Here is a 461,373-nt window from a genome sequence, read left to right on the forward strand (position 1 = left end):
TATTGTTTACATCTAGTTGTGCGGCGTCGGCTTCTACCTGAGAAAAGTCTGGGTTTATAGTGGCATTTAAGTATAAATCTTGATTAATACCCCAGCGTAAATCAACTCCAGCATCGGTTTTTTGTTTGCCATTTTGCCAAGGCCCAGGAACCTCGTCTTTTGAATCTGAACGAGAAGAAGTTAGGGTTGGGGTTAATTGGAAGTTGTTACCTTGTTTGATATTTTTAAGACCGCTAATTTTGGTTATTTGGCATAAGTGGCAATCAATAGCTCGGTCTGATTTATTGCTTGCTAATACCATTCTGCTATCACGAGGGTAAATCCTTAATGCATCAATGCCCCATGTCATTTCTCCAGAATCACTTGGAAAACGTAATGCGTTAAACGGGATCTCCATTTCTACGATATAACCTGTGTCGGTAATGACCCCAGCGCTGTTCCATATCGCATCCCAATTGCTATCTTCATTGCCACCTTGGGTATCGTCTTTTATCAAGTCACCCTGTACACCGTAAGCGTTGACAAAAAATTCATAAGCGCGTCGCTCGTCATTGAAGGTATCGATTACAATGCCAACAAAGTCATCTTGGAACATAGTGTCACGGTCTCTAAAATAAGCTCTAATTTTTGAAGGGTCTGGATCGTGAGAGATAAAGGCGACAAATAAACTTTTGCCGTTTTCGTATAACATGATCTCCGTTTGCACTGGAGCGGGGCTATTGTCACCAGGATTGATATTGTAATCTAAGCTAAATTTGGTGGCGTTGCGCCAAACCGCTTCTGAAAGCTTTCCGTCAATTTTGGCTTTGGCTTGATCATGATGGAAGGTGTATTTGGCTTTTTCTAAAGCGAATGCGCCAAATGATAAAAGTGAAAGTGTTATTATTATTAAAGTATTTTTTATCATAATTCATTATCTTTGATTTTGTTTCGGACTATAGTCGCAACAAAGTTTCAAAAAGTTTGAACTTGAATGTAAATAAATATGTTATTAACTTAATTTTTAACAGAACCCGTTAATTTTAAAGGGGCAGGTGAAAACGCTAAAAATGTAAATTTTTGTGTTAACCGCGTATACGTGTTTTAGCAATACGTAAAGTTAAGCCTATTTGTTGCCATTTATTCATGGCGATTAGATTACCGAACACTATAAGTGCCAAACCTAAAAAGCTTTGCCACGTCCATAAATAATCTTCATACATAGATGACAATATTAGCGCGATAGCAGGGTAAACAAGCACCGCATATCCCGCTTTGTCGGCACCAATATTTCCAACTAAACTGAGATAGGCCCAGAAGGCGATTACCGAACCAAATACGGCTAAATAAATTAAGGATGTTATGTATTCAAAAGTAAATTCAAAACTAAATTGTAAATCGGTTGATAGTATCATTAACGCTAAAAAGACAGTGGCGTAGCTCATACTAAGGGCGTTTGCGTGTGTTACGGATATACCTGACTTTTGGGTGTAAGCAGAAGTAATATTACCGAGTGAAGCTAACACGCTGCCGCCTAACACTAAGCCTAATCCCCAATAAACCAACTCGTTCATTTCGCTTTTGGATAACTCAGGTAAGAATAAAAGTATGATGCCTAGCACTCCGATGACCGCGCCGCCTAATACTTCTTTAGCTACCGGTTTACCTAATAACAACCAGCCAAATAAAATATTTAGGTAGATGATGGATGTACTGACAACGGCAGCCAATGCGCTGGTAATGTAGTGTTCACCTTGATAAACCGCCCAATAATTTAAACCAAATAAACAGATGCCTTGAACGGCTAATAATAAATGATATTTACGCGGCAGCGGGGTAAACAGATTTTTCCATTTCGCATAAATCAATAAAATCGATGATGCGATGGCAAAACGATAAAACACTGAAACCAATGGGTGCACTTGACCTAACTGGAATGTGATCACTAACCAAGTTGAGCCCCAAATTAGGACGGCGATCATGAATAAGATAATGTTTTGCAATGTATTAATCGTCATTAATTATGTGAGTAGATAGTTTAATCGATTAATTGAGTTTTCCCTATCAATAATGAAACCGTATTAATCATCTTGATTTGGGACATAAGTTTGAGGTGTTATGCAATTAACAAAAGATCGAAAAAAGTAGAAACAAATAAAATAAATCCGATGATAAAACTAAACGAGTTATTTACTTTGGCATGCCATACATAGCGCTTTAAATACTGGTAAGGTAATACAACGTCGTTTTGTCGGGCTAATTGATAAATTAAATCACCGTCATACCAAATGGTAACTTTCTCACCTTTGTTAATTCTATTTGCTGTATTTTTGCAAGTCGATGCTTTCATATCGATAACATAGAAAGTGAACCCATAAGAAACCACTTTTAAATCATATTCTGTGTAGTTTTTGCCGTCTTGTTTGAAGGTATATTGTTTACATTCTATATTATCTACTGTGGTTTCATACGCGGGTAAATTAGCCAGTTTAGTATGGAAAAACGCAGGTAAGATTTGAGTTAAAAGTGCAACGGAAACAAGGGCGTAAAATAGGCCAAAAGCAATACGGAAGTAGCGATTTTTAAAGTTATAAACAACTAAAGAATCCCATAACACTGAAGAATCATCGTCATCCATTTCGCTGTTTTCGATTGTGGAAGTTTCACCATTTTTGATGCGTATCTCGATTTCATTTAATAGACGTTGATAGCGCTCTGGGTATTTCTGTTTATCAATAACGCCTTTCACTTCCAATAATTCTTGGTAGCTGTATTTGGTGTAATTTACTTCCATGTTATTAATGTTTATCCGATCTAAAAATACTTATAAAATGATGTGAGGAATAAATCGACTCATATCTTGGGTGATAGGGCCTGAGTCTTCGCGCATTGAAATACCAGCAGCTTGATCATCAACTAACCAACTGCCAATAAGCGTATGGTTTTGTCCAAACTGCGGCAACATATGGGCAGCTTGATAAATATAACCTTCTTCGCCATACGGACCGTCAGAGCTGCTACTTTGTTGTGAATTATCTTCGGCTACGAAAGTACCATTTTTATTGGTTAAAAATGAAATGTTAGCACCTTCACGAGAGAATATTGGTTTCTTGACCAGACGATCAATTCCCTGAGCTTGGTCTAATTCATCTTCAAAAAAGGCCGGCAATAAATTGGGATGATCTGGGAATAGTTTCCATAACATGGGTAACAAAGCTTTGTTAGATAAAATACTTTTCCATGGTGGTTCAATCCATCTGATGTTATTAGTGCCCAGAAACTCACCAAACTCTTCTTGCATCATAAATTCCCAAGGATATAACTTAAACATCCATGAGATCACCTGATTGTCTAAGTCGGTGAAATTACCGTCAGCATCGCGTCCAATATCTTCTATATAAACAAACTTGGTGGTTATACCCGCAGCGTTTGCACAATCTTCAAGGTACTGAACTGTGCCTCTGTCTTCATCTGTGCCTTTACAACAAGCAAAGTGTAACTGTCTATCCGGGGTTAGAAACTGTATGTCGGCGAAGCGGTTGACTAGCTTTTCTTGTAGGCTATTGAACTGATCAGAACGTTTATTTAATGTGTTGTTATCCACATTGTCTTGTAACCATAACCATTGCCAAAAGCCGGTTTCATATACGCTCGTGGGGGTATCGGCGTTGTTTTCATATAGTTTGGCAGGGCCATCGCCAGAATAGGCAAAGTCTAAGCGAGAATACAAACTAGGGTCGCCATTTAACCAAGATTGACGAATGAAATCCCAGTGTGACTCTGGTATGCAAAATTTCGTCATTAAGGCATCGTCGTTAATGACTTTATCAACCACGGCTAAACACATTTGATGTATTTCTTCGGTAGGAGCCTCTAAGTCTTGTTCAATTTGTTTTAAGCTAAATTGATAATATGCGCTTTCATCCCAGTATTGGTCACCATACATGGTATGAAACTTAAAGCCGAATTCTTCGGCTTTAGTTTGCCAACCATCACGTTCATTAATGGGTAAGCGCAACATATATTATCCGCCCCAGCCTTTAGATTTACTTCCGCCACCCCAATTCGATTTGGCAGATGCTACTGAACCAAATCCACCACGAGATACAGTTCTGCTCACCATAGGTTTTTGCTTAGTGGCAGACTTACTGACGTTATATGACTTTTTACCGTACTTACCTAATGATGTGCCATCGGCCATCATCATCGTATTGTGATAAGGAGAATAAGGTCGATAGTAACGATATACTGGATTGTAATAACCACCGTAAGAGCGGCGGTCTCGATTAAACAGTAATTCGTTGATCATAAAGCCGGCCATCAACGGCATAAAAATACTTTGATTTTGACTTTGTACACACTGGCCTGCGCCAAACTCAGATTCACAAGCATTGATAGTTTGGTATTTAGGACCTGTTTTTTCTGCTTCTGCAAGTGCGTTTTTATACGCTATCTCGCATTGCTCTAAATCTAATGAAGTTGAACTTACACAGTCATCAACTGAGCTGACGATTTTCACTTCTTGATCATTGCCACAGGCTGACAATAATGCGGCTGTAACACCTAATGCAATAGGGCGTAAAAGAAACTTGGGTTTAATCTTACGCATTAAATCCAAATTAATAAATTGAGTACGTTTCACGGTGTTCTCCTTAGTAGCTCATGCAAGCTGCGTTTAAGATACCTATAGAAACGTTAATAACACCTAACATAACACCCGCGCTTATTTCGTTATCTTCAATACGCTGTACTATTTTAGGCATAAAACCAAAACGAACTATCGCAAAGGCAACACACTGAGCAACCAAAGCAATCAATCCCCAAGTAGCAAAATCTACCATAGACACTGAGTTAGTAGCCGCGCTGGCTAGGGCTAGAGAGAAACCAATAATCGCACCGCCAAACCCGATGGCAGCAGATGTGCTTTTTTCTTCTTTGATTAACTTCCATTCGTCATGTGGCGTGACAAAAGCATAAGCAAATTTAAAGATGACTAAAAAGACGATTGAGAGACCAAAATAAAGGCCAAAATTCATAACTGCAGTTAATAAATCGTGTTGTTCCATGGATATATCCTTGTTGTAAAAAAATTATAAAAAACGAATATGGTTTATGTGAAATCTGGTTAGCCGTGAATGGTTATTTGTGCAGAGGAAATGGATATACCTGTGCTGATAACTAAACAACGGCTTAAATATCCTGCTTCTTCTAGCTTTTCTTCAGCGGATATAAATAGCGACTCGGTATTATTACCTGAGATTGGTCTTTCAAACAACATAGTAAACTGGTCCGTTTCAGAACTTTCACCGGTTTCATCAAACGTTTTTTCTGCCATATGCACTGGGTTGTGGTAATCGCTGGCCGATGTCCATACTCGTTCAAATGTCTGAGACTCAAGTTGGTAAGTAGGTGTACCTATTTTTGTATTAAGGATTTCGTCCCATAAAGGTTTGCTTTCGATGTCTTGAGTATCGTAAAAGTGAAATAATTTAACATCAACAACATGTTCATCATTTTGACCACCTTCAGTAATTACTTGTAAATAAGCTTCATCATCGGTGTAAAAGCGATATACCCAAGTACCGTCTAAGTCGACAATGCCAGCAGCTTGTATAATTTGGGTTGGTGCACAACCTGAAATGGTCAGTTCACCTTCAGTTAAACGCAGTAATAAAGGGTCAATATCAAAACTACCGCCAATTCTTAAACCCATAATGCTGGGGGCATTATCTAATGGATTTACTTTCTCTTTTTTACCAAATATTTTACTGAACATAATGACAACTCAAATGTTAATAATCAGAAACGAAAAAAAACAGTGCGGTTGGGAGCACTGTTTTTCTATTTTTAAAATTAGCCTTTTTTCTTAGCTAATAATTGGGCAAGTTTGTCACTGCCTTTTACTTCACCACCAGGTTGAATGCCGGCTTGTTTTAATTTAGCGTCTAAGCTACTACCAGACTCTTCATTAGCAAGCTCTTCTGCCGCTTCAAGCTCAGCACTACGTTGTTGCTGTTTTTGTTTGATGCGCTCTAAGCTGTCTAATGCGGTTTTTACTTTTGTGTTCGCGCCCATGTGACGTGATGAAACCGCAACTTGTGCTTTCTGTACTGACTCCGTTGCTTTAACTTGGTCAATTTGTTGCTCCATTCTACGTACATTGGTTTTAGCTTTTGCAATATTCGATTTCAACGTTGTTTCCGATGTTGAGAATCCGGCTAAAATACTTTGTTCTGTTTCTAAGTTAGCTTCTAATTCAGAAACACGTTCAGCACATTCAATTGCTAATGCTTCATCACCTTTTTCGCTCGCTGCAATCGCGTGGTTTGTGTAAGTTTCAACTTCACTTGTTAATGACTTAACTTTTGCTTCTGTTAATTTACGTTTCGCCATTATTTTCGTTAAGTTTTCGTCACAAGATTGCAGTTCTTTTTTAGCATCTCGTAACTCTTGGTCTAAAATGCGAATCGATTGGCTGTCGGCAATGGCCTCAATACCTTCGTTAGTCGCGCCGCGTAGTGCGTTCCATAATTTTTTTAAGCTCATGTTATTTCTCCTGAGTTAGAAACTGGTTATATAAATCTAAAAATTCGCTGGTGTTAACAAATAAGGTTTCAATTTCTTCAACCACGACTGAATCTTTACTATCAACAGATAAAGCACCAAACGCGACGTAATAATCTTGGTCGCCAATTTTATTGATGCAAATTGCGGTTAATGGCAATAAGTGGTGTGAATGTAAAATTAAATCATTTAACGCTGCTTTATCAGTAACATCAGATGCTGGAAATAAGGCAGTTTCAACAATAATTTGTTGCGAGCCAACATAAACAAACGCATCGATACCTTCATCGTTTGAAATAGAAAGACAATCGCCTTCCGCTTCAACTACCCAATCTGGTTGTGATTCGGCTAGCGTTTTTAAAGAAGTGTTACTCCAAGTCATGGGTGGTTCCTTTTTTATATTTGTGTAACATAGGTCACGAATATAGCACTATGTTTTGTTATGTCAACACCAAGACACAAAAATTACTTATTAATTAATATGTATGTTATAAATACCTAACAGCCAGTTAACTAATTTTGTTTTTTTATGTCTGAGATCGTCACCAAAGTTGTAAGTTATTTATAACTTTAACTTGGTATCAGTTAATCAATCAGGCAAAGCCGGAGATAATGTAATGGATCAAAATCAAAGCGTCAAAAATCGTAAAGCGATGACTCCTTACAAACAGACAATAGCACGTTACATTCGTTCCGCTATGATGTTAAAAGGGTTAAAGTACAATGACCTTGCCGATAAGTTAGAACAACGTGGATTATTAATGACACCTGAAAACTTGCGCAGCAAAGTAAGTAAAGGAATGTTTTCTGCCGATCTTTTTGTCGCCATTATTGAAGTACTAAATGTTGAGCAAGATGCATTGGTCGACATTGTTAAATTGTTAAATGAAAAGTGAAGTAAATAAAATGAGTGAGTCGATAATTAACAAATTTTTACCCAAAGATATCTTAATCTTACTCGCCGTAATGTGGGGGATATTTTTAATTGATTTGATCATCCCCTTTGTCAGCTTAAATGTATTTGGTATCCGACCACGTTCGCTATCAGGATTAATTGGAATAATTTTTTCTCCATTTTTACATGGGGGATTTGGACATATCTTTTCAAATAGCGTTTCTTTATTTGGCACCGCAATCTTAGTTAGATTAGCGGTTGGTAGTAAACAGCTTAGGTATATTGTTTTACTGGGTATTATCGGATCTGGTATAGGTACTTGGTTGTTTGCCAGTGGCGGTTTAATTGTTGGCGCTTCAGGCCTTGTCTATGCGTTGATAGGCTTTTTATTTACTCAAGCTTATTTTAACCCAAGTTTACGCAGTTGGTTTAGCGCCATTTTATCTTTTGTCTTATTTGGTGGCGCCTTGTTATCGTTATTTAATATGTTGCCTTATATCTCTTGGGCAGCGCATTTTTGGGGTTTTGTTTCTGGTATTGCCATTGCTTATATCTTTAAGGCAAAACCATCAGAAGAAGATAAATAAACCGCTATTTGAGTATTTACAGTGTGGGGTTTAACAGCCTATATCTTGGTTGTTGCGCCACATTGATATCGTTTTAGTAATGAATTCAGTTAACTTTGCACTATCTAATTTAGTTGATTTTTTAAAACGTAAACAACCTTTGCCCACATCCAAATTGGCCGTTAGTTCACCAGCAGGATCTATTTTTGAAATATCCCCAACATATAATCCCACGTGTTGTTTTTGGGCGTTTAAATGAAATACGTTGTCACTGCCATCATTTAAACCATAACCTAACATCTTATATTTAATGTGTTCTTCCAGTTCTGGTGCATGGTCCAAAATTATTGTTCTTATTTGATTTAATACACTTTTACGCCAGTCGTCATCTAAACATTTGATGTATTGATCTGGTGTATTCACTTCGTATTGCATAAATTTCCCCAACAGCATGTTTTTAACATGATAGCAGAGTCACAAATGTAAAATATATAAATACAATGCGCACATTAATTGCATTAGTTTCAATAGATTAGGTCAGGATTAAACTCATATTTTAATATCTGAACTTACACGCCAAATTTAATTTATTGATAATTAAGAGTATTTTCATGTATTTAGTTAAATATACACTAATGAGTCTAGGGCTATTGGCAACGTTGTATTCTGGGGTGGCAAGTAGCAATGAGACAAACCTTGCCGTATTTCATGCTGACTTTGAAAAAATAGACAGTAAGTTACACATCACAATTCCTACCGAAATCGTTCAGCCTGCGCTGCATGAATATTTTCCTCATTTAGCAGGGAAAGAATTAACGGAAACGGACATTAAACAATATCTGGCCTTATACATTAGGAATACGGTTAAGCTGCAATATGGCGCTTATCCTATGGCATTAGGCGAAGAAGGTATGACCATGGATAGTGAGTACATCAATATCGTGATGAAGTTAGGTAAGATACCTAGAGGTGCTAATGAGTTGTTAGTAGAAATAAACAGTTTTGAGTTTTTGCCTCAGCAAAATAATGTTTTTAAACTAAGCAAATTTGGAAACGCAGAACAAGAGCTTACCTTGTACGCTAAAAATAGATTTAGTGCGTCAGTGTCGTTATAAATTCGTTTAAGTTAGGTTGTTCATCCAACGTTTGTTTTTAACCCTGACGCCAAACATGAATGCTTTTATAAACTCTTCGGAGTAAGAAATAATGACCACATAAACAAACGCTAATTCCCAATAAAAAGCGGCCAAAAAAGTTAAAGGTAAAGCAACGACCCACATTGCAATGGCATCCGTCATCAGGCAGAAACGGTTATCCCCACCGGCTCGTAACACCCCTAAAGCTAAAGTCATGTTAATTACTTTCATCCAAGACAGCAGTGCAATAACCACAAATACTTGGCTAGCTAACTCCAACGATTGTAATGAAGCACCTTGGTAAGGCAGTAGAATGATATCTTTGGCCAGCAGTAACAGCGCACCGATAATAATGGCAATAACAGGGGATATTAGTGAGAACGTTTTAGCAACATTCCAAGCCTCAGTTAGCTTTTTAGCACCTAAATGTTGCCCAACTAAAATAGAACAGGCTGAGGCAATGCCAAAAAACACTGAGATTATGATGCCTTCTACGGGCAGTAACATACTGATCACCGCTAATTCATTAATGCCCATGCGGCCATAAATTAACTGGTAACAAAAAGAACCTAAAGACCAAATGCCAAAACCAAACATCATAGGGGCGACAAGTTTTAATAATTTAAGCCAATCGGCTTTATTATTTAACAAACTAAAATCACTACGTTTAACGGATAACTGATGTTTTATGTGTTTTAAAATGAGTAACATCAGCACCATTTGAAATAGTCGAGATGCTGTTGTAGCGATAGCAGCGCCAGTAACGCCCATTGGTTCAATACCAAGTCCACCGTTGATTAGCCAATAATTTAATACCACATTTAATAAGATAGAAAATACACTGAATAGCAGCGGCAATTTAACTTGGTTGATGCTCCTAAGAGCATTTTCTAATACTTGGATAACCGCGACGAAGACCATGCTTGGCATGGTTATCCATAAATAGGTCTGCCCTAAGTGAATTACGTTTTGATCTTCAGTGCCTAAACTTAATATGCTGTCGGCATAAAAGAAGTTTAAAATAATGATTGGGAGTAATGCCATCAGCCCATATATGCTGCCGATAATTATATTTAATCTAATTTTATTAGTTTGGCCTGCACCATGATATTGCGCGGCTAGTATGCCTACCCCCCAACTAAGTCCTAACACAATAACCATGACAACAAACATGACTCTATTACCGAGTCCAACCGCGCCAATAGCCGCATCGCCCAAATGACTAACCATAACCACGTCAATCATGCTCAAGAGCGTGACCAATATGTTTTGTAGTGATATTGGCCAACCTAATTTTAAGGTCTGTTTAATTTGTTGTTTATTTAGCATTTAATTCCAATTGGGACGGTCAAAAAGCACTGAATTTTTTTAGGAAAGAGATATAGGGATAGTTTAATGTAAATATCGAAAACATACGAATGACAATTGTAAAACTCTATTGGTTTTCCATTGTTAAGGTAATGTGAAATGGAGGGAAGTTGTTAAGAATACATACATTGGAAATGTGAACATTCTTGATATAAAAACGCAGCCTGAGCTGCGTTTTATAACAAGCTATTTATCAGTGAATGAGTTTTGCGAGAGCCCCATTCTGTAATAGGACTTTAGCTTTTTCGATATCGGGAGCAAAGTAACGGTCTTCATCATAAAATGGCACTTCAGAACGCAGACGTGATTTACCTTGTTCTATTAAGTCAGTGGATTTTAACGGTGCTCTAAAATCTAACCCTTGGCAGGCAGCTAACCACTCTACTGCCAAAATATAAAATGTATTTTCCGACATATCCCATAATCTTCTTGCTGCAAACGTCGCCATAGAAACATGGTCTTCTTGATTGGCACTGGTTGGTAAGCTATCAACTGAAGCCGGGTGTGCAAAGGTTTTGTTCTCAGACGCTAAGGCTGCCGCGGTGACTTGGGCAATCATAAAGCCTGAATTTACACCGCCGTTATCAACTAAAAATGGCGGTAATTTACTTAAATTGGAATCAATTAACATGGCCATTCTACGTTCGGATAATGCACCTATTTCACTTATAGCGATGGCTAAGTTGTCTGCAATCATAGCAATGGGTTCTGCGTGAAAATTGCCGCCAGAGATAATGTCTGCACCTTCTTCATTCAAAAACACTAACGGGTTGTCAGTGACTCCATTGGCTTCAATTCTTAGAATATCACCAGCATGACGTACTTGATCTAAACATGCCCCCAGAACTTGAGGCTGACAACGTAATGAGTAAGGATCTTGCACTTTGTCACAGTTGATATGAGACTTTCCAACTTCAGAGTCATCTTCAAGTATCACTCTGAACATGGTTGCAACATCTATTTGTCCAAGCTGACCACGAGCTAAATGTATGCGCTCATCAAACGGTGAACGTGAACCAAGCGCGGCTTCCAACGAGGTAGCACCAATTAAAATAGAGGACGCTAATAAATCTTGAGCAAAGAAATAACCTTGTAAGGCCAGAGCTGTCGATGTTTGTGTGCCGTTTAATAATGCTAAACCTTCTTTTGGTGCTAAGTTTATTGGCGATAGTCCAGCGTGTTGCATGCCTTCGCGTCCTGATTTTATTTCGCCATTAATACGTACTTCACCTTCACCTAACAAAGGTAACACTAAATGCGCTAATGGCGCTAAATCACCAGACGCTCCAACTGAACCTTTTTCTGGTACACATGGATAAACTTCATGGTTTACCAAATCAATCAAGGCTTGAATCACCGATAAGCGGATGCCTGAAAAACCACGAGAGAGTGAATTGATTTTTAATACCAACATTAAACGCACAACGTTATCAGATAAGTATTTACCAATGCCTGCCGCATGAGACAGAACAATTTTACGCTGTAATATCTCTAATTCTTGTTTGGAAATACGAGTATTGGCTAATAAACCAAAACCGGTATTGATGCCGTAAACAACGCGGTCTTCATCAATGACTTGTTGCACCGCGGCTTGGCTGCGAGTAATGGCATCAAAGGCACTTTCGTCCAGAATTAATTTAACGGGATGTTCGTAAACTTCTCTTAGCGTTTCTAAGTCAAGTTGACCGGGTATTAATTTGATCGTTTTCATTTTTGTATTCCTAATTTACCAAGGGTTATCTTTATTATTTTGCTTGGCTTTCAAAGTGGAAATTATTATTAGTTTTCTAAAGAAGGGAGATTTAACCCTTGGTCTTTAGCGCATTGTTTAGCAATGTCATAACCGGCATCGGCATGGCGCATAACGCCAGTGGCTGGGTCATTCCACAATACATTGGCAATACGTTTATCAGCAGCATCAGTGCCATCCGCAACTATGACAACACCTGAATGTTGACTGAACCCCATGCCTACGCCGCCGCCGTGATGAATGGATACCCAAGTGGCACCACCGGCTGTATTTAATAAGGCGTTTAATAAAGGCCAATCTGAAACTGCGTCTGATCCATCCAACATGGCTTCTGTTTCACGGTTTGGACTTGCCACTGAACCTGAATCAAGGTGATCTCGACCAATAACAACAGGGGCGGATAATTCGCCATTTTTCACCATTTCATTAAAAGCTCGAGCAATACGCGCACGGTCTTTTAAACCAATCCAACATATACGAGCTGGTAGACCTTGGAATTGAATGCGTTCTCGAGCCATGTCTAACCAATTATGTAAGTGCGGATTATCAGGAATAAGTTCTTTCACTTTGGCATCTGTTTTATAAATATCTTCAGGATCACCTGATAAGGCAACCCAGCGGAAAGGTCCAATGCCTTCACAAAATAAAGGACGGACATAAGCAGGTACAAAACCTGGGAAATCAAATGCGTTTTCAATACCTTCTTCAAATGCCATTTGTCGAATATTGTTACCGTAATCTGTGGTTGCTGCGCCAGCGTCTTGTAAATCCAACATTGCTTGCACTTGCACTGCCATGGATTGTTTGGCGGCTTTCACTACAGCAGCTTCATCTTTTTTACGCATACCGGCAGCATGTTCCATGCTCCAACCTAATGGTAAATATCCATTTAACGGGTCGTGTGCTGATGTTTGGTCGGTCACCACATCCGGTGTAATGCCACGTTTAACTAACTCTGGAAATACATCTGCCGCGTTACCTAATAAGCCAACTGAAATAGCTTCGCCTTTTGCTGTGGCTTCGTTGATCATGGATAAAGCCTGATCTAATGATGTGGCTTTTTTATCTATATAACGGGTGTTAATTCGAAAATCGATACGAGATTCATCACATTCAACCACTAAGGCACAAAACCCAGCCATGGTGGCCGCAAGTGGTTGTGCACCACCCATGCCGCCTAAACCGCCAGTTAATACCCACTTTCCAGAAGCATTACCGTCAAAGTGCTGCTTGGCCATGGCAACAAAAGTTTCGTATGTGCCTTGGACTATGCCTTGTGAGCCAATGTATATCCAAGAGCCTGCGGTCATTTGACCGTACATCATCAGACCTTGTTTATCTAACTCGTTAAAGTGTTCCCAATTAGCCCAGTGAGGCACTAGGTTTGAGTTGGCAATTAATACGCGGGGCGCATTTTCATGAGTAGTGAAAACGCCAACGGGTTTACCTGATTGGATCAATAGCGTTTGGTCATCTTCCAATTGATCTAAGACTTCAACGATTTTGTCATAAGCCTGCCAGTCACGAGCCGCACGTCCAATACCTCCATACACAACAAGACTTTGAGGATGTTCTGCAACGTCATTATCTAAGTTATTCATCAACATGCGTTTTGCTGCTTCGGTTAACCAAGACTTCGCTGTAATTGTTGAGCCTGTAGCGGCTTTGATATTTCTGCTTAGGTCTAATCGTTTATCAGTCATAATTTAATTCTCTTAATAAAGATAGTGGATATAACGTAGTCCACTTTTGATTAATTATTGGTGTTATTAAAGGTTAAGTATTTTTGAACGTTAAATGGCCGCTCAATCGGTAACTGGACCCTGGGTAGATAATTTGAGCAAAACAAACCACGCCATTTTTACTTGAAGTCTTACGCGTTAACTGCAAACAAGGTTCTTGGTTGGTTAATTGTAACCACTCACATACTTGGGCGTTCGGGGCGATAGCTTCGATCGTATGCTGAGCTTCAGTTAACGGAGCAACTTGACTTAAGTACTCATGGGGTGAGGTTTGTTTAAAATCTTGTGACAAATATTCTGGGGCAAGTTTGGGATTAACAAAACGTTCCTCTAGCTGAACAGGTTTGCCATTTTCTTGATGCACAATAATGGAGTGTGCAATTGGGCTGTCAATACTTACATCTAGAGCGATAGCAATCGATGTGGAAGCAATCACTTGTTCTAATTTAATTTGGATTGCTTGGTGTGTATGACCTCGTTCTTTAATTTCATCCGCGATATCACGAATTTCAAACATTGAACCTTGGTTTTTTAAAGACGCAACAAAAGTACCTGAACCTTTGGTGCGAATTAATAAACCTTGTTGGTTTAATTCCTCTAACGCACGACGTGCTGTCATTCGGCTGACTGAAAAGTCTTCAGCCAGTTTGTTTTCAGAAGGGACAGGATCATTTTCTTGCCACTGCCCAGACTCAATTTTTGTCAAAATATGTTTTTTTATTTGTTGAAACTTTGCAGCCATGTTTGATAACCAGAGTTATTGTCTAGGTGTCTGATGTATAAAAGTTCAGACACAAATTGTATATACACCTTTGAGCGTTGTGTAAGAAAATGCCATATTAAAGATGTATATACAACTTAATTGTATTATAGTTTTGTCATTAAGGTTTAATTTGCCAAGTTTAGGTGTTGTGATGAGTTTAAAAGAAGCCATGCAAGTTGTTGATTTGGTGATCAATAATGTTCATGTGATGACGATGTCATCTACGGTAGATAATGCATATGGATTAATACAAGACGGTTTAGTTGCTATTCACAACCAAAACATCGTTTGGGTTGGTGAGCAGAACCAAGCTCCAAACTTTCAAGCGGTTGAAACGGTAAATGGACAAGGTAAGTATTTATCACCCGGGCTTATTGATTGCCATACCCATTTGGTTTTTGCCGGTAATCGTGCCAATGAATTTGAGCAACGACTGACGGGCGTTAGTTATGAAGAAATTGCAAAACAAGGTGGCGGGATCATATCAACGGTTAAAGCCACGAGAGCGGCAACAGAACAAGAGCTGTTAGATTTAGCTATAAAACGAGCAACACAACTTATGTCTGAGGGTGTGACTAGTTTAGAAATTAAATCAGGTTATGGGTTAGATACTGATACTGAAATTAAAATGCTAAAAGTTGCCCGTAAAGTAGGGGAGCAGCTACCAATTAATGTAAAAACAACTTTCTTGGGGGCTCATGCTATACCGCCTGAATTTAAAGATAATGCCGATGGTTATATTGATTTATTAGTAAACGAAACATTACCTTTAGTTGCTGATTTAGGGCTAGCGGATGCGGTTGATGGATTTTGCGAAAATATCGGCTTTTCACCTATACAAATGAGCAAGTTGTTCGATAAAGCGAATACGCTAAACTTACCGGTTAAGTTGCATGCTGAACAGTTAAGTGATTTGTCTGGTGCCGAGTTAGTTGCAAATTATCATGGTTTGTCTGCCGATCATTTAGAGTATTTATCTGACAACAGCATTAAGGCGATGCAACAAAACAATACCGTTGCTGTTTTATTACCGGGGGCATTTTATACCTTGTCGGAAACTAAGTTACCGCCAATTAATCAACTTAGACAAGCCAATGTACCTATAGCAATTGGTAGTGACTACAATCCAGGATCTTCGCCTTTGTGTTCATTAAAGTTGATGTTACACATGGCGTGTACGCAGTTTAAATTGACACCTGAAGAAACAGTACTGGGAGTGACCAAAAATGCGGCTTTGGCATTAGGCCTTAATAATAAAGGGACGATAGAACAGGGGCAAAGTGCAGATCTGTGTTTGTGGGATATTCAACACCCGGCAGAACTTGCTTATACGTTTGGAGTTAATCCGCTATTAACCTCTTGGGTGGAAGGTAAAAAAATAAGTTTGTAACTTTAAACTGAATTCTCATTTTTTGCACATTTAGCTCTTATTATTCATATTCAAAATAATAGGAGCAACTATGAATTCTTTAAGGTTATTAAATTTAACGGTTTTACTGGTAAGTGTTGCGTTAGTAGGTTGTGACTCTGCTGATTCGGAAGATAACACCACGACAACAAGTGACGGTGTTTTACATTCTGCATTCGCAGAATTTGATAGCAACAATGTAAGTGTTGTTTTAAGCGGCTCAGAGGTCATTATTGAAACCAATGGCCTCCCAAATCATACCTCCCCTTATTGGTCTTCTGAGCATGAATTATTTGTCGAACCGACAGTAACTACTTATCAAAAAATGGCACCCGGTGACATTGATGATTTTGTCGGGACATATACGTTAACTGTCTCATCCTCTCCAGAGAAAGCAACAAACTCATCTTCAACAGGCCTCGGCGCTATTGGTATAGCGGTGAGTGGTTCTGTTATTTACAACGATGAAGAAGGTCCAGGTATTCCTTTAGATGGAGCAATTGGTAGTTTGGATTTTAATGGTGCTCATACTGGCCCGCAAAGCTTCCATTATCATTTAGAGCCTATTTCATTTTCTGATGACGACAGTAATTTAATTGGGGTTATCAGCGACGGATTTTTTCTTTATGGTCGTAAATGTAATTCCACAGGTACTTATCCTACAGACTTAGATGAATCAGGTGGACATACCGCACAAACACAACATAGTGAGAGTGAAGAATACCACTATCATATAGAAAACGAAGTGTACTTAGGTTCGTACTATATTTTATTCCCTGGCAACTACCAAGGTACAGCTAGTGGGATACGCTAGTTTAATTCTATTACTATTGCCTGTGTTGTTTGTTTTAAACTTTGAAACAACACCAACACAAGTTAATAGTAACGAGATAACGTTATCTGCTAAAAATGGCTTGCGTATTTATCAAGGTAAACCTTTCACCGGTGATGTTATTTCGTTTTACCCCAATGGTACTACTGCCAAGTTAGCTAGTTTTCAAAATGGTTTGCGCCATGGTTATTTAAAGCAATGGTTCCCTAATGGAAAATTGAGCTTTCACTCATTATATGAAAATGGCCGTTTACACGGAAAAACGAAAAGCTGGTGGAGCAATGGGAATTTAAGATCGGTAAGTAGCTATGAGCTGGGTAAAGTTCATGGCGATTCTTTGCAATGGTATGCCACTGGCGAGAAGTTTAAGAATTTACATTACGACCAAGGTCAAGAGTCCGGTTTACAGCAAGCCTGGCGTCGAAACGGAAAGTTATTTAGTAATTATGAGTATATTAATGGGCGAATTTACGGACTTAAACGCTCAAACATGTGTGTGGAGTTAGAAGATGAAAAAGTTATTGTTAGTAATTAGTGCCCTGACCACAATCTTGTATACCAATGTTAGTTTGGCAGAGAGTTCACTTAAAGATAACTATTTACCTTATTATAATGGGCCAGAATTTACACCTAATTGGTTAAAGCCTGATAGTAAAGAGTTAACTGATTTTCATAAAATTTCAGATTTTAAGTTTATGAATCAACTGGGAGAATTTGTCACTCAAAAAGACATGAAAGGGAAAATATATGTGGCTAGCTTTTTCTTTACGTCTTGTCCCGGTATATGTCCCAAAATGCGATCTCAGTTAGCTAAAGTGCAAACAGAGTTTAGAGATAATAATGATGTTTATATTATCTCGCATTCTATCCAACCGGAAAATGACACTGTAGAAGTTCTACAAGACTACGCAGTTGAAAATGACATACAGGCAGGTAAATGGCATTTAGTCACAGGTAAAAGAGAAGATATCTATACGATTGCCCGAGAAGACTATTTTGCAAATGAGGATTTAGGAGAGTATGTCAGTAACAATGATTTCCTCCATACAGAGAATATCGTCCTTGTTGATCACAATCGCCATATTCGCGGAATCTACAATGGTTTGAATAAAACATCTATTAACCACTTAATTACAGATATTAACACTCTACAAAAAGAGAGCTCCCAATCTAAATAATGTTCTTCACTCAAAAGGTAATAACAGGGTTGTTACCTTTTGCTCACAATCTATATCTGAATAGATAACATATCCACTCTATTTCCTACAGTCACATTCCTTTAAACGACAAAGTAACGATCAAATAATTCCATATTTAGCCATAACTTATAACTAAAAGTTTATGTTTTGTAATTCAATGTTTTGACATTTAACATTCTAACTGTCTGTTTTTAAATGTTAAAATTTCATTTTCGTAATTAGTTTGTAAAACTTTCATATCGCACTACAAAAAACAGAGTAATTACGTTAGAATGCCATGCAAGGTCGTTTGTTAAGTTACAAATTAGCATGTTTAAGTAGAGCATTAGTCTTTATAGATAAGTGGGTGTTAGCAAAGAATCCATTTATCTATACAGATTTCTTTTTAAATTTAACTATGATTCGGTGAACTTAAATGGCTAAAAATATAGATTTATCGCAGTACGGCATAACAGATGTTAATGAAGTTATATATAACCCTTCATACGATGTGCTGTATGAAGAAGAGACTAATCCAGCCTTAACAGGTTACGAAAAAGGAACAGTCACTGAACTTGGTGCCATTAACGTTAGCACTGGTATATTTACCGGTCGTTCACCAAAAGATAAATTTATAGTAGAAGATGAGATCACAAAAGACACAATGTGGTGGAACTCTAAAACTGCTCCAAATGATAACAAACCTATCTCTAAAGAAATTTGGCAAGATCTTAAAGGTTTAGTCAGTAAACAACTTTCAGGTAAAAAATTATTTGTTGTTGATACATTTTGTGGTGCTAATGAAAAAGTACGACTTAAGGTACGGTTCATTACGGAAGTTGCGTGGCAAGCCCACTTTGTTAAAAACATGTTTATCCGTCCTACAGAAGCAGAGTTGGAAAACTACGGTGAGCCTGACTTTGTTGTGATGAATGGTTCTAAAACATCTAATCCTAATTGGCAAGAACAAGGCTTAAATTCAGACGTATTTACCGTATTCAATTTAACTGAAAAAATGCAGATCATTGGTGGTACTTGGTACGGCGGCGAAATGAAAAAAGGTATGTTCGCTATGATGAACTATTACCTTCCGTTACAAGGTATGGCATCAATGCATTGCTCAGCTAATGTGGGTAAAGAAGGTGATGTTGCTATATTTTTTGGTTTATCAGGTACAGGTAAAACAACTTTATCAACAGACCCTAAACGTGAATTGATCGGCGATGATGAACATGGCTGGGATGAGGATGGCGTATTTAACTTTGAAGGCGGTTGTTACGCTAAAACTATCGACTTAGATAAAGAAAGTGAGCCTGATATTTATAATGCAATTCGCCGTGATGCTTTATTAGAGAATGTTACGGTTGATGAAAATGGTAAAATTGATTTTACTGACGGTTCTGTGACTCAAAATACTCGAGTATCATACCCAATCAATCACATTGATAACATTGTGAAGCCAGTATCTAAAGCAGGGCATGCCAAAAAAGTTATTTTCTTAACGGCTGATGCCTTTGGTGTTTTACCTCCTGTATCTAAGCTAACCGATGAACAAACTAAGTATCATTTCTTATCTGGCTTTACTGCTAAATTAGCCGGTACTGAACGTGGTATTACTGAGCCATTACCAACGTTCTCATCTTGTTTCGGTAAGGCATTTTTAACCTTACACCCGACTAAATACGCAGAAGTGTTAGTTGAGCGTATGAACGCATCTGGATCAGAAGCTTACTTAGTTAATACAGGTTGGAATGGCAGCGGCAAGCGTATCTCGATTAAAGATACTCGTGCGATTATCGACTCTATCTTGGACGGTTCAATCGAAAATGTACCTACCAAAATCATCCCAATTTTTAACTTGGAAGTACCAACTGAATTAGCTAATTGTGATACTGGCATTTTAGATCCAAGAGATACCTATGTTGATGAGGCGCAATGGCAAGAGAAAGCGGAAAGTTTAGCTGGTTTGTTTATTGATAACTTCGTTCAGTTTACTGATAATGAAGAAGGTCAGTCGCTAGTTGCAGCTGGTCCTCAGCTATAAGTTTTAGCTAAAGAGTAGGTTATAAAAGCTAATAAAAAGCCTTTGTTATTTTGAATAAACAAAGGCTTTTTTATGCTTATGAGTTTAGCTTTTAATATTCAGAGGTTAATGCCAATAAGCTTGTTCTAAGCTGTCTTCTCTTTCAGGTAAACCTTTTGATAAACGTGGTGAGCTTTGTGATAACACCTCAAAACTGACTCGATTGGCGTATTTACATATTTGTGCCAAAGAAGAGTAGGTGATCGCAGGCACAGTATGTTTACTTGATTCCGGTACGTTCATTGAGTGATAAGCATTAGACGCAATATCATGTAACACCGCCGCCAAAGCGCCATCACCTGCACCATTAGTATTTTTGATTTTATCTGGGCCTCCCATATAAGGCGCAATATGAGAATATATCTTTATTGGTGCAGAGCATTGAGATTGTGGTAACGGTCTTGAATATTCATAGCGATTAAATTCGGGAATGCTGCCAGGTAATAATGGGTATTGCGTACTACGTTTAAAGTTTTCGTCTGTAAAGCCAGCCATATAGAGTCCTTGTGGCCCAGCGGTGCAAAGGACTAAATCAGCTAAATCTAATGCAGCTTCGGCTGCTAACAATGGATCGCTGGTACCGACTAAAGCTTCTGCTTCTTCTTCATTCATGGCTAATACTTGCACATGTTGTTTAATGAAATCACGCCACCATTGTGGTTTTTCATCAATCATAAAACGAGTGCCTAAGGTGAGTACAACCGGCACATTATGTTTGTTGGCATATTCAATAGCTTTAAGCGCGGCTTTATCTAACGTATCTTCGCCACTGCAACGGGTAAAATAAGCGCTCACGACAAATGCACAAGAATTCTTAATTAAATCTTCATCGATAAATTCAGGCGTAAGTCTATTCATCTTGCCTGAGTCAATGGCAAAAGTGCGTTCACCATCTTCAGTGATCAATGTGAAGGCTCTTCCAATGGCACCGTCTACAGGTTGTAAGTGTTGTAAATCAACCTTTGACGATGTATTACATAAGTACTGATATGCGTAATTACCTACTTTTATATTTTGACTCATCACACCATAAAGCACCGAACGATCATCCGCTAAAACAGAATAGTTGTGCATAGTGTTACCAATTGTGCCACCGGCATGTTGGTCAATAATAAGGTTGTTATTTTCAATATATTGATACAAAGCTTCTGCAATCTCACTCGGTACTAATTGAGATAAGCCTTTTGTCAGTTTAAATTGTTGTAACAGCGTTTCAGGTACATGTGCTTCAATATCAACGATAGTTTGATCCATACCGACAATATAGGGATGTTCAAGTTCAACTTTGGTAGTTAACTTATTGGTTAATGGATCTTTTTTATCAACAGGGAAGTAATGTTTGTGTTTTCGACGGCCTGGAAATCGCATGAATTTATTGCACTGTGCTAATAATAATGGCGGGTATTATAAATTGTCTACAGATGAATAAACATAAACTTATCAACAATTGTTGAAAAATTTAGAGGGTTTTGTGTTGATAATTGGTATAACTCAGTGGATAAAGAAATATCAGCCCACAAATTATATTATAGGCTGATGATAACTTAGCTTAATATAAATCTAAATTGGCTTTTGCATATGCTTCAAATTCGTCACAACCGCCAATGTGTTTTTGGTCGATAAAAATCTGAGGAACGGTCTGCACAGGTTTGCCAACTGTTTTTTCGAGATCGGCTTGGCTAATGCCTTCTGCATGAATATCAACATAACGGAAGTTAAAATCGTCGCGTTTTTCAGTAAGTTGTTCCGCAATTTCTTTTGCTCTAACGCAATATGGGCAAGCTGGACGACCAAAAATGACTGTAAACATAAAATTCTCCTCTAAACTGATTGATGTAATAATATGTAAAATTTTTATTAGATTAAATGGATTAAAACCGATGATGATAATAGTAAAAGTAGATGAATAATGATTGAGTCTCCATGCATAAGACAGTGTTGTTTGGATGATAACGATATTTGCTGTGGTTGTTACCGTCATATTACTGAGATTACAGGTTGGCAGAAGTTAACCATGGATGAAAAAGAAAATGTGTTAAGTCGTTGTGATATGAGAAAAAAGAACCATACTTTTACCGAGCCTCGAAAATAAGTTCTGATTACAACGGAGGGTAAGCTTGATGGTTCGAACTCCTAAACATTTATTGATAGTTGATAACACCACCACTTGTGCAATGCGCATTAAAACGTTAGCACAGATCCATGGAGCTAAAGCGAAGTTAGTCCACTGGAGTGAGTGGGACCGATTTTCCATAAATGAAATGGAGAATTTACCTTGTATGCTGATTATTGAGCAAACCGTTCCCTTACATGTCGTTCATTCTCTTTTAGATACATTGCCAAATATCCCATTATTTATCCTTTTTAATCCGAATAAACCATTAATTCCTTGGCCTATAAAGCGTCAAATAAATCCATTGTCGAGTGCATTATCAAATTTTGAAATTGTTTCAATCATCGAACCTTATTGGTTAGAAGATAAAACCATAAACTTACCCAATGTCGTTGTTATCGACAGTGCACCTGAAAGTGCATTTCAAATAAATTCTGTTTTATCTCAAGCTCATATACCTTGCACCTTAACGCATGAGGTTAATTTAACGTTATTACATGGCGTTGATCTTGTCCTAGTTAATATCACTGAAAATAAGGACAGGCTAGGGCAATTGGAAAAAATCAAACAAACTTATCCTTTAATAGGCGTGATTGTATACGGAGAACACAAATCATTATCTAGTTTTAAGTTTATTGAGTTTGCCTTAAAAGTAGGCGTGAACGATATTTTAGATATCCAAAAATTAGAATCAAATTGGCTAGCCAAGTTTAATCGCGTTTGGCAAAAAACAGCAGAAATGAAAGAAGAGTTGTTGGTGTCGAGCAATATCCAAAAGTCATTTGACGTATTGTTAGAAAAAAGTTTGATATCAGAAGTGTTGATGGCGAATTCAATGGATGGCATTTTGGCTTTTTCTGAGGATGGTTCAATATTAAAAAATAATGACGGTTTTTGTGAGTTATTGGGGTTGATTGATGAACAAGTAAAAAATGCCAATGTGTTTAATTTAATATCCAGCCAATCTAAAAAACAATTACAAAAGCTGTTGTACAGTGATTATTTATTCCAACAACAATTTTTAAATCTTCATTTATTACATGAGCATGGCGTTGCGATTCCAGTTTCTGTATCAATTAATAGAATTAATTTACATGGCCAGTATGTATATATAGCGGTTATGCGAAATAACGTTAACCAGCAATTGCAGAAGAAAATCCTTGTTCAACAAAACGCAAGACTTGAACATAAGGTGAAAGAAGTTGAACGGCAAAAAGAGCTGTTAGTTGAATTCACTAGAAAAAATAATCGTAAACAAAACATGTTTATGTCTCACTTCACCCGCTACCTCATTGCGCAAAATGAATCAGAAAACCAAATGACTAACGAAGTTATACATAAACTATATAACTTAGATTTAATATGTAAATTACGAGCAGAACAAGAGCCTATTCGTTTTCAAACTACCAATTTAAAAACCATGATAGATAAAACTTTAGTTGTGCTTGAAGATGCTATTAGTGCAAAGAAAATAAGTGTCATTAATGATGTAAACACAGAAGTCGTAGTGAGATTTACCGAAGACCACCTGCAAAAGATCATTTACGAACTATTACACAACTCGGTTTTATATAACTTACAAGAGGCTTCGATACAGATTACATCTCAGTATCAGGCAGAACAACGAGTTGAATTAATAATCGCAGATACCGGTTTAGGTATTTTAGAGCATAAACAATTAAGCATATTTGATTTACAAGAAATAAATGATGGAACCTCTATTGAAACTTGTTGTACAGGATTGCCGCTTTGTAAATTACTAGCTCAACACAATCAGGCTGATATTCAGGTGGATAATAATTATCAAAAAACAAAAGTGATAGGTTCAATATTTAGCCTATATATGGAAAAAGAATAAAAAAATACGATTTTTTTTGCATATCAATGGACATTTAATGAGCTTTATTAAAATTATGTGCTATTATCTGTTTCGTCTTTACAGAGACATATTTAATATTGTTATTTGCTTCATGTGTTTATAAACCTCTAGACTCAATTTTTTGGTCGATATTGAGACGTTATCCTTCCATAAGTTACATCGCAATTTAATATTTCCCTTTGAAGATAATGTCGGCACATGTTGTGTCCTAAAAAAGTAAATTTAAATCGAGGTTTATATGTCTAAATCGACTGGTACAGTTAAATGGTTCAACGAAGAGAAAGGTTACGGATTTCTTACTCAAGATAATGGCGGCAAGGACGTATTCGTTCATTTCCGTGCTATCGCTGGTGACGGATTCAAAACTTTAAAAGAAGGCCAAGCGGTTTCTTTCGAAGTTGAAGACGGTCAAAAAGGTTTGCAAGCAGCAAACGTTGAATTAGCTTAATTTTCTAATTCTAAAAAAAAGTGGCTTTTAAGCCGCTTTTTTTATGCCTGTAATTTACCCACTTGTTCTCACTTCCAACTTTCATTTCCCATATAACTTAATTCTATATTTGCTCAATCCCTTTATAATTTTCCTTAGTTAACAAATAAATTTATATTCTTTTAAACCTTTTTTGTTTCATATGATACTAATCAACCACACAACAGAAACTAATAAAGAGAAACTTACTTGTGTCATCAAATGTGATTGCCCCAGAACAATTTCAAGGGCGAACTAATAAAGCAGAAAATGACGACGTAATCGTTGCCCAATTAAAACGGGGTGAACAATCGGCATTAAGAAAACTCTACGATTTATATGGCAATCGAGTTTATGCGTTGTGTTTACGTTTATCTGGCGACCGTGAAATTGCAGAAGACATCACTCAAGAAGTTTTTGTACAAATATGGCAAAAAGTACATAACTTTAGAGGGGACAGTAAGTTCTCTACATGGTTGTATTCGGTGGCAAGTAATGTAGCTATCAGTCACATGCGAAAACAAAAAAAATGGTGGCGTTCATGGTTTGGTTCGGATCAACAAAACGAAACCGCATTATCAAATTTAGAAGTAAACGATGAGCAATCTAATCATGATTTAAGTCGCAGTGGTTTAGATAAACACATAGCTAAATTGCCAGAACAAGCCAGAATCGTTTTTGTTTTATTTGCAGTTGAAGGTTGGCGACATGAAGAGATTAGTCAAGAATTGCAAATCGCTGTTGGCTCAAGTAAGTCGCAATATCATAGGGCTAAACAGTTATTACAATTGGCCATTAATTCAGAGTTAAATGGGTGATGTTATGAGTACAGACAATATCAAACAAAAAGATGTGTTAGCTCAAGCGCATGAGTTGCCTAAAGAGTTAACACCAGATCGAGATTTGTGGGTAGGCATTGAACAAGCGATTGCAAAGACGCCTCAACAAAATATATATCAAAATGAAGTTAATTGGTTTCAGATTGGCAAGATAGCGGCAGTGTTTACTCCAATAGCCTTGGTTTTAGGGATTTGGTTAAGTTCTGGAAGTAGTCAATCGATGCATAACAACTGGCTCAATCCACTTGTAGCAAGTTATGAGATTCAGAAAAAACAGTTATTACAAAACGTAAATTTAGAACGCCCAATTATTAATAATTGGCAAAGCTCGATGGCGGAATTAGAACGGGCGGAGAAGTCTCTAATTAAAGCATTAGAAAGTCAGCCGGAAGATCCGGCATTAATGAAAATGTTAAATCAGGTTTATCAAAAACAAATAAGCTTAATTAAGCAAGCTTATAAACCTCAATTAAAACGTTACCACCAAATTTAAAGAAAGCAGGAAGGAAATGAAGATGAAAAACATGATTAACCAAAGTTGGAAAGTGAGCATGTTAGGTGCGCTATGCATGTTGTCAATGAATGTGTTCGCAGGCGAAAAAGTTAACGAGTTGGTAGAAACACAAGTTAAAGGTAAAGTCACTGTAGATGTTATGTCGGGTAATGTAGTGATCAAAGCATGGGATAAAAATCAGGTGAAAATTACCGGCGAATTATCCGATGATGCAGACGGATACACAATCCAAGTTGATGAAGATGGAGAGGTTTATTTTAAAGTAAATATGCCTCAAAATCGTTGGGGTAATTGGAATGATGATGGTGGTTCCCAATTAGATATTATGATGCCTGATAATAATAGTTTGCGCTTTGAAGGTGTAAACGTTGACGTTAACGCCCAAGGGATAAAAGGCGGAACTAAATTAAATACGGTAAATGGTGATATCAAAGCGGCAAATTTGAATAACAGAATTGCACTTGGAACCGTTAATGGAAGCATTAATGCGAAAGGTTTAACCGGAAAAATAAACCTAAATACGGTTAATGGCGAGATTGACGATCAAGGTAGCCAAGGTGAGTTGGAAATTGAAACGGTTAATGGTGAGATTGAAACAGATACGTCTGCTACCGAAATTGGTATTAGCAGTGTAAATGGTGAAATTAAAATTAAAGCTAAATTAGTAGATGAGCTAGAAGTGAGTACCGTAAACGGTTACATTAATGCAACGTTAAGCTTAAACAAAAATGCCCGCTTTAATGCTTCTAGCGTTGGTGGAGGTCTGGGTATTTACTTTGACGGTGATGTGTCGGCAAACTTTAATGTCGAAACCCATGCTGGTGGGGATATCACTAACCGTCTTACAAAAGATAAATCGAGAGAAGCCAAATACGGACCTGGAGAATCATTGAGATTTCGTATGGGAACCGGTAGTGCAGAAGTACAAATAGACACAGTCAGTGGTGATGTGACTCTTAACAAAAAATAGCGATAGATAAAATACAAATGTCCAGTTACCAGCCCCAATATTGATATTCATGTTGGGGCTTTTATTTATGAGTAAATAGAACAATAGACTGAGTTGAGTTATTGATAACTTCAGTTATTCCGATAGAATGTTCAGTCTTATATCACTCCTAGTTGTATGAAACGAACCCATGGCAAAGTCATCATTTAAATCTGCAAAAGAACAAGATGCTCAAATAGCATCGCTCAAAGTCCCACCTCATTCCGTTGAAGCTGAACAATCAGTACTTGGTGGACTTATGTTAGATAATAATGCGTGGGATCGTGTTGCTGAGAAAGTCGTAAAAGGTGATTTTTACTTACGCCAACATAAGCAAATTTTTGCTGCTATGGCGTCATTGATGATCAAAAACCATCCGATTGATTTGATCACTGTTTCAGAGGCATTAGAAAAAGATAAAATTTTAGAAGACGTGGGTGGATTCGCTTATCTCGGTGAAATTGCTAAAAACACTCCGAGTGCGGCTAATATTGTTGCCTATGCTGAAATTGTTCGAGAAAGAGCGGTCGTTAGAGAATTAATTGGTACCGCAAATGAAGTTGCCGATGCCTGTTATAACCCTGAAGGTAAAAGCAGTGAAGAGTTATTAGACTTTGCTGAGTCACGTGTTTTCAAGATAGCTGAACAACGTGAAAATAAAAATGAAGGGCCAAAAGACTTAAACTCAATCTTATCGTCGACAGTCGACAAGATTGAAGAGCTAATGCGTACCGACAATGATGGTGTAACCGGATTAACGAGTGGCTTTAATGATCTAGATAAAATGACCAGTGGATTTCAGCCATCAGATCTTATTATTGTGGCTGCACGACCATCTATGGGTAAAACCACATTTGCCATGAACTTAGTAGAAACGGCGGCGTTAACTTCAGATAAGCCGGCATTAGTATTTAGTTTAGAAATGCCGGCGGACTCTATCATGATGAGAATGTTGGCCTCGTTAGGTCGCATTGACCAAACCAAAGTTCGTACCGGTAATTTAGATGATGATGATTGGGCTCGTCTTGCCAGTACAATGGGCTTAATGCAGGAGAAAGGTAAGCTTTATATTGATGATTCGTCTGGATTAACCCCGACAGAGTTACGTTCAAGAGCCAGAAGAATCGCTCGTGAACACGGTGGTTTATCTATGATAATGATAGATTACTTACAGTTAATGCGCTCACCAGAATTTAAAGATAATCGTACTTTAGAAATCGCAGATATTTCCGCTTCACTTAAAGCGTTAGCAAAAGAATTAGAAATCCCGGTTATTGCCCTTGCTCAGTTAAACCGTGGTTTGGAACAACGAGCTGATAAACGTCCGGTAAACTCAGATTTAAGGGAGTCAGGGTCAATTGAGCAAGATGCTGATTTGATCATGTTTATTTATCGAGATGAGGTTTACCACGAAGACTCAGCGGATAAAGGTACGGCTGAAATCATCATAGGTAAACACCGTAATGGTCCAATTGGACGCATTAGGTTAACCACTCAACTTCATTATTCCCGATTTGATAATTATTCGGGTAATGCTTTTTTTGACGATTAATTTATGAAAATCGCGGTAGCTGAAATTAATATCGGCGCATTATTATACAATGTTGAGGTAGTTCGTAAGTTAGCGCCTACTTCTAAAATACTAGCTATGATAAAAGCAAATGCTTACGGGCATGGTTATTTAGAAGTGGCAGAGTCATTAACGAATGTTGATGCATTTGGTGTTGCCCGATTAGATGAAGCTATTAAGTTAAGAGATGCGGGGGTAAAAAAATCAATTGTCTTATTGGAAGGTTTTTTTGATAAAGATGAATTGATGATCATTGCTGAGAAACAATTGGAAACCGTACTTCATAACAAGCAACAAGTAATTGATTTTATAAATGCGGATTTACCGCAGCCAATAAAAGTATGGTTAAAGCTCGATACGGGTATGCACCGTATCGGTCTAGCTCCAGAAGAGATGGCGTCTTGTTATAACCAATTAACACAACATAAAAATATATTAGCAACCCCTACCATATTGACCCATTTAGCGTGCGCCGATGAACTGGAGCATCCTTTAAATAACCAACAAATTAATTTGTTTAATCAGCTTTGTTTAGATATTGAGGGTGAACGTTCTATCGCCAATTCAGCAGCAATCATGTCCTTACCTGAAACACATCTTGACTGGGTTAGACCTGGAATAATGATGTATGGCGCTTCTGCAATGGCCGACTCAGATGCCGCTGAACACGATTTAAAACCTGTGATGACACTTAAAAGTAGTGTCATTGCGGTCCGTGATGTTCCCAAAGGCGGCTCAGTTGGTTATGGCGCAACTTGGGTTGCTAAACAAAACACAAAAATAGCGGTGGTCGCTATAGGTTATGGTGATGGTTATCCACGTAATGCAGGAAATGGTACGCCAGTGTTAATAAACTCAATTGAATATCCGTTAGTCGGGCGTGTGTCTATGGATATGATCACCGTGGATTTAGGTCAAAGTACGGAAATCAAGGTGGGTGACGAAGTGATATTATGGGGAGAAGGATTGCCAATTGAACGTGTTGCTCGCCACGCGAATAGTATCGCGTATGAATTATTATGCGGTGTGACAGGTAGAGTTACTAAACAGTATAAAAACTAGTAATTATCACGCTTCTTACCAGAAAACAATTTCTCCATTATCTTATTTGCCATTGCTCACTTCGTTGACTTAAAAATAAAAAGTACACTAAACTATATTAAATGTGCCTAACTTGATATGTAATGTTCATAAAAGTAGCGGAGTGTTTTCGATATTTATGACCGTAATATATTCAACATTGGAGAAAAAAATGAAAACAAAGTTAATGTATTTATTTATATGTCTCATCAGCCTTTCACTGATTCAAGGTTGTGAAGATAGTGACGATGAGAATGGTTTATCTGGGGTGACCACACTTGAGGTTGGCGAGCCTGTGACAGGTTCGTTGTCTGGTGATGAAGCACAATTTTCTTTTTCAGTGGATGACGGAACAAAATACCAACTCTTATTAACACCAGAAAGCAGTGATGATGATCCTGATTTATTAGTGTTTAGTTCTGAGCAGCAATTAGGGGATTATTGGGATATTGCTGATTCATCTGGTGGCGAAGACTCCGCTCAAGCCATGGAAGCTCGTGTTGCCAAGTCTTCCTTGAGTCCAGGGGGTGGATAAAGCGAGTTTTGTGGCTACCAAAACAGGGATGTATTTTGCTGCGGTAACTGGCCCAGAAAATACTCGTTTTACTATTTTATTAAATTCTTCGGATTCTTATTGCGCGGATGAATGTGTAGACAATACAAACATTAACCAAGATGTTGAAAGTACGTTTCCCTCTCACGATGTTTTAGTCGCGACCATCCCAGAAAATCTCGAAATGACATTCGCATCGGGATTTACCCTCCCTTCGTCAATCAATATAGAAATATTCGAGTTACCTTCTGGCTCTGATGAATGCCACATTACTTGGCCTGGTTTACGTTGTGGTTTTTTAGACGCAATTGACAGTTATGATTTAGTGACAAACGTTATTAATGCGAGCAGCCAAGTAAATGGGCAACGTGTTACGTTCACTCCGGAATCTCAATTATTAGCCGGACACACATACGTTGTACATATTTTTGCGGATTCAAGCTCAGGTGATTTTAAAACTTGGTGGCGTTTTGACACTTAAACAATAACCATTCACTCAACTGTTTGATAATAGCGAATAACTCAAATTGATTCAGTTATTCGTTATTATCTTTAGTAGACTCCATAACCACATGGGTACTTATGGTTGCTACTTGTGGCAAATCCCCTAATACATCGGTGTGAAATCTTTTATAAGACACTAAGTCGGTTGTTTCTACTCTTAATAAATACTCGTATGAACCTGTTACATTATGGCATTCTAATACTTCGCCTGATTTCGCAATGGCTTGTTCAAATGCCTGTTGTGAATCTTTGGTATGAACGGATAAACCAACCGTAACAAAAGCACTAAAACCTTTACCTAATTTCCTATTATCGATAATGGCTTTGTAACCTTTGATTATACCTTGTCTTTCTAGTTCTTGGACTCTACGCAAGCAGGCAGAAGGGGATAATCCAACTCTATCAGCCAGATCAATATTGCTAACCCGACCGTCCTTTTTTAATTCTTGCAATATTTGTTGGTTAAAATTGTCAATTTTCATAAGTTATTGCTTATTTCGTTAAAATGACACAATAAAGGCAATTTAATTTCGTTGGAAGTGAATTATAGTAGTGTTCCTGTATTTATAAAAAAACGGAACGACGGTGAACATAGAAATCATATTAGCCTTAGTGCTTTTTGCTTTTGCATCTTCAATTTCCCCAGGACCTAATAACTTAATGTTAATGAGTTCTGGCGCTAATTTTGGCTTTCGCAAGACGTTACCTCATATGATGGGAGTAGGACTTGGATTTACTTTGATGGTGGCGCTAGTTGGTATGGGAGTAATGCAGGTATTTGATTTGTATCCAGCCAGTTATATGATTTTAAAATGGTGCAGTATTGTTTATTTGGTTTACTTATCTTATAAAGTTGCGACTTCCGCTCCACCGGAAAATAAAAGAGCGAATAAAGCAAAACCTTTCTCATTTATTCAAGCGGTTTTGTTTCAATGGGTAAACCCAAAAGCATGGACCATGGCCTTAACATCCATTGGTATTTATGCACCTGATAGAGATGTAAAGTCTGTAATTATAGTGGCGTTAGTTTTTGGCGCTGTAAACTTACCATCAATTAGCGTGTGGGTAGTGTTAGGACAGAAGTTGCAGAAAATATTATCGAGCGTAAAACGTTTACGGATCTTTAATGGAATTATGGCTTTTTTATTACTTGCTTCATTGTACCCAGTACTAATCGCTTAAATGAACAACAGACGTTAATACTCAGCATAAATTGCTGAGTATTATGATGTTTTTGCAGTTTTATCGCTTCAACCGTTAAAGTTGGTGGTTGACTCTCTGACTAATAATTCTGGATTAAACTCAATTACTGTATTGGTAGGAATGTTTTTAATCTGGTTTATCAATAATTGTGTGGCTGCAATCGCGACACTTTCAGTAGGCTGATCTGCTGTCGTTAGTTTTGGTAATGTTTGACGTGAGAATGGGCTGTTTTCAAACCCAACAATGGATATCTCAGTTGGAATATCTATACCATCTAATCTACAGGCAAATAAAGCACCCGCTGCAATTTCATCATTACTGCCAAATATAGCCGTTGGGCGTTTTTTCAAAGACAATAACTGTTTTGCACCATTAACACCGGATTCAAATGAATATTCACCATCAATTAAAAAGTTAGGTTCAATTTTAATATTGTTTTGTCTTAGGGCTTGTTGGTAACCTTCAAATCGTTCGGGACTGGACTTATGCTCAGGATCACCACAAATAAACGCAATGTCTTTATGGCCAAGATCAATTAAATATTGGGTTACTGAAAAAGCTGCGGCTCGGTCGTTTAGATATACGCAATGAGCTGCATCTTCAACCATACCTTTACCAGATATAACTCTTACAAATTTTACGTTACGTTTCTGCAATTCAAATATGAGTTGTTGGTTTTCAGATAACGGCGGAGTTAATACCAGCCCATCTAAATTTGAACGTTTAATTAAAAACAAAACTTCGTCAATAATATTGGCCGATTTAGCATCACAAGGATGGATTAATAGTTCGTAGTTTTGTTTACGGCACACATTCAAAATACCATTTTGCATATCTATTATGTAATAAGCATTAGGGTTGTCATAAATAAACCCAACTTGAAATGATTGCGTGCTGGCTAAGCTTCTCGCTGCTTGGCTCGGACGATAATTTAATTCATCCATTGCAGCTTGTACTTTATCTTTTGTCGCCGAACGTACACCGATCTCATTGTTAATAACACGAGATACTGTTTTTATAGAAACACCTGCTTTTACAGCTACTTCACTGATTGTGATCTTCATATTAATTATTCTAATTTTATTATGGATTAACCATACACTCATTTATTTGACAACGGTAGACAGTTTTTGCATTTTTACGAAAATATTTGTCTAAATAACACCCACTGTACAAAAAAGTTCAAAATTATTTTTTCTTTAAAAACAGTATGATGTAATTATTTCAGGTCAAAAGTTAAACTATTAATTGAAAAGTTGATTGCCTTTTAAGCAATCCTAGTTTAGTTTAATGACAACGCTGTCATTTACATAATAAACTAAAAACAACAACAACGTCGGGAGCAAGTGATGAAAAACACTCGTCTAAAATATTCAACAGTAGCGCTAGCAATTGCTGCGTCTATGTCAACTTCAACAGCTTTTGCAGCTGATGATAAAGAAAAAGCACAAGATATCGAAACTATCGAGATAACAGGTATTCGTGCAAGTAATAAAAAGAACTTAAATCAAAAACGTTTTGCTAATGCGATCGTTGACACGGTCACTCCGGAAGATATTGGTAAGTTCCCTGACAAAAATGTTGCAGATACTCTTTCTCGTATCCCGGGTGTAACAATCAGTCGTGACTTTGGTGAAGGCGAAGGTGTTACAATTCGTGGTTTCACGCCAAACCAAAACGTTACCTTGCTTAACGGCCAAGCCGTTGGTACTGCACAGTGGTTTGTATTAAACAATACAGGTCGTAACTTTAACTTCGAAATGCTTGCATCAGAAATGGTTGGCGGTCTAGAAGTTTATAAAACCCCTCAAGCGGATATTGAAGAAGGTGCACTAGGCGGCACGGTTATCGTTAATACACGTAAGCCTCTTGATATGGACTCTGGCACAATTGCTGGTTCTGTAGATATGCAATATTCTGCATTACCAGAGCAGTGGGATCCAAGTGGTTCTATTGTTTCTAGCTGGAAAAATGAAGAAGAAACATTTGGTGTTGTGGTTTCTGCTGCAATGCAAAATCGTACAGTTGAACGTCATTCACAAGAGTCTGACTTTGGTTGGTTCGGGCCTGGTATTGCTAGAATTAGCGTAACTCCACCTGCCGGTGCAACTGAACAAGGTTCTACACCTTGGGGGGTTGGTTCTGCTGTGTTCAAACAAGATCGTGAACGTGTAAACTTTGACGTTACTGCACAGTGGATGGCGACAGATAAATTAGAAGTAACAGGTCATTACCTTTTCTCTGAAATGGAAGCATCTAACGTCAACTCAAACATGATAGGTATTCCTTTCCGTGGTATTGCAGTGGGTGATGAATTTGCTCGTGAAGGTACAACAGAAAATGGTTACCTGACTTCTATGACTTATTATGGTGATCCAGACCAAACTGGTTGGGTACCTCAATTCCTAGCTTATGATAACATTTATCGTGATGGCTCTAAAATGGGCACGTCTGTATTTGATTTAAACATCAATTACGAAGCTGACTTTGGTTTAGTACATTTCCAAGTTGGTACAACAGAAGGTAAAGGCGACATTTATGACTTCTTTACTGAGTTCTGGGCCGATCCACTAGACGATCGTGCGGGTATTATTTTCTCAAATCCAAACCCTTCAGCTCACGGTCCAGCAATCGACTTTGATGGCGCAAACTCTTGGATGTCTAATCCGACTGACCAAATGTGGTTAGGTGGTATATTCAACCAATATAATGAAGTAACTGATGCAGAAACTTATGCGCAAGCTGATGTCACTATTGAAGTGGAATATGGTCCAATTACCTCGGTTAAGTTTGGTGGTAAAGTAAAAGATCGTAACTTTGAGCAAACACGTCACCAAGATAATTTATCTAACTTAGGTGCATGGGGCGCTGGTTCTTTAGGTCCTGCGGCAGATTTTTGGTCTGGCGAATTGCTTGATATTGCACATGACGGTAACTCATTAGATAGCCAAACTTATTTTGACCCTGATAAAGACAAAATGATGGCTGCTATGTACGCTCAACCTGAATGTACTGCTGCATTAGTTGATGCCGGAACTATGTGTCTAAATAAAGATAGCTTCCAAGCATTAGCGTCGTTTAACATTGAAGAAACTATTATTGCAGCATATGCAATGGCAAACTTTGAAGGTGAAAACTACCGCGGTAACTTTGGTTTACGTTATACATCTACAGATTCAACGTCTAACGGTTACGATGCAGCAGCAAATGCCGTTGTTGTTGAAAATGATTACAGCTACATATTACCTAGCTTTAACTTAACGTATGACCTAGCTGATGATGTATTAGCTAGAGCGTCATTCTCACAAGGTATTGCACGTCCTTCACCATTCTCTATGGCTCCTGCGTATAACTTAACGCCGGAAACCGGTCGTGGTGATATGGGTAACCCTAAACTAAAACCAACAGAAGTGACTTCGTTTGACTTAGGTTTAGAATGGTACTTCTCTGATTCATCTTTAGTAAGTGGTACTTTCTTCCGTAAAGACATCACCAACTTCTTCTTTAACAACACGGTACGTGACGTTATTGATGGTGTGCAATATAACCAACTTAACCGTCCTGAAAATGGTGATGAAGCGGATTACACGGGTATCGAATTGCAAGTTCAACATATCTTTGATAACGGTTTTGGTGCCTTTGCTAACTACACTATGGTAGACGCATCAGAAGGTAGTTTTGTATCTGTTCAAGAAGTTGATGGCGACTTCATCGATGTAGCTGGAACAGTACCATTCCCAGATGTTTCTGAAAATGCTTATAACTTAGGTGTTTTCTATGAAACTGATGAGTATAGTGCTCGTTTGAACTATAACTACCGTTCTGAGTACTTCACTTCTAACACTGAGTTTGGTCCAACTTTCCGTGATGAAACAGGTCAGTGGGATGCACAAGTAAGCTATGATGTTTCTGAAAACATCACAGTGAAATTTGAGATTGTTAACTTAACTGACGAAAGCTTCAACAACTATCTAATCAATGATGGTGATGTTGAAAACTATGCTTACACAGGCACAAAAGTTGTGTCGACTGAAAGCCAAAATGGCCGTCGTTTCTACATAGGCGCAAACTTCAAGTTCTAAAACTTAAGTTTACTTGTTAGATTAATAGGCCAGTCATTGACTGGCCTTTTTTTATAATTAAACCTTTTTGTAAATTAATAAACGGTATCTAAAATTGTTTCCGGTTAATTTACCAAAATGTTTAACTGGGGTTGTTAGGGAATGTTATGAATACAAGACCAAATGATATCTTAATTTGTGGTGGCGGTACTGCAGGTTGGATGGCTGCTAATTTATTTATGCATAATTGGCCTGGCGCTAACGTTACATTAATTGAGTCAGATAATATAGGAATTATTGGGGTTGGCGAAGGATCGACACCTTCATTAAAACAATTTTTTAAAATCCTAGGAATTTCAGATCAAGAATGGATGCCACAATGTAATGCCACCTATAAAGTTGGAATTCGATTTCCTAACTGGAGTGATAAACAAGGCTATGAAAGTTATTTTCACCCTTTTTTCTCAGAGTTAGACATAAAACCTGGAGAGCCTTTTTTCATAACAGCAAATTACAAAGAAAAGGCGTTCCCGCAAATGCACATCCGGATCATTATTTTGTTACAGCACAAATGGCAAGGCAAAAAACGTCTCCCATTTCTAATAAATACCCTAATTTAGATATCGATTATGGTTATCATTTTGATTCCGGCTTGCTGGGCGAGTTTTTAAAAAAGCGGGCGATTCAAAACGGACTTAACCATATCATTGATGATATTTCACATGTAGAAGTGAATCAGCAGGGCTTAGACACGTTTATTGAATATGTCGAAGCAAGTAATAGCGGCAAACATAAAGCAGACTTATTTGTGGATTGCACAGGCTTTAAGAGCCTTTTAATGCAAAATGCGTTAAAGGTTGAATTCAAACATTATAAAGAAAATTTGTTTAACGATTCTGCAGTCGCAATAGCCACAGATATTGATGTTACTGAAGGTATAACGCCAGAAACACGCTCCACTGCATTAAAATATGGATGGGCTTGGCAAATACCATTAGCGAATCGTTATGGTAACGGCTATGTATACAGTTCTGATTATGTGAGTTCAGAAGAGGCGGAAAAAGAGCTCAAAGAGCACCTTGGGATAACGGACGACAATGTCAAAGTACGACATTTGAAAATGAAAGTAGGGCGTTTACAACAACATAGTGTTAGCAATTGTCTGGCGGTTGGGTTATCTCAAGGGTTTATAGAGCCGCTTGAAGCCACAGCGTTAATGTTAGTGCAGTATACGATTGAACAATATATATCGACCGTTGATCAGCCAAATGAAAATGACAAATACACTGTATTTAATAACAAAGTAAATAACATGATGGAGGGCATACGAGATTATATTGTTGCTCATTATGTTTTAAATTCTCGAAATGACACAGACTACTGGCGTGATTGTCGTAATGCTAAAAAATCAGAAACTTTAACTGAGTTGTTAGCGGCTTGGAATGGTGACGGTAACTTTGAAGATATGTTGGATAGACTAGATAATTATTTAGTCTACTTACGACCATCTTGGTACGTAATATTAATGGGAATGGGGCATTTTCCAACGCCAAATAACATACAACCGACAGAGTTAAATAAGGTGTTTGATTACACTAAATCACGAAATTATTGTGGGCAATTAGTCGATGACGTGTTCCCAGATCATGTCTCTACGTTAAAGGGCATGTATAAAGATAAATGGCCTAGCTAAAAGAAAGGTAATCATAAATGCCTCAACCCAAAGAAGATTGAGGCAATTTTTATTATTGAGAGATCTTAACGATTTGGCCTGAGCTTACATTAGATTGCTCTGTAATCGTTTGATCTGGCCAAGTGATAATTATTTTTTCTACGGTATTATTATTGGCTAATCCAAAATGCAGTTCATTGGCATTTTGTGAAACAAAGTTATTATCGATACGAACTTCTTTGGTTAACGTTAACGATTCGTTGACAATAACTTCTACCAAAGCTCCAATAGCCTGAGTATTTGGTGAGTTTCCTGAGAGTTTAATTTTTAAGAATTGATTCTGCCCCGTGAGGTTGTTTTGGTATAATTTGGCTGGACCTTGATTGTTTGATACAGCTATATCAATATCCCCATCATTATCAAAATCATTACAGCTTAACCCTCGTCCTTGATGTTCGTCATTGATACCGAGTTTAACGGCTTGTTCTATAAAAGTACCATCTTGTTGAGCGATAAATAATCTTGATTTGTCATCTTGGAACATCACAAATAACTGACCATTTTGACCCCAACCATTAACATGAAAAATGTCGGGTAAACTGTCGTTATTGAAGTCTGCAATACAGGCTCCCCATCCCCAACCACCGTCACTCACTCCTGCAGAAATTGAAACATTACTGAAGTTACCTAAGCCATCATTTTTGTATAACGTATTACCCCTATATCCTTCTGTAGGGTTTTTATCTTCACCGCTATATTCTTTTTCGGCAATACTAGTGACAAACCAATCCATATCACCATCATTGTCGATATCTGCAACCGCCGACCCCATACCAAATTGATCTATGATGCTATCAGATTCGACTAACTCAAAATTATGTCCATTGTTACGAAGTAATTTAGTGAGACCATAATCAGACACAAGAAGCAGGTCCATATCACCATCTGAGTCGATGTCGCTCAAGCTTGGAACAAAAGATGAGTCTGCTTCAGCGTCAGGGTTGTCAGCGGTATCAAATTGATTTTGGTAAATAGTAGATAATCCCATTTCAGTGCTGATATCCGTAAAAAACACTAGGTCGCCTTGGCTGTCATTTCGCCAAATCATTTCTAAACTATCACCTTCAGCTAAATCATGTCCCCAGTGACTGGCAAACATGTCTAAATCACCGTCGTTTTCTAAATCTGAAAATGTGATTGAAACTGTATTTGGGGCGGTAAATTGTATCCCCGACGTAGCGGTAATATCGGTAAATGTTCCATCTTGGTTATTTAAAAATAGATGAAATTTTTCGTTATCTACTGCTCCAAGCGCTAAATCTAAATAACCGTCTCCATTAATGTCTGCAAAGGTTGGCCCACTTGTTCGTTTGCCATTAATAGCCACGCCAGCTTGTTGTGCAACATCGACAAAGGTTCCGTCTCCTTGATTTTGGTATAAGTGATTTTGACTAGACTCTCCACTAACAAAATATAAGTCTATATCACCATCGTTATCATAGTCTTCTGCTGCAACACCGCCTGAGAACATGGATGGCATAGTGGCATTTGTTCCAAGCCGATTAGAATGGAACAGGGTTATGCCTGCAGCTGAACTAATATCAGTGAAAGACAAAACGACCTCGACAGGCTCTTCCAACTGTTCATTATCTATTGGTGATTCAGTTTTTTTATCACTACATGCCGTGATAAAAAAACAGAAAATAAAAACAAAATTGCAGACTTATTTAACATTTTGTAAACCTTTAGATATTAATTGCCGTTAAACATGGCATTGGCTTTTTCGAATGATTCTGGGCCAATAATCAACCCCATTTTTCTACCTGGTATATCATCTGCGGGAGGATGAATACCGCCCCAAATTCGAGATAAACTACATTGATCTGACGCGTCTCTATATGTTGCCCATTGTAAAGTCATATCAACACTAGGGCCTCGTTCAAACACTAAAAACTCATTTGCTTTGATATCAAATCCACTCATCCCGCCCGGAAAGTATGCATCGCCTGTCATAAGTGTCATTAATTCAGCTGCCGCTCTTGAAAAAGTAGAATGTCCAGATACATAACCTGCAAAAGGAGGTGTGACAAATGATGGACGCTGATACGTCCACCAACGTTCCGCTAAAATCCAACCAACACCAGCAACATCTTCAGATGGCACTTCAATGTAACTAGGGCCTTTCCAGGCATAAAGTTTAATCTTATTCAGGTGTTCATTATTTTCACCAACCAATGGATCGCCTTCTGTTACCAACTCAATATAGTTGTCAACTAATGGAATACCGTTTACATGGTAAGAAGGTAAGTTCTCATCTGTGCTTTGGCCTAAATCAGCCATTGCTCTGATGGCGGCTACAGGACGTACATAGTCGTACCAACCTTTAACTCCCCAAGCTGCAATTGCCGCATCGTGCATAGTTCCGCCTAAGGCAAAGTATGTTTTAACATCCCACTCTAGGTTTCCAAGAGTTTCACCTTGACCAGACCATCGTTTAACTAATTGTGGGTGATCACTAACTGTATTTAAAATTGTGAACCAGTGGCCTGGAGGGGTTTCAGATGATGGTCCGTCAGCCCAAAATTCAGCAAGTACTCTTGCGTAATCTGCTCTGGGTACCATTTGAGGTTCATAAGGCTGATTTGTTGATGGATTTAACGCATAACCTTGGCTTGAATCACCTCCGTCAATAAAGTTATAAAATTGATCATAACTTTCAACACTAGCGGGAAACGATTGGATGTTGCCTAAGCTTGCTGGTGAAATATCAACCATAGTGTCATCAGATTCATCAAGATGGCTAGACCAAATTGACACCATTGAAAATCCCCATTTATATTGGTCTGATAATACCCCCCAATATATGGTGGTTGTCCAGGATCGTGATAAACCTGATAGTCAAAACCGTCTCGATTAAACGTTACTTTGTCATTTTCTGACAGTGCAAATGGTACTACTTGTCCCCATTCAGCTCCTAAAAATTCAGGAATGCCGGTGACTAAGTTGCCTGCTTGATCAATAAAGTTGTCTAATTCAATTCGTTGCCAACGATTCATGTCAATCACACTAGGGTTACCAGGTGCGGCATCACCTAGTTTTATGTTGGGATTAATTGGTTTATAACTTGTATTTGCGTAGTCATTTTGTTCGTTTGACCCATCGGTTAATCCAAACTCAATATAACAATTGGCGATATAGTTACCCAATGCAGCCGCTTTATTTTCACCATTTATATAATCTAGAGAGTCATAGTCCGTATCTAAACCTAAATCATTCATTAATACGTCAGCTTCATTTTGAATAAACCCAGCACCTGGTGAGTTAGCAAAGCGATGTGAGATCAAACGGTAAGTTGCGTAACTAATAGCCGTTTCTTGTGATGGCAATGCATCTTCCGGTATTTCAACATCAACGGATTTACATTCATAACTATTTAACACTTGGCCAAATAATAATGGCGTCGCTTTGTTGTTATAAATAGACCACGAGTCATACATAGCAGAAGATATGTGGAATAAATTTCGTGCATGAACGGTAGGGCGTGCATAGTCATTTCTAATGGCATCCAATACGACCTCATTCCACATACGAGCTACAGAATGACCTGTTCTTTCTGGTGTTATTTCTACAACAGTATCTTTTTTGTCACTATTACAGCCAGCTAACATTGCAGTTAGAACAAATAATGCGAGTTTTAATTTTGTTCCAAGGGTATTTGTTTTCATCATAATTATACTCTTATACGGATTGTAGATATTTTAATTTTCATCCTATTTATTCATAACGAATTACATGCAGCCTAAAAGTAAAGGCGAATTTAAAATAGAATGAATTTTAAACATAACAAAGAATGACAGCGTTGTCATTCTTTGTTATGTTTAAATTATTAATAGAAATAATAAATTTAAATTTAGTGACTTTGTCTATCTAGTCTTAAAATTGCCTGTTAGATATTGAGCTTGAATAACTTAGTGCGGGAGTCTCAAATGAAACGAAGATATACACTTATATTACCTTTGCTTAGCTTAGTATTAACTGGTTGTCAGCCAGATAGTATTCAGCAAAATGAAACTGAAAATAGCATTAATGCTGAAAGCTCAATTGCAAATTTTGCTAAAAATATTGAAGTGAAATATGAAATTATTACAAATCGTAGCGATGATAATTGTGATCCTAATGTAGTCGACGGATTGTGTTTTCAGGCTCAAATTAGATTAACTTCTCCCGTTTCATTTAATGACAAAGACTGGAAAATATATTTCAGTAACATGGGGCCAATTCAACAAGAAAGCAGCGAAGAGTTTGATATAACCCATGTAAATGGTGATATGCACACTATTACACCAAGTCAGTCTTACACAGGGGTTATTGCAGGGCAGACGTATACTATTCCATTTCGAGGTGCATTTTGGCATTTGGCTCAGACGGACATGATGCCTAATTATTATATAGTTGGTAGCGATCAAACTCCTCACGTTTTATTAAGTACCAAACCGCAGCAAGATGCAGAAACAGGACTTGAGATTTTACCTTATTCAATTCCGTTAACTGAACAAGATCATCACTTTAAACGTACCGAAGCAGATAACACTCAACCTGCTACTGCTATTTGGTTATATAAAGAGAACCAAGCTAATTATGTTACACGTGATGTAACAACCTCCATTTTACCAACGCCAAAATCTGTGATTGTTGATAGTACTGACAAAAGCTTAGATCTTAAATCGGGTTTAAAGATTAATTTAGTAGGTATCAGCCAAGAAGGAATAGCAGCGGCGTTAAGTCGATTAAAATTGTTGGGCATTTCTCAAAGCACTACAGGCATAAACGTAACGATAAAAAATCAGCCTGGTTTAGAAGGGGAAGCATATGAACTCATTATTAATGAAAGCGAAATATACATTGAAGCCGGTAGTGATACGGGGGCTTTTTATGCGTTGCAAAGTTTGTCGAGTTTAATAACCCCTAAATCAACCGTTGTACCTTTATTAACAGTAAAAGATGAACCTAGGTTTGATTTTAGAGGTATGCATGTGGATGTTTCTCGCAACTTCAAATCTAAAGAATTTATCTTAAAAGTATTAGAGCAGATGGCAGCATACAAGCTGAATAAGTTCCATTTCCATTTAGCTGATGATGAAGGTTGGCGTGTTGAGATATCCGGTCTACCAGAATTAACCGACATTGGTGGTTACCGTTGCCATGATTTAACAGAGCAAAACTGCTTATTACCCCAACTTGGCTCAGGCCCAAACAGAGATAGTCATGTTAATGGCTATTATACCGTAGAAGACTATAAAGAGATTTTGGCGTTTGCAACGGCTCGTCATATACAAGTTATTCCATCTATGGATATGCCGGGTCATTCAAGAGCCGCCATTAAAGCGATGACAGCTCGCCATAATAAACTGATGTCTCAAGGTAAAACTCAATTAGCAAATCAATATGTATTACATGATGTTGAAGACAGTACTGTTTATAGTTCAGTGCAGTTTTACAATGATAATACAATCAATGCTTGTATGGATTCATCGTATGATTTTATCGGTAAAGTGGTAGATGAACTGACGAATATGCACGAGCAAGCCAAAAATAAATTAACTCGTTACCATATAGGTGCAGACGAAACTGCTGGGGCTTGGTTAGAATCCACCGCTTGCAAAAAACTACTTAAAGATAACGTTACTGGTATTGAAAGTGCGGAAGATATTGCTGCTTATTTTGTTGAGCGAGTTTCTCGATTGTTGGCCAAACGAGGCATAGAAGCTGCGGGTTGGAATGATGGCATGGGCCATACTAAAAAAGAACGCATGCCTAAAGTTGTTCAATCTAATGCTTGGACCCCATTAATGTGGGGTGGTCATAAAGCTGCACACGAGCAAGTTAATAGAGGCTGGGAGGTCGTAATCTCAACACCAGAAACCCTGTACTTTGATTTTCCGTATGAAGCAGACTCTAAAGAACGTGGCTATTACTGGGCATCCCGCCATATAAATAGCCATAAAGTATTTAACTTTATGCCAGAGAATTTACCAGCTAACGCTGAGTTTATGAAAGATAGAGAAGAAAATGCATTTGTATCTGACGATACGGTCCAAACAAATGATAAGGGCGAGATAACTCATAAACCTATGGAAAAAGGCAAAGGTTTTGTTGGTATGCAAGGGCAGTTTTGGAGCGAAAGTGTTCGCTCTGATGATCAAGCCTCATACATGATATTTCCACGGTTATATGCATTAGCAGAACGAGCATGGCACAAAGCTGATTGGGAACTTGATTATGATTATGATGGTAAAAAGTACAGTCAAGATACAAGTTATATCACTGATGAAATGTATAAAAATAGAGATCTTGATTGGCAACGTTTTTCCAACCATATTGCGACAAAAACATTATACAAAGCGGAATTGTCGGACCTATATTACCGATTACCAACGGTCGGTGCCGTAATTGAGAATGGTGTATTAAGAGCCAATACTACCTTTGTGGGGGTATTAATTGAATACAAAGATGCCGATACTGGTTGGACAAAATATACAGGTGAAGTAGAAGTTAATACACCAGTTTTTGTCCGAACTATTAGCATTAATGGCCGACGTAAAGGAAGAGCATTAGCCGTTAATTAAAGAGATATTAAATGAAACTGGTCTTATGACAGCGTTTGTCAAAAGACCAATTTTATTATCTTGAAACATAAAAAGTCATTCAATTAGTAAAAATTAATGTCTTTAATAACAATAAATTATCTGAAAAGTATAAAATTATAGCGATTCTTTCTTGACCAAAATTATTCTTGTGTTAACTTAAATGACAGCGCTGTCATTTGGTGACGGTACTAATTCATGTTGTGGTGAAGTTAGCTCACGGATGAGCATTTTTTTATTTAATAGTTTGGATCAGTAATGAGTAAAGAAAAATACAATAATAAACAACTTTATTTAGGTATCGACGGTGGGGGCAGTAAATGTCGAGCGATTCTTTATTCTAACGAAGACGGAGTAATCGCCGACGCCGTATCAGGTCCAGCCAATGTATTACGTGGGATTGAAAAAGCACAACAACACATTATTGAAGCAACGGATACTGCATTGGCTCAGGTTGGACTTACTCCTGATTTTAAGGCTAATTTAATTGCAGGCATCGGTTTGGCCGGTTTAAACCTTGAAGCTTGTATGACAGAAATGCAACGTTGGAATTCGCCGTTTAAACAAAGTTTTTATACCACTGACTTACATATTGCTTGTATGGGGGCTCATGGTGGTAAAGATGGCGCAGTGATGATCATCGGTACAGGGTCAAGTGCATTGGTTTGTCAAAATAACAAATTAAAAGAAATGGGCGGTCATGGATTTCCTGTCGGTGATGCTGGTAGTGGTGCTTGGGTTGGCTACAAGTCAATAGAATTGGCATTATTAGTATTAGATGGTTTAAAACCAGAAACTGATTTTATTAAAGCGATTTGTAAACATTATCAAATCACTACAGCTATTGAATTGGCCCAAACAGTATCTGGTTTCACACCAACAGAATTTGGACGATTAGCTCCCTTAGTTGTGCAACATGCACAATTAAATGATCAACATGCCGTTAACATATTGAAATCTGGTGCTGAATACTTGTCTGCTTTAGCAACGAAATTACTTCAAGATAAAACACTAAAATTATCGCTTATCGGCGGGTTATCGCCCTTAATGCAACCATATTTATCCCCTGAAGTTGTGGGTCAGCTGAAAGAGGCTGAGCAGCCACCAGAAGTAGGAGCGGTTTTATACGCACAACAACAGTCTTCTGCTTGTGCAGTTGCTATTTAACGAATTGATTTAACATAGAATTTAATTAGGAATTAATTATGCTAACTAACACTATTATGGAACGCGAAGCGCGTGAAGCACCAACTCGTATTCAACAACAAATTGAAATGAACAACGAGACAGTTATTAAATTAGGTGAAACATTACGTCAATTAGCACCAAAGTTTGTATTTATGGTTGGACGTGGTTCTTCAGATCATGCGGGTGTTTTTGGTAAATATTTAATTGAAGTTGAAACAGGGACGCCTGTAGTAGCAGCCGCACCATCAGTAAAAAGTGTATTTGGAACAGAAGTAAACTTAGCCGGTAGTGCGGTTATCGTTATTTCTCAATCCGGTCGTAGCCCAGATATCTTATCTCAAGCAGAAATTGCCAAAAAACAAGGTGCATTGTGCATAGCATTGGTCAATGACCAAAGTTCACCTTTAGCTGAAATTGCAGATGTTGTTATACCACTTAATGTTGGTGAAGAAAAAGCCGTTGCTGCTACCAAAAGCTATTTAGCGACGTTATCTGCTTTATTACACGTAGTGGCGCATTGGAAAAATGATCAATCACTCATTTCTGCAGTAAATCAATTACCGGAAGTGTTAGCTAAAACCGTTGATGAGCCTGTTCAATTAAAAGCCGAAGCGGTTGCTGGAGTTGATCATCTTGTGGTTATGGGTCGTGGTTTTGGTTATGCCTTATCACGTGAAGTTGCATTAAAACTTAAAGAAGTGTGTGGTATTCAAGCTGAGTCATTTTCGAGTGCGGAGTTTTTACACGGTCCTGTTACTTTAGTAGAAGGCGGATTAGACATTATTAGCCTTGACTTAGCGGATGAGTCAAAAACGAGTCACGATGAACAAATTAACGAAGTTAAGTCTCGTGGTGCAACAGTTACGCATATTGCGCTGACGAATAACACAATTGCTAATAGAATTGCTCCATTAACATTATTACAACGTTTTTATATCGATGTAGCGCATGTTGCGGTAAGCCGTGGTGTAGACCCAGATGCACCAGCTGGACTAAATAAAGTAACTAAAACGTTATAATTTAGTCATTACCTCAACACTATTTATCTGACATCAGTCAGTCGCTTAGTTGCAATTAAGTAACTGATTGTTGTCATAAAATGGGTTAAGGTTTAACTAATTAATATCTTAGAGAACAATATGTTATTAACTGCCGATAAAGTATTTGATGGTTCTACATTGTTAACCAATGTAACTGTTGAAGTTGACCAAGATAAAATTATAGCCATCCATCAAGGTGTATTACCTAACGCGGAATATATCCCAGGTACATTAACAGCTGGCTTTATTGACGTACATGTTAATGGCGGTGGCGGTAAGTTATTTAACTTTGAACCGAGTGTTGAGACGGTAGAAACTATGATCTCGGCACATGCCAAATTTGGAACAACGGCGTTATTGCCCACCTTAATAACAGATGAAGCGTCTGTCATGGAACGTGCCGCTGATGCAATTAGTGATGCTGTTAAACAAAATAGCCCGGGTATTTTAGGGATTCATTTTGAAGGACCTCATTTATCTATTCCTAAAAAAGGCGTGCATGAAGAAACCTTAGTTCGTCCTATTGGCGATAGAGAAAAAGCTATATTTAATCGTACCGATTTGGGTATAAAAATAGTGACATTAGCCCCTGAAAATGTATCGGATGAAGATGTCGTTGAACTGATAAATAATCAAGTGAAAGTATCTCTAGGTCACAGTAATGCCACTTATGAACGTGCAAAAGAGGTAGTTGCATTAGGTGCTGATAGCTTTACACATTTGTTTAATGCCATGTCTCCATTTACCAGTCGTGCACCCGGCGTATTGGGTGCTGCACTGGAAACTGACTCTGCTTGGTGTGGCATTATTTTAGACGGTCATCATATGCATTATGGTTCTGCTAAAATTGCACATGCAATTAAACCAAAAGGTAAATTGTTATTGGTTACTGACTCAATGTCCACGATTGGAAGTGATCAGCAAGGTTTTGAGTTTTTTGGTGTAGAAGTGATTCGTGATGGCGATAAGTTATCTACCCCAGAAGGGACATTAGCTGGTTCAGCTTTAGATATGATCACTGCCGTAAAAAACGCAGTAGAACACTTAGGTTTATCCTTAGAAGAAGCATTAAATATGGTTTCTTTGTATCCGGCGCAATACTTAACGGTGGATAATAAAATGGGGTCTATACAGGTTGGAAAACAAGCTGACTTAACCGTATTCACTAACGACTTTAACGTTTCAAAAACATGGATAGCTGGCAAGTTAATTCATACCAATGATTAAAATCGTTTATTTTTAACAATAAACACAAAAATTAAAAATAATAATAAATCGGATCGCATTTAAGCACTGATAAATAAGCATAGGGGAGAGTCTAATGACTTCAATCGCAAACGAGCAACCCAATAAGGTTGTAAAAAGTAACATGATGCCAATGGTGATCATTGGTGTTTTGTTTTTCATATTCGGATTTGTTACTTGGTTGAATGGGTCATTAATTCCATTTCTTAAAATCATTTGTGAATTAAATGAGTTTCAAGCTCTGTTAGTAACATTTGCATTTTATATTGCTTACACCGTCATGGCGTTACCTATGTCTTTATTATTAGACAAAACCGGTTATAAAAACGGTATGGCGATAGGTTTAGCCGTCATGGTTGTTGGCAGTTTATTGTTTATCCCCGCGGCACAAACGGGTAATTATATTGTATTCTTAGCCGCTTTATTTGTTTTAGGTTCTGGCTTAACTATCCTACAAACCGCCTCTAATCCATATGTTGTAAAAATTGGACCAGAAAGCAGTGCGGCCATGCGTATTAGTATTATGGGCTTAATAAACAAAGCTGCAGGTGTGTTAGCGCCAGCGATGTTTACTGCATTAGTATTGTCAGGAATGGGGGATTATTCAGAATCTTACATGGCAGGCTTAGATGATGTAGCGCGCCAAGCTAAAATCGATGAATTATCAAATGCGTTGATCATGCCTTATATCGCAATGGCATTAGTTTTATCGGCATTGGTTGTTTTTATCAAGTTTTCAAATCTACCAGAATTAGAGCTGGAAGATGAAGAGTCTACTGATGACGGCCGCAGCATCATGTCATTTCCTCAAGTTGTGTTAGGTGCGATTGCTATATTCTTTTATGTTGGTATTGAAGTTATTGCTGGTGACACAATTGGTTTATATGGTCAAAGCCTTGAAGTTGCCAATTTTGCGGGGTTAACGTCTTACACTATGGTGTTTATGGTTATTGGTTACGTGATAGGTGTCACTTGTATTCCTAAATACATTAGCCAACAACAAGCTTTACTTGGCTCAGCCATTGCTGGGATCCTTTGTGTGATAGGTGTTTTAACAAGCTCAACTGAAAGTACCGCTATTGCTGATGTATTATGGGGTTGGACAGGGATTGCAGTTATTCCTAATACGGTTACCTTTGTTGCATTACTCGGCCTAGCCCACGCATTAGTGTGGCCTGCAGTTTGGCCACTTGCGTTGATGGGGTTAGGTAAACATACGGCTCAAGGTTCTGCATTATTAATCATGGGTATTGCTGGTGGTGCTATTTTACCTTTGGTATTTGGTCAAATAGCTCATGTTACGAATGACACCAGTTTGGGTTATATCGTCGGTTTCTTATGTTATGGCTATATTTTGTATTATGGTTTAGTTGGTCATAAAAAACGTACCTGGTAACCCTATTAAAATGAAAACACGCCTAGTTTTATCTAGGCGTTTTTGTAACTGAAATTAGTGGTAGCTTATTAGGCATCATCATTGAGTGATACTAATTAAGCGGTTGATAAGAATAATATTAATAAAAACACGAGTAACGCATGTCAGAAATTTTTCCAGTACCTGAATCCTATAAAGAGATATCTCTATTAAATAATGCTGAATATACAGCTATGTATAAACAATCTATCGAAAATCCAGACGAGTTTTGGCAAGAACAAGCACAACGTATCGATTGGATAAAGCCTTTCACCAAAGTAAAAAATACCAGTTTTGCTAAAGGCAATGTTGATATCCGTTGGTTTGAAGATGGGGTATTAAATGCCAGCTATAACTGTATCGATCGACATTTAGCAGCCCATGCCAATGACACCGCCATTATTTGGGAAAATGATGATGGCGGTAAATCTACTCACATCAGTTTTCAAACATTACATGATGAAGTGGCTAAATTGGCCAATGGACTTAAAAAGTTAGGTGTAGGAAAAGGCGACCGAGTCGCTATTTACATGCCTATGGTAGTTGAAGCCGCTTATGCCATGTTGGCTTGTGCTCGTATTGGTGCAGTTCACTCTGTTATTTTTGCTGGCTTTTCGCCAAATGCGATAGCGGATAGGATCAAAGATTGCCAGTCAAAAGTGATTATTACATCGGATGAAGGCTTACGTGGTGGTCAAACGATACCGTTAAAAGCCAATGTCGATGAAGCCTTAAATCGAGCCGATACAAGTTGCTTAGAAGCGGTTTTATGTTTGAAGTACACAGGGGCAAAAGTCGATTGGCATGATGCAGACTCTGCACGAAATGGCATCGATATCTGGTGGGACGAACACTTAGCGGATTGTGAAAGTGTTTGTGAACCAGAGCCAATGAATGCTGAAGATCCTTTATTTATTCTTTATACCTCTGGATCTACTGGCCAACCTAAAGGCGTATTACATACAACGGGTGGTTATCTCGTTTATGCATCTTTGACCCATGAATATGTATTTGATTGTAAACCAGGTGATGTTTATTGGTGTGGTGCTGATGTTGGTTGGATTACAGGTCATAGTTACTTAATTTATGGTCCATTGGCCAATGGTGTCACTACGGTAATGTTTGAAGGTATTCCCGTTTACCCAAATGTTTCGCGTTTGAGTGAAGTGGTAGATAAACATAATGTGAACGTACTTTATACCGCGCCTACTGCCATTAGAGCCTTAATGGCAAAAGGTGACTCAGTAATTGCAGGGACCAATAGAAGCTCATTACGTTTATTAGGCTCAGTGGGTGAACCTATTAATCCAGAAGCATGGAATTGGTATCATAAAACAATTGGTAACAGTAGCTGTCCGATCGTAGATACATGGTGGCAAACAGAAACCGGTGGCATATTGATTACGCCATTACCAGGCGCTACAGAGCTTAAACCTGGTTCTGCCACTCGTCCATTTTTTGGTGTAAAACCAGCCTTGGTCACTAACGAAGGTGACATCCTTGAAGGGGCTGCAGAAGGTAATTTAATTATCACTGACAGTTGGCCAGCTCAAGCCCGTACTTTGTATGGTGATCATGAACGTTTTGAGCAAACGTATTTCTCAACGTATGAAAATCAGTACTTTTCTGGAGATGGCGCACGTCGTGATGAAGATGGTTATTATTGGATCACCGGCCGTGTAGACGATGTATTAAATGTATCGGGACACCGTTTAGGAACCGCTGAAATTGAAAGTGCATTAGTAGCACACCCTGTAACTGCAGAAGCCGCTGTGGTTGGTTACCCTCACGATATTAAAGGTCAGGGGATTTATGTGTATTTGATTGCAAAAGATGGAGTGGAAATAACCGATGCCTTGACTAAGGAAGTGAGAGATTGGGTTGCTAAGGATTTAAGCCCTATAGCGAAGCCTGACATGATCCAATGGACCGACGGTTTACCAAAAACACGCTCAGGTAAAATCATGCGTCGTATATTGCGTAAGATAGCGGCAAATGAATACGAAACTTTAGGTGATACCAGCACATTAGCTGATCCTAGTGTGGTTGATAAACTAATAAAAAATAGGCTCAATAAAGGTTAACGTCTTTGATATAGCTAATAAAAACGGCAACAGTTGTTGGCGTTTTTATGTATCCAATTTATCTATTTTGTTTATAGAGTGGAATTAAGCATCTCTAGGTAAACCAACTTTTATCGCTTTAATCAAGCGTTTTAGTTTTCGTGAATCTACCCCTTCATTATTCGCTTTCTGTTTTTGCTGTTCTAATGCCCAATGAATATGTTCATCAACCATGTCAGAAATAAGTGTTAATTTATTAGTTAACTGTTCTACTACTTCTAAGCTAAATGGGGCATTGCCTAGTGCAACAGCAATATTACGCATCCAGCACTCAAACCCTATTCTTCTTATTGGACTGCCTTCTGTCACTTTTAAAAAATGAGGCTCTTGCCATTGCCACAATTCTAATAAACTCACAGGGTGTAATTGTGAGCGTGGTAAAAAATCGGGTTCCGTTGATAGTTCAGCATAACGATTCCAAGGGCAAATAAGTTGGCAGTCATCACAGCCATAAATGCGATTACCCATAGCTTTGCGATATTGTTCAGGAATGCTGTCTTTTAATTCAATTGTTAAATATGAAATGCATTTACGGCCATCAACAACATATGGTTCAACAATCGCTTGAGTAGGGCAAGTGGTTATACACGCAACACAAGTTCCGCATTCATTTTCTGCTGGAGTATCCGTTTCCAAAGCAATGGGTAAAAATAGTTCGCCTAAAAAGAACCAACTACCAGCTTCTTTGTTGATGGTAAGTGTATGCTTACCTATCCAACCTAGGCCAGCTTTCTCAGCAATCGGTCTTTCTAAAACGGGGGCTGAGTCAACAAAAGGGCGAAAGGCGAGGTGATCTAAATTCAACTCTTTTTCTATCATCTGACCCATTTTTTTTAGCTTGTTGCGGATGACTTTATGATAATCACGTCCAAGAGCATAACGACTGATAAATGCTTGGGTTGGTTGTTCTAGAGTCGCTGCAAAGGCCGCGTCAGGTGGCAGATAATCAAGTCGAACAGAAACTAAAGAAATCGTGCCAGGTAATAATTCAGCTGGTCTGCTACGTTTGGTGCCATGGCTAGCCATATATGACATTTCACCGTGAAACCCTTTTTTTAACCAATCTAACATTTTAGGTTCATATTCAGACAAGTCGATGTCAGATATCCCCACTTGCTGGAAGCCGAGTTCACTCCCCCACTGTTTTATTTTTTTAGAGAGTGCTGAAGTGTCAATTTGTGTGTTTAGTTTGGATTTGCTCATTAATAAAACTGTAGATTCAGGCTACAAATATTAGGGGTACTTTACCATGTATTAACTAGGAGGCGCATAGAAGATCCACATGTATTTAAATGACAAAAAGAAACATTAAACTTTTATCACTTTGACGAGTCGGAGTAAGCAATTAAGCCGTAAAATAAATAAATGGCAAAATTTAAAATATTAGATTACAAATAAGCATAAAAAATACGATTTGTACCTATTAATTGCAGTAGATTTTGCTGCAAAAAATGACGGAATAGGTATTATGATCACAACTGCAATTGATCAACAATGAAGAACTATAATAAGTTGAACGATTTGAAAAATATCAAAGTTAATAAATCGAGTATTTATTACTTTCAGAGAGACATATCTTGTTAAAAAAAATAACGCTGCGTATTGTAAAAACAATTTGGGCCTTGTTCGCCTCGATTGTTATTTTATTTGCAGTAGCAGTTAGCCTCCTCAAGTTTGCACTTCCATATGCTGACGAATACAAAGCAAATATTGAAGAATATTTGTTAACCAACTTCAGTGCTCAAATTTCCATTGGTGAAATTGGGGCTAGCTGGCAATCTTCCGGTCCCGTTTTTATCTTATATGATTTAGTCATCACTCCCACAGTCAGTACGCCATTAGATCTTGCCATCCATGAAACACAAATAGAAATAAACTTCTGGCAATCATTGGTAGAACAACGATTTGTAAGTGGTGCATTTTTATTGGATGGTGTGGATGCCAAAATTAATAGTGATGTATTTTATAAAGTAAGACCTAAGTCGAACGGTGGACAGTTATTTGAAAACTTAAGTCACTTGTTCCTGTCACAATTACAGTCCTTTAAAGTTATCAATAGTTTAATCAAAGTAAAGCACCAGCAAGGACGTACTCAAGATTATCAAATAGAATCTTTACGTTGGATAAATCAAGGTAATCGACACCAAGCCAGTGGTGAATTATTTGTTGATGGTTTTTCTAATAACTCTATTTCCTTAATTGTTGATCTATACGGACAGCGAAGACAAAATATTTTTGGCCAAGTGTATTTAGAAGCGTCAAAAATGGATGTATCCCCTTGGTTAACTCAATTAATCAGTGATCATATTAGTTTGGAATCAACCGAAGCCAGTTTTAAAGTCTGGGGTAATGTGAAAGATGGCCTTGTCGGAGACATCGTTGTTGATGTTACTGATTCGGGCATTCGATGGCAAAAATCAGAGCAAGAACAATACTTAGGGGTGAAGTCAGCCAAGTTACAATGGGCTAAGTCAACATCTGGTTGGTCAATGTTTGGCAATGACATAGCGCTCAATAATGGTGCTGATGAATACGATGGTTTTAACCTCGTAGTTAAATCTAGTGATAATAATACTCTGGTAAATGTGACCGAGGGAGATATACAACCTATATCTAGGCTGTTTTCTTTGTTTTCAGCAACTAAAGGGTTAGGGCTTTTAGCCGAATCAGAAATCAACGGTCAGTTAGATTACTTTAAATTAAACGTTGATCCCCAAAATAAACTTAACGCAATAACGCGTTTATCAAACTTAAGTTTAGCGCCAATACAAAGTGAAAATACCGCCTATTTAGGTGTCGATGGTTTAGACTTATCTGGGTATTGGTCAGGTAATCAAGGCTGGTTCGAATTAACGGGTAAAGATGGAAAATTTAATACACAAGATACGTTTAGTGAACACTTTACTTATTCCGAATTTATGGTGATGACTCATGTAAAGAGTAGTGACTATGGGATTACGATAAACGTACCTAAAATTTTCATTTCCAATCAAGACATAGAGGTAAACCTTGCGGCGCAATACACTAATTTCAGTCAATCAGACCTTTCACTTTATGGTGAAATAAAAGGGCCGACTTTAGGTAATATAAAACCCTATTTACCGAGATACCTTATACCACCTGAAACGTATCAGTATTTAAATTCAGCCATTGAGCAAGGCCGAGGTGAGTTAACTCAGGTTGCCATTAGTGGTGATCCTTCTCATATGCCTTATAGTGATTTAAGCAAAAGCGCTGAACATGGTACGTTTGTCCTTAAAGCTCTGTTAAAACAAGGTCAGTTTAAATTCGACCAAGACTGGCCAGCCATTAATAATATGGATGCTCAATTAATCGTAAAAGACAGTTTAATGACGATAAAAGTCGACTCAGGCGAGTTTGCTGGCTTAAATATAAAAAATGATGCAGAAGCCAATATCGCTCTGGACGCTGAACAACAAACATTACAGTTATTATTAACCCCTGAACGATTAGTCTTAGAAGATTTTCATACTTTAGTTGAGACAACGCCCTTAAAAAGCGTATTAGGTGATGTATTTGAGTTTGTAAAACTTGGTGGTGAGTCAACTGCAGCGGTAAATATATCAATACCATTTTCAGATGAGCCAGATGAACAGGGGAATATTCCTCAAGTATTGGCTCGGGGAAATGTTATCACTGACAATGCTAAAATGAGCTTACCAAGTTTAAACTTAGATTTCGAAAGTGTTAACTCGGTCGTCACTTTTGAAAACTCAACATTTAAAGTGTTTAGCTCAGATGCCGAATTATTCAAGCTGCCAATTTCGTTTGAAGTTAATGGGTTTAATAGCGATGATAATTATTTAATAAGTGCAGAGTTAATTGCTGATTGGGAACGTAATTCCATTGCCGAGTTATACCAATTAAAGTTAATGGAGTATTTTGACGGTGAACAATCGTCAGTGGTTAAAGTCAATGTAAATATAGAACCAGATGGTTTTCAATACTTTGTTGATGGTAATTCGGATTTAACCTACACATCTTACGACATCACTAAACCAATAGTAAAAAAGATTGGTGAACCTTCTGTATTGAACTTTTCAATGTTGGGTGATCAAACGGGTGGTTTGTTACAAGTTAACTTAGACGATAAGTTATTCTTTGATGGCAATATAGTTGCTGAATCAGGCCGTATGGAACAAGCCCATCTAAGTGTTGGTGAAAGCTTAGTGCAATTACCGCAATCTGGTTTTGATATTTCAATTGAAGAAGAATATTTAGAGTTTGAACCTACTTTAACTTTTGTTTTGGATTTAATTTCAGACTTGCCGGAAAGTGACTCAGACCAACCAGGGTTTGTTGATCAGCCGCATCATATATTTGGTAATATTCAGCATTTTTCCATATTGGGTCAAGATTGGCAAAATGTGAGTTTAGATGCTAAACCACAAGATGATTCTTGGTTATTTTCTCTTGGAGCAAAACAAACATTAACTGACGTCATAGTGTACAACGACGTCGAAAATGAAGGGATAAATATAGCGTCATCATTTTTACGTTTAGGTACCGAATTAGAAACCGTCCCAGTTAATCCAGAAATGGCCAAGCCAACTAAAGCGACCGAAATACCTAAACCAAGTATGAATAACTCTGCAGATTTAATTCGAGGTTTGCCACCTATTAAATTTGCTTGTGAAAGCTGTTTTTATAATGGTAAACCGCTTGGTAAAATAGAATTGTCGGCACAATCAGTTGGACCCGAATTAGTCATCGATAAAGCGACGTTAAATTATAAAAGTAACAGCGCAAATTTAACGGGTACTTGGCTTGGTGACTCAGGCTCAGGTCGAACTTTTGTTAAAGGTGATGTTAAATCGAAATTATTTGGTAAATGGTTGGATGAATATGGTCTATCAACTGGAATTGAGCAAAGTGATGCGTCCATTAAAGTGGAAGTTGACTGGAAAAGTGCTCCGCAGTGGTTGGATTTTGAAACCTTAAATGGCAAAGCTAACTTTCGTTTAGGAGAAGGGTATTTTAGTGAGATCAGTGACCAAGGGGTTCGTTTGTTTTCATTGTTTAGCTTTGATTCATTGTATCGAAAATTAAAATTAGATTTCAAAGATGTATTTTCAAAAGGTCTATTCTTTAATGATATTAAAGGAAGTATTGTTTTAAAAGATGGTATTGGTTATTCGGATAATATTCGTATGGATGGTGTGGCGGGTGATATGTCGATGGCTGGGTTCACTGATTTAAATACAGACACAGTAGATTACGACGTTAGCTTTAAACCCAAAATAACATCCAGCTTGCCTGTTCTTGCTTGGTTGTCTGCTGTTAACCCTGTTACTTTTTTAGGTGTGATGGCATTGGATAAAGTAATTGAAAATGCAGACATCGTTTCAGAGCTTAGACTTAAAGTAACGGGCGATTTAAAAGAACCCACAGTTAAAGAAGTTAAACGCTTTACCAAACGAGTCAAAATACCAGTGGATGAAATAGAAAAACAAAAAGAAACGCCGGTGGATGAAAAGCCAAAAGAAATACCAGAGCAAGTAGGTCATGAATAAATGAAAGTTTATGTATTGCAAATGTGTTCAAGTCCAAATGTAAAAGACAACCTGTTGTTTGTACAAAAACAACTACTTGATACACCTACTGATTTAACCAATGCAATTGTTGTATTACCTGAATGTTTTGCTGCATTTGGTGCCGGAGACAGTAAAAACCTAGATATTGCAGAGCCATTAGATGATGGTCGAATTCAAACGCAGCTGGCAAGTTTAGCTCGTCAATATTCTATTTACTTAGTCGCGGGGACTTTTCCAATATTAAAGAATATTGACCAAGGTTATCCAAATAATGATGAGGGTGGCAGAAGCAAAGTAAGACCTATGACTTTAGTTTACTCACCTAAAGGTGAGCTAATAGCCCATTATCAAAAGATACATTTGTTTGACGTTGATGTAGAAGATGGTATTGGTAGTTACCGTGAGTCAGACAATTGGCAAGCGGGTGATAGCGTGGTTTGCTTTGATACTCCATTTGGTAAAGTGGGTTTAGCGATTTGTTATGACTTACGTTTCCCAGGTTTGTTTCAAACGTTAAGAGATGAAGGTGTCGATGTGGTTCTATTACCAAGTGCGTTTACCGAAAAAACCGGCGCAGCACATTGGCAAGTTTTATTACAAGCAAGAGCAATAGAGAATCAATTTTTCATGGTGGGCTGCAATCAAGCTGGTGTGCATGAAAATGGTAGGGAAACCTTTGGGCATAGTATGATCATCGACCCTTGGGGAACAATACTGTTGGATGCGCAAAAAGAACTCGGGGTATTTGGTGTTAATTTAAAACTTGATAGTTTAATTAATATCCGCCAGTCAATGCCCGTGCAAAAGCACAATAAATTTGTTAGTCGTTACAACGATAAATAAAACAAACAATTCAATCCATATTACAAATAGGAATCACTTTGAACTCAGTAGAGCAGCGATTATTAACCGCAAATAACTTGACTCAGCAAGATGTGTTAGATGGATTAGCCATCATGTTAGAACACAAACTTGATTATGCCGATTTATACTTTCAGGCGAGTGCTCATGAGTCTTGGGTAATGGAAGATGGCATCATCAAAGACGGCTCGTACAATATAGAACAAGGGGTTGGGGTTAGAGCGGTTAGTGGAGAAAAAACAGGCTTGTCCTATTCTGACCAATTAAACGCACCAGCAATAATGGAAGCGGCGGGGACTGCAAGAAGTATTGCTGCTGCTGGGGCAAATGCAAAACAAAAACTGATCACTAAAACCATTGCCAAAGAAATATATACACCTTGTCAGCCTCTAGAAGCTATGACTAATGATGACAAAGTGGCGTTACTTAAAAGCGTAGACAGTTATATACGTAAACAATCGCCAGAAGCTCATAATATTGTAGTTAGTTTAACCGGTGTATTTGAACAAATTCTAGTTGCCGCAACCGACGGGACTTGGGGAACGGATACACGGCCGTTAATACGTTTAAATTGTTCTATCGTACTAGAAAAAGATGGTCGTAAAGAACGTGGAGGTGCCGGTATTGGTGGCAGAACCGACTATGGTTATTTCTTAGAAATAAATGACGGACGATTGCGTTATGAACAAGTAGCAGATGACGCTATTCATATGGCCAAAGTGAACTTAGAAGCGATTGAAGCGCCAGCGGGGACTATGCCCGTTGTATTAGGTTCAGGTTGGCCTGGTGTATTACTTCATGAAGCGGTAGGTCATGGTTTAGAAGGTGACTTTAATCGTAAAGGGTCTAGTAATTACAGCGGTAAGATTGGAGAGAAAGTTGCGTCAGATCTTTGTACTATCGTAGACGATGGCACAATGTTGAATCGACGCGGTTCTTTAAATATAGATGATGAAGGTGTGCCGGCTCAATACAATGTATTAATTGAAAATGGTATTTTGAAATCCTATATGCAAGACAAACTTAATGCCCGTATAATGGGCGTTGAACCTACCGGAAATGGACGCCGTGAATCTTACGCTCATCTTCCTATGCCACGTATGACCAACACATATATGTTAGCAGGACAGAGTACACCTGAAGATATTATAGAAAGTGTTGATAACGGCATTTACGCCACTAACTTTGCTGGCGGACAAGTTGATATTACCTCAGGTAAATTTGTATTCTCAGCGTCAGAAGCTTACCTAATTGAAAATGGAAAAATAACTAAACCAGTGAAAGGAGCCACCTTAATTGGTAATGGCCCAGATGCCATGTCTATGGTGTCTATGGTTGGTAACGACTTAGCTCTTGATAAAGGTGTTGGCGTGTGTGGAAAAGACGGACAGAGCTTGCCTGTTGGCGTTGGTCAGCCTACATTGAAGTTAGATGAAATGACCGTAGGTGGTACGCAGTAAAATTGTTGTATTAAACCGAAGTAAATAAAAAAAACGCACATCCTTGGATGTGCGTTTTTTAGGTATTTTTAGGTAACTTACATTTAATTAAAAAGAATTGATGTTGTTACTAGTTTGGGAGTGATCACTAATATGCCGTAATTTATTGGATCAGTTCCTGTATTAAAGCTTACAGTTATACCACCGAAAGCACTTGGATCTGACGTGCCAATAGTATTACCTATGATATAGTCAGGCTCTTCTTCCTCTTCTGCAAAGCCTGAAGTATTAACATAAATTCTTGTATTTGCCGGTAATGTTTGGCGTTGGCTGTCTGATATTTTTATTAATATATCTGTACTTGCTGGTATTGGAGATAAAGTCGCAGCGCCAAAACCATCATAATAAATTTCGCCAGTATTTTTATTTTCAATAATAAAGTATGGCTTTGAGCCTGAAGTAATAATTACACCAGCCTTACGTATGGTAATAAACGAGTTATTGGAACACTGAGTTGCATTACATTGAGGACCATTAAATAAACCATCTGTAACAGTAAAAGTTCCAAGATTATCATCATCTAAAAACTGCTCACCAAGATCGTATTGGTAATTTTCATTATCGTCGCGCCAAGCTTCAGGCATATCAATAAAACCGCTGAGTTGTTGTGATATTCCATCGAATCCGCTAGCGATTTTATCGCTAGCGCTAACACCAATTCCATCGGTATCACTATAGTAATTGTTGCCGTCAACATCGACAAAATATTCATGCCCAATTGCGGTAGCTAATACAGTCACTCTATGATTATCAGCATGAGGATGTTGACTATTCCATAATACCGAACAGCTACCTGATTCGGTATTACAAGTAGGCTCAATAGCGCCTCCTTCTGTTGTAAAGTTAATAGTTGTTCCGTCTGGCACTGGGTTATTAAAGCTATCTGCAAGGTATGCGGTTACGGTGACTTCTTCACCTGCATAGTCTTTCGCTTCTGGATTGAACAATGAAAATGCAAGGGTCATTGAGTTTTGATCTGGTAAACCTGTGTTGACTGATAGCAGATCAGATTGTGTTGAAATTGATTTGTCCTCGTTAGTGACTGTGGCTGTAACACGAACCGCTGTAGGGACATTACCTGCAATGACAGATGCTGTAACCAGGCCATCTGCATTGGTGGTACCTGAATCAGAAATCAAAGCAATTCCACCAATCAAGGTGCTTAGTTCAAAAGATACTTCTTTTTGTGATTGTGGATTACCTAATTGACCTTTGACTAAAAAGGTTAAGGTGGACGACTCTTGATTATTTTGGCCGCCAACCCCTTTTAATACAATTGACTCTGGGGAGGCGGATACAAACTCAATAGAACCTAGCCCCTCTGGTTGTAATAGTATATTTCGACTCGCAATATATTGTGTCGAGTCAATGGTTACCGTAGCGACAATATTGTCTTCGTTGCCATCAGGTCCAGCACAATTAATATCTTGATAGGTAGCCGAAGCTTTACCTTTAATAGAAAAAACCGTGGCGTCAATTGTCGCTTTGCCTGCAGTCACACAAGTAGAGGTAAAATTAACTTCAAATGGTGTAGTTGTTACTGGATTTAAGTCTTGGTCTACAATAGAAACATTAACGCCAAAACTAGATCCTGCCCCAATAGTAGTAACATCATCAATTAATAAGTTACTGTCCGCACTTAATACACCAGAGGTGAAGATATCATCAGTAAAACCACCAAAATCAAAACTTTCAATATCTTCATTTATAGTCTGAGAAAAAACATCTATTTTAATAGTATCGTTAAATGTCTTATCTTCGATTATTACCGAAGCGGTAATAGTTAATACCCCTACATCGTCATCAGACGTAGTTAAGATTGTTTTCGAATTTCCTTCAGTATCGGTAAGTCGAGATGTCGTTGATAAAGTACCACTCGTTGTTGCGTAAGTAATAGTTTCACCTACAAGAGCGACATCATCAGCATCTTTTAAATGGGCTGTAAGGGTAAGGCTATCACTAGCTGTAATGGAAGTAACAGCAACCCCGTCTTTATTGGTTGCAGATAAAGATAACGTGGCATTTTCTACTGTTTCTGCAGTGTTAGCTACATTGAATTTAACGGTATTAGATGAAAATTCAGTACCGTTAATGGTGCTAATTGCGGTCACTGATGTAACCCCAATGTCAGCATCAGTCGAATTATAGGTAACTTGAGCCAATCCATTTTCATCTGTAAGTTTTGAAGTGGGCGAAATCTCACCAGAAGTAGTAGTAAACGCTACTTCTGCTCCAGAGATTGGGTTTTCATTATCTGACACATTTATTGTAAAGGTAGCACTGTCACCTTTAGTTAATGTGATAAATTCATTATCGCTTTTATCAGTAGCTGATAAAGCTAATGTAGCGCTCTCAACGGTGGTCGCTCTATTAGCAACATTGAATTTAACGGTATTAGATGAAAATTCACTTCCATCAATGATACTAGAGGCTGTCACTGACGTTACCCCAATATCTGCTTCAGTTGGATTAAAAGTGACTTGAGCAAGACCGTTTTCATCAGTTAATTTTGAAGTGGGAGTGATGACACCAGACGTGGTAGTGAATGTTACCTCAACTCCGGCAATAGGGCTGTTATCAAGTCCATTTGTGACCATAGCTGTAAACGTAGCATTTTCATCTTTGGTTAACGTTGTGAATTCATCTTCGTTGTCGTTGGTTGCCGTTAAGGTGATAAATGCATTATCAATTGAAGTATTTACTTCATGAACATTGAACTTAATTACATTTGAATTGAATTCATTTCCATTAATGCTAGTTGCTGCGCTAATGGATATAACACCAATATCTGCGTCTGTGGAATTAAAAATGACTTCAGCAATACCATCATTATTGGTAAGGATTGAGGCTGGTGATATTGCTCCTGATGATGTCGTAAATACAATTTCAGTATCAGCGATAGGATTATTATTTGCATCATCAGACAAGTAGACTTTGAAAGTTGCTATATCCCCTTTAGTTAATGTAATGAATTCATTATCGCTTTTATCAGTAGCTGATAAATCTAGAGATGCACTTTCAATGGTAGTAGATAAACTATCTACGTTAAATTTAACAATGTTAGAGGCGAATGTTAAATCGTTAATAGTACTTGTAGCACTAATTGAAATAACACCTTCAATCGAGTCTGTTGAGTTAAAAATGACTTCAGCAACACCATCAGCATCCGTCAGTATAGTTGTTGGAGATATAGAACCTGATGATGTCGTAAACTCTATCTCAGCACCTTGAATTGCCGCGCTATTCTCATCATTAGATATGTAGATTCTGATCGTTGCACTGTCACCTTGAGTTAATGTAGTGACTGCATTGTCATCGTCATCTAAAACCGTTAACAACAAGCTGGCACTTACGATCGTTTCATCTGTATTGGTTAACGTTGAGTCGGTACCCCCACTACAAGCCGAAATGAATAATACGAATAAAAAACTAATCGCAATTTTAAATAAACGAACATCCATGATGTTTAATTTAACTCGTGCCATTAACTAATGCTCCTAACTACCGGTTTCAGTTTTAATGTATTGGAAAAGCTCTTTGTAATTTTTACCAGGCTGTTCTTTTTCCACTTCTTTTTTAGCCTGACGAACCAATTGTCTAAGTTTCTGACGTTCTAAGCTAGGGTGTAAATCAATCAACTCATTGATGGCGCTGTCACCATTTTTAAGTAATTTTTCTCTTGTTTTCTCTAGCTTTTTCATGACTTTATCAGAAGCTAAGTTCGGTGACATGATGCGTTCATATTCAGCACGTAACTTGTCTAAATCTTCGTCTTTAAGTTGTTTGGTTATAAACTGCATATGACGGCGTAATGCGTCTGGTTTATTGGATATTTTATCCGCTAAAATAAATGCAGCTTGTAACTCATCACTTGCGGATAAGCGTTTTTTTTGCGATTTGCCTAAATTAACAAGTTGTTCTGCAAAAGCTTGTAGCTCTTTAACTTCTTTTTTTAATTCGGCTTTACTGACGTAATTTTCATCGTCTGGTAATAAATAATAAGACTTTGTCATAGTAAAATAATCAATAGAATTTAATAACTTGGAATATATGATTTATGGTATGCTGCCAAGCGCAAATTAACCAGTATTTTTGAGTATTTATGACAACTAAAACCGATATTTTTAACGATATAGATCAAGTGAAGACCGCAATCGGCGATTTATTATCATTAAGTAAAAAATATGGCGCCGATTCTGCGGAAGCGGTCATTAGTAAATCTAAGGGCATTACAGTATCAAGTCGATGCCAAGAACTGGAAAATATAGAGTTTAATCAAGAAGGCGCTTTAGGTATTTCTATTTATGTTGGAAAACATAAAGGCTCAGCTTCAACAGCTGACTTGAGTCATGCTGCGTTAGAGCAAACGGTAAAAGCGGCAGTGGATATTGCTAAATATACTTCAGCCGATGAGTTTTCAGGATTAGTACAGAAAGATGAGTTGGCGACTGATATTCCAGATTTAGATTTATTTCATCCGCATCAAATATCACCAGAACAAGCGATTGAATTTTGTATTGAATCAGAGAAAGCAGCATTCGATTTTGACAATCGAATTACCAATTCTGACGGCGCATCGTTATCGAGTTATCAAGGTTTTAAAGTTTATGGCAATAGTTTAGGTTTTATTGAAGGCTACCCAAGTACTCGTCATAATTTAAGCTGCTCAGTGATTTCACAAGACGGTGAAGAAATGCAGCGCGACTATGCTTATACGGTAGATCGTGAATTCAACAAATTAGACAGTGCAATATTGGTTGGTAAAAAAGCAGCGGAAGCCGCCGTTTCAATGTTAAACGCAAGAAAGTTAGATACCTGTCAATTGCCGGTTATTTTTCATGCTGAAATTGCATCTTCACTTTTTGGCCATTTAGTTTCAGGCATTAGCGGTGGCAGCTTATACCGTAAATCATCTTTTTTGATGGATAGTTTGGGTAAATCTATATTTCCAGAACTTGTTAACATCGTTGAAAAACCGCATTTAATGAAAGGGTTGGCAAGTAGTCCTTTTGACTCAGAAGGTGTGGCGACGATAGACAGAAATATCATTGAAAGCGGGGTATTAACCACGTATTTACAAACCGGTTATTCAGCCAGAAAAATGGGCATGAAAACCACAGGTCATGCTGGAGGTATTCATAATTGGTTAGTTCAAGCGACTGATCCTGATTTAGCGGCATTGCTGAAAAAGATGGATAAAGGTCTGCTGGTAACTGAATTGATGGGGCAAGGTGTGAACACAGTTACCGGAGATTACAGTCGAGGAGCTGCAGGCTTTTGGGTAGAAAATGGAGAAATCCAATATCCAGTATCTGAAATTACCATTGCCGGTAACTTAACGGATATGTTTAAACAGATTGTTGGTATAGGTGGCGATGTTGAAAAACGGGGCGCGGTTCAAACTGGCTCGGTATTAATTGAAAATATGCAAATCGCTGGTAACTAATTTAACATCAAATAACAGTCTAAAATGCGGCATACACAAACTGCTCATTTGTTATAAATGAGCAGTTTGTAATTCTATTCCAAACAAACTTGTTAAAACAATTCGTCATCTTCTTTGATTTGATCTTTGTTATCATCTAACCGGATCGGGAGATTACTATCTGTGTATTTTGTTGGCTCAGTACCCTTTATAAAGTATTCCCAACGTGTTGTGTGGTCTGTTTTACGTGATAATAAGCCGGTATCAATATCAATTCTGACTGAAATAATACCTTCAGGTATCTCGCGATAGGTAACTGGGATACTTGGTAAAATTTCATGCATAAAACTTACCCATGCAGGTAAGGCAGATTTTGCCCCAGATTCACCACCAAATGTTTGTTTATTATCTAAGTTTGTATTGTAATTTACACTTCCAAGTGGACGACCAGGAGCATCAAATCCTAACCAGCTTGTTGCGATTATTTTGCTGTTAAATCCGGTGAACCAAGTATCAACGGCATCGTTGGTTGTGCCCGTCTTACCTGAAATATCACGACGTTTAAGACTTTGAGCTCGCCATGCCGTCCCACTCCAACCAGTGCCTTTACTCCAATTACCACCGCCCCAAATCGTTGCATTCATGGCATCGGTAATTAAAAATGAATTGGCGGCTGAAATAACTCTAGGTGCAGGCATTAATTCATTGGATTCTTGATTATCAGACTCAACAGTATCGTCATAAGCATTTACTTCAGGTGTTTGGTAACCAGCGACCAACTTAGGATTCTTGAAAATAACTTTACCACCAATATTCTCAACTCGATCAATCAATTGGTTGCGCACTAGATAACCACCATTAGCAAAAACGCTCATTCCCGTTACCACAGAAATTGGCGTCAGCGCCGCAGAGCCTAAGGATAATGATTCATTTTTAGGCAAGTCTGATTTAGCAAAACCAAATCTTGTCATGTGTTCTATCGTTTTATTAATACCAACGGAACGAAGTAACCTTACCGACATTACGTTTTTAGATTCTGCTAACCCGCGTCGAACTCTGGTTGGTCCGCCATAAGTTGGTGGTGAGTTCTTAGGGCGCCAGGCTGTACCTAGTTTATTGTCCCACTTATTAATTGGTGCGTCGTTAATTAGGCTTGCTAAGGTATACCCATTTTCTAACGCTGCAGAATAGACAAAAGGTTTTATATTGGAACCGATTTGACGTTTCGCCTGGGTGATCCGATCAAACTGATTGTTGGCAAAGTAGTAGCCACCAACTGATGCTTTTATATCGCCATTTGTTGGGTCTAATGCGACAAAAGCACCACTAACATCTGGTATCTGACTTAATCTGTAACTATTGTCATTGTTTGGGCGTAACCAAATTAAAGCACCAGGTTGGATAATATCAGCTACTTTAGTCGGAGCAGGCCCCTGTGCTGTATCGGAAATATATGGTCTTGCCCATTTCATATTTTCCCAATCAATTACATCTATAATGCCAGACCTAAGTTGTACATACGCCGTTTTCTCAGTTAAATTGGTGACAACAGCAGGCACTAGATCATCATAATCTTTAATATTTTCTAGATATTCATTAATTTGTTCAAACGTCCAAGACTCAAATTGAGCATGATCATTTGTTATATCCTCTTGTCCCTCTACGGACTCCAATGTATCTGATGCATCAGTTAACTCAGACTCATGCCATAAATAACTCGTTGGCCCTCTATAACCATGTCTTTCATCGTAAGCATGAATATTATCTTTGACGGCTTGTTGTGCCGCTTTTTGTGCCTTTGAATCAATTGTTGTATAAACATTAAATCCTTCTGTATAAGCTTGCTCTAATCCGTACTTTTCTACCATTTTTTTACGAACATCTTCCGCCACATATGGGGCATAAGCGGTTATTTTAGCGCCATGATGTTTAGCGGTAATTGGTTGTGCGATGGCGTCTTCGTAGGTTGCTTTGTCAATAGCACCCACTGTTAACATTCTACTTAATACTATGTTTCGTCGTTGTTTTGCTCGTTCTGGATATCGCAGAGGATTATAGTTTGATGGTGCTTTTGGTAATCCGGCAATGGTGGCTATTTGCGCTAATGTCAACTGGTCCAAATCTTTACCATAATAGACTTGTGCTGCAGCTCCAGCACCATAAGCTCTATTGCCAAAGAATGTCTTATTAAAATATAAAGATAAAATTTCTTCTTTACTTAAAAGTTGTTCAATATGAATGGCAATGTAGATTTCTTTTACTTTACGGATCACTGTTCGGTCTAAGGTTAAAAAGGCGTTTCGTGCAAATTGCATGGTGATGGTACTGGCACCACGTGTTCTTTTGCCTAAGATAATAGTGTCAAATGCGGCTCGTAACACGCCAATAGGATCAATCCCATAATGATGGTAAAAACGAGAGTCTTCGGTCGCTAATAAAGCATCAATTAAGGTTTGAGGAAGTTCTTTATAGTGTAAAGGGATCCTGCGCTTCTCGCCAAATTGAGAAATCAACTCACCATCGGCGGTGTACACTTTCATTGGGATTTGAAAACGTACGTCTCTTATTACCTCTTCGGTTGGTAATTCATCTTTTATATAAAAATAGAAACCAACAATTAAAATCAGGCCTGAAATCATGCCAAATAGAAAAAGTTTAAATAGTCGTTTAAGCCAAATCATTAAATACATCAAATGAATAAAAAAGAGACAGGAATTTTAGTCTAAGTAGGGGCAAATGATAAGGAAAAAATAAATTATCATTCTTGTATTGATTTTGGGTAATTGTATTCTAGTATTTAATAACTGCTAAAGGGAGGTTCGGCATGTTATTTAATTCTGTCTACAGTTTATTTATTAGAAATAATCAATGTTTAGGCATAGATATAGGCACATATTCAATCAAGGTCATTGCGTTATCTCGCAGCGACGATAAGGTTAGAATTGACGTGTTGGCATTGGTGAAATTACCGCTAGGTACACTGGTAAATAAAGAGGTTCACAAGGCAGAGCCATTTGAGCATGCACTTAAATTATTACGATCTTCAATCCCCCCAAATATTCAAAACGCTGCAATTGCAATTACAGGGTCACAAGTCATAAGCAAAACGATTCAAGTTGACAGGACATTAACCGACGCTGAAATTGAGCACTACCTTTATGGCAATTTAAAACTAGTTACAACAAAAGTGGTTGGCGAAGTAAATATTGATTTTGTTGTGATTGGTCAAAATAGGTTAGATGACACTTTAAAAGATGTGTTTGTTGTCGTAGCGAAACAAAGTTTAATTAATACACGTATATCCGCGTTAAAAAGAGCTGGTTTTAATTGCGCTATCGTTGACATAGAAAGCCATGCTATCACCAGGAGTTTACAGTTTGGTTTGAACCGTCAAAATAAAGCGACCGATGTGATTGCCAATGTTCATATTGGCGAGACGACTTCTTTATTTATTGTTATCTCTGGTGATGAATTGGTGTTCAGTCGTGAGTCGAATATTGGAATCGCCCATTTATTCCCTAAAAAAGATAAAACATTAGAGATAAAAGTGGTGGACAAGCTGGTCGCTCAATTGAGCCATTGCCAACAAAACTACTTATCCATTTTTGACGGTAAAGCCATCGATACTTGGCATGGTTCTGGGGGAGGCGCTCATTTTGTGGAGTTACTTGGTTATTTATCTAACCAACTAAAAGTTGATATTCACAAATCTAAGCCATTGCAATTTCTTTCAGTTTTGGATGAACAGTTAGAACATAAGAAAAACGAAGTTATGTCTATCCAAGGATGTTTTCAGGTTGCTTTAGGGCTAGCAGTACGAGGGCTATCTTAATGGTAAACGTAAACTTAATCCGGTGGCGTTCGATAAAAAGACATCACAATTATTCCAAATTAATCATGAATGTTCTAATTGGTGGTTTGGTCGCGATTTTATTGGTTGGCTGGTTCTATCACTGGATACAAGTCGAACTGGATAAACAAATAATCAGTTTAAATGAACAAAATTTAGATTTAGAAAGAATTGAATTACCGCCAAGTAACCTAAGAATAAAAATTTCGGATTTAACTATCTATAAACAACAATATAGCAAAATCAAAGCTGTGTTATTCAGCCACTACCAACTTCGTCAATTATTCGAAGTATTGGACAGATTAATACCTAAACAAGTGGTCTTAACGGAATTACAATTTCATGATGATAAACTACGCCTTACCGGGGTGAGTCTTTCTGATCATTCATTGTCTGACTTTTTAGATAAACTGAGTCGGTCACCTACTTTTGTTAAACCTCAACTTACATTTTCGTTACAAGACACTAAAGTAAATCCTCAACAATTAGTTGCTAAAACGCTTAATATTAAAAGATTTAACCTCCATGTTCTGTACAACAGTGAAGATGAGGTCTAAAGGTGTTTACCCTGCGGTTATTTGAACAATCATTGTTCATTCCGAGTTTTCTGTTCAGTAGCTTGAAATATCGATTGATCACAGGTTTTGTCGTATTTTTCACTGTACTTGTCTCTGGTGCTGTATTGATTATATTTCCCCATTGGCAAACATTATCGCAAGTAACCCAAGAGCTTGGGCTGATTAAAGAACAAGTTAGTCAAAAGAAAGTAAATTTAGTAAAGCACAATCAGTTATTGAAAGTGCAACAAGCACTAAAAAAATCATTAAATCCATACTTTACTAAACAACCTATTTACCTAATAACCACTAAGTTTGTGACTCAAATTGAACAGTGGTGCAAATTAGCTGGTATACCACTGAATAAAGTTAATTGGGGGAGTTTAAACCATAAGACTCATTTTCAAAGCCAGTCGATTAACTTCCAATTTATTGGCCAGTATCAGCAGATAATTTCATTACTTCACTACATTGGTCAAAACCATACTTTTGTTGAGATTAACGATGTAAAGATAAGCGCTAACTCCAACAAGGATGGTGTTTACAACAAGAAGTCGCAACTGTCCTTTGAGTTAAAGGTAAATATAGTGTTGTTAAAAAATACAAATGGAGTGAGTAATGATTAAGTTCCTAGAGAGGTTACTTGGTAAATATCGATACGTATTGTCGATATTCTGTTTAGTGGTTTTTGTATTTACTAATCCAACTTGGGCGGTAAAACCTAAACAAACTTCGGAAGAAAATAATTACCCTGAATTATCGTACACACCTTTACCTTTTAAACTATCAAGAGATTTATTTAGTGCTGCTCAGCAACAAACGGAGCATGTTAAAGAGAATAATTTAAAACGACTTTCTAATTCACGAGTGAATGCAGAATGTAAAGCGTTAAAGGAGGCATTTCAATACTTAGGGACTTTCACTCAAAACAATGAATTAACCGCGGTTATTCGGGGACAACAGTTAATGACGAGAAAGGTTAAAGTTGGTGAGTTACTGCCTAATACAGGATTAACGGTTAAACAAATTGTAGACGCACATTTTACTGTCGAAGGTGTGGATTCATCGATGTGTTTGGTTTCAAAAATAAGTTATTGAACTGATAGGGCTACATGTAAATGAGCCTAGAACAAGGATGTTAACATGAAGATATTTCTAATTAAGTGGGGTCATAATATCGCTAAGTTATTTATGTTATTACTCTTACTTAGCTCGGTACATCCAATAAAAGCGGCGGAGTCAGCTGGTACGCCCTTATTATCATTCAATGTTATTGACCTTCCTATTCGCAGTGCATTACAGACAATTGCGGATTCTCAACATCTTAATATTGTTATTTCAGAAAAAGTAACTGGCACAATTTCATTAAACTTAACTAATGTGCCGTGGTTGCAGGCGTTAGATTTGATTCTAGAACTTAATGGTTTAGAAAAACGGTTTGAAGGCAATGTGTTATTAATTAATACCCTGAAAGAATCGCAACATCAACAAACGACAAAATTAGAAACTCAAACGGCATTAGACAAATTTGAACCATTACTATCTGAGTTTATTCAAATCAAATACGCAAAAGCTAACGATATTGGAAGATTGATAAAAACGGGCACGGATTCAATATTATCTAATCGAGGTCAGGTTACGGTGGATCCACGTACCAATACGTTATTAGTGAAAGATACGAAACAAGGTTTAATTACACTTAAAAAAGCGATTGAGCAATTAGATATACCGGTTAAACAAGTTTCTATTGAAGCTCGTATGGTGACAGTGCGGGATAATGTGGATGAACAGCTAGGCATTCGTTGGGGAATATCTGATACATCTATGAAAACTAATAGGCAGAATGTTGTCTCCGGAACATTAAATGGAATTAATCAAATCAAAAGCGATGCCACGGACTCTGCAATAGAAGACAGGTTAAATGTCAACTTACCTATTGCAAGCCCCGCGGGGAGTTTAGCCTTACATATTGCAAATTTATCAGATGGCTCTTTGTTGGATTTAGAATTATCTGTATTAGAGCGAGAGAATAAAGGTGAAATTGTGGCATCTCCAAGAATTTTAGCGTCCAATCAAAATATGTCTCGCATTGAGCAAGGAACCGAAATTCCTTATGTTCAAACAGGCTCTCATGGTGCAACGAGTGTCGCATTTAAAAAAGCGGTACTGAGCCTTGAAGTAACACCTCACATTACACCGGATAATAATGTTATTTTGGAATTGAACATAACCCAAGATGCACGTGGCGATGTGGTCTCTACTTCAACAGGCCCTGCGGTTGCCATAGATACACAACAAATTAAAACCAAAGTTTCAGTTAAAAATGGTGAAACGATCGTGTTAGGTGGGATATACCAACAGCAAGTTATTGAGTCGGTGACTAAAGTGCCTTGGTTAGGTGATATTCCTTATTTAGGTAGGTTATTCAGAACGGATTCAAAATTCACTGAGAAAAGGGAGTTATTAATTTTTGTTACCCCCGAAATAATGAATGATATTTAAAAATCTAACCTTAGATGAAAGTGTTGCTTGCTTTTCATAGCGTTTTTTTGCGATAATTCGCGCCTTATTTTTCGTGGGCGTGTGAAAGACGTCGGGATTTTCGTAGTAATTAAATAATAGTATTTGAATTAGGTAATATGGCTGAAAAACGTAACATCTTCTTAGTGGGTCCAATGGGTGCTGGTAAAAGCACAATAGGTCGACACTTAGCCGAGCAATTGCATTTGCAATTTGTTGACTCTGATCAAGAAATAGAACGCCGTACTGGTGCAGATATCGCTTGGGTATTTGATCTCGAAGGTGAAGAAGGCTTCCGTATTCGAGAAGAATCTGTTATCTCTGAGTTAACTGAAAAACAAGGCATTGTATTAGCGACGGGCGGTGGTTCTGTTGTAAGTAAAGAGATCCGTAATCGTTTATCAGCACGCGGAATCGTTGTTTATTTAGAAACGCCTATTGAAAAACAAGTTGCACGTACGCAACGTGATAAACGTCGTCCTTTATTACAAACCGAAGAACCAGCACGTGATGTGTTGATCCGTTTGGCTGAAGAACGCAGTCCACTTTATGAAGAAGTGGCTGATATCGTTGTAAAAACTGACGAGCAAAGTGCACGTGTGGTAGCAAACGATATAATCAAAAAATTAGACTTTTAATATAAGTAGGAGCTGTGAAAATGGAAACAGTAAACGTTTCTTTAGGTGAGCGCAGTTATCCAATCTATATAAAATCAGGAGCTATCAACGATAGCTCCTTTTTTGTGCCTCACATAAAAGGCACTAAAGTAGTTGTGATCACAAATACCACGCTTGAACCATTATTTTCCGATAAAATTCTCAATACCCTAAAAGATTTTGATGTAAATATATTTAGTATTGAAGATGGTGAATCATTTAAGACTTTAGCCAGTTACGAAAAGATCATGAGTTATTTGTTAGATAATAACTATGGTAGAGATGTGACATTAGTCGCATTAGGTGGCGGTGTTATTGGTGATATAACTGGGTTTGTAGCTGCTACCTATCAACGTGGTGTTAACTTTATCCAAGTTCCTACAACTCTTTTATCACAAGTAGACTCATCTGTTGGTGGAAAAACGGCCGTGAACCACCCTTTGGGTAAAAACATGATAGGCGCTTTTTATCAACCCAAAGCGGTAATCATTGATATAGACACATTAACGACATTACCAAAAAAACAGTTTTCAGCTGGAATGGCTGAAGTTATTAAATACGGTATTTTAGGTGATCTTACGTTATTTGAGTATTTAGAAAGTAACGCCCAAGCAATTAATGAAATGAACACAGATATGTTAATTCATATCATTAAACGCTGTTGTCAAAATAAAGCCGACATTGTTGCACAAGATGAAAAAGAGTCTGGTGTGAGAGCATTATTAAATTTAGGTCATACTTTTGGACACGCTATTGAGGCTGAAATGGGCTATGGTGTTTGGTTGCATGGTGAAGCCGTTGCTGTTGGCATGGTTCAAGCAAGTCAATTAGCTAAGCTTCGTGGTTGGCTAACTCCTAATGATGTTTTAAGAGTGACTAACCTGAATCAACAATTCGATTTACCAATTATTGGTCCTGAAAACATGACATTAGATAACTATTTAGTGCACATGAAAAAAGACAAGAAAGTTCAGGCAGATACAATAAGATTTGTATTGCCGAAACAGATAGGTAAAGCGATACTAGTTAACGATGTAACTGAAAGTGAATTAAAACATATTTTATAATGACCTTAGTTAATGCTGGACCAGATCAATTTTACATACCCGCTTCACGCAATGCTTTTATTAAAAAAGTTCAAGCGGGTTTAACGCACGCTAAAATTGTTGCAATAGAAGGTCAGCAAGGTATTGGTAAAACAATATTAATTGAAGAAGTACTGACACAAACACTGCCAGACGGAAATAAGTGTTATTTAACAGCAGCTCGCTCTATAAATGACATTCAAATCCGAAGCCGGATCATTGAGCAATTATTTGGCAATGTATTATTCGATCCGGAAATGCCAATCCTCACCTCATTTATTGAATTTAATAACTCCAGTGATATGTTGATAGCTATTGATAATGCCCATTTTTTAAGTGGTAAAATCATTGGTGAGTTATTGCAGTTATGCAGCGAATCAAAAAATTTAGGTATCCAATTAAGCATAGTGATGGCGTTCGATAAAACGATTGCATCGACTTTAATTAATGTTAAATCTGGTTTAGTAGAAATACTGCCCGTACCTCTATTAACCAAACAAGAAAGTTATCAACTACTCGCTGAATACGTTATTGATATCCCAGCTCAAACCAGTCCCAGAATAAAACGTTGGATAGAAAATTCCGCAGGTCTTCCAATTCAGCTATTGGCATACAACGATGTTAATGCAGGTAAAGTTTCAGATAGTGAGCCGTTTAACATTAAATTATGGGCATCTATTTTAGTGACATGTAGTTTGTTATTAGCTCTTGGAATTTATCTTTACAGAATGGGGATAATTTCAGAACAAGAACAAGCGTTAATGACAAACACGTCTTTAAACAAGACTTCAGATGTCGTTAAACCTTGGCAAAATGTAACGGAATCAAATTCAGCATTAGAGAAACAGAACGCGATAAGTACAAAAGAACGTTCTGAGTTACTTGTTGCAGACAAAAAAATGGCACAAGTCGTAATTAGACCAACGGCGAGTTCAGAACTGATCTTCTCTGAGTTAATGAGCCAAAAATCTAAAGTGAGTTTTGGTAATGAAAAAGTAGCAGAAAACCCGACAACAGATATGATCTTGGCTGAATTAACCAAAAAACCTGAATCGGTTGATAATAACTTAATTAATGAAATTACAACGACAACGGCAGAAATCGATACAGATACCAGCGAAACATCACAGAAAGAACAACAAATCACAGACATAGGCAATGAATCTAACTTGACTGAAACACCTATTAGTATGGACTTTTTTTTAGACCTTGAAGATGCGCGATCAGAGCTTGAAAAACCTGAAAGTAAAAAACAAGTTCAAACCGAGTTAAATGAATCTGCATTGATAGAAAACACAGCACTGGATAGTGATAAAATTCAAGTACCTGATATCTCTAGAATCGATCAAGAGCCGACGTTAGAAGAGTTAATTCAAGACGATATAATTTCTGTCGCCAAGGAACAACCATCGGCTGAAGCTCCTGGGAAACCTTATACGATCGATAATCAAATATTTATGTCCTTACCGGCTGATCATTTTGTATTACAACTTACCGCGGTTAGTAGTGAAGCTGTATTAGCACAATATTTAGAGTCAGCTCCGTATGAAAAAGATAAATTGCGGATATATATGGTTAAACGTAATTATACTGATTGGTTAGTCGTAACTTACGGACTGTTTGAAACCATCGAGTTGGCAAGACAAACCGCAGCATCTATAGCCCCAAATGCGTGGGCTAAATCAATAAGTGTAATCCAACAACAAATATTGGCGTTTGATGACGCTCAATCAGCACAGTAGAGCGCCAAATGAAAAAGAAAACCAGAGCCTTCTTAAAGTGGGCTGGCGGAAAGTATGGGCTAATTGAACAGATCCACGCAAGGTTGCCAGAAGGGAACAAGTTAATCGAACCATTTGTAGGTGCTGGATCCGTTTTTCTAAATTCTGACTTTGATAAGTACTTATTAAATGATGTAAATCCAGATCTGATCAGTCTTTATAAAATAGTTAAAGCTCGTCCAAAAACATTTGTGAAAGATGCAAAAACGTTGTTTGTTCAGTCAAACAATAAAAAAGATGCCTTTTATGGGTTAAGACATGAGTTTAACCAAAGCACAGACCCTTATTACCGCTCCTTGTTATTCTTATACTTAAATCGCCATGGCTTTAATGGTTTATGCCGTTATAACTTATCTGGTGGCTTTAATGTTCCGTTTGGATCATATACAAAACCTTATTTCCCAGAAGATGAGATTTTTATATTTTCTGAAAAATCTAAAAAAGTTAAGTTTGTTTGTGAAGATTACACAAAAGTTTTTGCTCGAGCGCGAAAAGGAAATGTGATTTATTGTGATCCGCCATATGCACCTTTAACGGAAACTGCTAATTTCACATCATATGCGACGGGAGGGTTTGATGTGAATGCACAGGCTAACCTTGCCAAACTTGCCGAACGAGCCGCTTTTAAACGGAATATTCCTGTGTTAATTAGTAATCACGATACAGTGTTAACACGAAAGTTGTATGATGAAGCAGAGCAAAGTTTTGTAAAAGTAGCTCGAAGCATTAGTCAAAATGGAAGTAAAAGGCAGAAGGTTTCAGAGATTTTTGCGTTATATAGTAGTTAATGTAAATAGGTTGTTAAGGTAACACTGCACTAACGATAGCTACTAAAATTAATATAAAACCTATCACTAAAATGACACCAGCAAGAATAAATGGGAAGGGAGTTTCTGACTCGAAGTCTTGTTTGTGATTATTAGAGTTTTGTACACCTAACAATGCTGAAAAAGCACTCTTAAATGCATTAATGAAAACGTTTATTTTTGACATTAGCTGTACTGCCGGTTTTCTTTTTTATTATCTGAGGTTACAGACTTACCATCATCATTGTGAATTAACTCTAGTAACTGAAAAAAATGAAACCGAGAAGACTTATTACTTGTGATCCAATCCCACCAACTAGGGCTACTGACTTTTGCAGATGGACATTCTTTAACCGTTATTGTTTTGTTATTTTTGCATGGGCAATCATTAACGACAGGCGCTGAAAGTGCACTAGCTGAAATAAAAAACACTGAAAAACTAATGATTTTTTTATATTTGGAAATGATCATTGATCTTCTCCGTGAAACTAAGGTCCCAAGAGTCTAATTTATAAATAGAAATTTTGTTGGCTAATGCGTTAAGTTGAACATAAAGTGCGATAAGTTAACAATTTGTTAAAAAATAGACAGATAAGTACAAATAAAATACAACGTAAGTTGAAAATAATCATAATATTCTGATTTATATAACTAGGGATAATAATGAAGTTACCTAAATTACAGCAGTTGAAGTACTTAGTTGCTTTATTTGATACTGGCCATTTTGGTCAAGCGGCTAAAAAGTGCTTTGTTTCTCAATCAACTTTAAGCAGTGCAATCCAAGCTCTTGAAGAACAATTAGATTCCCAATTAATAGAAAGAGATCACAAAACATTTGTATTTACACCTTTGGGTGTGGATGTGGTCAATAAAGCGAGGATGATCTTAGAGCAGAGCGCGGATCTTGTCGCAACTTCAAGCGCTGAAGGGAATGAGTTCTCAGGACCTTTGCAGGTTGGTGTAATACCGACAATAGCCCCATTTGTTTTGTCTCCATTAATTAAAAAGTGTGCACTCGAATATCCTAACTTGGAATTGTTCTTACGAGAAGATACGACGGAGAACTGTTTAAGTTTACTGCGAGAAGGCCGGTTGGATTTAGTTTTAATGGCAACACCTTACGAAACCAATGAATTTGTCGAGTTTGAGTTGTGCCAAGACCCTTTTGTTAAAGTTTTTCATCCTGATCGAGTGAATGAAAATGTGTATTTATTAGAAAAAGAACATTGTTTATCTGATCACACGATTAAAGGTTGTAGGCTTACAGAAACGGACAATATACACCCGTTTCAAGCGAGTAGTTTAAATACATTGCTGGCGATGGTTGAAGGTCATTTTGGTGAAACCTATCTTCCACAATTAGCGATAAAATCAGGTTTATTAGTCAATAGTTCATTATCTAGTGAAGAAATGGAAGATAAAACTGCCAGTCGAACATTAAGTTTAGTTTGGCGAAAAACGAGCCATCGAAGAGTCTTTTTTGCGAAAATTGGAGAAACGGTTAAACAAGTCTTAGAAGCGATTTTAAATAAGTAATAATATAAATTTGCCAAACTTATAAAGTTGACTTATACCTTTATTGGGTAATTTACAATATAAGGAAAGAGAAATGAATAAGATGGCATTTATAGTTACTATTTTTACTTTGTTGAGCCTATTTCCAAATTCAGCTTTGGCGATAACTCCACTTCAAGTAAATCTTAAGTCCGACGCTGTGGTTGTTGAGACGAAGTTAAACATTAATAACGCCGATGTTGAACAATTAACTCAGATTAAAGGTTTAGGCAAAAAAAGCGGAAGCAATCGTTAATTATATTAATGAAAATGGAAAATTAACCTCGTTAGATCAGTTAGTTAATGTGAAGGGAATTGGTAATAAGTTGGTGCAAAAGTTGTCACCTTACCTAATAGTAGAATAAACGTTGAACATATGGATATCGAAACTAAAAAAGGACTCAGGTCCTTTTTTTATTGCACGGGGTTAACTATTAATTGACGAGATTTGTTCATTAGACCAGTCAATAGCGTTTGCATATATAGCAGGTACTTGTTCGTCAGATAACTTTAACGATGTCTCTAATGCTGATTCTTGTTCCCATAAACCTCTCTCGTAAGTCATCGCCAATTGTAAATATGTCGCTAATTTTCCTTTTTTGTTTACCAGAGCTTCTTTTATTTCGAGTGAAAGTGGGAGTTGCTCCATAACCGTAGCAATATCTTCATCTAAAATAGCGTCAATTAAAGATAACATGCCGGTTAAAAAGGCCATGCTAGCATCACCGTCTTCATTAATTTCAGCTAAGTTTTCACAAAAACGCGCTCTAACCATAGCAAGTCGTAACAACTCTTGTGGTTTTTCATCACTGACTGACGCCGTAAATAATAAAGATAAAAACTTTTTAAGTTCATATTTTCCTAATGCGACTATAGCTTGTTTTATGGTTGAGATGTCAGCTCGTCGTTTAAATGTTGCAGAATTACTGTAGCGCAATAACTTATAGGAAAGGTTGATATCTCGTTCAAATATTTGGGTGACTTTAGGTAAATCGATATCAGTTGAAGATGTTTCTGCTAATAATTCCGAAAGGGTTAATTGACTCGGGGATAACGTCTTAGTTTTAACCATTTCAGGTTTTGAGAAAAAGTAACCTTGGAAGTATTTAAATCCCATTTTTTTACATTGATTAAACTCGGCTAATGTTTCTACTTTTTCTGCTAAATAATTAATATGTTTGAACTCGGCCAATTCAGTCATTACCTGTTCAACTTCTTCAAAAGACATAGCTCTAAGATCAATTTTAATTATATCTACGTAAGGGAAAAAGTGTCGCCACACTGGTTTATGCTCGTAATCATCTAACGCAATAACATAACCTTGTTTTTTTAACTCGATTACAGAAGCTAATAACTTTTTACCTGGGGTAACCGTTTCAAGTATTTCAACTACGAGTGTCTCTGGCGGTAACATGGCTGGGTAATTTTTAAGGATGGTGTCTAAAGTGAAATTAATAAAAGCTGGTTTGTTTCCCGTTAAATGGGCTAACCCTAAATTGAACTGTGATCCTTCGATTATACGAGTAGTTGCTTCGTCTTCATCTATTCCCGGAAATACATTGTCAACGCCGTCTCTGAATAGCAATTCATAAGCAAATAAATTTTTCTCAGCATCCAAAATAGGTTGGCGAGCGGCATAAAAATACATTCAATATTTCCGTGATCAATGTGTGTAAAAAGTTAAAATTAAAACAAGCGTTTTAAATAAACACTCTTTGCTTAATATAGTACTAATGGATAGTAAACACTACTTTTAAATTTAGTTTCACTTGTTGTTGGAAGTGAAATTTAGCTAGATTATTTTAAGTATCTTATGTGGCACTAATGTATTCACTGTATTTATAAATATAGCGACTTTATTGCAATAAATATAAATTTCGAATTAGTATATTTAACAATCCCTGTTTATCCATCTTACTCATAAAGAAAGCAAAAAACCAAATAGTTAAGTACAAAATATGTACTAAACTTAATTGAAATCTATTTTGTTAAGGGAAGATATGGACTCAATAATTATGATGTCTGTCGGTTATATAATTTGGTGTTGCATTGCTTTTTGTGTCGCTAAAATTTTCCGAGTTGGACATACACACGAAAAAACAATCACTTTGTTTTATGTATTGTTAGCTGCGCCTATGGTCATTATTGAGATCTTAACTGGTAAAGGTACGATTAGATAAGGTGAATATAGATAAATATCGGTGAGAAAACTCACCGTTTTTTTTACTCTTCAATTATGGACGTCTAAACATCTAGATGTTGACATTATTTCAAAATTACGTAATCTGCATATAAATCAATTTTATTCCAACGAGTCATATTCATGCCTATTAGAGTACCGGATAAATTACCTGCTATTGATGCTCTTAAGCAGGAAAATATTTATGTAATGCCAGCGCACAGAGCGGACACACAAGATATTCGTCCAATGCAGGTGGCGGTACTCAATTTGATGCCTGATAAAATAACTACTGAAGTTCAACTGGTGAGATTGTTATCCAATAGTCCGTTGCAAATTGATATTGAGCTCGTTAGGTTAGAGCATCAAACTAAAACCACATCCGAAGCTCATTTAGACAATTTTTATCGATACTTTAGCGACATAAAAGATAAGAACTACGATGGGTTGATCATCACAGGCGCGCCTTTAGGACTAAAAGATTACGAAGATATAACTTACTGGCCACAATTAAAGGAAGTATTGGACTGGGCAGACCGACATGTCACTTCTACTTTATTTTTATGCTGGGCTGCTCATGCTGCCATTTATTATCATTACGGAATTAAACATGATATCCGTGATACTAAATTAAGTGGGGTATACAAACATACAAAATGGGAATCTAAAGCGCCAATAATGCGTGGTTTTGATGATATTTTTTATGTACCGCATTCTCGTTATGGTGAAGTACCTATCAATAAATTAAATAAAGAAGCTGACTTAATTACTATTTCAGGTTCGAATGAAGTTGGTGCGTATTTAATGCAGAATAAATCAGGCACTAGGGTGTTTATTACTGGTCATCCTGAATATGACAGGTTAACTTTGCATGATGAGTATACTAGGGATGTCGATGCAGATTTAAACCCTGATATCCCCGTCAATTATTACCCTGATAATGATCCTAAACTTGCACCACAAAAGTTGTGGCAAGCTCATGGATATTTATTATTTAGCAACTGGTTAAATTATTACGTTTATCAAACGACACCTTATAACCTTAGCCAAGTAAGTGAAAACATCAGAACAGATAATTTTGCCGAATAGTCAATACAGCGCAGGAAATTAAAATGAGTAACAAAGGCAGTATACGCCCAGATCAAACCCAGCTATTAACCGAATTGTTGAATAAAAAAACCTTGATTTTAGATGGTGCAATGGGAACCATGATCCAACAATGTGGTTTGGAAGAAGAAGACTATCGTGGAACTCGATTCGCGGATTGGCATACCGCAATTAAAGGTAATAATGATCTGTTAGTTTTGACACAACCAGACATCATTAAAAACATCCATCTTCAATACCTAAAGGCTGGCGCTGACATAATAGAAACCAATAGTTTTAATGCGACTAAAACTTCAATGGCCGATTATGAGATGCAATCACTTGCAGAGGAAATTAATTTTGCTGCAGCTAAATTAGCACGAGAAGCGTGTGATGAAGTTGCAACGCCAGATAAACCAAGGTTTGTAGCTGGCGTATTAGGGCCAACATCAAAGACGTTATCTATCTCTCCAGATGTTAATGATCCAGGTTTTAGAAATATCACATTTGACGAATTAGTCGAAGACTACATTACCGCTACACTTGCTTTAATGGCGGGAGGTTCAGATATTATTTTAGTCGAAACTATTTTTGATACGTTAAACTCGAAAGCTGCATTATATGCTATTGAAGAAGCGTTTGAGCAAGCAGGGCAACGTCTGCCAATTATGATTTCAGGTACTATTACCGATGCCTCTGGTCGTACATTATCAGGTCAAACAACAGAAGCTTTTTATAATTCTATCTGTCATGTTAATCCATTATCCGTCGGTTTAAATTGTGCATTAGGGCCAGACCAACTGCGCCAATATGTTGATACCTTATCTTCTATTTGTGAATGTTTTGTGTCGGTACACCCTAATGCAGGGTTACCTAATGAGTTTGGAGAATATGATTTAGAGTCTGGTGAAATGGCTGAACATATTGCTGAATGGTCAAGTAGCCAATTAATGAATATTGTCGGAGGGTGCTGCGGTACCACGCCGGAGCATATTACGGCTATGTTAAAAGCCGTTGAAGGTAATATTCCACGTGCACCTAAAGAAAAAAGCGCCTTGATGCGCCTTTCCGGACTTGAAGCGTTTAATTTATAAATATCATTAGTAAGTGAAGTTCCTTAACTTACTGAGTGTGGAAACAAAAAATTATGACAACAAAATCAGTTAGCAGATTTATAAACGTAGGGGAGCGAACCAATGTAACCGGTTCAGCTATGTTTAAACGATTGATCCTAAATGGGGATTATGAAGCGGCGTTAGACGTGGCTCGTCAACAAGTTGAAAATGGCGCGCAAGTTATCGATATCAATATGGATGAAGCCATGTTGGACTCTGTCGCTGCTATGGAGAAGTTTTGTAAGTTAATTGCATCAGAACCTGACATCGCTAGAGTGCCAATTATGTTGGATTCCTCTAAGTGGGAAGTGATAGAAGCTGGACTTAAATGCGTACAAGGTAAAGCAATCGTTAATTCTATTTCGATGAAGGAAGGGGAAGAACCTTTTCTAGCACATGCGAAAAAATTAAAACGTTATGGTGCCGCTGTCGTCGTTATGGCATTTGACCAAGATGGGCAGGCTGAAACCAGAGAAGAAAAGTTTAGAATCTGTAAACGTGCTTATGAATTATTAGTTGATGGCATAGGTTTCCCACCACAAGATATTATCTTTGATCCTAATATATTTGCCGTCGCAACGGGTATAGAAGAGCATAATAATTACGCGGTTGCTTTTATTGATGCTATTAAGGACATAAAGGAACATTTACCACACGCCAAAATTTCAGGCGGTTTATCCAACGTATCTTTCTCTTTTCGAGGTAATAACCCGGTTCGTGAAGCCATGCATTCCGTCTTTTTGTATTATGCGGTTCGTGCCGGGATGGATATGGCTATTGTTAATGCTGGCCAATTAGCGGTTTATGATGATATCCCACTTGAACTGCGTGACGCGGTGGAAGATGTAATATTAAACCGCCGTGATGATGCTACTGAGCGTTTACTCGATTTAGCACCTAAATATCGTGGTGACGGTGTTCAGGTAGAAGCAGAAACACAAGAGTGGCGAGGATGGGAAGTAACTAAACGTTTAGAACATGCTTTAGTGAAAGGTATTACCCAGTTTATTGAAGAGGACACAGAAGAGTGTCGATTGCATTTTGATAAACCTCTACAAGTGATTGAAGGGCCATTAATGGATGGCATGAATATCGTAGGTGACTTGTTTGGTGAAGGAAAAATGTTTTTACCTCAAGTGGTGAAATCAGCTCGGGTTATGAAACAAGCTGTTGCCTATTTAAACCCCTATATCGAAGAAGAAAAAGAAGAGGGTAGTACTAACGGAAAAGTACTAATGGCAACCGTAAAAGGTGATGTACACGACATTGGTAAAAACATAGTTGGTGTGGTTTTACAATGTAATAACTACGAAGTAATAGACTTAGGCGTTATGGTGCCTTGTCAAAAAATCATAGATACCGCTATTGCGGAAAAAGTCGATATCATAGGCTTATCTGGGTTAATTACGCCATCACTTGATGAGATGGTGCATGTTGCAAAAGAATTAACACGTCAAGGGTTAGATTTGCCCTTATTGATTGGCGGTGCGACAACGTCAAAAGCGCATACCGCGGTTAAAATTAACGAACATTATGAACACCCAGTGGTTTATGTACCTAATGCGAGTCGCTCTGTATCAGTGGTATCTAACTTGTTGAGTAAAGAACTAAGAGCGCCGTTTTTACAGCAACTTGAAAAAGACTATGAACGTGTGGTGATACAACATCATCGTAAACGAGATAACACCCAATACATTAGTTTTGAACAAGCTCGAGCGAACAAATTCAAAGTGGACTGGGATACTTATCAGCCTCCAAAACCGAAAAAGTTAGGTATTCACGAATGGCATAATGTATCAATCGCCACTTTGCGTGAATATATCGACTGGACGCCATACTTTTTAACTTGGCAATTACATGGTAAATACCCATCAATTCTAAAACATGAAGTTGTTGGTGAGCAGGCACAAAAAGTATTTGATGATGCGAACCAAATGTTAGACCGCTTTGAAAAGTCGGGAGAGCTCACAGCTAAAGCTGTATTTGGTTTATTCCCAGCTAACAGCACCGATGAGTCAATTGAGGTTTACTCGAATGAGAACAATCAACAAACTCAGTTGGTTTTGCATCAATTAAGACAACAGTTAAAAACCAGAAACTCGTCACCTAATTATTGTTTAAGTGATTTTGTTGCAACAAAAGAGTCAGGTGTTGAAGACTATATAGGTGCCTTTGCCGTTACTGCTGGATTTGGTGCTGATGAATTGGCTGAGAAATTTTTAGCTGAGCATGATGATTACAACAATATTATGGTTAAAACCATCGCTGATAGACTAGCAGAAGCGTTAGCTGAATATTTACATCAGCAAGTCCGTAAAGAATATTGGGGATATGCTGCGGATGAAACGTTAGAAAATGACGACTTAATTCGCGAAAAATATCAAGGTATACGTCCTGCACCGGGTTACCCTGCATGCCCTGAACATACTGAAAAGTCTAAATTGTGGCAATTGTTAGATGTCGATAAACGTATTGGTATGACACTAACAGAAAGTTACGCAATGTGGCCAGGCGCTTCTGTATCTGGTTGGTACTTCTCACATCCTGATTCTAAATATTTTGCGGTTAGCAAAATAGATAAAGAACAAGCTCAAACTTATGCCGACCTAAAAGGTTGGGATGAACGAACTGCCGAAATGTGGTTAGGTCCAAACTTGTAACTGTTCCAATTTAACTATTGAGTGATCGATAAAGGCTAGTTGATGCATCAACTGGCCTTTTTGTTGAATTAAAATTAAGATATAGAACCAAAATTATGGACCTTAGTATGATTGATCCTTTTGCCCACTTAGCCAGAAATCCTGCAGCTGATAATAATAAACAATATATCTTGAACGTTTTGAAGAATTTAAACCTTCTAAAAGGTAAAGTCATTGAGATAGGCTCTGGACCAGGACAACATGGTATTCATTTTTGCCAGCATATGCCTGAGCTAGTTTGGCAGCCAACTGAAATAAAAAGTAAGTTACCCCTAACGATGCAATGGTATGAAGTCAGTCAGAAACAAGGACTCACTAATTATTTGAAACCATTCTCATTCCATATTGGCCAAGATACGATTACCGCCTCTGAGTTTGAGCTGATATATTCCGCTAATGTTTTGCACATCATTAGTGAAGCGTTGGCCAAACATTTAATCAAACAATTAGTAGAATCGATGAATCAAGGTCAAAAGTTGGTTTTTTATGGCCCTTTTAAACAAAAAGGTGAATACACATCTGAGTCGAATCGAGACTTTGATCAATGGCTTTTTAGTGAAGGTTACGGCGGTATGCAAGACCTTGAAGATATACCAAATTGGAGCAATGGCCAGTTAAGTTTATTACAAGTTGAAACTATGCCAGCTAACAACTTTATTGTTGTTTATCAAAGGACTTAGTTATACATTGCTCAACACCTTAATAAGAACAAATTTATTTATAGATTCAATTAGGATGAAACATGACAGATGTAATTAATAAAAACCTATACTTGATTAAAGAGCATGTTGGGATATTCAAAGCTGCCAATAATTACGATATTTATGATCCTGAATCTGGCGAAATAATCATGGAGTGCCGCGAGCCTAATTTAGGCTTTTTTACTAAATTATTAAGGTTTACTGATTATAAACGCATGACGCCGTTTGATGTGCAAATTAGAACATCAGATGAACAACGTCTGATCCGCATTCAAAGAGGCATTTCTATCTTTTTATCTAAAGTAGAAGTGAGAGATCATAATAATGAATTGCTGGGTGGCTTTGCACAAAAACTATTTTCGATTGGCGGAAAGTTTGATGTCCTAGATCAAAACGAACAAGTATTATGTTCGTTGGAAGGTAACTGGGTTGGTTGGGATTTTTATTTCAAAGATGGCGAGACGACACTTGCTCATGTCACTAAAAAATGGGGCGGACTTGGCGCAGAAATGTTTACTAGCGCAGATAACTATGTATTAGAAATTAACCCTGAAGTACCGGCAGAACACCCAATACGTAAACTTATTCTGGCAGCAGTCATGTGTATTGATATGGTATTAAAAGAATAATAATCAATTAATAGCACACTCGGATTTGTACTACTATTAGGTAATGGATGACTTAGTTGCTAGTTACAGGATCAAAGTAGACCCTCACTCCCGTTACAGACAATACCAACATGTCGTTTTTGTATGTTGGTATTGTTTGGCGATATATCATTGGCCTTATTTTATTCCTAGTATTATAAAATCGACTTACACCGTGTTATTCCTGCTTTTTGTCTTTTATGTTTACAAACAAAATGTATTAAACCAAACGGATGATGAAGAAGTGTTTCATTTGTCAGAAGCTGGACAAATAGAATGGGTGAAAAGAGCAATATCAGGTCAGTTGTTGCCTATTAGTTATTTTTGGCCCTTTTGTTTTTATCTAAAGATTATTAACCCTGTTAGTCAGAATACATATTGGAAAGTGATATTTGCAGATCAATTAAACGACGAATCTAAAAGACGGTTACGGCGAATAATAAAAACAATTAAGAGCCAGTAACCGAAATATGTATACATTATTAAGCAATAATTAAGGTGTCAGTACAGTAGGTGTTGAATGAGGCAAGGTATCAGGATAATCCTGATTATAATGTAACCCTCGGCTTTCTTTACGTTCTAAAGCACTTCTGACAATCAATTCAGCAACTAACGCTAAATTTCTCAACTCTAATAAATTGTTACTAACCTTAAAGGTAGCATAAAATTCGTTCACCTCACTCTTAATTAAATCTATACGTTTTAATGCTTTATGCAAACGACGATTTGAACGAACAATGCCAACGTAATCCCACATTATTAATCTAAGCTCATGCCATGTATGGCTGATAATGACATCTTCTTCTAAGGTGGTTACTTTACTATCATCCCATAATGGAATTTCAGTTAATTCTGGGCTGTTGTTTAAATTAGACAATATAGATTGGGCTGCTCCATGAGCAAACACAATACATTCCAGTAAGCTGTTACTGGCCATTCTATTAGCACCATGAAGGCCGGTGTATGCAACTTCACCTATGGCAAATAAATTGTCTTTATTGGTTTTACCGGTCAAATCAGTGATGACACCTCCACAGGTATAATGCGCAGCAGGCACAACTGGAATTTGTTCTTTGGTTATGTCTAATCCAACTTGCAAACAACGGGCATATATCGTGGGAAAGTGTTCAATTACAAATTGTGGGTCTTTATGAGTAATGTCTAAGTACATACAGTCGGCACCTAAACGTTTCATTTCAAAATCAATTGCTCTAGCGACTATATCTCGAGGGGCTAATTCTTTTCGCTCATCAAAGTCTTGCATAAAGCGACTGCCATCAGGACGTCTTAAAAAGGCACCTTCACCTCGCATTGCTTCACTAATAAGAAAATTTTGTGCTTTTTGATGATATAAACTTGTTGGGTGGAACTGATTAAACTCCATATTGGCAACTTGGCAACCTGCACGCCAAGCCATTGCAATACCGTCACCACTTGCTATATCTGGGTTTGAAGTATATTGATAAACTTTACTTGCACCGCCAGTGGCTAAAGCAACAAATTTGGCGGAAATACTTTCTACTCGTTCAAGGTTTCTATTCCAAATATAAGCGCCATGTATTTTATTATCATCTAAGTTTAATTTTGCACCCGTTACTAAATCTAACGCGTTATACCTTTCAAATAGCTGTATATTTGGATGAGACTTAACTTTATCTAATAATGTCGTTTGTACTGCTTTGCCTGTGGCATCAGCAGCATGCAATATTCTTCGATGGCTGTGGCCGCCTTCACGAGTAAGGTGATAACGTTTTGAACCATCGCTCCCTTGAATTTGATCAAATGGAACGCCTTGTTCAATTAACCATTTCATTGATGCTTTAGCATTGCTAGCGGTAAAAATAACTGCAGCTTCATCACACAAATTAGCACCTGCTATTAAGGTATCTTGAACATGTGATTCGATACTGTCGTTTTCGTCAAAAACGGCCGCAATACCGCCTTGAGCATATAAGGTAGATCCTTCTTTTAATGCCGATTTACTTACAATAATAACTTTAACCTGATCAGCAATACTTAACGCTAATGTTAAACCAGCGGCACCGCTACCTATGATTAGACAATCTGTTTGATGTTGAGTGTTATCTTGCATTAAAAAAACCTATGAGATCTGAATTAATTATTTTTTTCTTAGTAATCAATTCATTGGTATTCGAACTTGTTAATATGTATGAAAAATAGGCTGCTTAACTTAATTTCATAAAAAAACAAAATAAATAAGAACTTTTTCACTATTGCTAAGTCATAGTGTCAACAGAAGGGAATAGTACAACAACTTTTTAATTAATTCCTTGTACAAAGCAGTAATTAATAATTATTTGATATGTATTTATTTCCAATTAGAATACCTGCAAAGACGGTATAATTAAGATGGTTAGTACTTTATACCAATATTAAATCTGGGAGTAGTAGCTCGAATGAGCGAGCAGAAAAAAGATTTAGGCTTAGTAAGAAAAGCTCAAGCAGGGGATAAAGCGGCATTTGATTTATTAGTCCGCAAATATCAGAATAAAATCATTAGTCTTGTATCTCGTTATTTAGGAAATAATGGAGATGTTCAGGATGTAGCACAGGATGCATTCATTAAAGCATACACTGCACTGCCTGGATTTAGAGGTGAAGCTGCGTTTTATACTTGGTTATATAGAATTGCAGTAAACAGCGCTAAAAACTATTTGATGGCGAGAGGTCGTAGACCATACACAGTAGATGTCGATGCAGAAGAAACCGAATATTATGAAACAAGTGAAGCGTTACGTGAAAATGCATCACCTGAAAGTTTAGCGTTAACTGAAGAAATTAAACATGTCATTTTTGATACGATTGAGAGTTTACCTGATGAACTTAAAGTCGCAATTCAACTCAGAGAGATAGATGGCATGAGTTATGAGGAAATCTCCATCGCTATGGGATGTCCGATAGGAACGGTTCGATCTAGAATTTTTAGAGCTAGGGACGCAATAGATCTGAAATTGCAGCCTTTGATAGAGAATAAGTAAAAAAATTGATGAATTAACAATCACTATTATTTGATGTTAACTTATTCATAATTATTTTTGTTTTAAACATGGTAATACACTGGGAGTCAGTCATTTTATGACGAACAAACATTTAGAATCTATTTCAGCATTGTTGGACGATGAAGTTAATCAATCAGAATTAGACAACACATTACAGCAAACCGTTGATACAACTGAGAACGTTGAAGCTTTTAGCCGTTATAGTTTAATTGGTGATGTGCTTAGAAATGAGCAGTTATTAGAAACTAATGGTAGTTTTGCTGCGGGTATTCAAGCCGCGATTGCTAATGTTGAACAAGAAGTCGTTACCGAAGATTCATCGGTTGTTGATATTAGTTCGCACGTTAATTGGCGTTCAAAAGTAGCTTCAAAACTTAAACAGTTTAGTCAGAGTTCAACTGGCCGTAATAGTGCACAGTTTGCTATTGCTGCATCGGTCGCATTAGTAACTATTGTTGGTGTTAGTAATATACCGCAAAAAAATAGCCAATATAATGCTCCAGTTGCACAAACAACGCCTCTTGTTAGTGGTGTAGCTCCTGTTAGTTTAGCTTCTGATGGTGTGAAAAATAGACCATCGGCTAATCAAATGACTCAAACTCGAATAAATGCGCTTATTGCAGATCACCAACAACAATTGAAAGCCGTTGATGATAAAAAAGAAGCGATAGACACAAACGAAGATAAAAAGGTTATCGAACCTTAGTTAATTTCGTTATCATGCCTTTCTCAGTGTATAAACGCCCGTATATAACGGGCGTTCGTTTTTTAAAAGGTAATTATTCCTGCTATGAACTGTTATTTCTCCGATTTTAAACGCCTTATATCTCTAAAAACATTCAATTGTCTAAAGCTAGTATTATTTGTTAGTTTATTAAGTAGCCATGTAAACGCGTCTACTTTGAATGATGTTCCCAATGAGAAAGATAACGTTGAATTAACGGATAAAACGCCTATAACCTCTACTGAAAAAGTGAATGCTGAGTTTTGGCTAGCTAAGTTAAAAACGGCATTAACAGAGTCCAATTTTCAAGCTGGCATTGTTACTATGAAGGCTGATAAAACAACGACATATAATTGGGTACACGGCGTAGTTGACGATGAAGAAAAAGTAGAAGTTGAAAGTATTTCACCATTAATTGGTGGTGGCATTAGTAACCTTAGGCACAATAAAGTAGTGACTTTTATTGAGCCAAATAAAGAACCATACAGTATTCAAAGTGACAGTATAAGAAGGTTCATACCTCCAATTTTCTACCAAGACTCAAGTCAGTTAACCGACAGTTATCAATTTGTTCTAGTGAGTAAAAACCAAATAGGTGGACGTTCAGCACAATTAATCCGCATAGAGTCTATTGATGACACTACTTATAATTATTGGGTTTGGATTGATGTACAAAGTGCATTACCGTTAAGATTGGCGTTTGTTAATGAAAAAAGTGAAGTCATTGAGCAAGTGTTAATGACCCATTTATCTTTATTCACCGGGCCTACTGAAGAAATCATTAAATTAAGTCAGCATAATTTACCCGAGCCACCAAGTGCACTAATCGCGACGCATCAAGAAACTAATAATTGGAATATGAGTTGGATACCTAATGGTTTTTCGTTAATCAAAAGTGATAGACATCATTTATCAATCACACGAGAGGTTTCGGATTATTATCTATTCAGTGATGGGCTTGTCGAGTTCTCAGTGTATGTTCAAAGGCAACTTGAAAGTTTTAATAGCCCTTTGGTTTTACAAGAAGGAGCAATGTCTTTTGTCATGGTGCGTTCTGATGGTTTTGACGTTACCGTCGTCGGCTCTATCCCACCAGAAACGGCACATAAAATTGCCATATCTGTGAAAAGCATCTAATTATGATCAAAGAGATCGGTCAAGTAATTGCTATTGAAGAGGACTGTTTGCTTGTTGAGACAGCAATTAAATCAACATGTAATACTTGTGCCGCTAAAAGTAACTGTGGTACCAGCACAATTGCACAGGCTTTTTCTAATAAGAGTGTCGTCAATAAAGTCAAAAATACATTGAATGCGAAAGTCGGCGAGTCGGTCGAAATTGGTATCCCGGAAGCGAGTTTGTTACAAGGGTCATTTTATTTGTATATGTTACCTTTGTTGTCTGCCATATTTTTAGCTTGCACTGCACAGTTTTGGTTATCTCGATTTATAGAGATACAAGAAATCCACGTTATTTTAGCTACTTTTTTAGGAGGGTATATAGGCTTTTTATTATCTAGATACCTATTAAACAAATCTGATGTAGATAAATATCAACCTGTGCTGATCCGAATTTATAATGGTGAAATCATAAATTCAGTGATTGAGTTAGACTAATCGCAATTCTTTATATTATTTTCTAGTAACTATTTGTGAATAAAGCGCCCTATATAAGATAAAGAGTTGGAGTGAGCGGTGAAATCAGTGTAAAATTTCGCCCTTTGGTTCTATCGCTAATTTTGAGTTATCTCAAAAGTTAATTTTATGTTGTTTGTTATCTGCAAACACACCTTGTATAGCAACGTCACAGGTATATCACACTATTTATGAAGCACATTCGTAACTTTTCAATCATTGCCCACATCGATCACGGTAAATCCACACTGTCAGATAGACTTATTCAATTTTGCGAAGGGTTAACAAACCGCGAAATGAAAGCACAAGTTTTAGACTCAATGGATATTGAACGTGAACGCGGTATTACAATTAAAGCGCAAAGTGTCACTCTGAATTACAAAGCGAAAGACGGTGAAATTTATCAGTTAAATTTCATCGATACGCCAGGCCATGTAGATTTTACCTATGAAGTATCTCGCTCACTTGCCGCGTGTGAAGGTGCGTTGTTAGTGGTTGATGCAGGACAAGGTGTTGAAGCGCAAACAGTAGCAAACTGTTATACCGCTATTGAAATGGACTTAGAAGTCCGTGCCATACTAAACAAAATAGATTTACCGCAAGCTGATCCAGATAGAGTTTCAGAAGAAATAGAAGATATTATTGGTATTGATGCTGTTGGTGCTGTGCAATGCTCTGCAAAAACAGGTATTGGTATTCAAGATGTTTTAGAAGACATAGTTTTAAACATTCCACCACCAGTTGGTGAACCTGATCAGCCTTTGCAAGCGCTGATCATTGATTCTTGGTTTGACCCTTACCAAGGTGTTGTATCTTTGGTTCGTGTTAAACATGGTTCAATTCGAAAAGGTGACAAATTAAAAATATTATCAACTGGTGAATCACATCAAGTTGATAAAGTCGGTATTTTCACACCTAAACAAACAGACACTGGTGTGTTGAATACAGGTGAAGTAGGTTTCATTATTGCTGGTATTAAGGAGATATTAGGTGCGCCAGTTGGTGATACCATCACTTTAGCTAATAATGCTGCTATCGAGCCGTTACCTGGTTTTCAAAAAATTAAACCTCAGGTTTATGCCGGTTTATTCCCTGTAAGTTCAGATGATTACGAGTCTTTTCGTGATGCTTTAGGAAAACTAAGTCTGAATGATGCGTCTTTATTTTATGAGCCAGAAAGTTCAAGCGCTTTAGGGCTTGGTTTCCGTTGTGGATTCTTAGGAATGTTACATATGGAAATCGTTCAAGAACGATTGGAACGTGAATATGATTTAGACTTAATCACGACGGCGCCAACTGTAAATTATGAAATTTTAACCAAAGATGGTGCTATCCACAGCATTGATAGTCCGTCAGAAATGCCTGCGGTTGCCGACATTACAGAAGTACGTGAACCAATTTGTAAAGCTGATATTTTAGTACCACAAGAATACTTAGGTAGCGTTATTACATTATGTATTGAAAAGCGCGGTACACAAACTGCGATGAGCTACCATGGCAAACAAGTTGCAGTAAGTTATGACTTACCAATGGCTGAAGTAGTCATGGACTTCTTTGATCGATTAAAATCAACAAGTCGTGGTTTTGCATCATTAGATTATAACTTTACGCGATTCCAAGCTGCAGACATGGTGAGAGTCGATATCTTATTAAACGGCGAACGTGTAGATGCATTAGCGATGATTTGCCATAGAGACTTTTCACAATCTAGAGGGCGTCAATTAGCTGAGAAATTAAAAGAATTAATTCCTCGTCAAATGTTTGATATTGCTATTCAAGCGGTCATAGGTGTTCATGTTATTGCTCGAACGACCGTAAAACAATTAAGAAAGAATGTAATAGCTAAATGTTACGGTGGTGACATTAGCCGTAAGAAAAAGCTTCTACAGAAACAGAAAGATGGTAAAAAACGTATGAAACAAGTGGGTAATGTTGAGTTACCACAAGATGCGTTTTTAGCTATTCTGAAGATCGGAAAATAAAAAAGGTTAGGATATAAATGGCCGGGTATTTCGCAATATTTTTAGTAGTTATTACAGTAGCCTGTGGTTTAATTTGGTTAATTGATGCCAAATTATATGCGCCAGCTCGAAGAGAACGAATTGCTATCGCACAAGCTAGCACTGCAGGTAACATAGCACTAGATGAATTAGAAAAAATAGCGCCACAGCCTGTGATCGCTGAAACGGCACAGTCTATCTTTCCCGTTTTATTTTTAATAACGATATTCCGCTCATTTTTATTTGAACCATTTCAAATACCATCAGGTTCGATGATGCCAACAATGTTAGTTGGCGACTTCATTTTGGTGCAAAAATACACCTATGGTGTTCATGATCCTATTTGGCGAAGTGAACTAATAGAGATGGATACGCCATCTCGTGGTGACATTGCGGTGTTTAAATACCCAGAAGATGAACGTTTAGACTATATTAAACGTGTTGTTGGTTTACCTGGTGATAAAATTGTATATCGTAATAAACAACTTTTTATTCAACCAAGTTGTGAAAGAGAGTCGGAACGTTGCAAAGAGCTTAACGTAATGCCAATGGAGTCAGACTCTGTTTACGAAATTAATGCATATGGTGAAACGGTTGCTTTAGGAACAGAGTTACTTGGTGAAGTTGAGCACAACATTTTATTTAATATCAACAAGGAATATGGCTACCCATTTGTTCAAGCTAATGGGAAAACAAATGAATGGTTAGTGCCAGAAGGTCATTATTTTATGATGGGTGATAATCGTGATAATAGCCAAGACAGCCGTTTTTGGGGATTTGTTCGTGAAGACCAATTAGTTGGTAAGGCTGTATTTATTTGGATGAGCTTTGTCTATAACGACGGAGCAATAGATTGGTTACCGAATTGGATACCAATAGATATTCGTTTTTCACGTTTAGGGACGGTTCAATAATGAACCGTTACATAAACAAAACTAAAAGTTAAGAGATCAGATTGATTAAAAAAGATTATAGCCAATTGGCTAAATTATTAGGTTATCAATTCAATGATGAGTCATTGCTTATTCAAGCACTGACTCATCGTAGTTTTAAAGGTTCACATAATGAACGTTTTGAGTTTATTGGTGACTCTTTGTTGGGCATGTTTGTCGCAGAAGCCTTGTATTTTGCTTTTCCAAAAGCGACTGAAGGCGAGCTAACTCGTATGCGCTCTCAATTAGTAAAAGGGCAAACGTTAACGGCAATCGCCAAAGAATACGACATCAGCAGTTGGCTATTATTAGGTCCTGGTGAAATGAAAAGCGGTGGTTTTAGACGGGATTCCATTTTAGAAGATGCAATTGAGTCTATTATTGGTGCAGTGTATTTAGATTCAGATATCGAACAATGTCGTACTTTTGTACTAAAGTTGATTGCCGATAGGTTAAAACAAGTCGACCCGAGTAACGCATTAAAAGATCCAAAAACACAATTACAAGAATGGCTTCAGTCGAGAAAAAGGGCATTGCCAATCTACGAGGTGACTGGCGTAGCTGGTCAGGCTCACAATCAAACATTTAAGATCAGTTGTACCTTAGACAATGGCAAACTATTGTCTGCAACCGGAACCAGTCGTAGAAAAGCAGAACAAGCTGCTGCGCAAAAAGCATTAGAGGTAGTTAAAGGTGAGTAAATCAGAACAGTCACAAGCCGAATTAGACGCATTGTTACAAAATTTAAATAATCGTGCGGATTTATCGGACCCAAAACGTTGTGGTTTAATTGCCATTGTTGGTCGTCCAAATGTTGGTAAATCAACATTAATGAACAATATACTGCAGCAAAAAATAAGTATAACTTCTAAGAAGCCACAAACAACACGTCACCGTATTTTAGGCATTCATACTGAAGAAAACGAACAAGTTATTTATGTTGATACGCCAGGGCTTCATAAAGAAGAAAAACGCGCTATTAACAAGTTGATGAATAAAGCGGCATCTAGTGCTTTAGGTGATGTTGAATTGGTTTTGTTTGTTGTTGAAGCGATGAAGTGGCATGACGACGATGAAATGGTGTTAAATAAAATTATCCGTTCAAAACAACCTGTTGTTTTGTTGATTAATAAAGTCGATGAGATCAAACATAAAGAAGATCTTATGCCATTTTTGCAAAAGGTTTCAGCAAAACATAATTTTGAACAGATCATACCGATATCTGCAGAAAAAGGCACAAATGTTGAGGCCATAAAAGAACTGGTTTCAGATTACTTGCCGGAAAATCCATTTTTCTTTCCAGAAGATGATGTCACTGATAGATCCTCTCGTTTCATGGCTGCAGAGATCGTTCGAGAAAAGCTAATGCGCTTTTTGGGTGAAGAGTTACCCTATTCTGTAACGGTTGAAATTGAGCAATTTAAATGGGATGAAAAGATTTGGCGTATTAATGCTCTTATCTTAGTTGAACGTGAAGGCCAAAAGAAAATGGTTATCGGTTCGAAAGGCGAAAAGCTTAAAATTATAGGTCGTGATGCTCGCCAAGATTTAGAAAGCTTACTTGACGAAAAAGTCTATTTAGAACTTTGGGTTAAAGTGAAAAGTGGTTGGGCTGATGATGAACGTGCACTTCGCTCATTAGGTTACGGAGAAGACTAACCAAGATTAAAGAGGTTTATTTGTTTTTGATAAGCAAATAAACCTTTTTTAGTTAGATACTAATACTTTGAATTGCCAAATTTGAAGAAGAAGAAATTAATCTGTTATGTTAGCCGAACTCGAATCAAAACAAGCGTTTATCCTCCACACTCGGGCTTTTAAAGAGAACCAATTAATCATTGAGTTTTTAGTTGAAGGGGAAGGTCGTGTATCAATTATTGCCAGCAAAGGTGGAAAAAAGAACACCGCACGTACCGCGCTATTACAACCTTTTCGACCTTTAATTATAAAATACAAACAAGGTCGCGGACTACATAGTTTAAAATCAATAGACATAAATTCAACTTCATCCGATATCCGATTAAAATCAAAGTCTCTTTTTTGTGGGTTTTATTTAAATGAAGTGTTGTGCAGATTATGCAAATCAGATGCTCAGTACGACGAATTGTTCCCGCTCTATAATTACGCCCTTTCTCATCTGCAACATAGTTCTGAGCGAGGTGTGGATAGTCAAAGTGGAATGTATTTAGAAGCTATTTTACGGCAGTTTGAATACCGTTTATTAGTGATGTTGGGATATGGCATTAGTTTTGATTATGACTTACATAGTGAGGCGGATATCAAAGCTGATAAGTATTATGAATTATTAGCAGGGTCTGGTTTTGTATATAGCAATAACCCACAAAGAGCCATTATTGGTTCAGAGTTGATAGGCATAGATAAATTTTTAAATACAGATTTAGAGATAGATAAACTCTCCGCACAACAATTAAAATTAGCAAAATTAATTTTAAGGGCATGTTTGCATCGCCATCTTGGCGATAAGCCGTTAAAATCCAGAGAATTATTTAGAAAATAGTGAATAAATAAAATGGCAGAATTACATTTAGGCGTCAATATCGATCATATTGCGACATTAAGACAAGCGCGCGGCACTACTTATCCTGATCCAATTCATGCCGCAGCAGTATCTGAACATGCTGGTGCTAGTGGTATCACTATTCATCTGCGTGAAGATCGTCGTCACATCCAAGATCGTGATGTTTACGTATTAGCTAAAACCATCAAAACCAGAATGAATTTGGAAATGGCGGTTACTGATGAAATGATTGATATCGCGGCTGAGGTTAAACCTGAATTTGTTTGTCTAGTCCCTGAAAAAAGAGAAGAACTCACAACCGAAGGTGGGTTAGACGTTAAAGGTCAGATTGATAAAGTTACAGATGCCGTTACTCGTTTGTCTGCAATTGGTGCAAAAGTGTCATTATTCATAGATGCGGATGAAGCACAAATTGATGCCTCAGTTGCTTCTGGAGCACCTTACATAGAAATCCATACTGGGCACTATGCTGATGCAGTCTCGGAAGAGGAACAACAGCAAGAATTAGCTAAAATCATTCATGGTGTTCAATATGCGGCAAGCAAAGGCTTGATCGTTAATGCTGGGCATGGTTTGCATTACCATAACGTAAAACCAATCGCTGCTATTAAAGAGATTTATGAGTTAAATATTGGTCATGCCATCATTGCTAGAGCATCAATCGACGGCTTAGAAAAAGCGGTAAGAGACATGAAGACACTCATGAATGAAGCTAGGCAAGGTATTTAATGTCTGTTCTTGGTTTAGGAACAGATATTGTTGAGATATCTAGAGTAGCAAGTGTCATAGAAAGTTCAGATCGTTTTGCTAAAAGGGTTCTAGCTGAATCGGAACTTGCTATTTACCATAAACACTCTCAACCAGAACGTTATTTAGCAAAACGTTGGGCAGCGAAGGAAGCAGCGGCAAAAGCGCTTGGTACTGGTATTGGTCGTGGCATATCATTCCATCACTTTATTACTAGTAATAATGATTTAGGTGCCCCACGCTTAGAATTAGTAGGTAAAGCGTTAGACGTTGCTAATTCAATGAACGTCACCTCAGTTTTGTTATCCATTAGTGATGAAAAACAATATGCAATGGCGACGGTGATATTAAGCTAACTTCGTTTTTGGTGTTGGATGCTTGATTGGTTTTGAACCGTTTTACACAAAATACATTGTCATAAAACGCTTTGAATAAATTGTTTCGTATCGGCATTCATGCAATGTAAATCAGCAATGTTGAGGTGTTGTCTTTGCATAAGGCGTGCTAATGTGCCCGATTTTATCGTCAAAGAATAATACTTTTCACTCTCGTCGTTTACATCCTCAGATGTTTGTTGTTTGAAGCCTATATCACAATGAGTGCAATCCATAATGCCTCCTAATGTAAGGTTTTTTTATATTTAACGCCAACTTTAAACTATTTAATTGATCTGAAAAAAATACAGATGAATTTGGTAATTTATTAAGACGGTTTAAAGTAAGCTGTAATACAGATAACCGTTGTTCTTGATAACCAAGAACTTCAAGACTAGCCGCTAGAATAAGTGCAGATTTAGTTAGTAAAGTTATCGCTTTTTCCTGTTCGACAAAATTTCCAGTAAGAATAATCTCCGCGACTTCAAACGCACACCCTAAATGTGGCAATGCGTCATAGTGTTGCCCTAAACTCGCTAGAGTAACTCCTGTTTCATTAGTATTTGCCCAACTGCATAATGCTCGAGTTGGTTTGTTAATGAGTTCCTGACGATGATTAGGGCACAAAAATTGATGTTTCATATAAATGCTTCTTATGTTTTTATACGGATAAAATAGGGTTTACCTAAATGATAATAGTTATCATTTAGGTTTATTGCAAGGTATAAAATTTTCCGATTAATAAAACTGTTCTAGAAAAGCATTTGAGAAATTTAAAATTACATATGACAATCAATAAATGCTTAAGAGCATGTAAATGTGGGACTTTGCGAGTTGAAGCTATGAAATGGGTAAGTTTGAAATAGGTAAGTGCGAAATTAAATAAGCGTCAATTGAGGGAGGATTAAGTGACTTTTAATATCCCTTCTGTTTTTAAATCACGGATATTGGCTGTTTCATTATTGTAAATATAGACATTATTTCTGCCATTTATCTTGGCTTGATAAAGGGCATGATCGGCGTTTGATATTAATTTCTCAAACACAACCGTATCGCTACGAAGTAGATTTGCATCATCAAAACGGGTAATACATACACCAATACTTGCTGTTACTTTTACACTTTCGTCAAAATACCGAGTATCTAATTTTTCGATGGCCGAGCGGATATCTTCAGCAAGTCTTAACGCTTCGATTTCATTTTTCAATGGCAATAATACTATAAATTCTTCCCCCCAGCGGGCAACAATATCTATTTTACGTACTGTATTTGCTATTAAATTAGCAACCTGAATAATGACCAAATCACCAGTAGCATGTCCGAAATCATCATTCACATTTTTAAACTTATCAATGTCCAGTAGCAATAAACCAAAACACTCGTTGTTTTGTCTAAATTTTGTAAATAATTCAGTGGTGGCATATTTAAAACCACGACGATTATATATATCAGTCAGTTCGTCTTTGCGGGCAAAGTCTTCGGCTTGTTCTTTATCTCTCTGTGCATCTCTAAATCGAGAGGCTAATGCCACGGCTAATAAAATCCCTTCGAAGGCCATGCCAACTTCAATTGCCTTAAAAGTTAAACTATTATAAGGAAAAATACCGGCTACCGCAGCGGTGGATAAACTGACACACATAGCCGCGGTTACTGATGAAATCAGATAAATTTTTGCTACTTTCACTTTAGCTTTTACAGCTACAACACCTAAAATGATAGTTAAAATAGCAAAACTGGTATTGAACAAGAAAGCAACAAGCGTGGCAAAATGTAACTGATCTATTAAAAATAAACTTAGAATTATAAATGGAATAATATTAGATACCGTAGCAATTGTTTTATTGAGTCTGGGCGCGTACTTAATTGTTTCTAATAACGCTCTACCAAAGTGCAAACCAATGACACTGTAAGTTATCATTAACGATACATCCATATAGTCTTGAAAGTGTACACCGTGGTGCGTGGTGTAAAAGGTATAAAAATACCCTGTATAAGATAAGCTATTAACTACAAACCCTAATATGTAGAGCGCATACAGCCCAAATATTTGCTTTCGTATAGAAAAGAACAATACGGCATTATACAAGGCCAGAGCGACCAAGATCCCATATAAAAAACCGTACTGGAATTTATCATTGCTGGCATTATTAATTGCATCTTCAACGGTAGATAACTTAATAGGAACTGGCATTACGGATTCTGTTGCAATACGGATATAGATATCCGTTAATCCTTTTTCAAATTGAATATCCATCGCAAAAAATCGATCAAAAATGGGTTGTTTAGAGATTGGTAAGTAGTCACCACCTTTAATATGCTGGATTGAACCTGAGTCATTTACGAGGAAAACATCAATATAATCTAACCAAGGGGTTTCTATTGTAAGTCTATATTGAGTTGATAAAGAGGCTCTATTATTGATTGTCGTTTTAAACCAAGTTGGTTCTACATAGATACCACGTGAAATGGTTTGTCGGTTTTGTGTAAAAACTTGGCCGGAATTAAATACGTTTTGGGCAGCAATTAATGTTAATGGTGTGTCACCAGATTCCGGAAAATAACTTAGATATTTTCCAATAGGGCTAGTTTCAAAAGTAACAAGATCAATCTCTTTTGCATTTATAGACTGCAAAAATAACAATGAAATAATAAATACTATAGAGATTAATCGATACATTAAAATATTACACACCCATATATTGAACCGTTAAGATATAACAAAAATCGATTACTCTTGCTACCTTTAAGTTATGAAACCAATAATATCGTAGCTAAATTTGTTATTAATTGTTTTGATCATAACAACTTGGGTCCCTTGGGCACACATTACCCCTTGAGCAAATGAGTTTGGCATCGCTTTCAATTCCACGCTCTACCCAATTAATGTTTAATATTTTAGCTACGCTCATTAAGTCATTTTTAATGGCCTTTGATGGTGTTGACGAGCCCCCCTTGAAACACATAACTGTTTTAAATCATGAGCAATAGATAACGCATCTTTTCCCTGTGCTTCAATAGCTGGATTTAAATCAATACCGGCACATAATACGTGATTATTGCCGGCTAAATCTTTTACGTTTACAGACTCACAGCAGTATATTCTAGGTTCATTGCCTACATTCATAATAGAGAGTTGTGCAGAAGAAGCGCCGTTTTTCGGTGCATTAATCATTCTAAATACCGCCCAATGTTGGCAAGGATCCACTACGCTACGCATATTACCCCATGGTAATGGAATGCCATTTCCACGGTATACTGCTTTTAATTTACCTGGCGCATAAGCATCAAAATAATGCCAGTGAGCGTAAGGTGAGACGGCAGTCATGCGTCGCATGGCAACAGAAGCTGAAACCTCGGCTATTTTGTGGCTGGATATTTCATATCCGTGACGGTCTAATAATTGTCTAAATGGCACTTTAGGACACAATAACGCACCGGCAAAAAAGCTAGACTCGAAGTCACGCCATGCATGCAAAATGTCTTGGGGATCGACGGTGGATGAAGACACATGATTAATTTGCTCTTGTGTATTTAATTGATGACCTCCAACGGACATGACACTTTTTAGCCCATCTGTATTATGAAGTACGGCATGACCAATGTGGACCGCTAATTCATATTTAAGTCGATTTGGAAACTTTTTTAAAATTCGGTTTAAAAACAGCTTATTTGCGGGCTCAAAATAGGAAGTGATCACATTTTTTGAATGCATGCCTAATTCATCAACCGCTTCTGCCGGTGGTTTATCAAACCATTTAATTATTAACCCTAACTGCTTAGTGATCGCTATCAGTTCATCTATGCTCAATGGCATACGTTTTAGACCAACTTCTTCGGCTGCACGTTCTAAGTCAGGAAAATGATTTTGATTATTTTCCTGATGAGCACGTATTAACAAATGCGCAAACTGACGCCCAGAGATACCCGTTTGTGACAACATCTCCGGTATTGCGATTTGTAGAATGTCATTAGAAAATAAAAAACTAGGTTCAAGGGGCATTCCCTTGATACCACCGCGGCTGCCTTTGTCGGGAGTTATGTCTTGATGATCAGGCTCATCATCTAAAAACCACTCCGCACTTTTTTGAAAAACACTTGCTACAACCTCTAACATATCAATACTAGGGACTCGTTTACCGCGTTCAATCATGGAAAGGTAAGATACAGATGGCGCGTACTCAGGATCGATTCTGACACAACGGGCTGACAAATCCTCAATCGTTAAGTTATTACGCTTACGCAAATTCCTGATCTTGGTTCCAAGGAAATGTGATTTTCTTAATAGGCTTTTATTTGGTCGCATTTTGTAAAATTTACACTGTGAAATTTTTATTGTGAAATTTTAGTTTAGTTTGATCTATTCTAACAATCAAGCAGCGAGACAACGTAATAATAAATAGAAAGACTTGAGGAATTAAATATGAATATGCCAACTAAAGCGTTAACCCAAGAGACAAACCAAACAATGAACTTAACATTAGGGTTTGATAGTTTTATCAATGAAGAAGTATCAATATTAAATGGCTTAAATGAAAAACGAGTAAAAGAACTAATGACTTACTCAAAAAGCTTTTTAGATAAAGTATTTCCTTTAGAGCAAGGCTCTCATCAAGACGTAAGCAGCTACGTTATTTATTACAAACATTTATTAGCATTTTTCCCTGACGGAAGTAAAAGTGGATTAGCCATTCCAAATCAATTTGTTGCGTTAAGTGGTCATAAAAGTGAACCAACGTCTATTGTATTAAAAAATGATGGCTTTCATGTTGAGTTAATTTTTAACAAAAACGGTACGCGTGGAATTAAAGATATTGCTGGAATCGATGATATTCAGGTTGAAACCACAAAGGCAATATTTGGTGCTTCAGTTGCGGCAAATGACGAAACGGTTAAAACAGCTAAACGTTGGTTTAGTATGATCCGTAGTGACGACGAGCTTGTTATGGATGCAGAAGGCAACCAATTATGTCGTTGTGTTGATGTCGCTAAAGCGTTTACAGACAAAGACGGAAAAGATTATAAAATAGCGTAATAAACATTCATTAATTTCTCTGCTGTTCCGGTCAAATGACTCATCATTTGGCCGGATTTATATATAAGCAATTAATACGAATACCTTCATCTATATCTAGTTTGTTGTTTCAACACTGCCTCTTCCCAAATATTCCAAAAAAATACTTAAAACGCCATAACATAGTGAAATTCTTTCTTTATAGAATCATGCCTGTCAGTTAAAGTTCTAACATTATTAACTTGTTTAAGGTTTGTTATGTTTGATTTGCCCCTAGTTAATGTCAAAGGCAAAGTATCAGAGCAAGAATGGCAGACGAGAGTTGAGCTTGCAGCTTGTTATCGACTGTTTGTCATTCACGGTTGGGACGACTTAATTCATACCCATGTTTCGGCTCGAATACCAGGAACCGATCATCTGTTAATTAATGCATTTGGTTTATCTTTCGATGAAATCACGGCATCTAATTTAGTTAAAATAGATATTGATGGAAACATTGTAGATCCCGATACACCATTTAAAATAAACCCCGCAGGCTTCACCATTCACAGTGCGGTACATATCGCTCGCCATGCAGATCAATGTGCATTACATGTACATACAAATGAAACTATTGCGGTTGCCAGTGTTGAAGAGGGCTTATTGCCTTTAAGCCAATATTCTATGTTTGCTCTAGCATCAATGAGTTATCACGACTACGAAGGCTTGGCGGTAAACGATGATGAAAAACGCCGTTTACAAGATGACCTAGGAAGTAGTAATTTCATGTTGTTACGTAACCATGGTGCGTTAACTATGGGGATGACCATAGGTGATGCTTTTATGCATATGTATGATTTAATTCGTGCTTGTCAGATCCAAATACAAGTAATGTCTACCGGCATGTCTCCAATCTTGGTGGATCAATCAATTGTTGATGGCATAAAAGCTCAAGCCAATATTGTCCACTCAGGTTTAACCGGCGGACAAAAAGCATGGCCCGCAATGATGCGTAAAGTTAAGCGCATTTATCCAGACTTTGATCAATGATCAGTAGTTAATGATCACAAGGAAATAATAAACAATTAATAAGAGTGCCTAATGAAAATTACTCATGTAGAAATATTCGATATACATTGCCCTGAACGTCCACCATGGAATCCTGTTTTCATTCGTATTCACACAGATGAAGGTATTACTGGTGTTGGTGAAGCTGGATTAGCATACGACTGGGGACACAGTGCAGCGGCGGCTATGATTAAAGAAATCGCGGAAGCCGTATTAATAGGTTTTAACCCGTTTAATACTGAATTGTTATGGTCCCGTATGTTACGCGAAAGTTTTTGGGGCTTAGGTGGCGGACCGGTATTGTATTCTGCGATGAGTGCAATCGACACCGCGTTGTGGGATATCAAAGGCAAAGCGTTTGGTGTTCCGGTTTATCAATTATTAGGTGGTAAAACCAACGACAAGCTACGTACATATGCGAGCCAATTACAGTTTGATTGGGACGTTAATATTAAGAAATTAATTGAGCCAGAAGAGTATGCTCAAGCTGCATTAAAAGCGGTAGCGGAAGGTTACGACGCAGTTAAGGTTGATCCAATTGTTTACGACCATAATGGCGATTCGTCTTTTGACCGCACTAAGTTATTTACTAAACCTCAAATGCGTTTATTTGGTAATCGTTTACGTGCAATAAGAGATGCGGTTGGTGAAGATGTAGATATTATCTTTGAATCACACTCTTTAATGGGAGCAGCATCTGCCATTCAGATGGGAGCTATTGTTGAAGAAGTAGGTTGTATGATGTACGAAGAGCCCGTGAATTATTTAAATGCTGCAGTGCATAAAAAAGTATCTGATAACGTTAATGTTCCTATTGCTGGTGGAGAACGTTTGTATCACCGCTGGGACGTGAGACCGTACTTTGAAGATCAAAGCATTGACGTACTGCAACCAGATGTAGGTTTGTGTGGTGGTTTTACCGAAGCGAAAAAAGTATGTGATTATGCCGATGTTTACGACATTCGCATCCAAGCACACGTATGCGGGGGACCGGTAGCAACTGCAGCATCATTACACTTAGAAACGGCGATACCTAACTTCTTAATTCATGAACATCATACTTATGCCACTAAGTCATGGAATCGTGAGTTGTGTATTCAAGATCCTCAACCAGTCGATGGCTTTTTCCAAGCCCCTGATACTCCAGGAATTGGCATTGAATTAAATGATGATGTGGTTAAACGCTCACCGAACGTCACTGTAAAATAAGAGTTTGTTAAATAAAAGCCGTTTAAATAATTGGCTACACTAAGTTTAGGCTATACCAAGAACAGGCATTGTTAAAAACCAATGCCTGTTTTTTTTGCTCTGTTAACAGCAATTCGTTTAACGTTTTGATCACATTGTCCCAATATTCTAAGTAACTAGAATGGAATAAACATAACGGGAAATTACTCGCTAACATCACGCGCTGTTCGCCAAACATTTGTAAACATAAATTGATTACACTGGATAACCAGCTTGTCTGCTCAGAAGAAAATGCGTCATAGTGTCGGTCTACCATTTCCCAGCCAGAACATTTAACCGCACATTGCGGAAATGCAGCTAGTTGCTTTAAAGCTTTGTACCATTCACTTTGTACTAAGTGACTTCTTGAGTCTGTGATTGGCGGCCAACCAGCGTGATTAATAATGACTTTTAGTTTAGGGCAAGCTTTCATAACCGATAACATTAATGGTAATGAGGCCGCATCAATAATCGACATTTGCAGATCAAAATTTAAGTTATGACGTTCTAAATATTTGAAGTTTTCTAGTACGTGCGGAGATGACAAAACGGCTTGAGCGTTATCGTCCAGTATATGACGTACACCAGATACACAGTGATATGTAATAAGCTCATCCACGGCTGTTTTAAATGCTTTGTTTTCAAGGGTTAAATCAATACAAGCAACCGCTTTAAATGGGCGCTTAACTGTGCTGTTTAACCATTGTATTTCAGCACTTGGCGTTTGATTGTTAAACCCAGCTTCTACATGAACAAACCCCACTATCTCATGTTCCGAATTCACAATAAGATCTTGTTCTGAAAAGTCTTGTTGAATTTTGAATTTGTCCGGCCAAAACGGAGGTTGTTCTGGCTTTAACCAATTGTACTGGCCTAGCTTTAAATTGAATAAATGTAAGTGTGGATCAATAATTTTCATGAAGGTTTACATTGTTGTTAAAGCTTCGTTGGGTTAAAGCTAAATTAGGTATTTTGATTTTATGGTAAAGCCGAGTCACTGTCTTCTATTAGTTTTTGTATTCTTTTTAAACGACTAACTAAGTATTTATTAGTGTCTACTTTTAATGACAAATTTACTATCTTGGACAATCTGTGATTTATCGCAATAGCCATTACTTTACAGCCGCTTATGGTAATAATGGCGACTACAAAACGAAAAACTATCCAAGCAAGGAAAAACATGATTACAAGATTGTTAACTACGGGGATTATCGCCTCGTCTTTATTATTTGGCTCTGCTATTGCTGATGAAGGCATGTGGCAACCACATCAATTAGCACAAATTAAATACAAACTTAAAGCGGCAGGATTAAAACTCGATCCAGAAAAAATGGCGGACTTAAATCAATTTCCAATGAATGCCATTGTTAGTCTTGGAGGTTGTTCAGCTTCGTTTTTATCTGAACAAGGTTTGGTTATTACTAACCACCATTGTGCTTATGGCTCTATTCAGCATAATTCGACCGAAGAAAATAATCTGTTAGTAAACGGTTTTGTTGCTAAGACTATGGAACAAGAACCTCAAGCGTCACCAAGTGCACGTGTATATGTAACGGAATCATTAACGGATGTGACTAAAGATATTAAAGGTTCAATCCCTAAAGGTGCACAAGGTGTTGATTACTTTAACGCTATCGATAAACGTGAGAAAGAATTAGTAGCAGAATGTGAAGCGTCACAAGATTATCGCTGTAATGTTTATAGCTTCCATGGTGGGGCTGAATACTTTCTAATTAAACAGTTGGCAATTCGTGATGTACGTTTAGTTTACGCACCGCCTTCTAATATAGGTAAGTTTGGTGGCGATACCGATAACTGGATGTGGCCACGTCACACAGGCGATTGGTCTTTTTATCGTGCTTATGTAAATAAAGATGGTCAGCCGGCTGACTTCTCAACCGACAATGTTCCTTTTAAACCTAAAGCATTTTTAAAAGTTAATGCCAATGGCGTTGAAAAAGACGATTACGTAATGGTGCTTGGCTACCCTGGTAGAACGAATCGTTACCGCACTGACGTAGAAGTTGAGTCAACCTTTACAAATGTGTATCCAACGTCAAAACGTCTTCGTGAAGAGTTTATTGATGTAATTAAAGCCAACTCAGAAGATGGCAGTGAAGCTCGTATTAAATACGAAAGTACGATTGCAGGACTGGCTAATTATGCAAAAAATTACGGCTCTATGATTGAAAGCTTTAATAAAGGTGACATGTTAGATCGTAAAAAACAGTTAACCGCTGATCTGACTAAATGGATTAATTCAGACAAAAAACGTAAAGCTAAATATGGTAACGCAATTGATAATTTAGCCGCGCTGATCATTGAGTCAAATAAAACTCAAGACGGTGATATCGTAATGGGATACTTAACCCGCAGTACTATGATGCGAGTGGCAAAAGGTCTGTATCGTTTAGCACATGAAAAACAAAAACCGAATGTTGAACGTCGTCAAGGTTTTCAAGAACGTGATATGAAACGTTTTGGTCAATATATGGCTGTGGTAAACAAACGTTTCGACGAAACGGTAGAAAAAGCCTTATTTATGCACTTTGTAAAAGAATACTCTCAATTACCAGTGGATCAGCGAAATGCCACATTTGATGCATTTTTCAATTTACAAAATGGGTTAGACTTAGACAAGGTTGCGGCTCAAATTGAGTCAATGTACGCAAATACTGAATTGACCAATACCGACGTTCGTTTAGCTTGGATGGAAAAGTCAGTTGATGAATTTAAAGCAAGCAATGACCCATTCATTCAATATGCGGTATCACAATTTGATAATGACATGATTGAGGAAGAAAAAGAAAAAGCTATCGGCGGAAAATTACAACAAGCTCGTCCTGCATACATGGAAGCGATGATCGCATTCAAGAAAAGCAGAAATGAAGCTGTATATGCGGATGCTAATAGCTCACTAAGAATCACTTACGGTAATGTAAAAGGTTACTCGCCACAAGATGGGATTACCGCCACACCGTTTACCACGCTTGAGGGCATGTTAGCTAAATATGTACCTGGAGATGATGAGTTTGATTTATTTGACAATATTCGTACCGCGATAAAAGAGAAAAAATACGGACCATACAAAAAAGAAGCATTAGGTTCAGTTCCTGTGAACTACTTAACTACGTTAGATATCACAGGTGGTAACTCGGGTTCTGCCACATTAAATGCTAATGGCGAGTTTGTTGGACTTATATTTGATGGCGTTTATGAATCTATCATTGGTGATTGGGATTATGATCCAACGTATAACCGTTCTATCCACGTAAGTGTTCCTTACATGTTATGGGTGATGGAATATATTGATGGTGCCAATAACATTATTGATGAAATGACCATAGTGAAATAAACATAGTCATATTTAAGACTCATGTATATACGAAAAAAGCAGTGTTTATAAACACTGCTTTTTTTATGGTGGTTGATTTCAAATCAACATGTATTAATGTTATTGAGCGGTATAACCACCATCAATGACTTGTAAACTACCCGTAATAAACTTAGCTTTGTCACTGGCTAAAAATAATACCAATTCAGCTACTTCTTCAGGTTGCCCTAAGCGTCCAAGAGGTTGTAATGCGGCTTCCTCGGCATGAATAGTTTGTTTATCAGCACCTGAACGTTCGCAATAACTATCAATCGCTTTATGGTACAAAGGGGTTTCTATTGTGCCCGGGCAAACGGCATTGGCCCTAATATTAAATTGAGCGTAATCTAATGCTGTAGTTTTAGCGATTGAGGCAATGCCAGCTTTACTCAGGTTATAAGCAAAAGAGTTGGTTTTAGCTATGAGTGCTTGATCGGAAGAGATGATAATAATAGAACCTACTTTGTGCTGCTTCATACTAGGTAACACCGCTTTAACCGCAGAATAAACGCCTTTCACATTGATGGCGATAACGTTATCTAATTCTTGTTCGGTTGTATTTTCTATATTGCCTGAAAAATGAATGCCCGCACTGGTGACTAATACATCGACTTTATGTTGAGCACAAATTCCATTTATAACATTGGTTACCGCTTGATGATCTCGAATATCACAGTGACAAAACTCACCATAGCTTGACTCAGTTAAGTCCAGATTAAAAACCAGATAGTCATTGGCTAAAAAGGTTCGAACGATACTTTGGCCAATTCCCGAACTACCGCCGGTGACTATACATACAGGTTTCATGATAATTACACTCTTTTATTAACTTTGCTTAAATATACAGGGCGAGGTTGAATTAGTGCCATTTTATTGCAAAGCAGGGCGACTGTCTTCCATTAGTTTATCTAACTCTTTTTGTGCTTTTTCCATGTTGGTAATATCATGAGATTCAATCATTTCACATTCATCTCTGATCATTTCAGGTATCGAGGTAGGGTAGTATTTACAGTCATTAGGACGGTCGAAATAGATATCACATATATATTTTTCTTGGCCTTTTAACTTAGTTAACCAAGGGCATATCTCTGCTGGTTTGCCAGTCTTGGGATGAAACCAGACTTCACCGTTAACAATATACTCGCTTATTTCTGGGTTAAACAACTCCCACATTTCAATTTCTTCATCCGTAATGGACAAACCATTATGCCCATATTTAATACAACATTTCCCACATTGATTGCACTCTTTCATCTTGTTAACTCCAAGTTTGTGGGTAAATGAACGTTAAAAAGGTAAAGGTTTTAGCACGGATAAATCTTGTTGTTCGACAACGCGTTTAAACTCATCTTCTAACTTTTGAGTTTCATCGAATACGGTATGCCAATACTTGATACGCTTTTTAGCATCCATGGTTTCAAAGTCAGTTCTATCGGGAATTTTTCCGTAAGGCAATTTATAGATGAATTGATCGGACGGTACTAACATCACTGTTCTATCATAATTGTTGGCATTGACCTTACGGGGTAAATTTTTATCAAACCAACCCGCTTTAGGATCTTTATTAAAGTGAGGATATAAAATAAGCCCACCCTTATTAAAGCTAATATCAAAATGGTAATCGATAACACCGCCATCCCGATACATACCTTCCGGGGCACCCGGTATATCTTTTATACCGCCCATAACCAAGGGGATTGAACCAGATGCTAATAAGGATTTTTTAACGTTCTGTTCGGTTAAACTCACATATTGAGTATCAATTTGATAGGGGTCTTTGATCTCTAATATTGAATCTTGATGACGAAAAACGAATCGTTGATATTGAATATTTAAGTGTTTACGGTCTATTTTGTTAAGAACAAAGGACTTTAACAAGCCAAAACCTTGCACTAACTTATTCTCAAATGCGACACACCCATTTGCTTTTGCCACAATAAAATTGGCTTTAAATATGGGGTTATTCACAATATTAGAAATTCCCTGCTCGGTGAATACATGTTGCAACATATCTTCAGCCATATTGGTTAAATCTTGTGGTGTCACATCCGCAGTAAAATCAGTTTCTGAATATTGATAAGCGAGTTTTGAAATGGCTTCAACAGGATCTTCTTGGGTAAAGCAGGCAATACGAAATGCACCGGCAGAAGAGCCAACCATTTCTAAAGGTTGATTTCTGTCTTTAAAAAAGTCACCAAATATATACTTGTCTAAGCCAAATAAAGTAAACCATTTAGGGCCACCACTGGCACCTAAAAACATAGAAAAGGCTTGTTGGTTTAAACCTTGCTGTTCAATAATAGTCTTGGCTTTTTTCCCAACATATATATCTAACACTGACCATTCCTTTTGATAAAGAGTCGAATTTCCACTGGGGTTATTTAACCATAAGATAATGCGTTTTGCTTTAAAACATTGTAAATTAGTCACTTGTTTTTATTGTCATTTTATCTAATTCTTTTATCTCTTATTGTTAGTTTCAATAGAAATTATCAAGGGGAAATAATCTTTCGAGGTTCCTTTGTCCGAACAAACGTTGTCAGATCCAATAATTCAGTTTTCTAATATCAAATTCAGCTATGATAATGGTAAAAACTTAGTCTTAGATATTCCCCAATGGCAAGTTTCTCGGCGTCAGCATATGTTTATTTCAGGCGCATCAGGCTCAGGAAAATCAACGTTATTAAATCTACTCTCAGGTATTAATAGTCCAGACTCTGGAGAGTTATTAATGCTTGGGCAGAGCTTAACTAACATGTCAGGGCGAGAATTAGATAAATTTAGGGCGCAAAAAGTAGGTGTCATTTTTCAACAATTAAACCTCATACCCTATTTAACGGTGAAGGATAATATTTTACTAGCGGTATATTTCGCTACTAAAAAAGAACAATTAAATATTCAAAATAAAATTGAATCATTAACAGAACAATTAAATTTACCGCTTTCTATTTTATCCAAACAAGCCAGTGAACTTAGCGTAGGTCAACAGCAACGAGTGGCAATTATAAGAGCCATGATTAATGAACCCGAAATACTAATTGCTGATGAACCGACCTCGGCATTGGATGCGCAAAGCAAGTCCGCATTTTTACAATTGTTATTTGAATTAGTGAATAACACCAACTGTACTTTGCTGTTTGTCAGCCATGATACTTCGTTAGTAAGTTACTTTGACTCAGAAGTCACCATGTCAGAGTTAAACCAAGCCGCAGTCCAAGTTCAAAAGGAACTAGGCGATGTTTATTAAAATTGCGATTAACAGTTTAATAAACCGACGAGTCACTGCTTGGTTAACTATCTTATCGGTGGCCACAAGTTTGTTTGTATTGTTAGCGGTGAAACAAATAACGAGCCAAGCCAAAACCAGTTTTGGCAGAACCGTTTCTGGAGTGGACTTAATTGTTGGCGCTAGAACCGGCCAGCTGAATTTGTTATTAGCCTCAGTATTCAGAATTGGCTACGTCAGTAATTCGGTCAGTTGGCCGTCTTACCAAGCTATTAAACATCACAAACATGTCAGCTGGGCGATACCTATATCTTTGGGAGATTCACACAAAGGTTACCCAGTTTTAGGCACCACCACTCAATATTTTGATGTATTTAAATACGGTAATAAGCAGTCTTTAAAAATGGCACAAGGCCAAGCTTTTGTTGCCGACGCGTTTGATAGCGCACAAGTTGTATTGGGTGCAGGCATTGCAGAAAAGCTAGGATATACGTTAGGACAAGAGTTGGTCTTGTCTCATGGTGTTGGTGTCACCAGTTTTAGTCATCATGAACATGTGAAATTTACAGTGTCTGGCATTTTAGAATTTACCGGAACGCCTATAGATCAAACCTTGCACATTAGTTTATCGGGTCTTGAAGTGATGCACGATAAAGAGCATGGCATTGAATCGGGTGATACACATTTAGAACATGAACATCATGCCCATGAAGATGTTGAAAAAGTCAGTGCGGTATTAGTTGGTGTCAAAGCTAAATTCGCAACCCTATTTATGCAGAAGTTTGTTAATGAATACAAGCAAGAGCCATTAATGTCGATAATACCTGGCGTTGCTTTAACAGAGTTATGGCAAATGATGGCAAGTATGGAAAAAGTACTATTGCTTATATCGGTCCTTGTTTTGTTGGCTACTTTATTGGGCATGAGCACTATGTTATTGGCCTCCATGCGTGAGCGTAGCCGCGAGATATCTATTTTAAGAGCGTTAGGGGCAAGTCCATGGTTTGTATTCTGTCTAATAGAATTAGAAGTTTTAGTATTAACCTTGATCAGTTTATTACTAGCTTTAGTGATGGTCTGGGGAGTTAGCATAGTTGCAGCCCCAATCTTATCCGCTCATTATGGAATTTTCATTGATGTGAAATTCTGGGGAGACGATGTTTATTCTATTGTCGCAAGTGTACTGGTGGTGAGTTTAATTATGGGGCTTTTACCAGCGATTAACGCTTATAAAAATGCATTGCAAACAGGTTTGCTAGTTAAATAATTGGCTAAGTAATTAATTTGGAAAATGACTGCAAAGGTCATAAAAGGAAAGACAGTGGTTTTATTTGAATTTGAGTATCAGGGTTATCAATTTAAGTTATCGGGGTCGAGCATTACAGGCAAAGAACAATTAACTATCAATGACGAGTTAATTGAAGAGAAACGTAACTTTAAAACATCCAGTGAATATCAAATACATCATGCAGCTTTAGGGGATCTGTTGTTAACGTATCAACTAGGTATTACTAGCGGCAAGGGGAAGTACCAGCTACTTCGTAATGCCGAAGTTCTCTACAGTGGAGAAACAACGACTAAAGAGGTGATGGATAAAGCCTTTAAAAACGTTGACAATAAAATAGATAAAAAGCCTTCTCATTTAATTGGCGCCTTTGCGATTGGGTTTAAATTAATGAAAAGCGCTAAGGCAGTGAAAGTACTGTTGGCCGGTTCAGCTTTGGCGGGCTGGAGCATTATTTTTAGTTGGCAATTTGCATTGGTGTTGATTGCGGTGATCATGTTCCATGAATATGGTCATGTTTGGGCTATGAAAAAAATGGGGATGAAAACCAAAGGTTTTTACCTTATTCCATTTGTTGGAGGTGTGGCCGTAGGTGACAAAGCCAAAACACATTGGCAGCAAGTATTTATTGCCATGATGGGACCCACCTTTGGTTTGGCCATGAGTGTTGTTTTTTATCTTATCTTTTTGGCCACTCAGTCGCATTGGATTGGCTTATTAGCATCAGTCAGTGCGCTTGTTAATATATTTAACTTATTGCCTGTCATGCCATTAGATGGCGGACAAGTAGTTAAGTCAATCGTATTCTCAGGCCGTTCTAAATGGCAGTATATTGGTTTATTGGTAATGTCTGCAGCAGTGTTTGCCTTATCAATGACGTTTGGATTAAGCCTGATCAGCTTCTTTATTGTGTTAGGCGTGATTGATTTGCTGTTTAGTTATAAAGAATTTAAGACTCAAACCATTGAAGGTATGGACAGGTATAGTTCGGTATTTTCTCTAGTATGGTATCTGATAACCGTCGTGGTGTTTGTTGGTATCATTCTCGCCATAGCCAGTTCTGGTTTGCCGGGCTCTGAACTGGCGACCACCATATTGAAGTCTTAAATAACCGCTAATAAATGAAAACATGTTTAGAGCCAGAGATTAAACTGGCTCTATTTCTCGGATCATTAACTGTAAATTGGATTCACCTCTAAACTCATTGATATCGAGCTGATACACCAAATGGGCGTATTTTATATTGGGGTTTGGCCAAACGTTTAAATCAGAATTGAAGTGAATAGCATCAAATACGAGTCCATCATCGTTAGTTAATACTAACTTCAAATGTTTTCCACCCACTAAACGTTGGTTAATAATTTCAAACTTGTCATCAAAAGTAGGTTCGGCAAAAGTCTGTCCCCAAGGGCCTGCTAAGTCTAATTGCTGGCAAAATTCCTTAGTTAAACATTCACTCGGTAATGAGCCATCCGTTAGGGTGACTTGAGTTAACACTTCTTCACTTAGGTGTGATAACACAACAAGGTCAAATGCGTGTTTAAATTTGTTTAAGTTGGACTGTTTTATTGATAAACCTGCCGCCATAGCATGACCACCAAACTTTAGGATTAAGCCTGGGTTTTGAGTCGATACTTGATCTAATACATCACGGATATGTACACCTTGAATAGAACGGGCTGAGCCTTTTAATTCATACTCACCATTTGCATCAAAGTCACCTTGTGCAAAAGCAATAGTAGGGCGATAGAACTTATCTTTGATGCGACCAGCGACGATGCCGATAACACCTTGATGCCAGTTTTCTTCATAAACACAGATACCATGAGGCAAGTTACCGCTAGTAATTGAAATGGTATTAACAGCCGCTTCTGCTTCAATACGCATACCTTGTTCAATTTCTTTTCTTTCGTTGTTTAATGAGTTCAAGTCTTCAGCCATATTTAAGGCTGCGCCCATGTTTTCCGTTAACAAACAACGAATACCAAACGCCATATCATCTAAACGGCCTGCAGCATTTAATCTAGGGCCAATCACAAAACCAAAATCAGATGCTTTGGCTTTACTTGCATCTTTATTACTGAGTTGCATGATGGCTTTGATGCCGGGACGACAAACCCCCTTTTTAATCCGAGCCAGACCTTGATGAACCAATATACGATTATTACTGTCTAGCGGAACTACGTCAGCAACGGTTCCCAGTGCTACTAAATCTAACAGCTCAGCTAAGTTAGGTTCTGGCACATTGTTTTGTTGAAACCAATTGATGGTTCTAAGATGAGAACGTAAACCTAACAATAAATAAAATGCCACACCAACCCCAGCCAAGTTTTTGCTGGCAAATTCACACTCAGGTTGGTTAGGGTTAATAATGGCATCGGCATTAGGTAACGCTTTACCTGGTAAATGATGGTCCGTTACTATCACTTTAATGCCCGCGTTTTTAGCTAACGCAACACCTTCCATACAAGATATGCCGTTATCTACTGTAATGATAAGGTCTGTACCTTGGTTAATGATCTCTTGGCTTAATTGAGGACTTAGGCCATAACCATATTCAAAACGGTTTGGTACTTTAAATGTTACATTTTTGAAACCTAATTTTGTTAACCCCAATACCATTAATGCGGTACTAGTGGCACCGTCCGCATCAAAGTCACCAACAATAATAATGCGCAACTGTTGGTTTAACGCATCGGTTAATAATGCAGCCGCTTGGTCAATACCTTTCATGGTAAATACCGGTAATAACTCAGCTGCGGAACGTTTAATTTGTTCTGAATGTGTAATACCTCGCCCTGCATAGACTTTTTGAATGATAGGGTGGAATCCGGCAAGGCCAGATAAGTCAGTGTCAGTATTGCGGCGTTTAATATTCAGCATAGAAGGACTTATTTCACGGATATTGTTGTAGAAAGTTAACTTTAAAAGTTAGTACAAAAGTTAAAATTAGACGCTTTAATTAAAAAGCAAAAAATAATGCCGCACTATTTTGCAATAATTACGGCGCTAATATTATGAAGGTTGTATTTATTGCGCTAACAATTGGATTAAATCACTTGGTGGTTTATAACCTGGGATCATAGTGCCATCATCAAGAACAATTGCAGGGGTGCCATTTACTCCGGCTGCTTGGCCTAATTCGTAATGTGCCGAAATTGGAGCACTGCAATTAGCTGGTTTAACGCTTTCACCATTTTTTGATGCAGTCATCGCTTTTTGTTGATCATCAGCACACCAAACAGATTGGATGTCATAAAAGGAACGACTATTTAAACCACCTCGAGGAAACGCTAAATACTGTACTGTAATACCTAAGTCATTGTATTCACTCATTTGACCATGCAACTTACGACAATAACCACATGTCGTATCAGTAAAAACAGTAATTTTATATTTTTCATTTTTTGCAGGGTAAACAATCATAGAATCTTTAAAACTTTCAACGCCATTAATGCGTAATTCATTCATTGCGTTTTCAGTTAAGTTTTTCATGCCGTTATTAATATCGAACAAACGGCCGGCGATAAAAAATTGGCCGTCCGCTGACGTATAAAAAATACCGCGGTTAGTCGTCACTTCTTTTAGGCCTGGCATAGGTGAGTCGATAATCTTACTTGCTTCTAGACCAAGGTTAAGTAGTTTACTTTTGATAGCAGCATTACTATCCGCAGCCGAAAATGCAGAGCTTGAAGCTAATAAAATACTCGCTGCAGACAAAAAGGTAATTAATTTTTTCATAAGATACATAGTTGTTCCTGTTGTTTACTTCACCGCATTAAAGGTAAATAAGTTAACGTTAATCCGTTTAAAAATATGATTCAGTAGAGGTAGACCGTAAATGATCAATTTAAGTTTCATATTGTCCACATTAACACAATTATGAAAGGACTTACCCTCTGGGGTGATGCTCTAAGTGTAAAGATTTTAACCTTTCTTTAGCGACATGAGTATAAATTTGTGTCGTTGAAAGGTCACTATGGCCTAATAACATTTGAACTACTCGCAAATCAGCGCCGTGATTGAGTAAGTGCGTCGCAAAAGCATGACGTAATGTATGTGGGGACAAATGTACTTTAATCCCAGACATTAATGCATAAAATTTTATACGATGCCAAAAAGCTTGTCTGGTCATCATGTTGCCACGCCTTGATGGAAATAATACATCAGAGTCGTGTGTTAATAATTGTGGTCTTTCATAACTAATGTATTTTTGTAACCAATCTGCGGCTATTTCTCCCATGGGTACTAAACGTTCTTTTTGGCCTTTGCCCACAACGCGAACAATATTTTGAGTCAGACTTATATTGTCAAGGCGTAAACTGATTAATTCGGTAACTCGCAAACCTGTAGCGTAGAGTAGTTCCAGCATAGCTTTGTCTCTAAATTCGATTGGTATTTCTAAATTCTGACAGGTTAGCAATGCTGTCACGTCTTGCTCAGACAATACTTTGGGAATGCTTTTACCAAGCTTGGGTGCTTTGGTTAACGCTGTGGGGTTATCCTCTCTGACCTTGAGTACGATTAAATATTTGAATAAACGTTTGATAGCACTTAACGCGCGGGCGTTAGACCTGTGTTTAACCCCTTTGTCGATTCGCTGGGCAACAAAACCTTCAATGGCACTTTCTTCACAATTAGCTAATGATAAGTTTTGTTCAACGAGGTAAAGATTAAATTGGTTTAGATCGTTTTTATAAGCAGCTAACGTATTATCACTCAATCCCTTTTCTAACCAAAGGTGCTCTAAAAAGAGGGTAATGTTAACATCGTTTTGTTGCTGTAAATTTAACACTAAATTTAATGATCCCTAGGCGTGTTTTGTAATTAGCATTTTGCTAAACTTGCCGCCGTTTTCCTAGTAATAACTTTTGTTATTACTTTACCCTAATTTCTTTTCCAATGAGTATGATATGAAAATTGGCTTGTTTTACGGTTCGACCACCTGTTATACCGAAATTGCGTCTGAAAAAATCCAAACTAAATTAAATGAATTATTTGATGTCCCTGTGGTGGAAATTTTTAACATTAAAGATACGCCATTAGAGAACGCAGTGGATGCAAGTCAAGGGTTTGATTATTTAATCTTTGGGATTTCTACTTGGGACTTTGGTGAACTGCAGGAAGATTGGGAAAGCCAGTGGGACGATGTTGAAAACTTAAACTTAAATGGTAAAACCATAGCTTTGTTTGGGCTTGGTGACCAAGAAGGTTATGCTGAGTGGTTTCAGGATGCCTTAGGTATGTTACATGATGTGTGTATAAACCAAGGTGCTAGCCCAATTGGATATTGGCCAAATGGGGATGATTATGAGTTTATTGCATCCAAAGCATTAACTGCAGATAAATCTCATTTTGTTGGACTGGCTTTAGATGATGAAGGCCAATATGACTTAACTGAAAAACGCATCGCGGATTGGTGTGAGCAACTGCTTACCGAAATGTCTTAATCAGATAAGGTTTCTATCAGCTGATTTTGCTGTTTAATTAAAAGGAATTACTATGATTGTTATTTATGGAATTAAAGAAAAATTAAACCCAATAAAAGCACAACTTTCAGACGTTATCCATCAATGTATGTCAAAGGTGTTAGGTATGTCGGAAGATAAAAGAGCACAACGTTTTATACCTATGGAATGTGACGACTTTTATTATCCTAGTGGCCGTAGTAATGCCTATACTGTCATCGAAATTAACATGATGACGGGGCGCAAAGTTGAAACTCAGAAACAATTAATTAACGCTCTTTTTATCGATATTGAGCGAGAGTTATCCATTTCACCTGTTGATATAGAGATCACGATAAAAGAACAAGCGCCGCACCAATGGGGATTTCGAGGCATGACCGGTGATGAAGTGAATGATCTTAAATATAAAGTAAATGTTTGATCTTTTTATTCAAAGTCCGTTTACAATAAACATAATAATTTGAGTGGTTGATCTACATATATCTTTGATATTTAATCAGTTGCAGTAAGTCTTTTCATCACGATTGGAATCAATCAATAATGCTCTACACGCTATTTAACTAATAAAGGTAAGGATGTTTTCATGTTCAATTTACTGGCCAAGTTTCTCAAGCTGCTTAATGGTGATGCATCTCCTGGGCAAATTTCGCTTGGCTTTGCATTTGCACTTTTTGTTGGTTTAACCCCATTTTTTAGTTTACATAATCTCATTATTTTATTTTTAGTATGTGTTATCCGAGTAAACCTTGGCGCATTCTTTTTAGGTAGTGCGGTCTTCACGTTAATTGCATTTATTGTCGACCCTTTAATGATATCAGTTGGTGAGTCACTGCTTAACAATCCAGAACTAACATCTTTATGGACCGGTTTATATCAAAGCGATGTTTGGCGAGCTTTCAAATTTAACCACACATTATTATTAGGCAGCGTGGTTACCGCATCCGTGTTATTTATCCCTATGGTAATCGTAAGCAGAATAATCATAAGTGTTTACCGTGAGCGTTTAATGAAGTGGTTCGAGAAGTTGCAGATCAGTAAAATGATTAAAGCGAGTAAATTTTATAAAGCTTACGAAAAACTGGGAGAGCTATCATGATGAAATGGATTCGATGGTCAGGGTTAGCTGGTTTTGTCGTTGTTGTTGGACTTATTGCTGCGTTATGGTTGTTAGCAATAGGACCGTTAATGAAAATGGCGGTTGAAAAGTATGGCAGTGAAGCGGTTGGTGCTCAGGTTAATGTTGAAGAGATAAGTTTAGGTTTTAGTCCATTGTCGTTGACCATCACAGGAGTGCAAGTTGCTGATAAAGATGCACCAATGGAAAACTTGGTCAGCTTCGACACTGCGGTGGCTACCTTAGAGCCTTTCCCGTTATTATTGGGTCATATCATCATTCCTGATGTTAAGTTGTCTGGTGTTGGGATAGGAACAACAAGGCAATACTCTGGTGCATTAAGCTTTGATTCAAATGAACAGCAAGTGGAAGTTGAAAAAGATAAATTAGACGAGGACAGCGCGACTGAAAATGTGACCGAATCTGACTCAACCGCTGATAGTCAAGTTCTCCCTTCTGCCGACGAGATCCTTAATCGTGAGACGTTATTAACCAGTGTACACGGTGAAGCATTTGAAGGTGCCTACAAGCTACATAAAAAAGCCATTGATGATGCGATATCTAGCTTACCCAACGAACAAGGCCTTAAAAATTATGAAGCAGATTTAAATCGTATATTAAAAGGTAAATTCAAAAGTGTGGACGACTTTAAACAACGGAAAAAAGAATTCGATGCGTTAAAAGCTCAATTTAAAAAGGACAAGCAGGCCATTGCAGACGCCAAAATGGCTGTTAAGAATGGTAAAGCTGATTTAGAACAAAAGTGGTCTCAACTTAAAGATGCGCCAAAACAAGACTTAACTAACTTAAAGGGTAAGTATACCTTAGATGGCGTTGGGGCAAGTAACTTAGCCGCGTTACTGTTTGGAGAAGACGCTGGTGGATATGCAGAAACGGCTTTAAGTTATTATGAAAAGTTAAGACCTTTATTAGTCGATGATGAAGCTAAAGCTGAAAAGCAAGCGTTATTGGACCAACGTTTAAACGGTCGTTTGGTGTACTTTAAGTCGGATAATCCATTGCCTGATTTCTGGATAAAAACGTTAAGTTTTAGTTTGACTCTACCTGAATTCCCACAAGATTCAGGGTCATTGGGTCAGGTTATTGTAAAGGTGCAAGATATCACTCAGCAACAAGATGTCATTAATGCTCCGATTAAGTTATGGGTTACAGGACAAAACCTTAAAGATATATCTAGCTTAGCTATTACGGGGGTATTAGATCACCGAACCTCAACAGGCTCAGATTCGTTTAGTTTGGATTTAAAACAGTGGCAATTGAATAATTTAAAACTAGGAGTAGCTGGGTTAACACTGCTTTCGAGTAATACGAATGTTCAAGGAAAGGTTGTTTTTGTTGATGAACAAATGAATTTAGTGGGTAAAGGCCTTTTCAACCAAACCAAGTTTGGTAGTAAAAAAACAAATACGTTTGCTAAAGAAATGGTTGCGGCACTTAAAAGTGTAGAGCAATTCACGGTTTCAATGTCAGCAGAAGGTGCGGTAACTAGTCCAAGTGTTTCATTAAAAAGTGACTTAGATAATCAGTTGAAAGTTGCGTTTGATCAGCGTTTAGATGAAAAACAAGCTGAACTTGAGAACAAACTTAAAGAAAAGTTAAACGATAAACTTTTATCTTATGGCGGAAAATATACTGAGCAACTAAAAGCGCTTAATTTAACGGAAGGCAGCTTAAAAGATAAAGGCAAAGCATTAGAAAAATTAGGTAAAGCTAAGCTTTCAAGTTATGAAGATCAATTAAAAGCTGAAGCGGCGGCGAAAGAAGCAGAATTAAGGGCTAAAGCTGAAGCAGAAGAACAAAGAGCTAAAGAAAAACTTGAAGCTGAAAAAGCGAAATTAAAAGCAGAAGAAGAAAGAGCTAAAGCCAAGCTTGAAGCTGAAAAAGCCAAAGCAGAGGCTAAGGCAAAAGCTGAGGCGGAAGAAAAACGAAAAGAGTTAGAACGTAAAGCCAAAGAAAAACTTAAAAAGATATTTGGCTAGTTTAAGCAAAGAATTAAATATTAATACCAAGCCCTTTTTTTCAACAATAAAAGGGCTTTTTTTTGCTTATAGATAAGTGAGTTACTTTAATTTAATGAAGATTAAATTGAAAACTACTATGTTTGAACTTTATGCTTTGTTCATAGCCTTACTTATACTTAGCGGATAATCTTTGCTTAATAGTCAGCTTTTTGGATTTTACCCGAATAACTTATTAATTAACTAAGGAGCAGCTAATCAAAATACTAACTCAATAACTAAGCCAATATGAGTATTAGGTTTTATATAACTTAATAGGATGAGAATGGAATCCAGAGCAAGCCGTCGGTATATTAAACCTATATTAATCTCTATTTTGTTCCACTTGGCGCTGTTTTTTTTGGCCTCTCATCACATCATTAAAGTACGTGTGGAATATCCTAATAATCATACTAATACTCCTATCATCAACGCTCGTTTAGTATATAAAACGATGTCTAGTAAACCTGATTTTATGAAGCTGCAAATTCCTGAAGTTCAAAAAGTAAAAAATGAAGAAATAAAAATACAAAGTCTAAAAACGATATCCACAGCAACAGAAAAAGAGTTAATTTCTAAACTGAATTCCACGACTGACCTTGAGAAAAGCAATCATAATCAACAAGTAGAATCTGATGTTAATGAACCGGAACCGGCAACACCTATAAATATTGCAGAGTTAAACTTGGCAAGTAAAAAGTATTTATCCAAATGGCAAGATTCGATATCGATGAATCAACGTTTTCCAAACGGCAGTAGCTCAATTGTTGCGACCAAACATAAAGCAGTAGCGGTACCGCAATTTGGTAATAGCATAGATAACACAGGAACAATGGGCGCACCTCGAATTTCGAAAGTCATCTGTGATAATGCATTAAATACTGCAGTGGTTGTTATGTCTGGTTTATTTGGTGGAACGGTACGATGCCAACCGACGCCTGATTTAAGGGAATTTCTCAATGATAGAAATAAACAAAACAATAGTAAATAATAGTGGTAACGCCGTTCAATCAATCTGTTTTATATTGTACATATTTCCACACAGAACTAAGATGATAGCTGCTTGGCTCTGGTAGTTAATTTTAATTAAATAAGTCATAATCATTTCATTGCTTAATTTAATTGCGGTCATTGTGTTCTCGATTCAACGTTATTTTTCATACAGCACATCTTCTCTTCTCCTACTCACCGCAGGCGCAACCTCCTTTTATTTAAACTTTAGGAAATATCATGCAGAAAATTGTCATTGTAGGCGGAGGTGCGGGTGGCTTAGAGCTTGTTAGTCGTTTAAGCAAAACCTTAGGTAAAAAAGGAATGGCGGAGATTACGTTAGTAGACCGCCAAACTACGCATGTTTGGAAACCATTGTTACATGAAGTTGCCGCGGGGGTTATCGACAAAAACTCAGACGGTGTTGATTACCAAATCCATGCTGCGCGTTTTAAATATAAATTCCAATTAGGCTCGATGAGTCATATTGACCCAATTAATAAATCTATAAAGTTGGATTCTGTATTTGACAGTGAAGGTGAATTACTTATACCTGAACGTCACATTAAATATGACTACTTAGTATTGGCGATTGGCAGTGTAAGTAATGACTTTAATACGCCAGGGATCAGTGAGTACGCGTACTTTTTAGATTCTTTGGCGCAAGCTGAGAGATTTCATAAAGCACTGCTCAATCAACTGCTTAAACTCAATCAAGTTGATGATACACAGAAAACGCTTAATGTTGCTATTGTTGGTGGTGGGGCAACCGGAACGGAGTTGGCGGCACAGTTACATCATATTGCCAATTTAGCTCGCTCATACGGGATGCCAAACATGTCAGCGGAACGTCTAAGCATATCGATAATCGAAGCTGGAGAACGCATATTGCCAGCCTTACCTGAACGCATAGCTAACTCTGCTCGTGGTGCTTTACGAAAACTTGGTATTCAAGTATTAGAGTCTACTCGAGTATCAAAAGCTGAAAAATCTGGATTTGTCACTAGCGATGACAAATTAATAGAAGCAGATTTAATGGTATGGGCCGCTGGCGTTAAAGCCCCCGATTTTTTACAGCAGTTAAATTTATTTGAAACTAATCGTGCGCAGCAAGTATTAGTGACACCGGAGTTAAAAAGTACAGTAGATGGCGATATTTATGTGTTAGGCGATTGCTGCGGGTTTAAACAAGAGGATGGTACTTGGGTTCCACCAAGAGCGCAATCCGCACATCAAATGGCATCACTTGTGGCAACCAACCTTATCAATACATTTAATGATAAGCCGCTAAAAACTTATACTTACAAGGATTACGGCTCCTTAGTGCATTTAAGCAAATACAGTACGGTAGGATCGTTAATGGGCAGTCTGTCTAATAGCAGTATGTTTATTGAAGGCAAGCTAGCTAGATTAGTATATATCACCTTGTACAACATGCATCAGTTTGCGGTTCATGGCTGGTTTAAAGGGATTCTAGTATTACTTAGCAGGAAGGTGAGCAATTTGGTGGGTACTAAATTGAAACTTCACTAAGTGATTAGGTTTTTGTTTCGAGTTTTTAGTTCAGTTATTTTGCTGTGAAATTGCATTTAGCTGAACTAAAGATGAGCGGATAGTTTTTTTAACTAACCAAAAGACATAGCTATTATGTTGAAATTAATCAGCACCAAACAGCCTTACCATTAACGCTATTCATCGTTTTTACTAGTAACCGCTACTGTTTATTATTAGAGTAATAAAAAACAATAAATACACGGGAATATCATGGCATCCACTTCTTATTATAAGTCGTTTAATAATTCACTGTTTAAAACTAAAATCAAACAAACATTAACCCTTGTTGGTTCCGTTGCTGCTAGTGTGTTTGTTGCAGGCACCTTAACTGCGTGTCAGCCAGGAACGGCGCCGGACAATTCAATTGAGATTACCCAACTTCAAACTAAAAGCACACAAGATATCGCTTTTTCAAAGTTTGCAGAATCTTTTATTGACCAGTTTTGGCAGTTAAATCCAGGTTATGCGGTTTATGTTGGGTTTTATAAATATGACACTTTATTACCGATTCCAAATGAACAGACCGCAGAAAAAGAATTAGCGTTTTATCAACAGCAACTTGAGCAATTAAATGCTATCCACCCTCAAGGCTTAAGCCCTAACAACGCCAGTGATTATTATATTTTAAAAAATCAAATAGAGTCAGGGATCTGGTACAGCACGGTATTAAAAAGTGGAGAGTGGGACCCGTCGAATTACAATGTAGCGGGTGTTTTTGGAGTCATACTTAACACAGATTATAAACCACTAAATGAAAGGCTCAGTACGATAATCGAGCGCATGAAAAATGTGCCTGCGTATTATCAGGCTGCACAACAAAATTTAATAAATCCAACGTTAACGCACACCAAGTTAGCTGCTCAACAAAATAAGGGCACGTTAGGATTATTTAATAAAACGATTTCTGAAAAAGTACAAAACTCCTCATTGCCTGAGATTCAAAAACAAGTGTTTAACCAGCGTTTAACCGATGCCGTTGCAGCTATTGAAGGTTATATCAGCTGGTTAGATAACAAAGTGATTGAATTAGAAAACAGCAGTAACGTTAAAGATTTTCGAATTGGCAAGGACTTATATGAGCAAAAGTTTAAGTTTGATATTTTCTCGGCTTATGCCGCTAATGAGTTATATGACAAAGCATTGAGTGAAAAAGATCGTGTGCATAAAGAGATGATAAAAATTGCGGATAAATTGTGGCCTAAATATTTTGAAGGAACTGTTAAACCCAAGGATCCATTAGTGATGATTAAAGCCGTTATTGATCATATATCGGTTAAACACGTTAAAAGAGACGATTTTGTGGATAGCATTCGTGCACAAATTCCTGAGCTAGAAGCTTTTGTATCAAAACATGATCTTATCACCATGGATAAAGACAAGCCATTAGTGGTTAGAGAAACGCCTGAATATCAACGAGGCTTTGCAGGTGCTTCTATTAATGCTCCAGGGCCTTATGATGCCAAAGCTAATACATATTACAATGTCACACCACTGGATAACTTTAATGATGAAGAAGCTGAGAGTTACTTACGAGAATACAATCATTGGTTATTGCAAGTGCTTAACATCCACGAGGCCGTTCCTGGGCATTACACTCAACTAGTACATAGTAATAAATCGAAAAGCTTAGTTAAATCTATCTTTGGAAATGGCGCCATGGTCGAAGGTTGGGCGGTTTATACCGAACGTATGATGCTTGAAGAAGGTTATGGCGATAATGAGCCAGAACTTTGGTTAATGTATTATAAGTGGAACTTACGTGTGATCATGAATGCTATTTTGGACTACAGTATTCAAGTTAATGGCTTAACTGAAAGTGAAGCACTAGACATGATGATCAACCAAGCTTTCCAAGAAAAATCTGAAGCTACAGGTAAATGGCGCAGAGCAACCTTGTCACAAGTTCAGTTAACAAGTTACTTTACAGGTTACTCAGAAATCTATCAGTTAAGAGAAGAATTAAAGAAGGTGACGGGTGATAAATTTAACTTAAAAGATTTCCATAATCAGTTTTTAAGTTTTGGTAGTGCACCGGTGCCAATTATTCGTAAGTTAATGTTTGATGACTACGTCAATACACACAAATAGTATAATTTTTTAATAATAAAAAAGGCGCATAAGCGCCTTTTTTGCTTTTGAATAAATAACTTTATAAATACGATATTTCATTGCATATAAAACGCAGCATAAATAAATACCAAAATAATACACATTGAAGGTATACACATGAGTATGGATTTTAGCTTATCGTTCATTTTCATTTCCTGATGTTTACGTTTGTTAGGAAAACCTCCTCCTAAAATTACCTTGGGAGTAATGCTTGGGAGCAAATAGAAGGAGGTTTTAAAGCGTTAACAAATCAATTCACATAATTAGGAGTGGTCTTTTTTTAAGGTGATTTTCTTTTGTATCACTGTTTTTTTTGACTTTGCTTTTTTATCATCATCTTTTTCGACTATGGCTAACGCCGTTGATGGTGTTAACTCTGGCTCAATAAGATCAAAATGTTTTGGTGGAGTAGTGGGTTCATTGGGCGGGTTTACGCACAGCTGGGGCGGTAATAAACAACGCTCAAAATATGCAAGCGATGACCAACTAAATAAAAGTAACAAGAGTGTTAAGACGGTCATTACTTTCATTACAGCTCCTACCAAAAGCAATATTCACCTATTCAATATGAATCAGTTTGTTGTGCAATTTGTAGGAGTGAGTATGGGGCTAATTAAGCAATAAGTACTTTGAAAAAAGTGTTACGTTTATATTTTTATTTAAGCCTTATTACTTCAGTGTTTCCGGGTAAAAAGGCAACAAAAAAACAAGCGTTTTCAACATTTTTGCAATGTAGGTAACCGAAAGGATAGTGGAAGTCATTTGTAAATTTATTCTGACCTGTAGTCATATCAATAATGGTCCAATTATCAGCAGAAGCGAAGATAGAGTTATTGTTTATTACGTGCCATAAATACCCATCCTGAAACTTTTTAGGGAGGTTAAATATGTTAATAGTGTCGTTAGCATTATTATCTAAGGTGATTATCTGTTGTTTGTCAGCTGTGATGTAATAAAAAAGCTCGTCGGAAAATACGGCTTTAAAAACTTGCTTTATTTTAGTCAGCTTTTGCGTATCTAGTTCAAACTTAACAAGGTAAGTACCTGTTAATGTTTGTTCAATAGCAAAGATAACGTTGTCTTTAATTTGTAAAACACTGTCGAGATTATATTCATTGTTAATTTCAGATTGGATCTCACCCTCCAGATTAAGTAAGGATATGGTTTTTGAATTTAAAACAACTATATTTTCTTCAGTCACTATAAAACTGCTTATGGCTCTTTTGTCAGTGAAGTGAGTGATCTGCTGATGTTGATTTTTATTTTTTAACCAAATTTGAACACTGCCACCTTTATGAGCCGCATAATACATTTGTTCTTTAGACTTAGGGTATGGTAAATATTCGGAATAATCGGAATCAATTTCAGGCGTAAATGTTAATGTGTTAATATCAAAACGATAAATATCCCACTGATTCCAAATTCCTTTTTTACCAAAAACATCTTCGTTCCGTACAACAATATTTTTAAGATTGGCGATTGGAACTGACATAATGGTTTCTTTTTTCGTGCTTGTATTAAACAGTATGACCTGATCATTTTTAATGAAGACTAGTTCTTTATTATTAAACCAGGATAAGTAAAAAGAGAAATCTGACAATGAAGTTAACATTTTTAACTCCGTACTTTTAACATCGTAAATGAACAGCGATTTATTGTTATTGTCTAAACTTCTGATAAATGCAATTTTGTCTAATCTTGCATTATAACTAAAGGCAACGTCTCCATAAGAATTAAGAGGTGGGGAAATTAATACATGCGATTTCTTACTTTCCAAGTCCAATAATTTGATCGTTGCAGGTTGTGAATAGTCTTTGTAATAGATAAATGCAACTTGGTTATTGTTAATAAATTCTATTTTTGTCCAAGCATTTATTTCACTGCAGGGGGCTATTGGGATTGGTGTTTCACTAGCGTATTCACTATTGTTTGCGGTTAGTTGCATTTTATAAATAGTGCATACCCCAGATTCGGTACTTGCAAACACGATTTTACTTAGGTCTGGGGACAAAACGGGGGAATAAATATTGCCTTCATGGCTCATATACAAATCTGATATTTTCTCAGAATCCATATCTTTAACCCGAATGGTATTGAGGCCACTTTTTTGTTCATTCACATAGATTAATAACTGCTGATTAAAGCTGATGTCAAAATCACCTTCCGAGCCTTTATCATGAACTAATACCTTTGTACTTTTCAACATAGTAGGCGTGGTATTCGTAAACTGGTTTGTCACAACAAAAGTAATGGTTAAGATCACAATTAATATGGCAACAAAGGCAAAAATTACTTTTTGGTATTGAAAGCTCGCAGGCGGTTTTTGCGTGCTGTGTTGAGGTGTTTGCAGATAATATGGTGTCGTTTCAGAAATTTGCCTTACGACTTTTGTTGGTTCCACAATTTCCAGTTGTTCAATAACAAATGGCACTATAAATTGATAACCAACTTTAGGGATTGTTTTTATGTAGCTTTCTTTTGCATCAGGAGAGGGGGATAAAAGTCGTCTTAATTTGGATATATAAGGGTTGATAGTACTATCTGATTTTGCTGGATCATTTCCGTATATCTCAAAGTATAATTTGTCACGTGCCACGGGAGCCTGGCCATGTTTCATCAGATAGGACAGAATTTTAGCTTGTTTAGGGTCTAAGGTAACTGTGCGTTCACTTTGGGTGAACGAAATCGTCAGAGTAGAGAGGTTAAATACCCAGTCGTTCGTCACATAAAGCGTGCTCAATGTTAATTCCTTACTTTTGAGTTCATTCTTTCTACCAATGATTTTCGTTAGAAGTGGTGTTGATTAATTTTTTAAAATCATACCTTACTATGAGGTTTTTGTACCAATAAGATTAGATAAAAAACAAATAACTTACTTTCAGTATCAATATTAAAAGTATGAAATAAAACGATAGTTTTATTATTAGGGTATAATTGTATTGAGAGTGGTTAAATTACATAGAGGTTGTTATGGCACGCGCATCGGCGTATCACATTTTGGTTAAAACCAAAGAAGAAGCATTAAAAATTAAACAGAAATTAGACAAAGGTGATAACTTTCAAAAGTTAGCTAAACAGTATTCTACCTGCCCATCAAAAAGAAAAGGTGGTGATCTTGGTGAGTTTAATAAAGGTGATATGGTAAAAGCATTCGATGATGTAGTGTTCAGAAGACCTATTTTAGAAGTGCATGGACCTATAAAAACCCAATTTGGTTACCATTTAATTAAAACGGTTTATCGTAGTAATGGTTAATCAGTTTTAACCATTAACAATCTTCCCCTGGTAATTACTTCAATACTATAAGAGTAAAAGTGGTTAAGATTAGACAATACCAATGGCGGGTATTTATATTTTATCAAGCTGTAGTTTAAAGTCCTCTTTATAACGGCGGGATAAATTTAATAACTTGCCGTTATTTAGCTTTATTTCACTATCGCCACTACTCAAAGGGGTGATAGAAGTAACGGCATCCATGTTAATACCATAACAGCGGTGAATTCTACAAAAGCCTTTATTTTCTATTTGTTGTATTAGGTTGTTCATGGTCGTACGCATAGGATAAACGCGCCCTTGAATATGCAAATTCACATAATTCCCTGAAGACTCAAACCACTCAATATCTTCCACCTTAATAATAAACTCTTTACCTAATTTTTTTACCAGTAAACGGTCGATATTGTTTGATACAGGTTTGTCTTCACCTAGGTTTATGCTATTCGCCTCACCCTGCAGCCGACTGAAAATAAAACGGTAACTTAAAATAGCCATAATAAAAAACATAAATGACCAGAGGTCTTTTCGATATTCATAAATCAATTCAAAAAATAAATCACCAAATTCGTAGGTCAAATTTTGACTCCAATATACCAATTTTCGTAGCCAGACCATGATTGTTATGTGGCAAAGTGAAAAGACAACAGAGGCAGATAAATAGATAAAAAAAGTACGTGTAAACTTTTCTGACATCAGTGGGGATTTGTCTAAAAGCCAACTTATAGCAGGTAACATCAAAACCCAGCCTATCGCGCTGGAGTATTCAAATAAAAAAGGCTGCCAAATTAAGAAAGGTAAAGTATCAGAATTACGGCTTTCTTCCATGATCATGGAAGTGGCGTTAATTGTATTATTGAGCAAGATATAAACCGAAACAATCGCGGTTTCATACCAAGCTTGATACTTTTGAAAATGTTGGAATCTTATCATGTTGGCTATTGTTGAACGAAGTTAGATGTTTTGCAATGATTACATCCTGCTATCCACTATCCCTGGATCCCACCGCTTATCCCTACCCATTGTATATTAAGCACTTTTAGGTTTTAAAACACATAAACTCTGTCACTCTTGCCATCAATAGTAGATGGAAGTGAAGGCGTTACTGTGAAAAAAGCATTACCAATTATGGCGTTATTTATACCTAAGCATAATAACATTCCGAATCGGCGTTACGATTTAGATTGGTTAAGAGTGATTGTTTTTGGATTATTGATCTTTTATCACACAGGTATGTTGTATGTGGCTAACTGGGGATACCATATTAAAAGTCAATATTTATCAGAGGGGTTAGCCAATGTCATGTTGTTATTGTCCCCATGGCGAATGGCTGTTTTGTGGCTTATTTCGGGTATTGCAATTCGCTTTGTGTTAGTTAAAGTTCCGCTGTTGCAATTTATTGGCTTGCGCTCAATTAGGCTATTATTGCCTTTGTTATTTGCCATTTTAGTTATCATCCCTCCACAACTGTATTACGAAATGATATTCAACGGTGATCTCAACCTTAGCTATTGGCAGTTCTATAAAGCTTTTTTTGTAAATGACCATGAGTTATTCATTAATTATCAACCCGGAATTTGGCCGCACATTGATGTTAATCATTTATGGTATTTGCGTGAATTGTGGCAATACAGTCTTTTTTTAGTGCCTTTGTTACCGCTATTGAACAGTCGGTTTATCGAAAAATTAACGAACAAACTATTTAGCCTTAATGCCGTTGTCGCCATATTACTGGTAGTTATGCCTATTTTTATTATTCAACTCAGTATGGAGTCGGACCAACATCGTAATGCACTTGGCTTTATTTGTTTGATATATGGTTATTTGATTGGCTGGCATCCAGTTTTTTGGCAACGGGTTACGGAGCACTACAAAAACCTATTAATAATATCTCTGGTGTTATATCTATCCTTGATCACTTTTTATAATTTAGTTTGGCTAGGAGCTGATGAAAATACTAATAAAGTGTTACTCGTAGCGGGTAATTTTCTTTATAGCTTAGATAGAGTGTTATGGGTTTTGGCTGTGATGGGACTTGCAAGTCGTTATTTAAATAAACCTTCAAAGCAGCTTAGTTATTTATCTGATGCAGTTTATCCATATTACATTGTGCATCAAACTATTATAATTGCGGTAGGGTTTGAGCTTTCAAGGTTTTCATTGGGAATAGCTTTGGAAGGGGTATTAGTGTTGTTAATTTCTTTTGCCGCTTGTATTGCCACTTTTGAAATAATAAGGCGTGTTGAGCTATTACGAGTGTTATTTGGCGTTCGGTTAAAACACAGCTACTCACCTAATATTAAAAAGGCAGGCTATTTTATTGCGGCTGTGATTATCATTCCTTTTGGTTTAGAAATTCTATTGTAGCAACAAAACATATGAGCGTTTTTAGATGAAAACGCTCATATTTTTAACTCTGGTTATTTATCTTCGTTTTCAATTAAACGAATACCAGATTTTGAAATAGAGATAGTGCCATCTTTATATAATCCGCCAATTGCACGTTTAAATGCCGCTTTACTCATACCAAATAATTGAGAAATTAATGCGGGATCAGATTTATCGTGAACCGCAGCAAACCCGTTTTCTTTTTCTAAAAATTCAATAATGATTTTGGCAAATTTATCTCTGGTTTTTTGACCACCGTGTAAGGTTAAATCAATTTTTCCGTCATGACGTACACGTTTGATATAACCTTTTTTGTCTTGACCAAAACTCAACCTTTGATGGACTTCATCGGAGAACAATACTCCCCAATGAGTATGATTAATAATGGCTTTAAACCCTAAGTCTGTTGTATTGGCAATGATTAATTCAACCGCTTGGTTAGGTTCAAACTGGTCAGTACCATCTTCAACTAAGAAACGATCTACTTTGGTTGAACCTGTAATACGTTGATCCATGTCGTCTATATACACTCGAACAAGATAAAACAAACCTTCTTCAAGTGGTTTGTGCTGTTCGCCATAAGGTACTAATAAATCTTTATCTAAACCCCAATCCATAAATGCGCCAAATCGGCCCACTTCTTTTACTTTTAAATAAGCAAATTGGCCAACTTTGGCTTTAGGTCTTTGGGTCGTGGCAATAGGGCGATCATCAGAGTCTAAATATAAAAATACATTAATATTATCACCCACTTTTAATTCAGCACGGGCGTGTTTACGGGGTAGTAAAATCTCGCCTAACTCTCCACCATCTAAATAAAAGCCAAAGTCGACGGCTTTGATGACATCTAAGTTACAAGATTGACCAATTTGAGACATGAAAAGATCCTGATAAATAACAAGGGTAAAAATATTGTTGGCATTATAACCTTTAATCTTTGAATACCAAGAGATTAAGGTAAACGGTGTTGAGTTTGATTATAGAGTTAGGAAATAAGCTCGAAAATATAGCTATGGTGGGTTAGATAAGTAACCAAGTGGCCGTTCCAAGAAATGCGAATATGCCAACTATGTCAGTGACCGTGGTTAAAATCACGCTGCCAGCTAATGCAGGATCTATATTCATTTTTTTCAGCATTAGAGGAATTAAGACACCAGATAATCCTGCGGCAACTAAATTCATCATCATAGCAAAGGCTATAACTGCGCCTAACATTAAGTCTTGTTTCCAGATGGCAACAACACCGGCAATTAATACTGACCAGATAAGGCCGTTGAAAAATCCTATAGCAAGTTCTTTACCTAACAGCCAACGGGAGTTTGCTTGGGTTACATGGCCAACGGCCATGCCACGAATGACCAAAGTTAAGGTTTGGCTACCAGCAACACCACCCATACTTGGTACTATGGTATTTAATATGGCTAATACAGCTAATTCATCTAAGGTTGATTCAAATAAACTTGAAACAAACGCAGCTAACAAAGCGGTAAATAAATTAACACCTAACCAAACTGAACGTTTGCGCGTACTTTGAATTGCAGGTGCGAAGGTATCTTCTTCGTCATCCAAACCTGCCATGCTCATCATTGAGTGTTCGGCATCTTCACGGATAACGTCAACCACGTCATCGATAGTAATTCGGCCTAACAGGATACCATTTTCGTCTATTACTGGAGCTGAGATCCAGTTATAACGTTCAAACAGGGAAGCAACCTCAGAGTCATGCATGGTTGCAGGGATCACCTCAAAATCTGTTTCCATAACTTCAGAAATGAGTTTGCTAGTGGTAGATGTTAATAGTGCAGATAAAGATACTTCGCCAATGAAAGTGTCATCTTTATCAACGACATAAAGATAATCGGTAGTATCTGGAAGAGATTCTTTTAATCGTAAGTAGCGTAATATGACATCAACACTAACGTCAGGCCTTACCGTAATGGTATCGGTATTCATTAGAGCGCCAGCTGTTTCTTCACCATAGGCCATTACTCGTTTGGCACGAGCTTGGTCTTGTTTATCCATGCTTTTTAAAACTTTCTTAAACACAGCATCTGGCATACCGCGTAAAACGTCGGCAAAGTCATCATCGTCCAAATTACCGGCAGCTTCAGCTACTTTTTCTGGACTCATATTTTTTAAGATAGGATTACGAACTTCATCTGATAGTTCTTCTAATACTTCACCTTGAATATTGGCGTCGATAAGTTGCCAAATAACAGTCCTAGCTTTAGGTGGGGAAGAATGAAGTAATAATGCAATATCGGAAGCCGGAAGTGACTCAAGCATATTTCGAACGTGGACAAACATACCACTGTTAAGCGCGGTATTAAGTTCATCAATAGGAATGTTATATTCTTGTTCTAGTAGCTCTGGCATAGCCCCATCGTGAATATGCTTGTTTGAGTCTGATTTATATATTTTCAGACAAAATAGGAATATAGAGAAAGTTTAACGCACAAGCGTTATCTTGAACAGTAACTCTTTGATTTTTGTGTTAATAAAATATAGGAGTGAAGGTTACTCGTCTTCGTCAAATTTATTACTGATTAATTGGCAGATCATATTAACGGCTTCTTCAGCATCATTTCCTGTTGCAGAGATAGTTACCTCTTTGCCTTGATTACTCGCCAACATTAATAGTGCCATAACACTATCAGCATTGGCCGTTTTATCGGCCTGAGTCAGGGTGACAGAAGCATCAAATTGTTGAGCTAATTGAGCTAATTTAGTTGCTGCTCTTGCATGCAAGCCTAATTTATTTTCTATTTTTACGGTGCGACTACTTTCCATCTTTTTCACTTTCGTAACGGGCCATTTCACGGTGGCGGACTCGGATGTTTTTATCTCTGGACTTAAACTGTCTAGCTAATGTTTCTGCAATATAAACGGATCTATGTTTACCACCAGTACAACCAATAGCAATAGTCAGGTAACTACGGTTATTTCGTTCTAAATGTGGTAACCAAGTGGACATAAAATTATTAATTTGAAAAACAAATTTATTCACTAAAGGCTCGCCAGCAAGAAACTCTCTAACCGGTAAATCTAAACCCGTAAGCGGTCTTAATTCTGGCTCCCAATGAGGATTAGGTAAAAAACGAGCGTCAAATACAAAATCGATATCATTAGGCACACCGTATTTAAAACCAAATGATTCAAAGGTTAATACCAGCTCTTTTGATGACTTACCTAATATCTTCTCTCGTACCATCTCAGTTAATTGATGTACATTAAGTTGAGAAGTATCTATGTATAAATCAGCACGGTTAGCTAATTCATCTAATAATTTACGTTCCTGTGAAATCGCTTCTGGTAAAGACGACTCGCCTCTTGAAAGGGGATGCAGACGACGGGTCTCGCTGTATCGTCTGATCAAAACCTCATCACTAGCATCAATATATAATACGGTGACATTGACGCCCTTTGGTAAGAAATCAAGGTTATCCATTAATTCTTGTTCAGAGGTGGGTAAATTTCTCACGTCTATACTTACGGCAACTTGGTCGTAATTTTTTTCAAGAGAATGAGATAACGCGGGTAATAAATTGACAGGTAGGTTATCAACACAATAATAGCCAAGATCTTCTAAAACCCTTAGAACGACTGTCTTCCCTGAACCTGACCTACCACTGACTATAAATATATGCATCTATGCTGCTTCAACTATGTTGTAAACGTCGAGGTCTGTTTCAGCTCGGCGTAAATTTTTAACTGTTTCTTTGTTATCTAATAACTTAGCAATAGATGCAAGTGTAGACAAGTGGGTATCACATTGATCTGCCGGAACTAATAAGGCGCAAAAAATATCAACGGGACGTTTATCAATGGCGTCGTAATTGATCGCATCTTGATTAACTAGAAAAACAGCTACGGCTTTTTTTATGTTAGTTAGTTTTCCGTGAGGGATAGCAATTCCATTGCCTATTCCGGTACTGCCTAACTTCTCTCTATTCATTAGACTTTCTAATATGTCATCAAATGAGTGGTCAGGGAGTTGTTCACTGGCTAACAGGGCGATTTGTTCGAGCACTTTCTTTTTACTCGCACAGTTAGTTAATCGTTTTGTACTTTCTGGTTGGAGAAGAAACTTAAGGTTCATTGACGTTCATTTACTACATTTACTTTTGAAGTGTACTCAAAAGGTAAGGTTACGAAATACCGTCCTTGGTATTTCCAGAATAATGATTAAATTAATGTTTGGTTAATTTTTCTTTGTGTTTAATGACCTGTCGGTCAAGCTTATCGATTAATGAATCGATGGCCGCATACATGTCGGTATGCTCAGAGGTTGCGAACAGCTCTCCACCATTTACGTGCATGGTTGCTTCTGCTTTCTGTGCTAGTTTCTCAACGTCTAAAATCACATGGACGTTATTAATATGATCAAAATGTCGCTCTAATTTGGCAAATTTTGTATCGACATATTCTTTTAAAGATTCAGTAGTGTCAATATGACGACATGTTAGGTTTATTTGCATAAGAAATTCCTTCTGTATTAAGTTTTACTTGGCTTACACCAAACGTTTTCTTTGGTTTGAAGGGGGAATGTTTAACGATTCCCGGTATTTTGCAATGGTTCTTCTGGCGACTTGGATACCTTGGTCAGCCAAAATCTCTGCAATCTTACTATCACTTAACGGTTTTGCTTGGTTTTCTGCTGCAACGAGCTTTCTAATAAGGGCTCTAATTGCAGTAGATGAACATTCTCCACCATTCTCAGTACTAACATGACTTGAGAAGAAGTACTTAAGTTCAAAAATTCCTCTAGGTGTATGCATATATTTATGGGTGGTAACCCTAGATATCGTTGATTCGTGCATATCGACCATTTCGGCAACATCATTGAGTACCATAGGTTTCATTGCTTCAGGACCATATTCAAAAAACGCCTGTTGCTGTTGAACAATACAATTAGATACTTTTAATAATGTGTCATTTCTGCTTTCTAAACTCTTAATAAACCATTTAGCTTCTTGTAAGTGAGAACGAACAAATTGAGTATCGTTGGCATTTTTTGATGTCTTACTTAACGATGCATATTGTTCATTTATTTTAAGTTTAGGCATAGAATTTGGATTTAGCTCAACTATCCAACGGCCTTTTTTCTTCACCACACTTACATCAGGGATCACGTAGTCAATTTCGTCTTTAATAACGATGCTGGCAGGGTTAGGATTTAGTTGTTGGATCAGTTCCAAAATGTCTTTTAATTCTGGTTCTTTTAATTTGGCTTTACGTAACAGAGTGCGGTAATCACGATTGGCTAATAAATCAATGTAGTTGTCGATGACATCTATAGCTTCGTTTTTCCAAGGCGTGTCGTCAGAAAATCGTTTTAATTGAATAGACAAACACTCTTGTAAATTACGGGCTGCAACGCCAACAGGGTCAAAATGCTGAATTCGTTTAAGTACCGCTTCAACTTCTTCTATTTCAACGTCTTCATTGTCAATGCTTTCAACAATATCTTCAGTAGAGATAGTTAAGAACCCTTTTTCATCAACCGCATCAATAATGGCGGTTGCGATGGCTAAGTCTTCGTCGGTAAATGGAGATAAATTTAATTGCCACAATAAATGGTCTTGAATATTTTCAGTTGTCTCACCTTGGTATACGGTGTCTTCACCTTCATAAGCGGGACCTGAACTCGCAGGAGCAGCACTCATGTAGTCATCCCACGTTGAGTCCATTGGGAGTTCTTCAGAAATGGTTTCACTTTGCAAAGCTTCGTTCGAACTCATCTCTTCTTGAGACCACTCATTGTCGTCATCGGAAGTCGTGTCTAATGTACCTTCCTGCAATGATTTAAGGTCACCATCATATTCTGCATCAAGATCTTGTGATTGCTGTTCGTCTTCACCATCTAACAACGGGTTACTATCAAGAGCTTCTTGAATTTCCTGTTGTAATTCCAATGAAGATAATTGCAATAAACGAATAGCTTGTTGCAGTTGAGGGGTCATTGTTAACTGCTGACCCATTCTGAGTTGTAATGTAGGTCTCATTTAATTCCGTTACTTAAACGCGTTTAACTGATTACTCGTAAGTGATAGTTACTATAACTTGAACTGATCGCCTAGGTATACTTGTTTTACAATTTCACTTGTTAAAACTTGTTCAGGAGTTCCTTCCGCAATGAGTTCTCCATGACTTACGATATACGCTTTTTCGCAGACATCAAGTGTTTCTCGCACATTATGGTCGGTAATTAGAACGCCAATACCTTTGGCTGTAAGTTGTTGAATTATCTTTTTAATATCTATAACCGATATAGGATCTACACCAGCAAATGGTTCATCTAATAAGATTATTTTCGGGTCAGCAGCTAATGCTCTGGCGATTTCTACTCGACGGCGTTCTCCACCAGATAGGGCCATACCATCGCTGTCTCTGATATGTTCAATATGAAATTCAGAGATCAGATCGTCTAACTTATCGGCTTTTTCATTGGCATTTAAATCTTTGCGCATTTCAAGCACAGCCATGATGTTTTGAGATACAGATAACTTTCGAAAGATAGATGTTTCTTGTGGTAAATACCCTATGCCTTGGCGAGCTCGTACGTGCATAGGTTCGTGGCTTAGGTCTACATCATTTAATGTGATGCTGCCTTTATCGTTAGGCACTAATCCTACAATCATATAAAAAGTGGTTGTTTTACCAGCGCCATTTGGACCCAATAAACCAACCACCTCTCCAGCATGTACTGTTAAACTCACATCTTTGACAACTTGACGTTTGTTGTATGACTTAGCTAAATGTGTGGCGACTAAAGTGGACATAAAATTTCTCTAAGTTAGTAGATGTTGGTATTAATCTTTTTGGTTTTTAAACGAGTTGTCACTCGACCATTTTGGCTTTCATCGCCTTCCGCTTTAACGCGCTGTGCTTTGAGATCAAATTCAATTTTAGCACTTTCAACCACAGATCCACCTTGTTGGAATTTAGCGGAGCCAGCCAGTTGCAATACTTGCGCTTCAACTAAGTAGGTTATTTCTAATGCTTGGGCTGATAGCTCTTGGTTATTTTGTTCTTTTTGCGAAAATATTGCTGGCGTGCCTTTAGCGATTAATTTATCGCTGTTGCCTTCTTTTGTGATAACAAATAACTCATCCGCTTTGATGGTAACACTACCTTGTTTAACAACCACATTACCTGAGAAGTAGAGGGTATTGTTTTTGTAATCTAAATCTTGATTATCAGCATCAATAATTAAGTCTTCTGATGCCGATACTATGCTAGAAAATAGAAGTAACATGGAGCAAAAGCCGGTGATTATTTTATTTATATACATAACTATGAGCCTTTAATTATCGTTTTAACGTGGTTAACCAAGCTGAGAGTTCCGAGTTCAAGATCCGCTGTTAATCCTTTGCCTTGAACCGTAACATTTTTACCTTGAATCGTAATGTCATTGTCAGTGGTGACCATATTCGTGTTTAAATTAATTTCTAAAAATTCGGTCGTGATTGAATTTACAAATTCATTATCAGAAACTTGTAACATACTCACGGACTCTTCTAATAGTAATAAGCCATCTTGCATATTCCCGATTTTTGCCGATAAACGCCAAAAAGGTTTGTTGTCTTGATAAATGATAAATTCAGGTTTTTTAAAGTGAGTTAGAGACAAGTCGGCGTAATGTTCCATCTTTTGTGAAAACACTTGTTGTTCAATGTTGCCGTCTTTATCAAACAACTCTTGATGTAGGAAGGTTGCAGTATATTCAGGTATTAAGTCACTTAATGTGTCACTATTTACCGTATCTTCGCTATCTAATGTGGGCAACCACCAAAGAAAACTGACGACTAAAAAGCTTAGTAATATTATCAGTCTAATATTCATTAAGCGCTCGTTCCCTCAAAATGCGTCGTGAGATATTCTTCGCCTTTTTGCATCATAATTAAAAAGTCAGTTAATTCACGAACTGCACCACGACCACCATTATTGGTTGTAACCATATCAGAAATACTTTTTACGTATGGATGACCGTCATTAACTGATACCGCTAAATTGACTAATTTCATTACCGGGACATCTGGAATGTCATCACCAATATAGGCAACTTGTTCGTGTGTAAGGTTAAGATTATTAAGTAGCTCTCGGTAACCCAAAACTTTGTCTTCCATACCTTGATAAATATGATTAACACCGAGTCCTTTCATTCTAATTTCGAGTAAAGTCGATTTACGTCCCGTAATGACGGCAACTTCGACACCAGCTGCCATTAAGGCTCTAATACCAAACCCATCTTTAGTATTAAAGGCTTTCATTTCTTCACCGCTATTGCCTAAAATAACTGAACCGTCAGAAAATACGCCATCAATATCACAAATTAACAATTTAATATCTTTTGCTTTTGCTTGAACCGACGGAGCGATAGCTTGATACCACTGAGTATATAATTCCATTAAATGACACCTGCTCTTAATAAGTCATGCATGTTTAATGCGCCAATTGGTTTATTTGTATCATCTAATACAAACAAGCTATTAATTTTTTTAGCTTCCATGATATTTAGAGTTTGCGCAGCTAATGTATTTGCTTGAGCGGTAACAGAGTTTCGCGTCATCATGTCAGTGATCATAATTTCATTTATTGGTTTATCTTGATCTAAGCAACGGCGTAAATCACCGTCAGTAAAAATGCCACTAAGTTGTCCCTGTTCATTAACTATTCCAGTCATGCCCAAACCTTTTTTCGACATTTCTAATATAGCTTGTTTTAACGATGCCGCTTCAGTGACTAGTGGTATTCGACTGCCAGTATGCATAATATCTTTAGTGGTTAGTAACAGTTTGCGACCTAAAGAGCCTCCAGGGTGACTTAATGCAAAGTCTTCGGCGGTGAAACCTCTGGCCTCTAACAAAGTAACGGCTAAAGCATCACCTAAAACTAAAGCAGCTGTTGTTGAAGCTGTTGGAGCTAACCCTAATGGACATGCTTCTTCAGTTACAGCAGCATTTAAATGGAAGTCACTATTAACGGCTAAGGTAGATTTATCATTACCCGTCATGGCAATAAGAGTGCAACCTAATCGTTTTAGAACTGGAAGCAAGGTTATGATCTCTGCGGTTTCTCCGCTATTTGACAATGCCAAGACAATATCACTTTTGGTGAACATGCCTAAATCACCATGGCTAGCTTCACCTGGATGAACAAAAAAGAAGGAGTACCTGTACTTGCTAATGTTGCGGCAATTTTATTGGCAACATGTCCTGATTTCCCCATACCTGTCACAATGACTCTGCCACTACAATTTAATATGGTTTCACAACTTTGTTCAAATTGATGATCAATTGATTGTGTTAAATTTGCAATCGCTTGTAACTCAATATTAATGACTTGTAATGCAGACTGCGAAAATTGAGAAAGACTCATAGTTAACTAGTAACCTTTATTAAAACTAAATAAACAGAATGATTTGATAAGCAACAAAACCAGCAACTAACAAACCACCTTCAAATCGGTTAATCCGTCTTGTTTTAGTGAAACTCATAGCCATAAATAATAGCGCTAACGTAGCACCAATCATAACCATAGTGTCACGAGTTGCAGCTTGTGGATCAATAGCACTCGGGTTAATCAGTGCCCCGACTCCCAATACCGCTAGTATATTAAATATGTTTGATCCAATAACGTTACCTATAGCTAAGTCGTCCTCGCCCTTTAGCACCCCAGATACACTGGCTGCTAATTCCGGTAAACTAGTTCCCAATGCAATAATGGTTAACCCAATCACTAATTCACTGATACCAAAGTAAGTTGCAATTGTAACTGCTGATTCAACTAAAAAATGGGAGCTTAATGGTAATAAGATTAAACCAAAAATTATCCAGCCCAATGCTACAGGTGTAGGTAGGTCACTAGGGATCTCATCTTGAGATTCAGCTAATAATGCATCGGGCTCGCCATTTGATGATTTTGCTAAATAAATTAGAAATCCGATAAAAGCAAAAAAGCTAACGGTTAAAAATATACCTTCATTAAATGATAAATAGTCGTCGTGAAGTATCCACCAAGCAAGGAAAGTAAAACCTAATAAAATTGGCATTTCACGATACAAGGTACTGGAAGAAACAATTAAAGGTCTTACTAAAGTAGTGATACCTAAAACAAGTAGGATGTTAGTAATATTAGAGCCGATTGCATTACCTACTGAAGTATCCGTTGCCCCAGCTAAAGCTGCGTTTGCAGAAACCATAATTTCAGGCGCTGACGATCCCATGGCGACAATTGTTAACCCTATTATCATTGGTGAAATACCAAGGTTTTTGGCAAAGCCGGACGCGCCGTAGACAAATTTATCAGCACTCCAAACTAAAGCCGCAAAAGAAAGGATTAAAATAATAATTGCACTTAACATGTATAAGAGATCACTTTATCAATAAATTATGGCGTTATTGTGGCGATACTCGTTTGATAAATCAAAACATAAATAAAGAAATAGTTAGATATAATCAATTCTTTACAGATTTTATATATTATTCTGCTTTCGTTTACACTTTTTAACGTTTTAGTCGTAGTAATGCCCGACGTTAATCAATACAATAGTTGAACTATTACGGAAGTCATCAGCCATAGGGTATTTGGTCGAAATATAATAAAACTATTATGAATGTAGATAAAACTGACTTTGAATCACCACATGTAGAATTAAAGAATGTCACATTTTCTCGCGGTGAACGTGTGATTTATGACGACATTTCTATGGTATTTCCAAAAGGCAAAATTACCGCGATTATGGGCCCAAGTGGCATAGGTAAAACGACCTTGTTACGTTTAATCGGCGGCCAACTTTATCCTGATTCAGGCGATATAATAGTTGCAGGACAAAACATTCCTCAATTAAGCCGCAAAGGTTTGTACTCTGCCCGTGAAAAAATGAGTATGTTATTTCAAAGTGGTGCACTTTTTACTGAAATGAATGTATTTGATAACGTGGCCTTTCCAATTAGAGAACATACCAAATTGCCAGAAGATATCATTCGAACTATGGTTTTAATGAAATTAGAAGCGGTTGGTTTGCGCGGTGCACATCAACTTATGCCAAATGAATTATCTGGTGGTATGGCAAGAAGAGCCGCATTAGCTCGTTCTATTGCTTTAGATCCTGAGTTAATCATGTATGACGAACCATTTGTAGGACAAGATCCTATTTCAATGGGCGTGTTAGTTCGATTAATAAGAAATTTGAATACGTCATTGAACTTAACCAGCATTGTAGTATCTCACGATGTGAAAGAAGTCATGGGTATCGCTGATTATATGTATATCATTGCAGATAAAAGGGTAATTGGTCATGGAACAAAAGAACAATTACTTGCAAGTGAATCACCCTTAGTACAGCAATTTTTGAAAGGATTAGCAGATGGACCCGTACCATTTCATTATCCTGCGCCATCAATTTCTCAAGATTTAATGCAGGGTTAATATGGATTGGATTCAAAATTTAGGTAGAAATACCATAGAACGTTTTACAGCAATTGGTAGAGCAACCTTTATGCTGATTGGTGCTATTGTAGCCAAACCAAACCTTGTAAAAGGTTTTCCTCTTTTTGTTCAACAAGTTTATGTTATAGGGGTTCTTTCACTCGTTATTATTGTAGTGTCAGGGTTGTTTATTGGCATGGTGCTGGCATTACAAGGGTACACTGTATTAGTAGATTACGGCGCTGAAGACAGTTTAGGTCAAATGGTGTCATTATCCTTATTAAGAGAATTAGGACCAGTTGTCACCGCATTATTGTTCGCAGGTAGAGCTGGTTCGGCATTAACCGCTGAAATCGGCTTGATGAAAGCAACAGAACAATTGACAAGTTTGGAAATGATGGCGGTGGATCCACTTCGAAGAGTGGTAGCACCAAGGTTTTGGGCCGGTGTGTTTAGTATGCCAATCTTAGCTATCTTATTTTCTTCAGTTGGTTTATTAGGTGGTCATTTAGTCGGTGTTGAATGGTTAGGTGTCGACCATGGAAGTTTTTGGTCAATAATGCAGGCTAGCGTTCAATTCGAAGGTGATATCTTAAATGGTATTATTAAAAGCTTTGTTTTTGCAATCGTTGTTACTTGGATTGCAATTTTTAGGGGGTATGACGCGATACCAACTTCAGAAGGTATTAGTCAGGCAACAACACAAACGGTTGTTCAATCATCGCTAGCCGTTTTAGGATTGGATTTTGTACTAACCGCCCTTATGTTTGGCGGATAGGTAGGAGAAAAAAATGATATCAAAAAAAGTTGAGTTATTAGTCGGGTTCTTTGTTGCTTTAGGTATTGCGGCGTTGATGTTCTTAGCACTAAATGTGGCAAGTTCAGGGATGTCAGGCTCTGGTGAAACATATAACTTATATGCAAAATTTCAAAACATTGGTGGATTAAAAGTTCGCTCATCCATAAAGGTTGGTGGCGTTGTAATAGGTCGTGTTGAAGAGATTAAATTGGATACGGAAGATTACGCACCGGTTGCCAAATTAGCCATTGACGCAAAATATAATAATTTTCCAGATACGAGTTCTTTATCTATATTAACTTCAGGGTTACTTGGTGAGCAATATTTAGGTTTAGAACCTGGTTTCATTGATGAAACGGTTGGAATTCTAGGTGAAGGCGATTTCATTGAAGATACTAAGTCCGCTTTAGTATTAGAGGAATTAATTGGTCAATTTTTATTTAGTCAGGGTAATGAATGAATACTAAAATATTAAATATCGGATTATTATTAGCCACATTGATTTTTAGTAGTAACGCAAGTGCTGAAACTATTAAAGAAGACCCATTTAAACTTGTTCAAGTTGTGGCTCAAGAGTTATTTGACCGTATTGCACGTGAGCAAAGTGTCATACAGCAAGATCCCGAGCAACTTAGAGTGGTTGTTGCTGAAGAGTTAGCGCCTTCAATTAATTATAAATTTGCGGCAGCAAAAGTATTAGGCCCTTATTATAAAAATAGCACTAAAGCTCAAAGAGCTGAGTTTTATGAAGCTTTTAGAGAGTATTTAATAGCAACGTATGCGGGTATTTTAACGTTATATAAAGATCAGCAAGTTGTGTTTGAACCTGCAACGGATATTGATGGTAAACGTCGTGCTCAAGTAAAAGTAAGAGTATTAGATGAAGGTAAACCTGACATAAGAATCGAATTTATTTTAAGAAAAAATAAAGAAGGTGAATGGGCCGCTTACGATATGGTTGCTGAAGGTATTAGTGTATTAAGTAGTAAAACTAAAGAGCTACAAGGTTTAATTCGTCAACAAGGTATCGAGTCAGTTACTGAATTGTTGTTAGAAAAATCAGCTAAACCAATTTTAGTAAAGTCACTTGGTTAATCATTAATGAAATTAATATTTGCTAATAATACAGTCAACGTTGTAGGAGCTATAGACAGGTTCAGCCTTGTTGATGATGCACTATTTAATTTTCAGTCTATGACTGCCGATGTGACAATTGATCTTAACAAAGTGTCGTCAGTGGATACCGCTGGTGTTGCTTTTATACTTAAATTAGTCGCGCATTATCAAAATGCTCAATTAAATGTTGTATTAACTCACCCACCCGCTCAATTAATTGCTTTGGCAGAGATCAGCAATGTGCTAGGATTATTACCCTTAAAAGAATAGTAATTAGTAAATTTTGGGTAAGCAATGGAATTAAGGGAAATTGAAGAAAAACTAACCGCTGAATTAAATCTTGACGAAGTCATGGTTAAATCAGATGGTTCTCATTTTCAAATAACCGCTGTTGGGGGTTGTTTTGAAGACCTATCTCGCGTAAAACAGCAACAATTAGTTTTAAAACCCCTTTCTGGTTATATAGCTGACGGCAGTATGCATGCTGTAAGTGTAAAAGCATATACACCAAAAGCTTGGGCTCGTGACAAAAAACTACAACTTCTTTCCTAACCAATAATAAGAGATTATGGAAAAATTGCTTATAGAAGGTGGCCAAGCTTTATCTGGCTCGGTCATTATTTCAGGCGCTAAAAATGCGGCGCTACCTATCTTAATTAGTTCAATTCTCACGGCTGAAGAGTGCACTTATACTAATGTCCCTAAATTACGGGATATTGGTATTACTTGTCAGCTTTTAGAGCAATTTGGTACTCAGGTTTCATCTACTGAAAATACAGTAGTGATAAACGCAGGTACCATCAATTCTACAGTAGCACCATATGATTTAGTAAATCGTATGAGAGCGTCAATTCTAGTTTTGGGGCCTTTATTGGCTCGTTTTGGCCATGCCGAAGTTTCACTGCCTGGTGGTTGCGCTATTGGTGCACGCCCTGTTGATTTACATATTGATGGGTTAAAAAAACTAGGTGCTAAAATTACCGTTGAAGCTGGTTATGTAAACGCTAAGGTTGAAGGCCGATTAAAAGGTAATCGTATTTATATGAGTACCATAAGTGTTGGCGCGACAGAAAATTTAATGATGGCTGCAGCATTAGCTGAAGGCACAACCATTATTGAGAACGCAGCACGTGAACCTGAGATTGTTGATTTAGCCAATTGTCTAAATAAAATGGGTGCAAAAGTTTCCGGTGCAGGTAGTAACAACATTGAAATTGAAGGTGTTGAAACATTGCATGGTTGTGAACATGCAATAATGCCAGATCGAATAGAAACGGGCACTTTTTTAGTGGCTGCAGCGGTGACGGGGGAAGTAACGTGTTTAAACACGGACTATCACCTAGTTGAACCAGTAATTGAGAAACTACGTGATGCTAATGCGCTAATTGAGTGGGATGACAACTCAATACACATTGATATGCGTGGAAGAGAGCTTAAAGCTGTCAATATCAAAACCTTACCTCATCCTGGATTCCCTACCGATATGCAAGCTCAGTTCACTATGTTGAATGTTGTGGCTAATGGGGTAGGCACTATTACAGAAACGATTTTTGAAAACCGTTTTATGCATGTTCCAGAGCTTCGCCGAATGGGGGCTAATATACAATTAGAGGGTAACACCGCTATATGCCCAGAGAAGAGTGATTTGATGGGTGCTCAAGTTGTTTCTACTGACCTAAGAGCATCTGCGAGTTTAGTCATTGCTGGACTTGTCGCAAAAGGCGTAACTCAGCTAGATGAAGTATTCCATATCGATCGTGGATACGAGAATATTGAAAAGAAACTTGTAGGTCTCGGAGCGAAGATCACAAGAGTTGATGATTAAAACTCTCGTAGTTTAATCTGTCCCCTATAATAAAATCGGCAATTTAATTGCCGATTTCTAATTTACCCACCTGAACGTCTTTGTTAATAATAACTCGGTTTCTGGAAAAGCTAATTTGCAGGTAATCACCTGGCGTGGTCCTTTCAATTATGTTTAACAACTCTTGAACGCTAACAAGTTGTTTGCCATTTATAGCCAACATAATATCTCCTGAACGTAATCCACCTGTCCATGCGGGTCCAAACGGATCGACATCCGTAATTTTAATACCGGCAATAGATTCCACTGAACTTTTAACTGAAACGCCTGCTTGATTGATTGGTGTACCACCTAAACCAAGATATCCACGTGTGACTTCGCCATCTGCTAAAAGACGGTCAGTAATATGCTTGGCTAATTTATAAGGGATGGCGAAAAATATACCTTGAATGCCTCGTTGGGCTTTTGCGGTGTTAATTCCAACCAACATGCCTCTTGAATTGACTAACGCACCTCCAGAGTTGCCTAGATTGATAGCTGCATCCATTTGAATAAAATCACTGTGACTGGACTTACTGCTCGATAAGCCTTTTTGTCCAGTCGCACTAATAATGCCTTGCGTGATAGTTTGTCCCAAATTTAATGGGTTACCAATAGCTAATACAATGTCACCAACTTGGGCTTCTAAATCTGGATCTTGGGGTATTGCAGGAAGATTGTTGGCATCAATTTTTAGTAATGCGAGATCAGTGACTTGATCTAAGCCTATTACTTCGGCATTAAATTGTCGTCCATCCTGCAGTAAAACCATGATAAGTTCAGCATTATCGACCACATGGTAATTGGTTAGAATATGACCTTCACTGGTCATGATTACACCAGAACCAAGGTCATTTAAGTTTTGCTGTTCACCCAATGTATTTTTGCTAAGTGTTACTGAATAAACATTAACCACCGAAGGCGCTGCTTGTTGCACGGCAAAAGCAAAAGACATAGCGTCTGGACGAATAACGTTATCAGTGAACTTGTTCAACCCTAAGTTATTACGCAAAGATGGGGTTAAAATGATGACTAGCATAGCGACTGCTAACCCGTAGGCGATAGCATTAAAAATATGTCTGATTTTGAAACTCACATGAAATCCAGAAGTTAGTTGAAATTACTTTACCGATTAGGGGGCGATAAAATTTAGGTATAAAAAAACCTACAATGAGGTCATTGTAGGTTCTTATTACTTTAATTTCTATTTATCTTATTAATATATATAGAGAACTGTTTCCTCTTACTACATTTAATGCCAATACACCTTTGGCTTCAGATAACATATCGCGTAAAGCTGCAACACTTGTTAAACGTGTACGATTAACCGCTACAATAACATCGCCTTTTTCTAAGCCTAACATAGCGGCAGGTGAACGTTCATTTAACTCAGTAACTTCAATTCCATCTTCACCACGTTGAGTTTTACCATTAGCTAGTTTTGCTCCTTTCAAAGATGGATGAATATTTTCGGCCGTGATTGCCGGTTTATCAGCTGACCCTAACGTAACAGTAAGATTTACTTCATCACCATCACGAATAGCGGTTAGTTCAACTTTTTTACCAGCCCCTTTAGAAGCAACTTTACTTCGTAACTCATCAAAAGATTTAATTTTATTACCATCGACATGAGTGATGATATCACCCATTTTTAGACCACCTTTATCAGCAGACGAATCGGCAACTACTTCAGCTACAAATGCCCCTTGCGCGACATCAACTCCAAATGATTTGGCCATCTCAGCATCAAAATTGGAACCTGAAATACCTAGTACACCACGTTTTACTTCACCAAACTCAATGATTTGTTCCATAAGATTGTTCATCATTACAGATGGTATTGCAAAGCCAATACCTACATTACCGCCACTTGGTGCTATTATCGCGGTATTGATACCAACAAGCTCACCTTTTAGGTTTACTAGGGCACCACCTGAATTTCCACTGTTTATCGCAGCATCAGTTTGGATAAAATCTTCTAGTCCTTGATTAGGTCCCATTAATCCCGATCGGCCTTTAGCACTTATTATCCCAGATGTAACGGTTTGACCTAAACCAAACGGATTACCGATAGCAACAACAAAGTCACCGACCTTGGCTTTATCCGAATTAGCGATGGTTATTTCAGCCAGATTGTCAGGATCAATTTTTAACACAGCGATATCACTGTCTTTATCACCGCCTAACTTTTTAGCGACAAATTCACGACCGTCCTTGAGTTTAACAATTATTTCATCAGCATCATTTATTACATGGTAATTAGTAACAACATAACCTTTGTCTTTATCAATAATCACGCCTGAACCCATCCCTTTGAAAGGACGCTCTTGTGTTTGTGGCGCACCGCGGCGGTTACCAAAAAAATATTGGAACGGGTCCATGCTCGCTTTTACTTCTTTATTTCCTTCTACGGCGATGGTTACAACTGCAGGTGTTACTTCTTCTAACATAGGTGCTAGTGAAGGAACTTCCTGTTTTAATGTTGAAAATGGAAATGCTGCATTAGCAAGAGGGGATAACGTTAAACTTGCTAATACGATAGCTGAGATTGTAGTTAATTTTATGATTTGAGATTTAACAGAAACTGTCATTTTTTTCGTACTCCTTAAAATGTTATTGGAACAGACAGATTGAATTAAATTTAGTTCAGCAGGTTTACATTTTGTTACTTCTTTTAAATTACAGGCAATGAAATGTTCGGGATATCACTGCCTTAAAACTCAAGTACGATCTTCGTTAATTGGTGTGTTAATTGACCCTTTAAATACACCTGAAGCAGAGCCTGAATAATCTAAAGGTTGATTATCAAGGTTTGATTTATCCCTCGGTTTCCTATTAGCGTTAGCTAATATATGGGTCGCTTCTTTTGAGAAAAAAGGAAACGCAGGTGTTTGTTTATCGTCTTTCAGCAATTGTTCAGCATCTTCTATTTGATTATCAATATGCTGTGACATCTCATGCAAATTGGTTGCTACCGATCGAAATGCGGCTAAATTGTCTTGCCAGTTCTGTTTCAACTGGGCGTTTTCCTGTTGGCAATTATTCAACTCTTGTTTGGTTTGTGGTGAACCGGATGTCATTCTGATTTTAATAATCATAATGCCAATACCTGCAATAAGACCTAAAGCAAAAACGATAATATCAATTGCAATTTGCATAAAAATTCCTCAAAAATATAAAATACAGAATAAGATGAATAGAGATGTTTATCTCAATACCTCTGCTAAGCATAAATCATCCTTGGCCTGTTACCCAATAACAAATTCAATTAATTGAAATTAAAGTTATCTAAAAGATTAATTGGTAATTGGGTGCGTACTATGGTCATGCTATTATCTGTCTATAAGGCCTTTTTTTTCAATTTAAATAGTGAACTATGTCCAGCACGCTAAATAATTTAACACCGTTACAGCAATATCAAAAAGATCTACTTCAGCCTGATTTTCAATATGATGAAGCTCAAGAAAATGCCGTTAAAAATTTACAGCGTTTGTACGATGACTTTATTAATGCCTCAAATTTGAGACCTTCTTTTATAAGTAAGTTGTTCAACAAAAAACAAAATGCTACATCGAATGTGCAAGGTATATATTTTTGGGGAGGTGTTGGCCGTGGTAAAACGTATTTGGTGGATACTTTTTTTGATTGTTTACCTACCGAAAAAAAACTAAGAATTCATTTTCATCGTTTTATGCATAAAGTGCACGATGAAATGAATAAACTTAATGGTGTGGAAGATCCCCTTAAGCAAGTCGCTAAGATTTTTGCGGCAAATGCTTCAATCATCTGCTTTGATGAGTTTTTTGTTTCGGACATTACGGATGCGATGATCTTAGGCACATTATTAGATGAGCTGTTTAAACTAGGTGTCGTGTTTGTGACAACATCAAACATAGTCCCTGATGATTTATATAAAAATGGATTACAACGTGCACGTTTTTACCTGCAATCGCTCTTCTTAAAAAACATTGTGATGTGGTTAATGTAGACTCTGGTGTTGATTATCGATTAAGAGCTTTAGAAAAAGCAGAAATTTATCATTCACCTTGTGATGAACAAGCAGACCGTAACATACATTCTTATTTTCAACAGTTAGCACCTGAACCAGGTTTACAGAATACGTCGATAGAAATAGAAGGGCGGTCCATTGCAACTAGGGAAGTTGCAGATGGTGTGGTTTGGTTTAACTTTAACGCGATTTGCGAAAGTGCTCGCTCACAGCTGGACTACATGGAGATTAGCCGTATTTATCACTCGGTTTTATTATCCAATGTTAAACAAATGAGCCGTGAAAATGATGATGCTGCGCGTCGTTTTATTGCAATGGTTGATGAGTTTTATGAGCGTAATGTTAAACTTATTATTACCGCTGATGTGCCGTTAGAACAATTATACAGTGATGGGACTTTATCATTTGAATTTAAACGCTGTATTAGCCGTTTACAAGAGATGCAAAGTCATGAGTATCTTGCTGAACCTCATATCCCTTAACCAAAATATCTGTATAGAAAACGATTGAATCCTTCTATTGCCTTGCTCACTTCGACTTTAAAATTGTCGTGGTTGGGCATGGCAATTGGCGGAAATATTCTTTATTAAACTTTTGTACAATTTTTAGATGATCTTTCTAATCAAATCTGTATAATGCCGCGCCTACCCACCGTTACTAACCTATTGCATTAGCCTGCGATTGGTTAAGCACTCGAAGGGGTGCGAATGAATTGGGGTGGTTTGATATCAACTGATACAAACTACTGGCTTAAACTTATTTTATTGTTAGGTTCATATAATGAAAACCTTTACTGCAACACCATCAACAATCACTCGTGATTGGTACGTTGTGGACGCTGAGGGCAAAACTCTTGGTCGTATCGCAACAGAAATTGCACTACGTTTACGTGGTAAGCATAAACCTGAGTATACTCCGCACATGGATACTGGTGACTACATCATCGTTATCAATGCTGAGAAAGTAACTGTTACTGGCAACAAAGGCCAAGGCAAAATTTACTACTCACACTCTGGTTACCCAGGTGGTATCAAGGAAATAAACTTTGATGACTTACAGGCTAAAAAACCTGAAATGATCATCGAAAAAGCAGTTAAAGGCATGTTGCCGCGCGGTCCATTAGGGCGTGCAATGTTCCGTAAACTTAAAGTGTACAAAGGTGCAGAGCATTCACATGCTGCTCAGCAACCTCAAGTATTAGATATTTAAGGAGCATAAACATGGCTGATACTCAATATTATGGAACTGGTCGTCGTAAGAGCTCTACTGCTCGTGTATTTTTACGTCCAGGTACAGGCAACATTGTAATTAACAAACGTACAATTGAAGACTTCTTTAGTCGTGAAACTGGCCGTATGGTTGTTCGTCAACCTTTAGAGTTAGTTGATCTTTTAGAGAAATTTGACCTATACATCACTGTTACTGGTGGTGGCACTACTGGTCAAGCTGGCGCAATCCGTCACGGTATTACGCGTGCATTAATGCAATATGATGAATCACTTCGTCCGGCTCTACGTAAAGCGGGTTATGTTACTCGTGATGCTCGTAAAGTTGAACGTAAGAAAGTTGGTTTACATAAAGCACGTAAACGTCCTCAGTTCTCAAAACGTTAATTCTGTTTTACAACTGTTTCAAAGAAGTCCGCATTGCGGGCTTTTTTTTGCTCTTAAAAAGAGCGTCAATGCATCAATTATTAAGCAAGTTGATGCAGGGAACTGTTAATTATCACTTTTTTAATTCTTAATGAGTATATTGCCTTGTTTTGTATAGGGCTTTTTCGGTAGAATCCTCTACAATAACAAAAATGTAAGAGTTCGTTACGAAGTCTTAGTGATTCTTACACGCTTATTAATCCTTAATCGCGGAGAATATTGGATGAGCAATGCGCCTGTAGACAACAGTCGTCGTCGTTTCCTCACTGCAGCTACCACAGTCGTTGGTGGTGCAGGAGCAGTAGCGGTGGCAGTACCTTTCATTGCATCATGGAACCCAAGTGCCAGAGCTAAATCGGCAGGGGCTCCAGTTGAAGTAGATATTACCAAGCTTGAACCTGGTCAACTAATTCGAGTTGAATGGCGCGGCAAACCTGTTTGGGTTGTATATCGTACTCCTGAAATGCTTGAGCAACTTGGTCAAATTGAAGATAAGTTATTAGACCCAACATCTTCAGAAGAAAAACAACAACCAAGCTATGCAAAAAATAACTTTCGTTCTTCACGAGATGAAATTCTAGTAGCCGTTGGTATCTGTACTCATCTAGGTTGTTCTCCTACATACTTCTCTGAAGGGTATGAAGAAATAGTTGAAGGTGTAAATTCTGGATTCTTTTGTCCTTGTCACGGTTCTAAATTCGATCTTGCTGGTCGTGTATTTAGTGGTGTTCCTGCAGGTCTAAACTTACAAATACCTCCTTATTATTATATTGACGATACCACCATATTAATTGGTGAAGATGAAAAAGGAGCTGCGTAATGTTTAAAAATATTATCGATTGGATTGATGCTCGCATCCCAATGACCCGTGTGTATAACATGCACATGGCACAATATCCTGCTCCAAAGAATATGAACTTTTGGTATGTATTTGGTTTTTTGGCCACTATCGTATTAGTAAATCAAATCTTAACAGGTGTTTGGTTAACGATGAGCTACGTACCATCAGCTGATGGAGCTTTCGCCTCTGTTGAATACATAATGCGTGATGTTGAATACGGTTGGGTTATTCGCTACATGCACTCAACGGGTGCTTCAGCATTCTTTGTTGTCGTTTATCTACATATGTTCCGCGGTATGATGTACGGCTCTTACCAAAAGCCTCGTGAGTTATTATGGTTATTTGGTATGTTTATCTATCTAGCTTTGATGGCTGAAGCCTTCATGGGGTATTTATTACCTTGGGGACAAATGTCTTATTGGGGCGCTCAGGTAATTATCTCTTTGTTTGGTGCAATACCATTTGTTGGTGAAGATTTAGCGTTATGGATTCGTGGTGACTATGTAGTATCTGGAGCAACGTTGAACCGCTTCTTTGCTCTACACGTTATAGCATTACCGTTAGTTATCGTAATCTTAGTTTTCTTACATATTGTGGCTTTACATGAAGTTGGGTCAAATAACCCTGATGGCGTTGACGTTAAACGTAAAAAAGGTACGGTTGCGGAAGAAGATAAAACTAAGTTTGAATTCCATGAGTACTATACATCCAAGAAAGATATTCTAGATGATGTTGTGCCTTTCTTCCCACATATGGTGTTGAAAGACTTAATGGCATTTGGTGTGTTTATTTTCTTATTCTGTTACGTGATGTTCTTTAATCCAGATTTTTATGGCAAATTCATAGAACACCCTAACTTTGAAACGGCTAATCCGTTAAAAACACCTGAGCATGTATTCCCTGTATGGTACTTCACGCCATTCTACGCAATATTAAAAGCGGTACCACATAAGTTGATGGGTGTTATTGCTATGTTTGGTGCAATCATCTTATTAGCGTTATTGCCTTGGATTGACCGTGGTAAAGTTCGTTCGGTTCGTTACCGTTGTGGCTTACATAAATTAAACTTGTGGATATTTGCAATTTCATTTGTTGTTTTAGGTTACTTTGGTGGTACTCCAGCAACACCAACATCTGAAATATTAGCGCCATTATTTACTATTTTATATTTTGCTTTCTTCGCTGCATTGTGGATTTACAGCAAAAATGAAAATACTAAACCATTGCCAGATAGGATCACTAAATAATGAAAAAGTTACTTTATACATTTGGATTATTTGTTGGTTTAGTTTCATCGACAGCATTTGCTGCAGGTGGAGGTGCTTTACCGTATCAAGCAGACATTGATCAAACAGATAAAGCGTCTTTACAACGCGGCGCTAAGTTGTTTATGAACTACTGTTTAGGTTGTCATCAGATGCAATATCAACGTTATGAGCGTACGTTTAATGATTTAGGTATTCCGCTTAATGTTGGTTTAGATAACCTTATATTTACAAAGGACACTAAAGTAGGTTCACATATTAAAAATGCGATGCCTGCGAAAGATGCAGCTAAGTGGTTTGGTGCTGCGCCTCCTGATTTAACTCTAGAAGCACGTCTTAGAGGCCCTGATTGGATTTATAGTTACTTAAAATCTTTTTATGTTGACCCTTCTCGTCCATTTGGCGTGAACAATACCGTCTTTAAAGACGTTGGTATGCCTCACGTATTACAAGAGTTACAAGGTATTCCACATAAAGAAGAACATTTCGAAGAGCAGCTAATTGATGGCCAACTTCAACGTGTTTCTTTAGGTGAAAAAATAGTAGTTGATGGCTCTGGTGAGTTGAGCGTAGATGAATATGACCGTGCGGCGTTAGATATTACTAACTTCATGGTTTATGTTGGTGAGCCAATGATCCTTGAGCGTGAAAGCTTAGGTTGGAAGGCATTATTATATTGTTTAATATTTTTTGTTTTAGCAGTACTACTTAAGAAAGAGTTCTGGAAAGACGTAAAATAGTTTAAACAATATGTCAGTTAACGGAGGTAATCCTAGCTAGATGTTTCCGTTGACTGTATACTGCACTCATTAAATAAAGGGGTATTCAACCCCTTTTTTGATTCAAGATTTCGGAGAAGTAAATGGCGGTTTCGGCAAACAAAAGAGCGGTAATGACCTTATTTTCAGGTGCTAACGATATGTATAGTCATCAAGTACGTATTGTATTGGCGGAAAAAGGAGTAAATGTTGATATTAATTATGTTACGCCTGATAACCTGCCAGAAGATCTATACGAAGTAAATCCTTATGGTAACGTACCAACATTAATTGATCGTGAATTAGGATTGTATAGAGCAAATATTATTAATGAATATTTAGATGAGCGTTTCCCTCACCCACCACTGATGCCTGTTTATCCAGTCGCTCGTGGTCGTTGTCGTCTAATGATGGACCGCATTGAAAATGATTGGTATTCATTAACTCGTAAAATTGAAGCTGGTGATGAAGAAGCAAGACAAGAGCTAAAAGAAAGCATACTTTCTATTGCTCCAGTATTTGCAGAGCAGCCATACTTCATGAGTGATGAGTTTAGCTTAGTAGATTGTTATTTAGCTCCACTGTTATGGCGTTTACCTGCTTGGGGTATCGAGCTAGATGGTGCGGCTTCTAAAGAAATAAAAACATACATGTTACGTGTATTTGAACGTGAATCATTCCAAGCGTCATTAACTGACCTTGAGAAAGATATCCACGCAACATACTAAGTATATTATGTCAGAGACAATTAACATGAGTTCTAATCGCCCTTATTTATTAAAGGCGTTTTACGATTGGATCTTAGATAACGAATGTACACCATACATAGTTGTAGAAGCTGACATGCCTCATGTTGCAGTGCCACAACAAACAGTAAAAGATGGGCAAGTTGTATTAAACATCAGTCCATCGGCAGTGCAAATGTTTCAAATGGATAAACAACAAATTACATTCTCTGCACGATTTGGTGGTGTACCATTTGAAGTGTATATCCCGATTTATGCAATTAGTGCGATATATGCTCGTGAAAATGGTGCTGGAACTATGTTCCCACCAGAAGAGTTTGAGTTGGAAGATGTTGATTTAGACGATGATAATACACCTCACATTTCAGCGGTAGAATCTGATATAGAGGAACCAAAGGTGGATGTCTCAAAAGATGACAAAAAACACAAAAAGGGCTCACACCTATCTATCGTGAAATAACGTAATTGCTGTAGAGTATTAAAAAAATCCGACATCATTAGATGGCGGATTTTTTTGTTTTAGCTCATTATCTAGAGTGGATTGCTAACAACAAATTTGTCCCGAACTCGAAATAATATCTGATAAAATAATTCCTATTTTATGTACAAACTCTTACTAAAAAAAGTTAATGTCAACTATGATTAAGTAGGTACATTAAGCTATAAAATATTATAACCACCAAAGATAATCCAATGATGTAAATAAACCCTTTTTTACCTTCTTCAAAGGTCCAATTATTTTGGTGTAAATATAAAAACCAACCAATACATAACAAGGTAGGGATAAGGAAGAAAAACTTAATCATATGAACTCAACAAATTTACAATATAGTTTTATCATATCGGAGACTGACTATGTTCGCTATGAGAAATGTAAATTCGTTTTATACGCAAGATGGGAGGTGAAAATCGAAACTTCTAACATTCCTGCCTATAACTTTTAAACAGGTTATGTTAAAAAAGTCGTACTAGTTCAAAAAACTAGCATATTGGGAGTTGTAACTTGGGAGTAACTACTATGATGGGTAAATCTGTCTCGTCTGAAGAAAATAAAGTATTAACGGCTTGGCTAAAAGAAAAGCGAAAAGAAAAAGGTCATACAATGAGAACACTTTCTCTAATCATTGGCACTCCTCATTCGTTTATTGGAAAAGTTGAAAATCAAGAGCGCCGTTTAGATATCGTAGAATATTTGCGTTATTGCAAAGCTTTAGAAGTTGATCCATTTGAAGGTTTAAACCTTATATCAAATTAATCGATGGCATTTTGCAATTTTATAATGGCACGCTAGGCGTGCCATTTTTGTTTCATCAAATATAAAATTGCAAGGGCGGTTGGTATCCCTAATAACGCTGTCATAGTGAAGAAGTAAGTATAACCAAGAGACTCTAACCATACGCCTGAAAAGCCTCCAAGAAACTTAGGGAACAATAACATCGCAGAACTTAAAAAAGCATACTGCGTTGCCGTGAACTCTTTTGATGCCAAAGATGAAAGAAACGCAATAAAGGCCGTCGTGGCTAGTCCAGCACTTAAATTGTCAATGGAGATAACAGTATACAATAAAATTAGGTTATGGTCGGATTGTGATAAGGCTATAAAGAGTATGTTCGTCAGTGCTGATAAAATTGAGCCAATGAACAATATTTTTAAAACACCATATTTATTCACTAAACCACCGGCTAATAAAGCTCCTGTAAGCGTCAGTATGAGCCCGTAAGTTTTGGATGCTATGGCAATGTCGGATTTTGTATATCCCATATCAACGTAGAATACATTTGCCATTACGCCCATCACAATATCAGAGACCCGGTATGTGGCTATTAAAATAATTAAAACTAATGCATGCCATTTATATCGAGAAACTATTTCTAATAATGGTGTGATGTACGCATTGTGAAGTGATCCTATAAAGGAGTTTTTTTATCATTATTAAACGTAACGTCGTCGTTAACTACCGAACTTTCTGGTTCAGGTGAAAATAGAGTTGTAAGTAAACCCACCAACATAAGTATTGCCATGGTTAAATATGCTTTTTGCCATGCTAAATAATCATAACCGTCTGTACTTTCGAAAGCTGAAGCAAGCAAGAGTACACCGGCTGAGGCAACAATCATGGCTAGGCGGTATCCAATTTGGTAGGTGGCCGCCATAGCGGCTTGTTGTTTATTGTTGCCAGATTCAATCCTAAAGGCGTCAATGACGATATCTTGCGTAGCTGAAAAAAATGCTACAGCTAATGCAGCAATTGGTACTAAATATAAGTCCACTTGTGGATCGATCAGAGCCATGGCACAGATACTAATAATTAGACATAACTGTGTGAGAAACAGCCAGCTTCGACGGCGGCCTAAAATGGCACTAAGTATCGGTACTGGGATTTTGTCGATTGCCGGTGACCATATCCACTTAAAACCATAGGCTAATGCTACCCAGCTCATATAGCCTATGGTAGAACGGTCCACGCCAGCTTCCCTAAGCCAAAAGGATAAACTTGAGAAAACTAATAAAATGGGTAAACCTGCAGAGAAACCTAACAAGAATAAACGTATGACATTTCGCTCAGCGTAAACAGAAAAGCTAGCAATAAATGAAGATTTAAGAGAAATTATAGACAAAAAAATCGGCCTGTTAAGAAACTAAAGGCCGATTGTTTATAACATTTCACTAGAGGTCAAGTGTTAAGGTCTAACTCCAGAACAAAAGTCTGGATACATGCCATCACCTCGTAGAAAGTCGATACAAGAATCAACCTCTGATTTGAGTATTGGACACGTTCTGATCTCTTTTGGGTTCCAGAAGGTGATTTGGTGTAACAAATACCAAAATGCACTTTCTGTGGGTGATACTTTAAAAGTTGGCGACTTAAACTGAGACCATTCTTCTATCGTATCCCAACAATACAAATCAACTTCGATTGGCGGAATAATTCCGGCGACTAAAGCGTCTGCATAATTGGTGAGTTGAAATGCTTTTGTATCAATAAAACGTTGCGCTTCTACCACACTCCCTCCCTCGAGTTATTATAATTAAAGGGAAAAACATTTCTGCATGTCGACTGGAGTCCTACATACGTTAATTTCCATTATAGTAGCGGATAATTATTCGGCCAATATTTCTACTTTAATAATAATGATTTTTTTATTGGGAAAGCTAGGCCAGCCTAGTTCAGGGGAGATATCTGTTTCAATCCCTTCAAGTTTTTCAAATACATCTTCTCCTTCTGTGATGTAACCAAAAACAGTGTAACCCCAATTTCTACCTGGATTTAAACTGTCATTGTCGGCAAGATTGAAAAAAAACTGGCTAGTACCTGAATGTGGGCTATATTGACGGGCCATAGCAATGGTGTATTGGTCATTTTTAAGACCATTGCCAGATTCATTTACTATGGCAGGAAACTCTTCAACGCTTTCCATTTCAGTTGTAAAACCACCACCTTGTAATACAAAGTCATGTTCTAATCTGTGAAAAAGTGTGTTTTCGTAACGTTTTGCGTCAACATAACTAAGGAAGTTGTCTACCGTAATAGGCGCTTTCATTCTATCTAATTCAACAGTGAAATTGCCTAATGAGGTGGTAAATAAAACCTTAGGGAATAAGTTGTTAGGTTGTATGTACTGGCCTTTAGGTTGAACTGCTGCAACGCCATTTAACGAAAGCAAAGATAAAACTATAATAATTAAATAACGTGTCATATTAATAAACCAGTGGTCAATATTTACCAAAAAATGAAGCTTACCAAGCTATTTGAAAATAGCTTGGTTGAACTCAGGGTCGTTTAAGCTTTGCTCTAATAATACGGTTGTTAGTTGATTCAGGTGACGTTCAACGATGGTATTATCAGCCGACAGTGGCCCTTCTTCTGTCATTGTAGTTTGATAAGATTTTGTCCAGCTACCTTTTTTAGATTCAAGCTTTAACTGCCACTCAAGTACAGATTCCATACTAAAAGACATGGTTTCTTGTTTAATGAAGCTTCCGAATGAAAGTAAGTTAACGGTCAATACCTTTGTGCCGTATTGGTTAACTTCAATTGAGTTGGTTAACCATTCTTTCATTGTCGCAGGTAAGTCTTTAGTTAAAGGTAAACTTTTCCCATTAATGACAGCAAGCGCTTTGTTTTTCCGTTGATCATTAAATTCAACGGCCTTAACACTCATGTATTGCTTATTAATGGTCTGTTCTGGGGCTATCACAACAGGTTTCGCTTTGTTATTAGCACAAGCATAAAGGCCTGTAATAACTGCAAGTATAAGTATTTTCTTCAACATAATTATTTCGCTTCTGGTTTTGCTTGTAAATGATTTGTGCACTTATATATGGTGAACTTATTATTTTTTCTATGCACTTTAAATCCACCAAAGATATTTTTCAAATGATATGAATGATGTAAGTGGTTATTTGCTACAACGAATATTTTTCCGCCATCTTTAAGTACTTCTTTGGCTTGAGTGAACATTTGTAATGCAATGTGTTCAGTAATAGTGTTTTGTTGATGAAACGGAGGATTACATAAAATTAAATCTATAGATTGTTCTTCTTCACCCGTTAAACAATCGGTAGCAATAAATTCACACTGTTCTAATTGAGCTTCAAACTGTTCAGCGACATTAAGCCTGGCAGAATCAATCGCCATAAATGACTCATCAAGGAACTTAACTTTAATAGACTTGTTGCGTTCTTGCATTTGATGCAAACATGACAAGCCAATAAGACCGTTGCCACACCCTAAATCTACAACAGTTTGCTCTGCAGTTAACTCTGGTAAGTTTTCAGCTAAGAATCGACCACCAATATCAATTTGATCTTTACTGTACACATTAGCGTGTGAAACTACGTTTAGTGATTTTTCTGGCCATGTAACTGAGACTGGGTACTTATTAGCAGGAACCTGTTTTTTGTTATCGTGTTTGGCGAATATCAAACGGCTTTTTTTCTTTGCAAGGCTCGTCGTTACATCCGACAAATACTTTTCAAATAACGCTAATACATTTTTTGTGACTAACGTTGTTTTACCCGTAGCGATTATTTGGCATTCATTGTTTAGTTGGTTTATCTGCCCAAGTTGATGCTCTAAAAAACCCATGTTTTTAGTTAGCTTTATCACTATGGTATTCGATTCTGGTAAAGGTGTCAGACTGTCTAACAGTTTTGGAGCATTAAGCTCATTTGCTTCACAGTTTTGTAAAATGGCTTGTTGACTAATATAAGAATCCGTCGCTATGGTAGGCGATAAACTATTTAGGCCTACAGCTAAAGCGCCAAAGTTATCATTTAAAATAAGCAAAGAGTCTTTGTTTATTTCATTATTGGTGAGTAAATGTTCTACCACTAACTCATCAGCGCTATCCCAAGCTTGTAAAGATTTGTCATGTTGCCCTTTAGGGTAACGAAACAAGTCATATTGCTTGTCGATTATTTGCCATTGTACGTTCATATATTACTCGCCGTTTAGTGAAGAACTAATTATCATTACCCTATTGTCCCACTCCCGCGCGGTGAAGTAAATTTTGCAATTCGATTTATTTGAAATAGATAGCCAAAATAGCAATAAATCTATCAAATTACCCAGAGGATTCGTATATGTACCTAATTTTATGGATCCGTTATACGCAAATGATGCATTTAATTATTTACTTTCGAATTTGTCTTGGCAGCAACCTACTGTGGAAGTATATGGGAAAAAGCACTTGGTACCCCGTTTACAAAGTTGGATGGGGGAGGTTGGAACACATTATCAATACAGTGGAAAGTTATTTGAGTCGACAGGTTGGGAACAAGTCGTTTTTGACATTAAAACACGAGCAGAAAAACTAACTAAGAAACAATTTAATTCAGCGCTGATTAACCTTTACCGTGATGGTCAAGACAAAATGGGCTGGCACGCTGATGATGAAAAAGAGTTAGGGCTATCTCCTGCGGTAGTCACGGTAAGTTTAGGTATTCAGCGCACCTTTCAGTTTAAGCATAATATTGAAGGAGAAACGTTTAACTTAGAATTAGCACATGGAAGTTTATTATTGATGAAACCAGGGGTGCAGGCCAGTTATAAACATGCAATACCGGCAAGGAAAAAAGTAGAGCGAAGCCGAATTAGTTTAACTTTTAGAAATATCATTAACTAGAGGCCATTGAAATTAAGCTACAACACTTTGTTCGATATTAGATACCATAGATAAAGACTTAACAATTTAAGAGTAAAAAATGAAAATTCAAAAACTAATTACAGATAAATTAACTAACGATTTTTCGCCAACACATTTATCAGTTGAAAATGAAAGTTATAAACATAATGTACCAGAAGGTAGTGAGTCACATTTTAAAGTGGTTGTAGTTTCAAACGAGTTTGAAAATAAAAGACTCATTCAAAGACATAGAGCGGTGAATTCATGTTTGGCTGATGAATTAGCAAATAATATTCATGCTTTGGCTATACATACTTATACTCTAGATGAGTGGGCGGAGTTAACACAAGAGTTAGGTGGAGCGCCCGATTCCCCCAATTGTTTAGGGGGAAGCTAAGGCGATAAATCATTTAAGTGCTACTAACTTTTGTATATTAGTTACATTAGCTGCTGGTATAAATCTGCAGCTTTGTTGCTGGTATATTAAGAGTTTCTGAATTTACGTGCGAAAGTTTCGATACGTAAACCATTACACGTTATAAATTTAGCGTCACGTCCACCTATGTTGATCGCTTCTCTTAAACCTTCTTTAGCGGCAACGGCGCAAAGTTGACTCGCTTCATCATTATCAACTGGTTTGAATTCATAAGAAACTGTGTTTATTACTTCTTCAGTTGTGTTTGCTACTTCTGTGTATTTTTTTGCGAATTGACGAATAGAAAGACCATTACATTTTGTAGTAATAAATTCTACTTCGTTAAATAAAGGTGAGCTTTTCGCTATTTTTTTAGCTTTATAATAACCAACAGTTGCTGCTGTTAAACAGATGTCTGTTGCTTCTGAATTGTCTAATGCTACAAATTTATATTCAGTATCTTGTGCAAAAGTTTGAGTGCTAACCAGTGTGAAAAGTGCTGCTGTGAATAATGTTTTCATAATAAATCGCCTTATTTATTGTGTGTTTTATAGAGTAAATATTCTAATGTAGAGTAATTATACTAATTAAGTTGAGTTTGTAAACTAAATTACGTAATTAATTTACATAAAATGTCTTTTTAGTGAATTTTATATGGCTGTGTTGTAATAAAATTACATAGTTGTGTGTAGGAATTAGCCACTTATTAGGTATTTGCTTTAATGGATGCCATTCGGTATAAAAACGCTCCACAAATAAAAATAATAATAAATTAGGTGTTGTCGTGTCAGAAACGTTATCAAGACTAGGGTTAAATCGGCTTGAAAATTTCACAACTCATATAGGTAAGATCATATCTTGGTTAACAATAGTTATGGTTATCACCATGACTACAGTCGTGATTTTGCGTTATGGATTCAATATAGGTTGGATTTGGCTGCAAGAAAGTGTGCTTTATTTACATTCATTCATTTTAATGTTGGCCATGTCTTTCACTTTACAGCAGGATGAACATGTCAGGGTTGATATTTTTTATCGTAAAATGACAGCGACAAAGAAAGATTCAGTTAATTTGTTTGGTCATATCTTTTTTCTAATACCTACCTGCACATATATTCTAGTAATGAGCTGGAACTATGTAATTCAATCTTGGCAAATTACCGAAAGCTCTCAAGAGGCTGGCGGATTACCTTTAGTTTTCATATTAAAAACGTTACTCATATTAATGCCTTTATTGTTAATAATTCAGGGGATAAGTGAGGTGATCAAAATTGTGATTAAAAAAGTGTCATCACTAAATGAGGGGTTAAGATAATGGAATGGATCTCATTGTTGATGTTTTTAGTGGTTTGTTTGGTGCTGATGTTGGGATATCCAGTTGCTTTTACTTTAGCTGGGACGGCATTGATATTTTCGGTATTTGGATTACTTACCAACATCTTTGACCATGCTTTGTTAAATGCGTTACCAAGTCGATTGTATGGAATAATGACCAATCAAACGTTATTGGCTGTACCTTTGTTTGTTTTTATGGGGGTCATGTTAGAGCGATCTAAAGTTGCAGAAGAATTATTGTCCAGTATGACCAATGCGTTAGGTCGATTACCCGCTGGGATGGGAATTGCCGTTACCTTAGTTGGTGCGTTAATGGCCGCTAGTACTGGTATCGTGGGTGCAACAGTCGTGACGATGGGATTAATGTCACTGCCTAGTATGATGAAAGCTGGCTACAACCAAAGTTATGCCACAGGTGTTATTGCTGCAACAGGGACATTAGGGCAAATCATACCTCCTTCTATAGCATTAGTATTATTGGGAGATGTACTTTCTAGTTCGTATCAACAGGCTCAATTATCTCAAGGGATATTCTCACCAGAAACCATTTCAGTAGGTGACCTATTCGCAGGTGCTTTAATTCCAGGATTAATCTTGGTGGTTATGTATTTGTTATATTCAATTTATGTTGGCGTATTTAAAGCACAATGGGCGCCCAAACCTACACAAATTGAACAAGTGTCATTAGGTGACTTATTGTCTAGCTTAATACCACCGCTAGTATTAATTTTAGTCGTTTTAGGGTCAATTTTGTTAGGTGTAGCAACGCCAACGGAAGCTGCTGGATTAGGTGCGTTTGGAGCCATGATTATTGCATTGTTTAAAAACAAGCTAGATTTACCTACGTTAAAGTCGGTCATGTTATCTACTACCACAGTCACCTCTATGGTGTTCATGATTTTAATAGGGGCATCGATATTTTCTTTAGTATTTAGAGGGTTTGGTGGGGAAGAGTTAATACATTCATTATTTGAAAATATGCCAGGTGGTAAAATAGGGGCGTTAATAACGGTAATGGTTGTAATCTTTCTATTAGGTTTTATTCTTGATTTTATTGAGATAACGTTTGTTGTGGTGCCATTGGTTGCCCCTGTTTTATTTGTAATGGGAGTCGACCCAATATGGTTAGGTATAATGATAGCGATAAATCTGCAAACCTCATTCTTAACTCCCCCTTTTGGTTTCGCATTGTTTTATTTAAGAGGGGTTACACCGAGCTCTATTCCAACGTCGGCTATATATAAAGGTGTAATTCCTTTTATAGTCATGCAACTATTGTTATTGGTTGGTTTAGCTATTTGGCCAGAAATTGCAACAACATTACCGAATATGATTTACGGTTAAGGACATAAAAATGAATAAATGGTTTAATTTTATCGTGGTTAGTTTGAGTATTAGCTTACTTTATGGCTGTGGTGAGGAAAATAAAAACAATGTTGTTGCAGTGGAACAAGAAACCTTTAAATGGAAATTAGTGACCAGTTGGCCGAAAAACTTCCCTGGATTAGGAACCGCGCCTGAAAATTTTGCCACAATTGTGAATGAAATGAGTAATGGACGATTGCAAATTAAAGTATATGGAGCAGGTGAAATAGTTCCTGGATTCCAAGTGTTTGATGCTGTTTCGCAAGGTACAGCTCAGATGGGGCATGCTGCATCTTACTATTGGAAAGGTAAAATGACGGCAGCTCCTATTTTTACTGCACTTCCTTTTGGCTTAAATGCACAAGAAACCAATGGGTGGCTGCATTATGGTGGTGGTTTGGAATTATGGCGTGAATTATATAAGCCATTTGGTGTAATTCCATTTGCTGGAGGCAGCACTGGTGTTCAATCGGCAGGATGGTTTAAAAAAGAAATAAACTCGGTGGCTGATTTACAAGGACTTAAAATTCGTATTCCTGGGTTGGGCGGTGAAGTAATGAAGAAACTTGGTGCGGTGCCAGTTGCTTTGACCGGCGGTGAATTATTCACTTCATTACAATCGGGCGCTATTGATGCAACCGAATGGGTTGGTCCTTATAATGATTTAGCATTTGGCTTCTATAAAGTTGCAGAACATTATTACGCATCTGGCTGGCATGAGCCTGGGGCCATGTTGGAATTCACAGTCAATGAACAAGCCTATTTGTCTTTGCCTAAAGACTTACAAAAAATAGTAGAAGTAGCTGCACGTGCAATCAATCAAGACATGTTAGATGAATACACCGCACGTAATAATACCGCTATGGAAACCCTTAAAAATAAATATGGGGTGGAAATTAAAACACTGCCTATTTCAGTAATGAAAGCACTAAAAAAAGCCAGTGCAGAAGTAATACAAGAACAAATTGATAACGATCCTATGATGGCTAAAGTAATGAAGTCATATAGTAAATTTCAAACTCAAGTATCTGCTTATCATAAAGTGTCAGAAGAAGAATATTATAAAAATAGAAGTCACTAATAAGACAAACTGTAGAAATAATTAAAGATATTTATCGGCAAGTCAGATCTGTTTTTAACAAGATAGAGAGTAGACTTGCCGCAATTTTTCATTCAACGTTTTTTTTAACAGGATTTAAACATGGTTATTAAACCAAAAGTTCGTGGATTTATTTGTACCAATGCTCACCCAGCTGGTTGTGCTGAGAGTGTTAATCGTCAAATTTCATATGTAAAACAAAATGAATTTGCACAAAACGGTCCAAAAAATGTGTTAGTTATCGGAGCATCAACTGGTTACGGTCTAGCTTCAAGAATCGTTTCTACATTTGGTCATGGTGCCAATACGTTAGGTATTTTCTTTGAAAAACCTGGGACAGAAAAAAAGACTGGATCTGCTGGTTGGTATAATACAGTTGCATTTGAAAAAGCAGCAGAAGAAGCCGGTATTTACTCTAAACACATTAATGGCGATGCGTTTTCTACTGAAATTAAACAAAAGACAATTGAAACCATAAAAGCAGATATGGGTAAAATTGATTTAGTAATATACTCATTAGCATCACCAAGAAGAACCGATCCGGTAACGGGCGAAGTATATTCTTCAACTTTAAAGCCAATTGGCAATTCAGTAACTACTAAAAACTTAAATACGTCAAAACGTGTTATTGATGAAGTTTCAGTAGAAGCCGCTAATCAAGACGAAATAGACAATACAGTTAAAGTCATGGGTGGAGAAGATTGGGAGCTGTGGATTAATGCACTTAAAGACGCTGATGTATTAGCAAACGATTTTAAAACAACGGCTTATACCTATATAGGTAAGAAATTAACTTGGCCTATCTATGGACATGCAACAATAGGTAAAGCAAAAGAAGATTTAGACCGAGCAGTAACCGCTATTAAACAAGCGACAACCAGCTTAAATGGCTCAGCTTATGTCTCTTCTTTGAACGCTGTAGTTACTCAAGCCAGTTCAGCTATTCCAATTATGCCTTTGTATATATCAGCGCTATTCAAAGTGATGAAACAAGACGGAACTTACGAAGGTGTTATTGAGCAAATTACCGCTTTATTTAAAGAAAACTTGTTTGGTGATACACCAAGATTTGATGACGGTGGTCACTTATTCCAAAATTACAAAGAACTTGAAGACGATGTACAATCACGCGTTCAGGCTGTTTGGGATACGGTAGATACTGACACGATTGACGAATTAACGGATTATAAAGGTTACCATCAAGAGTTCTTACGCTTGTTTGGCTTTGATTACGACAATGTTGATTATGATGCTGATGTAAACCTGGATTTAGAGCTAAAAAATCTAGTTTAAAATTGAGTGTAACGAAAAGAAACCGAATGGACTGAATGCTCCATTCGGTTTTTTGTTTTTCAGCTTAGTAATACAATCGACTGGTTGGATAAAAAATGTCCAATAATTAGTGTCTTGGCCATATTTTTTTAAATTTAAGTTGGTCAGAAAGGGGCGATAAGTGCTACACTTTCTGGCTAGCAGGGAAGTAACAAATTTTTACGATTTAATGTTTTATGAATATTGGCGAAATCGCGATTTCGCGAGTGTTTTAAAAATCCATATCTTTCAACTTAAACAGTGCATATGCGTATGATCAACATAAAAAAAGGGTTGGATCTTCCTATTGAAGGAGTTCCACAACAAGCCATCCATGATGGTCCAACAGTTAAAACTGTTGCTACGCTTGGTGAAGAATACCACGGCATGCGTCCGACGATGTATGTTAAGGTAGGAGACAGTGTTAAAAAAGGTCAGATTCTTTTTGAAGATAAAAAGAACCTTGGCGTTAAATACACTGCTCCGGCAGCCGGCGTAGTAAAAGAAATAAACCGAGGTGAAAAACGTATTCTTCAATCTATCGTGATTGAAGTAGCGGGTGATGAGCAAATAACATTTGCTAAACACGACGCGAGTGCGATTTCTTCACTTTCTCGCGAAGCAGTTGCTGAACAACTAATTGAATCAGGACAATGGGTTGCGTTACGTACTCGTCCTTTCGATAAAGTACCAGCGGTTGACTCTACTCCAGCATCAATATTTGTTAACGCGATGGATACTAATCCATTAGCCGCTGATCCTGCAGTTATTATTGCAGAGCAACAAGACGCATTTAATGCCGGTCTTGCTGTATTAGCTCAATTAACGGATGGAAAAGTAAATGTTTCTAAAGCGGCTGGTTCTTCGGTTCAAGCTTCTGGTGAAAAAGTATCGGTACATGAGTTCTCTGGTAAACATCCAGCCGGCTTAGTAGGTACTCACATTCACTTTATTGATCCAGTGTCTGCAACCAAAAAAGTTTGGCATATCAACTACCAAGAAGTAATTGCTTATGGGCAATTATTCTTAACTGGCGAAATAAATAATCAACGTGTTATTTCTTTAGCGGGTCCAGTTGTTAAAAACCCACGTTTGGTTCGCACACTTCTTGGTGCATCAACAGCTGATTTAACTTCAGGTGAATTAGAAGACGGCGAAAACCGTATTGTTTCTGGTTCAGTTTTAGCAGGTACCGCAGCTATGGGTGTTCACGGTTATCTTCACCGTTACCATTTGCAAGTTTCTGTATTGGCAGAAGGCCGTGAAAAAGAATTCTTAGGTTGGGCTATGCCTGGTTCTGATAAGTATTCAATTACACGTACTTTCTTAGGCCACTTATCTCCTAAAAAATTATTCAACATGACGACGACAACCAATGGTTCTGACCGTTCGATGGTGCCAATCGGTAACTATGAACGCATTATGCCATTAGATGTTTTGCCAACTTTATTACTACGTGATTTGATCTCTGGTGATACAGACTCTGCGCAAACATTAGGTTGTTTGGAATTAGGTGAAGAAGATTTAGCACTTTGTTCATTTGTTTGCCCAGGTAAATATGAATACGGTTCGATTCTTCGTGATTGCCTAACGACGATTGAAAAAGAGGGTTAGTCATGGGTCTTAAGAGTTATTTAGAAAAAATAGAACCTAATTTTGAACCAGGTGGTAAATACGAAAAATGGTATGCACTGTATGAAGCAGCCGCAACTATTTTTTATACGCCAGGTTTAGTAAATAAAGGCCAAACACACGTACGTGATAGTATTGATTTAAAACGCATCATGATCATGGTTTGGTTAGCATTATTTCCTGCCATGTTTTTTGGTATGTTTAATATTGGTCACCAAGCTGCTGATGCTTTAGCTGCTGGTTATGCAGTTGCTGACTCATGGCAGGTTGGATTATTTGAGTTATTCGGAAGTGAATTAACCGCTGATGCAGGTTGGGCAACCAAAATGTGGTACGGCGCGTGTTTCTTCTTACCTATTTACTTAACCGTATTTTTGGTTGGTGGATTCTGGGAAGTAATTTTTGCTTCTGTACGTAAACATGAAGTAAACGAAGGTTTCTTTGTTACTTCAATCTTGTTTGCGTTAATTCTTCCTTCGACAATCCCTTTATGGCAAGCGGCATTAGGTATTACTTTTGGTGTGGTTATCGCTAAAGAAATATTTGGTGGAACGGGTCGAAACTTCTTAAATCCTGCTCTTGCTGGTCGTGCATTCCTATTCTTTGCTTATCCTGCTGAAATTTCGGGTGATGCTGTATGGGTTGCTGCTGACGCGTTCTCTGGTGCAACTATGTTAAGCCAAGGTATTGCTGGTTCTATTGATTATAGCAATATGGCGTTATGGGCAGATGCTTTCTACGGTTTCATCGCAGGTTCTGTTGGTGAAGTATCAACATTAGCAATATTAATTGGTGGCTTATTCATTATCTACATTCGTGTAGCATCTTGGAGAATTGTTGCTGGTACATTAGCAGGAACAATTGTTACTGCCACTTTATTTAATATGATTGGTAGTGAAACAAATGCAATGTTCGCTATGCCTTGGTTCTGGCATGTAGTATTAGGTGGTTGGGCATTAGGTGCCTTCTTTATGGCAACAGACCCAGTATCAGCCGCATTTACTAATAAAGGTAAGTTTTGGTATGGCGTATTAATCGGCTTAATGGTTGTATTAGTTCGTGTTGTTAACCCAGCTTTCCCTGAAGGTATGATGTTAGCTATCTTATTTGCTAACTTATTTGCACCTTTGTTCGACTACTTTGTTGTACAAGGCAATATTAAACGGAGGCTTGCTCGTAATGTCTAATAATAAAGAAACGTTTGGCAAAACGGTTGGTTTCGTATTTATCGTTTGTGTTGTTTGTGCAATATTAGTTTCGTTTTCTGCAGTTCAGTTAAAACCACTGCAAGTTGCGAATAAACTATTAGACCAACAAACTAAAATATTAGAAGCATCTAACTTGTTAGAAGCTTCAGGTAAAGATCCTAAAAGCATCGTAGCGACATTTAACAAATACGTTGAAGCTAAGATGATTGATTTAGATTCTGGTGAATTCATCGAAGGTAATCCTGTTTTATTTGATGAGCGTCGTAATGCTCGTGATGCAGATAAATCAGAAAAACTTGAAAATGATCCAGCTGGTATTAATCGTCGTTCACATGATGCTGTTGTTTACTTAGTTCGTAATGATGCGGGTGTAGTTGAAACCGTTGTATTACCAATCGTTGGTTCTGGTTTATGGGACTTAATGTATGGTTATGTTGGCCTTGAAGCTGACTTAAATACAATTCGCAGCGTTGTTTACTCTGATCATAAAGAAACTCCGGGACTGGGCGCAGAAGTTATGAACCCTAAATGGAAAGCATTATGGCCAGGTAAAAAAATATATAATGCTGCAGGCGAGCCAGTTGTAAATCTTGTTAAAGGCGGCGCTAAATCTGATGACGTTCACGGTGTTGATGCGTTATCTGGTGCAACGTTAACAAGTAACGGCGTAACTCGTACACTTCAGTTTTGGTTTGGTAAAGAAGGGTACGCACCTTTCATCGCTAAATATCGTGCGGCAAACTCTAATGGAGGGATGAACTAATGTCTTCAGAAGCTAAAAAAGTATTAACGAGTCCTATCGTTGACAATAACCCAATTGCATTACAAGTATTAGGTATTTGTTCTGCTCTTGCGGTTACAAGTTCAATGGCTAACGCTATTGTTATGAGTCTGGCGGTTATTTTAGTAACGGCTTTCTCAAACTTGTTCATCTCTATGATCCGCAACTTTATACCTTCAAGTGTACGTATCATCGTACAAATGGCGATTATCGCGTCATTGGTTATTGTTGTTGACCAAGTGTTAAAAGCTTTCTCTTATCAGTTATCTAAAGAACTATCGGTATTTGTTGGTTTGATTATCACTAACTGTATCGTAATGGGACGTGCCGAAGCTTTTGCTATGAAAGAAAAGCCAGTTGTAAGTTTCCTAGACGGTATTGGTAACGGTTTGGGTTACGGCGCTATCTTGGTAACGGTTGCATTTTTCCGTGAACTATTTGGTTTTGGTAGCTTGTTTGGTGTTGAAATTTTACCGTTGATTCAAAACGACGGTTGGTATCAAGCAAACGGTTTATTGGTATTGCCATTTAGCTCTTTCTTCATCATTGGTTTGATCATCTGGGCTATCCGTCAGTGGAAACCAGAGCAAGTAGAGAAGGACTAAATTAGATGGAACATTATTTAAATTTATTAATTAAAACGATTTTTATTGAGAATATCGCCTTATCGTTTTTCCTAGGTATGTGTACTTTCTTAGCTGTGTCTAAGAAAGTAAGTACCGCTATTGGTCTTGGTGTTGCCGTTATTGCGGTACTTGGTTTAGCCGTACCTGCTAACCAAATCATCTACCAAAGCATTCTAGCGCCTGGTGCGTTAGATAGCGTAATGGGAATTACAGATCCAGCAAAGTCAATTGACTTAAGTTTCTTATCATTCATTACATTTATCGGTGTTATTGCGGCATTGGTTCAAATTCTTGAAATGATTTTAGATAAGTACTTTCCACCTTTATACAATGCGTTAGGGATTTTCCTACCATTAATAACAGTTAACTGTGCAATATTTGGTGCGGTTTCTTTTATGGTTGCGAAAAACTTAACACTTGGTGAAAGTGTGGTTTACGGTATCGGTTCTGGTATCGGCTGGGCGCTTGCTATTGTTTTATTAGCAGGTATTCGTGAGAAGATGAAATATTCGGACGTGCCTGATGGCTTAAAAGGTTTGGGTATTACGTTTATTACTGCAGGATTGATGGCATTTGGCTTTCTTTCTTTCGGTGGTATCTCTCTGTAAGGTTAATGTCGGTTTTGAGCACCGGATATTGGTACTCAAAACCCTTAGATAGAATTAAAGGAAAAGTCGATGGAAATCGTTCTCGGCGTATCGATGTTTACCGCTATAGTACTTGCTTTGGTTATGGTGATTTTATTCGCTAAATCTAAGTTAGTATCTTCAGGTGATGTCACAATTTCAATCAACGGTGAAGATGACAAGTCTGTTGTTGCTTCAGCCGGTGGTAAATTATTAAACGTGTTGGCTGATAAAGGTATCTTCATTCCTTCAGCTTGTGGCGGCGGTGGCACTTGTGGCCAATGTCGTGTACATGTTCATTCAGGTGGTGGTGATATTTTACCAACTGAAGAAGGCCACATCACGAAAAGGGAAGCGAAAGAAGGTTGTCGTTTATCTTGTCAGGTTGCTGTTAAGCAAGACATGGATATCGAATTAGAGCCTGAAATCTTTGGTGTTAAACAATGGGAATGTGAAGTTATCTCTAACGATAACAAAGCAACCTTCATCAAAGAGCTTAAACTTAAAATACCAAATGGTGAATCTGTACCGTTCCGTGCCGGTGGTTATATTCAAATTGAAGCGCCTGCTTATGAACTTAAGTATTCTGATTTTGATATTGATGAGCAATACCGTGGCGACTGGAATCACTTTGGTTTCTTTGATGTTGAAGCTAAAGTTGATGAACCAACTATTCGTGCATACTCAATGGCTAACTATCCAGAAGAAGAAGGCATAATCATGCTGAATGTGCGTATCGCTACGCCGCCTCCTGGAAAACTACATTTACCAGCTGGTAAAATGTCTTCGTATATCTTTAACCTTAAAAAAGGTGACAAGGTGACGATTTCTGGTCCATTTGGTGAGTTCTTTGCTAAAGACACTGATGCTGAAATGGTATTTATCGGTGGTGGTGCTGGTATGGCGCCAATGCGTTCACACATCTTTGATCAATTAAAACGTTTGAAAACAAATCGTAAAATGAGCTTCTGGTACGGCGCTCGTTCATTACGTGAAATGTTCTATGAAGATGATTACAACATGTTGGCTGCTGAAAATGACAATTTTGAATGGCATGTAGCTCTTTCTGACCCTCAACCTGAGGATAATTGGGAAGGTTATACTGGTTTTATTCATAACGTATTGTACGAGAATTACTTACGAGATCATGAAGCACCAGAAGATTGTGAGTTCTACATGTGTGGTCCTCCAATGATGAATGCTGCCGTTGTTAACATGCTAAAAGATTTAGGTGTTGAAGACGAAAATATCTTGCTAGATGACTTTGGTGGTTAATCAAAGTTATGCCTAAGAAGATATTAGGACAAATCTGGCTAGCCCTTATGGGGCTAGCCTTTTTGGTTTCTTGCACCCAACAATACAATGCCGAACCTGTTCATCTGCAAGGGCGAACTATGGGCACGACTTACAATATAAAAATTGTAACAACTGAGTCTTTTGATGAAGTTAAGTTACAAGAAAAAATTGATGAGTTGTTAGTCCAAGTTAACCAACAGATGTCGACTTATATACCTGATTCTGAACTTTCTCTTTTTAATTCATCCAAGTCACTGGATGGCATTGAAATATCTGATGGGCTTAAACGTGTAGTTGAAGAAGCTATTCGATTGGGGCAACTCAGTAATGGCAAACTAGATGTCACTGTTGGACCTTTAGTGAACCTATGGGGTTTTGGACCAGAACATCGTCCAGATGTAATCCCGACGGATGGTATCCTAAATGCGACAAAACAGCGTATTGGCTTAGACAAACTGTCTCTTAACGGGAACCTGTTATCTAAATCAATCCCTGATCTATATGTTGATTTATCCACTATAGCAAAGGGATACGGTGTTGATGTAGTTGCTGACTTTATTGAAAGCCAAGGCTTTGTTAATTACTTAGTTGAGATTGGCGGTGAGATGAGGCTAAAAGGAACTAAGCACTCAGGTCAACCTTGGCATGTCGCCATTGAAAAGCCAGTATCAAATGAGCGAGTCATACAACAGATAATCGCGCCTCAAGATAATGCAGTGGCAACCTCTGGTGATTATCGGATTTATTTTGAAGATAATGGTGTACGCTATTCTCATATTATTGATCCGCACACAGGTAAGCCGATTGATCATAAGTTAGTGTCAGTTACCGTTATTCATCCTTCATCTATGACCGCAGACGGATTATCAACTGCGATGATGGTGATGGGAACAGAGAAAGCTTATGAGTTTGCTCAGCAACATAATTTAGCTGTTTATTTAATTTCAAAAACGGATGATGGCTTTAAAGAGCAAGCAACGGTACAATTCAAACTGTTTTTAGAGAAAAAATAGTAGACCAAAAGTAGAGGTTGTTAATGCAAGTATTTTTATTAACCTTAGTCATGTTGTTAGTGGTTTTTGCTGCAATGTCGATTGGTTACTTAGTAAAGAAAAAATCAATTGCTGGTAGTTGTGGTGGATTAGGTGCGTTAGGGATAGACAAAGCGTGTAATTGCGACTCTCCATGTGACAAACGATTAGAAAGAGAAAGACAAGCTCGTGTGGCTAAAGAGCAAGCTTGGAAGCAAAATCAAATTATTTGATACGCCAATAAACTCAGCGTAATCGATTTATCAAATCAATCAAAGCACCTGTACTACTAAGTCTGGTGCTTTTTTATTACCAACTTGTTACTTTTCATACAACTCGAATTCATATATAGTTCGCTCCACCTTTTTGGTGCAATTACTCTATTATTAGAATTTGAGATAGTTTATGTTGGAATATTCCCTTATATTTATCGCGTTGTTGGCATTATTATCAATCGTATTTGAAGAGATAACTCATGTAAACAAAGCAAAAACCACTTTGTTTTTTGGTTGTATATCTTGGATATTATTATTTATTGCAGCCGAGCCTAGCCAACATGAACTTATAAACCACAGCCTTGAAGAAAATTTATTAGAAATTGCGGTTTTGTGGTTGTTTTTAATGTCGACCATGACGTTTGTTGCCTACTTAAATAGTAAAGGCATAATCCAGATGGCTGTGCAAAGGCTCTTCCCTGCTAAATCTTCTGTTACCATTATTATGTTTTTAGTGGCTCTATTCTCATTATTACTTTCTGCAATCTGTGACAATATTACCGCAACCTTAGTCTCTTTAACGTTATTACAATCGTTTAATATCGATATTAAAACCAAACTAAGAATGGCAATTTTAGTGGTTTTCTCAGTGAACTCAGGCGGCGTGGCGCTGATTACGGGTGATGTAACCACACTAATGATTTATCTAGATGGGCATTTACAAATTTCCCAACTATTTTTATTACTATTACCCGCACTAATAAGTGTTCTTTTCTTAGCCGCTATATTTTCAATTGGCCTTAAAGGTGAAGTAACAACGACTCCAGCGAACAGAGACTACGAATCAGTTGATTTGATGATAGCGGTTATTTTCTTCAGCACCATTTTATGTACCATGTTATTTAATGTTATTTTTGCCATTCCACCTGTACTAACATTCTTAACAGGCTTGTCCATTATGTTCTTGGTAGGACAAATGTACCGCAGTGATAAACAAGAAAGCCAAATGTTGGAATATATTCGTCAAATAGAGTTTGATACATTATTATTTTTCTTAGGTATTTTATTGTTAGTTGGGATGTTAAAAGAAGTTGGCATCCTACAAGTCGTGACCCAAATCTACAGTCAGTTTGATCCTATGTATTCGAATTATGTAGCGGGGATTGGTTCTGCATTATTAGACAATGTTCCACTTACCGCGGCCTTACTGAAAGCTGAGCCTGTGCTGAGCTCAGCCCAATGGTTAGGGTTAACTTATGCGGTAGGTGTAGGTGGTTCTTTGTTAGTGATAGGCTCGGCGGCAGGGATTATTGCAATGAGCAAAATTAAAGAAATGACCTTCATGTCCTATTGTCGTTATATTCCAGCTTTATTAGTTGCTTATACGATAGGTTATGGGCTAACCATATTGTTATCTAATTATTTCTACCATTAATAACCGTTATGTAAACGAAAGAGTCATATTAACTAGACTCTTTCACTTAGTTATTTTTATTTTTTAATAAGTAAAAAATAAAATTTAGTGCATCATCCATTACCAATCTTCTTTGTAAACGTTTTATGTGATTTTTTGTTTACATTAAACCGCTAATTCATTCTGATCACCGCAATAGTTAATGTTTGTTTTATTAATGCCATTTGTTTAACGTAAGATGGTATTAAAACAACAAACATAGAGTACGCTCATGAAGTTATTTACCGTTAAAACGCTTGTTAAGCCCTTGTTAATAGCGTTAAGCATTATTTCAATTAATGTGTTCTGTCAAACACCGTCGCCAGATTCAACGTCGATAAAGCAAAGTACCGTTATCAACAATGTGAAAGGTTACACTTATTTAAACAGTGGTGAATTAATCGAATTTTCATCAATTGTTTTTGAGAATGGAAAAGTCGTTGCGACAGGTGCCAATTTACTAAAATCTTACCCCGACGCACAAGTAATTGACGGTCAAGGGAAAACCATGTTGCCAGGCTTAGTAGACGGTCATGGTCACTTTTTAGGTTTAGGATTTAATTTATTGCAGGTGGACGTTAGAGATATATCATCAAAACAGAAAACCGCTTTTAAAGTAGCCCAATACGCAAAACAAAACCCAGAATTAAATTGGATTAAAGGCCGAGGTTGGAATCAAGTTCTTTGGCCAAGTAAAAAATTCCCTACTGCGAAAGACTTAGACGAGTACGTAGTAGATAGACCTGTGGTATTAAGTCGAGTTGATGGACATGCCGTCTGGTTAAACTCTAAAGCAATGGTGTTGGCTGGTATTACCCGAAATACTATATCGCCAGATGGTGGTGAGATAGTAAAAGATAGTACGGGTGAACCAACGGGCATCTTGATCGACAACGCAGAAAATTTAGTATGGGAGAAAGTACCAAAACAAACAGATGATGAGCGACTTGTCGCGTTTAATAAAGTGAATCAACACCTATTATCATTAGGTATAACCAGCGTACATGACGCTGGAATTGACCACGACAGCTATCATTTTTTACAGGACCAAGTCAAAGCCGATAACTTTAAAGTCCGTGTGTATGGCATGTTAGCCGCTACAGATCCTAAGTTAGTCGATATGTTAAAACATGGTTACATAAATGATGTTAATGACATGCTTTCCATCCGTAGTGTCAAAATATATGGTGACGGCGCACTAGGTAGTAGAGGCGCGGCGATGCTATCGCCTTATCATGATGATCCTAAAAATATGGGTTTATTACTGACAAAACCCGAACGTTTAAGAACATTATTTAAAACCATTTTTGATTATGATTTCCAAATTAACATTCATGCTATTGGTGATAGAGCAAACAGAATTGCATTAGATGAATTTGAATTTGCCTTTAACAGCCGACCAAAAGCTCAAACACTGCGTAATCGAATTGAACATGCTCAGGTAATTAACTTAGACGATATTCCAAGGTTCAAAACTCTGAATGTATTGCCATCGATGCAACCGACACATGCCACATCAGATAAAAACATGGCACAAGATAGAATCGGCAAAGAAAGGCTAAAAGGGGCTTATGCATGGCAGACTTTCTTAAAACAAGGCAGTAAAGTTATCGCAGGCTCTGACTTTCCTGTTGAATTAGCCAATCCATTTTTTGGTTTACATGCTGCAGTAACAAGGCAAGGCCGCGATAACCAACCTGAAAGCGGTTGGATAAAAGAAGAGTCTTTGACCATAGAACAAGCCTTTAAAGCCTTCACTTTAGATGCCGCTTATGGTGGCCATCAAGATAAAATACTAGGCGGGTTAGAGCAAGGGAAATGGGCGGACTTCATTTTAATAGACCAAGATATCTTTAACATAGATGTTCAAGATATCTGGAAAACTAAAGTTGTTGAGACTTGGGTAGCGGGTAAAAAGCAACACTAAAACTGGCGGATTGAAACAAAAGGACGTTAACACGTCCTTTATTTTATAAACAGTTTTAGAGTTAATTGAATTTATGTGCAGCTAAAGACGTACTTAAAGATTGAGTAAGGTTAGGAATCAAATGGCGAAAACGTTTGTGGATCATATGAAATCCTTTACGTTTTGCTAAGGTAAAAGTATTCAACCCTAAAGAGGTAATATTCTGAGTGTTTAGATCAAAAACCATGATCATGGCGTCTAATTTATTTTGCTCAAACATTTGTTCCATTCTTTTGTAATCACCAATCTCATATACGTTGATGGCTTTATTTGTAAGTAGTTCTTGGTAATAAGCTTCTTGAGCCACTAAACCTAGTATTTTGTTAGGATCGTCAAACAACTTTTTATTACATGCGATTGATTGCTGGCAGATTAACGTAACTTCGACCATACCCAAAGATGGTGGTACGCTGATATAATTAACTTGTTCATTCAGTATGTTTTCGGTTCGGACTACCAGTCCATCTAACCGATTTTGGCTTAACATTTTAAATGAACGTTTATCACTAACAGGGATAAAGTCTGGGTATATTCCTAATCTGGCATAGGATTCTTTTACAATTTGTAAATAATGTTGTTCAATTGCAGGATGTGGGGCATAACCTATTACGTTTATTGAATTATTTTCTGTCGCGACTGACGAATGACAAGCTAAAAAAAGTGTCAGCAATAATTTCAACTTCATTTTTACCCCAATAAACATATGTCTATATATCAGTGTAACCTATTGTAAATCATAGAGGAAATTCTGTGTGAATTTTAAGCACAAAAAAAGGTCTTATTTAAAGACCTTTTATATTAGATATATTGAGCACTATTTTACTGGCAGTGTAATCGTGCCTGTGTGGATTTCACCTTTTAATGTTTCATAGCTATATTCAAAAGAAATAGTATTAACGTCTGAATCTGTATTGTCATTCATATTATATTCAATGTAACCATATCTCCAATATTCACCATCAGTTAAGGTAGTGCCAAAGTTAATTGAGTTAGTATAACCAATGATATTTTCATTTAGAGCTAATGAAATTGTATTCACTTTTGAAAGTTGTAATGAGCCATTTCTTACTAAAGTATAAAGCTGATTAGTTGCAGTTTGTACACCATCCTTAATAATGATGCTTTTCTTCATTGTAAACTCTTTAAGTAAATTCACTTCTTTCGGTAAATACAAATACGTGTTCTGTGAAGTATAAGAGTCAGGGGTTGTCACATTTGCTGTATTATTTGTAACTATATATTGATCATTTACACGGTAATTATTGTTATCTAATACCATTGAGTTGATATCAAACAAATCGGTTTCAGCAAACTTTTCTTGACTGTAGAAGTTTAAACTTTGGTTAATATTTAGCTTTATATCACTCGCTTTTTCTTTGATTTCTCCAATGCTAAGCCTAAATTGCTCATTACTCGTAATTGGATCTTTTGGTCTTATGGTTAACATTGTATTGTTTAAGCTAAGCTCAGTGGTAGTTTCAATTTTTATATCTTGTTTTTCAATTAAAGTTGAACCCGATAATGTCAAATCATCAGCAGAGTCATTCCCTTTAACAACATTTAACTTATCAAGCTGTAAGATCTCAATTTCGCCGTCGATTAACTCAACAGGAACAGAGAAAAATAGCTTATAAGAATAATCATCTGGATCAACTTGCTGTGAGTAAGCAAGTAAAGATAAATTGGTATCTGCATTAGGGTTTAATTCTTGCGTATACATCACAATATCAATACCACTTTCATTTATGTCTACTTTATATTCACGGTCATTAGTATAATGAGCTGAACTACTGTTATAAACCTTTAAAGTATCTTCACTATCAATAGTTAATTCTGCGAAATTACTCATATATAACTTATCTTCGAATTCGAAAGACGGTAGGTTTATACGTAATTTATTTAAGATGTTCACATCCATTGTGTATTGGCCTAACTCATTATTATAAATAGCATTAACATTATTTAGTTTATCTAATAATGATAATGATGCGCCTTCAACTCGGTTTAGGTTTTGATCAAGTATGGTTATTCGCAGCTTTAATTCCTGAGGTTCTAAAGCTACCGCTATTTCAGGTATATACTTCTTAAGGTAAAGCGTATCAGCATTTTTTAAATTTGTTTCTGAAATCGTCAATCGATCTAGGTTGTTATAATAATTATCATAAAGTTGATAGTTATAGTCACCGTCGCCATCAGTATCTAAGTTGGCATAAAATATAGGTGTACTAAAATATTCAGGTATCGTAACAGAATAAGTATTCGTCGTTTGGTTATATGACGATTCATAATCATCTTGAAAGTAATAAGCAGTATTGTTTACAGAGCGAGCTGTAAATTTAAGATCAGTGATTGCGGTTTTAGTTTCAACATCAAGAACTGAAAACGAGTAGGTAATAGCTGGGCTAACGTTAATTGGTTGTAGATTCTGATAATTAATCCCTTCATCAGTGTAATACGTTCTTGTACTGATTGTACGAGGCATAAATTCGTCAGATGTACTTTCTATTAAAATAGTAATATCTGAGTTGCCAGCTAAGCCTTCTAGAGAGTATTCACCACTGTTAGCTTCAACAGAGTCACTCCATTGCGATCCTATTTTATAAGACACTAACGCACTTGCTGGAGCTTGGTTAGTTGATAAATCGATAATAGACCCTGTTAAGGTTACTGTTGGTGTTATGGCTGGCTCTATCGTTGTGTTATCGTCACTGTCATCTTTGACTTCGATACAAGCAGTTAAAAATAATGAGGCAAGCAAAGGCAGTAAAAAGTTACGTTCCATGTTGAATTTTCCAATTTAATTAATGTAATTGTTATAAATGAGCGCGCTAAGATACGCAGTTTAAGTCAGTATGTAAAATAAAAAACTTGCCCAATTAACTGTTTGTTTATACAGTTAACTTTATGAGAAAAATAATTCACATCGACATGGATTGTTATTAAACTCTAGAGTGTAATCTCCAAGAAATTTGTGTAAGAAATCAAAACGCTACTACACTGAAACTAAATGGGTTAGTTGATTCGTAAGAAGTGTATGTATAGATATAACGATAAAAAACTGAATAGACACTATGTTTATTTGGATGATGATCACAATCCATTAATTTTACCATGTCTTTTTGCTCGATATACACAAGTTCTAAACTTTAGAGTCGAGTCTAACTCTTATCAAGATGAAACTTCAAATAAGATAATTTACAAATTTTTAGAAAAAGAAATAGGGCCTGATACGAGTTATAAAATTTGCAATCATTTAGGTCGTTTTTTAGAGTGGGTAAATGAATATAATGATATTGAACACGTTAATATCTATACACATACAGCATTGCCGGACCTAGTAATAAATGAATATATAAATGAGTTTTTGATAGATGAATGCTCAAAAAGTGAAGCGGTTGTAGATCAGGCTGTTAACTCTATTAGTTCTTATTATAATTGGTTGGTTCTTTTCTTTGGGAATAAACGCAAATACATTGGAGTTAAAACTAAATTCAGAACAGCGGCACGAAATAATAATAAGGGACCTTTAGCTGTAAACTACTTGTTACCACAAACACGTGAAATTATTTATCGCAACACAAATACTCTATTACAGGAGATTGTTCTTAGAAATGGTGGTGAATTAGGATGCAGGACTATGGAAAACAGAGGTTTTTTGCTAAATGATTTTAAAGCAAATCAAAGGAAATACAGTGGAATACTAAGTTTATTTGAACAGCTAGAGTCTAATGGTAGTCAGAAGGAATTTAAATATCACTTGCCATCTTTATATACAAAGTATGGCCGGAGTCGAATGTTATATATACCTCGAGATTTACTGCAAAAAATGAAACGATATTGTGACTTGGAGAGACCTAAATCTAACTCAAATCATCTATTGCTAGCAAATTCAGGAAAGACAAAGGGGAAATGCATAGACAGATCCTTTGGGTCAAATACCTTTCTTTTAGCGAGAAGAAAAGTAATAGAGAAAATAAATTCAGGGATAGATTTATACTCTGGAATTCAAAATATCACAGAGAGTAATGTATATCACCATTTAAGACATTCTTTTGGTACTGACATTTTTTACAACCTGTGTGAAGGGCAAAATAAGAGCTATGAAAGTATAACGACAACATCAGGAATATACATAGAAACGGCAAGAAGATTAGGTCATAAAGTTGATGGAATGCATGCGAACGAAACGACGAAACGGTATATTCATTCTTGTGGTTATCGAGAACACATGTTGAAGGATGTAACTTATGGCTAGTAAAGGTATTTCAAAAGCTCATGAAAATAGAGAAATATTAAAATCTGAGTTATTAGAAGAGCAAATCTTAAGTGAGCTTCAAACTCGCCAAACTCCCCTGTCATCCACATATCCACTCAATTCGACTTTTATCTTGCTTCAAGAAATCCCTGGTACACGGCTAAAAGAACGTAAGTTAGTCTTTGAGGACATAAATGATACAACAAAGGCCTTTTTATATCGAGTGGTCATAGCTGCGCACAACTATGCATATGTTAGTGAGTTTGCGCCGAAATCAGCAAAGGTTGTTGTTGAGCAATATGGTGTACGTTTTATTAAATGGTTGAATGAAGCAAGAATATTAAACCGGTTCAATGCACTTAAAGAGTATGAAAAATATCATTTTGATTTGTTGGGGAACCACGGCGGCTATAGTGTTTTAAGTAAGTTGTTGGCAATACTGTCATATGCTTACGAATTTGACGAATTTCGGCTTACCTTGACAACTGATGAGTCAGAACTTTTTAGAAAGCTAAAAGGCACGTCAGTTAGCCCCAATCTAAATAAAAAGCAAATTTCATTAGCTAGTTACTTTGGGGCGCTTGATTGGTTGAGACGAGACGATGTAGGGGTTGGTAATCAACTTTATCTGACGCTGGCATCAGCTAAGTTGACGGTAAATTCGCTAAGGTGGACGGCATCTACAATTATTATCAAACTATTTGAATCTAAAGTTGCGTTACAACAATTTTTGGTTGTGAGCGGATTTACAGCTAATGATTTTCAGTTTATTGACGATCTGAGCCTAACAACCTCTGGTAAGAAAGTGTATACAGCAAAAATAGTCTATCGTTTGATAGAAAGTTTTCATTCTCTAGATGAAAAACCTTTAGGTTTAAGAAATGCACTAGAGTTGTTACTACTTTCAAATATGACTAACGTGACTAAATTCGAAAAAACAAGGCATGCACTTACTTCTAATGAGATTTTTAATGAGATATTTCATACTAAATATATAAATGTAGAAAACAATTTTTCAGCGTCTTTAGCAGAGCGTAATTTTAAAAGTTCTTTTGATGGTACTTTGCTTTCAATGAATGTTATATCGCGTATTTTAGATACAAAAAAGTCAATGCCAATAACAGAGTTGGAAAAATTAATGTTCAGTTGGTTAATGGCAAGCCTTACGGTTCAGCCTTCTGATATTCCCAAATTATCGTTGAATTCATTTCGGAAATTAATAGTAGGTGGAAGGATTGGACATATAGAATGCGAATATTTCAAAGGCCGATCCAATGCAATTCATAATACTCGAACTTTATCAACCAGAAAAATAGAAGGCAAAGCGCTACTTATCTACCTGGAACAGCATGAAAATAAGAAAATGCAGACTTTTACGGCGATTACACCACATCTTTTAAAAGGATTAAGGAGTGTTTATGGGAGCTTAGTGGCTGTTCTGGAATTACCTTATATGAAACAACAGTTGGAAACGTCACATTTACAGAATGGGGAGAGCCCTATAATTATACCTACAGTGCTACAGGCATTAATATCTCATCAATATAAGCCCACGAAAGGCCAGTTATTTGGATTGCAGGCGATAAAAAACTCAGCTGTTCATGCATATGCTGACCCGTACACTTTACACTACCTTATCAATCGTAATTCACATTCTAATGGGACAGAAAAGCTTCATTATCTAACCCAGGACAATGAGGAGTTTATTAATTCTTCAGGTCGTATCACTCGAAGTATCATGATAGATCTAATTAATAATGTATTTGATCTGGATTTCAATGAGCCAAATCAGTTCGAATTAGATGGTGACGAAATTAAAAAAAGAAAAATGACTTCGAAACTAAAAAGGCTATCTTTAATAACGAATTTTCTAATGTTACAGATGCGATATCTTATAAGTCGGAAGAGTTACTATCTAGATTAAAGGTAGTGACTGAACAGAGTAAGGGAGTAGTAAATGAAGTTGGGATTTTATCATTTTCTAATCTTAGAGAAGAAAACTTGCTACCGATTTATGTATTAGATAGTAAAATCACCGTATTCAAAATGCTCAATTATCTTTATGAATTCAAAAAAATACAAAAAATTATTATGTAGTAACTCTGATTATCTCTACTTAACTGTATTCCCATATGTCGAATGGATTGAGAAAGTACTGCCTACACTTAGCAAAAAATCATTAAGAGATGGAGAGGAACTCTATAATATTGCGAGAAGCAATGGAGTTACCGTCAGTGTTTTTCATTCGCTCTAATAAGGAAAGCCTATGTTAAGAAGAGTTAAGGATAATAAATTAAATACTTTCTGGGAAGAACAAAATACTAAGTTGCTTGCCCATGAAAACTTTCTAAATGAATATGGGGATATTTATTCTGACAAGTTATATTTTCGGAAAAGTAATGGTGGTAAAACTGAGTTAGATTTTTCAATATTCGAAATGCCACATTTAAATGCACATAGGCCTGCGAGATTGAATATAGGTGGCGCTTGTTATTCACTATCAATGGCTGAATATGTAAAGCTCTCTGTAGTTTGCGCTGTTGTTCTGAAAAGAACAGATTTAGCACGTATTGTATATCAATTTAATCTCGATTTGGCTGGTTTTTTTAAACTTCAAGAGTGTAATTTACTTGTTTCAAAAAATGTTGAAAGTTTTCATTTGAATTTTCTTACGAATAGGTTTAATCGTAAAGGAATGTTCGCTCGTTTAAGTGCTCCAGCTCATAATTCGACATACGGTTATTGTAACTTAATGGACCAAAGAGATGGCCTACATTCGATAGGCGTATCAGGAGTGGTTGATGTTAAATTAACAAGTAAAATGTACCAATCGGCTTTGAATAATGTTTGTAAATCCTTAATGGGAATAACTCTATCAGAGTACAAAAAAGGTAGTAGTTTAAACTTTTTGACCTTGGAAATAGGTCAGTATTATATGGATTATTTGCGAGGGTGTTATGAGGATAACTACTTTTACACACTTATATGCAAGCGTTCAATATCGAAAGTATATAAGAACATTGGTGTCAATGAAGGAGAAAACAAAAGTGCCGGTAGTGTGAACCTATGGAGACTAGTTATTTTAGACACCATTCGTGGTACTTACCAATTTAACAAAAAATCCAACACCACAGGGCTTAATTCAGACGAGCTGCACTATGCTACCAAATTAGTACTTTTCAGTGAGTACCAGAACAATTTTGAAAAGGTCATGGCTGTTAGAGAAAAGAATATCCTCATGGTAGTAAGGGAACTTGGTCTGGAGTCGCGCTTTGATGCAGTTGAAGTGATACGTTTACTCATGCTCCAAAAATACTTACCTTTTAATGCCAGTAAAGAGCCAGAAGACATTTGGATAGATTACTTGAGCTCTTTGAGTAGAAGTACTGTAGATAGTCATAAGTTGAATAAAGTAACAGTTGAAAATATTTACGAGTTAATGCGTAAGTTTATTGATAAGCAACGCCTTGACGAAGTAGCTTTTTTTAATTCTCTTCAACTTTGGTTTTTAGATCTGGTGCGGGACTCTAGAGTTAGAGGGATTGTAGATTTTACATTTACCCTTGAACGAGTGGCTGATGCAATGACTTGCTTGATTGTAGGTTGGCTTGGCTACAGAAAAAGTGAATATGGATTTCCTCTTTCAGCTATTCATGCAGAGCCTAACTTAGACATCTTAGATAACTCGCACATCCCTTTTCGATTTAAATTGAAATGGGTTGTTCCTAAGACCAATGGGTCTTCAAAATTGGATCGAGAAATCACATCTCAGTGCTACCAAGTTGCTTCAGAACTGAATGTACTTTTTCAACCACCTAATGGTGGACCTTGCTTGTACAAATCTTCTGGTTTAATAAAAAAACAACCTACGTCCAATCAATCAGGTGTATACCTTGAGATGCGAGTAAAGAGTAACTGGTTTATATTTGTTCAGCGATATAAGCCATTTAACGATGTTTTAGAGCTTGATAGGTTATCAATGAAAAAGAATAGCGAGTTGTCTCTTTCCGAAAAGCAAAGGTTCACGGAACTGAGTCATCAGTATGATCTTTCAAGTGCCCGCGGTAAACACTTATTAGAGAGTAGCAAAGCGCTTAGAGAAGGGATAGTCATTTTGAACTGCACGTATGTCGCAGGCTCAAGAGCACTTGAGCGTTTCAAAAACTCTTTAATTGAATATCAGCAGACCGGAGATATTTCAAATCTAGAACACAAAAAGGTAGTTGAAAACTACTTATCGGCAGAGACTAAAGTTTGGTTGAGCGGCAGTAATAGCCGAATAGACAGAAGGGCAATGAAGAGTATCGCTACGGAGCTACTTCGTTGCGTTAATTATCCGACTCCGCATGCCTTTCGCCATATTTGGGCGGAAGCAGTACTTATGCGTTATCAAGGGGATGTAGGTGCAGCTATACGTCATCAATTCTGTCATATGGATGATTCTTTTTTCATGGCTTACCTTAGAGATAAAGAAGCGAAGAGTTTGATCAGCGTTGCTCGTCCTAAAGTTTTAAACACGATTATTGATACATTACTCATTGAACATAAAGCAATCGGTCTTAATTTCTTAGGGGGGATTGCCCGGTTTGTAGGTAAGTCTGTCAGCATGACGCAAGTTGTCACACCTAGTGAGTTTAGAGCTCTTAGAGAGCAAATTACTCGTCGAGTTATTTCAGTAAACTCAGCACAGTACGCTACGTGTATCCCCAGAGAGGGGACGGAATCTAGAGCTAAGTGCGCTGAATTTGGAGGTATAAATCCTCATAATGCTAAGTTAGCATTTTGTCTAGATTGTACAAACGCTCTTGTTACCGAGGGCAACCTAAGAGGTATATGGGAAGTGATTCAACCGTTTATTAAAGAGTCCTTACATGAAGATGTTATGGGTTTTATGGTGCAGCATCACTTGCCAACGATACGATCAGCTGAAAAAAGAGTGAAGGAAATGCGTTTAGACTCCAATGCTGAAAAAGTTGATAAAATGCTGTATTGGTTTAGCAAAGCAATTGAAAGCATCGAGACAAAACTGTATGTGGAGGAAGAGTTACATGGATGATTTAGATGCGTTGATGTCAGATGATTTTCTTGACAGCTTAGACGTAAAAAATAACGACGATAAGCATCATCAGCAAGTAGATTGGCCAGTTTGGGTCAAAAGTGAAAGTCATACAACCTACCGCGTATGGAAAGCAATATTGAAGCTTAAAGTAACGAAAGAATTTCAAATAGCTAATTTCGGAAAGGTGGCCGACGGAAAAACCCCAAAAAGTCTCTATCGGATAAAAAAATCAGAGGTTGCACTAGCTGTCGGTGTATCTGCTCAAAGTATATTTAGAAGTTCAATGTTCAGTAAATATGTATTGCAGTTTTTTGATGTAGCAAATAAAGAGCTTCTTGAAAGGCACCAGCGAGAACAAAAAAAACAAAAATCTAGGTTTACAGTTACAGGGGTTCGTACAAAGAGAAAAGATGACTTGGTGTTTGAAGTGCAGGAGCTTCGTAACAAAGTTAAGGAGTTAGAATGCAGGCAAGTAAAGGACACGCTTGATGTAGTGCTTTCAAAAATGCCAATTGATTTAAGAAGGAAACTTAGAATGTATTAGTTTTATTAAAGCCCCGAGGGGAACGGACGTCACCCTACCATTCAAATGAAATTTGCTCTGTTTTACTTTTAATAGGTGTAAGCCCTATGTGGGTACCAAGTAGGCGTACCTTTTTTCCATTGCCTCGAGTAAAGGCTTCAATTAGTAATTCAGATAAAATGGCCAAGTCAATTTTATCTGTTGAAAACTCTTTTGTTGTTTGGTGAAAGTCCGAGAACTTGACCTTTACACCAATTTTACCGATACCATTTTCAATTAGGTGTGTTACAGCTCTTTTTTGAAGTTCGGGCAGTAATTTTTCTATAAGAATACTATTAAGGATAGATAAGTCAGAAATATCCTCAGGGAATGTTCTTTCTACCCCGATGGACTTTCTTTCTCTACTTATAATAATTGGTCTATCGTCATTACCACTACACCTATCCCATAATAATTTCCCTAGTTTGCCATATTTAGAGATTAATTTTTCCAAATTTAATGCTTTGACATCTCGGCCATATCTCAGGTTATCACGAAGTAGTTTTTCATTAGTTACCTTGCCGACTCCCGGTATTTTCCGTAATTCCATATCGTCAATGAAGGAATCTACATGATTAGGTGGGATGACAAATATACCGTTTGGTTTATTTAGGTCTGAAGCAACCTTCGCCAAGAACTTTATAGGAGCTATACCAGCTGAAGCTGTTAAATTGAGTTCTTTGTATATTGAAGAACAAATATCTTGGGCTATTAAAGTCGCAGAGCCATCAAAGAGTTTACATTCGGTGACATCCAAATATGCCTCATCTAAGCTTAACGGTTCAATTATGTGAGTATAGCGTTCAAAAATCTCTCGAATTTGAGAGCTAACCAATTTGTATACATCCATTCTACCAGGAACCAAAATTAAGTCAGGGCATTTTTGTAATGCAATACTAGTCGGCATCGCACTTTTAACACCATATTGTCTCGCTATATAATTACTAGTAGAAAGTACACCACGAGACTGTCTACTCCCCCTACAGCAACTGGTTTATTTACTAAGTCTGGGTTATCTCTAATTTCAACAGATACAAAGAATGCATCCATATCAACGTGAATTATTTTTCGCATAATTAAAGACCTAATATTTAAACTGTTTAAATATACAGTTAACTTCGTAAGGTATCAATAAAGAATAATCGTATTAAGGACTGTTCAACAAACTCGAATTGGACAAAAACGAGTCAGAATTGGATTTCTCTTAGGATCGTAAAGCACATTGTTTGTATGGATACAACGGATTTACGTTCCTTAAATTATGTTACTGGGAAGAACCCATATCGACCAATTTCCTTGTTCTTAGAAAAGTGGTAGTAAGTCATTTTTGGCTTCAAGTATTCATCTGGCTCTTGGTTTTCAAACACAATTATTTGTTTGTCATTAAAAGAGTCGCAAAGGTCAATGTAGAAAGCAAAAATCATATCCTTTTGTAACTGTACCTCATCATCGTTTTCATCATTATCACCCGCCTTATACGTGGTCAAAGGAGAGTCCAGAATTACAAACTTTGGGTGGCGTTCAAACTTAGACAAGTACTCCATCAAGCCGAGTGAAAACGCTGCATACGAGATTGCTCTATATCCTTTACCAAAATGAGATCGAGGCTTTCCACCTATTACCAAATCTCGACTTTTGATATCAAAGCTCACACTTTCATAGCCGGGAAATGCCCAACGCTGCAAGATTGAACTAATGTTTTTGCACAAAACATCTAATTCTGCACTGAAATCAGGAATTATGTATTTTTCAGTTCTATCTTCGAGCTGGACTCGCAATTCACCTATTTCTTTTAACAAGTTTTCACGAGAATCCACAATTGCTCTTTGTTTCGAAAACTCATTCTTTTTGTTATTTAAAAGCCTAATAGCAACTTTATAGTCTTTAAACTTCGAAGATATGTTATCGTCGATTATTTCGGACAGTTCTTTAACTGCCGCTTCTTTTTGAGTTATATCTTCTTCAAGCAATTTGTACTCTTCTTTTAAGTCATCAATCGAATCCTTTAATCCTTTAACTCGAAACTTATTCTTACTTATCTCCGCCTCAGTGCTTTGTATTAGTTGCTTTAGATCTTTTACATCTTTTTCTTTTTGAAACTCTTGATCACATGTGGGGCAATTTGCCAATTCATATAACCCAACGAATGACGCAGCTTCTGACCCTGCTTCTAATCTTTCTAAATCTGAATTATATTTATCGATTAAAAGAGTAAACCTTCCTTGCAGTAGCAAATTTTCTTTTTCTGCTTCACGTAATTTACTTAACTCGCCTCTAAAATTATTCCTTTGAGAATCAAGTTCACTATTTGCTTCAATTAGAGCAGTTAGTTCGTCTTGAGCCTTGAATAGAGATTCCTCCAATCCATTCAATTCTACGTCTAACTTTTCAGTTGTGACCTTTACTTCTTCATGGTTAGAAAATTTCTTGGCTACATATTCCTCCAGAGCTTTAACGCGAGACTCTACAGCTCCTTCCGTATCTTGCTGCTGCTTCAACTCTTTAACCACTGAGTCGTCCGCACCAGTGAGCATAGTCTTAAGTAATGACGTTTCTTGAGTATACTCTCGCTGGCCTTCTCCTAGAGGTGAAGATTCGGTAATTATTCGCCCCTCATCGACCAAAAATAGTTTGCTCAGCACGCGCAAAGTTAAAGAGGAAGTATTTAAGCTCTGTACACCTTTGACTAATACTTTGTCGTTTAATCCCAACTTATTGAGAATATGTGTTGATAGGTTATTTTTTCCTTTGTGGCTTGGGTTTAGAACAATAGTTTCTGATTCTGCACCATCTAGCTCAAGTTTAATTAAAGTTACTTTAGGTTTGGTAGCCGATATTTCCCTTCGAAGAATAAAGCTTTCTTTTTCATCAACTTGAATTTCCGTTTCAACGGTATTGTAGCCTTTAGCTTCATCAATATCTTTAGGAGGATCTTCACCACCAAAGATATATTGAAAACACTTAATAACATAAGATTTACCAGTATCAGATGCACCAGCAACTACATTTAATCCTTTCTCAAAGCAAAGTTCTGCTTTGAGTTTGCCTTTTCCTGTTACGGATATTCTTTTAATAATCATGCCTAAATCGAAACTCCTTTTCTTAACTCCATTATCGGTATCTGAATAATCCTTTTAGAATGCTTAGACAACCAACTTAATCGTTCCCAAATTTTGATGAAGTAATTTGAATTCAGGCAGCTAACAAAGCTATTTGTATTTTCATTCGCACAAAATGACTTTCCATTTTCATCATAGTGAACATCAATAAGTCCTTTTTTAATAAAAAACAAAAGAGATTTAGGAAGAAGTTCTCTCCGTTGTGCTATTTCAGCCAAATGATTTGGTACAGCAGGATGAAGATTTGATGGCCCATCAAACTCACTTGAATACAATAGTGCGTAGTCTAATAAGACCAATTCATCTATGTCGAATTTGTTGCCTTCCATACTCGATAGTATTAGCGCGGCTCTAGTTGCTAATTCAACATCACTATTGAATATCTGAGGAACTTTAAATTTTACCTGTTCCATTTTAAAGCCCCTTTATTTACCAATTGGTGGCAAGCGCCTTTTCTATCACGAATACTCATGTATAAATCTAATGGATGTGACGTAAATGAAACTTGTGTTACATGATTCGAAATGGCTAAATATTTATCCCAGCCATTATTGTGAACCATTAAAACAAGGCTAGAAATGGCTTCATAACAATTTTCAAGCAAGTTTTCGTAGGTATCTGGAGGCATAGAGTCTCTAGAAAATTTCTCTAGGCTTTCTGCTGAATAAAAGTTTTTACGAGCACTTTTTAATTCCATTAAAAACTCAGGAAATACGTCCAAATCATCAACAGAACTGACCTGAGCCTCTACGGATTCGATTGCCCGTAATAACTCAGCTATATATTTCAATTCATTAATTTGAATTTTTGGTGGAGGTGTCGCTGCGGCAGGTCTATCAAACTCTAATGCACCAAACCTTCTTATGTAGTAAGGAGTAAAATTTTTATGTAATTCGATAAGCTTTAACTGTGGGATTTGGTCAAATATCGTGAAATCTACTTTTTCATCAATAAACCTAAGAAAGTCCCCACTTAGACTTACGCTCTTAGTAGAGGTGATTTTATCCTTACACTTTTTATCCCAGCCAGAAATTAGTTCATTTTTCAGTTTTTGAGAATCTTTTAGGGCGTTTAGACTCACGCCATTTAATCCACTCTTAGCAACAAAATAATACTTCACAGGCATGGAAAAGTGCCCTTGATACGAGTGGTAGCAGAGCTTTCCTATTTCTAGGAGAATATCTGTTAAATTTAACGGTGAGCCATAATATTTACATTGAAAGTTTTCCCATTGGCTATCTGGGGTATACGCGATAACGTCTCGTCCCATATCTCCAGCACCACCAACTCTATTGACTCTAAGGTACTGTGTTTTCCAATAAGTTGCCAATTCGCAGGTAAATTCCTCCCAGTCTTCATCGTCCATTTGTTGAAGTCGCTTCAGAGGCGAAATGACTTCCCCTGCTAAAGCAGAAACGGCTGACAAAGGAGCATTATCATTTTTCGGAAGTGGAATTTCTTTTTCTAGTTCCATCTAAATATCGAGTCATCCAAGATTTTAATTATTATTTAACTTAATATATTCCTATATTTAGAACAAAAAATATAGCCTTTTAGTTTTCGTTTATATTGTTTATTTTGTATCTAGCAGCAGGATGTGACTTCTCATAAGCACGATCCAATTCAGGGTTCGTTACGTGGGTGTAGACCATTGTGGTCGAGATTCCTTATCAACTCATTTTGGGGCAAAAGCGTGTTAGCTTGAATGCCTGCTTTGTACCATTTTCGGACATTCAGCCTTAGCTCGTTTATGCCCCGAAACAAGTTAGGAAAATGCAATATTTGCATTTTGCTTTTGCCCCATAGTAAGTTAACACAAATAGTCTATTATAAACTTTTTTGTGACAAGAGGGCCGTGATGTCTTTTTGTTGGCGTTGTTATTTGTTCCGTATCACAAATTGTATTCTAACCCGTTACTTAGACTAACCTAAATCATGAAGGTAAAGGCCTTGGGATTCAAATTCAACTTCCCACACTTGAATCAAGTCGGTCAACAGGGCCAATCTTTGCTTTAAGTTTATAATTTAATTTTTAGTCACGAGCAAGCTTAACAGTAGCTAAGTGGTATCTATAGTATTGTTATTGCAAAGATATAAAGGATTAGGCCAACTTTAAAAACTCATGTTCAACTCCAGTCAGTTCAGCATTTTCGATGTTATCTTTAATTGTTTCAATTAAGTGCTTTATATTTGGTGACATTTTTTGTTTGTAAAGACATCCATCCAAATCACCAGACTCGCAAATGGGACACTTTGTCAATGCCTCCCCGCATTGTTGATGCAAATCATTTATATACCCAAGTAATTGATTAAAAAAATACTTTATATGCCATTTTCCTTTGCAAATATTTTTTAAGTCAAGTAGACATGATTGTCTAATCCCTTTAGCATTTCCAAAATAGTCCAGTTCTTCTTTTTTTGTCGCAACATTTCTAGTTTATTTGGAGCTAACAATATGGATTCATAATTTGCTGAGAAGGTTACTAATCCTCTGTATTCAGGTTCTACCGCTGCCTTAAGAGCTTCCAGAGTTATGTAATAAAAATCAGAAAAATCTTGATTTAGTTTTAATAAGAGGTGATCTGATAACACAGCACTTAGTTGTTCGTCCGTGGCTGAAGTTAACAGCTTGACCGTTGAAATAAGAGATCTTGAATTTACAAAGCAATTTTCGAATGAATAGGTTTCGAGATAATATAGACCGTTGAGATTTTTTATTTCATTTCTAAATGGTTTAGCATCGGAATCAACTATACCTAAACAGTGTTTGAATGCTTCGTGACCATCTCCATATATAGAATTTAGCTCTTCAAATTGAGTTTCAATCTCATGACACCCTGACGCACAACTTTTAAAATATCCGATATGCTTTACTTGGAGCTTTTTTTAATTTTATTGGCTAGGCTAATATACGTTTTTAAATCTTCCTTTCCTTCAACCACCACAAGTGAACGTCGTGTCATTACAGCTTTAATGACCGCTTTATGTAATTCTAAACGCATATCCTGAGGAGACATTTTAATATACCTCGTCAGAAATATACTTAACTTTCAGTTCTGCAAGGTTATCTATTGATTCTGCAATGATAGGGCTATGAGAAGCAACTATGATTTGGGTATTTGGAAGAACTTCTTCTAAAGTTGGTAACAGCGCTTCTTGCCACATAGCGTTTAAGGATATTTCAGGCTCATCAATAATAATAATATTTCGATTGCTAGCTTGCTCTAAAATCAATGTGAAAAGAGTCAAAATATGTCTTTCACCACTTGATAATTGATTTATTGAATGTGTTGTAGATTCCGTTTCAACCCATATTTTTTGTGTATCTATAAGTAACCTTTTATTTTCGCCAGTAAATTCGTTAAACCTGTCGACAATTGTGTTAATTGCTGACAACTCTTGCTCTGAGTCTTTAAGCTGAGTTGACATTTCACTTAGCAATCGAATTAATAGTTTATTTCCAGTTAAACTTTCCAAATCATCTTTTTGTTTTAATTTTCTTAATTCATCAACAATTCTATTTTTAAAACTGTTTTCAGTTTTGTCGTCTAAGGCTTCAATCAAAAGATCTTTATTTTTGAAGATATGAGAACTAATATCATTGAAGTAATGTGAGTGAGGACCAATATTACTCTCTTCAGAAATCGCGCCTGCTAATGTATCAAATAAGGCATTTTGAATTTTTCGAGCTGCGTTTCTCCTTGCTGTCCTATATCGTTCCAGCAACGAGCCCTCGACGTTATCCATATTAATGTCTTTTAAAAATGGATGTGGTTGCTGAAGGTCAAACGTGCTTGTTCTTCTGTTTGCATCAGCCCTAAATTTTAAGAAATTAAAAATTTCTTCTGAAAACTCTTCAATTTCTCTAACACTTCTAAAATTGGCTCTTAACTCTCTTTTTCGTTGTATAAAATTACTCAGTAACTTCCTATTTACATTTAGTTTATTTGAGTGCATCCCTCTTTCAACCCCGAGAGTTAAGGAGGTCGCGTCTGCTAATGGACTACTTGTTAATTGCTCCCAATCATAAAGGTATTCAACTACTTTTTCGACTTCATCAAAAAGAGATTCTTGAACTTCATAAACATGCTCAAACCTATTTACCACGATACAATCTTTAATTACTGTTGAGTGGTCTTTAGCATCATCAAAATGGCTATAATCAATAGTAATTTTAGAAACTTCTTCCTCGAGCAAAACAGAATCATCTTGTCGAAAAAAGCCATTGAGGATTTTGATTAGAGTCGTTTTACCTGAGCCGTTTCTACCAAATATAATTGAAGATTGAGCTTTCGAAAAATCGACTACAAGCGACTTGTTTGGGGATTTAAATCCTATAATTTCTAATCTGTCAATTCGAAGCATTTAAAAGTCCATCTCATAATTTGTTAATTTATTTTGCTTTAACGTCAAGTATTTATCAATAAAAAGTTATTCCAACTGAATTTCTAAAGAAGCTTTAATTAGTACAAGCCTAAATAGCTACTAACATTGAGATTTAATGCTCACCTAAAATGTACTGGAAAAAGTTCGATTTACAATGTTATTCCTCACCTTGATACTATTCGTATCACCGTCAGGATACAAAATTAGACGAGAATACATATCGTAGGCAATATAGACTAAATTGAAGAGCTGTAGTGTTTAACAATTAGAGTGTTTACGTTAACGCATTTCTGTCCAAAAGTGAGTTTTGAACTTTGTTGTCACAATTTCGTTGGATAGGCAGGTTGAATAAGTTTAAGTATTAATCAACCCTGTGTTAGAGAAAAGTTTTTAAATTTAATGTCAACCGACATCACTTACACCACCAAATGACACTTTATATACCAACCGGTTATGTTATTTGTCACTTATCACCAGCAAATGACACTTTATAAAACAACTGGTTATGTTAATTGTCACTATCACCAACAAATGACACTTTTATATAACAACTGGTTATGTTATTTGTCACTCATCACCCACAAATGACAATTTGTTTAATACACGGTTATATTATTTGTCACTTGTCATTGAACAATGAAACTCGACAATAATGAGTAGAACTATGAAAATAAATATCAAACTTTTTGATGTTTTTTGTCGTAGTTTGTCTTTTATTCTGACAAGGCTTTGTCCAATTGTGAGTTACTATACCTAAGGGCTGGGAAGTATGCTCCGTCTGCGACTTACTCACGAGTATACAAAATTTAATATAAACTCCTCTTTCAAACAGCCACCTATGTCATTTTTCAAAAGCTAATATTAAATTACCGATATTGGAGATTTTATTAGAAACGTACTACGGTATAAATTAAATTAATAAAAGGAACTAATTATGGGCTTTCAACAACCTAACCAACTAGATTTAGCAATTGCTCAAACATTAAAAAATAAGCGTGAAGAAAATGGCTGGGTTATGAAACAGGTGGCAAAGAAGTTAGATGTTCCTCATTCTTATATTAGTAAAATTGAATTAGGCGAAAAGAGGTTAAGTGCTGGGGAGTTGAATTGTTATTGCTCAGCCTTGAATGTAAGTATCGAACAAGTATTTTCAGAATCAATTATATCGAATTCGTTATAACTAACCAAAGTGCATATTTTGCACATTGCAAGCAATTCTTTATTCCATTATTTAGCAATATGCATTTTTTGCATGTTGCTAAAGAACACGTAGTCGTTGAAACGAACATTAGGCTTGTGAAATCAAAGCAAATCTTTCTGAGTACTAATAAGTGCTTTGTGCCAACTACAGACACTCTGTATTAGCTTCACTAATGTCAGACTAAGTTAACACTTAGTGCATTAAAAATGGCCTCGGCTTATAACTACAAATAAAGAAGTGAAAAAGTATTTTATTGACTACTGAAAATACCAATCACTCTAATCTGCTATTCAAAGTTCAGAACCGATCTAGTTCAGCTGATATCAATGGGCTAAACTTGGTTAATTAAAAAAATTGTTCGATTGAATACTATAAATACTCATACAATTATTATTGAAATAATTAATTATTTTTATTAGAAATTAATGTATGCGGAATTTGTAAGTGTTTTTTTACTCATAAATATCTAATTATTAATGGGAATATTTTTATTTGTTACTTTGCTAACATTTTTTACCCGAGGTTTTTCAGACGCCGCGGTTGAAATGCGCGAGAATCCAGCACTAAAAAACATTCCTATAGCTGTAGGTGGTGACTCGGAGCGCGGCGTATTGTGTACAAGTAATTATTTGGCTCGGCAATATGGCGTTCGTGCGGCGATGTCGTCTAGAAAAGCCAAACTGTTATGTCCTGAACTGCAAATTATTCCTATGCAAATGGCTTTGTATAAATCCATTTCAAATCAAATCCGCGATATATTTAGACAATACACTGATTTAATTGAACCCTTATCTTTGGATGAAGCATATCTAGATGTAACCAATTGTACTTTATTTGGTGGCAGTGCCACCCTAATTGCGCAGGATATTCTTAATAAAATATATTTGGAGACGGGATTAACTGCTTCAGCAGGTGTATCGGTTAATAAGTTCATCGCTAAAGTAGCATCTGATTTTAATAAACCTAATGGTATGTGTGTGGTGCCTCCAAATAAAATCATTGAATTTGTTCAGCAATTACCAGTTAAAGCGATTCCAGGTGTAGGGAAAGTTATGCAGAAAAAACTGAATCAGTATGGTATTCAATTTTGTGCAGACTTAGAGCGCTTTTCAATTAAAGAACTAGAGCAAAAGTTTGGAAAAATGGGCATTAGTTTATTTAACCGGATTAGGGGAGTGGATGATCGTCCTGTGTGTAATCACAGAGAATCAAAAACAACTTCAGTAGAAACCACATTTGACCAAGACATTAAAGTTGAACAAATCAATACTGAATTGTTGAATAAGTTAACCCAGCGACTTTATCAGCGCTTGGAAAAAGAAAATAAACCCATTGCAAAATTACAAGTGAAGTTAAAGTTTGATGATTTCATAAGTAAAACTAAAGAAACACAGCACACCTGTGTCAACATAGATTTATGCCATGAAATGTTGATTGAAATAGCAAAACAAAGACCGGTAAACAAAATAAGATTAATTGGAATTGGGGTGGGATATGGCAAAGAACCCATACAACAATTGCAATTATTTGCTCAACCGAATGGGCTGTAAACTTGCAAATTATTTTCAAATCCCAATACTTCATATAAATCCTGTTTAGGTGTACCAAAACGATATAATGCGTTTAATACCTGATAAAAAAATAAACATTTAAAGAGAGAATTCATGTCTTATCCAACTCCTATGGTCATTGCTAATTTGGCAACCGCATTGTCAGACAAGTCTTGGGATGCACTCGTTATTGTGGCTGAAAAGTTCCTTGACGTATTACCAGAGCCATTAAATGAAGTGATCAAAAACCAAGCTGAATTTGATTTACGAATTAATAAAGAGTTAATGAGTTTTATATCAGAAGATGTAAACCAAAGACGTGTGGTATTAGCACCTGTTGGACAAACATCTCGATATTTTGATGACGTCCGTAGTTATTACGATGCAGCAAAAAAAGCCGCGTCTGTAGTACTAAATATGGGGGCTAAAAAGCCACTGCTAGTGGTATTAGGTAATGATAAAGCCGCTTATCAACATGCTGAATTAGTCTCATATTTAGGTTTCGCTCAAGCCTTATGGCAACCACTTGAAGCGCGTGAAGCTTTAGGTGATTTAATCGAGCCTATTTCCTTAGTTGGGATTGTTGGTCAACACTTAGATGGCGCCAATGCAGCTGCATTGGAAAGTGGTCGTTACGTTGCTCGTGATTTGTGTGGCACAGAGCCAGAAAGAATGGCCCCTCCACAGTTTGCTGAATATTGTATAGAAACGTTTGAAAGAACCGATGTTGAGGTAACTATTACTGATGATATGCCAACAATACAAGCCGAATATCCACTTTTATGGGCGGTGGCTAGAGCATCTGTTGAAGTTAAACGTCATCAACCTAGAGTTATTCGTTTGGAGTACACGCCACCTGGAGCTGTTGATAAAACCTTAATGTTAGTGGGCAAAGGTATTGTTTATGATACTGGTGGAGCCGACTTAAAAACCGGTGGGCATATGGCAGGCATGAGTCGTGACAAAGGTGGTGCAGCCGCAGTCGCTGGATTTATGAAAACCGTTGCGGAATTAGCACCGCTTGGTATAAAAGTCGTTGCTGAAATAGCTGCCGTAAGAAACAGCATTGGTGCTGAAGCTTTTGTTTCTGATGAGATCATTACAGGTCACTCAGGTGTCAGAGTAAGAATTGGAAATACAGATGCTGAAGGCAGGTTAGTGATGGCCGACTTGTTATCAAAATTACGTGAGGAAGCTTTGGATGAAATTAACCCACTGTTGTTTACTGTTGCTACTTTAACCGGTCATGCAGCAAGGTCAGTTGGACCTTATACGGCGTTGGTTGAAAATGGCGTCTCCAGAGCTAAAGGATTTGGTGAATTATTAGTTCAGCAAGGAGATTTATTAGCGGATCCATGTGAAACATCGCGTTCTCGTCGTGAAGATTACACATTTGTACAACCGCGAACAAAAGCAGATGATTTATTGTCATCAAATAATGGCCCATCAGCGGTAACAGCGAGGGGACACCAATTCCCAATGGCATTTTTATCAATCGTATCAGGCTTAGATAAACATGATGTAAATGATGATCAGCCTTTGCCTTATATCCATATAGATATCGCAGGAAGTGGTGTTGAAGGTGGAGATTGGCAACACGGTAAACCATCAGCCGCACCAATAAATGCTTTGTTTGGGGCCTTTATTAATGCGTAAATAAACGCCTTAATTAAAACAAAACCACCTGAATTTAGGTGGTTTTTTTGTTTATGCTGTTTGAGGATGAAAAATCCAAATATTTACTTAAGTCATTATTTTTATTAATGATTGGTAGTTAGTTATAAAACATCTATAGTATTAAAACTATTTGATTAATTTGAAGCTGCCAGCTATGAAACCCTCTTCTTTATTTTTTTTAATAATTTCACTTTTTAGCGTACAAACCCTTGCCGATGACCGATTTAAAGATGTGCAAATTAAAGTGCAACACATTAACCTAAATGTTTATGTGTTATATGGTGCTGGGGGAAATATCGGGGTATTAGTTGGTACAGAAGGTATGTTATTAATAGATGATCAGTTTGAGCCATTAGCGCCTAAAATAGAAAAAGCATTAATAAATGTGACTAAACAAAAACAGAAAATAAAGTATGTTGTGAACACTCACTATCACGGAGATCATACTGGCTCTAATAATTATTTTGCAAAATCAGCGAGCATTTTGGCACATGAAAATGTCAGAAAACGCATGTCAGTAAAGAGTAAAGATAGTGGGCTTCCTGTTATTACATACGAAGACGGTATTAAACTGCATTTAAACCAAGAACGAATCCATGTGAAACACTTGGCGGCAGGTCATACTGATGGTGATTCAGTTGTTTACTTTGAGAAAGCCAATGTATGGCATTTTGGTGATTTGTTTTTTGAGTCTCGATTTCCTTTCATAGACGTTAAAAGTGGCGGTAGCATCGAAGGTTATATAACTAACTTAAATGCGTTATTAAAGAAAGTTAATGATGATGCGAAAATCATCCCTGGTCATGGTAAATTAACGGACAAAAATGGATTTAAACGTTTTATTGAAATGATAAAATCGACTAAAAATATCATTGTTGAGAAAAAACGTTCAGGTATGACGAAGCAACAAGTTATTGAGTCGGGGTTAGGCGAACAATGGAAGGTTTGGGATTGGAGTTTTATTACGGAGCAACGTTGGATAGAAACCCTATATGATAATATTTAGTGTTTGGTAAATATTTAGTTAACTATAAATCTAACGTCAATGAGTGATATCTGGCATTGATGAACAATAAGGGAATAGCATTTAACAATGCGCTTAAAACAGAAAATACTTTCTATAATTCTGCCACTTATCTTGATACCCATCGCGGTTTTGGGAATTTTTGCATATCGATATTCGCTTAACGCGCAAAGCACATTAGAAGAGGTAAAATTAAAAGCAGATATTAAATATCGAGTTAGCCAAGTTAACTTATATACCAATCATATAACTTCTGCTGTTACTTATCTGGCTACCAATAAACAATTTTTAGATGCTTTGTTAAAAGGTAAATCAGGAAGTTTTACCCAAGACGTAGAGGTTGAACTTGATAAATTTGCTAAAATTTATACCGACACCCAACAATTATCTTTAACTGCTCCAGATGGCCGTATTTTAACAACTTATCAAGCCAGTGAAACTAATCGTAATTTGATGAATAAGTTACCACTTACTTCACATATTGAATGGCAATTGATTACACCTAATAATGTGACTTCTCCTTTGATTGGGATGCAGCACCCAATCTTTATCGACTCGCTGAATAACAAAAAAACAATACTCGGCTATATAAATATTATTTTAGCGCCAAACTGGGAGGCGAAATTAAAACTAGAAAAAAGTCGTGGTGATAAATTTATGATCAGTGATCTGACTGGTAATTTATTGTTTAGTTTCCCAGAAGGTGAAATGGGAACAAGCATTCCAAGAAATGCATTTAGAAAACTGTATGACGCCACACAACACGACCAATCTTCTACCTTTAAACTTGGTTCAAACCATATATTTTTTTCTGGCCAATTAGTATCTGGCCAATATTTATTTCTATACGGACAAGATAAAAGTTTTGTTGGTAAAATCAACAATGAGCTTACTTGGATTGCATTAATTATTGTATTGTTGACCATGCTGGTCGCCGGGCTGTTGGTTTATCACAATATTCAAAAATTGGTCATTACCCCGATTAAACAATTGGCACAAGCGAAACAGAAAGTTGCTCAAGGTAAGTTCGATATAAAACTAAGTACAGAAAATAAAGATGAGTTTGGTGAATTGTTTTCTGCGTTTAACATCATGGTTAAACAACTAATTGTTTACCGAGAAAAAGAGCGAGATGGGCGTTTACGCTTGGAGTATAAAGTTAAAGAAAGAACAGAAGAACTAGTAGCCACTAATGTTGCATTGGAAAGTTCTAATATTGCGCTAGAAAAAGCAAAACAAGAATCTGAGCAGGCAAGTGAACTCAAGAGTGCTTTTGTTGCTAATATTAGCCATGAAATTAGAACCCCATTAACCGGAATCATGGGCTTTACCGAACAAATTATTGCAAATTCTCCTAATGATCGACATCAATTGGATTTGCTTGGGCGTGTATTAATAAGCGGCCGACATTTATTATCTCTTATCAATAACGTATTAGATGTTTCAAAGATAGAAGCGGATAAACTGGATATTGAAGTGACTGAGTTTAATATCTTTGAGTTGTTTAACGACGTAGTTAGTCTGTTGTCGACCCAAGCTGCAGATAAAAATTTAGAACTGGTTTTTAACTATATTTTCCCCATTCCACAATATGTTAGAACCGACAGCACTCGATTAAAACAAGTCTTGTTAAACTTGGCGAGTAATGCGATCAAATTTACAGAATCAGGCTCTGTTCAAATAGATGTTAAGTATTTAGATGCCAATTCAACTATTGAAGTGGTCGTCGTTGATACCGGAATTGGTATGAGTGAAGAAGTGGCCCAATCGTTATTTCAGCCTTTCATGCAAGCAGATGTCAGTATTTCTCGGCGATTTGGTGGTACAGGTTTAGGCCTCGTGATCTCTAAAAATTTAGCTCACTTATTAGGCGGGGACATAAGCGTAACGAGTGAAATAGGGAAAGGCAGTCAGTTTATCTTTGACTTCAAAATCAATGTGGATAACGGTGAACTTAACATTACCCAAATAAATTCATTATTAGATCTGGCCAATGAGCAGGGACAAGTATTTGGTTTTATTGAGTCTCAAAAAAATCAAGATATGGTTGAAGTTGTCGTTGAAAGCCAATTTCCACATGAAACAAAAGGTAAAGTTTTAGTAGCAGAAGATGTCGTTGATAATCAATATTTATTTAAGTTGTTATTAGACTCATTATCTTTGACATACGAGATCGTAAGTAACGGGGAACAAGCTATTGAAAAGGCGTTAACCGACGAATTTGATTTAATCTTGATGGACATGCAAATGCCAGTGATGGGCGGATTGGAAGCCACAAGTCTGTTACGACAAGCGGGTATCGATACGCCTATATATGCATTAACAGCAAATGTGATGAAAGAAGATCTTCAGCGGCATTTAGCTGCAGGTTGCAACGGTACAATAGCAAAACCAATAGACAGAGATGCATTTATGACATTGGTTCGATCGGTTTTAAATAATATTGAAGAAGTGGATTATCCAGCTTTTCCAAAGGAAAAACTAGACGAACTGAAACGTGATTACTTATTACAATTAACAGAACAAAGCACACTAATATCGAGGTATTTGACCAATATGGATTTACTTGGTTTGATGAGTGAATTCCACAAAATCAAAGGAAGCGCAGGCAGTTATGACTTAGTTGTGCTTAGCAGTCTAGCGGGGCAAATTGAACATTTTTGCGTAGAAAATAAAGATGCAGATTCGTTTTGGCCTGAACTGAAAAATCATGTTCACACACTATTGCAAACAATAAGAAATTTAATACATGCCGATTCAAATTAATTGTTCTCGACTAAAAACTGAAAAAAACATTTGGCTAGACGATGTGGATGTTTGTGAAAGCAGCCATTACGATGATCGAGAAGGAGCAAACAGTCATACTGTGGACTTATTAGTGATCCATAATATCAGTTTGCCACCAGCTGCATCAGAAACTGATTTTGATAATGACAATGTAGAGAAATTCTTTACCGGTAAGTTAGAAGTCGAGCAGCACCCGTATTTTTTATCCATCGCGGAATTAAGAGTATCGGCGCACCTCTATATAAAAAGAACCGGGCAGGTGGTGCAATTTGTCCCTTTGAATAAACGAGCTTGGCATGCAGGAGTCAGTGAATTTAATGGACGAAATCGTTGCAATGATTTTTCAATAGGCATTGAATTACAAGGAACCGATGAATTGCCTTATACTGATCATCAATATGAAGCATTACGCCGAGTATCAAAACAGATTCAAACTGTATATCCTGAGATTACTTTAGCTAATATTGTTGGGCATTGTGATATTGCTCCGGGTCGAAAAACCGATCCAGGTGTTAGTTTTGATTGGCAACGGTATAAAAATCAGCTCTAATAAATACCAGCTATATAAATATAAACCGTTTTAAAGAGTTAACTTTTTTGGAAATATTATGACATTAATTGTTTTGTTGTTAGTTCTAATTACTGAACGTGTTGGTTTGCAAGCGTCTCATTGGCAAGTGCAAACGTATCTAAATTATTATATATCCATCGCTTTACCTAAATTCTCACAGGTCAAGGCCAGTAAGATTTCATTGTTATTATTTATCTCAGTCCCTGCGGTTGTATTGTATTTAGTATTACATTTGTTAAACAATGGTTTGATTAGTTTTGTTGTTAGTTTGTTTATCTTAGCAATTTGTATCGGTAATCCAGAATCGAGATCGTTATACCGCCAATACTTAAATGCAGTTAGTCGTGACGACAAAGAAGCGCAAGTTATCTTACACAGTAAACTAGCACAAACGTCTTTAACTGATGATACCCTTGATGCCGAAATTGATGACATCGAAGAAAAGACCACTTCAGATAATGAAGATTCTTCAGCAGTACAAGAAACGTTGGGGGAAACCTTAATTTGGATTAACTTTAGATATTATGCAGTGCCTATCTTTTACTTTGTCTTATTAGGTACTCCTGGAGTGGTATTGTACTCAACATTGCTGTATCTCGTTGAGTTTAAGGGGATTAAACAAAGCGAAGAGCTGGAAAACTGCGAAGCTCATAATGAAAAAGAACTGAAGTTATGGCTGGAATGGTCATATTGGTTACCGTCAAGACTCGTGAGCTTAGGTTTCATGGTGGTTGGGAACTTTACCAACGGTCTTGAGACTTGGTTAAAATACGCCGTTAACTTCTCTAAGTCTTCTAAAGAAATGTTATGTCAGGTTGCGTTAGAATCTGAAAAATACACTGCATTTGCCAATGACAATAATGCAGAGCATATGGTGAAGTTAACCAAAAGAAACATGGGTCTGTTTATTGTAGTGGTTGCGTTATTAACCTTATATGGTCAAATAATTTAAACACAAATTTTATTCAAATTGCTGTTCAGTAAATAAAATAGTGTTAATGATATATGTCACAGGCGACCACTCTTCGTAGTGGTCTAGCCAGTTGGCTTAATATTTACAAATCACTTTCCAATTGTTATTCTCGCCTATCGTTAATGGTAAGACCAATTTACCATTATGCAAGGAACTGTAAATTTACCGTGAAAGTCACAACTCAAAAAGTATCCGATCAAGTTGCAGAAAGACTTGAAAAGTTGATCTTAGATGGCACTTTACCCGCAGGGGCTAAGTTGGTCTCTGAGCGTGATTTAGCATCAGATTATGGGGTTTCTCGTCCATCAGTGCGTGACGCAATTAAAAAGTTAGAAGCGCAAGGATTGGTAACACGTAAACAAGGTGATGGCACATTTGTCACAAAAAACTTAAATGACCCTTTTGCCGAACCATTATTTGAATTATTAGCAAAAAGTCCAGACTCTCATTATGACTTACTGGAGTTTAGGTTTGCATTGGAAGGCGTAACGTCTTACTACGCAGCATTAAGAGGAACGTCGTCTGAACTTGATGATATTCGGCACGCATTTTATGCCATAGAACAGTTATCAGACTCAGATGACTTAGATCGAGTAGCAGAGGCTGTGGTTAAGTTTTATTTAGCAGTAGCCGATGCGTCTCACAATGTCATGTTGTTACATTTATTAAGAGGTTTAAAAGGCTTACTAATACATAATGTAAAAGAAAACTTAGTGGTTTTCCAAAGTCATAGTGAGATTAGAGCACAATTAAAAGTGCACAGAACGGAATTGATGGAAGCCATTGTAAATGGTGAACCAGAACAAGCGAGACAGGCTAATAGAAGACATTTAGCTTATATTGAAAAATCGTTATTGGCCTTAGATGAAGGCAATAATAAATTACAAGGGTCAGTAAGGCGTTTATTAAGTGGCGGTAAAGGCTAGCTTTTTAATTACTGACTATAATGATGTTCGCTGAAATGGTTTCAGCGAACAATAATACCAATTGAAATAATTAATTGACCATTCAGCGAGAATTAAAGGGGTTAGAGACAAGTTATTGATTGAAGAGAATGGTTACTCCCTTTTCAAAATCAATAACGAAGTATATAAGCCCTTTAAACTCGCCCTTCGGGAGCTTGGCAGAGGCGCGATTATTGCGCAAAATTTGTTTGATGTAGAATGACTATATCGACATAAATTTCGCTTATTCTAGCACCTCTGGCATAGCTCTGAACTGGTTAATTCATTACTTCAATTGGTATAACTCTTTTAATAACAAACTGTAGGAACCTGAAACATGTCAGAGAACCTAAATCTAAATCAGGACATCGATCCACAAGAAACTCAAGAATGGCTTGAGTCCTTGGAAGCTGTACTTGAAACAGATGGTGTTGAGCGTGCTCATAGTATTCTAGAAGCACTTATTGATAAGGCTCGCCGTAATGGTGCGCACTTACCGTATTCCGCAACCACGGCATACTTAAACACTATCCCTGCAGGCCAAGAGCCACAAATGCCGGGCGACCGTACAATGGAAGCTAAAATACGTTCAGCAATTCGCTGGAATGCATTGGCAATGGTTGTACGTGGCTCTAAAAAAGATTTAGAACTTGGTGGACACATTTCATCGTTCGCTTCATCAGCTATGTTATACGACGTTGGTTTTAACCACTTCTTTAAAGCAGACAAAGACAACAAAGGCGGCGACTTCTTGTATATTCAAGGTCACGTTTCTCCGGGGATTTATTCTCGTGCATTTGTTGAAGGTCGTTTAACGGAAGACCAGTTAGATAACTTCCGCCAAGAAGTAGATGGTGAAGGTCTTTCTTCTTACCCTCATCCTAAATTAATGCCTGACTTTTGGCAGTTCCCTACTGTTTCAATGGGCTTGGGACCAATTGCTGCAATCTATCAAGCACGTTTCTTAAAGTACTTAACTGACCGTGGCATTAAAGACTGTTCAGCACAACGTGTTTACTGTTTCTTAGGTGACGGTGAGTGTGATGAACCAGAAGCATTAGGTGCCATTGGTTTGGCAAGTCGTGAAGGTTTAGATAATTTAACCTTTATCATCAACTGTAACTTACAACGCCTAGATGGTCCGGTTCGTGGTAATGGCAAAATCATTCAAGAATTAGAAGGGACTTTCCGTGGCGCGGGCTGGGAAGTAATTAAAGTTATTTGGGGTTCTTATTGGGATCCACTACTTTCTCGCGATAAAGACGGTAAGTTATTAGAGATCATGGAAAGCTCTGTAGATGGTGAATACCAAAATTACAAAGCAAAAGGTGGCAAGTTCACTCGTGATAACTTCTTTGGTAAAACACCTGAAACAGCCGCTATGGTTGCCAATATGTCTGACGCCGATATCTGGCGTTTAAACCGTGGCGGTCATGATCCAGTTAAAGTTTATGCCGCTTATGATCGAGCGGTAAATACCAAAGGTCGTCCACAAGTTATCTTAGCTAAAACCGTTAAAGGTTATGGTATGGGTGATGCGGGTGAAGGTAAAAACATCGCTCATGGTGTTAAAAAGATGGACTTGGATGCATTAAAAGCATATCGCGATCGTCATCATTTACAAATATCTGATGAAGATTTACCAAGCGTACCTTATGTTACTTTCCCTGAAGGTAGTGAAGAATATAAATACTTACACGGTCGTCGTGAAGCGCTAGGTGGTTACTTACCAGCACGTCGCCGTAATTCAGATGTGGAAGTTGATACACCAGATTTAAAAGCGTTTGAAGCTATCACTAAAGGCTCAAATGGTCGTGAGATTTCAACCACGATGGCATTTGGTCGTATTTTATCGGTTGTTATTAAAGACAAACAAATTGGTAAACGTGTTGTCCCAATCATTCCTGATGAAGCACGTACCTTTGGTCTTGAAGGTTTATTCCGTCAAGTTGGTATTTATGCTCACGAAGGCCAAAAATATACACCTCAAGATGCTGACCAAGTTGCTTATTATCGTGAAGATAAAAAAGGCCAAGTACTGCAAGAAGGTATTAATGAATTAGGCGCTATGTCTGATTGGTTAGCGGCTGCTACATCGTACTCAAATAATAATGAGCCGATGATACCTTTCTACATCTATTACTCGATGTTTGGTTTTCAACGCGTAGGTGACATGGTGTGGGCTGCTGGTGATTCTCAAGCTCGCGGTTTCTTAGTGGGTGGTACTGCAGGTCGTACGACACTTAACGGTGAAGGTTTACAGCACCAAGATGGTCATACACATTCTCATTTTGGTACGGTTCCTAATTGTATTACTTATGATCCAACTTATGGTTATGAACTTGCGGTTATCGTGCAGGACGGTATGCGTCGTATGTATGGTGAACAAGAAAACGTTTTCTATTACTTAACGGTAATGAACGAAAACTACGTTCAACCTGCAATGCCAGAGGGCGTTGAAGAAGGCATCATTAAAGGTATTTACAAATTAGATACCGTTACGCCAAAAGGCAAAGCGAAAGCTAATGTACGTTTATTAGGTTCAGGAACTATTTTATTACAAGTTCGTAAAGCGGCTGAAATTTTAGCTGAGCAATTTGGTATTAGTTCAGACGTATACAGTGTGACATCATTTAATGAATTGGCTCGTGAAGGTCAGGACTGTGACCGTTTCAACATGTTGAATCCTGAAGCGCCAGTGCAAAAAGCACACGTAACTAAAGTATTAGAAGATGGAACGGGTCCTGTTATCGCTGCGACTGATTACATTAAATCTTATACAGATCAAATCAGAGCATACGTTCCAGCATCTTATAAAGTATTAGGTACTGATGGGTTTGGTCGTTCAGATAGTCGTCCTAACTTACGTCGTCACTTTGAAGTTGACCATAATTACGTAGTTTTAGGCGCTCTTAGTGAACTAGCTCGTAGCGGCGATATTAAAGCATCAGTGGTAACTAAAGCCATTGCTGATCTAGGTATCGATGCTGATAAAATTAACCCACTTTACGCATAATCAGCGGTTTAGGAGAATAACAAGATGGCTGAATTAAAAGACATCCTAGTCCCAGACGTTGGTGGCGACGAAGTAGAAGTAATTGAAGTTTGTGTTGCCGTTGGCGACACAATCGCTGAAGAAGATTCAATTATCACGGTAGAAAGTGATAAAGCATCGATGGATATCCCAGCACCATTTTCAGGTGTTGTTAAAGAGATATCAATATCTGTTGGTGACAAAGTGTCTGAAGGCGGCTTATTAATTAAAGTTGAAGCTGTGGGTTCTGCTCCAGCTGAAACTGCAGCACCACAAGAAACTCAAGCTGCGCCTGTAGTTGCTGAACCGGCATCAAGCGCCGCACCTGCAGCATCAAAAGCGGTAATTGAAGTAACGGTTCCTGATATAGGCACTGATGATCAAGTTGAAATTATTGATGTGTTAGTTGCCGTTGGTGATTCAGTTTCTAAAGAAGATGGTTTAATCACATTAGAAACAGATAAAGCGACGATGGACGTTCCTTGTCCTGAAGATGGCGTAGTTAAAGAAATTAAAGTCGCTGTTGGAGGGCAAGTTGGGCAAGGTTCACTGGTATTGTTACTTGAAACAGGCGCTTCGGCATCAGTTGAAGCATCATCAGTTGCTCCAGCTCCAATTGCTGAAACTGCACCAGTTGCAGCTGCTACTCCAGCGCCTGTTGCTGCCACGTCAGTATCAGAAGTAAAAGACGTTGAAGTACCAGACATAGGCACTGACGGTGAAGTTGATGTTATCGATGTATTGGTTGCTGTTGGTGATACCGTTGAAGCTGAACAGGGGTTAATTACATTAGAAACTGACAAAGCAACAATGGATGTACCAGCGCCTTTTGCTGGTGTTATCAAAGAATTAAAAGTAGTAAATGGTGGCAAAGTTGCTACGGGTTCTATCATAGCTACCATTGAAACGGTTACCACTACAGCGGCAAGTCCTGCACCAGTTGCGGCAGCAACTAGTGCTCCAGCTCCAGCTGCTCCAGCGAAAAAAGCACCACCTGTACAACAAGTACATCCTTCTCAAAGTGGAGCTTCTGCATCAGGTAAACTGATTCATGCAACACCATCCGTGCGACGTTTAGCCAGTGAGTTTGGCGTTGATTTGACTAAAGTAACGGGGTCTGGTCGTAAAGCTCGTATTCTTGCTGATGATGTTAAATCATTTGTTAAATATGAGTTGTCACGTCCTAAAGCAACAGCAAATTCAAGTGTTGCGGCTGGTGAAGGTGGTTTACAAGTTCTTGCGCAACCTAAGGTCGATTTCTCTAAGTTTGGTGAAATTGAAGAAGTGCCATTAACACGTATTCAGAAAATTTCTGGTCCTAACCTTCATCGTAACTGGGTAACGATCCCACATGTTACGCAATTTGATGAAGCGGATATCACTTCTTTAGAAGCGTTCCGTAAAGAACAAAACGCAATGTTAGCGAAACAAAAGTCAGATCTTAAGATCACGCCATTAGTTTTCATTATGAAAGCGGCCGCGTCTGCTTTGTTAGCATACCCGCAATTTTGTTCATCGTTGAGCTTAGACGGTGAGAGCCTGATCAAGAAAAAATACGTACATATTGGTATTGCTGTTGATACTCCAAATGGTCTAGTGGTGCCAGTTGTTCGTGACGTTGATAAAAAAGGCGTGAACGAAATATCTCGTGAGCTTATGGAAATATCCACTAAAGCTCGTGATGGCAAGTTAACAGCCAAAGACATGCAAGGTGGTTGTTTTACTATCTCTAGTCTTGGTGGTATCGGCGGGACCGCATTTACACCAATAGTGAATGCGCCTGAAGTTGGTATCTTAGGTGTATCTAAATCAGAGATGAAACCTAAGTGGAATGGTTCTGATTTTGAACCTAAACTGATGTTGCCTTTATCGTTGTCCTATGATCACAGAGTAATCGATGGCGCATTAGCGGCTCGCTTTACTGTTCATTTGGCAAGTGTATTGTCAGACATACGCAAACTGGTTTTATAAAACTGTTATAAAATCATAAGAAAGTCTTGCAGTGGCAGGACTTTCTATTTTTTGAGTGATAAACTCAACAAAATTTCGAACAGACGAATATTCGTTTGTTCACCTTATAGAAATGGAATGGATGACCTTCATTCCGTCACCATACAAGTGAATAGAGGTTAATAATGAGCAACGATATTAAAACCCAGGTTGTGGTTCTTGGTGCTGGTCCAGGTGGATACTCTGCAGCGTACCGTGCAGCGGATTTAGGATTAGACGTAGTATTAGTTGAAAAACGCGCCACACTAGGTGGTGTTTGTTTGAATGTTGGTTGTATTCCGTCTAAAGCATTGTTACACGTAGCGAAAGTTATTGATGATGCAAAAGATATGGCTTCACACGGCGTAACGTTTGGCGCTCCTGAAATTGATCTAGATAAGATCCGTTCTTGGAAAGACAGTGTTGTAGCACAATTAACAAACGGTTTAGACGGCATGTCTAAAATGCGTAAAGTTAAAGTGGTTAACGGATTCGGTAAATTTACGGGTAGCAACACTATGGTTGTTACTGGTGAAAAAGGCGATACAACAATCACTTTTGATAATGCAATTATCGCAGCCGGTTCTGAGCCTGTTAATTTGCCATTTATTCCTGAAGACGATCGTGTAATCGATTCAACTGGTGCACTAGAGCTTAAAGACGTACCTGGTGAAATGTTAGTATTAGGTGGTGGTATCATCGGTCTTGAAATGGGTACTGTTTATGCCGCATTAGGTTCTAAAGTATCTGTTGTTGAATTCTTAGACCAACTAGTACCAGCTGCTGATAAAGACGTTGTTCAAGTTTATTCTAAATACAATAAAGATCGTTTCAACATTATGTTATCAACTAAAGTGGTTGCTGTTGAAGCGAAAAAAGATGGTCTATATGTAACGTTTGAAGGTAAAAAAGCGCCTGCTGAGCCAGTACGTTATGACAAGATTTTAGTTGCAGTTGGTCGTAAACCAAACGGTAACTTAATGGATGCAACTAAAGCGGGTGTTAATGTTGATGAACGTGGTTTCATTAATGTTGATAACCAATTGCGTACTAACGTAAATCATATCTTTGCAATTGGTGATGTTGTTGGTCAGCCTATGTTAGCGCATAAAGCGGTTCATGAAGCACATGTTGCTGCTGAAGTTATCTCTGGTCAGAAACATTTCTTTGAACCACAAGCTATTCCTTCAATCGCTTATACTGATCCAGAAATGGCTTGGGTTGGTATTACAGAAAAAGAAGCGAAAGAAAAAGGTTTAAATGTTGAATCAGCTAAGTTCCCTTGGGCTGCTTCTGGTCGAGCTATTGCTTCTGCACGAACTGAAGGTTTCACTAAATTAATATTTGATAAAGACACGCACCGTATTTTAGGTGGTGCTATTGTTGGTATTAACGCTGGTGAAATGCTTGGTGAAATTGGCTTGGCAATTGAAATGGGCGCTGATGCGGAAGATATCGCATTAACGGTTCATGCTCATCCAACATTAAATGAATCAATTGGTCTTGCGGCAGAAATGTACGAAGGTTCAATTACTGATTTACCAAACCCAAAAGCAAAGAAGAAAAAATAAATTCATATTAGAATTGAATTAAAGGAATTACATCCTTGTACCTTTGATATTAATTCTTCCCTGAATTGAATCAAAGGAATTACATCCATGTACCTTTGATATTAATTCTTCCCTGAATTGAATCAAAGGGATTACATCCATGTACTTTTGACATTAATTCTTCCCTGAATTAAAAAATGCCGACGTAAGTCGGCATTTTTATATCTACTATTTAAACGTTACAATCTAATTTCACATTAGGGAGCTGTCCTACAAAGGTGAGTTATCCCACAAAAGCAATTTTGGCGACAAACAAAGCAGTTAAAAACCAAACACTTTTACTTACTTCATTTGCTTTACCACAAAGGGCTTTGGTAAAGGTGTATGTAATAAAAGCTAATGTAATACCATGTGCAATTGAAAAGGTAAGTGGTGTGAATAATAAGATAACGGTAACAGGCGCGGCTTCAGTAATATCTCCCCAATCAATGTCTTTTAAGTTAAATAACATTAATATCGCTACATAAAAAATAGCACCAGTTGTGGCATAAACAGGGATCATGCCTGCTAATGGGGCAAAGAAAATACTTAATACAAACAAAACACCCACAACCACGGCTGTGAGTCCTGTTCGTCCACCTTCTGCAACACCTGCAGCGCTTTCAATATAACTTGTTGTGGTAGAGGTGCCTAAGGCTGCACCAGATAAGGTTGCGATTGAATCACTTGATAATGCTTTTCCCAAACGCTCAATGTTGCCTTTATCATCAGTCAGCCCTGCACGTTGTGTTACCGCAATCAAAGTACCTGATGTATCAAACAAATCGACAAACAAAAAAGCAAATACAACGCTTAACATTCCAATTTCAGCGGCTGATGCGATGTCCATTTGCATAAAGGTTGGCGCAAGAGAGGGAGGAGCCGAAACGATACCTGCATAAGTAACATCGCCGAAAATCACGCCAACTACGGTCATCGCTAAAATAGCAATCATAACAGCGCCTGGGATTTTACGAGCCGTGAATGCAGCTATTAGAAAAAATCCAATTATACTCATCAGCGGCACAAAAGAAGTGATATCACCTAAAGCTACAAATGTTGCAGGGTGAGCAACTATAATCCCTGCATTCTTAAGTGCGATAAGCGCTAAAAATGAACCTATACCAGTAGCAATACCTAGTTTTAGTGTCTTTGGAATTGCATTGATGATCCATTCTCTTACTTTAAATAAGCTCAGAAGTAGAAAGATAACCCCAGATAAAAAGACGGCACCTAATGCAGTTTGCCATGAATGCCCCATGCCTAAAACAACGCCATAAGTAAAAAATGCGTTTAAGCCCATACCGGGTGCTAACGCTATTGGGTAGTTAGCGATAAAGCCCATGATAAAACAACCAATGGCTGCAGCTAAGCAGGTTGCAACAAAAACGGCACCTTTGTCCATACCAGCGTCCGCTAATATAGATGGGTTAACAAAGATAATGTAGGCCATGGTTAAAAACGTAGTTAACCCCGCCATCATTTCAGTTTTAACCGTTGTTCCATGAGCTGAAAGTTTAAATAATCTTTCTAACATATTGTTATATCTCTATTTTTAAATGAAATGAAAGTGTAATAAATATTGCTGTTTTTTACACCAACAAATTGAAATTAAACTACATTTGTATAGAATCTCGGCGCTTATGCCCCAAATTACATACAGAGAGATAAACATGTTAAAGCGATTAATAGTTACATCCTTATTTTTAATAATCACAGCGTCAGTGAATGCTAAAACAGTTTGGTCTAATTACAGTATTAGTTACCTATTAGGAGATAGTTATGAAGTGGGAGACTCATCGAGGGAAGTCATAACTTTTGAATATACGGCGGGCACAACTTGGGGGGATACATTTATGTTTTTTGACCGTTTGGAATCAAGTGATGGTTCTGTCGAGACCTACGGTGAGTTTGCCCCACGTTATAAAATTAAAGATTTAGATGGGTTTATTAAAAGTGTGTATATTGCCCCTGCTATTGAAATGGGACCGGGGACAAACTATTTGTTGGGTGTCGGGACTGATTTAGCGGTGCCTAATTTTAACTTTTTTCAATTAAATGCGTATATACGTGACAATGCTGATGGCGATATGAGCTTTCAAACTACAGTCGTTTGGGGATTACCTATCGGTCCTTTGACTTATGGTGGTTTTATAGACTTCGCCACCGGTGTTGATAATACGGTGTTTGGTGATACACAAGCCCAACTTAATTTTACCTCTCAATTAAAATATGACATTGCCGAGTATTTAGGCTCAGATACTAAAGTTTTTATAGGTGTAGAGTATGTGTTTTGGAATAATAAATTTGGTATAGACGGTGTAGATGAAAGAAATATGAATTTATTAATGCAATATCACTTTTAACGGCAGCACCTTGTGATAGAGCTTTGTCATTCACAGCAATTAAAGCTGAATTAATTATAAAATTGGTGCGCAAGTTTTTAATTCTATTGCTATTATCTAAGTAACGCTGTGTGAGCAGTTAATCAAAGCAGGGTTATTTTTTAGATTAAAATAACTGCAAAAATTGTAAGATGCTTTGAGTCTAGGTAGAATGAGAATCTTCGACCTAGTCGAAAATGGAGCTTTTTATAAAGCTATATATAAGCAAGTGGCATAAAAGGAGCTAATAATGCTTATACTAACTCGTCGTGTTGGTGAAACGTTAATGGTAGGTGATGAAGTTACAGTTACGGTTTTAGGTGTAAAGGGCAACCAAGTAAGAATTGGTGTTAATGCTCCTAAAGAAGTAGCAGTTCATCGCGAAGAGATATACATGCGAATTCAAGCTGAGAAGGGCGGTCAACCCTCTGACGCAGAATAGCGATAAACCGGCTTTAAGCCGGTTTTTTTCTTTTAAGGTCTAAAATAGTAAATCATCTAGGCAAAAAAGTGACAAAAATTGAACGTTAATTTAAATATTGGTTATTTTCGAATCAATCAGTAATTTAATTAAAGTTTTTATTTGACATATATTCTTAGATCATTACTATACACGCCACATTGATGGAGAGGTGGCCGAGTGGCTGAAGGCGCTCCCCTGCTAAGGGAGTATAGGGTTTGTAGCCCTATCGGGGGTTCGAATCCCCCCTTCTCCGCCATTCAATGTATTTTGTGATAATGCGCGCTCGTAGCTCAGCTGGATAGAGTACCTGGCTACGAACCAGGCGGTCGGAGGTTCGAATCCTCCCGAGCGCGCCATCATTACAAAAGAAGACTTATTGCGCGCTCGTAGCTCAGCTGGATAGAGTACCTGGCTACGAACCAGGCGGTCGGAGGTTCGAATCCTCCCGAGCGCGCCATATCTTCTTCTTACCTCAATAGTAAAAATCCACAAATCTAAAAAACATCCCCTTTTATTTTTAAATTTATAGCTATACTCATCTTGGCTTTAATTAATGCTAAACATCTTAGTTTTGTTACTTTAAAATTAGAAGTTTTTGACATTTATCCAAATAATTATTCAAATTAAATTATTATTTATTCAAATTAAATTATTATTTATTCAATATTAATATACCCTGTAAGTTAAGTGTTTAGCTGACAATTAAGCCATATCATTAAAATTTTTCTTTCAATTAGAAACGTTTTTGTGTTACTTAAGAGCTAATACTCTAAATTTGATTTTCAGATCTGATGATCAAATAAAAATAAAATCATTTTCAAACGATTTGCAAATCAAAGATAAACAATAATAAACGGGTAGTTAAAATTTATGAACGTATCAGAGCTGCTAGCTGAGGCTGGCATACTTATGGCGGTAGGAATGTTAGTTGTATTCCTTTTTTTGTCGGTATTAATTGTTGCTATAAAACTGTTAACCAAATTTGCCGAAGCCTATCCAGATCCAGTGAAACTCACTCGCACACCAATTAACCCAATAAATTCTAATAAAACGTCGCCACAGGTGATTGCAGCTATCACTGCCGCCGTAAAACAACATAAAGCGCGAAATAAATAGAGGACGGAACATGAAAAAGCCATTGTTACTTACTGAGTTGGTGCTGCGTGATGCACATCAGTCATTACTTGCAACTCGAATGCGTCTGGAAGATATGCTTCCAATCGCGGGTAAATTAGATCAAGTTGGTTTTTGGTCAATGGAATCTTGGGGCGGCGCAACATTTGATTCTTGTATCCGATACCTAGGTGAAGATCCTTGGGAACGTATTCGTGCTTTAAAACAAGCTATGCCAAATACAAAACAACAAATGTTACTACGTGGCCAAAACTTACTAGGTTATCGCCATTACGCCGACGATGTTGTTCGTAAATTTGTTGAACGTGCACATACTAATGGTGTAGATGTATTTAGAATTTTTGATGCGATGAATGACATCAGAAACTTAGAAACTGCCGTCAAATCAGCCATCGATGTTGGCGCTCATGCCCAAGGTACTATTTCATATACGGTTAGCCCGGTTCATAACTTACAAATGTGGTTAGACATGGCAAAACGATTAGAAGATATGGGTTGCCACTCTATTTGTATCAAAGATATGGCGGGTTTGTTAAGACCTTATGAATGTGAAGAATTAATCACCAACTTAAAAGCAACAGTTGATTTACCAATTGCAATGCAGTGTCACGCAACTACCGGACTTTCAACGGCAACTTACCAAAAAGCGATAGATGCTGGAATCGATATGCTAGATTCTGCAGTATCGTCAATGAGTATGACTTACGGCCACAGTCCAACAGAGACGATGGTTGCGATAGTTGAAGGAACAGATAGAGATACTGGCTTAGATTTAGTGCTATTAGCTGAAATAGCAGCTTATTTCAGAGAAGTTAGAAAGAAATACGCTAAATTTGAAGGCAGCTTAAAAGGTGTCGACTCTCGAATTTTATTAGCCCAAGTTCCTGGAGGCATGTTAACTAACATGGAAAACCAACTTCGCGAGCAGGGCGCTGAAGATAAAATGGATGAAGTATTAAAAGAGATCCCTAAAGTTCGTAAAGATTTAGGGCAAATTCCTTTAGTAACACCAACGTCACAGATTGTTGGTACTCAAGCGGTATTAAACGTATTAACAGGTGAGCGTTATAAGTCAATCACTAAAGAAACCGCTGGTGTTTTAAAAGGTGAATACGGAGCAACTGCTGCTCCAGTTAGTGCTGAATTACAAGCCAGAGTGTTAGATGGTGGTGAAGCAATTACTTGTCGTCCAGCGGATAATATTGAAGATGAATTAGTTAAATTAACTGACGAGCTTGACGGTATTGCCGCGGAAAAAGGGCTAACTCTTGCCGATGAAAAAATTGATGATGTATTAACCTATGCGTTATTCCCACAAATCGGTCTTAAGTTCTTAGAAAATCGTAATAATCCTTCTGCGTTTGAACCAGTTCCAACCGGTGAAATAGAAACTCCTAAACAAGCTTCAACCAATCCAGATGCGCCGGAAGCTTATAGTGTTTCTGTTGATGGTAAAGTATATGAAGTTGTAGTTGCCCCTTCAGGTGAGTTAACCAGTGTTGTACAGGGCGCTCAAAAAGATGAAGCTCACACTCAACATACAACGGTCACCGCAAGTGAAACTCTTAACGCACCTTTAGCGGGTAATATATTTAAAATCTTAGTGTCTCCAGGCAGCGTTGTGGAAGATGGTGAAGTAGTTATCATCATGGAAGCAATGAAAATGGAAACTGAGATTCGAGCAGCCTCTTCAGGCACAATAGCCTCAATCAACATCAAAGAAGGCGACGCTGTTTCAACAGGCGATGTCTTACTTACATTAGGGTAGAGTTCAATGGAAGGTTTACAAAATGCTTTGGGCTTCTACAGCCCTTGCAAATTTTGAAATGGGCCAGCTCATCATGATGGTGGTTGGTTTATTATTACTCTTTTTAGCGATAGCAAAAGGGTTTGAACCATTATTATTATTACCAATTGGTTTTGGCGCTATATTAGCCAACATACCGTTAGCGGGCTTTAATGATGAAGGTGGGTTACTCTATTATATTTACCATGTGGGTATTGAAACTGGGGTTTTCCCATTATTGATATTTATGGGCGTTGGTGCCATGACGGACTTTGGGGCATTAATTGCCAATCCTAGAATGTTGTTATTAGGTGCTGCAGCTCAATTTGGTATTTTTGCTACCTTATTTGGCGCCATTTTATTAAACCTTATTCCAGGTTTTGAATTTAGCTTACAAGATGCCTCGGCTATTGCCATCATAGGAGGCGCTGACGGTCCCACCGCGATTTTCTTAGCCTCTAAATTAGCACCTGATTTATTAGGCGCTATTGCGGTTGCTGCATACTCATACATGGCGTTGGTTCCAATTATCCAACCCCAATTATGAAAGCTCTAACAACTGAATCTGAACGTAAAATTAAAATGGTTGAGTTACGGACGGTAAGCAAGAAAGAAAAAATTATATTCCCTCTTGCAGTCTTATTCCTAACTGCTTTGTTTCTACCAGCTGCAACGCCACTTGTTGGCATGTTCTGTTTAGGCAACTTAATGAAAGAGTGTGGTGCGGTTGACAGATTAAGCAATACCGCTCAAAACGAGTTGATAAATATTGTTACTATCTTTTTAGGCTTAGCGGTAGGTTCTAAATTAAGTGCAGACAAGTTCTTAACCGTAGATACTTTGGGTATCTTAGGATTGGGAGCAATTGCATTTAGTATTGGTACTGCTGCGGGTGTATTAATGGCTAAGCTAATGGGTAAATTTAGTAAAGATCCAATTAACCCATTATTAGGGGCAGCGGGTGTGTCTGCTGTGCCTATGGCAGCCCGAGTCGTTAACAAAGTTGGTTTGGAAGCAAACCCGCATAACTTCTTGTTAATGCATGCAATGGGCCCAAATGTAGCTGGTGTATTAGGTTCAGCCGTTGCCGCAGGTATATTGTTAGCTTTAGTTGGTTAGACAATCTTAATCAAAGAGCAGGTTGCCGCAAATGTAGCCTGCTTTTTTGCTATAATTTAAAGCTAAAATATCAAGAATAAATTGATATTCTGGATTGTTGAATTTGTGTGCGTTTGTTATACTTCCACCCCATCCTGACCACACATCCAAAAGCATTAAAAATTAATCGCAGAATTTCCATTCGTGTGATGTTTTTTTAGTTGTTATTTGTGATGGTACCAAGTTTAGCAGTCTAATTTTTAAGGTTTGTATGACTACTCGATATATATTCGTTACTGGTGGCGTTGTTTCTTCATTAGGTAAAGGTATAGCTGCAGCTTCTTTGGCTGCAATTCTAGAAGCCCGCGGTTTAAACGTAACTATTTTAAAACTTGATCCGTATATTAATGTTGATCCAGGCACAATGAGCCCAATTCAACACGGTGAAGTATTTGTTACTGAAGATGGTGCAGAAACAGATTTAGATTTAGGTCATTACGAACGTTTTATTCGTAATAAAATGACTAAGAAAAATAACTTCACCCAAGGTCGAGTATATCAAGACGTCTTAGCTCGTGAACGTCGTGGTGACTATTTAGGTGCGACTATTCAGGTTATACCTCATATCACTAATGATATTAAAGCACGTGTTGTTGCTGGTGGTGAAGGCAGAGATATTGCCATTGTTGAAGTAGGTGGCACTGTTGGAGATATAGAATCTCAACCGTTTTTAGAAGCATTACGTCAACTTGGTACTGAAGTTGGACGTGATAATGCTATGTATATGCATTTAACTTTAGTGCCATATTTAGGTGCGGCTGGTGAAATTAAGACTAAACCAACGCAGCATTCAGTTAAAGAATTACGCTCTATTGGTATTCAGCCAGACATTTTAGTTTGTCGTTCAGATCGTGCGATTCCAGCAAATGAAAGAGCGAAGATTTCTTTGTTCACAAATGTTGAAGAAAAAGCGGTAATCAGTCTTAAAGACGTCAGTTCTATATACCAAATTCCTGCCTTGTTAAAATCACAAGGTTTGGATGATTTAGTGTGTCGTCGCTTTCATATCGAAGCGCCAGAAGCTGATTTAGTTGAGTGGGAACAAGTACTTTACGCTGAATCAAACCCAACTGGTGAAGTTAATATTGGTATGGTTGGTAAATATGTTGAATTACCAGATGCTTATAAGTCAGTTAACGAAGCGTTGAAACATGCAGGTTTGAAAAAACGTTTAAGTATTAATATTCAATATGTCGACGCTCAAGATGTTGAAGTTAAAGGCGTTGGTATATTAAAAGATTTAGACGCGATCTTAGTTCCTGGTGGATTTGGAGAACGTGGTACTGAAGGCAAAATGTTAGCCGCGCAATATGCTCGTGAAAACAAAGTGCCTTATTTGGGTATATGTTTAGGTATGCAATTAGCGTTAATTGAGTTTGCTCGTAACGTAGCAGGCTTAACGGATGCGCATTCAACAGAATTTAATCCAGATAGCCCGCATCCAGTGGTTGGTTTAATCACGGAGTGGTTAGACGCTGAAGGGCAAGTTGAAATGCGTAATGCTAAGTCAGACCTAGGTGGTACGATGCGTTTAGGCGCACAAAAATGTTATCTTAAGCCTAACTCAAAAGCCCGTGAAGTATATGGTAATGAGTGGATAGTAGAACGTCATCGTCATCGTTATGAAGTAAATAACAATTACATTGAACAGTTAGAAAAAGCTGGTCTAGTGTTTGGTGGCTTATCGGAAGATAAAAAACTTGTAGAAATGATAGAGCTACCAGAACACCCGTTTTATGTGGCTGGTCAGTTCCATCCAGAATTTACGTCAACGCCTCGGGACGGACATCCTTTATTTGAAGGGTTTGTCGGTGCCGCAGGTGAATTTGTAAAAAATAAATAATAAATAATAAAACGCAGCCTAAGCTGCGTTCTTTTTTGATAAGGAATGGGAATGTCTCAAATAGTTAAAGTTATTGGCCGTGAGATCATGGACTCACGTGGTAATCCTACGGTTGAAGCTGATGTATATCTAGAATCTGGTGCGTTTGGTCGAGCAGTTGCTCCATCTGGTGCATCAACAGGTTCTCGTGAAGCGCTTGAATTACGTGATGGTGATAAATCACGTTATTTAGGTAAAGGTGTATTAACAGCCGTTAATAACATAAACGAAAAAATCGCACCTGCTGTTATTGGTAAAGATGCACAACTACAAGTTGCTGTTGACCAAGCTATGTTAGATTTAGATGGAACAGAAAATAAGTCTGTTTTAGGCGCAAACGCAATATTGGCAGTTTCATTAGCAAATGCTAAAGCTGCGGCATTAGAAAATGGTATTGCATTGTTTGAGCACATCGCTGACTTAAACGGCACATCTGGTGAGTTTTCAATGCCTGTTCCTATGATGAATATCATCAATGGTGGTGAACACGCTGATAACAACGTAGATATCCAAGAGTTTATGATCCAACCTGTATCTGCGCCTTCATTCCGTGAAGCGTTACGTATGGGTGCTGAGATCTTCCATACGCTTAAGAAAGTATTGTCTGAAAAAGGCTTAAATACTGCGGTTGGCGATGAAGGTGGTTTTGCTCCGAACTTAGCATCTAACGAAGAAGCACTAACAGTTATAGAATTAGCAGTTGAACGTGCTGGCTACAAATTAAACGAAGACGTTACCCTTGCATTAGATTGTGCATCTTCAGAGTTTTATTCTGATGGTATCTATAACATGAAAGGCGAAGGTAAAACGTTCGACTCTGCTGGTTTCTGTGATTACCTAGCAGATTTAAGTGATAAATACCCAATCCTTTCTATCGAAGATGGCTTAGATGAGTCTGATTGGGATGGTTGGAAATTGTTAACGGATAAGATTGGCGGTAAAGTTCAATTAGTGGGTGATGATTTATTTGTTACTAATACTAAGATTTTGCGTGAAGGCATTGAGAAAGGTGTTGGTAACTCAATCCTTATCAAGTTTAACCAAATTGGAACATTAACTGAAACGTTAGAAGCTATTCGTATGGCGAAAGAAGCGGGTTATTCTGTTGTTATTTCTCACCGTAGTGGTGAAACAGAAGACTCTACTATTGCAGATTTAGCTGTTGGTACTGCTGCAGGTCAGATTAAGACTGGTTCATTATGTCGTTCAGACCGTGTCGCTAAATACAACCAATTGTTACGCATTGAAGAGCAACTTAGCAATGTTGCATACCGTGGTCGTTCAGAGATCAAAGGTCAAGCGTAAACCTTGCCCAATGAAAGGAGTGCATTTCGCACTCCTTTTTTATTGGGGCATTTAAAAATTAGGCGCTATAGTTAAATCGATGACAGATTCACGCGAACAAACTTTTTTATGGCAAAATAGAACGGGTCAGCAAATATTTGCTGAGTTATCGAATGCCTTATATGAAAGAGAATTAATGCGTTTATCGCAAGATGCCGATATCAGCGCAGAAGCATTAAAAAAACGATTAGGTTCAATGGCTTTTTACATTAAAAAAGCGGCTGAACATATCAGCGAATTATATACCCCGTTAGATTTAGACAGCCAGAATGGTTCTTGGATCAGCGCGCAGTCAGTGAAACCCCATTCAATAAAAGCCCAACCAGATAAAACACGTATATTTTATCTAGAACATGCCAAGATGGCATTAGTGGTTCCTATATCTGTAAGTCACTATGGAATAGAACAAATAGTATTAGATACGATTGATGAAATAGATTTAGACAATGATCAAATTCATTGTAATGAACACGGCTGGTTTACCCTAAGCGGACATGAACAATCCAAATCAACTATCTATACCAAGTCGTTATTAAAACCAAGTAAAGCAATCATGGCAGCTGCCTGCTGTGGTCATCAATGGTTAAACCAACGTAGGACATCACCAAGGTTATTATCTTTACGTGAAATGTTACTAGCGAGTCGAATTAACTGGCGACAATTTTCCAAATTATTAACCTTAAAAAAATAACCTTTAATCACCATCTATACCTTTCAATCTGGCTATATCCTTTGCATAATACAAAATCAAATCAGTTTTAAGTGATGGCATTGTGCGAATTGTTAATTTAGTTTTAATAATCATTTTTATTCTTATCCAATACCGTTTTTGGTTTGGGCATAATGGCCTGCAATTTTATACTGCCAATCGCACAGAAGTAACCAAACTTAAATCTGGCAATGATGAATTTTTAAAGCGAAATATCTTATTAGAAGCCGACGTTAAAGACTTATCGGTTGGTCTTGAAGGTATCGAAGAAAGAGCAAGAAATGAGCTTGGCATGATCAGAGAAAATGAGACGTTTTTCCGCTTAGTACCAAACAATAAAGAGCAAAATTAAATGGTGATAGACCATATGTTTTCTGTGGTGATCCCCGCGTCTGGTATTGGTAAGCGCATGCAAGCTGAAATACCAAAACAGTATTTACCCCTTTTGGATAAGTCAGTGCTTGAACACACTATTGGTTGTTTTACCGATTTACCTTTTGTGGATGAAGTCGTGGTTGTCATTGCCCAGCACGATGAAATGTTTAATACCTTAAAGATAGCAAACCATCCCAAGATACATAAGGTCATTGGAGGAAAGGAACGCGCAAATTCGGTTTTTAATGGTATTAAGTATTTATACGAAAAAGGAACTCAGTGGGTCATGGTGCATGATGCTGCGAGACCATGTGTAGAGCAAGATGATATTGTAAATCTGGCACAGCATTGTTTCACTAATAAACAGGCTGGCATATTAGGTTCTCCAGTAAGAGATACAATGAAACGAGCGGGTTCTAATTCCAATTTAATTGAGCATACCGAAGAACGAAACGGACTATGGCATGCATTTACGCCACAATGCAGCAACGTTAGTCAGTTATTTCAAGCACTCAATAGCCAAATATCCACACAAGGCGATATCAATCCAAGGGTAACAGACGAAGCATCAGCACTTGAGATGGCCGGTTTTCCTGTTGCATTAGTTAACGGAAGTGCAAAAAATATTAAAATTACTCAGCCTGAAGATTTAGCATTGGCCGAGTATTATATAAAGAGTAAAAAACAATGAGTATAAAAATTGGCTTTGGCTATGACGTACATACATTTGGTGGTGACGGCCCAATAACATTAGCTGGAGTAAAAGTACCTTATTTCCAAGGGTTTGTTGCACATTCAGATGGCGATGTTGCTATACATGCTTTATGTGACGCTATCCTAGGGGCACTTGCACTAGGTGATATTGGTAAACATTTCCCAGACACGTCTGATCAATATGAAAATATAGACAGTAGAATATTGTTGCGTCATGTAGTGAATTTGGCACAAGAACAAGGGTTTAAGTTAGGCAACTGTGATTTAACTATTGTTGCTCAAGCACCTAAAATGGCGCCGCATATTGAACAAATGAGAAGCGTATTAGCGCAAGATTTAAATGCAGATTTAAGCCAAGTGTCGGTAAAAGCAACGACCACCGAAAAGTTAGGTTTTGAAGGTCGCAAAGAAGGGATCTCTGTTCAAGCAGTTGTCTTAATGGAAACTATATAATGACAGAGACAACGACAAATAAAGCCCAAACGACGGCAGAAGAACCGAATACACCTGCTGAGTTTTTTAAAGATTGGTCCTTTGAGCATTGGGCATATTTGCATGGTAAACCAAAAGCCAGTGCTAAGTTTAAGACTTACCCTGAAGACTTTGTAGTGACTGAAAACTTAGGGTTTGATTTAACCGGTGAAGGCGAAAATGTATTTTTGCTAATCGAAAAAACCCAGTTAAATACGCAACAAGTATGTGAGTACTTAGCTAAATTTTTTGGTCGTCGATTACGTGACATTGGTTATGCTGGGTTAAAAGACAAACAGTCGATCTCTCGTCAATGGTTTTCCGTTCAGATGAATGTGAAACAAGACGTGGATTTGTCTACATTAGGCACTGAAAACATTAAGTTAATTGAACATTCTCGTCATATTAAAAAATTAAAGGTTGGAGCGTTAAAATCAAATCACTTTGATATTCTTTTACGTGATATTACCGATGTTATAGATACTATTGGCCAGTTAGAGAAAATTATAAAACAAGGTGTACCAAACTATTTTGGTCTACAGCGTTTTGGATTTAAAGGTAATAATCTTAATTGGGCAGACAGAATGTCCAATGGCGAAGATATAAAAAACAAAAAGATCAAAGGCTTTGCGCTGTCAGCTAGCCGTTCTTATATTTTTAACCAAGTGGTTAACGAAAGGTTAAAACAAAATATATTTACTACGCCTATTAATGGTGACGTGTTTATTTTAAATGGATCTAATTCATTTTTTAGCCAAGATGTAGATGACGAAATTAAGCAACGTTTATTAGAAAATGACATTCATATCTCTGCGCCTTTATTTGGTAAAGGTGAATTTGAAACTAAAGGTCAGATATTAGAACTTGAGACTAAGATCGCTAATGAACATGCTAATTGGCAACAAATGTTAATCGAGCAAGGGTTAAAACAAGAGCGACGTAGTATCTTATTGAATCCTGAGAACTTAACTTGGCAAGTTAAAGGGAATGATTTGTTGATCAGTTTTGATTTAGCTACTGGCTGTTTTGCTACTTCTGTGTTGCGTGAGTGTGTTGATTTTATTCAGGAATATTCATGAACATATTATTAAGTAATGATGATGGTGTTTTTGCACCAGGATTAGAAGCCTTATACAAAGAGTTATGTAAGTTGGGCAAGGTTACCGTAGTTGCACCCGACCGGAACTTAAGTGGGGCTAGCAGTTCACTCACTTTAACGAACCCCTTAAGATCACAACAACATCCGAATGGCTTTTATAGTGTTAATGGTACGCCAACCGACTGTGTACATCTGGCAATAAGCCAATTAATGGATGTTACCCCTGATATTGTTGTAGCTGGTGTTAACCATGGCGCTAACTTAGGCGATGACACTTTTTATAGTGGCACTGTTGCAGCAGCAGCAGAAGGGCGTCATTTAGGATTACCGGCTGTTGCGGTATCGGTGACTAGCCACGATGACACTCATTTATCATGTGCAGCAAAAGTTGCTAAACAGGTAGTGGAAAACTTAATGACACACCCAATCCCGTCTGATCAGATATTAAACGTAAATGTACCTGATATCCCGTTTGAACAGCTAGAAGGTTTTGCAGTTACTCGATTGGGTAGTCGTCATAAAGCCGATTTAATGCAAAAACAACAAGACCCATGGGGGCGTGACATTTATTGGTATGGTAAGCTTGGGCAAGAACTCGACGCTACCGAGGGGACTGATTTCCATGCAATTAATAACAATAAAGTGTCAATTACGCCATTAAAGATAGATATGACGGCATTTGATAGTATTGAAAGTGTGACAGGTTGGGTTAAGAAATTAAATAATTAATATGAATCTATTTACTAATAGCGGTGAAAAACTGGCGCAGCAACTTAAGTCGTTAGGTATTACAAATGAATTGGTTTTAAAAGCCATCTCCAGTGTACCTCGGCATCTATTTGTTGATCAAATATTGGCTCACAAGGCCTATGAGAATACGGCATTGCCAATTGGACAAGGGCAAACTATTTCTCAGCCTTATATAGTAGGAAAGATGACCCAGATGTTAGTTGAGCATGGGGTTACTTCTAATGTATTGGAAATTGGTACAGGTTCTGGTTATCAAGCGGCAATACTGGGTCGAGTATTTGACAAAGTGAATTCAGTTGAACGAATAAGACAATTACAGTTTAACGCCAAAAGAAAACTCCAACAGTTAGATATATATAATGTGCAAATGAAACATGGAGATGGCTGGCAAGGTTGGCATTCTAAAGCACCTTTTGATGCCATTATCGTAACAGCTGCACCAAGTTCGATACCAGAACAGCTAAAGTTACAACTCGCTGATGGTGGAATTTTGGTATTACCTGTAGGTGACACAACTCAAACCTTAGTTACTGTTGTACGCAAAGGTGATAGTTTTGAAGAAAAACACTGGGAAGCCGTGAAGTTTGTGCCTTTAGTATCAGGAGATACCTTGTAGTGAAAATTTTTACCGTTTTGTATGATAAGTGTATTACCTGGGCCAAACATAAATACGCCAGCACTTATCTAGCTTTATTGACGTTTTGCGAGTCTATATTTTTTCCTATCCCACCAGATGTTATGTTAGCGCCTATGGTGCTAGCTCGACCGCATAAAGCGTGGTGGTTAGCCAGTTTAACCAGTATTAGTTCGGTACTAGGTGGTATTGTTGGTTATTTATTGGGGGCGTACTTATACGAACCTGTAGTATTACCATTTATAGAGATGATGGGATATCAGTCCAAGTTTGCAACAATTACCAGTTATTTTAATGAATATGGTGTGTGGATCGTGTTTTTAGCCGGATTCACGCCGATTCCTTATAAAATATTCACTGTCAGTGCCGGCATGTTATCTATGGCCTTTTTTCCATTCTTAATAGCGTCAGCTGTCGGGCGTTCAATGCGATTTTTCCTTGTCGCTGGGATCTTATATTGGGGTGGTGAGAAAATGGAGCATAAAATTCGCCAGTATGTTGATATTATTGGCTGGATTGTCATTGCGTTAATTGTTACGTTTATCGTGTATAAACAATTTAATTAGATTATGAAATATTATTTAGCCTGTCTAGTTTCGTTAACTTATCTGTTGTCTGGGTGTACTTCTCGGCACACTCCTGCGCCAATTGTTAAGATTGGCAATGCCATGTCTATTTATGACCATTCAGCAAAAGGTAGCTTGAAGAGTTCACAGTATGTGGTTCAACCGGGCGAAACTTTATATGCGATAGCATGGCAAGCAGGGATCGATTTTCGACATTTAGCAAGACTAAATAATATTAATGAACCATTTCAAATATTTCCTGGGCAGGTTATCTCTCTGCAGAGCAGTAAAGATAAAGGCTCAGATAATGATACGAAAAAACAGGTAGTTACATCTGGAATTGGAATTGCAATAAATAATAAAAAAACTATTGCAAATGAAAATTCAGGGGAGTACGGTAAAACTCAACAGGATCAAAAAGTATTAATAATTAAAGAAAAAGATCCTTTCCCAACGAAGGTGCGTCAATGGCGTTACCCAAGTAAAGGAAACATAATCGAGAAATACTCAACCAAAGAAAATGGTAACAAGGGTATCGATTTTGGTGGTAAAGCGGGTGATCCAATTATTGCTGCAGCAGATGGCAAAGTGGTTTACTCGGGTGGTGCGCTTAGAGGTTACGGAAATTTAGTTATTGTTAAACACAATAACGATTATTTGAGTGCTTATGCTCATAACCGGTCTATTAATGTTAAAGAACAAGACTGGGTTAAAGCTGGGCAAGTTATTGCAGAGATGGGTGACTCTGGTACGGATTCAATAAAGTTACATTTTGAAATCCGCCACCGAGGTCGTTCAGTTAATCCTCTTAAATACTTACCTAGGAGATAAGGACTTATCGTTAAGCTAAGTGAACTATTAAGTTTTACTTAATAGCTCCAAAATGGAGTCGCCAATGAGTCAAGACATAGTTGTAGAAATCACACTTGATGCTGAAGATATTGATAACGAAATCAACGAAGCTGTTGAAAAAGAAATCATAAAAGCCGAAAAAAAGACAGTCAAAAAAGCCGCATCAGCAGCCAAAGCTGAAACAATCGCCAGTGCGGAACAACCCAAAAACCTAGATGCTACTCAAATTTATTTAAGCGAAATTGGATTTTCTCCATTACTTTCAGCAGAAGAAGAAGTGTTCTTTTCTCGTAAATCATTAAAAGGCTGTGAAGCCTCACGTAAACGTATGATTGAAAGTAACTTACGCCTAGTGGTTAAAATTGCTCGTCGTTACAACAATCGTGGTCTAGCATTATTAGATTTAATTGAAGAAGGTAACTTAGGTCTAATCAGAGCAGTAGAAAAATTTGACCCAGAACGTGGTTTTAGATTTTCAACTTACGCAACATGGTGGATACGTCAAACCATCGAACGTGCCATTATGAATCAAACCCGAACCATACGTTTACCTATCCATGTGGTAAAAGAATTAAATGTATATTTAAGAACGGCTAGAGAATTAGCCCAAATCTTAGACCATGAACCTACAGCTGAAGACATTGCCGCTAAGTTAGATAAACCCGTTGAAGACGTGACAAAAATGTTACGACTTAACGAAAAAATTAGCTCAGTAGACACGCCTATCGGTGGTGATTCTGACAAAGTGTTGTTAGATATCATTGCAGATGATGTTGGTAAAGGGCCAGAAACAAAGATCACAGATAATGACATTAATAACAATATCGTGCATTGGTTAGAACAGCTAAATCCTAAACAAAGAGAAGTATTGGCTCGCAGATTTGGTTTGTTGGGATATGAGCCATCTACCTTAGAAAATGTAGGTGCTGAAATAGGTTTAACCCGTGAACGTGTTCGTCAAATTCAAGTAGAGGCGTTACGTCGTTTAAAAGATATGGCAACGCACGACGGTCTAAACATGGCGGCACTGTTTGAAGTAGAAGTGTAGTTTGTTTAATAAATCGTTCATTTTAAAAACCTGCTAATTAGCAGGTTTTTTTAATTCATTTGTATACTGTACGTAGTGTGTGGGGTAGATAATGTTAGTGAGAGAGAATACCGGACTGATCGTGGTTGACATACAAGGAAAACTTGTCCGTCTAGTTCACGATAGTGATGTATTAATTTCAAACTGTGAAAAGTTAATTAAAGGCGCTAACGCGCTTGAATTACCAATCATATTACTGGAACAAAACCCTCAAAAGTTAGGGCGCACTACAACTAAACTAAGTGCTCTATTAGAAGATATCGATCCCATCACAAAGTTTACATTTAATGCCTGTGAGACACCTGATTTTATAGATTTTGCTAAAACCAAAAATGTAGATACTTGGCTTATTTGTGGTATTGAGGCACATATTTGTGTGTATCAAACGGCAAGCGGGTTAATTGAACATGAGTTTAACGTTGAACTAGTTAGTGATTGTATTTCTTCTCGTACCTTATCTAATAAACAGCTTGCTATTACTCGATTACTAAACAGTGGGGTTGGAATCACAGGTTTAGAGATGTGTTTATATGAGTTGGTAAAAGATTGTCGTGTACCTGAATTTAAACAAATTTTAGAGTTAATTCGTTAACCATTGAATACAAGAGCAACTCAATATTAACTTAGTGTCAGCCGTGTTGTTGTTGGAGATCCGTTGTAACACAGAGTAGGATTAATAGATTATATTAGCGATAGATAGATAAATAAAAGCCGATGACATCTTAACTGTCATCGGCTTATTATTTACATGAGTCTAGTTTGAAGGCAAAACTATTTGAACTCTTGTTCAACTTGGTCAAACAATTCTAAAACTTCCTGTTCTTCTTGTGGGTTCATTATTGTCACAACATAGATAGCAATTGATGAACAAATAAAGCCAGGCACTATTTCATAAATCCAGCTGCTTAATGATTTACCGTCAATTGTTAGTGGTGCGTATATCCATATTAAGACCGTAGCTGCACCAACAACCATACCTGCAAGGGCTGCTTGTTTAGTCATTTTTTTCCAGTACAAACTAAAGATGACCAGTGGACCAAATGCCGCACCAAATCCTGCCCATGCATTACTTACTAAACTAAGTACTGAGCTGTTTCTGTCTAAAGCTAATAAACCAGCAACTACAGCAACCATGAATACTGAAATACGACCAACCAACACTAATTCTTTATCTGAAGCATCGCGGTTTAAAAAGGTTTTGTAAAAATCGTCAGTTAACGAACTAGAAGACACTAATAATTGTGAACTTATGGTACTCATTATGGCTGCTAAAATTGCCGCTAATAAGAAGCCTGTAATTAATGGATGGAACAACAAATTAGAGAATACTAAGAAGATAGTTTCAGGATCGATTGCCCCTAAGTTAAATTTATTAACGTAAGCAACACCAGTGAAACCAACGGCTAAAGCTCCAACTAATGCAACAAACATCCAGCCCATACCAATATTACGCATCGTTGGCATATCTTTCACTGAACGAAGCGCCATAAAACGCACAATAATATGAGGTTGACCAAAATATCCAACCCCCACGCCATGCTCGACATTATGGCAATAAAACTTAATCCTTCGAACCAGTCAAAATAGGTTGGATTAATAGCAGATATAATAGAGGTCATTTCAGCTAAACTATCAAACTGAGTAAAAGCAATAATAGGCACCAAGATCACGGCGACAAACATAATGCAGCCTTGTACAAAGTCTGTAAGACTTACCGCTAAAAACCCACCAAATAAGGTATAAGCTACAACGACACTCGCGGTAACAACAAGTCCCATTGAATAATCTAAGCCAAATGAAGTTTCAAATAATTTACCACCAGCCACTAAGCCAGAAGATGTATATAAAGTGAAGAAAATAACGATAACGGTAGAGGCAACTAGACGAAGAGTTAAACTCGAGTCATTAAAACGTTTAGCAAAATAATCTGGAACGGTAAGGGCATCTTTGGCTTTCTCAGTGTAAACCCGTAATCTTGGCGCCACGACAATATAGTTAATAAAAGCACCGATAAATAAGCCTAATCCAATCCAGCTACTACTTAAACCAGAAACAAACATAGCTCCAGGTAAACCCATTAGTATCCAACCACTCATATCAGATGCGCCTGCAGACAATGCTGCAACCGATGGTGGTAATGAACGACCACCTAACATATAACCTGACAGATCAGATGTGGACTTGCGATAAGAGTATAATCCAATCGCTAACATGACTAAAAAATAAAGGCCGAGAGTGATGTAAGTTGAATAATGCATAAAGATCCTCGTAATTAATTTGTTACAAGGGTATCACAGTAAAAAATATTCTTCAGGTCTGGGCTACAATTTGATTTTATTAGCTTTTTTAAAAACTATGGGTTTAACTTTTTAATTTACTTTTAAGTTCACTCAGTAATTGCCATGCTTGTCTTGGCGATAATTCGTCTAGATCTGTGTTGTTGATAATATCCATCACGTCAGAATGTCCGGTATTAACTAAAGACAACTGTTGGCTTGGTATTTCTGGTGATGCAGCATTAACAGTTTGCGGGCTTGAAGATGGCACGGTTGTTAATTCAAGTTGTTGCAATTTGGATTTAGCAAAGGAAAGTACTTCACTTGGTAAACCAGCTAATTTAGCCACTTGAATACCAAAACTTTTGCTTGCGGCTCCGTCATGGACTGAGTGCATAAATACTATGTCATCACCATGTTCGTGCGCATCTAAATGTATATTAACCACCCCAGTTTGCTGATCGGCAAACTCAGTTAATTCAAAATAGTGAGTTGCAAATAAGGTGAGGGCATTTATCTTAGTTGATAAATAATGGGCACTGGCCCAAGCCAAACTTAGACCATCGTAAGTACTGGTACCTCGGCCTATTTCATCCATTAACACTAAGCTGTTTTGTGACGCGTTGTGCATTATGTTTGCTGTTTCTGTCATTTCTACCATAAAAGTAGAGCGGCCAGAGGCTAAATCATCGGATGCTCCAATACGAGTAAAGATACGGTCTATCTCACCAATTTGTGCAGCTTGCGCTGGAACAAAACAACCAATATTCGCCATTAACGTTATTAATGCAATTTGGCGCATAAAGGTAGATTTACCACCCATGTTAGGTCCAGTAATGACTGCAAGTTTACGTTCTGAATGTAAGTGCACCGGATTCGCAATAAACGGTGTTTGCATGACCTGCTCAACCACAGGGTGACGACCTGCTTCAATCTTTACAATACGGCCTGATACTAATTCAGGTTTGCTGTAATTTAAGCTTTCAGCTCGTTCAGCAAAGTTAGTTAGAACATCTATCTGAGCAATGGCGTCCGAGGTCATTTGTAATGCTTCAATAACTTCAACTAATTGATCTAATACTTTTTCGTATAAACGCTTTTCTAATGCTAACGCTTTGCTTTGACTTGATAATACTTTTTCTTCGTGTTTTTTCAGTTCAGGAATGATGTATCGTTCATTGTTCTTTAACGTTTGGCGTCTTACGTATTCTTCAGGTACTCGGTCAGAATATGCTTTACTAATATCGATATAGAAGCCGTGTACTTTATTAAAGCCAACTTTTAATGTGTTTATGCCGGTTTTTTCTCTTTCCGATATCTCTAACTGATCGATAAAACTGGTAGCACCGGCACTTAACTCACGCCATTCATCTAATTCAGCGTGATAACCAGTTGCAATGACACCACCGTCACGAATAAGCACAGGTGGGTTCTCTATAATGGCGCTTTCTAATAAATCTAGGATCTCTGGGTATAACTGTATTTTGTTATTTAATGAGGCTAAGCGCACCGACTTATTATTTTCTAGCTCAGCTTTTATCTCTGGTAATACTCGTAACGCATTACGTAAGCGAGCTAAATCTCTAGGTCTGGCTGAACGTAAAGCTAATCGGGCAACAATACGCTCAATATCACCAATTTGTTTAAGTGGTTCTTGTAAATTAATATCGTTACCCACCGTTAAAATATCTTCTACCGCATCTAATCTGGCGTTAACTTCTAATTGATTACGTCTTGGTAAATGGATCCAACGTTTTAATAAACGACTGCCCATCGCGGTAGAGGTTTTGTCTAATACTTGTGCTAAGGTATTGTCTTGTCCACCAGAGAGGTTTTGAGTTAACTCTAAATTACGACGAGTAGAAGCATCTAAAATAATGGTGGAATCAATAGCTTCTAGGGTTACCGAGCGAATATGTGGCAGTGCCGTTCTTTGTGTGTCTCGTACATATTGCATTAAGCAGCCTGCTGCGCAGATGGCTATGGGCGCTTTGGTAATACCAAACCCTTGTAAATCTTTGGTTTCAAATTGCTGTACTAATACTCGTTCACAGGTTTCTAAATCAAACTCCCAAATAGGTCTACGTCTTATACCTTTAAAGCCGTTTAATACCTGCATTTGTGAAAAGTCTTCTGGGTATAATAATTCTGCCGGCTGCAAGCGCGTTAATGTTGCTAATAAATCGCCAATTTGTTCAAATTGGTTAATTAGAAACCGGCCACTATTAATGTCTAAATAAGCAATGCCATAAGTTTCTACAGAAGTAGCACGAGGTTTATTGGCAAATACGGCACAAATTAAGTTATCAAAACGTTCATTTAATAAGTTTTCGTCACTGACGGTTCCAGGAGTAACAATGCGGACTACTTTTCTAGCAACAGGCCCTTTGCTGGTGGCAGGGTCTCCAACTTGTTCACAGATGGCAACCGATTCGCCTAATTGAACTAATTTAGCCAAATAGTTATCAACCGCATGATAAGGCACGCCAGCCATGGGAATAGGTTCGCCAGCGGAAGCGCCACGTTTGGTTAAGGAAATGTCTAATAACTCAGAGGCTCTTTTGGCATCGTCGTAAAATAATTCGTAAAAGTCACCCATGCGATAAAAAAGCAAAATGTCTTTGTGTTCTTTTTTCATATTTAAGAACTGCTGCATCATTGGAGTGTGGCTTGCTATATTTTCAGGGCTAAATAAATTCGACATTTGGCTTAATGATATCTGTGACTAATGTTGTATATTGTCACAGATCATCGGCATAGTGTCTCGTAAAATGTAGAAGGAATCGGGCAATTGGTTGAAATTGAATCTTTAAGTAAACAACTTGGTGATGCTTTATTACAAAAAGGCTGGACAGTGACCACCGCTGAGTCTTGTACTGGTGGTGGTATTAGCCAAGCGATAACCGCAATTGCCGGTAGTTCAAGCTATTTTAATTGTGCATTTGTTACTTACAGCAATGACGCAAAACAAAAATTAGTGGATGTGCAACAAACAACATTAGAAAAATACGGTGCAGTTTCACAGCAAACCGTCGATGAAATGGCGCAAGGGGCACTAATCAATGCCGGAGCTCAAGTCGGTATTTCAGTCAGTGGAATTGCAGGACCTGGTGGTGGTTCAGAATCAAAGCCTGTAGGCGCTGTTTGGATAGCTGTTTGTATACAGTACTTACTGGATGGAAATGCAAAAACAATCAACAATAGTCAAAGGTTTTGTTTTTCAGGGGGCCGAGAAGATGTTAGATTGTCTGCCATCAAAGCGGCATTAAATATGGCGTTGATCTGTATTAATGAAATAAAATAAAAAATAATATAAATTTTCATTGATACTGTTTAATTATACAGTATACTTTGTCGCATAGTTAAGTTGAAGCATCAACGACAAGTAATGTTTGGAGAGAATAATGGACGCAAATAAAGAAAAAGCATTAGACGCAGCACTACAACAAATTGAAAGACAGTTTGGTAAAGGCTCAATAATGAAATTGGGCGATAGTAATGCATTGGATATTGATTCCATTTCTACAGGTTCATTAGGACTGGATATTGCGTTAGGTATAGGCGGTTTGCCATGTGGCCGTATCGTTGAAATTTACGGTCCAGAATCTTCAGGTAAAACAACCCTAACATTACAAGTAATTGCTCAAGCGCAAAAAGAAGGTAAGACTTGTGCGTTTGTTGATGCAGAGCATGCATTAGATCCTATTTATGCATCAGCATTGGGTGTTAACGTTGATGACTTATTAGTATCGCAACCAGACACTGGTGAACAAGCTTTAGAAATTACTGATATGTTAGTTCGTTCTGGTGCTGTAGATGTATTAGTTGTCGACTCGGTAGCAGCATTAACACCAAAAGCAGAGATTGAAGGTGACATGGGTGATTCACACATGGGTCTTCAAGCTCGTCTAATGTCACAAGCGTTACGTAAATTAACGGGTAACATTAAACGTTCAAATACGTTATGTATTTTCATTAACCAAATTCGTATGAAGATTGGTGTAATGTTTGGTAACCCTGAGACAACCACAGGTGGTAATGCACTTAAGTTCTATGCCTCTGTACGTTTAGATATTCGTCGTATCGGCTCTGTTAAAGAAGGTGATGAAGTCATAGGGAATGAAACCCGGGTTAAAGTGGTTAAGAACAAAGTCGCTCCTCCATTTAAACAAACAGAATTCATTATCATGTATGGTAAAGGTATCTCTAAAGAAGGCGAGTTAATTGACCTTGGTGTTAAACATGGTGTGGTTGATAAAGCTGGTGCTTGGTATGCCTATAATGGTGACAAGGTTGGTCAAGGTAAGGCAAACTGCATTAAGTATTTAAAAGAGAATGTTGATATTGCAGAAGAAATCGAGAAAAAATTACGTGATATGTTGTTGTTAAAAGCAACAATAAAAGAAGATGATTTGGAAGTAGCTGACCCTAGCTAAATTAAATATAACTAAATAAAAGCCGCATTAAGCGGCTTTTTTCGTTAATACGGGTAAATTATTGGTAATCTGAAAAAGTGGTGATAATCTAGCCGCCATAAATGCATTTATACCAAGCTTTATAAAGGTTTAGTCCGTTCACCGTTGTGATTGCGGTGAGATAATGAGCGAAATTTATTAGTGTCTAGTGGCTTTGGCTTTCTCACTTGAGTCGACCCATCTTTTGCAACCATGATCGTACATTAAACTCGCTGAATGACCGGCTCTTTGTAAGGATAGGTAGTACTGTTAATGGAGCCATTATGAATGCACATTTGTTAGAAACGCTTAAACATAATTTTGATATTGAAATGGACGAAAGTTCATTATTAAACTTATTAATCGCAATTATTGATTTATCGCCGAGTATTATTTTTGTTAAGGATGATGAGGGGCGATATTTGATTGTTAACCAAGAGTTTGAGAAATATTTTTGTTTACGCCAAAGTGACATAGTTGGTAAAACTGATTTTGATATAATGTCCAAAGATGACGCACAAGATTGTGTGGATAGTGATCAACCCGCTAAAAGCTTTATTGGTGATATTCATTCCGCGATTGAACTGAAAGAAACCGAAGGTGGCGATATTCAAAGTTATCTATCTGTTAATAAACGCGTGATCACAACGGCCCTTGGTAATTTATTAATTGGTATAGTCGCAGAAGTAAAAATTTAATAGACGGTAATGAGTTAGAACAAATTTAAAGGTAAAAACTGTAACATGGACATGGAAAAAACAAAGTCTTTTGAAGCGGCATATTTAAAACACCAAGTTGAAGATAACTATGATCGATTTATGATCATCCCTTATATTTTAATAGTTATCTGCTTATTGTTTTTATGGCGCAATTTATACAGTAGAGTAACTGACTCATATCACACCCATGCTGATGCATATTTATTATTATGGCTGGCGCTCATTGTAGCGTCAATTGCATTTAGAGTTGCCTTACCTAAAGTAAAAGCAATGGGGAATGTAACACGATTAGATCACTTAATTTTTAGCTTTGCTATTACTATGTGTATCTCAGCGGCAACGTTAACCTCTTTAGATTTAGCGATCACAAGCAACTATACGGCGTATGCCTTTACCTTATTAGGCGCCGCTACAGCATACAGAACCAGCATAGCTAAATATCTTGTGATGGTCATTGTCACCTTCGTTTATTTTAATCTGTTCTACTTCTTTGTTTTAGATAATAACTATAGTTTTTCTTTGATTATTCCTGTGCTCGCATTTAGTACTATTGCTACTTTTATTGCCGTGTCACTGGAAAATAATCGAGAACAGTTGGTTCATTTATCTAGCCAACTAGAATACATAAACCTTAAGTTACAAGAAGAGTCGATTAAAGACCCACTGACCACGTTATACAATCGCCGTTACTTAAATGATTTTTTACAAAGAGAAATTGATGACTACAAAAGAACCGCTGCACCATTGTGTTTGGCTATTTGCGATCTGGATTACTTTAAAAAAATTAATGACAATTTAGGCCACCTAACAGGAGATGATTGTTTAATAGCTTTTGCCAATATACTAAAAGCGAACAGTCGAACTTCTGACGTGCAAATTAGGTTTGGTGGTGAAGAATTTGTGATTGTCATGCCTAGAACTAACTTAGACGCTGCGATCCAAGTTGTAGAAAGAATTAGAAGGGCGACAGAATCTCATCAATTTGACTCAATTCCATGGCCTATTACCGTCAGTTTCGGTGTTACTAATATTACCAGCCAAGACGACTTTGATAGTTTGCTTGATAGAGCTGATAGCTTTTTATATAAGGCTAAACGTTCTGGGAGAAACTGCGTGGTGAGTCAATTATAATGTGTTAACCGTTAGCAAAATAGCGATCTCTGTTGCAAAAAAAACGCATCAATAGATGCGTTTTTTGTAGGTAATGTCAGCAATCAGGGCGGTTAAACTTCTAACATATCCAATATGCCTTCAGCCGCTTTTCTGCCTTCTGCTATGGCTGTAACCACTAGATCCGCGCCACGTACGATATCACCACCGGCGAAGATCTTAGGATTAGTTGTCTGATAAGGATATTGCGAATCTTCGTTGGCCTTAATTGTATTCCAATCCGTTAATTCAACTTCGTATGGGGTTAACCATTCTAAGTTTAATGGTTGGAAACCAAATGCTTGAATAACGGCATCTGCTTCAACTATATATTCAGAGCCTTCGATGGCTTCCGGTCGACGACGACCATTTTCATCTGGCTGACCAAGTTGTGTTTTTACAAATTTAACGCCACACGCTTTACCGTCAGCATCAACTTCAATAGAAATAGGTTGGGCATTCCATTCGAAATTAACCCCTTCTTCTTTGGCGTTTTGTACTTCACGAGCGGAACCAGGCATGTTTGCTTCGTCACGACGATACGCACACATAACTTCTTCTGCATCTTGTCTTATGGCTGTTCTTACACAATCCATTGCCGTGTCACCACCGCCTAATACGACTACTTTTTTACCTTTAAAGTCGATACAAGTATCAGCAGAACCCATGACTTTACGAGTATTTGAAATCAAATAAGGTAAAGAGTCATAAACACCTTGGGCTTCTTCATTTGGTAATCCACCACGTATATATTTATAAGTACCTACACCTAAGAAAACAGAGTCGTAATCATCTAACAAACTTTGGAAGTCGATATCTTTACCAACTTCAGTGTTTAGAACAAACTCAACACCAAGTTCTTCGAAAATTTCGCGGCGGCGTGTCATCACGTCTTTTTCTAATTTAAAAGAAGGAATACCAAAGGTTAATAGACCACCAATTTCTTCATATTTGTCATATACAACCGGTTTAACACCGTTACGAACTAATACGTCAGCACAAGCAAGACCAGCAGGACCTGCGCCTATAATCGCCACTCTTTTATCCGTTAACTCAACACCTTCAATGCTTGGACGCCAGCCCATTTCAAACGCTTTGTCATTAATGTATTTTTCAATACTACCAATGGTTACGGCGCCAAAATCATTATTGAGGGTACACGCACCTTCACATAAACGATCTTGTGGACAAACTCGACCACAAACTTCAGGTAAGCTATTGGTTTTATGGGATAACTCTGCCGCTTCAATTATCTTGCCTTCATTAGCCAGTTGTAGCCATTGAGGGATATAATTGTGCACTGGGCATTTCCATTCACAATATGGGTTACCACAGTCTAAACAACGATCTGCTTGACCTTTAGCCTGTGCTTCTTGCATAGGCTGATAAATTTCAATGAATTCTTCTTTACGTACTTTAACCGGATGTTTAGTCGGGTCAATGCGTTCCACGTCTATAAACTGATATACATTTTGACTCATAAATTTTTCCTCGCTCTACATTGCTTGAACACGTAGCTCTGCAGAAGAGCGGTGACGATGACCTAACAGCTGATTTACATCAGATGTTTTAGGTTTAACCAATTTAAACTTAGGTAACCAAGTATCAAACTCAGCTAAGATTTGTTGCGAACGTTCACTTTGAGTTTCTTCAAAATGTTGGTTGATTAACCCACGTAGATTCTCAATATGAATAGTCATATCAATATCTAGAGCTTCAATTAATTCACCATTCATACGTTCATTTAGGTCGCCAGATTCATCTAATAAATAAGCGAATCCACCAGTCATACCGGCACCGAAGTTAACCCCGATATCACCTAAAATAACAACAACACCACCTGTCATATATTCACAAACGTTGTCGCCTGCACCCTCAATTACTGCTACAGCACCTGAGTTACGAACAGCAAATCGTTCACCTGCACAACCAGCCGCTAATAACTTACCGCCTGTTGCACCATATAAACATGTGTTACCCATGATCACAGACTTGTGACTCACGTAACTAACGCCTTTTGGCGGGTTAATGGTAATTTTACCACCTGTCATGCCTTTACCAACGTAGTCGTTTGCATCACCAATTAGGTGTAAATACACACCACCAGCGTTCCAAACCCCAAAGCTTTGACCAGCAGTGCCGGTAAACGTAAGCTGGATAGGGTCAGTTGCCATGCCTTGGTTACCATGAACATCTGCCACTTCACCAGATAAAGTCGCACCAACAGAACGGTCAGTATTACGGATGTCGTAAAAATGTTGTCCACCTGTTTTATTGGCAACTTGTTCGGCGGTATCAGCTACTAACTTAACGTTTAAATCACCGTTATCAAGCGGCTCATTCTTAGCAACACAATAACTAGGAAACTCGGTAGTTACACCACTAGAGGCTAATATTCCATTTAATTCCAAACGACTTTGCTTTTGGGTTTGGCCATCTAATAATTCTAATAAGTCGGTACGACCAATTAAATCTTCAAACTTACTAATACCAATTGCTGCCATCGTTTCGCGAACTTCTTGGGCAATGAAAGTAAAGTAGTTTTCAACCATAGACGGTAAACCAGCAAAGTATTCTTTACGTAACGTTTCGTCTTGAGTTGCAACACCTGTCGCACAGTTATTTAAATGGCAGATTCGTAAGAACTTACAACCTAAAGCAACCATAGGGCCTGTACCAAAACCAAAACTTTCCGCACCTAAAATAGCGGCTTTTATAACGTCAATACCAGTTTTTAAACCACCGTCAACTTGCACTCGTACTTTATGACGTAAGCCATTTTCAACAAGTGCTTGATGCGTTTCTGATAAACCAAGTTCCCAAGGACTACCCGCATACTTAACAGAAGTCAGTGGACTTGCCGCTGTACCGCCGTCAAAACCAGAGATGGTAATTAAATCCGCATTTGCTTTTGCAACACCTGTGGCAATTGTGCCAACACCTGGTTCAGAAACTAATTTTACGGATACTAATGCTTTTGGGTTAACTTGTTTTAAGTCAAAGATCAGCTGAGCTAAATCTTCAATTGAATAAATGTCGTGATGTGGTGGAGGTGAAATAAGTGTAACACCTTGTACTGAGTATCTAAGTTGTGCAATTTCTGCAGTCACTTTATCACCCGGTAATTGGCCACCTTCACCTGGTTTTGCACCTTGCGCTACTTTAATTTGCAATACATCTGCATTTCTTAAGTAGTGCGGTGTTACACCAAAACGGCCTGACGCTATTTGTTTAATACGTGAATTCTTATTCGTCCCAAAACGGCGCGGGTCTTCACCACCTTCGCCAGAGTTTGAGAATCCACCAAGTTTATTCATCGCTTGAGCTAACGCTTCATGCGCTTCTGGGCTCAATGCTCCAATAGACATAGCTGCAGAGTCAAAACGAGGATATAACTCGGTTGGTTTAACCACATCGTCTATCGAAATAGGCGTCTGAGATTTAAGAGCCATTAAATCGCGGAAATGAGCCGGTGGACGGTTATTCACTAAATTAGCGTACTTTTGATAGTCAGAATAGTTTCCTGACTTAACGGCAACTTGTAACGTTTGCACAACATCTGGGTTATAAGCATGGTATTCACCACCGTGAACATACTTAAGCAACCCACCATGGTTAATCGGTTTACGTTTTAACCATGCTACTTTTGCATTGTGCATTTGCTCTTGATGAATATCATCAAAATTAGCGCCTTCAATACGACTAGTGATGTTAGGGAAACAAAGTTCCATAATTTCAGAGGCAAGCCCCACGGCTTCAAACAAGTTTGAACAACGGTAGCTGGCAATAGTTGAGATACCCATTTTTGACATGATCTTAAATAGACCTTTATTAATGCCTTTACGGTAATTAATAACAGCGTCTTTAACTGGGATATCTATGCTGCCATTTTCAACAAATTGTTCAACGGTTTCATAAGCCATATATGGGTATACAGCAGTAGCCCCTAGACCTAATAATACAGCAAAGTGATGCGAATCACGGGCTGAAGCAGTTTCTACTATGATATTAGAGTCACAACGAAGTTGATTAACAACTAATGTTTGTTGTACGGCACCAACCGCCATTGCTGCAGGGATTGGCGCTAAGCCTTTTTCTACTGCTCGGTCTGACATTATAAGGATAACCGTATTGCGCTCTTTAACCGCCGTTACAGCGTCAGCACATAAGGTTTCGATGGCCGTTTTTAAATCAGTTTCTTCAGGGTTATATAATATTGATAACGACTCAGTGTGATAATGCTCGTCATTAAACGCTTTTAGTTGGTCTAAATCGGTATACATTAATACTGGTGATTCAAATAATACGCGATTTGCGTACCCTGATGTTTCATTAAATACGTTTTGCTCACGACCAATACAAGTGGCTAACGACATAACGTGATTTTCACGTAATGGATCGATAGGTGGATTGGTTACTTGGGCAAACAATTGACGGAAATAATCATAGAAGTTACGTTTTTGTTTAGACATAACTGCCATAGGTGCATCATCACCCATAGAGCCCGTTGCTTCTTGACCGTCTTTTGCTAGAACTTTGATTACTTGTTCAATTTCTTCAAACGAATAATTAAATAACTTATGGTACACCGCTTGGGTTTCGTCATTAAATAATCGTTGACCAATTTCATCACCGTCACATTCAGAGAATGGTTTTAAGTGTTGAATGTTTTTATCTAACCATTCTTTATATGGGTGGCGCTCTTTTAAGTCCTGATCAATTTCATCAGAATGCCAAACTTTACCAGTATAAGTATCTACCGCTAACATTTGACCTGGACCTACACGGCCTTGTTCAATCACTTCATCAGGGGTGTAATCCCAAATACCAGATTCAGACGCTAAGGTTAAAATTTTGCCTTTAGTAATGGTATAACGAGCAGGACGAAGGCCATTACGGTCCAAGTTACAGGCTACGTGTCTACCATTAGTCATTACGATACCGGCTGGGCCATCCCATGGTTCCATGTGCATAGAGTTAAATTCATAGAATGCTTTTAACTGATCATCCATTTTGGGATGATTTTGATATGCAGGCGGCACTAATAAACGCATTGAACGGAATAAATCTAAGCCACCGGCTAAGAACAATTCAAGCATGTTATCTAATGAAGCTGAGTCACTTCCTGTTTTACTTACAAACGGAGAAGCGTCTTTTAAATCAGGGATTAATGGCGAACGGAATTTGTATTCGCGGGCTTGTGCCCATTGGCGATTACCTTTAATGGTATTAATTTCACCATTGTGAGCTAAGAATCTAAATGGTTGCGCTAAACGCCACTGAGGAGTTGTATTAGTGGAGAAACGCTGATGGAACACACATATTGCGGTTTCCATTCTAATATCTGCAAGGTCTTTATAAAACTTAGGTAAGTCTTTAGGCATAACTAAGCCTTTATAGACAGTTACCAAACAACTTAAACTTGGAATATAAAAATCTTCATCGTCTTCAAGTTGTTTTTCGATACGACGACGCGCCATATATAAGCGGCGTTCAAAATCTTTTTGCGCCAACCCGACTGAGCATTAACAAATATTTGCTCAATTTGTGGCACAGAGGAAGAGGCAATTTCACCTAATACTTCTGGATTAGTAGGAACAACACGCCAACCAACTGTTTCTAAGGTTTCGTTTTCGATTTCCTGTTCAATGATCTTTTTGGCTCTAGCCGCCTTGATCGGATCTTGGCTTAAAAATATGGTGCCGACACCGTATTTTTTGCCTAAATGCCAACCATTTTCCTCAGCAATTGCTCGGAAAAATGCTTCAGGTTTCTGAATTAATAGACCACACCCATCACCGGTTTTACCGTCGGCTGAAATACCGCCACGATGTTGCATTCTATCTAAGCTAGTAATAGCCGTGCGCACTATCTTATGGCTGGCTTCACCTTCAAGGTGAGCGATAAGACCAAAGCCGCAGTTCTCGCGAACATCTTGACTGTTGTGCATCAATTGTAATTTTTTAGAACCAGTGTTGTTCAATCTGGCGTCCTCCTCTAAACCTAGCAACCATTAGACGTTTTTTATCGCCTTTTATTAAGTATATATGAAATATGGATGCAGTTAATATGAATATACATTCACAATTGGGGTTTTTAAAATGCATTCGGCCGAACAACATAGCTAGATTTTTAAACTAGGTCAACAGTAAAATAGGTTAATTACTCTAGAATAATTAGAAATTAAATTTCATAAAAAGGAATAAGAAGAGGGGAATTGTCTGTATATGATTGATTTTTTGTAATTAAATTACATGATTTTGACGAGTAAAATAAAAAAACACCCCGAAGGGTGTTTGAATATATATGTATTTTATTTTGAAGAGTAACCGTTTGGAATACCCTTACTTGCAACAGATACCGCGTCGTGTGCATGCAATGATTCATAGTGGTTAACTCGTAACCAAAAGTCACGATAACCTGAAATAAGGTTTAAGGCGTGTTTAATTCTACGGCCCGCGTCTTCACAAAACATTAAGTTTTGACCATTTAATCTTGCAAATTCTTGTTCATCTTCACGTTTTACGGCTGCTTGCACTGGCGTTTGAAGTGCATTTTCAATGGCATCAACTAAATCAACAATTGGGAACTCTGTAATTTCATCAGCAAGTTTTACTTTAACTTCTGCAATAGAGCGTTGGCTGTGTGGTGTTGCCACAATACCTTCGGTAGACCCTAACCATTGATGCACATCTTCAGCACTAACGTCACCGCTAAATTTATCGTTAAACGCATTTTGTATTAATTGTCGTGCTAATGCGGCCGAACAAGGACATGTTGAAGAGTAAGGTACTTTAACCGCAAGTTCGATATCTAATACACCTTGAGTTAAATTGCCCGTGATAACAACAGGGTATGCTTTCCAACCACGTTTACCACTGATCAACGATTTTCTACGCATATGGTAATCAAATTCAAACTTAACATGCGCACTGTCACTTAAATCTTCGTGGCTGTGAATAAAGTTATTTAATAATTCCGTTAATGTTGTTTTATTAAGGCTGCTTTCTACAGACAATTCATCCAACATTAAGTATAAGCGAGACATGTGAATGCCTTTTGCTTTAGGTTGATTCAAGTTCACGAATGCTTCAACTAAAGCAGAAACCTGACGAGTCTCACCTTGCATATCTACCATTACTGGCATTTCTATATTACTCATACCTACCCAATCTAGAACACCCTCTGTTTGGGCTTGGGCTTGGTTTGCTATATCAGGCATTTTGGTTGGCATGGATTCTCCATTTTTGACAATTAAGTCATATCTTTAGTCAGCATTAAATGCCCTCGTGTGTCAAAGAGAGGGCTGAATAAATCTTTCATAGTGTTAAATAAGCATTTAGTCGAGACACTATCTCATCGTGCGTTTACTAAATGACAGGCGCGTTTATAACATATATTAAGCAGTAAATTAAGTAATTCAGGTGAAATACCTTATTAATTTAGTCGGGTATTTTAGGAAGGAATTTTGTACACAATTTTTAGCAGGGTTATTCCACTACATTAACAACCGATAAGAAGCGTGCATCGATAACAATATTGGTTTTTTGTAGGTTACTTTTACTTAAGGTTAATTGCGGTTTATTTTGATCAAGTTCAATACTTACAACGAATCCTTCAGCTAATAATTCTTTATCATTGGTAATAGTAAACGTTGATTTTGCTAATTGATTAAATACTTGTCTGTCCCAGTTGGTACTTTTATCAACGTACAACAAATCACAAATGGCATTGCTAGAATCCACTAAATTGGTGAAGTTACGTAATGTGATGTGATAAGGCAATCGTCCTATGTTTTTTTGTGATGTTAAAAAGTCACCCACGGTATGGCTGTTGTTACCAACAAAACAATAAGTTAATTCTTTGTTAGACTTTTTATTCCAATTTAAATATGTCGCGATTTTATGAATGAGAACACCGGTTAATTGAGTTTCGGTATTAGCATTGGCTGCATTGCTCAATGTTGGTAGTGTGAATAAGCTAAAACCTAGAGAAATTAAGCTAAGGCGCTTGAATAAAGTAGAAAAGTTAAAAGGTGATATATATGTAATCATATTAATTCTGTACATATATATTGTTGACTGGAAATTGGATTGTGAAATTTGCGCCATGGCCTAATTCACTTTCAACTTCAATACTGCCGTTTAACGCTTGAGTGACTAGGTTATAAACCAAGTGCATACCTAAGCCCGAACCACCTTCGCCACGTTTGGTCGTCACAAAAGGATCAAAAATCTTTTGTTTTATTTTCTCTTCTATGCCTTTGCCATTATCGGTCAGCTTAATTTGGCATTGATTACGGGTAAGAGTTACTGAAATGTTAATTACACCCGCTTCCATCTTCTCAAAACCGTGGATAATGGCATTCATAATCAAATTGATAATAATCTGATTAATAGGACCCGGCTTTGTATCGGCTTCTAAAGATTCATCACAATTGATAATAACTTGGTGTTTGGATTTTTTTAATGTTGGATGCAGTGACATAACGATTTCGTGTAAAAATTCATTAAATTTAACATGCCTAATCGTATCTGCAGTTTGGTCAACCGCAACTTGTTTAAAGGAGCTGATTAAGTCTGCCGCTCTGCTTAAATTACGATAAATGATCTGTGTGTTTTCTTTACTCTCATCTAAAAATTTACCTAACTTTTTTGCACTTAGTGTTTTAGATTCAAGCTCTGACTTCATGTCATCAATTCTATCTGACATCATAGTTGAAGCTGTTACACCTAAGCCAATAGGCGTGTTAACTTCATGGGCAACACCGGCAACCATTTGTCCTAACGAGGCCATTTTTTCAGACTGAATAACTTGTGATTGATATTGATGAACTTGCTCTAGGGCGTCTAACAATTCTTGATTCGAGTCTCGCAACGCTTGAGTACGCATTACCACCTTTTCTTCCAAGTTTTGGTTTAATTCGGTGATCTCTTTTTCTGCGTCTGTGTATTTATTAATTTGTTTATAGATTCGGGTCAGCATAGCGTTAACAGAATTAGCTAACGGCACCATCTCTGTCAGTTGTGGGCTACTTACTTGAGTATTAAAGTTTTTGTTGTAACTAAGATCTTTAATATCTTTTATAAAGGTATTGATCGGGGACAGAATACGTCTTCTGAGTATCAAGGATGTAAAAAAGGCGATAAAGGAAATAAGTATACCCACGGCAATATTATAAGTGGCTAAGCTTAAAAAATTGTCGTTGTAACTGGCTAATTGCATTCTTAAATAAACAAAACCAATATGTTTTGAAGTCGATGGATCTAATACTGGTACGCCATATTCCACTACATTGTCGGTAAATACGGCATTAGATAATTGTTTGATTTTATCGAACTGAGGTGAAATAGGGGGAACACCTTTTTGATTAAAACTAACAAAATATTCTAAATTTTTAGTTTCTTCATTAACACGATACACATGGATATTACTGACTTCATCTATCTTTTGTAAGGTAGTTAAAAAATCGTTAAGCCCATTACGTTGATTAAATGAGAGTGGCAGTTGTGCATTAAATGTAATGATATTAGCAATGGTTTTAATAAAACGTGTGGCATCAGCACTGTTTTTATCATTACTGTATAAAGTGGTCGATAGAATTGAAAACAGCAATGACAATAGACTTATAGATACAAGTGCTGTTGTAATTGATGCTTTTAGAGATACGTTTGACTTAAATTTTGCCACACCAACTCTTCTTTAATAACAATTTGGTCAAGGGAAATGCCAATAAATTTTTGACTAACAATAAACTTAACCTGTGTTTAGGTGTTATGCAATAAATTCTCCCCAGATAGTCGGCATTTATTAGAATGAATTTAACGGCTTACCATTTTTATCAATTGCAGTTTGGTTAAACCCGTTTCAGCTGTGATTTGTTTTAATTCCATCTTATTTAATATCGCTTGTTGTTTGGTCACATCTTTGTTGAATAACAAATCAAAGTCTCGTTTACAAAAACAGATCATTTTATTTTTCTGCGTTACGTCATCCAATACAGACCGATAGATCATGTTAGGACAAGCAGCCACACGAGATGGTGACTGCAAACAACGAAGCGTTTGTTGTTCAGCTGAAGCAGGTAAACTGAAAAAGCTGACCATAAATCCAAATATAATGGTAAGTAATTTACCGAAGCAAGGTTTCATACAATTCCAAATATTGGTTTGCACTGTCATGCCATAAAAACTTGGTATCCATAGCTCTAACTTGTAAGTTTTTATAACGTTCTGGGTATTCCCGATAAAATAATAAACCGCGTCTAATCGCCGCAATTAAATGGGAGCAATCAGGTTGTGTAAATACCACCCCCGTTGCATCATCAAACGCCAAGTCAATGACCGTATCTTTTAATCCACCTACTTCACGCACAATTGGCAACGTACCATAAGCTAGTGCGTACATTTGTGTTAAACCACAAGGTTCAAAAAGAGAAGGAACTAAGAAATAATCAGCACCCGCCATATAACTATGAGCTAATTTTTCACTGTAACCATGATGAAAGTGCAACTTATCTGGGTGTTTTTGCGCTAAGAATTCAAGCTGATCTACATAAATAGGGTCGCCAGTTCCAGCTATTAATATTTGAACTTTATGTTGAACCAACTCTCGTAAAGCAGGAATTAAATAATCTAATCCCTTTTGATCCGTCAGACGGCAGACTTGAGCCACAATTGGAATATTAGCATCTATCGTTAATCCGGCTTGTTGTTGCAGGTCTTTTTTGTTTTCTAATTTTTTCTCAAGACTGTTTGGCCCATAAGGGGTATGAATTAATTGATCTTGCTCCGGTGACCAATCTTTATAATCACAGCCATTTAGAATACCGCTGGTTTTATGTTTCACTTGTTGGAAAATATCAAACAAGTGATGTGAACCTAGTTCGGTTAATAGCTCTTGGGCATAATTAGGGCTAACCGCAACAACTCTGCCAGCAAACACAATGCCTAGTTTTAAAAAGTTAACCACATCGTGTTCATAATTGGGGTGACTGGTCCCCAGTTTACTGATCAAAGACGGTACTGATTTTTTGCTAAATATGCCTTGAAATGCGCCATTATGAATAGTCAAAATAGTATCGCAGTTGGCCTGTTTCCAATAATCATCATGTTTAAATAACATAGGAATTAAGGCGGTGTGCCAATCATTGCAGTGGATGATATTCGGACTGAATGATAATTGAGTCGCAAAGTGCTGAAAGAAGTACAGTATGGCAATAGAGAAAACGGAAAAACGCTCACCGTTGTCTTCAAATGCATGATAATCATCACCATAAATGCCAGAACGATCAAACAAGGTGGCAATATCTACACAGTATATTGTTAATCCAGTGTGCTCAAATACATGCACATTCACTTGATATGTGATATTTAAATTAAGTGGGAAAGCGTAACTTTTTATCGCATTGTCTTTTGGTAATATTTTAGCTATTTGCTGATAATAAGGGATAACAATTCTCGCATTATGACCCAATTTATTGAGCGCTAATGGCAATGCTTTAGCGACGTCGGCTAACCCCCCTGTTTTCACTAAGCCTTCAATTTCAGAAACTGCAAAAAGAATGTTTTTCATATTGTTATTCAATTACCTTGGTATTTTGTGGCACGACAGTTATGCCATTTGGCGAAATCGTAAATCCACGTTTTCGGTCATGTTCGTGATTGATGCCAATTTTTACATCATCTGCAACTTGTACGTGTTTGTCTAATACACATTTATTAAGTACAACACCTTTGCCAATACGGTTATGCCCCATTAGTACCGTTTCAAAGATGTCGGCGTTGGTTTTTACTTTTACGTCGTAACCTAAAACACTGTGATCTATGGTCGCACCAAAAATCTCACAGCCGGCCGAAATAGCGCAATTTTTGATCACACTTTCTTTGCCTTCTCTGGACGACCTAATTTGCGCGGGAGGCATTGGTGGGTGATAAGTACGCATAGGCCAACGAGGATTGTATAAGTCTAATTCAGGTTCTTTTACTAACAGCTCCATATTGGTTTTCCAATAACTATCAATGGTACCTACATCGCGCCAGTACATTTGATTGCCATTGTCTTTTTCAATTTGATTTCGGGTGAAATCATACACAAAAACATCACCGTTTTTACAAAGGTTAGGAATGATATTTTTGCCAAAGTCATGATTACTTTCCGTGACTTTCGCATCACGTTCTAGCTCTTTATATAAAGTTTCTGCTTCAAATACATAGTTGCCCATACTTACTAATGCAAAATCAGGCTCGCCAGGGATAGGTGTTGGATGTAATGGCTTTTCCACAAAGCCAGTCATCTTCCAATCTTCATTAATTTCAATAACGCCAAATTCAGTGGCTTCGGCAATAGGCACCTTAATCGCGGCGACTGAACACTTGGCATTGCGCTTTTTATGTAAGTCGACCATTTGTCTAACGTCCATCTTATAAATATGGTCGCTGCCAAATACACATACATGATCAGGGTCATGCAGCTGGATAATGCGCATGTTTTGATAAATGGCGTCTGCAGTACCTTCATACCAACGTTTTCCCATTCTCATTTGAGCGGGGACAGGATCAATAAAACGATCAGTGATACCAGACATATGCCAAGCTTGACGCAAGTGAACATTAAGAGATTGAGATTTAAATTGGGTGAGGATAAATATTTTTAATAGGTCGGAATTTACAAAGTTATTGAGGACAAAATCAATGAGTCTATATTGTCCAGCAAAAGGAACGGCGGGTTTACTTCGACTCTGAGTTAGGGGAAACAGTCGGGTTCCTTCCCCACCGGCTAAAATTAACGAAATTACACCTGGCATAACTTATCCTTTTTCAAAAAATAAATAGTTGCCTGCGACGACTTACTGCAGGTAGATGGCTCACGCCAATTGCTTAGCGTAAGACTCTACTCAGATACTAGTCCCTGTGTAATAAATGTTAAAGCGTTTATTTTTGTTTTTTATTTCAACTACTTTTAAGTGGCGCTTTATTAATTCTGGGTAAGGTAAAAATGAATTTGCTACCATCCAAAATTGATATTTACGTTTAAGTAATTTAAGTGCTTGACTGATCAGTTGTTCGGTGATGGTGTAATCTGTTTTTGTACCAGTATGGAAAGGTGGGTTGGTTACAATGAAGTTGTACTTATCACCCGAACTGATAATAGCCGATAGTCCGTTGGAACTAATTGCGTTGGCCTTTACATCATTTTCAACAAAGGTCTTGTTGCTACTGGCAACCGCTAAGGCATCAACATCTACCGCCGTAAATGAACAATCATAACGTTTTGCTAATGCGGCACTTATCACTCCACAACCACAACCAAAGTCTAAGCCATGACCTGTTACTTCAGTTATTGTATTTAACAATAACTGCGTGCCATTATCTAACGTGTTGGCACTAAATACGCCAGGTAAAGCAAGGAGTTTTAATGAAACCGATTGTTGGTCAATTTCAATAGTTACGTCTGTTTTACTAAACCAGTCATCCAGAGTTTTAATACAAACATAGTCATTATAACTCGCAGCAAACAACATGCAGTGGCGTGCTGAATCTAGTTTTGCGGTGTCGCTACAATAAGTTTCAAGTACTCTTGCACAGCCTTTCACGCCACCTTTTTTCTCGCCTACAACGTAAATTACCGCACCCGAATTTAGGTGCTTTGACACCATAGACAGATAGTAATCAAAACGTAATTTTGTTTTTGGAAAGTAAATAACAACGGCATCAAACTTTGTATTGTTCGTTTGCTCTTGAGTTAACCAAGCCCCAAAGGAAACATTGTGTTTTTTATGCATTTGGTGCGTATCAAAGTAAGGCGTGTATCCAAACCAATTAATGTCTGTACGTTGGACACTAAACTCTGAAATGGCATTGTCATTGACTAAATCTAATAACAACACATTGCCCGCAGGTAAATGCTCAATATTACGTTCTAAAACTTGGTTCTCTGCAAATAACATATTTACTCACTGTTTTGCTTAAATGGCGTTGTGTATAACAGATATTCTTATTTGATCCGTTTGAACATGATGTCCCAAACGCCATGACCTAAACGATGACCTCGTTGTTCAAATTTAGTTAATGGCCTATGTTCTGGACGTTCAACAAAATCGCCATTGGTTGCAATGTTTTCAAAACAATCCGCAGCGTTCATGACCTCTATCATATGTTCAGCGTAGTTTTCCCAATCTGTGGCCATATGAAATACACCGCCAATTTTCAACTTAGTACGTAATGATTCTACAAAAGCGGGTTGTACGATACGACGTTTATGGTGACGTGTTTTGTGCCAAGGGTCTGGGAAAAATAATTGCACGGTATCTAAACTTTCGTCCGGCACACAGTCACGTAAAACTTCGATAGCGTCGTGCTCATACACTTTTAAATTTGTTACTTCAGCTTCATTTGCTGAGGACAAACAAGCACCTACACCAGGTAGATGAACTTCAATGCCGATGAAGTTGGTTTCAGGTGCGTTTTTCGCCATTTCTACTAACGAGGCGCCCATACCAAAACCAATTTCTAATACCAGTTGACCATCATTGTTAAAAAGCGCTTTAGGATCGATTAGTCCATTTTTATGCTCTAACCCCATGGTTGGCCAATGTGCATCAAGTGCGGCTTGTTGACCTTTTGTTAGGCGACCTTCACGTTTTACAAAGCTTTTAATAGTGCGAATGTATTTACCGTCCGCCTTGGCTTGTTCAACAGAAGTATGTTTTTGTTCAGTCATTTTTATGGTCACCTAAATATTCAGTCAATTAACCGCGGCATTATCTTACACCCTGCGGTTTGGCTCAAGCGCTTTATCCATCTCAATGGCTTTATCTATCTTAAGTACAAGGAAAGGTGAGATTGAATTTAAAGGATTTGTTTTAGGAGTCTGATATCATCGGTAGATAAGTTTGTCTTTTCACGTGTAAAAAGGTCTGAATGTCTGCAGTAAATAAACAACTCTCAACTTGGTTTTCAAAGTCAGTATTAACTTGGTACGACAACAAGGGGAGAAAACACTTACCTTGGCAGCAAGATGTGACGCCTTATAAGGTTTGGGTTTCAGAGATAATGCTGCAACAAACCCAAGTAACCACGGTTATTCCGTATTTTGAACGTTTTATGAGTTTGTTTCCAACAGTGTCCGATTTGGCCAATGCCAAACAAGATGAAGTGTTGCACTTGTGGACTGGGTTAGGGTATTACGCCCGAGCCAGAAATTTACATAAAAGTGCGCAAATTATTGCAAAAGATTATAACGGTGAATTCCCCACTGAGTTTGAGCAAGTGTTGGCTTTACCCGGAATAGGGCGTTCCACCGCAGGGGCTATATTGTCGTTATCGTTGGGACAACATCATGCGATTTTAGACGGAAATGTTAAGCGCGTATTAACGCGTTTTATGGCTGTTGAAGGTTGGCCTGGGATTAAAACAGTCGAAAATCAACTTTGGCAAATTGCTGAGCAGTTTTCGCCGGTTAAGCGTATTGATAACTTTAATCAAGTGATGATGGACTTAGGGGCAATTATTTGTACTCGGTCTAAACCTAAATGTGAACAATGCCCGTTACAAACTAAGTGTCGAGCGTATGCATTAAACCGTACTACCGATTTTCCATATTCAAAACCCAAAAAAGATAAACCGGTTAAGTTTGTTTATATGTTGTTACTGCTAAGCCATGAAAATAAATCTCATCAAGTTTACATGTACCAAAGACCTCAGTCAGGCATTTGGGGCGGTTTGTATTCTTATCCAGAGTTTTCTGATTTAGCTGAATTAGAACTATACCTTCAGGAACAGTCGTTAGACTTGTCAGTGACCGATTTAGAATTTAATGAAGCTCTGTTATTCCGTCATACTTTTAGCCATTACCATTTGGATATTCAGCCTGTGATCTTGCCAATCCAATCTAAACCTAATGTGATCAATGACGGTAATGATATTTGGTATTTGTTGAATGATGATGCAGAAGAAATGTCTAAAATTGGCAAATCTGCAGTGACAGAAAAGTTATTAAACGTATTGAAAGCTGGTGCTTATTAAAAATTTGATTACAATATTGCCAATTAAAATTTATAGAAGTTATTAAATCATGGCTAGAACGGTTTTTTGCGAATATTTAAAACAAGACGCTGATGGGTTGGATTTTCAATTGTATCCAGGTGAAGTAGGCACACGAATTTTTAATGGCATTTCAAAACAAGCGTGGGCGGAATGGCAAAAAAACAAGTTATGTTAATTAACGAACATAAGCTGTCTATGTTGAAAGTAGAAGACCGTCAATTATTAGAAGACGCGATGATAGGCTTTTTGTTTGAAGGAAAAGACGTAACCGTAGAAGGCTACGTACCTAAAAAATAAACCTGACGATATTAGAACTAAACAGAAGCCAGCGCAAGCTGGCTTTTTATTAGTTATTTTTTATTAGCTAAGGCATTACTTCATCGCTAATGAAAATAAATGAGTAAAACATTAAAGGTAAGCCTTATTTACAAACTCATTTTAAAATGAGATTTAACATTAAACTATCCAATACAGCGTAAATGTTTGATAGTTAACCTCTGTTTTTACCTTAAATATGCGATTTAGTGTAAAAACTGTTCGTTTAGTTAAAAATATGTAAAAAATAGGTTGACTTGAAAACCCAAAATCCGTTTAATACACGCCCTCGACAAGGTACCACTTGTTGAGTTGGTAATAATTAACACCGGTTACAATTAATTGTAATAAAGTTAATTGCACTAAAACATTCATATATACCAAGTATGATTGTCATGTGCCTCGATAGCTCAGTCGGTAGAGCAGAGGATTGAAAATCCTCGTGTCCCTGGTTCGATTCCGGGTCGAGGCACCATTTTTTACTAGCATTTCTTTTCAAGAAACAGCTGTGAAAAATGCTCTTGTATAGAGATTATGTGCCGACTTAGCTCAGTTGGTAGAGCAACTGACTTGTAATCAGTAGGTCGCCAGTTCGACTCCGGCAGTCGGCACCATTTTCTATATTAAAGATACCTCAGAAATATTTCTCATTTAGTTACCCCCTACTAAAATACTAATTGTCATAATAATACAGTCCACAAATTGTTAATGGCAACAAATACATTTAGGGTCTTTAGTGACTTTAAAACGCTTAAATGCCATTCCCCAGGCATCAAATAAACTTAAGGTATTTAAGTTATTGGTTTTGCCTAAAATTAATCTTAAAGCCTCTGTCGCTTGAAGACTACCTAACACGCCTAATACCGGACTGAATACACCTGAGGTTGAACAGTTCAAATCTTGGTTATCTGCACTTGGGAATACACATTGGTAACAAGGGGAGTCAGGCGAGGCAAAGTCAAAACTGATCAATTGCCCTTGGCTTTGAATTGCGGAGGCTGACACTAATTTCACTTTGTTTTTTACACAGGTTGCGTTTATAAAATGCCTTGTGGTTGCATTATCAGTGCAGTCCAAGACCACGTCGACATCATTGAGTAATTCGCTTAAGTTTATATTTAATATCGATTTGGTTATGCCATTGACTTTAATTAAAGGGTTTAACCTTTGTAATCTTAATTGGGCGATATCTACTTTTTGCTCACCTATGTCTTGCTCTGTGAATAACACTTGTCGTTGTAAGTTACTGCTTTCAATGATGTCATGATCAATTAAAGTAATAGTACCCACACCGGACGCCGTTAAATATTGACTGGCTGGGCAACCTAAACCGCCCAGACCAATAATTAAAACATGGGAACTTTTGATTGCTAGCTGGCCTTCTTCCCCTATGCCATTGGTCATGACATGACGGTTGTAACGAACAAATTCTTTATAATCCAAATGCATGTCGGGGTTTAAATGATGTTCAGGCATGGTGCTCTCGATTTTTTCTAGTTTGAATGAGTTGTTGGAATTGTTGTATTACAGATTCTGGATCCGGCGCTTCAGTGATAGCCGTGACCACCGCAATTGAATTTACTTGGCTTGTTAATACTGCACTTGCACGATTTAATGAGATCCCGCCAATAGCGACCGTTGGTATATCAGGCGTTAATTTAACTAAATCGGTTAAGGTTTTTACACCTTGTATTTGGCCTGTCATGTCTTTAGTTTTTGTTGGGAAAATGGCACCTATGGCAAGATAAGACGGTTTATATTGTTTTATTTTCAACAATTCATAATGGCCATGGGTACTAATACCTAAACGAAGGCCAGCCTGTTTTATGTTGGTTAACTCGGCTTGCTCAATATCTTCTTGTCCTAAATGCACACCGTAGGCTTTATGTTTTATGGCAAGTTGCCAATGATCATTAATAAACAACATGGCGTTATACTGGTTGCCAAGGGCGATGGCTTTGACAATAGATTGTTCTAAGTCATCGCCTACTAATTTCTTCTCTCGGTATTGGATAAGTTTAACGCCAGTTTTTAACAACCTTTCTAACCAATCTAATGAATCGACGACCGGATATAATCCAAAATTATTTATGTCCACGCTGGAAAAACCTGAATCAAAGTCATTTACTTTGTGACTACTTTCTCCCTGTGAGGTTTCTGCAAACCAGTCGATATCGGTGGCTAATGTTGAACCTTTAACCAACACCTCCGGGTAATGGTTAATGTTATTAGGCCAAGCACCTTGCCAAATGGCATCTTGGCAATGTTGATGCGATTTAACCTTGTCTAGTCCTTGGTTTATATAAGCTTTAGCGATAACAAACGCATCTTTTAACGCGTAACCTTGGGCAATTAACGCCGCTAACGCAGAGGCAAAAGTACAGCCTGTGCCATGACTGTTTTCAGTATTAATTCTATTGCTGCTTAACCAATAACTGTGCTGTCCGTTGGTACAGAAATCGATACTTTTATTGTCCGCTATTTTAATATGCCCCCCTTTGATAATGGTGGCAGTGACACCTAGGGCGAGGATTTTTTGTGCTGCCGTTGTCAAACAATCCCATGAAAAAGCAAATACACCGGTGAGTTTTTGTAGTTCTTTTCCGTTTGGAGTTATCAAATCAACTAAAGGCAATAACCTCTCTTTGATTGTTGGTAATATGTCATCTTCTGTTAAGTCTCCACCGTTTGAGGCAACGGCGACAGGGTCGTAAATGATATAGGGTTTGGTCGTCCATTCTTGATTAAATCGAGTGATCTGAGCGGCAACCAATTCAACTTGTTGGTTATTTGCTAACAAGCCAATTTTAATAACGCTTGCTGGTTTCACTTGTTCTAACGCTTTTATCTGCGACAAGATCACGTCTTCTGGCATTGGATTAATCGCTTCCACGCCAAATGAGTTCTGTGCGGTAACGGCGGTGATGACAGAGCAAACTTCTGCTCCTAAATTATGTATGGTTTTTGTATCCGCTTGAATCCCAGCACCGCCTGAACAATCGCTACCGGCAATAGTCCAAACTACGGCTTTATTATTTGTTTGCTCCATTAGTTTATCCTGTTAATTTTGGTGCCAAAAAGGCGTGTCTAATGTAGGAGTGCTAGGATGCGCGGTTTGTCTTGGTTGCATGATGCCTGCTCGATAAGCTTGTTCACCAGAGTTGAGGGAATTAGCAAAGGCGCGAGCCATTAAAACCGGATCGTCCGCTAGTGCTACTGCGCTATTCAATAGAATTCCGTCGTAGCCCATCTCCATGGCTAAACAAGCGTCTGACGGCTTGCCTATACCAGCATCTAAAATTAATGTGGCGTTAGGCAACCGAGTACGGATAGTTTCTAGATTGTAAGGGTTCATTAACCCTTTGCCGGTGCCTATTGGTGATGCCCAGGGCATGATAACTTCACAGCCTAAATCGTATAAACGTTGGCACAAGACTAAATCGTCGGTGCAGTAAGGTAATACGTTAAAACCCGCTTTTATTAATATATCTGTGGCTTTGAGCAGCTCAAACGGATCAGGTTGCAAGTTATAATCATCGCCAATGACTTCAAGTTTTAACCATGAAGTTTGAAACAATTCACGGCTCATTTGGGCCAAGGTATAAACCTCTTTTGCGGTTTTACAGCCCGCTGTATTTGGCAATAAAAAACCGTTAGTTTGTTTAACTATGTCTTGTATATATTGCCAAATTTGCTGACCTGATTGTTCTTGCGGATTTTGGCGTTTTAATGACAAAGTCACCACTTGAGAGCCGCTGGCCAAAATAGCTTGTTTCATAATATCTGGCGACGGATACAAGGCAGTACCAATTAACAGTCGGCTGTTAAGTTGCTCACCGTAGATGGTCAAACTCATGATTAACCTCCATGAATTGGGAATAAAACATCAATTGAATCGCCATCGTTTAGTCGAGTAGATGCATATTGGCTTTTATTAACAAAATCACTATTAAGTGCCAAAGCAAAGCTCATTTCTTGCTGCTTTGGTGATAAATACTGTCGTAGCGCGTCAGTAATATTAGGAGCAAGGCCTTTGTTATTGGTTTGTTGTAAATTAAGCGGTTCACCGTTTATATGTATTTTCATATTATTTCTCTTTTGTCTAATCGTGCGACAGCCAATTCCACTTGTTTCAGCACCACAGGGGAAATGAGAAAACCGTGGCGGTACAAACCATTGACTTGAATTAAACGTTGTTTGACCAAAACCTGTGGTTGGTTGTCACTAAATGCAGGTCTTAATTGACTGATGTGTTGACGAATGTTTGCTTCTGCAAAACCCGAGTGAACACTATAAGCTGCACTGAGTAACTCCATTGCTGATCGCACAGTCATTGGCGATAAGTCATCACTTTCAATTTCGGTCGCGCCGACTAGATAAACATGATTAGGTTTAGGGGCAATATAAAGCTGATACCTTGGATGCATTAATCTGACGGGGCGAGTTAAATTAACCTCAGGTGCATACAAGTGGAACAATTCACCTCTTACGGCGCGTAAATCGTCAAGAGGTAAAGCTTGATGGTTTGGATCTAAACTCGCTCTAGCCCCAGTCCCTCGACAATCAATAACCAAATCAAAGTGTTGAACTTGATCATTCACCGTTAACTGGCAATGCGTTGTTTGGTTGGTTATTTGACTTACTTCAGCCTCGGTTACCCAATTAACTTGTTCCAACTCGAGTTGGTGTTGTAAGGCTGTTAATAACATGCGGTTATCAATTTGCCCTTCGTCGGGTAAAAACAAACCTTGGTTAAAGTGTTGGGCTAACTCGGGTTCGAGCGAATACAATTGCTGTTTGTTTAATGATGTTACGGTATGTTGTGCATAGTTACGGGCGATATGTTGAACAAAACGTTGGTGATCTCCTTTGTCCTGCTCATGACTTACCATGATTGCCCCTCGTTGTTGAAAATAGACATTAACATCTAATGTGGACAGTAATTCAGGCCACATTGTTATTGACGCAATCCCCATTTTAACAATGTTAGGTTCACAACTCATGGACTCACCCAGCGGCGTTAATAATCCCCCCGCCGCATAAGCTGCACTCTGTTTGGCTTGTTTGTCGTCCTTGTCAAACAGGTTCACCTGATAACCTTGTCTGGTTAAAGACAAGGCGGTGAGTCGACCCATTAACCCCGCTCCAACTACCGCAATATTCATTGTGTATTTCGTTCCTTGATGTACTTTGTAACTCATATTTATAAGGTATGTATTACAAACGGCTTCTACTTCGCAGGGTGATAAATTTCACTACCCGACGCTTTAAATTCCGCTGACTTTTCAGCCATACCTTGTTCAGAAACTTCAGCGACTGCCTTTTCTAACGCAGCACTGTCGGTGCTGACGGTTTCATCTAGCAGTTTAATCGCGATAGATTGTCCTTTACTTTGAGCATCAGCTTCTAAGTCAGCAGCATAATCTCTCACTTCTTGGCTAATTTTCATTGAGCAGAATTTAGGGCCGCACATAGAACAGAAGTGCGCAACTTTGCCTGATTCTTGTGGTAGTGTTTCGTCGTGATACTCAAGTGCACGCTCAGGATCTAATCCTAAGTTAAATTGATCGTGCCAACGGAATTCAAAACGGGCTTTAGATAATGCATTATCTCGAATTTGCGCGCCAGGATGCCCTTTGGCTAAATCACCCGCGTGTGCCGCTATTTTGTAAGTGATCAATCCTTCTTTAACATCTTCTTTATTGGGTAAACCTAAGTGCTCTTTAGGTGTTACGTAACACAACATGGCACAACCGTACCAGCCAATATTAGCGGCACCAATACCAGAGGTTATATGATCGTAACCCGGAGCTATATCTGTGGTTAATGGCCCCAAAGTATAAAAAGGCGCTTCGCCACAATGTTCTAATTGTTGTTCCATGTTTTCTTTTATCATGTGTAAAGGTACATGTCCTGGACCTTCGATGATGGTTTGCACATCATGTTTCCACGCAATTTTAGTTAATTCACCTAAGGTGCGTAATTCACTAAATTGCGCTTCATCGTTAGCATCAGCAACCGAGCCAGGTCTTAAACCATCACCTAATGAGAAAGATACATCGTACTTTTTACATATCTCACAAATGTCTTCAAAATGCGTGTATAAGAAGTTTTCTTTGTGATGTGACAAACACCATTTAGCCATAATAGATCCACCACGGGAGACAATTCCGGTCACACGTTTTGCGGTCATAGGCACATACCTAAGCAAGACACCGGCGTGGATAGTAAAGTAATCCACCCCTTGTTCAGCTTGTTCTATTAAGGTGTCACGGAAAATTTCCCACGTTAAATCTTCGGCAACGCCATTTACTTTTTCTAGTGCTTGGTAAATAGGGACTGTGCCAATTGGCACAGGAGAATTACGAATGATCCATTCACGGGTTTCATGAATATAACGTCCCGTCGATAAATCCATTACGGTGTCGGCACCCCACTTGGTAGACCAAACTAGTTTTTCTACTTCTTCTTCAATAGACGATGTAACCGCTGAGTTACCTATGTTGGCGTTTACTTTGATTAAAAAGTTACGGCCAATGATCATAGGTTCAGCTTCTGGATGATTAATGTTTGATGGAATGATGGCGCGACCTCGAGCCACTTCATCTCTTACAAATTCAGCAGTGATTTCATTTGGAATGCTAGCTCCAAAGCTTTGGCCTGGGTGTTGTTGGGTTAACATCTCGTCATTAAGTTGTTGTCGTTTTAGGTTCTCACGAATGGCAATATATTCCATTTCTGGCGTGATAATACCTTTACGAGCGTAATGCATTTGAGTCACGTTTTTACCCGGTAAGGCACGGCGTACTTTAGGTAGATTTTCAAAACGAATATGATCTAAGCCTTCGTCAGCCAAACGTTGTTGACTATAACCCGAGGTTGCCCCTTCTAATACTTCGGTATCGTCTCTGGCTTCAATCCAACTAGCACGTAATTTAGCTAACCCTTTATGTACGTCAATTTGCGTATCTTCGTCGGTATAAGGGCCGGATGTGTCATATACACGAATAGGTTGATTAGGTTCTAAAATAGGGTTGTCTTGGCTACCGCCTACGAGTGAATCGGCTAAGGATATTTCACGCATACCTACTTTAATCGGGTAGGTGCTTCCTTCGATATAGACTTTTTTTGAGTTTGGGAAACGTTGGTTGGAACAGTTTGTTAAAAATTGTTCGGCTTGTGCGCGACGTTCGCGGCGAGTAAGTTTAGTCATGGTTTCTGCCTTTTGGTTAATTCGCTCAAAATATTGAGCACAAAAGACGGAGTGTAGATTTACAGGAGCTTTGTAATACCTATTTTACTAAGATTCGCCCAGGGCGGGTGAAATACTAAAACGGGTGTTATTTCCCTTGTTTCCTTCGCAGATATTAGTCTGAATCAGGTTCTACGGATCCCGCTTTCGCGATCTCAGCCAACACAAAAATGTAATTGGCACTCCGACAAGTCGAGGCGATACTAAGCTATTCAATTTTTCAGCGCAACCCCAAATACACGGTTTTAACGTTATAACTTATTTGTAAAGCACCATATTGGATGTGTAATTTAGTTTGCCTTTTAAACAGGTTGTTTGAATATCAACCAAGTAAAGGGGATGCTAGGATTATTTGTAAAAATTCTATTGCTATCTGACCTTATTTTCTTTATCCTCCCTGCCGTTAAATTCGCCTCGATAGCTCAGTCGGTAGAGCAGAGGATTGAAAATCCTCGTGTCCCTGGTTCGATTCCGGGTCGAGGCACCATTTCTTTATAGATACGGCAATTTAACGGTGTTCTTGTTAAAAGATCATGTGCCGACTTAGCTCAGTTGGTAGAGCAACTGACTTGTAATCAGTAGGTCGCCAGTTCGACTCCGGCAGTCGGCACCACTCTTTTAAACAGTACCAAAAGTAAAAAGCACACTATGTGCCTCGATAGCTCAGTCGGTAGAGCAGAGGATTGAAAATCCTCGTGTCCCTGGTTCGATTCCGGGTCGAGGCACCATCTTATTCCCTTCTAAATACACTTATTCATTAGTTAAACTCATCATTCAATAATTCTGTTATTTGTTCATATTACGTTAGTTTCTAAAGGGAATAAGATAGTTCTCGACACATCGAACGTTCGCTTCGCTCAGTTCGATGACTCAGTACATACATGAATATGTTGTTACGCTTGTTTATTTGCGAATTCAGTAGGAATTAAAAATTGTTTAGTCGAGATAAATTGTTGTAGGCATAGCTGTCTACGTCAAATCAATTTAGCGAAGCATAAACGATTTTTAAACCTATCGTAGACATGACAAAACATGTTTAAGAAATTAAATGGATGTAGGTACTAACTATTTCAACCAGTGACCTTTGCATAAAAACCGGAGTAGAGAGTCAAGCATGTTTTGGTTTGCTGATTGTGTAAATAAGCAAATGGAACAACATCAAGCCCTACGGGCCAGCTAAAGCTGTTGATGAATGTTCCAGACATTCATGCTCCGGGTCGAGGCACCATCTTAATATTCCCTCAATTATTTAACGCCAATTTCAAATGTTATTCAGTCTGAATGTTTTTCGCACGCTTATCGTTTGCACAATATGCATTGGCGGATATTAAAATTAAGCCCGACACAATCGAACGCTCGCTGCGCGAGGTTAGATTATGAAATACGTCCATGTATTTCACCGCAAGCGGCCAGCCTACGGCTGTTAAAATTTGTTCCCGACAAATTTTTCCGGGAGAGCACCATCTTAATATTCCCCATTCTTATATTATTAAATTCAAATTAAATATATCTTGCTGTAATTGAGTTGATCTCAATTTCAATGTTATGCAGTTGGGAATAATAAGATGGTGTCTCAACACAATCGAACGCTCGCTTCGCGAGGTTAGATTATGAAATACGTCCATATATTTCACCGCAAGCGGCCAGCCTATGGCTGTTAAAATTTGTTCCAGACAAAAATTTCCAGGGGAAGGCTCCTTATTTATATTCCCCCTAATTAACGGCAATATAAAGTATCATTTAAATATCAGGCGTTGCGTTTTTTTGGATGGTTCATTTGGCTAAGTAATCTCAATTATTAAGCTTAAATGTTGAATATATTGAGGATTATTCTATTCTTCTGATTTGGAACTGATTTCACACATTAAATTAATGTGTTGAGAACTCAGCTTGTAACGCCCTTTAGCCTAGAAAAACAAAAGGTTTTTCCACTGGTATTTATAATGCTATTACGGTTAAATACGCAAATAATTAATAGCACTTAGTGCACTTGGATCTGTGTGAAAAAACAAAAGTATTATAAAAATCCTAAGAAGAAGTTTACCCTTAGTATCGTTTTTGCCTCTTTTCTTATCTTTAGTTTTTTAGCTTTTTTTGAGTATTCGAAATTTACACATGATCGTCAAGAGCAAGTTGTTATGGTTACTCGTGCGCTTTCTGACTTTCGAGCTCGACTTGAATTTCTGATTAATGAAAACTTGAAGTTACCCCAAGGATTGATAACTTACGCTGCGTTAAATCCAGACCTTACGCAGCAGCAGTTTGAATTGTTCGCACGAGAGACATTAATTAGTGATAACCGAATACGTAATATCGCCTTAGCAAAAGATCTCGTCATTTCTCACATGTACCCTATGGCAGGCAATGAAAAAGCAATTGGTTTAGATTACAAAAAAATCTTGAGCAAAAACTCGCCGCCATTCAATCCGTAAATTTAAATAAGATCATAGTCGCAGGGCCCTTAAATTTAGTCCAAGGTGGAGTTGGACTCATTGCCAGACAACCTATATTTGTGTCGTCTACTGGTGATTTATGGGGCATTGCTTCCATTGTTTTAGATTATAAAAGTATATTATCAGATAGTGGGATAACGTCTCAAAATCACCTTAAGATTGGGTTAAGAGGTAAGAACGCCAGTGGTACCAATGGAGAAATATTTTTTGGTGACCTTAGTATCTTTGATACTTCGCCAGCACAACTCGACATAAATTTACCTTATGGCAGTTGGCGCATAGCGGCAGAACCTATAGAAGGTTGGTTAACATATTCCATTAACTTAGTGGTTTGGTCTCTAGCGTTAGTTATCTTTATGATTACATTTTTGATCCTTCGTCAAAAACAAAATATTGAATTACTTCACAGAGATGCGATTAAAAAGCTATTAGAGTCTGAGCAGCGTTTCCGAACTTTCTTTAAAGATCATGATTCGGTTATGTTTCTTATCGAACAAACTTCCGGAAAAATTATAGATGCTAACGATTCTGCAATTGAATTCTATGGTTACAGCCACCAGCAACTGCGTAAAAAACGCATACAAGACTTGAGCGGTTTTCCAATAGATAAAGCGGAGTCTGAACATGCAAGATCGCTTGATATTGAACAAAAATTTTCCGTATTTCCGCATAAATTAGCAGACGGTACAATTAGGCAAGTTGAGGTCCACACTTCGCCAATGATGGTCGATGACACACCTATATTATTTTCAATCATTCATGACATCACAAAACGAGTTGAAATTGAGAAGAAGTTACAGCTAGATGCAAAAGTATTTGAAAACTCACAGGAAGGCGTATTAATAACGGACCCAAATCAAAGAATAATTGCAGTTAACCATGGTTTTACGGCGATAACCGGTTATGAAGAAGCGGACTCTATCGGTAAGACGCCTGCAATATTAAGCTCAAATCGACATGGTCCTGAATTTTTTGCTGAGATGTTTTCTCAGGTGGATACCTTAGGGTTTTGGCGTGGCGAAATTTGGAATAGACGTAAAAATGGCGATGTTTACCCTGAGTTATTGTCTATCAGTAAAGTGGAAGATGAATACGGTGAGCTGATTAATTATGTGGGGGTTTTCTCTGATATAACACGCCTAAAACAATCAGAGCAAAGGTTAGAGAGGTTAGCGCATTATGATGCATTAACGGGGTTACCAAATCGATTGATGCTTAAGTCTCGGTTGAAACATGCCATTGGACTAGCGAAAAGACAAGATAGTAAGTTAGCGGTTTTATTTATTGATTTAGATAAGTTTAAAATTGTGAACGACAGTTTAGGTCATGTTGCAGGGGACGAATTACTTAAACAAGTAGCAAATAGAATGTCAGACCGAATGCGTCAGTCAGATACCGTTTCCAGAATAGGTGGTGATGAATTTGTTCTTTTAGTTGAAGGCGTTGCTCACTTAGATGATTTGATCTTGGTGGCTCAAGATATAATTAACGACATCAATAAACCATTTATGCTCAGTGGTGAGAATGAGGTGTTTATTGGTACGAGTATAGGTATATCTATTTTCCCTAACGATGCAAAAGACGCAGAGAATTTAGTCACTTTCGCCGATGCGGCAATGTACAGAGCAAAACAAAATGGCCGTAATACCTATTCATTTTATACCGAATCCTTGTTGCAACAAGCAGACGTGAAGTTGAAATTGTCTGTGCAGCTGAAACATGCGATTGAACAAAATGAGCTCGAACTGTTTTACCAACCCCAAGTTGATTTATTAACTGGGGCTTTAACTGGCGTTGAAGCATTAATTCGTTGGAATCATCCTGAAAAAGGCTTGTTGTCTGCAAGTGAATTTATAGAGTTAGCAGAAGAACGTGGGATCATCCATGACATTTCAAAGTGGGTGTTAGAGCAAGGCTGTAAACAGTTGAAAGTTTGGCAGGATCGTGGTTTTACTGGTTGTTTGTCATTGAATATTTCACCGCGTGATTTTGGTTTTGGTGACTTTTTTAATGACATTAAACAACAGATTGAAAAGAGTGGGATTGACCCTAAAGGATTGGAGTTAGAAATAACTGAAAATGCAATCATGAAACGGGCTGATGCAATTATGGAGTTGTTTAAACAACTAAAAGAACTCGGTGTAAGCATTGCTATTGATGACTTTGGAACTGGTTATTCATCGTTGTCATATTTAAAACACTTCCCAATTGATAAATTAAAAATTGATCAGGCATTTGTTAAAGAAATGCATACAGATCTGTCTGATAGTGCGTTAATCGAAACGATTATAAATATGGCAAGAGGGTTCAACTTAACCGTTATCGCTGAAGGGATCGAGTTATCCGAACACGCTAGTTTGTTAATAGAGTTAGGTTGTGATCAAGGGCAGGGTTACTTATACGCCAGACCTTTACCTCTTGGTGACGTTGAAGCCTTGAGCAAAACAAACCATTGGGCGTTAGATTAATTAAAAAATCGGGGAGACGTTATTTACTTCTCCCCCTAGTACCTCTTAACTGATTTTTCTGCATTTTGGCATGGATCTCCTTTTCAAGGTCTATCCCTTGCCAGTGCGCAATGTCTAATACTCTTAATACTATATCGGCAAGTTCTTCACCAAAGGCATCGGTTGGCTTTTCATTTCTGCATTCGTTAATAGCTTCACCAACTTCAGATGCAACGAGTGCCAAAGCTTCTAGGGTGGTTTTATTATGCCATCCCATTTTTTCAACCCATTCATAGTTCTGTTTTGCAATGTCGTTGATTTTCATATATTTGCCTAACTGGAATTAATTAAAGTATGTCGCTCACCATACCTAGCTTGGGCAAATAAGCCAACAATGTTAACTTTGTTAGTGCTGACTTATCACATTAATACTAATTTTTAACGGTTTATGTGAATAAGTTCACAGGAACATTTTGCCGCTTATGTGGTTTTATTATATGGTAATCACATTAGTTAACTCCTACTTTAAAGCGAATTATTAGGTCCGTTAAAATGACATCACGTAAAAATACAATACCTGAATTACAAACACATCACTCAAGGTTAGGGAATCGATTAACTCGATGGTTCGGTCGAAGCATGTTGGGATTATTAGGTTGGCAGATCAAAGGCGAGTTTCCTGCAGATAAAAAATGTGTAATTTGTGTTGCACCACATACATCTAATTGGGACTTTTTCATTGCCATTTTTGCAGTGTTAGCAATGGACATTAAACTGGTGTGGGGAGCGAAACATCAGATATTTATTTGGCCAATCAAGTCATTACTTGGTGGGTTAGGGGGGATGCCAATTAATCGAAAACAAGCAGGAGGGGTCGTCGGCCAAATTGTGAATGAATTTAATCACTCGGAATCTATGGTATTTGCACTTGCGCCTGAAGGCACCCGTCACCATGTGCCTAAGTGGAAAAACGGTTTTTTACGAATAGCAAAAGAAGCCCAAGTTCCTGTGTATTTGGTACATCTAGATTATAAAAAGAAAGAAATGGGATTTGGCCCAAGTATCGTCGTGGATGATTTGGATGCATCAATGGAATATGTAAGAAACTATTATCGAATAATCCCGGCTAAACACCCTGACAAAACCAGTTAATGGTGATGTAAGCCCAGATATCAACGGAAGTTTTTAAGGGCTTCCGTTATCACTTCCCATCTTTTAAATTGGTGTGCTTCAATCTGGTTGGGGTCAATATCTTCAACGACGGACTTAGCTTTAGATAATGCTTCCTGATCTATGTAGAAAGAGGCTAAATATACCTTTGCGTTAATGATAGTGGCTGTTCTGGCATCTTGAATTGCATGAAATACTGCATTTAAATAGTTATCTTCACTTTTTTTAGCATCCCCAAGTACCATATGCATACGAGCTACATGGATATAGAGTGTGGCAATTTGCTGCTCTATCTGTAAGTCGATAGCGTGCTGTAAGGAGGTTTGGTAATTTAATAAAGCGTCTTCATATTGTTTTAAAAAACGATAGCTATGCCCTAAGTTACCGTATAATTCTAGTTTTAGGTGTGAGTCTCTACTGCCCTTATAGTCTTGTTCTATTTCCTTTAATAAACTAAGGGCTTCTTCATAACGTTTTAAGTTAATCATTAAGTTAGCAATAGTGACTAAACGCATTGGGCTATGGAAGGACTTATTTAAACTGGATAAATCGGCTACCGATTTTTCAATTAATGCGAGTGCTTGTTCTTTTTCGCCATCAATAAGTAACAGCTTTGCTCTATAAATGTTTAAGTAAGAAACAAACATAGGTGGATGACTTAGAACACGTTCTAGTTCGTCTAGCTCTTGTCTTAATAACTTAAACTCTTTGACAGTCACTAAAGAATCTAATTGCCACAACTTTAAATTGTACCAATTCATTGTGTTTGGCTTGGTATTTTTGAGTTGATTATTAACCCAAGATAAACAGTTTTTAGAAGGGAGATCACACTCGTTTGCTACTGCAAAAAAAGAGGTGAATAACATGGTCATTGCCAAAAAATAAATAGGATAAATATACGTAACTTTCAAACTGTAACTATCCTATGATAAGTGGGGTAAATGTTCGTATTTAGGGTAATATTGTATCAAATTAAGGATATACTAATATAGTGTTTTTTCCCCTTGTTCTATTGATACAAAACAAACTAATTGGTTATGTGATAGAACATTATCAAGATGGTTGGGTGAAATGATTAACTTTATGTTAGATAAAGGGTAAAAGTAGATATGATCACCAAAGGTAGTCTCTTGCGTATGAAGAAACGGATAAATAAATTAACTAAGATATTAATAGCGTTAATATTTTCTATCTCAAGTGGTTGTGCGACAACCAGTGAACAAGCTTTCACCGATGACGATGTAAAAAAGCAATACAACATTTGTCAGACCCATAAAAATAGTGTCTGTACCTTAGACTTCCATCCGAATAACAATTTAATTGCCAGTTCTGGTTATCATCCTGTTGTTAAAATTTGGCATCGGGAAAATGGTAAAATTTTACATTCTTTACTTCATCCAGTAGGGGTGCCTAGCTTAAGCTTTAGTCATGATGGCCAGTATTTAGCAACTGCAAGTTATGATGCTAATGTACGAATCTGGGATGTAAACTCTGGTGCTTTAGTTAAGACCTTTTCTGGCCACCAAGGCTCAGTGTTTGGTATTGCATTTAGTCCTGATGATCAACATTTAACCAGTGTGAGTGCCGATGATACTGGCAGAATATGGAATGTAAGTTCTGGTGAATATATTGAACTTAAACGTCATCAAGGTGATGTATGGGGAGTTGCCTATAGCCACAGTGGACAATGGTTATTAACTGGTGGTGAAGATAATAAGGTTAATATTTGGGATGCCAAAACGGGAAAATATCTCTCTACTTTAAATGAACATTCAGGCGCGGTATTGGCACTTGAGTTTAGCCATCATGATAAATTGTTGGCATCTGGTGGCGACGATTACATCATTAACATTTGGGATACACAAACATGGACTATTTTGAAATCGATTAAACAGCCTATGTATTCAATTTACGGGTTATCTTTTAGTCCTGATGATTCAATCCTTGTAAGTAGCCACAGAGATAAAGGCCTATTTGGTGAACTGTTACAGTATCACTTTGATTACGGTAATGATGGCCAAGATATCACGATTAGGTTTTGGGATGTAAAAACTGGTGATTGCCTACAGCACTTAAATGGCCATAAAGATGATGTAAATAAAGTTGTATTTAGCCCAGATGGTGCAAGGGTTGCCAGCGCTAGTGTGGACGGCTCGGTCATATTATGGGATGTGGACAAAGTTTTAACGCACAAACGTGCCTGCCAAGACGAGTAAATCCCTATCAACGTTGCCATTCTCAAATGATGACCAATTATTCAATGATAATGTTCAGGTAAAGTTTTTTCACTTATCAGCTGTATTTAACTCGTTTGTATAACTGACGCGGTTTACCTAAATTTGAACGGTAACAAGGTTAAATTTTTGGAGATGAAGATGATAAATAAAGTGATTCATTCAATCAGTATAGTAGGTGAGTTTATTTACCAACTTAAACACATATCGGTGAGCCAATGGGATATGGAACACTCAGAGTAGTTAACAAATAGTTTTTCTGGGACAAGTTTACTTTTTTAGACTGTAAATTAATAAACAGTTATAGGTAAATGTCCTAGGATCGGATAGTGGTTTGTCGCCGTTAAACTTATTTTATTATGTATTAATGATAAGAGGTGCTATGAACTATATAAGCGTTATAGAAAGATACCACGATTATAAAAACCCAATTCATGAGCTTATGGCTTCTATTATGGCTGGGGCGTTTGATGAGGCGTTTTTTAACGACGACACAAGTTTAGTCAAGTCGATGAAGTGGTTACGTCACAATTACCCTTTTGTCGATTTAATGTTCACTCTAGATAATCAAGGGGTTCAGCTAAGTCCCAACATATCAAGTAAGTTAATTAGCCATAAAAACTTTGGTGTTGGTAAAGGTGTAGACCGCTCTTATCGACCATACTTTATCAAAGCTAATGATAACGACGGCATTGTGGTTACTGAACCTTACTTATCGACATCCAGTCACAATTTATGTATTTCCACGGCACTTAAATATAAAGATAAATCTGGCCAAGTGATTGGCTTTTTAGTGTTGGATATTGACTTGGCTCATGCCATTGAGTTTTTGATGGGGGATAACAAACGCAAACGATTTCACCCTTTATTCATCAGTGTTTACTCTTGCATTGTTGTTGGGCTGTTTTGTATTGTTGGTATTTTACTGTATTCGGCGGGCAGTGAAATTGTCAGTTTGTTTATTTCACCTAGCGCAGAAGATCTCCAGTCCAAACCTTTTGGCATTATTATATTTTTAACATTGGCATTGGCGATATTTGATTTAGGTAAAACAACGATGGAAGAAGAAGTCTTAATGCAAAAAGACATCTTTAGACACAGCTCAACTCGCAGAACCATCACCCGATTTATTGCTACCATCTTGATCGCAATATCAATCGAAGCCTTATTGTTGATGTTTAAGTCTGTATTAGGGTCGCCAGAGTATTTGTCTAGTGCTGTCGCTATGATGGGGGCATCGGCCGCTTTACTGGTTGGGTTGGGTATTTATGTTTACTTAGGCGCCAAAGCAGAAGTGTTGTTAAAGGGAAATATGTTTCAAAAAGAACTGATTAAGTGAGGTAAAAAAACGCCGTTATACAGAGACAGTTATACAACGAGGTTAAACCCGATAACTCGGGCTTAACCTCGTCAGTTGTATCGACTTACGATTAAAAACTATAGGATAAACTCACACTGCCATTAACTGGCGCTCCGTAATAACCAACATTATACAAAGTATTAATGTATTTTTCGTCCGTTAGGTTATTAAGGTTAGCTTGTACGTTAAGTTTATCGCTAATGTCATATCGTGCAAACGCGTTAACCAATAAATAAGCGTCTTGTTTGACGTTGTAAGTAGTATTGATAATGTCAGATTGCCATTTACCGCCAAAGCCAACCGTTAATTGTTGTACTTGAGGGACCGTATAATTAAATGTGTAATTGATAACATTTCTAGGTGCCCACTCATTGGCTTTATCACCTGCGTCACTTTCGATATCGATTGAGGTATAGCCAAATGTTGTGGTCAGGTTATCAGTGATCTTACCCACTAATTCAAGTTCAAAACCAGTAGATTGAACATTAATACCCGTGTAGTAATAGTTTCCGTTGGCATTTATACCTGCGTAATTAGCTAAGTTATCTTGCTCCGCAGAAAATACCGCAAACGTGGCTAATAAATCATCGTTGAACCATTGGGTTTTGATCCCTGCTTCGAAGTTAACGCCTTTGGTTGGTGCTAAGAAGTAACCATCAAAATCATACTGTTCTTGCGGTTGGTAAATATCTGAATAACTTACATACAGGTTAATATCGTCATTAATACTGTAAGTTGCGCCAATATACGGGCTTAACTCGCTTTCTTCGTTATCGATCAATACGCCACTGTTGATACCTTCACGGGTAAAATCGATGGCATTAAAACCAGCCACAACAAAAAATGAATCTGAGACGTTAAATTTTGTTGAACCAAAATAACGATTTAAGGTGATATCAATATCAGCATAAAGCGTTCGTTCACCCCAAGTTGGTTCTGGTATCGCATCGAGGGCGTAAGGAAACGCCGGAGCAGGATCCCAACCCGTTAACGCCGCATAATTATGCGAACTACGACTACTCGAAGAACTACTCATGCCTAAGTTTAACTGATGCTCTTTACCAAATAGTGAGAAGTCACCGATTAAATTAATATCAAGTAAGTCAGCGTTAAATTCATCTTCATATCGACCAGGGTAACTGCTCAGTCCTAACCCAGTGGCTTTATCAATAGCGCCATAAACATAAAACAATTTTGAAGGATCCTCCGAAGTACGATTGTTATAAGTTACTTTCGCTTCCCAGTCATTGGCAAAGGTATATGCATATTCGATAAACGCACTGGTGTTTTCAGTATTCCAACTCGTCCATTCTTGTGTTGGACTGGCACCAGTATGGAACTCAGCTTGAGTACCGTCTGTATAATTAAATACTAACCCACCCCACATGTTGCCGTCAGTATTCGCTTTTTGGTAGGAAAAACCAGCAGCTAATGTAGAGTTTTCAGTGAGCTGTCCATCAACAACACCATAAAGATACGTTCTGCCGTCAGTTAACCCATCAAGATACGACTCTTTATCTTCTATAACAGCAACCACACGAGCTGCCCAACTGCCACTGTCAGTTAATAATGCAGAATAGTCTGCTTGCAGTCTTTTTAAATCAAACGAACCAAGCGTAATGCCGACTTCGCCTTGGTTTTCATTGGTTGGACGTTTACGTACATAATTTATAGTACCAGCGGCATTACCAACTCCCGTTAATAAACCATTGGCACCACGTATTACTTCAATTTCGTCATATCCATAGGATTCCATTGCACCTGTCACTATGCCCCAGTTATTTGGCATACCAACACCATCGACTTGAGTGCTTTTAATATCAAAACCACGAGAAGTATAGTTTGTACGGTTGGTTTCATATTCTTCTACAGTCACTCCTGTAGCTAACTTTAAGGCGTCATTTAAACTATTTGCACCATAGTTTTTAAGAAGTTCAGATGTGATCACACTGATAGATTGTGGTGTTTCATTCAGCTCCATTGTCAGACCCGTAGCACCTTTACTTGCTTGTTCTGTTCGAGTGCCAACAACAATCACTTTTTCAACGGTGTCTTGATCAATCTTAGTTTCTGAGTTTGCTTCTTGTGCTTGAGCATGGAAGCCCATCGCTAAAACTACTGCAGAAAGTGCAAAATTATGACTCATTTTCATTTTTAGATATTACCTTTGTATATTTTAGGAAGAGTGAAGATTTGGCGCAGTATACGTAAAGTTAAATAATATGTAAATGATAATGATTATCATTTAGTTCTGGTTTATTCTGGCTCCATTCTAAATGGAAATGATTGTCATTTAGATTTATCTTGAAGTCTTAGCTACTGACAGGATAAGATAGCGCCCCTCATATTTTCTAACTCAATTAAATTAGGTAACAAATGGCAAAGGTAAGTAATCGTTTTTGGTTTCAACTTCATGGTTGGTTTTCATTGCCTATATGGTTAATTTTCTGTTTCATTTGTTTAACGGGCACTATTTCAGTTGTCAGTCATGAATTAACTTGGCTAACAAACCCAGCCGCACGAGCTTTAAATCCTGACGACTTACCAGAAAAACCAATGCCGGAATTAATTTCAATAGTTGAGCAGGCTTACCCAACGGCAAAAGTCAGTACCGCAATGAATTTTGAAGATTACTTAGTTAATGCGGTAATTTTTACTGACAGCGATAAACCCTTCGCAATTGCTTATGTCAATCAATACACAGGTGAAATTCAAGAGATAAATCAAGGCATGACGTTTATTAATTTTATGCGCTCATTACATGGTTGGTTGTTATTCCCTTGGGAAAGTAATTACAGCATTGGTTATTACCTAGTGTGTTTAATGTCTTTTGTTATGTTGGGGGCGCTGATCACAGGTTTACTTATTTATAAGAAATTCTGGCGCTCGTTCACACAACCCAAAATTAGAACAAACCAAGGTAAAAAAACAGTACTTGCAGATATGCATAGGTTGGCCGGTGTTTGGTCTATTTGGTTTTTACTTGTTATGAGTGTGACTGGATTATGGTACTTAATTCAAGCTGTATTATGGCATGCAGATTACTCTCTGGAAGATCATCCACCATTGGTTTCGGTTATGGAGTTACCTACAGTAAAAGACACTCCGGTTCGCCCGCTAACCTTTATGGATGCGTTAGAGATAACTAAGAAAAAATTCCCTGAGTTCAAAAGTACGTATCTTATGCCTCCAGAACATTTTAGAGATACTTATAAACTATATGGCGAAGGTGATTTCATCTTCCATGATAAATATGCGTATGGTGTAAGTGTTAATCCATGGAATGGTGATATAGAAAGTGTACGTGAACCTGTTCAAATGACTAGTTTACAAACCTTGTCACATATTGCAGATCCTCTGCATTATGGGACGATTGGCGGTATTTGGACCAAGCTTATTTGGTTTCTATTTGGCATATTATTAACTGGTATGTCAATAACAGGCTTTCTAATGTGGGGTACTAGAACGGTGAAAGCCGCTAGAAAAGAAGATACACCTAAAGAACAGGAAACAATGTAATGAACAGTTCAATAACCCGTTTTTTATCTCGCCATAAATACAAACTTAACGGTTTAGTTTTAATCTTACCTTTTTACTTTTTGTATCAGTCGTTATATCCGGTATTTCCGCCAGTGTGGGAAAAACATAAGGTGGGGTCATTCGAAATTGCACCTATGCCTTACAACCTAGATCCGCCATATTTACATGATGGTCATTATACTAAAGATTTTTTTATCATCTTTAGTCAAGGTAGCGTTGAAGATATTCGGCAGGCTTACTTAAATATTGGCACACATGCTTTGTCTTTAGCAGAACTTCAGCAGCATGATGAAGGAATTTTACATGGCAGCCAACATGGTCAAGAAGTACATGGAATTGCCCCAAAAACATTAACTACAGAGCATAAAGTGTGGGTAACCATTGAAGATTGGCAAGGTGGTGTGTGGGTAACAAACTGGGAATTACCAAAAGCTCTGATCACAGATTAACCTGAGTTTGTATTATTGAAACAGAAAAAGGCTTGGTGTTGACCAAGCCTTTTGTTATCTGACTATATGAAATATAGGTAATCGTTTAACCTGTATTACGCATCCCAGTTGCAATACCCGTCATGCTAACCATAAGTAACTGCTCACAAACTGGGTGTTCAGGTTGTTTACGTAAACGTTTTAATGCTTCAATTTGCATTAAATGTAATGGCAGTAAATACGGTTTACGCAAGTTAAACGACGTTAGGTTCCATTGATCCGTTTCCAACGTTTCAGTTTGTCCTAGTAATTGTAAGCTGAACGCTTTGTCTTTTGTGAGCTGGGCTCTTAATGAGTCACCCATAGGTTGAAGCTCAGGATCAACTAAGGTTTGATCGTACAGTTTAGAGATGTCGGTATCTGATTTTAGATACACCATTTCTGTTAGTGAGATACGCGCTCTGAAATAAGCCCAATTATCCAACATGTCTTTAATTACATCCCCTTGAGTTTGGTTAAACTCAGAGATGGTTTGCCCAGATCCTAACCAACTTGGAACCACTAAACGGTTTTGACTCCAAGAAAATATCCATGGAATAGCACGTAATGATTCAATACCACCGTCTGACTTACGTTTACTCGGACGAGAACCTAACGGCAAAGACGAAAGTTCTTGTTCTGGAGTAGCTTGACGGAAGTACTTAACAAAATCTTCTTGTTCACACACATAATCACGGTAAACCTCACAGCTACGTTTGGCCATTTTATCCATCAACTGACGCCACGAATCTTTTGGTGCTGGTTGTGGTTTAACTAAGTTAGCTAAAATTGCACTGGCGTATAAATGTAAACTACGAACGGCTAAATTTGGTAAGCCAAATTTAAAACGTATGGTCTCGCCTTGCTCTGTAACGCGTAAGCCACCCTCAAGTGTGCCTGGAGGTTGAGATGCAATCGCCGCATGTGCTGGGCCGCCTCCACGTCCAATTGTGCCACCACGGCCATGGAATAGTTTCAACGTGATCTTATGTTTGGTCGCAACCGCAACTAAGGCTTCTTGCGCTTGGTATTGCGCCCATGCAGCGGCTAATACACCAGCATCTTTGGCCGAGTCGCTATAACCTATCATCACGTGTTGAGCACCTTCAGTGCGTTTTACGTAATCTTTATTGTTTAATAACAAGTCCATTACTTTAGAGGCGTTGTTTAAATCGTCTAACGTTTCAAACAATGGCGCAATAGGCATATCCCAAGTGATGCCGGTGGCTTTCATTAATAAATTAACCGCCAATACATCACTTTGCTGACTGGCCATTGAAATAATATAAATGCCTAACACTTCTTTTGGTTGCTCGGCGATAAAACGATATGTATCTAAGACTTCTTGGGTTTGCGCAGTCCACTTCACCTTTGGTAATAAAGGTCTTGGGTTGTTAATTTCTTGTTGTAAAAACTGACAACGTTTTTCTTCATTCCAAGATAAGTAATCACCTAAACCAAGAGATTCAACGATTTCAGCAATGGTTTGATCGTGAAATTCGCTGTGCTGGCGTACATCCAGTTTAACTAATGAAATGCCAAAACAATGCACTTTACGTATCACATCCAACAGCATAGAGTTTGCCGCACGGTTTAAACCAACCTCTAATAGACTTTCTCTACAAGCATACAAAGGTTGTAACAGTTCTTGAGGACTGGCAATCACTCCATCGGTTTGATCATTTTTTAGAAGCTCAATGCTGTGTTCTAGTTTACCAATGGTTTGTTTAATTAGATTTCTATAAGGACCAATACTGTTACTGTCAGCAGCAATAAGCGCATCATTGGCTTTATGCATTGATAGTTCTAGATATAAGTTCTGGAAATCAATTAAATACAACTCAGCAGCTAGTAAACGGGCGGTTAAAATCGCTTTTTTACTTAATTCTGCAGTTACAAATGGATTACCATCACGGTCTCCGGCCATCCAACTAGCCATTGTTATTGGCGTTGCATCAAGTGGCAGCGGTTGTCCGGTCACTTGTTGGCATAATTCATCTAATTCTCTGACGAACTTAGGTACGGCAAACCATAAACTGTCACGGATAGCGTTTAAGCCCCAACGTGATTCATCTAATGGAGTAGGGCGTTGTGGACGAATTTCATTGGTATTCCAAGCTTGCTCTATTAACTCTTCAATACGACCATTTAATTCTGGGCCCGATTGTTCCAACTGTTCTGCGATTTCATGATATTTATGAATGAATGTACGACGGTTCACTTCAGTTGGGTGTGCGGTTAATACTAATTCAATATGTAATTTTTTAATGGCAGCTAAAAACGCTGCTGGTTTTGTGTCACTTAGCTGTTCCTGCAGTGACTCTAGTGGATGTGGCAAATCTAATTCGGCCAAGCCTTGTTCGCTGGTGGTGTGTTGCTGCTCAGCGATATTTGCCAAATTTAAGAATTGGCTGAATGCACGGGCATAAATAAGCAAATCTTGTTCGTCACAAGATTGGAATAAGGTCTTTAATTCTTCAATGGCATACTCTTCGTGAGCTACGCCATCTTTTGCTAAAAGACGAACACGTTCAATGTTGTCTAACCAACGCTGGTCCTTGTCGTTAGCAATAGTTTTACCTAACACTGAACCGAGCGAACGTATATTTTGTGAAATTGTTTCTAACATACTTTTGTTCTCAATAAGATAAGTAACATCATCCTAGAATTAGTTTTAAATAGAGTCTAATATATAAAATTAATTTAATTCATAGATAAAACTCTATATGCCGTTAAGTGGACAATCCAACAGACAGCCTACGATAAGGCAATTACAATTGGTTCAAGCGTTAGCTCGATACCAAAGCTTGTCTGTGGTGGCCGAAAAGTTACATATCTCGCAACCTTCCGTATCTATACAGTTAAAGAACTTAAGTGACTTATTAGGTTTACCGGTTTATCAAATGTTAGGTAGGCAATTAACGTTAACCGACGCAGGTAAAGCGGTGTTAAATAGCGCTAATCAAATTTTTCAAACATTGGATAACTTAAAGACCGATATCGATAATTTACAAGGTGTTGTGACCGGCACTTTATCTATTTCCGTGGTGACCACTGCACAATATTTTCTGCCTTTATTATTGGCTGCCTTTGCCAAACATTACCCACATGTTGATGTTAAGTTAGAGATAGCAAATCGAGATAAAGTCCATGCACGGTTGGCAGACAAACTCGATGACTTTTATTTATTTGGGCAAATGCCACAAAATGTTGAGGTGGTGGAAACGCCGTTTTTGGACAATGAATTAGTCGTGGTAGCGCCAGAACGCCATGAGTTAACTTTGGTACCCAATATTTCATTGGCTCGTTTGAGCCATTACCCTTTTTTGTTAAGGGAAGAGGGCTCTGGAACTCGGGAAGCAACACTGGAACTGTTTAATAAACATGGTTTTGAGTTGCATGAAAAAATGACCATTGCCAGTGGTGAGGCTATAAAACAAGCGGTTGCGGCTGGATTAGGATTGTCTATTTTGAGTAAACATAGTTTGGATTTTGGTATTATGCCGGGTCTTAAAATATTAAAAGTTGAGCATTTTCCAATTCGTAGTAAGTGGCGATTAGTGCAAAATGCATCCCGTCAACCAACATTGCTAGCCAAAGCGTTTCAGCAATTTATGTTAGACAATGGTGTGCATATTTTAGCCAGTGCCGTGCAAAATAACCCAGAATAATTATTCGTTAATCTGTTGGTTTATCTTGCGGTTTAACTTTAAACACTTTCCTTAAACGAAATGGCGTGGGTTGTTGTTTCCAATTGGTATATTTAGTATGTACCCCTTTGGATAATGTTTGAAATGTGTTTTCCAAAAAGTCGACACCGACTAAAATAAATACCACGACCAAAGATAATAAAATTGAAGTAGAGTAGTTATTACTCGCGATTGAAACGCCGATGGCGGCTAACACCCAAATTGTTGCTGCCGACGTTACCCCAACCACAGCACCATCTTTGGCTAACATAACCCCAGCGCCTAAAAAACCAACCCCCGTGATGACCTGACCTATGATCCTAGAGGGATCGACGGTAGCAGAGTCGACCACAACATAATTGGCCGTAGCAACAAATACATAAGTACCTAACACGATTAGTGAAGAGGTTCTAATACCAACGGGTTTACCTCTAAATTGCCTCTCAAGGCCGATAATCGTGCCACATAACATTGAGGTGAAAATGCCCATCCAACTATAAGGCGTGATAGTTAATATCTGTTCCATGTTGTCCTTGGTGTAATTGATCTAAATACAAATATACTTTGCTGAATATATGTAATGTGGGTTGATAAGTTAAGAGAATATTTTACATAAACCTATTTTATTGTAGTTTAATGACGTTATGAGTCATTACTTAGATATGTGGGTAAATTTATTGATTATATCCCCTGTACAGCTTGTCTCTATTTAAACTGAAATATGAAAAAGAGCGAAATATTAAATGCGGCTATCTCTATCAGTAAAATTACTATTGATAACTTTTATTATTTTTCACCCGTTAGCTTTATCAAATACTGCTGAACCAACCTCGTTGTTTCCTTTTAGGCTAATTGGAAAGTGGTATCAAGTTCCACCACCTTTAGAATACGATGATAAGTCTAAACCTTATGAGTTATTTAAGCTTTTATGGACGTTTGGTCATTCAGAAGCTGATATTATTAACCGACTTGGCAAACCAACAGAGCGTTATGTGAGCGATAGAGATAATCGCCATGAGCCAAACCAAAAACTACAGTATATAACTTTGCAGTACCCTAATTTAGTGATAGAAATATTAAAAACTCATCACCCAAAAACGTTTATAAATCGCCTATATATTAAAAACTGTGACCTAGACTCAGGCTTTAAGCGGTTTTTATGTCAACCACTCATAAAAATTGAGGAACAGCTTGGTAAACCGTCATATAAAGAATTTGATGAGTTAGTTTATGTAATAAAAATCGGTGATGTAGGGGAAGTGCCGCTTAGGCTAATTCTGAAAAATGATCACATTTCAGAGATTTATATTCGTAATCTTATCGACTGACAATATCGAGATATTAAGAGCGTCACTCGTTAGACCGAAGACGCTCCTTTATTGTGGCATTTAGTGTGATAAATGCGCGAGATTTATAATAAAACGTTTAAACTTTAGGTAGGATTTATTAGTTACCACTCGTCGTAGTAGTTGACCTCTTTATTCATACGTCGCATTTCTTTTAAATCTTCAATTCGCTTTTGCGTTTCATAACGTCTACGGCGATCGCCTCTGTCTGGTTTATCAGACATGTCTTCAAATTCATCAATTTCATAGATTTCGTCAAAGTAATCCATAAAAAAACCTCAATAAAGTAAAATTAGAGTTCCAAGTAATATTCACCGGACTCAAAGTTGTTTTGTGGTCGTCCCATACCGTATACATTTTCGTATTTTCTTGGTGAAGCTAACGAAATGTATTTCATCCACGTTTTTTCTGCGAATGACTGCGCCAGTTCTCTACCAGTACATACATCTGCAAATCTGACTTCTTCAGCATTTTCTGGCATCAGTGAGCCATTTGAAAGCTGTTGTAAGGAATACCCATAATCATTTAGAAAATTGGATTCCTGTATAGTAAATTCTCCACTGCGGCTAAAGCCTCTAGGGAAGTTAATATCATCGAAAAACGATTTAGCACCTTTTCTAATTTGTGTGTTCATTTTGATATCCTCAGCAATTTTGCTAAAAATAGTCTTAGTTTGACGATTTTAAAAACAAATAATTTTTATCGAACATCAAAAAAAGTTTGTTAAATAAATTTTTTTATTTATTCTTCCCTAATGGACGTAAAAGTATTTAAAACCTTCCTAGAGGTAGCAAACACTAGGCACTTCGGCAAAGCCGCAGAAACCCTTTATATAACTCAGGCCGCAGTGAGTGCCCGAATTAAACAATTAGAGGAATTTGTGGATGCCCCTTTATTTGAACGTATTAGAAATAATATTTGTTTAACGCCTGCAGGTGAGCGATTAATTCCTTATGCAACCACTATGGTTCGTGCGATGCAGCAGGTGAAAACAGATATCTCTCTGGCGGAATCTCAACTCATACAATTGTCAATTGGCGCAACCCCCAATGTTTGGGATGCTTATTTTCAAAACTATTTAACGGTGATAACCAAAGGTTTACCTGAACTGGCTTTTAAAACCGAGATGTTAGGCATTAGGCAATTACATTCCTCAATCTTAGATAACACCTTAAACCTAGCTCTGACGTTTGATCCTTTTTTATCTAATGAAGTAATAAGTGAACAAATCGCGAATGTTGCTTTGGTTATGGTAACAACTAAAGGCAACATAACGGCTGAACTAGCCATGGCAGAAAACTATGTTTATGTTGACTGGGGAACGCAATTTTCATCAGAGCATGACGCTAAATATGGCAAGAGTTATATACCTAAGTTAGTCACCTCTACCGGTCGCATTGCGTTGGACTTTATTTTGTCTGAAGGTGGTACCGCTTATCTACCGAACGCATTAGCAGAGCCGTTTATTGAAAGTGGTGAGTTGTTTAAAGTGAAAGGCAAACACGCGTTAACTCGTTCGATATATGCGGTTTACCAAAAACATAATCGATTAGTCGATACCATTGAAAAGGTGATTAACGTGATTGATCAATCTTCACCTAAACGCTCAGCGGTAATCGACATGGCATCAACTAACGACTAAAAAATATTGTTAATTCGATAAAAAATATTAGTTTTCCAAATCGCTAAAACGCAACTAACTTAGCGACAGTTTTTTTGGAGAACGAAATGATGAAAAAAGTAATCGTATTGGCATTGTTATTTAGCAACCTTGTTTTTAGTAATTTAGCTTTTGGCAATGATGAAACTGAACAACCTGATGCTGAGTTTGTTAGAGATACATATGAATATTGTAAAAATGTTCAAGATCCTACCGCTCTAGACAACAAAGTATTGTTAGATTGTGTTAACAGTGAAATGGATTATTACGAATACACTAAATTTACCAGTGTAGAAAAGATAATTGAGTTCATTGCATCGGTCGTCGATGACTTAGGTTAAATGTAATACCTAAAATATTTATAAAAAAGTTAAGTTGTACATAAAACCAATAACATTTGTTATTGGTTTTTTATTTGTATAAAAAATAATACGTTAACGGTTTCAGTTATCTACTACGCTTAGTTAACAACACCTTTGTTAATCCATAAAAGGATTAAAGAAAACAAGTGTTTGAGTGAAAGTTACGATAAAACTTGCAGTTATATTAATGAACACACAAATCGTCCAACATTGATTGGCGTTATTAACAGGTATTAACAATGAAATGTATTAAATCAGTTATGTTATTGCTCACTTTACCCATTTTATTCATGGGTAAAGTGTATGCTGAAACAGTTGACGCTGTGGCAGATAAGCTATTTAAAAAAGTAGAGCTAGAGCTAATTTCTTTAAAACAAGCGAATAATTTAACGATTCAAGCCATCCAACAATTGGTAGAAAACGAAGTGTTAACTAGTGTTGATGAAAAGTTTTTTGCATATAAAGTGTTAGGCAAAAATTTAGCTAAGTTATCAGCGGAACAAAAAGCGGAGTTTGTTAAGGTATTAAAAGACACCTTGGTATTAAATTACGCTAATAGCTTAGTAAATTATAACAATGAAAAGATCGTTGTGGTGTCATCTTCATTGGCTAACTCGAATAAAAATGCCAGCGTATCGATGAAGTTGGTGGGAAAAAACAAAACCACGCAGTTGATCACGAAGTGGCGTTTTTCTGAAGACCAAGATAAATGGTTAATGTACGATTTTGTTATTGAAGGCATCAGTTTATTGCAGTCAAAACAAAAAGAATTGGCGCAAGTTTTAGCAAACTCAGGCCCTGAAGCCACGCTTGAATTACTCAAAAGTAAAAATAACAAATAGGTACATACTTGATCACTTTTATGCAAAGCCAATTGGCCATCACCATTATATTGATACTGACATCATGGTGTTTAAAATACTTTATATTTCAGATAATTAAAAAAAGAGCGGTCGAGAAGGGTAACGACAAACGTTATTTGATTAATTATTTGAAAAACTTAATCAACTTGTTAGTGGTTATTTTACTGTTTGCAATTTGGCATCAAGAGATACAGCGTTTTGCTTTTTCTATTGCGGCTTTTGTTGTGGCCATTATTTTAGTGACTCGTGAGATCATTCAATGTTTCATAGGCTTTCTCTATATCTCGAGTTCGACACCATTTAGGGTTGGAGACTGGATTGTGGTTGGTGGACATGCTGGGGAGGTGACTTCAACGGATATGGCAAAAACAACCTTGTTGGAAGTCGATTTATCAACTTACAGCTATACCGGAAAAAGTTTATTTGTACCTAATTTGCAACTGATTACCTTGCCTATTACTAATTTGAATTACATGAAACGTTATGTAAATCACTCGTTTTTTTACATACGTGAAAGCCTGACTATCAATCCGTTTGTGATCAAGACGGCATTATTAAAACAAGCCAAAAAACATTGTGCTGAATTTAAAGATGTTGCTGAGCGTTACAATTCAATGATTGAAAATCGGTTGGATATTAAAATATCAGGGCCAGAGCCGAGTGTTTCGTTTGAATCCACAGAGCTAGGAAAAACCAAAGTGGTATTTAGCCTTTTTTGTCCAACAGAACAAGCTCAAGCTATTGAGCAAAAAATGTTAGAACAATGTATTAAGTTGTTCATATCGGAAGAGAAAAAACAGTTACAGTTAAATACTATTACACCAAGTAGCTAAAACGCAGTTAAACAATCACCTCATTGTTTTAAGGTAGTCACATGGAAAACCAAGCAACACCTACACTCGACTTTGTCAGTATTTTAGCTGCCGATATCATTGAACTTCCGGATGAAGTTGAAAATTACACACCGAGTAAATGGGCTTTGATATTAGAAGGGTTAACCAATGCGCAACGGCTAAAGCTGTGGCCTCTTATCGACCATTCATTGGAAGGGGCCATTTTAACAGCGATGCGTGAGGATGCGCGTCAACAACTGTTATCCGTATTAACGTCGAAAGAGCTGGAAAAAGCGGTTAAATCTGGCTCCAACAATGAAGTGGTTGAGATTTTAACGGCGCTACCGCAAAAGTTGGTGGCAAAGTTAATTAACAAATTGTCACCGCAGTCACAGTCAAATATAGAGTCTTCTCTTAGCTATGATGAAGAGCAAGTTGGTCGTTATGCGAATTCTGATGTGTATACCGTCAGTCATAAAACATCCGTTGAAGATGCATTAGACGAGATACGTCAAAGTGACTTAACGGATTATTCGGGTAATTATATTGTTCTGGATGACGCTTCAAATTATGTTGGTGAAGTATCGATAAATGATTTGTTAAACGCGGAAGAAGAAAGTTTAGTTGAAGCGATTGCAGAACAAATTGACGACAATATTTTAGATACGCTTTCCTTAATGGAAGCGTCGAATATTATTAAAAACAGCAATCGTCACACTTTACCTATTTTAACTGAGAGCGGTAAATTTGTTGGTGAGTTCTCAATGGGTGATGCGTTATCTATTTTCCAGCACCACTATGAAGCGCAAGTCGCTCATATGGGTAAAGTAAGTGATGAGGATTTATTCTCTCCCATTTTTACCAGTGCAAGACGCAGAGCGTTGTGGTTGGGTATTAATTTACTCACAGCATTTTTAGCATCGGCGGTGATTGGTATTTTTGACAAAGTACTTATTGAAGTGGTGGCGCTTGCGGTGTTGATGCCTATTGTGGCAAGCATGGGGGGCATTACAGGGAGTCAAACCTTAACGCTTACTATCCGGGGGCTTGCAACTGGCCAGTTGAATACAGCGAACTTCAAGGCGTTACGGGATAAAGAATTAAGTGTGGCCGCGGTTAATGCCGTGGTGTGGGCCGCGATTGTGGCGGCGATGACTATTTTCTGGTTCGACAATTACTTATTGTCATTGATTTTAAGCGTCGCCTTAGTGGTTAACATGTTAGTGGCATCTTTGTCGGGGATTTTGATCCCTATTGTTTTGGATAAAAATGGCATTGATCCGGCGCTTGCAGGATCAGTCATTTTAACAACCGTAACGGATGTGGTGGGATTTTTTGTCTTTTTAGGCAGTGCCACCATTATTTTTATGAACTAATAATTCCGCACCTTTAGAGGCGCCGTTTTCATTGGTACGTGCGCATACTTAGCAAGTATGCACACGTACTAAATTTAATTATTTTAACCCCAAAACTCGTTGAGTCCTCGACAAAACGATAGACGATTCTAATGAAGGACAGTCTTAAACATGCTAAGTAACGAATTTATAGATCTATTAAAAATCCTGATACGCCACCCTAGTGTCGTTGGGGCAGAACATTCATTTTTTAGGGTATTACAACGTGAACTCGAAGAACGTGGTGCAAAGGTTACTTGGTATGAAGGATTATTGGTCGCACAGGGTAACAAACCACATAGTGCAATGTTTTCTGCCCACATAGATAGACATGGCCTTATTTGTACTGGACCAAATGAATTTCAGTATGCGGCATTTATCTCAGCGAACAAAACTGATCTGTTAAATAATTCGGTATCAGAAGAGTTAATGTCCAAAGTAACAGAACGTTTTAAATCTGAAGCGGTATATGCTTACGAACCTTGGTCTGGCATTTACCGTGGTAGTGGTGTGATAAAAAATACCTACGTGTGTGAATACAGAAATAACCTTATTTTTGAAATTGAAGGCCTAGAAGATGTTGTTGTGGGGACGCCAATTGCCTTTAAAGATAAATTAACGATCAGCGATGGCCGATTATCAGGGCAATTGGATAATGTGTTATCTGCGGCAGCCTTAGTCGACTTGTTTAGTAATGGCTTTGAAGGCACTGCCTTTTTCACAGCCCAAGAAGAAGCAGGTAAAAGCTGGCGATATTTACTGGAGTGGTTCCGTCGATTCGGTGGCAATACCAATAAATTATTTGTTGTTGATACAAGTCCATTTCCAGATGTGGAGGCGGCCAACAAACAGTTATTAGTATTACGTGAGAAAGACGCTAATGCGGTTTTTAATAAAGAGTCGACCAAATTAATTGAAGCTCTATGTCAAAAAAATAATATTAGTTATTTGTTCAAAGACCGTTACGTTGAAGCGGACAATGAATGGTTAATCAGTCGTGGTGAAAAGCCCAGATCGTTAGGCAGTACTGAATTAGGTCGTATTATTGCAGCATCTAATGGGTTAGTTGATGGCACAACCATACAGGTACCAACCATTGGTTATCACACGATGGAAGAGTCGGCTTCAGTTGAATCTATTGAAGCGTTTTTACGTACATTAAGTTTAATAGCTAGCGACGTTAATTAATTAAGTAAGTTATATGCCTTATTTTACGTAAGGCATTCTTCTTTTATAACAAACAACATTGTAAGTATTTATGACTTAAATGGTGATTCACAGCCATCTAGAATAACAATCTGATATTCCTTTAATTTTGAGTCTAACCAGTCAACAATTGTTTTAGCATCCTCAGACAGATTAGCTGAAGCGATGTCGCCTCTTTGTTCTAAAATTATAGGCGAATACACACCTGAAGTTGGATTGTATTCGAAAATAATGAATGACAATTTACCCGCATCCGCACAAGTGTATGTTGATTCCGAGATATTCGTATTTTCAACCTTCTCTATTTTAGTGGCTAAACGTTGAAGAACTGTTTTATCAATAGCTTCAAGCAGTTGGGATGACGTTGTTAACAAGCTATTTAGATATATTTCTGAATAACTTTTACCTTCAAGAATACCTTTATTGTCAGTCATCGTTTCGTTGTTAATAAATGAAAATAATTCGCCATTATTGGTTAAATATATACCTTGTTGTTGAAAACCCCACGCATGGTTTTCATAAAGCACAACTAATTGGTAGTACTGATCTTTTTGAGATTCTGTATTACAGCCTATTAAGAAATAAAATGAGGTGAAAGTGAGTAATAGGATGCGATACATTTTAACTTATCCTTGTATTGTAATTTCATAATATAAACGATGTGAAATAGCTATTTACAGTAGTTACTCCGTCTATTAACTTCACTTAATATAATTATTTTTATTAATTAAGTTTGTAATCAATTGTTACCAAGCATAAATAAATGTAGAACAATTAAATTTAAGAAATTGTTGGCTTAAGGTACTTTCAATATAAGGTACTTAATTAATATTCAATACCTTTTTTAAAGGCTCCAAATACTGTTCAAAATGCTGCCACTGTTCAGTGGCAGATTTATAAATAGGTTGACGGACTTGTTCGGAACTGGGCGTTTTAATATTTCGTTTGGTTTTATGGAAGTCGATACATGACTGCTCAAACTCTAACCCGCAAAAATCTAACATTCTGTGAACTTGTTTATCCAAATCTTCTACCACCTCTTCGTGTTTCACGGTTAAAACAAAATTTGGCAATACTTTTTCCCAATGTGCCATGAGTTTCAAATAGGCTTGATAATAACGACCAATAACTTCAAGGCTATAACTAAAGTCTTGCCCTTCAGCAAACAATTGTTTAAAACCACTAAAACAACAGGCCATTGGTGAACGTCGAGCATCGATGATTTTAGCGTTTGGCAGGATAAGTTTTATCAAGCCTATATGTAGAAAGTTATTCGGCATTTTATCGATAAACAAAGGTGCATCTTCTCGATAAACTCGGGTTTCATCAATAAACTGTTTACCAAAACGGCTAAAGTAATCAGGGTTTATTTCACTTAAGTTTTTAGGGTATTGGTTTGACTCTGTGTTTGGATTTCTTCCTCGCAAACGCGATGCTAACCCCAAAATGTTGTGCAGTTCCATGGTGCCATCAATTTGGCTGTGAGAGGCCAAAATTTGTTCTAATAGAGTGGAGCCAGCTCTAGGCAATCCAACAATAAAGATAGGGTCGGGGGCTTCATAACCTAAGTGTCCGCGTTGCTCAAATAATTCAGCGGTGCAATATTTTATTTGCTCGTCCACTTGCTGCTCAAGTTTATTAATATCAAAACCATTGTTCGCTTGTTGCAGTTGATTCCCTTGTTGATAAGCGTGGAATGCTTGCGGGTAATCTTCTTTGTCTTCAAACGCTTTACCTGTGGCAAAATATAATTGTATTTTATCCGTTAATGCTAAGTCTTCATTATCTTGTTGTGCTTGCATTTGCGCTATTTCGGCATCCGTAAAACGATAGGTTTTCGTGTTAGCTAAGCTCCAAAACGCATCACCGTAACTTGGATTTAATTGATATGCTTTTTGATAAGCGTAGACGGCATTGTCAATGTCACCTTTGGTTTTAAGTGCATGGCCTAATTGTAAATAAAAGCCGGGAATTGAATCTTCTTGCTGTATAGCTTGTTGGAATAAGGTGATGGCTTCATCAGTCTTTCCTAATCCATTGAGTACATTTGCTTTGGCGACCTTAAAGCTAAGATTTTCAGGTTGGCTATTAAGTAATGTATCTACCTGATATTGAGCGGCTTTATATTTACCTAATCTGATGAGTAAGTTCAGATATTGTGCTCGGGCGTGAATGTGCTTAGGCTCTAACTCAAGCGAGCTGGCTAAAAGAAATTCAGCGTCATCATATATTTTCAGTTCAATGCCTATTTCAGCCAATAAACACATGCCATCAATGTGGCGTTTATTGTTTTGTAAAAAATGACGACAAATTTGTTCTGCCTTTAACCATTTACCTTCATGCATTAATTCTGTTACGGCCAGTAAGGCTGGAGGTAAGGTTTTGAGTTTAGCTAACTGATTGGCTGCTAGTTGAATTTTATCTTGTAGTTCACTCTTTTGAGTCGGGTTTGGTGTGATATTTGAACTTTGTGATAAACGATAAATTTCTATTAACTCTTGCCAGCTTCCCACTAAACAAGGGTTTAGTTTTACTGCATGTTCAAACGCTAACTTGGCCTTGTTTATTTCGTTTAATGCTAAATTTATATGGCCTAATTCCTGATGAGCTCGACTGTGTTTGTTATTTAATCTTAGTAATTGGTTGATGCTAGATAATGCCGTTAACGGACTTTTGTTATAACGCTGTGCTACTGCAAGCAGATACCATAATTCAATTAATTGAGAGTCATCGGTTGTTAACTTGATTAAGGCTTCTGCCTGACTAATGGCGTCATTAAACTTTGCTTTTTGGATCAATTGTTGAATTGTTTTTAATTGTTCTTCAATAGCAGGAAGAGATGTGCTTTCCAATGACTTGGCTCCAAATAAAATGAACGAATAGTATTTATATAAAAGCCGCTTGATACAAACATCAAGCGGCTTTATTTAATTAATAGCGATTAAGCTTATCAATCAGCGACTTAATAAAAATCGTATGAAAATCTAAAGCCAATAGAACGCGGTCTATTGGAAACCACTTTAGGGGTAAACTGTTGCGTATCTATGTACAAAGTTGCACTTTCATTGGTTAAATTATCAATGAATATCTCAGCTTTCCACTCATCATTAGTCACACCAAAACTTAAATTAGCTAAGAAGTAGCTGTCTTGTATGTAACGTCCTCCAGCAAAGGTTTGACCGTCACTGTCTTGATAGTTAACACCAGAATATACATCCGCTTCTCTTTGAATGCTCAAACCAGAACCTGTGCCATAGACTAATTGGGTCGCATCTTCTATTACATATGCGTCCATCGTCATACTACCAAGTCTGTCGCCGGTATAACTTACTGAGCCATTAACATAGCCAGTTAAGCCATCTGATAATTGGTAATAGTATTGTGCTTGTAAGTTACCAGAAAACTCAGCCGAATAAGGTAACTGGCTACCAACCGGTGGTGCAATTCCGACAAGTTCGTCATTAACCGATGTGAGTTCACTACTAATTATACTGAACGCACCAGAGATGATTAAATCTTCGGTTGCTACCCAACTAAAGTCACCATCTACACCTGTGATTTCAGAGTCACCCACATTATCAGTAAATACTAAGAAACTGATATTGGTAGGGTCAAATCGTGATGTTTGTAAATCTGTGATCTTAGAAAAATAAGCCGTTGCATTTAAACGTAGTTTTTGGTCTAACAATGTCGACTTAAAGCCCACTTCTACATTATCCAGGCTGTCCGTTGTTGAGTAGACCGGTATGCGGAACCCATCAAATGCGCCGGCCTGATTTTTCGCTAAACCGCCACCAACACGATTGGTAACCGGTGGTCTGAAACCTTCTGAATAAGAAGTGAATAACAATATTTCTTTAGAAACTTTCCAGTCCAAAGACGCTTTAATAATGGTATCGCTTACCGTTAAGGTTCCATTGTCATCCAGTAAACTGGTATCTAACTGGCCATTGGCAATGGCTGCTTGAATAGCTGCTGCTTCGCCGGCGCCAAAGAATTCAGTTAAAGCTGCATCGCTGCCATCACCAAATGCTTGTAGCCTGCCACTTACATCAACCGTTGATGTCGAACCTTTAAATGAATCGTCAATTTCATACCAACGTGCACCTAAAGTTGCCGTAACTGTATCGGTAAGATCATACTCAAACTGACCAAATACAGCGATTTGATCTATGACGTGGGTAATGTCGTTAACAAAGCTGATTTCTGAAGGGAAAGGGCCTCCGTCACTATTAATGCCATCACTACCGACTAAGGTTCTTTCTAAATTGGTGAAGTTATATGCGCCATCTAACGTTGTATTTGCAATGTTAAATAGTCCAACTGTTGCTAGCTCTTGATAGTCATAAAAGACACCAGCTGTTACACGCCAGCGATTTTGGTCTGAGGTATTAGCACGCAGTTCATGGGTAATTCGTGAAGTACTTGTATTTTCTTTATAAAATTTTGTTGGATCGGCACAAGATTGTTCAGCTTCCGGCACGCCCGCATAATTACAAACATAATACGCAGAAAATGCGCCGCCGTTAGTATAACCGGTATAATCAATGGTTGAGCTAATATCGCGGTCTAGGTAACCGCCAGTATAGACAACATCAAGTTGATTAAGACGACCTTCTAAAGTCCAAGTGGTTAAGCCAAAATCATCATTATTGTTTTCAGGCATAAATCGGTTGGTTGATGTTTCACCTTCAAGATTAGGGTCATAGGCAAACACACCTTCGGTATCAAGAGATTGTTGAGTATGTTGTATTAACAATTCCCATTCATCATTGATCAAATATGATAATCCAAAACGTGCACCTGCATAACTTGCGGTATTAAAATTATCTTCCACTAGTTCAGCATTATTTGGACTAGTAATAGCCGTGGTTGATGGATTGGCTAACGCACCACCAGACACTCGGCTGATCACTTCTGCGCTACCTATGTAACCACCATTTCCTGGATCATTTAAAATATTATCTATCCAACCACCTTGATGATCGTTGTAAGTGGCAACTCGGATAGCAACAGAGTCAGATACCGGCATATTAAAATAAGCTTGGACAGAATTACTTAAATCCCCACCTTGAGTGGAACTCGTACTGGTGTCAAAACCCGCTGTAAAGCCATCGTGACTTGGTTTTTTAGTGATTAAACGTACTGTTCCTGACTGAGAGCTTGCACCAAATAGAGTGCCTTGAGGACCTGGTAAAACTTCTACACGTTCCACGTCTGTGGCGTAAACATCTAAGTTACGTCCTTGCATAGAAACTGGTTGTTCATCTAAATAAAAGGCAACAGATGGTTGCAATGCTTGTACAGAGGACACTGAAATATTGGTTTGTGTAGTGGCCGCGCCACGAATGTATATTTCATTTTGGCCAGGACCCGTGCCCTGAAAAACAACATTAGGTAAAAATTCAACGTATTCGTCAAAATTTGCCACACCAAGCTTTTCTAAACTAGCGCCTGTTAATGCCGAAACGGTTACGGGAACTTCTTGAATAGATGCAGATCGTTTTGTTGCGGTAACCTCTATAACCTCAATCTTTGCGTTTTCTTTCTTTTCGGCTTCCTCAGCATAGAGTGAGCCAGAGGCGGCTATTGCTGTAAGCACAGCGCAATGCAGCTTAGTGAGTTTCATATTGATTATCCCTTGGTGTGTTAGTTGCTGTTCTGTGGATTACCGTTAGAGTACTAACTATAATTACAGTAATGCTAGCTTAGCAATAAATACGTGTTTATTCAAAAAGATACATATTTGTCTTGTTATAAGGTATATGTATAGTTTGATTAATACTATGTTGTTTACAGCATCCGTTAACTATATATACTATCAACACGAACTAAATTCAGGGGAATGACTTGTCTTCATCCGTTAAGAGTCAACTAAATAAAAAAGTGTTTGTTAGCGCTTCATCTTTGATCATTGCACTGCTGTTATATACGGCTTTCCTTCCCAAACAAGCACAAAACTTATTTAACCTTATTCAATCAAGCATTGTTGAAAATGGCAGTTGGTTTTATGTTCTCACTGTCGCCTTTATTTTCTTTTTTGTTATCTTCCTCGGGCTGTCACGATATGGCGACATACGCTTAGGCCCCGACCATGCCACGCCAGATTATTCAATTATGACTTGGTTATCTATGTTGTTTGCAGCAGGCATGGGCATAGGTTTAATGTTTTTTGGCGTTGCTGAACCTTTAATGCATTATTTATCGCCACCAACGGCAGAATCAGGAAGCGTTGAAGCGGTACAAGAAGCAATGAAAATGACTTTTTTTCATTGGGGCCTACATGCCTGGGCTATCTATGCTGTGGTCGCGTTAGTATTGGCTTATTTTAGTTACCGTCATAATTTACCTCTTACGTTACGCTCGGCGTTATATCCATTAATTGGTGAAAGGATATATCAATGGCCAGGCCATTTAGTTGATGTGTTTGCTGTTGTAAGCACGGTATTTGGTGTTGCCACATCGTTAGGATTAGGTGCTTCGCAGGTGAATGCCGGCTTTGGTTATTTATTTGGTATTGAAGTGTCTGTATTTAATCAAATTATCATCATGTGTGGCATTACTGCGTTGGCGGTGTTGTCAGTCACAGCCGGCTTAGATAAAGGCATAAGACGTTTATCTGAAGCAAACATGATCTTAGCCGTTTGTTTATTAGTGTTAATTTTTTTACTAGGTCCTACGGTCTTTTTATTAAAAGCCTATTTACAAAATATCGGTGTTTATCTATCTGACATTATCCATAACACGTTTAATTTATTTGCTTATAAAAAGACCAATTGGATTGGCGGTTGGACTATATTCTATTGGGGCTGGTGGCTTGCTTGGGCACCGTTTGTTGGTTTGTTTATCGCACGGATCTCTAGGGGCCGTACGATTAGAGAATTCATCTTAGGGGTAATGTTAATACCCACCGTGTTCACGTTATTATGGATGACCATTTTTGGTAATAGTGCAATCGATCTTGTTTATAACCAAGGGGTTGTCGCATTAGGTGATATGGTCAGCCAAGACTCTTCTGTTGCATTATTTGTTTTCCTTGAAAACTTTCCTTTTACAACTGTTTTGTCCTTTTTTAGCGTATTAATGATCGTGATATTTTTTGTTACCTCTTGTGACTCAGGGGCGATGGTAGTTGATATGTTGTGTTCGCATGGCAGTAACGAAACCCCAATATGGCAACGTGTTTATTGGGCGGTTGGTATTGGTGTGGTGGCAGCAATATTACTCATTGCAGGCGGATTGAATGCCCTGCAAACTATGACGATTGCCAGTGCTTTACCTTTTGCGGTTGTTTTATTGTTAGCGATCATTGGTTTAATAAAAGCTCTTCGGGTTGAAGCCTTTAAGCAAGATAGTCAACTGATTATGGCTCTGCCGCAATCTCATAGCGAAAATAGTGATAATTGGCAAACTCGACTGCAAAACATTGTCGACTTTCCTAACAAAACCAATGTTAATAAATTTATTAGCCAGACCGTCGCGCCTGCATTTGAGTCTGTGGCTGCTGAGTTAAAGAAAAATCATATTACGGTATACGTTTCAGATGAAGAAGGCCTCAACTTAGTGGTCGATCATGGCGAAGAACAAGAATTTGTTTATCGTGTACTTGCTCAAAAATATTCACAACCTGACTTTGTTACGGAAGGGGATGATGATGAAAGTTATTATCGTGCTGAGGTGCATTTAAAAGAAGGTGGCCAAGATTACGATATTATGGGCTGGTCTAAAACGGCAGTGATCAATAATATAATTGATCAATACCATAAACATTTACATTTTCTACATTTGTTACGTTAATAGAAGTAACAACTTGAAAAGGAAGGACAATTGAGTCTATCGTTTCACATCGATTTTAATGGAAACTGCCAAGCTGCATTTGAGTATTATGCTCAACACTTAGATGCAAACATTGGCATGTTGCTGCTATTTAAAGACTCTCCGGCTTCTTCGTCCGTTCCTGACAATTGGCAAGATAAAATAGTCCATGGCAATATTAAGTTAGCGGGAATAGAAATAGCGGGGGCGGATGTTCGACCTGAACATTACAATAAATCCAAAGGCTTTTACCTTTTGTTAACTTTTCAAACGCCTGAACAGGTAAAACAAGTGTTTGCTCATTTAAGTGTTTATGGTGAAGTACTTATGCCACCGCAAAAAACATTCTGGTCTTCATGTTACGGTATCTTAGTTGATCAATTTGCCGTGCCTTGGAAAATAAACTGTGGGGGATAATTATTTATTTCTTGCCAATAAACCGTCATTATAAGGTGTTGTAATTTAATAAACGTTGTCAGCAATAAGAGAATATATGAAAGCCGTAATGAGAAAAGTATTTGCACCAATTCTTAACCATTTTGAATCTGGCGAAGAACAAATCAGTTATAAAAAATCCCATAGAACCATATTATTGGTGGTGGGTGTTTTATTTTTAGTTCTTTCAAGTCTTTCTGCCTTTGCTGCGGTTTATGCCATGCAAGGTGCTGCTGCGATTCCAATTATTGTGTTTTTTGCTATTGGCTTAGTATGTTTTGTTATTGGCTTTTTAGGCACAGATCGCGCCGTTGCAAAAATATGGGGTAACAAGTAGTTACCCATGTTTCGTTTTATTATGACTGCTAATACGTTTAATTTTATTCACTATTTTTATCCATATAAGCGTTAAAAATAAAGGCACACCTATTAAGATGATTTCCTTAATAAAAGGCAATACATACATCAAGATAGGAGGCATATTGGGTTTGGTATCATTATCGCCATGTGAATAACCGGTTTGGTTTATATTTACAGCCCAATCTGTCAGCTCTAAACCCATCATTAAAATACTCATGGTAATTGAAACTAACAAAACAATGAGCAGACGTTGTTTCCATCGATATTGTAAGTACTTCATAACTATTCTGCTCTCTGGCTCATACGTTTCGATAGCTTAACTATCCAACTCCAATTGAGTGCTAAGTGAATGCCTAACATGGGCATTAACAGAGTGGTAGAGTCATGGTGTACTTTTGACCAAAAATCTTGAAAAGTTATTTCTATGATTGAAGGTTGTACAGGCCAAAAGTTAGCTGATTTTATGGGCCGCGATAAAGCTCAAATAAACCGCTTAATTAAAGAGTTAGTCAGTCAGGAGTTAATCGTAAAAGAGGAAAATGAAAACGATAAACGCAGTCAATTTTTGGTCTTGTCTGCAACCGGCCGTGAGATAATGCAGATGTTTAAAACAATAGAAAAGCGGGTGTTTAGTCAAATGGTTGGTGATATTTCAGCAGAAAAAATAGACACCTTTATAGAAGTAACACAGAAACTAAAAAGTAATTTAGCATAATCAAATAAAGCTGATCAGCACTTAATGTGTTAACTGAATCACAGATCTTGAGCGCTAGGTTTATATTGTCTACAATGGCGCACTTTTATTTTATTCAGATCAACAATATGAACGACACTAGCGCAAAACCAACTTTACCGGATCGCCTTTCTGTTAATCCACGTAGCCGATTCCATGTGGCTGAAATATTTGAGCATAACATTGGCATTCGAGTGAATGGCAAAGAGCGTAATGATGTTGAAGAATATTGCATCAGTGAAGGTTGGGTAAAAGTACCATCAGCTAAAGCGTTAGACCGTAGAGGCCAACCACTTTTACTTACGATTAAAGGCACGGTTGAAGCTTTTTATAACTAACTACTAATGTAAATGGATACGTTACACTCAGCAACGTATCCTCTTATTCCTTTCATGTCACCTTCATATTTAGAACATCAACTTAATACTGCTGAACTTGCTCTAAATGCCGATGGTGTCATTCCCGTCCAGCGTTTAAATGCTCGCCTAAAATTAGTTACATCATTAAATTGCAATCGATGCGCAATATATTCATTGTTATATTGGTGTTCCATCATGGCAAAAATAGCTTGTTGGCAGCGGATCTTATCCAATAATATCTGATAGCTGGTTTTGTGTTGAGCTAATTTCCTTTTTAGCGTTGCAGGACTCATTGCAAAGTGCACAGCACAACGTTCAAGACTCACATCATGGTTTATCAATCTTGTACTGATAAATTGACTGACGGCTTGCACAAAGCCAATCATATATTTTTCTTTTCTAATGATACGTGCATCTTGCAGTGCAATCTTTTTAAGGGATTGACTGCAGTCTTGTAAGGTTTGTGTTAAGTATTTGTCCTCAATGGTCAGCATTGCCAATTGCTGATCAAAACTCACTTTATTACCAATGTGCACATGATATTGCTCAATATAATCAACTTGTTTGTAAGGCAGTTTAATCGTCATTGGGATTAATTCACCAAAACGATATTTTATCGCACCGATCATGGCCGATAATACAAATTCATATAAAAACGTTTGCTGACTAGTGGATATTTCTCCAATTGCTGAGTTGAAAAGTAAATGGGTTTTATTATCGGTTTTTGCGACTTCTATGTATAAAAATGGAAAGATTTGTAATTGAAATAACTGACATAACTTCAACATTTCAAGCAGGTTTTTACAGTTTAAAAACGCTTGGGATAATTGACCTAGCTGGCTTGGAAAATATTTTCGACCAAGTATAAAACTTAAATCATCACGGTTGGTTAGGCGTAGAGTGTTGTCGATGATGGTTAAGTATTCTGCGGTAGATATGGTTAAGTTAGCTTGTTCTAAATCTTGATAGAAACATCGTGTACCTTTAAGAATTTTGTCTGGATGCAAGCCACTCTGTTTCGCCAAATCAACAAGAACAACAACAAACTGTCTGCAAAGGACAATTTCATCTTGTCGTTCAAAGGTTTTCATTAGGCCACATCTTTACTGTTTAAATGATGTTTGGTTGCCAACATCCGATCATTTAACTTTTCTAAAATAGTTAAGTAATCATCATTGCCATCAAACTGCATCACACAACTGGCGACATGTTGATATTTAGCGCTCGTAGACTTACCGACTTTAAAGGCCAAATTGGCAATAGAATGTTCTATTTGAGCCGCTAATGTTTCTGAATTTTGAATACTGGTATTTGGCATTAAAATGATAAATCGGTCACTGGCGTATCGACAGGCTAAATCTTCATCTCTTAAGTTCATCAAAATAACTTGTGCGGTTTCTCTTAATAAAATATCACCTTGCTGATCGCCATATTCACGATTAAAACGATCAAATTTACGAATGTCGATTAACATCACAGAAAACGATTCTTGGTGAATAGCCGCATTCGATATCTCACGCTGCAATTGATCTTTCATGTATTTGGCGCTGTAAAGTCCGGTTATATAGTCCGTTAAACTATGGTCTCGGTAATAACGTTCGGTATTGCGCAGTTGTGTGTTTATGGTCATCTGCTCTTGGTGCCACAAATACAAAGCAAAAGACATGATCACCATCCCTACTGGCGCAGGTAAAGATTCAATGGTGGTTATCCAAGTATTGTTGTCAGGGTAAACATAAAACTCATCGATGAAATCCAGCAACATTGATACGTGAGTTAAGGTTAACCCCATAAATAACAGCGTGGTCACTTTGCCAGCTGGACGGCTGATCAAGATAAAAAATATCCATACTAAGGTCATTAAGGTAATACCACCTTCCCCAGCTGCATCAAATAGATCTAAATCCACAATCGGCTTTAGCTCACCAATATGTGCTGTGAATCCAACGATGGTCGTGATAACCACCAGTAAAATGAAAAACAAATGACGATGAAATTTTAAAAAGGATAAATTCATAAACTTTATATTTAGTTAACGGTTTTACAGCATCATAGTGAAACCGTTCTTTTAAAGTAGGGTCATATTAGCTCACGCTAATGACAGTTTTATGAAAACAAATCGTGGGATTAACTTTTATGTGTTGAATGTTAAGCCTATTTGTCGATATTCATCGACCTTGTATGAGGGTCAAATCAGCTCATTTGGCCCTTGAACTAGTTTTAAACCGGTTAAAAATAGCTAGTTTCTCCATCGTCAAAATCGACTGAAATATTTCTGTCACTTTCATTGTTTAGGTTAGCCGCGATTAATAACAACTCACATTAATACGCACTTCAATTCGAATAAAAATGAGAATAAAAATGAAAAATAAAAACGGAATATTTAAACTGTCGATTTTAAATACCGCTTTGATCAGCGCAATTGCGTTATCTTCTTCAGCCGCCTTAGCCAACACGGATTTATCGGGACGTATTACCGATGCTAAAAATAGTGTTTATTTTGAAGGTGCCAAGATAACCATTGAAGAATTAAACCTCACTACAATTAGTAAACGAGATGGCTCATTTCATTTCGGCAAGTTACCCAAAGGTCAATATACATTGATCATTAGTTATGTTGGTGTGCCAGACGTTCGTAAAACCTTGATAGTATCGGACGAAAATAAGTTAACTAAAAACTATGTAATTGGTTCAGATAAAAAAGGCGTTGAAAACTTAATCGTATATGGACAACGCGCTGGACAAGCTGGTGCGTTAAACCGTCAGAAAAATGCGAATCGATTAATATCAGTAGTCAGCGCAGATTCAATTGGTCAATTACCAGATCAAAACGCAGCAGAAGCCTTGCAACGCTTACCAGGTCTTTCAATTCAACGTGACCAAGGTGAAGGCCGTTTTGTTGCGATACGTGGAATAGACCCAAACTTAAACAACGTCACTATTAATGGATTAAACGTACCGTCACCAGAAGCGGGTGTTCGTAGTGTTGCTATGGACGTTATTCCAAGCGAACTGATCTCAAGCCTTGAAGTCAGTAAGACCGTTACACCAGACATGGATGCTAACGCGGTTGGTGGTTCTATTGAAGTGAAAAGCTTAAGCGCCTTTGACCGCGAAGGTCAGTCTTATTCTATTACCGCTCAAGGTTCTTATAATGAATTAGAGGAAGCTGCGAGTCCTAAATTATCAGGCAGTTATTCAGACGTTTTTGTTCTTAATAACGGTTATGAATTAGGTGTTGCAGGTGCATTTTCTTGGCTTAAACGTGAGTTTGGTTCAGAGAATATGGAAACCGGCGGAGGCTGGATAGATGTGGAAGTTGAAGATGCCGCAACGGGTGATGATGTTGAAGTTTTTGGCACTGAAGAGATAGAGCAGCGTCAATATCAAATTGAACGTGAACGTACAGGTGTTGCTCTTAATTTAGATTTACGCACGTCTGTAACCGATAGCTTCTATTTACGCAGTTTTTTCAGCGAATTCTCAGATGATGAATACCGTCTTAGAAATGTATATAAGTTTGATAAAGGTGCCATTGATTTAACCTCGCATACAGACACGTCTGCTATGTATCAAGATGCAGAAATGGAACGGGATACGAAAGACCGATTTGAGACCCAAAAAATCACTTCAGTTGTGGCTGGTGGTGAACATAAAATAAATACCTTATTTGTTGAATATCAACTAGGTTATTCCAAATCCACAGAACAGGAGCCAACTCGCTTAGATGTTGTATTTGCAGGTGAAGAGTTCGATTTAGGTTATGAAACGTCAGGTCAAATTCCACAGTTAACGCAATCGGCCAATGCCCATGATTTAGCTAACTATGAAATGGATGAAGTCGTTTATGAAAATAACTTAGCAGAAGATGAAGAAGTCAGTTTTCGTTTAGATATCACTAAAAGCTTCTTTTGGAGCAATAACAGCGGTGAATTTAAATTTGGTGGTAAATACCGTAGCCGTGAGAAACTAAATAGTGTTTCAGCAAGCATTTATGATGGTGATTTTAGTGATGCTACAGCACAAGACTTCAATAGCGGTTTGGTTGATTACAGCTTAGGTGCATTTGGTGATGGGTTATCTCGTACTGGGATTCAACAGTTTGTAAATGCCAATAAGAGTAACTTCGACTTTAACCAATTGGAGTCAGACATTGAAACCTTGGGTAACTCTTATAACAGCAGTGAAGATGTGTTCGCCGCTTATGCCATGGTGAGCTTAGATGTAGATAAGTGGCAGTTTATTACTGGGCTTCGTTATGAAGGCAGTGAATTCGAAACCCAAGGTAACAAAGTTGCGTTATTGGTGGATGAAATCAATGATAATGAAACCGTGTCGATTGACTCTTGGCAAGTAACCAAAGATTATAACTACTTTTTACCTAGCTTGAATGTTAGGTACGCCGCGAGTGATAAGTTAATTGCACGTTTTGCTTATACACAAACTATTGCGCGACCTACCTTTGAAGATTCAGCCGCATTCCAGTTAATTGAAACGGAAGTAACTGAAGACGATGGCGAGATAGAAACAGAGCGTAAGGCAGAGGTAGGTAATCCAGATTTAAACCCTTATGAGTCACAAAATTTGGACTTGTCATTGCATTATTACCCAGGTTATATCGGAGTTTTGTCGGCAGGTATATTTTATAAAGACATCGACAACTACATCGTATTTAGTGAAGTACAAGACAATGGACAATGGGATGGATTTGATGAAGTTATTCAACCTATTAATGGTGGTGCAGCATCATTAATTGGCGTTGAGTTAGCGTGGAATAAAACCTTTGATTCAGGATTGTTACTAGGTGCGAATAGCACGTTTGTAGATGCAGATGCCGGTTTACCTAATCAATCAGATACCATAGGCAACATTATGATTGGTTTTGAAAATAACAGTTTTAGTACTCGCTTAAGTGCAAGTTATAAGAGCAAGGTTTATCAATTTGATGAAAACGATGTGGGTGTATTCCAAGACGACCACACTCAGCTAGATTTTAGCAGTAAGTATCATGTATCAGATTCAGTGCAAGTTTATTTTAATGCATCAAACTTGACCGATGAACCTATGTACTTATACCACGGTGTCGCTAAATATAATTATCAGTATGAGCAATACGGCCGTACGTTTGAATTTGGCATCACAATTAATTCTCTTTAGAACCTTACAAAGTAACTAGCCTGAAAGTGCGCTTACAGGCTGGTTATAAACATGGATAAAACCAATGAAAATAAATAAAGCATTTTGTATCAGTGTAGTGATGAGTTTTTTATTAACGGCTTGTAATAACAAAATTGAACAACCAGCGGCCAAAATTGAGAGCAACAACATCTCTTTTTTAGCCTTTGGTGACGGTGGTTATCATCCCGATTACCCAAAGAAAAAACACATTGAGAACCCAAGAAATAAAGAACAATTTATAAAAAAAGAAATTGAAGATTGGTTAGAAGACTACCGACCGATTGAAGAATTTGATCATGCGCCTATCTATATTTACCCTAATACCGAGATTGCCACGGAAATGACCGGTGCGTCCGCTGTTGGAATTGCCATGGCTAAATTATGCCAAACTCGCGAGTGTGAATTTGCCTTACAGCTTGGTGATAATGTCTATCCAGATGGCGCGGATGCCAAAGACGGTAAAGACGATCAAAAACGCATGGATGATTTGATCTTAAAACCGTTAATTCCTTTGTTTGCAGAGAACCCGGACTTAGTGGTGTATTCAGCATTAGGTAACCATGATTGGAAAAGCTCACGCCGAGGTGTTGAGTTGCAAACCAATTGGATGGCAGAACAACCAAACTTTTATTTAGATGCCAAAGGCTATTACCAATACAAAATAGGCCAACCGGGCAATGATGTTGAGTTTTTTGTATTAGATACCAATATGTTGTTATCGGCAAAACCTATCTATGAAATTCCATTAAATCCAGATGGCAGTGAAATGGAATTAGCGGAAGCAAAGCTTAAAGGTATTGGTGAACTTGAAGTGGCAGAGCCACATGAAAACCCAGTAAATGGTGAAGATATCGTACAAATTGAGTGGTTAACAAAAGGGTTGGCTAACTCTACCGCTAAATGGAAGATAGTTTATGGGCATCACATTTTATGGTCGATTGGTGGCACTAAATACAGTGAAGGGCATGTATTGCGTGAGCGTTTAATGCCTATGTTATGTGAATATGCAGATGCTTATATTGCTGGGCACGAACATGACTTAGAGTTGTTAACGGATGATTGTTCGGTTTATTTACCGGGTAATACGCGTCCACCGTTACCGCTTATTATTAGTGGAGCCGCGTCTAAAATGCGTGGTAAACATACACCTTTTGCAGAACAACAAGAAAAGCGTTACCCAGAGTATGATTTATTATGGTCTAAGAGTTTTGTTTGGGGATTTGCTCATATCAATTTAGATAACCAAGCTGATAAATTAGACGTTGAGTTTTTCACGACACCGAGAAATTTATCTAATGAACTCGTGCCAGAAGTGAAATTTAGCTTCGATCGCAGATAGATGTTAACTCCTTAATTTTAGTAGAACTAAGCCAGAGACGTTATAAGCGTCACTGGCTTTTTTAGTTTTAGACTTTTATAAATCAATCAAATTAGACAAATCAAGGTGTATAGTTGATTGAACATTGTTTAAACAGCGGGCCCAAAATGGGAAGTGCGTTCGATCAATTTGTATCCTGAAGTGGGTAATTATATTGAGAGTCGGGGACAAAACCAGATAGGTAAAATAGGTGAGTTGCGATAAAAATATTATTGTATCTGTTATACAAAAGCCGCCATAAACGACGGCTTTTGTATATGTACTTTTGTTATTATGACTTAGTTAGTCGTTTTTCGCGGTTCACGTATTAAGGTTAATGACCCATCAAGGTGCACATCGCGCTGAGGATACGAAATCACTATGTCGTTTTCATTAAATAACTCGTCGATAGCAAATCGAATGTTACTTCGTACGGCTCTTAATCCACCTTCAACATTTGATTTAATCCATAAATTGACTTCAAAGGTCAATGCATTATCGCCAAAATCATCGAAGATAACGGTAGGACCAGGATCGGATAACACTTCAGGTTGAGAATTAGTGGCTTGTAGAAGCAATTCAGCTACTTTTTTGGTGGGTGAGCCGTATGCTACGCCAACTCGTACCGATGTTCTCATTAGTTTGTCGACTAACGTCCAGTTGATCACTGTATTTTCTAATAGTTTACTATTCGGTATTAACATATGAACTCCGTCTACCCGACGAAAACGAGTTGAACGAGTATTAATTTCTTCTACCACGCCTTTGGCATCTTCTACTTCTAAAAAGTCACCAATACGAATTGGACGTTCCCACATTAATATCCAACCACTAATAAAATTATTGATGATGTTTTGTGCACCAAAACCAAAACCAATCGCAATGGCACCAGATAAAAAAGCAAAAGCAGCGATAGGAATATTGATAAGATCTAACGTGGTTATCAGGATAATAACGATAGCTAAAACGTACATTAACCTTTGCGTTAAATGAATCAGGTTAGGATCTTTACTTTTACTGGTGAGCTTTTTGGTTACAAGTTTAACCAGTGCTTTGGTCAGCCAAAAACCAAGTAATAATACAATTGGGATCAATAAGATATTGCCCAATGAAACGGGTTGTCCGGAAATGGTAACGAGGGTTTCACTAAGTAGTGTTCTAATGCTGTCTAAATTCATATTTTTATCTTTTATTATTTTTATAATAAAAAACCCCAATTGAGAGATTCAATTGGGGTTTTAGTTTATTATTCTGATAAACAAAATACTTCACTTGGGTCGACTAAAAAGCGAGTACCAATTGCTTCACATCCGAACAACATTAAATAACTCATGTCTGAACGGTCAGTTAATGTGATCTCTACTTTCCAAGTATCTCCACCAAGAGTAAGTGGGGTTTTAATCACATAACGCGTTTCTGCATTACCATTGGATGACTTAATATTCCTTATATCATTTACGGCTGCGGTACATGAAACGATCTTATTGACATTATGGATATCAGGGTGAAGGTCAAACTTTACGTGCGGCTTGCCTTTAACCTTAATCTTTTCAATATTATCAACATGTAACGAAGACGTTTTTGCACCGGTATCTACTTTAACTTGCATACTATCTATGCCCAGCTCAGGTAAGGATACCGACTCAAGTCTACCGATGATCTTTTTAGTTTCCGTCGTCATTTAATTAACCTCTTAACAGACCTTCATCTTCAGGAAGTAATAATTCATTTGCAGTTTCAATTTGCTCAGCTATATCTTCATGGTCTTCTTCAAAGCTGGCGATATGGAACATAGCTTCGCCTTCTTGTGCCAATGGAATGTTCTGCTGACCAATTATAATGCCACCTCGAGTTGCTTGTACTTCACCCAAGATGTCACCAAAAGGACCGCAAATTCGAGCTAACACCTGACCTTTTAAAACATGATCGCCAAGCGAAACCAAGTTTGAAACGATGCCACTCGCATTTGCTCGAGTCCAACTGCTGTTATTCGCAATAAACGGTTCTACTTTACGTTTCTTAGCGGCCGGTTTACGTATCATTTTTAAATGTTGTAATACGTTTAATACACCTTTTAAGCCTGCACGGATTGATAATTCGTCAAAACGTAATGCTTCACCAGCTTCATATAACAGTACTTTTGTACCAGCAGCAAAAGCAGATTCTCTTAATGAACCTTCCAATACTTCAGAGTTAAGCACAACCGTAACGCCAAATACTTCAGCTAACTCTTTCACTTCTGGGTCAGATAAATCCGCTCTAATTTGAGGTAGATTGGATCTATGAATCGCGCCAGTGTGTAAATCAATACCATAGTCACAATGTTTTATGATTTCAGTCATGAATATATGAGCAACACGACCCGCTAACGAACCTTTAGCTGAACCAGGAAAACTACGGTTTAAATCACGTCTGTCTGGCATATAACGGCTTTGTGTTACTACGCCATACACATTAACCATAGGAACTACAATTAACGTACCTCTTGTTAATTTAAAGTTCTTTTGGCTAATTAAACGACGAGTGATTTCGATGCCATTTAGTTCATCACCATGAACTGCAGCACTAACAAAGATCACCGGCCCTTCTTTTTTACTTCTAAATATATGAACCGGTAAAGATACTGGTGCATTGGTGTATAACTTTGAAACCGGTAATTCTAATTGGCGAGATTCGCCAGGGGCGATTTCAAACTCGCCAATTTTAATATTTTCCATCTCTTATCTTCTAACCTTGACCTTTAGTCTTATTTACGTTGGCTAATGGTGTTTCTGCAACTCTTTTTTCAATAAACTGGATAACCATTTTAGCTACATCTTTGTTTGTTGCGTTTTCAATGCCTTCTAAACCTGGAGAAGAGTTAACTTCCATCACCATAGGTCCATTTTGTGATTGTAATAAATCAACACCACAAACACCAAGACCCATTACTTTAGCTGCATTTACAGCTGTTTCACGTTCTGCTTTACTTAATTTAACAACTTCAGCAGTACCACCACGATGAAGGTTTGAACGGAATTCGCCTTCAGCACCTTGACGTTTCATTGCGGCAACTACTTTACCACCAACAACCAAACAACGAATGTCTGCACCGCCAGCTTCTTTAACAAACTCTTGCACTAAGATGTTTGCTTTTAAGCCCATGAAAGCTTCGATAATCGCTTCAGCGGCTTTGGCTGTATCAGCTAGAACAACGCCAATACCTTGAGTACCCTCAAGCAATTTAATTACAACGGGTGCACCACCAACATTTTTAATTAAATCTTTTACTTTATCAGGTTTGCTTGCAAATCCAGTTCTTGGTAGACCAATGCCTTTACGAGATAATAATTGCAATGAACGCAATTTGTCACGTGAACGACTGATCGCAACAGACTCATTTACATTAAAAGTGCCCATCATTTCGAATTGTCTTGCTACAGCCGTACCGTAAAATGTAACTGACGCGCCAATACGTGGGATGATTGCATCGTATTTTGGTAATTCTTTACCATGATATCTAACCGTTGGACGGCTACTGGTAATATCCATATAACAATGCAAAGTGTCTATCACATCGACTTCATGGCCTAGCGCTTCGCCAGCTTCTTTTAATCTTCTGGTTGAATATAAGTTTTCGTTACGAGACAAAATTGCAATTTTCATAATATTTCCTAATGGAATTTTAAATAAGTATAGATTTGATAATTAAGGATAGCTTTAATTTTGTAATTAATATAATTTATTATTTCTATCGGTTTAACAAAATATATTGATTGAATGGTGTTTGTAAAAAAATGAATAATCAGTTATTAAGAACCTTCCTAGAGGTGAGTGAAACACTGCATTTTAGAATTGCAGGTGAGAACTTATCGCTAACTCAGTCAGCGGTGAGTGCTAGGATCAAACAGTTAGAAGTGGAGTTGTCGGTTTCTTTGTTTGACCGAACACATAAACAATTAAAATTAACCGCCGAAGGCCACCGATTGATAAAACATGCCAACGATATGTTGGATATGTGGCAAAAAACCAAACAAGATATCAGCATGGCAAAAAAGGACTCATCCCAACTAGTGATTGGTGCCATGATGTCTATTTGGGATATTGCATTGCATGCTTGGATGCAAAAAATACATAGAAATATTGAAGACGTAGGCTTGTATACGCGTATATATAATCCATTAGAATTACGCAGTGATGTGTTAAATAGAAAGGTAGATATAGGTTTTTTATTTGAGCCTCCCATCGTTGATTTGTTAGTAAGTCGACGGGTCGCATCAATACCATTACATTTAGTGACCACATCAAAATTATCTTTAACCAGTCAGCGTTATCCCAACATTGTCAGTGTTGACTATGGTGAATCCATTAACGAAGAGTATCGAAAGTTTTTTGGTGGAAAGAATTTAGCAAAACATCATATGAGTCAGCCAAATATTACACTTGATTATATATTGGAAGCCGGGGGAAGTGCCTACTTGCCAAAGCCGATGACATTTCCTCTAATTCAACAAAAACAATTGTTTGAAGTGGAAAGTGCTCCCGTTTTTTATCGAGACATTTATGCAATTTATTTAGCTAAAGGACAAAAGCAGGAATTGATAGAGCAAACATTAGATTTGTTTCCTGTAATTAAAGCACCTTTGGTGGTTAACTAAATGGTGTTGGATAAAAGCGTGTTTATACAAAAATTATTAACTGAGATTGAAGCATCTTTAGCCATAGCGACTCGAGCTGCCAATGACGCTAAAGATCTAGCTACGCATGAGCAAAGTAAACCTGAAACTCAATATGACACAGTAGGTTTGGAAGCGTCATATTTAGCTCATGGCCAATCCCAACGAGTTGCCGAGTTAAAATTGGCGTTAATGCAATGGAGTGCGTTAAGTAACATGAGCCTTAAATCCGATGGTCCAATTGAATTAGGTTGTTTAATTCAATTGATAAACGAACAGGACGAACCTTCATGGTTTTTGTTGGGGCCATCGATGGGAGGTGTGAAGTTAAACCAAGATGGCAAGTTAATCACAGTGATCACTGAGTCTGCGCCATTGGGGGCAAAACTGATGGGCAAATATAGCAATGATGAGATTGGATTGACATTACAAGGAACAAAACGATTTTACGAGATTGTTAGTATCTCTTAATCAACCATCTAGCTCATGAACAATGAGCTAGATGTAATTTGATTGCTGTGTTTTAAGGAAGTTGACGGCCTCTTGCCGCTAACCATAGTTCATACCAATGGTTACGAGTTAAAGTTAAATTTTCAGCTTGCGCACAATTTTTAATTCGAGCTGGATTTGTGGTGCCAATAATTGGTTGGATTTTAGCTGGATGCCTCATTAACCAAGCAAGTACGATGGCTTCTTGACTAACCTGATATTCAGCCGCTAACTTACTCACTAATTCAGCCGTATTTTTAACATGTTGTGGTTGATTAGAAACATCTTGCCCAGAGAATAACCCTTGGCACAAACTGCCCCAAGATTGCAATTGAATGTTATTTAATTGGCAGTACTCTAGCGTTCCCGCTTCAAAATTAACCTGTAACTCGCCTGAGTTACCAGTAGTGACACCTTCTTCAATCCAATTTAAATGCGAAAGACTCAACTCAACTTGATTAACCACTAACGGTTCAGATAACGCCGATTGTAAGAAAGCCATTTGATGTTGTTGCATATTGGATACACCAAAATGTTTAACCTTGCCAGATTGCTGCAAGGAATTAAAAGCTTGGGCAATCAACTCAGGCTCCATCAGAGGGTCAGGGCGATGCAATAAGAAAACGTCAATCTGTTCTGTATTGAGTCGTTTAAGGCTGTTCTCAGCGGATTGCAAAATCCACTCAGGAGAAAAGTCATACCGTTGCGGTGCTTGTTCGTCAGGAAAGCGGATAGCGCATTTAGTTTGCAGAGATATTTGACTGCGTAATTCAGGGCGTTGTTTTAATACTTCCCCAAAGACTTGTTCTGCTTTGCCGCGAGTATAAATATCCGCATGGTCAAAAAAGGTCATGCCTGCCTCTAAAGCGGCATCCACGGTTTGATGGGCATGTTTAATTTGTTCGGCATTGACCGGATCATTATCCCAACTTCCCCCAACCCCATGCAGCCAAATGCGATAGTACTGTTGTTTGAAATCAACTTAGATAAAGGATAACGAGAATGATGCATGAACTATGTTCCTTAATTAAAACTTACACGTGTTTACAGGTTAGTATTTTCAAACATATTTGGTGTAATTAAAATATTACAAAACAAAATTAATTGTTTAGTATAAAAAACAATATAAATCGGATTAACAAACAAGAGTCACCTTTGAATAAAGAGCATAAAAAATTAGAACGTTTAATGTTGTTCAGTGAAGTAGCACAACATTTAAGTTTTACGGTTGCTGCATCGCATTTAGGCATCTCTCGTGGTCATTTGTCTGCTCAAATTCGTCGGCTAGAGCAAGACATGGGATTGCCTCTTTTGATCCGGTCAACCAGAAGCGTGCGATTAACGGCAGAAGGCGAACGTGTTTTATCTGGCATGAATCAAATTAGATACGATCTATTGCAGCTTGAACGGAATGCCAAAAATGAAGGAACAGCTATTGAAGGAGTGATCAAGGTAACGTCGCCAAGGATTTTTACCGAAAGGTACTTAATAGACATTTTTACTAAATTTAAAAAGTTACACCCAAAAATTGAATTTTCGGTAGACAGCAGTTACACCAATTATGATTTAAATCGCAGTGATTATGATTTGGCGTTTAGGGCAACAAATACGCCGCCACAAAATATGATCGCTAAACCTGTCCTCACTTATCAGCACTGTGTGTGTGCTGCTCCACAGTATTTAGCCAAACACGGAACCCCAGAATATCCAAACGACCTAGATAATCACCAATGTTTACGTGGACAAGATCAACCAACATGGACCTTTGTTGGATGTGAAGTTAAAGCTAATGGATGGCTACAAATAAATGACAATCATTTATTAAAAGATTTAGCTTTATCAGGGCAGGGGATTATACGTGTTGCTGAATATTTAGTTGATAGAGAAATCGAACAAGGAAAGTTAATCCCATTATTAAAAAATGATATGCCTAAGGGGCTTACTATTTATATGATCCATCCGCAGTTGATCCACCAGTCTAACCGCTTGTCTGCCTTTATTAAGTTTGCACAGGACTATTTTAATTAAAACTATATAACGGATAGCACAGTTAATGGGCTATTATATTGATATTCGGTATGTTTCTTGGACTTTTAATCAAATATGAATAACAGCAACAACGATTATAGTTATTGGGTGCGTTTTGCTAGCTCCGCAGCCATAGTTGCCGCTTTTAGTATGATATTAGTAAAGGGGTATGCTTGGTTAAATACCGATTCGGCCAGTGTTTTAGCGTCATTAACGGACTCTGTATTTGATGTTGCAGCATCGATTGTTAACTTTTTTGCGGTACGTTATGCATTAACACCAGCGGATGACGATCATCGTTTCGGTCATGGTAAAGCTGAGTCATTAGCGGGATTGTTTCAATCGGCCTTTATCACAGGTTCGGCGCTTCTATTAATTTTTCACTCGGTCGGGCGCATATCTCACCCACAAAACATTGATAATATTTCATTAGGGTTAGCGGCTATATATTTCAGTATTTTCATTACGTTATTGTTAGTTGTGATCCAAACTTTTGCCTTGAAAAAAACAGGGTCAATTGCGATTAAAGCCGATAGTTTGCATTATAAAGGCGATTTATTAATGAATGTTGGGGTACTGTTTGCGCTTTACCTAACTCAATTTGGTTATTCATTTTTAGATTCATGGATTGCGATTGGAATTGCACTATATTTATTTTATGGGGCTTATGAAGTGGGCTCTGAGTCGGTACAGTCATTAATGGATAAAGAGTTGTCCAATGATGATCAACAAACCATTATGTCCATTGCCCAAAATATTCCTTTGGTCAAAGGTATTCACGGAGTGAGAACCAGACAGTCTGGCGGCACCGTGTTTATTCAATTACATCTTGAGCTCGAAGATGACATGTCCTTATTGGATGCTCATGATGTGAGTGAGAAGGTTGAAGCTGCATTAGAGAATGCCTATCCTTTCTCGGATATCCTGATTCACCTAGACCCTGTGTCTATAGTGAGGAAATAATCAAACTGATAATGTTAATCTGATAAGTTATTATTTTGGCCAAAAGCTAAGTTGTTGAGTTGTCGTTTTAATTTCATGTTAATTGAAAAACAAGGGAATTCCCTATGGTTGATTTTTAGCCAAGGCAATAGAATGCGCGCATCAAAATTAGACCCCCAAATTTTTTAATAGGATTTAACATGAAAACAGTAATGACAGCGTTAACTTTAGTGATTGGTTTTGCTTCAGCTTCATTTAGTCAAACGGCTCAAGCTGCAGGTGTTGAAGCTTTAAATGGCATTTGTGAAAATGTAGCTGCAAATGATAAGTCTCGTTTTCGCAAAAAATTAAAAGAGTCAGGTTTGAAATTACGTGACGTATATGAAGGTATTACCTGTGGTGGTGAAAACTTAGTTCGTTATGCAATGTCTAACAATGCAGAAGACGTAGGTAGCTTTATCGTTAAACGTATGCCAGCTTCTCACTTTGCATCATCTGGTGATTTAGATTGGGCTAACACTAGTGGCCACGCTGCATCTCCAATAGCGTCATCTATCGCTGCTCGATAAGATAAATTAATTAAATAGAAAAAGGATGCCTATGGCATCCTTTTTTGTTTTTACGGCGATAAACATGATGTTTATTTTATCAATTGATAACGCTCTGCTAATACGTCAATAACCTCTTGTTTTGGATTATCGGATAATACAATTTTACTGCCTGTGATTTTCTCGGCGATATTCAAGTAGGTAGATGAGATATCCATAATTACAGACTCAGGTAAAGCGTTATCACGAGCTAATGCTTCACGTTCCGGCATTCTATTTTTATTTAGCAATATGTCTGGATCAGGGAAGTGGTTAAGTAACATTTGTCTAAACCCTTCTTTCGAGTTTTCCACAACTTTTCCGTTTCTAAAATTAGGGCCATCCCATATTCTAGATGAATCAGGTGTACCCACTTCATCCATATAAATAAGCTTGTCGTTACCAGCCGCATCTTTTACATAGCCAAATTCAAATTTAGTATCGACAAAGATTTGGTCTAATTTAGCTAATGCCCCACTGATTAAGTTGAAGCCTTGTTTTAATAATACTTCATACTTATCAACATCGTTTTTGTCTAAGAAATTAAAGGCTTGATAGTTTTCGATGATATCTTGGCGACGAATATTAACATCGTCCGCTTCTGGCACATTTGGTATGCCTTTTAAAATACCTTTAGTTGAAGGGGTAATTAATATGTCGTCTAACTTCTGGTCTTTAGTTAGTCCTTCAGGTAATTGAATACCACAAAATTCACGTTCGCCTTTTTCGTAACTGCGCCACATTGAGCCAGTTATATATTGACGAGCGATCGCTTCGATCATTACTGGTTTGGCTTTTTGCACAATCCAAACAAAAGGATGCGGGATGTCTAAAATATGGCTATCCGCTAAATCGTTATCTTTAAACATTTTAAACCAGTGATTTGACACTGCATTTAATGCTGCACCTTTGCCAGGAACGCCTTTAATACCACCTTCACCGTGCCAGATGCAATCAAATGCAGAGATACGGTCACTGATGACCATAATAGCTAGCGGGGCGTCAGATTGAACGTTGTAGCCATTTTGTTCAATCAGTCGTTTACTGTCTTTAGCCGTTAACCAATACACAGAACGGACTTTCCCACTGTGAACTTTTTGATCTGTAATAATAGGTAAGTCGTTGTTTACGGCCAAAACCGAGTTAGCTAAGCTCATTGGGCTTCCTAAAGTAAGAAATGTGCGGGATGTTTAATGCTGAGGATTCTAGCAAATTCCTTTAGTGGGCATCAAACGTTTAATTCAATACTTATCCTCCAACCTTAAATATATTTTTCAGACATAAAAAAAGACCACATCAAGTGATCTTCTTTTTGTCCATTTTCATGTTTTATAATTTAAATTTAGAAGCCGCTTCTAACAAGTCGTCTGACAATGTATGTAAGTTACTTGATACATCTCGGATACCGCTAAGCGCTTCTAATGTTGAACTAATGGATTCGTTCATATCATTCACGTTTTCAACAACAGTAGTAGTTACAGCTGTTTGCTGTTCAGTGGCCGTTGCAACCTGAGAGTTTATGCCATTGATAGTGTTGATGTGTTCTGCAATTTTCTTAACCGAGTCACCGGTTTGTGCTGCATACTCTTCATTACGTTCTGCTTGAGCACTGGCACTTTCCATTGAATCAACCGATGCGCTTGCCGCTTCAGTCAGTGCATTTAATAACTCACGAATTTCAGTGGTTGATTTTGATGTTCTTGATGCCAATTCCCTAACTTCATCTGCAACAACTGCAAACCCTCGGCCTTGTTCACCAGCACGCGCGGCTTCAATAGCTGCATTTAACGCTAATAAATTGGTTTGTTCCGCGATCGAGGTGATTACATCTAATATTTTATTCACATTTTGAGTATCTTGAGCCAATTGATGAACAACCGCAGATGCCCCTTTAATTTCATTATTAAGCGCTTGAGAGACGGCCATTGACTGGCTCAATATTTCTAAACTTTGTTTAGCTTCTAAATCTGCATCGCTAGTTGCTTGAGAGGCTAAAGCTGCAGAATTTGATATCTCATTAACGCTATGATGCATTTCTTGCATTGATTGATTAACAAGTTCCGAATCTTCACTTTGTTTGTGCATTGCAGATTCAGCCGTTTCCATGCGTTGTATAAGACGAGTAGAGTTATCTAACAGCGGTTGTACAACCGACATTACATCACTGATAGCCCCGCGCAACACTTCCATAAACTTATTAAAGTTAATGGCTAACTGACCAATTTCATCTTCACTGTCGACGTTTAACCGAGATTTTAAATCGCCTTCACCTTCCGCTAATTCACTTAATGTTGCAGCAGCATCTGATGCGGCTTTACGAATATTGGTACCGATTATATAACCCAATAAGATGATTAATATGGTCAGAACAATCGAGATAATAATACTTTGGGTAATTGCATCTTCAGATCGTGCTTTAGCATCATCAGCCATTTTTGAGTATAAGTCGTCTGATTGTTTTTTGTATTCGTCTAAGGCTTTGTTGATATTTTCGTATAGGTCAGCTTTAACTTTGGATTTCTGCTGAATTACGGAGAAGTCTAATGACTCATTAATAAACCCTTTTACGATGTCTTTCGCAATTACGTTATAGCTTTGTAAGTCGGATTTAAATTTTTCTAATAAACGTGAATTAGATGGGTTATCTAATGATTCTATTTTTTCAATGTTTTCAATTAATAGGTTGTACTGTTCACCGGCGGAGGTAATTAAATCTTCATCCCCAAAAGTCACGGCTTGGGTATAACGTTCATCAATTCTATTGATGATAAATGAGTTAGCCGTAGAATATTGAGCAATAAGGTAGCGTTTGTCTTTTAGCTCATCAAGGCTCTTATTATTTTCACTGATAGCAAGTGCGTTTAAGATTAAGACCGTGATCAACGCAAGCATAGCAATGACGGTAATGACATTTACTTTTATAAATACACTTAAATTCTTTAAATTGGTCACACGATTACCTCAAAATTACAAAAAATACCTGTTGCGCAATACTAATATCGGCACAGATCAAAGATCCTTTATTCAAATCTTATGAAAATTGATTTGGGCAATAATTATAAGATTCAATAACTGCATCAAACATTTAAAACTTTAATAGCAACATGCAGTTAACTACAAATAATTAAAGCACATATTTTATAAATAGTGTGAGGAAACGTAATTAATTTAGATTAATTACGTTTCCAAATTGAGGGGGATTATGAACGGATGCCAATGCCTTTATTAATAAGATATAAAGCAAGGCTAAAGAAGATGACGGTGAAACCAAAAATCATGGCAACGGCAAAAGTTAAGTTAACGTCAGAAACACCTAAGAAACCGTAACGGAACGCATTAACCATATAAACGATTGGGTTTATTTTGGAGATGTCTTGCCAAATTTCAGGCAATAAAGTCAAGCTATAAAAAACACCACCAAGGTAAGTCAGAGGCGTTAAAATAAAGGTTGGGATAATTGAAATATCATCAAAACTATTAGCAAAAATAGCATTGATTAAGCCGGCTAATGAAAACACCATAGACGTCATTAATACGGTAAATATTAATATGGTGTAACTGTGTATTTGAATATCAACAAATAACATAGAGACACACGTCACAATAAGTCCAACCAATAAACCACGTAACATGCCGCCGCCAATATAACCCAAAACTATGATGTAATTAGGTACAGGGGCAACGAGCAACTCTTCTATGTTACGTTGAAACTTAGCGCTGTAAAAAGAGCTGGCCACGTTGGAATAAGAGTTGGTAATGACTGACATCATGATCAAACCCGGGACGATGAATGACATATAATCAAAGCCGCCCATTTCACCAATACGTGAACCGACAAGATTACCAAAAATGACAAAATATAATGTCATGGTGATCGCAGGAGGTACTAAGGTTTGCACCCAAATTCTAAGAAAACGTGTGCATTCTTTAGTAAGAATCGATTTTAATGCAACTGAATATGACAACATATTATTTAGCTTCCTTTGTTTGACCAGACTTGCCTTCTTCAACCATACGAACAAACAGTTCTTCTAGTCGATTGGCTTTATTACGCATACTTAATACTTGAATATTTTGTTCAGATAACTGAGCGAATACGTCGTTTAAACCTTGAGATTTTTGTACTTCTATTTCAATAGTATGGTCATCGATAACCTGATGACGATAATCGTTTAACACTGGCGGTTGTTCAAAAGGCTTGGTATCTAATACAAAGGTTTCAACATTCAGCGTTGCCAATAATGATTTCATATTGGTATTTTGGCCAATCTTACCTTGGTCAATAATCGCTATGTTACGGCACAACATTTCAGCTTCTTCAAGGTAATGAGTGGTCAAGATGATAGTAATGCCTTGCGCATTTAAGTCTTTTAAAAATTCCCACATGCCACGACGAATCTCAATATCAACACCCGCAGTTGGTTCATCTAAAATTAAGATTTTTGGTTCATGCATTAATGCTCTGGCAATCATTAAACGACGTTTCATGCCACCTGATAATTCACGACCACGGGCGTTTCTTTTTTCCCACAAGTCGGTTTGTTTTAAATACTTTTCGGCACGTGTTAACGCTTCAGCACGTTCTACACCATAATAGCCTGCTTGGTTGACTACCACTTGTAATACCGTTTCAAACATATTGAAGTTGAATTCTTGCGGGACTAAGCCAATTTGCGCTTTAGCGACTTCTAACTCGCTATCTATGTCATGACCAAACACTTTAACTGTGCCAGATGTTTTATTAACTAATGAACTTATGATACCGATTGTGGTCGATTTACCCGCACCATTTGGGCCTAACAAAGCAAAAAAGTCGCCCTGTTTAACATTTAGCGATATCCCTTTTAGTGCTTCAACCGTTCTGGATTTTGATTGGTATGTTTTAGTCAGGTCTGTAATTTCTAAAGCATTCATAGTTGGCTCTAACGTTTTCATAATAGCTTCTTAAGATTTTGTATAGCCCCAACGAGGCACTATTTGTTGATTAATTTTTAAATGATCCAATACCCGCGCGACCATAAACTGCACCAAGTCATCGATTGATGTTGGCTGGTGATAAAAGCCGGGAGCTGCTGGCATTATAGTGACGCCTAAGTTAGAAAGTTTTAACATGTTCTCCAAATGAATCGAGGAAAAAGGGGTTTCCCTAGGCACAATAATGAGTTGCCCACGTTCTTTGATCACAACGTCTGCCGCTCGCTCTAATAAATTATCAGATGCGCCCACCGCGATGGAAGATAAGGTTCCAGTCGAACAAGGGATTATCACCATTTGTTTTGGTGCTGCAGAACCTGAAGCAACAGGAGAAAAACCATTCATCTTTACCAAAAACGGTAATTTGATTGGGTTTAGCATTAAAAAACTCAGTGAAAAATTCAGTGGCTTTTTGAGGATGCCCCGGTACATCAATGTCGGCTTCGGTCTTAAATACAACACGTGCTGCAGCTGAAATAATGACAAAAACTTGAATATCACTACTTACTAATTGTTTAATTAATTCAACCGCATAGGGAGTGCCAGACGCACCAGTGATGCCAATCGTAATTTGGCCGGAATATTGGTTGTTACTGTCAATGACAGACATGACATTAGCCTTTAACTTAGAATGTTACGAGATATTGGTAAATTTGTTGTTGATAGCATTGGTTAATTTAACATGGATGCCACCAAACCCACCATTGCTCATTATAACTATATGGTCATTAGGGCACACAAAATCAACAACTTGGCTGACAATTAATTCGATATCATCACAAACCTTTAAATTTATATCAGAAGGTAACTGCCAAGATTGTTGTTGGTCTTGATAAACAAATGTTTTATCTGCCTGTTGCCAAGATTCCACCAAGGTATTTTTATGTACACCCATTTTCATGGTGTTGGAACGTGGCTCTAAAATAGCAATAATGCGGGCATCTCCAACCTTGTTACGTAAACCTTGTAAAGTCGTGGTTATGGCTGTTGGATGGTGAGCAAAATCGTCGTAAACATGGATGTCATGTTGAGCGTAAATTTGCTCCATACGACGCTTTGGCGTTTTAAATTGGTTTAATGCTTGAATAGCAACTTGAACATCAATACCAGCATGTCTTGCCGCTGCTATAGCCATCAGGCCATTATAAACATTATGTAAACCTGTCATGTCCCAATTAACAGTCCCTAAAGTTTGTTGGTTTAATATAACTTCAAATGCAGAGCCGTCTTGGTTACCGAGTTTGTTATCAAGTAAGTTCACTTGCCAATCACCTTGCTGACCAACACTTTGTGTCTTCGTCCAACAACCGAGTTCAAGTGTTTCAGTGATGTTCACATCGTCGGCGTTATTAAGTATCAAACCATTGTTAGGCACGGTTCTGATCATATGATGAAATTGTCGTTTGATTGCATCTAAATCATCAAAAATATCAGCATGATCAAATTCTAAATTGTTCAATACCAATGTATTTGGTAGGTAATGCACAAACTTAGAACGTTTATCAAAAAAGGCGGTGTCGTATTCATCAGCTTCTATAACAAAAAACGGATCTATTCCTGCGGTTGCCGACAAGTCTAAGTTACCCGGTACACCACCAATTAAATAACCTGGGTTAAAGCCTGCATCGGACAATATCCAAGTTAACATGCTGGTTGTTGTGGTTTTACCATGGGTACCTGCGACCGCTAGTACCCATCTATTTTGCAATAAATTGTTTTTCAGCCATTCAGGGCCTGAGGTGTAAGGGAGCTTGCGCGACAATACGTATTCAACTGCTTCATTTCCACGGGACATTGCATTCCCAATGATCACTATATCTGGCACGGGATTAAATTGCTCCGGACTCCAACCTTGGGTTAAGGTGATCCCTAACTTTTCTAGTTGAGTTGACATAGGTGGATATACGTTTTGATCTGAACCTGTCACTTTATGTCCAAGTTCTTTGGCAATGGCAGCAATGCCACCCATAAACGTACCGCAAATACCTAATATATGAATATGCATGAAAGTGAAAAATTCCTTTGATCTCATTCGTTGATTAATTGTGTCGCACAATTTAAAAAGATGATATTTAGTGATTGGAATAATAACGCAGGGCAAGCGAGACGCAAAGCGTCATCCCTGCCAAATTAACATTTAATTACTTGAATCAGATAATAATTAAATAGGTGAGCCCGGTGGCATTGCGGTCGGTGTTATTAGCGGTAACCATTGTCTATGCTCAAAATACCAAGCTAAATGATAGCTAAGTAAGTTATTGAAGCTGTTTTTTCTAGAGTATGAGGACAACCAAGTATTTAACTCATGTAAAGACTCAAAGATTTCTGCTTTCACTTCTATCGATGTCTGTTCGTTTAATAAGGTCTTCATTAACGATTCTATGGTTAAAGCCGCGACTCTTTTATGTAATAGGTGGTTAACGCCAGCGTCTGAATCTGCTTTGACGGTTGCGTTAATAATTTGAGTTAAATACAAAGGTAAAGACCAAGTAGGTGTCTCTGAATGCAATGCTACTTGTTGAGAAATTCGATTTAACCTAGCCGGATTTAACAACGCATTTAACGAATGTTGGGCGGAGGCAGACGCCAGTTCAATCGGGTCGAACACCAATCCAGTTTTACTTGGCGCACTTTCTCTGTTGCGATAAGAACCGTATGATTTTGGCGGAATAAGCTCAACAATATGTTTTGGAATAACCAGTTCCTGAGGGGTTAATGTGCGTAAAATAGCATTTAGTGCTTGTTGCTGCTGGTCAAAATTGACTGCTTTTGCACCTAGTTCATTATCCGATTTAACTTGATAACTATAATCAACACCTGCAATAACCTTTGCCGCAGCTGTGGTTTGAAAGCGATGAAATAAGTAGATAGGAATTAAGATCTCTTGCAAGTCAGATACATCTCTACCACTAGCTAAATTATCAAGTCCAAAGTTATTAAGTGCTAACTTACGTACGTCTAACATTCGTTCCAATTCAACGACTGGATTGTCACCGTTATCCCATAAGTGCCCCTCTGGGTTCGCACCACTTAATGGACGCGCGTCCGGATCAGACATATATAAGAAACCTTGTTGTTTGGTTCTGGCCACTAATGACGCGAGCTCTTGCTGTTCAGTGTTGTTATCTGGAAATTGGCTGTAACCATATTTAATTACATATTCATCCCACACACCTATTTTGTCGTCATAGGCATTAGATAAATCAATTTTACCGTCTTTAATTGTCACTAATGGGTGAGGGTAATCCATGACCGAAGCGCGGTTATTCACTGAAGCTGAGAAGTTATGAGCGATACCTAAAGTGTGGCCTACTTCATGAGCCGATAACTGGCGAATACGTGCCAACGCCATTTCTTTGATTGCACTGGTATCAGGATTATCCGAAGTAAACGGTGCCGTTAATCCTTGAGCAATCAAATAATCTTGGCGAACGCGCAATGAACCTAAGGTAACATGACCTTTAAGGATCTCACCGGTTCTTGGGTCAATAACCGACGAGCCATAACTCCAACCGCGAGTGGCTCTGTGTACCCACTGAATTGTGTTGTAACGCACATCCATAGGGTCAGCATCTTCAGGTAACATTTTCACTTGAAAGGCATTGATAAAACCAGCTTTCTCAAATGCGCTACTCCACCATTTTGCACCATCTAATAATGCTGAACGTACAGGCTCAGGCGCACCAGGGTCGAGATAATAAATAATAGGGGCTACCGCTTCACTTCTTTCTGCTGTTGGATTTTTTTGTGTAAACGATGGCGTGGAATATATTTAACAGCCATATCTTCATCTAGACTCACTGCGTAATCTTTGGTTTCTACACTCCAAAATCCTGAATAAGGGTGGAACGCTCTAGGTTGATAATTATCATCTGGAAGTTCAATCAGCGAGTGGTGTAAATGTACGGTAATATTATATGGATCAGGCGCAACACTTTTGACATGTTTACCTGGTGAACTGCCTTTAAAGCTGACGACGGACTCCAACTCTGTATTTTTTGGGAATGCTTTGCTGCGAGGCATGAATACAGCACTGCGTGAACTGTCTAACGAAAAGTTACCTTGTTTACCGGCCGCTAAACTACGACTAATACCGTGTATGTCACTTAATAGAAATGGCGTGTAATCAATTAGTACCGAATCGTCATCTTGGCTAACAATGGTAAAACCTTGAATTACCGACTCTGCAAAGGCTTCTTTAACACTTTGCCTTTCTGCCGCATTTTGGGATTTAGCTTGGTAATAGGTATTTAGTTGATTTAATAACACCTTATTGCCATAACGCTCAAATTGCACAATACGAGTATCGCCCAATTGGCCTCTATCAAGTCCAATGTCATTGGAACCTATCCCTTGGGGCATAGAGCTTTGGAATAAAAATGGCTGTGATATTTTATCTACGTCTAAGTAAACTTTATCCTTGTTTTCATCATAATAAAAAGTAAAGAATCCTTTTCCTTCTTTCATGCCTTTAGTAAAGCTAGTGATATCTTTTGCCATTAATTGGCCTGATACTAAAAGCAAAATGAATCCGAAAAACTTAATCGCAGTCGCCATCTTGGTACTCCATTTTTTGCAATGTGCGGTAAATTGTTAATTACCTTTAATCGTATTTTAAGTGTGCCTGATTAGCCGGTTTATGGGAATAGTGATTTATGGTTGTTCATACCGCAAAATTAGTATTTCATCAAAGTAAACAGTGACTAACTATAAACAATTTATTATGTAATTCACTATGAAAGTTTTCAGTTTGTTCAACTTATGCACATGCAAAAGCATCCTGAATACTGTAAAGTAAGCGCCTAAACATTATTTATAATTATTCTCCAATTAATAAAAAAAGGTGACGTTAAGTTATGCGTAGATTAGCTCCGGTATTACGTGAAGATGGTGTAGAACTCGATTTAATTTCGTTAATTCGTACAATTTTGGCTGCATGTAAAGATATTTCATTCCGGGTAGGCCAAGCTGATCTGGCGGGTGTTTTAGGCTCAACGTTAGATGAGAATATTCAAGGTGAGACCCAGAAAAAACTCGATGTATTATCCAATCAATTATTAAAAGACATGTTACTTGAGTCAGGTTTTGTCAGAGCAATCGCATCAGAAGAAGAAGACTTTATTGTAGAAGGTGTGCACGGAGGACGTTTCTTAGTTGCGTTTGATCCATTGGATGGCAGTTCAAATATAGACGTAAACAGTTTAACTGGCACTATCTTCTCTATCTTACCCGTGCCGGATGAAAAATTAGCCGGCGATGCCATCACCGAATCTGACTTTTTACAGCCGGGACGTAATCAAGTTGCGTCTGGGTATGTAATGTATGGCCCATCGACTATCTTGGCGTTAACCACCGGGAAAGGTGTGAAGTTTTATACACTAGATAAAACCCATGGATCGTTCTTGTTAACACAAGAACGCATTGAAGTACCTGAAGAAACGCAAGAGTTTGCGATTAACGCCTCTAATCAGCACAAGTGGCAAATCCCAATGCAACGTTATATTCGCGATATTTTGGATGGCAAAGGCGGGATTAGAGGTAAAAACTTTAATATGCGCTGGGTGGCTTGCATGGTAGGTGATGTATACAGAATTTTATGTCGAGGTGGTTTATTTACTTATCCAGCTCACACCGACGACTTAAGCAAACCAAATAAACTAAGATTGTTATATGAAGCGAATCCTATGGGTTTATTGATTGAACAAGCTGGTGGCTTAGTATCGACCGGTGAACAAAATATCTTAGATATTCAACCAACAGAATTGCATCAACGAGTCCCTGTTATTTTAGGCTCTAAACAAGAAGTTAAAATTTGCCTAGACTACCATAATCAATAAGGTGTTTTAGGTCGTAAATAAAGCGCTCATATAGGTTGTCTATTTGAGCGTTTTTTTATGTTTTAAGCTAAATTGAATAACAAGGATAAACCGTTTGAGTTTGTCTGGTCGGATGTGTTAATTTGGTGGCATAAATAAAAGAGCGATATTAAACAGGGTACCCGCGAATGAGCCAAAACTACGTTTTAAAATTATATAACAAATTAACCAAGTTACCTTTGGGTAATAAAATGTTTTCAATGTTTGCCGCTCGTAAAGCTCCTTACTTTAAAACGGTGTCTCCGGTTATTAGTAAATTAGTACCAGGTGAATGTCATTGTTTGATTAAGAAGAAACGTGCAGTCGAAAATCACATTGGAACTGTACATGTAATCGCTATTTGTAATGGTTTAGAAATGGCGATGGGTTTTATGGCCGAAGCATCAATTCCGAAACACTTACGTTGGATCCCAAAGGGCATGCAAGTTGATTACACTGCTAAGGCTGATTCTAACATTCGTTGTGTTGCGGTATTACCAGACAATCATTGGCAAGAAGGGGACGTGTTCGTTGAGATAAATGCCTATGACGATAATGATGTTGTGGTCGTTAAAGGCCATATCAAACTTTGGGTTTCAGCTAAAAAAGCTAAATAAATCAAATCGATAGTGTTAGAGATTAACGGGTAAACAAGGTTTACCCGTTTTTTATTGGTGGCTAGAAAATGAATATGGACTAATCCACAAGATTTAATCAATACAAGATCTAATCAATACAAGATCTCATCAATACATGGTTAATCAGCGAAGATCACCGTTTTATTGCCTTGTACCATCACTCGGTGCTCAAGATGGTATCTTAACCCTCTGGCAAGTGCCGACTTCTCACATTCTTTACCTTTTCGCACCATGTCTTGCACGGAATCACTGTGGCTAATTCGCGAGATCTCTTGCTCAATAATAGGCCCTGCATCTAAGTCTGCTGTGACGTAGTGGCAGGTAGCGCCAATTAGTTTTACGCCGCGCTCATAGGCTTGATGGTAGGGTTTTGCACCAACAAATGAAGGTAAAAAACTATGGTGTATATTGATCACTTGGTGTTTGAATTTTTGACATAGAGCGTCAGGGAATATCTGCATAAAACGCGCTAACACTATGGTGTCGGTGTTATATTGTTCTATTACTTGTTCAAGTTGTGTAAAAGCCGCAGATTTATCGGTTTTAAAATCAATATGATGAAACGGTAATTGATACCAGTTTGCAAATTTTTCCATTTCTTTATGATTGGCAATTACCGCTACAATTTCACAATCCAACTCTTGTTCGTGCCAACGGTGCAAAATGTCAGTTAAACAGTGAGACTCTTTACTGGCTAATAACACCACTTTGTTTTTTATTTTTTTAGGGGTGATTGCCCACTTCATTTGGAAGTGCTCTGCGATAAAAGTAAATTCTTTATTTAGATCTTCAAAGCTGATCACTTCTGGATCAAATAACATTTCGTGGCGCATAAAAAACCACTGGGTTTCGCTGTCGGTGTGATGATTGGCATCTAAGATAGAAACATTATTTTTTGCTAAAAATTGGCTCACTGCAGCAACAAGACCAACGCGGTCTGGGCAGGAAATAGTCAGGGTTAATTTATTGTCGAGATTCATGTTGTGCCAAATGGATATAATTCTAGGGTGTTAACTTAATGATTAAAACAGAAAAAATAAAGCCGATATTGGCATAAGTTAAACTTTGTTTGTAATTAAATTACACAATAGCGGAATTGATTAGGTTATTACTTCCATTCAAGGCTCGAATTTTGATAAAAATTGTTTATAATTCGCGCCATTAGTTTATTGGCACTAGTTTCTGGTGCAACGTTTAATTTTAAGGGTGTGAAATGCCAAATTATGTAGTGGGTCATAAGATCCCAGATTCAGATTCAATTTGCTCAGCAATTGCCTTGTCTTATTTAAAAACAACTTTAGGTGAGCCGACTGTTCCTGCTCGTTTGGGGGAGTTATCGCCAGAGACATTATTTATCTTAGATAAGTTTGGTTTTGAGCAGCCAGAATTAAAAACCAGCTATGCTGGCGAAAACCTTTATATTGTTGACCATTCAGATCGCGTTCAAGGGCCGGATGACATTGATGATGCAACTATTTTGGGCATTATTGACCATCATAAACTTGGCGATATTACGACATCTACTCCGTTAGAAATTTGGGTGCGTCCGGTTGGTTGTACAAATACCATCATCAAAATGATGTATGACTTTCATGATGTTGAAATTCCAAAAGACATCGCTGGTGCCATGATGTGTGCCATCTTAAGTGACACGGTACTTTATAAGTCACCAACGTGTACTACGGCTGATATCAAGTGTGTTGAAGCATTAGCTGAAATCGCTGGTATTTCTGACCCATTAGAGTTGGGTATGGACATGTTTAAAGTTAAATCGGCCGTTGAAGGCACGCCAGCTCGTGACTTAGTACTACGTGACTTTAAAGACTTTAATATGAACGGTAACTTAGTTGGTATTGGTCAGCTTGAAGTTATCGACCTAGCTATTTTTGACGAAATGAAAGCGGATTTAGAAGCGGATATTATTAAGTTGAAACAAGAAGGCAACCGTCACAGTGTTATCTTATTGTTAACGGACATAATGAAAGAAGGTTCTGAGTTTTTAGTTGTTAGTGATGACGCTTCTATCATTGAGAAAGCATATGACGTTAAGCTAGCTGACAATAAAGTTTGGGTAGACGGTGTATTAAGTCGCAAAAAACAAGTTGTTCCACCACTACAAGATGCGTTTGCATAAACCTTAAACAATACATCTTTTGTGGACTAAGCCGCCTAGCTCTATGTAATAGCTAAGCGGCTTTTTTGTTGGTGATTATCTCAGTGTTTTCGCCAAATGTGTGCCACACTGCGTTGTTACTGTTTGCCAAGCTGTAAATTACTTAGAAGACTCAATTTCACCATGAATAAAATTCAGCAAGTGTTAAAAAACACAACCCAACCTCAACTGTTTTTATTAGTAATGGCGTTTATTATGCCGTTTGTCTTTCAGGTTTGGATGACTTTACTCAATAACTTTGTGGTAGAAAAAGCGGCCTTTACCGGTGCTGAAATTGGCATGTTGCAGTCCATTCGTGAGATCCCTGGCTTTTTGGCCTTTACCGCTATTTACATATTAATTGTGATCAAAGAGCAAAAGTTTGCGATTTTATCACTTGGCTTATTAAGCATAGGCGTTGCGCTTACGGGGTATTTCCCCTCGGTATACGGCTTATTTATTACGACGTTCATTATGTCTGTGGGTTTCCATTATTACGAAACTATTCAACAGAGCTTGACGTTACAATGGCTAGATAAAAAACAAACCGCGCATTTTATGGGGAAACAACTGGCAGTGAAATCCTTTGCCTCAATATTAGCGTTTGCGGGTATTTGGGTATTAATGGAGCAGTTTACCGTAAGTTATCAAACTACGTATTTAATTGCCGGCGTATTAGGTTTTATCGTGGTGTTATGGATGGCGTGGCACTTTCCACATTTTGAACAACCTCATGTGCAACATAAAAAATTCTTGTTAAGAAAACGTTATTGGCTGTACTACTTATTAACCTTTTTGAGCGGAGCACGTAGACAAATATTTGTGGTGTTTGCCGGATTTATGATGGTGGAGCAGTTTGGTTATAGTGTAGGCGAAATTAGCATCTTGTTTGGTGTTAACTACATTTTTAATCTGTTTTTTGCTGCCCAAATAGGCAAGTGGGTTGGAAAAATTGGGGAGCGTAAAGCGTTAACCTTCGAATACGTAGGTTTGATATTTGTTTTTACCGGTTATGCGTTTGTTGAAAATGCGGAAATAGCCGCTGGGTTATACATTATTGACCATATGTTTTTTGCTTTAGCCATTGCGATTAAAACCTATTTTCAAAAGATTGCCGATCATAAAGACATCGCCGCGACGGCATCAGTGAGTTTTACTATTAACCACATTGCTGCGGTTATTATTCCAGTATTGTTAGGTTTTGTTTGGTTGTATTCACATACCTTAGTCTTCTTTGTGGGCACTGGTTTTGCGGTATTAAGTTTGATTGGCAGTCGGTTAATTCCTGATAATCCGAGTCAGGAGGAGTATATTCGGGGGAGGGGGTGAGTTTTGGTCTCTTTTTCCTAAAAGGCTGGTAGCCTTTTAAGGGGTAATTTGTTTTGTGCTATTACCGTGACATTGTATTTAGCTGAACTCTAAGGTTTCGCCCCTCGGCGAGTGACCTTTTTGCAACAGCCCAAAAGGCAGGGGCTTAACTCTCTAACTAGGAGTCTTAACTTTGTCATCGTATTTAGCTGAACTCTAAGGTTTCACCTTGACGGCGACCATACCTTTTTTCAACAGCCAAAAAAGGTAGGCGAAAAAGGCCGCTCCTAACCAATATTCATATCTTCAATACAATTCAGTTTTATCTTCAAAAACGGGATGTATATTCGTCCCTGAAAACCATCCCTTATTCGACGTCCTGTCTCATATTTTGGAAAACTGATTATATCTCAGGAATATTTAGATGGAGACTTAAAAGCAAAAGCAGCTTTATATGTTAGTTTCCCCCATAGTCAGGAAAACGACCCAATGGGTCGTTTTTGCCTTAATGAAATTAGCACTTAATTAATAAAGTCTATAGATAGTAATGACTTAAACTATGTGTTAAAAATATTAAAAGAATAAATACAACTCAATAGTCGGTAGAAAAACGACCCGTTGGGTCGATATTAAGTTGTTAGCTGTACGTGTTAAGGTTTGAGTAAAATGGATATAAATATAAAAAGTGCTATCGATAAATTGGCAATGACATTAGGTGCAATCATTTCAATTCATTGCTTTGAACTTAACATCATAATCACAATAATTATTTCTATCAGCGTTGTATTACTCGTTTCTAAAGTTTATGGTCAACCCGTAAGAGATGGTATAGACCAAGGTGTTATTACAAAAGATGAACTTACTAAAATGCTATTTAAATCACCTTATCCTTGGATCGGGGGATTTTAGTAATGGCAAGTGCTATCTACCAAGGTATGTACAGCTAACAAGTCAATAAATTAAGATTCACCAAGGCTGTCATGCCATTTGCTGAGCAAATCGCCCGCCAGCACATGGTTCACTTATTATTGAGGCGTTAGGTGTATCTTGAGTTTGGTGAAAAATTTCATAGATAGGATGTTCAATCTGACTAAGTTTATTTCTTACGGTCTACTTATCCTTATCGTTGTTGTTTCAATTATATTGATAACCGAACCTTCAATGGCGTGTAGCACCAATTATGATTATCAGAAGTCTAGAGTAGTTGAGCATATTGAAAGTAAAGGTTGGTCTACAGAGCATTTAAGTCCAATAGAAAACCCTAAAGGTGAATGTGAAGCTATGTTCCTGTTTAAAAATGATCAAGAACATATTCAATATACGGTTGCAGGTGGCTACAAAGTAACGTGGTGGGATTTTAACGAACGTGGTGAATAATACACCTAACAAGCGCCTAAACTCCGACAATGTTAAGTTGTCATGGTTTTGGCAAACAACGCAAAAAGCCATGCCAACACATTGCGTGTTAGGCGGGCGTTAGGCTACTTTGGTACTCATGCGTAGATTTGTTAAGATCAAAAATAAAGAGCGACAGAAAGCTTTAGCCACTCAGTTTAAGGATTTAAACCGTTGGGATGAAGATGAACAGTTTGAGTCGTATAAAGAAATATCATTAACTGTTTTTGATCATTGGTTATCTGAGGAAGAGGCTAATATTCAAATTTCTCCAGATATTCCAAAAAAAGAGCGCCAAAGGAGAGATAACGCTTTTTTATGTTTTAGGGAGTTGTTATTTAAAAATACTGAGGTAGTAACTTACAGAATTAAAGGTAGAGGCAAACGATCTCATTTATCATTTAAAGCTTTTACTTCTTTGGAGTCAGGGCTTGCTTATTCAACTCCAACTATTATGCGTGCAGGTTTTTATTGGGCCGGAGGTAGGGTTAAGTTTTTTCAACTTGTTCTTCCTCAACTTGATGCAATCTACCTAGAAAGTTGGGATGATAGGAATATTCTTTTGTATAAAAATAACTCGACTTTAGAGCTTGTTAAACAGTTAGCAAAAGAAAGTAGTTTGTTTTGTCTATAGCCGTAGCATAACAAGTCAATAAAGTCGGACGCGTCAAGCTTGGCACGCGTTCGTTCCTCACGGATTTTAACCAAGCTTAACTCTGCCTCTTATTGAGGCGTTATACGTTTAATCAGGTTTCGAGAAATATTGCATGCTACTACTTTCTATTTTACTAATGATTGTTTCATTTTTCTTATACATGACAGTTGTTATCGATATGTTTAAGAAAAAAACATGGTTAGGTTTTCTTGGGTTATTTTTATTTCCATTTACTTTTTATCATGCATTTAAAAATTACAGTGGTAACCGAAAAAGAATTAGTTGGCTCCTTGTAATTACATGTGTATTTCCTTTTTCTTATATTCAATACGAGTTAAGTGTTGGAGATAAAGAGTTGTCTCCATTCTTTGCTAAAGCTCAAGAAATCAATTCAATGAGTTGTGTCAAAGGTTCAACTGTCTCTACAAATGCAGGAAGAACTTTCTATCAAGTTTGGTGCAATCCTGAAAACCTTAATGATGTAAATTATACAAACGAAAGTGAGTTGGTTTCTGGTTATAAGGATGCATTTGTAATACCTATGCTTACCTCATACAAAGAGACCTTTGGTCTTATTGAAGATAAAGGTATTGTATTGGGTATTGCTTCACCATCTGAGCTGTATGCTTGCTATAAAATTGAAAACCCAGGAAAAATAGTGAAGTCATGGAGTTCTTTCGAGGCCTGTGGTTAAAAACGTATAACAAGCGCCTTAACTCCGACAATGTTAAGTTGTCATGGTTTTGGCAAACAACGCAAAAAGCCACGCCAACACATTGCGTGTTAGGCGGGCGTTATACACCTATTGTGAATCCCAATATTTAGGAATATGAATGGAAGTACTGGAGTCCTTAAAAAAAGGGTTAGAAGCAGGAGTGAGTGATAATGAATTGGCGAGGAAGTTCTTCTTATCATATCAAACTCTTGTTTTCAAAGACCGACAAGATATTGAATACAATATTAAAGACGCAATTAAGAAGCAACTTAATGTCCCATTTGTAAGCGTACAAGTGACTGGCTCGTCAAAAACCGGGGTTAGTTTTTTCAAAAAAACAAAATTCACTGAAGGACAATCTGATCTAGATGTGTCGATTATTAGTTTAGATTTATATAATCGTTTTTTAGAAGAAGTGCACAGGATCACTAACGGTTTTACAGACCTTTCTGTTTTTCCTGATTTTCATGGTAAACCTACAGATAAACAATTTATTAATAACTTAAAGAAAGGCTTTATCAACCCTTTCTTTATGCCAGACTGTGAAGAAAAATCTAAATGGTTAGACTTTTTTCGCGAGTTATCAAATGATTATTTTCGCTTGTTTAAAGATATAAATGGAGCTATTTATTCATCTGAATATTTTTTCGAGTGTAAGCAAGCTGAGTGTATTGAAGAATTTAAAGGGAATATGAAAGCATATGATTCGTTACCAAGTAAGATCTAAAGAACTAATTGATTTAGTAAATGAAATCAAATCAAGAAGACTAATAATGTCACCATATTTCCAACGTAACTTGGTTTGGCGTGATGTTCATAAAATAGACTTCATAAAAACTATATTAATGGGGTTACCATTTCCGCAAATATTTATTGCGAAAGGAACAATTGATTTAGAATCGATGACTACTACATCTTGTATTGTCGATGGTCAGCAGCGCATGTCTTCGATTGTTGAGTTCACACAGGATAAATTTAAAGTGGATTCCAAATTTTTTAGTGAGCTATCTCCTGAGATCAGAGAAGAAGTTTTAAAATATCAAATACCAATTATCGATCTAGACCTTAAAAATGATGATCCAGAAGTAAAAGAAATATTTCAACGTTTGAATAGAACTTTCTATTCCTTAAATGCGATAGAGAAACTTTCATCAGAGTATGCATCTTCTGAATTTATGCTGCTAGCCAAGCATTTCACAGGAGAAATCGCATTCGAACATAATGATGATGAAGATTCTTTTTTATTAATAGACCCTAGTATTCCTCAAGAGTTTATTGATTGGGCAAAAGCAAATGAAGTGAATGCATTTAAAAAGTTGATCGTTGAAGGTAATGTATTCACCCCTTATGAAATTAGCCGTCAAATTCATTTAATGTTCACCCTAAACCTTCTCGCAACTCAGATAGGCGGTATTTATACTCGTAATGAATTAGCCACCAGGTTTTTAGATGAACATAAAGAAAGTTTTGACTTTAAGAATGAATTATTAGCTCGCTTTGAAACTGCTTCCAGATTTATTTTAAGTCTAAATTTACCAGGTAACTCCTATTGGTATAACAAAGCAAATATGTTCAGCTTATTTGCCTATTTCGTAAAACTTGATGATTTAAACGTTCTTGGTGATATTACAGAAGTGAAACAGAAGCTCGAAGCCTTTGAAGCTGATATACCTGCTGAATATAAAATATCTGCGAAGGAAGGAGTTAACAATAAAAAAGAAAGGTTAATAAGAACTCAGCACATAGAAAAATTACTCGGCGGTGTATAACAAGTTGCTTAAACGGAAAAATAACAGTTGGCCATCGCTTCGCGATTATAGCCAACCGTTATTTTCCGCTTAGCAAAGCGTTAAATAAAAAACGACCTAACAATTAGGTCGTTTTTTGTATGGCTAAAGCTTATGCAATCTAGCTTATATAAACAGGATTATTTAGCTTGGCGAAATTGGAACAAAATAGGCAGTAACAGTTGTTGTCTAATTTGTTGGTCGCCTGTGCACCAGTTGTTGTTTATTTGCTGCCAACGTTCTTGCTCAAATGGAATGTTGAGCGCGGTGAAGTAATCCGCTGTGGCTAATATAAATTGGCTTTTATAAGGCAAGATAATAGCGCCACTGTCACTTTGAACTTGTTTGGCTTCTTGATAGTTTCTGCACCAAGTATTTAGCAAGGCTCCACATTTTCTTGTGTGCCAAAGACTGCCAAATTGAAGCTGTGTATTAACTTGTATTTCGTATTGTGTTTCTAGGTCGTAATCACAACTTAAAATGGATTTAGCATGCGCCCAATCAGTAAAACCTAACTGTCGTGCTAGGTATAATTGAGTATGTTTTAATTGATGTGGCGTATTTGCTGGTAAAGGAATTATCTTGGCTAAATCTATATTTTTAAGTAGTTTTTTTGCTTGAACTTTAAGTTCGTCAATTGGAGTAATCATGTCACTCATCCCAAATTTATTATCTGTTTCCCGCATCACAAATATTTAGAATGAAAGTGTAATTTGCTTTATTAAAGCGATATAAACACTAGGGTGAGTTCCTCTTTAGCGGGCAGGCGTCCCTAACACCTGCGGGGATTATGCAATAGGATAGGGGATATTTCAAATGGTTGTTTAAAGTTACAACTACCGTGTTTGGGGATGGAATTAACTTAAATGACTCAAGCAGCTAAATAACAGTTGGTTTTTGCTCCGTCGTCGCCTATTTTAACTAACTATTACTAGAGTGTTCATTGGCAATAGTGTCTAAATTGTTATTAATTTAAAGGGAAGATTAGCTTGGATATTGGTATTACGTTTTATGGTCAACTGGTTTTCTATTCTATGTTTATCGTTGGAGGATTAAGTTATTACTTAGGTAAACGAAAAACCAACGATCCCAAGGTGATTGCACTAGTGGGCGTTTTATTATGTATTACGCCGCCATTAAATTTAGTTTATTTGTTTGTTCTCACATTAAAAAATGATGAAGTTCCAGATAATAATATTGAATAGAAAGTCTGAATTGCATTTAACATATCAATAACTATGACGCGTAATATTGGCCAGGAGGCTAGTTTGAAGGTTTTATACACAAATAGAAGAAATCTATTTCTCGTTTTGATTGTTATATTGGTTTTATCTTTGGTTTATTTTGCTGAGTCTAATCGACAACTTGAAATTTCATGTGAAGACGTTACTTGGAGTGATGTGGTGCTCTTAGTGCAGCCCCATATTGATGAGATGCTTCACACTAACTTGGTGATGCAAGGGCAAAGTTCGGAGTATCACCCATCTGAGGCCGCACGACAGGTTATGAATCAATCACTACCAGAAGATGTGCAGCGCACGTTAAGAGCAATCATTAAAGCCGGTTGTTAGTAGTGAGAGTGTGTGAAATTTAACTTCCAGCTTACTGCTTCTAGCTTACGGCTTACTGCTTATAGCTTACAACTCTAACAGATGTTTATTCAGTTCCACTTTTTCTTCATCCGTTATGGCAGCAGACTTATTAGTCACATAATCAAATTTCACCATAATGCATTCACCAAAGGCGACACACTGATCTGCTTGGAATACTTGTTGGAAAACGCTAAATGAAGAATTCCCGACTTTTTTTATGCTAGTTCGTATTTCTACTTGTGCTTGATATTGAATTTGAGCGCTATAGTTAACTTCTATTTTGGCTATGATTAAATTCCAACTGTTCAAATCTAAGCTGGCATTAAAGATACGGAAAACAGGGTCTCTAGCCGATTCAAACCAAACTGGGATCACAGTATTGTTTATATGACCAAGGGCGTCAGTTTCTGAAAATCTAGGTTGTTGCTTCATAGTAAACATATAATCTGCCTAATAGAGAGTTGAGAGTAAACGAATAAGAGGGTGAGGACTTAATGAAATACAAATTAGTTGTGGTGCACCTGAATAAAGGCACACCATGCTTACAGCTTACAGCTTACAGCTTACAGCTTACAGCTTACAGCTTACAGCTTACAGCTTACAGCTTACAGCTTACAGCTTACAGCTTACAGCTTACAGCTTACAGCTTCTAAGCTTGCTTAATTTCAAAACTATGAGTAATGGTCGCCGCTTTTTCTAACATTTTAGCAACTGAACAGTATTTGTCGGCAGAGAGGTTTACTGCACGCTCAACGTGTTTCTCAGCGACATCAGTACCAGTAACAACAAAGTGTAAGTGAATGGTTGTAAATACTTTAGGAACGGTTTCAGCACGTTCTGCACTTAACTCTACATCTACGTTTTGAATATTTTGGCGGGCTTTTTCTAGGATAGAAACGACGTCTATGGCACTACATGTCCCTGCAGACATTAATACCATTTCCATTGGGGATGGTGCGCCACCTTCTCTGTCGCCATCCATTACTATTTTGTGGCCAGTTTCTGAATGACCAACAAAGGCCATACCGTCAATCCAAGATACTTTTGCTTTCATTTTTTTCTACTTCTAAAAGATTAATCTAGTAATTCAACAATGGCTGAATCAAATACATTTTTTATTAAACCAGCAAATTCATGGATAAATTCCGCTTGTTCTTCTGTGGCGTGGTTTGTCCAATATTCAGCTAAAACTTGTTGGATATCATAAACGATACCGTCAACTTCACGCACTATGATAGCTCTGTGATTAGGCTCTAATGCTTCTTGTTGAGTACACAAGGTGATGATTTGTTCGGAAAGTTCTTCTTCAATCAAGGTTTCAACCGTCGGCATGTCCGTAACGGGAGCCGTTGTATTAAGAAAAATTGATTTGCTGGTGGTTAAATAATCTATTAATTGATCATATGCTGGTTTGTCTGTGACCATTGTAATACCTATAGGTTAAGTTGGTTCAGCGGAAAAGAAAGAGATTGCTGAACCAAGATTATGCCTAATCTAACCTTTTACGTTGGTACTTTCAAAGATCTTATCTGCAGATGCTGCAACAAATCCTGTGTAAAGCTCTCCAGAAGGCAGTGGGTAACGTAGTGCAAACTCATAAAAACAACTAGGTATAGTGAATTCACCATCACTAAATGTGGTTGTTGCAGAGTCGGCCATGGTTGAAGATTGTTCTAATAAAACCTCAGCCGAACCTTTAATTTCACCGCCTGAACTATTTAATACAAAACCAGATGTTTTTAGTTTTTCATTAACTTGTTCAATAGTTGTATATTGGCTAAGTTGATTGATGCTAACGGTAAAGTGGTTTGCTCGGTAACCCCAAGCAGCCATCCATGCAGCGTATTCACTTTCTTCTAATAACATTTGATATTCAGCATGGCTAATTTGCCAATGAGTGCCTGAATATAAAAAGTTGTCAGCGGTCACTGCATCTTCTGATACTTGCTCTACCATTTTATGAATAATGGTTTGTACTTTCTCAGGGAATTCTTCAACTAATAATTCACTAATAAATACTTTAGGTAATTCGGTATTTGGGTGTTCGTAGTGTTTGGCTTTTAATTTTTTGGCAACAAAATCATAATCGCCACAATCTTTATAACCTAGCGCTTCAAAATGAGCGGCTAGTTTTGCTAAGTTTACTTTACCAATATTAAAGGTACGTAATGCAATGTGGTCATTAATGACGTCTTTACCGTTTTGCTCACCTAACAGCGCGTGAATCTTGTCAGCTGAAGGGGTAACTGCTAGGTAATTTTGCCAAAGGTTATCAAAAAGTTGGTTAACATTGTTATGCATTATTTTGTTTCCTAAACAATGAAAGTTAAAAGGTAACTAAGTTACCTTTTAACTTCTGTAATGATTAATTAGATAGAAAGGCCTGGGTTTAGTGTTGCAGGCAGTTCGACTTCTTCAAGTTCCACAGAAGCAACTGGGTATGCACAATAATCAGCAGCATAATAAGCACTGGCTCTGTGATTACCACTTTGTCCAATGCCACCAAACGGAGCAGCACTGCTTGCTCCGGTAATAGGACGGTTCCAGTTAACAATACCAGCACGGATACGGCTTAAGAATCGGTCGTATAAAGCTGCATCATCACTTAATAAACCAGCAGATAAACCAAATGAAGTATCATTAGCAAGTTCAATTGCTTGGTCAAAAGTAGAGAATCGGAACACTTTTAATAATGGGCCAAAATGCTCATCATCTGGGAAGTTTTTGATATTCGTACAGTCGATGATACCCGGAGAAACAAAACCCGTTTCTTCTTTTAAATGTACTAGCTCAACGAGTATTTTACCGCCCATAGCGACCAGTTCTTGTTGAACAGCAACCATACCTATAGCTGCATTTTCAGAGATCATAGATCCCATAAATGGTTCGGTAGCGCCTTCAGCCAAAGAGTCTCCAACAACGATAGCTTTAGTTGATTCAATCAGCTTAGCTAATACCGCATCACCTTCAGGTCCAACTGGCAACATTAAACGACGAGCACAAGTACAACGTTGGCCGCTTGTTACAAATGCTGACTGGATAATGTCGTGAACAACTGCATTGGTATTACTTGCATTTGAAACAATTAGTGGATTATTACCACCCATTTCTAATGCTAAAATTTTACCGGGTTGTGCTGCAAATTGTTTATGCAATATGTGACCAGTGCCAGAGCTACCGGTAAAGAATAAACCATCAATTTGAGGATGATTTGCTAATGCTTTACCGGTCTCAACTTCACCTTGTACTAAGTTTAATACACCTGCAGGAATGCCTGCTTTTTCCCATAACTCAACCATAAGTTGAGCAAACATAGGTGTTAATTCGCTTGGTTTAAACACGACGGTGTTACCAGCGATTAATGCTGGCACTATGTGACCATTTGGTAAATGACCAGGGAAGTTGTAAGGCCCATAAATAGCCACTACGCCGTGTGGGCGGTGACGTAACATGGCTTTACCTACTGGCATTGCGTTTTCTTTGGTACCCGTACGTTCAAAGTAAGCCTTTTCTGAAATCGCAACTTTACCAATCATAGCGCCAATTTCTGTGCGGGTTTCCCATAAGGGTTTACCGGTTTCCATCGCAATGGCTAATGCCAATTGTTCTTTATACTCGCCTAATAATTCTGCGAATCGCTTTGCGATAGTTAAACGTTCTTCAACGGTTTTATCAGCCCAAGGTAAAAAAGCGGCTCGTGCGGCTAATACAGCGTCGTTCACTTGCTCAACTGTCGCTGACTTTGCTTGCCACAGAGGCTCATCAGTCGCAGGGTTTACAGATTCTAAATCATGTCCAAGACCGGCATGCCATTGACCATTAATAAATTGGCCATCGATAAATTTGTTTTCAGATTGAGTCATTGTTTTACTCTCTATATTAATTTAACTGCACGAACTTGCTTACCCGCTGAAACTTTTAATATTTCAGCTATTTCTTGGGTGATCTTAATGGTTTGCAAAGTTTCATCTAATTGTGCTATTACTGCCGTTGCTCGGAACAACTCAACTTCTAAGTTAGACAACATGATGTAGTCTTCACCTGTTAATTGGTCAACGATTTCAACGGTATATAATTCACTATTTTGTACACTGCGTATTTGTGATAAATCAGCTTCTACCGTAGGGCCAGCATCAAAAATATCCACATAACCTTTCCAACTAAACCCTTCAGATTTTAACAAGTTTAGAGCGGGAGCTGTATTTTCGTGAACTTTACCAATGACATCTTGTGCCGCTTGGGATAACAAGTTTACATATACCGGATATTTAGGCATTAACTCGGCGATAAATACTTTCTGGCCTATACCGGTTAGGTAATCTGCCGTTGGGAAGTCTAATGAGAAGAAGTTGTCTTCTAACCATTTCCAAAACGGTGAGTCGCCATTGTCATTTGATACACCACGCATTTCTGCGATAACCGTATCAGAAAAACGAGATTTATTTTGTGCTAAAAATAAAAAGCGACACTTACTTAATACTCGACCATTTATTCCTTGGCGATACGGCTCTCTAAGGAATAGGGTGCATAACTCAGATGCACCTGTGTAGTCATTACAAAGTGTCAGAATTTCAGCTGTGTTATAAACGTTTAATTCTCGGCTGTTGTGTACAACTTTACTTATATGGTAGTGATAAAACGCATCATTTAAACCAACAGAAGATTCGATGCCACTGGTACCCATTATTTTACCAGTTTCAGTATCTTCCATTACAAACAAGTAACCATGGTCACAAGGTGCGTCGCCGACGTCCTCTTTAAAAGATTTTTCAGCGTTATTTATTTTGTTTGCGATTAACTCTTCATTTACAGGTAATGAAGTAAAGCCATGGCCTGATTCAACTGCGATAGCGAGTAAATCTGCATAGTCTTTTTGTTGTATAGGACGCACTACAAACATGCCGTATTCCTTCTAGATAATAAAGCCAATGCTAGGCATTGGCTTTTTATTCATTGAATTAAATTATGCGTTTACTATTGCTGCAACGGCTGACTCAAAACGAGCTAACCCTTGTTCAATGTCTTCTAAAGGAATAACAAGAGATGGGGTAAATCTGATAACGCTTGCACCTGCAACTAAGATCATTAAACCTTGATCAACAGCGGCGTTTAAAAAGTCTTTAGCACGACCTTGGTAACTTTCAGTTAATTCAGCACCAATTAACAAACCTTCACCACGAATATCAGCAAACACGTTATATTTATCGTTAATGGCTTTTAATCCATCTTTAATGATAGCTTCACGTTGTTTTACACCGGCTAAAACTTCTGTTGTGTTAACTGTGTCAAATGCAGCTTCGGCAACGGCACATGCTAATGGGTTACCACCGTATGTTGAACCGTGAGTACCAATTTTTAAATGCGTTGCTAATTCAGTAGTTGTTAACATAGCGCCAATTGGGAAACCACCGCCAAGGGCTTTAGCCGTTGTTAAAATGTCTGGCGTAACACCTAGACCCATGTAAGCGTATAATTCACCTGTACGGCCAACACCAGTTTGAACTTCATCAAAAATCATAAGTGCATTGTGTTTGTCACAAAGGTCACGTACACCTTGCATAAATTCTTTAGTTGGAGAAATGATCCCACCTTCACCTTGAAGCGGTTCAAGCATAACTGCACAAGTGTTATCAGAGATAAGCGCTTCTAAGCTTGCTAAGTCATTGTATTCTGCGTGATCAATGTTACCAGGCTTAGGACCAAAACCATCAGAGTAAGCCGCTTGGCCACCAACAGTTACGGTAAAGAAAGTACGGCCGTGGAAACCTTTATTAAAGGCGATGATCTGTGATTTTTGCTCACCAAAGTTATCTAATGCCCAACGACGTGCAAGTTTAAGTGCTGCTTCGTTTGATTCTGCACCTGAGTTTGCAAAGTAAACTTTTTCGGCAAAAGTAGAGTTCACTAATTTCTCAGCTAAACGTAATGCAGGTTCATTAGTCATTACATTACTAAGGTGCCAAATTTTTTCACCTTGTTCTTTTAATGCTGCGACTAAGTTAGGGTGACAATGACCCAAACAATTTACGGCGATACCGCCAGCAAAGTCGATATATTCTTTATCATTTTGATCCCATACTCGAGAACCTAACCCTTTAACTGGAATTACTTGTGAAGGAGAATAGTTTGGAACCATTACTGAATCAAATAACGCTCTGTTTACTGTCATTTCTTAGTCCTTAATAGGTGTTGTCTTAAATATAGAGTAATACCAGTTACATTAATTTTAAGAGTTGGTTGGCATTTAATATCGCTGTTAAAATTAACATCATAATTAATGACGTTAACATCCACTCTTAATCACTTTAATGTAACGGCTTACATTACTTTTGACATGATAATTAGTACAAATTGAAGTGATTATTGCAGAAAAAATAACAGAAGTCTTCCCCTCAAAATGGTGTGGAATGCCTTTAAATTCGGGCGATTCAATATATTCTCGATAAATGTGAATAATTATGATGTTGTTTAAAATAGTTAGTTCAAACAATAAACAAAGGGAGATTACGCAGAATAGACTAGGGGTGAACTGGTTTGGTGATGGAATGGGCAACTTGTTGTAAATGCAAGATTTGCATAGTTGCCCACAAAAATTATTTTGAATATTTAATATTTGTTAGATTAACTTTATTTAATTCACCAATTACGGCGTTGCCAATCTTATAATTGGTCAAAAATATCTTAGCTTCATCAAGTTCAATCAAACGTGCTTTTTGCAATATTTTGTATTGTGAAAATGTACGGGCTTGCATTAATACTTGCGTCATTGGACTTGCTTGGTCAAAGGCAAGTTTGTCTTTAATTTCTTCTACAAACGGTGCAACAACTGCGTATTTCAAACCTAACTTTTCAAATACACGGTACGAGATTTGATTAGAGAATTTAGTTAATGCATCACTAATAAAGTTAGGATCTATTTCTAAACCGTTTAACACGGTTTCTATATCACGACGTCCATTTTTAAGGGCATCTTTCATTTGTGCTACACGTACAGTATCAAAAGCACGTAGGTATAAACGTAAAGCTAATGACGTACCGATAGCATGGAATAAACCTAAGAAAAAGGCGACCACTTCATTAAGCTGGTAATACCTTGCTAGCTGTCTTGAACAATTAGCAGTGGCAACCACATACTGCCAATAACGACCTTTGAAGGTGTTATATGGTTCAGTGCTGTGAGGTAAGAAATGTTGAGCAACCTGTGATAAAACAACTAATTTAGTGTTATCTAACCCCACGTAACGTATTGCTAAACCAAGGTTTTCAACTTTTGGTTTTATCGACTTAGCTTCGCGAAAAGGCGGGTTGTTGATGGTTTCTATAAAGTTGGTATTTAACCACGGGATTCTGGCAATAATCTGTTCAAAATGACTCGCTCCTGCTGCTTTGGCAGCACAAGCATCAAATAACTTTGGGATTTCAGGCTCAAATTGTAATAACTCGGTAAAGATATAATCAGGATCAGCAACACGTTGTTCTAAATAGGTGAATAAGTTTTCATGGAAATACTCACTTACGTAAACTTTAAATTCTTGTTTAGTTGCTTGTTGTTTTAATTTTTTCTCACGAGCTTTTTCTTCAATGTCTAATAATGAACGAGTTGAACTTTGTTTTAATTCATCACGATTAAACCCTAATCGAGACATAGCAAAGTCATCAGATAACAGTAAATCCATAAATCTAGATTCTACAAAAGACGCTGTTTTTTGATAATTAGGGTTATTCATATAATAATATTGTTCAGTTTAAGATATTTAATTTAAAACAAGTACATAGATTCTATTGAAATTTGATCAATATGCCAGAAAATTTGCTAATAATTTATGGCCAAATTGCGTCAGTACCGATTCAGGATGAAACTGCACGCCCACTACGGGGTAGCCTTTTAACTTCAAAGCCATGAGTTCATGTTTATTATTATTTTGATCACAACTCCAAGCCGTTGCTTGAATTTGATCTGGTAACGTATTTTCATCAACAATTAGAGAATGATAACGAGTAACCGTAAATGGGTTGTCAATTCCTGCAAAAATATTACTTTGTGAATGCATGATATTAGAGGTTTTTCCATGCATCACTTTGTCTGCTTTGGAAACCACCGCCCCAAATGCTTGTGCGATAGCTTGATGACCTAGACACACACCCAGTATCGGCACATGTTTATAAAACTGAAGAATAATATCCTTCGATAAACCGGCTTGTTCTGGTGTACCTGGACCTGGTGATATAACGATATGATTAGGTTTTAGTTGTTTAATCTGATCAATCGTAATTTCATCATTTCGTTTTACGACAACATCTTGTCCCAATGTCCTAAAATATTGCACTAAGGTATAGGTGAAAGAGTCGTAGTTATCAATCATTAACAGCATAAAGTAATCTACAAAATATAAAAGGGCTGTTGTAGTGACCATCTATATAAGATGGTCATGAAAAACATATTTATGGCGTTACAAAACCAATTGCATCATAAACAGCCTTTAAAGTTTTTTCTGCTTTAGCTGATGCTTTTTCTGCACCAAGCGTCATTATTTTGCTTAGTTCAGTTTGATCATCTCTAATTTGATAAAAACGTTGCTGAATAGGTTCTATCATAGAGACTACCGCATCTGCTGTATCTTTCTTTAAATGACCATACATTTTATCTTCGTATTCAGGCACTAAGTCTGCAATTGACTTCCCAGTTGCAACACTTAGCAGTGTTAACAAGTTTGATACACCTGGCTTTTCTTCACGGTCAAAGTAGATACGAGCTTGCTCGTCTGAATCCGTAACGGCTTTTTTTAGTTTTTTCTCAATTTTCTTTGGTTCGTCTAATAACATGATAAAGCCATTCGGATTTTCATCTGACTTAGACATTTTTTTAGTTGGCTCTTGTAGGCTCATTACTCGTGCGCCAAACTCTGGAATGTAAGGTTCAGGCACCGTAAATACATCACCATGAATATTGTTAAAGCGGGTAGCGATGTCACGAGTTAACTCTAAATGTTGTTTTTGATCTTCGCCTACAGGAACTTTATCCGCTTGATATAAAAGAATATCGGCCGCTTGCAAAACAGGGTAGGAAAATAAACCTACATTGATATTGTTTTGGTTTTTAGCTGATTTGTCTTTAAATTGCGTCATACGATTTAATTCGCCCATTTGCGAATAACAACTTAACGCCCATGCTAATTGCGCATGTTCTTTTACTTGAGATTGCACAAACAAGGCTGATTTAGTTGGGTCAATACCGCACGCTGTGTATAACGCGATACCGTCCAAAGTACGCTCACGTAAAGTTTTAGGGTCTTGACGTACGGTTATTGCATGTAAGTCTGCAAGCATAAAAAAACAGTCATGATCTTGTTGTAACGTTAACCATTGGTTAATTGCGCCAATATAGTTACCAATTGTCATCCCGCCGGTGGTTTGGATCCCACTTAAAACTGTCTGTGTCATAACTGTCTCATCATCTAAAACTTGTAATTACTATGGTTGGCGTTTATCTAAACTGACTTTAGTTACGCCGAAAAGTGCGACATTGTAACGTGAAAATGTACATGCGCAATCTAGCAAGGCACTTTATTTGTTATATCTAATCGTTAAGTTGCAAAAATGCCTGTTCAATGGCTTGTTTTCGGTTTTCTTGATTAAAAATGGCAGAGCCCATTACAAAAGTGTCCGCTCCAGCCTGTTGTATCTGTTTGATGTTGTTTTGATTGACGCCCCCATCAACGGATATACGAATGTTTTTATCATGTTTTAACGCTAATGCTCTGACTCGTTTAATCTTATCTAATGAACTTGGAATAAATGATTGGCCACCAAATCCCGGATTAACCGACATAATTAACACCATATCTAACTCTTCAATACATTCTTCTAATACGGTGATTGGTGTAGCTGGATTTAATACGAGTCCAACTTGGCAGCCTAACTGTTTCACTAAGCTAATTGAACGATGGATATGTTTGGAGGCTTCTGGATGAAAACTAATTGATGTCGCGCCCGCCTTCGCAAACTGTTCAATCATTGTATCAACAGGCTCAACCATTAAATGAACATCTATTGGCGCTGTAATACCGTGTTCCCTAAGCGCAGAACAAATCATCGAACCAAAGGTTAAATTAGGCACGTAATGATTATCCATGACATCAAAATGAACCCATTGGCAGCCGCCAGCCAATACTTCATTTACTTCATCGCCTAATTTAGCGAAATCAGCGGACAATATAGACGGAGCGATAATTGGTTTGTTGTACATTTTAACGTCTCTTATAATTTATGTATGTAAGCACCATGTTGGGGCGTTATAATGCACCAACTTGTGAATATTAAGGTAAAATAAATCCCACACTCAAAAAAATATAACAATATCAATGATATATAATTCGGCATGTATGTTGAATTGGTATTAACAACTACAACACAAAAAAACTACAATAATTTCAGGATTAACAACATGAAAAATAACATGAAAAAAACACTTTTAGCTACCTTATTAGGTGCGACTACACTAGTTTCTTCAGTTGCACATGCAGAATTGTCTGCTAATGCATCAGTTGTATCTAATTACCTTTGGCGTGGTTTAGAACAAGCTGATGGTGGTCCAGCGGTTCAAGGTGGTCTTGATTACTCAAATGAGTCTGGTTTTTATGCTGGAACTTGGGCTTCAAATGTTGATTTTGGTGGCGACGCAAAAATTGAATTAGACCTTTATGGTGGTTACACAGGTTCGTTAAACGATAAGATAGAATTTGATGTTGGTTACGTTTTATTCGCATACCCAGGTGGTGAAGATGGACTTAACTTTGGTGAGTTATACGGTAACTTCTCAATGGATGCATTAACGGTTGGTATTGCTGTATTAGCTAATGCAACGGGTGCTGACTTTGGTGATAGCCTGTATCTTTCTGCTGATTATGCCATTCCTTTATCAAATGATTTTGAATTAGGTCTTCATATTGGGTCTTACAGCGGTGACTTCTCTTCTGACACTATCGATATTGGCGCAACAATCGCAAAAGATTCTTGGGCAGTAGGTGTATCTAAAGTTGATGAAGGCGATGATGAAATTAAATTGTATGCAAGTTACGCATGGGATTTTGCTCTTTAATTACTGATGTAATTATTGATAAGTGCCGACCTAGTGTCGGCATTTTTGTTTGTGCAGCTTTATCAAAACTAAAAAATACGGACTATGCTTATCATTCTTAGAACGCTGTTTTGGAGATGTCATGAACCCCAATAATATTTTAGAGTCCGTTATAAAGTTACGCTCAGAGCTTGAGGTAACCGATGATATTGAGCCAGAAGTTTTAGAGCAATTAGAGTTATTTCACCGAGACATACAGAGTAAGATTAACTCCAATGAGTTAAAAGCCGAAGAAACCATTTTTGAACAATTACTAGAAATGGAAACTAACTTTGCTACTAACCATCCTGTTTTGGAAAAGTTAACTCGTGATGTTATTGATAGATTGTCGTTAATGGGGATTTGATTTCCCCATTTTTAATTATCAGTTGTCTAGATAATAGGCAGTTAATGAATAAAAACGATCTTTCTCCTGTACTGCCCTTTAATTCTGTCATATCGTCCATATCTCTTTTTGTAGCAATATATAGATAGCATTAAGTAGTTATGGACTTTTCTGCCTTAAATAAATCTGCCGCAAATTCTTTCAACCAACAAAAATCTTTAATTAAAAAGGTTTTGGCTGGTAAAAAAGTTAAGTGTAATAACTGTAATACGTTAATAAGCGTACATACGGGTGCAGATAGTGTAATGATAAAGTGTGAAAAAGATTGCACAGACATAAAGCTTGATGCTGAATTACTTAAATAAAAATTTGAGTCAGGAAAACTGACCAGGAACACATTGGAGAATAAAATATGGCCGTTAACTTTCAGGCTTTACATAAAGAAACGCATAATAAGATCAAAGTAAAACCAGTTCAATCTGTAGAAGATTTAGCAACACAACACGCATTAGGTGTTGTTGTACAAGAGTTTGCTTTAGCGGGTAATCAATACCCAATTGTATTTGTTAAAGAAAAAGATAAAGAAACATTTTTCCCAGTTGCTATTTTAGGTCTTGAGCCACAAACAAACTTGTTTGTTAGTGCAGACAACAAATGGGAAGGTATGTACATGCCAGCTCGTTATACTCATAAGCCATTCTCAGTGATCCCTAGTAAAGAAGATGCTAACTTGTTTGGTATCGCTATTAATATGGACAGCGAAATCGTTTCTGAAGAAGAAGGCCAAGCGCTTTTCAAAGAAGACGGTGAAGAAACAGAATACTTAGCAAGCCGTAAAAAGTCGTTAATTTCTTATGTTGAACATGAGCAAATTACCAAAGCGTTTATTGAAGAGCTAACTAAGTTTGACCTTCTACATGCACAAAACATTAATGTTAAAGTGGGTGAGCAAGAGTTTAACTTAAATGGTTTGTTTATCGTTGATGAGAAAAAACTATCTGCGCTTTCTGACGAAGATTTCTTAAGCTTACGTAAACGTGGTTTCTTAGGTCCTATCTACGCTCATTTAGGTTCTATGCATCAAGTAAATAACTTGATTCAAAAACAAGCTGCTAGAACAAAAGCCGCTGAAACTAAATAAGTTTATATTTCTTTATTAAGAAAAAAATATAAAAAAACCTCATTTTAGAATTTCTAATATGAGGTTTTTTTTGATTTAAATTTTATTCAGTAACTGGTTAGAAATAACTACCAAATAATATGTTCCACTCAGTGAACGTAAAGTGCTGAGACGCTTTGTCAGCGGTGAATTTGGTGGTTCTGATATCTTGCATATCAATGTAACCAAATTTTAATTCTGAACGAAAAAATAGTTTGTTATAGCTAAACTCTATGCCAGCTTTTACATGTGTGCCCCAACCAGCAAAGTGAAACTGATCGTGACGATCGTTACCAAGAATAGTTGCATTGGTTCTAGGTAACATACCTCCGACACCAGCCCCTAAAATTCTAGAAATGCGGAAGCTCGGCGTTACGGCATGTAATTCGTCAAAGCGATTCAGTTCGATATTGATATAGTTCAAGCCGTCAGTATGTTCAAAAGCTAATAACGTTGGTACACCAAGTTTGTGATCATCGTTTGGTTCACCTCGGTTTCCTAAATAAACGCCTTCATTGTTATAAGTGCCGTCATGAATACTACCAACATTGATGTAACCGTCTATTTGGGCTGTTTGCTCTTGATCCATTACGTATTTCATATGGTCTACACCAAAAGAAATCGCATAATGATCAGCAATAAAATAACCAACTTTAAAGTTAGTTTGAGGCAAAGTCATACCAAGTGGATTTAGGTAAGGGTGAATACCAACCGCAGACGGTCGGTCTGATGCTGTCATATCATTAATAGTAAAGTCGTAATTCTCACCTCTAAAATGAACGTCAGATTTTGAGTAATACCCACGATTCCAACCCCAGAACGCATAAAATGACCCTTTTTCATGAATACCGACTTCTTTTTCTTCGGCGATAAGGTTGGTTGACATGGTCATACCCAAAACAATAAGACTTATACTAGAAAAAACTCTAAACACATTAAACTCCACTTAATTTTAAAAGTTTAAAATTAACGTTAAATAGCAACATTAAAATTAGGTGCGTATGCTAACTTATTTTGAGAAAAGTGGATATAGGGTATTTACTCGAAATTGTTTAAAAATGTATCTATTTTTCTTCGTTAGATTTAATAATTAATAGCTTGCCTACGTTTTAATCCCATAAATTTATTACTATCTCAGCTTTAATTGCTCTCAAGTGCAGAGCAGACGGTAAAAGGTATTTCACTTTCATAAACGGCAATCCTACATACACAGAGCCTTTGTTGTTATTAATCCACAATTATTTTAAGGGGGTTACCAAATAAAATTGATAAAAATAGAGTGATTGATCAAATTTCAATCATTTGGTTGTTAATGATAATGATTCTCATTTACTTGTTGTGTTTTATTCATTACTCTTAACAAAAGTCATAACAACTTAACTTGGAAATTCGAATCATGGATCACAACAAATCAAATCCAAAACGAGCACTTGGTGCTCAAGCTGTTGCAGCCGCTCTTGCTATCACTAGCCCATTTTTATATGCAGAACAAGCTAATAGCAGTGATGTAGAAAAGGCATGTGCTGATAAAAATGATGTTAAATGCGAAATTAACCAAACTGAAGAAGCGATGGAAAAAATTCGCGTTCATGGCGTAAGAAGCTCAGTTTATTTAAGTGATGAGTCTGGCGATGTTCGTCGTATCGCTGCATTAGTTGATACGCCTCAGGTTATTACTGTTCTAACACAAGACCAAATTTTAGAAGCGGGCAAAACTGACCTTAAAGATATTTTGTCAGCGCAAGCTGGTGTGACTTTAGGTACGGGTGAAAATGGTAATGCATTTGGTGACCGTTACATCATTCGTGGTCACGAAGCGCGTAGTGACGTATTTGTTGATGGATTACGTGATCCAGGTATGAGTACTCGTGAAAGTTTTGCTACAGAACGAGTTGAGATCACTAAAGGTCCTAGCTCAACGTTTGCTGGACGTGGTTCATCAGGTGGTGCAGTAAATAGTGTTACTAAAAAAGCCTCTGTTGCTTATAACCTAGGGCGTGTAGAAGCCGGCTTAGGTACGGATGATTACTCACGTGTAACGTTAGATTACAACTTGCCGCTTTCTGATATCGCCGCGGTACGTATTAATGCATTAACTTCTGGTAAAGATAAACCTGGCCGTGAAGGCATATCGAGCGACAGAGATGGTTTACAGTTGTCAGGTGTTTATTTACCAACACAAAAACTGTCTTTCACTGCTGATGGCTATTATTTAGACGCTAAAGATGTATCTGACTTAGGCAGCTACTTTAACCGAGATACACGTAAACCTTTTGCAGATATCCCGGTTTATGCACAGGATTCAGATTTCTTATCTTCTGAAGTAAAAACATTTACTTTAAGAACAGAATACGAAGTAAGCGATAATGTTACTGTTTACAACGCAACACGTATTGGTGAAACTGAAAATGGTTACATTACAACAGGCGCAAGTGGTACAACTAGAGCGGATTCAGACCCATTTGCACCAGGTGTTGCGACAATCAGCTTAAGTACACACCAAGGTAATCAAAATGTTGAGTACATGAGTTCTCAGTTTAATTTATTTTGGAATACAGAATTATTAGGCTTACAAAACAACTTTGTATTTGGTGCTGAGTTTACTGATGAGAATGTAAGTAACGGTGTTTACGACATTGAAAGTAACAACCCAACTAACTGTGTAACCAGTGGCCGTCGTGGTGATGCTCCAAACTACTGTATTATCGATGGCAACGGTGATGTTGTAAGTAATATTGGCCAGTTAATGGGTAGAACTTATGTTGATGATTATGACGACGCGGTTATGAACATCGAGACGGTTTCTATTTACATGATGGATACAGTTAAATTAAATCCACAACTAGACCTTTATTATGGTGCTCGTGTAGACAGTTTTGATTATAGCAATGACACACAAAGACAGGGAACTGTTACCGCGTACGAATACTCAGATACTATGTACAACGGCAACATTGGTTTAATTTATGATCTGTCGGAAGATGTTAATGTTTATGCAAACTACAGTACTGCAACAAACATTAATGGTGGTGAGTCAGATTTAGGTGCAAGTTGTGGTTATGGTGGTGTTTGTGGTTCGGTTGATCAAGTTCCAGATTCGGATCCTGAACGTGTAGAAAATATTGAACTTGGCACCAAGTTTATGGCGTTTGATGATAAGTTTATGTTCACTGCTTCTGTATTCCAAATCACCAAGAGTGACGTTATGGAAAGTGTTGGTGACGATGACTATGCAACATTAGGCACGTTAAATACCGGTGAAAATAAAGTTAAAGGTATTGAAGTTGGTTTTGTTGGTGATATTACCGAACAATTAAGTGTTCAATTCTCTGCAACGGCTATGGATTCAGAAGTAACAGAGTCAATAAACGAGACCAGCATTGGCTTAGCATTGAGTAACTTTGCTGAAAACAGTGTTTATTTACAACTAAGATATGAAATTAACGACAAGTTTGTAGTCGGTGGTGATTATGCTTATCAAAGTGAAATGTATGCCGGTCAGCCAGATACAGCGGCTGGTTACGATTTTACAAACAACCAGTACAGCATTGTCGTACCTGATTATCAAGTTGTTAACTTATTTGCTAACTATTATGCAACTGATGCGTTAACGTTTAGATTAAATATTGGCAATGCCTTTGATGAAACATATTATACTGCCGCATATCGCAGTGGTGCATTTATGTATTTAGGTAATGCAGCGAGTACTAAACTAACCGCAACTTACGAGTTTTAACGATAGAGAGACAGCATGATTGTTATTGAACCTTTAATTTCTGCCCAAGACGTTAGCTACTTTCGTCAACAGTTATCTGAATTGCCTTGGCAAGATGGAACTAATACTGCAATGGGCATGGCGTCATCGGTGAAAAATAACAATCAAGCTGATAGTTCTGATGCCAAAGTTCGCCAACTCTCAAATGAGTTGTTGGCGAAACTTGGTCAACATCCCACATTAATTTCTGCGGCGCTACCGCATAAAATATTCCCACCTGTTTTTAACCTTTACAGCGAAAGCCAAGAATATGGGTACCATGTAGATGCCGCCATTATGCGAATTCCTGGTACACAAGAAGTATTACGCAGTGATATTTCAATGACTGTATTTTTGAATGACCCTAACGAATATGAAGGTGGTGAACTTGTTATTTCCACTGAATTTGGCGAACAACAAGTTAAATTGCCAGCAGGGCATGCGGTTGTTTATCCGTCGAGCAGCTTACACAAAGTGAATGCGGTTACTTCAGGTCAACGTGTTGCAGCCATTACGTGGATGCAAAGTATGATAGCGGATACCAGTTTAAGACAAACCTTGTACCAATTGGATCGCAGCATTCAAAACTTAATCGCAGATGAGAATACCAGCAGAGCAGAGTTAGACCGTTTACATAATGTATATCACAACTTAATCCGCCAGTTTTCTCAACTAGGGTAAAGCTAAGCGTTAGTGAATAAGCTTGATTTATAAAGGTTAATAAACAATTTTGTGCGTATTTCCGATAAAGTTGCGTATGATAAGTTAGTGTTATTAATCAGACTTAACTAACAGTAACTAGGATTTAGTGACTATGCATTCGCACTCTTCTCATGAAGGTCATCACCATCATCACGACCACAGTGATAAATCATCCTCCCAAATAACATGGGCATTTTTCCTTAATTTTACATTTACTATTATTGAATTTATTGGCGGTTACCTTACTAACAGTACTGCTATTATGGCCGATGCTGTGCATGACTTAGGTGATACGTTATCCATAGGTAGTGCTTGGCTGTTAAATAAATTAGGTAATAAAAAAGCCAATGAATCATATAGTTATGGTTTTAAACGTTTTTCTTTACTGGGGGCTTTATTAAATGGCGTGATCTTAATCATAGGTTCTACTTGGGTATTGATTGAATCTGTATCTCGGTTGTTTGATCCTCAAATGCCAATGGCTGAAGGCATGTTCTTTTTAGCGTTGTTAGGTATTTCCGTTAACGGTTATGCAGCATATCGATTAAGCAGCGGTAAATCATTAAACGAAAAAATGCTGAATTGGCATTTAATCGAAGATGTTCTTGGATGGGTTGCCGTTTTAATTGTTTCTGTGGTGTTGATGTTTGTTGAGTGGCCGTTATTAGACCCTATTTTATCAATCGCGTTTACCCTGTTTATTTTGTTTAATGTGGTTAAGTATTTACGCAGTACTTTTACGTTATTTTTTCAAGCCACGCCTGATCAAAAGCTACTTAATGATATTCAAACGGAACTAACTCGTGATGAATTAGTTGTGAATACACATCATCTGCATTTATGGTCGTTAGATGGTGAACAACACGTATTAACGGCTCACTTAGAATTATCACAAATGGTTGAGGCCAATAAACTGTTTACTTTAAAACAAGAGATTGCGGCTAATCTTGCACCATTTAACTTGGCGCATACCACTATAGAGTTCGAGTTCCCTGATGAGCAATGCAGAGATGAAATGGTAAGTGACTCAGAACACGAACACCACGAGCATCATTCACACAGTCATTAATGACTGTGTGAATGCTCATTTGATTGACAAGAAGAGACTAGCCTGTGTGTTTTATTGTTTATCAACAGGGGCGGCCATTTGTTCCAATGGCTGAATTTTCACTTTCCGATTACCGCCCAATTCAGAATATAACATCGCAGTAATGATCAAGCCTGCGCCCAACCAACCTTGTACTCCCAAATGCTCAGACAATATAAAGTAAGCTGAAACGTGTGCAAAAATAGGCTCTAAAGCAAATACCAAGGCTATTTTGTGTGGCTCTATCAAACGTTGACTCGAGGTTTGCACCCAATAAGCAAAGGCACTAGATAACACTCCAGAATACACTATGGCAGCAATAACTCTAGGTTCTGATATTTGTTGCCAGATGCTAGCGTACTGTTCATATCGTCCAATACTATTTTCAACAAACGCGGTAAAAATACAATACACGGCCACTGCGCCTAATTGAACAATGCTAAAACGTATTACAGGGAATTGATGGCTGTATTTAGCCATAAAAGAAATATGCACGGCGTAACAAGTGGCACCAAGAGCAACCAGAATATCACCTTTATTGATAGTGAGATTATCGCCTATGGTTAAAAAGTATAAACCGGATGTCGCTAGAACGACAGAGACCCAAACCTCAAATCCAACTTTGTTTCGATATAACAAATAGCCAATAAGTGGAACCAAAGGCACACATAAACCAGTGATAAACCCTGTATTTGAAACGCTAGTGTAATTAAGTCCTTCGGTTTGCAAAGTAAAACCTAAAAACAATAATGAACCTAAGCCAAATCCGGATTTAAACAAACGGGTACGTTGATAATTTTCAGTGCTGGTTTTTTTACCTGTGATAAACCAAAGTGGTAATAATACTAAAGCAGCCAGACTGAATCTAAATGCATTAAAAACACTTGTTGGCATAATATTGATGGCATCATCAATAACAACAAAACCTAAACCCCAAATGGCATTTACTGCCACTAACGCCCAAAAGGCCATTCTTTTAGTTTGTATCAATGTGGTGTTCTCTTAAAAAATATACTTCGATAATGCTGATAAGCTTTGACCCTAATTAGGATATTTGAAATACTGAGGTCAGATCTTAAATCAGCTTTGGTAGTTTATCTTGTTCGACAAGTTTGTTGTTAGCATAATTTTAGTTATTTCGATTGTAATACAATCGTTTACGGCTATTGCTGCGCCAAGCAATGATCATCAACTTGATATACAGCATATTCAAAGTGAACATAATCATAGTGATGATTTACAGTTAAAAAATAGCAGTGTGATACAACAAGAACATAATATATCCGACTGTCATCATTGTGGGCATTGCACTGGTACTCATTTGTCTTGGATATTAGTGAAAAGTGTCATAACGCCAATTTCAGCCGTTAATATTCAATTTATCCCATATCAAAATTCAGCTTATAGCGAAGTTTTCGAAGCTTCCTTTAGACCTCCTAGATCTTAATTTATTTATCAAATACTTGAGCCTTTTGGCTCGCCATTAAAATAAATAATTAAGAGATTTTATGTATACATTAAAAAACAATACAGGTTTGTTCCTGTGTGTCTTTATGGCTGTGACTTTTATGATCACAGCTCCATTAGCCGCTGCGTCTAAGTTCGCTTTGCTTGAGCAAGAGAATGCCCAAGAGAATGAAACTGATCACGAAGAGGGGATTAACTTAAGTGCTGCTCAAATGAAGATTGCAGGTATTAAGGTCAATCCTGTTATTTCAAAAATACAATACAGTACGATTTACGCGCCAGGTGAAGTGAAAGCGAACGGTTATAAAAGTTATGTTGTTTCACCTCGGACTGAATCCGTCATTATCAACAGACATGCCATATTAGGTGAACATGTTGAAGTTGGGCAGAAACTCGTTACCTTGTTTAGCGAGTCAATGGCACAAGCACAAGCCGATTATTTAATAGCGTCTACTGAATGGCATCGCCTGCAAAAACTAGATAGCCAAACAGTGAGCGAAAGCCAATTAGTCTTGGTTGAAACTACCTTTAATGCAGCTTATGGCAAGCTCATCGCATTTGGTTTAACTGAGCAAACGATTAAAGATATTACCAATATAGATACTCGATTATTTGGTCAATATTCGTTGGTTGCTCAAAGTGCGGGTGTGGTTTTGCAAGATGACTTTTACCAAGGTCAACGTGTGGCGGTAGGTGATGTCGTTATGCTGTTAGCCGATGAAGATGACTTATGGGTAGAAGCGAAAGTATCTCCTAACAAAAAACTTAATGTCTCCATTAATTCTCCAGCGGTTGTTTCTTTGGGTAATCAAGATTACACAGCCAAAGTCATTCAAGAAGCTCACACCATAGATCCCATTACCCGCACAAGAACCATACGCTTGTCGGTAGATAACCATGAAGATAGTTTGCACTCAGGCATGTTTGTCAAAATAAACTTTCAATTTGCCACCACCAATAAAGTAATGGCGGTGCCAGAAGAAGCTTTGGTACGTGGTGCTGATGGAGATTGGATTGTTTTTGTTGAAGATCATCCCGGTGAATTTAATGCGGTAGAAGTAGAGCTTGGTCGAGCGTTGGGTGACTTAAGAGAGATTAAAGGACTGATAAGTGGCACTCGCGTTGTGACTCAAGGGGCATTTTTTGTTGCCTCAGAAAAAGCCAAAGGCGGATTTGATCCGCATAACCATTAAGGAGTCTGTTATGTCTAATAAAACTAATTTTAACAAAGCAGAATCCAAACAAACTGTTTTTAGTAACTCAATTTTTAACAAGATCATAGATTGGTCTATTGATAATCGGTTTCTAGTTGTTCTTGCACTTGTCATAACAATGGCCATTGCCGTTATGACCATACCTAAATTGAACTTAGATGCATTTCCAGATGTAACTAATATTCAAGTGGCGGTGAATACCGAAGCGCCTGGGTTAGCCGCTGAAGAAGTAGAGCAACTAATAACGTATCCCATTGAAGCTGTAATGTATGCACTGCCAGATGTTGAGCAAGTAAGGTCAATATCAAAAACTGGTTTGTCTGATGTAACTGTGGTCTTTAAAGAGGGTACTGATATTTACTTTGCTCGCCAGCTTGTTTTTGAACGACTACAAGCTGCCAAAGAGTTAATCCCTGAAGGGGTTGGTACTCCTGAAATGGGGCCAAATACTTCTGGCTTAGGACAAGTATTTCAGTATTTGTTGATTGCCGACGAAAACTCCGAATATGACTCAATGAGTTTAAGAAGTTTAAACGACTGGATAGTGAAGTTGTTGATCATGCCGGTGGATGGGGTGACAGACGTACTCTCATTTGGTGGTCATGTTAAACAATACCAAGTGAATTTAGATCCCACCAAGTTACTGTCTTATGAATTAACCCAAAGCGATATTGTGCAAGCTCTGGAAGTAAACAATGCCAATGTTGGTGGTTGGTATATGAACCGTGGACAAGAGCAATTGGTTATACGGGGCACAGGTTGGTTTAAAAGTGGCAATCAAGGCATAAGCGAGATTAACCAAGTACCTGTTAAAAGCGTAAATGGCGCAGTGGTAACTTTATCAGATGTGGCCAAAGTACAGATTGGCAGTGAGATAAGACAAGGCGCTGTTACGTTAACGCAACGATCAGATAACAATGAAGTTAAATCGTATGGCGAAGTGGTATCAGGCATAGTTCTTAAACGTATGGGGTCAAATACTAACGCGGCTATTGGTGGCCTAAATGCCAAGTTACCGTTAATTCAACAAGCACTGCCAAAAGGTGTGCGATTTGAGGCTTTGTATGATCAATCGGACTTGATAGAGCAAGCGGTTAATACGGTTGTTGAAGCATTGACGTTGGCATTTATCTTTATCTTTATTGTGTTAGCTCTGTTTTTAATGAACTTAAGGGCAACATTATTGGTATTGGTCTCTATTCCTATTTCAATCGCCATTGCTTTAATGGTCATGGCTTGGTGGGGGATTTCCGCTAACTTAATGTCGCTAGGTGGCATCACAGTTGCGATAGGTATGCTGGTGGATGGTTCTGTAGTGATGGTTGAGAACATGTTTAAACAGCTTGCACTTGAAGAAACAAAAGCGCTTAAAGAAAAAAGTATAAACAGTAAAACTTCAGGAATAGAAGCAAGGTTAAAACAAGCCGGTAAAGAAGTGGCAAGGTCAGTATTTTTTGCAGCCTCTATTATTTTAGTGGTTTTTGCGCCTTTATTTAGCTTTGAGGGCGTGGAAGCTAAGTTGTTTCAACCTATGGCAATTAGTATTATTTTAGCGGTGGTTTCTGCCATTATTGTTGCTTTGATTGTGGTGCCTGCTTTGGCTGCGTATATGTTTAAAAACGGCGTAAAACCACGTAAAAGTTTGGTTTTGAAGCCACTTGATAGACTTTATAAAACAACGCTAAAGGTAGCATTACTGCATACTAAAAAAGTGATGTTGATATCAATTATGTTAGTGATATCTGCAATCATGGTCATTCCATATATAGGCACTGAATTTGTACCAGAGTTAGAAGAGGGCACTATTAATTTAAGAGTCACACTAGCCCCTTCTGCTAGTTTAGAAACCGCCTTGTCGGTGGCTCCGATTTTAGAGCAAAAACTAATGATGTTTCCGGAGGTGACTTATGCGTTAAGCCGCATTGGTCGTCCAGAAATTGGTGGTGATCCAGAACCTGTAAACAACATTGAGATATACATAGGCTTGAAACCAGTATCGGAGTGGACAAGTGCCAATAATCGTTATGAACTTCAAGATTTAATGGAGCGCAGTTTAGAACAATATCCTGGTTTGTTATTAAACTTTTCACAACCTATTGCCACTCGTGTTGATGAGCTATTGTCAGGTGTAAAAGCCCAACTTGCCATTAAGTTATTTGGCCCTGAACTAGATGTATTAGCGGCAAAAGGTAAAGAGATAGAAAGCCTAATAAAAACAATTGAAGGTACAAGAGATGTCGCTATGGAACAAATAACCGGTGAAGCCCAGCTGGTTATTGAACCCAATAGACAAGAGCTTTCAAGGTTTGGTTTAGCGGTGGGCGACATAATGAACTTAGTCAAAGATGGGATTGGAGGTGTTGCTGCAGGACAAATTATTAACGGTAATGAACGTTATGACATTTATGTGCGTTTACAGGATAACTACCGTAATAATATAGAAGCCATCTCTGATATTCGCTTGAGATCACCAAGTGGTGCGTGGGTAAGATTAGGCGATGTTGCCAGTGTTTCTTATCAGTCAGGTGCACCACAAGTAAGAAGGGATGATGTACAACGCAGAGTAGTAATCCAAGCTAATGTGCAAGGTCGAGATATGGGCAGCGTAGTAGCTGATATTGAGGCTCAGATCAGTAAAGAGGTAGCTTTGCCTGCAGGTTATTCAGTTGATATTGGTGGTCAGTTTGAAAACCAACAACGAGCTCAAAAACGACTCTCTATTGTTGTGCCTATTTCATTAGCGTTAATCGCCTTATTGCTTTATTTTGCTTTTGGCTCGGTGGGACAAGCGTTATTGATATTAGTGAATGTGCCATTGGCTGTGATTGGAGGAGTATTTGCGCTGTATATGACAGATCAGTATTTGTCAGTGCCTAGTGCCATAGGATTTATTACTTTATTTGGCGTGGCGGTATTAAATGGCGTGGTAATGGTAGAAAGCATAAACCAACGCATAGCCGATGGATTAGACAGTAGCAAAGCTGTTTTTGATGGCGCAACTTCCAGGTTAAGACCTGTATTGATGACCGCTATTACATCAGCATTGGGCTTAATTCCAATGTTAATGTCGGATGGTGTTGGCGCTGAAATACAAAGACCCCTTGCTACGGTTATTGTTGGCGGATTAGTTACTGCAACCTTATTAACTCTGTTTGTATTACCTGTTTTGTACAATGGGTTTTCAAAACAAAAAGTTAACTCACTGCACCACTTATCTAGCCATTAACATTAACCGTATTTTGTCCATTGATTTGAGCGTTAACAATCAGAAAGTTTGAGTTTGATTGTTAACGCTATTTCAAATTTCTAAGCTAATAATTTAGTGTTGTTTGTCATTTAAACAACTGATAAGTTATTGTCATTATTAAATAAAATATAACACTCACCTATGGGGATGATATGGATTCCAAAATAGAATTGATAGAAGGCACTGATATTATCAAAGTGTCTTATCGAGGTGACGTAACATTAGATGAACGCGTTAATTGTGTTGAACAAATCTGTGTTGAATACAAAGCGTTAGAAAGCTGTATAAAAATACTGATTGACGCTCAAGAGGTAACGGAAGTCATGAGTGAAGTTGAACAAACCTTGTTTGCTAACTATATTGCCTCGAGAGAAGAACTTGAAGGCGCTCGCGTTGCTGTGTTAGTAAAACCAGAACAACTTATTAATAATACCGTCATAGAACAAGCTACAATACTTGGTCATAAGACTAAGTTGTTTAATGACATCTATATTGCATTAAACTGGCTAAATGAAACTGAGTGAGTGTATTTTCTTCACTACACCTTATTACTTAACATTGTTTTGGATATAAACATGAGCCGTATAGCTGTTATTTTTTTCATACTTATTTCGTTGGCCGCTTGTGCTTGTATCACTGACGCTCCAGTCACTAAGGAGCAGAAAAAAGCCACCGTTTTTATCTCAAATGGCAAAACCCAATGTCAGGATAACGCTTTGCCGATAAATACGACTAAACGTGATTTATTAGCGGCTGGCATTGACGTTATGTCGCAGAGTTGTGGGGTATTAACCGGTAGGATGTACGCGAGTGTTTGCGGTGGACAAACAGGGCAAGTTCATTTATTTGTCATAGATATAGCCAATGTAGAAAAAGCCAAGGCACTTGGTTTTTCTCAGGTAGATGATACCGCTCTTGGTATACGTGAGATTGAGTGTGTGAGTGCTCAACCGAATAAAACGACAATCTAATATTAATCTATTACTAAGACCCAATAAAAGCCAAAAAGGGTTTGAAGTTACATAGGTTTTAACAATGGAATATAAAAAATCCAATCAATTCTTTCGTTCATTTATCAAGTATTTAATTTCGGTGATCTTAACCATTACCATATTAGAGTTAGTTGATGTTGACGCTACTAAAGCTAATGTTTTTGCTTTTGAAAAATTTTCTTTAGCGGTATTAGTACTTTTTGCTATTTGTTTATTTACTTTTGATGAAATGCAAAATGGCATTATCAAATGGTATTGTCATATGGTAAACGGGAAGAATAAAAAGTAAGCCGTAGGTATGTTAATGCATTGCTTTAATTAGGTTTTCGATAGAAAACGTTAATGGATTTTTATGCGTTTGACTAAAGCGAGAAAAATCAATCTGATTTATTTTACCTTGAGTCATAAGCTGTTTAAATCCTTTATAATGAGGGCTTAAACTGGACTCAAAAATATTTATCTGTTGGACTGTTTTTTCCTGATTTAATTGATTGTTTGCGATATCGTTTATCATCACTAATGCCATGGCGCCCAGTGTTACATGGCCTCCAAGGGATAAGTCGACAGGGTACTCTGGTTCGTCGAAGTCCCAATTAATCCCACCAATAATTACAGGGTAATTGATTTTAGCATCGGTTACGGCCTTTTTAGCTCCAAATGCCATAGCATCATTAGCAGCCCAAATGATATTGATTTGAGCGTGCCATAAAATACCTTTGGTTTTGTAATAAGCCATTTCTTTAGACCAATTGCTGACACTACTGTCAATTAACTGAGCTTTGTTTTTTTGTAATGCCTGATGAAAACCTTGTTCTCGTTGTAACGACGCTGGCGTTGTGTAATCACCTTGTAGGGCTAATAATTTAGGTGGAGTAGTTGTCGTGACTTGCTGGTGGAATATATTAAATAAACCTTCTAATAGTTGTACTCCAGCAATTGAATTGTTTGGAGTAACACTGCCTTTAATTAGGCTTTTTTGTTGTTCAGTTAACTTTGATAGATCTTTGTTATTTAGGGTGTTTAGTAGCATAAATATTGGAATGTTATGCGGGGCTAACGTCTTAATGATGTTAACAGCGATGCCTTTTTCGTTAACCAGTACAACATAATCCGGATCTAATTTTATAATAGTAGTGGCTAGAGATTTCATAAAGATATGATCTCTATTGGCATGGACTGTGGTTAGCTTAATATTTAAGTCTTGTGCCGCTGCATCCATAAATGTTGTAACTTTGGACCAAAAACTCCCAGTCGCATTTTCATCAGGGTGACCAGGGTTAAGGAATACAATGTTTAGTGCCGCAATAGAGCTGAAGCTAGGTAAGAATACAAAAATAAAAATAACAGAATAGCGGCAAAGAACTTGATTCATATTTTTGTTTTACTTGAAGTGATTTTTCTAAAGTATAAATGAGTTGAGGTGATGGTTAAAGGGAATAGATTTCCAAACTTGAATAGTTAACATTTAATGTACAAAAATCGCGTTTATTTTTAATAACTTGTGATTTTATTTTTACATTGTTAGTTGTTCAAGTTAGAGTTTCAGACTAATTATTTTATGCTTCTTGTAACAGAGAAGAAAAAAACATGGAGTTTAATGTGAAACAACAGTTACTCACTTTATTTGTAGCGGTTGGGCTATTTATGCCGAACTTAGTTACAGCGTCTGAACTCAAACTTGAAGCGTGTTTTGTTTCAGGGGTTAAGAGTAAAGCTTTATGTGGCAAACTTGATGTTGCTGAAAATCCAGCATTAGATATTTCCGAAGCCAATACGCTCTCTTTGAATGTGGTGGTATTGCCTAAGTTTAAAGAACAAAGTAAAGAACTACCAATGATGTTCTTAGCTGGCGGCCCAGGTCAAGCAGCTACTGAGTTAGCGGGAATGTTAAATAATCCACTGACAGAAATTAGACAAGAACATGACATTATTTTGATAGACCAACGTGGAACCGGTCAATCTAATGGGTTGCTGTGTGACGCTCAGGAATACATTGACCCTTTAGTCATTGATAGTAACGACGTTGATATTGAGCAAGAAGTAAAAGACTGTTTAACCAGTTTTGCTGATCATCACTTACCAAGTTATAACACTTACCAGTCAATCGAAGATTTTGAAGCGGTACGCCAAGCGTTAGGTTATCAAAAGGTTCATATATTTGGTGGTTCTTATGGAACAAGAGCTGGTTTTGCTTATTTAAAGAACCATCCAGAGTCGATTCAAACAGCGACATTAGATAGCAATGCCCCGATGGAAATGATCGTCGGTTTTTTTGGTAAATCATCAGAACGAGCATTCGATTTTTTAGTTGAAGATTGTAAAGCACACAAGTATTGCAATGAATCTTACCCTAACTTAAAACAAGATTATTTAAACTTGTTAGCGCAGTTAGAAAAGCCAATAACACAATCTATGTATCATCCAATTACGGGCAAAAAAATCGATATAATTCTTACAAAAAGTAAAGTGACAGAAACATTAAGAACCACTTTATATGCTTTATCTTCACGTCAATTATTGCCTTATATCGTAAATTCATCTGCGCAAGGTGATTTCCGTCCGTTAGCGGCTTTGATGAGCCAAGTTAATAGTACTGAACACACACCTGGAAGTTTATATACCGGTCTCACAATGAATATTATTTGTAATGAAGATATGCCCCGAGCTGTTCAGTCTGACTTTAGTAAAGATGCGAACAACTATTTTAATGGTGAGTTAGGGTTTACTAACTTTACTGATATTTGTAAATTTTGGCCAAAATGGCAAGCACCTGCGGACTTTGCTGAGCCAGTAACTGTCGATGTGCCAGTATTATTATTCTCTGGGAAATATGACCCTGTTACGCCGCCTGCATATGGTGAGATGGCAGACAATTCATTACCTAATTCAAAACACGTAGTTATTAAAAATGGCTCACATGTGGCGTCCTTAAGAATGTGCATGGATGCAGTTAAACAATTTATGCAAAGTGGTACGTTTGAAAGTGTCGACTTTAGCTGTGCAGATAAACCTGTACCTAACTTATTTTTCACTAACTTAAATCAACTTCATTAAAAAGGATCATCAAATGTTACAGGTAAATAATTTAGTCAAACATTTTGGCGATGTGAAAGCGTTAGATGATTTAAGTTTTTCAGCTGAAGACGGACAAATAACCGGTATCCTTGGGCCAAATGGTGCGGGTAAAACCACAGCGTTACGTGTGTTATATGGTTTGTTAAAAGCGGAACAGGGGACTGGCCTTATTAATGGAGTGGACAGTCAAATTTCACCTCAACTTGCACGTAAAGAAATAGGTATATTCCCTGACAAGTTTGGGTTGTACGAAAGATTAACCGCACGTGAACAAATAGCTTATTTTGCCGGTTTACATGGCTTAAAAGGTGATGAAAAAGAACAAGCGTTAAATGATGTTATAACAAAGTTAGATATATCTGATATAGCTGATCGTCGTTGTGAAGGTTTTTCACAAGGTCAACGTATGAAAGTGATTATTGCCCAAGCTTTAGTACATCAGCCGCAAAACTTAATTTTAGATGAGCCTACTCGTGGACTTGATGTGATGAGTACTCGTATATTAAGAGATATTTTGTTGGAGTTAAAACAACAAGGTAAATGTATCTTATTTTCATCCCATGTTATGCAAGAAGTCGCCGCGTTATGCGACAAAGTTATCGTGGTTGCTAATGGTAAAGTTGCAGCAGTTGGTACCCCACAAGAATTATGTGAGCGTACTGGAAAAACTGAATTAGAAGAAGCATTTGTAGCATTGATTGGTAGCGACGAAGGGATAGCGGCATGATAAAAACATTATTTACTAAAGAATTTTTAGATTCAATCCGTGATAAACGCTCAGTATTTGCAGCTTTGTTGGGGGCCTTTTTACCACCAATTATGTTTGCAGTAATGATGACGTTTGTATTAGAAGAGTCTACGTCTGTTGATGAACTATATATAACTATAGAGAATCAGCAACAAGCCCCTCATATAGTTGAGTTATTAGAGCAAGGCAAAATTTTACACGCAGATATGCCTGAGAAAGGTAAAGATTTTGAACTAGATGGCGAAACGGTTGAGCATTCAAAAATAACTATTACATTTGAAGATTCTTTTGCAGAAAAAATGCATCGTGGTGAAAAAGCCACAATAACATTATTAACGGATTACTCTAAAAAAGGTGCCAGAGATGAAGTTTGGCGTGTGAAAAATGTAATTAATAGTTATCAGAGTCAATTGGTGGCAATGAAACTTGTAGCCCGTGGAGTGTCGCCCTCATTACTAAGCGCTATTCATATTGAAGAAAATGATACCAGTACACCATCGTCTAAGTCGGCGTTACTATTGGGTATGTTAGGTGTGATGATCATGGTTGCTGTGTTTGTATCGTCAACTAATGTGGCGATAGATTGTAGCGCAGGTGAGCGTGAGCGTAATTCTTTAGAGCTTTTGATCATGCAGCCTGTCAGTACTATGCAAGTAGTATTAGCTAAAACGATGAATACAGCATTTTTTGGAATTGTTGGTGCTACACTTAGTGTTGTGTTCACCGCCATTGCTATTCCGTTTATACCGCTTCACAAAGCAGGTATGGCATTCAACTTTGACTTCCAGTTAGGTATGACTATTTGGTTATTATTAGTGCCTTTAGCCTTGTTTGCAGCTGCATTCCAACTGGCCACTGCGTTTCATGCTAAATCGTTTAAAGAAGCACAATCCTATATTCAATACACAGTTATGGTGCCGATTATAGTCCCTATGATGCTTGAGATTGTGAATTATAAAAATGAAGTGTTAAGTTATATTCCAATATTTGCGCAACAGCAGGCGATTAGCCAGTTAATTCGTGGAGAATTGGATAGCTATATGCCTTTATTAGCGGGCTCTGTAGTGACGGTCATAACTTCGTTAGTAATTATTAAAGTGATTGCTAACTCGTTAAAATCTGAAAAAGTAGTACTGGGTTTATAGTCATTACCCTTTTTTAAGACGGGTCAGATTAATAAAAAAGAGCCAATAGGCTCTTTTTTATTTGTTTAATTTTTTATTGAAATCTGCACTCACTATATCCAACGCTTTTACCACTACATTAGGATCAATTTTGTTTGATTCTAACAAGTAAATTAAATCAACCGCTAATTGGATATGTTCATCTGCGGACTCTAATTGTTTTGTAACTTCATCCGTTTCAGTTGTGCGTTGATCTTTCAATTTATATTTCTCGTTCTTCACGTGATTCCATGAATTCTAAGGCTCTGACAATAGATTCTTTTACGTTCATTTCCATTTCAAAACGTTCCGCTGCAGGCATATAAAAAGCCAAATCTACTTCGTGTCTAATGTACTTTGAAGGTAATTGATTTAAAACGATGCAGCATAAGTCCGATAAAAATTCGTTTGAAAAACGTTTATCTAATTTATGTAAAGTGATGTAGTCGATAACGAGCTTTTCGTAATAATTGTGTATGTCGTCATTAAGTTGCATAAATTTTCCTATCTAAAATGTGCGCTACTTATGACAGTAGCACCGTATTTGAGATTATAGAGCATATTACTGATTTATCACCGAATGAATGTGGCAATAGCGGCATTAATAAGTTGTAAATGCACTGCGGTAAGTGCATTAATATCTCGTTGATAGCCGCCACCAATCACCGCCACGATTGGAATATGGTTTTGTTTTGCTAAGTCAAATACCAAACAATCTCTTTGATAAATACCTTGTGTGGTTATATTCAATAACCCTAAGTCATCATCTTCATGAATATCTACGCCAGCATCATAAATAATAAAGTCAGGTTTAAAAGAGTAAAACGCGGTTGTTAACACGTCTTTAACTTGAGCTAAATAGGCTTCATCCTCAATATGCTTTTCAAGCCCAATATCCCAGTCACTTTGCTGTTTCCTCGCTGGGAAGTTCTTTTCACAATGGATAGACAAACTGAATATATTAGGGTTGTCTTCAACGCACGTGGCGGTTCCGTCCCCCTGATGAACATCACAATCAAAGATAAGTACGCGGTTAGCTTTACCTTGTTCAATTAATGTATGGGCGGCAATGGATAAATCATTAAACACACAAAAGCCAGAACCAAAGTCAGGGTGAGCATGGTGATACCCACCAGTCAGGTTTATAGCAATATCATGTTCTGTTGCTAATTGTGCTGCCTGCAAAGTGCCGCCTACAGCGGTTAAGGTACGTTGTACAAATTGTTCTGACCAAGGAAAGCCAATTCGTTTCATTTCTTTAGTGGAGAGCTGATTATGAATAAAATCATCAACGTATTTAGCATTATGTATTTGTAATAACTTAGCTCTAGTAATAGGCGCTTTTACAAGGTTTACACTTACTTTAGATGAAAACTTATTTATAGCTGCAGTTTTTAAACTTAAATATTTCTGGATTGGAAACCTGTGATTCTTAGGCAAGTCGAGTTGACTATAAATAGGATGAAATACTAAAGGCAATGAGGTTAATGGCATATTGGTCGTTTATATAATTTGAGCTAGTTATTGTTATCTAGTTTCTGAATTGATTCTTCAACTTTACTTAAGGCCTGACGGCAACGTCCAAGCCTTTGTTGGTTGGTGAGTACTTCTTGTTGTAACGCAGGCCTATTGCTCATGCCTTTGTACATAGTTAATTGTTGTTGTGATAAGTTGACCTTATCTAATAATCGACGTTCAAATTCTTGTAACTTTGATAATTCAGCATATAACTCTTGGCTTGATTGTGAAGCTTGCAAAGTAAATTGTTTGGTTTTGTTTAAATTTCGTATTCGATCTTTGCTGTATTGGTTGTTTCTTACGTTAATATCGTTTGATTTAACAAATCGTTTGAGACAAGAGAATTGTTGAGTGACTCTTTCGGATAGATAACTTACATGCTGTTCGTTGTTTACGCTGGCCAATTTATCAATGGTTGTTTTTAACTCAATTAAATAATCATCAATATCGTCACTGTGTGTTGAAAAGCCAGACGAGCGAAATATTTCGCTATTAGCAAACCACTGTTTCGAGCTGAGCTTTAATCCTTTTATAGATTGTTCAAGCATTTGAAACTGCGTGTTTAATTGATTGATTAATGCATTCATAGTATTTGAGTATCATTTATAAAAACAGAAGTCGATTGAATTAACATAGGTGTTTATAAGCTCCAAGCATCAAAGGCCAGTTTAACCGCCATGCATGATACAACGATGGTAAACACAGGGCGGATGAACTTGTTGCCATACTTAATGGCTGATCTCGCCCCCGAATACGACCCTAACATTAAAAAGCCACCCATTAATAATCCAATGGTAAAGTTAACATAACCTAAGTAGATGAAAGCAAATAAAGAAAATATATTACTTATGAAATTCATGGTTCTGGCAACACCAGAAGCAAGTAAAATGTTGAGGCGATATAAAAATAAATTACTCACAGTCCAAAAGGCACCTGTGCCAGGACCAGCAAATCCGTCGTAGAAACCTAAGGTTAATCCTTGACTAATTTGTTTGGTTTTCAAAGTGGAGTTAATGGTAGGAAGTTGATTAGAGTCCTCTTCTTTTACTCGGTTAAATAATGCATAAATTGCACTAAAGCCGATGAAGATGGGTAATATTTTATTTAAGTTACTCGCGTCGATAAAACTGACAATTATGGTACCGGCGATCGCGCCGACGGCTGTTGATATAAAACTTAACTTCCAAAATGACGGTGAAAATAATTGTCTCTTATAAAAAGTATAACTCGCCATTAATGAACCAAACGTGGCAGCAAGTTTATTTGTGCCAAGTACAACATGCGGTGACATGCCAGAAGATAACAAAACCGGGACAGTTAATAATCCGCCACCGCCAGCAATAGCATCGATATAACCTGCCGCGAAAGCTGTTAAAATCAGAATGCCGATTATGGAAGGTGATAAATTTATAAACTCGGCAAACTCTGTAATCCAGCTCACAAAAACTCCGTGGTATTGTATTTTATGTAGCTAACATGAATTTAGTGATGTTTTAGCTACGCTTCGCGGCTATTATAGCGGTGATCTCAATGTATTAATATGAATTAAAAGTGACATGACCCAAGAACAACTAAATGGTTTTCTACTAACTCGTAAACAATTTGATCTTAATGGTCATTGTGTTTTTGAGTTATGGGTGACATCAGAGACCGGCAGTCATCAACTTATTATCGAAAATGAAAAGGCGGTTTGTTTTGCTTATGAAGCCGAACAGGCGGCGATAATTACGTTGTGTAAGCAAAACCAATTAAACATAACGAATAAACCCCTAGAATTAAAAGCGTTTGATGATAAAAAAGTGTTTGGCTTATACGCAAATTCGTTAAAAGATTATCATAGGTTAAGAAAACTGGCACAAGAGTGCAGCATTGAATTATTAGAAGCCGATATTAAACCGATAGATCGTTTTTTAATGGAACGATTTATTCAGGGGGAATTGTGTTTTACCGGAGTTGCCCATCAAAAGCAGTTAAATGCCTCCTCACAAACAATTAACATTGTTAATCAAGCAAAAATAAAACAAGGCGAATATTCCCCTAAGTTATCGACATTGTCAGTAGATATAGAGTGTGATGAAAATGGTTACTTATACTCAATAGGTTGCAATGGTGTCGGTTTTCATAACGAAACGGTTGAGATTGTTTTATATAATGGATATCAAATTACAAAACCTGATCTGCTACCGGAATATACAATTTGGTTAGAAAGTGAATGGGAATTGTTATTAAAGTTTAATCAAATAGTAGCTGAGCTAGACCCTGATGCAATTATTGGTTGGAACTTTGTTAAATTTGATATCCGAGTGTTAGTGAATGCGGCGAAACGTAATGGAATTAAATTAAAGTTAGGGCGGGATGGCTCTGAATTAGAGTTTATTGATGGCAATCGAGACGGAGAGCAACGTTACCCTGATAAAGTTTATGTAGCTGGGCGAGTGATACTTGATGGGATTGAAGTAATGAAAAACGCTACCTATTCATTCCCTAGTTTTTCATTAAATAATGTAGCTAGTGAGATCCTTGGCGAAGAAAAGCTTATACAAGAAAGTGGCAATGATAAACTTGCTGAAATTAAACACTTGTACAAAAACGATCCCAGTTCACTAATAAAATACAATTTACAAGATTGCATATTAGTGTCAAAAATCTTTATTAAAGAAAAGCTCATTGAATTTGTGATCACGCGAACAAAATTAACGGGTGTTGAGTTAGATAGAGTCGGCGGTTCAGTGGCTGCGTTCACCAATTTATACTTACCCCATGCACATAGGAAGGGCTGGGTCGCTCCAAATCTAGTGGCAGTTAAAGATTATGTGAATAGTCCAGGTGGCTTTGTGATGGATTCAATACCTGGTATTCACAAGGAAATCTTGGTATTTGATTTCAAAAGTTTGTATCCAAGCATAATGCGCACATTTAATGTTGACCCTGTTGCTTTGTTAGAAGCTAAAACGATAGATAAAGACCAACGTATTCCAGGTTTTAGGGGCGGAGAATTTAGCCGAGGAAATGTCATATTATCGACGATACTTGATAAGTTATGGCAGGCTAGGGAACAGGCTAAGTCGGAACAAAATAAAGTATTGTCTAATGCTATCAAAATTATCATGAATAGTTTTTATGGTGTATTAGGGTCTTCAGGTTGCCGCTTCTACGATACTAAATTAGCCAGCTCAATTACCATGCGTGGCCATTGGGTATTACACCAATCTAAGTTATGGTTTGAGCAACAGGGTCTAACGGTTATCTATGGTGATACTGACTCCATATTTGTTAGCTTAGATAACTCTGAATTTCACTTTGAACATGCAGAACGTTTGGGTATAGAGCTAAACAATTGGTTTGATAATAAATTAAAGGATGAATTTAACTTAGAAAACAAAATGGAGTTAGAGTTTGAAACCCATTTTTCTCCGTTTTTTATGCCAACCATTAGAGGATCAGAGTCTGGTTCTAAAAAAAGATACGCTGGAATGAAACAACAGCTAGGTAAGGAACCTGAGTTAATATTTAAAGGTATGGAAACCGTTAGAAGTGACTGGACCGAATTAGCCAAAATGTTTCAAACTAATTTATTTAAACGTGTGTTTGCTGGATTAAATTGTGATGAATATATTTCAACTATATTGTCACAATTGAAACAAGGAGAACTGGATCACCTACTTATTTATAGAAAGAGGATAAGACAAAAGTTAGAAAGCTATGTCAAAACAACCCCTCCACACATTAAAGCAGCGAGACTCGCAAACTCTCAGAATAAAGAAAAATTGTATACAAAGGGCAGTTCAATTGAATATATTATTACAGTTAACGGCCCCCAAGTAATACTATCAAACATAATTCCAAATTATGAACATTATATTGAGAAGCAAATTTTCCCCATTGCCGAAGCTATATTGGCAAATTATTCTCCAAACTCGTTGAAAATATTTAACCAACAACTCATTTTATTTTAGTTTTTTGCCTTATACGGATGAAATTTGTACATTTGTAGGCGATATATTGATATGTATTAATGGTCATTCGCCTCATTTATTGGGCGTTCATCGTATAATTGTACTAAATTTAGTCATTTGCAGCGTAACTATGCTGCAAGTACAAATTTTGGCAATCTATTGAATTGACATTATTGAATATGTTTGGGGGACTCTGTGGCGATTATTCTTTGGCTACAGGTCAATGAATAAAGAGTATTTACTCTAAGTAAAGAATTTAATATACACATTGGTTGGGAACTATGTCTAAGATGAAATTAAATCTAGTAGCGTCAGCTCTTGTAGGTGCAATGGCATTTACTGGTTCTGCACTGGCTGCAGATCCACTAGAAAAAATTCACGCTGCAGAGCGTACAATTCATAAAGCTGCGGCCAAGTCGCAGGTTAAAATCGACACAATTCAAGAACAAACTCAAGATATCGTTATTGAATATCGTTCAGTTGTTGATGAAACTGAGATTCATAAAGTTTACAACGACCACGTTGCAAAACTAGTAGCAGCTCAAAATGATGAAATTTCATCACTTGAAGCTCAAATCGCAGAGATTGAAAATACTAAACGTAACGTAGTGCCACTAATGTACCGTATGATCGATATGTTAGAGCAATTCGTAAATGCCGACATTCCTATTAAATTAGAAAGACGTCAAGCTCGTGTTGCCAAATTACGTGCAATCATGATTGACCCTAATGTAAGTACTTCTGAAAAATATCGTCAAGTACTTGAAGCGTATGAAATTGAAAAAGACTATGGTTCAGCTGTTGAAGCTTGGCAGGCTACTGAAGTTTTTGATGGTCAAGAAATCAGCGCAGACTTCGTACACGTAGGACGTATTGCTCTAGTTGCACAGTCTAAAGATCTTAAGCATGCTTGGGTATGGAATAATACTACTCGTAGCTGGTCTAAATTAGGTGATGAATATCTTAAAGATATTACGCTAACTATCCGTATGGCACGTAAACAAGCGCCGTATGAATTAATTAAATTACCAATTTTTGCAGCGGAGTAAAAGCATGAAACAAGTATTAAATTCATTGGTTTTAGCTGCAGCTGTAGTAGCAACTAGCTTTAATGTTAGTGCTGCAGGTGAACTAGATAAACTTTTAGAACAAGTTAAAAAAGACCGTATCTCTGAAGGTCAACTTAATAAAAAACGTGAAAAAGAGTTCTTGGCAGCCAAAGCTGACAAACAAGCTTTATTAAATAAAGCTCAAAAAGAACTAAAAGACGAAAAAGCTCGTGGCGATCGTTTACAAAAGCAATATGCTCAAAACGAAATCACTTTAGCAACAAAAGCAACTGAACTTAAAAATGCCCAAGGTACTTTAGGTGAAATGTTTGGTGTTGTACGTCGTGCAGCAAGTAACACAATCGGTTCAATTACTGCTTCAAATATCTCAGGTCAACCTGGATATGGCGATCGTTCTGCTTTATTAGCAGAGTTAGCTGAAGCTAAAAAATTACCAACAACTAAAGAGTTAGAAGACCTTTGGATTGCATTGCAAACTGAAATGACAGAATCTGCTAAAGTTGCAGTATTTGACGCTGAAGTTGCACAGTTATCTGGTGGTTCTGTAACTAAAACGATTACTCGTGTTGGTTCTTTCAACTTAGTAGCTCCTGATGAATACTTGATTTATAACTCAAATGTTCAACGTATACAGCCTTTAGGTAAAGCGGCAGATAGCCACTACGTATCTTCAGCAAACGCATTACAAAATGCTAAAGCTGGTGAAATCGTTCCTTTTTATGTTGACCCTTCACGTGGCGGTATCTTACGTCTGAACACGCAAAGAGCGACATTAGAAGACCGTTATCACCAAGGTGGTACTCCAGGTTACGTTATTACAGCTGTATTGTTCTTAGGTTTCTTCATTGCTGCTATTAGCTTATTCATTACCTTAACTGAAGGTAGTAAAATGAAAGCTCAGCTTAAAGATACTAACAATCCTTCTGAAGGTAATGCGTTAGGTCGTATCTTGAAAATCTATCAAGAGAATAAAGGTTCTGACGTTGAAAACTTAGAGCTTAAATTAGACGAAGCTATTTTACGTGAAACTCCGCGTATTGAACGTGGTATCAACACTATCAAGATTTTAGCTGCTGTAGCACCTCTACTAGGTCTACTAGGTACGGTTATTGGTATGATTGAAACGTTCCAACAAATTACATTGTTCGGTACGGGTGACCCTAAACTAATGGCTGGTTCAATCTCAATGGCATTGGTTACAACAGCAATGGGTATCATCGCTGCACTACCTCTAATCTTTGTACATAGCATCGTTGCTGCAAGAGCTAAGAGCATCGTTCATGTTCTTGACGAGCAAAGTGCTGGTATCATCGCTGCACATGCTGAGAAGGAGAAAGCGTAATGTTATACCTGATAGGCCTATGGGAATCTGTCAGGGATTTTATTGCGACTGGCGGCTTCGTATTATACTTCGTAGCTGCTGCTCTTCTTATTATGTGGGCATTAATGATCGAGCGTTGGTATTTCCTTACATTGGAATATCCAAAACTTCGTGACTCAATTATTTCAAATTGGGACGCTCGATTAGATACCACATCGTGGAGTGCACATAGAATCCGTGATGCTTGGGTTTCTGAGGCATCCGAAAAACTAAATGCAAGAATGTTAATTATTAAAACTCTTGTTGCTATGTGTCCGTTAATCGGACTATTAGGTACGGTTACAGGTATGATTACTGTATTCGATACAATGGCAACACAAGGTACTGGTAACCCACGTTTGATGGCTGCAGGTATCTCGATGGCAACAATCCCTACAATGGCAGGAATGGTTGCGGCTTTGTCTGGAATATTTTTCAGCACAAGGTTAGAAACAAGAGTTAAAGTGGCAAAAGAAAAGCTAGTTGATAGCTTGCCACATCATTAGGAGATTGAACTATGGCACGTAAACAACGTTTCCGTGAAGATGATGACGCAGCAATTGATATGACACCGATGCTAGACATCGTGTTTATCATGCTTATATTCTTCATTGTTACTACCTCGTTTGTAAAAGAAGCAGGTATTGACGTATTAAAACCTAAAGCAGCTCAAGCAAGTTCAAAACCTTCTGCCAATATCTTTATTGCTATTAGACCAAACGGAGTAATCTGGATGGATAAAGCTGAAGTAGATATTGAAAGGGTTGGGGCTCGTTTAGAAAGTATGCTGGCTGAACAACCAACTGATATCGTAATTATTCAAGCTGACAAAGAAGCAAAACATGGCGTCGTTGTTGAAGTTATGGATGCTATCAAAGCTGCTGGAATAGAGAAGATCTCAATCGCAGCGGAGAAAAAGTAGTATGGGGAGATTTATTGCATCAATTATACTTGGTGTAGTAGTCACTTTCGGCTTATTTGTCTTTATGGCATTTCTTATTTCGAGTGGATCTAGTCCCGACGATAAAGAAATGGAAAAGATTGTAGTTGAAATTAATACTACTCCACCAGAGGGTAAGACGCAGCAGCGTAACCGTGTGCCGCCGCCGCCGCCGCCGCCGCCTAAGCAGCCACCTAAACCTGCTCAGCCTGAACCAGAACAGCAAATTGCTGATAATGGTGGGTTTAACTTTAACATGCCATCTGTTGATGTAGGTACTGCATCTGCTGGCTTGAATGGACCTGGTGCCTTAATACGTGACGGTGATGCAACACCTATCGTTCGTATTGAACCTAAGTTCCCTAGCAAAGCAGCTCGTGACGGTATTGAAGGTTGGGTTCAACTTACTTTCGAAATAAACGAAATTGGTGGAGTTGAAAACGTAGACGTAATCAATTCTGAGCCTAAGCGTGTATTTGACCGTGAAGCTAAAAAAGCTTTACGTAAATGGAAGTACAAACCAAAAATGGTTGATGGTAAGGCTCAGCGTCAGACAGGCTTAACTGTTCAATTAGACTTTAAACTGGGGAATTAATAGATATGAAAAATGTTCTTAATTTATTCCTTTGTGTTGTTATCACAGCTGGTGTCACTCTTGCTCCTATAGCGGAAGCAAAAGTACCAGCTGATAAACAGGAAGAGTTGAAAAAACGACAGAAAGCTCGTGGCGGTAAAGCACTAAGTCCTCGTGCAGGTAAAAAAGTTCAAAAAGCTTTTGAGCTTTATCAAGAAGATAAAGTAAATGAAGCTTTAGAAATATTGTTAGAAATGTCTCCTAAAGATGATTTCGATAAAGCGAACGTAGACCGTTATATTGGTTCTATGTACGCTGGCATCGATGGTAAGGGTGAAGAAGCAATTGTTAGATTAAAATCAGCAATTGAATCTGATGAGTTACCATTTAGAGATCATTCAGAAATTCTTAACAATGTTGCTGCATTATCAATGCAAGCTCAAAATTATGAAGATGCGATTAAATACTATAAAGAGTATATAAACTTTTCTTTAGATGAGAATGAAAAAGTTTATGTAGGCATTGCAAATGCTTATTACGAACTTAAGCAATATGATAATGTTTTTGAGCCTGCTAAAAAGGCAATAGCTTTACAAGAAAAACCTAATCAAAACCCTTATATTTTAATCATGGCTTCGTACTATGAGCAGAAAAAATATAAAGAAACGACTAAGGCTGTTGAAGTTCTTGTTAAAACATTCCCTGAAGAAAGTAAATGGTGGGTTCAATTAGCTAACTTCTATGCATTAATAGAAGATTACGATAGAGCGTTATCTACTTTTGAAGTTGCTTACAGAAATGGTTATTTGACTAAAGATTCAGAAATGAAACGTTTAGCTCAATTATATGCCAATAATGGTATTCCGTATAAAGCAGCGGTTATACAAGAGAAGTACATCAATAGCGGCTTGATCAAGAAAGACGATAAAGCATTGTCTATCATGGCAAGTACTTTTCAAAATGCTAAAGAGTTTAAGAAAGCAGCTACCTATTATGGTGAAGCGGCTAAGTTATCTAACGACGGAGATCTTTTCCGTAAGCAAGGTAACAATCTTATGATCATTGAACAATACGAAGCGGCACTAGACGCATTTGATAAAGCTTCTAAAGCTGGATTCAAACGTGAAGGTATGTTGCAAGTATTAATTGGTGAAGCTAATTTCTACTTAGAAAACTGGCAAGCCTCTTATGATGCATTTAAAGAAGCTAAGAAAGATAAAAATACAGCTAAAACTGCAGCTAGTTGGCAGAGTTTTGTAAAAGAAACGGCTGGCCGTAAAGGTTTAGTTCTTAACTAGGTTTCTATCTTTTAAAAAGAACCGACTTATGTCGGTTTTTTTTTGCCTGTAAATCACTGTTTAATTATTTTAGTAATTCACTTTATACAGTCAAATATGGCTATAAAATGAAAAAAGGAGATAAACAAGCAGATACAAAAAAGCCGGCGGATGCCGGCTTTTAGAATTATCGAATTAGTTATTTACTGCGTAAACCTTCATTCAAATGAGGTCTAATCGTTTTAAGAATAGCGCCTAGTACTTTAGGTGTCGCTACAACGATGTTTCCACTTTTATCAAAGTTATCACCACCTTCAAAATCAGAGATAACCGCACCGGCTTCTTTAGCGATTAACTGGCCAGCAGCTGTATCCCAAGGCTTAAGTCCCATTTCCCAAAAACCTTCCATACGACCAGCAGCAATATATGCTAAGTCTAATGCGGCTGAACCTGCACGACGCATATCTGAAACTTGTAGGAATAAATCTGAGAAAATTGCTAAGTAAGCAGTAGTTTGATGTTTTTGTTTAAATGGAAAGCCTGTTGCTAAAAGCGTACCAGATAAATCTTTAGCTTTAGAAACACGAATTCGTTTGCCATCTAACTGTGCACCAGCACCACGAGATGCAGTGAACAATTCACCACGAATCGGATCAAATATGACGGCTTGTTCTAATTTACCATTAACTTTTAATGCTATTGAAACTGCAAAGTGAGGTATCCCTTTGATAAAGTTTGTGGTGCCATCTAATGGGTCAATGATCCATTGATATTTGCTATCACCTTCAGTTATACCGCTTTCTTCTGCGACAAAAGAGTGATCTGGGAATGAGGTTTTAATAGTAGAGATGATTGCTTCTTCTGCTTCCCTATCAACATTAGTTACAAAATCATTTGTACCTTTTAATTCAGCTTGTACTAAATCTAATTGCTCATATGCACGAGCAATAATTTTTCCAGCGTTACGAGCAGCACGAACTGCGATGTTTAACATCGGTTGCATAAATCAATCACCTATTTTTAGAAAGAACGTAATGTGTTACACGCAACATAAATACATCGATGTTACATACGTACCATCAACTGAAGTGTGAACAAATTACTAAAGAACATTTTTTAATCAGCGCGCATTGTAGAGATTTCTGGCTAGAAGTAAATAGGGGAGCGCTTAAAAAGAATTAAGTTAGAAGATTTCGGTTTGATACATGCCAGATTCAATAAACTTTTTAGAGCGTTCAGAGATTTCGGAGAATTTAATCATTCTAGGACCGGTAGGCTCTGCAAGCGTGTAATCTAGCCCATCAATTTGCAGTTTATAATCAGTACTCAAGTGTGAAACATTAAGCCCAATAAGGGCATGTTCAGGCACATATATGATGGCAACTCTAAGTCTTGGGTACATCGCTTTTAAAATACTCGCCATCAATGTGACTTTACTATCACAATCGCCTTTATTGTTTGATATAAGTTTGATCGGAGGTGAAAAGCCTGAACCGTTAGACTGCGTGCGAGATTCTAGAGTGCTGTAAGGAATCGTTTGTAACCACGATAGTAAAAATATAGCCGTCCTTCTGGCATTCGCTCGGGGAAATATTTTTTTAGTTTTTTTATCATTGGCGCTAAAGAGTCCGCACTTTCTTTAGCAAACCTAACATGATCTGGTTTATAGGATAAAGTTGATGAATTACCTCTATAACCTATTGGTTGGAATTCTATATAGTATTCCTGATGTAAATAATCTTTTAGTGATGAGTCATAGACATTCTTGAGTGTGACTGATTGCTGTTCCATCCATTCACGGCTAGTACTTTTAAACTCAAATTCTACTCCCTGGTAACTAGGTTTGATCTTTACACTACCTTTTCTGGGATCTAGTTGAGAAGCTGCTTGTTTTAACTTTTTGACTGAGTACATTTGTAATCTTGAAGGCGTTAACGATTTAAAATGTCTGAAGTCGCTGTTTATGGCTTTAGTATTTAATTCAAAGTCCAAATAATATGGCCTTACGTTACTATTTTGCCATTTATACTCAAATTTTGTTTTGTCTCCAACTTGGGTTTTGTTGAAATATAGTTGCTCTGAGAAAACGTTTGGGCTGACTAAGTTAATCAATAATAGGAAAAACGATAATACTAATTTATTCAACACTTTCAGCTTCCTATTATTCATGGCATGTCTAAATATAGCGGCTGGAATTTATAAACCTCTAATTTTATTAAGCCCAGTTTCACTTTAACTTACATGAATTGCAATATAGCTTGTGGCTTATTTTAGTTTGCATAGAGAGTTGTCAAAACATGACTGGTGTAATTCATTTGTGCAATCGTTATTATAGTGGGGGATTAATACTGATGGTCTTGATTCATTCCCCCAATTTTCATTACAAATTTGCACTAATGTGCATGAGCAATCGATAATAATTCCAACGCATTAGCTTTAGTCGTGGCAGATATCGTATCTCCCCCTAACAATCTAGCTAGTTCATCTATCCTGCCAGTTTGATTTAAGGCTTCCATACTGGTTTGAGTCATACCTGAGTGTGTTTGTTTATTAACAAATTGTTGTTGGTGACCATAACATGCCACTTGAGGTAAATGTGTAACACAAATAACTTGAGTGTTATTGCTCAACTCTCGCATTAATTTACCAACAGCTGACGCCGTAGGACCTGATACACCCACATCAACTTCATCAAATAGAAGGGTAGGTGTCGTAACCTTTTGGGCTGTGATGACTTGAATTGCTAGGCTCATGCGACTTAGTTCTCCACCAGATGCCACTTTTAATAGAGGCTGTAAGGGTTGACCTGGATTGGCACTGACTAAAAATTCAATTTTGTCAGAACCAAATTGTGTGAAAGTTTCCGGATCAGATTTTATCTCTATTTCAAAAACGGCATCCGCCATATTCAACTGTTGCATACTAGCTGTGATTTTTTGATTAAGTTGTTTTGCAAATTTTAACCGGCAATTAGTTAATTCAATGGCCAATTCTTTATAACTGTTTTTGGCTAGTTCAATCTCACTTTCTAATTCGATAAGTCTATTATCCGAATTGGTCAGTTTATTTAACTCATCCGTTAGTTCTTCCAATTTTTCAATCAGTTGTTCTGGAAATACTTGGTGTTTGCGACTTAATTCAACGTAAAGGTTTAAACGTTGCTCAACTTCAATTAAACGCGCAGGGTTAAGTTCTAAATCGTCAATGTAGTTTCTAAGTTCACTAGTGCCTTCATCCAGCTGAATTAATGCTGAATCTAATAACTCAATAGTTGGTGTTAACCTCGAGTCTAAGTTTGAGGACTTATGTAGTAAAGAAAGGGCTGATTGTAATGCGGAATAAGCGTTGCCATTTTCGTTTTCATGCAATATGTCCAGAGCATGTTGGCCATCGCCTTGTAATGAATTAGCATGATGTAAACGTTTATGCTCTTGTTCTATCTCTTGGTATTCACCTTCTATTAATTCAGCATTGTTTAACTCATCTACCTGATATTGTAATAGTTGTTTTTGAGCACTAAATTCAGCTTGTTTTTCAGTTAATTGTTTATATTCTGAGGTTTTGGATTGCAAATCAAGGTAGTTCGCTTTTAACTTATTTAAAAGAGTTTGATTGCCTGCGTATTGGTCTAACATAAAACGTTGATGTTCAGGTTTTGTCAGTAATTGGTGTGCGTGCTGACCATGAATACTTACTAATAAACTACCAATGCCTTTTAGCTGAGAGGCTGGAACTTGGCTACCATTAATATACGCTTTAGAGCGGCCTTCTTTTGAAATAACACGGCGCAGGATACACTCATCATCATTAAATAATTCATGTTCTTTTAACCAGTTTTGTGCAGAGGTTAAATTGGTAATATCAAACACAGCAATCACTTCGGCTTTATCTGTATTAGCTCTAACCATAGATGCTTCACTACGTTCGCCTAAAGCTTGTGCTAAAGCGTCAATCGCAATGGATTTCCCAGCGCCAGTTTCACCGGTAATGGTCGTCATTTGATTATGCCAATTCACTTCTAATTGGCTAACGATTGCAAAATTTTTAATGGCTAAAGAAAGTAACATATAGACACATCACAAAGATAATTAACTGTTGTAATATACAGTAGTTTAAATATTTTGGTATGTCTATATAAAATTAATTTAACTCTTAGTGTTACTAATAATTCTGTTTACCCCAGTGTAACTTTTTTCTAAGTACACTGTAATAATCGTGATTGGTAGGATGAACTAAACGAAGACCTAAATGATGTTTTTTAATAATAATTTCATCGCCGGGTTTTACTGACAACATAATGTGGCTGTCGCAGCTTATTTGCAGTAAGGAATCTTTAGCTTTTGAAACAATGATTTTAACTTCACTGTTGGCGTCAACCACTAATGGGCGGCTCGTTAATGTATGTGGAAACATTGGGACTAGTGCAATGGCGTTTAGATTTGGGTGAACAATAGGACCACCACCAGACAACGAATATGCTGTTGAGCCTGTAGGCGTGCAAACTATCAAACCATCTGAGCGTTGATGGAAAACAAATGACCCATCAATAAATGCCTCAAATTCGATCATGTGAGCAACTTTGTCAGCGTGCAGTACTACTTCGTTCATTGCTCGGTTACTGGCTTTTAACTCACCATCTCTATAAACCGATACATCTAATAAAAAACGTAATTCAGTTTTATATTTTCCATCGAGGACTTCGGTCAGAGACGTTTCATAATCGTCAGGGCTAAGATCAGTTAAAAAACCGAGATTCCCTCTATTCACTCCGATAACAGCCACGTCATGTTTACTTAATGTTCTGGCGGCGCCAAGCATATTACCGTCACCACCAACAACGATCGCTAAATCACATAGTTTGCCTAGCTCTAATAAATTCATAACAGGACAGCCGGTATCATTTATATAACTAGCAACGTTTTCCTCAACAACTATGTTGTGACCTTTACTTTTTAAGAAGTTATATAAGCCAACAACTGTCTCCATAGTGGCATCATGATTTGCTTTGCCAATTAATCCAATTGTTTTGAAGTGTTGAGCCATTGTATTTTACCTAAACGCCCTAATAGATGTATCTATATGCTAGAAATTGATTATCTAGTTGGGTTATAGCGTTTTTTCGACTGAATTAGAAGACTGACAAAACATTGAATCAAAAAAATATTACAAATACACGCTGCGAAATAATACTTAATTTAGTTATTAAAAATTATTTAAAATGTGGCAGCCCAATATCTTCTAAGGCTATTTCATCTTTAGATGAAATTTCAGCCAGTTCCGCGACCATCAGAAATGAAATGGTGGCCTTGGAAAAACAAGGACTTATTTTTTCGCCGCACACAAGTGCAGGTCGAATTCCGTCACGTGAAGGTTTACGACATTACGTCGATCACTTACTGGCGAACATTCAATGTAAACCCAACATGTTGCAAAAATTGTCTAGCAGTTTAGGTTATTCCTCAAATCCTGAGATAATTTGTGCTAAAGCCAGTAAGTTATTAGCAGACATGACGCGATTAACTGGTTTAGTAGTAATGCCGCAGAGTAATGATGTGGTAATACGTCAGCTGGAATTAGTGAGGTTAGCTGATCGGCGTCTACTATGCGTATTAATAGATGAACATGATCAAGTGCAAAATCGTGTTGTTGAATTAGCACAACCTGTGTCAGAGCCTGTTTTACAACAGACGGTTCAGTTGCTTAATATTGCTTTAGCCGGTTTTACTATGGCGGAAGGGGCAGAGCGTTTACCTTATTTAATAAAACAAATGGACGTCGCTGTTTTTGAGTTAGTGAAACAAACGTTATTCGGAGACACATTAGTAGCGAATGAACTATTGGTTTACTCTTCTGGTGAGACGCGTTTATTAAATAATGAAATTTCAAACGACACAGACACCTTACGTAAATTACTTAAATCGTTTGAAGATGTGTCGGCGTTAAACGGAATATTTACACAAAGTAAAAATAATAATGGTGTTTCAGTGTTTATCGGTGAAGAGATCGGTGTTGAGCTTTTTCCAATTGCAGTGTTGTTGTTAAGCCGTTATTCAAAGATAATAGGGTTGTTGGTTATATTTCAGTGGTCGGTTCAATAAGGATGGATTATGCGTCAGTTATATCTGCAGTAGACGTTACTGCGAATATTCTGTCATCAGCCTTGAATCGAGAATTTCAATCCCCATAATATGCCACAACACATTTTTCCTATAGTTAGAGTGGTTTGGAGTCTATAACCCCATGTCTGATCAAGATCAAAACAACGAACAATTAGAAAATGAACAACAAGACGCTGAAGTTGTTAACAATGAAGCAGAAGTTCAATCTGAAGAAATCGACGCAATAGCTCACATTGCACAGCTACAAGCTGAGTTAGCGGAAGCGAAAGCAACCATTGAAGGCCAAAAAGACTCTGTGATCAGAGCTGCTGCTGATAACGACAATATCCGTCGTCGAGCTGCAATTGATGTTGAAAAAGCTCACAAATTTGCATTAGAAAAATTCGCGAATGAGTTATTGCCTGTCATCGACAATTTAGAGCGAGCCGTCGAATTTTCTGACAAAGAAAATGAAGCATTAAAGCCGTTAATCGAAGGTATCGAGTTAACGCAGAAGTCATTTATTGACGCTGTTGCTAAGTTTGGTGTTGAGTTAGTTAACCCTCAAGGTGAAAAGTTTAATGCAGAGTTCCATCAAGCTATGTCAATGCAACCTAGCGAAGATGTTGAACCTAATACAGTAATAGCTGTAATGCAAAAAGGCTTTACCTTAAATGGTCGTTTACTTAGACCGGCTATGGTTATGGTTTCTAAAGCACCTTAGTATTTATAATATATTATCCATTTCTGAATAATATATTTGAAAATTAACATTAAAAACCCGCTATTGGCGGGTTTTTTATTATTTGGATTGCGGTAACATCCGTTAATCAAATTGGTAATGAATACCACTAAATAGATAGAAACGAGATAAACAATGACAAACGTGGGAATATTTGGCGCAAACGGCCGTATGGGACGTAATTTAATAGAAGCGGTAGTCGCAGATGAAACGGCAACATTATCAGCTTGTTCGGTTAGAGAGTCTTCGCCATTTGATAAAATGGATGCAGGATTGATAGCTGGTATTGGCGCAACGAATATTTATGCAAGTTCTGAATTAGAAAGTTTGGCGCCTTTAACCAATGTTTGGATTGATTTCACTTTACCAGAGGCGTTAAGTGCCAATATTGATTTCTGTGTTAAACATAAGTTAAACATGGTGATAGGGGTTACTGGTTTACCTGAAACCTTATTAGAAAAAATGAAAGATGCATCTCAGCATATTGCTATTGTATTTGCGGCTAACTTTTCTACCGGTGTTAATTTGTTATATAAGTTGCTAGAAGTCACATCAAAAACCATAGGTGATGACTGTGATATCGAAATAATAGAAGGTCACCATAGATACAAAAAAGATGCACCATCGGGAACTGCAATGGCGTTGGGGCAAGTGATCGCCGATACGTTAGATCGTGATTTAAACAAAGTTGCCGTGTACGGAAGAGAAGGCGATACCGGTGAACGAGACCGAGAAACCATAGGTTTTGCCACGGTAAGAGCTGGAGATATAGTTGGTGATCATACGGTTTTGTTTGCAGATATAGGTGAACGCATCGAAATAACACATAAGGCAACTAGCAGATTAACGTTTGCCAAAGGTGCAGTAAGGGCTGCAAACTGGTTGAGTGACAAACAAAATGGCCTGTTTGATATGCAAGATGTACTTAGTTTAAAAGAACTTAATATATAAAATAACGGCCTAATGCATTTTTTTACTTAAATGGACTGTTTTTATAATTTATGTATTTTTTCCTAGCCTAATGATGATCTCTTAGCTACAATAATCGAAATTTGCCTAACGCAAATGCTGTTGCTCATTTGTCAGATGAAAAAACAGGTTTGTATGGCTAAGATTAACCGGTTGCAGATAAAAACGTAAAATCTGCATATCATTGCTAGGAGGTTATCTTGACTCAACCCGCGCTATTGGTTCTAGAAGATGGAACTATATTCCGAGGTACCGCAATTGGTGCTGAAGGTATGTCAGTTGGCGAAGTAGTTTTTAATACTTCAATGACAGGCTATCAGGAAATTATTACTGACCCATCTTACGCAGAACAAATCATAACTTTAACCTATCCACATATTGGTAACTACGGTACTAATTCTGAAGACGAAGAAAACGATAAAATTTGGGCCAAAGGCCTAGTTATTCGTGACTTACCTTTAGTAGCTAGTAACTTTCGTAGTGAACAAGATTTAAGTACTTACTTAAAAAATAACAATGTTGTTGGCATCGCAGATATTGATACTCGCAAATTAACTCGTATTCTACGTGACAAAGGTGCGCAGAACGGTTGTATCATTGCGTTAGGTGAAATTGATGAGGCCAAAGCGTTAGAAGCTGCTAAACAATTCCCTGGTATTAAAGGAATGGATTTAGCGAAAGTAGTTAGTTGCACAAAACCATATCAATGGACAATGGGCAGCTGGCAATTAGGTCAAGGTTATTCAGAACTAGCAGAAGAACGTTTTCATGTTGTTGCTTATGACTTCGGTGTTAAACGCAATATTTTACGTATGTTAGTTGATCGTGGGTGTCGACTAACTGTTGTACCTGCACAAACATCAGCGGAAGAAGTACTAGCACTTAATCCTGATGGCATATTCTTATCTAATGGACCTGGCGATCCAGAGCCATGTACATATGCAGTTGATGCAATCAAATCATTTTTAGACACAGACATTCCAGTTTTTGGTATTTGTTTAGGTCATCAATTACTGGCTATTGCAAGTGGTGCAAAAACTGAAAAAATGAAATTTGGTCATCATGGTGGTAACCACCCAGTTCAAGATTTAGCAACCAAAAAAGTAATGATTACTGCTCAAAATCATGGTTTTGCGGCTCAAGAGAGTTCATTGCCTGATAATTTAGTTGCGACTCATAAATCTTTGTTCGACGGTACATTACAAGGTATTCATCGCACAGATAAACCAGCATTTAGTTTCCAAGGTCACCCTGAAGCGAGTCCTGGTCCACATGACGCAGCGCCTTTGTTTGATCATTTCATCGAACTAATGACTGAGCGTAAATAATACTAATACAGATTTAAGAGAAGAATTCCTATGCCAAAACGTTCCGACATAAAAAGCATTCTGTTATTAGGTGCTGGTCCAATAGTTATCGGTCAAGCTTGTGAGTTTGACTATTCAGGCGCTCAAGCTTGTAAAGCATTACGCGAAGAAGGTTATCGAGTTATTCTAGTTAACTCTAACCCAGCGACAATAATGACAGATCCAGAGATGGCCGATGCAACGTACATCGAACCAATTCACTGGGAAGTAGTAGAAAAAATAATTGAAAAAGAACGCCCAGACGCGGTTTTACCTACCATGGGTGGTCAAACGGCCCTTAACTGTGCATTAGACTTAGAAAAACACGGCGTGCTTGCAAAGTATGGTGTGGAAATGATTGGTGCATCGGCGGATGCCATCGATAAAGCGGAAAACAGAGAACGTTTCGACAAAGCGATGAAGGCCATAAATCTTGAATGTCCTCGTGCAGAAACTGCTCAATCTATGGATGAAGCTAAAGACGTACTTAGTCGAATCGGTTTTCCATGTATTATTCGTCCTTCGTTTACTATGGGCGGAAGCGGTGGCGGTATTGCTTACAATAAAGAAGAGTTCGAAGAAATTTGTACACGTGGTCTAGATTTATCTACCACGAATGAAATTCTGATTGATGAATCACTTATCGGTTGGAAAGAATATGAGATGGAAGTGGTTCGTGATAAAAACGACAACTGCATCATTATTTGTTCTATCGAAAACTTCGATGCAATGGGGGTACATACGGGTGACTCAATCACTGTAGCGCCTGCACAAACATTATCTGATAAAGAATATCAAATAATGCGTAATGCCTCTATTGCGGTATTGCGTGAAATTGGTGTTGAGACGGGTGGTTCTAACGTACAGTTTGGTGTTAATCCAGTAGATGGCCGTATGGTGATCATCGAGATGAACCCACGTGTATCTCGTTCATCGGCGTTGGCCTCAAAAGCGACAGGTTTCCCAATTGCAAAAATCGCAGCTAAGTTAGCTGTAGGTTATACACTAGATGAGTTAAGTAATGACATTACAGGTGGCTCAACGCCAGCGTCGTTTGAACCGACCATCGATTATGTTGTAACTAAGTTACCACGCTTCAACTTTGAAAAATTTGCTGGTTCTGACGATCGTTTAACAACACAGATGAAATCTGTGGGTGAAGTGATGGCGATTGGTCGTAACCAACAAGAATCATTACAAAAAGCCTTGCGTGGACTAGAAGTTGGCGTATCAGGTTTCGACCCGATTATTGACCTTGAATCTGAAGGCGCACACGACAAGATCATTCATGAACTTAAAGAGCCAGGTTCTGACCGTATTTGGTATATTGCCGATGCATTCCGTAGTGGCATGGATTTAGACGCTATCTTTAAATTAACGAATGTAGACCCTTGGTTCTTAGTTCAAATTGAAGACATAATTAAATCTGAATCTGAAGTAGTAAAACGTGGTTTTGCTGGTTTAGATAAAGGTTTCTTACGTACATTAAAACGTAAAGGTTTTGCTGATGCTCGTATCGCTGATTTATTAGCAGTAAGTGAATCTGAAGTTCGTAAAAAACGTCAAACGTTTAAAATTCATCCGGTTTACAAACGTGTTGATACATGTGCTGCAGAGTTTAGTTCTGATACTGCTTACATGTATTCAAGTTACGATGAAGAGTGTGAATCGAACCCGTCTGACAAAGATAAGATCATGGTTATCGGTGGCGGTCCAAACCGTATCGGCCAAGGTATTGAGTTTGATTACTGTTGTGTTCACGCATCGCTTGCACTGCGTGAAGATGGTTATGAAACCATCATGGTTAACTGTAATCCTGAAACGGTATCTACAGACTACGATACATCTGATCGTTTGTATTTCGAATCAATCACGCTTGAAGATGTATTAGAAATAGTTCGTATTGAAAAGCCTGTTGGCGTAATTGTTCAATATGGTGGCCAAACGCCACTTAAGTTAGCTCGTGCATTAGAAGCGAACGGTGTTCCAATCATTGGTACATCTCCAGATGCAATTGACCGTGCTGAAGACCGTGAACGTTTTCAACAAATGGTTGAGCGTTTAGGTTTATTACAACCAGAAAATGCAACAGTGACTTCTACTGAGCAAGCTATTCTGAAAAGTGCTGATATAGGTTTTCCGCTAGTTGTTCGTCCATCTTACGTACTAGGTGGTAGAGCAATGGAGATTGTATATGATGAAGCTGACTTGCGTCGTTATATGACAGATGCCGTATCAGTATCAAATGATTCTCCAGTATTACTTGATCACTTTTTAGATAACGCAATCGAAGTAGATGTTGATGCAATATGTGATGGAACTGATGTTCTCATTGGCGGCATCATGGAACATATTGAACAAGCGGGTGTTCACTCAGGTGACTCGGCATGTTCATTACCTGCATATTCATTGCCTCAAGAAATTCAAGATGTGATGCGCAAACAAGTGCGTGACATGGCATTAGAGCTTGGTGTAATTGGTTTAATGAATACCCAGTTTGCTGTTAAAGAAAACAAAGTGTATTTAATTGAAGTTAACCCTCGTGCTGCTCGTACTGTTCCATTTGTATCAAAAGCAACCGCGGTTCCACTTGCAAAAGTAGCGGCTCGTGTGATGGCTGGTAAGAGTTTAGCTGAGCAAGGAATAACGAAAGAAGTGATACCTCCTTACTTCTCAGTTAAAGAAGTGGTTATGCCATTTAACAAATTCCTTGGTGTTGACCCTATTCTTGGTCCTGAAATGCGCTCAACTGGTGAAGTTATGGGTGTTGGTAATACGTTTGAAGAAGCGTTTGCAAAAGCTGAGCTAGGTGCAGGTATTGAAATCGCTCGAGGCGGTCGTGCATTAATTTCAGTTCGCGACTCAGATAAAGTTCGCGTGATTGGCTTAGCTCAAAAACTAATTGAAGCTGGGTTTGAATTAGATGCAACACGTGGTTGTCATAAAGTACTTGAAGAAGCTGGCATTGAATGTCGTAAAGTAAACAAGGTATTTGAAGGGCGTCCACATATACTTGACCGAATTAAAAATGGTGAGTACAACTACATAGTTAATACGGTTGAAGGTCGTCAAGCGATTGAAGATTCAAAAGTATTGCGTCGTGGTGCATTACGTTATAAAGCGAACTACACAACAACATTAAATGCAGCATTTGCAACTTGTTTAGCAAATTCAGCGGATGATCGTGGTAGTGTAGAGTCATTACAAAACTTACATAAGAGAATTCAGTAATATGAGTACTCAAGTTCCGATGACAGTTCATGGTGCAGAAGCTCTGCGCCTTGAATTGATAGAGTTAAAAACAGTTCGCCGTCCAAAAATTGTTGCCGATATAGCATCGGCGCGTGAACATGGCGATCTAAAAGAAAATGCTGAATATCATGCTGCGCGTGAACAACAAGGATTTTGCGAAGGACGAATTCAAGAAATTGAAGCGAAACTATCTAATGTTCAGATCATTGATGTCACCAAAATGCCTAATACAGGCAAAGTCATCTTTGGTACGACAGTGACCATCTTAAACTGTGAAACGGAAGAAGAAATTAAGTATCACATCGTTGGTCAAGATGAAGCGGATATAAAAGCTGGCAAGATCTCTATAGGATCACCAATTGCCCGAGGCTTAATTGGTAAAAGTGTCGATGATGTTGCTAAGATTCAAACACCTTCAGGTATGGTTGAATACGAAATAGTAGAAGTTGAGTATATTTAATAACCTACTTAATTCTAAGCATTAAAAAACCGTCATTAGACGGTTTTTTTATTTTAGTAAGGTCAACTTCTATTTAATTTGTCCATGACGTTTACTATGTCGCTGACCCCTGAATTAATATCTGAAATGTTATCACTTAGTTTTTTAACTAATTCAGTACCTGCATTTACTTGTTCAATACTGGTTTGCATAGTTTTAGCAGCCTTTTGCGATAACTCAATATTTTGTTTAATAACATCGGCTATTTCAGTTGTTGATAAACTCGTTCTTGCTGCGAGTCCCCTAACTTCGTCGGCAACCACTGCAAATCCTCGACCTTGCTCACCGGCTCTTGCTGCTTCTATTGCTGCATTGAGTGCTAATAAATTTGTTTGTTCTGCAATTGAGCTAATGGTGTTTACTATATTGTTGATTTGATCTGATTGAGTATTTAATGCATCAAGATTTTGAGATGCAAAAGTAATATCGGCTGATAACGAATCCATAATATTAATAGTGTCATTAACCACCTCAGAGCCAAGTTGTGCCGCTTTATCGGCATCTAACGAAGTTGCAAAAACTACTTTTCGAGCATTCATCGCAGCATTTACACGTGTTGAAACATCAGTTGCAAATTTAATGACCTTAATTAATTCCCCCTTGATGTTAAAAATAGGATTGTAACTGGCTTCTAACCAAATAGTTTCACCGTTACTACTTACTCTTTTAAATTGACCCGATACAAATTGACCACGGTTAAGTGTTTCCCAAAATTGACGATATTCATTCGACTTTGCGTAATCGATCTCACAAAACATCCTGTGGTGTTTGCCTAATATTTGTTCTAAATTGTATCCAGTTGAATCAAGAAAGTTGTTATTTGCTGCCAAAACTTCCCCAGCCAAGTTGAACTCTATGATTGCCATAGAGCGTGCAATTGCATCAACCATATTTTTTTGTTCTTGTGCTTTTTCAATGGACTCTGTGATGTTAGAAGCAAACTTAATGATCTTTACTAGATTACGATCTTTATCGAAGACTGGATTATAACTAGCTTCTAACCATACTATTTCATTGTTTGCAGTTATCCGTTCATATTGGCCTTTTATATATTCACCATTATTTAGGTGCTGCCAAAATTGTTTGTATTCTTCACTTTTAGTCAAGCTAGTTTGACAAAACATCTTATGGTGATGGCCAATGATGTCCTCGAGTTTATAATTCATCAGTGTCAGAAAATTTTCGTTGGCATGAATTATCTCGCCAGAGGGAGTAAACTCTATGACCGCCATAGAGCGGTTGATAGCATCAAGTTTAGAAGTTAGCTGGGTTATTTGACTTCTCATTTCGTTTAGTTCGATCGAATGATCAGTTGTACCTTGAACGGGTTGAACATATATTTTTTCCCTACCTATATGATGATATTTAACATTGTAATATTGAAAGCGGTTTAACGATCTAAAATAAAGATAGACTATTAATTGTATTTAGATATTTATCCCATATATAAAAGCTAAAATAAGTCGGGGCAGAAACATGAGTAATATAGTTGATATAACATTAGAAAATTTTCAACAGGTTTTGTTAGAGAAGTCTAAACAAACATTGGTGATGGTTCAGTTTTGGGCAGATTGGTGTGAGTCATGTAAACAACTTAGTCCAAGTTTAGTTTCAGTAGCTGCTAAATATCCAAATGATCTTATTTTTGCCCGCGTTAATTGTGACGAACAACAGCAAATAGCAATGCAATTTGGTGTGAAAAGCCTACCGACAGTAGCCATAATGAAAGATGGACAACCCATCGATGGTTTTGCAGGGATTCAGCCAGAGTCGGAAATTTTAGCTTTATTACAAAAACACTTACCAAAAGAACAAGATGCCTGGTACGCAAGTGCCGTCGAGTTTGCGCAACAAAACAATTGGCTAGATGCCTATCCGTTATTTAAAAAAGCCTTTGAAGCAGAACAATCACGAATGGAGTTTCTGTTCGGGTTTACTAATGCGAGTATTGAATTAGGGAAATTAGAAGACGCTCAAACATTATTAGACAGTGTATTGATAGTGAACCAAGACTCTACTTATAATCAATTAATCGCTAAATTAGACTTAGCCTCGAATGCGGCGGATTCACCTGAGATTGTAAAATTACAAGCTGAACTTGCTAATGAACCTGAGTCTTTTCAACTGAAACAGCAATTAGCATTGGCCTTCAGTCAAGTGAATAGAAATGAAGAAGCATTAGACTTGTTATATGAAATATTAAAATCTGACATGAGTTTTGGTGAAGCGAAAAAATATTATTTAGATATCGTCTCTAATTTAGCCAGTGGTGACGAACTCGCCAGTAAGTATCGTCGTAAACTATATACCTTAATGTATTAATACCATCCTTATTAAATAAGCAAAAAAAGATTGGTTAACCTAACCAATCTTTCATTCTTCCATATTGATAAAAGAATCGCTGACCTGTCCGTCTAAACTGGGCAAAAGGTAAACTGGGCAGAGCGGATATTAAAGGGGAGTCAACATCTTTCTCTTGAATGAGTTCAGACAATAACTTGCCTGCGTATGCACTAAAAGAAACGCCCGAACCACAATATCCGGTAGCATAAAAAATATCATCGTCAGTCTTATGTATATGTGGCATTTGGTCAAAAGCGACCGATATCCAACCAATCCAATTGTAATCTATCGTTATAGTACTAAGTTCTGGAAAGCAGGATTTTAATTCAGATAATAACCTATTAGCGTATTTAGGTTTAGTCGCGTCTTTTCCTGAAATGGCACCTCGTCCGCCAAATAAAATTCGATTATCAGGTAATAAGCGGTAATAGTATTTTAATTCTCGAGTATCCATCATCACTTGGTGAGTGTTAAAGTTTGAGCGTTTTAACTCATCAGCTGTTAATGGCCGAGTGACAATGACATTGGTTAACACTGGTAAAATTTTGTTTTTTATTGGGGTATTTAAACCTTTAGGTGTGTATCCGTTCGTAGCTATCACTAATTTATCAGCCAACACAGATCCAAATTCCGTGTTTACTGAATGCTGTTGACCGCTTTTGGTTATCTGGTTAACTGGGCTTTGATTATAAATAGTTACCCCTAGAGAAGTCGCATACTCAGCATAACTATTAACTAACTTAAGTGGGTTAATGCCAAAACCATTATTGTAACGAATAGCCCCAAATACATTTTTATGATCGACATAATCATGACAGAAATCATACTTTGAAATGATCTCTACATCATAGTTAAACTCTTGGTGAAGGTAATTTGCCGACTCCTTTAACTTTTCAAACCAATTTTTACTGTGGGCTAGTTTTAAATAACCAAGTTCAGTTTTATCAATATTGGCTTTGGTCTTTATAGCTAAGGTGTCGACTAATTCAATAGCAGACATGAAATCATCATGTAATTTGTGGGTAGGCGCTAGTCCAAAGCGGTCAACAAGTTGTTTATAACCAAGTCGACCAGAACCTGGTAAAACAAAACCTGCGTTTCTACCACTACAACCCCAACCAATTTCGTTAGCTTCAACGACAACAATATTAGTAACGCCTTGTTGCGCTAAATGAATAGCGCAACTTAAACCAGTATATCCCGCACCAACAATAACAACATTAGCGTTAACATCACTATTTAGGGGAGCATAATTGATTGGCGATGTAGTAGAGCTCCAATACGACTCTGGAAAACCTTGTTGGTTGTTAAGTTGCTTATTCGTTAATGGATCATACATGGCTGCGATTACTCTTTATCAAATTCCAACATCATTTCAGATGCATTACAAAAACAATCTTCACCGCAAATTATGCACACATAATCTTGTAAAGCTTCATCTTCATGCCAGCGTCTTGGGTGGGTTTTTATTAACACTCCACCGGCTTTAGTAAAGTACTTAAATGATGCATTTCCAGGACTTTGCATCCAAATGTGACTTAACCCTGCTTTTGCACCCATTTGTTTTAAAGTGGTCATGGACTCAGACAGTAATTTTCCGCCCAACCCTTTTCCCTGAAAATCAGGATGGATAGTATTGCATTTAAAATAGGCGACATTCTCTGTCGCTATTGGCCAAAGCTCAGGAGTGCACCAACGGTCAAGTTGCCAATTATTAGGGGCGTAAGTGATACGAAAGCCAACTAACATGTCACCATGATACAAAACAAAGCTGGAGTTTAATCTATCCTTTATTCCCTTAAGGTGCATAGCGGCTAATGTATCTGGAAATAAATAACCGTCGCCGTGGACTAAATTCCCTAAGTTAATAACATCAGTAAAGTGCTCTTCACTTAAATTGTAGAGTTGAAATTGTGTTTTCATATTCAAATTCTTAATAGAAACGTTTTATTCATAGTAGCGTTTTTAAATAGTTTGTCTTTAATTGAAGCTAAAAATAACCTAATTCAAACGTATTTAGCTGAGTATTTACGCGGTTTGTGTGTTTATTGTTCGGTTAAACGTTTTTTGTAATTTATTTGCAATAAAGAGTTGCGCCGAAAACAAAACTCCCTATAATGCGCCCCACGTTGTCAGGAAGACACCAAGCCGCTAAAACAACAAGTTTGAATTAGGGTTTGGAGCAAGAAATCTTAGAGAAGTTTGTAAAAACTTTTAAGAAAAAGATTTCAAAATAGTGTTGACAGGGAGTTTGGGAAGTGTAGAATGCGCATCCCGGTTGAGACAGCCTTGAGCGACTAAATTGATAGTCAGTCTTAACCAGAACCTTCGGGGTTCGAAATGTTCTTTAACAACTTGTAATTAATTATCTGTGTGGGCACTTGTAAGTGATAGTAACAAATTAAGATTTACTATTCTTAAGTGTCTGTACAAACAAATTTATTTATTTGAACAGTATTTAATGAGTAGCGATTAAATGAAACACTTTAAAGTGAAGAGTTTGATCATGGCTCAGATTGAACGCTGGCGGCAGGCCTAACACATGCAAGTCGAACGGTAACATGAACTAGCTTGCTAGTTTGATGACGAGTGGCGGACGGGTGAGTAATGCTTGGGAATTTGCCTTTAGGTGGGGGACAACAGTTGGAAACGACTGCTAATACCGCATAATAGCTACGGCTTAAAGGGGGCTTCGGCTCTCGCCTTTAGAGAAGCCCAAGTGGGATTAGATAGTTGGTGAGGTAAAGGCTCACCAAGTCAACGATCCCTAGCTGGTCTGAGAGGATGATCAGCCACACTGGAACTGAGACACGGTCCAGACTCCTACGGGAGGCAGCAGTGGGGAATATTGCACAATGGGCGCAAGCCTGATGCAGCCATGCCGCGTGTGTGAAGAAGGCCTTCGGGTTGTAAAGCACTTTCAGCGAGGAGGAAAGTTTGGTGGTTAATACCCATCAGATGTGACGTTACTCGCAGAAGAAGGACCGGCTAACTCCGTGCCAGCAGCCGCGGTAATACGGAGGGTCCGAGCGTTAATCGGAATTACTGGGCGTAAAGCGTACGCAGGCGGCCATTTAAGTCAGATGTGAAAGCCCCGGGCTCAACCTGGGAACTGCATTTGAAACTGGATGGCTAGAGTGCGACAGAGGGTGGTAGAATTTCAGGTGTAGCGGTGAAATGCGTAGAGATCTGAAGGAATACCAATGGCGAAGGCAGCCACCTGGGTCGACACTGACGCTCATGTACGAAAGCGTGGGTAGCAAACAGGATTAGATACCCTGGTAGTCCACGCCGTAAACGATGTCTACTAGCAGCTTGGCGCTTAAGCGCTGTTTTGCGAAGCTAACGCGATAAGTAGACCGCCTGGGGAGTACGGCCGCAAGGTTAAAACTCAAATGAATTGACGGGGGCCCGCACAAGCGGTGGAGCATGTGGTTTAATTCGATGCAACGCGAAGAACCTTACCATCTCTTGACATCCAGAGAATTTAGCAGAGATGCTTTAGTGCCTTCGGGAACTCTGAGACAGGTGCTGCATGGCTGTCGTCAGCTCGTGTTGTGAAATGTTGGGTTAAGTCCCGCAACGAGCGCAACCCTTATCCTTAGTTGCTAGCAGGTTATGCTGAGAACTCTAAGGAGACTGCCGGTGACAAACCGGAGGAAGGTGGGGACGACGTCAAGTCATCATGGCCCTTACGAGATGGGCTACACACGTGCTACAATGGCAAGTACAAAGGGTTGCGAACTCGCGAGAGTAAGCGGATCCCATAAAGCTTGTCGTAGTCCGGATTGGAGTCTGCAACTCGACTCCATGAAGTCGGAATCGCTAGTAATCGTGGATCAGAATGCCACGGTGAATACGTTCCCGGGCCTTGTACACACCGCCCGTCACACCATGGGAGTGGGCTGCAAAAGAAGTAGGTAGTTTAACCTTCGGGAGGACGCTTACCACTTTGTGGTTCATGACTGGGGTGAAGTCGTAACAAGGTAGCCCTAGGGGAACCTGGGGCTGGATCACCTCCTTATACATAAAGTTATGAGATTTACTCGTGTCCACACAGATAATTAATTACGAATTGTGAGCAAGAAGAAGTTACAGGAAAGTGGCATAAGTTAGCGCTTGTGACTCACATATATAGGCCTGTAGCTCAGCTGGTTAGAGCGCACCCCTGATAAGGGTGAGGTCGGCAGTTCAAGTCTGCCCAGGCCTACCAATCATTCCTTCTCTGCGTTATTTAACTCGTCGTTTAGTGTACTAAACGTCCTCATTAAATGCCTTGATAAGAAAAGATTGGACTTGTCTGATTAATCGGATGAGAACCATTTAGAAATAAATGGGGCTATAGCTCAGCTGGGAGAGCGCCTGCCTTGCACGCAGGAGGTCTGCGGTTCGATCCCGCATAGCTCCACCACTTCTTCTTAAAATGAACGTGAGCTCAAATAAATACACATTAAGTTGTTTAACTTCAGTGTTTATTTATTTGAGTTTTTAATGACTCAATTGCTCTTTAACAAATTGGAAAGCTGAATAAAAAATAAAGGTATAAATCTTATTTTAATTCTTAGGGATGAATAATAAGTAATTTGTATCACTGTAAGAGAAAACTCAAGCGTTATTTATGTCGATTGTGTTTTTAGCGAACGCAATCAAAATGGCATAACCGACGACTTTAGTGCGAGAGCATTTAAGGTTGTATGGTTAAGTGAATAAGCGTATACGGTGGATGCCTTGGCAATTGGAGGCGATGAAAGACGTGTTAATCTGCGATAAGTCTGGTTAAGGTGATAAAAACCGTTATAGACCAGAATTTCTGAATGGGGAAACCCACTGCATTTTGTGCAGTATCACATAGTGAATACATAGCTATGTGAAGCAAACCCGGAGAACTGAAACATCTAAGTACCCGGAGGAAAAGAAATCAACCGAGATTTCCTGAGTAGCGGCGAGCGAAAGGGAAACAGCCGATTCAGTATGTTGTAGTGGAAGGTTCTGGAAAGTTCCGCAATAAAGGGTGATAGCCCCGTACACGAAGCAGCATATTGGACACATTAAGTAGGTCGGAGCACGAGAAACTTTGACTGAAGATAGGGGGACCATCCTCTAAGGCTAAATACTCCCAATTGACCGATAGTGAACCAGTACCGTGAGGGAAAGGCGAAAAGAACCCCTGTGAGGGGAGTGAAATAGAACCTGAAACCGTATACGTACAAGCAGTAGGAGCAGACTTGTTCTGTGACTGCGTACCTTTTGTATAATGGGTCAACGACTTATATTTTGTAGCAAGGTTAACCGAATAGGGGAGCCGTAGGGAAACCGAGTCTTAACTGGGCGAAATAGTTGCAAGGTATAGACCCGAAACCCGGTGATCTAGCCATGGGCAGGTTGAAGGTTGAGTAACATCAACTGGAGGACCGAACCCACTAACGTTGAAAAGTTAGGGGATGACCTGTGGCTAGGAGTGAAAGGCTAATCAAACCGGGAGATAGCTGGTTCTCCCCGAAATCTATTTAGGTAGAGCCTCGGACGAATACTTACGGGGGTAGAGCACTGTTTGGGCTAGGGGGCCATCCCGGCTTACCAACCCCATGCAAACTCCGAATACCGTAAAGTAATATCCGGGAGACACACGGCGGGTGCTAACGTTCGTCGTGGAGAGGGAAACAACCCAGACCGCCAGCTAAGGTCCCAAAGTTTATGTTAAGTGGGAAACGATGTGGGAAGGCTTAGACAGCTAGGAGGTTGGCTTAGAAGCAGCCACCCTTTAAAGAAAGCGTAATAGCTCACTAGTCGAGTCGGCCTGCGCGGAAGATGTAACGGGGCTAAACATAACACCGAAGCTGCGGTAGCGTAATTTATTACGCTAGGTAGGGGAGCGTTCTGTAAGTGGTTGAAGGTGAATTGAGAAGTTTGCTGGACATATCAGAAGTGCGAATGTTGACATGAGTAACGATAATGGGGGTGAAAAACCCCCACGCCGAAAGACCAAGGGTTCCTATCCCATGCTAATCAGGGTAGGGTAAGTCGGCCCCTAAGGCGAGGCAGAGATGCGTAGTCGATGGGAAACAGATTAATATTTCTGTACTTTTAATCATTGCGATGGGGGGACGGAGAAGGCTAGGTGAGCACGGCGTTGGTTGTCCGTGTGAAAGTGTGTAGGCTGAATTCTTAGGCAAATCCGGGAATTCACTAGGCTGAGACACGAGACGAGTCACTAAGGTGATGAAGTCATTGATGCCATACTTCCAGGAAAAGCCTCTAAGCTTCAGATGATTAAGAACCGTACCCTAAACCGACACAGGTGGTCAGGTAGAGAATACTAAGGCGCTTGAGAGAACTCGGGTGAAGGAACTAGGCAAAATGGTACCGTAACTTCGGGAGAAGGTACGCCGGCATTGGTGATGGGACTTGCTCCCTAAGCTGAAGCCGGTCGCAGTGACCTGGTGGCTGCAACTGTTTATTAAAAACACAGCACTGTGCTAAATCGAAAGATGACGTATACGGTGTGACACCTGCCCGGTGCCGGAAGGTTAATTGATTGGGTTATCGCAAGAGAAGCTCATGATCGAAGCCCCGGTAAACGGCGGCCGTAACTATAACGGTCCTAAGGTAGCGAAATTCCTTGTCGGGTAAGTTCCGACCTGCACGAATGGTGTAATGATGGCCACGCTGTCTCCACCCGAGACTCAGTGAAATTGAAATCGCAGTGAAGATGCTGTGTACCCGCGGCTAGACGGAAAGACCCCGTGAACCTTTACTACAGCTTGACACTGAACATTGAGCCTACATGTGTAGGATAGGTGGGAGGCTTTGAAGCGAGGACGCCAGTTCTTGTGGAGCCAATCTTGAAATACCACCCTTGTATGTTTGATGTTCTAACATTGGTCCCTTATCGGGATTGTGGACAGTGTCTGGTGGGTAGTTTGACTGGGGCGGTCTCCTCCCAAAGAGTAACGGAGGAGCACGAAGGTTTGCTAAGTACGGTCGGACATCGTACGGTTAGTGTAATGGTAGAAGCAAGCTTAACTGCGAGACGGACATGTCGAGCAGGTACGAAAGTAGGTCATAGTGATCCGGTGGCTCTGTATGGAAGGGCCATCGCTCAACGGATAAAAGGTACTCCGGGGATAACAGGCTGATACCGCCCAAGAGTTCATATCGACGGCGGTGTTTGGCACCTCGATGTCGGCTCATCACATCCTGGGGCTGAAGTCGGTCCCAAGGGTATGGCTGTTCGCCATTTAAAGTGGTACGCGAGCTGGGTTTAGAACGTCGTGAGACAGTTCGGTCCCTATCTGCCGTGGGCGTTGGATGATTGAGAGGGGCTGCTCCTAGTACGAGAGGACCGGAGTGGACGAACCGCTGGTGTTCGGGTTGTCATGCCAATGGCATTGCCCGGTAGCTACGTTCGGAATCGATAACCGCTGAAAGCATCTAAGCGGGAAGCGAGCCTCGAGATGAGTCATCCCTGACAGTTTAACTGTCCTAAAGGGTTGTTGAAGACTACAACGTTGATAGGTTGGGTGTGGAAGCGCTGTGAGGCGTTAAGCTAACCAATACTAATTGCCCGTGAGGCTTAACCATACAACGCTTAAGTGTTCTTGAACGCTGATACAAATTTCCTTTATTTTTACTGATATTGTTCCTGACAATATTCAGTACTTCCTACATCCTTGTAGGTCGTTACTTAACTGATAACTCGGTTAAGAAGCTTTCCATTGTTAAATACGCAATAACGCTTTTGTCTGGTGGCAATAGCGCTGTGGGACCACCTGAATCCATTTCGAACTCAGAAGTGAAACGCAGTTGCGGCGATGGTAGTGTGGCAGTCGCCATGCGAGAGTAGCTCACCGCCAGACTCCTATTAGAGAAACCCGTTGATCGTAAGATTGACGGGTTTTTTGCTATTTGGCGTTTTAAAAAACAGCTACGAGTTGCGAGGAATAGCAAAACCAAAAGCGCCAGACTCCGCTCGTAAAATACAACCCCATGCTCATTGAGTGTGGGGTTTTTTATTGTCTACAATTTAAGTTTAAATTACGCTTATAGCTTTTAAAGCTACCCGTTGTGTGATGTGAATAATGTTAAGTCATCTATCTTTTAGTTATAAATTTTTTATTAATATGTTCTTCCGAAAGTTTTTACCGTATTGTCTGTTCTTATTAGTCAGTTAATTTATATAAATGTAGATATATAGCAGTTCAAATGAATAATAATGCATTAGTGAGTGGGGCTGGACTTGGGTTTCGTCGTGAAATGGAGTCTGAATTAGATTTATTAACCACAGAATACGTGGATTTTTTAGAAGTGGCTCCAGAAAACTGGATGCGATTAGGGGGAATACCAACACTTATTTGAGCAAGTTTCAGATAAACATAACATGGTGACTCATGGTTTGTCTTTATCCCTTGGTAGCCCAGATCCGCTAGATATTAACTTTGTAAAAGAAGTTGGCCAATTCCTACGTAAATATAAAATCAAACATTACACTGAGCACTTAAGTTACTGTTCAGCTGATGGTCATATGTATGACTTAATGCCAATCCCGTTCACAAGTGATGCAGTTCATCATGTTGCAAATAGAATTAAACAAGTACAAGACATCTTGGAGCAAAAGATTGCTATTGAGAATGTTTCTTCTTATTTAAGTCAATCGTCAGAATTATCTGAACTTGAATTTACTAATGCTGTTCTGGAAGAATCTGACTGTCTATTATTGTTAGATGTAAATAATGTTTATGTAAATTCCATTAACCATAAATACGATAGTAAAACCTTTATTCAAGGTTTACCGTCTGAACGGATCCTATATGGCCATATTGCAGGTCATTATGATGAAGCGGATGACTTAAAGATTGATACTCATGGGTCAGATGTCATAGATTCTGTTTGGTCGTTACTAGAATTTGCCTATCAAAAACATGGTGTATATCCCACGTTGTTAGAACGGGATTTTAATATTCCTGCAATGGATGACTTGTTCACTGAAGTAAATATGATTAAGAAAATACAAGCTAAGTATCAAAAGGAGGCTGTTAATGAGTAATACGAATTCATTCCAGGCTCTACAGTTACAATTGGCGAATAGAATTAGGACCGGAAAAGGTGAATTGGACAACATAGAGTCTAGACGTGTCACTATTTACAAAGAGTTATTTTTTAATAACATTGAGAGTTTTTGCAGTACGGCCTTTCCGGTAACTCAAAGTCTGTTGGGTACTGAAACATGGGGGCGTTTAGTCAGACGTTTTTTCGTTGAACATCAATGCGAAACACCTCATTTTATTGAAATTTCACAAGAGTTTCTGTCATATTTAATTGAAAAACAAAGTGACTACCCAGATTTCCCTTATCTTGCTGAATTAGCGCATTACGAATGGATTGAATTAGACTTAAGCGTTAAACCCAATGTTTATAAAACAAACACAGAAAATGATGGTGTTAATAAGCTAGATGGTTTTATTCTGTCACCGGAGTGTTATCCATTATTATATAATTACCCAGTGCATGTAATCTCTTTAGATAATTATGACACTATTGAGCCTCAACTAACGGGGCTCGTGGTGTATCGAAATGTTGAATTTAATGTGAAGTTCATTTTAGTCGATCAATTAACCGTCATCCTTTTGCAATTAATTCAACAGAATGCCGGTATAACAAAACAATCACTTATTAATGAATTGATTGGTCTGAACGAAAGTTTTACGGAAGCACAAATGGACGACTTTTTAGCCAATGCATTGCCTCGTTTTTTACAGCTAAAGTTAGTAAAGCCAGCATAATATTCATAGCGTTAGAACATGGTCATTATTATTGTTAAATAAATCATTTCAAAGGTTTTTCCAAAGCAGCCAATCTGTCATACTGGAATGGTAATATTAGTATTTAGGTAAAACATGTTAGATTTAATTAAAAGTAGTATAAAAACCATTCCAGATTACCCAAAAGCTGGGATCATGTTTCGTGATGTCACCTCGTTAATGCAAAACGCAGAAGCCTTTGCTAACACTATTGAATTATTTGAAACCAAATATAAAGATCAAGGCATTACTGCTATCGTTGGTACGGAAGCGCGTGGTTTTATTTTTGGTGCGCCTTTAGCATTAAAAATGGGTATTCCATTTATTCCTGTAAGAAAACCAGGTAAGTTACCTCGGGCAGTTATCTCTCAAGATTATCAGTTAGAATATGGAACTGATACTATGCAAATTCACACCGACGCACTTACGTCTGCTGATAAAGTATTAATGGTAGATGATTTACTTGCCACTGGCGGTACAATCGAAGCAACAACGTCACTGATTAGACAATTAGGCGCGACAGTAAACGACGCTTGTTTTGTTGTTAATTTACCTGCTTTAGGCGGCGAAAAAAGATTAGAAAAAATTGGATATCAATTGTTATTCATTAACTGAGTTTGATGGCGAATAGCTAAAAGGTTAATTAAATGAGTTATCAAGTTCTCGCACGTAAATGGCGTCCTGCAAAATTTGCTGAATTAGTTGGTCAAGAGCATGTTAAAGCTGCACTTATCAATGGATTGAGTAATCAAAGGCTTCACCACGCTTATTTATTTACCGGAACTCGTGGGGTGGGTAAAACCACCATAGCTCGTATTTTTGCGAAAAGCTTAAATTGTGAAACAGGTATTTCTGCAGAACCTTGTGGACAGTGTGGTACTTGTTTAGATGTTGATGCAGGACGTTTTGTCGATTTAATAGAAATTGATGCGGCATCAAGAACTAAAGTGGGTGATACCCGAGAAATTTTAGATAACGTGCAATACGCACCGACACGAGGTCGTTACAAAGTCTATCTAATAGATGAAGTACACATGTTGTCACGTCACAGTTTTAACGCTTTGTTAAAAACGTTAGAAGAACCACCTGAACACGTTAAGTTCTTATTGGCCACCACAGATCCACAAAAGCTGCCCGTCACAATATTATCTCGCTGTTTACAATTTAATTTACAAGCTTTGTCGATTAAACAAATATCGGAGCAGTTAAATCACATTTTAGTTGCGGAACAACTTCCATTTGAACAAGAGGCGTTATTACTGTTAGCTAAATACGCCAAAGGTAGTATGCGGGATGGATTAAGTTTAACAGACCAAGCTATTGCTCAGTCTGGTCAAAACGTTACCTTAGAGATAGTGCAACAAATGATGGGCACAGTTGATATCAGCTGGAGTCAAAATATATTGTCTGCAATATTAAGCAATGACGCTGATAGTTTGGTAAATGAATTTGCCCGATTGACCAAACAAAATCCAGATATTGATAAGGTTTTAGATGATTTATTAAGTGTTTGCCATCAAATTGCGTTAACTCAAATTATGCCAAATGCAGCACAATTGAATCATAATATTAGCGAATTTATTACGGCTGCAGCTAGCCAAGTTGCTCCCCAAGTCGTTCAAGTTTATTACCAAATTTTGCTACAAGGCAAACGTGATTTAAAAATTAGCTCAGACCCATACGCTAGTTTTGAAATGATATGTTTAAGAATGTTGGCATTTAAACCTGTCACTGATTTTTCTGATTTAGTGGTAAAAAAACTCTGAAATAGATTTGCCCCGTACCCCAATTACCGAATCTGAGCAAAATAAAAATGCAGTCTCGCCAGTTGTTGAGCCTCAGTTAAAAAGTATTCCTGATGTGAATGCGTTGCAAAGTCAAACTCAGCCAACTGATATGGCTAGCTTTGAAGCAGTAACAACAGAATTCACTAAGCCGATAGCAAAGCAAGATGATTTAGGCACAGAGACATTGCATTCTAAACCTGCTGAACAGTCAATTGACGCTCAGGAAGCGGTTACTGAAAATGAGTTGTTGGCGCAACAGAACTTTTACAACGATATGGCTCAAAGCCAAGGTTTTGCGCCTCAGCAGCCAACGGAAGTTAATATTGCCGACGATAACTCTGTTACACAAGACTTAGAACATACACCTTCTAACGAACATCAATTCGTTAATCCGAATGCCGAAGCTCCACCAATGAATGAGGATGTTGTTAATAACACGTCTGTTGTTTCAGAAGGAACTGATCCTAACCCTAGCACTTTAGAGTTTGATAGCCCGGTTATGGCTATTTTGGCCGCTCGTGGTTTTGACAGTAATTTAAATCACGCTATACCTGAATCCCAAAATGCGGAGCAATCTCAGAGTACAGAGGTAAATTCTTTACACCATGAGGGTGTTAGCGAAGATAATCAAAATGCAGAAACAAACAATGACGTTGAAGTGTTCGAACCGGAAGCTGAACTTATGCCTCTGGAACATGAAGAAGTTAGATATGCACATCAGGTAGACAATTGGGCATCGTTAATTGAAAGTTCTGATTTAGCCGGAAGGGCAAGGCAGCTAGCATTGCATGGTGCGGTGGAAATAAATGATAATCATATTGAGTTAGTGGTTAAACAAGAGTTTGCTCACCTGTTAAACGATAAAACGGAAGCTGAACTGAATGAGGTTGTGCTTAGGTTAGCGCCACAATGTGAGTTTATCATTAATAAATCTGAGTTAGTGGAGTATGCACCTGCTGAGATCCAAAAAGACATTAACCAAAATCGTCAACAAAGAGCAGAGCAAAGCATTAATAACGACCCTATGGTTAAAACGTTATTAAATGAGTTTGACGGTAGGATAGTCGCCGGCTCAATTACGCCATTATAGGCAAAATTAACGGACTTGTATTTTATCAATTAGGCCATATTTATTGGTCATTAACGATTTAGTATCAAAGATTAATATTTAAAGAAATGAGGAAATGAATATGTTTAAAGGCGGAATGGGCAACATCATGAAACAAGCCCAAGCAATGCAAGATAAGATGGCAAAAATGCAAGAAGATTTAGCCAAAATGGAAGTGGTTGGTGAATCAGGTGCAGGTCTTGTTAAAGTCACTATGTTAGGTAGTCACAGCGTTAAACGTGTCGATATTGACGAGTCTTTAATGGAAGACGACAAAGACATGTTAGAAGACTTAATTGCAGCGGCAATTAATGATGCGGTTCGTCGTGTTGAAGAAACCAACAAAGAAGAAATGTCAAAAGTTACTGGTGGTATGGGCATGCCTCCAGGTATGAAACTTCCATTTTAATTAGCCGATAATATGAGCCAATCATTATTAGCGAATCTGATCGAGCAATTACAATGTTTACCTGGTGTTGGGCCTAAAACGGCTCAACGCATGGCGTTTCATTTATTACAAAGAAAACGTCAGGCCGGTAAAGAATTAGCGGCAGTATTACTGGATTCAATGGACAATATTGGCCAATGTTCAGAGTGCCGTAATTACACTGAGCTAGAATTATGTGACATTTGTAAAAACAGTAAACGAGCCATCGATGGTACTTTATGTATTGTTGAAAGTGCTTCTGATTTAGCTGCTGTTGAGCAAAGCGCACAATTTAGTGGACGTTATTTTGTTTTACATGGCTGTTTGTCACCCATTGACGGTATTGGTCCAAGTGAAATTGGTTTATTCCAATTAGAAGAACTATTAGAAAATGGTCATGTTAGTGAAGTGATTTTGGCATTAAATCCCAGTGTAGAAGGTGAAGCAACCTCACACTATATTGCCGATATTTGTAAGTCTCATAATATTGCTATTACTCGAATTGCGCATGGTATACCTGTTGGTGGTGAATTAGAAATGGTGGATAGTTCAACTATTACTCATGCATTAATTGGCCGAAAACTGTTCTAATTAATTTAAAGCGCTAAGCCAAAGTTGTAAGGTGGTTATATTTAACTCAAATAACCATCTTATCTTTCACCTCTCCCTTGATTTTCAAATATACGCTCCTATTAAGTTATCAACGTTTCGGCAGATAGACCGAATTTGATACACATTAAACACAGGAGATCTTACAGATGGCTGAAGCAGCTGCTCAAGGTAAACAAACTCACGGTTTTCAAACCGAAGTCAAACAACTATTACAACTGATGATCCACTCTTTATATTCAAATAAAGAGATCTTTTTACGCGAACTTATTTCAAACGCAGCGGATGCATCAGATAAATTACGTTTTGAAGCTTTGTCTAATAACGACCTTTATGAAAATGATGGTCAGTTACGTGTACGTGTAACCTTTGATGAAACTAAAAATACCATCACAATTGATGACAATGGTATTGGTATGACTCAACAAGAAGCGGCTGAGCATTTAGGTACCATCGCTAAGTCGGGCACTGCCGATTTCTTCAAAAACTTATCAGGCGATAAAGCAAAAGACTCACAACTTATTGGCCAGTTTGGTGTTGGTTTTTATTCAGCGTTTATCGTAGCCGATAAGGTTGTTGTACGCTCACGTAAAGCGGGTGACGATGCGTCAGCGGGTGTTGAATGGACCAGTGAAGGTGAAGGCGAATTCACCTTAGAAACCATTACAAAAGAAAACCGCGGTACTGAAATCACGTTATTCTTATCCGAAGAAGAAAAAGAATTTGCCAATAACTGGAAACTTCGTGAAATCATCAAGAAATACTCAGACCATATCTCTACGCCAGTAGAAATGTGGAAAGAAGGCACACCTGAATCTGAAGGTGAAGACGGCGAGAAAATTGCTGCTACGCCAGGTGAATGGGAAGTGATTAACAAAGCCGACGCTTTATGGACGTTAGACAAGTCTGAGTTAGAAGATAAAGACTACCAAGAGTTCTACAAACATATCAGTCATGACTTTGACGACCCAATGACATGGGCTCATAACAAAGTTGAAGGTAATAGCGAATATACATCATTATTATATATCCCTAAAAAAGCGCCTTTTGATTTATGGAACCGTGATAAACAACGCGGACTTAAACTGTACGTTCAACGTGTATTCATCATGGATGACGCTGAGCAGTTTATGCCAACATACTTACGTTTTGTAAAAGGCTTAATTGACTCAAATGATCTACCTTTGAATGTTTCTCGTGAAATTTTGCAAGATAACAAAATAACGCAAACATTACGTAAAGGTTGTACAACTCGTGTGTTAAAAATGTTAGACCGCATGGGTAAAAATGATAAAGAAAATTATCAAACTTTCTGGAACGAATTTGGCCAAGTGCTAAAAGAAGGGCCAGCTGAAGACATGGTAAACAAAGAAGCTATCGCAAAACTACTGCGTTTTGCTTCTACTCATACCGAAGATGCAACTCAATCAGTTGGTTTTGTTGATTACATTGAGCGTATGAAAGAAGGGCAAGATAAGATTTATTATATTGTTGCTGACTCATACGAAGCGGCGAAAAACAATCCTGCATTAGAGATCTTCCGCAAGAAAGGCGTTGAAGTGGTACTTATGTATGACCGCATTGATGAATGGTTATTATCTCACCTTAATGAGTTTGACGGTAAGTCATTAGTTTCAGTTACTCGTGGTGACTTAGACTTAGGTGATTTAGACGACGAAGAAACCAAAAAAGCACAAGAAGAAGCGGATAAAACATTTGAATCTTCTGTGGCAAGAATGAAAGCGGTATTAACGGATAACGTTAAAGAAGTTAAAGTTTCACATCGCTTAACTGATTCACCAGCGTGTATCGTGACAGACAATGCAGACATGAGCCCACAAATGATTGAGTTGATGAAACAAATGGGACAGCCTGTTCCAGATGTTAAACCTGTATTTGAAGTTAATATGGAACATGAGTTAGTTAAACATGTCGATCAAGTGCAAGACGAAGAACAATACAAACAATGGGTTGAAGTGTTATTAGACCAAGCGACGTTAGCAGAGCGCGGTACATTGACTGACCCAGGTTCATTTGTAAAACGCATGAATGACTTAATGTTGTCATTAACTAAGTAATAGAATCTTAATCCTGTAGAAACACAGAAGTAAGAAAATGATACAAAAAAAGGAGCTTATGCTCCTTTTTTTGTACAGTTTAAAGTAAAAAGAATTAGACTTTAGTCGGTTCCCCTATCACGCGGGTTGTCATCCCTTTTGTAATATGACAATATTCCCGACAATATAAAGATTTCTAAAAACTATCAATCTGAGGACATATCCATGCGGATAATTTTACTAGGCGCACCGGGCGCTGGTAAGGGGACACAAGCTCAATTCTTAATGAATAAATACGGCATCCCGCAAATTTCAACTGGCGACATGTTACGTGCTGCTATCAAAGAAGGTACGCCTTTGGGGATAGAAGCAAAAAAAGTAATGGACGCAGGTCAATTAGTGTCAGATGAACTGATCATTGGTTTAGTAAAAGAACGTATTACAAAAGCTGATTGTGCAAATGGCTTCTTGTTAGACGGTTTCCCTCGTACTATTCCTCAAGCTGATGCAATGAAAGAAAATGGTATTACCGTTGATCATTGTTTGGAATTCGATGTACCGGATGAAGTGATCGTTGGACGTATGTCTGGTCGTCGTGTTCACCCAGGTTCAGGTCGTGTTTATCATGTTGTTTATAATCCACCTAAAGTGGAAGGTAAAGACGACGTGACTGGTGAAGACTTAAGTATTCGTGATGACGATAAAGAAGAGACTGTTCGTAAGCGTTTAGGTGTTTACCATGAACAAACGCAACCACTCGTTGCTTATTACAAAGCTGAAGCTCAAGCTGGAAATACAAACTTTACAACGATTGAGGGTACTCAACCGGTTGAAGATATTAGTGCAAAGTTAGCTGCAATATTAGGCTAATTACTATATAAATTATTTATAAAGCCCACATATTTGTGGGCTTTTTTATTTCAAAAGCCAATTGCATATATTGGTTAATAATTAAAAGGTAGTGATAATGAATGTTGAATTTACAGCGTTTTACGCTGGTATACTGGGCTTATTTTATGTGGCTTTATCATTTAGGGTGATATTGTTGCGTCGTAAGTTCCAAGTGGGCATAGGTCACGGCAAAGAGCGTGAGCTACATAGAGCAATACGTGTTCACGGAAACTTTTCGGAATACGTGCCTTTGGCTTTATTTCTATTGTTATTATTAGAGCTTAATGGCGGCCAAATGTGGGTCTTACATGTACTTGGATCTATGTTGTTTTTGGGTAGAATTTTACATGTTATGGGGCTAAGTAAGAGTGCGGGTACTTCGATGCCAAGATTTGTTGGCGGCACCTTAACCTTTGGTATGATGATGATAGCTGCAGTGCTTAATATTTTGGTTGTGTATTAATACATAGATGAACTGCTAAAAAATATATAAACACAAATTCTAGATACAAAAAAACCGAAGTGGCGAACCATTTCGGTTTTTTATTATTCTTATAACAATCTTAAATTAAAGCGCTTAAATTAAAGAGCTTTGATTTGAGCATTAAAGCGACTTTTCTGACGAGCTGCTTTATTTTTGTGAATAAGACCTTTAGTAGCATAACGATCTAAAACAGGCACTAGAGCAACGAATGCTTCTTGTGCTTCAGTTTTTTGACCAGCAGCAATTGCTGCAACTACTTTTTTAATGTAAGTACGCATCATAGAGCGACGGCTTGCGTTGTGACGACGACTCTTTTCAGAAGTTATAACGCGTTTCTTAGCAGACTTTATGTTAGCCAAGGCTGACTCCTAAATAATAATTCTAAATTTACCGGTTTTTAAGGCCGCGAAGTTTGCCTTTATTTCAAACTTTTGTCAAACCCTTTGAACAATATATGGAAGATAATATAATTAATTAATTCTGAGAAAGACTTTATCTATAAAAAAAGAGTAATATCTGGCACTCTAATATGTCATATCCCCTCGTTTAACTGTTTAATTTAAAAGGTAATTCACTTGGCCCTGTTGCGTTCTGGTTTAATAGTCTCATTTATGACATTGATCTCTAGGGTATTAGGATTAGTGCGAGATGTTGTTATAGCAACTTTAGTTGGTGCTGGTGTTAACGCCGATGTCTATTTTTTTGCTAACCGAATTCCCAATTTTTTAAGACGTTTATTTGCCGAAGGTGCGTTTGCTCAAGCATTTGTTCCTGTATTAACGGAAGTTAAAGAAAAACATGGGGATGATGAAGTTCGTGAATTAGTGGCTAAAGTAGCTGGAACATTAGGGGTTATTGTCACACTTATCACTTTATTCGCCGTTATAGCTTCACCGTTAATTGTAATGGTGTTCGGTACGGGCTGGTTTATCGAGTGGATGAATGATGGGCCTGATGCAGGCAAGTTTGAAATGGCGTCAGTGTTATTGAAGATCACTTTTCCCTATTTATTCTTTATTACGTTTGTAGCGCTATCTGGCGCAGTATTAAATACCTACAATAAATTTGCTGTAGCGGCATTTACGCCAGTATTTCTAAATATAGCCATTATTGTTTGCGCCATCACGTTACGAGATTCATTTTCAGATCCAGCCTATGCATTGGCAATCGGTGTATTTCTCGGCGGGTTAATACAGTTTTTATTCCAATTGCCATTTATGGCGAAAGCTGGGTTGCTGGTGTTGCCAAAGTGGGGATGGAATGATGTATACGTAAAACGTATTCGTATCTTGATGTTACCGGCTATTTTAGGTGTGTCTGTGCATCAGTTAAACGCTTTGGTTGATACGGTTATAGCTTCGTTTTTAATTACAGGTTCTATAAGTTGGTTATATTACGCTGATAGATTGATTGAGTTTCCGTTAGGTTTGTTTGGTATTGGTATTGCCACTGTAATTCTGCCGAGCTTATCAAAATTACATTCTAATGATGATCCTCAAGCGTTTCAAAATACCATTGATTGGGCGGTACGTTTTGTCTTGATGTTAGCCTTTCCTGCTATGGCGGGGTTAATGATTTTAGGGCCATTAATTATTGAAGTGCTGTATTTGCATGGAAAATTCACCCCTGACGATGCCATGCATGTTCAGTGGGCGCTGGTGGCGTATTGTTCCGGTCTAATGAGTTACATGACGGTAAAGGTACTAGCGCCAGGCTATTTTGCAAGACAGGATACTAAGACGCCAGTTCGCATTGGTATCATTTCAATGCTGGCCAATATCGTTTTTAACTTTATGTTAGCGCCGTTTTTTGGTTTTGTCGGTTTAGCTATCGCAACCGCTATGTCAGGTACGTTAAACGCCGCGTTGTTGTACAAAGGATTACATCAACAAGGAGTGTATAAAATATCTCGCCAGTCGCTAATTTGGATTGGTAAATTGTTGTTGTCGACTGCATTGATGGGTTACGTCGTATGGTTAAGTCATGTTAATTGGCCGTTAGAAGTAACTGCATTTTCTCACTTACTCATAAAATTATTTGGCTTAATTAGCATTGCCATTGTTTGTTATTTTATTGCGCTGTTTAGTTTAGGTTTTAGACTCAGGGATTTGAAATCCAACTTTTAATCTGCAGATTATTTAACCAATTTAAACTAATGTCGGTTTAAATTGGTTATATTCCCTTTTATCCAACAGAATTAGCCTGTTGCACGCTAGTAATTGCCCATCGTTTACCGTTATAATTTGACCGTTTTTTTATCTTTAAAAGTAGTGGTGATGGAGTTAGTTCGCGGTTTAGTTAATATTACTGAAAATCATAGAAACTGTGTTTTAACCATAGGTAATTTTGATGGTGTGCATATCGGGCACCAGTATGTTTTACAAAAATTAAAACAAGCAGCACTTAAGTACAATGTGCCTGCTGTAGTAATGTTATTTGAGCCACAACCACAAGAAGTTTTTCTTAAAGATAAAGCCTCTGCCAGAGTATTAACGTTTCGTGAAAAATTTGAAAAGTTAAAACGTATGGGAGTCGACAGACTAATTTGCATTCGATTTAATCCTGCTTTTGCGGCCATGACTGCAGAGCAATTTATTGAGACCTTATTAGTTAAAAAATTAGGGGTGAAACACTTAATTGTTGGCGACGACTTTAGATTTGGCCAAAAGCGAATTGGCAATTTTGAATTGTTACAGCAACAGTCAAAACAGTTTGGTTTTAATGTTGATGACAGTAAAACGTTTGAATATTCCAATAAGCGGGCAAGCAGTACGGAAGTACGCTGCAGTTTAAATGAGTCTGACTTTGAAGTTGCCTCTGCCTTATTAGGTGAACCATTTAAATTCCATGGCAAAGTGATACATGGCGATAAAAATGGTCGGAAATTTGGATTTCCAACGGCAAATATAGCGGTAAAAAGAAAAGTATTACCAATTAGAGGCGTATTTGCTGTACAAGTACAATGGCAAAATAAAGGTTTCTTTGGTGTAGCCAATATTGGCAATAAACCTACGTTAAACGGGGTTAAGCCAGTATTAGAAGTGCATTTGTTTGACTTCAATGACAATATTTATGGGCAAAGGTTAAGTATTGAACCTTTGTTTAAAATCCGAGATGAACAAAAATTTAACTCGGTAGATGAATTAATCCAGCAGATCCACGCAGATGTAAATACTGCAAAAGCTGAACTATTTAAATAAATTATTCGAGCATTACCAATCAGGTATTTACTCTTAAATTATAAATTACGGACCCAGTAAACATGAGTGATTATAAACATACTCTTAACTTGCCAGAAACTGCATTTCCAATGCGTGGCAACTTAGCTCAGCGTGAACCTGTCATGATCAAAGAATGGCAGCAGAAAGAATTATATAAACAAATTCGTGAAGCTAAAAAAGGTAAAAAGAGCTTTATTCTTCATGATGGACCTCCGTATGCCAACGGTGATATTCACTTAGGTCACTCAGTAAACAAAATTCTAAAAGACATTATCGTTAAGTCTAAAACGTTATCTGATTTTGATTCTCCGTATGTACCGGGTTGGGACTGTCACGGATTACCAATTGAATTAATGGTAGAAAAGAAAGTAGGCAAGCCTGGTAAAAAGGTTACCGCAGCAGAATTTAGACAAAAATGTCGTGACTACGCAGAACGTCAGATCACAGGCCAATTAGATGGTTTTGTGCGTTTAGGCGTATTAGGTGACTGGCAAAACCCATACAAAACAATGGATTTTAAATCAGAAGCCAACATCATTCGTGCGCTAGGTAAAATAATTGACAACGACCATTTACAAAAAGGCTCTAAGCCAGTTCATTGGTGTACGGACTGTGGTTCTGCATTAGCAGAAGCTGAAGTGGAATATAAAGATAAAGTCTCTCCAGCCATCGATGTTAAATTTACAGCAACAGATGCGGATGCACTTGCGAATAAGTTTGAACATGTAGAAGGGCACGAAGGTAAAGGCGATATCTCTTTTGTTATTTGGACAACAACACCTTGGACTATGCCTGCTAACCGTGCAATTGCGGTAGCTGCTGACGTTGAATACGTATTAGTACAAGTTGAGGCTGAGGTTCCATTTAGATTAGTGGTTGCAGCATCATTATTAGCGGATGTTATGGACAGATATGACATCACTAAATTCCATGCACTTGGTTATGCCAAAGGTGAGTTATTAGAAAATGTTGAAGTTAAACATCCATTCTTAGATTTTACTGTGCCAGTTATATTAGGTGAGCATGTAACAACTGACGCAGGTACTGGTTGTGTGCATACGGCTCCGGGTCATGGTCAAGAAGATTTCACCGTTGGTTTAAAATACGGATTAGAAGTTGCTAACCCTGTTGGACCAAATGGTGTGTATGTTGAAGGCACAGAGTTCTTTGCTGGTCAGCATGTATTTAAAGCCAATCAAAGTGTGATTGATGTATTAACAGAACATAATGCGTTAATGAAACACATCAATATTGAACATAGTTACCCGCATTGCTGGCGTCATAAAACGCCAATTATTTTCCGTGCTACCCCACAGTGGTTTATCAGCATGGACAAAGCTGGGTTACGTGCTAAATCATTAGAACATATCAAACAAGTTGAATGGTTACCTGAGTGGGGCCAAAGCCGAATTGCAGGCATGGTTGAAGGCCGTCCAGATTGGTGTATCTCACGTCAACGTACTTGGGGTGTACCAATTGCATTGTTTATCCATAATGAAACGGATGAATTACACCCTAAAACACACGACTTGTTAGAGAAAGTCGCATTAGCGGTTGAAGAAAAAGGCATTCAGGCTTGGTGGGATTTAGATCAAGCTGAATTATTAGGCGCTGACGCTGATAATTATCGTAAAGTACAAGACACATTAGACGTTTGGTTTGATTCAGGTGTGACTCACCATTTTGTTATAGATGCGCGTGAAGAGTTTACCAAAGCGGCAGATTTGTACTTAGAAGGTTCAGATCAACATCGTGGTTGGTTTATGTCATCTCTTATGACGTCTATCGCTATGAATGATAAAGCCCCTTACAGCCAAGTATTAACCCATGGTTTCACCGTTGACCAAAAAGGTCACAAAATGTCGAAGTCATTAGGTAACGTTGTTTCTCCTAAAGATGTGACCGGTAAATACGGTGCTGACATATTACGTTTGTGGGTTGCTTCTACCGATTACACGGGTGAGATGACGGTTGCGGATGAAATTTTCAAACGTTCTGCCGACACATACCGTCGTATTCGTAATACGTCACGATTCTTACTCGCTAACTTAAATGGCTTTAATCCAATCACGGACACAGTGCCAGAAAATGAAATGGTGGCCCTTGATCGTTGGATTGTTGGTAAAGCAGCACGTTTACAAGCTGAAATAATAGAAGCTTACGACAAGTACCAATTCCATGTGGTTATGCAAAAACTAATGAACTTTTGTTCGGTTGATTTAGGCAGTTTCTACCTAGACGTGATCAAAGACAGACAGTATACCGCCAAGGCAGATTCCGTAGCTCGTCGTTCATGTCAAACTGCGTTATATCATATCGCAGAAGCAATGACGTGTTGGATGGCGCCTGTATTATCATTCACCGCACAAGAAATTTGGCAAGCATTACCAGCTGAAACAGCGGCTGGCAAACGTGGTGAATTTGTATTTACCGGTGTTTGGTATACCGACATTGAACAATACGCTGGTGAAGTAAATATGGGTGACGATTATTGGTCACAAATATTAGCGATCAAAGACGAAGTGAATCGCACACTAGAAATCGCCAAAAAAGACAAACTAATAGGCGCGTCTTTAGAAGCCAATATCACTTTGTATGTAAACGACGAAATTAAACAAAAATTAACCGTATTAGAAGATGAATTAAGGTTTATCCTAATCACTTCTAAAGCGAGCGTAGACTCAATTGCGAATAAGCCGGACGCAGTAACCAATTCTGAGTTAGAAGGTGTTTATGTAGCGATTGAAGCCAGCAGTGCAACTAAGTGTGAAAGATGCTGGCACTACACTGACGATGTTGGTCAGCATGCTGAACATGACGATCTTTGTGGCCGTTGTGTTGACAATGTCGATGGCGAAGGTGAGTCAAGGAAGTTCGCTTAATGTTAAATGCGTTCAAAGAAACAGGTTTAAAGTTTTTAGCTTTAAGCCTGTTATTAATCATAGCGGATCAATTTAGCAAAATATGGATCATCAATAATCTAGCTTTATATGCAGATATTAATGTATTGCCAATTTTTGATATTACCTATGTTCGTAATTATGGTGCGGCATTTAGCTTTTTGAGCGATGCTGGTGGTTGGCAACATTATTTCTTCACCGGCATTGCGCTGGTGATCAGTGTGCTTTTGATCTATTGGATGTATAAAACCCCAGTGAAACAGACCTGGTTATTGGCCGCTTACGCGCTGATATTAAGTGGTGCCATTGGTAATGTGATGGACAGACTCAACTATGGTTACGTGGTCGACTTTTTACATTTTTATTATCAAGATTGGCATTTCCCTGCGTTTAATATTGCCGACATGGCCATTAGTTTAGGCGCAGGTTTATTAATATTAGATGCGATATTTGAGCAAAAAAATAGCGCTCAATCGGAAAACCAATCAGCAGAAAACGATTCACCAAAACAGGTTAAGAAATAATAAATATGAGTATTCAAAACGGCAGCGAAGTAATTTTTCATTTCTCAATCAAATTGTCAGACGGTTCTGTTGCAGACAGTACTAAAGTTAACGGCAAACCTGCCAAGCTTACTATTGGTGATGGTAGTTTAACGCCAGGATTTGAAGCTTGTTTAATGGGATTAGAAGCGGGCAAAGAAGCCTCTTTTACGTTAGAGCCAGAACAAGCATTTGGCCAACCTAACCCAGACAATATTTATTTTGTTGATAAAGATAAGTTTGGTGCTGAAGTACCAGCAGAAGAAGGTGCGATAGTGGCCTTTACTCAACCTGATGGCACGGATTTACCTGGTGTGATTAGAGACGTTGCTGGTCAGTCAGTAACGGTTGATTTTAATCACCCTTTAGCAGGACAAACCTTGACCTTTGATGTTGAAATCATTGAAGTCAATACGGCTACACACTAGAGGTTTATGATGGAAATATTATTAGCTAATCCAAGAGGTTTTTGCGCAGGTGTAGACCGAGCGATTTCAATCGTTGAGCGTGCCTTAGAGATATTCCAACCGCCAATTTATGTGCGACACGAAGTGGTTCATAATAAATTTGTCGTGAATGGACTTAGAGATCGTGGTGCCGTGTTTGTTGATGAATTAAACGAAGTACCAGATGACAGCATTGTTATCTTTAGTGCCCATGGTGTGTCACAAGCGGTGCGTCAAGAGGCCGCTTCTCGTGGTTTAAAGGTATTTGATGCTACGTGTCCTTTAGTTACAAAAGTACATATGGAAGTCACTCGAGCATCAAGAAAAGGTACCGAGTGTGTGTTGATTGGACACCAAGGTCATCCTGAAGTGGAAGGCACTATGGGTCAATACAGTAATGATGAAGGTGGTATTTATTTAGTTGAGTCTCCAGAAGACGTTGCAACATTAAATGTTAAAAATCCATCAGCCTTGTATTACTGTTCACAAACAACCTTGTCGGTAGACGATACCGCTGATGTGATAGATGCATTAAGAGCTAAATACCCTGAAATAAAAGGGCCACGTAAAGATGATATCTGTTACGCCACGCAAAATAGACAAGATGCGGTTCGTGATTTAGCCAATAAAGTTGATTTAATGTTAGTGGTAGGGGCAGCCAATAGTTCAAACTCAAACCGTTTACGTGAACTATCTGAAAAGGTAGGTACTAAAGCTTATTTAATCGATGATGCCTCTAATATAGATACCAAATGGTTAGAATCTAAGCCCAATGTAGGTGTTACTGCAGGTGCATCAGCGCCAGATGTTCTAGTACAAGGCGTGATTGACCGACTAAAAGAGTTAGGTGCATCAACGGTAGTAGAAAATCCAGGTAAAGAAGAGAATATCGTATTTGCGGTTCCAGCCGAATTACAATAATTAACCAGACATAATTAATTTACCTAAAATAGTTACAAAAAATAATTGATGGTCTAGGCTTATTTAATCGTTTGATTTAATAAGCCTACCATCATGCAATACAGCAAAACGGAATTCGCTGCAAGAAAGTTAACCCAAGGGTCGAGTTTAATCGAAGTACTTGTTGCGTTAATTATCTTCTCTATTGGCATGTTGGGCATTGTTGGTGTACAACTCAGTCATAGCCGTTCAGCCCAAATTACCAATCAATTTATCCAAGCTAACCTCATCGTTACCAATTTAGCCAATCGGTTAATTCTCAATAAACAGCACATATTCACGACACAGACTCAGGGACTATCACATTCGTATTTCTTCCCTGAATCCTATGACTTTGCTCAACTGGGCGGATGCCAAGGATCACACTATCAATGTTTTTGCCTTGAGCCACCAATAAACATCACAAATTGCCGGACAACTACGAACCTAAACATTAGTTTATGTAATAACACTCAAGTGGCCTTGTTTGATATATATGAAGTGAGTTGTATGTTGGCACTGATGTCTAATGACGCGACAATCTCGATTCATCCAACGGTGTTGAATACAACTTCTGTATTACTAGAAATAGCCCTTATTTGGCCAAGTTTATCTTCACCTCAAACCACTAAGTCGTCCGGTTGTCAGCAAACACTTCAAGCATTGAATAAAGCCGTGACGCGTTATGTGTGTTATTCACAGCAACTTGTACTGACCGAGGCAACATATGAAAGTTAATAGCGGCTTTTCGCTGATTGAGTTACTTGTTGTTTTAACAATAAGCGCCGTATTACTAACCTTAATTACCCGAATATATGATGCCAATCATAGACTCTTTTTAACAAACAAGGCCTTTACAGAGTTGGCGCAAGAGGGTCAGTATATTATTCCTTTTCTCAATTCAAATATCAGTTCAGCGGGTTACAGCAATGAATTTCTTCCAGAATTAAATAGGCTGATTGATACCGACTTAGAATCTGAGTTTATAACGAAGAATCCAGTCGTGAGTGGAGAAAGTTTTAGTGCTTTTCCTTTAATAAAAAGTGTAGAGGGGGAGCAAAAGTCGGATCAAATTGTGATCAATACCATAGCGGCCAAAACGTGCACAGGAACAAACTTTGACTTTAATGATGGCGAGTTATTCCATGCTGTTAATCATTATTATATTGATGGCACAACACTGAGATGTAAGAGTTACGATGGCCGTTATTTACGAGGAGTAAAATTAACAACAACGTCAAACTATTCAGTTTCTTTATTAGAAAACGTGCAAGACATGCAAATTCAATACGGTGTCCAATTTAAAGGCATTAGTGTGGATGAATCCGACCAATTGAGTTGGGTTAATGCGGATGTGTTAGCCAATATAAATAAAACAGCGACCGCTGACGTTAAACTGGTAGCGGTCAATGTCGCTCTTTTATTGGGGAAGACATTGATTACACCGTTAGCCCAACCAACTAAGATTAAATTACTTGGTAATGATCATATTGAGCTGCCTAAACAGTTAATACTGCGCAAGTTTGAAACCATGATTGTATTGCAAGGTTAACTGACGTTATGACCAAAATTGCGCTTTTACAACAACTTAATAATGCCAAAGTGTGCAAACAACAAGGCAGCGTATTGGTCGTTGTTTTGGTCTTTTGGGTTGCAATGAGTGTGATGTCGGTGTCGTCCATTACATCGACTCACTTACAACTGCAATTAGTCCACAACCAGCAAACCTACCAGTCTGGATTAATTCAAATTTCAAATGTGAAACAACTGATATTGAACCAACTATCGAGGGATAAATACTCAGAACGCATTTTGCAACTACCTAGTGTTTTGGACAGTCATAACCAGCTTGTGGATCCACACGATAAGGTTTGTGAGCAAGGTGCTATTGAAAAGTTAGACATCAATGTTAATCAACATTCGGAGGTGATAGGCAGTGATAAAATATTGAGCTATCTCATGCTTCTGTCCATTGAGTTAGTTCAGCCGTCTCAAGGTAACGATGTGATTACCTTATCAAGTGAACGAAACGAAATAATACTCCTCCAGCAATGTTTGCAGTTACAAAGTTCAGACATATGGCTTGTTGATACTTCTATTATAAAACGCCGTGGTCGTGAAACATTTGCAGTAACGATAATAAACCAAGATACAAAAGTAAGGTGGTTAGGGGAAGAGAAGTGACTAACTTACAAATTAAACCATGTCTAAATACGATTCGATATTTACTATTTAATGGCTTTAGCTTAATAGAGTTATTATTGGTGTTATCAATAATATCCATGCTGCTAACTTTTGGCGTTAACCGTTATGTGGATTACATACACAAAGGTAGCTTGTTGCAAGCCCAATCTGATTTATTGATGTTAGGCAGCCGATTAGAGCAATATAAATTATTTAATGTAAGTTATTTTGGAGCTGCGGGATCACAAGTGTCACCTGAAAATACAGGCGCGCCATGGATTTTTCAATCTTATTCCCCAGCAGATAAGCCTGAACAAAAACGGCTATTTAATTTATCTATTTTATATGTCAGTGACAGTGGTTTGGAATATCAAATTGTTGCCACACCGATTGATAATAAAAGTGTTCATACCCAAAAAAGACCGAGCTTTGGCCGTTTAATATATTATTCAGACGGTAGAAAAGGGTATGACAAAAACAACGATGGCGAATTTTCAGCAACTGAAATGTGTTGGGACTGTTAATGAATTTACATTTAACAGCACCTAAACGATTGGTGAGCCAGAAGGGATATTTGTGGCTTCAACATACTAAATTAAAAGCATTTAGCTTGGTAGAGATGATGTTGGTTCTTTGCCTGATCACGATAATGACTCTGGTGGTGAGCCCTTCATTGGTTACGTTTTTGAACAAGGCCAAGCTATCCAGTCAATTGAATATTATAAATTCACAATTGCAATTAGCCAAATCGACCGCCGCCACTCAATTTGTTTATGTTGTCTTTTGTCCTACGGATAACCGTATTCGATGTAGCAATAATTGGAGGGATGAAATAATTAGTTTCATTGATAAAAATAACAATGGGGCTGTGGAATCGTTCGACACAATTATAAGTTCTCACAAAATCCCAAAGTCTTTAGACATTAACGTGAATAGAAAGATGATTAAGTTCAGTCCAATAAATACAGCCGCTACCACGGCGGTAACGGTTTCGTTATGTTTTGGAAAACGGCTAAAAAAGGCCTTGGTTGTGTCTAATGTTGGTCGAATACGATTGTCCAACGACTTAACTAAAATTAATTGCAATGAACAACTTAGATGAAATTGTAGATGTAATCCGTTAAGTTTTATTGCTAATATTTAATTTATTATAAAGAAAAAAGGAATATTTAAATGCGATTTTTAACTCTACTTTTAGTGGGACTGTGTTCACTAATGTTGAATGCGGAAACCATACCAATTACGCACTTCAGTCAAATGCCAACCATAGCGCAACCGAGTGTTTCACCAGATGGCAGTAAAATAGCGGCCATATTTAATACCACCGATCAGACGCAAGTGGTTATCTCAGATTATGGCTCCACCGAATTAAAAACAATCGTCGCTTTAGGTGGAGAGAAATATAGAATTGATAATATTGCTTGGGCTAACAACCAAAGAGTTTTGGTAACGGTATCTCAACCTTATGTTGCTTTTGGTATTCGAGTTAGAACTACCCATATCTATTCTGCCGATCTTAAAGGTGAGTCAGTATTTGAATTAAGAAGAAATAGAGGTGGAAAACAAACGGCTAATCAGTTTTATTTTGAAAGCCCAACCTTATTAAGTGTTCTAGAAAATGACCCGGCTCATATCTTGGTTACTTTACGTGATGAAAGAGATGATAACTATTCTTCGGTGTTCAAAGTTAATGTAAACACGGGGGACTTCTCAAAATACCTACCTAATGCCAATAAAATCGTTGGTTGGTCTCCAGATAAAAATGGTGACATTCTGTTAGGTATTGGTGTAACAGGTCAACGTAATGATTTAACTAAAATCGTTTATGTACGCAAAGATACCAATTCAGATTGGAAAAAAGTTAAGACCTTTACACCATATGAAAGTGAAACGTTTGATCCCGTTTTATATGACGCTGAATCAAATAGCATTATTGTATTATCTGACCACAAATTGCATAAACAAGCGTTATGGAAGTTTGATATTGCAACGGCAGAGTTTTCTGAATTGTTAGGTGAAGCACCGGGAACATTAGATGTCTCAAGTGCGATAGTAGAATCTAAGGGGAATAGTAGAAAAGTGGTTGGTTATCGATACATAGATAACTTTGTGAAACGCATATTCTTCGACAAAGAGAAATTGAATATATCATCACAAATAGAATCTCTATTTGCTAAACAAGGTTTAAAAGCGACGTTATACGACTTTGATGAATCAGAAACAAAATACATAGTATCAGCGGTGAGTGACAATTCACCAATGAAGTTCTACTTGTATGATAAATCTAAACAAAATATCTCTTATTGGTTCAGTCAATACCCATATTTAGAAGGTAAGAAATTAGCTTATGTGTCGGCAATTACATTCAAAGCCCGAGACGGAATGGAGCTAAAAGGATATTTAACATTACCTAATAATGTTGAAAATGCACCATTAGTTTTATTCCCGCATGGCGGACCTTATGCAAGGGATTATCAATACTTTGACCCATTTGTGCAAATGATGGCGAATCAAGGTTATGCGGTTTTACAAGTGAACTTTAGAGGTTCAACGGGTTTTGGTAATAAGTATGAAACCGCTGGATATCATCAGTGGGGTAAGGCCATGCAAACGGACTTATTAGATGCGGTGAATTGGGTAAAAGAAAATGGTTATGCAGATACCAGCAACGCTTGTATTGCAGGAGCCAGTTATGGTGGATATGCTGCATTAGTGGCCGGTTTCCAAACGCCAGACCAGTTTAAATGTATTATTAGTATTGCTGGGGTATCGGATTTAAACGAGCAAATGTCACTATGGAGAAAGAAAGGTTTCCTAAGTTATATTGAAAATGCGGTTAAAGGTGAAGATGAGAGTATTAAAGCTATCTCACCAATTTTCCATGTTGATAAGTTTAAAGTGCCCGTATTACTTATTCATGGAAAGAAAGATCAATTGGTTAGTTACCGTCAATCTGAATCTATGTACGATGCCCTTAAAAACGCAGATAAAGAGGTTGAGTATCAAGAGTTTGAATACGGTACACATCATTTAAATGATGCCAACAATCGTATTAAATCTATGGAATTAATGGCTGAGTTTTTAGCAGAACATTTGAAAGACTAAGACATTCGCTGAATGGCTAACATTAGAATAAACGCCCTATAAATAGGGCGTTTTTTTTATCTAGTTAACCCCGAGGGTTATTGATCAACACCTTTTCACATAAACTCATGGCTAGGTTATTGTCATAATAAGCGGCTTCATTAATGAAGGTTGGATAAACCGTTTGTGCCCCTTGGTATAAAATTTCCGTACCATCAAATAAGGCAAATACTGGATCGCCTGGATTCAAAGCTTTAAAATCATTACCTTCAATATTTTTATGAACCATACCAATACGTTGATTGTGCTCATTGACTGGCAAAGTTAAACACTCTAAATAACGGAAAGCCTCCGTTGACTTAGGCAGTTCCGGTAGGTTATCGGCATTATATAAGTCAACAAAGTCCAGAATAGTCGCGGTCATTTTAGCCATTTGTTCATTGACTTCGTGTTTTAATACACCTTGAGAAACCGGACCAACTTCAACTATCACTCCACGTTTCCCTAAGGTGCATAACAAATGATGTTCGTCATTTGATTTATGTTCTTCATCTAAATAGACAATAACTTCAGGCATGATATGTCGAATATAAATAGACAATAAGTCATAAAATTCACCTTGCTGAGGTACTAATAATGTTGGTCCCATATTTGATGTTGTATTATGTAGGTCTATCACTAAATCAGTTTTAGCATTACCTTTAGGGCCAAGCTGCTGATTAATAACTTTCGCACGGGATTGTTCGTAATTAGACAATGTCATGTTAGCCAAAGACTCAGAGGAAAACTGTCTATTTAAATCACAATCGTAATAACGTTTGTTATTACTTATCGCTTTGGTATTAGCCAATAGCGTCTGAGTGTTAAATGAGTTTCTGATTAGAAAATTAGGTTCATTGTCACGCCAATAATTGACCAGATAAATACCAGCCAATTCGTTACCGTGTGTGCCGCCTACTACGGCTACGTTATTAATTTTATTATTCATTTTTCAACTTCTAAATTTCACATCAACTAACCTTATCAGGATCAGTTATTAAGCCACAATATTAATTTATTGCTAGGTATAAATAAAAGAGATATTAGGGTCTATTTTGCCCCCAAGCACTAGATTTTCCGCAATGAAAATCGTTAAAAGGTAAGTTTATTAAGGTTAATCGCCTGTGTGTTGTTAGTGTATGTTGATATTATTGCCTACAGTTAGGCGAGCTTTATTCGCGGTTCATTATTTCAATTGAAAATGGGTATACACAAATGTTTAAAAAGCCAGTGACTTGGATTGTATTATTGTTAATTTGTATGTTGGCATTTGTTTATTGGCCAGCGGCTGAACAATCAAACGGACAACAAAGTGGAAAACAATTACCACTCGTTGAAACTCAAGTGGTATCTAAACAATTTTTGAAAGATGAGATAATCGCATTAGGGACAACTCAAGCCAACGAATCCATTATTTTAACAGCCCAAAGTACAGACCGTGTTAAGTCTTTGCATTTTGAAGACAGCGATAAAGTGGAAAAAGGACAATTGATCGTTTCTTTAGAACACGCGGAAGAACAAGCCGAAGTTAAAGAATTAGAAATAAAACTGGCTGAACAAAAAAGACAATTACAGCGTTTATTAGATATTAATAAAACCAGCGCGCCAGCAGAAAGTGCTATAGACAGTCAAAAAAGCTTAATGGAATCGACACAGGCCCAGCTTTCAGTCGCCAAAATACAATTATCAGAAAAATACATCTACGCCCCTTTTGCCGGTAAATTAGGGTTGCGTCAGATCAGTGTTGGCCAATTACTTACCAGTAATACCGAAATTACAACCTTAGATGATTTATCACAAATTAAAGTAGAGTTTGAGTTACCTGAAAAATACTTAAACCGAGTGAGTGAAGGTCAACCGGTATCGGCTAAAAACATTGCCTACGGTCAGACCTTTAATGGCACGATTTCGAGTATCGCGTCTCGTTTAGACAAAGCGACTCGCTCATTTAAAGTGCGCGCTCTGTTTCCAAATTCAGACTTGAAATTACGTGCTGGCATGTTATTGCAGTTAATCGTTGAAACACAATCAATCGAAACGTTAACGGTACCAGAAACTTCAATCATCCCAATGAACGCAGAACATTATGTTTACAAAGTAATAGATAATAAAGTACACAAAGTGTTGGTTGAGACGGGCCGTCGTAAACCAGGTGTGGTTGAAATACTGTCAGGCTTGGTAGAAGGTGACGTTGTGATATCCCAAGGTGTCATCAAAGTAAGAGATGGTTCTATGGTGACCACCGCAGCACAAAATTCAAAACAAACTAAATCAACTACAAATACGAAGGGGTAAGGTATGTTGTTATCTGACCTATCGGTAAAACGTCCCGTTTTTGCCACTGTTGTTAACATGCTGTTAGTGACCTTTGGTGTGGTTGCCTTTTTTATGTTGTCATTGCGCCAATACCCGGACATCGACCCCCCAATTGTTTCAGTTAGTACTAACTATCCTGGCGCGTCAGCGGAAATAGTCGAAAGTAAAATAACTCAGATATTAGAGGGGCGAATTTCTGGCATTGAGGGAATAAAAAATATTAACTCAAGTTCACGTAATGGTCGTTCTCAGATCACCATAGAATTTAAAACCAGTCGCAATATTGATTCCGCAGCCAATGATGTTCGTGAACGTGTATCAAGAGCATTAAACAACTTGCCAGAACAAGCGTTACCGCCAGAAGTCTTTAAAGCGAATGACGATGAAGATGTTATTGCATGGTTTGTAATGAACTCAGAAACCATGAACAACTTGGAATTAACGGACTATGCCAAACGTTATATTGTTGACCGCTTTGCCGTTGTTGATGGTGTTGCCCGTGTTCGTTTAGGTGGCTCACGTGATTATTCAATGAAAGTCTGGTTGAACAAAGATGCCATGGCTGCACGTAACGTAACGGTTGCAGATATTGAAAACACGTTACGTAAAGAAAACGTAGAACTGCCAGCTGGTGAAGTGAAGTCAACCGATAGAACCTTCAATGTTCGTATTGAACGTGCGTATAAAACTCCAGAACAGTATAAATCGCTGGTGGTTGGCAAAGGCGAAGACGGATATTTGATCCGTTTAGGTGATGTCACTGAAGTTGAATTAGCCGCAGAAGATGAAGAAAGCACGTTCCGAGGCAATGGTAGTAACATGGTGGGTCTTGGAATAATTAAACAATCTAAAGCCAATACTTTAGATGTGGTTAGAAATGCCAGAGCAGAATTAGCCCGTTTACAAGAGAGTTTACCGGCCGGAACAAAAATCTCAGATTCGTATGATTCATCGGTGTTTATCGCTAAATCAATCGAAGAAGTGTATAGCACGTTAGCCATTGCCATTGCTTTGGTTGTGTTAGTTATCTATCTATTTTTAGGCAATGTAAGAGCGACGTTTATCCCCGCGATTACGGTGCCAGTGGCCTTAGTGTCTACTTTCACCGTTTTGTTGATGTTGGGCTTCTCCATTAACTTATTAACCCTATTAGCCTTGGTACTCGCTATTGGTTTGGTGGTGGATGACTCTATTGTGGTATTGGAAAATATTTATCGTCGAATAGAAGAGGGCGAATCGCCGTTAATGGCGTCTTACAATGGTGCGCGAGAAGTTGGATTTGCGGTAATAGCCACGACGTTAGTATTAGTGTCAGTGTTTTTACCTTTGGTCTTTTTAGAAGGCAATGTAGGCCGTTTATTTGTAGAGTTTGCTATCACAGTAGCCACGGCCGTTATCTTCTCAAGTGTTGCCGCGTTAACATTATCGCCTATGTTATGTTCAAAAATATTAAAACATAGAAAGCGTGAATCTAAATTTGGGGTTTGGTTAGACAACGGGTTTAATAAATTAGAAACCGGATATGAAAACCAACTTAAATCAACCGTTAATAACAAAGTAGGCTTAGCTATTATTATGATATTGGCCGTAGCCGCGATTGTTGGTTTATTTCAAACTATCCCACAAGAGTTAGCACCTAAAGAAGACAGAGGTAATTTCTTTGTTATGATCCGTGGTGCGGAAGGGGCTAGTTATCAAAATAGTGTGAACAACACCGAACAAGTAGAACAGCGTTTATTAGCCTATTACGAACGTGGAGATATTCATCGAGTTATAGTAAGAACACCAGGGTTTGGTGGCAGTGCCGGTATCGCTATTGTTGGTATGCCTGACTGGGAACACCGCACTAAATCCACTAATCAAGTGATGGATGAAATATCTGCAGAACTGCAAGAGTTAACCGATATTAGAGCGTTTGCCATGATGCGAAGTGGTTTGGGCGGTCGTGGTATTGGCAGCCCTGTACAATTTGTTATTCAAGGTGACACTTACGAAGAGTTAGCCAAATGGCGCGATATTATTCTAGAAGAAGCCAGAAAGAATCCAAACTTGTTGCGTTTAGACAGTGACTTTAAAGAAACCTTGCCTCAGTTATTGGTAGAGATAAACACAGAACGCGCATCGGATTTAGGTGTGTCGGTAGCCGATATTGGTGGCACATTAGAAGCCATGTTAGGCCAACGTCGAGCAACGACTTATATTGAACGTGGTGAAGAATATAATGTATTACTAGAAGGACGCGATGAGCAGTTTAATAGTCCGTCCGATTTAGATGGTTTATACGTACGTTCGGCCACAACAAAACAGCTTATTCCATTGTCAAACTTAGTGACGGTAAATGAACGGGCAACAGCGAGTCGATTAAACCGTTATAACCGTATGCGTTCAATCACCATCGAAGCTAACTTAGCGGATGGTTATACATTAGGCCAAGCATTAGACTTTTTAAATCAAGTGGTTAAAGAAAATATCACAGGCAATGTGAATGTTGATTACAAAGGTCAATCGTCTTTGTACAAAGAGTCTGGCAGTTCAATTGCTTTTGTTATGTTGATGGCTATGGTAGTGACATATCTTGTTCTGGCTGCTCAGTTTGAAAGTTTTGTACATCCACTGGTGATCATGCTGGCGGTTCCTTTAGCGGCACTCGGTGCGTTAATGGGATTACAATTAACCGGAATGACACTTAATATTTATAGTCAAATTGGACTGGTGATGTTAATAGGTCTGGCCGCTAAAAATGGTATTTTAATTGTCGAATTCACCAATCAATTACGTGACAAAGGTGGCGAATTTAAAGATTCATTGATCCAAGCATCAAAACAACGTTTACGTCCAATTGTCATGACGTCGTTCTCAACCATTATGAGTGCTGTACCGCTGATGATAGCCTCAGGTGCTGGGGCTGAAAGTCGCTCTGTAATCGGAGTAGTAATTTTCTTTGGTGTTGCCTTCTCAACTATCTTAACCTTGTACGTCATCCCAATGGCGTATTATTGGATTGCCAGAAACACAGGCTCACCAATGGCAATATCGAATGAGATTGCCAGACAAAGTGAAATTGAAAGTGCTGCTAATAATGAGTCTGAGAAACCAGCGGTATAGCTTTTATAGTTAGCTTCTTATAGTTCATTTTTATTATCCGATGTTAAGGGAGCACAGCAGTGGCTCCCTTTTTGTTCTATATCAAGAATAAAAGAAAGTAATCAAAGCCATGTAATAATGCTCTGCATCAATTAAAACGGATAAATATATCACTGAAGTTAACAAAGGCAGGAAAACTTCGAAGAATTAAAGTGATACTTTATTTTAAGGGGGACTATGCTCCAAGTCGTTTCAAAATTAATTGTAATAATTAATATCTTATTAAATATTCGACAAACCAAAGATTATTCATTGTTATTACCAAGCCAAGCACCAAGTGGGCGATGGACAACTGATATCTGGTCAAGAAATGATGGTTTTACTGTTAATGCTGGCTTTAGGGTTAAGTTTGAGGACTAGGGTTAATTTTGCGGAGTAAGGGGATGTTAGTTTTTAGTTACCGCTGAAATAATAATGACAATTTCTTAGTAGTACTTATGAAGGCTCCTTATGGGGCCTTTGTCGTTTTTAATGTCGGTTCCAGTTACTCATATTAACGTCGTGTAATATCGGTCTGGAGTAATAAATACAACTAACTCGTAATGCGGTGTACCCATTTATTCGGTTTTGAATTGCACCAAGACTAAAGACCGTGCTGCTGATACAGAATATGACCTAATGCAAGATTGTTAAAGTTGTTTAAGTTTTTGATTTTAAAAGGGTATTTTTATTTTTAATTATTAATAATAAAACGGTTGCTGTCTAACTAATATTGAATAATAATTGCGCGCTTTTTTAATCAAGCAAGACGATGGTTGACGCCCTGTCAATCCGTGAACAGGAGTAAAACATGAGTGACTTATTCGGCATTGCCATTTTGATATTCTTTGGTGCCTTGTTTGCTATGTCAGAGATTTCCATTGCTGCTTCACGGAAAATCAAATTAAGAGTTATGGCCGATGAAGGTGATGACAAAGCTGCAGCCGTACTTCGCTTGCAAGAGCAGCCAGGGAGTTTCTTCGCTATGATCCAAATCGCCCTTAATGCCATCGCTATTTTAGGCGGTATCATTGGTGAACAAACCTTAACCCCTTATACATCTGAGTTAGTAGCACTGGTGTATTCTGGGCCTATGGCTGAGCAAATTAGTTTCTTGTTGTCGTTCTTAGCCATCACATCGTTATTCATATTGTTTGCGGACTTATTGCCAAAACGCATCGCCATGATCATGCCAGAAGTTGTCGCGGCAAAAGTTGTTGGGCTGATGAACGTTATCACCTATGCATTAACGCCGCTGGTAATGCTATTTAATAGCATCACTAATTTAGTATTACGTATTTTTAAGATGCCTATGGTACGAGAAGACGTGGTTACTACCGAAGACATCGTTGCCATGATGGACGCGGGGGCTGAACACGGATCGTTACAGCAACAGGAATACCAACTGCTAGGCAATGTGTTCGAACTTGAGGGCCGTACCTTGCCAACTGCAATGACTACACGAGACGCCATCGTCTATTTTGACATTAAAGATGACAGCGAAACGATTAGTGCCAAGATTTTAGAGCACCCGCACAATAACTTCTTAGTGTGTGACGGTCAGTTGGATAGAGTTGTTGGTTCGGTCGAGTCGAAACAGATTTTACGCCAACTACTAAAAGGTGAATCTGCCCATTTGAAAGACAGCATGCTCCAAACTGAACTGTTTTACTTACCAGAAACCCTAACACTGTCGGAAGCACTTAACGAGTTTAAATCTGCGATGCAGCCTTTTGCTATCGTGGTTAACGAATACGCTATGGTAGTTGGTCTAGTGACGTTAAAAGACTTGATGAGTAGTTTTATGGGGGACTTAGTGACCATTCACGGCGAAGAGCAAATAGTCCAGCGTGATGCCAATTCTTGGTTAGTGGATGGCGTGACGCCGATAGTCGACCTAATGAAGTTGTTAGATATAGATGTATTTCCTAACGATAATCAGTATGAAACCCTTGCCGGATTCCTGATCTATACGATGAAACGTCTACCAAAACGCACCGATTATGTGATCCACGACGGTTATAAATTTGAAGCCATAGATGTCGATGGCATCAGAGTCGAGCAGCTGTTAGTCACACGCCTGAGTGAACCTACGGCAGCAACAATTGAGACAAACGAGGGTTCTTAAGCCTTTTTAGTAAGAAGGTTCTTAAGTTTTTTACTAATAGGCATACATAAATGTGTCCGTATTTATGTGAACGCTCAAGTTTCACCTTCTCAACGCTTTCTCGTTATTCTAATTGAGAACAACATCCCTTATTCGGCATCCTATTCAATATGACGTTAAAATTTGTCTTGCGCTAGCGCGATTTTCCTGTGATTGACTCTGGTCATTGGCAAATGCTTTCATCGCATTTTTTATAGTTGAACCTTTAACATTGGATTGCGACAGAGCCATGATAGCACTGGTTTTAAGGACATTACTTTGTGTTTTTAATGAGTCGACAATACATAGTAATTGATGCTCATCTTGAGCAAAACGTGCTATTGCAAAGTAGCTATTGCTGCGAATTGATTCATTTGGGTGCTTACATAAAGGTTGCAAGGCTTGGGCAAGTCGGAAATAAGAATCCTTAGAAAATGATTGTGATTGTAATAAGCCAAATACATTATCGATGACTTGTTCATTACTCATTACATCGAATAAATTAAATAGAGCAATCAGTAACGCTTCTTTTTCGTCTGAGCTTTTTATCTTCCTGCTTGAGATTATTTCTAAACCGATCAACTGGTCGTTTGGTTGTTGGGACGTCAATAACATTAGCGCGGTATTAGTTACTTTTTTACTTGGGTTTAATGCTAGATCTGGCAAAAGATACTTTGCAAATAATGTGTTGCTTGGGCTTTGTTGCAAAGCATTTAAAATTGACGTGAGTACTTCTTCGGAATGACTCGCTTGTTGGTTTAATTTAGTCGCTATTTTCCGAGCATGTTGTATGTCTTGATAATCAACACTGGTTGCTTTTTCTAACAATAAAGTCAAATCACCAGTGTTACTCGCCCTAAGTGAGCTTGAGAATAGTATTACAATCAAAGACGTGACAATTATTATAGTTTTGATCATGATGCTCCGTTCTAAACTTAGTTTGAATTGGAATGATGCCGACATCATAGTGTGAATGCATTGATGTCGGCAAGGAAAAGTGATCACCCTGCGTTCCAAGAAAGAGATGAACGATAACTTTCCAGTACACTTAGTTCACTGGAAGATAAGCTAAATCGTTTTAACGAACTTGCTGCCATTGCCCTTACTTCTGGCAAGCCATTCATATTTTTCACTTCGTTTAACAAGGCATATTTTAAATTGTCTCCTCTAACTGTGCTTTTTTCAATGGCCATAGCCGCGCTGATCTTCTCGTCAATGCTTCCTGATTGCATTGCATTTAACAAAGGTGTTAGCTGTTCTTCATTTTTAGCTTGTTTTGCAATAGAGAACAGACTTTCACTGCGGACCGACTCTTCCGGATGCTGACTTAACTCTTCTAAACGAGTTAATATCTCTCTGTTTTGTTCACTTGAGATCAGCATGTCTGGCATTGCTCTCATCGCCGTTTGCAGTATTTGCGGGTCGGCAGTATTGTCATGCAGTGAATCTAACGCAATGTTCATGGTTTCTTGGTTGGCAACGCCCAAGTCAGCAAGTAACTCCAATCCCGTTAGTTTGTCATTTCTATCATTTGATAAGGCCAACTCCTGAGCATAATTTTCAACTTTAGGGTGTTTGATTTTGGTTAAAATCTGCAGTAATTCATATTTGATATCTTCATTATCAATCTGCTGTTGAAATGAAAGTAACAACTGATCCAGTATCTCATTATCGCCTTTTGCTAAAGAAAGCAGAGTTTGTTTGAATTTTGCAATACCCTTAAAATCTTTATTGGAAATTAACTCAGGTAAAAGTTGTAATGATGCTATAGCCATTTCAAGATCATCATTAACCACATTGTAAAAAACGCCTTCAGGAGCCAGGTCATTGTCTTGTTTTACCGTTGTCTCTTTGGCTGTAGATCTACTGCTGTTAATCACCGTTTGGTGAGGTCTTGCAATGGTTTGTTGTTTGCTTTGATTATGCTCAGCCAATATAGGCTGCTGAGTCAATCGCTCAGAATTATTAGTTGAGTTAGCACTTGCTAAAAAATAGCCCCCGACTGCGCCTACTAACGCAGCAATCACCAAAGGCCCTAAAGCCTTTGGTGACGACATATCAAACAAACTAGCCATTAGTTAGTCGACGCTTCCATTATGGTTTGGAATTTCTGAGCGTAGCCTTGAATAAGTGAGGCTTTGTCAGTGCCGTTAATAACACGACGAGCATTCCAGTAGTCGGTCGTACCAGAATAGATGTATTGACCAATAGAACGACCAGTGAAAACACCATTAAATGACCCATATGACATGACTGTATATGCAATATCAGGATCTAAAGCTAACTCTGGGTTTGCATATAAATCAACATTAATGCCCAATATGCTATTCACATGTGGTGTCATATTCGTGTAGTTCCAGTCATGAGTTAACTGCACATAACCACGGCCTTTATAAGTACAACCGCCACTATAATTCACACAGTAAGTATTTCCATATTCAGTTATTGGCATATAGGTATTGGCAACTTCATGTTTTACTGTCGCCCATAAATAAGCCATTTGACGTTGGTAAACCGTTAAATTGGTGTACGCGGCTTCTTGGTCATTTTCCATATTGGCAATCAAGAAATTCATACCGTCAACTTGGCTTTGAGACATGCTGCCAAATTGCACTCGGTATTCATCAAACCAATCAGTAGGATTAATGGTTCTAACGGTTACTGGTGGTGGGATGTCTAATACAATAGTATCTGAAACACTTTCAGATACACGACCTAATGAATCTTTTACACGATAATATAAGGTCTTAGTTCCATTACCCGCAGATAATGAAAAACTAGGGTTAGCAGTGTACGTGACCCAATTTGCATCAGAAAAATCAGAGAGTTCACTCATCATAAATTCGGTTGCGCTCCCATCATTGATGGTTGCTGAAACATAGACAAACTGATTATCAGTTGAAGTATCATCATTATTGATTATAAAGTTTGAAACCGAAATTGGTGGAGGAGGTGTGTCTTCCGTGGTGTCTAAATATGTGGAATAGCCCCAGCGCAATTCACTGTCAAAGTAGATCTGTTCCCAACCAGAAGATGTATTACCTGTTAATACCCATAAAGAGTCTTGCGGCACTGTGCCTGCAATACTGTAGCCAGAGCCAGCTCCCGTACGTATGTTTAACGTACCAGCCGTGACTTTTGCACAATTTGATGTGATTGAATTGGTATAAGCTGCTGCTGAGATCCAACGTTTTGAGCCATCAAACCAGATCTCTGCCCAGTCGCCCGTCGTGTTGGTTTTTACATATTTTTCGCCTGTTTGAATACTGCCAACAATTGAGTTACCTGTGCTTGGACCTGTTCTCACATTTAAAGCTGAAGCTGTAACCTCTATAGTGTCACATGTGCGCGCGGCGTTGGCACTAAATCCAGTTGTCAGCAATAGACTTGCTGCAATAAAAGAGAAGTGGGGTGTTTTTTTCATAATAATTCCTAATTTTATATTGTTATTGTTATTTATGTCCCGGTTAAATGAGCTTGTGGCATTACATTTAACTGACTTTTAGGATTCAAAAACTAAATCAGCAATTCATCTTTATATTAATTTCCCTTTTATTCTTCCTTTCCCTTTATTACATATCTAGACACAACATGTACGTATAACGATTTTATTGACCAAAATATAAAACATAAAGTCGATAGTAAAATGAGCAACATGCTCTAATCATAAGTTGATGAACTTATAACCAGAGTTCAATGAGACAATCGAACTCAGAACCAAAATTAGAGTATTAATTGTACAAACTCTCGCAGAGGATAAGTATTTTTTGTGCAAATTTTGTGCTGTCGTCATAATTTACAAATAATGGAGTGTATAAAGTGTCTAAATAACAAGCACTTAAAAGTCTGCTTGGAAGGGATGAATTTATTATCGAATAAGGGAGCGAGTTGTAAATTCGGAATAATAAATTTTAATAATAAAGCTGATGGGAATAAATAATTGCATTTCACTTGTTAATTTGAAATAGTTGAGTTTGTAATGCTTTTAACTCCTCCTTCCCAATCTTTGATACGGGCAGCAATAAGAGAAATATCGAATGGATAATATGAAACAACTGATTAAACAATTTTCTGCTTTAATAACGCTAAGCCTTATATTAACGGGTTGCGTTAGCTTGCCTGAACCTATCTATCTTACCGATGAAGAAGTAAGTATTGCTGCTAAGGTTGGCATTACAGAGCAGCAATATAGAGTGATTAAAACGTCTCAATTATATCAATTATCACCTCGTCAGACGGATCAATATTTACGGATATTACATGAGCAAGAGCCTGATTTACGCAAGCGGATCGGCAGAATAGCTGAGAAAAACATTGGCCAACCATACGAGTTATATCTATTGGGCGAAGCGCCATTTGAACCTTATGACTCGCAACCTCTTTTTGAACTGAGTAAAAGTGATTGTGTCGTTTTTGTAGAACATACTTACGCCATGGGATTAACTGATAATTGGGGCGATTTTTTTAAAACTTTGCAACACATTCGTTACAATAATGGTGAAGTTGGAGTCGTAACACGTAATCATTTTACTGAATATGATTGGAATAGAAATAACAATTGGTTGGTAGAAGATATCAGCTCAATTGCTGGCGAGAACACAATAAAAACCTATGAACAAACAATCAATAAAGAGCGCTTTTTTGCGAAGCAGTTTGGTATCAATGTACCTCAAGATAATGTCAAAACAGTTGAAACTTATGTACCCAACGAACATATACCAGCTGTTGCTCAATACCTACAAACCGGCGACTTTGTTAACTTAGTAAGAAGTACAGGTAAAGGAGCTTGGGTAGGGCATGTTGGCATCATTAAAGTGGAAGACAATGGTAAAGTAAATGTCATCCACTCTGCATCCCCTGCCGTGCGTAAAGAAGGCCTATTGGAAATGGCAAAATCGTTTTTAGCTGAAACTCCAGAACGCTTTGCCGAAGGTAGAACGGCAACCGTCGGTTTTAAAGTTCTTCGATTACATGAAACTGCAAATGATAATTTGAAAGCCAAATTTGATGGCAATGTACCTCCTATCATGATGTTAAATCGAAAATATGAATACTTAACAAAAGAACAAGTTAAGACTAAGTTGGCACTGATGCGTGAGCAAGCAAAAAAAGACCTGATAGAAAACGCTTTAGAACAATCAAAGCAAAGTGATATCAAATAACATATCAGCTAACGATTGTGAAAAATCAACAATAAAATCGGCGTTTAAGCGGTTAAATGCAGGTATTGTTGGGGAAGTGAAAGGCGCCTGATACAGTTAGTTGTTTAGCCGGTCTGCGGGAAATCAGCCGTACACATAGGCTACTAACTTTAAATAGATTATTCCTTGAGCTTACAACAGCTCAAGGAATATTAGATATATTGATGGTGCAGTAATTTTGTGTAATTAATGCGCAGAATCTAGTGGTTAGTGACTTTTAGCTTTCATCGCGTCTGCGATGGCTGGAATATCTTCAGCATTGGCTAAATAACGAGGTTCAATTCGTCGTTGTGTTTGCTGCTCATAGGCATAAGCAAATCCAAGCAGCTCGGCGTCGGTAAATTTAGTTCCAATAAAAGATAAACCTACCGATAACGCATTGATATCACCCATAGGGACAGTCACATGAGGGTAACCTGCTTGAGCTGCATAAGAGCCAAACCCAGGCCAGCTATTTGGCCAAACATCTCCATTAATCGCATCAACTCTTGGCACGACAGGACCTGAAGGGGCTATAAGTACATCGACGTTATGCTCTGTTAATAGTTTATCTACCCCATCTTCACGAGTTGCTTTTTGCACTGTAGCAACAGCCGTTTTATAAGCCTTACTTTCAAGTGCGTCCATGGATTGTGATGAAACAAAAATACTTTGGTCAAACAAAGCCAGTTCAATATCTGAATTGGCTTGGTTAAAGTCAATGAGTTCTTGTAATGTTCTTACGGGTACTTGTTGAGAAGACGTTGAGGCAAGATATGTATTTATGCCATCCTTAAACTCATATTTTAGTAAGTCATAACTCATTTTTCCTAACCCCTCTGGTGCTTTGGGGCGTAGATCAATGTTAACTAAAATGGCTCCTGCAGCGGCCAAGTCGACTAAGGCTGTGTCAAAGCGTTGTATTATTTGACTTGAGGAGCCTTTGGCAAAGTTAAGCACCCCGACACGTACGCCTTTAAGTGCGTTAGCGTTTAAGCCTGACGTGTAATCAATATCAGGCGTCGTCGTCGCCATGGCATTCATTAACATGGCTGCACCTTTAACGGACTTAGTCATAGGTCCTGCCGTATCTTGTGATTCAGAAATAGGAATTATGTGCTGCTGTGGAACAATACCCACAGTAGGTTTGAAACCGACAATGCCATTGGCATTGGATGGACAAATAATTGAGCCGTTAGTTTCAGTTCCCACGCTCGCAGCAGCTAATGATGCAGCCGTTGCGGCACCAGATCCTGAACTTGATCCACAAGGGTTTCTATCAAGCATATGTGGATTTCTAACTTGGCCACCTAATGCAGACCAACCGCTCATAGAACCTTCAGAACGGAAATTAGCCCATTGACTTAAATTGGTCTTACCCAAAATTATCGCCCCTTGGGCACGTAAACCTGCCACTAATGGACTATCTCTATGGGTAATATTATCTTTTAACGCTAATGCACCTGCGGTTGTTGGCATGTTATCTAACGTTTCAATGTTGTCTTTTAGTAAAATAGGAACTCCATGTAATGGCCCTTTAATTACCCCATTTGCACGCATGACATCTAGTTCTTTAGCTAAAATTAAAGCGTCAGGGTTAACATTAAGCACAGCCTGCAAACGTGGCCCTTGTTTGTCGATCGCTTCGATACGATCAAGGTAGAGAGTAACCAGCGCTTCAGAGCTAATTTCTCCATTATTTAACGCTTCTACGATCTCAGGTAACGATTTAGAGATGATCCCTTTTGCTTGATAATCAACAACCGATGGTGATGTTTGTTCCGTTTGAACGCTTAGGTCAGATGGGGAACAAGCACTCAGCGAAAGCCCGGTAGTTAAGGCGAGTATAAGATGTTTTTTCATTGTTTTTATTCACATTAGTTCAACCTACATGAGCGTCTACATTATGGAGATATCAATATCATTGCAAGCTGTAATAAGGTGGATAAAGCTATAAGTTGGAAGAATGGCTTTACCACTAGCTGGAAGGAATAGCAAAGGCAGGAGAAGCTAGTTGCGAAAGTTCAGCTTCGAGTTAATTGAAAAGCGATCACTTTTCTGCACCTAAAATGAGTTTACTTATAACGTGAAAATAAAATCAATGACTCAGCCCCGTTGTTTTGGTTATTTCTAGGATGAAGGTAAAGTTACTTCACGTGATTCTGGGGTAGCTGTGATTGACCTAAGACAGCCACGATCAAGATAAAGTTGTCTTCTTTGGTGAAGTAAGCTGTGTGTTTACCAACAGGGAAATAAAAGCCATTTGGGTAGATTTCATCGCAGCTTCTTCCTACCACTGGGTTATCGGCTAACATCTGAAATACTGATAGCAGAGTATTCTTGTAGTTGTACCACTGCAACTCCGAGTAATTTTCAAAGGTGTAGGTTTTTATTTTTCGTAAGTGAGACTGCGCTAAGTTACTTAACTTATATTTATTCTTTTGCATAAGTTAGTTAAAGTGAATTTAGAAAGTTTTCGCCATCAACAGCGTTTCCATTGTTTAAGTCTTCCTTAGCTGACTTGAAGCAATGCTTAAGGTATTCAACCTTCATCTCTTCCAGTTCTTCAAAATCTCTAATAGACATGACAACGACAGTATCTTTACTGTTTTTGCTGATTTTCACTGGCTCACGTTGTGCGCTTAAAAGTAGCTCTCCAAAATTTCGTTTGGCATCATTCGCTGTTAATGTATGCATGGTCAGTTCCTTGTTGAGTCTAGAGTTAGATTATAAAGCGTCGCATGAAATATTCAATTTAATTAAATCGTGCGGTTTGTGCGGAATCCTAACTAACAGTAACTTCAAACTCACTATTACTCAAAAATGAGTTTACAAGTGTTTATTGATCATTTCAGCACGGAACATCCCCAACAAAAAAAGCCTAGATATAATCTAGGCTTTAAAATAATCAGTTGGTTTAAGCTGTGTTTTTACATTTCAAACAATACGGGGTATTTAAGGTGTTGGTTATCGTAATACACTGAACGTTGGTATAACCATTTCATTTTATCGTCTGAACCTTCGGCAAATAACTCTTCTAGTGAGCCTGCTTTTTTCGATTCAACCTCGGTTACTTGTTTAGATTTTGCTTCGCCAAACTTATCAAAAAACGCTTGTTTTAATTTAGCGTCACTATTTAACATTTTATGGGCCAAAGGGATCATGGCGTAACTTTCAATGTATTCCGTTTGTTGGAACATTTGGTTAAAGAATCCCCATTTAAAGTATGAATCTGGTGCTCTTGGGTCTAATAAGGTTACGACTAATGTACCTAAATTTTGTTTGGTGGATATTTTTATTGTGCCAGCCGGTAAGGTTTTGGTTACTTTGTTGGTATCGAATTTAGCATCCGCGGTTAAGTGGCCTTCAAACGGTACTTTGCCAAAACTGTAATCTTTAGCAGTTAGTTCTGTGACTTGTAGCTTTAATGGGTGTTTTAACGTTTTGTATTGAATGCCTTGATTGGTGAGGCGTTCTATAACGTCTAAGTGTTGCGGGGGCACGTAATAAAACTCAGGTACTTGCACTTCAACGCTTGGCTTTCTGGCCCAGAAAATTGGAAGTTTGTTGTAGGTTTTTGGTTTGCCTGTCCATTTAACGTATTTAATGCCAGTTAACTTATCAGTGGCTTGTTGGTATTCCATACCTTGAAAGTCCATGTATTCTGGATTTTCAGTGTCCGCAGACCAAGCCAGTGGCAAGGTTTTATGTTTTTGTTTTATGTCTTGTTCTGTCGCAGCAATAAGAGCATCGCCATCTGTGGCCAGTTTATTTATTACAGTTTCTAGGAAAACATAAGTGCCTAAGACACGTTGAAAATAAGGTTTTAACGAGTGGTTCTCAATTAAAATAGTCGGCAAGTGGCGGGCATCGCCCCAACCGTTGCTGTATCTTGGGCTTGCTGTCCAACCAAATAAGCCTTTGCCAAAGTCTTTATTGTCGATACCAAAGGTAAGTGGTCCGCCTAAATGACCGTTTTTCTTTAACTCGCTGTTTATTACAGGTGTTAACTCAGTGTCTAACCACTGACTTATGTTTGGTGAATAGGCATGTTCGCCGTTGTAACCATAAGTAATATCGTATTGATAATCTTCACCGTCGGTAACATGAATGTCTAAATATAAAGTAGGTTGCCATTTATTGATGGTGCTGATCAAAGCTTGCATCTCTGGGGTGTCTGCTTTGGCAAAGTCACGATTAAGATTTATGTTTTGTGCCGTTGTACGCCAGCCCATATTTTTTGGACCACGTTGATTTACTCGGTTATGTGGGCTTGAGCGTTCGTGCCCGTCAACATTAAAGATAGGAATAAAAAGTAAATTTACCTTGTCTAACAAGTGACCTTTACCGTTTTTGCTGATGTCACGTAACAACATAAAACCAGCATCTTTGCCGTCTATCTCACCGGCATGTATGCCTGCTTGAATAAACAAAGTTGGCTTTTTATTTTTTTGTAATTGCTCAGGTGTTTTAGCGCCATCTTTGGAGGCGATTAACATCCAAATATCTCGGTTTTGTGGGCTTTTACCAATTGAGGTTAAATTAAACTGTTTGTCTGACTTGGCTAACGCTTTAATGTACTTAATACTTTGATCATAATTTGGTGTAGATAACATGTTTGATTTTTCAAACTGCGTCTGCCATTTATCACTTTTATCTTTAACGAGTTCTAAGCTTTTTCCTTGCCATTGTTTGATAGGGGGCAAGAGTGTTGGATCGGCTTGTACGGTATTAGTTTGCATAACAAAAGAGAGCGAAAGCACACTTAATATTAACAATTTACTTTTCATTGGGAAGTTTCCACTGAGCTAATTTATATGGATATATAAGATAAACGTTACCTTAACTGGGATTAATTTTATATAGCTACAGACAGTTGTTGAAATTATTTATAACTAAACGATAATATCCGCATAAATTCAGCCAGGTTAGGTATTCAAATGGCCCAAATGTCATTACAAGAGCAGCTTTTACAAGCCGGTCTTACAAACGAAAAAAAGCGAAAAAAGCAAAAAAAGCCAGTAAAAAAACGCGCGACTTAAAACGTGAAGTTAAAGCCGCAACCGAAGAGAAACGTTTGGCTCAATTAGCGAAAGACAAAGAGTTAAATGAGCAGATAAAACAACAAGCTCAAGCTAAAGCAATTCAAGCGCAAATTAAACAATTAATAGAAATGAACATGTTGGATATTAGCCACGGTAATATCGCTTATAACTTTACCGATGGTACAGCGGTTAAAAAACTTACCGTGTCGGATAAAATCCAACGTCAACTTGCAAATGGCTTGTTAAGTATTGTACGTTTTGGTGAAACTGGTACTGACGATTACGCGGTTATCCCAAGCGTAGTAGCTGAGAAAATAGCAGTACGTGATGACTCTGTTTTAGTATCACAAAATGAAATTCAAGAAGTAGAAGAAGACGACCCATACGCAGATTACGTCATTCCAGACGACTTAATGTGGTAGGGGTTTTATTAACATTTAACTCATAGTGAATTAAAAAGGTTAATGTAGATATACATTAACCTTTTTATTTTTCTCATGCTTACAGCTTACAGCTTACAGCTTACAGCTTACAGCTTACAGCTTACAGCTTACAGCTGTTCTTGCCTCGGTAACCCCATCGACAATAACGCCGCTAAACTTATAAAGCTGCAAGATATCCACAAACAGGCTTCCAAGCCATAAACTTGATAAACCCAGCCAGACAGAACGGTACCTAATAATCGCCCCATGGCATTGGCCATATAATAAAAACCAACATCCAGCGATACCCCGTCTTTATCTGCAAAACTGACTATTAAGTAACTATGTAAAGACGAGTTAATCGCAAAAACAAAACCAAATAACATTAAGCCAACAATAAGTGCCGTCTGAATATGAAAATCAAAATGTAGGGCGAGGGCGATTAATGCTGGCAGTAACGCAAGTACTGATGCCCAAACAAAAGCCGCTTGGCCACTTGGTGCTTGATTTTGTGTGGTATTTTTACTGCTGTTGGTAAGGGCCGGAGCAAACGACTGCACTATGCCGTAACCAATAACCCAGCTTGCCATAAACCCACCTACCCACCAATGATCCCAATTAAAGGTCACGGCCAAATAAACGGGAAGGGCAACCACAAACCAAACATCACGAGCGCCAAATAAGAATAATCTGGCAGCGGATAAAATATTAATTGGTTTGCTTTTAGATAACAGATCTTTGAACTTAGGTTTGAATTTCGCTTTTCCTAGGTCTTGTTTGAGCATAACGATGCTAAACAGCCAAACTAGCGTCAACATGATTAACATAATCAGTATGGCACCCCGAAATTCAAACAAGCTTAATAACATGCCGCCAAGGAAAAAGCCGATACCTTTTAGGGCGTTTTTAGAACCTGTCAGCAAAGCGACCCATTTGTATAACTTGTCGTTTTGATCACTAGGCACCAGTAACTTAATGGAGCTTTTGGCACTCATTTTATTTAAGTCTTTGGCTATACCTGATAACGCCTGCGCAGCCATAACGTAAATAACGGTTAACCAAGTGGCATCCACGGTTAACATAGCTAACGCCAGTATTTGCAAAGCTAACCCTATGTTCATGGTTTTGTTTAAACCAAATTTAGCGCCTAACCAACCGCCTACTAGGTTGGTTATTACGCCAAATATTTCATAAAACAAAAACAACATGGCGATACTGAGTGGGTCGTATCCTAGTTGGTGGAAATACAACACCACTAACATACGTAACGCGCCGTCAGTTAAGGTAAATGCCCAATAATTACCTGTGATGATCAAGTACTGTTTGATCTCAGTTGATAATTTGGTAACAGATAAAAGTCCCATCATAACCCTTAGTTATCATTGCATTTGTGTATTAACAAATGAGAAAGATTGCTATTTGCTCAACAATAGTATCAGTTTTGCGCTTTATCAGAACGACCAACCATACGGGCGAGTTCAGCGGTGCGGTTTGCATAACCCCATTCGTTGTCGTACCAAACGTATAATTTAAGTTGGGTGTCGTTGATCACCATAGTCGATAAGGCGTCGATAATGCCTGAACGTGGATCGGTTTTATAATCGATTGATACCAACGGGCGCTCTTCATAACCTAATATGTCTTTTAGCTCACCTTGTGATGCTTGTTGTAACAAGGTATTTACTTCTTCAATTGTGGTATTACGTTCTAATTCAAAGACACAATCAGTGATAGATGCGTTGGTTAATGGAACACGAATGGCATGGCCGTTTAATTTGCCAGCAAGTTCAGGGAAAATATGAGTAATGGCTGTTGCCGAGCCTGTGGTGGTCGGAATTAAACTGGTGCCACAAGAACGCGCACGGCGTAAGTCTTTGTGCGGTGCATCAATAATTGTTTGGGTATTAGTGATGTCATGTATGGTGGTAATTGAACCGTGTTTAATGCCTAAGTTTTCGTGGATCACTTTGACCACTGGCGCTAAACAGTTGGTAGTACATGACGCAGCGGTAACAATTGGGTGTTGCGCTTTGTTATATAGATTGTCATTTACGCCCATAACGATATTTAATACGCCGTCTTCTTTTACCGGAGCTGTTACCACGACACGTTTTACCCCTTGGTCTAAATAGGCTTGTAACAGGGCTTTGCTTTTCATTTTGCCGGAGGCTTCAATTACAACATCACATTGTGACCAGTCAGTCTCAGCGATAGTTTTGTTTTGAGTACAAGGAATAGAATGACCATTAATAATCATGTTATTGCTGCTTGAGCCTTCAGCGTTTTCTGCATTAACGTCGTGATGCCATTTACCGTGTACCGAATCAAATGTCATTAAGTGCGCAAGCGTTGCTGCGTCCCCTGCAGGATCATTAATCTGTACTATTTCAATGTCGTCCCATTCATACGCTGCACGCATTGATAAACGACCCATACGGCCAAAGCCGTTAATACCTATTTTGATTGTCATAAGTTTGCCTATATATAAAAATTATAAATACGAGTTAAAGTAATCGAGTTGTTGTGGATTGATGAGTGCTTTAGGGCGTATTGCCTGAACTGCATTCATTACCTTTTCTTTAGGCCAGCCAAGCGCTAATAATATAAGCCCTATGACTAAGCCTGTTCGGCCGGAACCACCTTTACAATGAACGGCAATAACGCCTTGGTTATTAAGAACATTGAGGATATTGGTTTTATGAATTTGCCACTGAGACTCAAATGCATGGTTAGGGGCTGCATCATCCAATATGGGCAGTTGAATCCAGTCTATGCCTTGTTGTTTGCATTCTGCTGGCAAAGTATGAACCTGATGTTTCCCCATTTCTTGATCAAACATTAAGGTCAATAACATAGTTGTGCCCGCTTTTTTTAGGGTAGATAACGACTCTGTTAATGATTCTGTTTTTGTGCCAGGACAGGGCGTAAATATTAGCTTTGCTCCATTTTCAAGGAGCAACACATCATAAGGATGTGATTGTATATTTGAGGTTACTTTCTTATGCATTTGATGGCCCAAACCAGTGTTGTGTGTGATTAATGATATAAACGAGAGATAACATAACAGGCACTTCAACGAGCACACCAACAACGGTTGCTAGTGCGGCACCTGAGTGCAAGCCAAATAATGAAATAGCGACAGCAACCGCCAATTCAAAGAAGTTTGAAGTACCTATTAAACACGCAGGCGCAGCGATGTTATGAGGGAGTTTCATCCATTTAGCCGCTAAGTAGGCGATTAAGAAAATACCGTAAGTCTGTATCATCAAAGGAATAGCAATTAAGCCGATAGTTTCTGGCTCAGTTATGATGGTATTAGCTTGGAAACCAAATAATAATACGACCGTAGCTAACAAGCCGACCATAGACCAAGGTTTTAAACTTGAAAGTAATTGAGTGACTGTGTGTTCACTAGTGCCAGAGCCTTGATCGTTATTTAGTATTTTACGAGTGAAAACTCCGGCCACTAACGGTAACAAAACATACAGTGCAACAGATATTAATAAAGTTTCCCATGGCACTTGAATATCACTGACACCAAGTAAAAATGCCGAAATGGGCGCAAATGCAAATATCATGATCACATCATTGACCGATACTTGTACTAAAGTGTAATTGGGGTCGCCTTTAGTTAATTGCGACCAAACAAACACCATGGCCGTACATGGTGCAACACCAAGCAATATCATTCCTGCGATGTATTCTTGCGCCGAAGCCGGATCAACTAAGTCAGCAAACACAAAGTTAAAAAACAGCCAGCCTAAGCCCGCCATTGTAAAAGGTTTAATTAACCAATTTATGATAATGGTGAGTACTAACCCTTTTGGGTTTTTACCAACATCCTTAATTGCTGAAAAATCAATTTGCACCATCATGGGATAAATCATTACCCAGATAAAAAGAGCGACAACAATATTCACATGTGCAATTTCAAGGTTAGCAATAACCTGAAAAACATCAGGTTGCCACAAACCTAACGTCACCCCAAGGACTATGCTTAAAGCCACCCAAAGCGATAAGTAACGTTCAAAAATTCCCATGTATATTCCGATTATTAGTTATTTCCATAGACAATTGCTATTTACAAAAAACTGCACGATTAGGCCTGTTTTGCATATTGGCTAAACGTTGCAGTTCTTCATTGATCAATGGAATATTATTCTCTGTCGTTTCTGCAATTACGGATTTAGCCCATAAGGGCAGTTCTGGGTTAATACGATAAAACACCCACTGACCATGTTTTCTGTCGGTGATCACATTGGCTTTTTTCAGAACGGCTAAATTACGTGACACTTTAGGCTGACTATCCACGGCTATGGCTTCCATTAATTCGCATACACAAAGTTCGCCGTGGTAGTGAGTCAACATCAGTGTTTTCAGACGAATGTCATCCGTTAGACTTTTATAAAAAGAGATAGGGTCAAAGCTTTCAAGTGAGTTATTTAATTCATCAGGTAAAGCATTAGAGCTAGAATTTGCAACACTGCCTCTATTTTCTTCCACCAAGAGAAACATAGATAAACGATTATTTAGTTCGTTTAATGTGACGGAAAACGAATTACTCCCCCCACGTGTTTTAGGATCTGGGAAATCCCACGCGAACTGCTTAATGGCATTAGGATAACTTCGGCATTCATTGCTTGCCTTATTACATAATGTGATGACGTAATCAAAAACTTGGCCGTCAAAGGTATCTATATGTTTAGAAACTAAATTATTTGTATCTAACCCAAACTTATTTAAGGCGTCAATGGTTCGAGTATCGATAGCGTCAGGTTGAGTACCTGCACTGTGTACGTCAAATAATTCTCCGGCTTTATGCTTTAATAACGCTTCTGCCATTTGAGAACGTGCTGAATTACCGGTACATAGAAAAAGAACACTTTGTTTTTTGTTGATCTGAGTCATTTTTGGTTCACGAATTTTAATATATGAAATATTGTATATTCGTTTTTTCGTATGTAAAATATTTTGTGCATAAAATTACACATATCCTTATTTATTAGAAAACAAAGTAGATAGGAAAATAACAGTGGTTAAAGTGGGGAATTAAAGACCAAGCTCTGTGATTAGATCGTTTAACTTATTATTTGTTTCAAACATCATCCCCAACGATACAGAAATAGGATCTTCACGTTGCTGATTTTTAATCACGGCTTTAACAATAATAGATTCTTCTTGGCCAACGTTATTTACTTTTAAGTAAATAGGCACGTTTTGTATTTTACCTTGGCCTTCCCCTTCCCCCATTGAACCGAGACGCGACAACCACCACGAGATATATCTCTGATGTGTCCGGTTAATTCTGTTTTAGCATCAAATAACGCTTCTTCACTGGTGTCATCACGGTGTACGATAACAACGGGTAATTGTGTCACCATACGACTTTCTTTGCGCAAGCTGATGCTTTCCACTGATTTTGGGAATTGTATGAATAACAAACCTTTAGGACGGGGCGTGATTAAACTAACGGTACTTCTAAACGCAACACATTTTCCAGCTTCGCCTTCTACTAAAGTACGAATGACACAGCCATTGCCTTCTTTGATGACATCGGTGTAATCACGGATGATATGTGGGGAAAGTGACAAGATAATGTAACGGCCTTCATCAAAGCCAATTAATTTTCCTCGAACCCTAAATGGGTTTTCTGCATTAAATTGCAGATCGACCTTGGCTCCGGGATGAAAATGTTTAAAGGTATGAATGAGTGCAATACGATCTTGTTCGTTAACTTGATAAGAAAGTGACGCCATTAAAGCTTCCTTGTAGTCCATTACTGCTGTGTTTATCTAACATTCAGATAAACAATCCTTTTTTACTGAATCCTTTATATACAAGCCATAATCTTTTTAGTCAATTACATTTGTCAAAGCATGAGCGAAAATTGTTAATTTTGTTTTGCCACTTGCTGTTGTAACTTTTTAATCTCAGCTAATATGTTGTTAAGCTTTTCGTCTTGTTCTGCGGTAACTTCGTCTTGCAGCTCTTTTTGATGCTCTTCACGGACTTTTGCATGTTCCTCTTCCATCACATTAACCACTATGCCAATCACCATATTTAAGAAGGCAAACGCAGTGAAGAAAATGAAGGTTAGGTAAAAGATCCAGCTTAACGGATAAACCGTCATGGTTTCGTACATAACGTCGGTCCAATCTTCAAAGGTCATAACTCTGAAAAGCGTTAACAATGAAATTGTAATATCGCCCCAAAGTTCAGGATTAATATCTTCAAATAAAGTACTGCCTATGGCGGCATATATATAAAAGATAATAAACATTAATAGCATTACGTAACCAAGTTGTGGCATGGCTTTGATTAATGAGGTTAATAAAATACGGAGCTCAGGAATAAAAGAGATCATTCTTAACACTCTGAAAACTCGAACCAAACGAGCAATAAGTGCCATATCGCCGTTCTCAATAGGGATCAGACTGACTATAACGATAATGGTGTCGAATACGTTCCAAAAGTCTTTAAAAAAGTCGAGTTTTTTTGGCTCGGCTAACCAACGTATGGTGATTTCGCAAATAAAGAATGTGGTTATAAAAATGTCGAGATAATTGGTGATAGTGTGCATCGTTGATGACACATCATAGGTTTTAACGCCCACCAATAGGGCAGACGCAATGATAACGGAGATAACAAATAGTTCGAATAACTTGTTGCTGCGAATTTTAACAAACAGGTTGGTAGCGTTAGATAGGTTCATATTACCGAAATTGAATACAGATTTATAAAGCGCTATTTTACCTTTAAACGTGTTACAAGCAAACGTTTGGTCGTATAGATTTAATTATCGGTTAGATTCAATTTTGGTAACACGCCTTCTAGCGGTTGGAAGTGTGCCAAACAGTTTTTGATTTTGTTGGCTAACGCTAATGACTTAATTTCTGGTACTCGAGTTAAATCCGTTTCGTAATTGGCAATTTTCCATTTATGGGTAAACTCTTCAGGTGCATTTTCTTTGTGTAACTGTCTTGTGTTAATAGACAGTTCAGCAATGCGCTCCACTTCTAATTTGCGACTAAAGCGAGCGACACCAGCGTAATTAAAGTGCTCTTCTACGTGTCGATTACTTAAATGAATTAGTTGCGACATTAATTCAAAAAGTAACTCATTTTTATTCTTGGTTTTTAATATTAATGTTATGTACTTTTCTGCGAATAACTCAGGCAGTTTAGTGTCTTTGCTTGGTAATATTTCGAGCTCTACTATATAACTGGCAGACGGTCTTTGTTGTATATCGTTAATAAAAAAACTTGCGTTGTCATAACCAATATTATCCAAACATTGCTGTAACTCACTCCACGAGTGTTGTTGATGTTGCTCAATTAAATAGTCTTTATTTTGGCTTAACAAAGGTAAGTCATGGTGGTTATTAAAAGGCGTGGTGGTTTTAGATTGGATTGAAAGCTTAAACAGTTCTCGGATCTCGTGCTCTCTGGCGGTTTTTATTGCCAATAAAGCGGTTTGTATAATTTCAGATGTTGGTAATTGAGGTTCTACGCGCCATTTACGACCATAAACAATTTTAGTTTTTGGCTGTTCGTCTTTGGTTTGATAATTGTCTTGTCCGATGACACCAACTTGTAGATAAATACCGCCTTTATCTTCCGATACAAATAATGGAAATTGTTGACTGTATTCAATATCAATAATCAACTTTTCTACACTGGCAAGATCATGCTGATAACTCAAGTAATGTTGAGGTATGCATTGTTGGTCAGAACTTATTTTGTAAGAAGGTGTATTGTCTAAAGCAATTTCACCTGGTAATAAATTAACGTACTTCATAAATTAACCGTCTAATTCCAATAATCTTAATACGAGACCGGAGAAGTAAAGATCACTTTTCAAAAAATTATTTTAGAATCTAAATTAAATCAAGAAGATAGTAAAAGGGGAGATAACTTTATTTATCTTCCCGATTAAAATCTATGTTTCGACTTTCTAAGGACGCTCTAAGGACGTTGTAATTACCTTGAGGAATACTTACTTGTACGGTGACTAAATCAGAGTAGAGAGTGGTTAATACCTCACCGTTATTTTTGTCGGTGTGATGCCTTAACCACTGTTCATCGGCAAAGGGTACTTTAATCGTTAAAGTACATTTTGGTATCACAGGCACTAATTCTGCTAACGCAAAACATTGTTCTACAGCTTGAGAATAAGCTCTAACCAGTCCACCTGCACCTAATTTTACGCCACCAAAATAGCGAATGACGATGGCCAAAACATTATCCACTGGTTTATGTTGTAATACATTGAGCATAGGTTTACCTGCGGTACCTGAAGGTTCACCGTCATCTGACATGGCTGCCGTCATAGAATTTGGACTTGCGCCCATGATGTATGCCCAGCAGTGATGTCTGGCATCGGGATACTCTTGTTTCGCTAGTTGAATGGATTCTTTAACCGCTTGTTTGTCATCTAATGGGATCAGCCAAGTGATGAACTGACTCTTTTTGATCTCTAAGGTATTTTTACAAACTTTGTCTAAGGTGAAACGGGTCATAGTAGAGTCTAGTGATGGTTAATAATTTTATTATCGCATGTTTTTAAATAGGTTTTTAACCGCTATTTAATTTAACCGTTTGCGGGTAGTATGCAATTACGATAAATAATAGCAGCTAGAACTATGGATTTTTCTAAAAAAATAAACGCCACTCGTCGATACAACAACAATCCAAACGCCAATATTTCAGATCAATTTGAAAGTGATCGTGGTCGTATTATTCAATCAGCCGCCATTAGACGTTTACAACAAAAGACTCAAGTATTCCCATTAGAGCGAAACTCTGCGGTGCGAAGTCGATTAACACATTCATTAGAAGTCCAACAAACTGGCCGTCATATTGTTCGTACCATATTTAAAAAGTTAGGCGCAGATGCTAAACAATATGGCTTAGATTCGTTAGAGCGTGAAATTGAAAGTTTAGTAGAAATGTCCTGTTTGATGCACGACATTGGCAATCCGCCATTTGGCCATTTTGGTGAAGCGGCAATCAATCATTGGTTTAATAATCATCTAGATAAACATGTACTTTTTAGTCAGGCCGACAACAAGATGTTGTCTTTACAAATTAAACAAGAGCTAAAAAGTTTTGAAGGAAATGCACAAGCCTTTCGTATTATTTTTAATTTATTAAAATTAAACCTGACCTACTCACAAGCCGCCAGTATTTTAAAGTACACAAGGTGTGGACTGGATATGCGTCCAGAAAAAGACAAACCACTGTCTTATCTTAAGAAAAAAGTAGGGTTTTATTATTCCGAATTAGACGACATTACTTTGTTATGTGATCACCTTGAGGTAAAACCAGGACACCGTTTTCCGCTGGCATATTTAATGGAAGCCGCGGACGACATAAGTTACTGTTTGGCTGATATTGAAGATGGTGTAGAGAAAGGGATATTAAACTGTAAACATTTGGCTGAATTATTAAAGTCGACGTTTACGCGATTAAGTAATGAAGAGTCAGATCCGGCCTTTTTAAAAGGTAAAAGTTTCCATCAAGCGGTTGATTATGCCTTAGCAAGAGCAGAAAAAGAGCCAATTAATAAAACGCATGAGTTTTTTGTTTGGTTACGGGTACAACTTATTCACCCTTTGGTGGAACATGCCGCTTCAAGTTTTATCGATAATATCCAACACGTGTATGACGGTGATTTAAATCGTGCGTTATTGGAAGACGATAGTTTGTTTCACCAGATGATCAGTACGTTTAAAGAAGTCGCCATTAAATATATTTTTAGTACCAATGAAGTAGAAACCAAAGAGTTACAAGGTTATCGAATTATAACGGGGCTATTAGATACCTATGAACCTTTATTATTGATGCGCACCGAGCAATTTCAAAATATGGTGTCAGGTGAAAAAGGAGGCGGTTTGATTGAGGCAAGACTGTTTAAACGTTTGCCTAAAAAACATTTAAAAGCATATCAACAAGCGTTGTTACCGCTGGTGGATAAACCTGACTTTAAATTGCATGAGTTCTATTATCGTTGTCGTTTAATCCAAGACAATATCAGTGGTATGACAGATCAATATGCGTTAGAGGAATACCAAAATCTATATGTGGGTTAACACGTCATGGGCTTTATGCCATTTAACGTAAGAATAATGGCACCCAACGTATTAACTCGTACTGGTTAAATATTCGTTATAAATTAATGCTTTGTAATGTATTAAACGACGGAAAAACGGATGAAAAAGATAATTACTATTCTTGGTTTATTGCTGCTTGCCTCACCTATGGTTAACGCAGAAAATGAACGAGTTATTAACGTAGATGATACTGTCGTTACTAAACATAGTATTAAAGTAAAAGGTAAGAAGGTTAGTTACAGCGCTACAACGGGGACTCAACCTGTGTGGGATGCGGAAGGGAACGCCACAGCCAGTTTATTTTATACTTATTATCAACGTACTGATGTTAAAGACAACAGCACACGTCCGCTTGTTATTTCATTTAATGGTGGGCCGGGTTCTGCATCGGTTTGGATGCATGTTGCTTATACAGGTCCTAGAGTTTTGAATGTTGATTCAGAAGGTTATCCACTGCAGCCATATGGCGTGAAAACTAATGAGTTCTCAATTTTAGATGTTGCTGACATTGTTTATGTGAATCCAGTTAACACAGGTTACTCCAGAGTTCTTAAAGATAAAGAAGGTAAATTACCTTCAAAAGATAAACAGAAAAAAATGTTTTTTGGCGTTAATGCTGACGTTAAATATTTAGCAGAGTGGGTAAATAGTTTTGTAAGTCGTAATAACCGCTGGCGTTCACCTAAGTTTTTGATTGGCGAAAGTTATGGAACCAGTCGAGTGTCAGGGCTTGCATTGGAGTTACAAAACAGCCAGTGGATGTATATCAATGGGGTTATATTAGTGTCACCTACTGATTTAGGCATTAAACGAGATGGCATCGTGAAACAAGCCAACCGTTTGCCTTATTTTGCAGCTACGGCTTGGTATCACAAAGCATTATCGAACGATTTACAGCAAAAAGATTTAGCTCAACTGTTACCAGAAGTTGAAATTTTTACCATCAATGAATATATCCCAGCGTTAGCAAGAGGTGGATTTATTTCGGATGATGAGAAACAAAAAATAGCGAAGAAAGTAGCATATTACTCTGGTTTATCTGTGGATGAAGTATTACGAAGCAATTTGGATATCGATACATCATACTTTTGGAAAGAATTATTAAGAAGTCGTAACCAAACTGTTGGTCGCTTGGATTCTCGTTATTTAGGTATTGATGAAAAAGCCACGGGCTCACGTCCAGATTATAATGCTGAGTTAACCTCTTGGTTACACAGTTTCACGCCTGCGATTAACTATTATTTAGCTGAAGAGTTAAATTATAAAACAGATTTAAAATACAACATGTTTGGTCCTGTACACCCTTGGGATAGAACGGGTAATTATACTGGTGAAAACTTACGCCAAGCGATGGCTCAAAACCCTTATCTTAACGTGATGATCCAGGCAGGTTATTACGATGGGGCAACCAATTACTTCGACGCAAAATACACAATGTGGCAGTTAGATAGAAGTTCTATCATGAAAGATCGTTTGTCATTTAAGGGGTATCGAAGTGGTCATATGATGTATTTACGATATGAAGATTTACAAAAGTCGAATCAAGACTTACGTGAATTCATCTTAAAGTCGCTACCGCGTGAAAATGAACCTGCTAAATACGAAAGTAAAATGAACTGATTTTATTTAGCTTTTTGCTCTCGTTAGGTTACTTTATTGGCTAATATCCAGTAAACTTCTGGGATTATCCATATCAATTTTTTTGGCCAAGCGCCTTTAGTAGTAGAAGATGACAGACATTAATCAAATCATTGCAGAAATAAAACGTGGTTCAGACCAGATCTTGCCAGAAGATGACTTAATCGCAAAATTAAAAGAGGGCAAACCTCTTAAAATTAAAGCGGGATTTGATCCAACAGCGCCAGATCTTCACTTGGGTCATACTGTTTTAATTAATAAATTAAAGACGTTCCAAGATTTGGGTCATGAAGTTATCTTTTTGATTGGTGACTTTACTGGTTTAATTGGTGATCCAACCGGTAAAAATGTAACTCGTAAGCCATTATCAAAAGAAGATGTACTTAGAAACGCTGAGACCTATAAAGAGCAAGTATTTAAAATATTAGACCCAGCTAAAACCACAGTAGCTTTTAATTCAACTTGGTTTGATCAATTCAGTGCTGCAGATATGATTAAACTTGCTGCTCGTCAAACCGTTGCTCGTATGCTTGAACGTGATGACTTTAAAAAACGTTATGCTGGTGGACAGCCAATTGCGATTCACGAATTTTTATACCCGTTAGTTCAAGGTTGGGACTCCGTTGCACTTAAAGCTGATGTTGAGCTTGGTGGCACGGATCAACGTTTCAACTTGTTGATGGGACGTGAATTACAAAAAGAAGAAGGTCAACGTCAACAAACAGTACTGATGATGCCGCTTCTAGAAGGGTTAGATGGCGTTCAAAAAATGTCTAAATCTCTTAATAACTACATAGGTATTACTGATGCTCCAAATGATATGTTTGGTAAAGTGATGTCGATTTCTGATGACTTAATGTGGCGTTATTATGAGTTACTAAGCTTCCGTCCATTAGGTGAAATTGCCGAACTAAAAGCTCAGACAGATGCGGGTGCGAACCCAAGAGATGCTAAAATTGCTCTGGCCAAAGAATTGATTGCTCGTTTCCATTCAAATGATGATGCAGAGGCGGCGCACCAAGACTTTATCAAACGTTTCCAAAAAAATGCATTGCCAGATGAAATTCCAGAATTCACCATCAACTCTGGTGAACCAATGCCATTAACTAACTTGTTAAAAGAAGCCGGTTTAGTCGCGAGTACTTCTGAAGCTAATCGTATGATTAAACAAGGTGCGGTTAAGTTAAATGGTAAAGATAAAATAGAAGACACTAAATTAGTTATCGAACTTGGAAGTGAAGATATTTATCAAGTAGGTAAGCGTAAATTTGGTAAAATCAAACTTGTTTAAAACAGGTTAAACGTGTTTCATAATAAAGCCGATATCAGTCAATGTTATCGGCTTTTTTAATGCGTGTATTTTAGTTAAATAACGAAGATCAATGGACTTGGAAATGTTCTAATTGATAGTTGTTCTTACCTTTTAATTCAGCCATATTAGCCAATTGTTCGGTGCGCTCAAAAATGTCATTTATTTGTATTTGATAGGTGGGTAAAACATTAATGGCTCCAATGGATAAATCAATGTTTGAAACTAATTCGGATAGCTGTGGCTCAATTGATTGAATGATACGATTGACTATAGTTTCGGTGCCTTCTTCATTTAAGTTAAATAAACCAACGGCAATTTCGTTTGATTGAAAACGACACACAATATCTGTGGAGCGTTTTGTTGAAGCCTCAATTGCTTCTGATATTAGTTTGAATGACAGTTGATCATTTGGATTATCAATATTCAAATGGGGGTGAACTATTAAGATAGATAACGAATCATTTTCTCTTAACATCCGGTGCCATTCTCGTTGAAATACTTCCGCAAAATAGGCTTCGCTGTATAAGCCTGACAGGCTATCTCTAAATGACGTACTAAATCTATCAAAAATCATAAGTGAATTCCTGTGGTTGAATTATTTAAAGTATAGACATAGTTTCAGAAATTTGACTATAGTAGAGCTAGTTAGCTCAGTATTTTAATAGTAAGCAGGCATTTTACAATTGTGATAAGGACTATCGATCTTAACAATTGTTAGTAGAGTTGAAATTTATTTTCAATGACTAAGGTCTAATAAAACATCAAATAAATACACTTAATAACGCAAGGGTAAAAGAATATTATGAATACATTTAAAAAAACAACATTAACAGCAATGGGTATAGCAGCAATCGGTGTTGCATCAATTTCAAGTGTACAAGCTGCTGAGTTCCAATATCAAGAGTTAGCATCAGGTTATGAAACAAGTGCCTCTGAAGGCAAGTGTGGCGAAGGCAAATGCGGCGCTGATAAAAAAGCGAATAAAGAAGCTAAGTGTGGCGAAGGCAAATGCGGGGCAGACAAAAAAGCGAAAAAAGAAGCTAAGTGTGGCGAAGGCAAATGCGGCGCAGACAAAAAAGCGAAAAAAGAAGCTAAGTGTGGCGAAGGCAAATGTGGCGCTGATAAAAAAGCTAAAAAAGAAGGTAAGTGCGGCGAAGGTAAATGTGGCGCTGACAAGAAAACAACTGAAGCAACTTGTGGTGGAATGATCTAATTTAACACTACCCTCTATTATAAATCACATGAATAGCATCTATTCATGTGATTTATAACATTTATACCGCAAAGCATTCCCTTTATTCTGTATGACATCTATAATAACTATCCAATTTACCTATGGTAATGACATTATCAATAGCATTTTAAGATCATAGAGAGTATCGAATGAGCCTGTATTTAGATTATTTAGCTGAAATTGAAAGTCGTAAAAATGACTTGGGACTAGCACCTAAGCCAATTGATAGCGCAGAATTGTTATCAGAAATTATTGCCCAAATCAAAGACACAGGAAACGAATATCGTGAAGATTCATTAAAATTCTTCATTTACAATACGCTTCCAGGGACAACAAGCGCAGCAGGCGTTAAAGCTAAATTCCTAAAAGAAATCATTTTAGGTGAGTCTGTTTTAGCGGAAATAACACCTGAATTTGCATTTGAATTACTTTCTCATATGAAAGGTGGTCCATCAATTGAAGTGCTACTTGACCTTGCATTAAGTGATGACACTGCATTATCAGTACCGGCTTCTGACGTATTAAAAACACAAGTTTTCTTATATGACGCAGATACAACTCGTCTTTTAGAAGCTTATAAAGCAGGCAACGCGGTAGCTAAAGATTTATTAGAAAGTTACGCAAAAGCAGAATTCTTTACAAAACTACCAGACATTGAAGAGAAAATTGAAGTGGTCACTTATATTGCCGGTGAAGGTGATATATCAACTGACTTACTTTCTCCAGGTAACCAAGCGCATTCTCGTGCAGACCGTGAATTACACGGAAAATGCATGATCTCCCCTGAAGCTCAAGACGAGATCCAAGCTTTACAAGCAAAACATCCAAATGCGAAAGTGATGCTTATTGCTGAAAAAGGCACTATGGGTGTTGGTTCTTCACGTATGTCTGGTGTGAATAACGTTGCGCTTTGGGCTGGTAAACAAGCTAGTCCATATGTACCATTTATAAATATTGCACCAGTAGTTGCTGGTACTAATGGTATTTCACCAATCTTCCTAACAACGGTTGACGTAACTGGTGGTATCGGTCTTGACCTTAAAAACTGGGTTAAGAAAGTAGATGCTAATGGCAATACAGTTGTTGATGAAAATGGCGATGCTGTTTTAGAAGAAGCGTATTCAGTTGCTACAGGCACTGTGCTTACGATTGATACTAAAGCTAAGCAGCTATTAAACGGTGATAAAGTGTTAGTTGATGTATCTTCAGCATTTACGCCGCAAAAAGTAGAATTTATGAAAGCGGGTGGTTCTTACGCGGTAACATTTGGTAAGAAACTACAAACGTTCGCAGCAGAAGCGTTAGGTATTGAAACTCCTAACGTTTACGCTCCATCTAAAGAAATTTCACATGAAGGCCAAGGTCTTACTGCCGTTGAAAAAATATTCAATAATAATGCAGTAGGTGTTGCATCTGATAGCCCATTACATGCGGGTTCAGATGTTCGTGTTAGAGTTAATATTGTAGGTTCTCAAGACACGACCGGCCCTATGACTTGCCAAGAGTTGGAAGCAATGGCTGCGTCAACTATTTCACCATTAGTTGACGGTGCATACCAATCTGGTTGTCACACGGCATCAGTTTGGGATAGTAAAGCACAAGCAAACATTCCTAAGTTAATGAGCTTCATGAACAAATTCGGTTTAATCACAGCACGTGATCCGAAAGGCGTTTATCACTCAATGACTGACGTAATCCATAAAGTACTAAATGACATTACGGTAGACGACCGCGCTATCATCATTGGTGGTGACTCACATACTCGTATGTCTAAAGGTGTAGCATTTGGTGCAGACTCGGGTACGGTTGCAATCGCCTTAGCTACCGGCGAGTCAGCAATGCCAATTCCTGAGTCAGTAAAAGTGACGTTTAAAGGTAAAATGCAAGGCCACATGGATTTCCGTGATGTTGTACATGCAACTCAAGCGCAAATGCTTAAACAGTTTGGTGGCGAAAATGTGTTCCAAGGTCGCATCATTGAAGTGCACATTGGTACATTATTAGCTGACCAAGCGTTTACTTTCACAGACTGGTCTGCAGAAATGAAAGCCAAAGCTTCTATCTGTATTTCAAATGATGAAACGTTAATTAAGTCAATTGAACTTGCTAAGAGCCGTATCCAAATCATGATCGACAAGGGTATGGAAAACGAAGCTAAAACACTTAACGGTTTACTTGCATTAGCAGACAAACGTATTGAAGAAGTTAAATCTGGCTCTAACCCAGCATTGTCACCAGACGATAACGCTAAATACTATGCAGAAGTTGTTATTGACCTAGATGTTATCGATCAGCCGATGATTGCTGACCCTGATGTTAACAATGAAGATGCATCTAAGCGTTATACGCATGATGTCATTCGTCCGGTATCTTATTATGACGGTAAATCTGTAGATTTAGGTTTTGTTGGTTCTTGTATGGTTCACAAAGGTGACATGCAAATCATCGCTCAAATGTTACGTAACATTGAAAAGCAAAATGGCAAAGTTGAGTTTAAAGCGCCACTCGTAGTAGCGCCACCAACTTACAACATTGTTGATGAACTTAAAGCTGAAGGCGATTGGGATATTCTACGTAAATACTCTGGTTTTGAATTTGATGATGCTCATCCTAAAGATGCAGCACGTACTAAATATGAAAACATCATGTATTTAGAACGCCCAGGTTGTAACTTATGTATGGGTAACCAAGAAAAAGCGGAACCTGGTGATACTGTTATTGCAACGTCAACTCGCTTATTCCAAGGCCGTGTTGTAGCTGATACTGCTGAGAAAAAAGGTGAGTCGTTACTTGGTTCTACTCCGGTTGTTGTACTTTCAACTGTTCTAGGTCGTTTCCCTACAATTGAAGAGTATAAAGCTGCGGTAGTCGGTATTGACCTAACTCGTTTTGCTCCTCCTGTAGAAGCAATGACAACTAAATTTGTTGGTAAAGCGGTTCCTGTTAAACGAGTTTAATCTCATATAACAGCAACAACTAAATAAACGCTAAAGGCCACTCATTGAGTGGCCTTTATTATTAAGGGGAGAAAAAACTGAAATTGCAGAAACCCCAGGTGTATTTATGAAACTCGTTTAAACTTAAATGTTAGCTAACCACATAGATAGTATTCTATCGAATCTTTACACATTAAAAGTGAAAACCTGCCTTTAGTCGTTTCTTCAATGGTTTCTATTTGATAAGTGCCTTCAATGTTGTTAAATAATACCTGCTCTATTTCTAGAGACATTTGGCCGTTTTGTACACAGTCGCCAATTTCATCACAACGGGTTACTTGTGAAATATTCCCATAGTTATGAGGGTAAAGTCGCAAGCTAGGCACAAATGCATCCATATTCATACCTTCTAAATTCGAAGTGAGATGCGCCTCAGCGAGTTGTGTATCACATTGAAGAATTTTCCTATCTGTCATTATGACTTCAAGTACAAGTTGATCTGTTGGACCACATTGATAAGAAATTCGGCCGTAATAAAAATCGCCATCAACAAATGAATCCGAATTACAGCTGATCACACTAGTTAAGCTAATGACTAAACAGATAGATTGAATTAATTTCATTATAACTCACGCTAAATTACAAAAAACTAACGTTACTTTACTTTGGCCGTTAATGCACTTTTGCTGTGATATTATTTAACGCGTTGATTTTGCTTTGGTATTGTTGTTTTTGTTTATTTTCAGTGCTCATTGATTTTGCTCTGGCCAAATATCTATCAGCATTATCAAAATCATTTAGCATTAAGTAACTCTTAGCCAGACCAAAATAAAAATTATGTTCTGTTTTCTTTAGCCTAATCGCTTTTTTGTAATATGAGATAGAGGCTTTATATTCATTTTTATAGTAGCTCTCTTCAGCTAACATAGATTGATAATAAGGATTTAGCTGACGTTGCTTGTTTACTTCATCTATTATTTGATTAGCTTGTGCGATACGGTCTGTGTTTTTATATAATACCGCTAAATTTTCTCTTAAGTTAAGACTGTTAGGGTCTAGTTTCATGGCGTGGTTGTAAATGGTTTCGGCTTCAACTAAATGACCACTTTGTCTGTACAAACTTGCTAAGTTACCCCATATAGCTGCGTTATCTGGTGCGTATTTTGTCGCTTCTGACAAATAGACATAAGCCTTGTCTATATCACCCAAGGCTAAAGACTCACCTCCTATATTGTTGTAATACAGCGCGATGATTTGATCTTTTGTTAATATTTGTGAGGATATGACTGGAATGTTAATCAAAGGAACAAAATCAATGGTGACGGTACGATCTAAGAAGTCCGTTAAATGGGATTGTTTTTTTGCAAATACGCGTAAGTTAACATGCCCATTTAACATGCTGATGCCATTAACCTGATTCCAATTCTCTTCTATTTCGACATCAATAAAAGAAGCAGATAAACCGGCTTCTTTAACCAATACATATGAAAGTATGGTCAGTGATAAACAATTAGCGATTCGTTTTTCAAACGTTTGTGAGGCGGTAAAATTCGCATCATGTGCATAACCAATATTCATTTCTTGTTCAGAAAAATAATCTTTGATCAATTGTTTTGCTTTTAGCGTGGTGCCGCTTACGGGTAACAGTCGTGTTTTAACATAATTGCGCATTGGCTTTGAGACAAAAAATATATCTTCAGGTGTCTCTATTGTTATGTCTTTTTCGAATTGGTCATCTAAATAAATAGAATGAGGAAGTGCACTCAGTTGTTGATTTGTTTGAGCGCAACCAGTAACGACAACGATACTTAAAAATAAAATGCAACCTAGATACTTCATGTTAACGGCCCCTTTATTAATCAAGTTGAAATAATGATTAATACCTATAGTGTAGTCTAATTTGATAAAGTATTTATACGTACTGTAATTTGGTCTGAAGGGGATTTCAAATGGCAAAAGTTTTAGGTTTAGGTGGTGTGTTTTTTAAAGCAAAGGACACAAAAAAGTTATCAGATTGGTATCACGATGTACTTGGCATTGATATGGGAGAATATGGTGCTTCTTTCAAACCTGAATCTATGCCTGAAAAGGGCTATACGGTATTTTCCCTGTTTAAACAAGAAACGGAATACTTTGCCCCTTCCAAACAAGAATATATGATTAATTTCGTTGTGGACGACCTACTTGGATTATTAATTAAGATAGAAGCGAACGGTGGTGTTATTTGTGGAAAACCAGAAGAGTATGATTATGGAAAGTTCGGTTGGTTTTTAGATCCAGAAGGAAATAAAGTAGAACTATGGCAGCCTTTGTAATTCAAAGTATAAAGTGCCAATTTCTTGTTTAGTTTTTGGCATATATAGTGCTAATACAAAGTTTATCTGTGTTGTATATTTAATAGGGCGAAAAATATGTTGGTAAAGAATAAAACGAAAGCGGCATTAGGAGTGTTTAGTTGTTTTTATGTTGCGACCTCGTTTGCTTATTCAATTCCAGAATGGTTATCAAACCCTACAATTAAAGATGGCTTGGCTGCGGTAGATTGCGTGAAGTTTTCAGGAAATTGGTCAAGTGATTCTAAGATATCCTCAGCCAACGCCAGAATAGCTCTTGCTCAGCAAATCGATGTAAAAGTAGAAAGTTTAGATAAAACTTATGAATCTAGGCAATCAACTCAAGATGGTACTTATATTTCCACTCAATTTAGCTCTGTTTCACAGCAATACACTAAACAGGCACTAGCAGGTTCAAGAATTGTTAAAACCGAAATCGTAACAATCTCAGGCACCGAGTATTATTGTGCTCTTGCAACACTTGACCCTGGACAGACAGAACAAGTGTTTGAATTAATTATCAAGGCCAGTAATAAAAAAGTTGATGACGAGCTGCAATCGGAACTATTTGAGCAGTTCAAAGACAATAAAATACAAAGCTCTGCCAAAATAGATAACTTACTTAACAACCCTCAATAGGGATTGGTGTATTAAAAATGAAGTTAGTTGTGTATTTGATTATTACATTGCTTTTAATATCGACCAATGTACAAAGCGCTGATATTGAAGAGCTACAATTAAAAGCTAAGAACACTCAAATTAAATGGCAACAATTACAGTTAGCTCTAAATTCATCCGAAGATGATCAAAATAAAACACAAAAAACGGTCGCCACGTTACGTGCTGAATATCAACAGGCGTTAACAAAAGAGTTAAATACCTTTGATCAATTAGTCACAACAAAAGCACAACAAGAATATCAAGCTTACCTCGCAGAGCGTGTGTTTGAAATTGAACATCAACATCATTGTAAACGCATGTCTAGCCAAAAGGAATGTGAAGAAGAAGCCAGAATTACCGCGCTTGATAAAGCCGGAAAACAAGGCAGTTCTATCATTATTAACTCCACTACAGATATTACCACGACACGTAAACAATTGAATGAAGATGTTGTGAGTGACTCTGATTTTAAAGAGAAAACAAGTATGCGAGCGTTTACTAACATAAGCTCTTATCAAGTTGTAGAGTCTTATAAACTTGACAAATCAAAAAATCATGAACGATTGTGGTTTATTAAAATTTCAGTGCATGTATCAGCCAAACAGAATGACTATTATTACCAACAGTTAGTAAATAAATATAAACAGAGATTGATTATTCATTTATCCCAATCAAAACAAATAGAACATACACAGGACCTCCAAACTACACAGTATATTGAAACGGTAGGCGGTATACCTTTTGTGATGGTTAAGTTACCGGGCGGTCAATTTATAATGGGTTCTGAACAGGGCGAGTTTAACGAGCAACCAACGAGTGTTGTACAAGTAAAGTCTTTTTATATTGCTGATACTGAAGTCACTAAGGCACTTTATCAGCAATGTATAAAATCAAAACATTGCAACGACAAATGGAAAAGTAGCAGTGTTTTAACGCGTGAAGAGTTTAATCAACCAAAGGCGGATATCAGTTGGTATGATATCAAACAAGAGTTTTTGCCTTGGTTAAATAAAAAAACCGGTAGAAAGTATCGATTGCCAACTGAAATAGAGTGGGAGTTCGCCGCACGTTCTGGCAGCCAAAGCGATTATTACTATGGTGATAGAACCAATCAAATTTGTTTATATGCCAATGGTGCCAAAGCCAAAGATGTTAGTGAACAATGCGACGATGGCCACAACAAAAAATTAGCAGCCGTGAAGCAATACAACCCTAATAAATTTGGTTTGTATGACATGTTAGGTAACGTAGCTGAGTGGACTAATACTTGCGGTTCACTTTATAGTAAAATGTCGCAGGATTGCTCACAAGCCATGATAAGAGGCGGGTCTTGGTATGATCAGCCATTTTATCTTCGGACATCGAGCCGAATCGGTAAGAACAAAAATACACGTTTGGATACGTTAGGTTTCCGCCTAGCCTATAGCGAATAATAAAATCCTAACGGTAAACCCGCTTATTAACTAATATTTCACCTTATCTGTTACACAAAAGCTAAATACAGCTTGAAATTTACGCTCAGATCCGTACAATTGCGCGACCTTTTTTGGGGTGTCTAAAAAAGGCCGGTGAAGTTCACCGTAAACTTAAGTAATAATTGAGGTAATTATGGTTTCTATTCGTTTAGCTCGCGGTGGCGCGAAAAAACGTCCATTCTACTCAATCGTTGTTGCAGACAGCCGTCGTTCACGCGATGGTCGTTTCATTGAGAAACTAGGTTTCTTCAACCCGATTGCTAATGGTCAAGAAGAAAAGATTCGTGTCGATTTAGATCGTATCGAACATTGGGTTGGTGTTGGTGCACAACTTTCTGACCGTGTTGCTAAAATCGTTAAAGACGCACAAAAAGCGGCTTAAATGATCAGCATAAGTGAAGGTGTTTTATGAGTCAGTCTAATTCGACAGAAGAATTAATCTTAGTTGGAAAAATTGGTGCCCCTTACGGTATCAAAGGCTGGTTTAAGATAAATGCTTACACTGAAATCTCGGAAGGGATTTTTGATTACAGTCCATGGTTTATAACCTTAAATGGACAGCAACATCAAGTGAAGGCAGTCAATGGCCGCCGACACAACAAA

The 461,373-nt window shown here is 37.8% G+C and carries 414 protein-coding genes, 10 tRNA genes, 3 rRNA genes, 13 pseudogenes and 1 riboswitch (2 of these 441 only partly in view); of the genes and pseudogenes, 269 read left to right on the top strand and 171 right to left on the bottom strand.

The window, feature by feature from the left end:
• The 9 genes from RT723_RS12680 to RT723_RS12720 all read right to left on the bottom strand — a co-directional run.
• On the bottom strand, positions 1-907 hold the 5' end (the start) of the coding sequence (locus tag RT723_RS12680; protein WP_315947439.1) for a carbohydrate binding family 9 domain-containing protein. It extends 1,325 nt beyond the left edge of the window; only the first 907 of its 2,232 coding nucleotides appear in the window; the start codon lies at positions 905-907; the stop codon falls past the left edge of the window.
• Between the two features lie 157 nt (positions 908-1,064).
• The gene (locus tag RT723_RS12685; RefSeq protein WP_216056329.1) at positions 1,065-1,997 is read right to left on the bottom strand and encodes a DMT family transporter; all 933 of its coding nucleotides are present in this window, start codon (positions 1,995-1,997) and stop codon (positions 1,065-1,067) included.
• 98 nt (positions 1,998-2,095) lie between these two features.
• Positions 2,096-2,773, bottom strand: coding sequence for a hypothetical protein (locus tag RT723_RS12690; RefSeq protein WP_315947441.1), 678 nt, complete (start codon positions 2,771-2,773; stop codon positions 2,096-2,098).
• Between the two features lie 30 nt (positions 2,774-2,803).
• On the bottom strand, positions 2,804-4,000 hold the full coding sequence (locus RT723_RS12695; RefSeq protein ID WP_315947442.1) for a glutathionylspermidine synthase family protein: 1,197 nt from the start codon (positions 3,998-4,000) through the stop codon (positions 2,804-2,806).
• Positions 4,001-4,003: 3 nt separating this feature from the next.
• A complete protein-coding gene (locus RT723_RS12700) occupies positions 4,004-4,621 on the bottom strand; it encodes a DUF1190 domain-containing protein (RefSeq protein ID WP_216056326.1) in 618 nt (205 codons plus the stop codon).
• 10 nt (positions 4,622-4,631) lie between these two features.
• Positions 4,632-5,045 (bottom strand): DUF350 domain-containing protein, encoded by a 414-nt coding sequence (locus RT723_RS12705; protein ID WP_216056325.1) that lies wholly within the window; start codon positions 5,043-5,045, stop codon positions 4,632-4,634.
• A gap of 59 nt (positions 5,046-5,104) precedes the next feature.
• Positions 5,105-5,755, bottom strand: a complete 651-nt coding sequence (locus RT723_RS12710; RefSeq protein WP_315947443.1) for a YjfK family protein — start codon at positions 5,753-5,755, stop codon at positions 5,105-5,107.
• Positions 5,756-5,832: 77 nt separating this feature from the next.
• Positions 5,833-6,525 (bottom strand): PspA/IM30 family protein, encoded by a 693-nt coding sequence (locus tag RT723_RS12715; protein ID WP_216056323.1) that lies wholly within the window; start codon positions 6,523-6,525, stop codon positions 5,833-5,835.
• Between the two features lies 1 nt (position 6,526).
• On the bottom strand, positions 6,527-6,925 hold the full coding sequence (locus RT723_RS12720) for a DUF2170 family protein (RefSeq protein WP_216056322.1): 399 nt from the start codon (positions 6,923-6,925) through the stop codon (positions 6,527-6,529).
• Positions 6,926-7,160: 235 nt separating this feature from the next.
• Between RT723_RS12720 and RT723_RS12725 the strand changes: the two genes are divergently transcribed.
• Entirely contained in the window at positions 7,161-7,439 is a 279-nt protein-coding gene (locus RT723_RS12725; RefSeq protein WP_216056321.1) for a DUF6471 domain-containing protein, read from the top strand.
• A 10-nt stretch (positions 7,440-7,449) separates the two neighbouring features.
• Positions 7,450-8,025 carry a rhomboid family intramembrane serine protease gene (locus tag RT723_RS12730; RefSeq protein WP_315947444.1) on the top strand — a complete coding sequence of 192 codons (576 nt, stop codon included), beginning with the start codon at positions 7,450-7,452 and terminating at the stop codon, positions 8,023-8,025.
• Positions 8,026-8,055: 30 nt separating this feature from the next.
• Here the strand turns inward: RT723_RS12730 and RT723_RS12735 are convergent, their stop codons facing one another.
• Complete coding sequence (locus RT723_RS12735) at positions 8,056-8,439, bottom strand: iron chaperone (RefSeq protein ID WP_315947445.1); 384 nt, start codon at positions 8,437-8,439, stop codon at positions 8,056-8,058.
• A 176-nt stretch (positions 8,440-8,615) separates the two neighbouring features.
• Here RT723_RS12735 and RT723_RS12740 point away from each other — a divergent pair, with 176 nt between their 5' ends.
• Positions 8,616-9,119 (top strand): hypothetical protein, encoded by a 504-nt coding sequence (locus RT723_RS12740; RefSeq protein ID WP_216056318.1) that lies wholly within the window; start codon positions 8,616-8,618, stop codon positions 9,117-9,119.
• Between the two features lie 6 nt (positions 9,120-9,125).
• Here RT723_RS12740 and RT723_RS12745 read toward each other — a convergent pair whose 3' ends face one another.
• The 4 genes from RT723_RS12745 to hutC all read right to left on the bottom strand — a co-directional run bounded on the left by RT723_RS12745 (position 9,126) and on the right by hutC (position 14,742).
• Positions 9,126-10,469: an MATE family efflux transporter gene (locus RT723_RS12745; RefSeq protein WP_216056317.1), complete on the bottom strand. Its 1,344-nt coding sequence runs from the start codon at positions 10,467-10,469 to the stop codon at positions 9,126-9,128.
• A gap of 232 nt (positions 10,470-10,701) precedes the next feature.
• Positions 10,702-12,219 carry a histidine ammonia-lyase gene (hutH, locus tag RT723_RS12750; RefSeq protein ID WP_315947446.1) on the bottom strand — a complete coding sequence of 506 codons (1,518 nt, stop codon included), beginning with the start codon at positions 12,217-12,219 and terminating at the stop codon, positions 10,702-10,704.
• Between the two features lie 68 nt (positions 12,220-12,287).
• A complete protein-coding gene (gene hutU / locus RT723_RS12755) occupies positions 12,288-13,961 on the bottom strand; it encodes a urocanate hydratase (RefSeq protein ID WP_315947447.1) in 1,674 nt (557 codons plus the stop codon).
• A 73-nt stretch (positions 13,962-14,034) separates the two neighbouring features.
• On the bottom strand, positions 14,035-14,742 hold the full coding sequence (gene hutC, locus RT723_RS12760) for a histidine utilization transcriptional repressor HutC (protein ID WP_315947448.1): 708 nt from the start codon (positions 14,740-14,742) through the stop codon (positions 14,035-14,037).
• A 172-nt stretch (positions 14,743-14,914) separates the two neighbouring features.
• Between hutC and hutI the strand changes: the two genes are divergently transcribed.
• The 5 genes from hutI (at position 14,915) to pckA (ending at position 20,225) form a co-directional block, all read left to right on the top strand.
• Positions 14,915-16,153, top strand: a complete 1,239-nt coding sequence (gene hutI / locus RT723_RS12765; protein ID WP_315947449.1) for an imidazolonepropionase — start codon at positions 14,915-14,917, stop codon at positions 16,151-16,153.
• Between the two features lie 70 nt (positions 16,154-16,223).
• Positions 16,224-16,985: a YHYH protein gene (locus RT723_RS12770; protein WP_315947450.1), complete on the top strand. Its 762-nt coding sequence runs from the start codon at positions 16,224-16,226 to the stop codon at positions 16,983-16,985.
• Entirely contained in the window at positions 16,972-17,538 is a 567-nt protein-coding gene (locus tag RT723_RS12775; protein WP_315947451.1) for a toxin-antitoxin system YwqK family antitoxin, read from the top strand. Before RT723_RS12770 ends, RT723_RS12775 begins: the two co-directional genes overlap by 14 nt.
• Positions 17,513-18,181 carry an SCO family protein gene (locus tag RT723_RS12780; RefSeq protein WP_315947453.1) on the top strand — a complete coding sequence of 223 codons (669 nt, stop codon included), beginning with the start codon at positions 17,513-17,515 and terminating at the stop codon, positions 18,179-18,181. Before RT723_RS12775 ends, RT723_RS12780 begins: the two co-directional genes overlap by 26 nt.
• Before the next feature lie 436 nt (positions 18,182-18,617).
• Positions 18,618-20,225: a phosphoenolpyruvate carboxykinase (ATP) gene (gene pckA, locus RT723_RS12785; protein ID WP_216056311.1), complete on the top strand. Its 1,608-nt coding sequence runs from the start codon at positions 18,618-18,620 to the stop codon at positions 20,223-20,225.
• 105 nt (positions 20,226-20,330) lie between these two features.
• Here pckA and RT723_RS12790 read toward each other — a convergent pair whose 3' ends face one another.
• Both RT723_RS12790 and RT723_RS12795 read right to left on the bottom strand, forming a co-directional pair.
• A complete protein-coding gene (locus RT723_RS12790; protein WP_315947455.1) occupies positions 20,331-21,632 on the bottom strand; it encodes an inosine/guanosine kinase in 1,302 nt (433 codons plus the stop codon).
• A gap of 181 nt (positions 21,633-21,813) precedes the next feature.
• The gene (locus tag RT723_RS12795) at positions 21,814-22,074 is read right to left on the bottom strand and encodes a GrxA family glutaredoxin (protein ID WP_216056309.1); all 261 of its coding nucleotides are present in this window, start codon (positions 22,072-22,074) and stop codon (positions 21,814-21,816) included.
• Positions 22,075-22,173: 99 nt separating this feature from the next.
• Between RT723_RS12795 and RT723_RS12800 the strand changes: the two genes are divergently transcribed.
• The 10 genes from RT723_RS12800 to RT723_RS12845 all read left to right on the top strand — a co-directional run bounded on the left by RT723_RS12800 (position 22,174) and on the right by RT723_RS12845 (position 30,747).
• Positions 22,174-22,356 (top strand): DUF1289 domain-containing protein, encoded by a 183-nt coding sequence (locus RT723_RS12800; protein WP_315947456.1) that lies wholly within the window; start codon positions 22,174-22,176, stop codon positions 22,354-22,356.
• A gap of 28 nt (positions 22,357-22,384) precedes the next feature.
• On the top strand, positions 22,385-24,235 hold the full coding sequence (locus RT723_RS12805; protein ID WP_315947457.1) for a PAS domain-containing sensor histidine kinase: 1,851 nt from the start codon (positions 22,385-22,387) through the stop codon (positions 24,233-24,235).
• A gap of 259 nt (positions 24,236-24,494) precedes the next feature.
• The gene (gene cspE / locus RT723_RS12810) at positions 24,495-24,704 is read left to right on the top strand and encodes a transcription antiterminator/RNA stability regulator CspE (RefSeq protein ID WP_216056306.1); all 210 of its coding nucleotides are present in this window, start codon (positions 24,495-24,497) and stop codon (positions 24,702-24,704) included.
• Between the two features lie 245 nt (positions 24,705-24,949).
• Positions 24,950-25,540, top strand: coding sequence for an RNA polymerase sigma factor (locus RT723_RS12815; RefSeq protein WP_216056495.1), 591 nt, complete (start codon positions 24,950-24,952; stop codon positions 25,538-25,540).
• 4 nt (positions 25,541-25,544) lie between these two features.
• Positions 25,545-26,054 carry a hypothetical protein gene (locus RT723_RS12820; protein ID WP_315947458.1) on the top strand — a complete coding sequence of 170 codons (510 nt, stop codon included), beginning with the start codon at positions 25,545-25,547 and terminating at the stop codon, positions 26,052-26,054.
• 22 nt (positions 26,055-26,076) lie between these two features.
• Positions 26,077-27,045, top strand: coding sequence for a DUF4097 family beta strand repeat-containing protein (locus tag RT723_RS12825; RefSeq protein WP_315947459.1), 969 nt, complete (start codon positions 26,077-26,079; stop codon positions 27,043-27,045).
• Between the two features lie 169 nt (positions 27,046-27,214).
• Positions 27,215-28,615 (top strand): replicative DNA helicase, encoded by a 1,401-nt coding sequence (dnaB, locus tag RT723_RS12830; RefSeq protein ID WP_216056303.1) that lies wholly within the window; start codon positions 27,215-27,217, stop codon positions 28,613-28,615.
• A 3-nt stretch (positions 28,616-28,618) separates the two neighbouring features.
• Positions 28,619-29,695: an alanine racemase gene (gene alr / locus RT723_RS12835; RefSeq protein WP_315947460.1), complete on the top strand. Its 1,077-nt coding sequence runs from the start codon at positions 28,619-28,621 to the stop codon at positions 29,693-29,695.
• Positions 29,696-29,885: 190 nt separating this feature from the next.
• Positions 29,886-30,248 (top strand): hypothetical protein, encoded by a 363-nt coding sequence (locus RT723_RS12840; protein ID WP_315947461.1) that lies wholly within the window; start codon positions 29,886-29,888, stop codon positions 30,246-30,248.
• Between the two features lie 10 nt (positions 30,249-30,258).
• Positions 30,259-30,747, top strand: coding sequence for a hypothetical protein (locus RT723_RS12845; protein ID WP_315947462.1), 489 nt, complete (start codon positions 30,259-30,261; stop codon positions 30,745-30,747).
• 55 nt (positions 30,748-30,802) lie between these two features.
• Here RT723_RS12845 and RT723_RS12850 read toward each other — a convergent pair whose 3' ends face one another.
• Positions 30,803-31,252: an Lrp/AsnC family transcriptional regulator gene (locus RT723_RS12850; RefSeq protein ID WP_315947463.1), complete on the bottom strand. Its 450-nt coding sequence runs from the start codon at positions 31,250-31,252 to the stop codon at positions 30,803-30,805.
• A gap of 103 nt (positions 31,253-31,355) precedes the next feature.
• Here RT723_RS12850 and RT723_RS12855 point away from each other — a divergent pair, with 103 nt between their 5' ends.
• The gene (locus RT723_RS12855; RefSeq protein WP_216056299.1) at positions 31,356-31,952 is read left to right on the top strand and encodes a LysE family translocator; all 597 of its coding nucleotides are present in this window, start codon (positions 31,356-31,358) and stop codon (positions 31,950-31,952) included.
• A gap of 68 nt (positions 31,953-32,020) precedes the next feature.
• Here the strand turns inward: RT723_RS12855 and RT723_RS12860 are convergent, their stop codons facing one another.
• Positions 32,021-33,037, bottom strand: coding sequence for a LacI family DNA-binding transcriptional regulator (locus RT723_RS12860; RefSeq protein WP_216056298.1), 1,017 nt, complete (start codon positions 33,035-33,037; stop codon positions 32,021-32,023).
• A 285-nt stretch (positions 33,038-33,322) separates the two neighbouring features.
• Here RT723_RS12860 and RT723_RS12865 point away from each other — a divergent pair, with 285 nt between their 5' ends.
• From RT723_RS12865 to RT723_RS12875, 3 genes and pseudogenes are all read left to right on the top strand, one after another.
• The gene (locus RT723_RS12865) at positions 33,323-36,055 is read left to right on the top strand and encodes a TonB-dependent receptor (RefSeq protein ID WP_315947464.1); all 2,733 of its coding nucleotides are present in this window, start codon (positions 33,323-33,325) and stop codon (positions 36,053-36,055) included.
• A 146-nt stretch (positions 36,056-36,201) separates the two neighbouring features.
• Positions 36,202-36,654, top strand: a complete 453-nt coding sequence (locus RT723_RS12870) for a tryptophan 7-halogenase (protein WP_315947465.1) — start codon at positions 36,202-36,204, stop codon at positions 36,652-36,654.
• A pseudogene (locus tag RT723_RS12875) lies at positions 36,567-37,727 on the top strand (tryptophan 7-halogenase); the annotation flags it as partial. The gene RT723_RS12870 and the pseudogene RT723_RS12875, both read left to right, overlap by 88 nt.
• Before the next feature lie 52 nt (positions 37,728-37,779).
• Here RT723_RS12875 and RT723_RS12880 read toward each other — a convergent pair.
• The 3 genes from RT723_RS12880 to RT723_RS12890 form a co-directional block, all read right to left on the bottom strand.
• A complete protein-coding gene (locus RT723_RS12880) occupies positions 37,780-39,321 on the bottom strand; it encodes a CRTAC1 family protein (protein ID WP_315947466.1) in 1,542 nt (513 codons plus the stop codon).
• 137 nt (positions 39,322-39,458) lie between these two features.
• Positions 39,459-40,526 (bottom strand): vanadium-dependent haloperoxidase, encoded by a 1,068-nt coding sequence (locus RT723_RS12885; protein ID WP_315947467.1) that lies wholly within the window; start codon positions 40,524-40,526, stop codon positions 39,459-39,461.
• Positions 40,454-41,434: a DUF6851 domain-containing protein gene (locus RT723_RS12890; protein WP_315947468.1), complete on the bottom strand. Its 981-nt coding sequence runs from the start codon at positions 41,432-41,434 to the stop codon at positions 40,454-40,456. The genes RT723_RS12885 and RT723_RS12890 overlap by 73 nt, the downstream gene beginning before the upstream one ends.
• A 258-nt stretch (positions 41,435-41,692) precedes the next feature.
• Between RT723_RS12890 and RT723_RS12895 the strand changes: the two genes are divergently transcribed.
• The 6 genes from RT723_RS12895 (at position 41,693) to acs (ending at position 51,321) form a co-directional block, all read left to right on the top strand.
• On the top strand, positions 41,693-44,332 hold the full coding sequence (locus tag RT723_RS12895; protein ID WP_315947469.1) for a family 20 glycosylhydrolase: 2,640 nt from the start codon (positions 41,693-41,695) through the stop codon (positions 44,330-44,332).
• Positions 44,333-44,608: 276 nt separating this feature from the next.
• The gene (locus tag RT723_RS12900) at positions 44,609-45,517 is read left to right on the top strand and encodes a glucosamine kinase nucleotide-binding domain-containing protein (protein WP_315947470.1); all 909 of its coding nucleotides are present in this window, start codon (positions 44,609-44,611) and stop codon (positions 45,515-45,517) included.
• Between the two features lie 38 nt (positions 45,518-45,555).
• On the top strand, positions 45,556-46,557 hold the full coding sequence (nagB-II, locus tag RT723_RS12905) for a glucosamine-6-phosphate deaminase NagB-II (protein WP_216056292.1): 1,002 nt from the start codon (positions 45,556-45,558) through the stop codon (positions 46,555-46,557).
• Positions 46,558-46,677: 120 nt separating this feature from the next.
• A complete protein-coding gene (nagA, locus tag RT723_RS12910) occupies positions 46,678-47,805 on the top strand; it encodes an N-acetylglucosamine-6-phosphate deacetylase (protein WP_315947471.1) in 1,128 nt (375 codons plus the stop codon).
• A gap of 94 nt (positions 47,806-47,899) precedes the next feature.
• Positions 47,900-49,219, top strand: coding sequence for a sugar MFS transporter (locus RT723_RS12915; protein WP_315947472.1), 1,320 nt, complete (start codon positions 47,900-47,902; stop codon positions 49,217-49,219).
• 140 nt (positions 49,220-49,359) lie between these two features.
• Positions 49,360-51,321, top strand: a complete 1,962-nt coding sequence (gene acs / locus RT723_RS12920; protein ID WP_315947473.1) for an acetate--CoA ligase — start codon at positions 49,360-49,362, stop codon at positions 51,319-51,321.
• 84 nt (positions 51,322-51,405) lie between these two features.
• On the opposite strand, the gene queG is transcribed toward acs, so the two are convergent.
• A complete protein-coding gene (gene queG / locus RT723_RS12925) occupies positions 51,406-52,563 on the bottom strand; it encodes a tRNA epoxyqueuosine(34) reductase QueG (RefSeq protein ID WP_315947474.1) in 1,158 nt (385 codons plus the stop codon).
• A gap of 374 nt (positions 52,564-52,937) precedes the next feature.
• On the opposite strand from queG, the gene RT723_RS12930 reads away from it, so the two are divergent.
• The 3 genes from RT723_RS12930 to tldD are packed head-to-tail and all read left to right on the top strand — an operon-like array spanning position 52,938 to position 59,236.
• The gene (locus RT723_RS12930; RefSeq protein ID WP_315947475.1) at positions 52,938-56,894 is read left to right on the top strand and encodes a YhdP family protein; all 3,957 of its coding nucleotides are present in this window, start codon (positions 52,938-52,940) and stop codon (positions 56,892-56,894) included.
• On the top strand, positions 56,895-57,758 hold the full coding sequence (locus RT723_RS12935) for a carbon-nitrogen hydrolase family protein (RefSeq protein WP_315947476.1): 864 nt from the start codon (positions 56,895-56,897) through the stop codon (positions 57,756-57,758). It begins immediately after the preceding gene.
• A gap of 38 nt (positions 57,759-57,796) precedes the next feature.
• Complete coding sequence (gene tldD, locus RT723_RS12940) at positions 57,797-59,236, top strand: metalloprotease TldD (protein ID WP_315947478.1); 1,440 nt, start codon at positions 57,797-57,799, stop codon at positions 59,234-59,236.
• An 83-nt stretch (positions 59,237-59,319) separates the two neighbouring features.
• Here the strand turns inward: tldD and RT723_RS12945 are convergent, their stop codons facing one another.
• Together RT723_RS12945 and yjgA are read right to left on the bottom strand one after the other, a co-directional pair.
• Positions 59,320-62,760 carry a beta strand repeat-containing protein gene (locus RT723_RS12945; RefSeq protein WP_315947479.1) on the bottom strand — a complete coding sequence of 1,147 codons (3,441 nt, stop codon included), beginning with the start codon at positions 62,758-62,760 and terminating at the stop codon, positions 59,320-59,322.
• Positions 62,761-62,772: 12 nt separating this feature from the next.
• Positions 62,773-63,288, bottom strand: a complete 516-nt coding sequence (yjgA, locus tag RT723_RS12950; RefSeq protein ID WP_216056283.1) for a ribosome biogenesis factor YjgA — start codon at positions 63,286-63,288, stop codon at positions 62,773-62,775.
• A gap of 89 nt (positions 63,289-63,377) precedes the next feature.
• Between yjgA and pmbA the strand changes: the two genes are divergently transcribed.
• Positions 63,378-64,721 carry a metalloprotease PmbA gene (gene pmbA, locus RT723_RS12955; protein ID WP_315947481.1) on the top strand — a complete coding sequence of 448 codons (1,344 nt, stop codon included), beginning with the start codon at positions 63,378-63,380 and terminating at the stop codon, positions 64,719-64,721.
• Positions 64,722-64,813: 92 nt separating this feature from the next.
• Here pmbA and RT723_RS12960 read toward each other — a convergent pair whose 3' ends face one another.
• Positions 64,814-67,381: a penicillin-binding protein 1A gene (locus RT723_RS12960; RefSeq protein ID WP_315947482.1), complete on the bottom strand. Its 2,568-nt coding sequence runs from the start codon at positions 67,379-67,381 to the stop codon at positions 64,814-64,816.
• A 143-nt stretch (positions 67,382-67,524) separates the two neighbouring features.
• Here RT723_RS12960 and pilM point away from each other — a divergent pair, with 143 nt between their 5' ends.
• The 9 genes from pilM (at position 67,525) to RT723_RS13005 (ending at position 75,937) form a co-directional block, all read left to right on the top strand.
• Entirely contained in the window at positions 67,525-68,532 is a 1,008-nt protein-coding gene (gene pilM / locus RT723_RS12965; protein ID WP_315947483.1) for a type IV pilus biogenesis protein PilM, read from the top strand.
• Positions 68,532-69,107 carry a PilN domain-containing protein gene (locus tag RT723_RS12970; RefSeq protein WP_315947484.1) on the top strand — a complete coding sequence of 192 codons (576 nt, stop codon included), beginning with the start codon at positions 68,532-68,534 and terminating at the stop codon, positions 69,105-69,107. Before pilM ends, RT723_RS12970 begins: the two co-directional genes overlap by 1 nt.
• A gap of 74 nt (positions 69,108-69,181) precedes the next feature.
• Positions 69,182-69,733: a type 4a pilus biogenesis protein PilO gene (locus tag RT723_RS12975; RefSeq protein WP_315947485.1), complete on the top strand. Its 552-nt coding sequence runs from the start codon at positions 69,182-69,184 to the stop codon at positions 69,731-69,733.
• Complete coding sequence (locus RT723_RS12980) at positions 69,726-70,205, top strand: hypothetical protein (protein WP_315947487.1); 480 nt, start codon at positions 69,726-69,728, stop codon at positions 70,203-70,205. Before RT723_RS12975 ends, RT723_RS12980 begins: the two co-directional genes overlap by 8 nt.
• 93 nt (positions 70,206-70,298) lie before the next feature.
• On the top strand, positions 70,299-71,609 hold the full coding sequence (locus tag RT723_RS12985; RefSeq protein ID WP_428983706.1) for a type IV pilus secretin PilQ: 1,311 nt from the start codon (positions 70,299-70,301) through the stop codon (positions 71,607-71,609).
• Between the two features lie 137 nt (positions 71,610-71,746).
• Positions 71,747-72,265: a shikimate kinase AroK gene (gene aroK, locus RT723_RS12990; protein ID WP_105051876.1), complete on the top strand. Its 519-nt coding sequence runs from the start codon at positions 71,747-71,749 to the stop codon at positions 72,263-72,265.
• A gap of 20 nt (positions 72,266-72,285) precedes the next feature.
• Positions 72,286-73,350 carry a 3-dehydroquinate synthase gene (gene aroB, locus RT723_RS12995; protein ID WP_216056275.1) on the top strand — a complete coding sequence of 355 codons (1,065 nt, stop codon included), beginning with the start codon at positions 72,286-72,288 and terminating at the stop codon, positions 73,348-73,350.
• Positions 73,350-75,110 (top strand): AAA family ATPase, encoded by a 1,761-nt coding sequence (locus RT723_RS13000; RefSeq protein WP_315947489.1) that lies wholly within the window; start codon positions 73,350-73,352, stop codon positions 75,108-75,110. Before aroB ends, RT723_RS13000 begins: the two co-directional genes overlap by 1 nt.
• An 8-nt stretch (positions 75,111-75,118) precedes the next feature.
• Positions 75,119-75,937 (top strand): Dam family site-specific DNA-(adenine-N6)-methyltransferase, encoded by an 819-nt coding sequence (locus RT723_RS13005; RefSeq protein ID WP_216056273.1) that lies wholly within the window; start codon positions 75,119-75,121, stop codon positions 75,935-75,937.
• A gap of 13 nt (positions 75,938-75,950) precedes the next feature.
• Here RT723_RS13005 and RT723_RS13010 read toward each other — a convergent pair whose 3' ends face one another.
• Complete coding sequence (locus tag RT723_RS13010; RefSeq protein ID WP_216056272.1) at positions 75,951-76,142, bottom strand: DUF2970 domain-containing protein; 192 nt, start codon at positions 76,140-76,142, stop codon at positions 75,951-75,953.
• Positions 76,142-76,426, bottom strand: coding sequence for a hypothetical protein (locus RT723_RS13015; RefSeq protein ID WP_216056271.1), 285 nt, complete (start codon positions 76,424-76,426; stop codon positions 76,142-76,144). The genes RT723_RS13010 and RT723_RS13015 overlap by 1 nt, the downstream gene beginning before the upstream one ends.
• Before the next feature lie 192 nt (positions 76,427-76,618).
• Here RT723_RS13015 and RT723_RS13020 point away from each other — a divergent pair, with 192 nt between their 5' ends.
• The 3 genes from RT723_RS13020 to RT723_RS18185 all read left to right on the top strand — a co-directional run bounded on the left by RT723_RS13020 (position 76,619) and on the right by RT723_RS18185 (position 77,874).
• The gene (locus tag RT723_RS13020; RefSeq protein WP_216056270.1) at positions 76,619-77,491 is read left to right on the top strand and encodes a hydrogen peroxide-inducible genes activator; all 873 of its coding nucleotides are present in this window, start codon (positions 76,619-76,621) and stop codon (positions 77,489-77,491) included.
• A gap of 73 nt (positions 77,492-77,564) precedes the next feature.
• Positions 77,565-77,765, top strand: a complete 201-nt coding sequence (locus RT723_RS13025) for a ComEA family DNA-binding protein (RefSeq protein ID WP_315947490.1) — start codon at positions 77,565-77,567, stop codon at positions 77,763-77,765.
• Between the two features lie 4 nt (positions 77,766-77,769).
• The gene (locus tag RT723_RS18185; protein ID WP_428983708.1) at positions 77,770-77,874 is read left to right on the top strand and encodes a ComEA family DNA-binding protein; all 105 of its coding nucleotides are present in this window, start codon (positions 77,770-77,772) and stop codon (positions 77,872-77,874) included.
• A gap of 62 nt (positions 77,875-77,936) precedes the next feature.
• Here the strand turns inward: RT723_RS18185 and RT723_RS13030 are convergent, their stop codons facing one another.
• Positions 77,937-79,157, bottom strand: a complete 1,221-nt coding sequence (locus RT723_RS13030; RefSeq protein WP_315947491.1) for an EAL and HDOD domain-containing protein — start codon at positions 79,155-79,157, stop codon at positions 77,937-77,939.
• Between the two features lie 352 nt (positions 79,158-79,509).
• On the opposite strand from RT723_RS13030, the gene RT723_RS13035 reads away from it, so the two are divergent.
• The 7 genes from RT723_RS13035 to RT723_RS13065 all read left to right on the top strand — a co-directional run bounded on the left by RT723_RS13035 (position 79,510) and on the right by RT723_RS13065 (position 86,399).
• Entirely contained in the window at positions 79,510-79,689 is a 180-nt protein-coding gene (locus RT723_RS13035) for a hypothetical protein (RefSeq protein WP_315947492.1), read from the top strand.
• A gap of 143 nt (positions 79,690-79,832) precedes the next feature.
• Complete coding sequence (locus RT723_RS13040) at positions 79,833-80,777, top strand: homoserine O-succinyltransferase (RefSeq protein ID WP_315947493.1); 945 nt, start codon at positions 79,833-79,835, stop codon at positions 80,775-80,777.
• Positions 80,778-80,800: 23 nt separating this feature from the next.
• On the top strand, positions 80,801-81,868 hold the full coding sequence (locus RT723_RS13045; protein WP_315947494.1) for a homocysteine S-methyltransferase family protein: 1,068 nt from the start codon (positions 80,801-80,803) through the stop codon (positions 81,866-81,868).
• 53 nt (positions 81,869-81,921) lie between these two features.
• On the top strand, positions 81,922-84,549 hold the full coding sequence (metH, locus tag RT723_RS13050; RefSeq protein ID WP_315947495.1) for a methionine synthase: 2,628 nt from the start codon (positions 81,922-81,924) through the stop codon (positions 84,547-84,549).
• 107 nt (positions 84,550-84,656) lie between these two features.
• Positions 84,657-85,268 carry a DUF938 domain-containing protein gene (locus RT723_RS13055; protein ID WP_315947496.1) on the top strand — a complete coding sequence of 204 codons (612 nt, stop codon included), beginning with the start codon at positions 84,657-84,659 and terminating at the stop codon, positions 85,266-85,268.
• Between the two features lie 62 nt (positions 85,269-85,330).
• On the top strand, positions 85,331-85,918 hold the full coding sequence (locus tag RT723_RS13060) for an LURP-one-related/scramblase family protein (RefSeq protein ID WP_315947498.1): 588 nt from the start codon (positions 85,331-85,333) through the stop codon (positions 85,916-85,918).
• A gap of 43 nt (positions 85,919-85,961) precedes the next feature.
• Positions 85,962-86,399 carry a protein YgfX gene (locus RT723_RS13065; RefSeq protein WP_315947499.1) on the top strand — a complete coding sequence of 146 codons (438 nt, stop codon included), beginning with the start codon at positions 85,962-85,964 and terminating at the stop codon, positions 86,397-86,399.
• Between the two features lie 30 nt (positions 86,400-86,429).
• Here the strand turns inward: RT723_RS13065 and nadB are convergent, their stop codons facing one another.
• Complete coding sequence (gene nadB, locus RT723_RS13070) at positions 86,430-88,028, bottom strand: L-aspartate oxidase (protein WP_315947500.1); 1,599 nt, start codon at positions 88,026-88,028, stop codon at positions 86,430-86,432.
• A gap of 325 nt (positions 88,029-88,353) precedes the next feature.
• On the opposite strand from nadB, the gene rpoE reads away from it, so the two are divergent.
• From rpoE to acpS, 11 genes are all read left to right on the top strand, one after another.
• Entirely contained in the window at positions 88,354-88,935 is a 582-nt protein-coding gene (gene rpoE, locus RT723_RS13075; RefSeq protein WP_216056261.1) for an RNA polymerase sigma factor RpoE, read from the top strand.
• A 97-nt stretch (positions 88,936-89,032) separates the two neighbouring features.
• Positions 89,033-89,662 (top strand): sigma-E factor negative regulatory protein, encoded by a 630-nt coding sequence (locus RT723_RS13080; RefSeq protein WP_315947501.1) that lies wholly within the window; start codon positions 89,033-89,035, stop codon positions 89,660-89,662.
• 195 nt (positions 89,663-89,857) lie between these two features.
• Positions 89,858-90,817 (top strand): MucB/RseB C-terminal domain-containing protein, encoded by a 960-nt coding sequence (locus RT723_RS13085; protein WP_216056259.1) that lies wholly within the window; start codon positions 89,858-89,860, stop codon positions 90,815-90,817.
• Between the two features lie 2 nt (positions 90,818-90,819).
• Positions 90,820-91,296: a SoxR reducing system RseC family protein gene (locus RT723_RS13090; RefSeq protein WP_315947502.1), complete on the top strand. Its 477-nt coding sequence runs from the start codon at positions 90,820-90,822 to the stop codon at positions 91,294-91,296.
• Positions 91,297-91,505: 209 nt separating this feature from the next.
• Complete coding sequence (gene lepA / locus RT723_RS13095; RefSeq protein ID WP_216056257.1) at positions 91,506-93,296, top strand: translation elongation factor 4; 1,791 nt, start codon at positions 91,506-91,508, stop codon at positions 93,294-93,296.
• A gap of 17 nt (positions 93,297-93,313) precedes the next feature.
• Positions 93,314-94,228, top strand: coding sequence for a signal peptidase I (gene lepB, locus RT723_RS13100; protein WP_315947503.1), 915 nt, complete (start codon positions 93,314-93,316; stop codon positions 94,226-94,228).
• Between the two features lie 44 nt (positions 94,229-94,272).
• Positions 94,273-94,947 (top strand): ribonuclease III, encoded by a 675-nt coding sequence (rnc, locus tag RT723_RS13105; protein WP_371820014.1) that lies wholly within the window; start codon positions 94,273-94,275, stop codon positions 94,945-94,947.
• A 31-nt stretch (positions 94,948-94,978) separates the two neighbouring features.
• The gene (gene era / locus RT723_RS13110; protein ID WP_252731850.1) at positions 94,979-95,905 is read left to right on the top strand and encodes a GTPase Era; all 927 of its coding nucleotides are present in this window, start codon (positions 94,979-94,981) and stop codon (positions 95,903-95,905) included.
• Between the two features lie 106 nt (positions 95,906-96,011).
• A complete protein-coding gene (gene recO, locus RT723_RS13115) occupies positions 96,012-96,764 on the top strand; it encodes a DNA repair protein RecO (RefSeq protein ID WP_216056254.1) in 753 nt (250 codons plus the stop codon).
• Positions 96,765-96,776: 12 nt separating this feature from the next.
• Entirely contained in the window at positions 96,777-97,514 is a 738-nt protein-coding gene (pdxJ, locus tag RT723_RS13120; protein ID WP_315947504.1) for a pyridoxine 5'-phosphate synthase, read from the top strand.
• Positions 97,514-97,888, top strand: coding sequence for a holo-ACP synthase (acpS, locus tag RT723_RS13125; protein ID WP_216056252.1), 375 nt, complete (start codon positions 97,514-97,516; stop codon positions 97,886-97,888). Before pdxJ ends, acpS begins: the two co-directional genes overlap by 1 nt.
• Before the next feature lie 59 nt (positions 97,889-97,947).
• On the opposite strand, the gene RT723_RS13130 is transcribed toward acpS, so the two are convergent.
• The 4 genes and pseudogenes from RT723_RS13130 to RT723_RS13145 form a co-directional block, all read right to left on the bottom strand.
• Positions 97,948-98,142 (bottom strand): hypothetical protein, encoded by a 195-nt coding sequence (locus RT723_RS13130; RefSeq protein ID WP_315947505.1) that lies wholly within the window; start codon positions 98,140-98,142, stop codon positions 97,948-97,950.
• Entirely contained in the window at positions 98,123-98,548 is a 426-nt protein-coding gene (locus RT723_RS13135) for a hypothetical protein (protein WP_315947506.1), read from the bottom strand. Before RT723_RS13135 ends, RT723_RS13130 begins: the two co-directional genes overlap by 20 nt.
• 262 nt (positions 98,549-98,810) lie before the next feature.
• Positions 98,811-100,583 carry a sensor domain-containing diguanylate cyclase gene (locus RT723_RS13140; RefSeq protein WP_315947507.1) on the bottom strand — a complete coding sequence of 591 codons (1,773 nt, stop codon included), beginning with the start codon at positions 100,581-100,583 and terminating at the stop codon, positions 98,811-98,813.
• Positions 100,584-100,689: 106 nt separating this feature from the next.
• Positions 100,690-102,209 (bottom strand): annotated as a pseudogene (locus RT723_RS13145) (DUF3612 domain-containing protein).
• A 117-nt stretch (positions 102,210-102,326) separates the two neighbouring features.
• Here RT723_RS13145 and RT723_RS13150 point away from each other — a divergent pair.
• The 3 genes from RT723_RS13150 (at position 102,327) to RT723_RS13160 (ending at position 105,173) form a co-directional block, all read left to right on the top strand.
• Positions 102,327-102,938: an aldolase/citrate lyase/malate synthase family protein gene (locus RT723_RS13150; protein ID WP_252731818.1), complete on the top strand. Its 612-nt coding sequence runs from the start codon at positions 102,327-102,329 to the stop codon at positions 102,936-102,938.
• 237 nt (positions 102,939-103,175) lie between these two features.
• Positions 103,176-103,946 carry a class II aldolase/adducin family protein gene (locus tag RT723_RS13155; RefSeq protein WP_315947508.1) on the top strand — a complete coding sequence of 257 codons (771 nt, stop codon included), beginning with the start codon at positions 103,176-103,178 and terminating at the stop codon, positions 103,944-103,946.
• 51 nt (positions 103,947-103,997) lie between these two features.
• Entirely contained in the window at positions 103,998-105,173 is a 1,176-nt protein-coding gene (locus tag RT723_RS13160; RefSeq protein WP_315947509.1) for a mandelate racemase/muconate lactonizing enzyme family protein, read from the top strand.
• Between the two features lie 34 nt (positions 105,174-105,207).
• Here RT723_RS13160 and RT723_RS13165 read toward each other — a convergent pair whose 3' ends face one another.
• On the bottom strand, positions 105,208-106,110 hold the full coding sequence (locus tag RT723_RS13165; protein WP_315947510.1) for an amidohydrolase family protein: 903 nt from the start codon (positions 106,108-106,110) through the stop codon (positions 105,208-105,210).
• A gap of 261 nt (positions 106,111-106,371) precedes the next feature.
• Between RT723_RS13165 and RT723_RS13170 the strand changes: the two genes are divergently transcribed.
• Positions 106,372-108,546: a S46 family peptidase gene (locus RT723_RS13170; protein ID WP_315947512.1), complete on the top strand. Its 2,175-nt coding sequence runs from the start codon at positions 106,372-106,374 to the stop codon at positions 108,544-108,546.
• Positions 108,547-108,645: 99 nt separating this feature from the next.
• On the opposite strand, the gene RT723_RS13175 is transcribed toward RT723_RS13170, so the two are convergent.
• From RT723_RS13175 to RT723_RS13185, 3 genes are all read right to left on the bottom strand, one after another.
• The gene (locus RT723_RS13175) at positions 108,646-109,371 is read right to left on the bottom strand and encodes an SDR family NAD(P)-dependent oxidoreductase (RefSeq protein WP_315947514.1); all 726 of its coding nucleotides are present in this window, start codon (positions 109,369-109,371) and stop codon (positions 108,646-108,648) included.
• A 63-nt stretch (positions 109,372-109,434) separates the two neighbouring features.
• The gene (locus RT723_RS13180; RefSeq protein WP_315947516.1) at positions 109,435-109,818 is read right to left on the bottom strand and encodes a YkgJ family cysteine cluster protein; all 384 of its coding nucleotides are present in this window, start codon (positions 109,816-109,818) and stop codon (positions 109,435-109,437) included.
• Positions 109,819-109,851: 33 nt separating this feature from the next.
• Positions 109,852-110,901, bottom strand: a complete 1,050-nt coding sequence (locus RT723_RS13185) for a patatin-like phospholipase family protein (RefSeq protein WP_315947517.1) — start codon at positions 110,899-110,901, stop codon at positions 109,852-109,854.
• A gap of 184 nt (positions 110,902-111,085) precedes the next feature.
• Here RT723_RS13185 and RT723_RS13190 point away from each other — a divergent pair, with 184 nt between their 5' ends.
• The 3 genes from RT723_RS13190 to RT723_RS13200 are packed head-to-tail and all read left to right on the top strand — an operon-like array spanning position 111,086 to position 114,182.
• Positions 111,086-111,811: an ABC transporter ATP-binding protein gene (locus tag RT723_RS13190; RefSeq protein WP_315947518.1), complete on the top strand. Its 726-nt coding sequence runs from the start codon at positions 111,086-111,088 to the stop codon at positions 111,809-111,811.
• On the top strand, positions 111,801-113,057 hold the full coding sequence (locus tag RT723_RS13195; RefSeq protein ID WP_315947519.1) for an ABC transporter permease: 1,257 nt from the start codon (positions 111,801-111,803) through the stop codon (positions 113,055-113,057). The genes RT723_RS13190 and RT723_RS13195 overlap by 11 nt, the downstream gene beginning before the upstream one ends.
• A gap of 54 nt (positions 113,058-113,111) precedes the next feature.
• The gene (locus RT723_RS13200; RefSeq protein WP_315947521.1) at positions 113,112-114,182 is read left to right on the top strand and encodes a site-2 protease family protein; all 1,071 of its coding nucleotides are present in this window, start codon (positions 113,112-113,114) and stop codon (positions 114,180-114,182) included.
• A 39-nt stretch (positions 114,183-114,221) separates the two neighbouring features.
• Here the strand turns inward: RT723_RS13200 and recJ are convergent, their stop codons facing one another.
• From recJ to xerD, 3 genes are all read right to left on the bottom strand, one after another.
• Entirely contained in the window at positions 114,222-115,958 is a 1,737-nt protein-coding gene (recJ, locus tag RT723_RS13205; RefSeq protein WP_315947523.1) for a single-stranded-DNA-specific exonuclease RecJ, read from the bottom strand.
• Positions 115,959-116,105: 147 nt separating this feature from the next.
• Positions 116,106-116,816, bottom strand: coding sequence for a bifunctional protein-disulfide isomerase/oxidoreductase DsbC (dsbC, locus tag RT723_RS13210; RefSeq protein ID WP_216056236.1), 711 nt, complete (start codon positions 116,814-116,816; stop codon positions 116,106-116,108).
• Between the two features lie 151 nt (positions 116,817-116,967).
• Entirely contained in the window at positions 116,968-117,870 is a 903-nt protein-coding gene (gene xerD, locus RT723_RS13215; protein WP_315947526.1) for a site-specific tyrosine recombinase XerD, read from the bottom strand.
• A 118-nt stretch (positions 117,871-117,988) separates the two neighbouring features.
• On the opposite strand from xerD, the gene fldB reads away from it, so the two are divergent.
• The 7 genes from fldB (at position 117,989) to RT723_RS13250 (ending at position 126,307) form a co-directional block, all read left to right on the top strand.
• Positions 117,989-118,525 (top strand): flavodoxin FldB, encoded by a 537-nt coding sequence (fldB, locus tag RT723_RS13220; protein WP_315947527.1) that lies wholly within the window; start codon positions 117,989-117,991, stop codon positions 118,523-118,525.
• A 52-nt stretch (positions 118,526-118,577) separates the two neighbouring features.
• A complete protein-coding gene (locus RT723_RS13225) occupies positions 118,578-118,964 on the top strand; it encodes a tautomerase family protein (RefSeq protein ID WP_315947528.1) in 387 nt (128 codons plus the stop codon).
• Between the two features lie 162 nt (positions 118,965-119,126).
• On the top strand, positions 119,127-119,639 hold the full coding sequence (locus RT723_RS13230) for a TIGR03546 family protein (protein WP_315947530.1): 513 nt from the start codon (positions 119,127-119,129) through the stop codon (positions 119,637-119,639).
• Positions 119,636-121,657, top strand: coding sequence for a TIGR03545 family protein (locus tag RT723_RS13235; protein WP_315947532.1), 2,022 nt, complete (start codon positions 119,636-119,638; stop codon positions 121,655-121,657). The genes RT723_RS13230 and RT723_RS13235 overlap by 4 nt, the downstream gene beginning before the upstream one ends.
• A 304-nt stretch (positions 121,658-121,961) precedes the next feature.
• Positions 121,962-122,666, top strand: a complete 705-nt coding sequence (locus RT723_RS13240) for a hypothetical protein (protein WP_315947533.1) — start codon at positions 121,962-121,964, stop codon at positions 122,664-122,666.
• Between the two features lie 239 nt (positions 122,667-122,905).
• The gene (locus tag RT723_RS13245; protein ID WP_315947535.1) at positions 122,906-124,198 is read left to right on the top strand and encodes an NAD(P)/FAD-dependent oxidoreductase; all 1,293 of its coding nucleotides are present in this window, start codon (positions 122,906-122,908) and stop codon (positions 124,196-124,198) included.
• A gap of 231 nt (positions 124,199-124,429) precedes the next feature.
• Positions 124,430-126,307 carry a DUF885 domain-containing protein gene (locus RT723_RS13250; protein WP_315947537.1) on the top strand — a complete coding sequence of 626 codons (1,878 nt, stop codon included), beginning with the start codon at positions 124,430-124,432 and terminating at the stop codon, positions 126,305-126,307.
• Between the two features lie 284 nt (positions 126,308-126,591).
• On the opposite strand, the gene RT723_RS13255 is transcribed toward RT723_RS13250, so the two are convergent.
• Together RT723_RS13255 and RT723_RS13260 are read right to left on the bottom strand one after the other, a co-directional pair.
• Positions 126,592-126,858, bottom strand: a complete 267-nt coding sequence (locus RT723_RS13255; RefSeq protein WP_315947539.1) for a hypothetical protein — start codon at positions 126,856-126,858, stop codon at positions 126,592-126,594.
• Between the two features lie 125 nt (positions 126,859-126,983).
• The gene (locus RT723_RS13260) at positions 126,984-129,068 is read right to left on the bottom strand and encodes a winged helix-turn-helix domain-containing protein (protein ID WP_315947541.1); all 2,085 of its coding nucleotides are present in this window, start codon (positions 129,066-129,068) and stop codon (positions 126,984-126,986) included.
• 230 nt (positions 129,069-129,298) lie between these two features.
• Between RT723_RS13260 and RT723_RS13265 the strand changes: the two genes are divergently transcribed.
• Positions 129,299-129,583, top strand: coding sequence for a peptidylprolyl isomerase (locus tag RT723_RS13265; RefSeq protein ID WP_216056225.1), 285 nt, complete (start codon positions 129,299-129,301; stop codon positions 129,581-129,583).
• A gap of 93 nt (positions 129,584-129,676) precedes the next feature.
• Here RT723_RS13265 and RT723_RS13270 read toward each other — a convergent pair whose 3' ends face one another.
• The gene (locus tag RT723_RS13270; protein WP_315948536.1) at positions 129,677-130,531 is read right to left on the bottom strand and encodes a LytR/AlgR family response regulator transcription factor; all 855 of its coding nucleotides are present in this window, start codon (positions 130,529-130,531) and stop codon (positions 129,677-129,679) included.
• 177 nt (positions 130,532-130,708) lie between these two features.
• On the opposite strand from RT723_RS13270, the gene RT723_RS13275 reads away from it, so the two are divergent.
• Positions 130,709-131,968 carry an acyltransferase family protein gene (locus RT723_RS13275; protein ID WP_315947543.1) on the top strand — a complete coding sequence of 420 codons (1,260 nt, stop codon included), beginning with the start codon at positions 130,709-130,711 and terminating at the stop codon, positions 131,966-131,968.
• Between the two features lie 53 nt (positions 131,969-132,021).
• On the opposite strand, the gene RT723_RS13280 is transcribed toward RT723_RS13275, so the two are convergent.
• From RT723_RS13280 to RT723_RS13340, 13 genes and pseudogenes are all read right to left on the bottom strand, one after another.
• The gene (locus RT723_RS13280; RefSeq protein WP_315947544.1) at positions 132,022-132,867 is read right to left on the bottom strand and encodes a CvfB family protein; all 846 of its coding nucleotides are present in this window, start codon (positions 132,865-132,867) and stop codon (positions 132,022-132,024) included.
• Positions 132,868-133,009: 142 nt separating this feature from the next.
• Positions 133,010-134,365 (bottom strand): magnesium transporter, encoded by a 1,356-nt coding sequence (gene mgtE / locus RT723_RS13285; protein WP_216056221.1) that lies wholly within the window; start codon positions 134,363-134,365, stop codon positions 133,010-133,012.
• 141 nt (positions 134,366-134,506) lie between these two features.
• Positions 134,507-134,779 carry an HPr family phosphocarrier protein gene (locus RT723_RS13290; RefSeq protein ID WP_216056220.1) on the bottom strand — a complete coding sequence of 91 codons (273 nt, stop codon included), beginning with the start codon at positions 134,777-134,779 and terminating at the stop codon, positions 134,507-134,509.
• Positions 134,769-135,638, bottom strand: coding sequence for an RNase adapter RapZ (rapZ, locus tag RT723_RS13295; protein ID WP_216056219.1), 870 nt, complete (start codon positions 135,636-135,638; stop codon positions 134,769-134,771). Before rapZ ends, RT723_RS13290 begins: the two co-directional genes overlap by 11 nt.
• Positions 135,639-136,088 (bottom strand): PTS IIA-like nitrogen regulatory protein PtsN, encoded by a 450-nt coding sequence (gene ptsN / locus RT723_RS13300; RefSeq protein WP_216056218.1) that lies wholly within the window; start codon positions 136,086-136,088, stop codon positions 135,639-135,641. It abuts the gene before it with no gap.
• Positions 136,089-136,179: 91 nt separating this feature from the next.
• Complete coding sequence (gene hpf, locus RT723_RS13305) at positions 136,180-136,467, bottom strand: ribosome hibernation promoting factor (RefSeq protein ID WP_216056217.1); 288 nt, start codon at positions 136,465-136,467, stop codon at positions 136,180-136,182.
• Positions 136,468-136,500: 33 nt separating this feature from the next.
• The gene (locus RT723_RS13310; protein WP_216056216.1) at positions 136,501-137,994 is read right to left on the bottom strand and encodes an RNA polymerase factor sigma-54; all 1,494 of its coding nucleotides are present in this window, start codon (positions 137,992-137,994) and stop codon (positions 136,501-136,503) included.
• A 51-nt stretch (positions 137,995-138,045) separates the two neighbouring features.
• Positions 138,046-138,771, bottom strand: coding sequence for an LPS export ABC transporter ATP-binding protein (lptB, locus tag RT723_RS13315; RefSeq protein WP_315947545.1), 726 nt, complete (start codon positions 138,769-138,771; stop codon positions 138,046-138,048).
• A 14-nt stretch (positions 138,772-138,785) separates the two neighbouring features.
• Entirely contained in the window at positions 138,786-139,283 is a 498-nt protein-coding gene (lptA, locus tag RT723_RS13320; protein WP_315947547.1) for a lipopolysaccharide transport periplasmic protein LptA, read from the bottom strand.
• Between the two features lie 2 nt (positions 139,284-139,285).
• Entirely contained in the window at positions 139,286-139,834 is a 549-nt protein-coding gene (lptC, locus tag RT723_RS13325; protein WP_216056213.1) for an LPS export ABC transporter periplasmic protein LptC, read from the bottom strand.
• A complete protein-coding gene (kdsC, locus tag RT723_RS13330) occupies positions 139,834-140,400 on the bottom strand; it encodes a 3-deoxy-manno-octulosonate-8-phosphatase KdsC (protein WP_216056212.1) in 567 nt (188 codons plus the stop codon). Before kdsC ends, lptC begins: the two co-directional genes overlap by 1 nt.
• Positions 140,400-141,370 (bottom strand): annotated as a pseudogene (locus RT723_RS13335) (KpsF/GutQ family sugar-phosphate isomerase). Before RT723_RS13335 ends, kdsC begins: the two are co-directional and overlap by 1 nt.
• A 25-nt stretch (positions 141,371-141,395) precedes the next feature.
• Positions 141,396-142,355 (bottom strand): calcium/sodium antiporter, encoded by a 960-nt coding sequence (locus tag RT723_RS13340; protein WP_315947550.1) that lies wholly within the window; start codon positions 142,353-142,355, stop codon positions 141,396-141,398.
• Positions 142,356-142,603: 248 nt separating this feature from the next.
• Here RT723_RS13340 and mlaF point away from each other — a divergent pair, with 248 nt between their 5' ends.
• From mlaF to murA, 7 genes are read left to right on the top strand one after another with little or no spacing between them, the layout of a single operon-like run.
• The gene (gene mlaF / locus RT723_RS13345) at positions 142,604-143,422 is read left to right on the top strand and encodes a phospholipid ABC transporter ATP-binding protein MlaF (protein WP_216056209.1); all 819 of its coding nucleotides are present in this window, start codon (positions 142,604-142,606) and stop codon (positions 143,420-143,422) included.
• Position 143,423: 1 nt separating this feature from the next.
• A complete protein-coding gene (gene mlaE, locus RT723_RS13350; protein WP_216056208.1) occupies positions 143,424-144,200 on the top strand; it encodes a lipid asymmetry maintenance ABC transporter permease subunit MlaE in 777 nt (258 codons plus the stop codon).
• Between the two features lie 13 nt (positions 144,201-144,213).
• Positions 144,214-144,681 (top strand): outer membrane lipid asymmetry maintenance protein MlaD, encoded by a 468-nt coding sequence (gene mlaD / locus RT723_RS13355; protein ID WP_216056207.1) that lies wholly within the window; start codon positions 144,214-144,216, stop codon positions 144,679-144,681.
• On the top strand, positions 144,678-145,316 hold the full coding sequence (locus tag RT723_RS13360; RefSeq protein WP_315947552.1) for an MlaC/ttg2D family ABC transporter substrate-binding protein: 639 nt from the start codon (positions 144,678-144,680) through the stop codon (positions 145,314-145,316). The genes mlaD and RT723_RS13360 overlap by 4 nt, the downstream gene beginning before the upstream one ends.
• A 6-nt stretch (positions 145,317-145,322) precedes the next feature.
• Positions 145,323-145,607: an STAS domain-containing protein gene (locus RT723_RS13365; protein WP_315947553.1), complete on the top strand. Its 285-nt coding sequence runs from the start codon at positions 145,323-145,325 to the stop codon at positions 145,605-145,607.
• 24 nt (positions 145,608-145,631) lie between these two features.
• Positions 145,632-145,889: a BolA family protein gene (locus tag RT723_RS13370; RefSeq protein ID WP_216056204.1), complete on the top strand. Its 258-nt coding sequence runs from the start codon at positions 145,632-145,634 to the stop codon at positions 145,887-145,889.
• A gap of 16 nt (positions 145,890-145,905) precedes the next feature.
• Entirely contained in the window at positions 145,906-147,162 is a 1,257-nt protein-coding gene (gene murA / locus RT723_RS13375; RefSeq protein WP_315947557.1) for a UDP-N-acetylglucosamine 1-carboxyvinyltransferase, read from the top strand.
• A 43-nt stretch (positions 147,163-147,205) separates the two neighbouring features.
• Here the strand turns inward: murA and RT723_RS13380 are convergent, their stop codons facing one another.
• From RT723_RS13380 to RT723_RS13390, 3 genes are all read right to left on the bottom strand, one after another.
• Complete coding sequence (locus tag RT723_RS13380) at positions 147,206-148,276, bottom strand: trypsin-like peptidase domain-containing protein (protein ID WP_315947559.1); 1,071 nt, start codon at positions 148,274-148,276, stop codon at positions 147,206-147,208.
• 112 nt (positions 148,277-148,388) lie between these two features.
• A complete protein-coding gene (locus RT723_RS13385) occupies positions 148,389-149,771 on the bottom strand; it encodes a DegQ family serine endoprotease (RefSeq protein WP_315947561.1) in 1,383 nt (460 codons plus the stop codon).
• Positions 149,772-149,900: 129 nt separating this feature from the next.
• The gene (locus RT723_RS13390; RefSeq protein WP_315947562.1) at positions 149,901-150,338 is read right to left on the bottom strand and encodes a ZapG family protein; all 438 of its coding nucleotides are present in this window, start codon (positions 150,336-150,338) and stop codon (positions 149,901-149,903) included.
• Positions 150,339-150,556: 218 nt separating this feature from the next.
• Here RT723_RS13390 and zapE point away from each other — a divergent pair.
• The 9 genes and pseudogenes from zapE (at position 150,557) to RT723_RS13435 (ending at position 157,706) form a co-directional block, all read left to right on the top strand.
• Positions 150,557-151,671: pseudogene (gene zapE, locus RT723_RS13395) on the top strand (cell division protein ZapE).
• A gap of 298 nt (positions 151,672-151,969) precedes the next feature.
• A complete protein-coding gene (rplM, locus tag RT723_RS13400) occupies positions 151,970-152,398 on the top strand; it encodes a 50S ribosomal protein L13 (protein WP_216056199.1) in 429 nt (142 codons plus the stop codon).
• A gap of 11 nt (positions 152,399-152,409) precedes the next feature.
• On the top strand, positions 152,410-152,802 hold the full coding sequence (gene rpsI / locus RT723_RS13405) for a 30S ribosomal protein S9 (RefSeq protein ID WP_216056198.1): 393 nt from the start codon (positions 152,410-152,412) through the stop codon (positions 152,800-152,802).
• Positions 152,803-153,064: 262 nt separating this feature from the next.
• Entirely contained in the window at positions 153,065-153,661 is a 597-nt protein-coding gene (gene petA, locus RT723_RS13410) for a ubiquinol-cytochrome c reductase iron-sulfur subunit (RefSeq protein ID WP_315947564.1), read from the top strand.
• Positions 153,661-154,929, top strand: coding sequence for a cytochrome b (locus RT723_RS13415; protein WP_216056196.1), 1,269 nt, complete (start codon positions 153,661-153,663; stop codon positions 154,927-154,929). The genes petA and RT723_RS13415 overlap by 1 nt, the downstream gene beginning before the upstream one ends.
• Complete coding sequence (locus RT723_RS13420) at positions 154,929-155,687, top strand: cytochrome c1 (protein ID WP_216056195.1); 759 nt, start codon at positions 154,929-154,931, stop codon at positions 155,685-155,687. Before RT723_RS13415 ends, RT723_RS13420 begins: the two co-directional genes overlap by 1 nt.
• Before the next feature lie 122 nt (positions 155,688-155,809).
• Complete coding sequence (sspA, locus tag RT723_RS13425) at positions 155,810-156,433, top strand: stringent starvation protein SspA (protein WP_216056194.1); 624 nt, start codon at positions 155,810-155,812, stop codon at positions 156,431-156,433.
• Positions 156,434-156,458: 25 nt separating this feature from the next.
• A complete protein-coding gene (locus RT723_RS13430) occupies positions 156,459-156,911 on the top strand; it encodes a ClpXP protease specificity-enhancing factor (protein ID WP_315947566.1) in 453 nt (150 codons plus the stop codon).
• 558 nt (positions 156,912-157,469) lie between these two features.
• Complete coding sequence (locus RT723_RS13435) at positions 157,470-157,706, top strand: helix-turn-helix domain-containing protein (RefSeq protein ID WP_216056192.1); 237 nt, start codon at positions 157,470-157,472, stop codon at positions 157,704-157,706.
• Positions 157,707-157,738: 32 nt separating this feature from the next.
• Here the strand turns inward: RT723_RS13435 and RT723_RS13440 are convergent, their stop codons facing one another.
• The 6 genes from RT723_RS13440 to RT723_RS13465 all read right to left on the bottom strand — a co-directional run bounded on the left by RT723_RS13440 (position 157,739) and on the right by RT723_RS13465 (position 161,891).
• Complete coding sequence (locus RT723_RS13440) at positions 157,739-158,236, bottom strand: MFS transporter (protein WP_315947568.1); 498 nt, start codon at positions 158,234-158,236, stop codon at positions 157,739-157,741.
• Between the two features lie 122 nt (positions 158,237-158,358).
• On the bottom strand, positions 158,359-159,069 hold the full coding sequence (locus tag RT723_RS13445; protein WP_315947570.1) for an MFS transporter: 711 nt from the start codon (positions 159,067-159,069) through the stop codon (positions 158,359-158,361).
• A 63-nt stretch (positions 159,070-159,132) separates the two neighbouring features.
• A complete protein-coding gene (locus RT723_RS13450) occupies positions 159,133-159,456 on the bottom strand; it encodes a hypothetical protein (protein WP_216056191.1) in 324 nt (107 codons plus the stop codon).
• A gap of 96 nt (positions 159,457-159,552) precedes the next feature.
• Complete coding sequence (locus tag RT723_RS13455; RefSeq protein ID WP_315947571.1) at positions 159,553-160,149, bottom strand: peptidylprolyl isomerase; 597 nt, start codon at positions 160,147-160,149, stop codon at positions 159,553-159,555.
• Between the two features lie 48 nt (positions 160,150-160,197).
• Entirely contained in the window at positions 160,198-160,725 is a 528-nt protein-coding gene (locus RT723_RS13460; protein WP_216056189.1) for a YajG family lipoprotein, read from the bottom strand.
• A gap of 2 nt (positions 160,726-160,727) precedes the next feature.
• Complete coding sequence (locus tag RT723_RS13465; RefSeq protein WP_315947572.1) at positions 160,728-161,891, bottom strand: methyltransferase; 1,164 nt, start codon at positions 161,889-161,891, stop codon at positions 160,728-160,730.
• A gap of 73 nt (positions 161,892-161,964) precedes the next feature.
• Between RT723_RS13465 and RT723_RS13470 the strand changes: the two genes are divergently transcribed.
• The gene (locus RT723_RS13470) at positions 161,965-162,579 is read left to right on the top strand and encodes an alpha-ketoglutarate-dependent dioxygenase AlkB family protein (protein WP_315947573.1); all 615 of its coding nucleotides are present in this window, start codon (positions 161,965-161,967) and stop codon (positions 162,577-162,579) included.
• A gap of 79 nt (positions 162,580-162,658) precedes the next feature.
• A complete protein-coding gene (locus RT723_RS13475) occupies positions 162,659-162,976 on the top strand; it encodes a BolA family protein (RefSeq protein ID WP_315947574.1) in 318 nt (105 codons plus the stop codon).
• Between the two features lie 86 nt (positions 162,977-163,062).
• On the opposite strand, the gene RT723_RS13480 is transcribed toward RT723_RS13475, so the two are convergent.
• A complete protein-coding gene (locus RT723_RS13480; protein ID WP_315947575.1) occupies positions 163,063-163,515 on the bottom strand; it encodes a hypothetical protein in 453 nt (150 codons plus the stop codon).
• A 263-nt stretch (positions 163,516-163,778) separates the two neighbouring features.
• On the opposite strand from RT723_RS13480, the gene RT723_RS13485 reads away from it, so the two are divergent.
• From RT723_RS13485 to RT723_RS13550, 14 genes are all read left to right on the top strand, one after another.
• Complete coding sequence (locus RT723_RS13485) at positions 163,779-164,309, top strand: TRAP transporter small permease subunit (protein ID WP_315947576.1); 531 nt, start codon at positions 163,779-163,781, stop codon at positions 164,307-164,309.
• The gene (locus RT723_RS13490; RefSeq protein ID WP_315947577.1) at positions 164,309-165,673 is read left to right on the top strand and encodes a TRAP transporter large permease; all 1,365 of its coding nucleotides are present in this window, start codon (positions 164,309-164,311) and stop codon (positions 165,671-165,673) included. The genes RT723_RS13485 and RT723_RS13490 overlap by 1 nt, the downstream gene beginning before the upstream one ends.
• 10 nt (positions 165,674-165,683) lie before the next feature.
• Positions 165,684-166,775 (top strand): TRAP transporter substrate-binding protein, encoded by a 1,092-nt coding sequence (locus tag RT723_RS13495; protein ID WP_315947578.1) that lies wholly within the window; start codon positions 165,684-165,686, stop codon positions 166,773-166,775.
• Between the two features lie 120 nt (positions 166,776-166,895).
• Complete coding sequence (fabV, locus tag RT723_RS13500) at positions 166,896-168,086, top strand: enoyl-ACP reductase FabV (protein ID WP_315947579.1); 1,191 nt, start codon at positions 166,896-166,898, stop codon at positions 168,084-168,086.
• Positions 168,087-168,377: 291 nt separating this feature from the next.
• Positions 168,378-169,718, top strand: a complete 1,341-nt coding sequence (locus RT723_RS13505; RefSeq protein ID WP_315947580.1) for a Na(+)-translocating NADH-quinone reductase subunit A — start codon at positions 168,378-168,380, stop codon at positions 169,716-169,718.
• Between the two features lie 2 nt (positions 169,719-169,720).
• Positions 169,721-170,923 (top strand): NADH:ubiquinone reductase (Na(+)-transporting) subunit B, encoded by a 1,203-nt coding sequence (locus tag RT723_RS13510; RefSeq protein WP_216056180.1) that lies wholly within the window; start codon positions 169,721-169,723, stop codon positions 170,921-170,923.
• A complete protein-coding gene (locus RT723_RS13515; RefSeq protein ID WP_315947581.1) occupies positions 170,916-171,707 on the top strand; it encodes a Na(+)-translocating NADH-quinone reductase subunit C in 792 nt (263 codons plus the stop codon). The genes RT723_RS13510 and RT723_RS13515 overlap by 8 nt, the downstream gene beginning before the upstream one ends.
• Positions 171,707-172,330, top strand: coding sequence for an NADH:ubiquinone reductase (Na(+)-transporting) subunit D (locus RT723_RS13520; RefSeq protein ID WP_216056178.1), 624 nt, complete (start codon positions 171,707-171,709; stop codon positions 172,328-172,330). The genes RT723_RS13515 and RT723_RS13520 overlap by 1 nt, the downstream gene beginning before the upstream one ends.
• 5 nt (positions 172,331-172,335) lie before the next feature.
• Complete coding sequence (nqrE, locus tag RT723_RS13525; protein WP_216056177.1) at positions 172,336-172,959, top strand: NADH:ubiquinone reductase (Na(+)-transporting) subunit E; 624 nt, start codon at positions 172,336-172,338, stop codon at positions 172,957-172,959.
• Positions 172,960-173,028: 69 nt separating this feature from the next.
• Positions 173,029-174,252: an NADH:ubiquinone reductase (Na(+)-transporting) subunit F gene (gene nqrF / locus RT723_RS13530; RefSeq protein ID WP_216056176.1), complete on the top strand. Its 1,224-nt coding sequence runs from the start codon at positions 173,029-173,031 to the stop codon at positions 174,250-174,252.
• Positions 174,253-174,260: 8 nt separating this feature from the next.
• Complete coding sequence (locus RT723_RS13535; RefSeq protein WP_315947584.1) at positions 174,261-175,286, top strand: FAD:protein FMN transferase; 1,026 nt, start codon at positions 174,261-174,263, stop codon at positions 175,284-175,286.
• 23 nt (positions 175,287-175,309) lie between these two features.
• A complete protein-coding gene (gene nqrM, locus RT723_RS13540) occupies positions 175,310-175,537 on the top strand; it encodes a (Na+)-NQR maturation NqrM (RefSeq protein WP_216056174.1) in 228 nt (75 codons plus the stop codon).
• A gap of 172 nt (positions 175,538-175,709) precedes the next feature.
• Positions 175,710-176,954 (top strand): sodium:proton antiporter NhaD, encoded by a 1,245-nt coding sequence (nhaD, locus tag RT723_RS13545; protein ID WP_315947585.1) that lies wholly within the window; start codon positions 175,710-175,712, stop codon positions 176,952-176,954.
• A gap of 250 nt (positions 176,955-177,204) precedes the next feature.
• Positions 177,205-178,899: an amidohydrolase gene (locus RT723_RS13550; protein WP_315947586.1), complete on the top strand. Its 1,695-nt coding sequence runs from the start codon at positions 177,205-177,207 to the stop codon at positions 178,897-178,899.
• 61 nt (positions 178,900-178,960) lie between these two features.
• On the opposite strand, the gene RT723_RS13555 is transcribed toward RT723_RS13550, so the two are convergent.
• Together RT723_RS13555 and RT723_RS13560 are read right to left on the bottom strand one after the other, a co-directional pair.
• A complete protein-coding gene (locus tag RT723_RS13555) occupies positions 178,961-179,623 on the bottom strand; it encodes a hypothetical protein (protein ID WP_315947587.1) in 663 nt (220 codons plus the stop codon).
• Positions 179,624-179,752: 129 nt separating this feature from the next.
• On the bottom strand, positions 179,753-181,720 hold the full coding sequence (locus tag RT723_RS13560; RefSeq protein WP_315947588.1) for a hypothetical protein: 1,968 nt from the start codon (positions 181,718-181,720) through the stop codon (positions 179,753-179,755).
• Positions 181,721-181,972: 252 nt separating this feature from the next.
• On the opposite strand from RT723_RS13560, the gene RT723_RS13565 reads away from it, so the two are divergent.
• From RT723_RS13565 to RT723_RS13580, 4 genes are all read left to right on the top strand, one after another.
• Positions 181,973-183,193, top strand: a complete 1,221-nt coding sequence (locus RT723_RS13565; RefSeq protein WP_315947589.1) for a site-specific integrase — start codon at positions 181,973-181,975, stop codon at positions 183,191-183,193.
• Complete coding sequence (locus tag RT723_RS13570) at positions 183,186-185,117, top strand: hypothetical protein (protein WP_315947591.1); 1,932 nt, start codon at positions 183,186-183,188, stop codon at positions 185,115-185,117. The genes RT723_RS13565 and RT723_RS13570 overlap by 8 nt, the downstream gene beginning before the upstream one ends.
• 342 nt (positions 185,118-185,459) lie before the next feature.
• Positions 185,460-188,249, top strand: a complete 2,790-nt coding sequence (locus RT723_RS13575; protein WP_315947593.1) for a hypothetical protein — start codon at positions 185,460-185,462, stop codon at positions 188,247-188,249.
• A complete protein-coding gene (locus RT723_RS13580; RefSeq protein WP_315947595.1) occupies positions 188,242-188,796 on the top strand; it encodes a hypothetical protein in 555 nt (184 codons plus the stop codon). Before RT723_RS13575 ends, RT723_RS13580 begins: the two co-directional genes overlap by 8 nt.
• Before the next feature lie 34 nt (positions 188,797-188,830).
• Here RT723_RS13580 and dinB (RT723_RS13585) read toward each other — a convergent pair whose 3' ends face one another.
• The 7 genes from dinB (RT723_RS13585) to RT723_RS13610 all read right to left on the bottom strand — a co-directional run bounded on the left by dinB (RT723_RS13585) (position 188,831) and on the right by RT723_RS13610 (position 196,298).
• Positions 188,831-189,751: a DNA polymerase IV gene (gene dinB, locus RT723_RS13585; protein WP_487379623.1), complete on the bottom strand. Its 921-nt coding sequence runs from the start codon at positions 189,749-189,751 to the stop codon at positions 188,831-188,833.
• Positions 189,748-189,888, bottom strand: a complete 141-nt coding sequence (locus RT723_RS18215) for a Y-family DNA polymerase (RefSeq protein ID WP_487379619.1) — start codon at positions 189,886-189,888, stop codon at positions 189,748-189,750. The genes dinB (RT723_RS13585) and RT723_RS18215 overlap by 4 nt, the downstream gene beginning before the upstream one ends.
• A gap of 185 nt (positions 189,889-190,073) precedes the next feature.
• Positions 190,074-191,894 carry an AAA family ATPase gene (locus RT723_RS13590; protein WP_315947597.1) on the bottom strand — a complete coding sequence of 607 codons (1,821 nt, stop codon included), beginning with the start codon at positions 191,892-191,894 and terminating at the stop codon, positions 190,074-190,076.
• A gap of 2 nt (positions 191,895-191,896) precedes the next feature.
• Positions 191,897-192,346, bottom strand: a complete 450-nt coding sequence (locus RT723_RS13595; protein ID WP_315947599.1) for an ABC-three component system middle component 2 — start codon at positions 192,344-192,346, stop codon at positions 191,897-191,899.
• The gene (locus RT723_RS13600; protein WP_315947601.1) at positions 192,334-193,407 is read right to left on the bottom strand and encodes an ABC-three component system protein; all 1,074 of its coding nucleotides are present in this window, start codon (positions 193,405-193,407) and stop codon (positions 192,334-192,336) included. Before RT723_RS13600 ends, RT723_RS13595 begins: the two co-directional genes overlap by 13 nt.
• Before the next feature lie 1,396 nt (positions 193,408-194,803).
• Complete coding sequence (locus RT723_RS13605) at positions 194,804-194,950, bottom strand: hypothetical protein (protein ID WP_315947603.1); 147 nt, start codon at positions 194,948-194,950, stop codon at positions 194,804-194,806.
• 1 nt (position 194,951) lies between these two features.
• Positions 194,952-196,298 (bottom strand): AAA family ATPase, encoded by a 1,347-nt coding sequence (locus RT723_RS13610; RefSeq protein ID WP_315947605.1) that lies wholly within the window; start codon positions 196,296-196,298, stop codon positions 194,952-194,954.
• 955 nt (positions 196,299-197,253) lie between these two features.
• Between RT723_RS13610 and RT723_RS13615 the strand changes: the two genes are divergently transcribed.
• The 11 genes from RT723_RS13615 (at position 197,254) to lpdA (ending at position 213,640) form a co-directional block, all read left to right on the top strand.
• Entirely contained in the window at positions 197,254-197,499 is a 246-nt protein-coding gene (locus RT723_RS13615; protein WP_315947606.1) for a helix-turn-helix domain-containing protein, read from the top strand.
• Between the two features lie 497 nt (positions 197,500-197,996).
• A complete protein-coding gene (dinB, locus tag RT723_RS13620) occupies positions 197,997-199,070 on the top strand; it encodes a DNA polymerase IV (RefSeq protein ID WP_315947607.1) in 1,074 nt (357 codons plus the stop codon).
• A 114-nt stretch (positions 199,071-199,184) separates the two neighbouring features.
• Complete coding sequence (locus tag RT723_RS13625; RefSeq protein ID WP_315947608.1) at positions 199,185-200,726, top strand: M17 family metallopeptidase; 1,542 nt, start codon at positions 199,185-199,187, stop codon at positions 200,724-200,726.
• Between the two features lie 175 nt (positions 200,727-200,901).
• The gene (locus RT723_RS13630) at positions 200,902-201,753 is read left to right on the top strand and encodes an MBL fold metallo-hydrolase (RefSeq protein ID WP_315947610.1); all 852 of its coding nucleotides are present in this window, start codon (positions 200,902-200,904) and stop codon (positions 201,751-201,753) included.
• Between the two features lie 87 nt (positions 201,754-201,840).
• Entirely contained in the window at positions 201,841-204,537 is a 2,697-nt protein-coding gene (locus RT723_RS13635; protein WP_315947612.1) for an ATP-binding protein, read from the top strand.
• Positions 204,521-205,108 carry a 1,6-anhydro-N-acetylmuramyl-L-alanine amidase AmpD gene (gene ampD / locus RT723_RS13640; RefSeq protein WP_315947613.1) on the top strand — a complete coding sequence of 196 codons (588 nt, stop codon included), beginning with the start codon at positions 204,521-204,523 and terminating at the stop codon, positions 205,106-205,108. The genes RT723_RS13635 and ampD overlap by 17 nt, the downstream gene beginning before the upstream one ends.
• A gap of 58 nt (positions 205,109-205,166) precedes the next feature.
• Positions 205,167-206,081: a regulatory signaling modulator protein AmpE gene (gene ampE / locus RT723_RS13645; RefSeq protein ID WP_315947615.1), complete on the top strand. Its 915-nt coding sequence runs from the start codon at positions 205,167-205,169 to the stop codon at positions 206,079-206,081.
• 188 nt (positions 206,082-206,269) lie between these two features.
• Positions 206,270-207,028 (top strand): GntR family transcriptional regulator, encoded by a 759-nt coding sequence (locus tag RT723_RS13650; RefSeq protein ID WP_315947617.1) that lies wholly within the window; start codon positions 206,270-206,272, stop codon positions 207,026-207,028.
• A 355-nt stretch (positions 207,029-207,383) separates the two neighbouring features.
• Positions 207,384-210,062 carry a pyruvate dehydrogenase (acetyl-transferring), homodimeric type gene (gene aceE / locus RT723_RS13655; RefSeq protein ID WP_216056147.1) on the top strand — a complete coding sequence of 893 codons (2,679 nt, stop codon included), beginning with the start codon at positions 207,384-207,386 and terminating at the stop codon, positions 210,060-210,062.
• 24 nt (positions 210,063-210,086) lie between these two features.
• On the top strand, positions 210,087-212,051 hold the full coding sequence (aceF, locus tag RT723_RS13660) for a pyruvate dehydrogenase complex dihydrolipoyllysine-residue acetyltransferase (protein ID WP_315947620.1): 1,965 nt from the start codon (positions 210,087-210,089) through the stop codon (positions 212,049-212,051).
• Positions 212,052-212,215: 164 nt separating this feature from the next.
• The gene (gene lpdA, locus RT723_RS13665) at positions 212,216-213,640 is read left to right on the top strand and encodes a dihydrolipoyl dehydrogenase (RefSeq protein ID WP_216056145.1); all 1,425 of its coding nucleotides are present in this window, start codon (positions 212,216-212,218) and stop codon (positions 213,638-213,640) included.
• Between the two features lie 262 nt (positions 213,641-213,902).
• On the opposite strand, the gene RT723_RS13670 is transcribed toward lpdA, so the two are convergent.
• Positions 213,903-215,195 (bottom strand): NCS2 family permease, encoded by a 1,293-nt coding sequence (locus RT723_RS13670; RefSeq protein ID WP_216056144.1) that lies wholly within the window; start codon positions 215,193-215,195, stop codon positions 213,903-213,905.
• Positions 215,196-215,331: 136 nt separating this feature from the next.
• Between RT723_RS13670 and RT723_RS13675 the strand changes: the two genes are divergently transcribed.
• From RT723_RS13675 to RT723_RS13775, 21 genes and pseudogenes are all read left to right on the top strand, one after another.
• The gene (locus tag RT723_RS13675) at positions 215,332-216,024 is read left to right on the top strand and encodes a nucleoside-binding protein (protein ID WP_315947623.1); all 693 of its coding nucleotides are present in this window, start codon (positions 215,332-215,334) and stop codon (positions 216,022-216,024) included.
• A gap of 268 nt (positions 216,025-216,292) precedes the next feature.
• Positions 216,293-216,484: a carbon storage regulator CsrA gene (gene csrA / locus RT723_RS13680; protein ID WP_216056142.1), complete on the top strand. Its 192-nt coding sequence runs from the start codon at positions 216,293-216,295 to the stop codon at positions 216,482-216,484.
• A 184-nt stretch (positions 216,485-216,668) separates the two neighbouring features.
• A tRNA-Ser gene (locus RT723_RS13685) sits at positions 216,669-216,761 on the top strand.
• A gap of 23 nt (positions 216,762-216,784) precedes the next feature.
• A tRNA-Arg gene (locus RT723_RS13690) sits at positions 216,785-216,861 on the top strand.
• Positions 216,862-216,885: 24 nt separating this feature from the next.
• Positions 216,886-216,962, top strand: a tRNA-Arg gene (locus RT723_RS13695).
• A 413-nt stretch (positions 216,963-217,375) separates the two neighbouring features.
• Entirely contained in the window at positions 217,376-217,621 is a 246-nt protein-coding gene (locus tag RT723_RS13700) for an OadG family protein (RefSeq protein ID WP_216056141.1), read from the top strand.
• A 10-nt stretch (positions 217,622-217,631) separates the two neighbouring features.
• Positions 217,632-219,407 carry a sodium-extruding oxaloacetate decarboxylase subunit alpha gene (gene oadA / locus RT723_RS13705; protein ID WP_315947626.1) on the top strand — a complete coding sequence of 592 codons (1,776 nt, stop codon included), beginning with the start codon at positions 217,632-217,634 and terminating at the stop codon, positions 219,405-219,407.
• A 6-nt stretch (positions 219,408-219,413) separates the two neighbouring features.
• Positions 219,414-220,544 (top strand): annotated as a pseudogene (locus tag RT723_RS13710) (sodium ion-translocating decarboxylase subunit beta).
• A 250-nt stretch (positions 220,545-220,794) separates the two neighbouring features.
• On the top strand, positions 220,795-222,426 hold the full coding sequence (gene pyrG / locus RT723_RS13715) for a CTP synthase (protein WP_216056138.1): 1,632 nt from the start codon (positions 220,795-220,797) through the stop codon (positions 222,424-222,426).
• Between the two features lie 51 nt (positions 222,427-222,477).
• Positions 222,478-223,770, top strand: coding sequence for a phosphopyruvate hydratase (gene eno / locus RT723_RS13720; protein WP_216056137.1), 1,293 nt, complete (start codon positions 222,478-222,480; stop codon positions 223,768-223,770).
• 79 nt (positions 223,771-223,849) lie between these two features.
• A complete protein-coding gene (locus RT723_RS13725; protein WP_216056136.1) occupies positions 223,850-224,500 on the top strand; it encodes a hypothetical protein in 651 nt (216 codons plus the stop codon).
• An 82-nt stretch (positions 224,501-224,582) separates the two neighbouring features.
• A complete protein-coding gene (ftsB, locus tag RT723_RS13730) occupies positions 224,583-224,870 on the top strand; it encodes a cell division protein FtsB (protein ID WP_315947630.1) in 288 nt (95 codons plus the stop codon).
• Positions 224,871-225,584 carry a 2-C-methyl-D-erythritol 4-phosphate cytidylyltransferase gene (gene ispD, locus RT723_RS13735; RefSeq protein WP_315947631.1) on the top strand — a complete coding sequence of 238 codons (714 nt, stop codon included), beginning with the start codon at positions 224,871-224,873 and terminating at the stop codon, positions 225,582-225,584.
• A complete protein-coding gene (gene ispF / locus RT723_RS13740) occupies positions 225,581-226,060 on the top strand; it encodes a 2-C-methyl-D-erythritol 2,4-cyclodiphosphate synthase (RefSeq protein ID WP_315947633.1) in 480 nt (159 codons plus the stop codon). The genes ispD and ispF overlap by 4 nt, the downstream gene beginning before the upstream one ends.
• Complete coding sequence (truD, locus tag RT723_RS13745) at positions 226,060-227,157, top strand: tRNA pseudouridine(13) synthase TruD (RefSeq protein ID WP_315947635.1); 1,098 nt, start codon at positions 226,060-226,062, stop codon at positions 227,155-227,157. Before ispF ends, truD begins: the two co-directional genes overlap by 1 nt.
• On the top strand, positions 227,154-227,906 hold the full coding sequence (gene surE / locus RT723_RS13750) for a 5'/3'-nucleotidase SurE (protein WP_315947637.1): 753 nt from the start codon (positions 227,154-227,156) through the stop codon (positions 227,904-227,906). Before truD ends, surE begins: the two co-directional genes overlap by 4 nt.
• A gap of 1 nt (position 227,907) precedes the next feature.
• The gene (locus RT723_RS13755) at positions 227,908-228,543 is read left to right on the top strand and encodes a protein-L-isoaspartate(D-aspartate) O-methyltransferase (RefSeq protein WP_315947639.1); all 636 of its coding nucleotides are present in this window, start codon (positions 227,908-227,910) and stop codon (positions 228,541-228,543) included.
• A complete protein-coding gene (locus tag RT723_RS13760; RefSeq protein WP_216056129.1) occupies positions 228,543-229,127 on the top strand; it encodes a YqaA family protein in 585 nt (194 codons plus the stop codon). Before RT723_RS13755 ends, RT723_RS13760 begins: the two co-directional genes overlap by 1 nt.
• Positions 229,128-229,229: 102 nt before the next feature.
• On the top strand, positions 229,230-229,958 hold the full coding sequence (locus RT723_RS13765) for a peptidoglycan DD-metalloendopeptidase family protein (protein ID WP_315947641.1): 729 nt from the start codon (positions 229,230-229,232) through the stop codon (positions 229,956-229,958).
• A 64-nt stretch (positions 229,959-230,022) separates the two neighbouring features.
• Positions 230,023-231,027 (top strand): RNA polymerase sigma factor RpoS, encoded by a 1,005-nt coding sequence (gene rpoS, locus RT723_RS13770; RefSeq protein WP_315947643.1) that lies wholly within the window; start codon positions 230,023-230,025, stop codon positions 231,025-231,027.
• Between the two features lie 91 nt (positions 231,028-231,118).
• Positions 231,119-231,658 carry an isochorismatase family protein gene (locus tag RT723_RS13775; protein WP_315947645.1) on the top strand — a complete coding sequence of 180 codons (540 nt, stop codon included), beginning with the start codon at positions 231,119-231,121 and terminating at the stop codon, positions 231,656-231,658.
• 179 nt (positions 231,659-231,837) lie between these two features.
• Here RT723_RS13775 and putP read toward each other — a convergent pair.
• Positions 231,838-233,324 (bottom strand): annotated as a pseudogene (gene putP, locus RT723_RS13780) (sodium/proline symporter PutP).
• A gap of 103 nt (positions 233,325-233,427) precedes the next feature.
• Positions 233,428-236,046 carry a DNA mismatch repair protein MutS gene (gene mutS, locus RT723_RS13785; protein ID WP_315947647.1) on the bottom strand — a complete coding sequence of 873 codons (2,619 nt, stop codon included), beginning with the start codon at positions 236,044-236,046 and terminating at the stop codon, positions 233,428-233,430.
• 87 nt (positions 236,047-236,133) lie between these two features.
• Between mutS and RT723_RS13790 the strand changes: the two genes are divergently transcribed.
• The 4 genes from RT723_RS13790 (at position 236,134) to RT723_RS13805 (ending at position 239,646) form a co-directional block, all read left to right on the top strand.
• A complete protein-coding gene (locus RT723_RS13790; protein ID WP_315947648.1) occupies positions 236,134-236,646 on the top strand; it encodes a CinA family protein in 513 nt (170 codons plus the stop codon).
• A 100-nt stretch (positions 236,647-236,746) separates the two neighbouring features.
• Positions 236,747-237,778: a recombinase RecA gene (gene recA / locus RT723_RS13795; RefSeq protein ID WP_216056122.1), complete on the top strand. Its 1,032-nt coding sequence runs from the start codon at positions 236,747-236,749 to the stop codon at positions 237,776-237,778.
• Positions 237,779-238,080: 302 nt separating this feature from the next.
• On the top strand, positions 238,081-238,494 hold the full coding sequence (locus RT723_RS13800; RefSeq protein ID WP_216056121.1) for a PAS domain-containing protein: 414 nt from the start codon (positions 238,081-238,083) through the stop codon (positions 238,492-238,494).
• A 45-nt stretch (positions 238,495-238,539) separates the two neighbouring features.
• On the top strand, positions 238,540-239,646 hold the full coding sequence (locus RT723_RS13805) for a GGDEF domain-containing protein (RefSeq protein ID WP_315947651.1): 1,107 nt from the start codon (positions 238,540-238,542) through the stop codon (positions 239,644-239,646).
• Positions 239,647-239,738: 92 nt separating this feature from the next.
• Here the strand turns inward: RT723_RS13805 and RT723_RS13810 are convergent, their stop codons facing one another.
• The 10 genes and pseudogenes from RT723_RS13810 to trmB form a co-directional block, all read right to left on the bottom strand.
• A complete protein-coding gene (locus RT723_RS13810; RefSeq protein ID WP_216056119.1) occupies positions 239,739-241,145 on the bottom strand; it encodes an FAD-dependent oxidoreductase in 1,407 nt (468 codons plus the stop codon).
• A gap of 15 nt (positions 241,146-241,160) precedes the next feature.
• Positions 241,161-245,614, bottom strand: a pseudogene (gltB, locus tag RT723_RS13815) (glutamate synthase large subunit).
• A gap of 363 nt (positions 245,615-245,977) precedes the next feature.
• A complete protein-coding gene (folE2, locus tag RT723_RS13820; RefSeq protein ID WP_216056118.1) occupies positions 245,978-246,898 on the bottom strand; it encodes a GTP cyclohydrolase FolE2 in 921 nt (306 codons plus the stop codon).
• A gap of 256 nt (positions 246,899-247,154) precedes the next feature.
• Positions 247,155-247,718 carry a YfiR/HmsC family protein gene (locus RT723_RS13825; RefSeq protein WP_315947653.1) on the bottom strand — a complete coding sequence of 188 codons (564 nt, stop codon included), beginning with the start codon at positions 247,716-247,718 and terminating at the stop codon, positions 247,155-247,157.
• Position 247,719: 1 nt separating this feature from the next.
• Positions 247,720-249,354 carry a HAMP domain-containing sensor histidine kinase gene (locus RT723_RS13830; protein ID WP_315947654.1) on the bottom strand — a complete coding sequence of 545 codons (1,635 nt, stop codon included), beginning with the start codon at positions 249,352-249,354 and terminating at the stop codon, positions 247,720-247,722.
• Positions 249,355-249,485: 131 nt separating this feature from the next.
• Entirely contained in the window at positions 249,486-249,815 is a 330-nt protein-coding gene (locus RT723_RS13835) for a hypothetical protein (protein WP_315947655.1), read from the bottom strand.
• The gene (locus RT723_RS13840) at positions 249,796-251,238 is read right to left on the bottom strand and encodes a glycogen synthase (protein WP_315947656.1); all 1,443 of its coding nucleotides are present in this window, start codon (positions 251,236-251,238) and stop codon (positions 249,796-249,798) included. The genes RT723_RS13835 and RT723_RS13840 overlap by 20 nt, the downstream gene beginning before the upstream one ends.
• Before the next feature lie 4 nt (positions 251,239-251,242).
• Entirely contained in the window at positions 251,243-252,469 is a 1,227-nt protein-coding gene (gene glgC, locus RT723_RS13845) for a glucose-1-phosphate adenylyltransferase (protein WP_315947657.1), read from the bottom strand.
• 90 nt (positions 252,470-252,559) lie between these two features.
• Positions 252,560-253,612 carry a methyltransferase gene (locus RT723_RS13850; RefSeq protein WP_315947658.1) on the bottom strand — a complete coding sequence of 351 codons (1,053 nt, stop codon included), beginning with the start codon at positions 253,610-253,612 and terminating at the stop codon, positions 252,560-252,562.
• Between the two features lie 47 nt (positions 253,613-253,659).
• Complete coding sequence (trmB, locus tag RT723_RS13855) at positions 253,660-254,385, bottom strand: tRNA (guanosine(46)-N7)-methyltransferase TrmB (protein ID WP_216056111.1); 726 nt, start codon at positions 254,383-254,385, stop codon at positions 253,660-253,662.
• 200 nt (positions 254,386-254,585) lie between these two features.
• On the opposite strand from trmB, the gene mutY reads away from it, so the two are divergent.
• From mutY to RT723_RS13875, 4 genes and pseudogenes are all read left to right on the top strand, one after another.
• Entirely contained in the window at positions 254,586-255,689 is a 1,104-nt protein-coding gene (gene mutY, locus RT723_RS13860; RefSeq protein WP_315947659.1) for an A/G-specific adenine glycosylase, read from the top strand.
• 49 nt (positions 255,690-255,738) lie between these two features.
• Positions 255,739-256,007: pseudogene (locus tag RT723_RS13865) on the top strand (oxidative damage protection protein).
• Between the two features lie 417 nt (positions 256,008-256,424).
• Positions 256,425-256,500: transfer RNA gene (locus RT723_RS13870), tRNA-Phe, on the top strand.
• Between the two features lie 63 nt (positions 256,501-256,563).
• Positions 256,564-256,639: transfer RNA gene (locus tag RT723_RS13875), tRNA-Thr, on the top strand.
• 91 nt (positions 256,640-256,730) lie between these two features.
• Here the strand turns inward: RT723_RS13875 and RT723_RS13880 are convergent.
• The 6 genes from RT723_RS13880 to thiC form a co-directional block, all read right to left on the bottom strand.
• Positions 256,731-257,501: a HesA/MoeB/ThiF family protein gene (locus RT723_RS13880; RefSeq protein ID WP_315947660.1), complete on the bottom strand. Its 771-nt coding sequence runs from the start codon at positions 257,499-257,501 to the stop codon at positions 256,731-256,733.
• Entirely contained in the window at positions 257,494-259,074 is a 1,581-nt protein-coding gene (gene thiE / locus RT723_RS13885; protein ID WP_315947661.1) for a thiamine phosphate synthase, read from the bottom strand. The genes RT723_RS13880 and thiE overlap by 8 nt, the downstream gene beginning before the upstream one ends.
• 12 nt (positions 259,075-259,086) lie before the next feature.
• Positions 259,087-259,881 carry a thiazole synthase gene (locus RT723_RS13890; protein WP_315947662.1) on the bottom strand — a complete coding sequence of 265 codons (795 nt, stop codon included), beginning with the start codon at positions 259,879-259,881 and terminating at the stop codon, positions 259,087-259,089.
• A gap of 2 nt (positions 259,882-259,883) precedes the next feature.
• Entirely contained in the window at positions 259,884-260,111 is a 228-nt protein-coding gene (gene thiS / locus RT723_RS13895; RefSeq protein ID WP_315947663.1) for a sulfur carrier protein ThiS, read from the bottom strand.
• Positions 260,108-261,190: a glycine oxidase ThiO gene (gene thiO, locus RT723_RS13900; RefSeq protein ID WP_315947664.1), complete on the bottom strand. Its 1,083-nt coding sequence runs from the start codon at positions 261,188-261,190 to the stop codon at positions 260,108-260,110. Before thiO ends, thiS begins: the two co-directional genes overlap by 4 nt.
• A gap of 65 nt (positions 261,191-261,255) precedes the next feature.
• Positions 261,256-263,238, bottom strand: coding sequence for a phosphomethylpyrimidine synthase ThiC (gene thiC, locus RT723_RS13905; RefSeq protein ID WP_315947665.1), 1,983 nt, complete (start codon positions 263,236-263,238; stop codon positions 261,256-261,258).
• Positions 263,239-263,361: 123 nt separating this feature from the next.
• Positions 263,362-263,474, bottom strand: a riboswitch (TPP riboswitch).
• A 214-nt stretch (positions 263,475-263,688) separates the two neighbouring features.
• Here thiC and RT723_RS13910 point away from each other — a divergent pair.
• The 5 genes from RT723_RS13910 (at position 263,689) to RT723_RS13930 (ending at position 268,198) form a co-directional block, all read left to right on the top strand.
• Positions 263,689-263,764, top strand: a tRNA-Phe gene (locus RT723_RS13910).
• Positions 263,765-263,814: 50 nt separating this feature from the next.
• Positions 263,815-263,890 (top strand) — tRNA-Thr (locus RT723_RS13915).
• A 39-nt stretch (positions 263,891-263,929) separates the two neighbouring features.
• Positions 263,930-264,005: transfer RNA gene (locus tag RT723_RS13920), tRNA-Phe, on the top strand.
• Between the two features lie 1,272 nt (positions 264,006-265,277).
• On the top strand, positions 265,278-265,709 hold the full coding sequence (locus RT723_RS13925; protein ID WP_315947666.1) for a hypothetical protein: 432 nt from the start codon (positions 265,278-265,280) through the stop codon (positions 265,707-265,709).
• Positions 265,710-265,789: 80 nt separating this feature from the next.
• Positions 265,790-268,198 carry a sensor domain-containing protein gene (locus RT723_RS13930; protein ID WP_315947667.1) on the top strand — a complete coding sequence of 803 codons (2,409 nt, stop codon included), beginning with the start codon at positions 265,790-265,792 and terminating at the stop codon, positions 268,196-268,198.
• Between the two features lie 19 nt (positions 268,199-268,217).
• Here RT723_RS13930 and RT723_RS13935 read toward each other — a convergent pair whose 3' ends face one another.
• Positions 268,218-268,502 carry a MazG nucleotide pyrophosphohydrolase domain-containing protein gene (locus RT723_RS13935; protein WP_216056100.1) on the bottom strand — a complete coding sequence of 95 codons (285 nt, stop codon included), beginning with the start codon at positions 268,500-268,502 and terminating at the stop codon, positions 268,218-268,220.
• Between the two features lie 227 nt (positions 268,503-268,729).
• On the opposite strand from RT723_RS13935, the gene RT723_RS13940 reads away from it, so the two are divergent.
• Positions 268,730-269,329, top strand: coding sequence for a 1-acyl-sn-glycerol-3-phosphate acyltransferase (locus tag RT723_RS13940; RefSeq protein ID WP_315947668.1), 600 nt, complete (start codon positions 268,730-268,732; stop codon positions 269,327-269,329).
• A gap of 20 nt (positions 269,330-269,349) precedes the next feature.
• Here the strand turns inward: RT723_RS13940 and RT723_RS13945 are convergent, their stop codons facing one another.
• Positions 269,350-270,213, bottom strand: coding sequence for a tetratricopeptide repeat protein (locus tag RT723_RS13945; RefSeq protein WP_315947669.1), 864 nt, complete (start codon positions 270,211-270,213; stop codon positions 269,350-269,352).
• 270 nt (positions 270,214-270,483) lie between these two features.
• On the opposite strand from RT723_RS13945, the gene RT723_RS13950 reads away from it, so the two are divergent.
• Positions 270,484-271,563 carry a WD40 repeat domain-containing protein gene (locus RT723_RS13950; protein WP_315947670.1) on the top strand — a complete coding sequence of 360 codons (1,080 nt, stop codon included), beginning with the start codon at positions 270,484-270,486 and terminating at the stop codon, positions 271,561-271,563.
• 400 nt (positions 271,564-271,963) lie between these two features.
• A complete protein-coding gene (locus RT723_RS13955; RefSeq protein WP_315947671.1) occupies positions 271,964-272,920 on the top strand; it encodes a PDC sensor domain-containing protein in 957 nt (318 codons plus the stop codon).
• Positions 272,921-273,011: 91 nt separating this feature from the next.
• Here the strand turns inward: RT723_RS13955 and RT723_RS13960 are convergent, their stop codons facing one another.
• On the bottom strand, positions 273,012-275,093 hold the full coding sequence (locus tag RT723_RS13960; RefSeq protein WP_315947672.1) for a TonB-dependent siderophore receptor: 2,082 nt from the start codon (positions 275,091-275,093) through the stop codon (positions 273,012-273,014).
• Between the two features lie 224 nt (positions 275,094-275,317).
• Between RT723_RS13960 and RT723_RS13965 the strand changes: the two genes are divergently transcribed.
• Positions 275,318-276,460, top strand: coding sequence for a PepSY-associated TM helix domain-containing protein (locus RT723_RS13965; RefSeq protein WP_315947674.1), 1,143 nt, complete (start codon positions 275,318-275,320; stop codon positions 276,458-276,460).
• Positions 276,460-276,930: a hypothetical protein gene (locus tag RT723_RS13970; protein ID WP_315947675.1), complete on the top strand. Its 471-nt coding sequence runs from the start codon at positions 276,460-276,462 to the stop codon at positions 276,928-276,930. The genes RT723_RS13965 and RT723_RS13970 overlap by 1 nt, the downstream gene beginning before the upstream one ends.
• An 85-nt stretch (positions 276,931-277,015) precedes the next feature.
• On the opposite strand, the gene ppc is transcribed toward RT723_RS13970, so the two are convergent.
• Positions 277,016-279,577 carry a phosphoenolpyruvate carboxylase gene (gene ppc / locus RT723_RS13975; RefSeq protein WP_315947676.1) on the bottom strand — a complete coding sequence of 854 codons (2,562 nt, stop codon included), beginning with the start codon at positions 279,575-279,577 and terminating at the stop codon, positions 277,016-277,018.
• A gap of 97 nt (positions 279,578-279,674) precedes the next feature.
• Here ppc and RT723_RS13980 point away from each other — a divergent pair, with 97 nt between their 5' ends.
• Positions 279,675-280,619 carry a LysR family transcriptional regulator gene (locus RT723_RS13980; RefSeq protein WP_256447626.1) on the top strand — a complete coding sequence of 315 codons (945 nt, stop codon included), beginning with the start codon at positions 279,675-279,677 and terminating at the stop codon, positions 280,617-280,619.
• A gap of 7 nt (positions 280,620-280,626) precedes the next feature.
• Here RT723_RS13980 and RT723_RS13985 read toward each other — a convergent pair whose 3' ends face one another.
• The gene (locus RT723_RS13985) at positions 280,627-281,163 is read right to left on the bottom strand and encodes an MgtC/SapB family protein (protein ID WP_216053427.1); all 537 of its coding nucleotides are present in this window, start codon (positions 281,161-281,163) and stop codon (positions 280,627-280,629) included.
• A gap of 247 nt (positions 281,164-281,410) precedes the next feature.
• Here RT723_RS13985 and RT723_RS13990 point away from each other — a divergent pair, with 247 nt between their 5' ends.
• On the top strand, positions 281,411-281,965 hold the full coding sequence (locus RT723_RS13990; protein ID WP_315947677.1) for a hypothetical protein: 555 nt from the start codon (positions 281,411-281,413) through the stop codon (positions 281,963-281,965).
• A 122-nt stretch (positions 281,966-282,087) separates the two neighbouring features.
• Here RT723_RS13990 and RT723_RS13995 read toward each other — a convergent pair whose 3' ends face one another.
• The gene (locus RT723_RS13995; RefSeq protein WP_216053425.1) at positions 282,088-282,252 is read right to left on the bottom strand and encodes a PA3496 family putative envelope integrity protein; all 165 of its coding nucleotides are present in this window, start codon (positions 282,250-282,252) and stop codon (positions 282,088-282,090) included.
• A 23-nt stretch (positions 282,253-282,275) separates the two neighbouring features.
• On the bottom strand, positions 282,276-282,617 hold the full coding sequence (locus RT723_RS14000) for a MaoP family protein (RefSeq protein WP_216053424.1): 342 nt from the start codon (positions 282,615-282,617) through the stop codon (positions 282,276-282,278).
• Positions 282,618-282,737: 120 nt separating this feature from the next.
• Between RT723_RS14000 and RT723_RS14005 the strand changes: the two genes are divergently transcribed.
• The 6 genes from RT723_RS14005 (at position 282,738) to RT723_RS14030 (ending at position 288,283) form a co-directional block, all read left to right on the top strand.
• The gene (locus RT723_RS14005) at positions 282,738-283,625 is read left to right on the top strand and encodes a LysR family transcriptional regulator (protein ID WP_315947678.1); all 888 of its coding nucleotides are present in this window, start codon (positions 282,738-282,740) and stop codon (positions 283,623-283,625) included.
• Between the two features lie 86 nt (positions 283,626-283,711).
• The gene (locus tag RT723_RS14010) at positions 283,712-283,984 is read left to right on the top strand and encodes a hypothetical protein (protein ID WP_216053422.1); all 273 of its coding nucleotides are present in this window, start codon (positions 283,712-283,714) and stop codon (positions 283,982-283,984) included.
• A gap of 260 nt (positions 283,985-284,244) precedes the next feature.
• The gene (locus RT723_RS14015; RefSeq protein ID WP_216053421.1) at positions 284,245-284,847 is read left to right on the top strand and encodes an MlaC/ttg2D family ABC transporter substrate-binding protein; all 603 of its coding nucleotides are present in this window, start codon (positions 284,245-284,247) and stop codon (positions 284,845-284,847) included.
• A 149-nt stretch (positions 284,848-284,996) separates the two neighbouring features.
• Positions 284,997-285,701, top strand: a complete 705-nt coding sequence (locus RT723_RS14020) for a mechanosensitive ion channel domain-containing protein (RefSeq protein ID WP_315947679.1) — start codon at positions 284,997-284,999, stop codon at positions 285,699-285,701.
• Between the two features lie 41 nt (positions 285,702-285,742).
• Positions 285,743-287,077 (top strand): magnesium transporter, encoded by a 1,335-nt coding sequence (locus RT723_RS14025; RefSeq protein ID WP_315947680.1) that lies wholly within the window; start codon positions 285,743-285,745, stop codon positions 287,075-287,077.
• Positions 287,078-287,227: 150 nt separating this feature from the next.
• Positions 287,228-288,283, top strand: coding sequence for a peptidase M42 (locus tag RT723_RS14030; RefSeq protein ID WP_315947681.1), 1,056 nt, complete (start codon positions 287,228-287,230; stop codon positions 288,281-288,283).
• A 68-nt stretch (positions 288,284-288,351) separates the two neighbouring features.
• On the opposite strand, the gene RT723_RS14035 is transcribed toward RT723_RS14030, so the two are convergent.
• The 3 genes from RT723_RS14035 to RT723_RS14045 all read right to left on the bottom strand — a co-directional run bounded on the left by RT723_RS14035 (position 288,352) and on the right by RT723_RS14045 (position 293,930).
• On the bottom strand, positions 288,352-288,921 hold the full coding sequence (locus RT723_RS14035) for a hypothetical protein (protein ID WP_315947682.1): 570 nt from the start codon (positions 288,919-288,921) through the stop codon (positions 288,352-288,354).
• A gap of 201 nt (positions 288,922-289,122) precedes the next feature.
• Positions 289,123-291,153, bottom strand: coding sequence for a tetratricopeptide repeat-containing sulfotransferase family protein (locus tag RT723_RS14040; RefSeq protein ID WP_315947684.1), 2,031 nt, complete (start codon positions 291,151-291,153; stop codon positions 289,123-289,125).
• Between the two features lie 110 nt (positions 291,154-291,263).
• A complete protein-coding gene (locus RT723_RS14045) occupies positions 291,264-293,930 on the bottom strand; it encodes a TonB-dependent receptor (protein ID WP_315947685.1) in 2,667 nt (888 codons plus the stop codon).
• Positions 293,931-294,151: 221 nt separating this feature from the next.
• Between RT723_RS14045 and RT723_RS14050 the strand changes: the two genes are divergently transcribed.
• From RT723_RS14050 to RT723_RS14060, 3 genes are all read left to right on the top strand, one after another.
• Positions 294,152-296,098 carry a BCCT family transporter gene (locus RT723_RS14050; RefSeq protein WP_315947686.1) on the top strand — a complete coding sequence of 649 codons (1,947 nt, stop codon included), beginning with the start codon at positions 294,152-294,154 and terminating at the stop codon, positions 296,096-296,098.
• Positions 296,099-296,128: 30 nt separating this feature from the next.
• Positions 296,129-296,533 (top strand): VOC family protein, encoded by a 405-nt coding sequence (locus RT723_RS14055; RefSeq protein WP_315947688.1) that lies wholly within the window; start codon positions 296,129-296,131, stop codon positions 296,531-296,533.
• A 76-nt stretch (positions 296,534-296,609) separates the two neighbouring features.
• A complete protein-coding gene (locus tag RT723_RS14060) occupies positions 296,610-296,888 on the top strand; it encodes a hypothetical protein (protein ID WP_315947689.1) in 279 nt (92 codons plus the stop codon).
• Here RT723_RS14060 and RT723_RS14065 read toward each other — a convergent pair whose 3' ends face one another.
• Positions 296,889-297,191: a hypothetical protein gene (locus RT723_RS14065; RefSeq protein ID WP_315947690.1), complete on the bottom strand. Its 303-nt coding sequence runs from the start codon at positions 297,189-297,191 to the stop codon at positions 296,889-296,891. It lies immediately after the preceding gene.
• Positions 297,192-297,335: 144 nt separating this feature from the next.
• On the opposite strand from RT723_RS14065, the gene RT723_RS14070 reads away from it, so the two are divergent.
• Together RT723_RS14070 and RT723_RS14075 are read left to right on the top strand one after the other, a co-directional pair.
• Entirely contained in the window at positions 297,336-297,626 is a 291-nt protein-coding gene (locus RT723_RS14070) for a MarR family winged helix-turn-helix transcriptional regulator (RefSeq protein WP_315947691.1), read from the top strand.
• Positions 297,627-297,733: 107 nt separating this feature from the next.
• Positions 297,734-297,982: a DUF3297 family protein gene (locus tag RT723_RS14075; protein WP_216053408.1), complete on the top strand. Its 249-nt coding sequence runs from the start codon at positions 297,734-297,736 to the stop codon at positions 297,980-297,982.
• Between the two features lie 77 nt (positions 297,983-298,059).
• On the opposite strand, the gene RT723_RS14080 is transcribed toward RT723_RS14075, so the two are convergent.
• Both RT723_RS14080 and RT723_RS14085 read right to left on the bottom strand, forming a co-directional pair.
• The gene (locus RT723_RS14080; RefSeq protein ID WP_315947692.1) at positions 298,060-299,094 is read right to left on the bottom strand and encodes an AraC family transcriptional regulator; all 1,035 of its coding nucleotides are present in this window, start codon (positions 299,092-299,094) and stop codon (positions 298,060-298,062) included.
• Positions 299,094-300,020, bottom strand: coding sequence for a GGDEF domain-containing protein (locus tag RT723_RS14085; protein WP_216053406.1), 927 nt, complete (start codon positions 300,018-300,020; stop codon positions 299,094-299,096). The genes RT723_RS14080 and RT723_RS14085 overlap by 1 nt, the downstream gene beginning before the upstream one ends.
• A 344-nt stretch (positions 300,021-300,364) precedes the next feature.
• On the opposite strand from RT723_RS14085, the gene RT723_RS14090 reads away from it, so the two are divergent.
• Positions 300,365-303,160, top strand: a complete 2,796-nt coding sequence (locus tag RT723_RS14090) for a TonB-dependent receptor (protein ID WP_315947695.1) — start codon at positions 300,365-300,367, stop codon at positions 303,158-303,160.
• A gap of 100 nt (positions 303,161-303,260) precedes the next feature.
• Complete coding sequence (locus tag RT723_RS14095; RefSeq protein WP_428983709.1) at positions 303,261-304,520, top strand: metallophosphoesterase; 1,260 nt, start codon at positions 303,261-303,263, stop codon at positions 304,518-304,520.
• Between the two features lie 317 nt (positions 304,521-304,837).
• Here RT723_RS14095 and RT723_RS14100 read toward each other — a convergent pair whose 3' ends face one another.
• The 4 genes from RT723_RS14100 to rimK all read right to left on the bottom strand — a co-directional run bounded on the left by RT723_RS14100 (position 304,838) and on the right by rimK (position 308,183).
• Positions 304,838-305,716, bottom strand: coding sequence for a mechanosensitive ion channel family protein (locus tag RT723_RS14100; RefSeq protein ID WP_315947699.1), 879 nt, complete (start codon positions 305,714-305,716; stop codon positions 304,838-304,840).
• A 68-nt stretch (positions 305,717-305,784) separates the two neighbouring features.
• Complete coding sequence (locus tag RT723_RS14105; protein ID WP_315947701.1) at positions 305,785-306,219, bottom strand: ATP-dependent zinc protease family protein; 435 nt, start codon at positions 306,217-306,219, stop codon at positions 305,785-305,787.
• A 4-nt stretch (positions 306,220-306,223) separates the two neighbouring features.
• Positions 306,224-307,255: a succinylglutamate desuccinylase/aspartoacylase family protein gene (locus RT723_RS14110; protein ID WP_315947703.1), complete on the bottom strand. Its 1,032-nt coding sequence runs from the start codon at positions 307,253-307,255 to the stop codon at positions 306,224-306,226.
• A 10-nt stretch (positions 307,256-307,265) separates the two neighbouring features.
• Positions 307,266-308,183, bottom strand: a complete 918-nt coding sequence (gene rimK, locus RT723_RS14115; protein WP_216053398.1) for a 30S ribosomal protein S6--L-glutamate ligase — start codon at positions 308,181-308,183, stop codon at positions 307,266-307,268.
• 131 nt (positions 308,184-308,314) lie between these two features.
• Here rimK and RT723_RS14120 point away from each other — a divergent pair, with 131 nt between their 5' ends.
• Both RT723_RS14120 and RT723_RS14125 read left to right on the top strand, forming a co-directional pair.
• Complete coding sequence (locus RT723_RS14120; RefSeq protein WP_315947705.1) at positions 308,315-309,175, top strand: LysR family transcriptional regulator; 861 nt, start codon at positions 308,315-308,317, stop codon at positions 309,173-309,175.
• An 18-nt stretch (positions 309,176-309,193) separates the two neighbouring features.
• Complete coding sequence (locus RT723_RS14125) at positions 309,194-309,664, top strand: transcription elongation factor GreAB (protein WP_315947707.1); 471 nt, start codon at positions 309,194-309,196, stop codon at positions 309,662-309,664.
• Positions 309,665-309,716: 52 nt separating this feature from the next.
• On the opposite strand, the gene RT723_RS14130 is transcribed toward RT723_RS14125, so the two are convergent.
• Together RT723_RS14130 and RT723_RS14135 are read right to left on the bottom strand one after the other, a co-directional pair.
• Positions 309,717-310,535 carry an aldo/keto reductase gene (locus RT723_RS14130; protein WP_315947709.1) on the bottom strand — a complete coding sequence of 273 codons (819 nt, stop codon included), beginning with the start codon at positions 310,533-310,535 and terminating at the stop codon, positions 309,717-309,719.
• Positions 310,536-310,543: 8 nt separating this feature from the next.
• Positions 310,544-310,693: a hypothetical protein gene (locus RT723_RS14135; protein ID WP_315947711.1), complete on the bottom strand. Its 150-nt coding sequence runs from the start codon at positions 310,691-310,693 to the stop codon at positions 310,544-310,546.
• Between the two features lie 144 nt (positions 310,694-310,837).
• Here RT723_RS14135 and RT723_RS14140 point away from each other — a divergent pair, with 144 nt between their 5' ends.
• The 3 genes from RT723_RS14140 (at position 310,838) to RT723_RS14150 (ending at position 313,221) form a co-directional block, all read left to right on the top strand.
• Entirely contained in the window at positions 310,838-311,710 is an 873-nt protein-coding gene (locus RT723_RS14140) for a LysR family transcriptional regulator (RefSeq protein ID WP_315947713.1), read from the top strand.
• Positions 311,711-311,785: 75 nt separating this feature from the next.
• Positions 311,786-312,673, top strand: a complete 888-nt coding sequence (locus tag RT723_RS14145) for a cation diffusion facilitator family transporter (protein WP_315947714.1) — start codon at positions 311,786-311,788, stop codon at positions 312,671-312,673.
• A gap of 179 nt (positions 312,674-312,852) precedes the next feature.
• Positions 312,853-313,221 carry a DUF3718 domain-containing protein gene (locus tag RT723_RS14150; RefSeq protein ID WP_315947716.1) on the top strand — a complete coding sequence of 123 codons (369 nt, stop codon included), beginning with the start codon at positions 312,853-312,855 and terminating at the stop codon, positions 313,219-313,221.
• A 71-nt stretch (positions 313,222-313,292) separates the two neighbouring features.
• Here RT723_RS14150 and RT723_RS14155 read toward each other — a convergent pair whose 3' ends face one another.
• From RT723_RS14155 to RT723_RS18190, 7 genes and pseudogenes are all read right to left on the bottom strand, one after another.
• Positions 313,293-314,396 carry a phosphoribosylaminoimidazolesuccinocarboxamide synthase gene (locus tag RT723_RS14155; protein ID WP_315947717.1) on the bottom strand — a complete coding sequence of 368 codons (1,104 nt, stop codon included), beginning with the start codon at positions 314,394-314,396 and terminating at the stop codon, positions 313,293-313,295.
• A 172-nt stretch (positions 314,397-314,568) separates the two neighbouring features.
• Positions 314,569-316,191, bottom strand: a complete 1,623-nt coding sequence (locus tag RT723_RS14160) for a methyl-accepting chemotaxis protein (protein ID WP_315947718.1) — start codon at positions 316,189-316,191, stop codon at positions 314,569-314,571.
• A gap of 248 nt (positions 316,192-316,439) precedes the next feature.
• Positions 316,440-317,207: an ABC transporter permease gene (locus RT723_RS14165; protein WP_216053390.1), complete on the bottom strand. Its 768-nt coding sequence runs from the start codon at positions 317,205-317,207 to the stop codon at positions 316,440-316,442.
• Between the two features lies 1 nt (position 317,208).
• On the bottom strand, positions 317,209-318,153 hold the full coding sequence (locus RT723_RS14170; protein WP_315948537.1) for an ABC transporter ATP-binding protein: 945 nt from the start codon (positions 318,151-318,153) through the stop codon (positions 317,209-317,211).
• 30 nt (positions 318,154-318,183) lie between these two features.
• Positions 318,184-318,823 (bottom strand): annotated as a pseudogene (locus RT723_RS14175) (flavin prenyltransferase UbiX).
• A gap of 24 nt (positions 318,824-318,847) precedes the next feature.
• The gene (mpl, locus tag RT723_RS14180) at positions 318,848-320,218 is read right to left on the bottom strand and encodes a UDP-N-acetylmuramate:L-alanyl-gamma-D-glutamyl-meso-diaminopimelate ligase (RefSeq protein WP_315947720.1); all 1,371 of its coding nucleotides are present in this window, start codon (positions 320,216-320,218) and stop codon (positions 318,848-318,850) included.
• Positions 320,219-320,374: 156 nt separating this feature from the next.
• Positions 320,375-322,770: pseudogene (locus RT723_RS18190) on the bottom strand (zinc-dependent metalloprotease).
• A 299-nt stretch (positions 322,771-323,069) separates the two neighbouring features.
• Between RT723_RS18190 and RT723_RS14195 the strand changes: the two are divergent.
• Together RT723_RS14195 and RT723_RS14200 are read left to right on the top strand one after the other, a co-directional pair.
• Positions 323,070-324,050: a class 1 fructose-bisphosphatase gene (locus RT723_RS14195; RefSeq protein WP_315947725.1), complete on the top strand. Its 981-nt coding sequence runs from the start codon at positions 323,070-323,072 to the stop codon at positions 324,048-324,050.
• Positions 324,051-324,217: 167 nt separating this feature from the next.
• A complete protein-coding gene (locus tag RT723_RS14200) occupies positions 324,218-324,685 on the top strand; it encodes a hotdog fold domain-containing protein (RefSeq protein ID WP_216053385.1) in 468 nt (155 codons plus the stop codon).
• A 140-nt stretch (positions 324,686-324,825) separates the two neighbouring features.
• Here RT723_RS14200 and purU read toward each other — a convergent pair whose 3' ends face one another.
• Positions 324,826-325,686 (bottom strand): formyltetrahydrofolate deformylase, encoded by an 861-nt coding sequence (purU, locus tag RT723_RS14205; protein WP_315947727.1) that lies wholly within the window; start codon positions 325,684-325,686, stop codon positions 324,826-324,828.
• 233 nt (positions 325,687-325,919) lie between these two features.
• Here purU and RT723_RS14210 point away from each other — a divergent pair, with 233 nt between their 5' ends.
• The 8 genes from RT723_RS14210 (at position 325,920) to RT723_RS14245 (ending at position 332,700) form a co-directional block, all read left to right on the top strand.
• Positions 325,920-326,840: a manganese-dependent inorganic pyrophosphatase gene (locus tag RT723_RS14210; RefSeq protein ID WP_216053383.1), complete on the top strand. Its 921-nt coding sequence runs from the start codon at positions 325,920-325,922 to the stop codon at positions 326,838-326,840.
• A gap of 162 nt (positions 326,841-327,002) precedes the next feature.
• Positions 327,003-328,187: an MFS transporter gene (locus RT723_RS14215; RefSeq protein ID WP_315947730.1), complete on the top strand. Its 1,185-nt coding sequence runs from the start codon at positions 327,003-327,005 to the stop codon at positions 328,185-328,187.
• Between the two features lie 645 nt (positions 328,188-328,832).
• The gene (locus RT723_RS14220; protein ID WP_315947731.1) at positions 328,833-329,075 is read left to right on the top strand and encodes a hypothetical protein; all 243 of its coding nucleotides are present in this window, start codon (positions 328,833-328,835) and stop codon (positions 329,073-329,075) included.
• 138 nt (positions 329,076-329,213) lie between these two features.
• Positions 329,214-329,543, top strand: coding sequence for a hypothetical protein (locus tag RT723_RS14225; RefSeq protein ID WP_315947732.1), 330 nt, complete (start codon positions 329,214-329,216; stop codon positions 329,541-329,543).
• A gap of 118 nt (positions 329,544-329,661) precedes the next feature.
• Complete coding sequence (locus RT723_RS14230; protein ID WP_315947734.1) at positions 329,662-330,195, top strand: hypothetical protein; 534 nt, start codon at positions 329,662-329,664, stop codon at positions 330,193-330,195.
• A 133-nt stretch (positions 330,196-330,328) separates the two neighbouring features.
• Complete coding sequence (locus RT723_RS14235) at positions 330,329-330,910, top strand: hypothetical protein (protein ID WP_315947735.1); 582 nt, start codon at positions 330,329-330,331, stop codon at positions 330,908-330,910.
• Positions 330,911-331,049: 139 nt separating this feature from the next.
• Positions 331,050-331,658, top strand: a complete 609-nt coding sequence (locus RT723_RS14240) for a hypothetical protein (protein ID WP_315947736.1) — start codon at positions 331,050-331,052, stop codon at positions 331,656-331,658.
• Entirely contained in the window at positions 331,633-332,700 is a 1,068-nt protein-coding gene (locus RT723_RS14245; RefSeq protein WP_315947738.1) for a GmrSD restriction endonuclease domain-containing protein, read from the top strand. Before RT723_RS14240 ends, RT723_RS14245 begins: the two co-directional genes overlap by 26 nt.
• A gap of 158 nt (positions 332,701-332,858) precedes the next feature.
• Here the strand turns inward: RT723_RS14245 and RT723_RS14250 are convergent, their stop codons facing one another.
• Positions 332,859-333,368, bottom strand: a complete 510-nt coding sequence (locus tag RT723_RS14250; protein WP_315947740.1) for a hypothetical protein — start codon at positions 333,366-333,368, stop codon at positions 332,859-332,861.
• 339 nt (positions 333,369-333,707) lie between these two features.
• On the opposite strand from RT723_RS14250, the gene RT723_RS14255 reads away from it, so the two are divergent.
• Both RT723_RS14255 and RT723_RS14260 read left to right on the top strand, forming a co-directional pair.
• A complete protein-coding gene (locus RT723_RS14255; RefSeq protein ID WP_315947741.1) occupies positions 333,708-333,923 on the top strand; it encodes a hypothetical protein in 216 nt (71 codons plus the stop codon).
• Between the two features lie 63 nt (positions 333,924-333,986).
• Entirely contained in the window at positions 333,987-334,289 is a 303-nt protein-coding gene (locus tag RT723_RS14260) for a hypothetical protein (protein ID WP_315947743.1), read from the top strand.
• Between the two features lie 66 nt (positions 334,290-334,355).
• Here RT723_RS14260 and RT723_RS14265 read toward each other — a convergent pair whose 3' ends face one another.
• The 11 genes from RT723_RS14265 to rpe all read right to left on the bottom strand — a co-directional run bounded on the left by RT723_RS14265 (position 334,356) and on the right by rpe (position 344,556).
• Complete coding sequence (locus RT723_RS14265) at positions 334,356-334,751, bottom strand: acyl-CoA thioesterase (RefSeq protein WP_315947744.1); 396 nt, start codon at positions 334,749-334,751, stop codon at positions 334,356-334,358.
• Between the two features lie 208 nt (positions 334,752-334,959).
• Positions 334,960-335,364: an OsmC family protein gene (locus RT723_RS14270; RefSeq protein WP_216054585.1), complete on the bottom strand. Its 405-nt coding sequence runs from the start codon at positions 335,362-335,364 to the stop codon at positions 334,960-334,962.
• Between the two features lie 20 nt (positions 335,365-335,384).
• Positions 335,385-335,735 (bottom strand): DUF3802 family protein, encoded by a 351-nt coding sequence (locus RT723_RS14275; protein WP_315947746.1) that lies wholly within the window; start codon positions 335,733-335,735, stop codon positions 335,385-335,387.
• A 69-nt stretch (positions 335,736-335,804) separates the two neighbouring features.
• Positions 335,805-336,611 carry a DUF1338 domain-containing protein gene (locus tag RT723_RS14280; RefSeq protein ID WP_216054587.1) on the bottom strand — a complete coding sequence of 269 codons (807 nt, stop codon included), beginning with the start codon at positions 336,609-336,611 and terminating at the stop codon, positions 335,805-335,807.
• 68 nt (positions 336,612-336,679) lie between these two features.
• Entirely contained in the window at positions 336,680-338,173 is a 1,494-nt protein-coding gene (gene astD, locus RT723_RS14285; protein WP_315947747.1) for a succinylglutamate-semialdehyde dehydrogenase, read from the bottom strand.
• 11 nt (positions 338,174-338,184) lie between these two features.
• Entirely contained in the window at positions 338,185-339,210 is a 1,026-nt protein-coding gene (gene astA / locus RT723_RS14290; RefSeq protein WP_315947748.1) for an arginine N-succinyltransferase, read from the bottom strand.
• Between the two features lie 63 nt (positions 339,211-339,273).
• Positions 339,274-340,479, bottom strand: coding sequence for an aspartate aminotransferase family protein (locus RT723_RS14295; protein WP_315947749.1), 1,206 nt, complete (start codon positions 340,477-340,479; stop codon positions 339,274-339,276).
• 424 nt (positions 340,480-340,903) lie between these two features.
• Positions 340,904-342,037, bottom strand: a complete 1,134-nt coding sequence (locus RT723_RS14300) for an HDOD domain-containing protein (RefSeq protein ID WP_216054591.1) — start codon at positions 342,035-342,037, stop codon at positions 340,904-340,906.
• Between the two features lie 66 nt (positions 342,038-342,103).
• Complete coding sequence (locus RT723_RS14305) at positions 342,104-342,682, bottom strand: anthranilate synthase component II (RefSeq protein WP_315947750.1); 579 nt, start codon at positions 342,680-342,682, stop codon at positions 342,104-342,106.
• A gap of 70 nt (positions 342,683-342,752) precedes the next feature.
• Positions 342,753-343,751 (bottom strand): tryptophan--tRNA ligase, encoded by a 999-nt coding sequence (gene trpS / locus RT723_RS14310; RefSeq protein WP_216054593.1) that lies wholly within the window; start codon positions 343,749-343,751, stop codon positions 342,753-342,755.
• 136 nt (positions 343,752-343,887) lie between these two features.
• Positions 343,888-344,556: a ribulose-phosphate 3-epimerase gene (gene rpe / locus RT723_RS14315; RefSeq protein WP_315947751.1), complete on the bottom strand. Its 669-nt coding sequence runs from the start codon at positions 344,554-344,556 to the stop codon at positions 343,888-343,890.
• Between the two features lie 210 nt (positions 344,557-344,766).
• Here rpe and RT723_RS14320 point away from each other — a divergent pair, with 210 nt between their 5' ends.
• The 4 genes from RT723_RS14320 to RT723_RS14335 all read left to right on the top strand — a co-directional run bounded on the left by RT723_RS14320 (position 344,767) and on the right by RT723_RS14335 (position 346,913).
• Entirely contained in the window at positions 344,767-345,408 is a 642-nt protein-coding gene (locus tag RT723_RS14320) for a TorF family putative porin (protein WP_315947752.1), read from the top strand.
• A gap of 121 nt (positions 345,409-345,529) precedes the next feature.
• Positions 345,530-345,793 carry a DUF4404 family protein gene (locus RT723_RS14325; protein ID WP_216054595.1) on the top strand — a complete coding sequence of 88 codons (264 nt, stop codon included), beginning with the start codon at positions 345,530-345,532 and terminating at the stop codon, positions 345,791-345,793.
• Between the two features lie 140 nt (positions 345,794-345,933).
• Positions 345,934-346,137, top strand: a complete 204-nt coding sequence (locus RT723_RS14330) for a hypothetical protein (protein WP_315947753.1) — start codon at positions 345,934-345,936, stop codon at positions 346,135-346,137.
• Positions 346,138-346,184: 47 nt separating this feature from the next.
• Positions 346,185-346,913 (top strand): SapC family protein, encoded by a 729-nt coding sequence (locus RT723_RS14335; protein ID WP_216054596.1) that lies wholly within the window; start codon positions 346,185-346,187, stop codon positions 346,911-346,913.
• A 97-nt stretch (positions 346,914-347,010) separates the two neighbouring features.
• Here the strand turns inward: RT723_RS14335 and RT723_RS14340 are convergent, their stop codons facing one another.
• Positions 347,011-347,817 carry a hypothetical protein gene (locus RT723_RS14340; protein ID WP_216054597.1) on the bottom strand — a complete coding sequence of 269 codons (807 nt, stop codon included), beginning with the start codon at positions 347,815-347,817 and terminating at the stop codon, positions 347,011-347,013.
• Between the two features lie 510 nt (positions 347,818-348,327).
• Between RT723_RS14340 and RT723_RS14345 the strand changes: the two genes are divergently transcribed.
• The 3 genes from RT723_RS14345 (at position 348,328) to RT723_RS14355 (ending at position 352,456) form a co-directional block, all read left to right on the top strand.
• The gene (locus tag RT723_RS14345) at positions 348,328-350,667 is read left to right on the top strand and encodes a TonB-dependent receptor (protein WP_216054598.1); all 2,340 of its coding nucleotides are present in this window, start codon (positions 348,328-348,330) and stop codon (positions 350,665-350,667) included.
• Positions 350,668-350,682: 15 nt separating this feature from the next.
• Entirely contained in the window at positions 350,683-351,366 is a 684-nt protein-coding gene (locus tag RT723_RS14350) for a Fe2+-dependent dioxygenase (protein WP_315947757.1), read from the top strand.
• Between the two features lie 133 nt (positions 351,367-351,499).
• Positions 351,500-352,456 (top strand): cation diffusion facilitator family transporter, encoded by a 957-nt coding sequence (locus RT723_RS14355; RefSeq protein WP_315947758.1) that lies wholly within the window; start codon positions 351,500-351,502, stop codon positions 352,454-352,456.
• A 51-nt stretch (positions 352,457-352,507) separates the two neighbouring features.
• Here RT723_RS14355 and RT723_RS14360 read toward each other — a convergent pair whose 3' ends face one another.
• Entirely contained in the window at positions 352,508-353,464 is a 957-nt protein-coding gene (locus RT723_RS14360; protein WP_315947759.1) for a DMT family transporter, read from the bottom strand.
• 109 nt (positions 353,465-353,573) lie between these two features.
• Here RT723_RS14360 and RT723_RS14365 point away from each other — a divergent pair, with 109 nt between their 5' ends.
• From RT723_RS14365 to RT723_RS14390, 6 genes are all read left to right on the top strand, one after another.
• Entirely contained in the window at positions 353,574-353,921 is a 348-nt protein-coding gene (locus RT723_RS14365; RefSeq protein WP_216054602.1) for a hypothetical protein, read from the top strand.
• 61 nt (positions 353,922-353,982) lie between these two features.
• A complete protein-coding gene (locus RT723_RS14370; RefSeq protein WP_315947761.1) occupies positions 353,983-355,134 on the top strand; it encodes an efflux RND transporter periplasmic adaptor subunit in 1,152 nt (383 codons plus the stop codon).
• A gap of 70 nt (positions 355,135-355,204) precedes the next feature.
• The gene (locus RT723_RS14375) at positions 355,205-358,381 is read left to right on the top strand and encodes an efflux RND transporter permease subunit (RefSeq protein ID WP_315948539.1); all 3,177 of its coding nucleotides are present in this window, start codon (positions 355,205-355,207) and stop codon (positions 358,379-358,381) included.
• Positions 358,382-358,554: 173 nt separating this feature from the next.
• Positions 358,555-358,926, top strand: a complete 372-nt coding sequence (locus RT723_RS14380) for a hypothetical protein (protein ID WP_216054604.1) — start codon at positions 358,555-358,557, stop codon at positions 358,924-358,926.
• Positions 358,927-358,977: 51 nt separating this feature from the next.
• Positions 358,978-359,373 (top strand): hypothetical protein, encoded by a 396-nt coding sequence (locus tag RT723_RS14385; RefSeq protein WP_315947763.1) that lies wholly within the window; start codon positions 358,978-358,980, stop codon positions 359,371-359,373.
• A 64-nt stretch (positions 359,374-359,437) separates the two neighbouring features.
• A complete protein-coding gene (locus RT723_RS14390) occupies positions 359,438-359,683 on the top strand; it encodes a hypothetical protein (RefSeq protein ID WP_216054606.1) in 246 nt (81 codons plus the stop codon).
• 12 nt (positions 359,684-359,695) lie between these two features.
• Here the strand turns inward: RT723_RS14390 and RT723_RS14395 are convergent, their stop codons facing one another.
• Entirely contained in the window at positions 359,696-360,766 is a 1,071-nt protein-coding gene (locus tag RT723_RS14395; RefSeq protein WP_315947765.1) for an ABC transporter substrate-binding protein, read from the bottom strand.
• 227 nt (positions 360,767-360,993) lie between these two features.
• Between RT723_RS14395 and RT723_RS14400 the strand changes: the two genes are divergently transcribed.
• The 3 genes from RT723_RS14400 to RT723_RS14410 are packed head-to-tail and all read left to right on the top strand — an operon-like array spanning position 360,994 to position 364,362.
• On the top strand, positions 360,994-362,448 hold the full coding sequence (locus tag RT723_RS14400; protein ID WP_315947767.1) for an alpha/beta fold hydrolase: 1,455 nt from the start codon (positions 360,994-360,996) through the stop codon (positions 362,446-362,448).
• Between the two features lie 13 nt (positions 362,449-362,461).
• Positions 362,462-363,196: an ABC transporter ATP-binding protein gene (locus tag RT723_RS14405; protein WP_315947769.1), complete on the top strand. Its 735-nt coding sequence runs from the start codon at positions 362,462-362,464 to the stop codon at positions 363,194-363,196.
• Complete coding sequence (locus RT723_RS14410; protein WP_216054610.1) at positions 363,193-364,362, top strand: ABC transporter permease; 1,170 nt, start codon at positions 363,193-363,195, stop codon at positions 364,360-364,362. The genes RT723_RS14405 and RT723_RS14410 overlap by 4 nt, the downstream gene beginning before the upstream one ends.
• A gap of 57 nt (positions 364,363-364,419) precedes the next feature.
• Here RT723_RS14410 and RT723_RS14415 read toward each other — a convergent pair whose 3' ends face one another.
• From RT723_RS14415 to RT723_RS14435, 5 genes are all read right to left on the bottom strand, one after another.
• The gene (locus RT723_RS14415) at positions 364,420-364,602 is read right to left on the bottom strand and encodes a DUF2496 domain-containing protein (RefSeq protein ID WP_216054611.1); all 183 of its coding nucleotides are present in this window, start codon (positions 364,600-364,602) and stop codon (positions 364,420-364,422) included.
• Position 364,603: 1 nt separating this feature from the next.
• Complete coding sequence (locus RT723_RS14420) at positions 364,604-364,876, bottom strand: late competence development ComFB family protein (RefSeq protein ID WP_216054612.1); 273 nt, start codon at positions 364,874-364,876, stop codon at positions 364,604-364,606.
• Positions 364,877-364,953: 77 nt separating this feature from the next.
• Positions 364,954-365,874: a histone deacetylase family protein gene (locus RT723_RS14425; protein WP_315947772.1), complete on the bottom strand. Its 921-nt coding sequence runs from the start codon at positions 365,872-365,874 to the stop codon at positions 364,954-364,956.
• Positions 365,875-365,897: 23 nt separating this feature from the next.
• A complete protein-coding gene (gene priC / locus RT723_RS14430) occupies positions 365,898-366,485 on the bottom strand; it encodes a primosomal replication protein PriC (RefSeq protein ID WP_315947773.1) in 588 nt (195 codons plus the stop codon).
• A 53-nt stretch (positions 366,486-366,538) separates the two neighbouring features.
• Positions 366,539-367,339, bottom strand: coding sequence for a TSUP family transporter (locus tag RT723_RS14435; protein WP_428983674.1), 801 nt, complete (start codon positions 367,337-367,339; stop codon positions 366,539-366,541).
• Between the two features lie 115 nt (positions 367,340-367,454).
• Here RT723_RS14435 and RT723_RS14440 point away from each other — a divergent pair, with 115 nt between their 5' ends.
• The 7 genes from RT723_RS14440 to RT723_RS14470 all read left to right on the top strand — a co-directional run bounded on the left by RT723_RS14440 (position 367,455) and on the right by RT723_RS14470 (position 375,096).
• Entirely contained in the window at positions 367,455-369,854 is a 2,400-nt protein-coding gene (locus RT723_RS14440) for a DNA polymerase II (protein WP_315947775.1), read from the top strand.
• A gap of 281 nt (positions 369,855-370,135) precedes the next feature.
• Entirely contained in the window at positions 370,136-370,903 is a 768-nt protein-coding gene (locus RT723_RS14445) for a DUF3450 domain-containing protein (RefSeq protein WP_216054616.1), read from the top strand.
• A 4-nt stretch (positions 370,904-370,907) separates the two neighbouring features.
• Complete coding sequence (locus RT723_RS14450; protein ID WP_216054617.1) at positions 370,908-372,266, top strand: MotA/TolQ/ExbB proton channel family protein; 1,359 nt, start codon at positions 370,908-370,910, stop codon at positions 372,264-372,266.
• On the top strand, positions 372,266-372,790 hold the full coding sequence (locus tag RT723_RS14455; protein ID WP_216054618.1) for a MotA/TolQ/ExbB proton channel family protein: 525 nt from the start codon (positions 372,266-372,268) through the stop codon (positions 372,788-372,790). The genes RT723_RS14450 and RT723_RS14455 overlap by 1 nt, the downstream gene beginning before the upstream one ends.
• Before the next feature lie 11 nt (positions 372,791-372,801).
• Positions 372,802-373,206 (top strand): ExbD/TolR family protein, encoded by a 405-nt coding sequence (locus tag RT723_RS14460; RefSeq protein ID WP_216054619.1) that lies wholly within the window; start codon positions 372,802-372,804, stop codon positions 373,204-373,206.
• Between the two features lies 1 nt (position 373,207).
• Positions 373,208-373,819, top strand: coding sequence for an energy transducer TonB (locus tag RT723_RS14465; RefSeq protein ID WP_216054620.1), 612 nt, complete (start codon positions 373,208-373,210; stop codon positions 373,817-373,819).
• 5 nt (positions 373,820-373,824) lie between these two features.
• Positions 373,825-375,096 carry a tetratricopeptide repeat protein gene (locus RT723_RS14470; RefSeq protein ID WP_315947777.1) on the top strand — a complete coding sequence of 424 codons (1,272 nt, stop codon included), beginning with the start codon at positions 373,825-373,827 and terminating at the stop codon, positions 375,094-375,096.
• A gap of 178 nt (positions 375,097-375,274) precedes the next feature.
• Here the strand turns inward: RT723_RS14470 and suhB are convergent, their stop codons facing one another.
• From suhB to nadK, 5 genes are all read right to left on the bottom strand, one after another.
• Positions 375,275-376,078 (bottom strand): inositol-1-monophosphatase, encoded by an 804-nt coding sequence (gene suhB / locus RT723_RS14475; protein ID WP_216054622.1) that lies wholly within the window; start codon positions 376,076-376,078, stop codon positions 375,275-375,277.
• 180 nt (positions 376,079-376,258) lie between these two features.
• A complete protein-coding gene (locus RT723_RS14480) occupies positions 376,259-376,498 on the bottom strand; it encodes a hypothetical protein (RefSeq protein ID WP_315947781.1) in 240 nt (79 codons plus the stop codon).
• Between the two features lie 92 nt (positions 376,499-376,590).
• Positions 376,591-377,223 (bottom strand): hypothetical protein, encoded by a 633-nt coding sequence (locus tag RT723_RS14485; RefSeq protein WP_315947782.1) that lies wholly within the window; start codon positions 377,221-377,223, stop codon positions 376,591-376,593.
• Between the two features lie 245 nt (positions 377,224-377,468).
• A complete protein-coding gene (recN, locus tag RT723_RS14490) occupies positions 377,469-379,142 on the bottom strand; it encodes a DNA repair protein RecN (RefSeq protein WP_315947784.1) in 1,674 nt (557 codons plus the stop codon).
• Between the two features lie 94 nt (positions 379,143-379,236).
• Positions 379,237-380,118 carry an NAD(+) kinase gene (gene nadK, locus RT723_RS14495; protein WP_315947785.1) on the bottom strand — a complete coding sequence of 294 codons (882 nt, stop codon included), beginning with the start codon at positions 380,116-380,118 and terminating at the stop codon, positions 379,237-379,239.
• A 104-nt stretch (positions 380,119-380,222) separates the two neighbouring features.
• Between nadK and hrcA the strand changes: the two genes are divergently transcribed.
• The 6 genes from hrcA to greA all read left to right on the top strand — a co-directional run bounded on the left by hrcA (position 380,223) and on the right by greA (position 387,942).
• Entirely contained in the window at positions 380,223-381,173 is a 951-nt protein-coding gene (gene hrcA / locus RT723_RS14500; RefSeq protein ID WP_315947787.1) for a heat-inducible transcriptional repressor HrcA, read from the top strand.
• A 142-nt stretch (positions 381,174-381,315) separates the two neighbouring features.
• Positions 381,316-381,897, top strand: a complete 582-nt coding sequence (grpE, locus tag RT723_RS14505) for a nucleotide exchange factor GrpE (protein ID WP_216054627.1) — start codon at positions 381,316-381,318, stop codon at positions 381,895-381,897.
• Between the two features lie 153 nt (positions 381,898-382,050).
• Positions 382,051-382,866, top strand: coding sequence for a 4-hydroxy-tetrahydrodipicolinate reductase (gene dapB, locus RT723_RS14510; protein WP_315947789.1), 816 nt, complete (start codon positions 382,051-382,053; stop codon positions 382,864-382,866).
• A gap of 218 nt (positions 382,867-383,084) precedes the next feature.
• Complete coding sequence (carA, locus tag RT723_RS14515; RefSeq protein WP_315947790.1) at positions 383,085-384,212, top strand: glutamine-hydrolyzing carbamoyl-phosphate synthase small subunit; 1,128 nt, start codon at positions 383,085-383,087, stop codon at positions 384,210-384,212.
• Between the two features lie 30 nt (positions 384,213-384,242).
• On the top strand, positions 384,243-387,461 hold the full coding sequence (carB, locus tag RT723_RS14520; RefSeq protein ID WP_315947792.1) for a carbamoyl-phosphate synthase large subunit: 3,219 nt from the start codon (positions 384,243-384,245) through the stop codon (positions 387,459-387,461).
• A gap of 1 nt (position 387,462) precedes the next feature.
• On the top strand, positions 387,463-387,942 hold the full coding sequence (gene greA, locus RT723_RS14525; RefSeq protein ID WP_216054631.1) for a transcription elongation factor GreA: 480 nt from the start codon (positions 387,463-387,465) through the stop codon (positions 387,940-387,942).
• Between the two features lie 62 nt (positions 387,943-388,004).
• Here greA and RT723_RS14530 read toward each other — a convergent pair whose 3' ends face one another.
• Positions 388,005-389,267 carry a methyl-accepting chemotaxis protein gene (locus RT723_RS14530; RefSeq protein WP_315947793.1) on the bottom strand — a complete coding sequence of 421 codons (1,263 nt, stop codon included), beginning with the start codon at positions 389,265-389,267 and terminating at the stop codon, positions 388,005-388,007.
• 172 nt (positions 389,268-389,439) lie between these two features.
• Here RT723_RS14530 and RT723_RS14535 point away from each other — a divergent pair, with 172 nt between their 5' ends.
• A complete protein-coding gene (locus RT723_RS14535; RefSeq protein ID WP_315948541.1) occupies positions 389,440-390,303 on the top strand; it encodes a tetratricopeptide repeat protein in 864 nt (287 codons plus the stop codon).
• Between the two features lie 34 nt (positions 390,304-390,337).
• Here RT723_RS14535 and RT723_RS14540 read toward each other — a convergent pair whose 3' ends face one another.
• Positions 390,338-391,663 (bottom strand): NAD(P)/FAD-dependent oxidoreductase, encoded by a 1,326-nt coding sequence (locus RT723_RS14540; protein WP_315947794.1) that lies wholly within the window; start codon positions 391,661-391,663, stop codon positions 390,338-390,340.
• A gap of 8 nt (positions 391,664-391,671) precedes the next feature.
• The gene (locus tag RT723_RS14545; RefSeq protein WP_315947796.1) at positions 391,672-392,247 is read right to left on the bottom strand and encodes a GNAT family N-acetyltransferase; all 576 of its coding nucleotides are present in this window, start codon (positions 392,245-392,247) and stop codon (positions 391,672-391,674) included.
• A gap of 565 nt (positions 392,248-392,812) precedes the next feature.
• Between RT723_RS14545 and RT723_RS14550 the strand changes: the two genes are divergently transcribed.
• The 15 genes and pseudogenes from RT723_RS14550 (at position 392,813) to RT723_RS14620 (ending at position 407,463) form a co-directional block, all read left to right on the top strand.
• A 16S ribosomal RNA gene (locus RT723_RS14550) occupies positions 392,813-394,348 on the top strand.
• A 112-nt stretch (positions 394,349-394,460) separates the two neighbouring features.
• Positions 394,461-394,537 (top strand) — tRNA-Ile (locus RT723_RS14555).
• A 122-nt stretch (positions 394,538-394,659) separates the two neighbouring features.
• A tRNA-Ala gene (locus tag RT723_RS14560) sits at positions 394,660-394,735 on the top strand.
• Positions 394,736-395,020: 285 nt separating this feature from the next.
• Positions 395,021-397,905, top strand: a 23S ribosomal RNA gene (locus tag RT723_RS14565).
• 160 nt (positions 397,906-398,065) lie between these two features.
• Positions 398,066-398,180 (top strand): 5S ribosomal RNA (gene rrf / locus RT723_RS14570).
• Together the 16S, 23S and 5S rRNA genes with 2 tRNA genes alongside form the textbook arrangement of a ribosomal RNA operon.
• Before the next feature lie 346 nt (positions 398,181-398,526).
• Positions 398,527-399,367, top strand: a pseudogene (locus tag RT723_RS14575) (HvfB family MNIO-type RiPP peptide maturase).
• Complete coding sequence (locus tag RT723_RS14580; protein WP_315947798.1) at positions 399,360-400,103, top strand: HvfC family RiPP maturation protein; 744 nt, start codon at positions 399,360-399,362, stop codon at positions 400,101-400,103. The pseudogene RT723_RS14575 and the gene RT723_RS14580 overlap by 8 nt, the downstream one beginning before the upstream one ends.
• Positions 400,104-400,217: 114 nt before the next feature.
• Positions 400,218-400,752 (top strand): annotated as a pseudogene (apt, locus tag RT723_RS14585) (adenine phosphoribosyltransferase).
• 16 nt (positions 400,753-400,768) lie between these two features.
• Positions 400,769-401,848, top strand: a pseudogene (dnaX, locus tag RT723_RS14590) (DNA polymerase III subunit gamma/tau); the annotation flags it as partial.
• A gap of 46 nt (positions 401,849-401,894) precedes the next feature.
• Entirely contained in the window at positions 401,895-402,998 is a 1,104-nt protein-coding gene (locus RT723_RS14595; protein WP_315947802.1) for a DNA polymerase III subunit gamma/tau C-terminal domain-containing protein, read from the top strand.
• A 100-nt stretch (positions 402,999-403,098) separates the two neighbouring features.
• Positions 403,099-403,425, top strand: coding sequence for a YbaB/EbfC family nucleoid-associated protein (locus RT723_RS14600; protein ID WP_216056050.1), 327 nt, complete (start codon positions 403,099-403,101; stop codon positions 403,423-403,425).
• 12 nt (positions 403,426-403,437) lie between these two features.
• Positions 403,438-404,034 (top strand): recombination mediator RecR, encoded by a 597-nt coding sequence (gene recR, locus RT723_RS14605; protein ID WP_315947805.1) that lies wholly within the window; start codon positions 403,438-403,440, stop codon positions 404,032-404,034.
• A gap of 167 nt (positions 404,035-404,201) precedes the next feature.
• Complete coding sequence (gene htpG, locus RT723_RS14610; RefSeq protein WP_216056030.1) at positions 404,202-406,130, top strand: molecular chaperone HtpG; 1,929 nt, start codon at positions 404,202-404,204, stop codon at positions 406,128-406,130.
• Between the two features lie 204 nt (positions 406,131-406,334).
• Complete coding sequence (gene adk, locus RT723_RS14615) at positions 406,335-406,979, top strand: adenylate kinase (protein WP_216056031.1); 645 nt, start codon at positions 406,335-406,337, stop codon at positions 406,977-406,979.
• A gap of 97 nt (positions 406,980-407,076) precedes the next feature.
• Complete coding sequence (locus RT723_RS14620) at positions 407,077-407,463, top strand: MAPEG family protein (protein ID WP_216056032.1); 387 nt, start codon at positions 407,077-407,079, stop codon at positions 407,461-407,463.
• Between the two features lie 119 nt (positions 407,464-407,582).
• On the opposite strand, the gene rpsT is transcribed toward RT723_RS14620, so the two are convergent.
• On the bottom strand, positions 407,583-407,843 hold the full coding sequence (gene rpsT / locus RT723_RS14625) for a 30S ribosomal protein S20 (RefSeq protein WP_216056033.1): 261 nt from the start codon (positions 407,841-407,843) through the stop codon (positions 407,583-407,585).
• 210 nt (positions 407,844-408,053) lie between these two features.
• On the opposite strand from rpsT, the gene murJ reads away from it, so the two are divergent.
• The 12 genes from murJ to RT723_RS14685 all read left to right on the top strand — a co-directional run bounded on the left by murJ (position 408,054) and on the right by RT723_RS14685 (position 420,821).
• Positions 408,054-409,610 carry a murein biosynthesis integral membrane protein MurJ gene (murJ, locus tag RT723_RS14630; protein WP_315948542.1) on the top strand — a complete coding sequence of 519 codons (1,557 nt, stop codon included), beginning with the start codon at positions 408,054-408,056 and terminating at the stop codon, positions 409,608-409,610.
• A 150-nt stretch (positions 409,611-409,760) separates the two neighbouring features.
• Entirely contained in the window at positions 409,761-410,684 is a 924-nt protein-coding gene (gene ribF, locus RT723_RS14635) for a bifunctional riboflavin kinase/FAD synthetase (RefSeq protein ID WP_315947809.1), read from the top strand.
• A 62-nt stretch (positions 410,685-410,746) separates the two neighbouring features.
• Positions 410,747-413,587: an isoleucine--tRNA ligase gene (gene ileS / locus RT723_RS14640; protein WP_315947811.1), complete on the top strand. Its 2,841-nt coding sequence runs from the start codon at positions 410,747-410,749 to the stop codon at positions 413,585-413,587.
• On the top strand, positions 413,587-414,129 hold the full coding sequence (gene lspA, locus RT723_RS14645) for a signal peptidase II (RefSeq protein WP_315947813.1): 543 nt from the start codon (positions 413,587-413,589) through the stop codon (positions 414,127-414,129). The genes ileS and lspA overlap by 1 nt, the downstream gene beginning before the upstream one ends.
• Positions 414,130-414,134: 5 nt before the next feature.
• Complete coding sequence (gene fkpB / locus RT723_RS14650) at positions 414,135-414,575, top strand: FKBP-type peptidyl-prolyl cis-trans isomerase (RefSeq protein WP_315947815.1); 441 nt, start codon at positions 414,135-414,137, stop codon at positions 414,573-414,575.
• 9 nt (positions 414,576-414,584) lie between these two features.
• Positions 414,585-415,514, top strand: coding sequence for a 4-hydroxy-3-methylbut-2-enyl diphosphate reductase (ispH, locus tag RT723_RS14655; RefSeq protein WP_216056038.1), 930 nt, complete (start codon positions 414,585-414,587; stop codon positions 415,512-415,514).
• 93 nt (positions 415,515-415,607) lie between these two features.
• Positions 415,608-416,270, top strand: coding sequence for a type IV pilus modification PilV family protein (locus RT723_RS14660; RefSeq protein ID WP_315947817.1), 663 nt, complete (start codon positions 415,608-415,610; stop codon positions 416,268-416,270).
• The gene (locus RT723_RS14665) at positions 416,260-417,084 is read left to right on the top strand and encodes a PilW family protein (protein WP_315947819.1); all 825 of its coding nucleotides are present in this window, start codon (positions 416,260-416,262) and stop codon (positions 417,082-417,084) included. Before RT723_RS14660 ends, RT723_RS14665 begins: the two co-directional genes overlap by 11 nt.
• Positions 417,085-417,092: 8 nt before the next feature.
• On the top strand, positions 417,093-417,716 hold the full coding sequence (locus RT723_RS14670; RefSeq protein WP_315947821.1) for a hypothetical protein: 624 nt from the start codon (positions 417,093-417,095) through the stop codon (positions 417,714-417,716).
• Positions 417,713-418,240 (top strand): type IV pilin protein, encoded by a 528-nt coding sequence (locus RT723_RS14675; RefSeq protein ID WP_315947822.1) that lies wholly within the window; start codon positions 417,713-417,715, stop codon positions 418,238-418,240. The genes RT723_RS14670 and RT723_RS14675 overlap by 4 nt, the downstream gene beginning before the upstream one ends.
• A gap of 125 nt (positions 418,241-418,365) precedes the next feature.
• Entirely contained in the window at positions 418,366-418,818 is a 453-nt protein-coding gene (locus RT723_RS18195; protein WP_428983711.1) for a GspH/FimT family protein, read from the top strand.
• 71 nt (positions 418,819-418,889) lie between these two features.
• Positions 418,890-420,821: an alpha/beta hydrolase family protein gene (locus tag RT723_RS14685; RefSeq protein WP_216056044.1), complete on the top strand. Its 1,932-nt coding sequence runs from the start codon at positions 418,890-418,892 to the stop codon at positions 420,819-420,821.
• A gap of 64 nt (positions 420,822-420,885) precedes the next feature.
• Here the strand turns inward: RT723_RS14685 and RT723_RS14690 are convergent, their stop codons facing one another.
• Entirely contained in the window at positions 420,886-421,788 is a 903-nt protein-coding gene (locus RT723_RS14690; protein ID WP_315947826.1) for an aspartoacylase, read from the bottom strand.
• 266 nt (positions 421,789-422,054) lie between these two features.
• Between RT723_RS14690 and RT723_RS14695 the strand changes: the two genes are divergently transcribed.
• The 4 genes from RT723_RS14695 (at position 422,055) to paeA (ending at position 428,406) form a co-directional block, all read left to right on the top strand.
• Positions 422,055-423,134, top strand: a complete 1,080-nt coding sequence (locus RT723_RS14695) for an efflux RND transporter periplasmic adaptor subunit (protein ID WP_315947828.1) — start codon at positions 422,055-422,057, stop codon at positions 423,132-423,134.
• 3 nt (positions 423,135-423,137) lie between these two features.
• Positions 423,138-426,260 carry an efflux RND transporter permease subunit gene (locus tag RT723_RS14700; protein WP_315947830.1) on the top strand — a complete coding sequence of 1,041 codons (3,123 nt, stop codon included), beginning with the start codon at positions 423,138-423,140 and terminating at the stop codon, positions 426,258-426,260.
• A gap of 216 nt (positions 426,261-426,476) precedes the next feature.
• Positions 426,477-426,659 carry a hypothetical protein gene (locus RT723_RS14705; RefSeq protein ID WP_315947831.1) on the top strand — a complete coding sequence of 61 codons (183 nt, stop codon included), beginning with the start codon at positions 426,477-426,479 and terminating at the stop codon, positions 426,657-426,659.
• 430 nt (positions 426,660-427,089) lie between these two features.
• Complete coding sequence (gene paeA, locus RT723_RS14710; RefSeq protein WP_315947832.1) at positions 427,090-428,406, top strand: polyamine export protein PaeA; 1,317 nt, start codon at positions 427,090-427,092, stop codon at positions 428,404-428,406.
• Positions 428,407-428,550: 144 nt separating this feature from the next.
• On the opposite strand, the gene RT723_RS14715 is transcribed toward paeA, so the two are convergent.
• From RT723_RS14715 to RT723_RS14725, 3 genes are all read right to left on the bottom strand, one after another.
• Positions 428,551-429,342 (bottom strand): hypothetical protein, encoded by a 792-nt coding sequence (locus RT723_RS14715; RefSeq protein ID WP_315947834.1) that lies wholly within the window; start codon positions 429,340-429,342, stop codon positions 428,551-428,553.
• Positions 429,343-429,425: 83 nt separating this feature from the next.
• On the bottom strand, positions 429,426-430,499 hold the full coding sequence (locus RT723_RS14720) for a HEAT repeat domain-containing protein (RefSeq protein ID WP_315947836.1): 1,074 nt from the start codon (positions 430,497-430,499) through the stop codon (positions 429,426-429,428).
• Entirely contained in the window at positions 430,499-431,848 is a 1,350-nt protein-coding gene (locus RT723_RS14725) for an SH3 domain-containing protein (RefSeq protein ID WP_315947837.1), read from the bottom strand. Before RT723_RS14725 ends, RT723_RS14720 begins: the two co-directional genes overlap by 1 nt.
• 613 nt (positions 431,849-432,461) lie before the next feature.
• On the opposite strand from RT723_RS14725, the gene RT723_RS14730 reads away from it, so the two are divergent.
• Positions 432,462-433,586, top strand: coding sequence for an N-acetylmuramoyl-L-alanine amidase-like domain-containing protein (locus RT723_RS14730; protein WP_315947838.1), 1,125 nt, complete (start codon positions 432,462-432,464; stop codon positions 433,584-433,586).
• A 246-nt stretch (positions 433,587-433,832) separates the two neighbouring features.
• Here the strand turns inward: RT723_RS14730 and RT723_RS14735 are convergent, their stop codons facing one another.
• From RT723_RS14735 to RT723_RS14750, 4 genes are all read right to left on the bottom strand, one after another.
• The gene (locus RT723_RS14735) at positions 433,833-435,467 is read right to left on the bottom strand and encodes an amidase (RefSeq protein WP_315947840.1); all 1,635 of its coding nucleotides are present in this window, start codon (positions 435,465-435,467) and stop codon (positions 433,833-433,835) included.
• 284 nt (positions 435,468-435,751) lie between these two features.
• A complete protein-coding gene (locus RT723_RS14740) occupies positions 435,752-436,051 on the bottom strand; it encodes a type II toxin-antitoxin system RelE/ParE family toxin (RefSeq protein ID WP_315947842.1) in 300 nt (99 codons plus the stop codon).
• A gap of 7 nt (positions 436,052-436,058) precedes the next feature.
• Positions 436,059-436,301, bottom strand: a complete 243-nt coding sequence (locus tag RT723_RS14745; RefSeq protein ID WP_216053600.1) for a type II toxin-antitoxin system Phd/YefM family antitoxin — start codon at positions 436,299-436,301, stop codon at positions 436,059-436,061.
• A 233-nt stretch (positions 436,302-436,534) separates the two neighbouring features.
• Positions 436,535-438,394 (bottom strand): M14 family metallopeptidase, encoded by a 1,860-nt coding sequence (locus RT723_RS14750; protein WP_315947843.1) that lies wholly within the window; start codon positions 438,392-438,394, stop codon positions 436,535-436,537.
• A 164-nt stretch (positions 438,395-438,558) separates the two neighbouring features.
• Between RT723_RS14750 and RT723_RS14755 the strand changes: the two genes are divergently transcribed.
• Positions 438,559-439,071: a DUF2058 domain-containing protein gene (locus tag RT723_RS14755; RefSeq protein WP_315948543.1), complete on the top strand. Its 513-nt coding sequence runs from the start codon at positions 438,559-438,561 to the stop codon at positions 439,069-439,071.
• Between the two features lie 128 nt (positions 439,072-439,199).
• Here RT723_RS14755 and arsJ read toward each other — a convergent pair whose 3' ends face one another.
• The 10 genes from arsJ to RT723_RS14805 form a co-directional block, all read right to left on the bottom strand.
• Complete coding sequence (arsJ, locus tag RT723_RS14760; protein WP_315948544.1) at positions 439,200-440,435, bottom strand: organoarsenical effux MFS transporter ArsJ; 1,236 nt, start codon at positions 440,433-440,435, stop codon at positions 439,200-439,202.
• Between the two features lie 71 nt (positions 440,436-440,506).
• Positions 440,507-441,541, bottom strand: coding sequence for an ArsJ-associated glyceraldehyde-3-phosphate dehydrogenase (locus tag RT723_RS14765; protein ID WP_315947845.1), 1,035 nt, complete (start codon positions 441,539-441,541; stop codon positions 440,507-440,509).
• A 21-nt stretch (positions 441,542-441,562) separates the two neighbouring features.
• A complete protein-coding gene (locus RT723_RS14770) occupies positions 441,563-442,078 on the bottom strand; it encodes a phosphatase domain-containing protein (RefSeq protein ID WP_315947846.1) in 516 nt (171 codons plus the stop codon).
• Positions 442,071-443,111 (bottom strand): ACR3 family arsenite efflux transporter, encoded by a 1,041-nt coding sequence (gene arsB, locus RT723_RS14775; RefSeq protein ID WP_315947847.1) that lies wholly within the window; start codon positions 443,109-443,111, stop codon positions 442,071-442,073. The genes RT723_RS14770 and arsB overlap by 8 nt, the downstream gene beginning before the upstream one ends.
• A gap of 37 nt (positions 443,112-443,148) precedes the next feature.
• Positions 443,149-443,979 (bottom strand): metalloregulator ArsR/SmtB family transcription factor, encoded by an 831-nt coding sequence (locus tag RT723_RS14780; RefSeq protein WP_315947848.1) that lies wholly within the window; start codon positions 443,977-443,979, stop codon positions 443,149-443,151.
• A 141-nt stretch (positions 443,980-444,120) separates the two neighbouring features.
• A complete protein-coding gene (locus RT723_RS14785) occupies positions 444,121-444,285 on the bottom strand; it encodes a hypothetical protein (protein WP_315947849.1) in 165 nt (54 codons plus the stop codon).
• The gene (locus tag RT723_RS14790) at positions 444,270-444,827 is read right to left on the bottom strand and encodes a flagellar brake domain-containing protein (protein WP_315947851.1); all 558 of its coding nucleotides are present in this window, start codon (positions 444,825-444,827) and stop codon (positions 444,270-444,272) included. Before RT723_RS14790 ends, RT723_RS14785 begins: the two co-directional genes overlap by 16 nt.
• 134 nt (positions 444,828-444,961) lie before the next feature.
• Positions 444,962-445,783, bottom strand: coding sequence for an ion transporter (locus RT723_RS14795; RefSeq protein WP_216053607.1), 822 nt, complete (start codon positions 445,781-445,783; stop codon positions 444,962-444,964).
• A gap of 80 nt (positions 445,784-445,863) precedes the next feature.
• Complete coding sequence (locus RT723_RS14800) at positions 445,864-446,868, bottom strand: hypothetical protein (RefSeq protein WP_315947853.1); 1,005 nt, start codon at positions 446,866-446,868, stop codon at positions 445,864-445,866.
• 118 nt (positions 446,869-446,986) lie between these two features.
• Positions 446,987-447,589 (bottom strand): YigZ family protein, encoded by a 603-nt coding sequence (locus RT723_RS14805; RefSeq protein WP_315947855.1) that lies wholly within the window; start codon positions 447,587-447,589, stop codon positions 446,987-446,989.
• A gap of 123 nt (positions 447,590-447,712) precedes the next feature.
• Here RT723_RS14805 and dgt point away from each other — a divergent pair, with 123 nt between their 5' ends.
• The 3 genes from dgt to tyrS all read left to right on the top strand — a co-directional run bounded on the left by dgt (position 447,713) and on the right by tyrS (position 452,111).
• A complete protein-coding gene (dgt, locus tag RT723_RS14810; protein WP_315947856.1) occupies positions 447,713-449,161 on the top strand; it encodes a dGTPase in 1,449 nt (482 codons plus the stop codon).
• A 120-nt stretch (positions 449,162-449,281) separates the two neighbouring features.
• A complete protein-coding gene (locus RT723_RS14815) occupies positions 449,282-450,802 on the top strand; it encodes a S10 family peptidase (protein ID WP_315947858.1) in 1,521 nt (506 codons plus the stop codon).
• 109 nt (positions 450,803-450,911) lie between these two features.
• Positions 450,912-452,111, top strand: a complete 1,200-nt coding sequence (gene tyrS / locus RT723_RS14820; RefSeq protein ID WP_216053612.1) for a tyrosine--tRNA ligase — start codon at positions 450,912-450,914, stop codon at positions 452,109-452,111.
• Positions 452,112-452,199: 88 nt separating this feature from the next.
• Here tyrS and RT723_RS14825 read toward each other — a convergent pair whose 3' ends face one another.
• Positions 452,200-452,706, bottom strand: coding sequence for a diguanylate cyclase (locus RT723_RS14825; protein ID WP_315947860.1), 507 nt, complete (start codon positions 452,704-452,706; stop codon positions 452,200-452,202).
• Positions 452,707-452,934: 228 nt separating this feature from the next.
• On the opposite strand from RT723_RS14825, the gene RT723_RS14830 reads away from it, so the two are divergent.
• Together RT723_RS14830 and RT723_RS14835 are read left to right on the top strand one after the other, a co-directional pair.
• Positions 452,935-453,345 (top strand): HvfA family oxazolone/thioamide-modified RiPP metallophore, encoded by a 411-nt coding sequence (locus RT723_RS14830; RefSeq protein ID WP_315947863.1) that lies wholly within the window; start codon positions 452,935-452,937, stop codon positions 453,343-453,345.
• 170 nt (positions 453,346-453,515) lie between these two features.
• Complete coding sequence (locus tag RT723_RS14835; protein ID WP_216053614.1) at positions 453,516-456,323, top strand: bifunctional aconitate hydratase 2/2-methylisocitrate dehydratase; 2,808 nt, start codon at positions 453,516-453,518, stop codon at positions 456,321-456,323.
• Between the two features lie 134 nt (positions 456,324-456,457).
• On the opposite strand, the gene RT723_RS14840 is transcribed toward RT723_RS14835, so the two are convergent.
• The gene (locus RT723_RS14840) at positions 456,458-456,925 is read right to left on the bottom strand and encodes a hypothetical protein (protein ID WP_315947865.1); all 468 of its coding nucleotides are present in this window, start codon (positions 456,923-456,925) and stop codon (positions 456,458-456,460) included.
• Between the two features lie 49 nt (positions 456,926-456,974).
• Entirely contained in the window at positions 456,975-458,141 is a 1,167-nt protein-coding gene (locus tag RT723_RS14845; protein WP_315947867.1) for a tetratricopeptide repeat protein, read from the bottom strand.
• A 110-nt stretch (positions 458,142-458,251) separates the two neighbouring features.
• Here RT723_RS14845 and RT723_RS14850 point away from each other — a divergent pair, with 110 nt between their 5' ends.
• From RT723_RS14850 to rimM, 5 genes are all read left to right on the top strand, one after another.
• Entirely contained in the window at positions 458,252-458,617 is a 366-nt protein-coding gene (locus RT723_RS14850) for a VOC family protein (protein WP_315947869.1), read from the top strand.
• A gap of 96 nt (positions 458,618-458,713) precedes the next feature.
• Positions 458,714-459,274, top strand: coding sequence for an LPP20 family lipoprotein (locus RT723_RS14855; RefSeq protein ID WP_315947872.1), 561 nt, complete (start codon positions 458,714-458,716; stop codon positions 459,272-459,274).
• A gap of 17 nt (positions 459,275-459,291) precedes the next feature.
• Positions 459,292-460,728, top strand: a complete 1,437-nt coding sequence (locus tag RT723_RS14860; protein WP_315947874.1) for a formylglycine-generating enzyme family protein — start codon at positions 459,292-459,294, stop codon at positions 460,726-460,728.
• 175 nt (positions 460,729-460,903) lie between these two features.
• Positions 460,904-461,152 carry a 30S ribosomal protein S16 gene (gene rpsP / locus RT723_RS14865; RefSeq protein WP_216053620.1) on the top strand — a complete coding sequence of 83 codons (249 nt, stop codon included), beginning with the start codon at positions 460,904-460,906 and terminating at the stop codon, positions 461,150-461,152.
• Positions 461,153-461,178: 26 nt separating this feature from the next.
• Positions 461,179-461,373, top strand: partial view of a ribosome maturation factor RimM gene (rimM, locus tag RT723_RS14870; RefSeq protein WP_216053621.1) — the beginning only. 345 nt of this gene lie beyond the right edge of the window; only the first 195 of its 540 coding nucleotides appear in the window; the start codon lies at positions 461,179-461,181; its stop codon lies beyond the right edge, outside the window.

This window comes from Psychrosphaera aquimarina, assembly GCF_032461525.1.
GTDB classification, from domain to species: domain Bacteria; phylum Pseudomonadota; class Gammaproteobacteria; order Enterobacterales; family Alteromonadaceae; genus Psychrosphaera; species Psychrosphaera aquimarina.

What these genes read in the sequence shown, in the direction of transcription:
- RT723_RS14830 (WP_315947863.1), top strand. Translation starts at nt 452,935, where the DNA reads ATGAATACATTTAAAAAAACAACATTAACAGCAATGGGTATAGCAGCA.
- RT723_RS14350 (WP_315947757.1), top strand. Translation starts at nt 350,683, where the DNA reads ATGATTGTTATTGAACCTTTAATTTCTGCCCAAGACGTTAGCTACTTT.
- nqrM (WP_216056174.1), top strand. Translation starts at nt 175,310, where the DNA reads ATGCAAGTATTTTTATTAACCTTAGTCATGTTGTTAGTGGTTTTTGCT.
- RT723_RS12960 (WP_315947482.1), bottom strand. Translation starts at nt 67,381, where the DNA reads ATGATTTGGCTTAAACGACTATTTAAACTTTTTCTATTTGGCATGATT.
- nqrF (WP_216056176.1), top strand. Translation starts at nt 173,029, where the DNA reads ATGGAAATCGTTCTCGGCGTATCGATGTTTACCGCTATAGTACTTGCT.
- RT723_RS14130 (WP_315947709.1), bottom strand. Translation starts at nt 310,535, where the DNA reads ATGACCTTTTTTGACCATGCGGATATTTATACTCGCGGCAAAGCAGAA.
- RT723_RS13515 (WP_315947581.1), top strand. Translation starts at nt 170,916, where the DNA reads ATGTCTAATAATAAAGAAACGTTTGGCAAAACGGTTGGTTTCGTATTT.
- RT723_RS13555 (WP_315947587.1), bottom strand. Translation starts at nt 179,623, where the DNA reads ATGAAGTTGAAATTATTGCTGACACTTTTTTTAGCTTGTCATTCGTCA.
- RT723_RS13250 (WP_315947537.1), top strand. Translation starts at nt 124,430, where the DNA reads ATGGCATCCACTTCTTATTATAAGTCGTTTAATAATTCACTGTTTAAA.
- thiE (WP_315947661.1), bottom strand. Translation starts at nt 259,074, where the DNA reads ATGGAGCAAACAAATAATAAAGCCGTAGTTTGGACTATTGCCGGTAGC.
- oadA (WP_315947626.1), top strand. Translation starts at nt 217,632, where the DNA reads ATGAAAAAGCCATTGTTACTTACTGAGTTGGTGCTGCGTGATGCACAT.
- dinB (WP_315947607.1), top strand. Translation starts at nt 197,997, where the DNA reads ATGGGAATATTTTTATTTGTTACTTTGCTAACATTTTTTACCCGAGGT.
- rapZ (WP_216056219.1), bottom strand. Translation starts at nt 135,638, where the DNA reads ATGCATATATTTATAGTCAGTGGTAGGTCAGGTTCAGGGAAGACAGTC.
- RT723_RS13475 (WP_315947574.1), top strand. Translation starts at nt 162,659, where the DNA reads ATGAAAATTCAAAAACTAATTACAGATAAATTAACTAACGATTTTTCG.
- RT723_RS18195 (WP_428983711.1), top strand. Translation starts at nt 418,366, where the DNA reads ATGACTCTGGTGGTGAGCCCTTCATTGGTTACGTTTTTGAACAAGGCC.
- RT723_RS14045 (WP_315947685.1), bottom strand. Translation starts at nt 293,930, where the DNA reads ATGAAACTCACTAAGCTGCATTGCGCTGTGCTTACAGCAATAGCCGCC.
- recR (WP_315947805.1), top strand. Translation starts at nt 403,438, where the DNA reads ATGAGCCAATCATTATTAGCGAATCTGATCGAGCAATTACAATGTTTA.
- RT723_RS14325 (WP_216054595.1), top strand. Translation starts at nt 345,530, where the DNA reads ATGAACCCCAATAATATTTTAGAGTCCGTTATAAAGTTACGCTCAGAG.
- RT723_RS13235 (WP_315947532.1), top strand. Translation starts at nt 119,636, where the DNA reads ATGATGAAATGGATTCGATGGTCAGGGTTAGCTGGTTTTGTCGTTGTT.
- RT723_RS14790 (WP_315947851.1), bottom strand. Translation starts at nt 444,827, where the DNA reads ATGGCGTCACTTTCTTATCAAGTTAACGAACAAGATCGTATTGCACTC.
- murA (WP_315947557.1), top strand. Translation starts at nt 145,906, where the DNA reads ATGGAAAAATTGCTTATAGAAGGTGGCCAAGCTTTATCTGGCTCGGTC.
- hutH (WP_315947446.1), bottom strand. Translation starts at nt 12,219, where the DNA reads ATGAAAACGATCAAATTAATACCCGGTCAACTTGACTTAGAAACGCTA.
- RT723_RS13560 (WP_315947588.1), bottom strand. Translation starts at nt 181,720, where the DNA reads ATGGAACGTAACTTTTTACTGCCTTTGCTTGCCTCATTATTTTTAACT.
- ispF (WP_315947633.1), top strand. Translation starts at nt 225,581, where the DNA reads ATGAGTATAAAAATTGGCTTTGGCTATGACGTACATACATTTGGTGGT.
- RT723_RS14685 (WP_216056044.1), top strand. Translation starts at nt 418,890, where the DNA reads ATGCGATTTTTAACTCTACTTTTAGTGGGACTGTGTTCACTAATGTTG.
- RT723_RS13130 (WP_315947505.1), bottom strand. Translation starts at nt 98,142, where the DNA reads ATGGATTGCACTCATTGTGATATAGGCTTCAAACAACAAACATCTGAG.
- RT723_RS14665 (WP_315947819.1), top strand. Translation starts at nt 416,260, where the DNA reads ATGAAAGTTAATAGCGGCTTTTCGCTGATTGAGTTACTTGTTGTTTTA.
- rpsI (WP_216056198.1), top strand. Translation starts at nt 152,410, where the DNA reads ATGGCTGATACTCAATATTATGGAACTGGTCGTCGTAAGAGCTCTACT.
- RT723_RS14720 (WP_315947836.1), bottom strand. Translation starts at nt 430,499, where the DNA reads ATGGCTAGTTTGTTTGATATGTCGTCACCAAAGGCTTTAGGGCCTTTG.
- RT723_RS12690 (WP_315947441.1), bottom strand. Translation starts at nt 2,773, where the DNA reads ATGGAAGTAAATTACACCAAATACAGCTACCAAGAATTATTGGAAGTG.
- RT723_RS14390 (WP_216054606.1), top strand. Translation starts at nt 359,438, where the DNA reads ATGGAATATAAAAAATCCAATCAATTCTTTCGTTCATTTATCAAGTAT.
- RT723_RS14025 (WP_315947680.1), top strand. Translation starts at nt 285,743, where the DNA reads ATGGAAAACCAAGCAACACCTACACTCGACTTTGTCAGTATTTTAGCT.
- RT723_RS12945 (WP_315947479.1), bottom strand. Translation starts at nt 62,760, where the DNA reads ATGGCACGAGTTAAATTAAACATCATGGATGTTCGTTTATTTAAAATT.
- lspA (WP_315947813.1), top strand. Translation starts at nt 413,587, where the DNA reads ATGTTAAATGCGTTCAAAGAAACAGGTTTAAAGTTTTTAGCTTTAAGC.
- RT723_RS13480 (WP_315947575.1), bottom strand. Translation starts at nt 163,515, where the DNA reads ATGAAAACATTATTCACAGCAGCACTTTTCACACTGGTTAGCACTCAA.
- mutS (WP_315947647.1), bottom strand. Translation starts at nt 236,046, where the DNA reads ATGTCGAATTTATTTAGCCCTGAAAATATAGCAAGCCACACTCCAATG.
- RT723_RS13625 (WP_315947608.1), top strand. Translation starts at nt 199,185, where the DNA reads ATGTCTTATCCAACTCCTATGGTCATTGCTAATTTGGCAACCGCATTG.
- RT723_RS12850 (WP_315947463.1), bottom strand. Translation starts at nt 31,252, where the DNA reads ATGAAAATTGACAATTTTAACCAACAAATATTGCAAGAATTAAAAAAG.
- RT723_RS14200 (WP_216053385.1), top strand. Translation starts at nt 324,218, where the DNA reads ATGAGCCAAAACTACGTTTTAAAATTATATAACAAATTAACCAAGTTA.
- RT723_RS13945 (WP_315947669.1), bottom strand. Translation starts at nt 270,213, where the DNA reads ATGTTATTCACCTCTTTTTTTGCAGTAGCAAACGAGTGTGATCTCCCT.
- RT723_RS12895 (WP_315947469.1), top strand. Translation starts at nt 41,693, where the DNA reads ATGAAACGAAGATATACACTTATATTACCTTTGCTTAGCTTAGTATTA.
- RT723_RS13265 (WP_216056225.1), top strand. Translation starts at nt 129,299, where the DNA reads ATGGCACGCGCATCGGCGTATCACATTTTGGTTAAAACCAAAGAAGAA.
- RT723_RS13890 (WP_315947662.1), bottom strand. Translation starts at nt 259,881, where the DNA reads ATGAGTTTGACCATCTACGGTGAGCAACTTAACAGCCGACTGTTAATT.
- mlaF (WP_216056209.1), top strand. Translation starts at nt 142,604, where the DNA reads ATGAATGTAGATAAAACTGACTTTGAATCACCACATGTAGAATTAAAG.
- RT723_RS14840 (WP_315947865.1), bottom strand. Translation starts at nt 456,925, where the DNA reads ATGAAATTAATTCAATCTATCTGTTTAGTCATTAGCTTAACTAGTGTG.
- RT723_RS14670 (WP_315947821.1), top strand. Translation starts at nt 417,093, where the DNA reads ATGACCAAAATTGCGCTTTTACAACAACTTAATAATGCCAAAGTGTGC.
- RT723_RS14240 (WP_315947736.1), top strand. Translation starts at nt 331,050, where the DNA reads ATGGAAGTACTGGAGTCCTTAAAAAAAGGGTTAGAAGCAGGAGTGAGT.
- nhaD (WP_315947585.1), top strand. Translation starts at nt 175,710, where the DNA reads ATGTTGGAATATTCCCTTATATTTATCGCGTTGTTGGCATTATTATCA.
- RT723_RS13240 (WP_315947533.1), top strand. Translation starts at nt 121,962, where the DNA reads ATGGAATCCAGAGCAAGCCGTCGGTATATTAAACCTATATTAATCTCT.
- RT723_RS14735 (WP_315947840.1), bottom strand. Translation starts at nt 435,467, where the DNA reads ATGAAAAAACATCTTATACTCGCCTTAACTACCGGGCTTTCGCTGAGT.
- RT723_RS14145 (WP_315947714.1), top strand. Translation starts at nt 311,786, where the DNA reads ATGAATAACAGCAACAACGATTATAGTTATTGGGTGCGTTTTGCTAGC.
- mlaD (WP_216056207.1), top strand. Translation starts at nt 144,214, where the DNA reads ATGATATCAAAAAAAGTTGAGTTATTAGTCGGGTTCTTTGTTGCTTTA.
- fabV (WP_315947579.1), top strand. Translation starts at nt 166,896, where the DNA reads ATGGTTATTAAACCAAAAGTTCGTGGATTTATTTGTACCAATGCTCAC.
- RT723_RS12840 (WP_315947461.1), top strand. Translation starts at nt 29,886, where the DNA reads ATGAAAACAAAGTTAATGTATTTATTTATATGTCTCATCAGCCTTTCA.
- RT723_RS14690 (WP_315947826.1), bottom strand. Translation starts at nt 421,788, where the DNA reads ATGAATAATAAAATTAATAACGTAGCCGTAGTAGGCGGCACACACGGT.
- aceF (WP_315947620.1), top strand. Translation starts at nt 210,087, where the DNA reads ATGGCTGAATTAAAAGACATCCTAGTCCCAGACGTTGGTGGCGACGAA.
- RT723_RS13155 (WP_315947508.1), top strand. Translation starts at nt 103,176, where the DNA reads ATGTTTGATTTGCCCCTAGTTAATGTCAAAGGCAAAGTATCAGAGCAA.
- RT723_RS18215 (WP_487379619.1), bottom strand. Translation starts at nt 189,888, where the DNA reads ATGCGAAAAATAATTCACGTTGATATGGATGCATTCTTTGTATCTGTT.
- RT723_RS14305 (WP_315947750.1), bottom strand. Translation starts at nt 342,682, where the DNA reads ATGCTGTTAATGATTGATAACTACGACTCTTTCACCTATACCTTAGTG.
- RT723_RS14815 (WP_315947858.1), top strand. Translation starts at nt 449,282, where the DNA reads ATGAAAAAGATAATTACTATTCTTGGTTTATTGCTGCTTGCCTCACCT.
- RT723_RS13610 (WP_315947605.1), bottom strand. Translation starts at nt 196,298, where the DNA reads ATGCTTCGAATTGACAGATTAGAAATTATAGGATTTAAATCCCCAAAC.
- RT723_RS12720 (WP_216056322.1), bottom strand. Translation starts at nt 6,925, where the DNA reads ATGACTTGGAGTAACACTTCTTTAAAAACGCTAGCCGAATCACAACCA.
- RT723_RS13765 (WP_315947641.1), top strand. Translation starts at nt 229,230, where the DNA reads ATGTCTATTTATGACCATTCAGCAAAAGGTAGCTTGAAGAGTTCACAG.
- RT723_RS12790 (WP_315947455.1), bottom strand. Translation starts at nt 21,632, where the DNA reads ATGCGATTTCCAGGCCGTCGAAAACACAAACATTACTTCCCTGTTGAT.
- cspE (WP_216056306.1), top strand. Translation starts at nt 24,495, where the DNA reads ATGTCTAAATCGACTGGTACAGTTAAATGGTTCAACGAAGAGAAAGGT.
- RT723_RS13160 (WP_315947509.1), top strand. Translation starts at nt 103,998, where the DNA reads ATGAAAATTACTCATGTAGAAATATTCGATATACATTGCCCTGAACGT.
- tyrS (WP_216053612.1), top strand. Translation starts at nt 450,912, where the DNA reads ATGACAGACATTAATCAAATCATTGCAGAAATAAAACGTGGTTCAGAC.
- RT723_RS14730 (WP_315947838.1), top strand. Translation starts at nt 432,462, where the DNA reads ATGGATAATATGAAACAACTGATTAAACAATTTTCTGCTTTAATAACG.
- RT723_RS12805 (WP_315947457.1), top strand. Translation starts at nt 22,385, where the DNA reads ATGGTTCGAACTCCTAAACATTTATTGATAGTTGATAACACCACCACT.
- RT723_RS14215 (WP_315947730.1), top strand. Translation starts at nt 327,003, where the DNA reads ATGAATAAAATTCAGCAAGTGTTAAAAAACACAACCCAACCTCAACTG.
- RT723_RS14440 (WP_315947775.1), top strand. Translation starts at nt 367,455, where the DNA reads ATGACCCAAGAACAACTAAATGGTTTTCTACTAACTCGTAAACAATTT.
- RT723_RS14370 (WP_315947761.1), top strand. Translation starts at nt 353,983, where the DNA reads ATGTATACATTAAAAAACAATACAGGTTTGTTCCTGTGTGTCTTTATG.
- lepB (WP_315947503.1), top strand. Translation starts at nt 93,314, where the DNA reads ATGGCCGGGTATTTCGCAATATTTTTAGTAGTTATTACAGTAGCCTGT.
- recJ (WP_315947523.1), bottom strand. Translation starts at nt 115,958, where the DNA reads ATGCTGAATATTAAACGCCGCAATACTGACACTGACTTATCTGGCCTT.
- hpf (WP_216056217.1), bottom strand. Translation starts at nt 136,467, where the DNA reads ATGCAAATAAACCTAACATGTCGTCATATTGACACTACTGAATCTTTA.
- ribF (WP_315947809.1), top strand. Translation starts at nt 409,761, where the DNA reads ATGGAGTTAGTTCGCGGTTTAGTTAATATTACTGAAAATCATAGAAAC.
- greA (WP_216054631.1), top strand. Translation starts at nt 387,463, where the DNA reads ATGAGTACTCAAGTTCCGATGACAGTTCATGGTGCAGAAGCTCTGCGC.
- RT723_RS13420 (WP_216056195.1), top strand. Translation starts at nt 154,929, where the DNA reads ATGAAAAAGTTACTTTATACATTTGGATTATTTGTTGGTTTAGTTTCA.
- RT723_RS13390 (WP_315947562.1), bottom strand. Translation starts at nt 150,338, where the DNA reads ATGCAAATTGCAATTGATATTATCGTTTTTGCTTTAGGTCTTATTGCA.
- RT723_RS14090 (WP_315947695.1), top strand. Translation starts at nt 300,365, where the DNA reads ATGAAAAATAAAAACGGAATATTTAAACTGTCGATTTTAAATACCGCT.
- RT723_RS12825 (WP_315947459.1), top strand. Translation starts at nt 26,077, where the DNA reads ATGAAAAACATGATTAACCAAAGTTGGAAAGTGAGCATGTTAGGTGCG.
- RT723_RS13340 (WP_315947550.1), bottom strand. Translation starts at nt 142,355, where the DNA reads ATGTTAAGTGCAATTATTATTTTAATCCTTTCTTTTGCGGCTTTAGTT.
- RT723_RS12685 (WP_216056329.1), bottom strand. Translation starts at nt 1,997, where the DNA reads ATGACGATTAATACATTGCAAAACATTATCTTATTCATGATCGCCGTC.
- RT723_RS13575 (WP_315947593.1), top strand. Translation starts at nt 185,460, where the DNA reads ATGTTAAGAAGAGTTAAGGATAATAAATTAAATACTTTCTGGGAAGAA.
- pilM (WP_315947483.1), top strand. Translation starts at nt 67,525, where the DNA reads ATGTTATTTAATTCTGTCTACAGTTTATTTATTAGAAATAATCAATGT.
- RT723_RS12890 (WP_315947468.1), bottom strand. Translation starts at nt 41,434, where the DNA reads ATGATGAAAACAAATACCCTTGGAACAAAATTAAAACTCGCATTATTT.
- RT723_RS13090 (WP_315947502.1), top strand. Translation starts at nt 90,820, where the DNA reads ATGATCAAAGAGATCGGTCAAGTAATTGCTATTGAAGAGGACTGTTTG.
- RT723_RS13365 (WP_315947553.1), top strand. Translation starts at nt 145,323, where the DNA reads ATGAAATTAATATTTGCTAATAATACAGTCAACGTTGTAGGAGCTATA.
- RT723_RS13030 (WP_315947491.1), bottom strand. Translation starts at nt 79,157, where the DNA reads ATGTATTTTTATGCCGCTCGCCAACCTATTTTGGATGCTGAGAAAAAT.
- RT723_RS13880 (WP_315947660.1), bottom strand. Translation starts at nt 257,501, where the DNA reads ATGCCTGAACATCATTTAAACCCCGACATGCATTTGGATTATAAAGAA.
- RT723_RS14450 (WP_216054617.1), top strand. Translation starts at nt 370,908, where the DNA reads ATGAAACAAGTATTAAATTCATTGGTTTTAGCTGCAGCTGTAGTAGCA.
- RT723_RS13455 (WP_315947571.1), bottom strand. Translation starts at nt 160,149, where the DNA reads ATGACACGTTATTTAATTATTATAGTTTTATCTTTGCTTTCGTTAAAT.
- nagA (WP_315947471.1), top strand. Translation starts at nt 46,678, where the DNA reads ATGTTATTAACTGCCGATAAAGTATTTGATGGTTCTACATTGTTAACC.
- lptC (WP_216056213.1), bottom strand. Translation starts at nt 139,834, where the DNA reads ATGAATATTAGACTGATAATATTACTAAGCTTTTTAGTCGTCAGTTTT.
- RT723_RS14000 (WP_216053424.1), bottom strand. Translation starts at nt 282,617, where the DNA reads ATGAACACACAAATTAGAAAAGGTGCTAAATCGTTTTTCGATGATATT.
- RT723_RS14380 (WP_216054604.1), top strand. Translation starts at nt 358,555, where the DNA reads ATGGATTCCAAAATAGAATTGATAGAAGGCACTGATATTATCAAAGTG.
- RT723_RS14800 (WP_315947853.1), bottom strand. Translation starts at nt 446,868, where the DNA reads ATGAAGTACGTTAATTTATTACCAGGTGAAATTGCTTTAGACAATACA.
- RT723_RS13005 (WP_216056273.1), top strand. Translation starts at nt 75,119, where the DNA reads ATGAAAAAGAAAACCAGAGCCTTCTTAAAGTGGGCTGGCGGAAAGTAT.
- RT723_RS14395 (WP_315947765.1), bottom strand. Translation starts at nt 360,766, where the DNA reads ATGAATCAAGTTCTTTGCCGCTATTCTGTTATTTTTATTTTTGTATTC.
- RT723_RS14230 (WP_315947734.1), top strand. Translation starts at nt 329,662, where the DNA reads ATGCGTAGATTTGTTAAGATCAAAAATAAAGAGCGACAGAAAGCTTTA.
- RT723_RS14120 (WP_315947705.1), top strand. Translation starts at nt 308,315, where the DNA reads ATGAATAATCAGTTATTAAGAACCTTCCTAGAGGTGAGTGAAACACTG.
- mutY (WP_315947659.1), top strand. Translation starts at nt 254,586, where the DNA reads ATGTCTGCAGTAAATAAACAACTCTCAACTTGGTTTTCAAAGTCAGTA.
- RT723_RS13065 (WP_315947499.1), top strand. Translation starts at nt 85,962, where the DNA reads ATGGATGACTTAGTTGCTAGTTACAGGATCAAAGTAGACCCTCACTCC.
- RT723_RS13965 (WP_315947674.1), top strand. Translation starts at nt 275,318, where the DNA reads ATGGCAAAGGTAAGTAATCGTTTTTGGTTTCAACTTCATGGTTGGTTT.
- nadB (WP_315947500.1), bottom strand. Translation starts at nt 88,028, where the DNA reads ATGCAAGATAACACTCAACATCAAACAGATTGTCTAATCATAGGTAGC.
- RT723_RS12715 (WP_216056323.1), bottom strand. Translation starts at nt 6,525, where the DNA reads ATGAGCTTAAAAAAATTATGGAACGCACTACGCGGCGCGACTAACGAA.
- RT723_RS13415 (WP_216056196.1), top strand. Translation starts at nt 153,661, where the DNA reads ATGTTTAAAAATATTATCGATTGGATTGATGCTCGCATCCCAATGACC.
- RT723_RS13255 (WP_315947539.1), bottom strand. Translation starts at nt 126,858, where the DNA reads ATGAAAGTAATGACCGTCTTAACACTCTTGTTACTTTTATTTAGTTGG.
- RT723_RS14060 (WP_315947689.1), top strand. Translation starts at nt 296,610, where the DNA reads ATGAAAGCCGTAATGAGAAAAGTATTTGCACCAATTCTTAACCATTTT.
- folE2 (WP_216056118.1), bottom strand. Translation starts at nt 246,898, where the DNA reads ATGCCAACCAAAATGCCTGATATAGCAAACCAAGCCCAAGCCCAAACA.
- RT723_RS13805 (WP_315947651.1), top strand. Translation starts at nt 238,540, where the DNA reads ATGGACATGGAAAAAACAAAGTCTTTTGAAGCGGCATATTTAAAACAC.
- RT723_RS13360 (WP_315947552.1), top strand. Translation starts at nt 144,678, where the DNA reads ATGAATACTAAAATATTAAATATCGGATTATTATTAGCCACATTGATT.
- RT723_RS13015 (WP_216056271.1), bottom strand. Translation starts at nt 76,426, where the DNA reads ATGATCATTTCCAAATATAAAAAAATCATTAGTTTTTCAGTGTTTTTT.
- astD (WP_315947747.1), bottom strand. Translation starts at nt 338,173, where the DNA reads ATGACTCAATCTGAAAACAAATTTATCGATGGCCAATTTATTAATGGT.
- priC (WP_315947773.1), bottom strand. Translation starts at nt 366,485, where the DNA reads ATGAATGCATTAATCAATCAATTAAACACGCAGTTTCAAATGCTTGAA.
- RT723_RS12710 (WP_315947443.1), bottom strand. Translation starts at nt 5,755, where the DNA reads ATGTTCAGTAAAATATTTGGTAAAAAAGAGAAAGTAAATCCATTAGAT.
- RT723_RS12985 (WP_428983706.1), top strand. Translation starts at nt 70,299, where the DNA reads ATGTTATTACTCTTACTTAGCTCGGTACATCCAATAAAAGCGGCGGAG.
- RT723_RS13020 (WP_216056270.1), top strand. Translation starts at nt 76,619, where the DNA reads ATGAAGTTACCTAAATTACAGCAGTTGAAGTACTTAGTTGCTTTATTT.
- RT723_RS14750 (WP_315947843.1), bottom strand. Translation starts at nt 438,394, where the DNA reads ATGAAAAGTAAATTGTTAATATTAAGTGTGCTTTCGCTCTCTTTTGTT.
- RT723_RS12735 (WP_315947445.1), bottom strand. Translation starts at nt 8,439, where the DNA reads ATGCAATACGAAGTGAATACACCAGATCAATACATCAAATGTTTAGAT.
- RT723_RS13290 (WP_216056220.1), bottom strand. Translation starts at nt 134,779, where the DNA reads ATGGAAAGTAGTCGCACCGTAAAAATAGAAAATAAATTAGGCTTGCAT.
- RT723_RS13435 (WP_216056192.1), top strand. Translation starts at nt 157,470, where the DNA reads ATGATGGGTAAATCTGTCTCGTCTGAAGAAAATAAAGTATTAACGGCT.
- RT723_RS14220 (WP_315947731.1), top strand. Translation starts at nt 328,833, where the DNA reads ATGGATATAAATATAAAAAGTGCTATCGATAAATTGGCAATGACATTA.
- RT723_RS14545 (WP_315947796.1), bottom strand. Translation starts at nt 392,247, where the DNA reads ATGAAAACACAATTTCAACTCTACAATTTAAGTGAAGAGCACTTTACT.
- RT723_RS14725 (WP_315947837.1), bottom strand. Translation starts at nt 431,848, where the DNA reads ATGAAAAAAACACCCCACTTCTCTTTTATTGCAGCAAGTCTATTGCTG.
- RT723_RS13810 (WP_216056119.1), bottom strand. Translation starts at nt 241,145, where the DNA reads ATGAGTCAAAATGTATATCAGTTTATAGACGTGGAACGCATTGACCCG.
- trmB (WP_216056111.1), bottom strand. Translation starts at nt 254,385, where the DNA reads ATGACTGAACAAAAACATACTTCTGTTGAACAAGCCAAGGCGGACGGT.
- RT723_RS13430 (WP_315947566.1), top strand. Translation starts at nt 156,459, where the DNA reads ATGAGTTCTAATCGCCCTTATTTATTAAAGGCGTTTTACGATTGGATC.
- RT723_RS13225 (WP_315947528.1), top strand. Translation starts at nt 118,578, where the DNA reads ATGATTGTTATTTATGGAATTAAAGAAAAATTAAACCCAATAAAAGCA.
- RT723_RS14580 (WP_315947798.1), top strand. Translation starts at nt 399,360, where the DNA reads ATGAGTAATACGAATTCATTCCAGGCTCTACAGTTACAATTGGCGAAT.
- RT723_RS13600 (WP_315947601.1), bottom strand. Translation starts at nt 193,407, where the DNA reads ATGGAACTAGAAAAAGAAATTCCACTTCCGAAAAATGATAATGCTCCT.
- RT723_RS14345 (WP_216054598.1), top strand. Translation starts at nt 348,328, where the DNA reads ATGGATCACAACAAATCAAATCCAAAACGAGCACTTGGTGCTCAAGCT.
- RT723_RS14110 (WP_315947703.1), bottom strand. Translation starts at nt 307,255, where the DNA reads ATGGAAAATATTAAAATTGGCGAGTTTGAAATCGCCCCTGGCGAATCT.
- RT723_RS14135 (WP_315947711.1), bottom strand. Translation starts at nt 310,693, where the DNA reads ATGCATCATTCTCGTTATCCTTTATCTAAGTTGATTTCAAACAACAGT.
- pmbA (WP_315947481.1), top strand. Translation starts at nt 63,378, where the DNA reads ATGACAACTAAAACCGATATTTTTAACGATATAGATCAAGTGAAGACC.
- RT723_RS12935 (WP_315947476.1), top strand. Translation starts at nt 56,895, where the DNA reads ATGAAAGTTTATGTATTGCAAATGTGTTCAAGTCCAAATGTAAAAGAC.
- RT723_RS13835 (WP_315947655.1), bottom strand. Translation starts at nt 249,815, where the DNA reads ATGAAACCTTGCTTCGGTAAATTACTTACCATTATATTTGGATTTATG.
- RT723_RS13635 (WP_315947612.1), top strand. Translation starts at nt 201,841, where the DNA reads ATGCGCTTAAAACAGAAAATACTTTCTATAATTCTGCCACTTATCTTG.
- RT723_RS12970 (WP_315947484.1), top strand. Translation starts at nt 68,532, where the DNA reads ATGGTAAACGTAAACTTAATCCGGTGGCGTTCGATAAAAAGACATCAC.
- acpS (WP_216056252.1), top strand. Translation starts at nt 97,514, where the DNA reads ATGTCTGTTCTTGGTTTAGGAACAGATATTGTTGAGATATCTAGAGTA.
- RT723_RS14085 (WP_216053406.1), bottom strand. Translation starts at nt 300,020, where the DNA reads ATGAATTTATCCTTTTTAAAATTTCATCGTCATTTGTTTTTCATTTTA.
- aceE (WP_216056147.1), top strand. Translation starts at nt 207,384, where the DNA reads ATGTCAGAGAACCTAAATCTAAATCAGGACATCGATCCACAAGAAACT.
- RT723_RS13595 (WP_315947599.1), bottom strand. Translation starts at nt 192,346, where the DNA reads ATGGAACAGGTAAAATTTAAAGTTCCTCAGATATTCAATAGTGATGTT.
- RT723_RS14700 (WP_315947830.1), top strand. Translation starts at nt 423,138, where the DNA reads ATGTTGTTATCTGACCTATCGGTAAAACGTCCCGTTTTTGCCACTGTT.
- RT723_RS14425 (WP_315947772.1), bottom strand. Translation starts at nt 365,874, where the DNA reads ATGCCATTAACCTCATTGCCTTTAGTATTTCATCCTATTTATAGTCAA.
- RT723_RS13615 (WP_315947606.1), top strand. Translation starts at nt 197,254, where the DNA reads ATGGGCTTTCAACAACCTAACCAACTAGATTTAGCAATTGCTCAAACA.
- yjgA (WP_216056283.1), bottom strand. Translation starts at nt 63,288, where the DNA reads ATGACAAAGTCTTATTATTTATTACCAGACGATGAAAATTACGTCAGT.
- RT723_RS13505 (WP_315947580.1), top strand. Translation starts at nt 168,378, where the DNA reads ATGATCAACATAAAAAAAGGGTTGGATCTTCCTATTGAAGGAGTTCCA.
- RT723_RS14455 (WP_216054618.1), top strand. Translation starts at nt 372,266, where the DNA reads ATGTTATACCTGATAGGCCTATGGGAATCTGTCAGGGATTTTATTGCG.
- RT723_RS14075 (WP_216053408.1), top strand. Translation starts at nt 297,734, where the DNA reads ATGAACGACACTAGCGCAAAACCAACTTTACCGGATCGCCTTTCTGTT.
- RT723_RS14765 (WP_315947845.1), bottom strand. Translation starts at nt 441,541, where the DNA reads ATGACAATCAAAATAGGTATTAACGGCTTTGGCCGTATGGGTCGTTTA.
- RT723_RS14100 (WP_315947699.1), bottom strand. Translation starts at nt 305,716, where the DNA reads ATGAATTTAGACAGCATTAGAACACTACTTAGTGAAACCCTCGTTACC.
- RT723_RS13045 (WP_315947494.1), top strand. Translation starts at nt 80,801, where the DNA reads ATGAGTAACAAAGGCAGTATACGCCCAGATCAAACCCAGCTATTAACC.
- rpoS (WP_315947643.1), top strand. Translation starts at nt 230,023, where the DNA reads ATGAGTCAAGACATAGTTGTAGAAATCACACTTGATGCTGAAGATATT.
- RT723_RS13010 (WP_216056272.1), bottom strand. Translation starts at nt 76,142, where the DNA reads ATGTCAAAAATAAACGTTTTCATTAATGCATTTAAGAGTGCTTTTTCA.
- RT723_RS13495 (WP_315947578.1), top strand. Translation starts at nt 165,684, where the DNA reads ATGAATAAATGGTTTAATTTTATCGTGGTTAGTTTGAGTATTAGCTTA.
- petA (WP_315947564.1), top strand. Translation starts at nt 153,065, where the DNA reads ATGAGCAATGCGCCTGTAGACAACAGTCGTCGTCGTTTCCTCACTGCA.
- lptB (WP_315947545.1), bottom strand. Translation starts at nt 138,771, where the DNA reads ATGTCCACTTTAGTCGCCACACATTTAGCTAAGTCATACAACAAACGT.
- aroB (WP_216056275.1), top strand. Translation starts at nt 72,286, where the DNA reads ATGGAAACAGTAAACGTTTCTTTAGGTGAGCGCAGTTATCCAATCTAT.
- RT723_RS13840 (WP_315947656.1), bottom strand. Translation starts at nt 251,238, where the DNA reads ATGAAAAACATTCTTTTTGCAGTTTCTGAAATTGAAGGCTTAGTGAAA.
- RT723_RS13280 (WP_315947544.1), bottom strand. Translation starts at nt 132,867, where the DNA reads ATGTCTCAAATTGGTCAATCTTGTAACTTAGATGTCATCAAAGCCGTC.
- kdsC (WP_216056212.1), bottom strand. Translation starts at nt 140,400, where the DNA reads ATGGAATTATATACTCAGTGGTATCAAGCTATCGCTCCGTCGGTTCAA.
- RT723_RS12795 (WP_216056309.1), bottom strand. Translation starts at nt 22,074, where the DNA reads ATGTTTACAGTCATTTTTGGTCGTCCAGCTTGCCCATATTGCGTTAGA.
- nadK (WP_315947785.1), bottom strand. Translation starts at nt 380,118, where the DNA reads ATGGCTCAACACTTCAAAACAATTGGATTAATTGGCAAAGCAAATCAT.
- RT723_RS14695 (WP_315947828.1), top strand. Translation starts at nt 422,055, where the DNA reads ATGTTTAAAAAGCCAGTGACTTGGATTGTATTATTGTTAATTTGTATG.
- RT723_RS14195 (WP_315947725.1), top strand. Translation starts at nt 323,070, where the DNA reads ATGCGTAGATTAGCTCCGGTATTACGTGAAGATGGTGTAGAACTCGAT.
- RT723_RS13440 (WP_315947568.1), bottom strand. Translation starts at nt 158,236, where the DNA reads ATGGCAAATGTATTCTACGTTGATATGGGATATACAAAATCCGACATT.
- RT723_RS13675 (WP_315947623.1), top strand. Translation starts at nt 215,332, where the DNA reads ATGTTAAAGCGATTAATAGTTACATCCTTATTTTTAATAATCACAGCG.
- RT723_RS13060 (WP_315947498.1), top strand. Translation starts at nt 85,331, where the DNA reads ATGACAGATGTAATTAATAAAAACCTATACTTGATTAAAGAGCATGTT.
- paeA (WP_315947832.1), top strand. Translation starts at nt 427,090, where the DNA reads ATGAGTGACTTATTCGGCATTGCCATTTTGATATTCTTTGGTGCCTTG.
- RT723_RS14330 (WP_315947753.1), top strand. Translation starts at nt 345,934, where the DNA reads ATGGACTTTTCTGCCTTAAATAAATCTGCCGCAAATTCTTTCAACCAA.
- thiS (WP_315947663.1), bottom strand. Translation starts at nt 260,111, where the DNA reads ATGAAAATACATATAAACGGTGAACCGCTTAATTTACAACAAACCAAT.
- htpG (WP_216056030.1), top strand. Translation starts at nt 404,202, where the DNA reads ATGGCTGAAGCAGCTGCTCAAGGTAAACAAACTCACGGTTTTCAAACC.
- RT723_RS14015 (WP_216053421.1), top strand. Translation starts at nt 284,245, where the DNA reads ATGAAATGTATTAAATCAGTTATGTTATTGCTCACTTTACCCATTTTA.
- RT723_RS13535 (WP_315947584.1), top strand. Translation starts at nt 174,261, where the DNA reads ATGCCTAAGAAGATATTAGGACAAATCTGGCTAGCCCTTATGGGGCTA.
- suhB (WP_216054622.1), bottom strand. Translation starts at nt 376,078, where the DNA reads ATGCAACCGATGTTAAACATCGCAGTTCGTGCTGCTCGTAACGCTGGA.
- RT723_RS13460 (WP_216056189.1), bottom strand. Translation starts at nt 160,725, where the DNA reads ATGTTGAAGAAAATACTTATACTTGCAGTTATTACAGGCCTTTATGCT.
- RT723_RS13310 (WP_216056216.1), bottom strand. Translation starts at nt 137,994, where the DNA reads ATGAGACCTACATTACAACTCAGAATGGGTCAGCAGTTAACAATGACC.
- RT723_RS13170 (WP_315947512.1), top strand. Translation starts at nt 106,372, where the DNA reads ATGATTACAAGATTGTTAACTACGGGGATTATCGCCTCGTCTTTATTA.
- RT723_RS13825 (WP_315947653.1), bottom strand. Translation starts at nt 247,718, where the DNA reads ATGATTACATATATATCACCTTTTAACTTTTCTACTTTATTCAAGCGC.
- RT723_RS14465 (WP_216054620.1), top strand. Translation starts at nt 373,208, where the DNA reads ATGGGGAGATTTATTGCATCAATTATACTTGGTGTAGTAGTCACTTTC.
- RT723_RS14715 (WP_315947834.1), bottom strand. Translation starts at nt 429,342, where the DNA reads ATGATCAAAACTATAATAATTGTCACGTCTTTGATTGTAATACTATTC.
- RT723_RS12770 (WP_315947450.1), top strand. Translation starts at nt 16,224, where the DNA reads ATGAATTCTTTAAGGTTATTAAATTTAACGGTTTTACTGGTAAGTGTT.
- ispD (WP_315947631.1), top strand. Translation starts at nt 224,871, where the DNA reads ATGGTGATAGACCATATGTTTTCTGTGGTGATCCCCGCGTCTGGTATT.
- RT723_RS13800 (WP_216056121.1), top strand. Translation starts at nt 238,081, where the DNA reads ATGAATGCACATTTGTTAGAAACGCTTAAACATAATTTTGATATTGAA.
- rplM (WP_216056199.1), top strand. Translation starts at nt 151,970, where the DNA reads ATGAAAACCTTTACTGCAACACCATCAACAATCACTCGTGATTGGTAC.
- fldB (WP_315947527.1), top strand. Translation starts at nt 117,989, where the DNA reads ATGAAAATTGGCTTGTTTTACGGTTCGACCACCTGTTATACCGAAATT.
- RT723_RS12780 (WP_315947453.1), top strand. Translation starts at nt 17,513, where the DNA reads ATGAAAAAGTTATTGTTAGTAATTAGTGCCCTGACCACAATCTTGTAT.
- RT723_RS13245 (WP_315947535.1), top strand. Translation starts at nt 122,906, where the DNA reads ATGCAGAAAATTGTCATTGTAGGCGGAGGTGCGGGTGGCTTAGAGCTT.
- csrA (WP_216056142.1), top strand. Translation starts at nt 216,293, where the DNA reads ATGCTTATACTAACTCGTCGTGTTGGTGAAACGTTAATGGTAGGTGAT.
- pyrG (WP_216056138.1), top strand. Translation starts at nt 220,795, where the DNA reads ATGACTACTCGATATATATTCGTTACTGGTGGCGTTGTTTCTTCATTA.
- RT723_RS14250 (WP_315947740.1), bottom strand. Translation starts at nt 333,368, where the DNA reads ATGATTACTCCAATTGACGAACTTAAAGTTCAAGCAAAAAAACTACTT.
- RT723_RS14805 (WP_315947855.1), bottom strand. Translation starts at nt 447,589, where the DNA reads ATGACCCGTTTCACCTTAGACAAAGTTTGTAAAAATACCTTAGAGATC.
- ileS (WP_315947811.1), top strand. Translation starts at nt 410,747, where the DNA reads ATGAGTGATTATAAACATACTCTTAACTTGCCAGAAACTGCATTTCCA.
- RT723_RS14065 (WP_315947690.1), bottom strand. Translation starts at nt 297,191, where the DNA reads ATGAAGTACTTACAATATCGATGGAAACAACGTCTGCTCATTGTTTTG.
- hutI (WP_315947449.1), top strand. Translation starts at nt 14,915, where the DNA reads ATGAGTTTAAAAGAAGCCATGCAAGTTGTTGATTTGGTGATCAATAAT.
- RT723_RS13150 (WP_252731818.1), top strand. Translation starts at nt 102,327, where the DNA reads ATGAATATGCCAACTAAAGCGTTAACCCAAGAGACAAACCAAACAATG.
- RT723_RS14355 (WP_315947758.1), top strand. Translation starts at nt 351,500, where the DNA reads ATGCATTCGCACTCTTCTCATGAAGGTCATCACCATCATCACGACCAC.
- RT723_RS13040 (WP_315947493.1), top strand. Translation starts at nt 79,833, where the DNA reads ATGCCTATTAGAGTACCGGATAAATTACCTGCTATTGATGCTCTTAAG.
- hutU (WP_315947447.1), bottom strand. Translation starts at nt 13,961, where the DNA reads ATGACTGATAAACGATTAGACCTAAGCAGAAATATCAAAGCCGCTACA.
- lepA (WP_216056257.1), top strand. Translation starts at nt 91,506, where the DNA reads ATGAAGCACATTCGTAACTTTTCAATCATTGCCCACATCGATCACGGT.
- RT723_RS13025 (WP_315947490.1), top strand. Translation starts at nt 77,565, where the DNA reads ATGAATAAGATGGCATTTATAGTTACTATTTTTACTTTGTTGAGCCTA.
- RT723_RS14105 (WP_315947701.1), bottom strand. Translation starts at nt 306,219, where the DNA reads ATGACGACGGAAACTAAAAAGATCATCGGTAGACTTGAGTCGGTATCC.
- RT723_RS14095 (WP_428983709.1), top strand. Translation starts at nt 303,261, where the DNA reads ATGAGTTTTTTATTAACGGCTTGTAATAACAAAATTGAACAACCAGCG.
- RT723_RS13725 (WP_216056136.1), top strand. Translation starts at nt 223,850, where the DNA reads ATGACAGATTCACGCGAACAAACTTTTTTATGGCAAAATAGAACGGGT.
- RT723_RS14170 (WP_315948537.1), bottom strand. Translation starts at nt 318,153, where the DNA reads ATGAATGCTTTAGAAATTACAGACCTGACTAAAACATACCAATCAAAA.
- RT723_RS14265 (WP_315947744.1), bottom strand. Translation starts at nt 334,751, where the DNA reads ATGTTTACTATGAAGCAACAACCTAGATTTTCAGAAACTGACGCCCTT.
- RT723_RS14165 (WP_216053390.1), bottom strand. Translation starts at nt 317,207, where the DNA reads ATGTTGTCATATTCAGTTGCATTAAAATCGATTCTTACTAAAGAATGC.
- RT723_RS14275 (WP_315947746.1), bottom strand. Translation starts at nt 335,735, where the DNA reads ATGGTCACAGACAAACCAGCATATGATCAATTAATAGATTATTTAACC.
- surE (WP_315947637.1), top strand. Translation starts at nt 227,154, where the DNA reads ATGAACATATTATTAAGTAATGATGATGGTGTTTTTGCACCAGGATTA.
- RT723_RS12900 (WP_315947470.1), top strand. Translation starts at nt 44,609, where the DNA reads ATGAGTAAAGAAAAATACAATAATAAACAACTTTATTTAGGTATCGAC.
- metH (WP_315947495.1), top strand. Translation starts at nt 81,922, where the DNA reads ATGACAACAAAATCAGTTAGCAGATTTATAAACGTAGGGGAGCGAACC.
- RT723_RS14540 (WP_315947794.1), bottom strand. Translation starts at nt 391,663, where the DNA reads ATGTATGATCCATTAACGAATAAGCAACTTAACAACCAACAAGGTTTT.
- thiC (WP_315947665.1), bottom strand. Translation starts at nt 263,238, where the DNA reads ATGACTAAACTTACTCGCCGCGAACGTCGCGCACAAGCCGAACAATTT.
- hutC (WP_315947448.1), bottom strand. Translation starts at nt 14,742, where the DNA reads ATGGCTGCAAAGTTTCAACAAATAAAAAAACATATTTTGACAAAAATT.
- aroK (WP_105051876.1), top strand. Translation starts at nt 71,747, where the DNA reads ATGGCTGAAAAACGTAACATCTTCTTAGTGGGTCCAATGGGTGCTGGT.
- RT723_RS12870 (WP_315947465.1), top strand. Translation starts at nt 36,202, where the DNA reads ATGAATACAAGACCAAATGATATCTTAATTTGTGGTGGCGGTACTGCA.
- RT723_RS14855 (WP_315947872.1), top strand. Translation starts at nt 458,714, where the DNA reads ATGTTGGTAAAGAATAAAACGAAAGCGGCATTAGGAGTGTTTAGTTGT.
- RT723_RS13755 (WP_315947639.1), top strand. Translation starts at nt 227,908, where the DNA reads ATGAATCTATTTACTAATAGCGGTGAAAAACTGGCGCAGCAACTTAAG.
- thiO (WP_315947664.1), bottom strand. Translation starts at nt 261,190, where the DNA reads ATGAATATTGCGGTAGTTGGAGCGGGGTTAATGGGTCGACTCACCGCC.
- RT723_RS13995 (WP_216053425.1), bottom strand. Translation starts at nt 282,252, where the DNA reads ATGGATTACTTTGACGAAATCTATGAAATTGATGAATTTGAAGACATG.
- RT723_RS13980 (WP_256447626.1), top strand. Translation starts at nt 279,675, where the DNA reads ATGCCGTTAAGTGGACAATCCAACAGACAGCCTACGATAAGGCAATTA.
- RT723_RS13970 (WP_315947675.1), top strand. Translation starts at nt 276,460, where the DNA reads ATGAACAGTTCAATAACCCGTTTTTTATCTCGCCATAAATACAAACTT.
- RT723_RS12745 (WP_216056317.1), bottom strand. Translation starts at nt 10,469, where the DNA reads ATGCTAAATAAACAACAAATTAAACAGACCTTAAAATTAGGTTGGCCA.
- RT723_RS14470 (WP_315947777.1), top strand. Translation starts at nt 373,825, where the DNA reads ATGAAAAATGTTCTTAATTTATTCCTTTGTGTTGTTATCACAGCTGGT.
- RT723_RS14385 (WP_315947763.1), top strand. Translation starts at nt 358,978, where the DNA reads ATGAGCCGTATAGCTGTTATTTTTTTCATACTTATTTCGTTGGCCGCT.
- RT723_RS14280 (WP_216054587.1), bottom strand. Translation starts at nt 336,611, where the DNA reads ATGCATAACAATGTTAACCAACTTTTTGATAACCTTTGGCAAAATTAC.
- RT723_RS13055 (WP_315947496.1), top strand. Translation starts at nt 84,657, where the DNA reads ATGATTGATCCTTTTGCCCACTTAGCCAGAAATCCTGCAGCTGATAAT.
- RT723_RS14850 (WP_315947869.1), top strand. Translation starts at nt 458,252, where the DNA reads ATGGCAAAAGTTTTAGGTTTAGGTGGTGTGTTTTTTAAAGCAAAGGAC.
- RT723_RS14245 (WP_315947738.1), top strand. Translation starts at nt 331,633, where the DNA reads ATGATTCGTTACCAAGTAAGATCTAAAGAACTAATTGATTTAGTAAAT.
- sspA (WP_216056194.1), top strand. Translation starts at nt 155,810, where the DNA reads ATGGCGGTTTCGGCAAACAAAAGAGCGGTAATGACCTTATTTTCAGGT.
- RT723_RS14070 (WP_315947691.1), top strand. Translation starts at nt 297,336, where the DNA reads ATGATTGAAGGTTGTACAGGCCAAAAGTTAGCTGATTTTATGGGCCGC.
- RT723_RS13850 (WP_315947658.1), bottom strand. Translation starts at nt 253,612, where the DNA reads ATGTTATTTGCAGAGAACCAAGTTTTAGAACGTAATATTGAGCATTTA.
- RT723_RS12860 (WP_216056298.1), bottom strand. Translation starts at nt 33,037, where the DNA reads ATGAAGATCACAATCAGTGAAGTAGCTGTAAAAGCAGGTGTTTCTATA.
- RT723_RS14080 (WP_315947692.1), bottom strand. Translation starts at nt 299,094, where the DNA reads ATGAAAACCTTTGAACGACAAGATGAAATTGTCCTTTGCAGACAGTTT.
- ispH (WP_216056038.1), top strand. Translation starts at nt 414,585, where the DNA reads ATGGAAATATTATTAGCTAATCCAAGAGGTTTTTGCGCAGGTGTAGAC.
- recO (WP_216056254.1), top strand. Translation starts at nt 96,012, where the DNA reads ATGTTAGCCGAACTCGAATCAAAACAAGCGTTTATCCTCCACACTCGG.
- RT723_RS13605 (WP_315947603.1), bottom strand. Translation starts at nt 194,950, where the DNA reads ATGTCTCCTCAGGATATGCGTTTAGAATTACATAAAGCGGTCATTAAA.
- RT723_RS13370 (WP_216056204.1), top strand. Translation starts at nt 145,632, where the DNA reads ATGGAATTAAGGGAAATTGAAGAAAAACTAACCGCTGAATTAAATCTT.
- RT723_RS13985 (WP_216053427.1), bottom strand. Translation starts at nt 281,163, where the DNA reads ATGGAACAGATATTAACTATCACGCCTTATAGTTGGATGGGCATTTTC.
- mgtE (WP_216056221.1), bottom strand. Translation starts at nt 134,365, where the DNA reads ATGCCAGAGCTACTAGAACAAGAATATAACATTCCTATTGATGAACTT.
- RT723_RS12865 (WP_315947464.1), top strand. Translation starts at nt 33,323, where the DNA reads ATGAAAAACACTCGTCTAAAATATTCAACAGTAGCGCTAGCAATTGCT.
- RT723_RS14405 (WP_315947769.1), top strand. Translation starts at nt 362,462, where the DNA reads ATGTTACAGGTAAATAATTTAGTCAAACATTTTGGCGATGTGAAAGCG.
- ampD (WP_315947613.1), top strand. Translation starts at nt 204,521, where the DNA reads ATGCCGATTCAAATTAATTGTTCTCGACTAAAAACTGAAAAAAACATT.
- RT723_RS14845 (WP_315947867.1), bottom strand. Translation starts at nt 458,141, where the DNA reads ATGAAGTATCTAGGTTGCATTTTATTTTTAAGTATCGTTGTCGTTACT.
- acs (WP_315947473.1), top strand. Translation starts at nt 49,360, where the DNA reads ATGTCAGAAATTTTTCCAGTACCTGAATCCTATAAAGAGATATCTCTA.
- RT723_RS13490 (WP_315947577.1), top strand. Translation starts at nt 164,309, where the DNA reads ATGGAATGGATCTCATTGTTGATGTTTTTAGTGGTTTGTTTGGTGCTG.
- carB (WP_315947792.1), top strand. Translation starts at nt 384,243, where the DNA reads ATGCCAAAACGTTCCGACATAAAAAGCATTCTGTTATTAGGTGCTGGT.
- RT723_RS13520 (WP_216056178.1), top strand. Translation starts at nt 171,707, where the DNA reads ATGTCTTCAGAAGCTAAAAAAGTATTAACGAGTCCTATCGTTGACAAT.
- RT723_RS13035 (WP_315947492.1), top strand. Translation starts at nt 79,510, where the DNA reads ATGGACTCAATAATTATGATGTCTGTCGGTTATATAATTTGGTGTTGC.
- rpsP (WP_216053620.1), top strand. Translation starts at nt 460,904, where the DNA reads ATGGTTTCTATTCGTTTAGCTCGCGGTGGCGCGAAAAAACGTCCATTC.
- nagB-II (WP_216056292.1), top strand. Translation starts at nt 45,556, where the DNA reads ATGCTAACTAACACTATTATGGAACGCGAAGCGCGTGAAGCACCAACT.
- purU (WP_315947727.1), bottom strand. Translation starts at nt 325,686, where the DNA reads ATGAATCTCGACAATAAATTAACCCTGACTATTTCCTGCCCAGACCGC.
- mpl (WP_315947720.1), bottom strand. Translation starts at nt 320,218, where the DNA reads ATGCATATTCATATATTAGGTATTTGCGGTACGTTTATGGGTGGCATT.
- RT723_RS14780 (WP_315947848.1), bottom strand. Translation starts at nt 443,979, where the DNA reads ATGACTCAGATCAACAAAAAACAAAGTGTTCTTTTTCTATGTACCGGT.
- RT723_RS13565 (WP_315947589.1), top strand. Translation starts at nt 181,973, where the DNA reads ATGTATAGATATAACGATAAAAAACTGAATAGACACTATGTTTATTTG.
- rpe (WP_315947751.1), bottom strand. Translation starts at nt 344,556, where the DNA reads ATGTACAACAAACCAATTATCGCTCCGTCTATATTGTCCGCTGATTTC.
- ptsN (WP_216056218.1), bottom strand. Translation starts at nt 136,088, where the DNA reads ATGAACCTTAAGTTTCTTCTCCAACCAGAAAGTACAAAACGATTAACT.
- RT723_RS13935 (WP_216056100.1), bottom strand. Translation starts at nt 268,502, where the DNA reads ATGAAAATCAACGACATTGCAAAACAGAACTATGAATGGGTTGAAAAA.
- RT723_RS13670 (WP_216056144.1), bottom strand. Translation starts at nt 215,195, where the DNA reads ATGTTAGAAAGATTATTTAAACTTTCAGCTCATGGAACAACGGTTAAA.
- ppc (WP_315947676.1), bottom strand. Translation starts at nt 279,577, where the DNA reads ATGTTAGAAACAATTTCACAAAATATACGTTCGCTCGGTTCAGTGTTA.
- RT723_RS13180 (WP_315947516.1), bottom strand. Translation starts at nt 109,818, where the DNA reads ATGAAAGAGTGCAATCAATGTGGGAAATGTTGTATTAAATATGGGCAT.
- RT723_RS14335 (WP_216054596.1), top strand. Translation starts at nt 346,185, where the DNA reads ATGGCCGTTAACTTTCAGGCTTTACATAAAGAAACGCATAATAAGATC.
- RT723_RS13940 (WP_315947668.1), top strand. Translation starts at nt 268,730, where the DNA reads ATGACATCACGTAAAAATACAATACCTGAATTACAAACACATCACTCA.
- RT723_RS13960 (WP_315947672.1), bottom strand. Translation starts at nt 275,093, where the DNA reads ATGAAAATGAGTCATAATTTTGCACTTTCTGCAGTAGTTTTAGCGATG.
- RT723_RS14150 (WP_315947716.1), top strand. Translation starts at nt 312,853, where the DNA reads ATGAAAACAGTAATGACAGCGTTAACTTTAGTGATTGGTTTTGCTTCA.
- astA (WP_315947748.1), bottom strand. Translation starts at nt 339,210, where the DNA reads ATGTTTGTAGTGCGTCCTATACAACAAAAAGACTATGCAGATTTACTC.
- RT723_RS14460 (WP_216054619.1), top strand. Translation starts at nt 372,802, where the DNA reads ATGGCACGTAAACAACGTTTCCGTGAAGATGATGACGCAGCAATTGAT.
- RT723_RS12730 (WP_315947444.1), top strand. Translation starts at nt 7,450, where the DNA reads ATGAGTGAGTCGATAATTAACAAATTTTTACCCAAAGATATCTTAATC.
- RT723_RS13955 (WP_315947671.1), top strand. Translation starts at nt 271,964, where the DNA reads ATGAACTATATAAGCGTTATAGAAAGATACCACGATTATAAAAACCCA.
- RT723_RS12915 (WP_315947472.1), top strand. Translation starts at nt 47,900, where the DNA reads ATGACTTCAATCGCAAACGAGCAACCCAATAAGGTTGTAAAAAGTAAC.
- RT723_RS13580 (WP_315947595.1), top strand. Translation starts at nt 188,242, where the DNA reads ATGGATGATTTAGATGCGTTGATGTCAGATGATTTTCTTGACAGCTTA.
- RT723_RS14480 (WP_315947781.1), bottom strand. Translation starts at nt 376,498, where the DNA reads ATGGCGAGTATTTTAAAAGCGATGTACCCAAGACTTAGAGTTGCCATC.
- arsJ (WP_315948544.1), bottom strand. Translation starts at nt 440,435, where the DNA reads ATGGGACTTTTATCTGTTACCAAATTATCAACTGAGATCAAACAGTAC.
- RT723_RS14410 (WP_216054610.1), top strand. Translation starts at nt 363,193, where the DNA reads ATGATAAAAACATTATTTACTAAAGAATTTTTAGATTCAATCCGTGAT.
- RT723_RS13175 (WP_315947514.1), bottom strand. Translation starts at nt 109,371, where the DNA reads ATGAAACCTGTATGTATAGTCACCGGCGGTAGTTCGGGAATTGGCCAA.
- grpE (WP_216054627.1), top strand. Translation starts at nt 381,316, where the DNA reads ATGTCTGATCAAGATCAAAACAACGAACAATTAGAAAATGAACAACAA.
- RT723_RS13950 (WP_315947670.1), top strand. Translation starts at nt 270,484, where the DNA reads ATGAAGAAACGGATAAATAAATTAACTAAGATATTAATAGCGTTAATA.
- RT723_RS14340 (WP_216054597.1), bottom strand. Translation starts at nt 347,817, where the DNA reads ATGTCAACCAACCTTATCGCCGAAGAAAAAGAAGTCGGTATTCATGAA.
- RT723_RS14235 (WP_315947735.1), top strand. Translation starts at nt 330,329, where the DNA reads ATGCTACTACTTTCTATTTTACTAATGATTGTTTCATTTTTCTTATAC.
- RT723_RS14035 (WP_315947682.1), bottom strand. Translation starts at nt 288,921, where the DNA reads ATGTATCGCATCCTATTACTCACTTTCACCTCATTTTATTTCTTAATA.
- RT723_RS14705 (WP_315947831.1), top strand. Translation starts at nt 426,477, where the DNA reads ATGCTCCAAGTCGTTTCAAAATTAATTGTAATAATTAATATCTTATTA.
- dgt (WP_315947856.1), top strand. Translation starts at nt 447,713, where the DNA reads ATGGATTTTTCTAAAAAAATAAACGCCACTCGTCGATACAACAACAAT.
- RT723_RS14860 (WP_315947874.1), top strand. Translation starts at nt 459,292, where the DNA reads ATGAAGTTAGTTGTGTATTTGATTATTACATTGCTTTTAATATCGACC.
- RT723_RS13590 (WP_315947597.1), bottom strand. Translation starts at nt 191,894, where the DNA reads ATGATTATTAAAAGAATATCCGTAACAGGAAAAGGCAAACTCAAAGCA.
- eno (WP_216056137.1), top strand. Translation starts at nt 222,478, where the DNA reads ATGTCTCAAATAGTTAAAGTTATTGGCCGTGAGATCATGGACTCACGT.
- mlaE (WP_216056208.1), top strand. Translation starts at nt 143,424, where the DNA reads ATGGATTGGATTCAAAATTTAGGTAGAAATACCATAGAACGTTTTACA.
- RT723_RS14320 (WP_315947752.1), top strand. Translation starts at nt 344,767, where the DNA reads ATGAAAAAAACACTTTTAGCTACCTTATTAGGTGCGACTACACTAGTT.
- rimK (WP_216053398.1), bottom strand. Translation starts at nt 308,183, where the DNA reads ATGAAAATTGCAATTTTGTCTCGTAACGAAAACTTATATTCAACCAGA.
- RT723_RS12980 (WP_315947487.1), top strand. Translation starts at nt 69,726, where the DNA reads ATGATTAAGTTCCTAGAGAGGTTACTTGGTAAATATCGATACGTATTG.
- dapB (WP_315947789.1), top strand. Translation starts at nt 382,051, where the DNA reads ATGACAAACGTGGGAATATTTGGCGCAAACGGCCGTATGGGACGTAAT.
- truD (WP_315947635.1), top strand. Translation starts at nt 226,060, where the DNA reads ATGACAGAGACAACGACAAATAAAGCCCAAACGACGGCAGAAGAACCG.
- RT723_RS14745 (WP_216053600.1), bottom strand. Translation starts at nt 436,301, where the DNA reads ATGCATACATTAACAGCGAATGATGCCAAACGAAATTTTGGAGAGCTA.
- RT723_RS13080 (WP_315947501.1), top strand. Translation starts at nt 89,033, where the DNA reads ATGACGAACAAACATTTAGAATCTATTTCAGCATTGTTGGACGATGAA.
- RT723_RS13700 (WP_216056141.1), top strand. Translation starts at nt 217,376, where the DNA reads ATGAACGTATCAGAGCTGCTAGCTGAGGCTGGCATACTTATGGCGGTA.
- RT723_RS14295 (WP_315947749.1), bottom strand. Translation starts at nt 340,479, where the DNA reads ATGACAGTAAACAGAGCGTTATTTGATTCAGTAATGGTTCCAAACTAT.
- RT723_RS14270 (WP_216054585.1), bottom strand. Translation starts at nt 335,364, where the DNA reads ATGAAAGCAAAAGTATCTTGGATTGACGGTATGGCCTTTGTTGGTCAT.
- RT723_RS14530 (WP_315947793.1), bottom strand. Translation starts at nt 389,267, where the DNA reads ATGAGAAGTCAAATAACCCAGCTAACTTCTAAACTTGATGCTATCAAC.
- RT723_RS12695 (WP_315947442.1), bottom strand. Translation starts at nt 4,000, where the DNA reads ATGTTGCGCTTACCCATTAATGAACGTGATGGTTGGCAAACTAAAGCC.
- RT723_RS14770 (WP_315947846.1), bottom strand. Translation starts at nt 442,078, where the DNA reads ATGCATAAGAAAGTAACCTCAAATATACAATCACATCCTTATGATGTG.
- RT723_RS13135 (WP_315947506.1), bottom strand. Translation starts at nt 98,548, where the DNA reads ATGAAACATCAATTTTTGTGCCCTAATCATCGTCAGGAACTCATTAAC.
- RT723_RS14825 (WP_315947860.1), bottom strand. Translation starts at nt 452,706, where the DNA reads ATGATTTTTGATAGATTTAGTACGTCATTTAGAGATAGCCTGTCAGGC.
- rpoE (WP_216056261.1), top strand. Translation starts at nt 88,354, where the DNA reads ATGAGCGAGCAGAAAAAAGATTTAGGCTTAGTAAGAAAAGCTCAAGCA.
- RT723_RS12740 (WP_216056318.1), top strand. Translation starts at nt 8,616, where the DNA reads ATGTATTTAGTTAAATATACACTAATGAGTCTAGGGCTATTGGCAACG.
- RT723_RS13000 (WP_315947489.1), top strand. Translation starts at nt 73,350, where the DNA reads ATGACCTTAGTTAATGCTGGACCAGATCAATTTTACATACCCGCTTCA.
- RT723_RS14600 (WP_216056050.1), top strand. Translation starts at nt 403,099, where the DNA reads ATGTTTAAAGGCGGAATGGGCAACATCATGAAACAAGCCCAAGCAATG.
- glgC (WP_315947657.1), bottom strand. Translation starts at nt 252,469, where the DNA reads ATGCCAGGTGTAATTTCGTTAATTTTAGCCGGTGGGGAAGGAACCCGA.
- RT723_RS12885 (WP_315947467.1), bottom strand. Translation starts at nt 40,526, where the DNA reads ATGGTGTCAATTTGGTCTAGCCATCTTGATGAATCTGATGACACTATG.
- pdxJ (WP_315947504.1), top strand. Translation starts at nt 96,777, where the DNA reads ATGGCAGAATTACATTTAGGCGTCAATATCGATCATATTGCGACATTA.
- trpS (WP_216054593.1), bottom strand. Translation starts at nt 343,751, where the DNA reads ATGACACAGACAGTTTTAAGTGGGATCCAAACCACCGGCGGGATGACA.
- RT723_RS14660 (WP_315947817.1), top strand. Translation starts at nt 415,608, where the DNA reads ATGCAATACAGCAAAACGGAATTCGCTGCAAGAAAGTTAACCCAAGGG.
- arsB (WP_315947847.1), bottom strand. Translation starts at nt 443,111, where the DNA reads ATGGGAATTTTTGAACGTTACTTATCGCTTTGGGTGGCTTTAAGCATA.
- pckA (WP_216056311.1), top strand. Translation starts at nt 18,618, where the DNA reads ATGGCTAAAAATATAGATTTATCGCAGTACGGCATAACAGATGTTAAT.
- RT723_RS14620 (WP_216056032.1), top strand. Translation starts at nt 407,077, where the DNA reads ATGAATGTTGAATTTACAGCGTTTTACGCTGGTATACTGGGCTTATTT.
- RT723_RS12705 (WP_216056325.1), bottom strand. Translation starts at nt 5,045, where the DNA reads ATGGAACAACACGATTTATTAACTGCAGTTATGAATTTTGGCCTTTAT.
- RT723_RS14740 (WP_315947842.1), bottom strand. Translation starts at nt 436,051, where the DNA reads ATGCAAAAGAATAAATATAAGTTAAGTAACTTAGCGCAGTCTCACTTA.
- RT723_RS13550 (WP_315947586.1), top strand. Translation starts at nt 177,205, where the DNA reads ATGAAGTTATTTACCGTTAAAACGCTTGTTAAGCCCTTGTTAATAGCG.
- RT723_RS13570 (WP_315947591.1), top strand. Translation starts at nt 183,186, where the DNA reads ATGGCTAGTAAAGGTATTTCAAAAGCTCATGAAAATAGAGAAATATTA.
- RT723_RS14795 (WP_216053607.1), bottom strand. Translation starts at nt 445,783, where the DNA reads ATGAACCTATCTAACGCTACCAACCTGTTTGTTAAAATTCGCAGCAAC.
- RT723_RS14300 (WP_216054591.1), bottom strand. Translation starts at nt 342,037, where the DNA reads ATGAATAACCCTAATTATCAAAAAACAGCGTCTTTTGTAGAATCTAGA.
- lptA (WP_315947547.1), bottom strand. Translation starts at nt 139,283, where the DNA reads ATGTATATAAATAAAATAATCACCGGCTTTTGCTCCATGTTACTTCTA.
- recA (WP_216056122.1), top strand. Translation starts at nt 236,747, where the DNA reads ATGGACGCAAATAAAGAAAAAGCATTAGACGCAGCACTACAACAAATT.
- RT723_RS14030 (WP_315947681.1), top strand. Translation starts at nt 287,228, where the DNA reads ATGCTAAGTAACGAATTTATAGATCTATTAAAAATCCTGATACGCCAC.
- RT723_RS13165 (WP_315947510.1), bottom strand. Translation starts at nt 106,110, where the DNA reads ATGAAAATTATTGATCCACACTTACATTTATTCAATTTAAAGCTAGGC.
- RT723_RS14835 (WP_216053614.1), top strand. Translation starts at nt 453,516, where the DNA reads ATGAGCCTGTATTTAGATTATTTAGCTGAAATTGAAAGTCGTAAAAAT.
- RT723_RS14420 (WP_216054612.1), bottom strand. Translation starts at nt 364,876, where the DNA reads ATGCAACTTAATGACGACATACACAATTATTACGAAAAGCTCGTTATC.
- RT723_RS12725 (WP_216056321.1), top strand. Translation starts at nt 7,161, where the DNA reads ATGGATCAAAATCAAAGCGTCAAAAATCGTAAAGCGATGACTCCTTAC.
- fkpB (WP_315947815.1), top strand. Translation starts at nt 414,135, where the DNA reads ATGAGTATTCAAAACGGCAGCGAAGTAATTTTTCATTTCTCAATCAAA.
- queG (WP_315947474.1), bottom strand. Translation starts at nt 52,563, where the DNA reads ATGAGCAAATCCAAACTAAACACACAAATTGACACTTCAGCACTCTCT.
- RT723_RS14010 (WP_216053422.1), top strand. Translation starts at nt 283,712, where the DNA reads ATGATGAAAAAAGTAATCGTATTGGCATTGTTATTTAGCAACCTTGTT.
- nqrE (WP_216056177.1), top strand. Translation starts at nt 172,336, where the DNA reads ATGGAACATTATTTAAATTTATTAATTAAAACGATTTTTATTGAGAAT.
- RT723_RS13140 (WP_315947507.1), bottom strand. Translation starts at nt 100,583, where the DNA reads ATGTATCGATTAATCTCTATAGTATTTATTATTTCATTGTTATTTTTG.
- RT723_RS13510 (WP_216056180.1), top strand. Translation starts at nt 169,721, where the DNA reads ATGGGTCTTAAGAGTTATTTAGAAAAAATAGAACCTAATTTTGAACCA.
- RT723_RS13775 (WP_315947645.1), top strand. Translation starts at nt 231,119, where the DNA reads ATGTTAGTGAGAGAGAATACCGGACTGATCGTGGTTGACATACAAGGA.
- RT723_RS12820 (WP_315947458.1), top strand. Translation starts at nt 25,545, where the DNA reads ATGAGTACAGACAATATCAAACAAAAAGATGTGTTAGCTCAAGCGCAT.
- dsbC (WP_216056236.1), bottom strand. Translation starts at nt 116,816, where the DNA reads ATGAAAAAATTAATTACCTTTTTGTCTGCAGCGAGTATTTTATTAGCT.
- RT723_RS13195 (WP_315947519.1), top strand. Translation starts at nt 111,801, where the DNA reads ATGTTTATTAAAATTGCGATTAACAGTTTAATAAACCGACGAGTCACT.
- RT723_RS14005 (WP_315947678.1), top strand. Translation starts at nt 282,738, where the DNA reads ATGGACGTAAAAGTATTTAAAACCTTCCTAGAGGTAGCAAACACTAGG.
- RT723_RS14445 (WP_216054616.1), top strand. Translation starts at nt 370,136, where the DNA reads ATGTCTAAGATGAAATTAAATCTAGTAGCGTCAGCTCTTGTAGGTGCA.
- RT723_RS14155 (WP_315947717.1), bottom strand. Translation starts at nt 314,396, where the DNA reads ATGAGCTTAGCTAACTCGGTTTTGGCCGTAAACAACGACTTACCTATT.
- alr (WP_315947460.1), top strand. Translation starts at nt 28,619, where the DNA reads ATGAAAATCGCGGTAGCTGAAATTAATATCGGCGCATTATTATACAAT.
- RT723_RS12800 (WP_315947456.1), top strand. Translation starts at nt 22,174, where the DNA reads ATGATTGAGTCTCCATGCATAAGACAGTGTTGTTTGGATGATAACGAT.
- dnaB (WP_216056303.1), top strand. Translation starts at nt 27,215, where the DNA reads ATGGCAAAGTCATCATTTAAATCTGCAAAAGAACAAGATGCTCAAATA.
- lpdA (WP_216056145.1), top strand. Translation starts at nt 212,216, where the DNA reads ATGAGCAACGATATTAAAACCCAGGTTGTGGTTCTTGGTGCTGGTCCA.
- RT723_RS13230 (WP_315947530.1), top strand. Translation starts at nt 119,127, where the DNA reads ATGTTCAATTTACTGGCCAAGTTTCTCAAGCTGCTTAATGGTGATGCA.
- RT723_RS13385 (WP_315947561.1), bottom strand. Translation starts at nt 149,771, where the DNA reads ATGACAGTTTCTGTTAAATCTCAAATCATAAAATTAACTACAATCTCA.
- recN (WP_315947784.1), bottom strand. Translation starts at nt 379,142, where the DNA reads ATGTTACTTTCTTTAGCCATTAAAAATTTTGCAATCGTTAGCCAATTA.
- RT723_RS13465 (WP_315947572.1), bottom strand. Translation starts at nt 161,891, where the DNA reads ATGAACGTACAATGGCAAATAATCGACAAGCAATATGACTTGTTTCGT.
- RT723_RS14210 (WP_216053383.1), top strand. Translation starts at nt 325,920, where the DNA reads ATGCCAAATTATGTAGTGGGTCATAAGATCCCAGATTCAGATTCAATT.
- RT723_RS13630 (WP_315947610.1), top strand. Translation starts at nt 200,902, where the DNA reads ATGAAACCCTCTTCTTTATTTTTTTTAATAATTTCACTTTTTAGCGTA.
- ampE (WP_315947615.1), top strand. Translation starts at nt 205,167, where the DNA reads ATGACATTAATTGTTTTGTTGTTAGTTCTAATTACTGAACGTGTTGGT.
- adk (WP_216056031.1), top strand. Translation starts at nt 406,335, where the DNA reads ATGCGGATAATTTTACTAGGCGCACCGGGCGCTGGTAAGGGGACACAA.